Origin of the sequence: Vibrio harveyi (assembly GCF_030060435.1) — a bacterium.
Taxonomy (GTDB): domain Bacteria; phylum Pseudomonadota; class Gammaproteobacteria; order Enterobacterales; family Vibrionaceae; genus Vibrio; species Vibrio harveyi.
This window is the reverse complement of sequence record NZ_CP125876.1, coordinates 459,447-920,819: the sequence shown is the minus strand read 5'-3', so window position 1 is coordinate 920,819 and position 461,373 is coordinate 459,447. Positions and strand designations below refer to the sequence as shown.

At 45.7% G+C, this 461,373-nt stretch carries 427 protein-coding genes (2 of these 427 running past the window's edge); 187 read left to right on the top strand and 240 right to left on the bottom strand.

Features of this window, described 5'->3' with window-relative positions; all coding sequences use genetic code 11:
- Window positions 1-671: the final stretch of an ABC-F family ATP-binding cassette domain-containing protein gene (locus tag QMY49_RS20750; RefSeq protein ID WP_283316538.1), read on the top strand. The gene continues 1,066 nt to the left of window position 1, outside the view; 671 of the gene's 1,737 nt are visible here — the last part of the coding sequence; its start codon lies off the left edge, out of view; it ends in the stop codon at window positions 669-671.
- A gap of 45 nt (window positions 672-716) precedes the next feature.
- On the opposite strand, the gene QMY49_RS20745 is transcribed toward QMY49_RS20750, so the two are convergent.
- The gene (locus QMY49_RS20745) at window positions 717-1,601 is read right to left on the bottom strand and encodes a glutathione S-transferase C-terminal domain-containing protein (protein ID WP_283316536.1); all 885 of its coding nucleotides are present in this window, start codon (window positions 1,599-1,601) and stop codon (window positions 717-719) included.
- Window positions 1,602-1,664: 63 nt separating this feature from the next.
- Complete coding sequence (locus QMY49_RS20740; RefSeq protein WP_283316535.1) at window positions 1,665-2,204, bottom strand: NADPH-dependent FMN reductase; 540 nt, start codon at window positions 2,202-2,204, stop codon at window positions 1,665-1,667.
- A gap of 149 nt (window positions 2,205-2,353) precedes the next feature.
- Between QMY49_RS20740 and QMY49_RS20735 the strand changes: the two genes are divergently transcribed.
- Entirely contained in the window at window positions 2,354-3,304 is a 951-nt protein-coding gene (locus QMY49_RS20735) for a LysR family transcriptional regulator (protein ID WP_283316532.1), read from the top strand.
- A 117-nt stretch (window positions 3,305-3,421) separates the two neighbouring features.
- Here QMY49_RS20735 and QMY49_RS20730 read toward each other — a convergent pair whose 3' ends face one another.
- The 6 genes from QMY49_RS20730 to QMY49_RS20705 all read right to left on the bottom strand — a co-directional run bounded on the left by QMY49_RS20730 (window position 3,422) and on the right by QMY49_RS20705 (window position 9,426).
- Entirely contained in the window at window positions 3,422-3,853 is a 432-nt protein-coding gene (locus QMY49_RS20730) for a VF530 family protein (protein ID WP_191116961.1), read from the bottom strand.
- A gap of 165 nt (window positions 3,854-4,018) precedes the next feature.
- Complete coding sequence (locus QMY49_RS20725; protein ID WP_078609968.1) at window positions 4,019-5,623, bottom strand: ABC-F family ATPase; 1,605 nt, start codon at window positions 5,621-5,623, stop codon at window positions 4,019-4,021.
- 206 nt (window positions 5,624-5,829) lie between these two features.
- Window positions 5,830-6,288 carry a hypothetical protein gene (locus QMY49_RS20720; RefSeq protein WP_009697950.1) on the bottom strand — a complete coding sequence of 153 codons (459 nt, stop codon included), beginning with the start codon at window positions 6,286-6,288 and terminating at the stop codon, window positions 5,830-5,832.
- Between the two features lie 13 nt (window positions 6,289-6,301).
- Entirely contained in the window at window positions 6,302-7,975 is a 1,674-nt protein-coding gene (locus QMY49_RS20715; RefSeq protein WP_283316530.1) for an LruC domain-containing protein, read from the bottom strand.
- Window positions 7,976-8,201: 226 nt separating this feature from the next.
- Window positions 8,202-8,621, bottom strand: coding sequence for a VOC family protein (locus QMY49_RS20710; protein WP_005436281.1), 420 nt, complete (start codon window positions 8,619-8,621; stop codon window positions 8,202-8,204).
- A 4-nt stretch (window positions 8,622-8,625) separates the two neighbouring features.
- Window positions 8,626-9,426 (bottom strand): PhzF family phenazine biosynthesis protein, encoded by an 801-nt coding sequence (locus QMY49_RS20705; RefSeq protein ID WP_033005285.1) that lies wholly within the window; start codon window positions 9,424-9,426, stop codon window positions 8,626-8,628.
- Window positions 9,427-9,772: 346 nt separating this feature from the next.
- Between QMY49_RS20705 and QMY49_RS20700 the strand changes: the two genes are divergently transcribed.
- The 8 genes from QMY49_RS20700 to cydX all read left to right on the top strand — a co-directional run bounded on the left by QMY49_RS20700 (window position 9,773) and on the right by cydX (window position 16,156).
- Entirely contained in the window at window positions 9,773-10,729 is a 957-nt protein-coding gene (locus QMY49_RS20700; protein ID WP_283316525.1) for an MBL fold metallo-hydrolase, read from the top strand.
- Window positions 10,719-11,033 carry a hypothetical protein gene (locus QMY49_RS20695; RefSeq protein ID WP_283316522.1) on the top strand — a complete coding sequence of 105 codons (315 nt, stop codon included), beginning with the start codon at window positions 10,719-10,721 and terminating at the stop codon, window positions 11,031-11,033. Before QMY49_RS20700 ends, QMY49_RS20695 begins: the two co-directional genes overlap by 11 nt.
- A complete protein-coding gene (locus QMY49_RS20690; RefSeq protein ID WP_283316520.1) occupies window positions 11,021-11,887 on the top strand; it encodes an MbnB/TglH/ChrH family RiPP precursor modification enzyme in 867 nt (288 codons plus the stop codon). Before QMY49_RS20695 ends, QMY49_RS20690 begins: the two co-directional genes overlap by 13 nt.
- A complete protein-coding gene (locus tag QMY49_RS20685) occupies window positions 11,880-12,611 on the top strand; it encodes an HvfC/BufC family peptide modification chaperone (protein ID WP_283316518.1) in 732 nt (243 codons plus the stop codon). The genes QMY49_RS20690 and QMY49_RS20685 overlap by 8 nt, the downstream gene beginning before the upstream one ends.
- On the top strand, window positions 12,608-13,207 hold the full coding sequence (locus QMY49_RS20680) for an HvfX family Cu-binding RiPP maturation protein (RefSeq protein ID WP_053053334.1): 600 nt from the start codon (window positions 12,608-12,610) through the stop codon (window positions 13,205-13,207). The genes QMY49_RS20685 and QMY49_RS20680 overlap by 4 nt, the downstream gene beginning before the upstream one ends.
- Before the next feature lie 89 nt (window positions 13,208-13,296).
- Complete coding sequence (locus QMY49_RS20675) at window positions 13,297-14,892, top strand: cytochrome ubiquinol oxidase subunit I (protein WP_283316515.1); 1,596 nt, start codon at window positions 13,297-13,299, stop codon at window positions 14,890-14,892.
- Window positions 14,893-14,901: 9 nt separating this feature from the next.
- Complete coding sequence (gene cydB, locus QMY49_RS20670) at window positions 14,902-16,038, top strand: cytochrome d ubiquinol oxidase subunit II (RefSeq protein WP_009701255.1); 1,137 nt, start codon at window positions 14,902-14,904, stop codon at window positions 16,036-16,038.
- Window positions 16,039-16,048: 10 nt separating this feature from the next.
- Window positions 16,049-16,156 carry a cytochrome bd-I oxidase subunit CydX gene (cydX, locus tag QMY49_RS20665; RefSeq protein WP_005453120.1) on the top strand — a complete coding sequence of 36 codons (108 nt, stop codon included), beginning with the start codon at window positions 16,049-16,051 and terminating at the stop codon, window positions 16,154-16,156.
- A 75-nt stretch (window positions 16,157-16,231) separates the two neighbouring features.
- Here cydX and QMY49_RS20660 read toward each other — a convergent pair whose 3' ends face one another.
- From QMY49_RS20660 to QMY49_RS20635, 6 genes are all read right to left on the bottom strand, one after another.
- Complete coding sequence (locus QMY49_RS20660; protein ID WP_017818437.1) at window positions 16,232-16,726, bottom strand: GNAT family N-acetyltransferase; 495 nt, start codon at window positions 16,724-16,726, stop codon at window positions 16,232-16,234.
- A gap of 94 nt (window positions 16,727-16,820) precedes the next feature.
- On the bottom strand, window positions 16,821-17,288 hold the full coding sequence (locus QMY49_RS20655; protein ID WP_009697960.1) for an Sbal_3080 family lipoprotein: 468 nt from the start codon (window positions 17,286-17,288) through the stop codon (window positions 16,821-16,823).
- A gap of 144 nt (window positions 17,289-17,432) precedes the next feature.
- Entirely contained in the window at window positions 17,433-17,897 is a 465-nt protein-coding gene (locus QMY49_RS20650; protein WP_283316511.1) for an NUDIX domain-containing protein, read from the bottom strand.
- A gap of 30 nt (window positions 17,898-17,927) precedes the next feature.
- The gene (locus QMY49_RS20645) at window positions 17,928-18,257 is read right to left on the bottom strand and encodes a hypothetical protein (RefSeq protein ID WP_005453130.1); all 330 of its coding nucleotides are present in this window, start codon (window positions 18,255-18,257) and stop codon (window positions 17,928-17,930) included.
- Window positions 18,258-18,398: 141 nt separating this feature from the next.
- Window positions 18,399-18,947, bottom strand: a complete 549-nt coding sequence (locus QMY49_RS20640; RefSeq protein ID WP_045486252.1) for a nuclear transport factor 2 family protein — start codon at window positions 18,945-18,947, stop codon at window positions 18,399-18,401.
- Window positions 18,948-18,958: 11 nt separating this feature from the next.
- On the bottom strand, window positions 18,959-19,933 hold the full coding sequence (locus QMY49_RS20635) for an alpha/beta hydrolase (protein ID WP_283316507.1): 975 nt from the start codon (window positions 19,931-19,933) through the stop codon (window positions 18,959-18,961).
- 191 nt (window positions 19,934-20,124) lie between these two features.
- Between QMY49_RS20635 and QMY49_RS20630 the strand changes: the two genes are divergently transcribed.
- Window positions 20,125-21,030 carry a helix-turn-helix transcriptional regulator gene (locus QMY49_RS20630; protein ID WP_283316505.1) on the top strand — a complete coding sequence of 302 codons (906 nt, stop codon included), beginning with the start codon at window positions 20,125-20,127 and terminating at the stop codon, window positions 21,028-21,030.
- Window positions 21,031-21,176: 146 nt separating this feature from the next.
- Here the strand turns inward: QMY49_RS20630 and QMY49_RS20625 are convergent, their stop codons facing one another.
- Both QMY49_RS20625 and QMY49_RS20620 read right to left on the bottom strand, forming a co-directional pair.
- Window positions 21,177-23,600 (bottom strand): formate C-acetyltransferase/glycerol dehydratase family glycyl radical enzyme, encoded by a 2,424-nt coding sequence (locus tag QMY49_RS20625; RefSeq protein WP_283316503.1) that lies wholly within the window; start codon window positions 23,598-23,600, stop codon window positions 21,177-21,179.
- Between the two features lie 2 nt (window positions 23,601-23,602).
- Complete coding sequence (locus QMY49_RS20620; RefSeq protein ID WP_054822306.1) at window positions 23,603-24,544, bottom strand: glycyl-radical enzyme activating protein; 942 nt, start codon at window positions 24,542-24,544, stop codon at window positions 23,603-23,605.
- Between the two features lie 256 nt (window positions 24,545-24,800).
- Between QMY49_RS20620 and QMY49_RS20615 the strand changes: the two genes are divergently transcribed.
- Window positions 24,801-25,475: a fructose-6-phosphate aldolase gene (locus QMY49_RS20615; protein WP_283316502.1), complete on the top strand. Its 675-nt coding sequence runs from the start codon at window positions 24,801-24,803 to the stop codon at window positions 25,473-25,475.
- A 238-nt stretch (window positions 25,476-25,713) separates the two neighbouring features.
- On the opposite strand, the gene QMY49_RS20610 is transcribed toward QMY49_RS20615, so the two are convergent.
- The 4 genes from QMY49_RS20610 to QMY49_RS20595 all read right to left on the bottom strand — a co-directional run bounded on the left by QMY49_RS20610 (window position 25,714) and on the right by QMY49_RS20595 (window position 29,697).
- Window positions 25,714-26,142: a ribosomal maturation YjgA family protein gene (locus QMY49_RS20610; protein ID WP_283316499.1), complete on the bottom strand. Its 429-nt coding sequence runs from the start codon at window positions 26,140-26,142 to the stop codon at window positions 25,714-25,716.
- A complete protein-coding gene (gene creD, locus QMY49_RS20605; RefSeq protein ID WP_253649955.1) occupies window positions 26,129-27,469 on the bottom strand; it encodes a cell envelope integrity protein CreD in 1,341 nt (446 codons plus the stop codon). The genes QMY49_RS20610 and creD overlap by 14 nt, the downstream gene beginning before the upstream one ends.
- Before the next feature lie 75 nt (window positions 27,470-27,544).
- A complete protein-coding gene (creC, locus tag QMY49_RS20600; RefSeq protein WP_050921305.1) occupies window positions 27,545-28,987 on the bottom strand; it encodes a two-component system sensor histidine kinase CreC in 1,443 nt (480 codons plus the stop codon).
- Window positions 28,987-29,697 carry a response regulator gene (locus QMY49_RS20595; RefSeq protein ID WP_017189660.1) on the bottom strand — a complete coding sequence of 237 codons (711 nt, stop codon included), beginning with the start codon at window positions 29,695-29,697 and terminating at the stop codon, window positions 28,987-28,989. The genes creC and QMY49_RS20595 overlap by 1 nt, the downstream gene beginning before the upstream one ends.
- Window positions 29,698-29,958: 261 nt before the next feature.
- On the opposite strand from QMY49_RS20595, the gene QMY49_RS20590 reads away from it, so the two are divergent.
- Window positions 29,959-30,471 (top strand): DUF2799 domain-containing protein, encoded by a 513-nt coding sequence (locus QMY49_RS20590; RefSeq protein ID WP_009697974.1) that lies wholly within the window; start codon window positions 29,959-29,961, stop codon window positions 30,469-30,471.
- Between the two features lie 26 nt (window positions 30,472-30,497).
- Here the strand turns inward: QMY49_RS20590 and QMY49_RS20585 are convergent, their stop codons facing one another.
- On the bottom strand, window positions 30,498-30,956 hold the full coding sequence (locus QMY49_RS20585) for a GNAT family N-acetyltransferase (protein ID WP_283316487.1): 459 nt from the start codon (window positions 30,954-30,956) through the stop codon (window positions 30,498-30,500).
- 91 nt (window positions 30,957-31,047) lie between these two features.
- Complete coding sequence (locus tag QMY49_RS20580; protein ID WP_026138289.1) at window positions 31,048-31,518, bottom strand: GNAT family N-acetyltransferase; 471 nt, start codon at window positions 31,516-31,518, stop codon at window positions 31,048-31,050.
- 132 nt (window positions 31,519-31,650) lie between these two features.
- Here QMY49_RS20580 and QMY49_RS20575 point away from each other — a divergent pair, with 132 nt between their 5' ends.
- Together QMY49_RS20575 and yidZ are read left to right on the top strand one after the other, a co-directional pair.
- A complete protein-coding gene (locus QMY49_RS20575) occupies window positions 31,651-32,841 on the top strand; it encodes an MFS transporter (RefSeq protein ID WP_009697977.1) in 1,191 nt (396 codons plus the stop codon).
- Entirely contained in the window at window positions 32,816-33,784 is a 969-nt protein-coding gene (gene yidZ, locus QMY49_RS20570; RefSeq protein ID WP_283316485.1) for an HTH-type transcriptional regulator YidZ, read from the top strand. The genes QMY49_RS20575 and yidZ overlap by 26 nt, the downstream gene beginning before the upstream one ends.
- Window positions 33,785-33,831: 47 nt before the next feature.
- Here the strand turns inward: yidZ and QMY49_RS20565 are convergent, their stop codons facing one another.
- Window positions 33,832-34,722 (bottom strand): alpha/beta hydrolase, encoded by an 891-nt coding sequence (locus tag QMY49_RS20565; protein ID WP_283316484.1) that lies wholly within the window; start codon window positions 34,720-34,722, stop codon window positions 33,832-33,834.
- Window positions 34,723-34,870: 148 nt separating this feature from the next.
- Here QMY49_RS20565 and QMY49_RS20560 point away from each other — a divergent pair, with 148 nt between their 5' ends.
- A complete protein-coding gene (locus QMY49_RS20560) occupies window positions 34,871-35,788 on the top strand; it encodes a LysR family transcriptional regulator (protein WP_283316483.1) in 918 nt (305 codons plus the stop codon).
- Window positions 35,789-35,796: 8 nt separating this feature from the next.
- Here the strand turns inward: QMY49_RS20560 and QMY49_RS20555 are convergent, their stop codons facing one another.
- Together QMY49_RS20555 and QMY49_RS20550 are read right to left on the bottom strand one after the other, a co-directional pair.
- A complete protein-coding gene (locus QMY49_RS20555) occupies window positions 35,797-36,672 on the bottom strand; it encodes an aspartoacylase (RefSeq protein ID WP_017189664.1) in 876 nt (291 codons plus the stop codon).
- Between the two features lie 61 nt (window positions 36,673-36,733).
- Window positions 36,734-37,612 carry a 6-carboxytetrahydropterin synthase gene (locus tag QMY49_RS20550; protein ID WP_005453207.1) on the bottom strand — a complete coding sequence of 293 codons (879 nt, stop codon included), beginning with the start codon at window positions 37,610-37,612 and terminating at the stop codon, window positions 36,734-36,736.
- A gap of 202 nt (window positions 37,613-37,814) precedes the next feature.
- Here QMY49_RS20550 and QMY49_RS20545 point away from each other — a divergent pair, with 202 nt between their 5' ends.
- The 8 genes from QMY49_RS20545 to QMY49_RS20510 all read left to right on the top strand — a co-directional run bounded on the left by QMY49_RS20545 (window position 37,815) and on the right by QMY49_RS20510 (window position 46,759).
- Entirely contained in the window at window positions 37,815-38,684 is an 870-nt protein-coding gene (locus tag QMY49_RS20545) for a DMT family transporter (RefSeq protein WP_283316481.1), read from the top strand.
- Between the two features lie 392 nt (window positions 38,685-39,076).
- Window positions 39,077-41,251, top strand: a complete 2,175-nt coding sequence (locus QMY49_RS20540; protein ID WP_283316479.1) for an FUSC family protein — start codon at window positions 39,077-39,079, stop codon at window positions 41,249-41,251.
- A gap of 10 nt (window positions 41,252-41,261) precedes the next feature.
- On the top strand, window positions 41,262-42,947 hold the full coding sequence (locus QMY49_RS20535; protein ID WP_050940351.1) for a TolC family protein: 1,686 nt from the start codon (window positions 41,262-41,264) through the stop codon (window positions 42,945-42,947).
- A complete protein-coding gene (locus QMY49_RS20530) occupies window positions 42,947-43,150 on the top strand; it encodes a DUF1656 domain-containing protein (protein WP_005453214.1) in 204 nt (67 codons plus the stop codon). Before QMY49_RS20535 ends, QMY49_RS20530 begins: the two co-directional genes overlap by 1 nt.
- Before the next feature lie 12 nt (window positions 43,151-43,162).
- Window positions 43,163-44,050: an HlyD family secretion protein gene (locus QMY49_RS20525; protein WP_005453216.1), complete on the top strand. Its 888-nt coding sequence runs from the start codon at window positions 43,163-43,165 to the stop codon at window positions 44,048-44,050.
- Window positions 44,051-44,069: 19 nt separating this feature from the next.
- Entirely contained in the window at window positions 44,070-44,756 is a 687-nt protein-coding gene (locus QMY49_RS20520) for a potassium channel family protein (RefSeq protein ID WP_005453218.1), read from the top strand.
- On the top strand, window positions 44,749-45,894 hold the full coding sequence (locus tag QMY49_RS20515; RefSeq protein WP_005453220.1) for an AI-2E family transporter: 1,146 nt from the start codon (window positions 44,749-44,751) through the stop codon (window positions 45,892-45,894). The genes QMY49_RS20520 and QMY49_RS20515 overlap by 8 nt, the downstream gene beginning before the upstream one ends.
- 193 nt (window positions 45,895-46,087) lie before the next feature.
- Complete coding sequence (locus QMY49_RS20510; protein WP_005453222.1) at window positions 46,088-46,759, top strand: DUF2057 domain-containing protein; 672 nt, start codon at window positions 46,088-46,090, stop codon at window positions 46,757-46,759.
- A 63-nt stretch (window positions 46,760-46,822) separates the two neighbouring features.
- On the opposite strand, the gene QMY49_RS20505 is transcribed toward QMY49_RS20510, so the two are convergent.
- From QMY49_RS20505 to QMY49_RS20495, 3 genes are all read right to left on the bottom strand, one after another.
- The gene (locus QMY49_RS20505) at window positions 46,823-47,659 is read right to left on the bottom strand and encodes an outer membrane beta-barrel protein (RefSeq protein WP_017189669.1); all 837 of its coding nucleotides are present in this window, start codon (window positions 47,657-47,659) and stop codon (window positions 46,823-46,825) included.
- Window positions 47,660-47,785: 126 nt separating this feature from the next.
- On the bottom strand, window positions 47,786-48,229 hold the full coding sequence (locus tag QMY49_RS20500; RefSeq protein ID WP_009697987.1) for an RDD family protein: 444 nt from the start codon (window positions 48,227-48,229) through the stop codon (window positions 47,786-47,788).
- A 118-nt stretch (window positions 48,230-48,347) separates the two neighbouring features.
- Window positions 48,348-49,112, bottom strand: a complete 765-nt coding sequence (locus QMY49_RS20495) for a ferredoxin--NADP reductase (RefSeq protein ID WP_009697988.1) — start codon at window positions 49,110-49,112, stop codon at window positions 48,348-48,350.
- Between the two features lie 209 nt (window positions 49,113-49,321).
- Here QMY49_RS20495 and QMY49_RS20490 point away from each other — a divergent pair, with 209 nt between their 5' ends.
- A complete protein-coding gene (locus tag QMY49_RS20490; RefSeq protein ID WP_005453229.1) occupies window positions 49,322-49,774 on the top strand; it encodes an acyl-CoA thioesterase in 453 nt (150 codons plus the stop codon).
- A gap of 1,685 nt (window positions 49,775-51,459) precedes the next feature.
- On the opposite strand, the gene QMY49_RS20485 is transcribed toward QMY49_RS20490, so the two are convergent.
- Window positions 51,460-51,678 carry a VF530 family protein gene (locus tag QMY49_RS20485; RefSeq protein ID WP_283316471.1) on the bottom strand — a complete coding sequence of 73 codons (219 nt, stop codon included), beginning with the start codon at window positions 51,676-51,678 and terminating at the stop codon, window positions 51,460-51,462.
- A gap of 132 nt (window positions 51,679-51,810) precedes the next feature.
- Here QMY49_RS20485 and QMY49_RS20480 point away from each other — a divergent pair, with 132 nt between their 5' ends.
- Window positions 51,811-52,740, top strand: a complete 930-nt coding sequence (locus tag QMY49_RS20480) for a LysR family transcriptional regulator (RefSeq protein WP_283316469.1) — start codon at window positions 51,811-51,813, stop codon at window positions 52,738-52,740.
- Here the strand turns inward: QMY49_RS20480 and QMY49_RS20475 are convergent.
- Both QMY49_RS20475 and nfsB read right to left on the bottom strand, forming a co-directional pair.
- On the bottom strand, window positions 52,737-53,027 hold the full coding sequence (locus QMY49_RS20475) for a putative quinol monooxygenase (RefSeq protein WP_005436210.1): 291 nt from the start codon (window positions 53,025-53,027) through the stop codon (window positions 52,737-52,739). The genes QMY49_RS20480 and QMY49_RS20475 overlap by 4 nt on opposite strands.
- 5 nt (window positions 53,028-53,032) lie before the next feature.
- Window positions 53,033-53,686 carry an oxygen-insensitive NAD(P)H nitroreductase gene (gene nfsB / locus QMY49_RS20470; protein ID WP_020195370.1) on the bottom strand — a complete coding sequence of 218 codons (654 nt, stop codon included), beginning with the start codon at window positions 53,684-53,686 and terminating at the stop codon, window positions 53,033-53,035.
- Between the two features lie 195 nt (window positions 53,687-53,881).
- Between nfsB and QMY49_RS20465 the strand changes: the two genes are divergently transcribed.
- Together QMY49_RS20465 and QMY49_RS20460 are read left to right on the top strand one after the other, a co-directional pair.
- A complete protein-coding gene (locus QMY49_RS20465) occupies window positions 53,882-55,318 on the top strand; it encodes a helix-turn-helix domain-containing protein (RefSeq protein WP_283316763.1) in 1,437 nt (478 codons plus the stop codon).
- A gap of 129 nt (window positions 55,319-55,447) precedes the next feature.
- On the top strand, window positions 55,448-58,105 hold the full coding sequence (locus QMY49_RS20460; RefSeq protein ID WP_283316465.1) for an alpha-amylase family glycosyl hydrolase: 2,658 nt from the start codon (window positions 55,448-55,450) through the stop codon (window positions 58,103-58,105).
- Between the two features lie 103 nt (window positions 58,106-58,208).
- Here the strand turns inward: QMY49_RS20460 and QMY49_RS20455 are convergent, their stop codons facing one another.
- Window positions 58,209-59,375 carry a D-alanyl-D-alanine carboxypeptidase family protein gene (locus tag QMY49_RS20455; RefSeq protein WP_005436203.1) on the bottom strand — a complete coding sequence of 389 codons (1,167 nt, stop codon included), beginning with the start codon at window positions 59,373-59,375 and terminating at the stop codon, window positions 58,209-58,211.
- 253 nt (window positions 59,376-59,628) lie between these two features.
- Between QMY49_RS20455 and QMY49_RS20450 the strand changes: the two genes are divergently transcribed.
- The 4 genes from QMY49_RS20450 (at window position 59,629) to QMY49_RS20435 (ending at window position 61,945) form a co-directional block, all read left to right on the top strand.
- Entirely contained in the window at window positions 59,629-60,924 is a 1,296-nt protein-coding gene (locus QMY49_RS20450; protein ID WP_283316463.1) for an alpha/beta fold hydrolase, read from the top strand.
- 189 nt (window positions 60,925-61,113) lie between these two features.
- Window positions 61,114-61,329 (top strand): DUF4177 domain-containing protein, encoded by a 216-nt coding sequence (locus QMY49_RS20445; RefSeq protein WP_005447484.1) that lies wholly within the window; start codon window positions 61,114-61,116, stop codon window positions 61,327-61,329.
- A 2-nt stretch (window positions 61,330-61,331) separates the two neighbouring features.
- Complete coding sequence (gene yidD / locus QMY49_RS20440; RefSeq protein WP_005447483.1) at window positions 61,332-61,556, top strand: membrane protein insertion efficiency factor YidD; 225 nt, start codon at window positions 61,332-61,334, stop codon at window positions 61,554-61,556.
- Window positions 61,556-61,945, top strand: a complete 390-nt coding sequence (locus QMY49_RS20435; protein WP_005447482.1) for a hypothetical protein — start codon at window positions 61,556-61,558, stop codon at window positions 61,943-61,945. Before yidD (QMY49_RS20440) ends, QMY49_RS20435 begins: the two co-directional genes overlap by 1 nt.
- 82 nt (window positions 61,946-62,027) lie before the next feature.
- Here the strand turns inward: QMY49_RS20435 and QMY49_RS20430 are convergent, their stop codons facing one another.
- The 4 genes from QMY49_RS20430 to QMY49_RS20415 form a co-directional block, all read right to left on the bottom strand.
- On the bottom strand, window positions 62,028-62,516 hold the full coding sequence (locus tag QMY49_RS20430) for a GNAT family N-acetyltransferase (RefSeq protein ID WP_009697997.1): 489 nt from the start codon (window positions 62,514-62,516) through the stop codon (window positions 62,028-62,030).
- A gap of 523 nt (window positions 62,517-63,039) precedes the next feature.
- Complete coding sequence (locus tag QMY49_RS20425) at window positions 63,040-63,282, bottom strand: glutaredoxin family protein (protein WP_026000276.1); 243 nt, start codon at window positions 63,280-63,282, stop codon at window positions 63,040-63,042.
- Window positions 63,283-63,307: 25 nt separating this feature from the next.
- Entirely contained in the window at window positions 63,308-64,240 is a 933-nt protein-coding gene (locus tag QMY49_RS20420; protein WP_252045427.1) for a ribonucleotide-diphosphate reductase subunit beta, read from the bottom strand.
- A gap of 51 nt (window positions 64,241-64,291) precedes the next feature.
- Window positions 64,292-66,550 (bottom strand): ribonucleoside-diphosphate reductase subunit alpha, encoded by a 2,259-nt coding sequence (locus QMY49_RS20415; RefSeq protein WP_283316457.1) that lies wholly within the window; start codon window positions 66,548-66,550, stop codon window positions 64,292-64,294.
- Window positions 66,551-67,015: 465 nt separating this feature from the next.
- Between QMY49_RS20415 and trhO the strand changes: the two genes are divergently transcribed.
- Window positions 67,016-67,996: an oxygen-dependent tRNA uridine(34) hydroxylase TrhO gene (trhO, locus tag QMY49_RS20410; protein ID WP_283316455.1), complete on the top strand. Its 981-nt coding sequence runs from the start codon at window positions 67,016-67,018 to the stop codon at window positions 67,994-67,996.
- Window positions 67,997-68,053: 57 nt separating this feature from the next.
- Here the strand turns inward: trhO and QMY49_RS20405 are convergent, their stop codons facing one another.
- Window positions 68,054-68,359: a DUF6482 family protein gene (locus QMY49_RS20405; RefSeq protein WP_069217738.1), complete on the bottom strand. Its 306-nt coding sequence runs from the start codon at window positions 68,357-68,359 to the stop codon at window positions 68,054-68,056.
- A gap of 109 nt (window positions 68,360-68,468) precedes the next feature.
- Between QMY49_RS20405 and QMY49_RS20400 the strand changes: the two genes are divergently transcribed.
- The 3 genes from QMY49_RS20400 (at window position 68,469) to QMY49_RS20390 (ending at window position 71,264) form a co-directional block, all read left to right on the top strand.
- A complete protein-coding gene (locus QMY49_RS20400) occupies window positions 68,469-69,950 on the top strand; it encodes a cryptochrome/deoxyribodipyrimidine photo-lyase family protein (RefSeq protein ID WP_283316453.1) in 1,482 nt (493 codons plus the stop codon).
- A 79-nt stretch (window positions 69,951-70,029) separates the two neighbouring features.
- On the top strand, window positions 70,030-70,530 hold the full coding sequence (locus QMY49_RS20395) for a fasciclin domain-containing protein (protein ID WP_283316451.1): 501 nt from the start codon (window positions 70,030-70,032) through the stop codon (window positions 70,528-70,530).
- 44 nt (window positions 70,531-70,574) lie between these two features.
- On the top strand, window positions 70,575-71,264 hold the full coding sequence (locus tag QMY49_RS20390; RefSeq protein ID WP_005447467.1) for a flavin reductase family protein: 690 nt from the start codon (window positions 70,575-70,577) through the stop codon (window positions 71,262-71,264).
- Between the two features lie 19 nt (window positions 71,265-71,283).
- Here the strand turns inward: QMY49_RS20390 and QMY49_RS20385 are convergent, their stop codons facing one another.
- Together QMY49_RS20385 and QMY49_RS20380 are read right to left on the bottom strand one after the other, a co-directional pair.
- Complete coding sequence (locus QMY49_RS20385; RefSeq protein ID WP_029788335.1) at window positions 71,284-72,156, bottom strand: patatin-like phospholipase family protein; 873 nt, start codon at window positions 72,154-72,156, stop codon at window positions 71,284-71,286.
- A 191-nt stretch (window positions 72,157-72,347) separates the two neighbouring features.
- Complete coding sequence (locus tag QMY49_RS20380; protein ID WP_005447464.1) at window positions 72,348-72,989, bottom strand: MarC family protein; 642 nt, start codon at window positions 72,987-72,989, stop codon at window positions 72,348-72,350.
- Between the two features lie 213 nt (window positions 72,990-73,202).
- Here QMY49_RS20380 and nfsA point away from each other — a divergent pair, with 213 nt between their 5' ends.
- From nfsA to QMY49_RS20360, 4 genes are all read left to right on the top strand, one after another.
- Complete coding sequence (gene nfsA, locus QMY49_RS20375; RefSeq protein ID WP_047514303.1) at window positions 73,203-73,925, top strand: oxygen-insensitive NADPH nitroreductase; 723 nt, start codon at window positions 73,203-73,205, stop codon at window positions 73,923-73,925.
- A 534-nt stretch (window positions 73,926-74,459) separates the two neighbouring features.
- Window positions 74,460-75,581 carry a polysaccharide export protein gene (locus QMY49_RS20370; RefSeq protein ID WP_009698012.1) on the top strand — a complete coding sequence of 374 codons (1,122 nt, stop codon included), beginning with the start codon at window positions 74,460-74,462 and terminating at the stop codon, window positions 75,579-75,581.
- Between the two features lie 71 nt (window positions 75,582-75,652).
- A complete protein-coding gene (locus QMY49_RS20365) occupies window positions 75,653-76,093 on the top strand; it encodes an arsenate reductase/protein-tyrosine-phosphatase family protein (RefSeq protein ID WP_005447459.1) in 441 nt (146 codons plus the stop codon).
- A gap of 30 nt (window positions 76,094-76,123) precedes the next feature.
- Entirely contained in the window at window positions 76,124-78,274 is a 2,151-nt protein-coding gene (locus QMY49_RS20360) for a polysaccharide biosynthesis tyrosine autokinase (protein ID WP_283316445.1), read from the top strand.
- A gap of 113 nt (window positions 78,275-78,387) precedes the next feature.
- Here QMY49_RS20360 and QMY49_RS20355 read toward each other — a convergent pair whose 3' ends face one another.
- Window positions 78,388-78,759 carry a hypothetical protein gene (locus QMY49_RS20355; protein ID WP_050902675.1) on the bottom strand — a complete coding sequence of 124 codons (372 nt, stop codon included), beginning with the start codon at window positions 78,757-78,759 and terminating at the stop codon, window positions 78,388-78,390.
- Window positions 78,760-78,763: 4 nt separating this feature from the next.
- Complete coding sequence (locus tag QMY49_RS20350) at window positions 78,764-79,072, bottom strand: monooxygenase (protein WP_050939340.1); 309 nt, start codon at window positions 79,070-79,072, stop codon at window positions 78,764-78,766.
- 109 nt (window positions 79,073-79,181) lie between these two features.
- On the opposite strand from QMY49_RS20350, the gene QMY49_RS20345 reads away from it, so the two are divergent.
- Window positions 79,182-80,075: a LysR family transcriptional regulator gene (locus QMY49_RS20345; protein ID WP_283316442.1), complete on the top strand. Its 894-nt coding sequence runs from the start codon at window positions 79,182-79,184 to the stop codon at window positions 80,073-80,075.
- A gap of 326 nt (window positions 80,076-80,401) precedes the next feature.
- The gene (locus tag QMY49_RS20340) at window positions 80,402-81,673 is read left to right on the top strand and encodes a DUF1835 domain-containing protein (RefSeq protein WP_283316440.1); all 1,272 of its coding nucleotides are present in this window, start codon (window positions 80,402-80,404) and stop codon (window positions 81,671-81,673) included.
- A gap of 42 nt (window positions 81,674-81,715) precedes the next feature.
- On the opposite strand, the gene QMY49_RS20335 is transcribed toward QMY49_RS20340, so the two are convergent.
- Window positions 81,716-82,312, bottom strand: coding sequence for a TetR/AcrR family transcriptional regulator (locus QMY49_RS20335; RefSeq protein WP_047514311.1), 597 nt, complete (start codon window positions 82,310-82,312; stop codon window positions 81,716-81,718).
- A 284-nt stretch (window positions 82,313-82,596) separates the two neighbouring features.
- Here QMY49_RS20335 and QMY49_RS20330 point away from each other — a divergent pair, with 284 nt between their 5' ends.
- The 6 genes from QMY49_RS20330 to QMY49_RS20310 all read left to right on the top strand — a co-directional run bounded on the left by QMY49_RS20330 (window position 82,597) and on the right by QMY49_RS20310 (window position 89,342).
- Window positions 82,597-83,436 (top strand): hypothetical protein, encoded by an 840-nt coding sequence (locus QMY49_RS20330; RefSeq protein WP_005447451.1) that lies wholly within the window; start codon window positions 82,597-82,599, stop codon window positions 83,434-83,436.
- A 12-nt stretch (window positions 83,437-83,448) separates the two neighbouring features.
- Window positions 83,449-84,573 carry a BamA/TamA family outer membrane protein gene (locus QMY49_RS20325; RefSeq protein WP_283316437.1) on the top strand — a complete coding sequence of 375 codons (1,125 nt, stop codon included), beginning with the start codon at window positions 83,449-83,451 and terminating at the stop codon, window positions 84,571-84,573.
- 9 nt (window positions 84,574-84,582) lie between these two features.
- Window positions 84,583-85,647 carry a DUF4056 domain-containing protein gene (locus tag QMY49_RS20320; RefSeq protein ID WP_283316434.1) on the top strand — a complete coding sequence of 355 codons (1,065 nt, stop codon included), beginning with the start codon at window positions 84,583-84,585 and terminating at the stop codon, window positions 85,645-85,647.
- Between the two features lie 320 nt (window positions 85,648-85,967).
- On the top strand, window positions 85,968-87,272 hold the full coding sequence (locus QMY49_RS20315) for a dicarboxylate/amino acid:cation symporter (protein WP_005447448.1): 1,305 nt from the start codon (window positions 85,968-85,970) through the stop codon (window positions 87,270-87,272).
- Between the two features lie 334 nt (window positions 87,273-87,606).
- Entirely contained in the window at window positions 87,607-88,149 is a 543-nt protein-coding gene (locus tag QMY49_RS27285) for a DUF6795 domain-containing protein (RefSeq protein ID WP_038898262.1), read from the top strand.
- Window positions 88,149-89,342 (top strand): lipase family protein, encoded by a 1,194-nt coding sequence (locus QMY49_RS20310; protein ID WP_283316431.1) that lies wholly within the window; start codon window positions 88,149-88,151, stop codon window positions 89,340-89,342. Before QMY49_RS27285 ends, QMY49_RS20310 begins: the two co-directional genes overlap by 1 nt.
- 3 nt (window positions 89,343-89,345) lie before the next feature.
- On the opposite strand, the gene QMY49_RS20305 is transcribed toward QMY49_RS20310, so the two are convergent.
- The 4 genes from QMY49_RS20305 to QMY49_RS20290 all read right to left on the bottom strand — a co-directional run bounded on the left by QMY49_RS20305 (window position 89,346) and on the right by QMY49_RS20290 (window position 92,284).
- Complete coding sequence (locus tag QMY49_RS20305; RefSeq protein ID WP_283316429.1) at window positions 89,346-89,720, bottom strand: YkvA family protein; 375 nt, start codon at window positions 89,718-89,720, stop codon at window positions 89,346-89,348.
- A gap of 222 nt (window positions 89,721-89,942) precedes the next feature.
- Complete coding sequence (locus QMY49_RS20300; RefSeq protein ID WP_283316427.1) at window positions 89,943-91,067, bottom strand: M20 family metallopeptidase; 1,125 nt, start codon at window positions 91,065-91,067, stop codon at window positions 89,943-89,945.
- A gap of 9 nt (window positions 91,068-91,076) precedes the next feature.
- Window positions 91,077-91,544 carry a YjiG family protein gene (locus QMY49_RS20295; protein ID WP_005374849.1) on the bottom strand — a complete coding sequence of 156 codons (468 nt, stop codon included), beginning with the start codon at window positions 91,542-91,544 and terminating at the stop codon, window positions 91,077-91,079.
- Window positions 91,544-92,284 (bottom strand): nucleoside recognition domain-containing protein, encoded by a 741-nt coding sequence (locus QMY49_RS20290; RefSeq protein ID WP_005437881.1) that lies wholly within the window; start codon window positions 92,282-92,284, stop codon window positions 91,544-91,546. Before QMY49_RS20290 ends, QMY49_RS20295 begins: the two co-directional genes overlap by 1 nt.
- 422 nt (window positions 92,285-92,706) lie before the next feature.
- Between QMY49_RS20290 and QMY49_RS20285 the strand changes: the two genes are divergently transcribed.
- Together QMY49_RS20285 and QMY49_RS20280 are read left to right on the top strand one after the other, a co-directional pair.
- Window positions 92,707-93,030 (top strand): hypothetical protein, encoded by a 324-nt coding sequence (locus QMY49_RS20285; protein ID WP_005447443.1) that lies wholly within the window; start codon window positions 92,707-92,709, stop codon window positions 93,028-93,030.
- A 90-nt stretch (window positions 93,031-93,120) separates the two neighbouring features.
- Window positions 93,121-93,837, top strand: coding sequence for a DsbA family protein (locus QMY49_RS20280; protein WP_188014499.1), 717 nt, complete (start codon window positions 93,121-93,123; stop codon window positions 93,835-93,837).
- Window positions 93,838-93,948: 111 nt separating this feature from the next.
- Here the strand turns inward: QMY49_RS20280 and QMY49_RS20275 are convergent, their stop codons facing one another.
- The 5 genes from QMY49_RS20275 to QMY49_RS20255 all read right to left on the bottom strand — a co-directional run bounded on the left by QMY49_RS20275 (window position 93,949) and on the right by QMY49_RS20255 (window position 104,519).
- Window positions 93,949-96,009 (bottom strand): alpha-amylase, encoded by a 2,061-nt coding sequence (locus QMY49_RS20275; RefSeq protein ID WP_029788346.1) that lies wholly within the window; start codon window positions 96,007-96,009, stop codon window positions 93,949-93,951.
- Window positions 96,010-96,200: 191 nt separating this feature from the next.
- Window positions 96,201-96,878, bottom strand: coding sequence for a monofunctional biosynthetic peptidoglycan transglycosylase (gene mtgA, locus QMY49_RS20270; protein WP_069217727.1), 678 nt, complete (start codon window positions 96,876-96,878; stop codon window positions 96,201-96,203).
- Between the two features lie 177 nt (window positions 96,879-97,055).
- Window positions 97,056-99,284: a 1,4-alpha-glucan branching protein GlgB gene (glgB, locus tag QMY49_RS20265; RefSeq protein ID WP_283316419.1), complete on the bottom strand. Its 2,229-nt coding sequence runs from the start codon at window positions 99,282-99,284 to the stop codon at window positions 97,056-97,058.
- A gap of 225 nt (window positions 99,285-99,509) precedes the next feature.
- Window positions 99,510-101,690 carry a 4-alpha-glucanotransferase gene (gene malQ / locus QMY49_RS20260; RefSeq protein ID WP_283316418.1) on the bottom strand — a complete coding sequence of 727 codons (2,181 nt, stop codon included), beginning with the start codon at window positions 101,688-101,690 and terminating at the stop codon, window positions 99,510-99,512.
- 375 nt (window positions 101,691-102,065) lie between these two features.
- The gene (locus tag QMY49_RS20255) at window positions 102,066-104,519 is read right to left on the bottom strand and encodes a glycogen/starch/alpha-glucan phosphorylase (protein ID WP_005447423.1); all 2,454 of its coding nucleotides are present in this window, start codon (window positions 104,517-104,519) and stop codon (window positions 102,066-102,068) included.
- Window positions 104,520-105,086: 567 nt separating this feature from the next.
- Between QMY49_RS20255 and malT the strand changes: the two genes are divergently transcribed.
- The 8 genes from malT (at window position 105,087) to sstT (ending at window position 114,670) form a co-directional block, all read left to right on the top strand.
- Window positions 105,087-107,795 (top strand): HTH-type transcriptional regulator MalT, encoded by a 2,709-nt coding sequence (gene malT / locus QMY49_RS20250; protein WP_005447421.1) that lies wholly within the window; start codon window positions 105,087-105,089, stop codon window positions 107,793-107,795.
- 877 nt (window positions 107,796-108,672) lie between these two features.
- Window positions 108,673-109,590 (top strand): polyprenyl-phosphate transporter, encoded by a 918-nt coding sequence (locus tag QMY49_RS20245; protein WP_005437870.1) that lies wholly within the window; start codon window positions 108,673-108,675, stop codon window positions 109,588-109,590.
- A gap of 184 nt (window positions 109,591-109,774) precedes the next feature.
- Entirely contained in the window at window positions 109,775-110,200 is a 426-nt protein-coding gene (locus tag QMY49_RS20240; protein ID WP_283316413.1) for a hypothetical protein, read from the top strand.
- 9 nt (window positions 110,201-110,209) lie between these two features.
- Window positions 110,210-110,821, top strand: a complete 612-nt coding sequence (locus tag QMY49_RS20235) for an SCO family protein (RefSeq protein ID WP_005447419.1) — start codon at window positions 110,210-110,212, stop codon at window positions 110,819-110,821.
- Window positions 110,811-111,278, top strand: a complete 468-nt coding sequence (locus QMY49_RS20230) for a copper chaperone PCu(A)C (protein WP_005447418.1) — start codon at window positions 110,811-110,813, stop codon at window positions 111,276-111,278. The genes QMY49_RS20235 and QMY49_RS20230 overlap by 11 nt, the downstream gene beginning before the upstream one ends.
- 177 nt (window positions 111,279-111,455) lie before the next feature.
- Window positions 111,456-111,758, top strand: coding sequence for a PTS sugar transporter subunit IIB (locus tag QMY49_RS20225; protein ID WP_283316412.1), 303 nt, complete (start codon window positions 111,456-111,458; stop codon window positions 111,756-111,758).
- Between the two features lie 254 nt (window positions 111,759-112,012).
- Window positions 112,013-113,089, top strand: a complete 1,077-nt coding sequence (rsgA, locus tag QMY49_RS20220; protein WP_009700613.1) for a ribosome small subunit-dependent GTPase A — start codon at window positions 112,013-112,015, stop codon at window positions 113,087-113,089.
- 363 nt (window positions 113,090-113,452) lie between these two features.
- Window positions 113,453-114,670 carry a serine/threonine transporter SstT gene (sstT, locus tag QMY49_RS20215; RefSeq protein ID WP_026000277.1) on the top strand — a complete coding sequence of 406 codons (1,218 nt, stop codon included), beginning with the start codon at window positions 113,453-113,455 and terminating at the stop codon, window positions 114,668-114,670.
- A 79-nt stretch (window positions 114,671-114,749) separates the two neighbouring features.
- Here sstT and iolG read toward each other — a convergent pair whose 3' ends face one another.
- The 9 genes from iolG to iolE all read right to left on the bottom strand — a co-directional run bounded on the left by iolG (window position 114,750) and on the right by iolE (window position 124,697).
- On the bottom strand, window positions 114,750-115,736 hold the full coding sequence (gene iolG / locus QMY49_RS20210; protein WP_283316411.1) for an inositol 2-dehydrogenase: 987 nt from the start codon (window positions 115,734-115,736) through the stop codon (window positions 114,750-114,752).
- Between the two features lie 21 nt (window positions 115,737-115,757).
- A complete protein-coding gene (locus QMY49_RS20205) occupies window positions 115,758-116,585 on the bottom strand; it encodes a sugar phosphate isomerase/epimerase family protein (protein ID WP_283316409.1) in 828 nt (275 codons plus the stop codon).
- A 185-nt stretch (window positions 116,586-116,770) separates the two neighbouring features.
- The gene (locus QMY49_RS20200; RefSeq protein ID WP_005447408.1) at window positions 116,771-117,604 is read right to left on the bottom strand and encodes a MurR/RpiR family transcriptional regulator; all 834 of its coding nucleotides are present in this window, start codon (window positions 117,602-117,604) and stop codon (window positions 116,771-116,773) included.
- Between the two features lie 72 nt (window positions 117,605-117,676).
- Complete coding sequence (locus QMY49_RS20195) at window positions 117,677-118,504, bottom strand: class II fructose-bisphosphate aldolase (protein ID WP_005437843.1); 828 nt, start codon at window positions 118,502-118,504, stop codon at window positions 117,677-117,679.
- Window positions 118,505-118,514: 10 nt separating this feature from the next.
- The gene (locus QMY49_RS20190) at window positions 118,515-119,384 is read right to left on the bottom strand and encodes a 5-deoxy-glucuronate isomerase (RefSeq protein WP_038868950.1); all 870 of its coding nucleotides are present in this window, start codon (window positions 119,382-119,384) and stop codon (window positions 118,515-118,517) included.
- 181 nt (window positions 119,385-119,565) lie between these two features.
- Entirely contained in the window at window positions 119,566-120,552 is a 987-nt protein-coding gene (gene iolC / locus QMY49_RS20185) for a 5-dehydro-2-deoxygluconokinase (RefSeq protein WP_283316403.1), read from the bottom strand.
- A gap of 12 nt (window positions 120,553-120,564) precedes the next feature.
- Window positions 120,565-121,740, bottom strand: coding sequence for a Gfo/Idh/MocA family protein (locus QMY49_RS20180; protein WP_009706516.1), 1,176 nt, complete (start codon window positions 121,738-121,740; stop codon window positions 120,565-120,567).
- Window positions 121,741-121,838: 98 nt separating this feature from the next.
- Complete coding sequence (iolD, locus tag QMY49_RS20175) at window positions 121,839-123,710, bottom strand: 3D-(3,5/4)-trihydroxycyclohexane-1,2-dione acylhydrolase (decyclizing) (RefSeq protein ID WP_009698037.1); 1,872 nt, start codon at window positions 123,708-123,710, stop codon at window positions 121,839-121,841.
- Between the two features lie 93 nt (window positions 123,711-123,803).
- A complete protein-coding gene (gene iolE / locus QMY49_RS20170; RefSeq protein ID WP_283316399.1) occupies window positions 123,804-124,697 on the bottom strand; it encodes a myo-inosose-2 dehydratase in 894 nt (297 codons plus the stop codon).
- Window positions 124,698-125,235: 538 nt separating this feature from the next.
- Between iolE and QMY49_RS20165 the strand changes: the two genes are divergently transcribed.
- Complete coding sequence (locus tag QMY49_RS20165; protein ID WP_005447390.1) at window positions 125,236-126,678, top strand: sugar porter family MFS transporter; 1,443 nt, start codon at window positions 125,236-125,238, stop codon at window positions 126,676-126,678.
- Window positions 126,679-126,748: 70 nt separating this feature from the next.
- Entirely contained in the window at window positions 126,749-127,639 is an 891-nt protein-coding gene (locus tag QMY49_RS20160) for a LysR family transcriptional regulator (protein ID WP_281188556.1), read from the top strand.
- Between the two features lie 12 nt (window positions 127,640-127,651).
- Here the strand turns inward: QMY49_RS20160 and QMY49_RS20155 are convergent, their stop codons facing one another.
- Both QMY49_RS20155 and QMY49_RS20150 read right to left on the bottom strand, forming a co-directional pair.
- Window positions 127,652-128,401 carry a sulfite exporter TauE/SafE family protein gene (locus QMY49_RS20155; protein ID WP_283316759.1) on the bottom strand — a complete coding sequence of 250 codons (750 nt, stop codon included), beginning with the start codon at window positions 128,399-128,401 and terminating at the stop codon, window positions 127,652-127,654.
- A gap of 31 nt (window positions 128,402-128,432) precedes the next feature.
- Entirely contained in the window at window positions 128,433-129,320 is an 888-nt protein-coding gene (locus QMY49_RS20150) for a TIM barrel protein (RefSeq protein ID WP_045486129.1), read from the bottom strand.
- 180 nt (window positions 129,321-129,500) lie between these two features.
- Here QMY49_RS20150 and QMY49_RS20145 point away from each other — a divergent pair, with 180 nt between their 5' ends.
- From QMY49_RS20145 to QMY49_RS20130, 4 genes are all read left to right on the top strand, one after another.
- Window positions 129,501-130,706, top strand: coding sequence for an acetyl-CoA C-acetyltransferase (locus QMY49_RS20145; protein WP_283316392.1), 1,206 nt, complete (start codon window positions 129,501-129,503; stop codon window positions 130,704-130,706).
- Between the two features lie 27 nt (window positions 130,707-130,733).
- Window positions 130,734-131,387: a CoA transferase subunit A gene (locus QMY49_RS20140; protein ID WP_283316757.1), complete on the top strand. Its 654-nt coding sequence runs from the start codon at window positions 130,734-130,736 to the stop codon at window positions 131,385-131,387.
- Complete coding sequence (locus QMY49_RS20135; RefSeq protein WP_047514364.1) at window positions 131,387-132,064, top strand: 3-oxoacid CoA-transferase subunit B; 678 nt, start codon at window positions 131,387-131,389, stop codon at window positions 132,062-132,064. Before QMY49_RS20140 ends, QMY49_RS20135 begins: the two co-directional genes overlap by 1 nt.
- A 169-nt stretch (window positions 132,065-132,233) precedes the next feature.
- The gene (locus tag QMY49_RS20130; protein WP_009698044.1) at window positions 132,234-132,728 is read left to right on the top strand and encodes a hypothetical protein; all 495 of its coding nucleotides are present in this window, start codon (window positions 132,234-132,236) and stop codon (window positions 132,726-132,728) included.
- A gap of 53 nt (window positions 132,729-132,781) precedes the next feature.
- Here QMY49_RS20130 and pdxY read toward each other — a convergent pair whose 3' ends face one another.
- The 6 genes from pdxY to QMY49_RS20100 all read right to left on the bottom strand — a co-directional run bounded on the left by pdxY (window position 132,782) and on the right by QMY49_RS20100 (window position 140,497).
- On the bottom strand, window positions 132,782-133,645 hold the full coding sequence (pdxY, locus tag QMY49_RS20125; protein WP_005447374.1) for a pyridoxal kinase PdxY: 864 nt from the start codon (window positions 133,643-133,645) through the stop codon (window positions 132,782-132,784).
- Window positions 133,646-133,752: 107 nt separating this feature from the next.
- Window positions 133,753-133,935 carry an AbrB/MazE/SpoVT family DNA-binding domain-containing protein gene (locus tag QMY49_RS20120; RefSeq protein WP_005447373.1) on the bottom strand — a complete coding sequence of 61 codons (183 nt, stop codon included), beginning with the start codon at window positions 133,933-133,935 and terminating at the stop codon, window positions 133,753-133,755.
- A 146-nt stretch (window positions 133,936-134,081) separates the two neighbouring features.
- Window positions 134,082-135,392 (bottom strand): putrescine-ornithine antiporter, encoded by a 1,311-nt coding sequence (potE, locus tag QMY49_RS20115; RefSeq protein WP_005447372.1) that lies wholly within the window; start codon window positions 135,390-135,392, stop codon window positions 134,082-134,084.
- A 65-nt stretch (window positions 135,393-135,457) separates the two neighbouring features.
- Window positions 135,458-137,638, bottom strand: coding sequence for an ornithine decarboxylase SpeF (gene speF, locus QMY49_RS20110; protein ID WP_005429232.1), 2,181 nt, complete (start codon window positions 137,636-137,638; stop codon window positions 135,458-135,460).
- A 710-nt stretch (window positions 137,639-138,348) separates the two neighbouring features.
- The gene (locus QMY49_RS20105) at window positions 138,349-138,795 is read right to left on the bottom strand and encodes a helix-turn-helix domain-containing protein (RefSeq protein ID WP_005447369.1); all 447 of its coding nucleotides are present in this window, start codon (window positions 138,793-138,795) and stop codon (window positions 138,349-138,351) included.
- Window positions 138,796-139,291: 496 nt separating this feature from the next.
- A complete protein-coding gene (locus QMY49_RS20100) occupies window positions 139,292-140,497 on the bottom strand; it encodes a tetratricopeptide repeat protein (RefSeq protein WP_033008366.1) in 1,206 nt (401 codons plus the stop codon).
- A 513-nt stretch (window positions 140,498-141,010) separates the two neighbouring features.
- Here QMY49_RS20100 and pulA point away from each other — a divergent pair.
- Entirely contained in the window at window positions 141,011-145,000 is a 3,990-nt protein-coding gene (gene pulA, locus QMY49_RS20095; RefSeq protein WP_009697267.1) for a pullulanase-type alpha-1,6-glucosidase, read from the top strand.
- Window positions 145,001-145,123: 123 nt separating this feature from the next.
- Here pulA and QMY49_RS20090 read toward each other — a convergent pair whose 3' ends face one another.
- Both QMY49_RS20090 and QMY49_RS20085 read right to left on the bottom strand, forming a co-directional pair.
- Window positions 145,124-146,257, bottom strand: a complete 1,134-nt coding sequence (locus tag QMY49_RS20090; RefSeq protein WP_172581176.1) for a glycerate kinase — start codon at window positions 146,255-146,257, stop codon at window positions 145,124-145,126.
- Between the two features lie 149 nt (window positions 146,258-146,406).
- Complete coding sequence (locus tag QMY49_RS20085; RefSeq protein ID WP_050925708.1) at window positions 146,407-147,543, bottom strand: sugar diacid recognition domain-containing protein; 1,137 nt, start codon at window positions 147,541-147,543, stop codon at window positions 146,407-146,409.
- Window positions 147,544-148,075: 532 nt separating this feature from the next.
- On the opposite strand from QMY49_RS20085, the gene QMY49_RS20080 reads away from it, so the two are divergent.
- Window positions 148,076-148,249, top strand: a complete 174-nt coding sequence (locus tag QMY49_RS20080; RefSeq protein WP_005428284.1) for a hypothetical protein — start codon at window positions 148,076-148,078, stop codon at window positions 148,247-148,249.
- Between the two features lie 38 nt (window positions 148,250-148,287).
- Here the strand turns inward: QMY49_RS20080 and QMY49_RS20075 are convergent, their stop codons facing one another.
- The gene (locus QMY49_RS20075; RefSeq protein ID WP_283316384.1) at window positions 148,288-149,976 is read right to left on the bottom strand and encodes an amidohydrolase; all 1,689 of its coding nucleotides are present in this window, start codon (window positions 149,974-149,976) and stop codon (window positions 148,288-148,290) included.
- Between the two features lie 79 nt (window positions 149,977-150,055).
- On the bottom strand, window positions 150,056-150,427 hold the full coding sequence (locus tag QMY49_RS20070; protein WP_050907999.1) for a hypothetical protein: 372 nt from the start codon (window positions 150,425-150,427) through the stop codon (window positions 150,056-150,058).
- Window positions 150,428-150,669: 242 nt separating this feature from the next.
- On the opposite strand from QMY49_RS20070, the gene QMY49_RS20065 reads away from it, so the two are divergent.
- From QMY49_RS20065 to QMY49_RS20030, 8 genes are all read left to right on the top strand, one after another.
- Window positions 150,670-152,517, top strand: a complete 1,848-nt coding sequence (locus QMY49_RS20065) for a M3 family metallopeptidase (RefSeq protein ID WP_283316381.1) — start codon at window positions 150,670-150,672, stop codon at window positions 152,515-152,517.
- Between the two features lie 55 nt (window positions 152,518-152,572).
- A complete protein-coding gene (locus tag QMY49_RS20060; protein WP_009701579.1) occupies window positions 152,573-153,109 on the top strand; it encodes a DUF924 family protein in 537 nt (178 codons plus the stop codon).
- A 143-nt stretch (window positions 153,110-153,252) separates the two neighbouring features.
- Complete coding sequence (locus tag QMY49_RS20055) at window positions 153,253-153,543, top strand: putative quinol monooxygenase (protein WP_009695991.1); 291 nt, start codon at window positions 153,253-153,255, stop codon at window positions 153,541-153,543.
- A 204-nt stretch (window positions 153,544-153,747) separates the two neighbouring features.
- Window positions 153,748-154,458: an HAD family hydrolase gene (locus QMY49_RS20050; protein WP_085319625.1), complete on the top strand. Its 711-nt coding sequence runs from the start codon at window positions 153,748-153,750 to the stop codon at window positions 154,456-154,458.
- Window positions 154,459-154,613: 155 nt separating this feature from the next.
- Window positions 154,614-154,931, top strand: a complete 318-nt coding sequence (locus QMY49_RS20045) for a DUF4144 family protein (protein ID WP_050907995.1) — start codon at window positions 154,614-154,616, stop codon at window positions 154,929-154,931.
- Window positions 154,932-155,070: 139 nt separating this feature from the next.
- Window positions 155,071-155,799, top strand: a complete 729-nt coding sequence (locus tag QMY49_RS20040; RefSeq protein ID WP_050907994.1) for a class I SAM-dependent methyltransferase — start codon at window positions 155,071-155,073, stop codon at window positions 155,797-155,799.
- 62 nt (window positions 155,800-155,861) lie between these two features.
- The gene (locus QMY49_RS20035) at window positions 155,862-157,112 is read left to right on the top strand and encodes a hypothetical protein (protein WP_283316372.1); all 1,251 of its coding nucleotides are present in this window, start codon (window positions 155,862-155,864) and stop codon (window positions 157,110-157,112) included.
- A gap of 94 nt (window positions 157,113-157,206) precedes the next feature.
- Window positions 157,207-158,145: a LysR family transcriptional regulator gene (locus QMY49_RS20030; RefSeq protein WP_005447345.1), complete on the top strand. Its 939-nt coding sequence runs from the start codon at window positions 157,207-157,209 to the stop codon at window positions 158,143-158,145.
- A 35-nt stretch (window positions 158,146-158,180) separates the two neighbouring features.
- Here the strand turns inward: QMY49_RS20030 and QMY49_RS20025 are convergent, their stop codons facing one another.
- On the bottom strand, window positions 158,181-158,627 hold the full coding sequence (locus QMY49_RS20025; protein ID WP_005447343.1) for a hypothetical protein: 447 nt from the start codon (window positions 158,625-158,627) through the stop codon (window positions 158,181-158,183).
- A gap of 362 nt (window positions 158,628-158,989) precedes the next feature.
- Here QMY49_RS20025 and QMY49_RS20020 point away from each other — a divergent pair, with 362 nt between their 5' ends.
- The gene (locus tag QMY49_RS20020; RefSeq protein ID WP_005428296.1) at window positions 158,990-159,481 is read left to right on the top strand and encodes a VOC family protein; all 492 of its coding nucleotides are present in this window, start codon (window positions 158,990-158,992) and stop codon (window positions 159,479-159,481) included.
- A gap of 150 nt (window positions 159,482-159,631) precedes the next feature.
- Window positions 159,632-161,242, top strand: coding sequence for an SNIPE associated domain-containing protein (locus QMY49_RS20015; RefSeq protein WP_283316366.1), 1,611 nt, complete (start codon window positions 159,632-159,634; stop codon window positions 161,240-161,242).
- 350 nt (window positions 161,243-161,592) lie between these two features.
- Here QMY49_RS20015 and QMY49_RS20010 read toward each other — a convergent pair whose 3' ends face one another.
- Together QMY49_RS20010 and QMY49_RS20005 are read right to left on the bottom strand one after the other, a co-directional pair.
- Complete coding sequence (locus tag QMY49_RS20010; RefSeq protein WP_050939580.1) at window positions 161,593-161,901, bottom strand: MliC family protein; 309 nt, start codon at window positions 161,899-161,901, stop codon at window positions 161,593-161,595.
- Complete coding sequence (locus QMY49_RS20005; RefSeq protein WP_009695978.1) at window positions 161,898-162,359, bottom strand: ecotin family protein; 462 nt, start codon at window positions 162,357-162,359, stop codon at window positions 161,898-161,900. Before QMY49_RS20005 ends, QMY49_RS20010 begins: the two co-directional genes overlap by 4 nt.
- Before the next feature lie 210 nt (window positions 162,360-162,569).
- Between QMY49_RS20005 and QMY49_RS20000 the strand changes: the two genes are divergently transcribed.
- The 3 genes from QMY49_RS20000 (at window position 162,570) to QMY49_RS19990 (ending at window position 163,980) form a co-directional block, all read left to right on the top strand.
- On the top strand, window positions 162,570-163,166 hold the full coding sequence (locus QMY49_RS20000; RefSeq protein ID WP_009701836.1) for a LysE/ArgO family amino acid transporter: 597 nt from the start codon (window positions 162,570-162,572) through the stop codon (window positions 163,164-163,166).
- A gap of 39 nt (window positions 163,167-163,205) precedes the next feature.
- Window positions 163,206-163,625 carry a VOC family protein gene (locus QMY49_RS19995; protein ID WP_009695976.1) on the top strand — a complete coding sequence of 140 codons (420 nt, stop codon included), beginning with the start codon at window positions 163,206-163,208 and terminating at the stop codon, window positions 163,623-163,625.
- Window positions 163,626-163,728: 103 nt separating this feature from the next.
- Window positions 163,729-163,980: a TIGR03643 family protein gene (locus QMY49_RS19990; protein ID WP_005447331.1), complete on the top strand. Its 252-nt coding sequence runs from the start codon at window positions 163,729-163,731 to the stop codon at window positions 163,978-163,980.
- A gap of 29 nt (window positions 163,981-164,009) precedes the next feature.
- Here the strand turns inward: QMY49_RS19990 and QMY49_RS19985 are convergent, their stop codons facing one another.
- The 4 genes from QMY49_RS19985 to QMY49_RS19970 all read right to left on the bottom strand — a co-directional run bounded on the left by QMY49_RS19985 (window position 164,010) and on the right by QMY49_RS19970 (window position 170,561).
- Window positions 164,010-164,735: a hypothetical protein gene (locus QMY49_RS19985; RefSeq protein WP_005447330.1), complete on the bottom strand. Its 726-nt coding sequence runs from the start codon at window positions 164,733-164,735 to the stop codon at window positions 164,010-164,012.
- 517 nt (window positions 164,736-165,252) lie between these two features.
- Window positions 165,253-167,943 (bottom strand): alpha-glucosidase, encoded by a 2,691-nt coding sequence (gene ygjK / locus QMY49_RS19980; RefSeq protein ID WP_283316361.1) that lies wholly within the window; start codon window positions 167,941-167,943, stop codon window positions 165,253-165,255.
- A 260-nt stretch (window positions 167,944-168,203) separates the two neighbouring features.
- Window positions 168,204-168,971, bottom strand: coding sequence for a hypothetical protein (locus tag QMY49_RS19975; RefSeq protein ID WP_050922398.1), 768 nt, complete (start codon window positions 168,969-168,971; stop codon window positions 168,204-168,206).
- 456 nt (window positions 168,972-169,427) lie between these two features.
- Window positions 169,428-170,561: an MBL fold metallo-hydrolase gene (locus QMY49_RS19970; RefSeq protein WP_038898295.1), complete on the bottom strand. Its 1,134-nt coding sequence runs from the start codon at window positions 170,559-170,561 to the stop codon at window positions 169,428-169,430.
- A gap of 157 nt (window positions 170,562-170,718) precedes the next feature.
- Between QMY49_RS19970 and QMY49_RS19965 the strand changes: the two genes are divergently transcribed.
- Window positions 170,719-170,964 carry a Rho-binding antiterminator gene (locus tag QMY49_RS19965; protein ID WP_005447321.1) on the top strand — a complete coding sequence of 82 codons (246 nt, stop codon included), beginning with the start codon at window positions 170,719-170,721 and terminating at the stop codon, window positions 170,962-170,964.
- Between the two features lie 95 nt (window positions 170,965-171,059).
- Here QMY49_RS19965 and QMY49_RS19960 read toward each other — a convergent pair whose 3' ends face one another.
- The 5 genes from QMY49_RS19960 to ompW all read right to left on the bottom strand — a co-directional run bounded on the left by QMY49_RS19960 (window position 171,060) and on the right by ompW (window position 178,577).
- Window positions 171,060-172,547 (bottom strand): MDR family MFS transporter, encoded by a 1,488-nt coding sequence (locus tag QMY49_RS19960; protein WP_154202972.1) that lies wholly within the window; start codon window positions 172,545-172,547, stop codon window positions 171,060-171,062.
- Complete coding sequence (locus QMY49_RS19955) at window positions 172,544-173,569, bottom strand: HlyD family secretion protein (RefSeq protein ID WP_005447317.1); 1,026 nt, start codon at window positions 173,567-173,569, stop codon at window positions 172,544-172,546. The genes QMY49_RS19960 and QMY49_RS19955 overlap by 4 nt, the downstream gene beginning before the upstream one ends.
- Window positions 173,570-173,827: 258 nt before the next feature.
- Window positions 173,828-176,428, bottom strand: a complete 2,601-nt coding sequence (locus QMY49_RS19950) for a TRAP transporter permease (RefSeq protein WP_258456390.1) — start codon at window positions 176,426-176,428, stop codon at window positions 173,828-173,830.
- Window positions 176,429-176,505: 77 nt separating this feature from the next.
- The gene (locus QMY49_RS19945) at window positions 176,506-177,477 is read right to left on the bottom strand and encodes a TAXI family TRAP transporter solute-binding subunit (RefSeq protein ID WP_017189728.1); all 972 of its coding nucleotides are present in this window, start codon (window positions 177,475-177,477) and stop codon (window positions 176,506-176,508) included.
- 455 nt (window positions 177,478-177,932) lie between these two features.
- On the bottom strand, window positions 177,933-178,577 hold the full coding sequence (gene ompW, locus QMY49_RS19940; RefSeq protein ID WP_005447312.1) for an outer membrane protein OmpW: 645 nt from the start codon (window positions 178,575-178,577) through the stop codon (window positions 177,933-177,935).
- A 506-nt stretch (window positions 178,578-179,083) separates the two neighbouring features.
- Between ompW and QMY49_RS19935 the strand changes: the two genes are divergently transcribed.
- The 4 genes from QMY49_RS19935 (at window position 179,084) to QMY49_RS19920 (ending at window position 182,006) form a co-directional block, all read left to right on the top strand.
- The gene (locus QMY49_RS19935) at window positions 179,084-179,734 is read left to right on the top strand and encodes a Qnr family pentapeptide repeat protein (protein ID WP_283316351.1); all 651 of its coding nucleotides are present in this window, start codon (window positions 179,084-179,086) and stop codon (window positions 179,732-179,734) included.
- Between the two features lie 8 nt (window positions 179,735-179,742).
- On the top strand, window positions 179,743-180,054 hold the full coding sequence (locus tag QMY49_RS19930; RefSeq protein ID WP_283316348.1) for a cupin domain-containing protein: 312 nt from the start codon (window positions 179,743-179,745) through the stop codon (window positions 180,052-180,054).
- 331 nt (window positions 180,055-180,385) lie between these two features.
- A complete protein-coding gene (locus QMY49_RS19925) occupies window positions 180,386-181,171 on the top strand; it encodes an EAL domain-containing protein (RefSeq protein ID WP_253650001.1) in 786 nt (261 codons plus the stop codon).
- A gap of 142 nt (window positions 181,172-181,313) precedes the next feature.
- On the top strand, window positions 181,314-182,006 hold the full coding sequence (locus QMY49_RS19920; RefSeq protein ID WP_020480876.1) for a helix-turn-helix transcriptional regulator: 693 nt from the start codon (window positions 181,314-181,316) through the stop codon (window positions 182,004-182,006).
- A gap of 240 nt (window positions 182,007-182,246) precedes the next feature.
- On the opposite strand, the gene QMY49_RS19915 is transcribed toward QMY49_RS19920, so the two are convergent.
- Window positions 182,247-182,993, bottom strand: coding sequence for a hypothetical protein (locus QMY49_RS19915; protein WP_283316342.1), 747 nt, complete (start codon window positions 182,991-182,993; stop codon window positions 182,247-182,249).
- A gap of 187 nt (window positions 182,994-183,180) precedes the next feature.
- Between QMY49_RS19915 and QMY49_RS19910 the strand changes: the two genes are divergently transcribed.
- Complete coding sequence (locus QMY49_RS19910) at window positions 183,181-183,510, top strand: DMT family transporter (RefSeq protein ID WP_005428450.1); 330 nt, start codon at window positions 183,181-183,183, stop codon at window positions 183,508-183,510.
- Between the two features lie 16 nt (window positions 183,511-183,526).
- Window positions 183,527-184,156: an HAD-IB family hydrolase gene (locus QMY49_RS19905; RefSeq protein ID WP_017818360.1), complete on the top strand. Its 630-nt coding sequence runs from the start codon at window positions 183,527-183,529 to the stop codon at window positions 184,154-184,156.
- Between the two features lie 56 nt (window positions 184,157-184,212).
- On the opposite strand, the gene QMY49_RS19900 is transcribed toward QMY49_RS19905, so the two are convergent.
- Together QMY49_RS19900 and QMY49_RS19895 are read right to left on the bottom strand one after the other, a co-directional pair.
- The gene (locus tag QMY49_RS19900) at window positions 184,213-185,391 is read right to left on the bottom strand and encodes a lytic polysaccharide monooxygenase (protein ID WP_038898300.1); all 1,179 of its coding nucleotides are present in this window, start codon (window positions 185,389-185,391) and stop codon (window positions 184,213-184,215) included.
- A gap of 215 nt (window positions 185,392-185,606) precedes the next feature.
- The gene (locus QMY49_RS19895) at window positions 185,607-186,047 is read right to left on the bottom strand and encodes an Lrp/AsnC family transcriptional regulator (protein ID WP_045486755.1); all 441 of its coding nucleotides are present in this window, start codon (window positions 186,045-186,047) and stop codon (window positions 185,607-185,609) included.
- A 147-nt stretch (window positions 186,048-186,194) separates the two neighbouring features.
- Here QMY49_RS19895 and QMY49_RS19890 point away from each other — a divergent pair, with 147 nt between their 5' ends.
- From QMY49_RS19890 to QMY49_RS19880, 3 genes are all read left to right on the top strand, one after another.
- Window positions 186,195-186,779 carry a LysE family translocator gene (locus QMY49_RS19890; protein ID WP_009702356.1) on the top strand — a complete coding sequence of 195 codons (585 nt, stop codon included), beginning with the start codon at window positions 186,195-186,197 and terminating at the stop codon, window positions 186,777-186,779.
- Between the two features lie 280 nt (window positions 186,780-187,059).
- Window positions 187,060-188,982, top strand: coding sequence for a S9 family peptidase (locus QMY49_RS19885; RefSeq protein ID WP_045486066.1), 1,923 nt, complete (start codon window positions 187,060-187,062; stop codon window positions 188,980-188,982).
- A 235-nt stretch (window positions 188,983-189,217) separates the two neighbouring features.
- Window positions 189,218-189,991, top strand: a complete 774-nt coding sequence (locus QMY49_RS19880; RefSeq protein ID WP_017818356.1) for a siderophore-interacting protein — start codon at window positions 189,218-189,220, stop codon at window positions 189,989-189,991.
- 69 nt (window positions 189,992-190,060) lie between these two features.
- Here QMY49_RS19880 and QMY49_RS19875 read toward each other — a convergent pair whose 3' ends face one another.
- The 3 genes from QMY49_RS19875 to QMY49_RS19865 all read right to left on the bottom strand — a co-directional run bounded on the left by QMY49_RS19875 (window position 190,061) and on the right by QMY49_RS19865 (window position 192,497).
- Window positions 190,061-190,930 carry a LysR family transcriptional regulator gene (locus QMY49_RS19875; protein WP_005447289.1) on the bottom strand — a complete coding sequence of 290 codons (870 nt, stop codon included), beginning with the start codon at window positions 190,928-190,930 and terminating at the stop codon, window positions 190,061-190,063.
- Window positions 190,931-190,998: 68 nt separating this feature from the next.
- A complete protein-coding gene (locus QMY49_RS19870) occupies window positions 190,999-191,511 on the bottom strand; it encodes a GNAT family N-acetyltransferase (protein ID WP_005447287.1) in 513 nt (170 codons plus the stop codon).
- Window positions 191,512-191,699: 188 nt separating this feature from the next.
- Window positions 191,700-192,497 (bottom strand): arylamine N-acetyltransferase family protein, encoded by a 798-nt coding sequence (locus tag QMY49_RS19865; RefSeq protein ID WP_283316325.1) that lies wholly within the window; start codon window positions 192,495-192,497, stop codon window positions 191,700-191,702.
- 291 nt (window positions 192,498-192,788) lie between these two features.
- Here QMY49_RS19865 and QMY49_RS19860 point away from each other — a divergent pair, with 291 nt between their 5' ends.
- The 3 genes from QMY49_RS19860 (at window position 192,789) to QMY49_RS19850 (ending at window position 196,356) form a co-directional block, all read left to right on the top strand.
- Entirely contained in the window at window positions 192,789-193,937 is a 1,149-nt protein-coding gene (locus tag QMY49_RS19860; protein WP_283316323.1) for an S-(hydroxymethyl)glutathione dehydrogenase/class III alcohol dehydrogenase, read from the top strand.
- Window positions 193,938-194,125: 188 nt separating this feature from the next.
- Window positions 194,126-194,965: an S-formylglutathione hydrolase gene (gene fghA, locus QMY49_RS19855; protein ID WP_005447282.1), complete on the top strand. Its 840-nt coding sequence runs from the start codon at window positions 194,126-194,128 to the stop codon at window positions 194,963-194,965.
- 200 nt (window positions 194,966-195,165) lie between these two features.
- Complete coding sequence (locus tag QMY49_RS19850) at window positions 195,166-196,356, top strand: BamA/TamA family outer membrane protein (RefSeq protein ID WP_049535082.1); 1,191 nt, start codon at window positions 195,166-195,168, stop codon at window positions 196,354-196,356.
- A 50-nt stretch (window positions 196,357-196,406) separates the two neighbouring features.
- On the opposite strand, the gene QMY49_RS19845 is transcribed toward QMY49_RS19850, so the two are convergent.
- Complete coding sequence (locus QMY49_RS19845) at window positions 196,407-196,775, bottom strand: DUF805 domain-containing protein (RefSeq protein WP_017189737.1); 369 nt, start codon at window positions 196,773-196,775, stop codon at window positions 196,407-196,409.
- Between the two features lie 276 nt (window positions 196,776-197,051).
- Between QMY49_RS19845 and QMY49_RS19840 the strand changes: the two genes are divergently transcribed.
- The 3 genes from QMY49_RS19840 to QMY49_RS19830 are packed head-to-tail and all read left to right on the top strand — an operon-like array spanning window position 197,052 to window position 199,022.
- Window positions 197,052-197,513: a putative pterin-binding protein gene (locus tag QMY49_RS19840; RefSeq protein ID WP_005447276.1), complete on the top strand. Its 462-nt coding sequence runs from the start codon at window positions 197,052-197,054 to the stop codon at window positions 197,511-197,513.
- Window positions 197,514-197,515: 2 nt separating this feature from the next.
- Window positions 197,516-198,607: a GGDEF domain-containing protein gene (locus QMY49_RS19835; RefSeq protein WP_005447275.1), complete on the top strand. Its 1,092-nt coding sequence runs from the start codon at window positions 197,516-197,518 to the stop codon at window positions 198,605-198,607.
- A gap of 10 nt (window positions 198,608-198,617) precedes the next feature.
- The gene (locus QMY49_RS19830; protein WP_017818352.1) at window positions 198,618-199,022 is read left to right on the top strand and encodes a hypothetical protein; all 405 of its coding nucleotides are present in this window, start codon (window positions 198,618-198,620) and stop codon (window positions 199,020-199,022) included.
- Window positions 199,023-199,109: 87 nt separating this feature from the next.
- On the opposite strand, the gene QMY49_RS19825 is transcribed toward QMY49_RS19830, so the two are convergent.
- The 3 genes from QMY49_RS19825 to yidD (QMY49_RS27330) form a co-directional block, all read right to left on the bottom strand.
- Window positions 199,110-199,907, bottom strand: a complete 798-nt coding sequence (locus QMY49_RS19825; protein ID WP_005447273.1) for a Cof-type HAD-IIB family hydrolase — start codon at window positions 199,905-199,907, stop codon at window positions 199,110-199,112.
- 150 nt (window positions 199,908-200,057) lie between these two features.
- Window positions 200,058-201,023 (bottom strand): DUF3137 domain-containing protein, encoded by a 966-nt coding sequence (locus tag QMY49_RS19820; protein ID WP_346742801.1) that lies wholly within the window; start codon window positions 201,021-201,023, stop codon window positions 200,058-200,060.
- A 31-nt stretch (window positions 201,024-201,054) separates the two neighbouring features.
- Window positions 201,055-201,405 carry a membrane protein insertion efficiency factor YidD gene (yidD, locus tag QMY49_RS27330; RefSeq protein ID WP_430381705.1) on the bottom strand — a complete coding sequence of 117 codons (351 nt, stop codon included), beginning with the start codon at window positions 201,403-201,405 and terminating at the stop codon, window positions 201,055-201,057.
- Window positions 201,406-201,916: 511 nt separating this feature from the next.
- Between yidD (QMY49_RS27330) and QMY49_RS19815 the strand changes: the two genes are divergently transcribed.
- Entirely contained in the window at window positions 201,917-203,596 is a 1,680-nt protein-coding gene (locus tag QMY49_RS19815; RefSeq protein ID WP_047514471.1) for an RluA family pseudouridine synthase, read from the top strand.
- A 212-nt stretch (window positions 203,597-203,808) separates the two neighbouring features.
- Here QMY49_RS19815 and QMY49_RS19810 read toward each other — a convergent pair whose 3' ends face one another.
- From QMY49_RS19810 to QMY49_RS19770, 9 genes are all read right to left on the bottom strand, one after another.
- Window positions 203,809-205,149: an MATE family efflux transporter gene (locus QMY49_RS19810; protein WP_050908848.1), complete on the bottom strand. Its 1,341-nt coding sequence runs from the start codon at window positions 205,147-205,149 to the stop codon at window positions 203,809-203,811.
- Window positions 205,150-205,359: 210 nt separating this feature from the next.
- Entirely contained in the window at window positions 205,360-206,382 is a 1,023-nt protein-coding gene (locus QMY49_RS19805; RefSeq protein WP_009696617.1) for a LacI family DNA-binding transcriptional regulator, read from the bottom strand.
- 134 nt (window positions 206,383-206,516) lie between these two features.
- Window positions 206,517-207,611, bottom strand: a complete 1,095-nt coding sequence (locus QMY49_RS19800) for an ABC transporter ATP-binding protein (protein ID WP_005448999.1) — start codon at window positions 207,609-207,611, stop codon at window positions 206,517-206,519.
- Window positions 207,611-208,960 (bottom strand): GH1 family beta-glucosidase, encoded by a 1,350-nt coding sequence (locus tag QMY49_RS19795; RefSeq protein WP_050925962.1) that lies wholly within the window; start codon window positions 208,958-208,960, stop codon window positions 207,611-207,613. The genes QMY49_RS19800 and QMY49_RS19795 overlap by 1 nt, the downstream gene beginning before the upstream one ends.
- Before the next feature lie 23 nt (window positions 208,961-208,983).
- Complete coding sequence (locus QMY49_RS19790; protein ID WP_049535087.1) at window positions 208,984-209,868, bottom strand: carbohydrate ABC transporter permease; 885 nt, start codon at window positions 209,866-209,868, stop codon at window positions 208,984-208,986.
- 1 nt (window position 209,869) lies between these two features.
- Window positions 209,870-210,859, bottom strand: coding sequence for a carbohydrate ABC transporter permease (locus tag QMY49_RS19785; RefSeq protein ID WP_005448995.1), 990 nt, complete (start codon window positions 210,857-210,859; stop codon window positions 209,870-209,872).
- 60 nt (window positions 210,860-210,919) lie between these two features.
- The gene (locus QMY49_RS19780; protein WP_005448993.1) at window positions 210,920-212,167 is read right to left on the bottom strand and encodes an ABC transporter substrate-binding protein; all 1,248 of its coding nucleotides are present in this window, start codon (window positions 212,165-212,167) and stop codon (window positions 210,920-210,922) included.
- 22 nt (window positions 212,168-212,189) lie between these two features.
- The gene (locus tag QMY49_RS19775; RefSeq protein WP_005448990.1) at window positions 212,190-213,194 is read right to left on the bottom strand and encodes a LacI family DNA-binding transcriptional regulator; all 1,005 of its coding nucleotides are present in this window, start codon (window positions 213,192-213,194) and stop codon (window positions 212,190-212,192) included.
- Window positions 213,195-213,675: 481 nt separating this feature from the next.
- Window positions 213,676-215,001 (bottom strand): carbohydrate porin, encoded by a 1,326-nt coding sequence (locus tag QMY49_RS19770; RefSeq protein ID WP_283316304.1) that lies wholly within the window; start codon window positions 214,999-215,001, stop codon window positions 213,676-213,678.
- A 446-nt stretch (window positions 215,002-215,447) separates the two neighbouring features.
- Here QMY49_RS19770 and QMY49_RS19765 point away from each other — a divergent pair, with 446 nt between their 5' ends.
- Window positions 215,448-216,638: a GGDEF domain-containing protein gene (locus QMY49_RS19765; RefSeq protein ID WP_005448988.1), complete on the top strand. Its 1,191-nt coding sequence runs from the start codon at window positions 215,448-215,450 to the stop codon at window positions 216,636-216,638.
- A gap of 51 nt (window positions 216,639-216,689) precedes the next feature.
- On the opposite strand, the gene QMY49_RS19760 is transcribed toward QMY49_RS19765, so the two are convergent.
- A complete protein-coding gene (locus QMY49_RS19760) occupies window positions 216,690-216,971 on the bottom strand; it encodes a hypothetical protein (protein WP_005448987.1) in 282 nt (93 codons plus the stop codon).
- Window positions 216,972-217,112: 141 nt separating this feature from the next.
- Window positions 217,113-217,397, bottom strand: coding sequence for a pyrimidine/purine nucleoside phosphorylase (gene ppnP, locus QMY49_RS19755; protein ID WP_005448986.1), 285 nt, complete (start codon window positions 217,395-217,397; stop codon window positions 217,113-217,115).
- 220 nt (window positions 217,398-217,617) lie between these two features.
- On the opposite strand from ppnP, the gene QMY49_RS19750 reads away from it, so the two are divergent.
- Both QMY49_RS19750 and QMY49_RS19745 read left to right on the top strand, forming a co-directional pair.
- Window positions 217,618-218,121, top strand: coding sequence for a DUF2850 domain-containing protein (locus QMY49_RS19750; protein WP_029790555.1), 504 nt, complete (start codon window positions 217,618-217,620; stop codon window positions 218,119-218,121).
- Window positions 218,122-218,469: 348 nt separating this feature from the next.
- Window positions 218,470-221,010: a glycosyl hydrolase family 18 protein gene (locus QMY49_RS19745; protein WP_283316295.1), complete on the top strand. Its 2,541-nt coding sequence runs from the start codon at window positions 218,470-218,472 to the stop codon at window positions 221,008-221,010.
- Between the two features lie 119 nt (window positions 221,011-221,129).
- Here QMY49_RS19745 and QMY49_RS19740 read toward each other — a convergent pair whose 3' ends face one another.
- Together QMY49_RS19740 and QMY49_RS19735 are read right to left on the bottom strand one after the other, a co-directional pair.
- On the bottom strand, window positions 221,130-221,984 hold the full coding sequence (locus tag QMY49_RS19740; protein WP_017818347.1) for an alpha/beta fold hydrolase: 855 nt from the start codon (window positions 221,982-221,984) through the stop codon (window positions 221,130-221,132).
- Between the two features lie 122 nt (window positions 221,985-222,106).
- Window positions 222,107-222,697 (bottom strand): TetR/AcrR family transcriptional regulator, encoded by a 591-nt coding sequence (locus tag QMY49_RS19735; RefSeq protein WP_005448982.1) that lies wholly within the window; start codon window positions 222,695-222,697, stop codon window positions 222,107-222,109.
- 255 nt (window positions 222,698-222,952) lie between these two features.
- Here QMY49_RS19735 and QMY49_RS19730 point away from each other — a divergent pair, with 255 nt between their 5' ends.
- Both QMY49_RS19730 and nhaD read left to right on the top strand, forming a co-directional pair.
- Window positions 222,953-223,978, top strand: a complete 1,026-nt coding sequence (locus tag QMY49_RS19730; protein WP_038898446.1) for an acyltransferase — start codon at window positions 222,953-222,955, stop codon at window positions 223,976-223,978.
- Window positions 223,979-224,398: 420 nt separating this feature from the next.
- Window positions 224,399-225,829 carry a sodium:proton antiporter NhaD gene (gene nhaD / locus QMY49_RS19725; protein WP_283316288.1) on the top strand — a complete coding sequence of 477 codons (1,431 nt, stop codon included), beginning with the start codon at window positions 224,399-224,401 and terminating at the stop codon, window positions 225,827-225,829.
- Window positions 225,830-225,855: 26 nt separating this feature from the next.
- Here nhaD and QMY49_RS19720 read toward each other — a convergent pair whose 3' ends face one another.
- Window positions 225,856-226,251, bottom strand: a complete 396-nt coding sequence (locus QMY49_RS19720; RefSeq protein WP_053052555.1) for a GFA family protein — start codon at window positions 226,249-226,251, stop codon at window positions 225,856-225,858.
- A gap of 157 nt (window positions 226,252-226,408) precedes the next feature.
- On the opposite strand from QMY49_RS19720, the gene QMY49_RS19715 reads away from it, so the two are divergent.
- The gene (locus tag QMY49_RS19715; protein ID WP_283316284.1) at window positions 226,409-226,573 is read left to right on the top strand and encodes a hypothetical protein; all 165 of its coding nucleotides are present in this window, start codon (window positions 226,409-226,411) and stop codon (window positions 226,571-226,573) included.
- A 243-nt stretch (window positions 226,574-226,816) separates the two neighbouring features.
- Here the strand turns inward: QMY49_RS19715 and QMY49_RS19710 are convergent, their stop codons facing one another.
- Both QMY49_RS19710 and QMY49_RS19705 read right to left on the bottom strand, forming a co-directional pair.
- Window positions 226,817-228,550, bottom strand: coding sequence for a hypothetical protein (locus tag QMY49_RS19710; RefSeq protein WP_283316281.1), 1,734 nt, complete (start codon window positions 228,548-228,550; stop codon window positions 226,817-226,819).
- Window positions 228,551-228,559: 9 nt separating this feature from the next.
- A complete protein-coding gene (locus QMY49_RS19705; RefSeq protein ID WP_009696607.1) occupies window positions 228,560-229,024 on the bottom strand; it encodes a CesT family type III secretion system chaperone in 465 nt (154 codons plus the stop codon).
- A 541-nt stretch (window positions 229,025-229,565) separates the two neighbouring features.
- Here QMY49_RS19705 and QMY49_RS19700 point away from each other — a divergent pair.
- Window positions 229,566-230,174, top strand: coding sequence for a DUF6198 family protein (locus QMY49_RS19700; protein ID WP_005448966.1), 609 nt, complete (start codon window positions 229,566-229,568; stop codon window positions 230,172-230,174).
- Window positions 230,175-230,325: 151 nt separating this feature from the next.
- Here QMY49_RS19700 and QMY49_RS19695 read toward each other — a convergent pair whose 3' ends face one another.
- Window positions 230,326-230,775, bottom strand: coding sequence for a DUF302 domain-containing protein (locus QMY49_RS19695; protein WP_283316277.1), 450 nt, complete (start codon window positions 230,773-230,775; stop codon window positions 230,326-230,328).
- 212 nt (window positions 230,776-230,987) lie between these two features.
- On the opposite strand from QMY49_RS19695, the gene QMY49_RS19690 reads away from it, so the two are divergent.
- Together QMY49_RS19690 and QMY49_RS19685 are read left to right on the top strand one after the other, a co-directional pair.
- Window positions 230,988-232,979, top strand: coding sequence for a peptidase U32 family protein (locus QMY49_RS19690; protein WP_283316275.1), 1,992 nt, complete (start codon window positions 230,988-230,990; stop codon window positions 232,977-232,979).
- A 32-nt stretch (window positions 232,980-233,011) separates the two neighbouring features.
- Window positions 233,012-233,407: a hypothetical protein gene (locus tag QMY49_RS19685; protein ID WP_188014472.1), complete on the top strand. Its 396-nt coding sequence runs from the start codon at window positions 233,012-233,014 to the stop codon at window positions 233,405-233,407.
- A 123-nt stretch (window positions 233,408-233,530) separates the two neighbouring features.
- Here the strand turns inward: QMY49_RS19685 and QMY49_RS19680 are convergent, their stop codons facing one another.
- From QMY49_RS19680 to agaR (QMY49_RS19635), 10 genes are all read right to left on the bottom strand, one after another.
- Window positions 233,531-234,385 carry a tagatose bisphosphate family class II aldolase gene (locus tag QMY49_RS19680; protein WP_283316268.1) on the bottom strand — a complete coding sequence of 285 codons (855 nt, stop codon included), beginning with the start codon at window positions 234,383-234,385 and terminating at the stop codon, window positions 233,531-233,533.
- Window positions 234,376-235,581: an N-acetylglucosamine-6-phosphate deacetylase gene (nagA, locus tag QMY49_RS19675; RefSeq protein ID WP_050933253.1), complete on the bottom strand. Its 1,206-nt coding sequence runs from the start codon at window positions 235,579-235,581 to the stop codon at window positions 234,376-234,378. Before nagA ends, QMY49_RS19680 begins: the two co-directional genes overlap by 10 nt.
- Complete coding sequence (gene agaF, locus QMY49_RS19670) at window positions 235,571-236,011, bottom strand: PTS galactosamine/N-acetylgalactosamine transporter subunit IIA (RefSeq protein WP_005448952.1); 441 nt, start codon at window positions 236,009-236,011, stop codon at window positions 235,571-235,573. Before agaF ends, nagA begins: the two co-directional genes overlap by 11 nt.
- Before the next feature lie 59 nt (window positions 236,012-236,070).
- Entirely contained in the window at window positions 236,071-236,955 is an 885-nt protein-coding gene (agaE, locus tag QMY49_RS19665) for a PTS N-acetylgalactosamine transporter subunit IID (RefSeq protein ID WP_283316264.1), read from the bottom strand.
- Window positions 236,945-237,721 (bottom strand): PTS N-acetylgalactosamine transporter subunit IIC, encoded by a 777-nt coding sequence (gene agaW / locus QMY49_RS19660; protein WP_005448948.1) that lies wholly within the window; start codon window positions 237,719-237,721, stop codon window positions 236,945-236,947. Before agaW ends, agaE begins: the two co-directional genes overlap by 11 nt.
- A gap of 16 nt (window positions 237,722-237,737) precedes the next feature.
- Window positions 237,738-238,211: a PTS N-acetylgalactosamine transporter subunit IIB gene (gene agaV / locus QMY49_RS19655; RefSeq protein ID WP_005448946.1), complete on the bottom strand. Its 474-nt coding sequence runs from the start codon at window positions 238,209-238,211 to the stop codon at window positions 237,738-237,740.
- A 22-nt stretch (window positions 238,212-238,233) separates the two neighbouring features.
- Window positions 238,234-239,391, bottom strand: coding sequence for an SIS domain-containing protein (locus tag QMY49_RS19650; protein WP_283316261.1), 1,158 nt, complete (start codon window positions 239,389-239,391; stop codon window positions 238,234-238,236).
- Window positions 239,388-240,698, bottom strand: coding sequence for a D-tagatose-bisphosphate aldolase, class II, non-catalytic subunit (locus QMY49_RS19645; protein WP_050921774.1), 1,311 nt, complete (start codon window positions 240,696-240,698; stop codon window positions 239,388-239,390). The genes QMY49_RS19650 and QMY49_RS19645 overlap by 4 nt, the downstream gene beginning before the upstream one ends.
- Window positions 240,699-240,706: 8 nt before the next feature.
- Window positions 240,707-241,483 carry a transcriptional repressor AgaR gene (gene agaR / locus QMY49_RS19640; protein ID WP_005448941.1) on the bottom strand — a complete coding sequence of 259 codons (777 nt, stop codon included), beginning with the start codon at window positions 241,481-241,483 and terminating at the stop codon, window positions 240,707-240,709.
- A gap of 447 nt (window positions 241,484-241,930) precedes the next feature.
- The gene (gene agaR / locus QMY49_RS19635; protein WP_009696595.1) at window positions 241,931-242,701 is read right to left on the bottom strand and encodes a transcriptional repressor AgaR; all 771 of its coding nucleotides are present in this window, start codon (window positions 242,699-242,701) and stop codon (window positions 241,931-241,933) included.
- A 499-nt stretch (window positions 242,702-243,200) separates the two neighbouring features.
- On the opposite strand from agaR (QMY49_RS19635), the gene QMY49_RS19630 reads away from it, so the two are divergent.
- From QMY49_RS19630 to QMY49_RS19600, 7 genes are all read left to right on the top strand, one after another.
- Window positions 243,201-243,446, top strand: a complete 246-nt coding sequence (locus QMY49_RS19630; protein WP_005448935.1) for a DUF3297 family protein — start codon at window positions 243,201-243,203, stop codon at window positions 243,444-243,446.
- Between the two features lie 225 nt (window positions 243,447-243,671).
- Window positions 243,672-244,382 (top strand): ABC transporter ATP-binding protein, encoded by a 711-nt coding sequence (locus QMY49_RS19625; RefSeq protein WP_005448934.1) that lies wholly within the window; start codon window positions 243,672-243,674, stop codon window positions 244,380-244,382.
- Window positions 244,369-246,894 (top strand): ABC transporter permease, encoded by a 2,526-nt coding sequence (locus QMY49_RS19620; protein ID WP_283316255.1) that lies wholly within the window; start codon window positions 244,369-244,371, stop codon window positions 246,892-246,894. Before QMY49_RS19625 ends, QMY49_RS19620 begins: the two co-directional genes overlap by 14 nt.
- Complete coding sequence (locus QMY49_RS19615) at window positions 246,894-248,027, top strand: lipocalin-like domain-containing protein (RefSeq protein ID WP_283316253.1); 1,134 nt, start codon at window positions 246,894-246,896, stop codon at window positions 248,025-248,027. Before QMY49_RS19620 ends, QMY49_RS19615 begins: the two co-directional genes overlap by 1 nt.
- An 82-nt stretch (window positions 248,028-248,109) precedes the next feature.
- On the top strand, window positions 248,110-248,961 hold the full coding sequence (locus QMY49_RS19610; protein WP_283316252.1) for a helix-turn-helix domain-containing protein: 852 nt from the start codon (window positions 248,110-248,112) through the stop codon (window positions 248,959-248,961).
- Between the two features lie 86 nt (window positions 248,962-249,047).
- Window positions 249,048-250,400 carry an MATE family efflux transporter gene (locus tag QMY49_RS19605; protein WP_017189759.1) on the top strand — a complete coding sequence of 451 codons (1,353 nt, stop codon included), beginning with the start codon at window positions 249,048-249,050 and terminating at the stop codon, window positions 250,398-250,400.
- 66 nt (window positions 250,401-250,466) lie between these two features.
- On the top strand, window positions 250,467-250,733 hold the full coding sequence (locus tag QMY49_RS19600) for a DUF2999 family protein (protein WP_005448923.1): 267 nt from the start codon (window positions 250,467-250,469) through the stop codon (window positions 250,731-250,733).
- 189 nt (window positions 250,734-250,922) lie between these two features.
- Here the strand turns inward: QMY49_RS19600 and QMY49_RS19595 are convergent, their stop codons facing one another.
- The 3 genes from QMY49_RS19595 to QMY49_RS19585 form a co-directional block, all read right to left on the bottom strand.
- A complete protein-coding gene (locus QMY49_RS19595; RefSeq protein WP_069217826.1) occupies window positions 250,923-251,744 on the bottom strand; it encodes a hypothetical protein in 822 nt (273 codons plus the stop codon).
- Between the two features lie 108 nt (window positions 251,745-251,852).
- A complete protein-coding gene (locus QMY49_RS19590) occupies window positions 251,853-252,335 on the bottom strand; it encodes a methylated-DNA--[protein]-cysteine S-methyltransferase (RefSeq protein ID WP_009696589.1) in 483 nt (160 codons plus the stop codon).
- On the bottom strand, window positions 252,332-253,699 hold the full coding sequence (locus QMY49_RS19585; RefSeq protein WP_283316245.1) for a DNA-3-methyladenine glycosylase 2 family protein: 1,368 nt from the start codon (window positions 253,697-253,699) through the stop codon (window positions 252,332-252,334). Before QMY49_RS19585 ends, QMY49_RS19590 begins: the two co-directional genes overlap by 4 nt.
- Window positions 253,700-253,902: 203 nt before the next feature.
- Between QMY49_RS19585 and QMY49_RS19580 the strand changes: the two genes are divergently transcribed.
- Window positions 253,903-254,106, top strand: coding sequence for a hypothetical protein (locus QMY49_RS19580; protein WP_009706735.1), 204 nt, complete (start codon window positions 253,903-253,905; stop codon window positions 254,104-254,106).
- Between the two features lie 347 nt (window positions 254,107-254,453).
- The gene (locus QMY49_RS19575) at window positions 254,454-254,897 is read left to right on the top strand and encodes a DoxX family protein (RefSeq protein WP_038895002.1); all 444 of its coding nucleotides are present in this window, start codon (window positions 254,454-254,456) and stop codon (window positions 254,895-254,897) included.
- 159 nt (window positions 254,898-255,056) lie between these two features.
- Here QMY49_RS19575 and QMY49_RS19570 read toward each other — a convergent pair whose 3' ends face one another.
- Window positions 255,057-255,950, bottom strand: a complete 894-nt coding sequence (locus QMY49_RS19570; RefSeq protein WP_239924392.1) for a LysR family transcriptional regulator — start codon at window positions 255,948-255,950, stop codon at window positions 255,057-255,059.
- Window positions 255,951-256,098: 148 nt separating this feature from the next.
- Here QMY49_RS19570 and QMY49_RS19565 point away from each other — a divergent pair, with 148 nt between their 5' ends.
- The gene (locus QMY49_RS19565) at window positions 256,099-256,452 is read left to right on the top strand and encodes a MaoP family protein (protein ID WP_005434702.1); all 354 of its coding nucleotides are present in this window, start codon (window positions 256,099-256,101) and stop codon (window positions 256,450-256,452) included.
- A 147-nt stretch (window positions 256,453-256,599) separates the two neighbouring features.
- Here the strand turns inward: QMY49_RS19565 and QMY49_RS19560 are convergent, their stop codons facing one another.
- Entirely contained in the window at window positions 256,600-256,851 is a 252-nt protein-coding gene (locus QMY49_RS19560; protein ID WP_009706732.1) for a DUF3081 domain-containing protein, read from the bottom strand.
- 375 nt (window positions 256,852-257,226) lie between these two features.
- Between QMY49_RS19560 and nagB the strand changes: the two genes are divergently transcribed.
- Window positions 257,227-258,027, top strand: a complete 801-nt coding sequence (nagB, locus tag QMY49_RS19555; RefSeq protein ID WP_005448902.1) for a glucosamine-6-phosphate deaminase — start codon at window positions 257,227-257,229, stop codon at window positions 258,025-258,027.
- Window positions 258,028-258,153: 126 nt separating this feature from the next.
- On the opposite strand, the gene QMY49_RS19550 is transcribed toward nagB, so the two are convergent.
- The 8 genes from QMY49_RS19550 to QMY49_RS19515 form a co-directional block, all read right to left on the bottom strand.
- Complete coding sequence (locus tag QMY49_RS19550) at window positions 258,154-259,020, bottom strand: glycerol kinase (RefSeq protein ID WP_283316235.1); 867 nt, start codon at window positions 259,018-259,020, stop codon at window positions 258,154-258,156.
- Between the two features lie 151 nt (window positions 259,021-259,171).
- Window positions 259,172-259,600: a hypothetical protein gene (locus tag QMY49_RS19545; protein WP_005434695.1), complete on the bottom strand. Its 429-nt coding sequence runs from the start codon at window positions 259,598-259,600 to the stop codon at window positions 259,172-259,174.
- A 183-nt stretch (window positions 259,601-259,783) separates the two neighbouring features.
- On the bottom strand, window positions 259,784-260,665 hold the full coding sequence (locus QMY49_RS19540; protein WP_283316233.1) for an L-ribulose-5-phosphate 3-epimerase: 882 nt from the start codon (window positions 260,663-260,665) through the stop codon (window positions 259,784-259,786).
- 8 nt (window positions 260,666-260,673) lie between these two features.
- Complete coding sequence (locus QMY49_RS19535; protein WP_005434690.1) at window positions 260,674-261,321, bottom strand: 3-keto-L-gulonate-6-phosphate decarboxylase UlaD; 648 nt, start codon at window positions 261,319-261,321, stop codon at window positions 260,674-260,676.
- A 5-nt stretch (window positions 261,322-261,326) separates the two neighbouring features.
- Complete coding sequence (locus tag QMY49_RS19530) at window positions 261,327-262,148, bottom strand: Cof-type HAD-IIB family hydrolase (protein ID WP_005434688.1); 822 nt, start codon at window positions 262,146-262,148, stop codon at window positions 261,327-261,329.
- Window positions 262,149-262,152: 4 nt separating this feature from the next.
- Window positions 262,153-262,845 (bottom strand): L-ribulose-5-phosphate 4-epimerase, encoded by a 693-nt coding sequence (locus tag QMY49_RS19525; RefSeq protein ID WP_009696581.1) that lies wholly within the window; start codon window positions 262,843-262,845, stop codon window positions 262,153-262,155.
- A 9-nt stretch (window positions 262,846-262,854) separates the two neighbouring features.
- Complete coding sequence (locus QMY49_RS19520; RefSeq protein WP_009696580.1) at window positions 262,855-263,331, bottom strand: PTS sugar transporter subunit IIA; 477 nt, start codon at window positions 263,329-263,331, stop codon at window positions 262,855-262,857.
- 123 nt (window positions 263,332-263,454) lie between these two features.
- Window positions 263,455-265,215 (bottom strand): PTS ascorbate-specific subunit IIBC, encoded by a 1,761-nt coding sequence (locus QMY49_RS19515; RefSeq protein WP_005434683.1) that lies wholly within the window; start codon window positions 265,213-265,215, stop codon window positions 263,455-263,457.
- Between the two features lie 386 nt (window positions 265,216-265,601).
- Here QMY49_RS19515 and ulaR point away from each other — a divergent pair, with 386 nt between their 5' ends.
- Window positions 265,602-266,357: an HTH-type transcriptional regulator UlaR gene (ulaR, locus tag QMY49_RS19510; protein ID WP_005448893.1), complete on the top strand. Its 756-nt coding sequence runs from the start codon at window positions 265,602-265,604 to the stop codon at window positions 266,355-266,357.
- Window positions 266,358-266,481: 124 nt separating this feature from the next.
- Window positions 266,482-267,549: an L-ascorbate 6-phosphate lactonase gene (ulaG, locus tag QMY49_RS19505; protein WP_005448892.1), complete on the top strand. Its 1,068-nt coding sequence runs from the start codon at window positions 266,482-266,484 to the stop codon at window positions 267,547-267,549.
- Window positions 267,550-268,115: 566 nt separating this feature from the next.
- On the opposite strand, the gene QMY49_RS19500 is transcribed toward ulaG, so the two are convergent.
- Both QMY49_RS19500 and ureG (QMY49_RS19495) read right to left on the bottom strand, forming a co-directional pair.
- On the bottom strand, window positions 268,116-268,820 hold the full coding sequence (locus QMY49_RS19500) for a carbonic anhydrase (RefSeq protein WP_009696578.1): 705 nt from the start codon (window positions 268,818-268,820) through the stop codon (window positions 268,116-268,118).
- 874 nt (window positions 268,821-269,694) lie between these two features.
- Window positions 269,695-270,318: an urease accessory protein UreG gene (ureG, locus tag QMY49_RS19495; protein WP_283316224.1), complete on the bottom strand. Its 624-nt coding sequence runs from the start codon at window positions 270,316-270,318 to the stop codon at window positions 269,695-269,697.
- A gap of 799 nt (window positions 270,319-271,117) precedes the next feature.
- On the opposite strand from ureG (QMY49_RS19495), the gene QMY49_RS19490 reads away from it, so the two are divergent.
- Entirely contained in the window at window positions 271,118-271,942 is an 825-nt protein-coding gene (locus QMY49_RS19490; RefSeq protein WP_050936513.1) for an AraC family transcriptional regulator, read from the top strand.
- Window positions 271,943-272,166: 224 nt separating this feature from the next.
- A complete protein-coding gene (rnk, locus tag QMY49_RS19485) occupies window positions 272,167-272,559 on the top strand; it encodes a nucleoside diphosphate kinase regulator (RefSeq protein ID WP_283316220.1) in 393 nt (130 codons plus the stop codon).
- Window positions 272,560-272,627: 68 nt separating this feature from the next.
- On the opposite strand, the gene QMY49_RS19480 is transcribed toward rnk, so the two are convergent.
- Together QMY49_RS19480 and QMY49_RS19475 are read right to left on the bottom strand one after the other, a co-directional pair.
- Entirely contained in the window at window positions 272,628-273,893 is a 1,266-nt protein-coding gene (locus QMY49_RS19480; protein WP_152163959.1) for a RidA family protein, read from the bottom strand.
- Between the two features lie 117 nt (window positions 273,894-274,010).
- On the bottom strand, window positions 274,011-274,193 hold the full coding sequence (locus QMY49_RS19475) for a hypothetical protein (protein ID WP_053052533.1): 183 nt from the start codon (window positions 274,191-274,193) through the stop codon (window positions 274,011-274,013).
- 1,164 nt (window positions 274,194-275,357) lie between these two features.
- On the opposite strand from QMY49_RS19475, the gene QMY49_RS19470 reads away from it, so the two are divergent.
- The gene (locus QMY49_RS19470; RefSeq protein WP_283316216.1) at window positions 275,358-275,585 is read left to right on the top strand and encodes a PAS factor family protein; all 228 of its coding nucleotides are present in this window, start codon (window positions 275,358-275,360) and stop codon (window positions 275,583-275,585) included.
- A gap of 139 nt (window positions 275,586-275,724) precedes the next feature.
- Here QMY49_RS19470 and QMY49_RS19465 read toward each other — a convergent pair whose 3' ends face one another.
- From QMY49_RS19465 to QMY49_RS19455, 3 genes are read right to left on the bottom strand one after another with little or no spacing between them, the layout of a single operon-like run.
- Window positions 275,725-276,729, bottom strand: coding sequence for a FecCD family ABC transporter permease (locus QMY49_RS19465; protein ID WP_026000287.1), 1,005 nt, complete (start codon window positions 276,727-276,729; stop codon window positions 275,725-275,727).
- Window positions 276,722-277,711 carry an ABC transporter substrate-binding protein gene (locus QMY49_RS19460; RefSeq protein WP_283316212.1) on the bottom strand — a complete coding sequence of 330 codons (990 nt, stop codon included), beginning with the start codon at window positions 277,709-277,711 and terminating at the stop codon, window positions 276,722-276,724. The genes QMY49_RS19465 and QMY49_RS19460 overlap by 8 nt, the downstream gene beginning before the upstream one ends.
- A gap of 9 nt (window positions 277,712-277,720) precedes the next feature.
- Window positions 277,721-278,482, bottom strand: a complete 762-nt coding sequence (locus QMY49_RS19455) for an ABC transporter ATP-binding protein (protein WP_283316210.1) — start codon at window positions 278,480-278,482, stop codon at window positions 277,721-277,723.
- Window positions 278,483-278,755: 273 nt separating this feature from the next.
- Between QMY49_RS19455 and QMY49_RS19450 the strand changes: the two genes are divergently transcribed.
- Complete coding sequence (locus tag QMY49_RS19450) at window positions 278,756-279,532, top strand: AraC family transcriptional regulator (protein WP_274790932.1); 777 nt, start codon at window positions 278,756-278,758, stop codon at window positions 279,530-279,532.
- Window positions 279,533-279,645: 113 nt separating this feature from the next.
- On the opposite strand, the gene QMY49_RS19445 is transcribed toward QMY49_RS19450, so the two are convergent.
- The 12 genes from QMY49_RS19445 to QMY49_RS19390 form a co-directional block, all read right to left on the bottom strand.
- Window positions 279,646-280,698: a DMT family transporter gene (locus QMY49_RS19445; protein ID WP_269984656.1), complete on the bottom strand. Its 1,053-nt coding sequence runs from the start codon at window positions 280,696-280,698 to the stop codon at window positions 279,646-279,648.
- A gap of 198 nt (window positions 280,699-280,896) precedes the next feature.
- Window positions 280,897-281,511, bottom strand: coding sequence for an urease accessory protein UreG (ureG, locus tag QMY49_RS19440; RefSeq protein ID WP_009696564.1), 615 nt, complete (start codon window positions 281,509-281,511; stop codon window positions 280,897-280,899).
- Window positions 281,512-281,541: 30 nt separating this feature from the next.
- Window positions 281,542-282,288, bottom strand: coding sequence for an urease accessory protein UreF (locus QMY49_RS19435; protein ID WP_283316203.1), 747 nt, complete (start codon window positions 282,286-282,288; stop codon window positions 281,542-281,544).
- Entirely contained in the window at window positions 282,239-282,748 is a 510-nt protein-coding gene (ureE, locus tag QMY49_RS19430) for an urease accessory protein UreE (protein WP_283316201.1), read from the bottom strand. The genes QMY49_RS19435 and ureE overlap by 50 nt, the downstream gene beginning before the upstream one ends.
- A 19-nt stretch (window positions 282,749-282,767) precedes the next feature.
- The gene (gene ureC, locus QMY49_RS19425) at window positions 282,768-284,471 is read right to left on the bottom strand and encodes an urease subunit alpha (protein ID WP_283316199.1); all 1,704 of its coding nucleotides are present in this window, start codon (window positions 284,469-284,471) and stop codon (window positions 282,768-282,770) included.
- An 11-nt stretch (window positions 284,472-284,482) separates the two neighbouring features.
- Window positions 284,483-284,803 carry an urease subunit beta gene (locus tag QMY49_RS19420; protein WP_009696560.1) on the bottom strand — a complete coding sequence of 107 codons (321 nt, stop codon included), beginning with the start codon at window positions 284,801-284,803 and terminating at the stop codon, window positions 284,483-284,485.
- Between the two features lie 10 nt (window positions 284,804-284,813).
- Window positions 284,814-285,116: an urease subunit gamma gene (gene ureA, locus QMY49_RS19415; RefSeq protein ID WP_009696559.1), complete on the bottom strand. Its 303-nt coding sequence runs from the start codon at window positions 285,114-285,116 to the stop codon at window positions 284,814-284,816.
- Between the two features lie 77 nt (window positions 285,117-285,193).
- The gene (locus QMY49_RS19410; RefSeq protein WP_017189779.1) at window positions 285,194-286,102 is read right to left on the bottom strand and encodes an urease accessory protein UreD; all 909 of its coding nucleotides are present in this window, start codon (window positions 286,100-286,102) and stop codon (window positions 285,194-285,196) included.
- Between the two features lie 458 nt (window positions 286,103-286,560).
- Window positions 286,561-287,394: a helix-turn-helix transcriptional regulator gene (locus QMY49_RS19405; RefSeq protein WP_283316194.1), complete on the bottom strand. Its 834-nt coding sequence runs from the start codon at window positions 287,392-287,394 to the stop codon at window positions 286,561-286,563.
- A gap of 170 nt (window positions 287,395-287,564) precedes the next feature.
- The gene (locus QMY49_RS19400) at window positions 287,565-288,674 is read right to left on the bottom strand and encodes a hypothetical protein (protein ID WP_283316192.1); all 1,110 of its coding nucleotides are present in this window, start codon (window positions 288,672-288,674) and stop codon (window positions 287,565-287,567) included.
- A 54-nt stretch (window positions 288,675-288,728) separates the two neighbouring features.
- Complete coding sequence (locus tag QMY49_RS19395) at window positions 288,729-290,174, bottom strand: TrkH family potassium uptake protein (RefSeq protein WP_283316189.1); 1,446 nt, start codon at window positions 290,172-290,174, stop codon at window positions 288,729-288,731.
- A gap of 604 nt (window positions 290,175-290,778) precedes the next feature.
- The gene (locus tag QMY49_RS19390) at window positions 290,779-291,471 is read right to left on the bottom strand and encodes a helix-turn-helix domain-containing protein (protein ID WP_228286520.1); all 693 of its coding nucleotides are present in this window, start codon (window positions 291,469-291,471) and stop codon (window positions 290,779-290,781) included.
- A 658-nt stretch (window positions 291,472-292,129) separates the two neighbouring features.
- On the opposite strand from QMY49_RS19390, the gene QMY49_RS19385 reads away from it, so the two are divergent.
- Entirely contained in the window at window positions 292,130-292,906 is a 777-nt protein-coding gene (locus QMY49_RS19385) for a hypothetical protein (protein WP_283316184.1), read from the top strand.
- Between the two features lie 51 nt (window positions 292,907-292,957).
- Here QMY49_RS19385 and QMY49_RS19380 read toward each other — a convergent pair whose 3' ends face one another.
- Together QMY49_RS19380 and gltS (QMY49_RS19375) are read right to left on the bottom strand one after the other, a co-directional pair.
- Window positions 292,958-293,713, bottom strand: coding sequence for a hypothetical protein (locus QMY49_RS19380; protein ID WP_033008119.1), 756 nt, complete (start codon window positions 293,711-293,713; stop codon window positions 292,958-292,960).
- A gap of 244 nt (window positions 293,714-293,957) precedes the next feature.
- Window positions 293,958-295,184, bottom strand: coding sequence for a sodium/glutamate symporter (gene gltS, locus QMY49_RS19375; protein ID WP_005428834.1), 1,227 nt, complete (start codon window positions 295,182-295,184; stop codon window positions 293,958-293,960).
- 447 nt (window positions 295,185-295,631) lie between these two features.
- Between gltS (QMY49_RS19375) and QMY49_RS19370 the strand changes: the two genes are divergently transcribed.
- The 4 genes from QMY49_RS19370 (at window position 295,632) to QMY49_RS19355 (ending at window position 298,406) form a co-directional block, all read left to right on the top strand.
- On the top strand, window positions 295,632-296,003 hold the full coding sequence (locus QMY49_RS19370; RefSeq protein ID WP_010644392.1) for a GntR family transcriptional regulator: 372 nt from the start codon (window positions 295,632-295,634) through the stop codon (window positions 296,001-296,003).
- Complete coding sequence (locus tag QMY49_RS19365) at window positions 296,000-296,857, top strand: ABC transporter ATP-binding protein (RefSeq protein WP_283316178.1); 858 nt, start codon at window positions 296,000-296,002, stop codon at window positions 296,855-296,857. The genes QMY49_RS19370 and QMY49_RS19365 overlap by 4 nt, the downstream gene beginning before the upstream one ends.
- Window positions 296,857-297,687 carry a hypothetical protein gene (locus QMY49_RS19360; protein ID WP_061066069.1) on the top strand — a complete coding sequence of 277 codons (831 nt, stop codon included), beginning with the start codon at window positions 296,857-296,859 and terminating at the stop codon, window positions 297,685-297,687. The genes QMY49_RS19365 and QMY49_RS19360 overlap by 1 nt, the downstream gene beginning before the upstream one ends.
- A gap of 200 nt (window positions 297,688-297,887) precedes the next feature.
- Window positions 297,888-298,406, top strand: coding sequence for an RNA methyltransferase (locus QMY49_RS19355; RefSeq protein ID WP_005448887.1), 519 nt, complete (start codon window positions 297,888-297,890; stop codon window positions 298,404-298,406).
- 90 nt (window positions 298,407-298,496) lie between these two features.
- Here QMY49_RS19355 and gltS (QMY49_RS19350) read toward each other — a convergent pair whose 3' ends face one another.
- Together gltS (QMY49_RS19350) and QMY49_RS19345 are read right to left on the bottom strand one after the other, a co-directional pair.
- Window positions 298,497-299,732: a sodium/glutamate symporter gene (gltS, locus tag QMY49_RS19350; RefSeq protein WP_005428854.1), complete on the bottom strand. Its 1,236-nt coding sequence runs from the start codon at window positions 299,730-299,732 to the stop codon at window positions 298,497-298,499.
- A 560-nt stretch (window positions 299,733-300,292) separates the two neighbouring features.
- Window positions 300,293-300,925, bottom strand: coding sequence for a CatB-related O-acetyltransferase (locus QMY49_RS19345; RefSeq protein ID WP_283316173.1), 633 nt, complete (start codon window positions 300,923-300,925; stop codon window positions 300,293-300,295).
- Between the two features lie 198 nt (window positions 300,926-301,123).
- On the opposite strand from QMY49_RS19345, the gene QMY49_RS19340 reads away from it, so the two are divergent.
- From QMY49_RS19340 to QMY49_RS19325, 4 genes are all read left to right on the top strand, one after another.
- Window positions 301,124-301,897 carry a DUF4344 domain-containing metallopeptidase gene (locus QMY49_RS19340; RefSeq protein ID WP_283316171.1) on the top strand — a complete coding sequence of 258 codons (774 nt, stop codon included), beginning with the start codon at window positions 301,124-301,126 and terminating at the stop codon, window positions 301,895-301,897.
- A gap of 41 nt (window positions 301,898-301,938) precedes the next feature.
- On the top strand, window positions 301,939-302,325 hold the full coding sequence (locus QMY49_RS19335) for a thiol-disulfide oxidoreductase DCC family protein (RefSeq protein WP_009696545.1): 387 nt from the start codon (window positions 301,939-301,941) through the stop codon (window positions 302,323-302,325).
- Between the two features lie 175 nt (window positions 302,326-302,500).
- Entirely contained in the window at window positions 302,501-304,162 is a 1,662-nt protein-coding gene (locus tag QMY49_RS19330; protein ID WP_283316169.1) for a methyl-accepting chemotaxis protein, read from the top strand.
- Between the two features lie 122 nt (window positions 304,163-304,284).
- A complete protein-coding gene (locus QMY49_RS19325; protein WP_283316168.1) occupies window positions 304,285-304,779 on the top strand; it encodes a peptidylprolyl isomerase in 495 nt (164 codons plus the stop codon).
- Between the two features lie 139 nt (window positions 304,780-304,918).
- Here QMY49_RS19325 and QMY49_RS19320 read toward each other — a convergent pair whose 3' ends face one another.
- From QMY49_RS19320 to QMY49_RS19285, 8 genes are all read right to left on the bottom strand, one after another.
- Complete coding sequence (locus tag QMY49_RS19320) at window positions 304,919-305,710, bottom strand: LytR/AlgR family response regulator transcription factor (protein WP_045371237.1); 792 nt, start codon at window positions 305,708-305,710, stop codon at window positions 304,919-304,921.
- A gap of 15 nt (window positions 305,711-305,725) precedes the next feature.
- Window positions 305,726-306,748: a sensor histidine kinase gene (locus QMY49_RS19315; RefSeq protein ID WP_283316165.1), complete on the bottom strand. Its 1,023-nt coding sequence runs from the start codon at window positions 306,746-306,748 to the stop codon at window positions 305,726-305,728.
- Complete coding sequence (locus QMY49_RS19310; RefSeq protein ID WP_283316162.1) at window positions 306,749-308,095, bottom strand: DUF1302 domain-containing protein; 1,347 nt, start codon at window positions 308,093-308,095, stop codon at window positions 306,749-306,751. It lies immediately after the preceding gene.
- A gap of 45 nt (window positions 308,096-308,140) precedes the next feature.
- On the bottom strand, window positions 308,141-308,926 hold the full coding sequence (locus QMY49_RS19305) for an outer membrane lipoprotein-sorting protein (protein ID WP_061009073.1): 786 nt from the start codon (window positions 308,924-308,926) through the stop codon (window positions 308,141-308,143).
- Window positions 308,919-310,187 (bottom strand): ABC transporter permease, encoded by a 1,269-nt coding sequence (locus QMY49_RS19300; protein ID WP_029790514.1) that lies wholly within the window; start codon window positions 310,185-310,187, stop codon window positions 308,919-308,921. The genes QMY49_RS19305 and QMY49_RS19300 overlap by 8 nt, the downstream gene beginning before the upstream one ends.
- The gene (locus QMY49_RS19295; protein WP_005428878.1) at window positions 310,175-310,873 is read right to left on the bottom strand and encodes an ABC transporter ATP-binding protein; all 699 of its coding nucleotides are present in this window, start codon (window positions 310,871-310,873) and stop codon (window positions 310,175-310,177) included. Before QMY49_RS19295 ends, QMY49_RS19300 begins: the two co-directional genes overlap by 13 nt.
- Before the next feature lie 10 nt (window positions 310,874-310,883).
- Entirely contained in the window at window positions 310,884-311,552 is a 669-nt protein-coding gene (locus tag QMY49_RS19290) for a hypothetical protein (RefSeq protein WP_283316155.1), read from the bottom strand.
- Window positions 311,553-311,636: 84 nt separating this feature from the next.
- On the bottom strand, window positions 311,637-312,557 hold the full coding sequence (locus tag QMY49_RS19285; RefSeq protein ID WP_038869882.1) for a LysR family transcriptional regulator: 921 nt from the start codon (window positions 312,555-312,557) through the stop codon (window positions 311,637-311,639).
- A 119-nt stretch (window positions 312,558-312,676) separates the two neighbouring features.
- On the opposite strand from QMY49_RS19285, the gene QMY49_RS19280 reads away from it, so the two are divergent.
- The 3 genes from QMY49_RS19280 to rodA all read left to right on the top strand — a co-directional run bounded on the left by QMY49_RS19280 (window position 312,677) and on the right by rodA (window position 316,134).
- Window positions 312,677-313,726 carry an HlyD family secretion protein gene (locus QMY49_RS19280; RefSeq protein WP_017818313.1) on the top strand — a complete coding sequence of 350 codons (1,050 nt, stop codon included), beginning with the start codon at window positions 312,677-312,679 and terminating at the stop codon, window positions 313,724-313,726.
- Between the two features lie 10 nt (window positions 313,727-313,736).
- Complete coding sequence (locus QMY49_RS19275) at window positions 313,737-314,747, top strand: DUF2955 domain-containing protein (protein ID WP_050908377.1); 1,011 nt, start codon at window positions 313,737-313,739, stop codon at window positions 314,745-314,747.
- A 304-nt stretch (window positions 314,748-315,051) separates the two neighbouring features.
- Window positions 315,052-316,134 (top strand): rod shape-determining protein RodA, encoded by a 1,083-nt coding sequence (gene rodA / locus QMY49_RS19270; protein ID WP_005428884.1) that lies wholly within the window; start codon window positions 315,052-315,054, stop codon window positions 316,132-316,134.
- A gap of 83 nt (window positions 316,135-316,217) precedes the next feature.
- Here the strand turns inward: rodA and QMY49_RS19265 are convergent, their stop codons facing one another.
- The 3 genes from QMY49_RS19265 to QMY49_RS19255 all read right to left on the bottom strand — a co-directional run bounded on the left by QMY49_RS19265 (window position 316,218) and on the right by QMY49_RS19255 (window position 319,299).
- Window positions 316,218-316,934, bottom strand: coding sequence for a YebC/PmpR family DNA-binding transcriptional regulator (locus QMY49_RS19265; protein ID WP_017189799.1), 717 nt, complete (start codon window positions 316,932-316,934; stop codon window positions 316,218-316,220).
- 135 nt (window positions 316,935-317,069) lie between these two features.
- Window positions 317,070-317,279, bottom strand: coding sequence for a DUF3283 family protein (locus tag QMY49_RS19260; RefSeq protein WP_005448858.1), 210 nt, complete (start codon window positions 317,277-317,279; stop codon window positions 317,070-317,072).
- 94 nt (window positions 317,280-317,373) lie between these two features.
- Window positions 317,374-319,299, bottom strand: coding sequence for an ATP-binding protein (locus tag QMY49_RS19255; protein WP_283316148.1), 1,926 nt, complete (start codon window positions 319,297-319,299; stop codon window positions 317,374-317,376).
- Between the two features lie 68 nt (window positions 319,300-319,367).
- Between QMY49_RS19255 and QMY49_RS19250 the strand changes: the two genes are divergently transcribed.
- Window positions 319,368-320,123 carry a substrate-binding periplasmic protein gene (locus QMY49_RS19250; RefSeq protein WP_045485964.1) on the top strand — a complete coding sequence of 252 codons (756 nt, stop codon included), beginning with the start codon at window positions 319,368-319,370 and terminating at the stop codon, window positions 320,121-320,123.
- A gap of 95 nt (window positions 320,124-320,218) precedes the next feature.
- Here the strand turns inward: QMY49_RS19250 and ribA are convergent, their stop codons facing one another.
- A complete protein-coding gene (gene ribA / locus QMY49_RS19245) occupies window positions 320,219-321,277 on the bottom strand; it encodes a GTP cyclohydrolase II (protein WP_283316142.1) in 1,059 nt (352 codons plus the stop codon).
- A 166-nt stretch (window positions 321,278-321,443) separates the two neighbouring features.
- Complete coding sequence (locus QMY49_RS19240) at window positions 321,444-321,641, bottom strand: PA3496 family putative envelope integrity protein (RefSeq protein WP_005448843.1); 198 nt, start codon at window positions 321,639-321,641, stop codon at window positions 321,444-321,446.
- A gap of 361 nt (window positions 321,642-322,002) precedes the next feature.
- Between QMY49_RS19240 and QMY49_RS19235 the strand changes: the two genes are divergently transcribed.
- The 3 genes from QMY49_RS19235 to QMY49_RS19225 are packed head-to-tail and all read left to right on the top strand — an operon-like array spanning window position 322,003 to window position 324,253.
- Window positions 322,003-322,857, top strand: coding sequence for an ABC transporter ATP-binding protein (locus QMY49_RS19235; protein ID WP_005448842.1), 855 nt, complete (start codon window positions 322,003-322,005; stop codon window positions 322,855-322,857).
- Complete coding sequence (locus QMY49_RS19230; protein WP_029790507.1) at window positions 322,854-323,786, top strand: ATP-binding cassette domain-containing protein; 933 nt, start codon at window positions 322,854-322,856, stop codon at window positions 323,784-323,786. Before QMY49_RS19235 ends, QMY49_RS19230 begins: the two co-directional genes overlap by 4 nt.
- Window positions 323,786-324,253 carry a hypothetical protein gene (locus tag QMY49_RS19225; protein ID WP_005448840.1) on the top strand — a complete coding sequence of 156 codons (468 nt, stop codon included), beginning with the start codon at window positions 323,786-323,788 and terminating at the stop codon, window positions 324,251-324,253. The genes QMY49_RS19230 and QMY49_RS19225 overlap by 1 nt, the downstream gene beginning before the upstream one ends.
- A 323-nt stretch (window positions 324,254-324,576) precedes the next feature.
- Here the strand turns inward: QMY49_RS19225 and QMY49_RS19220 are convergent, their stop codons facing one another.
- Complete coding sequence (locus QMY49_RS19220) at window positions 324,577-326,547, bottom strand: replication initiator protein RctB domain-containing protein (RefSeq protein WP_283316134.1); 1,971 nt, start codon at window positions 326,545-326,547, stop codon at window positions 324,577-324,579.
- A gap of 1,239 nt (window positions 326,548-327,786) precedes the next feature.
- Between QMY49_RS19220 and QMY49_RS19215 the strand changes: the two genes are divergently transcribed.
- The 3 genes from QMY49_RS19215 (at window position 327,787) to QMY49_RS19205 (ending at window position 332,123) form a co-directional block, all read left to right on the top strand.
- Entirely contained in the window at window positions 327,787-329,004 is a 1,218-nt protein-coding gene (locus tag QMY49_RS19215; protein ID WP_005448834.1) for an AAA family ATPase, read from the top strand.
- 7 nt (window positions 329,005-329,011) lie between these two features.
- Window positions 329,012-329,986 carry a ParB/RepB/Spo0J family partition protein gene (locus tag QMY49_RS19210; protein WP_029790505.1) on the top strand — a complete coding sequence of 325 codons (975 nt, stop codon included), beginning with the start codon at window positions 329,012-329,014 and terminating at the stop codon, window positions 329,984-329,986.
- 115 nt (window positions 329,987-330,101) lie between these two features.
- A complete protein-coding gene (locus QMY49_RS19205; protein ID WP_283316130.1) occupies window positions 330,102-332,123 on the top strand; it encodes a GNAT family N-acetyltransferase in 2,022 nt (673 codons plus the stop codon).
- Window positions 332,124-332,228: 105 nt separating this feature from the next.
- Here QMY49_RS19205 and QMY49_RS19200 read toward each other — a convergent pair whose 3' ends face one another.
- The 10 genes from QMY49_RS19200 to QMY49_RS19155 form a co-directional block, all read right to left on the bottom strand.
- Window positions 332,229-333,047 (bottom strand): energy transducer TonB, encoded by an 819-nt coding sequence (locus tag QMY49_RS19200; protein WP_283316128.1) that lies wholly within the window; start codon window positions 333,045-333,047, stop codon window positions 332,229-332,231.
- A complete protein-coding gene (gene exbD, locus QMY49_RS19195) occupies window positions 333,044-333,475 on the bottom strand; it encodes a TonB system transport protein ExbD (RefSeq protein ID WP_283316126.1) in 432 nt (143 codons plus the stop codon). The genes QMY49_RS19200 and exbD overlap by 4 nt, the downstream gene beginning before the upstream one ends.
- Before the next feature lie 3 nt (window positions 333,476-333,478).
- Window positions 333,479-334,339 (bottom strand): tonB-system energizer ExbB, encoded by an 861-nt coding sequence (gene exbB, locus QMY49_RS19190; RefSeq protein ID WP_017818307.1) that lies wholly within the window; start codon window positions 334,337-334,339, stop codon window positions 333,479-333,481.
- A 154-nt stretch (window positions 334,340-334,493) separates the two neighbouring features.
- Complete coding sequence (locus tag QMY49_RS19185) at window positions 334,494-335,972, bottom strand: surface lipoprotein assembly modifier (protein ID WP_188052737.1); 1,479 nt, start codon at window positions 335,970-335,972, stop codon at window positions 334,494-334,496.
- A gap of 64 nt (window positions 335,973-336,036) precedes the next feature.
- Window positions 336,037-336,762 carry a Slam-dependent surface lipoprotein gene (locus QMY49_RS19180; protein WP_005450033.1) on the bottom strand — a complete coding sequence of 242 codons (726 nt, stop codon included), beginning with the start codon at window positions 336,760-336,762 and terminating at the stop codon, window positions 336,037-336,039.
- Window positions 336,763-336,968: 206 nt separating this feature from the next.
- Window positions 336,969-338,381, bottom strand: a complete 1,413-nt coding sequence (locus tag QMY49_RS19175; RefSeq protein ID WP_283316121.1) for a PKD domain-containing protein — start codon at window positions 338,379-338,381, stop codon at window positions 336,969-336,971.
- A 149-nt stretch (window positions 338,382-338,530) separates the two neighbouring features.
- Complete coding sequence (locus tag QMY49_RS19170; RefSeq protein WP_061066087.1) at window positions 338,531-339,850, bottom strand: PKD domain-containing protein; 1,320 nt, start codon at window positions 339,848-339,850, stop codon at window positions 338,531-338,533.
- A gap of 179 nt (window positions 339,851-340,029) precedes the next feature.
- Window positions 340,030-343,158: a TonB-dependent receptor gene (locus tag QMY49_RS19165; protein WP_237359322.1), complete on the bottom strand. Its 3,129-nt coding sequence runs from the start codon at window positions 343,156-343,158 to the stop codon at window positions 340,030-340,032.
- 69 nt (window positions 343,159-343,227) lie between these two features.
- Window positions 343,228-344,166 carry a FecR domain-containing protein gene (locus QMY49_RS19160; protein ID WP_009703531.1) on the bottom strand — a complete coding sequence of 313 codons (939 nt, stop codon included), beginning with the start codon at window positions 344,164-344,166 and terminating at the stop codon, window positions 343,228-343,230.
- 1 nt (window position 344,167) lies between these two features.
- The gene (locus QMY49_RS19155; protein WP_005450041.1) at window positions 344,168-344,686 is read right to left on the bottom strand and encodes a sigma-70 family RNA polymerase sigma factor; all 519 of its coding nucleotides are present in this window, start codon (window positions 344,684-344,686) and stop codon (window positions 344,168-344,170) included.
- Between the two features lie 530 nt (window positions 344,687-345,216).
- Here QMY49_RS19155 and QMY49_RS19150 point away from each other — a divergent pair.
- Window positions 345,217-346,896, top strand: a complete 1,680-nt coding sequence (locus QMY49_RS19150; protein WP_005450044.1) for a flagellar assembly protein A — start codon at window positions 345,217-345,219, stop codon at window positions 346,894-346,896.
- Window positions 346,897-346,971: 75 nt separating this feature from the next.
- Here the strand turns inward: QMY49_RS19150 and QMY49_RS19145 are convergent, their stop codons facing one another.
- Entirely contained in the window at window positions 346,972-347,625 is a 654-nt protein-coding gene (locus tag QMY49_RS19145; protein ID WP_009702193.1) for a CatB-related O-acetyltransferase, read from the bottom strand.
- A gap of 92 nt (window positions 347,626-347,717) precedes the next feature.
- Here QMY49_RS19145 and QMY49_RS19140 point away from each other — a divergent pair, with 92 nt between their 5' ends.
- Together QMY49_RS19140 and QMY49_RS19135 are read left to right on the top strand one after the other, a co-directional pair.
- Window positions 347,718-348,617, top strand: coding sequence for a LysR family transcriptional regulator (locus tag QMY49_RS19140; protein WP_009696518.1), 900 nt, complete (start codon window positions 347,718-347,720; stop codon window positions 348,615-348,617).
- A gap of 155 nt (window positions 348,618-348,772) precedes the next feature.
- A complete protein-coding gene (locus QMY49_RS19135; protein WP_005450047.1) occupies window positions 348,773-349,312 on the top strand; it encodes an outer membrane beta-barrel protein in 540 nt (179 codons plus the stop codon).
- A gap of 84 nt (window positions 349,313-349,396) precedes the next feature.
- Here QMY49_RS19135 and mpaA read toward each other — a convergent pair whose 3' ends face one another.
- Entirely contained in the window at window positions 349,397-350,107 is a 711-nt protein-coding gene (gene mpaA / locus QMY49_RS19130; RefSeq protein ID WP_283316114.1) for a murein tripeptide amidase MpaA, read from the bottom strand.
- Between the two features lie 171 nt (window positions 350,108-350,278).
- Between mpaA and QMY49_RS19125 the strand changes: the two genes are divergently transcribed.
- Window positions 350,279-351,904, top strand: a complete 1,626-nt coding sequence (locus QMY49_RS19125; RefSeq protein ID WP_253650050.1) for an ABC transporter substrate-binding protein — start codon at window positions 350,279-350,281, stop codon at window positions 351,902-351,904.
- A gap of 62 nt (window positions 351,905-351,966) precedes the next feature.
- Here QMY49_RS19125 and QMY49_RS19120 read toward each other — a convergent pair whose 3' ends face one another.
- From QMY49_RS19120 to QMY49_RS19085, 8 genes are all read right to left on the bottom strand, one after another.
- On the bottom strand, window positions 351,967-352,551 hold the full coding sequence (locus tag QMY49_RS19120) for a flavodoxin family protein (RefSeq protein ID WP_283316108.1): 585 nt from the start codon (window positions 352,549-352,551) through the stop codon (window positions 351,967-351,969).
- Window positions 352,552-352,684: 133 nt separating this feature from the next.
- Window positions 352,685-353,272: a mechanosensitive ion channel domain-containing protein gene (locus tag QMY49_RS19115; protein WP_283316753.1), complete on the bottom strand. Its 588-nt coding sequence runs from the start codon at window positions 353,270-353,272 to the stop codon at window positions 352,685-352,687.
- Window positions 353,273-353,663: 391 nt separating this feature from the next.
- On the bottom strand, window positions 353,664-355,778 hold the full coding sequence (locus QMY49_RS19110; RefSeq protein ID WP_005450056.1) for a type I secretion system permease/ATPase: 2,115 nt from the start codon (window positions 355,776-355,778) through the stop codon (window positions 353,664-353,666).
- 16 nt (window positions 355,779-355,794) lie between these two features.
- Window positions 355,795-357,708, bottom strand: coding sequence for a bifunctional diguanylate cyclase/phosphodiesterase (locus tag QMY49_RS19105; protein ID WP_026000294.1), 1,914 nt, complete (start codon window positions 357,706-357,708; stop codon window positions 355,795-355,797).
- Between the two features lie 5 nt (window positions 357,709-357,713).
- The gene (locus QMY49_RS19100; protein ID WP_017189818.1) at window positions 357,714-358,397 is read right to left on the bottom strand and encodes a transglutaminase-like cysteine peptidase; all 684 of its coding nucleotides are present in this window, start codon (window positions 358,395-358,397) and stop codon (window positions 357,714-357,716) included.
- A 115-nt stretch (window positions 358,398-358,512) separates the two neighbouring features.
- Window positions 358,513-359,904: an HlyD family type I secretion periplasmic adaptor subunit gene (locus tag QMY49_RS19095; protein ID WP_005449876.1), complete on the bottom strand. Its 1,392-nt coding sequence runs from the start codon at window positions 359,902-359,904 to the stop codon at window positions 358,513-358,515.
- A 113-nt stretch (window positions 359,905-360,017) separates the two neighbouring features.
- Window positions 360,018-361,244 (bottom strand): sigma-54-dependent transcriptional regulator, encoded by a 1,227-nt coding sequence (locus QMY49_RS19090; protein ID WP_283316104.1) that lies wholly within the window; start codon window positions 361,242-361,244, stop codon window positions 360,018-360,020.
- Window positions 361,237-363,180 carry a sensor histidine kinase gene (locus QMY49_RS19085; protein ID WP_283316103.1) on the bottom strand — a complete coding sequence of 648 codons (1,944 nt, stop codon included), beginning with the start codon at window positions 363,178-363,180 and terminating at the stop codon, window positions 361,237-361,239. The genes QMY49_RS19090 and QMY49_RS19085 overlap by 8 nt, the downstream gene beginning before the upstream one ends.
- Window positions 363,181-363,308: 128 nt before the next feature.
- Between QMY49_RS19085 and pdxH the strand changes: the two genes are divergently transcribed.
- The gene (gene pdxH / locus QMY49_RS19080) at window positions 363,309-363,944 is read left to right on the top strand and encodes a pyridoxamine 5'-phosphate oxidase (protein WP_172581249.1); all 636 of its coding nucleotides are present in this window, start codon (window positions 363,309-363,311) and stop codon (window positions 363,942-363,944) included.
- Window positions 363,945-364,019: 75 nt separating this feature from the next.
- Here the strand turns inward: pdxH and QMY49_RS19075 are convergent, their stop codons facing one another.
- On the bottom strand, window positions 364,020-364,739 hold the full coding sequence (locus tag QMY49_RS19075; RefSeq protein WP_283316100.1) for a helix-turn-helix transcriptional regulator: 720 nt from the start codon (window positions 364,737-364,739) through the stop codon (window positions 364,020-364,022).
- Window positions 364,740-365,513: 774 nt separating this feature from the next.
- On the opposite strand from QMY49_RS19075, the gene QMY49_RS19070 reads away from it, so the two are divergent.
- The 5 genes from QMY49_RS19070 to QMY49_RS19050 all read left to right on the top strand — a co-directional run bounded on the left by QMY49_RS19070 (window position 365,514) and on the right by QMY49_RS19050 (window position 372,897).
- Window positions 365,514-366,326, top strand: coding sequence for an AraC family transcriptional regulator (locus tag QMY49_RS19070; protein ID WP_283316098.1), 813 nt, complete (start codon window positions 365,514-365,516; stop codon window positions 366,324-366,326).
- 400 nt (window positions 366,327-366,726) lie between these two features.
- Window positions 366,727-369,858 carry a bifunctional proline dehydrogenase/L-glutamate gamma-semialdehyde dehydrogenase PutA gene (gene putA, locus QMY49_RS19065; protein ID WP_283316096.1) on the top strand — a complete coding sequence of 1,044 codons (3,132 nt, stop codon included), beginning with the start codon at window positions 366,727-366,729 and terminating at the stop codon, window positions 369,856-369,858.
- 11 nt (window positions 369,859-369,869) lie between these two features.
- A complete protein-coding gene (locus QMY49_RS19060) occupies window positions 369,870-370,577 on the top strand; it encodes a 1-pyrroline-5-carboxylate dehydrogenase (protein WP_283316093.1) in 708 nt (235 codons plus the stop codon).
- Between the two features lie 137 nt (window positions 370,578-370,714).
- Window positions 370,715-372,208 (top strand): sodium/proline symporter PutP, encoded by a 1,494-nt coding sequence (gene putP, locus QMY49_RS19055; RefSeq protein ID WP_005449887.1) that lies wholly within the window; start codon window positions 370,715-370,717, stop codon window positions 372,206-372,208.
- Window positions 372,209-372,387: 179 nt separating this feature from the next.
- The gene (locus tag QMY49_RS19050) at window positions 372,388-372,897 is read left to right on the top strand and encodes a MerR family transcriptional regulator (RefSeq protein WP_005449888.1); all 510 of its coding nucleotides are present in this window, start codon (window positions 372,388-372,390) and stop codon (window positions 372,895-372,897) included.
- A 95-nt stretch (window positions 372,898-372,992) separates the two neighbouring features.
- On the opposite strand, the gene QMY49_RS19045 is transcribed toward QMY49_RS19050, so the two are convergent.
- A complete protein-coding gene (locus QMY49_RS19045; RefSeq protein WP_283316089.1) occupies window positions 372,993-373,523 on the bottom strand; it encodes a GNAT family N-acetyltransferase in 531 nt (176 codons plus the stop codon).
- A gap of 413 nt (window positions 373,524-373,936) precedes the next feature.
- Between QMY49_RS19045 and QMY49_RS19040 the strand changes: the two genes are divergently transcribed.
- Window positions 373,937-374,176, top strand: coding sequence for an RNA recognition motif domain-containing protein (locus QMY49_RS19040; protein ID WP_005449890.1), 240 nt, complete (start codon window positions 373,937-373,939; stop codon window positions 374,174-374,176).
- 18 nt (window positions 374,177-374,194) lie between these two features.
- Here the strand turns inward: QMY49_RS19040 and QMY49_RS19035 are convergent, their stop codons facing one another.
- The 3 genes from QMY49_RS19035 to QMY49_RS19025 form a co-directional block, all read right to left on the bottom strand.
- Window positions 374,195-374,641, bottom strand: a complete 447-nt coding sequence (locus QMY49_RS19035; RefSeq protein WP_009702245.1) for a GNAT family N-acetyltransferase — start codon at window positions 374,639-374,641, stop codon at window positions 374,195-374,197.
- Between the two features lie 275 nt (window positions 374,642-374,916).
- Window positions 374,917-375,366: a hypothetical protein gene (locus tag QMY49_RS19030; protein ID WP_430381704.1), complete on the bottom strand. Its 450-nt coding sequence runs from the start codon at window positions 375,364-375,366 to the stop codon at window positions 374,917-374,919.
- Complete coding sequence (locus QMY49_RS19025; RefSeq protein WP_283316082.1) at window positions 375,353-375,715, bottom strand: hypothetical protein; 363 nt, start codon at window positions 375,713-375,715, stop codon at window positions 375,353-375,355. The genes QMY49_RS19030 and QMY49_RS19025 overlap by 14 nt, the downstream gene beginning before the upstream one ends.
- Window positions 375,716-376,249: 534 nt before the next feature.
- Between QMY49_RS19025 and QMY49_RS19020 the strand changes: the two genes are divergently transcribed.
- Complete coding sequence (locus QMY49_RS19020; protein WP_005449896.1) at window positions 376,250-376,498, top strand: hypothetical protein; 249 nt, start codon at window positions 376,250-376,252, stop codon at window positions 376,496-376,498.
- Between the two features lie 7 nt (window positions 376,499-376,505).
- Here QMY49_RS19020 and QMY49_RS19015 read toward each other — a convergent pair whose 3' ends face one another.
- On the bottom strand, window positions 376,506-376,673 hold the full coding sequence (locus QMY49_RS19015; RefSeq protein ID WP_005449897.1) for a hypothetical protein: 168 nt from the start codon (window positions 376,671-376,673) through the stop codon (window positions 376,506-376,508).
- 322 nt (window positions 376,674-376,995) lie between these two features.
- On the opposite strand from QMY49_RS19015, the gene QMY49_RS19010 reads away from it, so the two are divergent.
- Window positions 376,996-377,472 (top strand): Lrp/AsnC family transcriptional regulator, encoded by a 477-nt coding sequence (locus QMY49_RS19010; protein WP_005449899.1) that lies wholly within the window; start codon window positions 376,996-376,998, stop codon window positions 377,470-377,472.
- A gap of 100 nt (window positions 377,473-377,572) precedes the next feature.
- On the opposite strand, the gene QMY49_RS19005 is transcribed toward QMY49_RS19010, so the two are convergent.
- Together QMY49_RS19005 and QMY49_RS19000 are read right to left on the bottom strand one after the other, a co-directional pair.
- Complete coding sequence (locus QMY49_RS19005) at window positions 377,573-378,280, bottom strand: DUF445 domain-containing protein (protein ID WP_005449901.1); 708 nt, start codon at window positions 378,278-378,280, stop codon at window positions 377,573-377,575.
- Window positions 378,281-378,920: 640 nt separating this feature from the next.
- A complete protein-coding gene (locus tag QMY49_RS19000) occupies window positions 378,921-380,759 on the bottom strand; it encodes an ABC transporter ATP-binding protein (RefSeq protein WP_069217864.1) in 1,839 nt (612 codons plus the stop codon).
- A gap of 407 nt (window positions 380,760-381,166) precedes the next feature.
- On the opposite strand from QMY49_RS19000, the gene QMY49_RS18995 reads away from it, so the two are divergent.
- A complete protein-coding gene (locus QMY49_RS18995; protein WP_283316075.1) occupies window positions 381,167-382,168 on the top strand; it encodes an arginine deiminase-related protein in 1,002 nt (333 codons plus the stop codon).
- A 75-nt stretch (window positions 382,169-382,243) separates the two neighbouring features.
- Here the strand turns inward: QMY49_RS18995 and QMY49_RS18990 are convergent, their stop codons facing one another.
- The 5 genes from QMY49_RS18990 to QMY49_RS18970 all read right to left on the bottom strand — a co-directional run bounded on the left by QMY49_RS18990 (window position 382,244) and on the right by QMY49_RS18970 (window position 389,157).
- Entirely contained in the window at window positions 382,244-382,951 is a 708-nt protein-coding gene (locus QMY49_RS18990) for an exonuclease domain-containing protein (RefSeq protein WP_283316072.1), read from the bottom strand.
- Window positions 382,952-382,954: 3 nt separating this feature from the next.
- Window positions 382,955-384,826, bottom strand: a complete 1,872-nt coding sequence (locus QMY49_RS18985) for a DUF294 nucleotidyltransferase-like domain-containing protein (RefSeq protein ID WP_009696495.1) — start codon at window positions 384,824-384,826, stop codon at window positions 382,955-382,957.
- Window positions 384,827-384,921: 95 nt separating this feature from the next.
- Window positions 384,922-386,667 (bottom strand): DUF4955 domain-containing protein, encoded by a 1,746-nt coding sequence (locus tag QMY49_RS18980; protein WP_283316070.1) that lies wholly within the window; start codon window positions 386,665-386,667, stop codon window positions 384,922-384,924.
- A 15-nt stretch (window positions 386,668-386,682) separates the two neighbouring features.
- Entirely contained in the window at window positions 386,683-387,834 is a 1,152-nt protein-coding gene (locus QMY49_RS18975; RefSeq protein ID WP_283316069.1) for an anaerobic sulfatase maturase, read from the bottom strand.
- Between the two features lie 75 nt (window positions 387,835-387,909).
- Entirely contained in the window at window positions 387,910-389,157 is a 1,248-nt protein-coding gene (locus QMY49_RS18970; protein WP_009696492.1) for a carbohydrate porin, read from the bottom strand.
- Between the two features lie 328 nt (window positions 389,158-389,485).
- Here QMY49_RS18970 and QMY49_RS18965 point away from each other — a divergent pair, with 328 nt between their 5' ends.
- From QMY49_RS18965 to QMY49_RS18935, 7 genes are all read left to right on the top strand, one after another.
- Window positions 389,486-390,646: a glycoside hydrolase family 88 protein gene (locus tag QMY49_RS18965; protein WP_005449918.1), complete on the top strand. Its 1,161-nt coding sequence runs from the start codon at window positions 389,486-389,488 to the stop codon at window positions 390,644-390,646.
- A gap of 11 nt (window positions 390,647-390,657) precedes the next feature.
- Window positions 390,658-392,415 (top strand): sodium:solute symporter family transporter, encoded by a 1,758-nt coding sequence (locus QMY49_RS18960; RefSeq protein ID WP_283316064.1) that lies wholly within the window; start codon window positions 390,658-390,660, stop codon window positions 392,413-392,415.
- 14 nt (window positions 392,416-392,429) lie between these two features.
- On the top strand, window positions 392,430-393,263 hold the full coding sequence (gene kduI / locus QMY49_RS18955) for a 5-dehydro-4-deoxy-D-glucuronate isomerase (protein ID WP_283316062.1): 834 nt from the start codon (window positions 392,430-392,432) through the stop codon (window positions 393,261-393,263).
- A gap of 9 nt (window positions 393,264-393,272) precedes the next feature.
- Complete coding sequence (gene kduD, locus QMY49_RS18950) at window positions 393,273-394,025, top strand: 2-dehydro-3-deoxy-D-gluconate 5-dehydrogenase KduD (protein ID WP_050902798.1); 753 nt, start codon at window positions 393,273-393,275, stop codon at window positions 394,023-394,025.
- Between the two features lie 98 nt (window positions 394,026-394,123).
- Complete coding sequence (locus tag QMY49_RS18945) at window positions 394,124-395,071, top strand: sugar kinase (RefSeq protein WP_283316060.1); 948 nt, start codon at window positions 394,124-394,126, stop codon at window positions 395,069-395,071.
- The gene (locus tag QMY49_RS18940; protein WP_005449927.1) at window positions 395,064-395,705 is read left to right on the top strand and encodes a bifunctional 4-hydroxy-2-oxoglutarate aldolase/2-dehydro-3-deoxy-phosphogluconate aldolase; all 642 of its coding nucleotides are present in this window, start codon (window positions 395,064-395,066) and stop codon (window positions 395,703-395,705) included. The genes QMY49_RS18945 and QMY49_RS18940 overlap by 8 nt, the downstream gene beginning before the upstream one ends.
- On the top strand, window positions 395,705-396,286 hold the full coding sequence (locus QMY49_RS18935) for a DJ-1/PfpI family protein (RefSeq protein ID WP_005449929.1): 582 nt from the start codon (window positions 395,705-395,707) through the stop codon (window positions 396,284-396,286). Before QMY49_RS18940 ends, QMY49_RS18935 begins: the two co-directional genes overlap by 1 nt.
- A 73-nt stretch (window positions 396,287-396,359) precedes the next feature.
- Here the strand turns inward: QMY49_RS18935 and QMY49_RS18930 are convergent, their stop codons facing one another.
- Window positions 396,360-397,172 (bottom strand): AraC family transcriptional regulator, encoded by an 813-nt coding sequence (locus QMY49_RS18930; RefSeq protein WP_005449931.1) that lies wholly within the window; start codon window positions 397,170-397,172, stop codon window positions 396,360-396,362.
- A gap of 136 nt (window positions 397,173-397,308) precedes the next feature.
- Between QMY49_RS18930 and QMY49_RS18925 the strand changes: the two genes are divergently transcribed.
- The 4 genes from QMY49_RS18925 to QMY49_RS18910 all read left to right on the top strand — a co-directional run bounded on the left by QMY49_RS18925 (window position 397,309) and on the right by QMY49_RS18910 (window position 400,872).
- A complete protein-coding gene (locus QMY49_RS18925) occupies window positions 397,309-398,880 on the top strand; it encodes a sulfatase-like hydrolase/transferase (RefSeq protein WP_283316056.1) in 1,572 nt (523 codons plus the stop codon).
- Between the two features lie 55 nt (window positions 398,881-398,935).
- Window positions 398,936-399,292, top strand: a complete 357-nt coding sequence (locus QMY49_RS18920; protein WP_005449936.1) for a YidH family protein — start codon at window positions 398,936-398,938, stop codon at window positions 399,290-399,292.
- Window positions 399,276-399,593, top strand: a complete 318-nt coding sequence (locus QMY49_RS18915) for a DUF202 domain-containing protein (RefSeq protein WP_049535243.1) — start codon at window positions 399,276-399,278, stop codon at window positions 399,591-399,593. The genes QMY49_RS18920 and QMY49_RS18915 overlap by 17 nt, the downstream gene beginning before the upstream one ends.
- A gap of 649 nt (window positions 399,594-400,242) precedes the next feature.
- Window positions 400,243-400,872: a putative adhesin gene (locus tag QMY49_RS18910; RefSeq protein WP_005449940.1), complete on the top strand. Its 630-nt coding sequence runs from the start codon at window positions 400,243-400,245 to the stop codon at window positions 400,870-400,872.
- Window positions 400,873-400,927: 55 nt separating this feature from the next.
- Here the strand turns inward: QMY49_RS18910 and QMY49_RS18905 are convergent, their stop codons facing one another.
- The 9 genes from QMY49_RS18905 to QMY49_RS18865 all read right to left on the bottom strand — a co-directional run bounded on the left by QMY49_RS18905 (window position 400,928) and on the right by QMY49_RS18865 (window position 411,045).
- On the bottom strand, window positions 400,928-401,323 hold the full coding sequence (locus QMY49_RS18905; protein ID WP_005429015.1) for a hypothetical protein: 396 nt from the start codon (window positions 401,321-401,323) through the stop codon (window positions 400,928-400,930).
- Window positions 401,324-401,390: 67 nt separating this feature from the next.
- Window positions 401,391-403,442 (bottom strand): glycoside hydrolase family 3 protein, encoded by a 2,052-nt coding sequence (locus tag QMY49_RS18900; RefSeq protein WP_283316051.1) that lies wholly within the window; start codon window positions 403,440-403,442, stop codon window positions 401,391-401,393.
- 317 nt (window positions 403,443-403,759) lie between these two features.
- Window positions 403,760-404,284: a YgjV family protein gene (locus tag QMY49_RS18895; RefSeq protein WP_283316048.1), complete on the bottom strand. Its 525-nt coding sequence runs from the start codon at window positions 404,282-404,284 to the stop codon at window positions 403,760-403,762.
- Window positions 404,285-404,612: 328 nt separating this feature from the next.
- Window positions 404,613-405,242 (bottom strand): bifunctional 4-hydroxy-2-oxoglutarate aldolase/2-dehydro-3-deoxy-phosphogluconate aldolase, encoded by a 630-nt coding sequence (locus QMY49_RS18890; RefSeq protein WP_005429019.1) that lies wholly within the window; start codon window positions 405,240-405,242, stop codon window positions 404,613-404,615.
- Window positions 405,243-405,251: 9 nt separating this feature from the next.
- Window positions 405,252-406,229, bottom strand: a complete 978-nt coding sequence (locus QMY49_RS18885; protein ID WP_283316044.1) for a sugar kinase — start codon at window positions 406,227-406,229, stop codon at window positions 405,252-405,254.
- 3 nt (window positions 406,230-406,232) lie between these two features.
- Entirely contained in the window at window positions 406,233-407,645 is a 1,413-nt protein-coding gene (uxaC, locus tag QMY49_RS18880; protein WP_283316043.1) for a glucuronate isomerase, read from the bottom strand.
- A 12-nt stretch (window positions 407,646-407,657) separates the two neighbouring features.
- Window positions 407,658-409,121, bottom strand: a complete 1,464-nt coding sequence (locus QMY49_RS18875; protein WP_074051886.1) for a mannitol dehydrogenase family protein — start codon at window positions 409,119-409,121, stop codon at window positions 407,658-407,660.
- Window positions 409,122-409,216: 95 nt separating this feature from the next.
- Entirely contained in the window at window positions 409,217-410,518 is a 1,302-nt protein-coding gene (locus tag QMY49_RS18870) for a TRAP transporter large permease (RefSeq protein WP_005449959.1), read from the bottom strand.
- Window positions 410,519-410,529: 11 nt separating this feature from the next.
- Window positions 410,530-411,045, bottom strand: coding sequence for a TRAP transporter small permease (locus QMY49_RS18865; RefSeq protein WP_005449960.1), 516 nt, complete (start codon window positions 411,043-411,045; stop codon window positions 410,530-410,532).
- Between the two features lie 321 nt (window positions 411,046-411,366).
- Between QMY49_RS18865 and QMY49_RS18860 the strand changes: the two genes are divergently transcribed.
- The 3 genes from QMY49_RS18860 (at window position 411,367) to uxuA (ending at window position 414,566) form a co-directional block, all read left to right on the top strand.
- The gene (locus QMY49_RS18860; protein ID WP_005449968.1) at window positions 411,367-412,350 is read left to right on the top strand and encodes a TRAP transporter substrate-binding protein; all 984 of its coding nucleotides are present in this window, start codon (window positions 411,367-411,369) and stop codon (window positions 412,348-412,350) included.
- Window positions 412,351-412,457: 107 nt separating this feature from the next.
- Window positions 412,458-413,249 carry an FCD domain-containing protein gene (locus QMY49_RS18855; protein WP_005449971.1) on the top strand — a complete coding sequence of 264 codons (792 nt, stop codon included), beginning with the start codon at window positions 412,458-412,460 and terminating at the stop codon, window positions 413,247-413,249.
- Window positions 413,250-413,378: 129 nt separating this feature from the next.
- Window positions 413,379-414,566: a mannonate dehydratase gene (uxuA, locus tag QMY49_RS18850; protein ID WP_283316041.1), complete on the top strand. Its 1,188-nt coding sequence runs from the start codon at window positions 413,379-413,381 to the stop codon at window positions 414,564-414,566.
- A 109-nt stretch (window positions 414,567-414,675) separates the two neighbouring features.
- Here the strand turns inward: uxuA and QMY49_RS18845 are convergent, their stop codons facing one another.
- Entirely contained in the window at window positions 414,676-414,891 is a 216-nt protein-coding gene (locus QMY49_RS18845; RefSeq protein ID WP_283316040.1) for a helix-turn-helix domain-containing protein, read from the bottom strand.
- An 11-nt stretch (window positions 414,892-414,902) separates the two neighbouring features.
- Window positions 414,903-415,430: a DUF2975 domain-containing protein gene (locus QMY49_RS18840; protein WP_005449975.1), complete on the bottom strand. Its 528-nt coding sequence runs from the start codon at window positions 415,428-415,430 to the stop codon at window positions 414,903-414,905.
- Between the two features lie 164 nt (window positions 415,431-415,594).
- Between QMY49_RS18840 and QMY49_RS18835 the strand changes: the two genes are divergently transcribed.
- The 6 genes from QMY49_RS18835 to QMY49_RS18810 all read left to right on the top strand — a co-directional run bounded on the left by QMY49_RS18835 (window position 415,595) and on the right by QMY49_RS18810 (window position 420,506).
- Window positions 415,595-415,939 (top strand): hypothetical protein, encoded by a 345-nt coding sequence (locus tag QMY49_RS18835; RefSeq protein WP_005449978.1) that lies wholly within the window; start codon window positions 415,595-415,597, stop codon window positions 415,937-415,939.
- 159 nt (window positions 415,940-416,098) lie between these two features.
- Entirely contained in the window at window positions 416,099-417,274 is a 1,176-nt protein-coding gene (locus QMY49_RS18830) for a MalY/PatB family protein (protein WP_283316039.1), read from the top strand.
- Window positions 417,275-417,298: 24 nt separating this feature from the next.
- Window positions 417,299-417,697 carry a rhodanese-like domain-containing protein gene (locus QMY49_RS18825; RefSeq protein WP_050938633.1) on the top strand — a complete coding sequence of 133 codons (399 nt, stop codon included), beginning with the start codon at window positions 417,299-417,301 and terminating at the stop codon, window positions 417,695-417,697.
- Between the two features lie 76 nt (window positions 417,698-417,773).
- On the top strand, window positions 417,774-418,334 hold the full coding sequence (sigZ, locus tag QMY49_RS18820; RefSeq protein ID WP_050904151.1) for an RNA polymerase sigma factor SigZ: 561 nt from the start codon (window positions 417,774-417,776) through the stop codon (window positions 418,332-418,334).
- Between the two features lie 235 nt (window positions 418,335-418,569).
- On the top strand, window positions 418,570-419,112 hold the full coding sequence (locus QMY49_RS18815) for a peroxiredoxin-like family protein (RefSeq protein WP_005449990.1): 543 nt from the start codon (window positions 418,570-418,572) through the stop codon (window positions 419,110-419,112).
- Between the two features lie 155 nt (window positions 419,113-419,267).
- On the top strand, window positions 419,268-420,506 hold the full coding sequence (locus QMY49_RS18810) for a DEAD/DEAH box helicase (RefSeq protein ID WP_009695851.1): 1,239 nt from the start codon (window positions 419,268-419,270) through the stop codon (window positions 420,504-420,506).
- 78 nt (window positions 420,507-420,584) lie between these two features.
- Here the strand turns inward: QMY49_RS18810 and ompV are convergent, their stop codons facing one another.
- The 5 genes from ompV to QMY49_RS18785 all read right to left on the bottom strand — a co-directional run bounded on the left by ompV (window position 420,585) and on the right by QMY49_RS18785 (window position 423,587).
- The gene (ompV, locus tag QMY49_RS18805) at window positions 420,585-421,361 is read right to left on the bottom strand and encodes an outer membrane protein OmpV (RefSeq protein ID WP_009695852.1); all 777 of its coding nucleotides are present in this window, start codon (window positions 421,359-421,361) and stop codon (window positions 420,585-420,587) included.
- A gap of 202 nt (window positions 421,362-421,563) precedes the next feature.
- Window positions 421,564-421,773 carry a hypothetical protein gene (locus tag QMY49_RS18800; RefSeq protein ID WP_005449994.1) on the bottom strand — a complete coding sequence of 70 codons (210 nt, stop codon included), beginning with the start codon at window positions 421,771-421,773 and terminating at the stop codon, window positions 421,564-421,566.
- Window positions 421,774-421,890: 117 nt separating this feature from the next.
- Window positions 421,891-422,397 (bottom strand): GNAT family N-acetyltransferase, encoded by a 507-nt coding sequence (locus tag QMY49_RS18795; RefSeq protein ID WP_005449995.1) that lies wholly within the window; start codon window positions 422,395-422,397, stop codon window positions 421,891-421,893.
- Between the two features lie 200 nt (window positions 422,398-422,597).
- A complete protein-coding gene (locus QMY49_RS18790; RefSeq protein WP_283316036.1) occupies window positions 422,598-423,290 on the bottom strand; it encodes an MOSC domain-containing protein in 693 nt (230 codons plus the stop codon).
- Window positions 423,291-423,344: 54 nt separating this feature from the next.
- Complete coding sequence (locus QMY49_RS18785) at window positions 423,345-423,587, bottom strand: hypothetical protein (RefSeq protein WP_283316034.1); 243 nt, start codon at window positions 423,585-423,587, stop codon at window positions 423,345-423,347.
- An 84-nt stretch (window positions 423,588-423,671) separates the two neighbouring features.
- Between QMY49_RS18785 and QMY49_RS18780 the strand changes: the two genes are divergently transcribed.
- Window positions 423,672-424,487: an AraC family transcriptional regulator gene (locus QMY49_RS18780; protein ID WP_277205264.1), complete on the top strand. Its 816-nt coding sequence runs from the start codon at window positions 423,672-423,674 to the stop codon at window positions 424,485-424,487.
- A gap of 41 nt (window positions 424,488-424,528) precedes the next feature.
- On the opposite strand, the gene QMY49_RS18775 is transcribed toward QMY49_RS18780, so the two are convergent.
- A complete protein-coding gene (locus QMY49_RS18775; RefSeq protein WP_005450000.1) occupies window positions 424,529-425,011 on the bottom strand; it encodes an Lrp/AsnC family transcriptional regulator in 483 nt (160 codons plus the stop codon).
- 121 nt (window positions 425,012-425,132) lie between these two features.
- Here QMY49_RS18775 and QMY49_RS18770 point away from each other — a divergent pair, with 121 nt between their 5' ends.
- Window positions 425,133-425,732 carry a LysE family translocator gene (locus tag QMY49_RS18770; protein ID WP_009695858.1) on the top strand — a complete coding sequence of 200 codons (600 nt, stop codon included), beginning with the start codon at window positions 425,133-425,135 and terminating at the stop codon, window positions 425,730-425,732.
- A gap of 95 nt (window positions 425,733-425,827) precedes the next feature.
- The gene (locus QMY49_RS18765) at window positions 425,828-426,829 is read left to right on the top strand and encodes a zinc-dependent alcohol dehydrogenase family protein (RefSeq protein ID WP_283316028.1); all 1,002 of its coding nucleotides are present in this window, start codon (window positions 425,828-425,830) and stop codon (window positions 426,827-426,829) included.
- 105 nt (window positions 426,830-426,934) lie between these two features.
- On the opposite strand, the gene QMY49_RS18760 is transcribed toward QMY49_RS18765, so the two are convergent.
- From QMY49_RS18760 to QMY49_RS18750, 3 genes are all read right to left on the bottom strand, one after another.
- On the bottom strand, window positions 426,935-428,020 hold the full coding sequence (locus tag QMY49_RS18760; RefSeq protein ID WP_009695860.1) for a methyl-accepting chemotaxis protein: 1,086 nt from the start codon (window positions 428,018-428,020) through the stop codon (window positions 426,935-426,937).
- Window positions 428,021-428,210: 190 nt separating this feature from the next.
- Window positions 428,211-428,600, bottom strand: coding sequence for a VOC family protein (locus tag QMY49_RS18755; protein ID WP_005450004.1), 390 nt, complete (start codon window positions 428,598-428,600; stop codon window positions 428,211-428,213).
- Between the two features lie 60 nt (window positions 428,601-428,660).
- On the bottom strand, window positions 428,661-429,065 hold the full coding sequence (locus QMY49_RS18750; protein ID WP_005450005.1) for a helix-turn-helix transcriptional regulator: 405 nt from the start codon (window positions 429,063-429,065) through the stop codon (window positions 428,661-428,663).
- 275 nt (window positions 429,066-429,340) lie between these two features.
- Here QMY49_RS18750 and QMY49_RS18745 point away from each other — a divergent pair, with 275 nt between their 5' ends.
- Entirely contained in the window at window positions 429,341-431,374 is a 2,034-nt protein-coding gene (locus QMY49_RS18745) for a TonB-dependent receptor (protein WP_283316022.1), read from the top strand.
- A 95-nt stretch (window positions 431,375-431,469) separates the two neighbouring features.
- Here QMY49_RS18745 and QMY49_RS18740 read toward each other — a convergent pair whose 3' ends face one another.
- Entirely contained in the window at window positions 431,470-432,165 is a 696-nt protein-coding gene (locus QMY49_RS18740) for a VC0807 family protein (RefSeq protein WP_005450007.1), read from the bottom strand.
- 473 nt (window positions 432,166-432,638) lie between these two features.
- Between QMY49_RS18740 and QMY49_RS18735 the strand changes: the two genes are divergently transcribed.
- On the top strand, window positions 432,639-434,027 hold the full coding sequence (locus QMY49_RS18735) for a carbohydrate porin (protein WP_005450008.1): 1,389 nt from the start codon (window positions 432,639-432,641) through the stop codon (window positions 434,025-434,027).
- 95 nt (window positions 434,028-434,122) lie between these two features.
- Window positions 434,123-435,034: a MalM family protein gene (locus QMY49_RS18730; RefSeq protein WP_029788373.1), complete on the top strand. Its 912-nt coding sequence runs from the start codon at window positions 434,123-434,125 to the stop codon at window positions 435,032-435,034.
- A gap of 62 nt (window positions 435,035-435,096) precedes the next feature.
- Here the strand turns inward: QMY49_RS18730 and QMY49_RS18725 are convergent, their stop codons facing one another.
- From QMY49_RS18725 to QMY49_RS18710, 4 genes are all read right to left on the bottom strand, one after another.
- Window positions 435,097-437,871, bottom strand: a complete 2,775-nt coding sequence (locus tag QMY49_RS18725; RefSeq protein ID WP_283316019.1) for an amylo-alpha-1,6-glucosidase — start codon at window positions 437,869-437,871, stop codon at window positions 435,097-435,099.
- 63 nt (window positions 437,872-437,934) lie between these two features.
- Window positions 437,935-439,113 (bottom strand): maltose/maltodextrin ABC transporter substrate-binding protein MalE, encoded by a 1,179-nt coding sequence (gene malE / locus QMY49_RS18720; RefSeq protein ID WP_005450011.1) that lies wholly within the window; start codon window positions 439,111-439,113, stop codon window positions 437,935-437,937.
- A gap of 255 nt (window positions 439,114-439,368) precedes the next feature.
- A complete protein-coding gene (locus tag QMY49_RS18715; protein WP_283316017.1) occupies window positions 439,369-441,174 on the bottom strand; it encodes an alpha-amylase family protein in 1,806 nt (601 codons plus the stop codon).
- 41 nt (window positions 441,175-441,215) lie between these two features.
- The gene (locus QMY49_RS18710) at window positions 441,216-442,850 is read right to left on the bottom strand and encodes a glycoside hydrolase family 13 protein (protein WP_050918585.1); all 1,635 of its coding nucleotides are present in this window, start codon (window positions 442,848-442,850) and stop codon (window positions 441,216-441,218) included.
- A gap of 118 nt (window positions 442,851-442,968) precedes the next feature.
- Here QMY49_RS18710 and QMY49_RS18705 point away from each other — a divergent pair, with 118 nt between their 5' ends.
- The 4 genes from QMY49_RS18705 to QMY49_RS18690 all read left to right on the top strand — a co-directional run bounded on the left by QMY49_RS18705 (window position 442,969) and on the right by QMY49_RS18690 (window position 445,893).
- Window positions 442,969-443,889 (top strand): LysR family transcriptional regulator, encoded by a 921-nt coding sequence (locus QMY49_RS18705; protein WP_009695866.1) that lies wholly within the window; start codon window positions 442,969-442,971, stop codon window positions 443,887-443,889.
- A gap of 55 nt (window positions 443,890-443,944) precedes the next feature.
- Window positions 443,945-444,397, top strand: coding sequence for a GNAT family N-acetyltransferase (locus QMY49_RS18700; protein ID WP_009695867.1), 453 nt, complete (start codon window positions 443,945-443,947; stop codon window positions 444,395-444,397).
- A gap of 144 nt (window positions 444,398-444,541) precedes the next feature.
- Window positions 444,542-445,081, top strand: a complete 540-nt coding sequence (locus QMY49_RS18695; RefSeq protein ID WP_283316012.1) for a CAP domain-containing protein — start codon at window positions 444,542-444,544, stop codon at window positions 445,079-445,081.
- Window positions 445,082-445,275: 194 nt separating this feature from the next.
- On the top strand, window positions 445,276-445,893 hold the full coding sequence (locus QMY49_RS18690; protein WP_283316746.1) for a hypothetical protein: 618 nt from the start codon (window positions 445,276-445,278) through the stop codon (window positions 445,891-445,893).
- 80 nt (window positions 445,894-445,973) lie between these two features.
- On the opposite strand, the gene QMY49_RS18685 is transcribed toward QMY49_RS18690, so the two are convergent.
- From QMY49_RS18685 to ohrR, 7 genes are all read right to left on the bottom strand, one after another.
- Entirely contained in the window at window positions 445,974-446,393 is a 420-nt protein-coding gene (locus QMY49_RS18685) for a VOC family protein (protein ID WP_283316010.1), read from the bottom strand.
- Between the two features lie 1,158 nt (window positions 446,394-447,551).
- Window positions 447,552-448,463, bottom strand: a complete 912-nt coding sequence (locus QMY49_RS18680) for a retron St85 family RNA-directed DNA polymerase (protein ID WP_269984853.1) — start codon at window positions 448,461-448,463, stop codon at window positions 447,552-447,554.
- A complete protein-coding gene (locus QMY49_RS18675; RefSeq protein WP_269984855.1) occupies window positions 448,463-449,449 on the bottom strand; it encodes a retron St85 family effector protein in 987 nt (328 codons plus the stop codon). The genes QMY49_RS18680 and QMY49_RS18675 overlap by 1 nt, the downstream gene beginning before the upstream one ends.
- Before the next feature lie 535 nt (window positions 449,450-449,984).
- Window positions 449,985-451,553 carry an alkyl hydroperoxide reductase subunit F gene (gene ahpF / locus QMY49_RS18670; RefSeq protein WP_283316005.1) on the bottom strand — a complete coding sequence of 523 codons (1,569 nt, stop codon included), beginning with the start codon at window positions 451,551-451,553 and terminating at the stop codon, window positions 449,985-449,987.
- A 172-nt stretch (window positions 451,554-451,725) separates the two neighbouring features.
- On the bottom strand, window positions 451,726-452,283 hold the full coding sequence (ahpC, locus tag QMY49_RS18665) for an alkyl hydroperoxide reductase subunit C (protein WP_005374632.1): 558 nt from the start codon (window positions 452,281-452,283) through the stop codon (window positions 451,726-451,728).
- 302 nt (window positions 452,284-452,585) lie between these two features.
- Window positions 452,586-452,723: a YHYH domain-containing protein gene (locus tag QMY49_RS18660; protein WP_005449646.1), complete on the bottom strand. Its 138-nt coding sequence runs from the start codon at window positions 452,721-452,723 to the stop codon at window positions 452,586-452,588.
- A gap of 134 nt (window positions 452,724-452,857) precedes the next feature.
- Entirely contained in the window at window positions 452,858-453,316 is a 459-nt protein-coding gene (gene ohrR / locus QMY49_RS18655; protein WP_005449645.1) for a transcriptional regulator OhrR, read from the bottom strand.
- A 137-nt stretch (window positions 453,317-453,453) separates the two neighbouring features.
- On the opposite strand from ohrR, the gene ohr reads away from it, so the two are divergent.
- Window positions 453,454-453,876 (top strand): organic hydroperoxide reductase Ohr, encoded by a 423-nt coding sequence (gene ohr, locus QMY49_RS18650; protein ID WP_005374640.1) that lies wholly within the window; start codon window positions 453,454-453,456, stop codon window positions 453,874-453,876.
- Window positions 453,877-453,954: 78 nt separating this feature from the next.
- Here the strand turns inward: ohr and QMY49_RS18645 are convergent, their stop codons facing one another.
- The 3 genes from QMY49_RS18645 to QMY49_RS18635 form a co-directional block, all read right to left on the bottom strand.
- Window positions 453,955-455,052 carry a YdcF family protein gene (locus QMY49_RS18645; RefSeq protein WP_283315995.1) on the bottom strand — a complete coding sequence of 366 codons (1,098 nt, stop codon included), beginning with the start codon at window positions 455,050-455,052 and terminating at the stop codon, window positions 453,955-453,957.
- Between the two features lie 202 nt (window positions 455,053-455,254).
- The gene (locus QMY49_RS18640; protein ID WP_033007529.1) at window positions 455,255-456,211 is read right to left on the bottom strand and encodes a hypothetical protein; all 957 of its coding nucleotides are present in this window, start codon (window positions 456,209-456,211) and stop codon (window positions 455,255-455,257) included.
- A gap of 225 nt (window positions 456,212-456,436) precedes the next feature.
- Window positions 456,437-458,323, bottom strand: a complete 1,887-nt coding sequence (locus tag QMY49_RS18635) for a methyl-accepting chemotaxis protein (protein WP_005449641.1) — start codon at window positions 458,321-458,323, stop codon at window positions 456,437-456,439.
- 319 nt (window positions 458,324-458,642) lie between these two features.
- Here QMY49_RS18635 and QMY49_RS18630 point away from each other — a divergent pair, with 319 nt between their 5' ends.
- Window positions 458,643-461,373: the 5' portion of a M16 family metallopeptidase gene (locus QMY49_RS18630; RefSeq protein WP_050908665.1), read on the top strand. It continues 20 nt past the right edge of the window; 2,731 of the gene's 2,751 nt are visible here — the first part of the coding sequence; its start codon is at window positions 458,643-458,645; its stop codon lies beyond the right edge, outside the window.

The window sequence follows — 461,373 nt, the reverse complement described above, 5'->3', positions numbered from 1 at the left end:
GTGTAACTTTCCACGATCGCTGTCGCTTGGGTTACTACGATCAATCCCTAAAGCAACTCGACGATCATCAATCCATCACGGATGCGTTGCAGTCGTTTGCCAGCATCAGTAGTGAACAGGCAAAACGTTCGCTAATTGGTGCAGGATTTGAGTACGCAAGACACGAACAGAAAGTCGTCAGTCTAAGTGGTGGAGAGCGAGCAAGGCTGCTGTTTGTCGGCTTAACCCTCGCTCGTTATCACATGTTGTTTTTAGATGAACCGACCAACCATTTGGATATGGAAGGCAAAGAGGAGTTGATTGAAACTTTGCAAAACTTCGAAGGTGCCGCCCTATTGGTGAGTCACGACCGAAGCCTGATAGAACAAAGCTGTAATCGATTCTGGTTTATTGAAAATGGCTTACTGACGGAGTATTTAAGCGCAGAAGATGTGTATCAACGCGTAACTGATACTGCACCGAAATCAGCCATATCGCATCATTGCAATGAAGTAATGTCGATGGAAACAAACACCGCGTCTGATGAGCAATCCGAAGAGCAAATGCTGGAAAGACTGTTGGAACTGGAAAGCTTGCTGGAAGCCGATTTAGGACGAAAGCCCAAACATCAAAAACCAGCGATGCAAAAGCAATGGCAGCAAGAGATAGAGGAAATTACGGCGCAGCTATAAAAACAAAGCCGGAGGTAATCTCCGGCTTTCTTTATTAGATTCGAATTAGATCCACTCAATCTCAGGTCCTGCGGGCACAATCCCATTTGGGTTGATGTGCTTGTGCGAGAAGAAGTAATGCAGCTTCATGTAATCAATATCGATTGTGCTGCGAATGCGATCATCGGCAACCAAATCCAGCATGTAACGATACAAGTTTTGGTGCGCCTTTAGGGGCTTTTTGTTGGCTTTGAAGTGCACTTCATACACCGCCTCGAAGCGCACTAATGTTGGCAGCAAGAACAAGTCTGATAGGGTAACGTCTTCACCATGCAAGTAGCGCGACTGCCCCAAACGCTTATCCAGCTGCTCTAGCGCATCAAACAAGGTTTCACTCGCTTGGTCATATTGCGCTTGCGTGGTTGCAAAGCCGACTTGATATACCTTGCCATTCACATTGCTGTGAAGCCATCGATTTAGGCTTTCGATCTCTTCACGCAATGCGGCCGGTACCAACTCCACCGGATGTTTTGCCAAAGGCAGCCAACGCGTAGCGAGGTCCATTGCCATTGCGGCTGAATCATTACCCACAATCGCATGGTTTTGCTTATCCCACAGCAAAGGAACGGTTACGCGTCCGGTGTAATCGCTTTTCGCTTTTACATACAACGCCGCTAGATTATCCGCGCGGTATAGAGGATCAGGATGTGCGTCATCAAACTCCCAACCATTGCTATAACGCTTTGCAGCGACGGAAGAGACGGAAATGCTCTCATCCAAACCAAGATACTTGATCACTAGGTAAGGGCGATGGGCAAATGGACAAGCCAACGACATGTACAAGTGATAGCGACCTGCTTCGATCTGACTTGGTAACGCGAATTGATCTTCTGCTGTCAGCTCACTTGCGTCTTTGTTTGGATACCAAACGCCTTGTTCTAATACCGCCATATCTTACCTACCTTTCTTGATTGGCTACCCTGATGAATTGCTACTTATGCGAGTATAGATAACTTACAGAGACTTCTCGAAAGACGTCATTAGCTCGCTCAGTTCAGCTGAGGTCCCAGCATCAAATTTGCCATCTTGGAACTTGTCGTAGAAGCCGCCTAGGCTGTATGTGCCTTTTACATCGCCACCCCACCAAGGCATCAACTCAGCCATGGTTTTGATGTTAGTCGCACCGCCGTTTGCACCCGGAGATGTGCTAACCAGTAGAACTGGTTTCTTCGTGTCACCAAAGAAAGACGTACCTTGAGGTGCAACACGCGATAGCCAATCAATCGCATTTTTCAGAAATGCTGGCATTGAGCCGTTGTGCTCTGGTGATGCAATGATGATCGCATCGTATTCGTTTAACGTTGCACGCAGTTTGTGTGCGTTTTCTGGGATGCCCTGACCTTCAACGTCCAAACCGTACATTGGCAATTCAAAGTCGTTTAGGTCAATGGTGTTTACTTCTGTTTGTGTAGCTTGGTTTGCCAGCGCTTGAACCAATAGGCTGTGGATTGATTGGCTGTTGTTGCTACCAGTAAATGCGACGATCTTTTTCATAGTGGAATCCTAATTACGTTTGCCCCTACTTATGTCGGGCACTCAGTGAATAAGGTGATATTAATTAACTCCCATCAGTGAATAAACACTATAATAGTGGCTATATAGTTCACCATTAGTGAACAATGAAAACATGAGGAAACTAATGCGTGGATAAGATCAGAGCATTAACCGTATTTCGTCGAGTGGTGGAGCTAGGTAGCTTCGTCTCGGCAGCAGAAGATTTAAATCTCTCAAAAGCCGCCATCAGTAAGAACATCAATGAATTAGAAAGCTATTTGAAAAGCCCTTTGATTAACCGCACTACCCGCAATTTGCACATTACCGATAATGGTCAGCTCTATTATCAGCAAGTGTGTCAGGTTCTCGATGCACTCAACAATGCCGATCGTTCAGTGATCGAGTCTTCGCACACATTAAAGGGCACGCTAAAAGTCAGCATGCCTATGTCATTAGGGTTGATTGAGCTGAATCCCATCATCTGTGAGTTTATGAAGCTGCATCCAGAGCTATCCATCGAAGTGGTGATGAGTGATGAACATATTGATTTGATTGAGCAAGGGGTCGATATTGCCATTCGTGGCGGAGGCGAATTGGGTAACTCTAGCCTACGCTCGCGCAAACTACTGGATATTCGTCGTGTACTTTGCGCTTCCCCTCAATACCTTGAAGAGTCGCAGCCGTTTCAATCTCCACGTGACGTTATACACCATCGTTTGCTTAGCTATAGCCTCTCTTCAACGTCTCGCCGTTGGACATTTCAAAATGGCAGTGAGGTACTGGAAGTTGATCTGCCTGCGAGTGTTTACACCGTCAATAGCGGTTTGGCACTCACCCAAGCGGCATGTGCCGGACATGGGGTTGCGTTGTTGCCAGACTTCTTTGTTGAGCCTCAATTAACTTCAGGTGAATTGGTTGAAATTACCCCTGAATGGCAGATGGAGAAGCACGCGCTGTATATCGTTTACCCTTACCACAAAGAGCAATCGCAAAAGCTACGTGCCTTTATTGATTATGTGGTGGAGAGCTTCCAAGCGCGATTCAGCCGTCAGTCAGACCCGCAACAGATGTACTCTTCGATTATCAAGCTAGGGTCTTGATAACGAGGTTTAGCCAAAGAAAAGGCAATAAAAAAGCCAAACTGGATAGTTTGGCTTTTCATCAAAATCACTCTTGTACCTAGGCAACAAGCCTACAAGAACAAGAGAACTGAAAGTTTATCGGCGACGATTATTAAAGCGAGCACGGTCTGAGCGTTGTTTTGCTGAACGCTCTTTGTGGGCAGACGCTGCCTTCGCTTGTGAAGCCAGAATCGAGTCAACCGTCAGTTCCATTGGTTCACGAGGCTCCAATCCATGACGGAAAGTACGTGCGCGTGGTGGCAGGTTGTACTCGTATTCCGACGCCTTTGGCATGCGCTTGTAGCGGTATAGGTAGAAGTTCTCTACACGCTCGCGAGCCCATTCTGTTTTCTTCAGATACTTAACACTGCTCGCAATGCTTGGCTTAGTGTTGAAACAGTTCATACGCATTGCTGTGTCGAGGATTTCCCAACCGTAATGGTCAACAAGCTGCTGCAACATGTCTTCTAATTTAAGACCGTGCAGAGGGTTGTTCTTCTGCAGTTCAATACGTTCTTCGTCGGTCATAAATTCATGGCTCATGAACGGCTCCTTAATTGTGGGTGGCGAGCGTTGTACTCACCACCTTACCTCTATTAGGTTTAGATTAAATCATTATTGCGAATAATCTGTTGTTTTCTTCGTCTCAAAGACGATCTTTACGTCCAATTATTCACGATGATCGGCGCTTGGTTACGCAGCGCTAAGCACCTTTTGTTGGTGTGCCATGTACTCTTCAAATGTACCTTGGAAACTCACCAACTGTTTGTCTTTTACATCAATGATTGAAGTCGCCAATGACGATACGAACTCACGGTCATGACTAACAAAAATCAAAGTGCCTGTGTAGTCTTTTAACGCGCTGTTTAACGCTTCAATTGCTTCCATATCCATGTGGTTGGTTGGTTCATCCATTACCAAAACGTTGATGTCTTGCATCATTAGCTTACCAAACAGCAGGCGGTTCTTCTCACCACCCGAGCAGTTTTTCGCTTTTTTGTTGGCATCATCAGCGGTAAACAACAAGCGACCTAGAATGCCACGCACCATTAGGTCATTGTGCTTCACGGTACGCCATTGTGAGATCCACTCAAAGATGGTCAGATCATTATCGAAGTCCGCGCTACTGTCCTGTGGGCAGTAACCAATCGAAGCGTTTTCAGACCATTTTACTACGCCCTGAGTTTGCTCTAATTCGTTCACTAGGCAACGCAGCAAAGTGGTTTTACCCACACCGTTTTCACCGATGATCGCAAGGCGAGTGCCTGCTTCAAGTAACAAATTGCCTTTTTCAAACAACAGCTCATCACCAAAGGAGTGACCAAGGTCTTGCAGTTCCAATGCTAAACGATGCAGTTTTTTGCCCTCACCGAAATCAATCGATGGGCTAACACGGCTACTTGCTTTCACTTCGTCGAGTTGGATTTTTTCCATCTTCTTAGCGCGAGAGCTGGCTTGTTTCGCTTTCGATGCATTTGCACCAAAGCGGTTTACGAATTCTTGAAGTTCGTTGATCTCAGCGGTTTTCTTCGCGTTAGAAGCCAATAACTGCTCACGACGAAGACCAGATGCCTCAAGGAAGTATTCATAGTTACCAGGGTAAATGCGCAGTTCGCCATAATCGATATCTGCCATGTGAGTACACACAGAGTTTAAGAAGTGACGGTCGTGCGAGATGATGATCATCGTACACTTACGTTGGTTCAACTCTTCTGCCAACCAGTTGATGGTGTGAATGTCCAAGTTGTTGGTTGGTTCATCAAGCAGCAAAATATCTGGGTTTGCAAACAGAGCTTGCGCCAAAAGCACGCGCAGCTTCCAGCCCGGAGCAACTTGTTGCATCAAACCAAAATGCAGTTCTTCTTCAATACCCGCTTGCAGCAAAATATCGCCAGCACGGCTTTCTGCTGTGTAGCCATCCATTTCTGCGAACTCACTTTCAAGCTCAGCGACTTTCATACCATCTTCTTCACTCATTTCAGGCAATGAGTAGATGCGGTCACGTTCCTGCTTCACTTCCCAAAGCTTGCGGTCGCCCATGATCACAGCATCAATCACACTGTATTGCTCAAACGCAAACTGATCTTGGCTCAATACGCCAAGTTTCAGCCCCGGAGTAATAGAAACGTTGCCCGAGCTTGGCGCTAATGCTCCGCTCAGGATTTTCATAAATGTCGACTTACCACAGCCGTTTGCGCCAATCAGACCATAACGGTTGCCGTTGCCAAATTTAGCAGAGATATTTTCGAACAGTGGCTCGGCACCAAATTGCATGGTGATATTGTTTGTACTAATGATAGCGGCGTCCTCGAAGGAAATGTCTTTTAAATAACAAGTTGTTAAATCACTTTCGAGATACGGTTAGAAAAGGGCATATTGAAAGTGGACGCCATTCTATCTGATTCGTTCAATAGGTGATATAGATCACGCTAATGTTGCGAAGGATTTTTATCAAAAACAAAGCGCAACTTTCGCCACGCTTTGCTTACTGACAATATCTTGGATTAAAAATCGAGATGGTAATTGTTGTTGGATTGGTTCAGCGAAATCACCCAGTTCTTCTCAGATTCACTAGCGCTCATTGGCACCCATTGTGCGTACAACTTGGTCCAATTACCATTCACCTCCAACTCAACCTGGCTGGTTCGCGTTGGGTAGACTGTTGTGATCCGTGACATAGGGTCCGCGATCACATCCCCATTCTCAGTGGTAAATGCCGCTTTAGTATAGAGGTGTAATGCACCATCAGCAGAGCCTTGGTAGTTCATGGACAGAGTAATCGTCTCACCAATATCAAAAGAAAAGTCGCGCTGCGCCACAATGTCTTGCGTATCATCAACCTCGTCAGCAACAGGTGTTGGTGCTGGCGTAGAAGAACCACCACCTCCGCCGCCCCCGCCTCCACAAGCAGCGACTAAGGTTGAAGCAAACATGATGGTCAGTAGTTTTGTCGAAGTATTCATGTGATGCTCCTTGCTATTCCGTTGCTGAGATAACTTTGCCACTCGCTGGCGCGTTGTACCAACTGGTGTCCGTTTCGCCACTGCTGGTTACCCAAGTTGGGAATCCTGTGTAGGCGTGGCTGATGTCAGTATTCTCGGTTGGGTGATCCCATTCATCACGAATGTTGATTGCCCAAGGCATATTGTTACTGGTTAGGAAGTATTCTGAACCGCCCGTGTCATCGTCATGCAAGTTGTACAAAGCGTTATTCATCTCGCTTGTGCCAGAAAACGACTTAAGGTGGGTTTGCCACGTCATCCCCGGGAAGGTTGCGACAAAGTCACCGTGGTACGTGCCTTCTGCCGCAAAGATGAATGAGTCATAAGGCGGGTAGCCGACTTGGTCTCGTGCGACTGGCGTGGTCAGTTCAACCACCATTTGGTAGCTGAGAATATCGGTCGCTTGCTGATTCAAACAATTGCTCTGAGTACGATAATAAGCACAACCTGATGTCAAAACGCCGAGTGCATCCAGTTCCGCTCTTAAGTTCTCAGATACCACCAACACTGTTTCACTGCCAGATTGAAGCACCGTATGTTCCACCGCTTGACCATTTTTGGTCACCGTTACTGATGCCACGTTGGACGAATCCACATTAGGGAGCTTCACGGCAAAACCATTGGAATAGCCTGCTCCCATGGCTTGCAGGGTGTAATCGACGGTAATAGTCTTTAATTCACGTTGACCATTCAAAAGTTCGGTTACACGATAGCGCCACACCACATCGTTGAAGTCGTAGTCACCCATTAACGGCCAGCGATCTTCGAACGCCATCGTCGCGTAAGTATCAGAGCTTGGGTAAACTGATGTGACTGTGACTTCCGGATCATTTTCTTGAACCAATACTTCGTATTTCGAGTCGGTCGTGCCATCGGTATTCACGCCATCTACCGCCGAGAAAGGTGAAATATCCACAGTAAAGATCAAATCATTGAAGTCGTTATCACCACTTGGACGGCGAATGTCTTCAAAACCAAGCACTAAAAATTCGTTCTCAGTATCCAAGAACGCAACATTGTGGCGACGGTAATTGGCTGTCGTTTCTGGATTCAAGCTGGATAGACTGTAGAAAGGCGTATTCCAGGGTCCAAGATACGGAATGTTATTGTAAGTACTTGCACTCCAACCATTTGGAATAACAAAGAAAGCTAAGGTTTGTCCTGCGATCAGTTGAACATCAAGTTCAATCGTGTCCCCTTCTTGCATATCCCCATCAGGCGCTTTGGATGCGTTCGGGAAGATAACCATATGAGTGACAATATCGTCTTTGCTTGCTGGCGGGTTGTCAGTGTCATAAACAAAATACCCGAGAGAATTACGATACCCAGCCCCTTCGTTTAAAAAAGTGACAGACGCTGTCGCATAATCCGCACCGTTGAGTTCATCATCGATGTCGATATTAGAATAACGGTCCGGCGCGATAAATGCGGTATTGACGTAAGTACCTTCTGGCAGCATCGAATAGACATTCGTCAGGGTATCTTGAGGCAAAGTATCCGCAATAGAAATGGTCTCAAGTGGTTTACCCTTGATGGTGTAATTTGAATTGTCGCTGCCTGATTCGAACGATAAATCACTGGTAGTGAGTGCGTATCCGGACATCGATACGCAACAACTGGTTAGCGCAATAAGTTTCCCTGCTTTCATATTATTCCCCTCATCAACTGAATCGTTGGTCGTAGAGGGTTAACGCAAATATGATGCCGAAAACACCTTATTTAAAAACAACAAGTTATATTGACTGAAATGCCATTATCAATTTGAGAATTAAGCTGATAAGCAAAGTGAAGCACATTGGGAAGAAACGGAAGGGGCAAATGCCCAAAACAAAAAAGCGTCCCGAAAGACGCTGTTAATATCAATTAGTATGAATCTATGAACGCGAAGCCATTGGGTGGCTTGGACTCATCTCTAGTAAGTCCCACAGGTTGCCATAGAGATCTTCAAATACAGCGACTGTGCCGTAGTCCTGCTCCGTTGGCGGGCGAACAAACTGAATGCCCAGCTCTACCATTCGGTTGTAGTCGCGCCAGAAGTCATCGGTGTTCAAGAATAGGAATACCCGTCCACCAGTTTGATTACCGATGAAGTCATGCTGCTCTGGCTTAGACGCTTTGGCTAGCAATAATGTCACACCATTAGAACCCGGTGGAGAAACCACAACCCAGCGCTTATCTTGCTCTGGTTGGTACGTATCTTCCACCAGCTCAAACTTCAGCTTATTCACATAAAAGTCTATCGCTTCATCGTAATCTTTTACGACCAAAGCAATATGGATAATGGATTGTTTCATCGCGTTATACCTTTAGTTTTCCGCTGATTACCGTCTTTGCGGAGCCAATCAGTTTAATGCGTCCGTTCTCTAACAGTTCGGTTTGTAAATGTCCACCGCGGGCTGAGGCTTGATAAGCGCGGAACTGATTTTGACCGAGTTTTTGCGACCAAAACTGAGTCAGTGCGCAGTGGGCTGAGCCTGTGACAGGATCTTCATTCACGCCCACCCAGGGGGCGAAGTAGCGCGAGATAAAGTCGAGATCCGGAGAATTCGATTGAGCAGTTACCACCACACCACGCCCTTGAATGTTCTTTAATGCGTCAAAGTTAGGCTCGAGTTCCAACACGGTTTTTTCATTGTCGACTTCAATAAAGCCTTTGCTGTCAAATTGAGCATAAGAAACCACTTGCTCCGCTTTCAATCCAAGTCCTGCTAGCAATGCGATGTCTTGTTCAACATCCATTTCAAACTGAGTAGCAGGAAAATCGAGCTCAATCGTCGACTCGTTTACTTTTGCATGTAGCTCACCTGAGAGGGTTTGAAAGGCAATGGTATCGCCAACCTTTGCGAATCCTTGTTCTTTTAAGATTTGCGCTGTAGCTAATGTGCCATGACCGCATAGCGCCACTTCGACTTTAGGTGTGAACCAACGCAGTCGCATGTCTTTCAAACAGAGAAAAGCGGTTTCTGATACCGCCATTTCTTCAGCGATAGAGAACATCAATGCTTCTGGTAAAGGTTCTTGTGAAAGGCAAACTCCGGCAGGGTTTCCTTTAAAAGGTTCGGTGGTGAAAGAGTCCACTTGGTAGATATCGAGATCCATGATGCGCTTCCTAACATTGCGATTTTGGCAAGGTGCCAAACAGCTTATCGGTTTCATGGTAAAGCGACAATGCATGCCCTGATTGTTCTTGCAAAACACAAATAAAAGGCACCTTTCACGGTGCCTTTTTACATTCTGATGCTTGTTCAGCTCAAACTAATAACGTTCAATTTACCTGAACGAAACTTTAAAATTACTAGATATAATTAACCATTCATATTGGATATCTTATTCCCGTGCTTTGACGGACATCAAAAACAAATCGTTTTTCCTGCCTCTTCAACACTTCTTTGGATGCTCACCCAAAGGAAATAAATAAGAAAAATCAAACTCATAGGTATTTGATATGAAACAGCCTTTAAAAGCGTTAGTGCTGGCTCTGGGGTTATCTCTCGGAGCCGCTAACAGTTACGCACTCTCTCTCGAACCGCTAGACAAAGATTTTACTTTGCAACTTCTTGGTTCTGGCGGACCAATCTCTGATGACCTTCGTGCCTCGTCTGGTGAACTGGTTTGGTGGAAAGGAAAATCACGCGTGATGATCGATGCCGGGGGCGGTGTCTATCTTCGTTTTGGGCAGGCGGGCGGCAAACTGGAAGACTTAGACTTCCTTGGTTTAAGTCACTTTCACACCGACCACGTCGCCGACGTTCCAGCCCTGCTAAAAGGGGGGTACTTCTTTGAGCGTGAAGATCCTCTCGATATCGCGGGTCCAGAAGCAGGCTCTGCGTTTCCTAGCTTGACTGGTTACATGGAAGCGCTTTTCGACGGTGATGAAGGCGCGTACGCATATTTGAACGGTTTGTTTGATGGCAGCGATGGCTTGTTCCCTGTCACCATTACCGATGTGCCATACAAAACTTCCCAAGGCACCAAGGTGTACGAGCAAGATGGGTTAACCATTTACGCACTGGGTATCCCACACGGCGACGTTCCTTGTCTCGCTTTTCGAATCGAAAGTGCCGAAGGCGTGATGGTGATTTCCGCTGACCAAAACGGCAGTAACCCTGACTTCATCGACTTCGCTAAAGGTGCGGACATCTTATTGATGCCATTAGCTATTCATGAAGAAGCCGACGAAGTCTCATCGTTTATGCACGCTAAGCCATCGGTTGTCGGCAAGATCGCCGCAGAAGTGAATCCAAAACTTTTGGTGCTTAACCACTGGATGGGCTTAGGTCTAAAACTTAAACCAGCTTCCATCAAGATCGTTAAAGAGTACTACCACGGTCAAGTTATTGCTGGTCACGATTTATCTAGCTACCCAATGAGCGCAGCGAAGGAGATGTCTCATGAACAATAAACTTGCTCTATCTATCGCGATGACGTCTGTCATTACTTTGAACTCAGGCATGGCGTTTGCCGATGCCCCCACAGAAGCTCCCGTAGAGGCTCAATCCAGCTCTCAACATGGCGGTAAGTGCGCGGCTGGTAAATGTGGTACAGAGAAACGCTTTGAGAAACAAGATCTAAAGAACGATCCACAAGGTCGCTTGGTACGCGCTCGTGACGGCAAATGTGGCGTGACTGGCGAAGGTATTAACCCTTCAGAAGAAACCATCAAACTCAACAAAAGCAAAGTAACAGGTGGCGTATGCGGACAATAACCGATACATCAAAAGGGATTGGGCTGCGCAGCGAACACGTTGATTTGCTGTGTCAGTTGCCCGAGCACCCAGATATCGATTTCCTCGAATTAGCACCGGAAAACTGGATGAATATTGGCGGCTTGAAACGTGAACAGCTGCAAGACATTGCGAAATATTATCCGCTTGTCGCTCATGGCTTGAGCTTATCGATTGGTGATTGCCAACCGTTAAACGAGTCTTTTGTACGAGACGTCGCACGCTTTCTCGATGAATTTAATATCGACATCTATAGCGAACATCTGAGTTTCTCTAGAGACAATCAGGGCTATTTGTATGAACTGCTTCCGATCCCTCGACATAAAGAGAACATTCCGTATTTGGTCGAACGCATTCAACGCGTGCAAGACATTATTCAGCGTCCATTGGCGTTAGAGAATATCTCTTACTACCACGATTACGGACATGAAATACCAGAGGGCGAATTTATCGCTGAAGTGAGTGACCGAAGTGGATGTGAGCTGCTTATCGACATCAACAATGTGTTCGTCAACAGCCGAAATCATCATTTCTGCCCTTACGACATGCTGAGCACTTTACCAAGCGATGCGATTCGCTATTACCACATTGCGGGTCACCTGAAAGAGCGTGATGACTTCTTGCTCGATACCCATGGTAAACCAGTGCCTGATGAAGTGATTGATCTGGCTCGTTACACCTACTCGGTGCATGGCAGCAAGCCTTTGCTTCTTGAGCGCGACCACAATGTGCCGTCGCTGCTTGTTCTGGCTGAAGAGCTTCGCAGCATTCATAGCGAGATCTTGGATTTCAGCCAAACCCTCGAAGTGTTGTGTAAGGAGGTGCTCAATGCTTAATCCTCCGAACAAAATGCGCGCGCAAACCGAGTCCCTAACGGCTCTGATTCGCACACCTATGAATCAGCATGCGCTGTGTCGATATAGCGAATTTATCCGCGACAACATCTTGGGTGTCGTTGCGAATACGTTCCCTCTATTTTCTTCGCAGTTCGCTGATGAACAACTTGAGCGCATGGTGGATGACTTTGTGGTGATGCATGGCGCATCCGAGCCTGAGTTTCATCATATTGCCACCGAGTTTGTTCAATTTTTGCAGCAGAAAGTGCATCAAGACTCTAGCTCTATTTCTGCTGATCAGATGGCGTTGTTGGAATATGAATGGGTGGCGTTCAATGTAGAAATTGACACCTTAGTCGCGGCATTCACTTCTTCATCGAATCCGATACTAGAAGAGAACCAAGTGCTGCAACTCAACCCAACATTAAGGCTGCTAGAAGTGCCTTTCTTGCTGCATCAAGACTCCGTGACTTTCCTAACTGACAGGCGTCACCCTGTGTTTTATGGCGTGTTTCGGAACTCACAACATCATGTGATATCGCAAAAGCTCAGAGAAGTGGATGTCGCATTGATTCAGCTATTACAACAGCAACCAAACCTGACTCTGGCGCAACTACAACAAATGATTGCTCAGCAACTCGCCAGATTCAGTTTCATGGAGTGGGCTCAACACTTCAGTGAACTAGGACTCGTCAGCGTCCGCCCTTCAGGAGAAAAATTATGATTAAGTCAGCCCTCAATTGGTTCGACGGTCTCGTCGAGAAATGCAAAAGATACGATTACTTAGCGTTGCTTGCGATTCGTCTCTACCTCATTCCGGTCATTTTCGTTGGCGCTCGCTCTAAGGTGCTGGGCTTCTCTGGCACCGTCGCGTGGTTTGGCGCGTCCACCGCAGATGGTGGTTTGAACTTACCATTTCCCGAGTTGTTAGCGTTTCTTGCCGCAGGTACGGAAGTGCTTGGCTGTATTTGTATCGCTTTGGGTTTGTTTACACGAGTGATGTCGATTCCGATGATTTTCTTGATGAGTGTTGCGAGCGCAATGGTGCACTGGAAACACGGTTGGGATGCCATCGCCACCAGCGGCATGGAATCAACGGTACGTTTGAACGGCTTTATTGAATGGTTAGCGACCAACTTCCCAGGTCGATACAACTACATCACCGAATTGGGCGACCCAGTAATGCTCAACAACGGTATGGAGTTCGCAGCCACCTACTTTGTGATGTTGCTGGTGCTGTTCTTCTACGGCGGTGGTCGCTATGTAAGCTTGGATTACTGGTTGAGAAAACCTTTCTCTCGCATACCAGCAAAGGCGTAATTCAAGTGCACCCAAGCTTTAACGCTTAATTAAACAGACTAATAATAACCTTATCTAACCCGCTACTCTGGTAGCGGGAAGGAGTCCTTATGTTTGCAGATGTCGTTGATCTGTCGCGGTTTCAGTTCGCTAGTACCGCACTCTATCACTTTATATTCGTCCCACTGACCATAGGTTTGTCTTTCTTGCTGGCCGTTATGGAGTCTTTGTACGTCATGACGGGGAAAACCATCTACAAGGACATGACCAAGTTCTGGGGTAAGTTATTCGGGATTAACTTCGCCGTGGGCGTGGCGACCGGTCTTACCATGGAGTTTCAATTTGGTACCAACTGGGCGTATTACTCTCACTATGTGGGCGATATTTTCGGGGCGCCACTTGCCATCGAAGCCTTGATTGCCTTCTTCCTCGAATCCACCTTAGTCGGCATGTTCTTCTTCGGTTGGGATCGATTGTCAAAACGCCAACACTTGTCGGTCACTTGGCTGACAGCGCTAGGTTCTAACTTCTCTGGGTTGTGGATTTTGATGGCGAATGGCTGGATGCAAAACCCAGTCGGCGCAGAATTCAATTACCAAACCATGCGAATGGAGATGATCAACTTTGCTGATGTGGTGTTTAACCCCGTCACGCAAGTGAAGTTTGTTCATACCGTGGCTGCCGGTTACACCACAGGTGCTTTGTTTGTAATGGGCATCAGTGCTTACTACTTACTCAAAGGTCGAGATATCTCTTTCGCTCGCCGTTCGTTTGCGGTGGCGTCTGCATTTGGCATGGCTGCGATTGTGTCGACATTGATGCTGGGTGATGAATCGGGTTACGAGCTTGGTGATGTGCAACAGGTAAAACTCGCGGCAATTGAGTCCGAATGGCACACCGAAGAAGCACCCGCCTCGTTCACGCTATTTGGCTTACCAAACCAAGAAACCATGGAAACCGACTACGCCATTAAGATTCCATATCTAATGGGGATCATCGCGACTCGCTCGCTGGATGAGCCAGTGATGGGCTTACGCGATCTGATGGCGCAGAACGAAGATCGTATCCGCGATGGTATCCAAGCTTACGGCATGCTAGAGGAACTTCGCGCAGGTAACGACAGCCCTGAAAACATCGCTCAATTCGATGAGATGAAGAAAGATCTCGGCTACGGTCTGCTCTTGAAGAAATACACCGAGAACGTCACCGACGCGACCGAAAGCCAAATCAAACAAGCAGCGCAAGACACGATTCCTCAAGTGGCACCTCTGTTCTGGAGCTTCCGAATCATGGTGGCTTGTGGGGTATTGATGTTCGCCATTATCGGTTTGTCTTTCGTCCAAGTCTGCCGCAGAAAATTGGGGGCGAGCCCTTGGTTATTGAGAGCGGCACTATGGGCGATTCCATTGCCTTTCATAGCTTGTGAAGCGGGTTGGTTCGTTGCTGAATACGGACGTCAGCCATGGGCAATTGGTGAGGTACTTCCGGTCAATATGGCGGTATCTAACCTCGCACCAAGTGACATTTGGATTTCGCTCGGCTTTGTTTATGTACTCTACACAGCGTTCTTGATTGTAGAAATGTTCTTGATGGTGAAGTTTGCCAAACGTGGACCAAGCGTGCTTAAAACGGGTCGCTATCACCACGAAGAAAACAACAAAAAAGACAAACAATCCGACACATTCAAACTGATTGATCAGCACTAAGGAGGCACTATGTTTGATTACGAAAACCTACGCCTATTTACTTGGGCGATCGTTGGTGTGCTGTTGATTGGTTTTACCATCACCGACGGATTCGATATGGGGGTAGCCGCGCTGCTCCCTGTTATGGGGAAAAAGAACCTAGAGCGCCGCGTAATGCTTAACGCTATCGCGCCGCACTGGGACGGCAACCAAGTTTGGCTGATTACCGCTGGCGGTGCCATCTTCGCGATATGGCCCTTGGTATACGCCGCAGCGTTCTCCGGATTCTATATTGCCATGCTGTTGGTGCTCGCATCCCTTTGGTTGCGTCCTATTGGTATGGATTACCGAGCTAAAATCGATAATCCGCAATGGCGCAATGTGTGTGATATCGCCTTGTTCATCAGCGGTGTTATTCCACCAATTATCTTTGGGGTTGGCTTCGGTAACTTGTTGGTTGGCGTACCGTTCGAGTTAAACAACTTGCTGATGCTCGATTATCAAGGTGGGTTCTTTGACTTGCTCACTCCATTCCCAATTCTGTGTGGCTTGGTGAGTTTGACCATGGTGGTGACGCAAGGTGCTGCTTTCCTTCAAATGAAGACAAAACATGATCTACGTGCACGAGCACAAAACATCACGTTGTGGGGTGCGGGTGCAACTATGATGTTATTTATGTTCGGTGGTTTGTTTGCGGCATCGCAATCCGGTTACATCATCATCGGCGCGATGCTAAAAGATGGCATTTCAAACCCACTCAACAAACAAGTGGTGAGTATTGCTGGTGATTTATTGCATAACTTCAGCGAAATGCCACAACTTTGGCTGATTCCCTTCACTGCGGTAACCAGCTTACTCGTGTGCTTTTGGGCAACCGTCTCTCGCCGTGCTGGGGTGGCGTTTACTATGTCGAGCATTGCGATTGCTTGCATCATCTTAACGGCAGGCGTCACCTTGTTTCCGATGATCATGCCGTCAAGCATCAACCCATCGCACAGCTTAACGTTATGGGATGCCACATCGAGTGAGAAAACGCTTGGCATTATCTCTATCGTTGCCATCATCGTTGTGCCTGTGATTCTGGGCTACACCGCATGGTGTTACTACAAAATGTTCGGACGTTTGGATAACAACTACATCCGCAGCAACAGCTCATCGCTCTATTAAGGAGGCAAGTATGTGGTACATGTGTTGGGTACTTGGCGTATTACTCGCCTGCGCCTTTGGTGTCATCAATGGTTTATGGCTAGAGAACGCAGGACGCTTTGAAGAGGATGAGTTCTAATTTCTCACTTCATAATGGAACATTCTCAATAACAAACGCCCTCATTCACGAGGGCGTTTGTTCACCTCAATGAATTTACTCTGCCGACAATCGATAGCGGCGCACTTCGTATTGGTCTTGTTCTGAATAAAATGTATTGAGAAACTCGCCACCCGCCTTTTCGATCACACGTCTTGATGCGGTATTGTTCACATCACAAGTCACGATAGCAGAGTCATTAATGATTTCGGTTTTCACCCAGTTCAACATGAATGTGGCGATGCCTTTACCTTGAGCATCTGGCGCGGTTTCGTAACCAATATGCCCTATCACATTTTCAAGATAGTCGTTATTACCATCACGAACCCGAATCGAACCAAGTATCACCCCTTCCTCGATACAGAAGTATGTCGAAGACGGCGTCCAACCTTCCGGCAAGCCTTCGCCTTTCGCGTATCCAATTCGTTTTTTCAGCAACGCTTCACTGTCGCTTTGGGCGATGACGTACATTTCCATTTCCGCATGAGCACACTTTTCAACATACTGTTCAAACGCTTCAAAATGGCTGAGATTGGCTTTAACTATTTCCATATAGCACCATCTTTCAGGCTTAAATATCACAAAAAATAAAGCTCAAAAGAAGGACATTACTTTTGAGCTTTCATTATGTTCTTAAGCTATGTATTTAGATTTCACCAGATTTAATTTTCTGTTGAGCATCGCTAATTGTCTGCTCTCCAAATAAGATCTTAATCATCGACTCGATACGCTTGGTATCTGTACCAAATTTGTCCAAATTACCATTGTTTGGTGCTTTAAATTCAACTTGACCAACTTTCTGGTCATTTTTATAAGCGTTAATCTTTGCATCCGCAATAAAGGTTCTAAAGTCCCAACTCCAGCGAGACACATAGGTTAGCGTCAGTTCATCTGCCTTAGGTGCAGTGCCATCACTGACCACTGTACATTTACGCGCAGTGTCTAAGCACCATTCTTGCAAAGAATCTAAGAACACTGCTCTTGTCGCATTATCTTTTACAATGGTGATTTCTTTGCTTTGATTCGACTGCGCAATCGGCTCAGCCGTATATTTAGGTGCGGAACAACCTGCTAATACAACAGGAAGAGCTAGAACTAGAGCTTTTTTAAACATATTTTTTCTCTGCTTATAAATAACAACCAATGACGCCAAATGAATAATCAGCATCGAATGTTGGATACTGACAGTTTTCATTCAATGCCTCAATAATCTTTCTCACAAAATCAACAGGATAAATACATTCTAGTTCGATGATTATTACGAAACTAATGGCTCGATGTTTTCTGCAAATAAGCACTCAAGAGGATAAGGCAAAGCAAGTGTCGGCATATCTGATCTCGAGAACCAAGCCAGCTCGATCGTCTCCTCATCTAAGTCTTCTGCAAACTGTCCTGTTTGTTGACACTTAAACATGATCACTGTGTATTCAACTTGGTCTCCGTTTGGATAAGCAAAACCAAATCCCTCTCCACCGAAAACACCGAGCACACGTTCAACTTCAACCGCGAGTCCGGTTTCTTCTCTTACTTCTCGAATCACAGCTTGCGAAGGTGACTCACCTGGTTCAATCATGCCTGCTGGTAAGCTCCAACTGCCATCAGATTTCTTTTGCAACAGAAGTTGGTTGCTTTCATTAAGGATCACAGCGGCAACGCCCGGAATCATTAATACTTGATTACCTACTTTGCTGCGTAGCTCTTTTAGGTAGTGACTGGCACTCATTTATCTTCCTTGAGCTTAGTGTTTAGTTTCTCACCAGACATTCATTTTGAAATACAACAAGAAACAGCTGATAAAGATCAAGCCACACCATGAAAAAAAGCTTATCGCCTTCTGTTCAGTCGTTGCTTCCTCAGGATCTGGGTGCAAAATGCCATAAAGGCAGGCAATGGGGATCAACTCGTAAGTTTTGCCAATGTATTGATGCCCCATTTCGAGAAATGGTGGAATGTACAAATACACCACAGCGTAAGTAATAAAATAAAGTATGCCGAGGATCCGGTTCAAGCCAATGACTTGCCCTTCTCGATAAAACCAAATTAACGCCGCTACCCCTGCAAGTATTGCGATGAGTAAAAACATCCGTTCTTCTACCCTTCTTTTTAATTTTCTCCCACCCTATTGAAACCACTCAATTAATCAATCAGTTATGCAACTAAACACGATACAGCTCAAATAGAAAAAGGCACCAATTGGTGTCTCTGTGACGCTCTGACGCGTTTATTAGTACGTCACTTTCAGTGCTTCGCGCGCTTTTAAGTTCTGCGCTGCATGCTTAGGCGCGTCTGCCAAGATATTTCGGCTACCTTGTTCTGATTTTCGATTCAGTGTCACTGAAGTGATTTGCCAGTTATCGCCCGCCCGTTGCAAACCAAACTCGTATTCACCCGAAACCGCCCAGAAACCTTCTTCACCGAGCCAATGACTAGCGATGAAATCCACTGTCACACTCGCCTTATCGCCATCAATAGAGACGCGTAGATTGCTCAAGTCATGGAATGTCGCATCAAACCCAGGCAAGAATCCCGCCCACTGCTGCATTAAATCTTGGCGCTTGACTTGTTGGGCTTCACCACCAAACAGCGTGGTGTAATCCACCGTCAATTCTGGAGCGAACAATCGACCTAAGTATTCAAATGCACCTTGGTCTGCCAAAGCCGAGAAGCTGTTAATGTTGCTACGAATTTTCGCTTCGTCCAAGGACATGGTTTGAGCATTCACATTCATGGCAATCACTCCTATAAACAGTAACCACTGTTGTTTAAGTTTCATCACACAATCCCTTACAGGTTCGCTTCGAAGTGCTCTACAACTTCATCGACAGCCAGTTTTACCGCTTCTGGTTGGTCATAGAAATCGAATTGATTGATGTCGTATAACCATACTGCGTTAACATTGCTACCAGCATTCTCGATGTAACGATGCGCACCAGCAGGCAGAGCCATGGCTTCAGATGCCACCATTAGCACTGGTTTATCTTGTGTTGCTGCGCTTGCTTGAGCGTCGTAATTCAACCAACCAGTCCATGATGTAACGTTGTATTGGTTGTCATATTCAGGAATCAAACCGCGGTCTGTCTCTGTGTAGTAAGGCGCTTGGAACATCAGTGCGCTCTCATTGGTTGTGCTTGCCGCTTCAATGTAAACGGGAGTCGCTGAGCGCGCTGCTTCTTCCGCTGCTGCGAGTAAGTTTTTCGCGCTTTCTTCGCCACCATAAATTTCAGTCGCCATCGCTTTATCGTGCAGCCAAGGAGCAACCACTGCCGCTACTTTTACTTTGTCATTACCGGCAACCGCATCTAACATGTAGCCCGCCGATGCACAGATACCCAAACCACCGATGCGTGATGCATCAACGCCATCGAGTTGACTCACCGCTTCAATCACTGCGCGAATGTCTGCAGTTTTACGTACAGGATCTTCTAAGTACATCACTTGGTCTTTGCTTTCACCCCAACCACGGAAATCAAACGTCAGTGCCGCATAACCTCGCTCTGCCAATGCTTGAGCATAAACCGCTGGCATCTGCTCTTTCACCGTTGTCCACGCACCAGTCACGACAACAACTGGGGCATTCTTCGCACCTTTTGGTAAGTAAAGGTTTGCAGCTAGTTGACCAACTTGAGTATTGAGTTCGATGTGTTTCATGGTGGTGTCCTCTAAAGCTAGGTTAGTGTTGTTGTCATTTGCAGAAACTGAGTGAGCAAAGGTGGTGAAAGGCAAACTACTTAAAAGTAGTAAAAGCGATTTCTTAAACATGGCATCCTCTCTGTCTTATGTTTTGCCCGAGCTGTCCGGCTAACTTGGGTATAGATTAGCGCTGCACCGCGAGAGAAGATTGAACATTCCTGCCCAAGTTTTTGTACTTTATTGCCCCCTCAATGAGTTGACGAAATGTGCAAAACTCGGCTAATTTCAGCTAGCAAGTGGAAGAGAGCAAAGGAAAGAAAATGAAGTCCGAGCTTAAGTTTTATGACACTGAATCTAATGCGCTATCAAGCTGTGGCGACGTGCTGGATATTGAGTTTTCAAACCATGGATTAGATTGGTCGGGCGTATTGGTAGAAAAAGGCACGTCCCCTTATTTCTATCCGAAGAATGTCTACACCCCTTACTTCTACTTTGCATTGGCACTAGAAAAAGATTTGAATTGGAGTGTTGAAAAAGATGGCACGTTCGCCGATCTAAAAACCAGCCCGGGCAACATTTGGATTAACCCACCTAAAACCCCGTTTACCCATGATGTGGCAGAGCCTTGTTACTTCGTGATTTTAGCGATTGAAGAGCAAGAATTTTTCTCACACTGCCCGCTCAATTTAGACGGAATTGAACTGCAATTTTTGAACAACTACAACGTGTTGGATGAAACTATCAAAGGCATCATTGAGCTGTTTATGTTGGAAGCGAAAGCCAAAGGACGAAATGGCAAAACCTACCTCAATAACTTGGTTTCACTGCTGGCAACCCACTATATCCAAAACTACTCCAACTACTTTGACCTTAAGAACAACCAGCTTGCCGCCTCTAAGTTCGACCAACACCAAGTCGATAAGATTGACCATTACATCGAAGAAAACATCGGCGACAACATCGCGGTCGATGATCTTGCAGACTTGCTTGGGTGTAGTAAGTTTTACTTTCTGAGGGAATTCAAAAAGCTCATCGGCGTAACGCCTTATCAGTACCTGATGAATAAGCGTTTGGAGCAAGCACGAGTGGCGCTCTCTTCTGGCTCAGTCAATATCGCTTTAACGGCGCACGAGCTTGGCTTTAATGACCAGTCCCACTTTACTCGAGCATTCAAAAACCATTTCGGCATGACACCGGGACAATTCGTCAAACAACAAGAAAGCTAATCTTAAGACTGGTTAGCTTTCTTCCACTGTAAAGTGGTGTAGTAGATCTTGCGGTAAAATGCACCACAAGTATATGGGTAAATAAACTCAGACCAAACCGCAAAAAGGCACCGATTGGTGCCTTTTGTTTTACTTAATCAGTGTACTTACAGTTCGTGCTCAGTACGTGCGATGATGTCGTCTTGCGCATCTGGTGATAGCGCGGTGAAGAAGGCTGAGTAGCCTGCAACTCGCACAACAAGATCACGATATAGCTCTGGGTTCTTCTTTGCAGCTAGCAAGGTCTCGCGAGAGACGATGTTGTATTGCACATGCCAACCCTTGTGGTGGTTGAAGAAGGTGCGAATCAGCATAGAGAGCTTGAGCTTATCCCCTTCAGACTCAACCGCTGCCGGGCTTAACTTCTGGTTAAGCAGCACGCCACCAAGGATCTTATTCGCTTGGATCTTACCGACCGAGTTGTACACAGCTGTTGGACCTAAACGGTCTGAGCCAGACGACGGGCTTGCACCTTCTGCCAATGGTGTTTTCGCTTTACGACCGTCCGGCGTTGCCATGGTTGAAGCACCGAATGGGACGTTTGCCGAGATACTTGAAGTACCTGCGTAGTAACCTCCGCCAATTGGACCACGCCCATGACGCGTATTAACAAACTGCTCTAGCTCATCAATGTACACTTGGTACGCGTCTGCCAGTAGTTGGTCTACCGCATCATCATCGTTACCGTATTTTGGTGCAAAGTTGATAAGACGTTGGCGAAGCTGCTCGTTCTCCATGCCGTCGAAATCTTCTGCTAGTGCTTTTGCCAGCTCTGGCTGAGTGATTTGTGCGTCATCGAAAACAAAGTGTTTGATTGCTGCTAGGCTGTTACCCAAGTTTGCGATACCGACTTGCAAGCCAGATACCCAGTCGTATTTCGCGCCGCCTTCTTTAACAGTTTTACCACGAGCCAAACAGTCATCCACCAGCGTTGAACAGAAGATGTCTTGTGCTTGCTGTTCAAGTACGCTGTCGACTACCGTATCAATCTCAATCGATTTACGGGTGTAGTAGCGGATTTGCTCTGCCCAAGACGTCGTCACTTGCTCAAAGCTCTCAAAGTTACCTTTTGCTAATGACTTATCGTGTGGCAAGAAAGCTTTACCCGTTGTTGCATCCACACCTTCGTTCAATGAAGCGAGCAGGATACGAGCAAAGTTAATGAAGCTCATGCCCGTACAACGGTAACCCCATTTGCCCGGAACCGCCGTCTCGATACAGCCGATAGATGCGTAGTTGTAAGCGTCTTCTTTCTCTACACCAAGCTTGATGAATTCAGGAATAACAATCTCATCGTTGTTGAACGCTGGCATACCGAAGCCACATTTAATCACTTCAACACAACCCATCAGGAATTCTTGGTTTAAACCCTCATGGTAACGCACACTCAAGTTAGGTTGCGTCGAACGTAACTGACCACAAGATTCCAGAATCGCCCAAGAAAGTGGATTCACTGCATCTTCAGGCTCACCCTTTTCATTCAACTTCTGACCGCCGATACACACGTTTTGGTACAGCGGAGAACCTGCGGAGGCTTTCGAGTGCGCACCAGAGCGAATCTTGTTTACTTCAAGCAACTTCAACCAGCAGCTTTGTAGCAACTCTAACGCGAAGTCTTTCTCAATTGTGCCGTTTTCGATATCACGAACATAAAATTCGTTGATGAACTGGTCCATACGACCAAAAGAAACCGAGTGGCCATTCGATTCGATTTGTAGCATCAACTGAACGAAGTAGCTCAATTGCAGTGCTTGCCAGAAGTTTTCTGGTGCGTGGCTCGCGACATGACGACAGTTTGCCGCAATGCTTTCTAACTCAGCTTTGCGTAGCGGGCGCGTCTCTTCTAACGCCATTTTTGCCGCCAATTCAGAGTAGCTCACTATGTGGTCTTGAATCGCAAGCAGTACGATTTCGACTGATTTATAGAACTGCTCTTTCTTCAAGCCTTCAAAGGTCGAAACATCATTGTTAGCACGGTGCTGACGAACATCCTCTAGCAAACCGTTCATGCCTAGCTTCAAGATTTTCTCGTTATCCACTGCTAGGTGCGCGTCACCCGAAGTCATGTTGCCTTCGGCTTTAATGATGGTGCTGGCTAAGATTTCTTGCTGCTCATCAGTGAACAAGCCATAACAACGGTCTTGAACGGTTTTACCACGCCAATACGGTGTGATGCTGTGGATGCTTTGCTTATCTTCTTCGGTAACGGCAAAGCCTGCACCTGGGCGGTCGGCTAGATCATCAATTTCCGCTTCAATCCAACGTACAGTGTATTCCGGGAAAATAGGCGCAGCGCGCACTTTGCTCGCTTGGTTACCGACGATCAACTCATCGTGTTTAATCCAAATAGTACGAGTGCGTAAATGCTCTTGCAGTGCTAGCGCACGTTGGACAATCACAGGTTTGTCTTCGTTTGCTTGATAAGCACGAGTGTATGCCTCTGCACGCTCGGTACAGACAGGTGGCGTTACGATATTTACCAGTGCCAATTTGTGCGCTTTGATACGCTCAGGAAGGTAATTCAGGTCCATAGTTAACCTCTTACAATCACGTTAAGTTGGGTGTTTTCGCTTGCGTATTGCATGGCGCTTTCTAGCAGTTCTGGTTTGTTTAATGGCTTGTCAGAACACTCGTAAGGCATATCGAGCAAACGGTATTTATTGATGCCGAGCGTGTGGTACGGCAGCAAGTGAAGTTCTTGGCAGCTTTCTAGTGAAGCCGCAAAATCGATGATGTCTTTCAACTCTTCGATGGTGTCATTGAACCCCGGCACAACGGGAACGCGAATCACAATGCGTTTCGCGATAGGTGCCAGTTTTCGGAAATTGTCTTTGATGCGTTTTAGTGAACCTTTCGCCCAGCTAAGAAACTTTTCTTCGTCGGTATGTTTTAAATCCGCCAACCAGCAATCAATATGCGGCGCGGCTTTTTCGACGTTCTTCCACGGCACATGCATGCACGATTCAATGGCGGTAGAGACTTGGTTGTCATGCAGACGCTGCGCGAGTTCTGCCACCAAATCCGCTTGCATGAGTGGCTCACCACCGGAGAAGGTTACGCCACCTTGGCTTTGGTCATAGAAAGGTTTGTCTTTCATTAAGGTGTCGAACAGCATGTCTGATTTTGCCTCTTCACCGCAGACGGTCAGTGCTTGCGTAGGACAGACGTTTCGCAGCGCGATCAGTTGGTCTTCTTTGATGGCTTTGCGATTGATGATGATTTGGTTGTCGATACGTTGAATACCATCACCCACCGTTTCGCTACCCGCTGTGGGTTGAGTTGTAGCTTGATAAGCAGAAACGCACAGCTGGCAACCTTCCATACAGCTTCGCTGATCAAATAAGAGTGAATGCTTTTCGCTGCGACTTTCTGGGTTTTGACACCAAGGGCAAGACAAGCTGCATCCTTTAAGAAAAAGAATGGAACGAATGCCATCGCCATCATGGGTAGAGAATCGTTGGATATTGAAATACATCTCTGCTTGCCTCTTGGTCTGTGCTACCGCTGTGTACCTAATTCGCTTCTTTTGCTCGTTGAGTCTTATGAACAGCTTTTCTGTTTTCTAACTGAAAGCTTCATTTGAGCGTTTACAAGTTTCACTTAACTTTCATTTAATGAAATTATTATAGTTTCAAATGAAATTTCAGTTGATCAAAATCAAGATCTCGTTCGATTGTCAGATCTATAGTGATCCCATCATCAAAACGAAGATTTTGTTTAAGGTAGAAACCATGATTGAACTTTATTTAGATACTGCTGATGTGGCAGAAGTAAAACGCTTTAACCAATGCCTACCGCTAAAAGGCGTGACGACAAACCCAAGCATTTTGGCGAAGTCAAAACAGGGACTGAATGAAACCCTAGCAGGCATGCAAGAAGCACTTGGCGGTAAACCTCGCTTTCACGCTCAAGTCGTGAGTTCAACTGTCGAAGGTATGGTGGCAGAAGCGCGCCAACTGAATGAATTGCCTTACGATATGGTGGTAAAAGTGCCAGCAACAGAAACCGGCTTAGCGGCAATTAAGCTAATGAAAAAAGAAGGAATTCAGGTTCTTGCTACCGCGATCTATTCAGATCAACAAGGGTTCCTTGCAGCACTGTGCGGTGCAGACTATCTAGCACCTTACGTAAACCGCATTGATGCGATGAACGGCAACGGTGTTGAAGTGGTCGCGGATCTTCAATTGTTGCTCGATCAAAACCAACTACCAGCGAAGATTTTGGCAGCCAGCTTCAAGAACACTCAACAAGCGATGGAAGTGATGAAACTGGGTATCGAAGCCATTACATTACCTACCGATGTGGCGGCACAAATGTTCGCTCACCCAGCAGTAAAACCGGCGGTTGAACAGTTCGATAAAGACTGGAAAGAGACGTTCGGCGATAAACTTTCATTTGAAAGCTGATTAAAAGTAGAAGCTAGACGTCTCAATGAATAATAAAGGGAATCTTAACTCACCTGTGCGCCGGTGAGTTTAAGATTCCCTTTTGTATTTCAGATAGAGAAGTAGCGCTACAGTAGTTCTCTATTAGTCAGTGACCAAAGGTACACGCGCTTGAGTAAACTGATTTTGATCCTTTTACGAATACCTCGTTTGGAATGGCGGAGTCGGTTTGGTAGCGCAATGGCTTTCATCTCGGTTTTCATTTCTTTTCTATCCAACAACACAGTAGACCTCCGATGCAATAAGCCAGCAGATCTTTCCAATCAAATGTGGCGCCCAAAATCACAACCAGAGGCGATGAAGATTCGATACCAAGCCAGACTACAACCTGTAACAGTTGCCCTAACTCAACAGCAAACGCAATCAACACCACCAATGAAACCAGCCAGTTAACGGGCATGGAAAACAAGCTTGCAAGAGAGTAGTAGAGCCAAACCACAACCAGAACATCACCAAATGTCGGACGAATAAAGCTGTCTCGAACATAGAGCGCAATAACGACCAATGTGATAAAACACACCAAGCTTTTGAGTCCATTTTTTGCAGAAAATCGCAGGTGGATAGCGGACGTTTCTTCCACCATATTGCTTGGCTGACCAGTAAGAGTGACTCGTTTAAACATCTTCATGATTCGCCTTTGCACTTTCTTCTGCTTTCTTATTTCGTGCGTACCAGTCGATGTTGCGTGTAATAACCATAGTGAAGCTCAAAATCGCAAAACACAGTAATGTCCCCATGACCAATGCGTAGCTCTCTGCTTGTAGCAAGCCAAACAGTAATCCGTAGAGAGTGAGCAAACACGCTCCGAATATCGCGCCGTGCTTGGTGTTGCTCAACATACCGCTCACGTACACACTTAAAAGCCCCGTCGATGCGACTGCTGACACCACATACGCCCAGTTAAAGCCCAGATGTTCACTCATCGAAATCAGCAATAGATAGAAAAGCGCTAAAGCCAGACCAATAAAGCCGTATTGCACTGGGTGAACCGGACGCGCTTGGAACAGCTCCAGTAAGAAGAAACTCGCAAACACTAATGTGATAACCAACAGTGAATAGTTCACAGCTCGGTGAGACTTCAAATAGTGATCAACAGGGTCAATCAAATCTACGCCCATTTGTCGCTGTTCAAGCTCGTGACAAGCGTGATTCGATGACAAACAGCTTTGGAACAGCTGCGCGATATTGGTTGAGAAGTTGTTGCTCGCCCATTGCGCGTTAAATCCATCTTCAGATACTTCTGACGACACCGGTAAGTAATCACCAATAAAGCTTGGATGTGCCCAAGTTGAAGAGAGTTCAACCGTTGTTTGACTGCCGATTGGTGTGACTTGAAGCTGACCCATACCTTGCAGCAAGAAGTTAAGATCGAATGCCAAAGGTTGTTCTGCGTTTAGGTCTGCAAGTGTCAGATCACTGTGGAAGCCTTGTGGCAACTGATTTAACCCCGTTCCCGGTGCGACTTCGATGTCAGCACTCGCCATGGTCATGTCATCCAAACGAATCAATCCACGGCTGTCTTCAATGCCAACCACTAGGCTCATGTTTTCAATATCAAGCCCCTGCAACGCCGCGAGATCGTCTGCATCAAAAGCGCCTTTCAGTGCCACTTGTGCTTTGTATAAACGCGCGCGGTAAATGCCTCGGTACTTTTCAAAACTGTCCAGATTCGCGCTCATATCAAAAGTGCTGGGTAAAAGAAATTTACGACGCTCTTTAATCTGTACTTTGTCATCTCGGTAACTGGTTTCGGTGTAGTTAACCATGATGAATGGACCAATGATGCGCTGTTCGCCGCTGCTGCTGCGTGCGATGTCGTTTCTGACTTCATCTTGGCGATATGAGCGTTCTGAGATCAGCCCTGTGACCATTGAAAGCGGGATTTGCAGTAAGACAAACAAAAACAGTACGAAGGCGAACTTCGTACCGAGTTGGTTATTGAGGATCTTTTTCATATTTCATTCTCCATTTGCTGATGGAAGTAATCTAAATCAGCAATTTGGAGAACGAATGGAGCTAATGTGGAGTTTCTATGGAGTTGGTAAAATCAAGGTCACTTTCACACCAGAATCGACGTTTTCGACTTGCAACTTACCTTTGTGCAGCTTGGTCACTTGCTCAACAAAATTTAGCCCAAGCCCAGTACTCTTAACGCCATTTTCCCGAGCGAGGGAGTAGAAGCGCTCCGTCAAACGAGGCATCGCGTAGTCAGGAATGTGAGGACCTGAATTGAAAATCGACAGGCACACTTTCTCTTTCGCGACCTCAGTTTTCCATTCAATGCATCCCTCTGAATCAACAAAATCCAACGCATTGTCCATCAGGTTAAAAACGGCTTGTTTCAGTAAGAAAACATCACCAAGCACGGCGAGATGGTCATCAATTTGGATGTTGGTAATCACCGACTTTGCACTCAAGCGCGCATCCGCCGATTCAACCACTTCATTGACCATTTGTGTTAGCGAGATAGCTTCGACTTGTTCTAGCTCGGGGCGCTTTTCAAGACGAGCAAGTTCGAGCAACTTATCAATCAATGACTGCATGCGGTCGCTTTCTCGCTCAATGTTGCCAGCAAAGCGCACGACCTTTTCTTCAGGCAACGGCATTTGCAATATTTCACTCGCGCCTTTAATTGCTGATAACGGGCTTTTCAGCTCATGAGTCAGCGTCTGTACGTACTCTTCCACATACTGCTTACCGTCGAGCTGGTTGCGCATTTTCTCTAATGCGTCGCTTAGCGTGCCGTACTCATAAAAGATACGAAATGTCGGCTTAGAGACCTTTTCACCCTCACCCATTTTGGTCGCGTAGTCTTCTAGCTTGTTCAGTGCCGAGTGAATTCGCCAAGCAAACAATGCCCCTGCCAATAGCACTAAACCACTCATCCACACCATCCAAAACAGCACATTGCGTTTAGACAGATCGATGAAGGGTTGTACTGAGCGATTGGATTTTGCCACCGTCACGCTGCCAATGATTTCGCCTTTGTGGTAAATGGGCGCAGCAACGTGCATAACGGTTGAGAGCGGATCTTTCGGGTCTTCGATGGTACTGCGCGCACCGTATTGACCGCGCAACGTGAGATAAACATCGTTCCATTGCGAGTAGTCTTTGCCTACGTCTTGCTGCCAAGAATCCGCAATCACAATCCCTTGTTTATCGGTGATGTAAATTCGATGGTTAATCGCTTTTTTGCCAATTTCCCAAATGCGCGCTTGAGGTTCTCGCTGCCCATAAGCCGCTAATAGTTTGGAGAAGCGACTCTCAGACAACTTTCCGTTTGCAACGTCCTCTTCTGCCAATACCGCGAGCAAGTTCGCCATATCCACCAGCGTCTCTTCGGTGGTTTGACGCACGGTTGGCTTAAGTTCTTGGACGACAGTTTTGCTCACCATGTAAGCCGTCATTCCGACTAAGATGAAGTAGAGAAAAAACAGTCTGAGTCCAAGTGGGATCTTCGGCCAACGATTCATCATTCACCTTTAATGCAGTAAAAGTAACCAAAGCCACGTTTGGTACAGATGCGTTCAGACATCTCAAACGGCTTCAACTTATGGCGAATCGCTTTGATATGGGTATCGATATTACGCTCATATGCAGCCTCTGGCGCCATGTCTGCCGCGATCATAAGTTGCTCTCGACTCAATACATTGGAAGAGACGGAAATCAGCTTATCGAGGATCTTAAATTCCACCGCTGTTAACCCAAGCATTTGTCCACCGACACCATAATCAAAGTTCTGCGCAACCAAATCGTGACTAAATTGAGATTGCTCTATGGTTAATGTTGGTTCTGGTTTATGTTCCACCATCGGTGCTTTGGATTTGATTCGTAACTTGATGCGCGCCAACATTTCACGCGGACTAAATGGCTTAGTCACGTAATCATCCGCGCCAATCTCCAAGCCCACTACACGGTCAATTTCATCGCTTCTTGCGGTGAGAAAGATAATTGGAATATCAGAAAACTCACGGATAGCTTTGCAAAGCTCAAATCCGTTGCCGTCTGGCAAGCCAACATCCAATACAAGCAAAGCCGCGGTATTGTGCTGCAAAAAAGCGAAACCTTCTCCTGCCGTTGCAAACCACTCTACGTGGTAGCCATCCATCTCCAATACATGAATCAAGTTGTCGGCAATAGCAGATTCATCCTCGATAATGACAACGGTTGATTGGTCACTCAATGTCTAAACCTCATTGACTATATTTATTTTAATGTCGTTGTTGCGTGTCTACTTTGATGCAAAGGCTATCGAATTGATACAACAAAGGCAAAATCCGTGAACAATATTAATCAAACTCGAATTCATTCAGCGAATTGAACTTATCACTGATACTGATGACTCACTACAATTGCGAATACAATGATTTCAACTATTGATATGAACAGTGTTCATTTTACACTCAACCATATCAATTCGATTTTGTTTAAAGGACAGTAACTGATGAAAAGAGCGCTAATCCCCCTAGCAGTACTCACTTTGCTCTCTGGTTGCGCCAGCATGTCTCCAGATGAGTGTAAGACAGCAGACTGGTATAGAGTAGGCTACAAAGATGGGCAGGAAGGTAACAATCCGAGCATCATTAACAGCTACGCTGAAGACTGTGGTGAAGCGGGTGTCACTCCAGATCGAGAACAGTGGAAAGAAGGCTTTGATAAAGGCACGATTCTTTACTGTTCACCAGACAATGGCTATACCGTCGGTATTGAAGGTAAAGAATATTATGGTGTGTGTAGCAATAAACAGTTCATTGAAAACTATCAGTTAGGCCATCAAGAATACCAACGCCAACAGCGTATCCAAGAGATCGATAATGAAATTTCTATCATCGATAATCAACTGGATAACAACCCAGATAAAGACAACGCTAAACGCTTAAAAGAGAAGAGAAAGCGATTGGCTGACGAACGTTCAAACCTCTTGTCGCCAACCATCAATTTCAATTTGAACTTCTAATTTCAACTCACTATCAATCAATGACCCTAGCTCAATTCTAGGGTCATAAACTGGCTATTTGGATCGAGTTCGTAGTCACCAAACGGCTCGCAATACACAAAGCCATGCTTTTCATACAACAGGCGCGCAGGTTTAAAAAATTCCATCGAGCCAGTTTCTAAACTTAAGCGCTGCAAACCTTTTTGCTTCGCTTGCTCAATTACATGAATCAATAATTGAGACGCCACACCTTGGTTTCTTGCCGCTGGCGTGGTGCGCATGGATTTAAGCTCAGCATGTTGATCATCCAGCTCTTTAATCGCTGCACACCCAAGCAGTTGCTCATCCTTCCATCCGGTCCAAAATGTCACTTCTGGCGCTTTGAGCTTAGCTAAATCTAACGCATGCACACTCTCTGGCGGCGATGTGGCATACATGTCTTGTAGATGTTCTTCTAGTAATGCGATTACGGCTGTTCTTTCTAAATTGTCGACTTCAATTTTCACATATCGTCCTTGAGAGTTCGTGGTTATTCATTCAGTTGCATCAAATTTATTGCAAAATTTTAGTAGGTACAATCTATTGCTTTGTTCTTCATTACAATTCCTGTCGCATGATGTGCTGAGGTCCAACTGGTCCACCATGATAAAGCTCATTAGTATCTTCAAAACCCGCCTTTAGGTAACACTGATAGGCGGGGACGTTTCGACAATTAACCGTTAGGTAGAGAAATTCAAATGTTGGATAGTGCAACTTAACAAAGTCCCTAAACAAACCAATGGCTTGCTTCGCAATACCTTTGCCTTGATGGCGACGATCCACCAGTAATGAGCGAACACCTAAACTTCTTTGAGGGCAAAAGTCATAATCTTCACTGTACGCAGCATCAAATAAAAAGAACCCGACCACACGATCATCTTCAAGGATCAAATGAGGCAGCTCTGTCGGTTTAAGACTTTCCAATCGCTGACCAATATTCTCAACCGTAAACTGAGCTTGATCTTCCAAGACTTGCAGCTCAATGGTTTGCGCGTGTCGACATGGCGTATACTTTTCAATAGTAATCATGGTCATCCTTGTTGAATTTACGTTCGATTTATACAGGGTATGTCGTAAATGGAAATACCTACGGTCGCAATTCCCACTCGCTGGCAAACGTTTCACACATTATGATCCTCACCAATTGTTAGTGAGGTTGCCATGTTCCGTTTTTTGCTTTGTAGTTTTTCCCTTGTATTACTCTATCCTACCGCGATTGATCTTTACCTTGTAGGTTTGCCTCAAATTGCCGCGGATTTAAACGCCAGTGAATCACAGTTACACATTGCGTTCTCTATCTACCTTGCCGGTATGGCAACGACTATGTTGTTTGCAGGAAAGATCGCCGACTCCATTGGTCGAAAACCTGTTGCTATGGTTGGCGCTGCGATCTTCATTGCAGCATCACTACTTGGTAGCATGGCTGAGCAGTCCGAGGCGTTTTTAATTGCTCGATTTACCCAAGGTATTGGAGCTGGCTCTTGCTATGTGGTTGCTTTTGCCATTCTTCGCGACACGTTGGATGACAAACGTCGCGCGAAGGTACTATCTATGCTCAACGGCATTACCTGCATCATTCCTGTCATCGCCCCCGTTGTTGGTCATCTCATTATGCTCAAATTCCCTTGGCCAAGCCTGTTCACCACAATGGCAGGCATGGGTGTGGTGGTTTGTTTGCTTTCAACCTTGGTGCTCAAAGAATCAAAACCTAACGTAATACCACAACAAAGCGCCGCTTCAGCTTCTAACCAAGAAACCTTCTGTGAGCGCTTTTTTATTAGCCGACTCATCATTACTGCCATTGGCGTGACCACCATTCTCACCTACGTGAATGTCTCTCCAATGCTGGTGATGGGCGAACTTGGTTTTGATCGTGGTGGCTATTCTTCTGTCATGGCAGGCACGGCACTCGTCAGTATGCTCACCTCTTTTTCTGCGCCATTGGCTTTGTCTTATTTTAAACAACGTACACTGATGCTGACGTCGCAAACCGTGCTTGTCAGTGCTGCGATGGTGATTGGTTTTGCGCATCTAGACCAATGGGGAATCCCATTTTACTTATTCGGATTTGGGCTGATTTGCGCTGGCTTCTCGATTGGCTTTGGCGTGGCCATGAGTCAAGCGCTCAGCCCATTCTCTCAACGTGCAGGTGTAGCAAGCTCATTGCTGGGCATCGCTCAAGTGTGTTGCTCTGCGATCTACATCTGGTTCATGGGATTGATTGGCGTTAATGCGCTGAATATGTTGGTGTTTATCTTAGCAATAGGTGGCGTAATCAGCTTGGCTCTAATACTATTTATTCCTAAGCCTGCTCATGAAAGCCACTATGAAGAAATCACTAGTCCGTCTTGATCTCAACTTATTGTTCACTCTGCAATTGCTGCTGCAAGAGCAGAGTGTTTCCAAAGCGTCGAAGAAATTAAACGTTACGCCGTCAACGGTAAGTAAATCGCTCAATAAGCTTCGTGACTGGTTTGATGATCCTCTGTTTGTCAAAACACCGAAAGGATTAGCGCCGACTCCGTTAGCACAAAGCATGGAGCAAGATCTGGCGGAATGGCTACAAATTGGCAGCCAAATTGCGGAAAAACGCAGCGATATAGCACCAAAAGGCGTACGCTTTGATTTGACAATTGAATCCCCGTTAGTGCTGACGATTCTTGATGATCTTCTTATCGCAATCCACCAGCGTTACCCGGATGCTAAAGTCAAAACCAGTAATTGGGATTATGATTCACTCGATGCGATTGTGCGTGGAGAAGCAGACATCGGCTTTACAGGAAGAGAGAGCCATCCCCGCTCGAAAGAGTCACTCGACCTGCTCCCTTACTTCCTCGATTTTGAAGTGCTGTTCTCAGACCTACCTATGGTGTACCTGCACAAAGATCACCCTGCTTTGAAGCAGGAATGGAATCTTGAGACCTTTTTGAGCTATCAACACATCAATATTGTTTGGGAAAAGAGTGAAACATGGGCATTGGATGAAGTATTGAGTGAACTGGGCTTACAGCGCTCAATTGGCTTAACCATGTCGAGCTTTGAGCAGTCTCTATTTATGGCCGCACAGCCACACCACAATATGCTGACCACCGCACCGCAATACTGTGAAAGTTACACCAAGAAGCTACACCCAGATTTGGTGTGTCTACCCATTCCATTGGAACAAACTCAACAAGATAAACTGCTGATCCCGTTCACCATGATTTGGCACAAACGTAATGCGTACAACCCAAAACTGGTGTGGTTACGAAATACCATTAAGTCACTTTATGGTTGTTCCAGTGACATCGATTAATAGCAAAAGGGGCGATATTCTCGCCCCTTTTTCTTCTAATGGTGTGATTAGCTAAAAAACTCAATGATCTGCTCAACAGCTTGATCAACGTATTCGTCTTCGTCATAGAGCCCAATGTGATTCGCACCTTCAATTCTAATCAATTGTTTAGGCTGCGAAGCCGCATCAAACATTTGCTCACTTTCGTATGCGGAATCCGCTTCTGTACCGACAATCATCAGCAGTGGTGTCGGTGTCAGGTTTGCAGCAATATCCAACGCAGAAAAGTTAGCCAACGTCTCATAAGACCAAGGCAAAAACTTGCTTTCGTATAAACCTTTTGCTCCGCGCTCTGTCATGTAGTACTGGTAGAACTCTCTAAACAGACGTGGCATTTCCTCACTGTCTTCAGTTGGTGCATGAGGCAGAAAATCAATCTGCCCAGTAGCAAGATAACGTTCTCTCGCTTCATTACCTTTAAGCAGTAAATCTAACAAACCCTCTCGACCAATTACGTTGTGATAAAAACCTCGGTGGTCAAAGTAAGCACTCACAGTCGCAAGTGATTTTACGCGTCGATCTGTCACAACGGCATGAGCTAAATACCCGCCGCCAGAACAAACACCTAACCCATGGATTTGCTCGTTGTTCACATACGTTAAAGAACGTAAATAAGTGACCCCATTGCGGCAATCTTCCGCTTTACTGTATGGGTTCTCATGAAATCTTGGTGCACCTTCACTCGCGCCAAAACTGGCATGGTCAAACGTTAATACCACAAATCCCTTGGCAGCAATTTTCTCGGCGTAGATTCTTACCGTCTGCTCTTTCACACCCGCCTGTGGCGCTGCAATCAAAACCGCGGGTAAAGGATTCTCCACTACGGATGGACGATGAATTTCCGCTGCAAGTCGGTTGCCATTGCTGAAAAATGAAGCCTCATATCTTGTTACTGTCACTCGATTCACTCTCTATGGTTAACGGTTTTTTAGACGATAGAGACGAGCATTCACAAACATTTGTACTCTGCTCCTCTCTTTTAAACCAGTATAAGGAGCGCTATTATTCAGATATATATGAGCATTATGAAAACACTGTTAGGTTTACATGAACAATCTATCTTGGCGAGGTATTCGAGCGTTTATTTATGTGGCGGAATGTGGAAGCTTTACCTCCGCAGCCGAAGCGATGGGCGCATCAAAGGCAAACGTGAGTCAGCTCGTGAGTGAATTAGAGTCCTCGCTGGGTGTTCAATTGCTTTATAGAACCACACGTCAGCTTCGCCTTACTGAAATTGGCGATGGCTACTTTCGCAAGTGCAAAGAAGCAATGCTACAACTGGATGCCGCCGCAGAGTGGGCACAGCAAACCACCAGCGAAATTAAGGGTCGGATCCAAATGAATTCTGTCGGAGGTCCGATTGGCGAAGAGCTCATTGCCCCATTGGTGATGAGTTTTCAATCCGCCTACCCGAACGTAGAAGTAGAGCTCGATTTCTCAAAACATCGCGTTGATCTCATTGAAGATAGCTACGACTTAGTCCTCCGTGTCGGCGAAATGCCAGACTCCACTCTCATCGCGCGCCGAATCACCACACTTCGCACGCACTATGTCGCAAGTCCAGATTTTCTGGAACGACACCCGAACATCCTCGTCCCAGAAGATCTTAAAGCCTTGCCTTTGATTCATGGCAGTGTTGATCATTGGATCATGAAGAATCATAAAGAGCAGCGCATTATCAACGTAGGGCAAGGTATTAAAGCGGCTACTGGCAGGACCATGCGGCATGCGGCGGTTTCTGGACTAGGGGTAACGCGACTAACCGATGTGTACTGCCATGCTGATTTGGCATCAGGGAGACTTATCGAAGTACTCCCGGAATGGTCAGAAAAAACCTTACTTTCGCTCGTCTGTCCGCCAGTCAAATATCAACTACCAAGAGTCAAAATGCTTATGGACTGGATAAGCGACCGATTCGAAGAACACTATAAACAGTTCAGAATTGAGGGCGAACATTCAAGCTAAGCTCGGTTTCAATCACTCGTGCGAACGCATTTTTTCTCAGCAAGTGCCATAGCGATATTGGCTTTGCTGTACGCACTCTCGTTGATGAAATGCGGATAGATATCCTGTTTGCCTTCCCAGAAAATATCGTAACCAAAGAAGGTCGCGAGTAGTGGTTCGCCCGGTTTGACTACCTCGAAATCTCGTCCACAGATCATAGGATGTACTGTCGCGACACGCATACCATCGTGGTCGACAGGGATCATGACTTCTTCGGTGTAAAAATACGCGTCGTAGTCATTCAACTCACCAACTCGACCAAGGTTATGCTGTTCAAGGTAATCGAGCACCATGGTCAGCATCTTCTTCATTAGCTCTAGAGTGTCGTACTTCAGTGAACCATGTGCTTGAGCTCCAACTTCGATCATCACACCATGCTGCCCGGTGGTGCACAAATAAGGTTGGTCATCCCACGCTTTTCTGTCTTCAAACAAGATGTTGGCTTCTGGCATGCGTTGCTTCACATACGCCCCCATCTTGCGATAGAACACGTCATTAGAAACCAAAATCAAGGTCGCACCCATGTTACTGGTGGTGTTGTGCAGATCGATGATCAATTGATTCTCTTGGTGAGCATGTACTTGCGTGAATTGCTGCGCGATTTCAGTTTCTTGCTGAGTCGCAGGCGATGATTGATTCGCCAAGGCAAATTCACGGTTGAGATCGGTCTCCACATAACGAACGTTTTGCTTTACCGCTTCAGGGTTGCCAAGCACACACTGAGTATTGAACGTCGAACGGTCGGCAACATAGAGGCGATCTTTGATGAGCTTTTGAAGATAAATGCCAGAAAGCTCGTTACCATGCGTACCTGCCACGAGCAGAACACGATTAAGTTTGTCCATAAAAGTGATATTCCAAATATTGAGTAAAAGTGAGTTTTAATTGAGATTGAGCAGCGCCCTCTTAGCGAAACGCCATCGCTCCTTTTCCCACACCTTCATAGGCGATAATTTGCAGTGACTGCCCCTCATTTAATGAAGGAGCAATTTCATTAGCGATAAATACGGCAAGCAGTTCCACCGTTGTATCCGTGTTCAGCACTTCGGTTTCACTGTGTGCAATCGCTAACTGGAAGTCCCCTTGAGACGTGGTGTAACGAAAGCCAAAGTGGGTATCGCTACTGCTGCCATTAGCGTGTTCACTCAACTCTAAATGCTCAACTTCAACTAAGTCTTCGATGGAGGCGAGATAGATATCTTGCCAACGCTGTGCAAAAGCGTGCTCGCGTTCGATATCACGCTGCCCATCCACTAGGATTTGGATCGGTGAACGATGTCCGTGTGCGATACGCTGACAATTACCATCGTGTTTTTTTAAACCGTGGGTGTAGTGATAGTAAGCGCCATCGAGTTTTTCATGACGTAAGGTCACATCAATCGATGCCACATTACTCGGTAGATGACCTTGTAGAACATGGTGAATGTGTTTCGTCACGCTCTCTATTGAGATTTCTTTAGCATCAACAAAGCAAAAGGCTTCATCCGGACAATGTAGATGAATGCCCTTTTCACCACGCATAAGGTCGACTTGGGAATAGCCTGATTGAATACTTGTGGTTTCCACCGCGTCATTATCTACGGGAACAAGCAAACGGTGATCAACATATTGATCGACCAATTGTTTGATTTGCTTCTTCACTTTCGAGAAATCCAGCACCATGCTCATCTCATTGAGATCGCCATGCATTACGACATCCAGAATCCAGCTCTCGCCGACCATGCCTCGTTTTTCACACAAATACGATGCATCAATAACCGTGAGATCATTAACAAATAGATTCAACCCGAATTCCTCATTCTGTATTTATTACCGAACCAAATTGTTATGTTATAACAATTGCTATTTTCACTCAATTTGGCAAGACTTCGATATCTCAATGCACCATGAGTGTGCGTTTTCAGCTATAACTAATCACTTTATCAACTAATTAGCTTCTTATGTTTGGCGCTACACTGCGTATCTTGCTTAGGATTGAGGATAAGGAATGTCGACATTTTTACTGACCGCGATTGCTATGTTGGCGTTTGCTGCCAATTCACTGCTGTGTCGCTTAGCATTAACAGCAGGTCTCATCGACGCGGGCAGCTTCACCCTTATCCGTTTACTCTCTGGTGCAGTCACCTTAGTTGCCATCCTACTTCTGAGAGGAAACTTTCGCAGCCAGCTACCGACAACCAAATTCAGTCTGTTTGCAGGAGTAGCCTTATTTGGATATGCCGCCCTGTTTTCTTTCGCCTATATAAAACTAGCAGCTGGAACCGGAGCCTTGTTACTTTTTGGTGCTGTACAGCTGACCTTACTCGCCCTTTATTGGTGGCAAGGGCAGCGCTTTAAATCGCTCGAAGTGTTAGGCATTGCGGTGTCGTTAGCGGGGTTTGCTTGGCTCATGCTGCCATCGGCAACTCGACCAGATGTCTGGTCTGCTGTATTGATGGTACTTTCCGGTGTTTGCTGGGCAGGCTTCACCGCTCTAGGTAAACACACCCCAACTCCGAGCAGTGGGATTACTTGGGGGTTCATTACCGCTTCCATCTTAGGACTCCTACTTTCCCCACTGTTGTTAGATTCAATTCAAGTAACCTTAAAAGGTACATTATTAGCCATTGCATCGGGTGCCATCGCCTCAGGTTTTGGTTATGTACTTTGGTATCAGGTAATGCAAAAGTTATCTCTGTTACAAGCAGCGGTTAGCCAGCTTTCTGTTCCTGCCATCGCTCTGATTTTAGGTAGCATATTGTTAGGTGAAGCCCTGACCCTACATTCGTTAATAACCAGTGCTATCATTCTTGGCGGCATTGCATTGGTCTTTTTATCTCGCTCCCAAAAATCCAAAACCACATCTACAAGCCAGTAAAAAACAAAAACTTCCCTCTCAACTTATTCCTCATCATCTATGCTTTTTGTTAGGCACTTGTTTTCACAATAATTTGGAAGTGAGCAAGACCTAACATGCTGGCGATGAGCCTTGAATAGAAATTTGGTTTGATAATTCCTGCAAAACTGTATCAGTAATGAGACTTTCTAGTTAAATGTTTTCTTGGTCGTTTTTCCTCCCACGCTATGAGCAACGGGGCTCGAAGAACGATTTAGGCTTTTCAGTCCGATTGGGTTTTGACAAAGGATTTACAAACCTCTTCATTTCAATCGCTATATTCCGCGTCCGCAATTTTTTCAGAACGAAATTCTGATTATTGATTGAATAAATTCATCCACTTACAAGCATAAGCCTGAGCTAACGTTGACACTATGAACGAGAAAATCAAATTCGCCACAAAAGTAGCGCTTAGCCTAACTCTGGCTTATCTGATCCCGTTTGCAATGGGTTGGCCGCAAGCATCTACCGCGGCTACGACAGTCATGTTAATCGCTTCTACCGGTAGTCGACGTGAGTCTCTCGCCAAAGGCACATTGCGTGTGCTGGGTACTTTGGTAGGTGCGGTAATCGGTTTGTTGCTCGTCGGTATGTTTGCCCAAGATCGCTTGCTGTATATGCTCAGCGTTTCTGTCGTTGTTTCCTTTATTTTCTATTTCCGCAACGCGTACCAAAAAGACCCAACCTTACTTGCCTTAACTGGCGTAATGGTCTTAATGATGTCGAATGGTGGAGATGCAGAAGGCGCATTCATGTATGGCGTTGATCGCGCGTACATGACGATCTTTGGTGTAGTGCTTTACACCTTGGTGGGCACATTCCTATGGCCGACCAAAACAGAGCAAAATCTGCGTCAACTCATTGAGCAACTGAATCAAGCTCAACAAACGTTGTTTAATGCCATTTTGCAAAACTTCGAACAAAAAACAGCGCTACAACAGGATGTGGTCACCAATGTGGAAGCGACTGAAAACGATGAAGCACCGTCACCAACCATCGATGAGTTGTTAGAAAAAGTATTCGCCGCACAAAACGCGCTAGAACAACGCTTTGCAACCGTCAGTGTCGAGTGCAGTGATGTCTCGGCCTATATGAAAGAGTGGCAACTCGCGGTCCACTTCAATAAGCAAATCACTCAAGAGCTTAGCGTGGCTGCACATAGTCACTTTAGCCACCAGCAAGACCGAAGCTGTATCAACAACTTTGATCAAGCAACTCAAGAAATCCAACAACTGTTCAAGATCAGTCAAGAGATGTGGGCCAACGAGGGAGCGGCTTACCGAGCTCAAGAATTAAACATCGAATACAACCAAGCGGCGCTGGCAGACGTGTCTCACCTTGTGAAAGGCTCAGCACTCACACTTGGTCACTTACTTAAACTCATGCACCAAAGCTTGTCTCGCTTAGCTGAGAGCATTAGCTGTATTGATTCTGTGACCAACAATGTGTCGTTTAAGCAAGAATTGCCGAAGCAGAAGAGTAAGTTCCTTTGGTGGGATGCTGAGAACTTCAAAACCGCAGTGAAAACCTTCACCACCTACTGGGTGGCAGGGTTAATTTGGATTTATTTCAACCCGCCAGGTGGCTACTCGTTTGTTACCTTCTCAACCATCTTTATGTCACTGCTGTCGTTTGTACCTGTTCACCCATTCATGTTGCTGATTTTGTTTACGTTTGGCTTCCTATTTGCAGTGCCTTCGTACGTCTTTATTTTGCCGGGTTTAGAGTTAGGTGCCGAACTGGGCTTGTTCATCTTTATCTATACCTTTATCGGTTTCTATCTATTCAAAGGACCGGTGACCATCTTCTATATGATTGGCTTGTTCGTGCTCGGGCTCGACAACAATATGACCTATCACTTTGGCATCCTAATGACGATCATGACCTTGTTCTACATGGTGGTGTTCATGATCATTTTCGCTCATTACTTCCCTTTCAGTTCACGTCCAGAGCATTTGTTCTTAACGCTGAAAGAGCGGTATTTCAGGCATGTTGGTGACCTATTTGCTAGCTATCACCAACAATCTGAGTCCTCTTTTAAAAAGCTGAAACGTTCTTTGCATTTGGTGACACTAAACGTCTCTTCCAAAAAACTGATGGTTTGGGGCTCAAAGATCAACCACAAGTTATTTGATAAAACGCCGCCAGAGGCCATCGGCGCATTCAGCAAGTCATGCAATGCCCTAAGTAACCACGTCAACATTTTGATTGCTGCCGAACAAAAGCTGTTAAGTAACCGACTTATCAAACAGTTACGCAGCAAGCATACCGATTCCATATTACCTCTGATGGCTGGCGCACTAGCAAGCCATCAGACGACCGACGAGCTCAATTCTGTGTTCGAACAATACAGCCAAGATTACCAATCCTTTGAAAATAAACTGGAAGAATTCTTTAGTGAGTTGGATTTATCTGACTACGCTTATTCAGAGATTGCCGGTTTTTATATCTTGCTGAATTTAAAACGGAACGTGTTCGAAGCGATCAACCAATGCAAGCAAACCTACGAGGATATCGATTGGGTGAACTTACGTCAGAAGCGGTTTTAAAGGTGAGGATATGATGCTTCTAAAACTAACTAAACCTAGCCTCGCCATACTCTCTGTACTCGGATTGAGTGCGTGTACGACTTTGGGTCCGGACTACGTCCATCCAGAGCAAACCGCCTTGCCAAGTGATTGGTCATTAGAAAAAGCGGCGCAAGACACACAGCAATCCGAGCAAAAACTGCAGCAGTGGTGGCAGCAGTTCAACGATCCAACACTGAACCAACTGGTTGAGATGGCGAGCCAACAAAACCTCGATCTTGAGGCGGCGGGTTTGCGCATAGTCCAAGCACGTTCGCTATTGGGCATCTCCACAGGATTGCAATACCCACAAGTGCAAACTGTCTCCGGTAACTTAGCCAGAGCTTATGTGAACGACCAAGGTGTAAATAACGCCGCGCTGTCATTTGATGCAGGGTGGGAAATGGACATCTGGGGCAAATACGCGCGTGGCATTGAATCTGCTGAAGCTGGCTACTATGCGTCGATTGCGTCTTACCACGACATCATGGTGACCATCACTGCGGAAGTGGCACGCAATTACATCAACTACCGCACGTTCCAAGAGCGTATTTTACTCTCTCGTCGAAACATCGAGATCCAAGAGCGCGTAGTGAATATTACTCAGGTGCAATTTGATTCGGGTAATGTAACCGAGCTCGACGTTCAGCAAGCGAAAAACCAGCTCTTCAATACTAAAGCGGCGCAACCTTCGCTTGAAATTGCAATGAAGCAGTCGCGCACTGCATTAGCATTGCTGTTGGGTGTGCTGCCAGAAGACGTTGAAAAGCTGTTGCAATCTGATGGCTTTGCTCAGCGGATGGCGGATTACGAAAACCAGTTTAAATCCTCAGGCAGAAAACCCGCACTATCAGGCAGCGACGAACGTTCCATCGTACCTCGCCCACCTCTACTGGATAACAAAGTGGATGCAAATTTGGTGATGCGCCGACCTGATCTTCAAGTATCAGAGATGCAAGCTCGTGCTCAGAGTGCTCAGATTGGCGTTGCCGAAACAGCCTTGTACCCAAGCTTCTCTCTGTTCGGCTCTATAGGTATCGATAGCACGGTTCCAGATGGCAGCAGCTTCAGTTTCAGTGACTCGTTAACCATGGTGGTAGGTCCAACGTTCAGTTGGAATATCTTCCAATACGGACGAGTGAAAAACAACATTCGATTTGAAGATGCGAAGTTTCAAGAAACGCTGACCAACTACAACAAGAAGGTGCTGCAAGCGGTTAATGAAGTGACTAATGCACTGGAAGCTTATGACTTGTATTTGGAGCAAAAATCGCTGCGTCTGCAATCGGTTAATTCGTCGATTCGCGCGTTCAATATATCGATGACGCAGTACGAAAACGGTCAGATTTCCTTTGAGCGTCTACTGAATTCAGTAGAGAAGATGACTCGCGCAGAAGACAGCTACGCCACCATCAAAGGTAACGTCGCAAACCAAGTTGTGGCACTTTACAAAGCGCTCGGCGGTGGATGGGAGGCCCATACAGGTAAGCCATTTTTATCTGAAACCGTCGCCAAACAGATGCAAGACCGCAGCGATTGGGATGGTTTGCTGGACGAAGAAGAACGTGTTCTGCCACCAATTCGCATCGAGCCACCTTCAGACAAAGCGCAAGCAGACAGTGCCGAGCAACTAAGTACCCAGAAAAATAGTTCCGAGCAAGATGGGGAGGTGCAGTAATGCCACACGAACTCTCTTGGGGTGACGTTTACTTTTCTCCTTTGTTACTGGTGCTGATTCTTGCCGTCACTGCCACATGGATAACGGTGATCATCTTGAACAAGACACGCTTGTCACGCTTCATTGCATTTCCGTCTCTGACATTCATTGCCATCATGGTGTTTTACGTGGTGGCCATCGACAGTTTTTATATACAGTTTTAGGTGCCCAACAAGATGAAAAAACTACTCGTTATTGCACTCAATCTTGTCATTCTTGGTGGCGCGGCGTGGTTCGGCTATCAGAAGTTCGAAGAGTATTTTAATAACCCATGGACCCGCGATGGTCAGGTACGTGCGAACGTTATCAAGGTTGCACCTCGTGTATCTGGTCCTATCGTTCATGTTGCCGTGATGGACAACCAAGAAGTGAAGAAAGGCGATCTGCTGTTTGAGATCGATCCAACCACTTACGACGTTGCCCTATCACAAGCAGAAGTGGCGTTAGAGAAAGCCATCGTCAGTTCACGCGGTAAAAAGATCGAATACGATCGTTTAAAAGACATCCGAGCCAAAGACCGAGGCGCAGTTTCTCACAAAGATCTCATTCGTCGTGAAATCACCTACGAAGAATCGTTACTGCAAATCAAATCAGCAGAAGAGCAGCTTAAGTCTGCGCGCCTGAACCTTGGTTACACCAAAGTGTACGCATCGGTTGATGGCTTTGTATCAAACCTAGATATCCGTGACGGTACACAGGCGGTTGCAAACCAACCGTTAGTGGCACTTATCGACAAAAACAGCTTCTGGGTCTTTGGCTTCTTCCGCGAAAACCAATTGGCTCAAATTGCTCCGGGCAATGAAGCTCGTGTCACCTTGATGTCTCACCCAGACACACCTATCGACGCTACGGTGGACTCCATCGGTTGGGGTATCGCCCCTAAAGACGGCACCGTTGGCTACAACCTTCTCCCTAATGTGAACCCTGTATTTCAGTGGATTCGCTTAGCCCAACGCATTCCCGTTCGCGTGTCATTACATGAATTACCAGAAGGCGTCGACCTACGCTTTGGTCTTTCTGCTTCCATCATGGTGATGAAGGACTCATCACAAGAGCAAGAATAGGAGTTAAACAGACATAACCATGGCTATCGGAAAAAAACTCAAAAACATCAATGAAGAAAACAACTTCTTCTATCTGACCCTAGCGTTAATCGGGCTCTTAATTGGCGGTGCGTTTGTACAGGTTGTAGGAGAAGGAGCGATGGAACACCTGTTACAAGGGTTCACCATCATCACTTTTATCGTCTGTATGGCGAGCTTACGCTTTGACAAAAACTGGTCACGTTTTCTTTACACCTTGCTCGGTACTTGGGTATTGGTGATTGGTATTAAAGCCGCTCTCGGTATCAAAGAAATGGACGTGGTGATGCTCGCCCTCACCTTCGCCTTCTTCTTCGGGACATTCAAATCCATCGCAAGACAGATTCTGTTCACTGGGCATGTGAACACCAACAAAGTCATTGGTTCGGTTGCCCTATTTTTGCTGCTGGGACTGATGTGGGCAATTGCCTATCTCATCCTTCTTGAGTTCTCTCCAAACTCATTCACCGGGATGGAAGCCATCTCTTGGGGTCAGAACTTCTCTAATGCAGCGTATTTCAGTTTCGTCACCTTAACCACGTTAGGTTACGGCGACATCAGCCCTCTAACACCATTGGCACAAGTCGTTGTGTATTTAGAGGCCATTGTAGGCGTGTTTTATATGGCGATTGTTGTTTCAAGTCTCGTCAGTTCCAACATTGAACATCAGGTAAACAAAAATGGATAAACAATCGGAAAAAACAGAGAGTAAGATTTTCATCAGTAATATGGTGGAATCTGCGATACGTATCGGCTTGATCTTAGTCTTGCTGATGTTTACGTATGACATTATCAAACCTTTCATTCTTCCTGTGATTTGGGGTGCGATCATCGCGGTTGCATTGATGCCAATCTGTAAAAAACTAGAAAGAGTGTACGGTGGTAAACGAGGTCTCGCGGCAACGACAATTGCGTTGTTGGGTATCGCCCTACTGGTCACGCCTCTAGTGATGGTATCAGGCTCCATTGTTGATGGCGCAACGCACGCACTAGAAGTATTGCAAAATGGCGACATCAAAATCCCTGGTCCAAAACCTTCTGTTGCTGATTGGCCACTTGTCGGTGACAAGCTTTACGAAGTTTGGACGCTGTTCGCGACAAACTTAGAGAAAGCAATTCAAACCTTTATGCCACAAATCAAGTCAGGCTTAACGTCTCTACTTGGCATGGTAGGCGGTGCTTTGGGTAGTCTGCTTCTTTCTATCCTATCGCTTGCGATTGCTGCTGGCTTTATGACTTACTCAGAGTCCTTGGCATCAGGTCTTAGCACCATTGCCGTTCGCACCGCTGGCGACAACGCCAAGAGCTGGACAACACTTATCGCCGCAACCATTAAGAGTGTGTTGCTTGGCGTGGTTGGTGTCGCTGCGATTCAAGCACTATTGATTGGTGCAGGTTTCTTCATCTTCGGCGTACCTGCTGCAGGTCTACTCACACTTATTCTGATGATCCTGTGTATCGCACAGCTTCCCGCACTGCTTGCCGTACTGCCTGTAATTGGCTACATGTACATGACCCAAGACACCAGCACTGCGACTATGTTCACTGTGTGGGTTGTGGTTGCGGCATTGTCAGAGAACCTGTTCAAACCGATGCTAATGGGACGCGGTGTTGATGTACCGATGCCTGTGATTCTTCTTGGTGCCATTGGCGGCATGCTCTTCTACGGCATCGTTGGTCTGTTCTTAGGTGCCGTTATCCTAGCGATTTGGTATGAGCTATTCGTATGGTGGTTGAGCATAGAGAAAGCACAACAGCAAGAAGAAGCGGTCATCGAAGAGAAAGAAGCGTCGCAAGCGGAATCTGGTCACGGCGCTGGTATCTAACCTTGCAAGCATTTGAAACAAACCGCTGTCTTTGCAGCGGTTTGAGCTATTTAGCTCACAGTTTCATCGCTTGGAATCAGATTAAAATAACGTTCTTGTTAAATTTTCAATCTTCTAACATTCGAGAGTTGCAATCAGACAATGAACAATGCAATCTCGATGACCACTAATGACAGTGCTTAGGATAAAAACAATGAAATTGATCAAGCCTTTAACTTGCGCGCTTGCTTTGGCAATGAGTGGCATGGCATTCGCGGATGTGACGGTAACCGTTCCTGACGACGTTTCAATCTATGCGGCTAACGGTGAAAAAGTAAAACTATCTGGTGGCTTTTTTGCTTCTGAAAGATCATTCACTCTGCCTGACGGTGTAAACCAAGTTGTTTTCCGCTACGCACCTTACTTCAGCCAAGGCAATGATCGCCTAAGTGTTGAGAGTGACGTTATCGTAGCTCGTTTCGACGCAACCGATGCTGAGCTAGCGTTCCAGCTTCCTGAATACCGTGATCTTCGCCAAGCAGAAGAAAGAATCAAAGACCTAGATTGGAAACTGGTTGATGCTTCAGGCAATGCAATTGCGGTAGAGCAAGACAAGCTAATCAAACCAGGTATGCAAATTGGTCGTGACTACGTTCGCGAAGTGGAAGACTACAATAAAGCAGGCGGTGTAGCGGCAATCGGCGTTGCAACTGCAGCGGTCGTTCAGCCTGTAACGCTTCCAGCAGCAATTCCATCAGACATGAAGCAAACTAAGCCTGCGACAATGAAAGCAGATTCAACGGCTGAAGAAATGCTGCACTTCTGGTACCAAAAAGCAGACGCTGAGACACAAGCGCGCTTTAAAGACTACATCAACAAGCAATAGCTCGTTGTCTGGTAGACGAAATATTCAATACAAAAAGCCACACTCCTGTGTGGCTTTTTTAATTCAGAATTTGTACGCCATGGTCAGCATTGGACCATAGAATCGGTAGGTAACATCGAGCGCAGAATTGTCGCTTTCGTAATCAACCCCTACTTCGTAATAGTTAAATGAACCCGTAATGCTGAATTGGTCGGTAAAGAAGTACTTAGCGCCAATGTCCACTTCAAACAAATAGCCTTCTATATCATCCACAGCTAAATAGAACACCTGTGCGTGGCTTTTTAAAATCCAGTCTTGCGTCAGTGAATACTCTGCTCGAATCCCCAAATCAGGCAAAGGGGCAGTAACATCATTTAAAACCGCATCATCAACAAACATTACTGGAATTTCATCCACCCCACTCACTTTTGCGCCAAGCTTGCCATCTAAACCTAATGACAGCCACATCACGTGCAGCCCCGCTAATACATCCACCGCCCATTTATCGCTGGTGTAAAACTGGTAACCGTAGCCTAGGCGTGCAATATCAATGTTCAGTTCTGTGGTCAGTTTAGAGCCAGCTTGAACCGCATAAGTGGTGCCATCAACGGTAATTTCAAAAGGTTTGGTTACCGCTGTGCGGGTTGCCTCACGGTGCAAACTACGCCAATCAAGATACACGCTATGTTTTTTATTGAAGTAATACTCCACTTCAACATAAGGCAGCACGGTAAACTCTTTCAAATCGAGATCAGATTCGAAATCAATGGTACGTATTTGGTCGAGGTAAGGGTCGTAGGCGTTAAGTTTGGTGTCAGTGCGAGAGAAAAATCCCCCCGCTTCAATCTCCCATTCTCCAGCAACGACGCCGGAAGAAATGAGAGTAGCGAGGCACACTGTCCAACCAGCTTTGTTCATCATCCTTGAGTCCTAAGCGATTGAATTTATGTTTGAAGTAAGTGTAGTCGTAGGAAGAGAGATATGGAAAGACGATTCGATCGCAACTCTGCATGAAACTGATCATTCAACGTCAAATCAGCAGTTGAGTTAGCAATTCACCACTTTGGTACCTGAAAGCAAATCGTGTAACAAACGACGCTCAGGGTGAAATAAAAATAGAGCAAGGTTGACCAATGGTGTAAACGGGATAAGCATTTCAATCAAATAGCTCATACACAATCGTAAAGACGTGGTCACTTTCGTCGTGTCGTGACCGTTCTTCATCACCACTTTGATCCTAACCAAACGCATCCCAACAGTTTGTCCCTCACGGAGAAAATTCCAATTCGCCATCATCAACATAGGAATGGTTAGCACGTAGCTTGCTTTTGTGTCCTTAACTAATTGAAGGTTTTCACTCAAAGAAAGTTCGAAGCCATTTACAACAGAATTGATGGTCAAAGCGATTGTAAGCACTAAACCAGTCACGATCATCAGATCGATGAAACCACCAATAAATCTTCGCCTTCTATCGGCAATTGAGCACCACATACTTCCCCCTGAAATGCAAGCTGATGCATTCTAGGGATGGGTTGTAAGGCGCTCAATTGTGAGAAGCCATATTTGTGACCCTCTCTCAGAACTGAGATAGCCAAATATCAATCAAACCTTACCAATATCTCTCGTAAATGATATTACCACCCGTTCGGGCACGATACTTCTCTAAGCCTAAACCTTGCAGTACTGGAGAGGTATCTTTGATCATCTCTGGGTTACCACACATCATCACAAAACTGCTTTGTTTAGAAAACGGCAAGTCAGCACGATTAACAAGCTCTCCCGACGCAATCAACTCTGGAATGCGACCTTGAAGCTTACCCGGAATACTCTCACGACTGACAATCGGCACATAACGCAGACGACCTTCATATCGCTGTTGGAGCTGCTCAATCAGGTATTTGTAAACTAAATCTCTTTCGTAACGCACACCATGCACCAGCACAATGTGATCGCTGTGTGGGAGTAGATTAATGTCGTCTAACAAAGAGAGAAATGGACCAATGCCTGTCCCCGTTGAAAGCAGCCATAGATCGTTTGCGTGTTTGGGAATGGTATCGTGGATAAGATCGCCATGAGCCGTTTCACCAACATAAATGCTATCGCCAGTTTGAAGCTGTTGCAGCCTTGGCGTCAGTTGCCCTTCAGGGTTCGCGACGACTAAGAATTCGAGCCACTCGAACTGTTCACTGGGCGCATTCACCACCGAGTATGCACGGCTAATGGGATTGCCCTGTTCGTCGAGCAAGGCGAGTTTGGTAAATTGTCCGGCTTTGAAGGAGAGAGGCGCACCGGAAACTCGTAAACTGAACAGCTCACCTGTCCAGTCGATTCGTTTTTCTACTTTGGCAAGATTGAAACCTTTCAGTTCTGTCATTGGACATCTCCTTTTGGTTACGCTTACTTAAACCTACGCCTCACCACTGACTATGTAAAGTTTTTAGTTTACAAAAATAAGCATCCAATTCATTTCACATTCTACATACAATTTTATTACATCTTAATCAGTTCCATCTAGAATAAATACTCAAAGTGATAAGTCGCTTAGCAAATTGCGGCAACGTCGATGAAAAAGGAACATGAGTAATGGATACGTTATTAAAAGAATTCCCAGTGATTACGGAAATCAAAGTCGCTTGGGGAGAGATGGATGCCCTGCAACACGTCAATAATGCGGTGTATTTTCGTTACTTCGAAACTGCGCGTTTGGACTACTTCAACAAGATTAATCTGTTGGTAGATCTGCAGACGTCTCACATCGGTCCGGTTCTAAGTGAAACCCAATGCCGCTATAAGCTACCCGTTACGTTTCCAGATACGCTTTTGATTGGCTCACGCGTAATCGACATGCAAGAAGATCGCATCACGATGGAATACCAAGTGCTGAGTAAGAAGTGGGGCAAGATTGCGACCATCGCGACCGCTACTGGTGTGATGTTTGATTTTAAGAACAACGTGAAAGCTGCGATTCCAGACCACGTTCGCCAGTCGATTTTAGACTTGGAAGGCACCGTGGGCAGTACGCATCATTTGGAGTAAGAAAAGAGGCAAGAAGCGAGAGATTAGAATCGAGATTCCCTACTGCGCTCCTTCGTCGCTATCGGGAATGACGCAGAGGAACTATTCCAGCCTATGCGATGAGAAAAGCTGTGTCCTTCCAGCCTACACGGTAAAAAGTTGCGTCATTCTAGCGAGCCAAGGCGAGACTAAGAATCTACTTACCGCTTGCTGCAAACCATAGAGCGATGAATTACCTCAATATAATCTGAGAGTAGATTCTGAATCACGCTCGTTCCTCGCTGTTCAGAATGACGGTTCTCGCTTGGGTGTTCACCTTACAATACAAGCTCAGACGTCATTCCGGACGAGCCTAAGCGAGCCATCTGGAATCTCGCTTTAAACATCACAACAGAGATTCCCGACTATGCTCCTTCGTCGCTATCGGGAATGACGCAGAGGAACTATTCCAGCCTATGCGATGAGAAAAGCTGTGTCCTTCCAGCCTACACGGTTAAAAGTTGCGTCATTCTAGCGAGCCAAGGCGAGACTAAGAATCTACTTACCGCTTGCTGTAGACCATAAAGCAATGAATAAACTCAATATATTCTGAGAGTAGATTCTGAATCACGCTCGTCCCTCGCTGTTCAGAATGACGGTTCTCACTTGGGTGCTCTGCCCTACAATACGAGCTCCGGCGTCATTCCGGACGGGATTAAGCGAGCCATCTGGAATCTCGCTTTAAACATCACAACAGAGATCCCCGACTGCGCTCCTTCGTCGCTATCGGGAATGACGCAGAGGAGCTCTTCCAGCCTATGCGATAAGAAAAGCTGTGTCATTCTAGCGAGCCAAGGCGAGACTAAGAATCTACTTACCGCTTGCTGCAAACCATAACGCAATGAATAAACTCAATATAATCTGAGAGTAGATTCTGAATCACGCTCGTTCCTCGCTGTTCAGAATGACGGTTCTCACTTGGGTGCTCAGCCTTCAATACGAGCTCAGACGTCATTTCGGACGGGATTAAGCGAGCCATCTGGAATCTCGCTTTAAACATCACAACAGAGCTCCCCGACTGCGATCCTTCGTCGCTATCGGGAATGACGCGGAGGAACTCTTCCAGACTATGCGATGAGAAAAGTTGTGTCATTCTAGCGAGCCAAGGCGAGACTAAGAATCTACTTACCGCTTGCTGTAGACCATAAAGCAATGAATAAACTCAATATATTCTGAGAGTAGATTCTGAATCACGCTCGTCCCTCGCTGTTCAGAATGACGGTTCTCACTTGGGTGCTCTGCCCTACAATACGAGCTCCGGCGTCATTCCGGACGGGATTAAGCGAGCCATCTGGAATCTCGCTTTAAACATCACAACAGAGATCCCCGACTGCGCTCCTTCGTCGCTATCGGGAATGACGCAGAGGAGCTCTTCCAGCCTATGCGATAAGAAAAGCTGTGTCCTTCCAGCCTACACGGTAAAAAGTTGCGTCATTCTAGCGAGCCAAGGCGAGACTAAGAATCTACTTACCGCTTGCTGCAGACCATAAAGCAATGAATAAACTCAATATATTCTGAGAGTAGATTCTGAATCACGCTTGTTCCTCGCTGTTCAGAATGATGGTTCTCGCTTGGGTGTTCACCCTACAATACAAGCTCAGACGTCATTCCGGACGAGCCTAAGCGAGCCATCCGGAATCTCTCTTTTAGACGTGCACCAAATCCGCTTAGCAGAACGTCTCGATGTACAGCGCTTCCACTTTATCTCTTGCCCACTGCGTTTTACGCAGGAACTTCAGCGACGATTTGATTGAAGGATCTTTCTTAAAGCAGTTCACACGAACTCGCTCATGCATTCCGTTCCACCCAAAGTGCTCAACTAAACGGGTAAGGATTTTTTCTAAACTCAACCCGTGAAGTGGGTTATTCGGCTGCAGTTGGCTCATGCTATTGATCCGGTAAAGTGAAGTTGCGCGCTAATCTAACTCAAACTCGCCGTGCAACCTAATGTTTTAACCTTGAATTGCCCTGCGACTCTCCCCTATAGTAGCCCAAACTTCTTAAAAGCCCTTTTCATTATGAAAGCCCTCAACGATCTGAATATCTTTGTCGAAACCGCACGCCAAGGCAGTTTTTCGAAAGCCGCCAACAGCATGGACATGACACCAGCAGCCATCAGTGCATCGATCAAACGTCTTGAGGGACAAATTGGCTTTCCTCTGTTTGTACGTTCCACTCGCAGCCTTCGCTTAACCTCGGAAGGTGAGCTGTTCCTAGACAAAACCACTCAAGCGCTCGCAACACTGCAAGAGGGGTTAGATCAGATCTCAAGCGCGCGTGGCGAGTTATCAGGTCAGCTGCACATCACTGCGCCATCTGATTTTGGTCGCAACATGCTGCTTGATTGGGTTGATGAGTTTATTGATGTTTACCCAAACGTCTCTATCAAGTTAGAGCTGTCTGACAGCTTAACCGATATGTACACCAAGCCCGTCGATATCACGATTCGTTACGGCGAACCTGCTGACTCTAATCTCGTCGTATTGGCATTGTGTGGCGCAAATGAGCGAATCCTGTGCGCATCTCCAGAATACGTTGCAAATAATCCTGTGCTGACCAAACCGGAAGATCTCAACCAACACAACTGTTTGTGTTACATGGTGGCGGATTCGGTTTACAACAAATGGACGCTGACTCGCGGAGACGAAACTGAACAGGTTGTCGTGAGTGGCAAGCTACTTAGCAACGACAGTGACTTATCCCATCGCTTAGCAATCAAAGGCAAAGGCATCGCCAACAAATCACTGATGGACATCAGCCAAGATTTGATTGAGGGAAGATTAGTAAGAGTATTACCTGAGTGGGATTGTGGTCCGGTCCCGCTATACATGGTGTGCGCCGATCGTCGTTTGCTGACGCCAACCATTCGCACCTTCCGTGAATTCATTCATGAAAAATGCTGCCAGCAACGTAAGAAAGTGCTGGCAACATTCTGCTCGGAAGCTTAGCCGACAAACGTCATTGGGCGAATCTGAGAGTATTCAACCCAATCGTTATCTTCTAGCGTCGAGATAAACTGCGCGATATGTGGGCTTTGTAAGTGCTTATCTAACGCTTCTTGCGATGCCCAAATTTCTTGGAACATAAACAAGCCTTCGATCTTTTGATCCAAATACAGTTCGTATTGGCAACAACCCTCTTCTTCACGTGAAGGTTCTAGTAGACCAGAAAGTAAGTTGGTTACGTTGTCGATACTATCTGGGTAGGCTTTAATTTCTGCAACTAAATGAATCATCTTGATCAAATCTCAGTAAATACAGTTTCTGCTTCCCAGCGTGACTTAGGCGTCTTAGCATTGAAGTCATCTTCCGCGTGGTAGCCAAGCGGCACAATCACAACACCAGTGTAGCCTTTTTCACGTAGACCAAATTCTTCATCCAACACTTTCGGGTCAAAACCCTCGATTGGCACCGCATCAATTTCTAGCGTTGAAGCACCCAGCAACAATGTACCCACGTTGAGGTAAACCTGTTTCTCCATCCAATGATTAGCATCTTTTAGGTCAAAACGGTGCATGTTTACAAAGTAACTACGACCGCCACGTACCGCTGCTCTTGCCTCTTCGGTTGGGAATCGACCGTCTTTTTCTTCCTGCGCCAATAGCGCTTCGATGTAGTCGTTATCGATGCCCGTTTTGGCACAGAACACCAACACGTGTGACGCATTCAAGATCTTCGCAGCGTTGAACGCGTAGTTCTCTTGTGCTGCTTTTGCTATACGTTGCTTGCCCTCTTCTGTGCTTGCCAGAATGAAGTGCCACGGCTGAGAGTTCACGCTCGATGGACTAAAACGAATCAGCTCTTTGACTGCGTCGATCTTTTCTTGCGGCAGCTTACGAGTTGGGTCAAAGACTTTGGTTGAGTAGCGGGATTTAGCAGCTTGAACGATGTCCATCGGGTTCTCCAGTCGAGTAGTTTATGCTGGTTATCACTTTAACCTTATGAGTTACAGGGAAAAACCGATTTCAGTTAAAAACATCTTCAAAATAAATTTGAAAATCGCCGATGTAACAAGCTTTGAGCACTCTCACTGAAGCAACACCTGGTTTAAGCAATAATGTCGCCTTTGCTCTGTTACCGAACCACTTTCATGCTGCCTCAAGACAACATCATCACGCCCTTTCTCTGCAAAAAACTTGGGCATAATCACCTAAGAATTGCTGGCGAATATTGGCACATTGAAAAGCTGGTTGCCTTGCAATGTATGATGTTGCAAGAGGCACCGACGCTACGTGAAGGTTTGCTGTGGTGGAGCAAAAGTGTTTCGCTATTCGACCGTCGCTTGTACATTGTTTTCGAACACAGTGATAACCAGATTCAGATGCGGCTAGAGTGCAGAGCTACCGAAATGCCAAGCTGGGCAGAATCGGTTTATGACTTGCTGCTGATGCAATTGGAACAGCTAGGTTTGAATAAATCTGTACGCATTCAGTTTTACAACCAAGACCTTTACTCTACTCAATTCGAGCTAGAAGAAAACATCAACCCGAAGCAGAACTCGGTCGTGTTCGACTTGGTAAAACATGTTTATTTGCTGCTTTCTCACCAACCAATTGAACAGCCAGAATTATTGAGCGTGCTTAATGCTCTGTTCGTCAAAAACAGCAATTACGCACTGAAACTAGAACAAGCCGCGCTGCAACTGGGCGTGTCCAAGCGCACCTTGCAACGTCGCCTGCAAGAAAAACAAATGAGCTATTCGCAATGCGTCGACTTCGCCAAGAAAAAGCACGCATTAGCCCTACTCGCAGATACTCAACTCACAACGCAGCAAATCGCTTATCAGTTGGGTTATGAAGAGCCTTCCAACTTCCACAGAACCTTTCGCCGTTGGTACCCGTTTTCGCCAATGCAATATCGCCAGCAGTGTTTGGATAATCGTACTCATCTCAATAACCAACCCATCCGCTTATACTACGCCAAAGCCAATACTTTAGCCGATAACGACATTGACCAACCCGTCGGTAAAATCTGGATGGAAGTGGATAACATTGCGTTTGAAAAAGTGGTCTCCGTTGAGTGTCGAGACCGTGATGGCACGTGGCGTCGCTACCCAGCCTTCTTCGAGCGCTTTTTGAATAATGGCACCGAACTATGGGCAACAACAGAGCTTCCTGTTGCTCATCCACTGACGTTTAGATTGTGTTATGAAGTCGATGGTGAACGCTACATTGATAACAACCACCAGCGCGATTATGTGGTTTCTAAAGGGCTTTTGATTGGCGCAACGGAATACATTGTCCCGACAAGACAACTTATCCAACTCGGCATTCAGTACACCTTGTTTGTGGAACTCGCGTGTCGATTAAAAGACGTGGCGAAGATCGATTGCTACGTGGGTGACGCGCTAGCTCCGCACGTAATGAGCCTGACTCAAAACGCAGAAGATTACGCATGCTGGGTACTGCAGCTGCCCCTCACCCAAACGGCTAAACAGTGTCGATTCCGACTCTATGATCATTCTGGTAATGAGTTAGCCAAAGACCATTACCCGATTCAATACCCAATTGTGCAACCACTCAGTTAAATATGTAGCACAGTTCAAATTCAGCTCTTCGTGACATCATTTCACGCCTCTTTTGGCGCGAAATGACACTCTCAATTTCAAACCTTTGATTTATCGTTTCCGCATTGCTGCATAACGGAGACAAAAACCGTGTTTGAAACCTTACCTAACCCTATGAATAAAATAAAAATACTCCCTCTAGCGATCGCCCTAGCTCTTTCTGGCTGTGGTAGCGATGAAACTACGCCAACCGACACAGGAAGCCACGTGGCATCTCCTGATTGGCAAGACCAGATCATTTACTTCTTGATGATCGACCGTTTTAACGACGGCGACAACACGCTTAACGATCAAGGTCAGAATGAGTACGATCCTACCTCAGACAAGAAATTCAGTGGTGGTGACCTGGTTGGTGTCAGTGACAAACTGGGTTACATCGAAGACCTAGGCGCAACCTCTATCTGGATTACGCCGCCAGTGGCAAACCAGTGGTGGGACGCAGAACAAAACTACGGCGGCTACCACGGCTACTGGGCGCGTGACTTCAAAAAAGTGGATGAGCACTTTGGTGACATGGAAAGCTACCAAGCGTTAGCACGAGAAGTACATGCTCGTAATATGTTCTTGATTCAAGACATCGTGACCAACCACGTTGGTAACTTCTTCACTTACGATGACCCATACAATTACGATCCTAGCCTTCCTTGCCAAGGTTTTCGCTTGATTGAAAATGCGCTGCCAGCAGGGCAAGAACTGCCTTATCCGCTCAACATGAATGAGTGTAAAGAAGACGGTACTGGCATTTACCACTGGACACCAAGCATCACCGACCACAACGATCCCGTCCAAGAAAAAACCTGGCAACTGTCGGATCTGGATGACCTGAATACGTCCGATCCTGAAGTACGCGCTTATCTAAAAGAGAGCTACCGTAAATGGATCCGCGAAGTGGGCGTTGACGGGTTCCGTATCGATACCGTGAAGTTTGTTGAGCACGATTTCTGGAACGACTTCCTGCATGCTGACGATGGTGTGATGACTCAAGCCGTTGATACCGGTCGCGATAACTTCCTGACCTTTGGTGAAGTCTTCGAAACATCTACGCCCTACAACACCGAAGGCGAAGAGAAGATGCTGACTTACATCGGCGAAAGCGGCTCACCGGAACAGTTAACCTCGGTGCTGAACTTCCCATTGCAAGCTACCATGACGCGCGTGTTTGCAGCAGGACAACCGACCGATTACTTACGCTTCCGTCTTGAGAAAATGATGGAGATGTTCCCGAATCCATACATCATGCCGAACTTCATTGATAACCACGATATGCCGCGTTTTCTATCGCAAGGCAGCGTCAACGATATGAAACAAGCGCTGATTACCATGATGGCGGTACCGGGCATCCCTGTGATTTACCAAGGTACTGAACAGGCAATGTCAGCGGCGCGCGATGCAATGTTTGCTGGCGGTTACCGTGAAGACGGCGACTACGTAGATTCATTCGACCAAAACAGCGAGATGTACTTGTTCATCCAAGAGCTTGCTAAGTTACGTACCGAAAACAAAGTCATGACACGCGGAGAAATGAAAGTCATTGGCAGCGATAAAGCTGGCGCCGGTGTGTTCGCCTTTACCCGAACGTTGGATAACGACGAAGTCTTGGTGGTAATGAACACATCGAATTCCCCGATGTTGATGAACCAACTCGATGTAGAGCAAGCGGGCGGCACCGTCTTCCAACAACAAATCATGTCGAACTGGGCAGACGCTCCGGAGCAGTTAATCGCCGATGAAAACGGTCACGTAACCCTTGAGCTACCAGCCAAATCTGCCGTGATTTACTCAAAAACTAACGACACCCAATCGGTGGATACACCAGACCTCAACATCCAACTGGCGCAAGATTGGGAAGGACAAACCATCACTGATGACATCGTGATTACTGGTACTGCTAACGCAAACGAGAAATTGAACCTTGTCGTGGACGGTAATCTAGAAACAGCACAAGCCATCACCGTAGGCGCTGACGGTCAATTTAGCGTGACTTTATCTACCCGTCACTTTGCGATTGGCGAACAGCAACACCGCTTCGCGATTTACTCCACTGAGAAAAAAGCGGGCATTGAAGATGTGAACTTTGTGTCGGACTTAAGCTGGTCGAACACGCCAGACGACACGATTGATGACGCAGGTGATGCACAAGATGGTATGGGCGGTCCTAACGGTAACTACTCCCTACCAACGGATCCAACGTTCGACAAAGACAACAGCCAACTCGCAATCAACAAAGCCGAGGTGTTTACCGTCGGCAGTAACGTGCGCTTGACCTTCACTATGGACAAGATCACCGATACTTGGTTGCCGCCAAATGGCTTTGACCACGTTGGCTTCACCATCTTCATTGATTTACCGGAAGAAGCAGCAACCAACCTAACGGAACTGCCTAAGATCAACGCTTCTATGCCAAGCGGAACATGGAGTCGCAATGCAGTGGTCTTCGGCTGGCAAAGCTCGATTTACAACACCCAAGGCGCAAACGCGACAACATGGGGCGAAGCAGTAACGCCAGCACCAATGGTCACGGTAGACAAAGCCAACAACACCATTTCGATGGACTTCGCGAGTGACGCACTAGGTCGACCTGATTCACTGGATGGCATTCGATTCTATGTGACAACTTGGGACTTGGATGGATTGTCTGCCACTTACCGTCCACTGGAACAAGACAAAGGTCCTTGGAACTTCTCTGGCGGCGCTTCGGATGAGAGCAAGATTTGGGATGACTTACCAATCATCACCTTGTCTGAATAATCACTTAAACCACAATAAACGCGAAAGCAAAAAGCAGCTCACATTCGAGCTGCTTTTCTTTGTCTGAAATTCTGAAATCACTATTGCGAAACTCGCCCTTGCGCTAGTTAAACAGCGACTTAACCCACAGCACTAAACTGTCCCATAACTTCCCAATCCACGAGCCCTCTTCCACTGCTTGGTTACTCACCAACGGATAGCTCGCCACGGTTTTATCGTCACTCTTCCACACGACTTTGCCAACCACATCCCCTTTTGCAATGGGTGCAATCAGCGGCTCATTCACGACCACGCTCTTGTCTAAACCAGCGGTTAAAGAGCGAGGCAGCGTAAGGTACGCATCTTGGGCAAAACCCAAATCAATCTCACTGACATCGCCTTTCCACACTTTTGCACTCGCCTGAACTTCCCCCTGTTTTGCCACTTGTTTAGTGTCATAGAAGCGGAAGCCATAGCTGAGTAGGTTCTTAGACTGGCTAATGCGTGACTGCTTGCTTGGTGTCCCCATCACTACCGAGATCAATCGCATCTTTCCTTGCTTAGCAGAACTGACCAAACTGTACCCTGCATTGCTGGTGTAGCCCGTTTTGCCGCCATCGACATCCATCGATTTGTCCCACAACAGTTTATTGCGGTTGTATTGGGTGATCTTATTCCACTTAAATACCTTCTCACTATAGAGCGCGTAAACCTCAGGAACGTCATTGATGATGGATTGCATCAGCGTCGCCATATCATTAGGAGAAGTTTGAATGCCCTCGCTATCCAGACCATGCGAGTTAACGAAGTAGGTATCGTTCAAGCTGAGCTTATCTGCCCAACCGTTCATTAAGGCGACAAACGCCCCTTCACTACCGGCAACATGTTCGGCGAGCGCCACACAAGCATCATTACCAGATTGAATAATCACACCACGCATTAGGTTGGCGACGGTGATTTCATCTTTAGGTTGGATAAACATTTTTGAGGAGTCTGGGAATTTGGCTGACCACGCGTTCTCACTCACCGTCACTTTATCGTCCCATTGGAGCCGCCCAGATTTGATTTCTTGCCCCACTACGTAAGCAGTCATCAACTTAGTCAAACTGGCAGGGGCTAATCCGGCACGCGCGTTTTGCTCAGCAATAATGGCACCGGACTGAAAGTCCATTAACACATAGCCTTTTGCCTGCAACTGAGGCGGATTCGGCGTCACGACCGCCAATGCAGGGGCACTTATGGTCTGTAGTAATAAACAAGTGAGCGTGATTCGGGTTAGTGACGTGTTCATCAAGCATCCTCCATGGTCAATGACCGCCAAATGTCTCGTTTCATAAATACGGTAAGACAGTGATGTCTAAACTGCACTTATCAGATCATAGTTCACTCAGTGCATACCAACACAGAAAGATCGAAGAGTTTCTGTTTTGAGTGCCATTCCTTGCCTTTCCCGCTTCAAAAATTGAGTTCTTACAACAAATCTATTGTTTCTAATAAGGAATTCGATATCGTAAAGCAACTATAAACAAGGACAGACCATAACAATGAACGCTCAATCATTTATCGACGCAGGACTGCATTACACGCCCCACTCGTTTACCGTGCCGCTGGACTACCAAGATCTTAGCAAAGGCACGATCAACGTCTTCGCTCGCTCCGTTTGTTTAGTCGGCGATGAAGACTCCGACAAACCGTGGTTAGTGTATTTTCAGGGCGGTCCGGGCTTCCCTTCTCCTCGTCCAAACGGAAACAACGGCTGGATCAAACGCGCACTGAGTGAGTATCGTGTATTGCTGCTCGACCAACGCGGCACTGGCAACAGCAGCGTGATTAATCACCAGACGCTTGCTCACCTCTCACCGGAGCAACAAGCAGACTACTTAAGCCACTTCCGCGCAGACAACATTGTTCGCGATGCGGAATTTATCCGTGAACAATTTGGTGTTGAGCAGTGGGCGATTTTGGGTCAGAGCTTTGGCGGCTTCTGCTCTCTAACCTACCTATCGCTGTTCCCGAACAGCCTGCTGCAAAGCTACATCACGGGTGGTGTGCCTTCGGTTTCTCGTCATGCCGATGATGTGTATCAAGCAACCTTTAAGCGCACCATGGAGAAGAACCAAGCCTTCTTCCAGCAATTCCCACAAGCGCAGCAACTGTGCCAAAACATTGCCAATCACTTATTGGAGCACGAAGAGTTTCTGCCAAATGGTCAGCGTTTTACTGTCGAACAGTTCCAACAAATTGGGATTAACTTTGGTGTCAGTGATACCTTCTTGCCAACTTATTACTGGCTAGAAAGTGCCTTGATTGAAGTGAACGGTAAACCTCAGCTTCGTTATGAATTCCTCAACGACATGCTGGCGCAGCAAAACTTCCAGACCAATCCAATTTACGCGATTTTGCACGAATCAATTTACTGCCAAGGGTTTGCTTCTCAATGGAGCGCACACCGAGTACGCCAAGAGCATGATGCATTCAATTACGAACAAGGTAAGCCGTTCTTCTTTACTGGAGAAATGGTCTTCCCTTGGATGTTCGATCAATACGTGAACTTAAAGCCACTGAAAGAAGCGGCGGAATTACTGGCAGAGAAAGCCGATTGGACGCCGTTATACGATGCGCAGCAACTGGCAAACAATAAGGTGCCTGTAAGCTGCACTGTCTATGCCGACGATATGTTTGTAGAAATGGACATCAGCCGCGAAACACTAGCTGCAATACCAAACTCAAAAGCGTGGATCACCAACGAATATGAGCACAACGGTCTTCGTGCAGATGGTGAGCGTATTCTCGACAAGTTAATTGCGATGGGTAAACAAACCGTAGCAACGTTGAAATAAGCGGCTAACGCTCAGAATTTGCTAAAAACCTAGATAGAAAAACGCCTCTTTGTCACAAGATAGAGAGGCGTTTTTTGGTTCAGCATCAAATATTAATAAATACCATTAGGCAAACCCGACAAATGCATCTTGATGCATTTTATTTCTTATTGTAACATCCTGTTTTTATTAAATTAGTTGGTTATAAAAATGACAAAGTTTACAGAATATAAAGTGGTTCACATTGTTGAAGGTGGTTGCGGCACAATTCTACTAGGTGCAAGTGGCTTGCCTGTGCAAAAGATGGAAGCAGAGCTGAACAAGTACGCACAAGATGGTTGGCAAGTTGTATTCCAAGTAGTGGAACAAAAACGCTTTATGCTATTTTGGAAGCGTGAGGCTGTAATTATCACTCTCGGCCGATAAGTTTGCTTAAATATATCTCTTTGAAATTGATCCATCGCTACCAGGCTAGCGGTGGTTCAAAGCAGTTATTGAATATTGAATGTAATTTTGAGCCCACTTGCTCAGAGTACACCAAACAATGTATTGCTAAGTATGGGGCAATAAAAGGTTGGAAACTTGGTTTGGCAAGAATTAAGCGGTGTAACCAACCCGACCTCATTGAAAAAATATATGACGAGGTACCGTAATGCGCTTATTTGAGCCAATTGAACAGCTAGAGAAACAGGAAGAATTACTGAGAAGTCAGGTAAACTCATTACCTGAACATCAAAAGAAAGAATTCTATGAACGCCAGTCTAAAAGTCTCAAGGACCCCGATACCTACGCAACGTTAAACTGGTTCTTTCTTGGCGGTTTTCACCATTGCTACCTAGGTAAATATGCTTTGTTTGCTTTAGAGCTAATATTGTTAATCGTAAGTATCGTTGGCTTTGTTCTTGGACATCCTAGTGCGTTCCTTATCCTCGCGTTACTCATTATATATGAACTACCACAATTGTTTTTTTCACAGAAAATAGCAAGACAGCACAATTATCAGTTATCTTGTGAAATCTTCAATGAAGTGCGAAGAAACTAGATGGTTAAACGATATAGCACTCCCCAACGTTTGGCATTTTCAGTTTAAGGTTGGGGAGCGTGTCTCACAACATAATGTGGCGTTAGTCTTTGACTCGCTTGGTCATCATTTTGGTGATCACTCGGTAGCCCATCTTATGGTAGAAATCTTCACCTTCGTGATTAAATGACGCCACGGTTAAACCGAGCTCTTCAATATCTTGGCTGCACAAATCACTCTCGATTTTATCCATCAAAGACAAGCCAATACCTAAGTTACGGTGGCTTTCAGACACCACCAACTCATTGATATATCCAACGCGTCTTTCCGGAGAGAGAATCGAGTTTACCTCTCGCACGGTACCAGAGATAAAACCAACCACCTGTCGGTTCGAACAAGCTATAAAAGCCGTGATGCTGCCATCAAAATATTTATCGAAGATGTTGCGATCTTCCCTTAACTGCGCCATTTCTTCCGGAGAACGGTAGAAATCTGGCTCAGCATCATGGTGAGAAGTGTCGAGTTCGACCAAGAGCGTTTTCAACAGAGGGACGTCTTCTTCTCTTAGTCTTCTGATATGAAACTGTTGCATGTTGAATTCCTTTGCCAACCGACCTGTATCAAGCACAGATCTTTGCTTCAACTGATTATCGGATAAGAAGTTTTAGGAATGTGAAGCGAATCAACAGTACAAATTTCGACCATTTATGTCGAGTGCGTTTTCAACAGTTTTATGAGTTTTTACTGATAATTTGAACATCCACAAAATTTAAGTGGAAATAAAAATCCCCTTTTCTCAATAAAAGGGGTTATACCCAAGTGACTTCAAGATGCAGGATTCAGAGCATTGTCATTGATTCGAGAGCAAGGAAAACAACGCAGTGTAATAGCCAGCTCTTTCCAAGTTGTTTGACGCAGCCATTGGTTTAATTAAAAAAGCGGGTCAATGACACGCTCCCAAAGGGCATTCTTTACAAATAGTAAGGGTCTTGGCTTGTATACTTTGTTGCCGATTCTTGATTTAGAACCACTAAACCTTTAAATCGCCGCCGCGTCTACAAACCAAGTCAGTCTCGCTGAACCTAGCATCTCGAGGTTACTTGGGCATACATAACTTAGAAAGCAGCGCTTTGCTCAAAAGCGAGTGCCGATTTTAAGCGACTGAAATCACCAATGGGTTCGCCATCAAGCATAAACTGCGGGTAGCTTCTTGCGGTTGGGAATAACTCGAACAAAGTTTCCCGCTCAAACTCCACACCTAACTTGAGCGTTGCCACGTTAAAGCCCTGATTTTGCAACCACATTGCCGCGGTTTCACATTGGGAGCACTGCTCCTTGCTGTACATTTCTATTTTCATCACTCTTCTCTGCTATTCCTTGCCGTTAGAAATCTGCATCAAAACTCAATTGGCGATCTTGAGGTCGTTTGTACTCAGTAACGCGTTTTTCGAAGAAGTTGGTCTTTCCTTCCATATCCAATAAGCGCATGTAATCAAATGGGTTTTCAGCACCAAAGATCGGGGTGAAACCAAACAAACCAGCGATAACATCAGCAGTGTGCTCAATGTATTGGCACATCAGATCAGCATTCATACCAATCAAGTCCACTGGTAAGGCTTCCGTTACAAACTCTTTCTCAATTGAAACCGCTTCACGGCAAATCTCTTCAAACTCTTGTTGTGTCACTTTACCCTGCCCCAAGGTTTTGAATAGCAGCGCAGAGAAACTAAAGTGCAGCCCTTCATCACGAGCAATCAAGTCATTGCTTGCTGCCAAACCAGCCAGCAAACCACGTTTACGGAAGTAGTAAATGGCACAGAAGCTGCCAGCGAAGAACAAGCCTTCCACCAAGCCAAAGGCGATCAAACGCATTGCCAAAGGTTTATCGGAAGAGATCCACTTCATTACCCACTCCGCCTTACGCTTCACAGTAGGGACGTTTTCAATCGCATTGAACAAACGCTCACGCTCTTCAACATCAGGAATGTAAGTTTCGAGTTGCAGTGCGTAAGTCTCTGCGTGAATGACCTCATTAAATGCCTGCAAAGCAAGGAAGCAGCGCGCTTCTGCGATTTCAATTTCGCCATAAAATCGAGTCAATAAGTTCTCGTTGATCATCCCCTCGCTCTGAGCAAAGAACGCCAACACATGTCGAATGAAGTGCTTTTCGCCTTCGGTCAGCTTGGCAAGATCAGCAAGATCTTGAGCAAAATCGAGTTCTTCTGTAGTCCAGAAAGCCGCTTCGTGAGTTTTGTACGCTTGCCAAATCTCTTCGTATTGAATGGGGAACAAGCTAAATTTATTTTTAACAATCATACCGTTTCCTTACTTTCGGTTGATGTGAATCTTTTTAATTGGCGAGATAGGTTATGCGCCGCAATTTAGGCAATCTTCATCTTCGCTTTGCTGACCAACGGTGACTTTCACCGCATTCGTCGATGGCTTAGATCGCAGGTAGTACATGCCGGTTTTCAGACCACGTTTCCACGCGTAGAAGTGCATCGCATTGATTTGGGCGAACGTTGGTGATGCGAGCCATAAGTTGAGGCTCTGCGATTGGCAAACAAACGGGGCACGAGCCGCAGACATATCAATGATCACTTTCTGAGAGATTTCCCACACGGTGCGATACACGGATTGAAGATCGTCTGGAATCGCATCAATGCCTTGTACTGAACCGTTATTAAGAATAATGGCGTCACGGATTTTGCTCGTCCAAAGACCACGCTGTTCCAGATCGCTTACCAAATGTTTGTTGATGATGATGAACTCACCCGACAAGGTTTGGCGTTTATAGATATTGCTGGTTTGCGCTTCAAACGCTTCATTGTTACCTAAAATTTGCGCTGTCGACGCCGTTGGCATTTGAGCAATCAGTAACGAGTTGCGCACACCATGCTCTACGATTTGGCGCTTGAGCTGTGACCAATCCCAGCGGCTGCTTGGTTGTTCATCCCACAGATCAAATTGGAACTGACCATGACTGATTGGTGAGCCGTCATAACTGGAGTACGCACCTTTTTGCGCCGCGATTTCACAAGACGCTTCAAGGGAGGCGTGATACATGGTTTCCGCGATGTCACGGTTAAGCTGCAATGCTTCTTCGCTATCGAATGGAAGGTGCATTTTGAAGAACACATCCGCCAAACCTTGGATACCCAAACCAACAGGACGATGCGCGTGGTTCGATTTTTCAATCTTATCGGTTGGGTGATAGTTCACATCGATAACGCGGTCGAGGTTCTTAATCGCGACTTTGGTAACTTGGTGAAGTTTGTCGAAATCAAACCCCGTGTCTGTAACGAACTTAGGCAGTGCCATAGACGCCAAATTACAAGCCGCCGTTTCATCTGGTGTTGAGACTTCCATGATCTCTGCGCACAAGTTACTAGATTTGATGGTGCCGAGGTTTTTCTGATTCGACTTTTCATTACACGCATCTTTGTAGAGCATGTACGGCGTACCCGTCTCGGCTTGCGACTCAATGATTTGTGTCATCAATTGGCGGGCTTTGATGGTCTTCACGCCCAAGCCCATACGCTCGTATTCTTGGTACTTCTGAGTAAATTCAGCGCCGTATAAATCAGACAAACCTTTGGTATTGTGTGGGCTAAACAGAGTCCATTCCGCGTCGTTTTCGACACGTTCCATGAACAAGTCTGGCACCCATAGAGCGAGGAACAAATCACGAGCGCGGAACTCTTCTTTACCGTGGTTCTTACGTAAATCGAGGAAGGATTCGATATCCGCATGCCAAGGTTCCAGATAAACCGCAAACGAACCCTTGCGCTTACCGCCACCTTGGTCGACATAGCGAGCGGTTTCATTGAAGACTTTCAGCATTGGCACGATGCCATTCGACACACCGTTAGTACCAATAATTGGCGCCCCAGTCGCTCGAATATTGTGGATGTGTAGCCCAATGCCACCCGCCGATTTAGAAATCAGCGCACAATCTTTGAGGGTGTCGTAAATGCCGTTGATGGAATCTTCTTGCATCGCTAATAGGAAACACGAAGACAGTTGCTGCATCTTACAGCCAGCATTAAACAGCGTTGGCGTAGCGTGGGTGTAGTAGCCAAGACTGAGCAAATCGTATAGCTCTCTAATTTCTTCAAGATCGTCACCCGCGACAGCGACCGCTACACGCATGAACATATCTTGCGGTCGTTCAACGACCACACCTTTTACTTTCAATAAGTAGGAACGCTCGAGAGTTTTGTAGCCGAAATAATCAAACTGATAGTCGCGTTTATAGTCAATCATGTCTTCGAGCGCAAACTGATTCTTGGCAACAAAGTCGACGTAAGTATCGGAAAGAATACCGATTTCAGAGAGCTCACGTGTTGCAGTTGCGTATCCGCTGGTTTCTTTTTGCAGAGAACTCACCATCACGCGAGCCGCAAGCTTGGCATAATCAGGGTGTTCCGTCGCAAGGCTTGCTGCCGTTTCAGCGAGGAACACATCGATTTCCGTCACCTTAATGCCGTCGTACAAACCGCTTACCACGCGTTGTGCAACCGCAATAGGTTCGACTTTTAGTCCATCAGCCAGCGCTTCGGCTCTTCGAGTCACCTTATCTAGACTGGCTTTTTCTTTCCGTCCATCTCGTTTTATAACGTCCATAATCTATATCTTGTGTGTAGTTTAAATATTGAGCACCATATGTACGCAATAGATCTAGATGATAATGGTTATCATTACAAGAAAGTTTTTTAAAAGTTAGAACTGACCATGGAGAGGGTAAGGAAACATATTGACACTGACACCAAGCTCGATAGGAACAGCAATCAGAGGCAAGCACCGTAAACGTGATAAAGTGATGAAGTTTTCCACAAAGCTTTAATTTTCATTAACTTAGTTCATTTCTAGAAAAGAATAATAAATGTGATCTGGTTCAAACTTTCACACCCTTTAACTTCCAATGCTACGCGCTGAAATTTGTTGAAAAAAACGCCGGGGAAACATGACTAAAAATATCCGCATAGTTTATCCGTATTTCCGACTAAATTACTCAGGTATACTCCGAGCCGCTAAAATTGTTAGGTATCGAGTCGTCGAACCATCAACCTTTTAAAGTAAGGAATAATCATGAGTCAGTATGTTGTCTGCGCCCTGTATAAATTTGTGGAACTGGAAAACTACCAAGAGTTACGCGAGCCATTGCTTGCACTAATGGAAGCCCACGGTGTACATGGAACGTTGCTACTGGCGAGTGAAGGTATTAACGGTACGATTGCAGCGAAACGCGAAGGTATTGATACACTGCTTGCATGGCTAAATGCCGAGCCGAGCCTTACTGGTATTGTTTACAAAGAGTCGTACTCAGATACTCAGCCGTTTAACCGCACCAAAGTAAAGCTAAAGAAAGAGATCGTGACATTGGGCGTTGAAGGCATCGATCCTCGCCATGTCGTTGGCACCTACGTAAAGCCGCAAGATTGGAACGATCTGATTGCTGATCCAGAAGTATTTGTGGTTGATACTCGTAATGACTATGAAATCGAGATCGGAACATTTAAAGGTGCAGTTAACCCAAATACTGACACGTTCCGCGAATTTCCTGACTATGTAAAACAAAACATGGACCCAGAGAAACACAAAAAAGTCGCGATGTTCTGTACGGGTGGTATTCGCTGTGAGAAGTCGACCGCTTACATGAAAGAACAGGGCTTTGATGAGGTGTACCACCTAGAAGGCGGTATTCTGAAATACCTTGAAGAAGTACCAGAAGAAGAAAGCTTGTGGGAAGGCGATTGTTACGTATTCGACGGTCGCGTTGCGGTGAACCACCAGCTAGAAAAAGCTGACTACGACTTGTGTAATGCTTGCCGACTGCCTATCACAGAAGAAGACAAACAATCAGATCAGTTTGAGCAAGGCGTAAGCTGCCCGAAATGTTTTGGTAAGCACAGTGACGAACAGGTAGCGCGCTTCCGCGAGCGTGAAAAGCAAGTATCGTTAGCTGCGGTTCGTGGCGAGCAGCACGTCGGTGGTGAGAGTGCCAAACAACGTCAGCAACGACGTGCAGAAAAACTGGCAAAGAAAGACGCACAACGTAAACAAGCGTAATTAGTAAGGTGCGAGCTAACAAACCTAGCTCGCACTTTCTCCCCTTTCAATCTAATTTCAATAGAGGTCGTTGTCTTTCAGCAACACTTCTAGCTCGTTAGTACCACTCCTGCTTGGCTGCCCAACCATTTCATCATAGGCACTTTGCTGGCGAAGCACCTGTTTGTTCGCTTTTAAATTACGACACTGTTTTTGCAACTCCAGTATCGAATGCGCCCGTAAAAACTTCCCTTTGTCATCTGTGACAAAGTGCTCTTCTCCATCGACAAATACTGAAACCTGATACAAAGCGAGATCGAGAGAGTGGATGACAAGCTTGTCGATATAGAAGAATTTTTCCAGTTTACTGAGTGGCATAGACATAAAGCACCTCCTTGCTCCGTGCCTCTACGTCAACCGTAATAAAATCGATCACCGAGTGAGAAATTTGCCTCTCTCATGCGTAGAAGTCGGAAAACCAGTGAGGGCTCCGATGCAAACAATCAACTTAGTATGGCTAAAACGCGACTTACGCCTAACCGATCACCTCCCTTTGCAGCATGCTCTATCTTGTGAGAATCCAACAGTGCTGCTCTATATTTTTGAGCCCATGCTGTTGGATGAGCCACATTACTCCGAACGTCATTGGCGCTTTGTTTGGCAATCACTCCAAGACATGGACGTACAGCTTGCTCAACATGATCAAAAGGTCTCAGTAATGTTTGGCAATGCTCGGGATTGTTTGAGTGCGATTCAAAACCAATTCAGCATCAATGCCGTTTTCTCTCATCAAGAAATTGGATTGAATTGTACGTTTGAGCGAGATAAACAAGTATCAGCATGGCTTCAAGCACAAGGCATTCCATGGCATGAGTTTGAACATGGCGCAGTTGTGCGAGGCGCAAAAGACCGATTCGGCTGGGACAAACACTGGGATACCGTTATGCGAGCTCCCATAGAAAAGATTGAACTTGAAAGCACTTCTCTTATTACCCTCGACATTGACGCGCTAGGTTTCACCTTTACTCCTCCCCCTTCTTGGTTAGAAAAAGTAAAAGGCATGCAAACTGGCGGGAGCTCACTCGCTTGGCAAACATTGGAAGACTTTTTTCAACGCCGAGGACGAGATTATTACCGCAGTATTTCCAACCCGACGGCATCTCGAACAGCCTGTACTCGCCTCTCTCCTTATCTTGCATGGGGTAATATTTCGCTTCGAGAAGTGTATCAATACCTCTTGCAACATTGGCAAGTGACGGGGTTTCGTCGCAGCCTAATTGCGTTGTCTTCAAGGCTTCATTGGCATTGCCATTTTATGCAGAAATTTGAATCTGAATGTGAGATGGAATTTCGCTGTGTGAACCAAGCCTATGACCCTTTGCTTCGCCAAGCGAGCAACATCGACCCAATCCGACTAGATGCTTGGAAGGAGGGAACCACTGGCATACCTCTCGTCGATGCCTGTATGCGCTGCCTTCATCACACGGGATACATCAACTTTCGAATGCGCGCGATGCTAGTAAGCTTTTTAACGCATCACATGAACATGGATTGGCGCGATGGCGTAACTCACCTAGCGCAGCTATTTCTCGACTTTGAGCCGGGTATCCATTATCCACAATTTCAAATGCAGGCTGGAGTGACTGGCACCAATACCATTCGTATCTACAATCCGACGAAACAAGCACAAGAACACGATGCCGATGGTGAATTCATTCATAAATGGATTCCGGAGCTCGCTAAGGTACCCACCCCACTGTTGTTTGAGCCTTGGAAAATGACCGCAATGGAAGTCGTGATGTACCAGTTAGAACCGGACTCAAAATACCTCGCCCCAATAGTCGATGTAGAAGCGAGTGCGAAAGCAGCCAGAGAACGATTGTGGGCTTGGCGAAAACGTACCGACGTAAAAATGGAAGGTACACGCATTTTAGCTCAGCACGTCCGTTCTTCTAATAAAAAGAAAGCCAGTTGATCGCCAAGAAAAGGGCGTGCGTACAAACAGGGACTTTATCAGGGAGAGAGCGGTACCCAAACAACAAAAGGAATGCATTATGTTGAAACGCATCTTGGTTACGACCACGGTTTTGTTCGCCACCCTAACTTTTTTACTGCCAGCGAAAGCACATGAACATGGAATGATGAAAGAAGACATCGTTGATGTGGCCGCAGCAAATGGCTCGTTCAATACGTTGGTCGCAGCAGTCAAAGCCGCAGGCTTAGTGGATACGCTAAAAGGTAAAGGACCATTCACTGTATTTGCACCCACAGATGAAGCTTTTGCTAAGCTTCCAGATGGAACAGTCGAAATGCTACTCATGCCCGAGAACAAAGATAAGCTGGTTGCGATTCTCACTTACCATGTGGTTCCGGGAAAAGTGATGGCCGCAGACGTAGTGAAAATGAGTAAAGCGACGACAGTCCAAGGGCAAGACGTGATGATCAAAACCATGGGCGATAAAGTGATGATCAATAACGCTACCGTAATTGCCACCGACGTCAAAGCTAAGAATGGTGTGATACACGTGATCGACACCGTCATCATGCCGAAATAGTGACACAACATGGAAGGGCGAGGTTTCTCGCCCCTTTTTAGGACATGGAAAACATCAAACTCTCAAAGCATGATATACAAACGATGGAGCAGCGCCAAAGAACTCGATTGGTCAACTCCCTTGCGGGATACAAAAGCGCGAACCTCATCGGAACAAGAGACAGGCAAGGACAAGAGAACCTGGCTATCGTAAGCTCTGTGATCCACTTAGGCTCACATCCGCCACTGTTTGGTTTTATTGTTCGTCCACGCAAAAGCCGTCGTCATACATTAGAAAACATCCTCGATACCAAGCACTTCACCATTAATGCCGTCGGCGTCGATTTCGTCCAAAAAGCACATCAAACCTCCGCCCGCTATCCAAAACAGATATCAGAGTTTGAAGCGGTAGGACTTACTCCTTACTATGATGATGCGTTTCCTGCGCCATTTGTACTAGAGAGCAATCTCAAAATGGGGTTGGTGTTGAGAGAACACATCAAGATTGAAAGCAATCAGACGGAGATGCTGATTGGTGAAGTGTTGATGGTACACGCACCTGAAAGAGCCATCATGCCCGATGGCTACCTAGATCTAGAGCTACTCGACTTAGTGACCATTTCCGGGCTCGACAGCTACCACGTCACGCAACGTCTGCATAGGTTAAGTTATGCCAAACCAGACGCTCGCCTATTCCCTCTGACGAGGGAGGGAGAACCTTCATCTTGGGGAGCACTTGAAGTTGATATGGACTAACCGCTTTAGACATCAAAAGCTAAATACAGAAGTGGCAGTTTTCTCTGTCTAAGCCGTGTTCACCGGCCAGGTTGGTAAGGTGGGCGCGCCCTGCTTCCAATCCCATTTCGTAACCTTCTAGCAATACCGACTGGCGCATTGATAGACGTTGTACACTGAATTCATCCGGCGGCGCAATAACGCGAATATGCGTGTCTTTTGGAGGATTACGAATGAAATCTAACGATTCGTTGTAGTTCTCTGAACGGCGCAACATTGCCTCTGCCATCTGTGGATGCTCAGCGAACAACTTCTTCATTAACCAAGGTGTTTTTACCGGCTTTTTCTCATAAGCCAAAGGATGAGAAAGGATAACCGTAATATCACGAGCGCCGCGACGATGTGCTTCTCGAACCGGAATGGAATCCGCCACACCACCATCGGTATAACAACCACCAGAGAAGCAAGGAGTATGCTTGTACGCAATAGGCAGTGCCGTCGTCGCTTCCATCGCATTATGGAAGTTATGACGATTTACACGGTAATAATCCGCTTTACCCGTATTTACGTTCGTTGTCGCCGCTAAGAAAGGAATGCCTTCAAACAGTTTCGCTTCATCGACTGGGTACAAACGATTTGATTCTTCAAACAACCATTTCACATCGATCAAATCACCGCCTTTTAAAAAACGAGTAGGATCGAAAAAGCGTTTGCTGGTTGCTAATTTAGTAATGACGTTGATGCTACGGTGCGGGTAATCGGTCAAATAACCGATCAAATTTGAAGCCCCTGCCGATACGCCAATCGCAAAATCAAATGGTTTGTAGTCTTGTTCTAAGAATGCATCTAATACGCCGCTAGCAAAGACACCACGCATTGCACCACCTTCGACTACGATTGCTTTTGTTGCCATGTTTCCCCCCAATAATTGCTCTGAAAAGGTTACTGAAATTCGTGCTACAGCAACAATTGGTTATTCTTATTATTGAGATAGGCGAAGTCTATGTGTTTTTGGCTTTTTAAGTGGAAACTTAGGATCAAAAAATCCACATCAACTGCCTAGTCAATGTGGATTCAAAGTAAAGTATTCAGATGCTAAAGAAATTAAGCAAAAACGGTTTTATACGCCTCTGCAGCGCCATCAATGAACATTTGTGTGCCAATCACGGCGAGGATCAGCCCCATCATTTTGGTGATCACATTTAACGCACTTGGACCAACAGCTTTCACTAACTTGTCGCCAAAGAGAAACAAAACGTAAGTAATAGCACAGAGCACAGCAAAGGATGCGATAGTAATAATGGTTTCCGTTATTCCACCCGCTGTTGCAAAGTTCATTGCTGTCGCGAGAGTGCCCGGACCAGCTAAAATCGGCATTGCCAGTGGGGAAACTGCAATACTTAAAGCCGCCTGTTCTTGCTCTGGTGAGTAGGCTTTCTCTTTGGTCTTCTTGTGCGTTGATTCACCTTGCAGCATGTGAAAGCCAATTAAAAAGACTAAGATGCCGCCGGTAATACGCAACGCGTATAACGTAATGCCGAACAAGTCGAAAATCACCTTACCCGCAACAGCAAACACAGCAACAATAACAAAAGCGATAAAGACCGAACGAAATGCAATTGAGCGGACCGTTTGTTTATCATCATCCGCCGTTAGGCTTAAAAAGATAGGAATGTTCGCGATAGGATTCATGATGGCAAAAAAGCCCATAAACACTGTGACCGTATGAAGTATTAGCTCTTTCATGTTCTCCACATTTGGTAAGCTATTGATTATTAAAAATCAGTATATACCCAAGTTTATAAATAGCGTCACTTTATGTTCAATTTGCTCGGTTGCACTTCGTCAAGTTTTGTCCTGTGGCACACTTTGTAGTGCATCTCTGTTTACGCTCCCAATAAATGCCGTTATGGTGAAGATTCAGCCAAATAGAACCACTCTTCAGGAAGCCAGAACATCATGAACAATACGATTGAAACCATTCTTGCTCATCGCTCTATCCGAAAATTCACCGCAGTTCCTATTACTGATGAACAAAGACAAACCATCATTCAAGCAGGTTTAGCTGCGTCTTCTTCTAGTATGCTTCAAGTCGTCTCAATCGTTCGAGTGACTGACTCTGAAAAGCGTAAGCAATTGGCTCAATTTGCTGGTAACCAAGCTTATGTTGAAAGTGCGGCTGAGTTCTTAGTGTTTTGTATTGATTATCAGCGCCATGCAACCATCAATCCTGATGTACAGGCAGACTTTACAGAACTAACTCTGATTGGAGCAGTAGATTCTGGAATCATGGCACAAAACTGCTTGCTTGCAGCCGAGTCTATGGGATTAGGTGGCGTATATATTGGAGGACTAAGGAATAGCGCAGCTCAAGTTGATGAGCTATTGGGCTTACCGGAAAATAGCGCGGTGTTGTTTGGTATGTGCTTAGGGCATCCCGATCAAAATCCCGAAGTAAAGCCACGCCTACCTGCACATGTGGTTGTTCATGAAAATCAATACCAAGAGCTAAATTTAGATGATATTCAGAGCTACGATCAAACTATGCAAGCGTATTATGCGAGCCGTACAAGCAATCAAAAACTGAGTACATGGTCGCAAGAAGTCACTGGGAAGCTTGCTGGTGAGTCGCGACCTCATATTCTGCCGTACTTGAACAGTAAGGGGCTAGCAAAACGCTAATATCATTGAAATGATGGTTTGTTGTATGAAATCGTTCATCAAACCATCACTTTGTTGAACCCACATCATATTTTGACCATACGCTGCCAACTTTCTGGCAAAACCATAACAAAGCGCTATTGACGCAGAATAAAAAATACGACACACATCACACTTTAAAACAAAGCATATAAATTTTTTTAGAAAAATGGTCGCATCAATAACTAATTGAAAAACTGTCAAATTACAAATTTCGTGAGCTGATACGGAAAATTAGAGCTAATTAATAAACACTTTTGTCAAATCCACGCAACTCAACGCACAGAAATATAAAATTCAGCAATATATAGCTGGCTTTTTATCAATTTATCGTCTATTGCCCCTCCTCAAAAAATTCTTTAGAGTGCGCTCGCCAGATGCAACCCGTTTCTTATTGAGTATTTTATAAATTAAAACAAATAATACTGCCCAATAAAATTGTGACGTGTTGTTGTTTAGGCAAAAAACAATGTTGTTCTTAGCAACTCGCTCTTTACGTCAGATGAATGAAAAAGCATGAATTTCAACTATACAAAGCTAGGCAGTTTACTCCTTTCCTCTGTACTTCTCGCTGGATGTACAGTACCGGGCAGTCACTTATCCACGAGTGGAAAGCACATCGTTGAAGACAACAGCGCCAATACGGCGGCAGATTTTAACGTCTTTCCACTGACTCTTGATAAAGTCTCGCAGCTAAAAAGCTCAGATGTAGAGACCAAAGCGAACCCAACACTTGACCATCAACTCGCGGCTTACGAGTATGAAGTCGGTCCTGGCGATATTCTGAATATCACTATTTGGGATCACCCTGAACTTACCATTCCAGCAGGCTCTTACCGTAGCTCTGAAGAAGCGGGTAACTGGGTGCATGCTGATGGCACCATCTTCTATCCATACATAGGTATTGTTGAAGTTGCGGGTAAAAATGTTCGCCAAATTCGTACCATTATTGCTAACAAGTTGGCGAAGTACATTGAGAGTCCACAAGTGGATGTGAGTGTTGCGGCATTTCGTTCCAAGAAATCTTACATCACTGGCGAAGTTAACAAGCCAGGGCAGCAACCTATCACCAATATCCCACTTACGCTTCTTGATGCAGTTAACCGCGCTGGCGGTCTAGCAGAGGATGCGGATTGGCGTAACGTCACACTGACACGCCAAGGCAAAGTCGAAAACATTTCTCTCTATGCGCTAATGCAAGAGGGTGACCTTACTGAAAACCGATTACTTCAACCTGGCGACATCGTACATGTGCCAAGAAATGACACTCAAAAAGTGTTTGTTATGGGTGAAGTTAACGATCCTAAGCTACTGAAAATGGATCGCGCAGGCATGAGCTTGACCGAGGCTCTAAGCAATGTTGGTGGTATCAACCAACTTTCTGCGGATGCAACTGGCGTTTTTGTCATCAGAAAATCTCAAGACAATCAAGCATTAGGCGACATTTACCAACTTGATGTCTCTGACGCAGCGGCGTTAGTGATTGGTACTGAATTTGATTTGGAACCTTACGACATTGTGTATGTTACTGCTGCACCAGTCAGTCGTTGGAACCGCGTTATTGCACAGTTAGTACCGACGATTTCAGGCTTCAATGAGCTTACAGAAGGTGTTCTACGCGTTAGAAACTGGCCGTAGTTCAGACGTTCTTGAAAGGGCTTATGTGAAGAGGTAAGCCCTTTCCAATAGTTATTGATAAGGAACAAACCATGTTTTCAAACATTCTTGTCGTATGCGTAGGTAACATTTGTCGCTCTCCGACTGGGGAACGAGTGCTTCAACAACTTCTTCCGAATAAAACCATTTCTTCAGCCGGTATTGCCGTTGAGAAAAGTCGACTGACTGGGAAACCAGCGGATGAGACAGCAACGCTCATTGCCTCGGAAAAAGGGTTTTCTCTTGAGAATCACCAAGCGCAACAACTTACTGCGCAGCTTTGTGCGAAACAAGATCTTATCTTGGTAATGGAACAAGGTCATATCGATGCATTAACTGAGATCGTTCCAGAAGCAAGAGGCAAGACCATGCTGTTTGGGCATTGGATGAATTCTGTCGACATTCCAGATCCATACAGACAAAGCAGAGAAGCATTTGATCATGCGTTTTCTCTGATTGAGCAATCCGCTCAGGCTTGGGCAAAAAAACTATAACTTCAGATTACTTGGCGAAATAAAAAAACAATGGCTAACCAAACTATAAGTTCATCTGCACCAACCGATGATGAAATCGATCTCGGTAAACTGTTTGGCATATTGATAGATGCGAAATGGTTCATCATTGGCATTACGCTTCTCTTTGCAACAATCGGTATTGCCGTGGCATTGCTATCGACACCTATCTACAAAGCTGATGCTCTGATTCAGATCGAACAGAAAAGCTCTGGTGGTATTTCGGCGATGGTCGGCGATATGGGCGAGCTTTTTGCTGCAGAATCGTCAGCAACGACTGAGATTGAGATCATCAAATCACGTATGATCCTTGGTGATACGGTCGATAAATTTAACCTAACGACGATTGCCACTCCGGACTATCTTCCTTTTATCGGTAAAGGTCTTGCTCGCATCAATGGCACTCAAGATTACATCTCAGTTTCAACTTTCGAGATGCCACGTACCGCGCAAGGTTACAAGCATCAGCTTGTGGTAACAGATGCAGAGAAAGGCAGTTTTGATCTGTTGATTGAAGATCAAATTGTGCTTTCTGGCGTTGTTGGTCAAACGATTGAAATGAATGGCTACCGCATCAAAGTACGTGAACTGGTTGCGCAAAACGAAGACAGTTTTTCAATCGGAAAAATTAGCAAGCTTGACGCGATCAACCGATTGGCTTCACAACTGTCTATTTCAGAACGTGGCTCGAAAACAGGTATTGTGTCACTGAGTATTGAAGGCGAATACCCTGAACGTAACCAGCAAATTTTGAATGACGTTGTGCAAAACTACTTCCTACAGAATGTAAGAAGAAACTCAGCGGAAGCGGAACAGAGCCTAAACTTTCTAAAAGATCACCTACCGGAAATCAAAGAGAAACTGACAGGGTCTGAAGAGGTACTGAATCGTTTTAGACAAGAAAACGAATCGATCGACTTAAACCTTGAAGCACAATCAACACTCAAAGTGATGGTCGCTCTTGAAGCGCAGCTTAACGAACTGACATTCAAAGAAAGTGAAATCAGCCAAAAGTTCACGCAGGATCACCCAGCATATAAATCACTATTGGATAAACGTCAGACGTTACTGCAAGAAAAAGCTCGTTTGAACCGACAAGTTCAGAAGCTGCCAAAAACGCAGCGTGAAGTCCTACGTATGACTCGTGACGTTGAAGTTAACCAACAGATCTACATTCAGCTTCTAAACAAAGTTCAAGAGTTGAACATTATTAAAGCTGGTACCGTTGGTAACGTACGCATTATCGATAGTGCACAGTCTTACGCTATTCCAGTGAAGCCTAAGAAGCCTCTTATCGTTGTTCTAGCAACATTATTAGGCGGTATGGTTGCCGTTGCTTTTGTTCTGGTTAAAACCGCTTTCCACCGCGGCGTCACTTCTCCAGACGAGATTGAACAAACGGGTATTTCTGTTTACGCAAGTGTTCCTAAGTCAGTACAACAATTAGAAGTTGCGAGCAAACTTAAGCGCAAGAGCAACAAAGACCTGCTTCTATTGGCAGAAGAAAACCCTGCGGATCTTTCGATTGAAGCACTACGTGGACTTCGCACTAGCCTTCATTTTGCGATGATGGAAGCGAAAAACAACGTACTGATGATCTCTGGTCCAGCGCCTTCAATTGGTAAGACATTTGTATCGACAAACTTTGCGGCAGTAGCAGCGAAGACAGGTCAAAAAGTGTTGTTGGTCGATGCGGACATGCGTAAAGGTTACTTGCAACAATGTTTTGGTCTGACGGCTGATAACGGTCTTTCTGATTTCTTAAGCGGTAAGATTAGTCAAGATATGGTGATCAAGCCGACTAAAGTTGAGAACTTAGATGTAATTACTCGTGGTCAAGTACCACCAAACCCTTCTGAGCTTTTGATGCACCCACGATTTGTTGAGTTTGTAGAAAAAGCATCACAAGAGTATGACCTAGTGATCATCGATACACCACCAGTATTGGCAGTGACTGACCCTAGTATCGTTGGTGCGATTGCAGGAACCACTCTGATGGTAGCTCGCTTTGACCAAACGACATCGAAAGAGCTTGAAGTCGCTCGCAGTCGATTTGAGCAATCGGGTGTAGAAGTCAAAGGCGTCATTCTTAACGCAATTGAGAAGAAAGCGGCGAGTTCATACGGCTACGGTTATTACAACTACGCCTATAAGAGTGAGTAATGTCGCTACACCCAAGTGACTTAAGCATACTTGGGGAAAACCATAAATAGAAACACAAAGCCCCGCAATTATCGCGGGGCTTTTTAATAATGATCTAATTAATATAGCTTCTATTATTGCTTCTTCAATTGAAGAAAAGTGAGCACACTCAATAGCAAGAAGAAGGCGGGATCACTCCAACCAAAGCCAACAAAAACCCCCGTGATGCCAGCATAAGTAGTGATCGCTACGCCCAAGACATTCGTGACCAACAAAGCTTTAAACAGTTGTTTCGCCGTGTTGCCAGATTCAACATCACGCAACATCAAACTTACCGCAGCTACCCCACCTAAAAAGATTGACGTATGCTGGGACAAAAACAGTGCGTACTGGTCATTGATTTGTACACCATACATCGGCCACATCATGGTTGGAACAAAAAATAACGCAAAAGCAAATACCGTATAAACCGTGCCATGAACAGTTAGAAAGGTGCGGTTAGTCATAATATTACGCTCCGATTGGACCTTGATTGATGGTACTTAGTGGCGCGTTGATATCAAATATCTGCCCTCTTACTTGTTCAACCCCCATCTGTTTCAGACGAGCAGTGTGCATTTCGAGATAAGCTTGCGCCGTTGCTTCATCTTTAAAAAGATAGATGCCACCACCAAGTTTATCTTTCTCGCTTTCTGTCCAAATTTTCCAAATCATACCCGGTTCTTGGTTAATTGATTTAGCTAAATCAATCAGAGCATTCGACATATCTTCACCAAACGGACCATGAAATTCAAAATCTACTTGCAATAGTTTCGCCATCTTGAGTCTCCTCTTCTTATTGACTCGCTTTCGATGGGAAGATTATTACCTTTATAAAACTGACAAAAAAGTTCATAATTTTGCCATTAACTGTGGAAAAAACTGACCAATGAGACTCAAAACAACCTTAGAGCAATGGCAAACACTACAAGCAATTGAACAGGCGGGGAGCATTCAGTCAGCCGCAGTGATGCTCAATAAAAGCCATACCACGCTTATCTATTCGGTGAAAAAGCTCGAAGACCAATTAGGTATCAAGCTGATAGAAGTAAAAGGTCGTAAGGCCGGATTAACCGAACACGGTCAGACGATTTTGCGCCGTGCACAATCAATGCTTGAGCAGGCTCGTGAACTTGAAATGATCAGTGAGCAGCTAAATAGCGGTGTAGAATCACAGATAACGGTAGCGATCGATCACTTGTGCGACCCAAGTTGGCTCTATACTCCACTTAGTGAATTTCTCACACACAACAACACGACTTCCGTTCAAGTTGTAGAGACCTCTCTGAGTAAAACCACAGACATGGTGATCAATGAACTTGCGGATATTGCCATCATCAACCTTCCGATCACCAACTACCCTGCTGAAGCGTTCGGCACTACCACTATGGTCCCTGTGATCGCAGCTCGACATCCACTAGCAAAAAAGGAACATATTTCATTGGCGGACTTTGCAACCACCAGCCAAATTGTGGTTCGAGACTTAGGGGAATCAAACAAAGAGAAGCGAGACGTAGGCTGGTTACGCGCGCGTCAAAGAATCACGGTAGATAATTTTGACCACGCATTTAGAGCGGTTGAGCAAGGTGTCGGCTTCTGCCGCCTCCCAAAATATCTCGTTGAGTACCGTCAAAACGACCACATCAAAGAGATAGATCTTGAACATTCGAACCAATATCAAGTCGCTCTACATCTTACCTTGCCGAAAGGGGCGAAAAGTGGACCCGCCGCCCTTGCCCTCTATAAAACACTACTTGATAGTGCCAAAGTGCGAGTTGGATAGAGCGACACAAAACAAGCTCAACAGGCGCAATTCTTAAGCCTTCATCATGGATGCTTTCTCTTCTCCAACTTACTCCTCGCTTAAGTTCTAGAACTGTTTTATGTGAAGTTAAGTGCAGTTTTGCTTCTTTATATTATTCAAAGTTGCGATACCTGTTTCGATTACATACCATTGAAGCAGCTCAAGCCTAAAGCACCCAACACTCGCGGAAAGAACTCGGTTCACGGCACCTCAACCACCCTGCTTTTGTTAGCAGGAACAATCTGTTTTTACCTTCTTTTTAACTTCTAATAAAGCGAGTGTGGAAGAGATAAGAAAGGTGAAAAATGCAATCTTACAATAGCTTCTCCATTAACCTTAACCAGCAAAAGTCTGTAGCAAAAAAACGCTTAAAGGCGATCCGCCAAAATGACACCATTGCACTCAAACAGGTTAAACAGTTTCACTCTCAACCAGAAACGCTTACTCCTGACTCTATCCAGCTGTCAGACGTTCAACACGCTCTAGCTAGAGAGCTTGGCTTGCCCAGTTGGAGCAAGTTAAAAGCACATATAGAGGAATTAGAAAGGCACAAGCACGCTATTGACCACCAAGCAAACCCGCTTGATGCAGATTTAAAAACACTCCATGTCCGCTGTGGGCACGATATTCAGCAACTATTAAAGACTTGCGGGTTTGAAGGTGATTTCTTACCTATGATTGATCCACTGTGCATCGGCCCTATTCCCAATGATAAAAAAGGCTTTGTCGCCATTCGAGCACAATACGTCGTAGGCACATTGCTACCCGTGATGGGTCGCAAAGATTCGGTTCAAAATGTAGCGCAGTTTGAGCAAGACAATATCCATACTCTACTTAACCATCAATATGAACGTATTGTTTTTTGGGTTGAACACGATGCCTATGATCAATTCATGCTACTTCGAGGACTTTCCTTGTTAGAGAACAGGGTAGGTAAAGTGATAGAGATCATCGAATTCAACCAGTTTCCAGGAACAGAACGGTTTATTGGCTTTGGGCAACTCCCTGCCGAAGCTATTCGCTCATGTTGGCAACACCGAAAGCCGGTTACAGCGAAGCTTTTCAGTCAAGCCAAACGCTGCTGGCAAGCGTTGCGGGCTCAAACACCGCAGCCGCTCCTTAACTTGCTAGAACAACATGAATTAGATTGCTTACCGAATATCAAAGCAGTGATGAAACGACACCTTCAAGAACTGCCTAACTCGGAGTCAGGATTGAGCTTCACCCAATATTTGGCGTTGCAAGTATTGGGCGAGCAAAGCACAGCCATCACCGTTAAAGATTGGTTTCAAAGAAGTCAGCAAAGAGAGCCCCTTCCCACTCTCGGTGACGTAATGTTTTATGCATTGCTACTACCACTCGCACGAGCGGAAAAACCACTGTTTGCTGTGGATTCATTTGATAAAAATTGGTGGGAACAACAAGTCAGTATTAATGCTCGTGGCAAAGCTTGTTTGAGTGGGAAAGACTTTTTCATTCAAGACTATTGGGTCGGAGGGCTCCATAACCGAGAACAAGACTATTGGACGTGGGATCACACCTCTCTATCAACACTGCGTCATGTCGTGATGAGTTAAGCATTTGAGGCAATAAGCAATAAGCAATAAGCAATAAGCAAACTAACGTCGGTAGCCATCTAAAAACAGCGTAAGAATATCCTCAACGACTTTCTTGCGCTGCTCAATACTCGGCACCGCTTGATTAGCAACCAATTGTGGCCACAAACAGTTTCCTTTCAATAAGCACATTAGCATGCAACTCATCATGACAGGGTCAAGCGCTTTGACCTTGTTATCCGCAATGGCTTCTTTAAACCAGTTTTCCAGCAATGCATCTTGGCGTTGAAGTTGGTGTAAGTAGTTCTCTGCCAATTCTGGTGTGCGCATAAACTCACTGATCACCATCTTGGCGAGCGGCAAACCAAAGTCTTCATACATAGAGTTCAACTTGGCATGCAAATAGGTTCTAAGTTGTGTTTCGATATCGCTCTCTGGTGAGTAATTGAGTTGCAATCGTGCACGCTGAGTTTCGAGCACGCTTTGTATCGACTCGATAAACAACACATCTTTACTTTCAAAATGGCGATATAAGGTACGCTTCGATGCCCCAGCTCGCTCACACACTCTATCCATATTTGCGCCACTAAATCCGTGCTCAATAAACTCCTGTTGAGCCGCTTCAATCAGCGCAATGCGTTTTTTTTCCGAAAGTTTCATCGTTCTAGATTCACCAACCTCATGTAAGTGGCTGCAGAGTATAGCGCGCAAGAATCTAAAGTACACTTTAAAGTTTACTTTTTAAATTTTAAGAGTAAGATGCGCTCGCCGAAGTTAAGAAGCCTCTCTAAAAACACATAAAAGCCGCGGATCTTAACTCTCGTTTTGGTGCTTTTTCCTTATGAGAAAGCAGTGATTTTTCCGTGACGATAATTGAATCTCATAAGCTAAAAGTAACCTATCTTCCGCTTACATTGAGATCGCCACGATTTATGAAGTGACTTATGAAATTACCTTCTTTGCTTGTTGCTGCATCTTGCTTGTTTACCGGAGTCGCGAATGCGGATTCCATTTCTCTTCCTATTTGGAAAGAGAAAGCAGAGGCGCTTGGCTACAATTTGCCAAAACCTTTCGGTTTAAACCTCAGCTATATGAGTATGGAACAAGGCATCAATGTCGACTCTATCGCTTTAAAAGGCTTGGGCGGGATTGAAAAACTAGTCGATATGCAAGCAGAGCCAGGTAAACAAGCCACCGATGTAATGACATTGCGTGCTGATGTCTGGCTATTTCCTTTCTTAAACGTTTATGGCTTGATCGGCACGCTCGACGGCTATTCAGAAACGGATGTAAACGTCAAAGTTAAGTTGCCGTTTGTGAAACCACAACGTATTGAGAACTTTCGCCTAGACCTTGACGGTTACACCAAAGGTCTTGGCTTTGTACTTGCCGGCGGCTACGACCAATGGTTCGCACTGGTCGATGCAAGTTACACTCAAACCAATTTAACCGTTATTGACGGTTCAATTGATGCGCTTGTTGTATCTCCTCGTGTTGGTTACGACTTCCATCAAAATGGCGTGCCAATTCGATTTTGGGTTGGTGCTATGTATCAAGATGTCGAGCAAGAACTCTCTGGTTCACTCAAAGATCTTGGACTACCACAATCTTTAGGTGGCGTAATCCCATCAGGCGCGCGTTTTGAAGTAAAACAGCGTTTAGAATCTGAATGGAACACCATCGCAGGCATGCAATACCAAATTAATGAAGATTGGTACCTTTTGGGTGAAGCCGGTTTTGGAGATCGTCAAAGCATCTTCTTCTCTTTAGACCGTCGTTTCTAGGGTAACGAGAAGATGAAAACCTCTTATAGTCTTGCGCTCACCGCGCTGCTTAGTTCGTCATCTGCTTTTGCTATGCAGCAAGACGAAAGTAGCTTAATGGATGACATCCTGACCAAGCTTGGTTCAAGTGAGACCGTGGATGAATCTAAGTTAATCGACTGGGGCGTATTACCAGGTCCTTTTGTTAACCCAGAACAAGGGTTTGGTATTGGCGTTGCCGCAGTGGGGTTGTACACGCCTTATGACTGGCAAAAAGGCGATCCTTACTCGACCGTCACCGTTACTTCTTATGGTTCAACCTCAGGTTCTTACGGCTTGGGGTTAAACAATCGCACCTATTTAAAAAATGACAAAGTCCGTCTTTTAGGTGAGGCATGGATAAGCCATACCCCCGGTTACTATTGGGGTATTGGCAGCCAAGCCGCAGAAAACGAGAACAACAAAGTGCAGTATGAAGGGCAACGTTTACAGTTGAGCCCAAAAATCGCCGTTGAAGTCGCGCCAAATACTTACGCCAAACTTGGCTGGCAATGGCAGTCATTCAGTAAGGTCGACGGTGTCGATGGCGATATTCTCCCTTCAGAAGTTGCCGATGCCACCAGCAGTGGTGTCTTAGTTGGAATGGAATACGACACGCGTGATTTCGAACCGAACCCAATGCGTGGACAGTTTCTCGATATTGAATGGATAGCGAACCGAGATTCACTCGGTAGTGATGAAGACTACGACAACCTCGTTGCTAACTATCGTGTTTACCAACAATGGTCTGACACTACGATTATCGCAATGGAGGTATATTCACAATCGATTTTCGGTAACGCTCCTTGGTTTGATTACGCCCAGCTAGGTGATGACCAGCGTATGCGTGGCTACTACCAAGGGCAATATCGCGATAAACACCAGCTTTCTACACAAGTAGAGATTCGCCATACCATTGCAGGTCGTCATGGTGTGGTTGGGTGGCTAGGTGCCGGTAATATCGCACCGACTTATCACGACCTCTTTAAAAGTAGCTGGTTACCTACTGTCGGGGTTGGTTATCGATTTGCCTTTAAGGCACGTATTAACGTACGCGTCGATTTGGGCGTTGGCAAAGACAGCACTGGTTTTTATTTCCAAATTAATGAAGCATTCTAGGAGTAGGGTTTGAAGAAAGCAGCACTATTACTACTGAGCCTTTGTAGTGGACTCGTCCACGCGCAAGAACTGAAAGCACCGGTTGGCGTAAGACCGTGCTGTGCATTTGGTGTCGATCTCAAAGCGCAACTAGGAAGCGTGCCTATTCCATTCTTTTCTCTTGAGAATGTCTTATCCAGCAACGAAGTGGGTACTCACCACTATAACGATGGCAGTGAGTCTGTCTCTGGTAGCCTGCTAGGTCTGAATGAAGAAGCTAACGGCATTATCTTTACCGAACTAGGCGGGTTTATTGATACTGCCCACGTCCGTGATACCGCAGATTACACCTATTATTTATTCACCCTAAATCAACATTATCTCGGTCGCGCAGCGCATCTGGACTTGCCTGAAGAACTTCGTGTTCGTCGTATTCGTTGGTATGAACAAAAAGAGAAGCTTAGCGAAGAAGAGAAGCTAGATCGCAGTGCTCAAGCAGCAGCGCTAACCGCGTTTCGACTGGCTCAATGGCATGAAATAGCTCAGTGGTTCGGTATGGTGTCCGTTAGCGGATTTAAAGAGCTGGCATCTGCCTTTTCATCCGAAGACCTCTACTCCAACATGCTCGGCGCAAAATTAGCCAAGCAAGTATTACTGGACAACCCCGAGCTCGATCAAAAAGGCTTTTCTAGAGCCATGGACAGCGCTTTCAAACAAGCTTTAAAGGATTTAAAAGCTCAATCGAAAGCGATAACGAAACAGAAAATCCAGCAACTCGATGGTGATTGGTGGGATAGCTCGCGACGCTTACCTGATAAATGGGTAGTTCGATTCCGAGATTACCATATGGCACTGAACTTAACGCCCAACTACTCTGGTGCAAACCATGAGCTTTCGTTATCCGCGACCTTTGCCGATCAACAACCAATTGACCAGTGGATGAGCGTAGAGTTTAGAGCAAGCGACAATGAAAAAGCCTTCTCAGCACTGCCTAAGTCTCTGACCTCAAAATCAATTTGGACACCTAAAGATTATCAACAGATTTCAGATTTTGCTCGTACCATCGATAACCAAACCCGCCCTCCGTTGAAATAACACCGCAATAAACAACTGAATAAAAGATGCCTAGTTATGCACTTAGCATCTTTTACCTCATCATTATGCATCCAGTTTTCTACCAATAAAGAATGTAAGAATTCATTTCTATCGGTTGTAAATTCGATAAATTTGTTAATCAACAAACTTTTCAACCAGCCTTTTAGTTACCATTTAGTTAATATTCTATTTTTTAAAGTGACTAACTTCACATCTATCGACCATTCAGAGGATTATTCTTTCGTATTTTCACACTCCGCTGCTAATCTGCACGCCGCCTTGAAGTGAACTCAAGGTGCATAACTATAAGGAGTGTTCTCATGAATACCAAGAAACCGATGTCGCTCACCAGCCGCGTAATTTTGGGTATGGTAGCGGGTATCTTGACAGGATTTGCAATTCGCACACTTTTTGCCGACAACGGATTTGTCGACGCATACATTGTTAATGGATTATTCGAAGTTGGTGGGCAGATCTTCGTTGCCAGCTTAAAAATGCTTGTTGTACCGCTAGTATTTGTTTCGCTAGTTTGTGGTACCAGCTCTCTAAAAGACCTATCTACATTGGGTCGCATGGGTGGTAAAACCCTTGCTTTCTACGTAGCAACAACCGCTATCGCAATCACACTTGCTCTAACCATGGGTACGCTATTCCAGCCGGGTGCTGGTGCAGACCTAACCGCAGCAAGTTCATTCAAATCAGCAGAAGCGCCATCTTTGGGTCAGGTGATCATTGATATGTTCCCGACTAACCCAATCAGCGCAATGGCAGAAGGTAAAACCCTGCAAGTTATCGTGTTCGCCGTCCTATTCGGTATCGCGATCAGTGCAGCAGGTAAGCCAGGCGAGCGTATCGCAGCATTCTTCTCTGATCTGAATGAAGTAATCATGAAATTGGTTGCGATTCTGATGAACCTTGCGCCTTACGGTGTGTTCTTCCTAATGGCGAAGCTGTTTACAGGTCTTGGTCTAAGCGCAATCTTCAACCTTGCTGAATACTTCGTAGTACTAGCAGGTACGCTATTGCTGCATGGTCTTGTGACTTACAGCTTGATGCTAAAAGGCTTCACTGGTCTAAACCCAATTACGTTCCTACGTAAGATGGAAGACGCAATCATGTTTGCTTTCTCTACTGCATCATCGAACGCGACCATTCCAGTGACAATGGAAACGGCTAAGCACCGTATGGGTGTTGAGAACCGCGTATCATCGTTCACAGTACCGCTAGGTGCAACCGTGAACATGGACGGCACGGCGATCATGCAAGGTGTAGCGACAGCCTTCATCGCACAGGCATTCAACATTGACCTAACTATGGGTGACTACCTAATGGTTATCATGACGGCAACATTGGCGTCTATCGGTACCGCAGGTGTTCCTGGTGTTGGTCTAGTAATGCTAGCAATGGTATTGAACCAAGTAGGTCTGCCACTAGAGGGCATTGCACTTATCATGGGTGTTGACCGTCTACTTGATATGATTCGTACCGCAGTAAACATCACCGGTGACAGCGCAGTGACTATCATTGTTGCTAAATCAGAAGGCGCACTGGATGAAGCTCGCTTCAACGATCCAAAAGCTGGGGTCGCCGAAGAAGAAGTGCATCTGAAACGCGCGGAAGCTTAAACCCTTCCAAACTCAATTATCCTGTCTAAGCAAAAACCACCTTATTCTGAGGTGGTTTTTTATTTCCAATAAACCCGAAATCAAAAAGGTTTAGATACAATTCTCGTCCCCCGAGGTTGTTTCAATTACTAATCGGTAAGTAGTTAGATTCTATATTAGTTCATCTAGAGGGTTAAGATAACTGGTCTATGTTTATCACTTTGAAAATGATATATGGGACATTTTCATCATATAGAGATACAAATTCCATTATCAAATTAAAGATCAAAACCAAATCGCGATAGATAGTAGTCTGATAATTAAGTTGGTACTAAGATACACACATCATAATTTCATGTTTAAAAATAGTCTTTTTTTATTCATTTTCTCATTTCCAATACTTGCATTAGGTTTCAAAGAAAGTATGTTCGATTTTTTTAAGAAATTTAAATATACATTAAGCCCAGAGATAAAAGGTACTTTAGTTCTTGATCAAAGACCTCTAGAAAATGTAACGGTTTACTTAGAAGCTAATTTTTTAAAGAATAATTACAAAAGGAGTTCAAGTACTAATGAGTTCGGTGAATTTCACTTTAAACCAGTCATACATTCTCAAAGGTTCAAAGAATCAGCTTTGAATCAAACATATTCATATATCGGAATATATACCTATATAAATGAAGAAAAGAAATATATTTGGGAGTCTCAGTTAAACTACGTTTCACCACCTATATTTATAGAGGACAACTTAAGTAATCTTTACTGTGAGCTTGAAGATACCGAGTTTCGATACTTTTTCAAGAATATAAACCTAGATAATGCTCGAGATCTAATGGTTATTAGCAACTGCAATTTAAATGGATTTTTATATAAAACAGAGTTTACGGAGGATACATAATGCCGTCTTTAACACCAAAACTTGCGTCAGAGATCGCGAACATACCGTATGGAGTATATCAGGGGCAAGGGAGACTAGCGTTTAAGGGACAAGGAGGTTTTGAAAAACACTTTGTATTTTCGCAGCAAGATGTTTTTAGTGGCCGAACTGGAGGTATCTCAGGATTAGATCGTATACCATTGTTTAGAAAAGTGGTACCTGGTGTAATGAGAACATCTGAAGCGTTTGCGGTAATTGGTATTGGGAAAGGAAAATATAAGGGAGATTTAGTAATTTCCATTAGAGGGACGCAAAACGCTAATGATTGGGTAACCAACCTAAATGTCGGTCTTAAAGGCTCTCCAAATGGCTCTATCGCTCATGCTGGATTTATTAATTCATTTTCAAGTATCAAACCAAGCATAAAACAATATTTACAGCAATGCCAAATTTTACCTAACCGTATTCATTGTGTTGGGCATAGCTTAGGAGGAGCTCTGGCTTCATTATGTTCTGATTGGCTGAGAGAAGAATATTCATTACGAGTGAATTTATATACTTTTGGCGCACCTAGAGTTGGTTTAGAACAATATTCCCGTAAATCTAGTAAAAGCAACGACAAAGTATACCGCTGTACTCACGGCGCAGATCCTGTACCTAAAGTACCTGTCTGGCCATTTATTCATGCTCCATATAATGGCGATGAGTACCGCTTAGACGCTAGTTCTGGCTTTAATTTAAATGCTCATAGTATGTCTAGCGAAACAAGTTTAGGGTATTTAGATAATGCTAACTCCGAAACGTGGGGAGCAATAAAAGTCAGATCTAACAAGTACTTGTATACACCTACTAGATTTAAGTTTGAACACAGAAACCAAGCATCATTTACAGAGTATTGGTCAGAAAGAATTCAAGCAGCGTTAATAACCTTATTAAAAGATACTGGCTTGTTTTCAGCAATAGCAGCCCAAGCCACAGTATCTACTGGAATGACATTTTATGATATACTCGCCAGAAATATAGAAAAAGTAGCTAAAGCTTCTACAGTAAGAGAATCACAAGTCAAAGGGCTGTTAGGCCATATGCTAGTGTTTATTGGAAAACCAGTAACAGCAATTGAAGATATGTCTGCAAAGTTTATTAGAAATGTTTTTCTTATGGTATTTGGAAAACTTTATCGAGCAGCACAAATGGCTATTAGTGCTGTACAATAAAACTTAATCTGACATCGAACTCAGCTTTTCTCTCGCTTGTTCTTCATGCTCGTCGGTGATGGCATTGCCGACCGAGTTCGCCGCTAGGGTAAGTGCAGCCATGTCATCGGTAAAGCCGACACCTGCTAGTACGTCTGGTACCATATCTGTTGGCAGGACGAAATAAGCCAGTGCGCCACCTAAGATAGCTTTGTGGCGAACAGAGGTATTGGAATCTGCCATCGCAAGCCATGATTTGATGCCCATAACAGCAATCTCTTCGCCTGCTTTCTTGACGGAATTTTTCATTTTACGCCAGAAGGTTTTCTCATCTGGTGCTTGCATCGTTTGGTCTAAGACGTCATCGGACGCCGAATTTACAGACATGCTTGTGGTCATCGTGCCTCCTAAACTTATGACTGTGGCATAGATATTAAGACGATGAACCTGAACGTAGGATTAATAGCGAGTAATGATAATGAAGAAAGGAAGCCAATTGGCTAGATAAAAAAATCCCCAAACCGAAGTCCGGGGATTATTGCTTTGGAGACAAAAAGTCTTGGAAATCAGCTGGTTTTGAAACCAACAGCTTTGAAAACCAAGCTTTAGAAGCAGAATGCCTTATTGAGCAATCTTCTCCAATACACGCATCAACATTTTGATACGTGGTTCGATAGACTCAAGCAACAAGTACTCTTGGTCACTGTGGAAACCCGCACCAATAGGCCCTAGACCATCCAAAGTTGGAACACCAAGAATGGCCGTGTTATTTGCATCAGAGCCACCACCCACTTCTTTCCAGTTGATGTCGATCGCCAGTTCACTTGCGGCTTCTTCAACTAATGTCATCAGGCTTTCCGTTTGAGCACTTGGCACCATAGAAGGCTTATAAGCTTCACGAACCAACTCAATGCTCACGCCATCAACGAATGGTGTTTCCAGCATGCCATTTAGCTTGCTATCGACATCATCGTATTCTTCGTTGCTCCAGAAACGCACATCCACGATCGCTTCAGCATGTTCCGGAACTATGTTCGCACCGTTACCACCAGAGACAATACCGACGTTCAACGTGGTACCAGATTCAAAGTTGGTCATTGCATTGACAGCCAAAATCCAATTCGCCATCTCAGTGATTGCGCTGCGACCGTTTTCTGGCTCGTTACCTGCGTGAGCAGCAACGCCATTAAAGGTCATTTTGTAGCGAGCCATGCCTTTGCGCGCTTTCACTAAACCGCCGTCTGCACGTGCCGCTTCTGCAACCAGAACATTCTTTGCGTTTTTCGCAACTGATTGAATCCAATCCACAGAATCCAAAGAGCCAGTCTCTTCATCTGGGTTCATGCAGATAGCGATAGATAACTTATCCAACACCGCTTGGTCTAGATTGCGCATCGCGTATACGATGTTAAGCAAACCAGATTTCATGTCAGACACACCTGGACCGTAGGCTTTCTCTGCATCTTGAGATATTGGACGAAGCTCAGCGGTACCCACAGGGAACACGGTATCCATGTGACCAATTAGCATCACATCGATTTGCTCAGCTTCCGGCTTATTTCGAACTTCAAGACCAACACCGGCTCTGCCACAGTCGATGCGTTTTATGCTCCAACCTGACATCGCTTGGTACTTCTCTTCAAATTGAGAAGCGATGAACTCGATACCATCAGTAGTGTAAGTGCCACAATCCACATTGATTAGCGGACGTAGCTCTTCTAGATATTCATTTAGAGAGAATTGCATGACTCACTCCTAGACAAACAGATTCATCACTAGCATTGCGCCAAATGCGTTCAATACTGAGATTGCAATCATAACTGGGATGTAACGACCTTCAGTACCAATTGGGCCCATGATACGACCCATGTACTGAACTTGAGAGCCCATTAGGTAGATAGCAGGCGCAAGAATCGCAATGTGCGTGCCGTTCAGGATACCTTGGTCAAACAGTGTAATCACTACGCCAACCGCGCCGCCCATCGACATCCAAGCCCCGATCAATACCGCTGCTGCTTCACCCGGAAGACCAAACACTGCCATGATTGGAGAGAACACAGTGCCCATCAGATCCAGCGCACCAGTGATTTGCAGCGCTTTGATGATAACGAACGCCATCAATACGTTAGGCACCGTAGAGGTAGTCGCAATCACCCAACCTTTCTTAGCACCTTCGACGAAGATATCCGTCACCATTGGTTTTTTCGCTTTAACGTCACCCATTATGCCGTCTCCTCTTTTAGGTTCTCTGATTTGTTTTGGTCTTGCTTGTCTTCTTTACCTTCCGTCATGTTTAGGTAGATACGGAACAGGTTCGCACCAATGATCTTAAACGCGAACATCACCACAACCGCCAAACCAATAGAAGAAGTTACTGCTAGAGAGCCGTCAGCCATCGTCAACGTGAACAATACCGCACCCGATGAGAAGAAGTTCACGATGGTTGCACCCGCAGTGAACTGGAACATTGTAAATACGTCCGTTTCACGCTTAGTAAGGTGACCTTCATCTTTTAGTTGACGCGTCATAGCCGCACCTGCATCGGTACTTTGCAGAGAAGCAATCAGAGCCAGACCAGAGTTACCAGGGATGCCCATTAGAGGACGTAGAAGAGGAGTAAGAAGCTTACGAGCGGCTTCAAGTGCACCGTAGTGCTCAAGTACGTTGATCATACCTAACGCGAACATAACGGTTGGAATCAAAGTAAGCGCAAAAATGAAACCGTCACGAGCACCGCTACCACCAGTACCACGGAAAGATGTGGTCGCAGCTTGTACCGCGCCATCTGCACCTTCCGTCACGCCGTAAGCGACTTTACCGAAAGAACCATTAAGCGTTGTAAAGTCGAATACACCGTACCATTCGTTGGATTGCATCAGACCAGAAAAGAACACAACCGCAAACGCGAGTGCAATGTAACACCCGATCGTCACCTTGCGTTCAGCATGAACAGGGCTTGTCATAAATTCACCTATATATGTGGAACAGAACGCATAGATGATCCCCTGAACGACGTGCTAGAGAGATGATCAAAATCAATCCATTTACCGAACAGCCGTGCTGCTTAGTTATGAAGTTTTATTTTATGATTTGAATCACATTTAAAAGATAATAAATATTTATGACCAAGATAAGGTAGATTTATCTGAGAATCAGCAAGTTCAATCCATTAACAAAGCAAGTTAAAGTTTGGAACAAGTTTGCTATTAGCCACATTCTCGACGTGCTTCATGATTTGTTGCTTATTCAAGATTTCTTGACCGAAAACTAACAAATTTTCTGTGCAATTTAATTTAGGGTGGTGCGGTCATTACTTAGAGACTTACTCAGGGTTTGCCTTTTGCTTCGATCACAATCCAACATCGCTCGATGGACACTCGCCCTTGTGGCTTGGGTTGTCGTGATCTGTTTAAGTAAAAATGTAGGTCTCTTTCAATCTTGTCCTCTCATTGGCGATCAAGTGACGACTGAGCATGCCACTGGGCAACAGCAAAAGAGCGAAAAAGGACTGACTAAGCAGTGTGAATTGTCTGAAAAACTGATTCAGGTTTCACAAAACCATCTCGACAGCTTCATTGTCCCCTTATTCCTATTTGCGTTTGTCTTGCTGTCTATCAGTGGCAGCGAGCGCAATGCTTTCCGCCATCATACTGAACCGATACCCGACAAATATCGGGTGCACCTCAAGCTATGTGTGTTTAGAGAATAAAATCCGATTGCTATTCATCCCCAAATCAATTGTTTTATTTTTAATCACTTCGCACAAGAAACGCGAAGAAAAAGAGTTTTAGGAAAAATCATGAAATTCACTCGCACACTATTAACTGTGGTTATCGCACTTGTTCCGCTATTTTCACACGCAGCAGAAAAAACGTCAGAAGAGAAGCTGCAAGAAATTACTCAACTGCTGAAAGAAAACCCGCAGCTCCTCGACGCACTACATCAGAATCTGCAAGATTATGTCGCTTATCAAAAGACCTTCAACGCGACATTGGATGAAGCACGCGCGTATTTGAATGACGGCAAGCACTCTTACTTTGGCGCTGAGAATCCAGAGCTGACAATCATCAACGTGACCGATTACAGCTGTCCTTTCTGCAAACGTCTTGAAGGGGAGTTGGTGAAGGTTGAGAAAGAATACCCACAGGTAAAAGTGCTGAACATGACGGTATCGTTCAAAGAACAGTACGAGAAGAACGGTTACAACTCGGCAAGTTACGCATTGAACGTATGGCAGAACCAACATGACAAGTACAAAGAAGTGCACGACTTGTTAGTGAAGAAGCCGGGTCCACATGATGCAAGTTCACTACAAAAAATCGCTAAGAAGACCGGCACAGAAGCACAGCTTGTCGACGACAAAGAGACCAAAGCATTATTGGATAAAAACTACGAGTACTTCACTCGCTTAGGTCTACGAGGCACACCAGCGATCATCATTAATGACCAAGTCATTCCGGGTTATGTACCTTTCGAGGAGCTTGAGAAAGTCATCGACCAAGAGCTAAAGAAATAACTATCGAAATCGATAGCTATTGAAATAGTAAGTAAGCATCAAAACAACAAAGCCCTTCCCTGAGAACTCAAGGAAGGGCTTTTTCTATCTAGGCTTAAAACGAAGTTCTAACTACTTGTCACGCCCCACAAACGCCACAACGACTTTGTCATTGCCAAGTGAACGAGAGAACACGTACGCGCCTTCTTGTTCAATCACTTGATGCTGACCCGCACCAATCGCTGGATGCGCTTTACGGAACTGACCTAGAGTTTGCCAGTGTTTGAGCAGCGCTTGCTTCTCATCAGATAGCTTCCATACCATGTCAGAGCGTGTGCCTTGGTGGAAATCATCCGCGTAAGGACCAATGTTACGACCCACTTCGTCACCGTAGTAAACCTGAACAGCACCAGGGCTTAGAAGCAGTGCATTCGCGGCGTTACGCTGCATGCCATAGTCTTTGAAGCGAGAGAAGAACAGCTCGGTATCGTGAGAAGACATGTAGCTCACTGGGTTGAAGTCTTTCTCGTTGGCGATTGTGTCTGCGTAACTTTGGTAGGTGTCTGCCATTTGGCTGAAACACGCCGCGCCTTTATCTAATTTCTTCTGCATGTCGAAGTTAATCAACGCATCAAAGCCATCGTCAAAGTAAGGGCTGCGATAAGCGGTATGCCCCCATACTTCACCCATCATCCAAAATGGCAGACCCGATTTTCCGTTCTCTTTGCGCCACTGCTCTAGACTGCTTGATGCTTCTTCTTTCAAGCGCTTCCACACATCACCTTCAACGTGCTTCACCGTATCAACACGGTAACCATCAATACCAAAGCGTTTCACCCAATCAGTTTGCCACTCAATCAAGTAATCGGAAACGGTGTAATTGTCACGCGCTTCTACACGTGTGCCGGGGTTATCCAATAGCCATTGCGCTGGCTTCACGGCTTTGTCTGATTCAGTGATAAAGTCAGGTAAACCCGCCAATGACATAGTGATATCGCTGCTGCCCGGAGCAGGGTAGCCCGGCAAACCGGTTCTTACCCAATCACCGCCCCACCATTTCGCCCAGTTTGGACTCTGGTAATCAATATTCTGGTGGTAGCTATGCCAATTTTCGCCCGCTTTTGGTTGCCAATCCCCCCACTTCTTCGGTAGGTCAGCGTTTGGCTTTAACACCTCAATACCGTCAAATTGCAAATCGGCTAACGTTGAGTAGCCAGTGTGGTTGATTACCGCGTCCATCAAGACTTTGAGACCACGCTTATGCGCCTCTTCCACCAGCACTTTAAGGTCATCTTCGTTACCAAAGTTCTCATCAATCTTGGTGAAATCACGCGTCCAGTAACCGTGGTAAGCATAGAACGGGAATGAGCCGCTATCGCCGCCGCCCACAAAGCCGTGTACTTGCTCAACGATTGGCGATAACCAAATCGCATCTGTACCTAGGCTCTTGATGTAATCCAGTTTCTCGATCACGCCTTTTAGATCACCGCCGTGGAAGGTACCGATCTCTTCTTTGCCGTCTTTCTTGCGCCCATAGCTATTGTCATTGCTCGTATCGGCGTTGTTGAAACGGTCGACCATCACGAAGTAAATGTTGGCATTACGATAATCAAACGGCACTGCTTCTTTGGTTTTCTTCACTGGCTCTAGTAGCACCAAACCGCCAGAGTCTTTGCTTGGCGTCAGCGATACTTGCTGATCTTTTACTTCGACCATTTGACCAGAATAGGCATCACGCAACTTGGTGCCATCTGGGAAACTGTCACCTAACGCGATGGTGACTTCGCCGCCTTGGTAAACCTCACATTGCACTTGTGGGATTGGGCGTTTGAATTCTGTCTTGGCAGCTTTCTTAGGTTCACGCTTGAAGCGCAGTGTTTTCGCTTCCGCATCAAAAGCGAAAGAGTAATCGCCAGTAAAACGGATTTTTAACGGCAATTCCGTTGGCTTTCCACAATTCAGCGCGATCGGTTTGTTGAATTTAACTTTCTGACCATCGGGCGCAACGCAATCGCCTTCAACGCCAGTGATTTTAAGCGTATAGCCGTCTTTGGTTAATGGCACAACCAAAGGCTGCTCTGCACTTAAAGGAAAGTCACGGCTGTTGGTCGTGGTAGATATGGTGATGTTTGGCTCGGCGATGGCACTTGCCGATGCAAGCAATAAGGTAGTCGTAATCAGATTCAGTTTCATCGTTCAGTCCATTGGTTGCGCATAGACGCAGTATTCGTGTTGTAGTTTTATTCACACTAATAGTAAATGGATGAAAAACTGAGCACATCATTCTATAAGGCTACGCCCTAAAGCTTGTGACGCTTCACATTTTGCCTTTATCGGGGCGTAGTTCTATTTACGGACACAAGATAGTTAAGGAAAAGAGAAACTTATAACTCGACGTTGCCAAGATTGCGCATTTGGGTCAGAGCCCAATTGGTGCGATGTTGAGTGTAATTAGTGTGCGGATACACTTTGATCTTGTAAGGATTCGGCAGAACCACCGCTAACCTCGCCGCTTGCCATTGGGTCAGTTGGCTAGCCCGAATGCCGTAATAGTTTTGTGCTGCAGCTTCGATACCGTAAATACCGGGACCAAACTCCACGACATTCAAATACACTTCGAGGATGCGTTCTTTACTCCACATTGCCTCCATTAAAAGAGCAAAGTAGAGCTCGTACGCTTTGCGCACATAAGAGTGTGAAGGGAACAGAAATACGTTCTTTGCAGTTTGCTGAGTAATCGTACTTGCACCACGAGAAGGTCCGTTCTCGCCGGCTTGTGAGATAACAGAAAACAGTGAATCAAAATCCACCCCATAGTGATGAGGAAATTTCTGATCTTCCGTAGCCATCACCGCAAGTTGGATATTTTTTGAAATCTGAGGCAGCGGTACCCACTCTTGCTGGCTACTCTCTGGATAGCCTTCTGGTGGCGAGATCATGCGGCTGATCTTCCATCCCCATAGAGGCGGATTCACGTATTTGACGAAGCCCACCAGCAAAACGGGAGTCAGTAACAAAACCAATGAAATTTTGAATAGAAACGACTTCAGTCTTTTCAGCATGCTTTATTTGCCTAGCCAGAGTAAGGAATACGCCACTTTTACACGTGCGAGTGTTCAAGTAAATGGGAGCGAAGGTTGCCTGATTCAAGGTAGAACAACAAGTTTACAAGGTCAAAAATTGGTTAAAAAAAGCCCAATTTACAATGTAAACCGGGCTTACTGTTTGATTAATGAAAGTTATTTCGTCAGTTTATAGAATACTGTCGATAGAGGTGGTAAACGCAGCTCAAGAGATTGAGGTAACGACTCGCTTTCTACTTCTTGCGTTTCGACTCTGCTTAGTACCTCAAAGCCGCTACCGTCGTATTTCGCGTCGTCAGTATTCAACAGAAGTTCGTACTTGCCTTCCATCGGCACACCCAAACGGAAACGCTCATGAGGCACTGGTGTGAAGTTACTGATCACCAATACACGTTCGCCATCTTGGCTAATACGTTCGTGCGCAAGGATACTTGCTTCCGCTTCATCTTGCAGACGCCATTCAAAACCAGCAGGCACACAATCTTGATCGTGCATCGCCGCTTCGTCACGGTACAAGTGGTTCAAGTCGCGAATCAGTGCTTGCACACCTTGGTGGCGACCAAACTCAAGTAAGAACCATTGTAACTGGTCATCGTGATTCCACTCTGCGGTTTGACCAAGCTCTGCCCCCATGAAGTTTAGCTTCTTACCCGGTTGACCATACATGTAACCGTAGTAAGCACGTAGGTTCGCCGTTTGTTGCCACTCATCACCTGGCATCTTGTTATGGATAGAACCTTTGCCGTACACCACTTCATCATGAGATAGCGACAGTACATAGTTCTCGCTATGTGCGTAAACAAGCGGGAACGTGATGGTATTGTGGTGGTATTTGCGGTGAATAGGATCTTCTTGGATGTAAGAAAGACTGTCGTGCATCCAACCCATATTCCACTTAAAGCCAAAGCCTAAACCGCCCATAAATGTCGGTGCAGATACGCCCGGGAATGCCGTCGATTCTTCTGCAATGGTCATTGCATTCGGGAAGTGCTTGTACACTTCTTCGTTCATCCACTTCAACGTTGCGATCGCATCGTAGTTCTCGTTGCCGCCGTCCACATTTGGAATCCACTGATCGTGACTGCGTGAGTAGTCTAGGTAGAGCATCGACGCAACAGCGTCCACACGGATACCATCAATATGGAATTGCTCAAACCAGTACAGCGCGTTAGACACAAGGAAACGGCGCACATGCTCACGACCTAGATCGTAGATGTAAGAGTTCCAGTCTTGGTGCCAACCGCGGCGAGGATCTGGATCGTGGAACAGTGGTGTGCCATCAAAGTTCGCTAAACCATGATCATCCGATGGGAAGTGCGCAGGTACCCAATCCAGTACCACGCCCAAGCCAGCTTGGTGACAGGCATCAACAAAGAATTTGAAATCATCTGGAGAGCCGTAGCGACTCGTCGGCGCAAACAACCCTACAGGTTGGTAACCCCAAGAGCCAAAGAACGGGTGTTCTGAAACTGGCATCAGCTCAACGTGGGTGTAGCCCATATCCACAAGGTAAGGCACTAACTCAGCCGCGAGTTCACGGTAATTTAGGAAATCCCCATCTGCGTTACGCTTCCAAGAACCCGCATGCAGTTCGTAGAAAGATAAGGCTTCATCACGTTTCTGTGTGACGGGACGATTTTGCCACTTTGCATCTTGCCATTGGTAACGGTTGTGATCGTAAGTGATCGACGCGAATGATGGGTATTGTTCAGAGTAGAAGCCCCAAGGGTCTTGCTTATGAGGGAGCCCTTCCCCATTTGGACCTTTGAGTTCGAATTTGTATTGTACGCCCTCTTCCAAACTAGGAATAAACAAGCCCCAGATACCGTAGTCGAGGCGTTGCATTGGATGGCGACGACCATCCCACTGGTTGAAGCTGCCCACTAAGCTGATTGCAGAAGCATGAGGGGCGTAAACAAGGAAGCGCACACCAGAGATATTTTCACCACCGCGTTCGATGGTCACAAACTGCGATCCCATGTAGCGGTACATGTCTTTTGGCGTGTGCAGGTGCTCGTATTCTTGATAAATGTTGTGGTACTGGTAAGGGTCGTCAATGAGCTGTTCCACGCCATCCCAATCCACAGCAAGTTGGTAGTGAGTTAGGTGCAGGTCACGCTTCTCTTTCAAGATGAAGCCGCTCTCGCCTTCGCGTTCTAACTCAACACGAGGTTCACCGCTGACAACCAATTCAACTTTGTCTGCACCCGGCATCCAAACTCGTAACGATCCTTCGCCATCATCGATGAATGGACCAAGTGACGCAAATGGGTCTGAGTAAGCCGCCTCAGCTAGTAATTCATAGACGCGTTCGTATTTTTTCTTTACCTTGTTTTTCAAATCTTTCTCCCTAGCACCGATATTCTCCTTATGGTTTTTGAACATCGGATTTCCTCAGCCAAACGTTGTGAATTCACACAATTATAAAAACCGCACTCTATCCAAGAGATGAATAAAATAGCGTCAAAAAACAAAAATGCCCGCTATTGTTGCGGGCATAATAACGGTACTTCATCCTAACGGATTGTGCCGATTTAATGAGTGACCTAGGCTGTACTTTCGTACCTCAGCGCAATTAAATTCGCGAACTCCTACATCACCCATTCCACCTTATTTGCTCGCTTTCGCACGCACTTCAGTGAGGCGCTTAGAAATACGGTTAACGTCTTCACGGCTGAAGATTTCGTCAAGGTTCATCGATAGTTTACGACGCCAGTTTGGATACTCGTCAACAGTACCTGGAATGTTTACCGGTTGGTCCATTTCTAGCCAGTCTTCAAGCTGAACACTTAGTAGTGCTGAGTCACCCGCAGCCACATGCAGTTGCAATGCTTCACTTAGGTAACCATCCATTGGTACGTACTGCGCATCATGACCGATACCTTCTGGTAGGTAACCATGCCAACGAACACTGTCTAGGATGCCTTGTTTGCACTTCAAACGGTCATCAAACAGACCTTCCAGTTGTTGCTCGTCTGGGTACAGACCGATCTCTCGACCCATCTTCAAGTCATCACAGTGCCAGAAGCCACGTAGGGTTGGCATATCGTGCGTACACAATGCCGCCATAGACTGCTCAGCGTAATGCTTCGGAGAAATGAAGCCGCCGTCGTCTTTTGATGTTTCGAAGAAGAATACTTTGTATGAGTGAACACCTGCGTCACGAAGGATATCAACGATTTCATCAGGCACGGTACCCAAATCTTCACCGATTACAGAACACTGATGACGATGAGATTCTAGCGCTAGGATTGCTAGCATATCTTCAACTGGGTAGTACAGGTATGCACCTTCTGTCGCCTTCTCACCTTTTGGAATCCACCAAAGGCGAAGCAGACCAAGAACGTGGTCAATACGCAGTGCGCCACAATGCTTCATGTTTGCACGTAGCAACTTGATGTACGCGTCGTAGCCTGTCGCTTCCAACACTTGTGGGTTTAGCGGAGGCAGACCCCAGTTTTGCCCCAGAGGACCAAGGATATCTGGTGGCGCACCGATGCTTGCATCCAGTACTAGGTTGCCATCATCAGCCCAAGTCTCGCTGCCTGAATCTGCAACACCAACAGCAAGGTCACGGTATAGACCAACCGCCATGCCTTTTTCTTCTGCAAGAGCCTGTGCTTCTTTGATTTGATCGTCTGCAATCCACTGTAGGTACATGTACAGGTGAACACGCTCAGAGTTGTCTTTGATGTACTTCTGAGTTGCCGCAGCATCAAACGTACGGAATTTCTCAGGGAATACCGGCCAGCCCCAAACACTTGAATCTTCAGCGTGTAATTCACCATGCAGAGCATCAAATGCCGCTTGGTGAAGTAGGCTCTCACCGCCAAGTTCTACAAACTCTAGGAACGCGCGCGCACGATCAGTGTTCTTGTCTAGATGACGTGCTTTGAACTCGCTAAATAGCAGCGGAAGAATGTTCATCTTAAGCTCAGAAACCTCGGTGTAGTTCACCCAGTGTGCTTCACGAGCTTTTTGCAGACGCTGTTGGAACTCAGCGCTGCCAACGCGTTGTTGTGCTTCTGCACTTAGTGCAAATTCAGGCACAGAGCTTACGTCGATGTACATGATGTTCAGCCAACGACGAGAAGACGGGCTGTATGGGCTCGCACCTTCAGGGTTCGCTGGGAACAATGAATGAATTGGGTTCAAACCAATGAAGTCACCGCCACGAGAGGCGATATCACTGACCAACTGCTTAAGGTCACCAAAGTCACCGATACCCCAGTTGTGCTGAGTACGCAGTGTGTAAAGCTGAATGCTTGGACCCCATAGCTTTTTATGTTGGTTTAGATCTTCTTGTTTGAAACACGCTTTCGGTGTGATGATCAGCGACATTTCGTAAGGTGTCTTACGACGTTTACGGCTGATGATCAGTTTGTGGTAACCCCATGCCAAATTCTTTGGCAATGCAAACACTAGAGGGCCACCCTCAGCTCGTTCATCACGAACAATTTGCGACTGAAGATAGCCTTCAAGTACCTCTCCTTGTTCTGTTTCTAAACGCCAGCTAAATTCACTCTCACGAGCACTCGTACCTAGGTTTAGTTCCACTTCGACTGGGTCGCCGTCGCGTAAAACAAGAACAGGGGCTAGTACGTCTTTCTTATGTTTTTTCTCAGCAGAAGCCAATAGCTTCTCATCGCTGCTAGTATCGTAGCCAAGTGAAGTGAGCAAGCGGCGTAGTGTCTCCTCAGAAACTTTTGCCTCGTCTCCCCACGCGCTGACGTAGCTATCAGCTAATCGCGCCATGTCTGCGACTTTCTTTAATGCTGTTTGTTCTTTCATCGCTTTCTCCGAAGGTAATACCGACACCTTCCATGTAGGGTTTTATTGTTATCAATAACTAATTCTTGAAAATGACCAAAGGCAGCGCTCGGCTACCTTGGTCTTATACCCAAGTGACCTCAAGATGCACAGTTCAGAGCGTTGTCATTGATTCGAGTTCAAGGAAAACAACGCCGTGGAATAGCAGCCTCTTTCCTAGTTGTTTGACACCGAAATCGGGTCAATGACACGCTCCCAGAGGGCGAGTTGCCTTGTCTTACATGCTTCGTTAACAATTTTTGATATAGAACCACTATATCTTCAAATCGTTGCCTTGCCTGAAAACCAAGTCAATCTCGCTGAACAAAGCATCCTGGGGTTACTTGGGTATCACTTTTAACGTTTTACCGCTTCTAGTTTCCAGATGTTGTTCACATAGTCACGAATTGAGCGGTCTGATGTGAACTTGCCAACTAGGGCAGTGTTAAGAATGGCTTTCTTAGCCCAGCCAGCTTGGTCTTTGTATTGTTTGCCCATTTCTTCATGCGCTTTCACATAAGATGCGAAGTCAGCAAGACATAGGTACGGGTCACCGCCATCGAGTAGGCTATCGAATGTAGCGCGTAGTAGACCTGGTTGACCTGGCGTAAACTCATCACCTGTTAGTAGGTCTAGAGACGCTTTTAGTAAGTGGTCAGCATTGTAGTAGTCGTAAGGGTTGTAGCCAGCTGCTTTAACCGCTTTCACGCCTTCAACATCAAGACCGAAGATGTAGATGTTCTCGTCGCCCACTTCTTCGCGAATCTCAACGTTAGCACCATCCATCGTACCGATAGTTAGGGCACCGTTAAGAGCCATCTTCATGTTACCTGTACCAGATGCTTCTTTACCTGCTAGAGAGATTTGTTGCGAAACGTCTGCCGCAGGGATGATGATTTCAGCCATGCTCACGCGGTAGTCAGGGATGAAGACCACTTTCAGTTTGTTGCCGATACGTGGATCGTTGTTGATCTTCTCTGCAACCTTGTTCACTGCGAACATAATTTCTTTCGCTAGGTGGTAACCTGGAGCAGCTTTCGCAGCGAAGAAACATACGCGAGGCTCACACTCGAAACCAGGTTCGTTTAGGATGCGGTGGTATAGAGACAGAATGTGTAGCAGATCTAGGTGCTGACGCTTGTACTCGTGTAGACGCTTGATTTGAACGTCGAAGATAGCGTTAGTATCTAGTTCGATACCCATGTTATCTAGAACCCAATCAGCAAGACGCTGTTTGTTTTCTTTCTTAACAGCCATGAACTCTTTTTGGAATTTCGCGTCTGTTGCGTACTTAGCGATACCTTCTAGTTGCTCAAGTTTTGCTGGCCATTCAGGACCGATCTTATCGGTAATTAGCTTAGATAGACCTGGGTTACAGAACTTCAACCAACGACGTGGCGTGATACCGTTTGTTACGTTATGTAGACGAGTTGGGTACATCTCGTGGAACTCTGGGAATAGGTCTTTCTTAACCAACTCAGAGTGAAGTGCTGCTACGCCGTTAACTGCGTAAGAACCGATTACACATAGGTTTGCCATGCGAACCATGCGGTTGAAACCTTCTTGGATGATAGAAAGCTTAGCTTGCTTCTCACCGTCACCAGGCCACATCTTACGAACTTCTTGTAGGAAGCGGTGGTTGATTTCAAAAATGATTTCCATGTGACGTGGGAGTAGACGCTGGATTAGCGATTCTGGCCATGTCTCTAGTGCTTCAGGAAGTAGCGTATGGTTAGTGTACGCGAAAGTCTGAGAACTGATTTCCCAAGCCGCTTCCCAAGTCAGACCTTTCTCGTCCACTAGGATGCGCATTAGCTCAGGAATAGCAATCGTTGGGTGCGTATCGTTCAGCTGGATAGTCTCTTGCTTCGGTAGATCCGCTAGCGAGTAGCCTGCTGCTTCGTGGCGACGTAGGATGTCGCGTACAGATGCTGCAGAGTGGAAGTACTGTTGCATTAGACGCAGTGTTTTACCTTTCTCGTGGTTATCGTTCGGGTAAAGCACTTTAGTGATGTTGCCTGCGTCGATCAGTGCGTGCTGAGCTTCGAAGTAATCACCGTTGTTAAAGCTTTCTAGTGAGAACGGTGCAATTGCCTGACATTCCCAAAGACGTAGAGGGTAAACAGTATCTGATTCGTAACCTACGATAGGCAGATCCCAAGGCATTGCTTTTACAGACATGCCAGGAACCCATTTACGAACTTCTTTACCGTTTTCGTTTACCACTTCAACGTGACCGTAGAAGCCGATTTCTTGCGCTAGCTCTGGACGAGCCACTTCCCAAGGGTAACCTTCTACACCACGCCATGCGTCTGGTGCTTCTTGTTGACGACCATCTTTAAACGACTGCTTAAATAGACCGTATTCGTAGTGTAGGCCGTAACCTACTGTTGGGAATTCTTGAGCCGCACATGAATCCATGAAACATGCAGCTAGACGACCTAGACCACCGTTACCCAGTGATGGGTCGCGCTCTTCTTCTAGAAGGTCTGTTAGGTTGTGACCTAGCTCAGCCATCGCTTCAGTGATCTCTTCGTAAAGACCCATGCTGATTAGGTTGTTACCAGTCAAACGACCGATAAGGAATTCTAGTGAAAGGTAGTTAACGCTTTTCGCTTCTTGGATGCGAGCGTCTGCTTCAGTAGCAAGCAAATCACAAGTCGTAAACTCAGCCAATGCACGACCCATTGCTAGGTACCATGCGCGGCTATCTGCATTTTCAACCGTGTGAGCGTAAGTCACAGATAGATGTTTCTTTACGCTTTCTTGGAACGACTTCTTGTCAAATTGTTTCTGTTGAGTAGGTTTCATTAAGAAATTCTCACGTCTTTTAGTAATTCATCTGCCATACATCGTGCATTTCCCTCTGTGAATAAACATCCTCCCATTTGTCCTCCCTACAAGGAGGAGGGGGTAGGGCGTAGAGGGCGTAAGCTTGCAAACTTAGTGATCCAAATCGCAACACGGCAGCCTATAACCCTATTCTTAGTGATTCGGATCACAGCCATCTGTGAGAAAGATTAAAATTTGTTCATGACGTTTTTTATTCCCCCTTCCTACTCCAATGTAAAAACTGTCTTATCGATCACATTACGTCTTTTAACATTGATAATTTCTCCTTAATAGATGTGCAACTCTCTCTACATGGGATCAATACCATCGATGTTTAAGTGACCAAAATCACAAATAAAGGGCGTAGTTGGTGGCATTTGCATCAACTCTTGAGAATTAGGAAGTGGATCAAAGTAACAACCAATTCTGTTGTCGTAACATCCAAAACGACTCGCAAGCCTGTACACTTTTTATACAAACTAGAATTTAGTGGTGTGAGTCAGTTTCTAGTTTCGCTAGCTCAAAAAATTAAGGACAGAATTTATAATGTGGATTCCATCTAAACTTACTCGCCCAGGTCGCCTGCACAACGCAATCGTCCGTCCGCGAGTGTTGGACTTACTGCAACAAGCGCCTTACTACAAACTGGTATTGTTTCGCTCGCCGGCTGGTTACGGGAAAACCACCATGGCGGCACAGTGGCTGTCAGACAAACCCAATGTAGGTTGGTACAGTATCGACGACAGTGATAACGATGGTTTCCGATTCGTTAACTATCTACTGCAAGCTTTAAACAAAGCGACCAACTACAACTGCTCTAACGCTCAAAAATTGGCTGAAAAGCGTCAGTTCTCTTCTTTACGCTCTTTATTCAGCGAAGTTTTCGCTGAAATGGCAGATTTTCAGCATGAGTGTTACGTCGTACTCGATGACTACCATCTGATCACTAACGACGAAATTCACGAGTCCATGCGTTTTTTCTTAAAGCACATGCCAGACAACCTTACTGTAGTGGTTACTAGCCGTGCGGCACCGCCATTAGGCACTGCGAACCTTCGTGTCCGTGACTTGATGATCGAAATCGGCAACGAAATGTTGGCATTCGATACCGAAGAAACCACACGCTTCTTCAACCAACGCATTGCCGATGGCATCGATGAAGACATGGCGAACAACTTACGTACTTACGTTGAAGGTTGGCCATCAGCGTTACAACTTATCGCCCTACAAGCACAGCATCAGAACCGCACTCTGGCACAAACCGTAGAGTCGGTGTCTCAGTTTAATCATGCACACTTATGGGATTACTTAGTCGAAGAAGTCTTTGATCTACTAGACAAAGAGACACGTCATTTCTTAATGCAAGTGTCGGTACTCGACCATTTCAACGACGAACTCGTCTTTGCATTGACACAACGTGAAGATGCACTCGGCATGATTGAGTCACTCAATCGATACGGCTTGTTTATCTATCCACTGGAAGGTGAACAAAACTGGTTCCGATTCCACAATCTGTTTGGCGAATTTTTGTCGCATGAACGTCAAGCGCGTATTCCTCAACAAGAGAAAGATCTACACCGTAACGCAGCTGTCGCCTGGCTAAAACAGAAAGCACCGCATCAAGCTATTCACCACGCACAGAAATCTGACGACACTGATCTAATCGTAGAAATCTTGAATGAATTTGGTTGGAAGATGTTCAACCAAGGTGAGTTAACAACGCTAGAAGCGGCGATCAACCAGCTTGATAAAGACTTACTCTTCAGCCACCCGAAACTGTCGATGTTGCGCGCATGGTTGGCGCAAAGCCAACACCGCTACAACCAGGTTGGTGAGCTACTAGCAGAAGCCGAAGAAGAGCATAAGAAACGTAATATCGAACTTGATTCTGGCTATCAAGGTCAAGCTAATGCCCTACTCGCTCAGGTTGCAATCAACAGCAACCAACCAGAGCGTGCATTAGAGTTAGCCGAGTTAGCACTGAGCCAACTTGACCCAACGGTGTACCGCAGCCGTATCGTGGCGACGTCAGTCGTTGGTGAAGTAAACCACGTACTGGGTAAACTTGACCGCGCATTACCAATGATGCAACAAACCGAAAAACTGGCACGTCAGTATCAGGTTTACCACCAAGCGTTATGGGCAATCTTGCAACAAAGTGAAATCATGATCGCGCAAGGTTACGTCCAAGCAGCATTTGAGCTGCAAGATTCCGGCTTCCGCTTGATTGAAGATCAACAGCTTCAGCATGTTCCTCTTCACGAGTTTTTATTACGAATTCGCGCGCAAGTATTGTGGTGCTGGAACCGCTTGGATGAAGCAGAAGAGTGCTCATACAAAGGGCTACAAATTCTAGAAAACCACTCACCAAGTAAGCACTTACATAGCTACTCAATGTTGGCGCGTATTGCGATTGGTCGCGGTGAATTAGACAAAGCGGGTAAGTTTATCGAACACATCCAGCACTTGATGAAACAATCCACTTATCACGTAGACTGGACGGCAAACGCATCGCTCTCTCTGATTTTGTTTTGGCAAGCTCGTGGCAACACAGAAGCAATTCAAGAATGGTTGAACACCGCAGTTCGCCCGGAATCAGCGTGTAACCACTTCTTGCAGTTACAGTGGCGCAATATTGCTCGTGCTCACATCAACCTTGGCCAATATGGCGAAGCGCGACAAGCTTTGGACTTCCTACAAAGCGAAGCTCGTCGTACTAACTTGGTGACCGATACCAATCGCAACCTTGTGGTTGAAGCGGTATTTGCCGCGCGTCAGAAAGACGAAGAGCAAGCAAAAGCACTATTGAAAGAAGCACTAGTGATGACAAACCAAACCGGTATGGTCGGCAACTTCTTAATCGACGGTGCAACGATTGGTGGTCTACTAGAGAAGCTAAGTCTTCGTCATGAGCTGGGCGATTTAGAACGTCACCGTGCTCAGCAATTGATGAAAGACATCTCTTCAAACCAACGCAGCCGTTCGATTCACTTTGATGAAGACTTTATTGAGAAACTGGTGAACCACCCGAACGTGCCGGAGCTGGTTCGAACCAGTCCACTCACGCAACGTGAATGGCAAGTGCTTGGTTTGATCTACTCAGGCTTTAGCAATGAGCAAATCGCTCAAGAGTTAGACGTAGCAGGCACAACGATTAAGACTCACATTCGTAACTTGTACCAAAAGCTCAACATTGCAAACCGTAAGGAAGCGATTGTGACGGCGGAGAACTTGCTGCAATTGATGGGTTACTGATCACTCGAAAGAGAGTAGCTAAACAGGGGTTGGCGTATTGCGTCAGCCCCTTTTTTGTGGGCATTCATGCAAATTGCAAAGCCTGTAAGGAACGTTGTACATATATACGACTTGGAAAGGGTTGGCTATTACACGGCGTTGTTTTCATTGCGCTCGCATCAATAACAACGCTCTGAATCCTGCATCTCAAAGTCACTTGGGTATACGACAGACAAAAAAATAGCCAACCGCAATTAAGGCGATTGGCTTATGTATGATGTGAACAATGTATATTCACTAACAACGTCAGTTGGCTAGGTGACCCTCGGCTTAAGAAGGGTCGAAAAGGATTATGCATTAATCATGCCAATTTGAAAAGCATTATTTTTGGGCACAAGATCTCATATCAAACCGCCAAGATGTTACAGCATTTGCAATATGCAAAGTCAAAATGCAAATTGCAGTTGCAAGTCGCAACACTGTGGCATAAGTGATAAATAAGTCACCAAACGACTTCATTCAACAAATTTATCGATTTTACGCTGACATTTATTCAATCAAGCACCCCTTTATCGCTGATAACAAATCCGTTTCTTTATCGCGTATCTTTCTGTTTTTATTCACCTAAACTAACCAAAAAGCTTAACGTTGCTAGGTTCTGTTGGCCTTTCAAGCTGATTTTTACAGCGAGTGTTTGCCTAGAATGACTAAGCAATACACTCCTTTCCTTTCCTACAACGATTTTAACCATGCGCCCATCAGAACAAAACTTAACCACGAAAGTTCAACAGATCCTAGATAAGCAATCATTTAGATATTTTCCTCACCACTATTTCATACTTTTTTGACATCAATGTTTGTATACTCAGGACCATCTACATGACTTAGTACTTGAGAAATGAACTATCTAATCACCTACTTCAAAGGAATGGCGATGGGTGCAGCCGATGTTGTCCCAGGCGTATCAGGCGGTACCATTGCATTTATTACTGGCATTTATGACACACTGCTAGAAAGCATTCGACGTATTAACCCTTCACTTTTCTCGATTTGGAAAAAGGATGGCTTCAAAGCTGCGTTTAATCACATTAACGGCTTCTTCCTTATCTCTTTGTTTGCGGGTATTTTCACCAGCATCGCGACGCTGGCAAAACTAATCAGTTGGTTATTGGAAACTCATCCAATTCCAATTTGGTCATTCTTCTTTGGTCTGATCTTGGTGTCTGTCTACCACATCATTCGCCAAGTAGAAAAGCGTGACGCTATCCGTTTTGTTGCGTTATTGATCGGCATTGGTTTCGCCTACAGCATCACGGTGCTAAAACCACTTCATATGGAGCCAACGGCGATCAACACCATTCTGGCTGGAGCTATCGCAATCTGTGCGATGATTCTACCGGGTATCTCAGGCAGCTTTATTTTGCTATTGATCGGCATGTATGCTCCTGTATTGGGCGCGGTAAAAGGTTTCCAAATTGATATCCTTGCGCTGTTCCTTGTTGGCTGTGTTGCTGGTCTGCTGTCCTTCTCTCACTTGTTGTCTTGGTTACTGCGCAAATTCCGCGATTTAACCTTAATGTTCCTAACTGGCTTAATGATCGGTACGCTACCAAAGATCTGGCCTTGGAAGGAAACGCTAACATGGCGTACTAACTCGAAGGGTGAGCAAGTGCCATTGCTAGAGCAAAACCTATCACCGTTTGAGTTTGAGCACATCACGTCTCAACCATCACAACTGGTGTTAGCCGTGATCATGATGCTAGCCGCTATCGCGTTAGTACTTGGTTTAGAGAAGTTTGCGGATTCAAACAAGTAAATCTGAACCACAATTCCATCATTTAAGAAGCGGAGCCATTGGCTCCGCTTTTTTTATTTACGCTTTACAAACAATAGGTTTCAAATAGATGGGGATAGTGCACAATTTGTTGAAGTTACGAGTTTTCGTACATCCCATCTGTGCTAGGATGCAGGCAATGTTAAGTGATAAATACTGAATCTTAATGAAAGTGTTACAAATCGCAGGGATAGCCGTGGCACTGGTCGCTGGCTTTTACGCGCCTACCCTAATAAAAAACTTCTCTTCAGTGCCCGAACCTAAGTCGCTCGATGAATACTGTTTCCTCTCTACTGAACCTTGCATCCAACATAATGTTGCGATGACGCTTAGCGTCGATACTGCTCAACCTCTTATCCCAGCTCAGCTCGAAGTCGAATGGCAAGACAGCGAAGCGGATCAGCTCGTATTAAGTTTGGTTGGTCGAGAAATGGAAATGGGCGAGCCAAAATTCATGCTAAAGAAAGTGGCACCAGGTAAGTTTGTGGGTGATGTGACATTGCCCGTTTGTACACAAGATTCAATGACGTGGGTTGGTGAACTTTCCGACGGTAAAGACACCATCTACCCGGCCCTCAAAATGCAAAGATAAGGAATTGATATGAGCCGTAATTGGTCTCTCTTTCTCGTGGTTGCGTTTGTCCTTGGCTTTGGTACCAAAACGTACCTAGATGGACAAAAAGACGTAGAGAAAAAACAACAAGTCACTACCGAGCAAAGCGTGTTGTTTGGCGAAGGCGATAAACCTGTCGATATCTTCGATACCAGCGATGATCGCATTCGCATTGTTTACTTTGGCTTTACGCGTTGCCCAGACGTATGCCCAACCTCATTAGCCATGCTAGCAGGTGCACTCAATCAAATCGACGATGCGCAAAAAGCGCAGTTGCGCCCAATGTTCATCTCGCTTGATCCAGAACGTGACGAGGCAGATGCATCAGCCAAGTACGCCCACTACTTCCACCCGATGATTGAAGGTCTGTCCGCACCACTCGACGTGACCACCCCACTTGCCCACAAATACGGTGTTATTTTCCGTAAAACGGAGCTAGAAGGCTCAGAGCTGAAATACACGCTCGACCACAGCTCTTACTTTTACTTCTTGAAGCCTGACGGCACACTCATCACTAAAGTGCCACACACCTTAACGCCTGCGCCAATTGTCGAAGCGATAACTAAACTGACAGCAGAAGGAAAAACCAATGAAAGCTAAGCATGCAATCAAAACGTTAGCCCTCTCCGCCCTACTTCTAAGCCCTTTGGCACAAGCAAACCTAAACGTGATGCCACACGAACCGTATGCACGAGCAATGGCGCCAGGTGCTGTGACGAGCGCTGTGTTTGTGACCTTTGCTAACCGAAGCCAAGAAGACATCAATATTGTCGCAGCAGAAACCCCTGCAGCAGGTAAAGTCGAGTTGCACGATGTGATTAAAGAAGGCGATGTAATGAAGATGCGCCAAGTAGACCACATCACACTCGCTGCAAAAGAGACCACCGAGCTAAAACCGGGCAGCCTGCATATCATGCTATTTGACCTTAAAAAGCCGCTTAATGAAGGCGACGAAATCGAAGTGACAGTGACTTACGACAACGGCCAAAAGCAAAGCTTTACTGCGCCAGTCAAAAAAGTCATGGCAGGAATGAAAAAGCACGAACATCATCATTAGTGCTTCTTCACTTCATCGATTCAAAGCTCCTCCAACGTGAGGAGCTTTTTTATTCCTCTCTCTTTTCTCTAAGCCGTATTCGCCAAACTATCAATACATGATTTTGTGTCCTAAATCAGAGCGAAACAGCCGCTGCTGAGATATAAACAAGGCTTTGCTGCAAACGAGTTTCTCGCCATGTTAAAAGCCCTTTCTCGCGTATTTAAAATGCTGACGCAAGTAAATCCAAACCTAGAACAGGATGTCGATACCATCATTGACGCTATTGGTGGCATGAGTAATTTGGTGGAAACTGGTGTTTGCGCGACAAGGCTACGACTCACACTAAAAGACACCACCATTGTGAATCAAAAAGCACTGAAGGAGCATGGAGTGCATGGTGTCGTGATCATTGATGAACGACATATCCAAATCATCTACGGCGTAAAAGCCAACACCTATTCACAAGAGATGGAAGAACGTCGAATAAAACACATATAAAACGCAAAGGAGTTGTAGGAATCAGAGCACAGTCGCTATACTCCGACCGTTAACTCACCAACTTAAGAGGAAATATGATGATTGTAATGAATAACACTAACTGGGCAGTGAAAGGGTAACGTCCAACTTTTTCTCGTGGCTAAGCCACACCACCTCCCTTCTTTGCCCGGTTTTCACCGGGGTCAGCTCTATGCGAATTAGACCCTAATGCGATTTGTATTAAGGCGCTTTGTTGCGTCTGGGATAATTCAACAATGAATAAAACACATTCTTTTTGTGAAACACTACTAACTCAACCTAACCCATTAAAGCTATTAGGTTGGAAACCCTTTTTTCAACAACAATTGACGTTAGACGATTACCAAGACACGCTTTTTGCGCGAGTGATTGCTCACCATCGTAGTGGTTACGTTGTGGTTAGCGAACAAGGTGAAACTCACTTACCTATCCATCCCTCGTTACCCAGCATGACCGTTGGTGATTGGGTAGTATTGGATGGCCAGCAACAGTTTTCTCGCCTACTTGAACGCCGCAGTTTATTCAGTCGCAAAGCCGCAGGTAGTAAGGTCGCCGAGCAACTTATCGCCGCCAACGTGGATACTGTCTTCATCGTTTGTTCACTCAACCACGACTTTAACCTCAGTCGCATTGAGCGCTATTTGGCCCTCATCAATGAAGCTGATGTAGAGCCCGTGATTGTGCTGACGAAAGCAGACTTATGTGACGATGTTGACGAGCTCAAAGCTCAGGTACAAAAGCTCGATCCGTTGCTTATGGTGGAAAGCGTTAATGGTTTGGATGAATCAGACGTTGCCAAATTAATGAGTTGGTGCGGCGAAGGTCAAACCGTCGCATTTATTGGCTCTTCAGGGGTAGGAAAATCGACCTTAGTAAACACCCTGCTTGGCGAGCAAGAACAAGCGACTGGTGGTATTCGTGAGGATGACAGCAAAGGTCGACACACTACAACCTCACGCTCAATCCACCTATTACCATCCGGTGGGATCTTAATGGACACGCCAGGAATGCGAGAGATCCAATTAGCAGATTGCGAGGCAGGCGTGAGTGAAACTTTCGCTGATGTTGAAGCCTTAGCTGATAACTGCCGATTCAATGATTGCCAACATCAAACCGAGCCAGGTTGCGCGGTTCAAGCTGCGATTGAAGATGGCTCTCTTGAGCTACGACGCTTTACTAACTATCAGAAGTTATTGCGTGAACAAGCCCATAACGGAGCGAGTCTCGCAGAGCAAAGAGCGCAGAATAAACAGTTCGGCAAAATGGTTCGCAGTATTGTTGACGGAAAGCGCAAACGCCAACAGAGTTACTAGTTTGTTGTATTTGCGTAATCAATAGAACAAAGGAGGCTAACGCCTCCTTTTTTAATAACTTTATGAAAAACCATCATTCATACTTCGCCATACAAATCAACACAAAAGACCAATAACGATAACATTGAGCAAACATTTAAACTAAGAACAAACTAAAACTAGACACAAAATATTACCAAGTTAAGATATGTGATATTCAGCAAGAAAATGGCTGGATTTATAAAAACAGGATAATTGATAATCAGGATGTCTTAGCAGCACAACCACAAGATTCAGCCCCTTCATGCGAGGGAACATTACGCCGTGTAATGACTGAATATTGCACTGTTGCTGAGTCAAAAATTGCAGGAATGATGTATGCAAATGCAACACAACAGTCTCGTTGCCCGATTCGCTCGCGGTAACCTCGTTCTCCAAATCCTCGTCGGTATCGTCTTAGGTATTCTGCTTGCGACTATCTCGCCAAGCCACGCAGAAAGCGTTGGTATGCTGGGTAGCTTGTTTGTTGGTGCACTAAAAGCGATTGCTCCAGTATTGGTATTTATCTTGGTGGCTGCGTCTATCGCAAACCAAAAGAAAAACCAACACACTTACATGCGTCCAATCGTAATTCTTTACCTAGCGGGTACCTTCTTTGCGGCACTAACCGCAGTAGTACTAAGTTTCCTTTTCCCGACCAATTTAACGCTAGTAACGGGCGCTGAAGGTGCAACACCACCACAAGGTATTGCAGAAGTTATCCAAACCTTGTTGTTCAAACTGGTTGATAACCCAGTAAACGCGCTAGTAGAAGCAAACTACATCGGTATTCTTGCTTGGGGTGTGGGTCTTGGTCTTGCACTTCACCACGCATCAGCAACAACAAAAGCGGTATTCGAAGATCTAAGCCACAGTGTTTCCCACATTGTTCGTTTTATCATTCGTCTTGCGCCATTTGGTATCTTTGGTCTGGTTGCCTCAACGTTTGCAACAACAGGTTTTGGTGCACTAGCAAGCTACGCTCACCTTCTAGCGGTACTACTAGGTTCAATGTTTATCATTGCGCTAGTGGTTAACCCTGCGATCGTATACTTCAAAACGAAAGAAAACCCATACCCGTTGGTGTTCCAATGTCTACGTGAAAGTGGCGTAACGGCATTCTTTACGCGTTCAAGTGCTGCGAACATTCCAGTGAACATGAACCTATGTAAGAAACTAGACCTAGACGAAGATACGTACTCAGTATCTATTCCACTAGGTGCGACCATCAACATGGCGGGTGCAGCAATCACTATCACAACCCTAACGCTAGCAGCGGTACACACTATGGGTATCGACGTTGACCTAATGACAGCGGTACTACTAAGTATTGTTGCTGCAGTATCAGCGTGTGGTGCATCAGGTGTTGCTGGTGGTTCTCTACTACTTATCCCACTAGCGTGTGGCCTGTTTGGTATCTCAAACGACGTAGCAATGCAGGTTGTAGCCGTTGGTTTCATCATCGGTGTGATTCAAGACTCTGCTGAAACAGCCCTAAACAGCTCAACAGACGTTATCTTCACTGCCGCTGTTTGCAAATCAGAACAGCAAAAAGCTCAGTAAGACTTAAGCATCTTTAAGATCTCAATAATAGAAAGGGGAGCCAATGCGGCTCCCCTTTTTGTTTCCTGTTAGGGATGACCTACAAACGAACCGTCTTCCCTGTTTGCATCGACTCTAACGCGGCATCCGCTAACGTCAGAGCAATCTCACCATCTATACCCGAGCAGCATGGTGCTTCGCCTTTAAGTACTTCAACAAAGTGTTGCCACTCTGCCACGTAAGCACGCTCATAGCGCTCTAAGAAGAAATACTTCGGTGTTGCGCCTGCTTGCCCTGTTTCTGTACTGCAGTTGACTAGATTTTCAGTCAGATTCGCCACTTGCAACATGCCTTTCTCGCCATGCACTTCGAGACGCTGATCGTATCCGTAACCAGAACGGCGACTATTGTGAATCGTCACCATCGCACCAGAAGGGAATGTAAGCGTCACCACACTGGTATCGATATCTCCCGCTTCACCAATGGCAGGATCTACCTTGCAACTGCCATGTGCCGTAACCGTGATTGGATCTTCCCCTAAGATAAACCGCGCCATATCGAGGTCGTGAATCGTCATATCGCGGAACATACCTCCGGACGATTTGCTGTATTGTGCTGGCGGTGGCGCAGGATCGCGAGAGGTGATAATTACGCTTGCTGGTTCGCCAATTTGACCGTCATCCAACGCTTTCTTAAGGCTCAAGAAATGCGGGTCAAAGCGGCGATTGAAGCCTAATAAGAACGGCACCTGATGCTGGTTTACTACGCCCAAGCAATCGCGCACTCGCCCCAAATCAAGGTCGATAGGCTTCTCACAAAAAATCGCTTTGCCTGCTTTTGCTGCTCGCTCAATCAAATCCGCATGAGTATCGGTTGACGAGCAAATACACACCGCATGAACATTCTCATCCGCCATGGTCTCTTCTACGGTTTGGCGCTTTGTCTGCGGATACTGCGCACAAAACTGATCCGCATAGACCTCATAAGGTTCGATAAGCGAATAAATCGTGGTTTCAGGTGAACGTTCGATATTGACCGCATGCACTTGACCAATTCGACCCGCTCCAAATAAAGCAATATTAAACATAGAAAATCCCTTATGTGTCGACTAGTCGAATTGATGCTTCATACCCGCCAACATATCTGCGGCGATATCGTAATAATCCCCTTCCCAGAGTTGGTCGTTGAGGAATTCACCAGAGTAGAATCCGTCGTAACCCGTTTGTCGAATCGCATCGACCCACTCTTTCAATGGCACTTCACCTTGCCCTAGTAAGTAACCACGTAGAGCGCGCTCATCAGGCCACGCTTCGCCCGGTGCAGGACGCTTACCGTCAGACAAGTGCACGTTGAAAATCAGCTCGGCATCGATATTTGCCACTTGTTCCAACGTTGCTCCGCGACATGCCCATAAGTGCCATGTATCCAGAACAAAACCAAAGTTGTCGCGGCCGACGGCGTCGTACAGGCGGAAGTAATCTTCCAATTTGGCGATTGGAGTCCAAGCCGCGCCTTCATATTGGAAACGGATGCCATAGTTCTTACCAATGTCGGCAATCTGGCGAATGTTCTGTGCCGTTAGCTCGATGTTTTGCTCTTTGGATAAGCCGTTTAATACCTCAAAAGCATTGAGCTGGATGGTAGGTGCACCCACGGCTTGCGCAAAACGGCACAGCGTTTCTGAATCTTGGAACAATTGACGTTGGCTGGCTTTATCTGTCACTTCAACCGCGCCAATGATGTCGATCGCCGTTGGGACAATGCCAAACTCATCCATACGTTGTTTGAGTTGCTCAGCGGAGAAGCCAGCTTGAATATAACGCCAGAGTTTTTCGGTGTGAATTTCGAGCCCTTGGTAGCCAGTTTCTTTGGCAAGTCGGACATCAGATAGGATATTGCTGTGCAGAGAGCACATGCCATGTAGAGCAAAACGCATCAGATTTACCTCTTCTCACTGCCCTGTACATTGCAGGACATAAGCCGAATTCAGCTCGAGCAAACCCGCAGCGCAACCGCTAAGTTGCACTTAATCAGTGGACAAAGGTATGGAAAAATCTGCGCGCTTTACTGCTTATTCGCTCGCAGGATCGCGTCCCTATTTGAGATTACTGAGCGATGAAGTTACTTCACTTCTCGACAAATCAGACTCACCGCAATCGCCTGCGCCAAATACATGGAGCTGCTGAGCGAACGGAAGCCCATCAATTCGCCTTCTTGCACTTCAAAACAGACATCCATTTTGCTGCCATGAGGCGTCATTTGGTTATCAGTAATGCAGACAATCGGTACGTTCTTTTTGCAAGCATCATCAATCAGTTGGCTGGTTTCTTCCGCGTATGGATTGAAGGTGATAGCAAACAGAACGTCTTTTTCGTTCATTCGTCGAGTTAACGGAGACAACATGCCACCGTGATCATCCAAGAGCACTACGCTCTTGTCGGATTTCATGAGGGCGTACCAAAGATAGAAGGCCACTGGGTAAGCGCGACGAGTCCCCTGGATGTAGATGGTTTCTGCTCCATCCATCAGAGCCACTGCACGTTCCAGTTTTTGTGGAGAGACCGACATTTGAAGCTGTTCTAGTGCTTCAATGTTTGCGTGTCCGAAATCTTGGAAGATGGCTTGAGGCGAGTCATGTGGGACGTCCTCCATCTCACGAGCTTTACGAACACGCTCTTTGTAGTCTCTCGGACGATTCAAATACTGATCGCGAAACAGTACTTGCATAGAAGTGAAGCCATCAAAGCCCATCGCATTAGAGAATCGACTCAAGGTCGACAATGGTACGTTGGCTTGCTTGGCAATGGTCGCCATGGTTTCTACCGCCACCAGCATCGGCTGGTCGGTTACAAAATCCGCGACTTGCTGCAAACGTCCGCTCAAACTGTCGTAACGCTTTGCGATTAACTCTTTTAGTGTGTCTAAATCTGCAGGTGCTTTCACTTCAACATCCATAGTTATACTGCTCTCCTATCAATGAACGCTTGGAGATAGAGGCCCCTTATAGTAACAAAAGGGGCTGCTATTTTAAGATAATAATTCAAAGTTTCGTACCGCTTCTTCTTTCACGTACGGCATCGCCTTTTGCATGAAGTAAATACGGTCAAACTTTTGCGGTTCCTGATTCATGTAATCGCGAAGATTATGACCCAGAGCCTGACGCAAACAGGTGCCAATATTGAACTTGGACACACGACTTTGCTTCAGCTTGAGCATGTCTTCATCGCGAATACCACTCGAACCATGAATCACCAACGGCACAGCCACAGCATTTGCGATACGGTCTAGGCGACCAAAATCGATAGTACAAGTCGGCTCGGTTAAGCGGTGAACATTACCGACGGAAATTGCGACACAATCTACGCCACTCTCTTCTGCAAAGCGCGCCGCATCTTCCGGTTCTGTGTAGATAGATTTTATGTGGTCGCGACCTTCTTCGTAAGGCACCGAACCAATTTCCCCCTCTACCGATGCTCCTAGAGCATGCGCCACTTCAACGACTTTCTTAGTGCGAGCAATGTTCTCGTCCAACGTCAGTTGAGAGCCATCAAACATCACAGAACTAAACCCAGCTTTAAGCGCGCGAAAGACGATGTCTTCTTCGTAAGTGTGGTCAAGGTGAAGCACGACAGGCACCGTGCTCTTATGCGCTAGATTTAGGAACATCGCCGCAGCGGTTTCGACGCCATAAAAGTCCACAACGTCTTTATTACACGCCAGAATTACAGGTTTGTTCACTTGCTCTGCTGCTTCAACAACAGCACGAGCATCCTCAAAGCCGAACACATTAAAGCAAGGGACAGCGTAGTTAGACGCCGCAGCCTCCGGCAATAGGTCATTCAAATTTACCAACATGATGATTCCCCTACTTAAATTTCGCGATCATGTCTTTGATGCCAGGGATCGTCTCCACTTGGTATTCGTGGTGCGGATCAAAATGCTGAATCAAAGATTTCTCTGTTTTGCCAACGATGATGGTGAAGTAATACATTTCATAACCCGGCGCCGCCACACTTGGGTGATAACCTTTGTCGATGGCGATCACTGAGCCCGTGCGCACATGGTAAACCGGACCAAAGTCGTCTTCATGCTCGTATAGGAACTGCGCACCAAAGCCGAAATCTGGGTTAAAGCGGAATTGGTACACTTCTTCATAAAGGGTTTCTTTGCTGCCATCAGGCTTAACACGATCTTCATCGTGCTTGTGTGGTGGAAAGCCAGACCAACCACCTGCACCAACGGTGAATAGCTCACTCACCAATAAGCGACCGCGTTTGTCTGCGTTGGATTGACCCAGTACGTGTTTGATTTTGCGGTGAGTTTTGGTGTCATCCGAACCATATTGCACCATGTCTACGTTCTCTTCGCGGACACAGAAAGGCTCCAGTGACGCTTCAAACTTACCACCTGCAATCATAACGTCAGCTTTGTCGCTCACACATTGAATGGTCGCGCGGTAGCCAAGTGGTACGTAAACCGCTTCTGGGTTGCCGTCCCAAACTGATTTACGTTTACCAATGTTGTCGAACGTTTCACTTTCACCGTCTTTCGTCACGGTGATGCTGCAAGTGCCGCCAGCCAATACGATGACAGACTCATACCCTTCGATGACATGGTCAAAGGTTTCGTTCTGATTCAAGAACACTTGGTTGAAGTAACATAGCGGCGTTACTTCGTCGTTCGCACCAATAATTGGTTCATTCTTGTTATCAAATGGTGGAATGTGTTTTCCCATTTTTCTTTTCTCCTCACAGCTCGTAGTGAAACGAGGCTGCCCTATCCTTCTGAAAGTGGCTTAACAAAAAAGCCGGGCCACGATGGTGTGTACGCGCACTGTTTGGTTACCCTCAAAGTGACATACCGGCCCGGGAGACCAAACGCGCAGCAATGTGGTGCCCGAAAGCACCAAACCGTGCTTAACTTCGCGTCTCAATAAAATCGAATAGTTGTTCCTTAGTTGGCATGGCTTCTGTGCAGCTGTGACCGCTGACATTAATCGCCGCTGCTGCCGTGCCGTTGCGTACGCCCTCTTCTAACGAACCACCAGTAACTAGCGTCCAAATCAGACCTCCGGCGAATGAGTCACCAGAGCCAAATGGCTTATTGGCTTCGACTCGGAAAATACCTTGCTCGAACTTATGACCCGTACGGTCATACACTTTCGAACCATGCTCACCGGCTTTCACCACCACGACTTGGGTGTTCTCCGTTAGGAAGCGAGCCGCCGTTTGGTCATCATCGGTGTTGCCCGGAGCAATGACGGTTTCCATCATGTCGAACTCTTCACGGTTACCGATCACGACGTCTGAAAGACCCGCGGCAATGCCGTAGTAAATCGAAGCATCGGTATCCGTGCGCCAAGAGTAAGGGCGGTAATCAACATCCAGCACCACTAAGGTATTGCTGCGGCGCGCGTGCTGCATCGCAATCAAAGTGGCTTCACGGCTTGGGCTTTCCGACAATGCCGTTCCTGTGACCACCAAGACTTTTGAGCTAGCGATGTAAGCGGGATCAATCTCTTCTGGCTTGATGGTCAAATCCGATGCGTTGTTACGATAGATAAGCACGGTGCAATCTTTTGGCTTCATCTCTGTGAATGCCACCGAGGTGCGCGAACCAGAACCATCGGTTCTCATGCCATCAAGGTTGATACCTTGCTCCGTCATGTAACCTTTGACGTAACCACCGAATGCATCGTCAGCCACGCAGCCAATAAAGCCGACCTTACCGCCTAACTTGGCAATGCCCACCGCAATGTTCGCGGCTGAGCCACCAACGAATTTGTTGAAGCCAGAGATATCCGCCATGTCGGTTTTAGCTTCGCGAGCGTAGAGGTCTACGCCCGCACGTCCTAAAACGATGGCATCCAATGGTCGATTTGTTTCAAGTGCAATGTTTGTCATCGTCTGTTCCTATTATTTGTAGTCAACCCAAGCGGCGTTCTGGTCTGCAGATTCCACACACTTCTCGCATAAGCGCACGCCTTCGATACCTGCGTCGATACCTGGGAACCAAATTTCAGACAGCGCTTGCTGGTCATCACGGTCAGCCGCATCGAATGCCAACGCGAAACGGTGGTACAAGTTCGCCCATGACTCGAAGTAACCTTCTGCATGACCACCACCAACACGGTTAGAAGCCACACCCGGTGCATCTTGGTATAGGTAGCCCATGCCACGCTCTAGAATGCGTGGTGCTTCGCCTTGCACTTCAAAACGAAGTTGGTTTGGTTGCTCATCCCACCATTCGATGGACGCTTTCGAACCGACGATGCGGATTTTTTGTTGGTGCATCGAACCTGCATTCACTGCCGACGCCCAAAGCGTACCGACTGCGCCATCTTTGAACTGCATCATGATGTGAGCGTTATCTTCGAGCGGAGCACGTGACTTGATGAAGCTTTGACGCATGCAAGACAGACGGTCGATTTCAAGACCCGTCATCACTTCACACAGGTAGAAAGCGTGCGTACCCACATCACCCAGAACATAAGTTGGACCTGAGACTTCTGGGCTGACGCGCCATTTCAAACCTGGATCGTTTTTCTCGTATTCTTCGTTGTGGAAGCCGTGAGCAAACTGCATGTTCACCACACGAATCTCACCCAGATCACCACGCTTCACCATTTCACGCGCTTGCTGAACCATTGGGAAACCGCTATAACCGTACATCACGCCAATCACGCGATTGCGCTCTGCTGCGATCTGTTTGAGCTCTTCTGCTTCTTCCGTCGTGAAGGTGATTGGTTTTTCACACACCACGTGCAAGTTAGCTTCCAGTGCTGCTTTACAAATTTCGTAGTGAGTTGAGTTTGGTGTTGCTACCGAAACAGCTTGAATGCCATCTTCGCGTTGCGCTTCCTTCTCAAACATCTCTTTGTAATTTGCGTAGCAACGGTCGCCATCGAGACCTAAGTTCTCACCAAAATCACGACAACGATCCGCGTCCAAATCGAATGCACCAGCGACCAATTTAAACAAACCATCGCGCTGCGCCGCATTACGGTGCGAGTAACCGATCTGACTGCCACGACCACCGCCGACCATTGCCCAACGGATTGGTTGCTCAAAATGACGTTCTTCATTAAACATGTTTGACTCCTTAATAGGCTCTTGCTCAAGAGCCTATAAATCGAATTATTGAAATCTGTTTTAAAGCTGGATGTTTTGATACATAAATCGGTTTGGGCTTAAACGCCGGCGCGTTGTGCTGCTCTGCCTTCTTCCCATGCAGCCACTTTCTCTGCGGTGTCGTCATTGCGTGTCACTTGAGGAAGTCCCACCTCCCACCAGCAATCACACTTAGACCAAGCCATTGGCGATACTGGGTCGATGTCGACCACAATCACGTAAGTACGGTCGGCTTCTTTAGCGCGTTGGAATGCTTCATCAAACTGGTCGATTGAGGTCAGCTTCTCGCTGATTGCGCCTTGCGCTTCGGCATGCTTAGCAAAGTCCACGCGAGCTACCTCGCCATCAGGACGGCGACAGTCTTCCAATAGGTTATTGAACGACTCGTTACCCGTATTGTTTTGCAGCTTGTTGATCACCGCGAAACCACCGTTGTCGCATACCACGACAATCATCTTGTGACCCGTCAGAACTGACGAGTAGATGTCTGAGTTTTGAATCAGGTAAGAGCCATCGCCGACGAGCACAACCACATCGTTATCTGGGTTCGCAACTTTCGCGCCCCAGCCACCTGCGATTTCATAACCCATGCAAGAGAAGCCAAATTCAATGTCGAACTTACCAATTTGGTAGTTCTGCCAGTTCATCGCAAGCTCTGCTGGTAAGCCACCCGCTGCCGTAAGTACCGTGTCGCCCGGCTGCATAGATTTGTTGAGCTTGCCAATCACTTCTGCATAAGAAGACGTACCGTCGAGTAGGTCGCCTGGTTGAGGGTGAGTACGGCGATGCACCACGGCTTTCCATTCATCCGCTTGCGCTTTCGCCGTTGCCGCCCACTCGTCACTACTACGGAAATCGCCCAGTAGGTTAGACAGCTCAACTAAGCCACGTTTTGCGTCTGCTTTAACTGGAATAGCACGATGTTTAATGGCATCAAAACGTGCGGTATTGATGGTAACTAGCTTCATATCTGGGTTCTTGAACACCGACCAAGAGCCTGTCGTGAAGTCTTGTAAGCGAGTACCCACAGCCAACACCACATCCGCATGCGCTGCCATGTAGTTTGCAGAGTCTGAACCTGTCACGCCGATTGGACCTGCGTTTAGAGGATTGTCTTGCAGCATCGTGGCGCGACCAGCAATGGTCTCAACCACAGGGATGTTGTGTTTTTTCGCAAAGGCAGCCAACTCGTCCGTTGCTAGTGAGTAATGCACGCCACCGCCAGAGATAACCAAAGGTTGTTTCGCGCTAAGTAGCGCCGCTTTTGCATCCTCTAGATCTGCCACTTCTGGCTCTGGACGACGAATGCGGTGTACTTTTTCTTGGAAGAAGACTTCAGGGAAATCGTAAGCCACGCCCTGAATATCTTGTGGTAAGCCGATAAACGCTGGACCACAGGTTTCTGGGTCAAGCATGGTATCAATTGCCTGAGGCAATGAGTGCATCAATTGCGTTGGCGAGATAATGCGATCCCAGTAACGTGTTAGCGGTTTGAACGCATCGTTACAAGTGATCGAAGGATCGTAGAAATTCTCTGGCTGTTGAAGCACAGGATCTGGCAGACGACTAACGTAAGCGTCTCCAGAAATCAAAAGCACTGGTAAACGGTTTGTGTGCGCGATACCTGCTGCGGTAACCATATTGGTTGCACCCGGACCAATTGAACTGGTCGCGATACCGATGCGACGACGTAAGTTTGCTTTGGCATACGCGATTGCCGCTGTTGCCATCGACTGCTCATTTTGACCACGCCAAGTCGGAATTTTGTCTTCGATATTTTTTAGCTGCTGTCCAAAGCACGTCACGTTACCGTGACCAAAGATGGCGAATGCTGCACCAAATAGCTGTTCTTTTTTACCATCAATTTCAATCATTTGTGCGGCTAGGTACTGAGCTAGCGCTTCTGCAACAGTTAGGCGTACAGTTTTCATTGTCTTCCCCGGTAGTATCAATCATTTTTGTAGCCGCGTTGTCTCCACGGCTTGATACAGGGGAGACGAATCTCCCCTTCCTTACTTGTGCTCTTATAGACCGTATTTCTTCGCGTAGCCTGTGATGTTCTCGTAAGCCGTTTTCGCGTACGTCAATGGGTGCGCTTTCGCTGGGTCTTGTTCTGCTTCAACCAGCAACCAGCCTTGGTAGTTGCGCTCTTTCAATGCTGCGAATACGTCTTCGTAATCCACGTCACCTGTACCAGGAACAGTGAATACGCCATCAAGCACTGCATTAAGGAATGATTTGTCTGCATCACGTGCAGCTTTCATTACTTCTAGACGAAGGTCTTTAAAGTGCATGTGACCAATACGATGACCCCAACGCTTAATCATGGTCACTGGGTTACCACCTCCGTAAGTGATGTGACCCGTATCTAGAGTTAGGTAAACGGCTTCGCCAGTGAATTCCATCATGATGTTGATGTCATCTTCCGTTTCACAAATGGTGCCGACGTGATGATGGAAAGACAGCTTGATGTCGTGCTCGTTTAGAAGGTATTCCGCAACTTGAGTTAACTTCGCGCAGTAGGTTTTCCACTCGTCCATAGTAAGGATCACGCGTTGAGAAAGTGGCGTGTTGATGTCGCCGTGAACCGTGTTGCTCACTTCACCGAACACCATTGCTTTACAGCCAGCAGCCTTAAGCAATTTGATGTGCTCTTGCATCGCTGCGATTTCTTCTTCCGCAGTCAGCTTCATTAGATTGCCGCTGTACCAGCCAGAAGCGAGCACTAGGCCATGTTTTTCTAGTAGAGGGATTAGAACTTCTGGCTCACGTGGGTACTTAGTACCTAGCTCTGTACCAGTGAAACCAGCTTCTGCCATTTCACTTAGACACGTTTCCAATGGGATATCGCCGCCCAGTTCTGGCATGTCATCATTTGTCCAAGTCAGTGGGCTAATTCCATATTGCACGTTGCTCATTTTTATTCTCCGACAATGTTTCCGTTATTTAATAAATGTCGTGAAGTAAAAGCGTGGTTTTTATAGATGCTTTTCTTTCACCGATTTCGTTTCACTGGAAATTACATTAGCGAAAAAAACTTTAAATGAAAAATATTTTTCACAACATGAAATCGATGTCATCAAATTGTTAAATCATGAAAAAAGCCAATCACAGCAAGCCCTACAAGCAAACTTGCGCCAGATCTCATTTTATTTAAATCCTTTATTTTCAATAACTTATACTGACATTTAAAAATGAAAAATGTTTTTCATTTTTTGATTTGGGTAACACTTTAGGATAAAAAACGAACAGACACCTAGTCGAATAACAAAAGAGTAAATATGATAAATGCAACCGACAAATGAAAAATAATTTTCATACATCTAATAAACATTAAAAGTCGGCAATATAGATACCCAATACTCGTACCCTACAAAACAGAGTATTGGCCGCTACCCAACTTGATCTTATTCGATGGTTAAAGGAAAGCTTGGGGATCTAATAAAGGAAAAAACAATGGAAGCTACATCCAAGGCCGAAGCTCGAAAGCACAATATCGCCTACATCGTTAGGATTTGTTGTATCGCTGCGCTCGGAGGCATCTTATTAGGTTACGACACTGCTGTTATCTCTGGCGCAATTGGTCCAATCCGTGATTACTTCGGACTGTCACCAGCTCAAACTGGCTGGGCCGTATCCAGCGTAGTATTAGGTAGTATCATCGGTGCGGTCAGCGCAGGCTGGGCAGCCCTAAAATACGGTCGACGCAACACCCTCTTCATCGCCGCCATTCTCTTCATCATATCCGCCATTGGCTCTGCACTCGCTCAAACCTTCTCTTTCTATGTGGTTCTACGTATCGTCGGTGGCGTAGCTGTAGGTTTGGCTTGTGTGGTATCACCAATGTATATGTCAGAAGTCGCACCAAAAGACTTCCGAGGTCGTGCGGTGAGCATGTTCCAGCAATCGGCAGTTATCGGTCAAACGGGTGTGTTTTACGTCAACTACCTCATCGCAAAAGGCATGTCAGAGGCTTGGTTAGTGGATATGGGCTGGCGCTGGATGCTTGGCTCTGAAGTGATTCCTGCCGCGCTTTTCGCAATGTTGTTGTTCCTCATCCCAGAATCACCACGTTGGCTGGTTTTGAAAGGCAAAGTAGACGATGCCAAAGAGACGTTATCTCGTATCTCAAACCCGAAACACGCAGATCGTTTGATCAAAGAGATCCAAGAGTCGTTGAAAGAAACCGTCGGTGCGAAGAAGAACAAAGTCAGCCTGCGTTCGCCATTATTGTTCGCCATCTTAGTGATTGGTACGTTCGTTGCGGCGGCTCAACAGTTAACGGGCATCAACGTGATCATGTACTACACACCTGAGATCTTAAAACCGATCACTGGCTCAACAGAAAACGCGCTGTTCCAAACTACCTTTGTCGGCATTGTCTTTATCGGTGGTAACGCACTTGGTATGTACCTGATTGATAAAGTAGGTCGTCTACCATTAATGAAATACGGCACCTTTGGTTGTGCATTTGGTATGTTCGTGGTCGGCTATGTGCTTTACCAACAAACCGAAGGCTACGCAGCACTGTTCGCATTGTGTTTGTACGTAGTGTCTTACGCGACATCATGGGGTTGTGCATGTTGGACCATGATTTCAGAAATATTCCCGAACAGCATTCGCTCTCGTGCCATGGCCATCGCCGTCGGCGCACAATGGTTTACAGGCTTCATCGTGACGCAATCTTTCCCAATGCTAAACGAAAACCCTTACTTAAAAGAGCAATTCAATGGCGCATTTAGCTTCTGGTTATTCGGCGTCTTGTCACTCATCTGTATGGTCATCGTAGTTAAGTATGTGCCTGAAACGAAAGGCGTCAGCTTAGAGAAAATGGAAGAAGCGATGGCGAAAAAACTGGGTAAAAAAGTATCTGGAAGTGCGACTGAAGCACGTGCATAAGATAACTTAATGTTTTACAAAGGGAACAGGTGATCGCACTTGTTCCCTTTTTGCTTTGGAGGCAAAACTCATGCTCGATAAAATGGCGTTCTTTGTCTATGTGATCCGCTCTGGGTCTATCTCCTCCGCAGCACGAAAATTCAACATTTCGGTCTCCGCAGGAAGCCGTTGGCTGCAAGAACTGGAGCAACACTTCGGTACGACCTTATGTCGCCGCTCGAATCGGTTATTGGAAGCCACTCAAGCGGGGCAAACCTTATACGAAGAGTTTTCTCCTTTAGTCGACAACGCAGAGCGCATCAGTCGCAAGTTAGAAGACTTCCAAGACAGCGAAAAAGGTCACATCAACATCGCGTGCACGCCCGTCTATGCCAATCACTATCTAATGGATAAAATCGCCGAGTATTCCAAACTCAACCCAAAGGTGACCTTCAACATCAACGTCACTCCTTGGGCATTGGATCACGCCAGTACTTGTGACCTAATGATCAGTGCCAATGCCAGCTTCCAAGGCTACCGTGAAAAAGATTTATTACTGGTGAAGCGCGAGCTAATGCAGTGCCCGTTTATCGTCGTGGCTTCGCCGCAATACCTAGAAAAATATGGCTTGCCCACGCACCCAGAAGCACTACGAGACCACGCTTGCTTAATTGCAACCACACTGACGGGCAGCAATGATTGGATCTTCCGCCAAGGTGTGGAAAACATGGTACTCAAAGTGCCAAAAACAATCGAGGTGAACGACAGCGACCTATTACTAAGTGGCTCCTTAAAAGGAGCTGGTATCGCCTACTTGCCGCAATTCGTCACCGAAAAAGCAGTCGAGAAAGGCGAGTTAGTACCACTATTGGAAGAGTATGAGACCAGTATTTGGAGTTTGAATCTGTATTACCATTCACCCAAAACTGCATCTCCAGTGGCAATAAAGTTCAAAGAGTTCTTATTGGAAAAACCTTGTTAAGTCGGATTGGAGTTAAAACAATAAAGTGCTCACGCCATCGAAAGTCAGCTTGGCGCCTGAAAGAAACAAGAACAAGTAACAGAGCTGATAGATTCTTTCCTGACTGACGCGATGCAAAAGATACACACCCATCTTAACGCCAACAGGCGCGAGTGGAATCAACACCAACGCAGTCATTAAGTTGGTCGAATCAAACTCGCCAAGCCAAATGTAAGGTATGAGTTTCGCTACATTCACTATGCCGAACAACAGTGCCATGGTCGCTATTAAGTTGATTTTAGGCAGTTTCAACGGCAGTAAATAGATACTCGCTGGACCGCCACCAGCATGAATTGCGGTACTGGAAAAACCGCTCAGAGTACTCCAAATCCAAGCGCCTAACTTCCCTGATTGAGATGGAGTTTCACCACTTAGCCAATACTGAAAACAGAACAGCAAAGACAGCACGCCAACGGTGATCTTCAACCCCGACTCTGGGGTGATACTCAAAAATAACCCCGCTAATACCACGCCAAGCAAAGCCCCCGGCAACATAGTTTTGAGTACTCGAACATCGGCATTTCGATAATGATGACGCACCGCAAATGCGTCCATCACCAATAGAATCGGCAATAAAATCGCCGCCGCTTGTGTTGGCGGCACCACCAGCGCCATCATAGGAACAGCCAAAATGCCCAGCGCTCCACCGAGCCCACCTTTACCAATGCCATAAATTAGCACCGCAGGAGTCGCCAAAAGATAGAACCAAGGATCGCTGAGCATCATTACTGCCTTTTCATCATCTAGTTTCGAATCACGCCACAATCTGAGCGAGATAATCGCGACTGCGTTTTAAATCACGCGAAACCTGACTCACGTCTGCGGTGCCGTGCTCATGCTCGACCACGATCCAACCTTGATAGTCGGCTGCTTTAAGTGCACTCATCACTTGTTGCAGCTTGATATCGCCATCCCCTAAGGGAGTGATCAATCCTTTACTATAGGCGTCAACCCATTCCAACTTATCACGGATAGCTAGTCTCAATTTGTCCGTCGAGATATCTTTAACATGAATATGCTCGATGCGTGATCCGTACTGACGAATGATCCCTAGCGGATCCATCCCATCTAAAAACACATGCCCGATATCGATACATAATCCCAGTTTGGTCCCGGGAATCTGACTCATGACAAAATCGATCTCATCTTTATAACTGATGTAGCCGCCAATGCCCGGATGAAGCAAACAGCGCAAACCATATTGGCTTGCCACGCGAATAATTCGCTCAAGGTTAACAATCATGGTCCGTTTATTTTCCATATTCAGACGCGGTGCAGTGACGCTTTGTCCGATATAGCCATAACGTTCCGTATGAATGCCTTCCATGATCAGTAAATTCTTTACGCCCAGCGAATCTAAACGCTGACAGACGGTGTCGACTTCTTCCAAAATGGCAGACATGTTTGCAGAGTCGCAAAATGGCACTTGTACCTTGCCAGCGCACACCTGCAGTCCACGTACACGAAACGCACTTTTCACCAGTTCAGGATCTTCAGGGAAGAAGCCATCCGGTCCTAATTCAATACCACGAAAGCCACTGTCACTTGCATCCATTAACACCTTTCCCCAGCTTGGATTGGTCGCATGAGATGCCTCTTCCACTCCCCAGCAACATGGGGCGCAAGCAATACGATCAAGCATGTGTTTTTCTCCTAAGTTGATTTCTTTTCACCTTAAGATTGGTAGGGGTAAAAGTTCGTGATTTGCGCCTCGTTTGTACTTTGCATTTTCGCAAAGCGGCTTTGAATTCCTGGCTATATCGCGACCACATCGCACTCCCTACACTGGTTATGACAGAACGATTACGGAGTAAACAGCGGTATGGAACGAATCTTTATTGTGGCGGCAAAGCGCACCCCAATTGGCAGCTTTAATGGCTCATTAGCGTCATTGTCTAGTGTTGAACTGGGCGCTCATGCCATCAAGGCAGCCTTGGAGCAAGTGGACATTGCCCCAGAACAAATCGATGAAGTGATTGTTGGCAACGTACTTACTGGAGGCGTAGGCATGGGACCGGGTCGCCAAGCCGCAATGAAGGCAGGCATTCCAGAGTCCGTTCCGGCTTACACACTCAATATGATTTGTGGCAGTGGGATGAAAGTCATCATGGACGGTGCAAGCCATATTCGAGCGGGCGACGTAGAGCTAGTGCTTACTTGTGGTATGGAGAGTATGTCCAACGCACCATACATCTCTTCCGGTCAGATTCGTCGCGGTTATCGCATGGGTCATCAACTCCAAGAAGACAGCATCATCAAAGATGGTTTGACAGATGCCTTCCACAATTACCACATGGGTGTTACGGCAGAAAACATCGCCAAGCAATTCCAAATCAGCCGAGAAGACCAAGATGCCTTTGCCTTACAAAGCCAACGTAAAGCGATCTGCGCGATAGAAAATGGTCACTTTGAAGCAGAAATTGCGCCAATTACGATAGTGGATCGCAAGCGCCAATTCGAAGTAAAGAACGATGAATATCCGAAAGCCGACAGCACCTTTGAAGGTCTACAAGCACTGCGTCCTGCATTCGATAAAGAAGGCAGTGTTACCGCAGGCAATGCATCCGGTATTAATGATGGTGCATCCGCAATTTTGCTCGCTTCAGAAAGTGCCGTAAAACGCCATAACCTCAAGCCAATAGCTGAACTCATCGAATACGGACAAGGTGCTATCGCCCCAGAGGTGATGGGCTTAGGTCCAGTGTCTGCGATTGCCAATACCTTAGCCAAAGCCGAAATGGCGATTGAAGATATCGACGTTTTTGAGCTTAACGAAGCCTTTGCTGCGCAAGCACTTGGCGTGGTTCGTTCCCTTACCGAGCAACACAATATCGATGAAGCGTGGCTGCTAGAACGCAGTAACTTAAGTGGCGGTGCCATTGCACTTGGTCACCCAATCGGCGCATCAGGTAACCGCATTGTGACCACCTTGGTTTATCAACTGCAGCGCACTCGCCGTGATTACGGTTTGGCATCACTGTGCATCGGCGGTGGCATGGGCACGGCGTTAATTTTGAAACGTTGTTAGAAGGAGCCTCTCATGAACACGAAAAACATGAAAAAAGCAGCCACTACAGGGCAAATTGAAAGCCTATTGCACGACGGCATGACCATCATGATTGGCGGCTTTATGGCAACAGGCGCACCAGAACGTTTAATTGATTTGTTGATCAAAAAAGACGTCAAAAACATTACCTTAATCAGCACCGACACAGGCTCACCGGGTCGAGGTTCTAGTCGACTTATCGCGGAAAAACGCGTGAAGAAACTGTATGCCTCGCACATCGGCACTAACCCCGAAACGGGCAAACAAATGAATGAAGGCACACTTGAAGTGGAGCTTGTTCCTCAAGGTACATTGGCAGAGCGCATTCGCAGTGCTGGCGCAGGTTTGGGTGGCGTACTAACACCAACAGGACTTGGCACCATCGTCGCAGAGAACAAACGTGTGATTGAAATTGACGGCAAACAATATCTCTTGGAAATGCCACTGAAGGCCGATTTAGCACTGATTCGTGGATCTAAAGTTGACCGTCGTGGCAACGTTTTCTATAGCAAAACCACTCAGAACTTTAACCCTTTAATGGCAACTGCGGCGGAAACCGTGGTGGTGGAACCAGAGCAGATTGTGGAATTGGGCGATATTGAGCCTGAAGCCGTGCATACCCCAAGTTTGTACGTCGATTACATCTTAGTGGAGGACAACTAATGACTGCACAATTAGATAAAGAAGTCGTTCGCCGCCGCATTGCATGGCGCGTTGCTCAAGAGATGAGAGATGGCGACATCGTTAACCTTGGTATAGGCTTGCCAACGCTGGTTGCTAATGAAGTAGACAAAGACGTGGAACTGCTTCTGCAAGCTGAAAACGGTCTGCTGGGTATTGATAAGTTGGCTTCAGAAGGGGAACTCGACGCAGATTTGGTTAATGCTGGCGGACAAAACATCACCGCCATAGCAGGCTCTTGCTACTTTAATAGCGCGGACTCTTTTGCCATCATTCGCGGTGGTCACGTGGATTCAACCGTGCTCGGAGCACTGCAAGTGGATGAACGTGGCAATCTTGCCAACTGGATCATTCCGGGCAAAATGGTGCCTGGAATGGGCGGCGCAATGGATCTTGTGGTCGGCGCAAAGAAAGTTATTGTCGCCATGGAACACACGGTGAAAGGCAATCCAAAACTGCTTAAGCATTGCACTTTACCGCTGACCGCTGTGGGTCAGGTAGATTTGATTGTCACTGAAATGGGCGTGTTCAAAATCACCGATAAAGGCATGATGTTAACCGAACTCGCACCGGAGTTTTCCGTTGAAGAGGTACAAACGGCGACAGAAGCCCAACTGATTGTATCACCTAGCCTTATTCCCATGCCGACACCAAACTAATCCAAAAATCAAGAGGAGCACTATTCTCCTCTTTTCATACTTTGATCGTACTTCAAGTTTCTGTCAGGTTTTTCTGAAACACGCTATTTGCCCTTAAATTTTCGAAAATCGATGCGTAGAATCCCGCTTAGTTACGCATATGGTTGAGTTGTACATAGGGTAAAAACCAATGAGATTGTTGTCTGGATTCTCAGCAAAAGAGTGGCTGTTGACCGCCGTGGTACTCGGAGGGTTAACCATAGCCACAGTCCATTATTCTAACCAACGTACTTCTGCTGCCCGTAGTGCTGCAATCCAAGTTCTGTTCGCTGACATGCAGTATTACGTCTCGCTCCTACACAACAATGCAAAAGCGTTTAAGCAGGACCGAGGCGCAAACCAGTGCGTCCTGACAGCTCTTGGCTATCAAGATTTCTACAACGGTTATCCAGAGACTCAGAGTGAGTGTGGTGAGCAAGTTGGATTTTTCGACAATCTGACCATCACTGATGAGATGAAACAAGCAGACTTGGTCTTTATCGAAAACAATCGTTATTCAATTGTCGGTTACGGCAGTGACGAATCACCAGAGGCACTGATGGCAAATCAGTGTTACGCCTACTATCGAATGGACAGCAAAGGCGTTGATGGACACAGCTTTAGAATTGACACCACTGGCTGTTAATGAAGATCAAAAAAGGGAGCACTGTGCTCCCTCTTTCCTACCAATGATAAGACTTAACTTAATGTCACTTCTTCCAATGGGAAGTGCTTGCTCGGCTCAACGAACTCTTGTTGTGCTGCGATGGTTTGCAGTTCCCATTCGCCCGCTTGGTAAGTCGCATTAAGTACGCCGTAACACGCGTCGTGGCAGTGTTGGAAGGCTTGTTTTGGCGTCCAACCTTTCAGCAAGCCAGCGGTAAAAATCGCCGAGATCAAATCACCTGCACCGACGGGGGCTTTAGCAAATTCAAAATGAGGGCGCTTCGCTAAATAAGTGCCTTCTTGCGTCGCAAGTAACATATTGAAGCTATCGTCAGACAAACAGTAAAGGTGTTTCACCAACACCACTTTAGGACCTTTTGCTAGTGCACGCTGACAAGCGTTGATCGCATCATCCAGCGTATGAATTTCCATCTCTGCAAATTGGCTTAACTCGAACTGGTTAGGCACGATCACATCTGCCATTGGCATCAGACGGTTTAACAAGTTTTCTGCAATACCCGGCGCCACAATACAGCCTTTATCTGGCGCGCCCATCACTGGGTCACACACATAAAGTGCGTCTGGGTTTGCTTGTTTTACTTTGGAGACGGTTTCTTCAACTGCCAGACATTGCTCAGCACTGCCTTGATAGCCAGTCAGAACGGCTTGGCACTTTTCTAGTGCACCAATGTTGCCAAGACCACGAACCAGTTCGCTGATGTCATCAGCCGAGAACGCACGCCCCGTCCAGCCTTCTTGATACTGGGTGTGGTTAGAGAATTGAACCGTGTGAATAGGCCACACTTCAAAGCCCATGCGTTGCATTGGGAAAACGGCACTGCTGTTACCAGCGTGACCAAAAGAAACATGAGATTGTATAGAGAGGATACCTTGCATAGTACCAGACCTCTTCTTGTTGTTATCAATAGTTCAAAGACAGCGGCGAGCGCCAGATTTGCGAAACCAGTAGTGTATCCGACAAACCAAGATTCTCTAACTCAATTCTAGCCTTCTTCGCTCGAATCGATTGGAGAGCTGGTTTTCAGTACCATTTTCTTAATTTCCATTTTGTCTTTATTGAGCGCAATTTCGAGGGTGTCCCCTTCCCTTATCCCGAGCTCAGTCAGGATCACGCTTGGAATGACTACGACGGTATCGTCACCGATTTTAACAGGTTGGCTAATCATCTTTCGTCCCCCAATTGTCGAAAATGAGTTTTCACGTTATGAGTGGTGTTGTGTCCTCAACTTACCTAGTGTTTCAAATCAAAAGGTTATGGATAAAAGCAAAAGAGCCCTCCACACCGCGTATGGGAAGGCTCGATTGAAAAAACTTAGTTCACGAGAGGTTCGTGTTTGGAAGCGATCAGACCGTACGCACTCCAACCTAGGAAGGTAACGATAGAGCCCCACATCATGGCTTCGTAGCCAGAACCGTACAACGCATAGAAGCTGTACAGAGAACCAATCAGAGCGATGATGTTCGTTGTCTTCATCTCGCGCTCAGGCACGTGCGCCACTTGCTGCATGATGAAGATTGCGCCCATACATAGAATGTAAGGAATGACGTTCGTCACTACCGCCAGATTAACCAGCGCTTCAAATTGCTCGTTCAATGTTGGCGAGATAGTCATTAAAGAAAGCACCGATTGGATAACCGTGATAGCAACCATGCCTTTGATTGGTGTACCGCGTTTATCAACTTGTGAGAACAGTTTCGGGAAGAAGCCTGCGTCTGAAGATGATTTGAATACGGACGCGATAGTGAACTGCCAACCCAGTAGTGAACCTGCACAAGCAAGTACTGCCATGCCCGCAACCACTTTACCCGCCGTAGAACCTAGCATCACTGTCCATACTGTTGAGAATGGCGCTGTAGAAGCAGCAAGTTCAGAGTTCGCTACGATACCAGAACAGATGTTGGTTGAAACAATGTAAACCACTGCAGCAATCAGCGTACCGCCCAATACTGCGATTGGTACGTTCTTCTCTGGGTTTTCTACCGCTTCTGAGTTCGCACAAGCCGATTCAAGACCTAGGAATGCCCAAAGTGTCATTGCGATCGACGCGCTAACCGCTTCACCAAATGGTAGGTGGTGTGGGTTCCATGCTTCTACATACATGGTTGGGCTGAAGTAGAACCAACCAACAATACCCAAAGAACACACAGGAAGGATAACGCCCCAGACCGTAAACGAGCCGATTTGACCAGTGATCTTCGCACCACCAAAGTTAGCGAAGGTACAAATCCAAAGGATAGCGATGGTGTACAGACAGGTTTCGACTGGCGACAAGGTCACTTCGAAGAAAGCCGAGCCATAACCGACACAGGTAATCGCAATCGCGATGTTGGCAATCAACAGTGACAAGCCGTAGGTCCAACCCGCCATAAACGCACCCGATTTACCAAACGCGTACGACGCATAGCCGTTCATACCACCATCACGTTTACTAAAGCGACCACACTTTGCAAATACATAGGCAAGAGCCAATGAACCCGCCGCAGTAATCAGCCAAGATAGAATCGAAATCGTGCCCACTTGCGCCAGCTTACTTGGCAGCATAATGATGCCCGAGCCAGCCATGTTAATGAATGTCAGAATGGTTAGCTGCACCACCGACATTTTTTTGGTTTCAGTACTCATAAATTATTCTCCACGAATAAACGGTTCGCACCGCGACAACCAAGTCACGATGCGAACGGGGTAGATTAATCTTTAAGGGCGTAGCAATGGGCGGTGGTGCGACCATTGACGTCTTCTAGGTACACACCTTGAATCTCTGGTGCGAAGCCTGGGAATCGGTTGATGCCTTCTTCTAGAGATAAGAAGTAATCGACCACTTGTTGAGTCCAGATTTCGCCCGTGATCACACAGATAATGCCTGGAGGGTAAGGAAGCGCACCTTCTGCTGCGACACGACCTACCGCTTCTTTCAGAGGCAAGTAATCACACTCGCCGCGGAAGTATTTGCGTGTTGCCACATCTGGTTTGTGCACCATAGTTGGGAAGTATTCGCTACGGAACATCGCTTTTTGTAGCTGTTTCACGTTCAGCTCTTTGTACATGTCATGCATTTCCTGACATAGCTGACGGATGGTGTAGCCGCGGTAGCGTTCTTTGTTCGCTTCGTAAACGCGAGGAAGCACGATGTTTAGCGGCGCATCATCACGAATAAATTTCTCGAAGCGGTTAATTTGCGCCACAAGATGACGGATCTTACCCATGTCCTCTGCTGGAGTGAGAAGGAACAAGATAGAGTTCAAGTCACACTTCTCAGGGATGATGCCGTTCTCACGTAGGAAGTTAGCCAATAACGTTGCAGGAATACCAAAGTCTGCGTAGCTACCATCTTCAGCAATACCTGCTGTAGTGAGCAGCAATTTACATGGGTCAACGAAGTACTGACCTTCGCCGTAGCCTTCAAATTTATGCCAGCTTGCGTCTGGCTCGAACATGAAGAACTTCTTATTGGTTGCGATAAGATCGGTGTCGTAACTGCCCCATGGTTGACCATCCACTTGGTCAGGAATGAACGGACGAATCAGCTCACAACTTTTCAGGATTTCTTTACGTGCTTCGATACCAGTCTTAACCGCATCACGCCATAGGCGTAGACCCGCTTCACCATCGTGGATCTTCGCGTTCACATCCAATGCTGAGAACAGCGCGTAGAATGGTGAAGTTGACGCGTGCATCATAAACGCGTTGTTGAAGCGTTTGTGGTTACAGTAGCGAGCCTGACCTTTGATGTGGTGGTCTTTTTTGTGGATCTGCGAGGTTTGAGAGAAGCCAGCTTGTTGCTTGTGAACAGACTGAGTCACAATCACACCCGCATCTTCTGGTTTCAGATCCAGTAGCAGTGGAGAACAGTCTTTCATCATAGGAATGAACTGCTCGTAGCCCACCCATGCCGAGTCAAATAGGATGTAGTCACATAGATGACCAATCTTATCCATCACGTAACGTGCGTTGTAGATGGTACCGTCGTAAGTACCCAATTGGATGATCGCAAGACGGAATGGACGCTCATCACGAGCACGCTCTGGTGACACTTTCGCAATTTGAGCACGGATGTATTCTTCATCAAAACAGTGCTCATCCATACCACCGATAAAGCCCCAAGGGTTACGTGCCGTTTCTAGGTAAACTGGCATACCGCCCGCTTGGATCAATGCACCGTGGTGGTTTGATTTGTGGTTGTTACGGTCAAACATCACCAAGTCACCTTCGGTCACTAACGCGTTACAAACCACTTTGTTTGAAGCCGAAGTGCCGTTAAGTACGAAGTAGGTTTTGTCTGAGTTGAACACTTTTGCTGCGTGTGCTTGAGCTTGGTGAGCAGAACCTTCGTGGATCAGCAAGTCACCTAAATCAACGTCCGCGTTACACAAGTCACTACGGAATAGGTTTTCACCAAAGAAATCGTAGAACTGTTTACCTGCTGGGTGTTTTTTGAAGAACTGACCGCCTTGGTGTCCTGGACAGTCGAATGCAGAGTTGCCCATTTCCACGTAGTGAGTCAATTGTTTGAAGAAAGGTGGAAGTAGGCGACATTCGTATTTGGTGACAGCCTCATTGATTTGGCGACCGTAGTATTCGATTGACTGTCTTTCCAAATCGATAACGCCGGTTAACCATACGTAATCTTCTGCTGAAACTGGGTTTTCATCTGTGACCAAGAAAACCGGAATGCCATAACCTGTTTCAGAAATAATTTTGTGTAGACCAGCCTTAATATCTGCAGAAGTAATAATTGCAGCGCCAACGTCAGTTAATTCGACGTGCTCAAGTGGTTTTAAAGTTCGGTTAAATTGCTCATCCAAAGATTCAGATAATAAACTGAAGTCTTCTGGCATGTAATTACTAACACCGATAATTAAACGTTTCATTTGAAATATCTCTTATTTGTTCTGTAAAGACGACAAGCACAGATATTACAAACGAAATTAATATTTAAAATTCAAAAAACAAATTTCGTGATTATTAGTTCATAATTAAAACTCTTATTTTCTCGAAATAAAATTTCGCGATCTTTATCACTTTCCTTTCGATAAGCCAATGATATTAGATTCTGGCTTAAATTGAATTTAGGTGAAGAATTATGTGACCTCACCAGTTATTATTAAAAAAGGAATCAAAAGAAAATAAAATTTTGCGATTTTCATCACTCTATATTTTACTAGATTGATTTAATAGCAAGAATAAACACAATAAATATTCCTATATTTAACAATTTATAAACTATATACCCAAGTAACTTCAAGATGCAGGGTTCAGAGCGTTGTCATTGATTCGAGAGCAAGGAAAACAACGCAGTGTAATAGCCAGCTCTTTCCAAGTTGTTTGACGCAGCAATCGGGTCAATGACACGCTCCCAAAGGGCGAGCTGCCTTGGCTTGTATACTTTGTTACCGATTCTTGATTTAGACCCACTAAACCTTTAAATCGCCGCCGCGTCTACAAACCAAGTCAGTCTCGCTGAACCTAGCATATCGAGGTTACTTGGGTATAAACAAAAAGCCATCAACATTTCTGCTGATGGCTTTTTACTTTATTGTTTTACTTTGGTGGTTTTACTTTGATAGCAGCGAGAGCCAGTTTAATCAAACAAATGGCTATCGAGCCTCACGCCATTATTTGACCACAATTGATACCGTTTCACCGCGATTCCTGACGAGTACATGGTGTGCTTACAGTCCATACATTCCACAAAGTACAGACCACTCATGCCAGCCATAACATGTAACCTTCGACTGTCACAGCGCTTACAAGACAAGCGCTGCACCTTACTGTTTACATCCACACGACGGGCGAAGTTCAGCGTTTCATGCGAGCTTAGAGCCTCAACAGCGCTGTCTTTAAACGGGTGCTCACTGAGCAAGTGGTTGATGGCATAATCATACACCGGAGGAATCGATGTTTTGCCATTCTCTATATTGGTTATCTTAGCAACGGAAACTCCCAACAAAGATGCAAATTCCACTTTGCTGTATTCCAAGATAAACCTTGAAGAGATGAACTTATCTGCACTAATGATTCTCAACATACACAAATCTCTAATAGACATAAAAAGAGCGTGAGTTTGCCCCTTTATGTTGAAAAGGATAATAACAGGTTGCTTCTTACTGTATTTATACGCAGAGTGTGCGCTATTTTATTTTTGGGTATATTGCGCTCAATTAAGTTAAAGATCAATAGAGATAATAGAAAACCGAAAATAGAAATTAAGATTTAGTAATATAAAACTTAATAGCTAATATTAGTTAAAGTAATGAATCTAGATAGATCAACACAAATTAAGCTAACAAATTATTTTCATAGCCGTTTTATTGGCTAATCAATAATATTGGATTGGAGCTTAATTCGTGTATTTCCAACAAGGGGGGATTTCCCTCTATTTGTCGATTTATATAACGATAGGTGATTAAGTGATGGATTTCTGTTGAAAAATTGCATAAAGATCACTCACCTCTTTATACCTAAGAGATGCTTGGGTATATGCACTTGATGGAATTTCTTATAACACGGGCAATAAAAAAGCCTCACGAATGAGGCTTGTTGAGATTCTGTGGCTGTAAGAAGTTCTGAGTAAAGTCGAGCACTTCTTTTGATGGTTGCTTAGGTGGAGAAGCAAACTCTTGCTGTGGTGGAACCTCAGCATCAAAGTTCAGCTCTGGTGCGCCATCAAGCAAACTTTCTTCTTCATGATGTTCTTCACTCAGCAACTCATTGAGTTCATCTTGATCTGGGAAGTAAGGTTCACGTTTGTAGACCTTGTTTAACGCACGAATGATAGAGTGCTTTTTGACGAAACCAGATGCGAGCTTCCTCTGCAGCGGTTTAGCGATAGATTGCAGCCCCACTACAACATCCACGCCGATGTTGCTTGCGACTTCATCACGAACGGCACGTGCTGGCTCGTAGCCCATGTTCGCGGATAAAAACAGCCAAATATAAGCAATCGCATTGCCTGTTTTACCGGTATCTTTCCACGCTTCTCCCGCGTGAAACATTGCCTCTGCGCTGCCACTCTCCGCCGCTCTTTCAAGCCAATAACACGCTTTCACCATGCTTTTATCAGTGCCAGTGCCTCTTAGATAACACAAACCCACTTGGATTTTACCTTCAGCACTGTCTTGCTCAGCAGCTTTCATAAACCAGAACAAAGCATCAGCACTACGCCCTGCCGTATTCTCCGGTGATAACTGCCATTCCCCCATATACAACATGGCAGGAATACAACCCTCATCTGCTGCCATTTCGATGAGTTGATGCCCTTTGGGAATATTCTTCTCGGTACCACGTCCAGACAAAAGCGCCTTACCCGTTGCAAATTTCGCGTCGATATCACCTTCCATACCGGCAATCGCAGTACGCCAAAAATTCGCTTGCTCTCTTAAGATAACATCTTCACGCATTCGCTCAGCCAAACGCACCACACCATACATGCCGGTGACGTTATCCAGTTTGGCGGCCTTGTCGTACCAATACAGGGCGCGCTTAAGATTGTCTCGCTCTGATTCTTTCGCTAAATAGAGAATTGTCGGAATATGACCGGTCTCCGCCTTAAACTCACGCTCTTTACGTTCTTGTTCGCGCGCTTTTTGCATCGCCTTGCGATACGCCACTTCACGCGCTTTCCTCTCTGCCTCTAGACGTTGCTTACGCATCGACAACGAGATCATCCAAACAAATATCAGGATGAGTGAAAGGCCAGTTGCTGTAATAGCAATGCCCATACTACTCATAAACCGCCTCTTTTTAGGTCAGTGCTCACCGAGACTTTCCGCGCTTGGGAAAATCTGCAAAATTCTAACTCGGGGTATAATTGCGCCATCTTTGGCGTACTCCGCTCTATTATATAACGACCATGTAGGTAAAATCTGAAGTTTACTGGTCGAGTATGGCGAATTTTTATTCGATATCACCGCAACTTATTTTTAATTAAAAAATAACACCCCTAATTTTATAGAAATGAGTCACAGTTTTGGGGCTTAGACATTCTCCGCCCCTATCATCCCCCCTTTCTCCTCCTATAAAAATTTACATCTTTAGGCTGTGCTGAATATCTCACTATGAGACCGTTTTATTATTTAATTTGTGAACAAAATCTACTGTGACAGAAAATTTTTACTTGTAAAAAACTTAACTGCCTGCTCTCACATTTTGCTGATAGTTCAGTGTATTAGCATCTTGTTGAACATTTCCTTTTCGGCATTTTGCCAATCTATTATCAATTCAATAACAATGGATTTGTAAACGTGGACAATAAAACATTTAAATTATCAGCGATTGCTAAAACCGTACTGCCGCTCCTTTCTGTGGCAGTCATCAGCGGTTGTGGCAGTGATAGCACAAGCGATGACACAACGAACCCTGGCTCTGGTCTACACCCTGCGGGAGAGAACGAAGTTGTCATCTATTACAAACGCGATGTCGCAGCTGCATCATCAGCAAGCGATTACGAAGGTTGGGGTCTACACCTTTGGAATGGCGAAGGCTGTACAAGTACCGATCTTGAAGAAATGGGGCTCCCAGAGGGCGGCACGGACTGGGGGTCACCTCGCCCATTCGACGGCATCAGTGACACTTACGGTGCTTACTACGTTCTGAAAGTGAACCCAGACGCATCTGACCCACACAACTGTATGAACTTCATCCTACACAAAGGCGATGAGAAGGCATTCGGCAGTGCAAACTCAAAAGTTGAGCTGACTAAGCTAGGTGAATCGAAAGGTTTGTTCGGCTTCCACGGCAGCAGCGAGCTTTACTACGAACCAATCGAAGAGCGTCCTGTCGAAATTGACGGTCAAAAAGCGCATTGGCTAGATGCTAATACCATCGCTTGGGAAGCGGCGGCGAATGCAGACTCAATGAAGCTTTACTACAGCTTGACTAACGACATCAAGATGGATGAAGACAAGCAAATCACTGGTGGTACAGCAGTTGAGCTGACGAAAGCAGGCGAATTGTCTGAAGCACTGAAAAAACGTTTCCGTCACCTTTCTAGCCTACAAGCAGCAGGTATCGATGTTGATGCTGACGTACTTCACACCATTCTAAAATCGCAAATCGTCATGGTGGCTTACAACGCAGATGGCGATGTTATTTCTGCAACTGAAGTACAAAAACCAGGCGTACTTGATGCCGTATTTGCTAACAAAGATGCAGGTAACGCAATCGGTCAGGAACTTGGCGCAATTGTTGATGGCAACGCAGCAACATTCAAGCTTTGGGCACCAACAGCGCAAGACGTTGACCTGATCATCTACGATGCAGATTTGAAAGAACAAGCAACCGTTGCGATGACAGAAGATCCAGCTACAGGTATCTGGGCATCAGAAGCGCAAAGCGACGTATTAAACAAATACTACCGTTACCAAGTTAAGGTTTACCACCCAACAACAGGCGTTGTAGAAACCCGCCTTGTTACTGACCCATACTCGCTAAGCTTGTCTCAAAACTCTCTGTACTCACAAGTTGTAGACCTAGACAGCGATAGCTTGAAACCTCAAGGTTGGAATGATTACAAACGTCCTGAACTTGCTAAAGACGAAGACCACGTACTGTACGAGTCGCACCTACGTGATTTCAGCTTTAGCGATACCAAAGGGACCAAAGCATACAATGGTAAGTACCTTGCTCTGACAGAAGCGGATCGTGAATCGGTTTCACACCTTCAAGCTTTGAAAGACGCAGGTCTCACTACGCTTCACATTCTGCCAGCATTCGATATCGCTACCGTCGATGAAAACGAAGCAAACCGCGTAGATATTACTGACACGGTTGGCAAACTCTGTGACATTAAACCAGCCGCTTCTGTTTGTGGTACAGAAAACGAAAGTAAAGTTATTGAAGATGTCCTAAACAGCTACGATCCAACAACGGGTTCAGCTCAGGCTCTGATGAATGACCTACGTATGCTAGACAGCTTCAACTGGGGCTATGACCCATTCCATTACACAGTGCCTGAAGGCAGCTACGCGACCGATCCTAATGGTTCTAAGCGTATTGTTGAATTCCGTGAAATGGTTCAAGCAACACACAAAATGAAGCTAAAACTTATCATGGACGTGGTGTACAACCACACTAACGCATCTGGCGTAAATGATAAGTCGGTTCTGGATAAGATTGTCCCTGGATACTACCACCGCTTGAACGTAAACACGGGTGGCGTAGAGAACTCAACTTGTTGTGATAACACAGCAACAGAGAACCTAATGATGGGTAAACTGATGGTTGACTCATTGTTAGTATGGGCAGACGACTACAAAGTGGATGGTTTCCGTTTTGACTTGATGGGTCACCAGCCAAAAGACGTGATGGTTTACGCGCTAGAGCAAGTACGTAAAGTTGACCCTAACACACTATTCTACGGCGAAGGTTGGGACTTTGGTGAAGTGGCACAAAACGCTCGCTTCGACCAAGCGACGCAAGTCAACATGGCTGGCACAGAGATCGGTACTTTCTCGGACCGTCTACGTGATGCAGTTCGTGGCGGCAGCCCATTCGATGGCGGTAAAGACTCAGAAGGTAACCACCCACTTCGCTTCAACCAAGGTTTTGGTAACGCGGCATACGCTAACGAAGAAACGAAGACAGACGCTGATTCAGTAAACGGTCGTCTACACAACCAAGATCTTGTTCGCCTAGGTATGGCGGGTAACTTGGCTGAATTCGTTCTTCTTGATTACAAGGGCGACACTAAACTTGGTAAGAACGTAGACTACAACGGTGCACCTGCGGGCTACACTAAGATGCCATCAGAGAACATCTCTTACGTATCTAAGCACGATAACCAAACGCTTTGGGACAACAACGCTTACAAGATTGCTACAGGCACCCCTTCTGCTGAACGCGCTCGTATGCAAAACGTGTCTCTATCTACGGTAATGTTGGGGCAAGGTATTCCATTCATTCACATGGGTTCTGAGCTGCTACGTTCGAAATCGATGCAGCGTGACTCTTACGATTCTGGTGACTGGTTCAACCGTGTGTTCTTCAACGGTACGGACAACAACTGGAACGTCGGTCTACCTCGTCAAGATAAAGATGGCGCAAACTGGGAGCTTATCCAGAAGATCGTTGGTGACAGTTCTGCGAAACCAAGTGCTGAAGATATCGAGCTAACTAAGAAGCAATTCCTAGAACTACTGAAAATCCGCAGCTCTAGCGAACTGTTCCGCTTAGATACTGCACAAGAAGTAATGAACCGCGTCGATTTCCGTAACGTAGGCAAAGACCAAGTAGAAGGCTTGATCGTTATGTCTATCGATGACGGTAAATCAGCAGGTAAAGACCTAGACACCAACTACGATGCCGTTGTGGCAGTGGTGAACTCAACGTCTAAAGAGCAATCTTTCACAGTGAAAGGTGCAACAGGTTTCGAACTGCATGAGATTCAGAAGAACTCAGCAGACGACATCGTAAAAGGTGCAAGCTTCGCGGGTGAGACGTTCACAGTTCCTGCGCTAACAACAGCGGTATTTGTACAGCCTCAGGGCGGTGCACAAGGCGACGGTCTACCGGTTAACAAAGACAACAAAGACGTATCAAGCATTCCTCCTTACGGCGAAACTGTGGTTTACGTGAAGGGTTCGATGAACGGTTGGTCTGATAGCAGCGATTGGGCAATGACCTTTATCGGCAATGGCTTGTACTCAGTAACAGGTGTACTTGAAGCTGGTGAGCACGAGTTCAAGTTTGCAGATTCAGGTTGGTCAAATCCAAACATCGGTTGTGATGCAGCAACCCAAGCAAGTGACTCTTTAGACCTAGGTGCAGCGGGCAACTGTAAGCTATCAGTGGCTGAAACTGGCAAATACAACTTCACTCTAAACGCACTGAATGTTCAAGATGAAAGCGTAGAAAAACCAGTAATTTCAGTAACGAAAGCAGCAGATGCGCCAACGTTTGGTGACACGTCACTGTTCTTACGCGGCACTATCACCACTTGGGATACGCCAGCTGAAGACTCTAGCGCTAAATTCTCTTACGTAGCCGCTGATGTTTACTCACTAGACATCGCTCTAGCAGCAGGCAGCTACGAAATGAAGATCGCAAGCGCAGACTGGGCTGATGCGACCAACTTTGGTGGTGACGGCAGCGTGGAGCTAGGTAAAGCGGTCACCATGAATGCCGGTGGCGGTAGCAAAAACCTTAAAATTACGATTGCTGAAGCAGGAAACTACAACTTCCACTTCAATGCGGCAGACAAGGCGGCACCAATCGTAACGGTAACTAAGAAGTAAAACAGTAGGCGCAATCATGTGCTAGCTTGGGGAGGGTAACACCTCCCCTTTTTTGTGCCTGTTTTCCGCAACGACGAAAACCACAAACCTCCACAGCTCATCGCTCCTAAACACAGCCGAGAGTTAGTGTGGCAACTGCCACAACCTCGCCACGTTTTCTGCCAAATTGGCTAGGTTTGTATCCGCTTCTTCCATCGCTTCAGGCAAGCTCATGGCGCGTGGCACACACACGAATACCGCATCAATGCCACATTTGTAGACTGCTTGGAAGTTATCACCTGTGCAGCCTGCTAGGGCAATCACTGGCAAACCATATTCTTTCGCCACTTTCGCCACACCCATTGGTGTTTTGCCATGCACGGTTTGATGGTCAATACGACCTTCACCAGTAAAGACAATATCAGCGTCTGCTACGTGCTCTGCGAGCTTTACGGTGTCTAGCACAATCTCGATACCCGGTTTCAGTCGTGCTGGCAGGTAACCAAGCAACGCCGCGCCCATACCACCGGCTGCACCTGCGCCTTTTTGAGTCAGAACGTGCTTGCCCGTCACTTGCTCTGTCAGTTCGCCGAATTTGTTGAGAGCGGAATCTAACAGCTCAACATCTGCTGACGTTGCGCCCTTTTGCGGACCAAAAATTGCTGATGCGCCTTTCTCTCCACACAATGGGTTATCAACATCACACGCCACCAACACCTCACAATCAGCTAAGCGAGCGTCGAGACCTGATACGTCAATGCTTGCTAGCTCAATCAAACCGCCACCGTTGGGGGTGATTGGCTGACCAGCACTGTCAAGAAACTTAACACCTAACGCCGCCAGCATACCCGTACCGCCGTCATTGGTTGCGCTACCTCCTAAGCCGATGATCAAACGTTGAATACCGCGATCAAGCGCATTCGAAATTAACTGACCAGTACCAAAGCTGCTGGTGTTTTTCGGGTCACGAAGATCACTTGGCACAAGATGCAAACCACTTGCCTCGGCCATCTCAATCACTGCGGTTTCGCCATCCCCCAGAATACCGTAAAACGCCTTCACATCATTACCGAGCGGACCTTTTACGGTCACGAAAACCTGCTCCCCCTCAGTCGCATCAATCAAAGATTGAACTGTACCTTCGCCGCCGTCAGCAACAGGTAGCGTGACAAACTCTGCACTTTGCCAAACACGAGACAAACCCACCTTGATCGCCTCACTCACTTGTTTAGCGGTCAAGCTCTCTTTAAACGAATCTGGGGCAATCACAACTTTCATTTCATTCTCCTGAAAACAGCGCGCTGCGAGGAACAATTCGCAACTCATCAATGTAGCTATTCTCACTCAAAAACTCGGCGCATTCTTTAGGCAAACAACCAAATCACACTGAGCTTATTTATTTAAATATTGTGCACCTGCACAATAAATCAACTTAACTTATTGAGATGACTGGCAATATAAAGCTCAACCAACCCCGTAAAATCATGCGTTGAAATGCCCGTCACTTCACTGATTTTATCTAGACGGTACCTCAATGTATTTCTATGAATAAACAATGCATTAGCGCAATCATTAGCGTTGCCATTGGCATGAAAATACGCCTCTAAGGTTTTCACTAACTGCCCAGATTTGTCTGCTGAAGCAAGAGAAGTCATCGCCTGAGCGAGTTGTTCACCTTGCCAAGATTCGGCTAACGGGGCGAGTAACACAGGTATGCGAAACTCAGAGAAGCTCAATGTGGTTTGTTCTGGATGAGAACGACGACCGACCGCAAGCACCTGCTTGGCACTTTGGTAGGAAAGAGGGAGTTGTTTTGCGCCATCAAAATATTGCCCAATCGCAAGGCGAACATCGTCAATCTGATTCGCAGTTAATCGGCGCTGAATGCGCTCAAGTACACTTTGGTCGCTGTTCGAGGTAGAGGAAGAACGCAAAGGCTTCAGAACGACAATTTCGTTCATCGACATGATCGCCACCAGCGGTTTATCTTCAGAACGATACAGTACGTCCACCACTTCACGTACCTTGCTCAAACTCACAGGAGCATTATCTGCAATAAGCTCAATCACCACGGCAACTCTTTGTGTTACTAAATCGATGCAAAGACGCTGAGCCCAATCGTGCAGATCTGAATCATTGAGTTGTTGGTTTAACCATGCTGATACAAACTCTTCTTGGTGGCGACGATCCCATTGCAACTGCTCCACCAGCGAAGCTTGCTCAATGGTCAGTTCCGCTGTCACCTTAACTAATTGAGCAAACGCTCGGATTTGCTCAGGTTTGCCAGTGACGCCCACCACACCAACCACTTCACCTTTAAAGTGCAGCAGCATATTGATGCCCGGTTTCACGCCTTGCAGGGATTGGCAACTTTGCTCATCCAACTCCAGCGAATCACCGTGGTTGAGCGCTAGCACCGCCCCATCGTGCTTTTGACCAATGCGCTCAGCTTCACCACTGCCAATAATAGTGCCTGCCGCGTTCATCACATTGATGTTGTGTCCAATGATCGACATAGTGCGATCGACGATTTGCTGCGCGAGTGTGTGGTCGAGAATCACCATTTCTGTTCCTAAAATCTCAACGATTGAGGCGTCAATAAATCACACTTTGTCTTCTATCGCCATGATATTGAACTGGAATCAACGCCAAAGTGAAATATCACCCAATTATACCCAAGTGACTTCAAGATGCAGGATTCAGAGCGTTGTCATTGATTCGAGAGTAAGGAAAACAACTTGGTAATAGCTAGCTCTTTCCAAGTTGTTTGACGCAGCCATTTGTTTGACTAAAAAAGCGAGTCAAAGACACGCTCCCAAAGGGCACTCTTTGCAAATAGTAAGGACCTTGGCTTGTATACTTTGTTGCCGATTCTTGATTTAGAATGACTAGATCTTTAAATCGGCGCCGCGTCTACAAACCAAGTCATTCTCGCTGAACCTAGCATCTTGAGGTTACTTGGGTATAACCTTAAATTATTTACGGCTATTAAGCCAAAAAGTCAGCCATCACTGCTTATACTTATAGTCGAGCCACCCAAGTTTTTGTACTTGGCGCGACTTGAACCGACAACCAAACAGTGACCGGAGGGAGACTATGGAACTGCGGAACAAGGCGGGCGACATTGCCAAAATTGCTGACAACCTCACCTTGAAAGAAATAACCGAAATGGGCTACACCGTCGATCTATGCGATGAAGCCTTTGATCCAGGCGAACATTGGAAAGCAGAAGGACAAACGCAAGGTATGGGCGAATACCCTGAAGAATAATCTATAGAACCTTTTAGCCGAGTGAATTATCGCTCGGCTTATTCATCATCAATTTGTTCATACACCACTTCCCCGCGCAGCACTGTCATGAGGACACGTGCTTGTGCTATGTCTTGTGCTTTCAATTGGGTAATATCTTGATCCAATACGGCAAAGTCTGCCGATTTCCCAACATCTATTGAGCCAATTTCCTTCTCTAAACCCAAGCTGTAAGCCGGATGAATTGTATATGCATCAATCGCAGCGGTAACGTTTGGCAAGCCAGTATCTCCCATCACCAAGCTGTTGGAGATGCCAACCAATGGGTTCAAATCATGCACATTCCAATCACTGCTTAACGTCACGTTAGCTTTAGTATTATAAAGCGCGCGCAGGTTCATTAAGGCTCTAGTTCGCTTAGCGCCTAAGAAGGCTTCTGCCCATTGATGTTCGTGATACGCCACATAATCGGAACCGACTTGAAAGTCTGCCGTAACGTCCAACTTGGCAAACCTTGGTACATCTTTGCTGTTCACCAGTTCCACATGCGTCAAAGTATAACGACGCTGGTTACCTTGGCTGCGCATTTTTTCAATCGCATTGAGTGATTCGCGAATGCCACCATCTCCGATAGCATGAATGTGCGCGCTGTAACCGAGTTTATCGAGCTTGTTTAGCCATTCAGGCATCACTTTTGGTGAGATGTAATTCAACCCATATGGTGAATCAGGCAAGTAAGTATCAAGATAAGGTGCAAGGGTTTTTGCGGTACCATTTATAAAGATGCCATCGCTGTACATTTTGACTTGGTTTACCAGTAACAAGCGAGAGGTGTCGTCGGACTGAATGCGTTTCAAATACGTCAGTTGAGAGTCCATGCTGTCGGTCGGATAGATCCATGGTCGTAAAGAAACACGAGCGGTCAAATCGCCTCGTTTTTCGCTCTCTTTCCATACTTCATACCAACCTCGCTTCCAGTACATTCGTCCATCACCAATTGTGGTAATGCCGTAGAGCGCAGCTTCTTCTAATCCGGTCAACAAGCCTTGGTAGCTCACAGCAAACTGCGAACTCATGCTGTTCCAAGCCAGCTCCATCACTAAATCACCCGCGTTATCGAGCAAGATGCCATTCAACTCGCCTGTATCCGGCTCTTTGAGAATGCGACCGCCTTGCGGATCGGACGTAGTTTTATCAATGTTCGCCGCTTTCAGCGCAGCCGAGTTAACCCACATCGAGTGAGAGGTTTGCTCCATTAACACCACAGGCGTATCAGGAAACACCTCATCGATCACTTCGAGAGGTGTGCGTTGGTTTTCTTCCGACAAAGTAGCATCAAGCGTAAAACCGTAGCCCATCAACCACTCGCCATCTTGGACAAACTCTTTGCAGTCTTGCAGTTGTGGGATTTGCTCATCCAACATTACGCCAGCTTGCAACAAGCACGTACCGCCTGCTTCGGAAGCTGCCTCAAACACATGGTTGTGGTTATCGACAAAGCCCGGTAACAAATAGGTATCGCTTAAATCCACCACTTCCGTGCCATCACCAACCCACGCTTGTGCCTTGGCTTTATCGCCAATAAAAGCAATCCGCCCGTCACGCACGGCGACAGCATCGGCTTGCGGATGACCATAAATACCAGCGTTGATGTACACCATGTCTGCCGTTTGCTCAGCAGCATTCGCCCATGCGCTAAATGCAGACAGCAACACAGCACCAAGAATCCGTCTATGAGGAGTTAACATGACACCTTCCGTTGTATTCGCTAACACATTGAGTATATGCAAACTGGTTTAGTTTGCTGTCGGTGCGGGTTAGGCGTCATTATTTCTGTGCGCTTGCTTGGATTTCCTCTACAAACAGACGCACCTCTTCTAGATAGTTGCCATTCGCACAGCCCCAGTCACTCACTTCGATAAATTCACGCGTTAACTGACCATTTTCATCATGAATGACGTTTTGGCGAAACAAGTTCCAACTTGCCGACTGCTTTGGATTGTTGGCATCCACATAACGCTCACCATAGCTTTCGATTAACTGGTTGTAGGCATTCTGACGCTGTTCTGCGTTTGCCGATTCACTCAGTATCACAGCGCAGTTTTTTTCGATGACCTGAACTCGGTCATTGGTTGGCAGCGTCGTTGAGCATCCTGCTAATGTTAGACCCATTAGACCCATTGTTATTCTTGTTTTCATTATTGTTTTCCTTACCTTTAGCACCACTGCGAAAGACCGAATTTTATAAACTGCGCTCCACGATTTCTAATCAAAAACGGAAAAACTTTGTGACTGACGTCTGCACATGTAAAAAGTGCGGTAAATTACTGTTTACAAGCCATAAAGAAGACAAATGGATTTCGCATTCCTTTCTGCTATTCAGACGTGCCATAATCAACGACGATAAAAACCTCAATAAAGCAAACATTTGAAGGATCAAAATGACTGCAACGGAATACCTAAACGACCTCAACCAACGTTACCTCGCTATCCATCGCACCAAAGAAGACTTCTTTTGGGAAACCTACATGGGCATCAGCGACGACCACGATGGTTCGACAAAAGCACAAACCGCTTGGACCAATTTCTTGAGCAACGCCGAACAAATCTCAGCCATCAAAGCGCAACTTGAATCGGCTGAAGCGATCGCTGATCCACAAGAGAAACAGCAAACGCAAATTGGTTTGCAAGGATGGTTGGCAACATTTGAATCGCACGCGATTGAAGGCGAACAAGCTCAAGCCCAAAAGAATGCTCTGATTGCATTTGAAGCCGCGTTGTTCGAGAAAAAGCAAAATCACGTCCTGACGTTTACCAATGAAAACGGTGAACAAACCGAGGGCTCTTTGCCTGTATTGTCTTCGACCATTCGCGCCAATAATCACGAAGAAGTGCGTCAATCAGCACATCAAACGCTACTCGACCTTGAGCAATGGTTGCTGCAAAACGGCTTTATTGAGCTGATCAAACTGCGTAATCAATTCGCACGTTCTTTGGGCTACGAAACCTTCTTTGACTACTCAGTGAAGAAGACGGAAAAGATGAGCTCTGAGCAACTGTTCAGCATCTTAGATGACTTTGAACTGCGCACGCGCGATGCCCACCTAAGCAGCTTGGCAAACCTTGCAGAGCAGAAAGGTCAAAGCGCACTGACTGGCTACAACTTTGTGTACTCGTTCGCCGGTGACGTCATGCGTGACTTAGACCCGTACGTGCCGTTCTCAAAGTCGCTACGTCGCTGGGTAGAATCATTCGGTCGCCTAAATATCGAATACTCAGACGCAGAGCTAACGCTAGACCTGCTTGATCGTAAAGGCAAATACCCGAACGGTTTTTGTCATGGTCCTATCCCATCGTTCTACAGTCAGGGCGAATGGGTTGCCGCGCAGGTAAACTTCACCAGTAACGCGAAGCCAGACCGAGTGGGCAGCGGCTATGATGGCATCAATACTCTGTTCCACGAAGGGGGGCACGCTGCGCATTTCGCTAACGTGAAGATGAACGCGCCTTGTTTCTCTCAAGAGTTCGCACCAACTTCCATGGCATACGCAGAAACTCAATCCATGTTCTGTGACAGCCTGCTGACCGATGCCGATTGGCTAAAACAATACGCGTTGGACGCAGAAGGTAACCCAGTACCGGATGAGATCATCCAAGCGATGATCAATAGCCGTCAGCCATTCAAAGCGTATGAAGAGCGCAGCATTTTGGTCGTGCCGTATTTTGAACGCGCACTTTACCAATTAAGCGATGAAGAACTGACGCCAGAACGCATCACAAAGCTGGCACGCGATTGCGAAAAGCAAATCCTTGGTTTGGAGTGCAGCCCACGCCCATTGATGGCGATTCCACACCTTCTGTCTGATGAAGCAGCGTGTGCCTACCACGGTTACTTGCTAGCACATATGGCGGTTTACCAGACTCGCGCTTACTTCCTCGATAAGTTTGGCTACCTGACTGACAACCCAGAGATTGGTCCACTACTGGCGAAACATTATTGGCATGCGGGTAACCACCTATCGCACAACGAGACTATCGTTAGTCTCACGGGTGAAGGCTTTAACGCTAAGTATCTGGCAGACATGTGTAACCTATCCCCAGAACAAGCATGGGAAGTTCAGCAGCAGAAGATTGCTTCGCTGCAAACTCGTGAACGTGCTCCGGTAGCGTCTTTAAATGCCAGCATCAAAGTGGTGGATGGCAGCAAAGAGCTTGCAAGCAATACGATCTCAGACGAGCAGATGTGCGAGCAGTTTGAGCACTACATCGAAGAGACTTACGGTCGATAAGCGAAACCAAGAGCTGGGGTATACTCCTAGCTCTTTTTCTATCAGGGAAGCAACCATGTACCAAGATATCCTGAATTTCTGGTTTGAAGAACTGGAACCAAAAGACTGGTTTGTGAGTAATGCAGACGTCGATAAACAGATCGAAACGCGCTTTCTCACCACCTTAGAGCAAGCCGCTCAATCTGAATTGTTTGACTGGCGAGAGACGGCACAAGGTCGCCTCGCAGAGATCATCGTGCTCGACCAATTCTCTCGCAATGTTTATCGCAACACGCCCAAAGCGTTCGCTCAAGATGCCCTCGCACTTGCCTTGGCGCAAGAGACGATTCGTTTAGGGTTGGACCAAGAATTGACCGACGTTGAACGCAGCTTTTTGTATATGCCATTTATGCACAGTGAATCTAAGCGGATTCATGAAGAGGCAGAGAAGCTGTTCAAAGCTCTGGGGCGAGAATCTAACTACGAGTTCGAACTAAAGCATAAGGTGATCATTGATCGCTTTGGTCGCTACCCACACCGCAATGCGATTTTGGACCGTGATAGTACCGCAGAAGAAGTGGAATTCTTACAGCAGCCTGGTTCCAGTTTTTAAACACAGCTAGCACAAAATTAAAGCAGGATTATCAATTTATATTTGATAATAAATCAATCATTGTGCTGTTTATCATTTGGTGATTCGCGACTAATCTTTACCTCGTCAACACGATACATCACGATCAACAGAGGATTTCCACCATGGCTAAATTGACCATCGTCGCTAACATCATTGCCAAAGCAGACCAAGTAGAATTGGTAAAAGCTGAGCTACTGAAACTGATTGATGTCACTCGTGCCGAGGAAGGTTGCATCAACTACGACCTTCACCAAGATAACGAAAACCCAGCGCATTTCACCTTCTACGAAAACTGGGAATCACGCGAACTATGGCGCAAGCACATGGACAACGCGCACCTAGCACAATACATGAAAGCAACAGAAGGCGCGGTAGACACCTTCACTCTAAACGAGATGTCGCACATCGCTTAACGCCTTGTACTACGCAGCACGCACTAGAAAGCCAGCAACCATCACCTTGCTGGCTTTTTGTTTTTCTTTCGCTTGTTCTCTTTTCCCTCCTTTCCGAGCGATTCAAAGCAAGCTTATGAAAACATGAGCAAGATCTGGTTATCTCCCCCCTAAGACTGGCAAGATTTAAAGCTACTCACCCTCTGCTGTATCAAAAGGTTTTGCATGAAGTTAGACGCCGTATTGTGGGATTACGATGGCACCCTAGTAAATTCTGTTCCGAAAAATATCGACATCACCAAAGCGATATTGTCCGTTGTAGCGCCGCACCTGACCGGGGATAACTTACCGAAATACCTACGCAGTGAAATGGATTATCATCATGCCAATCACGCAGCGAAAAACTGGCAAGAACTGTACGTAAACTACTATGGTATGTCCCAAGACGAAATGCTCATAGCTGGCACCATGTGGGCAGAGCACCAAGAACAAAACCAAACACCAGTGGATCTATTCAATGGCATTGCCAATGTGGTGAATGCGTTCGCGCACCTGCCACACGGAGTCTGCTCTCAGAACTCGCAATCCAACATTCGCAACGTACTTCGCGCCAACCAAATCAATACACCGTTTAAAGCCGTCGTGGGCTACGATGACGTGTCCAATGGACATCAGAAGCCGGATCCTTTTGGTGGCGTCAAATGCATTGAATCCATCTTTGGGCACACGGATAAACAGTTGCTGATGTACATTGGTGACCACGAAGCGGACACGCTTTTTGCACGCAATATCGAGCAACATTTAGGTAGCAACTGCAAAGTGATTGCAGTAGCAGCAGCGTACAGTGGCGCTCAACCGCAGCACTGGAACGCCCAGCCAGATTATGTGGCACATCAAGTAGACGACTTAATCGACATCATTGGTAAGTACGCTTAGCCTCAACATGCACAACACTGAAAACCCGAAAACCATCTCGAAGACAGAAAGCCTTTTGCTCTCTTAAGGCTTTGTGTATCGTACATGCCTTGTGCTGGCTTACTTGGCTCACGCACAACTTCAGACCATTCACACTCAATACCTAAGGTAACGCAATGATCACATGGCCTTGTTTACTTAAACTCGATGGTGACGATGAACTGGTGTATTTAGCTTCACCAAAGCAGCTAAATGCAGAATGCCAAGCCTTGATTTGGGGTCAGGATGACATAGTGATTGATACGCAAGGTCATTGCTTTACATTGAAAACCGGTGCCAACAACACGGTGGAATTGGGCCTTTTGCCACAAACATTGAGTGTGCAGCAAGTGACAGAGCTGATTCAAAAGCACGAATTTAGCAAAGCACAACGTTGCATCATCAAAATCCATTTTGTGTCGGTCCAGCAAGCGATTGAAGCGTTGGCTGATTAACAATTACGCCCTTGTTTTTATGCTGAGATAAAAACATAAGCACCTGAATTTCGATACTTTCTCATTTTGAGACTCATAATCACTAAAAACAGCGGAGTGATTCTTGCTACTTCAATCTTTTGGCTTTGAGGAAAATGACATGCAAGAAAAAGTTCGCCAATTGGATGCGCAGCAAACCACCTCATTTGACACGGAATACATCGATAAAGGCATGTTTGAAGTACTAACCAAACAACTCAACATGCTCTATCCTACCCAGCAACCTTTTCACCTACTCGATGTAGGTGGCGGGAATGGAATGTATGCAGATAAGATTTTGAATCATTATCCCGATGCTCAAGTCACGCTTATCGAGCCAGAAGCGTCACTCATCGCCAAAAACCGTCCCAACCCAAACAAACATCTGGTCTGCCACCTTTTCCAAGATGCTGCGCTTGAAAGCAGTTTTGATATCATCCAGTTCAACTGGGTCTTGCATCACTTTGTTACCGACACCTATCAGTCCACCAAGCAAGTACAGCAAGAGGCTCTTCATTGTGCCTACCGACATTTAACCCCAGGAGGGCTGATTGTCATGTTTGAAAACTTCTACGAAGGGCTTTTAGTGAACAATTTACCCAGTTCACTGATTTATCGATCTACCTCATCCAAGCTACTAGCACCGCTCACTCAACGACTAGGTGCGAACACTGCGGGCGTTGGTGTCTGCTTCCATAGTCGTACTACTTGGCACGATATGATCATTGAAGCGGGCTTTAAAACCGTCTTGCACGTTCCCTTCTATGCCTTTGGCAATTTGAGTAGTCTCAAGACCAAAGCGTTGCATTTGCGAAAACAAAATGTGGGATTATTGATTGGTAAAAAGTAGCTAATCCGCTATTAAAATTTGTTAATCTGGCACGATGAAACGTGTGAATAGTGAAGCCGCTTATGAACAAGGTCGTATTGGTATTTGGTGGATTGGGGAGCGCCAAATCGTCTGTGGTGGGTTTGTATAAGAACCTTCTGTACACCTTAAGTTCTCGCTTTGATGTCGTCGCCATTGACCCTGCAGTTCAACATCCCAAGTCCTGTGCATCGCAGTTTCAATTCCCTTACTCCGCTCGCTACGCCAGTTTCGATATGTTTTTACAGGCTCATTCACACACTGATGTTATTGCCGCCTTCGTTCTAACACCGGTCGGCACACATCTTTCCATCATTGAACAAGTGAGTAACGCCCTCGACATTCAAAGCCTGTTGTTTGTGGTTGAGAAACCGTCCTTCTCTTTAGCTGAAATCGACACAGGCTTTAACCAAGTCATCCCTGAGCTTAAACGTCGCGGAGCACAGTTTTACTTTATTGATACCGCTTTGGTTTCCCCTTCGTTGGAAGCACTCTTTGCCGATTCATCTATCGCGCTACCTGGCTCTGCCCCGTGGAAGATCATCGCGATTGCAGCCGACAACCCTATCGACAATGATGAAGCGATCCAAGACTTTCGTTTTGAAAACCGAATTGCGTTACTCAACACCAGAAAGCTACTTAACTTAGCCACCAGCGGCGGCGGAGGTTATGGCTTTGATATGGGCATTCATGCGATTGCAGGGCTAGTTCGCTACCTGCATAAATCCGGCATAGGAGACTCGCAAGTTGAACTAAAACAGATCCGTGCCGAACGTATTAACGAATCGCAATTGGAGTACACACAAGGCGCTGAAACCCATCTCTATATCGAAGGCGAACTCACGTCTCCGGAGGGCAATATTGAAGTCGTGATTGAGGCAGGAAAAGCGGGTGATATTTGGGACAGACGGTTGGAACTGCACTACACAGACCGCGTCATCGCAATTGGCTTTGGCACACTCAAGCATCCTCCTTATCTTTGGGAGAGAAGCCCCAATGGCATCAAGAGCACCACATTTGATGTTTCTGGCTCAGGTTATGCGATGCACTTTAACGACATCCTATGCGCGCTTGGTTTTGACGCAGAGCCTTTGCTCTCACAACAAGAAAGCGAAGCCTTGATGTCACAATCGATGAACTTGCTGCGCTGCGTATTTGACGCCATCGGCGATACCCATCAAGTTCGCGAACGAAACATTACCGTGGCTGATAAACACATGCCCAAATACCTATCGGAAGCAGAGCTAGAGATTAGGAAAGAGCTCAGTCAATACCTCAACAGTTTGATTCATTAAATGGGCAACGAGTCAGTATTTCTGGCTCAATTCAATTAAGTGATATAGTTTCTATTCATACCCTTCAATTTGTAAGTTGAATGATAGGAATATCATGATAAATCTATCCCACTTAATCAAAAATGATATGAACCTGCTGATTTGTCTGTACGTTTTACTGCAAGAACGCAGCGTGAGCAGAACCGCAGAAAAGCTATTCTTATCTCAATCGGCTGTCAGTAAACAACTTACTAAATTGCGCCAGGAGTTTGATGACCCCTTATTCGAGCGAGAATCCAAAGGTTTATTGCCGACCCCAAAAGCGTTGGCATTGGAGAGCAAACTGCAACAAATCCTGATGCAAATTGATCAGCTTCGTGAACCAGAAGAATTTGACCCAGAACGCTCGACTCGCGTTTTTAGTATCGATCTTATCGAAACCGCTTACTCCACAATTTACCCACGTTTTCTGCCTCAGGCGTTATCCAGTGCACCGAACATCACCATCAAAAGTGCCGATTGGAGCCACAGCAGTATTACTCGATTACAAAGGCGAGAAATCGATTTTGGTGTCGGTATTTTTGAGTTTGATGATCGTTCGAAAACCCATGTCGACACCATCCCTGACACACTGAATTACGCGGAACTGATGCGCGATACTTCGGCATGTATATTGAGAAAAGGACACCCTGCATTAGAGGAAGAATGGAACCTTGATGCGTTCTTAAAGTATCGCCATATACAAGTCATCACAGGAGGCGTGTCTAGTTGGCTACTGCACGAGGTGCTCGACACAAAACGACTGCGCATTGATAACGCCGTCAACATGTCCGACATTTCCAGCGCGGTAAAACTGTGTGAAAAAAGCGACTTGGTACTGACCTACCCCTACAAAAGCATCCGCGAGTTCGAAGGTAAATCAGACATTGTGATCAAGCCGCTCCCGATAGAGATGGAGCCCGGTGGGTTCTTTCTACTTTGGAACAAGCAACTCGACAACGACCCAAGCCATAAATGGTTAAGAGAGCTAATCGTCAGTCAGTCTTACGCTTAATCTCAGAGCCTGTTACCAAAGTAGAAAATGCAAAGCTATGAGTTGATGTACTTTAGATGAACATTCAAGCGCCAAAAGTAGAGTGCTTGCAAAGCGATAACAGAGAATGTCGAAAGTAATTCAATAATAAAATAATGTTGATCGCCAAAATCAAAAGATACGATAGCCATCCCAACAAGCACAGATAAAGCGACAAACCTAAAAGACAAAGGGATAGATAAAGCGATAGAGCGAAGAATGTAGGTTTTACCATCTCTATTGTTCGTTCTATACGTGACACCTACCCCCAAAATTGACACAACTAAGATACCGATAGCCTCGGTTATCATAGCTTCATTGCTTGCATACGGTGCCAAGATCATCAAGTACGGGGTTACCGTATAAAAGATTAAGAATATTAAAGCGTATTTAATCCAATCACTGTCTGGCACTTTGTTGTCTCTTAGCTCCTCAGACAGCTTTGATGTTTTCCAAATGTACAAATCCTTATTCCTTTTATATGTGAGCTCAGATTAAAGGCTCCCCTAAAACCCAACTACCAACGTTCAAACACAACTAGTTAATATCAATAAAAACAGATAACTAGCAGCAACATCGGCCTGAAGTTTACCTCACAAAACCATTCACAATCGATATAAAAAAATCAAAAAAGCAAAGGAATTTATAAGATAACCGTTTGATAAGCTCGCGGAATACATTTGTTTATTCTTCTCCTTACCCATAAATAACAAAATATTATCATTATAAAAATTATTGATAATTTCATGTAATCAGAAATTCTCCATATACTCTCCCCCATCGAAACGAAACACGAATTAATCATCACAGTTTTTGGAGCAGAATTATGAAAATGAATCACGTAGGCATCATGGTTGGCGATATGGACAAAGCAGTAGAGTTCTACACTAAAGCGCTTGGTCTTCGCATCGTAATGAACAACACAAAAGTTATCGAAGAGCGCGAATCAGCAATCGGTCGTATGTGTATCGCCGTATTCGGTGAAGGCTTCAAAGGCTTCAACATCGCTCACCTAGTGACGTCTGACGGCATCGGTGTTGAGCTGTTTGAAATGAAAGAACGTCAAGAGCGTCACGAAGTAGATTTCTCTCGTCTAGGCATCTTCCACTTCTGTCTACAAGTAGCGAAAGAGCAGTTCCCACAAACAATCAAACGTATTGAAGAGTTTGGTGGTAAAGCTCGCATGGACATCATGCGCTACCACCCAGAAGATGACAGCAAACAAGCTCAAATGATCTACATGGAAGACCCGTTTGGTAACCTATTCGAGCTTTACTCACACACTTACGAAGAGACTTACGCGTCTGATTACGAATAATTAAACGTCTAAGAACAAAAAAGGACTGGCACTAAGCCAGTCTTTTTTGTTTATTAAACTCATTTCTTATGATCTTAATCGGTATACAGAACGGGAACCTGTTATATTATTGTGGTTTTATAGCTATTAAATATAAACAGAGGCTTAATCGTGGAATTTTCATACTTGCCACACTTCTTAATTGGCTCAATTGTAGCTCTATTGATTGTCATACTGCTTTTGATAAAGAGAGGCAGCAACTCCCAAAATCAACTTAGACTAACTCAATCCGAGTTGTCTCAAGCGAACTTTATAATCGATAACTATCGCCAAACAACTTCCGAACAAAAGAAAACTATTGAAAACAACACCATCCAAATCACCGAAGCGACCGAACGTCTTGATGAGTACAAGATAAGATTCTCGAAAGTTTTTGATACCGAGGCTGAATGTCACAATATAAAAAATGCTCTGGAAATTGCAAAAGAAGAAATCGAAGCTAAAGCGAGAAAAACGCTTGAAAACATAGAGTTAAAGAAGAAGCAAACCGTTGAGGAACAGCGATTAACTGAAATCAAAATAAACGAGTTAAGGACTGACTACAAAAGCAAAAAGCTAACCTATGATGCCTTGAGCAGGCAGATTGCTATTTTTAGAGATGAAGTTGAGTTAATAGAACTGGGCTTCTATGAACCAAAATTTGACTTCGATGCCTCAGAGAAATTCAAAGAAGAAATCAAGAAATGCAAAGACAGACAGAAGGCCTTGATGAGAGAAAAATCATCTAGCGGCGCTATATACTGCTATCGAGAGTGGACCGTCGACGGTTCGCGTTCTGAAGGCAAGAAAATGACGGACAAGAGCATTCGACTTACTGCTAGAGCCTTTAACAACGAATGTGAAGCAGCAATTGCTAACTGTACATGGAAGAACGTCGTCAAAATGCAAGAGCGTATTAGAAAGGCTTTTACTGCAATCAACCAACTTAATGAGCCGAATGCCATTTCCATCACAGACAAGTACTTAAAAGAAAAACTCAAAGAACTTCAACTGACCTATGAATATCGCGAGAAAAAACAACAAGAGAAAGTTGAACAAGCTGAGATAAAGGCACAAATGCGAGAAGAGGCTAAGGTTGAAGCCGAAATTAAAAAAGCTGAAGCAGAAGCCATAAAGGAAGAAAAGCGCTTCCAAAAAGCTCTCGATACCGCAAGAAAAGAACTAGAGCAAGCCAGTGACGAGCTAAAGCTAGAGCTTGAACAACAGATAGCAGAACTACAAGCCAACCTGAAGGAAGCAGAACTCAAGCACCAACGAGCTCAATCAATGGCAGAGCAGACAAAACAGGGGCATGTTTACGTTATTTCAAATATCGGCTCTTTTGGCGAAGACATATATAAAATAGGTATGACACGTCGACTTGAACCAATGGATCGCGTCAAAGAACTCGGGGATGCTTCTGTACCGTTCACGTTTGATGTACACGCAATGATTCATACTGATGATGCTCCGACATTAGAGAAGAAGCTACATGAAGTCTTCGATTCTCGCCGATTAAATATGATTAACAGACGAAAAGAGTTCTTCAATGTCACACTAAACGAAATACAGGAAGCTGCACAATCCTTCTCAAACCACGAGATAGAGTTCGTAAAGACTGCCGTTGCTCAAGAGTATTATGAAACTCAAGCAATGAAGAAACAGGAGCAAATGAAGGAGCACGGTGCTTCAGAAGAAGCAGAGGGCGCAAATAACTTACCAAGTTTCGCCGATGCTATTTAAATAAGCACTTTATAGCATAAACCCCACCTAACCTCCCCTTGGTTTTAACTTCAGAGACTACAAAGTCATTCTGGTAAAGGGGAGGGATTTTCCGAGCATGTTAAAGCGAGATTCCTGATGTCGCCTAGGCTCCTCGGAATGACGAGACAAATTGGAGTGATTGAACCCACCACTCCAGAAAACACTCTCCCCCTTAGAGGCGAAACTTCAATGCCGAGCAAACCATGTCAATACAAAGAAGAGTTGGAGGGGGTTGTGAACGCAGAACAGCAAACTAGCTAACCAAAACCCTCTTAAAACTGCGCATACAAAAAAGGCTTAGTATCAACCAAGCCTTTTGAATTTAACGATTACTTCGTCACGCGACATGCACTTTGGGATATCTCGTTGACGATCAAAATCGCGTCGTCACCTTTGGTGTGCAGGACGAGCATTTGGTCATCAGACATATATTTTGCGCCAGATGCAGAGCGAACTTGTTTGAGTTCAATCTCTCTCCCGTCATCAACAGTGATCATCGCTTTTTCCTGATCAAAGCTAGCTGCAAACTGATGACCATCATCACACCGGTATTGATACTCAGGCGCGGTCGAGGCACAGCCACCAAGCGCAAGTAAACCACCTAACGTCAGTGCAATTTTTACCTGATTAGCGATCACTCTTCAGGAGCCCATACGCGGATATCGACATCCAAATCAGCGGGAGCGTAAACCACGACTGGTAGCTTGCTGTTGTAACGGTACAAATCACGAGTCGGCATTTGCACGAACGTTTCGACCTTCTCCATATCTTCAGGACAAGCCATTAACGTTGAGATAGCACCACCCGCTGAAGAATCAACTTGATAGTAGGTATAACCCCAACCTTCCAATGTATGCTCCGTTACAGAGCCACCTAAAGATACGCGGTTACAGTCTGTTTCCATCATTTTACCAACCACTAACTCTACGCGCTTATCTGCTTCGTTGCTTGCTGGGTCTACATAGAAAACATGTTTTGTCATGCTCTCCATTTCTGGAAACATCTCTGCTGATGGGCGAGATACATCATTTGCTGAATTCATTGCAGAACATCCGCTCAGTGCCATAGCACCGGCAGCTAACCAAACTGCTTTCATCGTTTTTTCCTTTTTCATATGGACGTGCATATTGTAACTGGGAACACCAGATTAGTGTAAATATGCGATGCAAATTGCTCGCGACTCTCACAATTACGACGTATCCCCCCATCGAACAGTTCTGGCAAGTCTCTAATCTGGACCTTGCAGCGATTTGGCGACAAGGTTATGGTTTAAAACCTGATTTGGTCACAATTCAAGGAAGAGAAAATGACCACCTATCTTGCTGGTTTTACGCTGGGCATTTCCTTAATTCTGGCTATTGGGGCGCAAAATGCCTTCGTTTTAAAACAAGGCATCAAACAGCATCATGTATTCTTAGTGTGCTTCTTATGCGCCTTGTCTGATGCCATTTTAATTTCTCTTGGTGTCGCGGGTTTCGGTTACTTGGTAACTCAGTTTCCTTTGATCGAGACAATTGCGCGTTACGCTGGCGCAGCGTTCTTAACTTGGTACGGCATCAGTAGCCTACGCTCTGCATTCACACAAAAACACATAATGAACCCTGAAGGTGATGCCTCAAAAAGTGCATGGCAGACAGCACTGATTTGCTTGGCATTCACATGGTTAAACCCGCATGTTTATCTTGATACAGTGGTGTTGCTGGGCTCTATTTCCACTCAATATGAACCACATAAATGGCAGTTTGCGATAGGCGCTGTTTGTGCCTCTTTCGTATTCTTTTTCAGCCTAGGCTATGGCGCCAAACTGCTTATCCCGATCTTCAAGCATGCGCGTTCTTGGCAGATTTTGGAATTCATCATTGGCTTTGTCATGCTGGCTCTGGCGATCAGCTTGCTGGTTTAGTGCGTATACTTTTCTCATCATGGAAAAAAGGGCAACGTCATGGCAAATCCGAGAAATCCAATTGAAGTAAAAGCGCTCGACCACGTGGTACTAAGAACAGACAATCTCGACGCGATGCTGCACTTTTACCGAGATATATTAGGATGCCCAATAGAGCGTGAATTACCAGACTTGGGGTTAACTCAGCTTCGTGCAGGAATGGCGATCATTGATTTGGTGACGGTCGATAGCGAACTCGGAAAGCTAGGTGGAAAATCGCCCAGTCAAAACGGTCGTAACCTTGACCACTTTTGCGTGCAAATTGCCCCTTTCGAGGAAAAAGAACTGCTGTCTTACTTACGCCAAAACAATGTGCATGTTGCAGAGTTTGCTGAAAGATATGGTGCCCAAGGCTTCGGGCGCTCTGTCTACTTGGAAGATCCAGAAGGCAATGTGGTCGAGCTGAAACCACAGAAATAATGCACCAGAAAACCACCCATTTTCGACCAGAAACATCCCTAAATGAATCCCAATCGCTGCGCGTTACGTATGTGTGTATCCAACAGCAGAACAGGATTAACGAATGACCTTTAGCGATGACATGCTATCAAGAATTATTGAAATGGCATGGGAAGATAGAACCCCGTTTGAAGCCATCCAACATCAATTTGGTTTGGACGAGAAAGGGGTTATTAACTTAATGCGCCACCACTTACAACCGAGCAGTTTTAAGCTTTGGCGACACCGAGTCTCCGGCAGGAAAACCAAACACCTAAAACTGCGCTCTCCAGAAGTGAAGCGTGGCTATTGCCCAACACAGTACAAACAACGTTGAGCCTCTCTTAAATTTCTAATGCTATGTGCTTAAACCATAAAATACGGCGCACTATCGCGCATGAACTCAGCCATTGAGGCTAGATAGTCCCATGTCTCTCGGTAAGTGTGGTTCATACATTGGGTGAACACCTGACACAAAGACGGGTCCTCTTCCAACCACTGGCTGACATGCTGAGCCGTATAAGAGACCTGCTTGACCTCATCATCCAGTATTTTTTGAATGGTTGGGCGCATCTCTTTCAGGTAAGGGACATCAGATTGATCAATAAAACTAAGCTGCGCGACCAGCAAACACCATGAACGGATTTCAACAGAATGCGCGCGGAAAAGGTGAATTTTAATATCGTCGTAGAAGTTGCTAACGTTGTTAAAATTGAAATCACTAGACTTGGCTTCTTGGTATACCTCAGTTTGGTATCCCGTCAACGGGATTAAGCTGGCATACATAGCGGAGTGATTTAAGTCGTTTTGACAATGGTGCATGATTTGCTGCTTCATTTCCCCTTGCGCATAACGATTGGCAATCATCTTGAGCCGCTCTGCGCCCTCTTCCTCATTGATGGCGTTGTGCAACAGGTAATACGCCATGGTTTGCTTGCTCTGAAAAATCTCTTGAGTGAGCTCATTCATCGCTTTTGGTGTAAGGGAAGAATCCGAATAAAGGTAGCTTGCAATAGAGGCTTTGTACTCATTAGAGGGCACAAAGTTATTATCTTCTAACAAGTTATAAAGGCTGGTCTGTAAACAATTCATATCACCTTCCTTGATGGTGTTGCAACGCAACACGTCATGCTGACAACGTAGAAAGTGAGGTATTTATCAATACGCTCTTCAAGGTGAGGAAAATTCAGGCGGCAGAGTAGAGTGTTGGAATGATTTTGGCTCGGAGCGGCTGAACAGCGGCGAGATTTGGGGTTACTCTAATGCTTTTGCATGAATGTAAATGACCTCACTAATACTTGCAGCATATGCATTGTTACAGCATGGTTAAACGATCATTTTATAAATGTTATCTATTGCAAATCGACAGAATGAAATGCGGACAACTAACTTACCAATATGTAAAGAAAAATCTCTCTGTAGCGCAATTTCTATGGCAAACAACTTTTCAAAAACAGCGGAAAATTAGTGTTTTAGCTCTACAAAAACCGGACAGCTTTCACTGTCCGGTTTGATCTTATTGAGCCTAATTTGAAGGGGTTAAGCGGTTGTAGATGCTAGGGGGGTCATCTACAACGCTTAATGCTTTACGTTGTCAGGGGCGCAAAACTTATTTGCCCACAAAACCGTTGTACAACATGTAGAGGTGGGCAGCACTCCATGAGAAGTTATTTGCACCTTGTACTGCACCAGTTTCTGGGTTGTAGTTTTCCTGAATTGGCGTTGCTTCCGTTAGACCTTGAGCGTTCTTGAATAACTTATCGACCATCTGACGAGCTTCCACGCCGTAGCCGTAGTTGTCCATACCACGAACACCGAAGTAGAACTGATCGAGCCACACACGACCACGCCAGTAAATGTCTGGACCGTAAGCTGGGTTATCCATTGATGCGGTACCTAACGGGATCTTCGGCGAGTTAAACTTGCTGGTATCAAGCATGTTCTTCACCACTTTATCAGCATGCTCTTGTGTCGCCGCGTTGTTGAACAATGGTGACCAACCTTCAGGACCCATGCCGCGTTTGACTAGAGTTGGACCCGCACATTGGTTACTCAAACCTCCAGGTACCACTTCGATATCGTAGTAGAATCCTGTCGCTTCATCGAACATACAACGGTTGATGTACTCTTTGGTGTCATCCGCTTTCGCTTTAAACTCAGCAGCTTTCTCCGCTTTACCCAAAACCTCTGCAATTTGCGATAGGTACAGATTATCTGAGTACCAGTAAGAGGCTTGGTCTACCGACTCTTGCATGAGCGAGTAACCTGACAACTTGTTCTCGTCATTGGTGTTCTCGTTGAACTTCACTTCCCAGTCTTTCTTCGCCTGAGCCAGTTTGTCCAAGTTCGCAGCTGAAGTATCACGGTAAGTGATCTCCGAGCCTTGTGCACCCATCACCATATCGTACGTGTTGTCGAAACCATTGGTGTTGTGAGCATAGCGCCCCATTTGGTCAATCACTTCTGCTTCTTCTTGCGTTGGTAGATCAGACTTACCTTGCAAGTCATCGATGGTATCGATAAAGCCAAACACACCCGCGTTATCGCGCCCTGATTCCCAACCAGCAGCCACTTTTGCCGGAATGCTCATCGCCGTGTAATCACCAGAAGTCAGCAACTCATTGTATTTCTCGATTCCAGTCTCTTTGATCCACTTGTCACCATTTACTTCGTCTTTGTACTGGAATTTCATGTCGTCTACAGACGCATCTGGTCCCCAAGATCCATCATTCACGTCATCTTCAAATACGGTGTGAATTGGGTCTTTCGCTGCACCGTATTCCGGAATGCCGTTCTTGTTGGTATCGCGAGCACGTAACCACCAATCGTGGAATGCAACGAGCTTCGGATACATCTCTTCTAACCACTGTTTCGCTTCTTCCGGACGATTATGTTCGTCTTTTAGTGCGGTATACACTTCCCAAACTGCCCATGCCGCAAGAGATGGTTTGGTGTTACGTTCGTTCCAGTTCAAACCGTCTGTTGCCAGTGGGAAGACTTTTTTGTATTCCGCAGACATACCTTGCCAACGTTCAGCCGGTAAGTTGTATGTCACCACATCAAGCAAGTAGCCTTCATCCCATGGACGCACAGGGTCGTCAGACTTGACTTGGTATTGGAATACCGTGCGAATGTTTTCCATCGCAACGTCTGGGTTGAAATGAGCCATTGCGTACGCTTGTTTCCACGTATCCCACGGCCAAGTCATGTTGCCAGAGAAGTACGGCGCGGTAACAGAAGGTGTTACGGTGTCGTGGTCAATCGCGCCAGCAGCACCACGCCAGTTCGCACTGAGCGTTTCCATCGCCTTTACTGCAACGAATTCATGTTCTTTAGAAGCCGCGTCATTCGTTAGACCTTTTTCTAGGTATTCTTCCCAGCGCATTGCCGATTTGTGCATGTAACCGTTCGGGTCTGCCATCACATCGTCCAATTTAGCAAACTCAGAAGCTTGCTCTTTGGTGTTTTGCACGTGAGTGTAAGCCGTGTACAGTGTGATTTCTTCGCCGTTACCTAAGGACGCGGTTTGTACAAAACCTTTTTTGTCACCACTGATGGTTGAGGTTTCTGGCTTGATAGAGCGTGTCACTTCGAATTTCGAATCACCCGAAGTCAGTAAAGACCATGAGTCACGAACTGCACCAAAAGATACTTCTACACCGTTATCAGTGGCTGTGATAGAACGAGAATAGGTAGGGTAAGCTTCTTCAACGCTGCGAACTGTGCTGTCATCGTTCTTGTATAGCTGACCATCATCCGCGCGATAATCTTGCATTAACTCGCCATCCCATTCGCCTTGAATAGCCAGTTTATTTGGGTTTTTGATTGTCGTTTTAACCAAAGAAGTACGGTCGGTGACAAAGCGCATTTCCAGCTTCGCTTCGACGCCATCGTCACCCGTGTATGTTTGGATCAGCGCGCCTGGCTGTGAGTATGCTTCTGTCAGCTTAAGCGGCATCGGTTTACCATCAACCGTTAACGCCAAACGGTCAAAACGCGCCGCCATGAATGACACATACTCTTCGGTTAGCAACGCGGTACCACCTAACGTGATCTCACCACCTTTGGTGTCTAGCGTGTGACCATGCCACGAACCATTATCAAACATAGGAATGTAGCGAAGGTGACCACCATGCAAATCGCGCAGTGCCACTGGCACACCTGCACGGTTGATGGTGTTATGGAATTCAGCCGCTTTCAATGGCGCATCCATGTTAGAGTCATTATCACTACTGTTGCATCCACTTAGTGTTAGAGCAACCCCGACAGCAATCGCACATAAAGAAGTCTTAAAGTGCATGTTATATCCCTCATTTATTGGCTTTTGGTCCTGATCAGGCGAAAAAAGGTCGAGACATGCCCTGCCGAGTTTCGATGATGAAGATTCAGCCTTATTTATTTCACTTTTGGATTTGAGAAGAGATCGGTTAATTTGTCTCTTCTTCGTTTGACCTATTTAAATAACAGGTCATTAATTTTGGATAATAGTGGGTCTTTGATGCATTCATTATCAAACACATCCACTTAATATAAATTCTTTATTTTATGATTAAATAGTCACTATTTTTCATTCGCCATTGAGATGGCTTTTAATAATTCACCGTCAATATTCGGAATCGTATCCGAAAGGAATATCTGATTGCCCGGAGTGTAAGTCATCAAGACGTTTCGGAGTCGCTTACTGCCTTCTCCGCTCTTGTTTTGCACATCAAATTCTATCAGTTTGTTGTACACCTCGTTCGCCAGTTTCTCTTCCTGTTCTTCAGTGATAGCAATGCGTCCCATGCAAATCGGTGGTCTCACATCATGGCTAAACACTTCATCTCGAAAGCGCTTAGCAAACAAAGTATCGAGCTTAGAACCTTCTTCGAAAATAAAACGACCTTGGTCTTTAAAACGGTATTGGTCATCACCTTTTAGCTCGATGTAATCCATCATTTCCAACGCGCGGAAATAAAGCGTGATCGAGGTATGGGTCAATTGGTATTTGCTCGCAATATCTTGCGGAGAGCATTCCTTCCGACGTAATAAATACAAAAAATCAAATAGGTACGGATACTGGTGAAATATTTCACTGTTAGTGTCGGTGATAAATTGCTCATTTTCTTGTTGCAGCTGTTTACCACGCATGGACAATTCGACTAAGTCGGTATCTAAATGAGTGGCATACGAGAGTATTTTATCCAACCCTAAAGACGTGTTATGCAACTGCCTTTTAATCGTTGATAGAGGAATTCCCATTCCAATAGAGAGGTCAGAATAACAAATACCCTTCTCTTTAATTTTTTCTCGCAAAGCAGCAAGTAAATACGTTGCAGAATTATTCATCGAACAATGCCTATTTTATTTTTGTCAGCATCCCTGATGATATATTCAAGAAATCCCTACTCTTGTGATGCCGGTTCCAAATATTTCCAGCAATTTCTATCTATTAAATATGTTTCAATGATGAGACTTTTTACCAAGCATTAACCGATCAATTTTTACCCACCAAGATTAAGCTTTAACCAGTTATTGCAAGCCTTATCAGTATGCGATGAGTATAATTGTTTTGATGCGTAAAATTAAGTTCACCTAGTTTTTTAGTAAAAGTTTTCTTTTTAAAGATTAAATTTTTAGGTGGTGAGTATCAAAAAGTTGCACTTAGAAAATTAGTCACGTGAGAGATCACAGAAAAACGGTGACTTGCTGGTAATTTATTGATTCGATGACCAGTAAAAAGCTTGTTATAAGGACCAAGAAAGTTGGTTAAATTGGTAGGGATATTATTGAAGCGTCGTCATATTATACCCTTATTTTTCTAGCTTGCTCACATAATTTTTCCACCTGCCACCATGCGTTGTTTTTATATTGTTGCGCGACATAAAAACTCTCGCCTGCCATAGGGGTAAGTAACTCAATGTGATCCACTTGGCAATGTGCTATCAAATCCTCAATCGGCTCATCCCATTTATGAGTAAACAACTCATACGTTGCCCAGTGTACTGGCAACAGCTTCTTTGCTTGCAGATCTTTAAAAGCTTGCACTGTGTGGTGGGCTTGCATGTGCCCCCAATTCTCTACCGGATAACCTTGATTGCCTTTTACATCTGCCGCGACTTCCAGACAAGCAATGTCTATCGGTCCGCAGCGCTGAGCGATTTGTACAAAGTGATTGTCGTAAGCAGTGTCCCCGCTGAAATAAAGCGTCTCTTGTTGTCCTTTCACCACCCAAGATGCCCACAAAGTGGCATTCTTATCCAGATAAGTTCTACCTGAATTATGGTTAGCGGGCGTGCAAATCAACTCGACGTTGGCGTACTGAACGCTCTCCCACCAATCGAATTCCACTACGTTGTCCGGTCTAACGCCCCAACGAATCAAATGCTTACCGACACCTAGTGGCACGTAAAATGTTACAGATCTATCAGAGTAATAACGTATAGTCGATGCTTCGAGGTGATCGTAATGATCATGAGAGATCAGGATGACATCGGGAGTCGGCAAGCTGTCGCGAACTGATGTATTGGGAATATTGCGCTCAAACCACGCCTTCGCAATCAACGGCGACGCGTAGTCGAACACAGGGTCAGTCAGGATGCGCACACCATCGGTCTCAATCATCAAAGTGGAATGCCCCAGCCAAGTGACTCGCATCGCTTGTTGTCTCTCTAAAAACCGCGTGGGCTCTATCACTGAATAAGGCAGTTGCTTATCAGGACTGAGCGGCGAACGCCCGCCCATGTAAGCCCAACACACTTGCCAAAATGACTGAGGGCTTGGCACGTTTGGCATCTTATCTTTGACGCGTCCATTTTCAAATTGAGCTGAGTGGTTGATGCGATGCGCCAACTGCGCGTAGTAAGTATGAGGAGTAATCAGTGATTGCGTTGCGCGCTCACGAGCCAAGTACGTGTTTTTAAGTGTCGTTTCAGACATGTCCTATCTACGTCTTGTTCACTAAACTATGGTTTTAGTTAAGCCTGCTTGTGTGTCTTTTTCATGACCAAAATAGGGCGTAAGATGAAGATTAGGTTTCAGAGAAGGATTCCTGTTCTTAGTCGGTCTTGATAAAGAACAGCAAAGGAGAAAAATTATGGTGACCTGCAGCCAATACGATTTTATTGAAATCGCCTGTATGTTTAAGCTACCCGTAGAAATTACGCTCAAGAACGGTGAGAAGCACCAAGGTAGCGCGTTCGATACTGGTTATGATATGGAACGCCAAGAATGCTTATTTTTGGATATTGAAGGTGAACGCATTTCGTTTCCAACCGAACAGTTAGTCGCGATGAAAGCACTCAAAGACAATCCGCATTTCAGTAAAGTCACCTTCGGTTGATTGTCCGATATTAACTCCTAAGCACCTAAGAATCAGATGTAAAAAAGCGCCCTTAACTGGCTGAGTTAAGGGCGCTTTAGTTTATGTTTAGAGGTTTACTTTGAACGGATAAATACCAGCATCGGCATCATGATCACGAACATCACCCCGACCAACTGGAAGGTGTGCACAAACGCGACCATTTGCGATTGCTGATGGAGCATGCTTTGGTACTGCTCCAATGCAGCAGGATCAGTAATCGACAATCCTTGCTTAGCAGCCCAATCATGCAATACAGGATTGTAAGGATTGAAACCTTCACCCAAAGCGTGCCATTGCTGTTGTCCATCACGGTACTGGTATGTGGTAGCGATGGAAATACCAAATGAGCTACCAATGGTTCGGAACAAGTTAAAAATACTCGCCCCTGCTACTGACTGTTCTTTTGGTAGCGTCATGTAAGCCAGCGTCGACAAAGTCGAGAAAGTCAAACCTAAGCCCATACCTTGAATCATACTTGGCATCACGATCCAGAAAGTGTCAATTTCTGTCGAGTATAGGGTCATAAAATAACTGCCAATTCCAATACAGGTTAAACCGAATACAATCTTCAACCTTGGATCAAATTGCGGGTTGATGATGATGACCAAAATTAACATACAGGCGGACGCTAACCCTCGTGGTGCCATCAACATACCTGTGGTCGATACTGGATAGTTCAACAAGCTCTCAAGCAGCATAGGCTGTTGAGTGGTCAAGCCAAACATCGCCATCGAAACGACCGCTATCATCAAAGACGAGACCATGAGGTTTCTGTCTTTGAGGAGCCACAGCGGCGCTATTGGACCCTTAGTCTTCCAGCTGCGGTAGATCCACATGACTAAGCCCATTATCGCTAGCAGTGCAGCGGTTTGAATGATGCGTGAGTTAAACCAGTCTTCATCGTTCCCTTTATCGAGCACGAACTGCAACGCACCTACACCGAGCGCCATATAGCCAATGATCCACCAGTCGAAGTTTGGTTTCGACTTGTTGCTGATGTGGATGTAGCGATAGATCAGCGCGGTACACACCAAACCAAATGGTAAGTTAACGTAGAAAATCCAACGCCAGTTGATGTTATCGGTAATCACACCGCCCACCACCGGACCTAAGATAGGACCCAGCAAGATACCGATAGAGAAGATCGCCATCGCCTTGCCTTTTTGCTCAGAAGGGTAAATCTGAACCAATGTGGATTGCGCCAATGGAATAACCGAAGCACCAAACGCACCTTGAATGATACGAAATACCACCATCTCTTCGAGCGAGCTGGCTTGTCCACAGAAGGCACTCGCAATGACAAAACCAATCACCGCCACCAGCATGACTTTGCGTTCACCAAAGCGCGATACCCAAAAACTGGTCATCGGAATGAAGATCGCTTCTGCCATGCTGTAGCCAGTCAGCACCCAAGTGATTTGGTCTGCCGTTGCGCCTAGTGCACCCATCATGTGCGAAAGCGACACGTTGGCAACGGTCATATCTATCAGCACCATGATGGCAGAAAGCATCACGGCGACGGTGGCGATACCCCGTTTATCTGCCGTAATTTCGTTACTCATTGTGCGTTACTTTTTAGATCAACAGTGACTTCAGAACTCGCACCCACACGCAACTGTGGCGCACCTTCAGGTACCTCTAAAGTTAAACGCACAGGGAAGCGTTGTTTAATTTTCACCCAGTTACCGGTTGCGTTTTCTGGTGGCATCAATGAGAAAGAGGTACCACTTGCAGGCGATAACTGCTCCACTTTTGCATCCCAAACCACATCTGGGTACATGTCGATCACGACTTCAGCGTGCATACCTGCTTTGATGTGAGTTAAGTCAGTCTCTTTGAAATTCGCGCGCACCCAGTAGCTGTCTTTGATGATCACAGGGAATAGTGTTTGACCGATACTGACAACCGAACCCGTATGAGTGTTGATTTCACCTGCAATGCCATCGACTGGAGAAGTGATGTCGGTGTAGCTCAGGTTCAATTCAGCTTGTGCAAGTTGCGCTGCTGCTTGTTGAACAACCGCCGCTTCTGCACCTTCTTCACCACGGTTTGCGATTGCTTTTTCAACTGTTGCTCGCGCTTGCTCTAGACCAGCTTGCGCGTTAGCGAGTTTGTTTTTCGCCGTATCAAGGTCTTGGTCAGACGCTAACTTACGTTTCACAAGAGAATCGGTACGTTTGTACTCCACTTGCGCTTCAGTCAAGTTAGAACGCGCCGCATCCAAACCAGCCACGGCTTCGGTCACTTGTTTGTCTGCCACATCGTGTTGTTGAACGGCCAACTGATAAGCGGCTTTCGCTTGTTTCACTGCTAATAAGTAAGGGCGAGAATCAATCTTAAGCAGTAAGTCACCTTTGTTGATGACTTGGAAATCTTTCGCTTCTACTGATACCACCTGACCCTGAACCTGTGGAGCGACAGATAGGATTTTAGCTCTTACATACGCATCTTCCGTACTCGGGTGACTATCGGAATATTGCCAAGACCAGTACATCGCACCAAAGGCGATTGCACAAACGAGTAGGAAAAGGATTTTGGTCATTTTAGATTTCGAAGAGGATTTCTTCGCGATATCGTCGCTCATTTATATTGTCCAAGTGTTCAATTATGTGATCAGTGTAGGATTTTTCCGCTTTCGAACAACAAGATGATCTGAAAGGTTAAGATCCGATTTTGAGCGTTGATCATTTGTTCAAATGATGCGCAAAGTAATCAAACATAAAGTATAGAATGCGCTAATAATTCCGCGACATTGAAAATAGAAATGATGAATATTTCAGACAGAAAAAAGCCCCGTCAGTCTTGGCTCCAACGGGGCTGTTAGGTTATTTTTCTTTAACTATCAACATGCTGTGTCGTTCTGCATTGCCACACGTCGACGTTGTAGCCAAATCACAACACCAAACAAGAACATTGCTGGAATCCACATCCACTCTTTGCGATAACGCTCAACTGGCACACGCACATCGACAATCTGTTGGTCGAACTGCAATCCTGCCGCCTCTGCTGGGCTAGCAAAACTAACGATATCAATCAGAGTTTGTTCATCTTGCTGATAAGTCGCTATGCCAAGTGCGTCCAGCTTATCTTGTCCGGTTTCCCCTTCAGGAACCGAAAGCAGCACCGAGAATTCACGCATCTTACCTACCGCATCTTCACCGCTGATTCGCATTCTGAGTACACCGCCCTCTTCAAGCGGTTCAAGCGTTTGTGCCAGTTGGGCAGGATTGCTCGATTGGTACGGATCCACCACCATGTCGATCCAGAACCCTGGGCGAAACAAGGTAAATGCTACGAGCAGCAACAACACGCCTTCGTACCAACGATTACGAGTCAGGAACCAACCTTGCGTCGCAGCAGCGAATATCAACATCGCAATAGTAGAGATAACAAAGATGGCGATACCGTGCGCCCAATCCACGTCAATCAACAACAAATCCGTATTGAAGATAAACAAGAACGGCAAAGCCGCGGTTCTCAAACTGTAGTAAAACGCGGTTAGACCCGTCTTGATTGGATCACCTTTCGACACCGCAGCTGCGGCAAAAGACGCCAGACCTACTGGCGGTGTTACGTCCGCCATGATACCGAAGTAGAACACGAACAAGTGCACCGCAATCAACGGCACTATCAAGCCGTGTTGTTGACCCAGCGTAACGATAACAGGCGCCAACAAGCTCGATACCACGATGTAGTTCGCCGTCGTTGGCAAGCCCATGCCTAGAATCAGGCTCAATACCGCCGTGAGCATCAGCATTAACAGCAAGTTACCCATAGACAGCATCTCAACCAAATCAGCCAATACTAAGCCAACCCCCGTTTGCGATACCGCACCAACAATTACGCCTGCGGTGGCGGTCGCGATGCCAATGCCGATCATATTGCGCGCACCAGCAATCAAGCCTTCACGCAAGTCGATACAGCCGTCTTTGAAGTTGCCATAATCGTGTTTGCCATCTTTACGCATCCAACTCAAAAGAGGACGCTGAGTCAAAACGATCACCACCAGAATCACACTACCCCAAAAAGCAGACAACCCCGGAGACAGACGCTCGACCATCAAACACCACACCAAAACCACCACAGGCAGTAGGTAATGCAAGCCAGAGAGTAAGACTGCGCGCGTATTTGGTAACTGTTCTAGTGGAGCATCTGGATCTTCTTCTGGTAGCGGCTCATTACTTGCGGCGACTTTTAGCAGTGCCAAGTAAACCGTAGCCAGAATTAACGCCATCCCAGGTAATACAAAGTCACCCAATACTGGCTTCAACCATCCTAAACCGTAGTAGACTGCCATCGACAATCCAGAAATCAACGCCGCGCCAAATGCAAATCCCGTGAGTCTCGCTAGCCAAGGTTTTGAGCGTGCGGCATCAATTGGCTGCATGCCCAACTTGAGCGCTTCTAGATGGACAATATAAAGCAGTGCGATGTAAGAAATTGCGGCAGGTAAGAAGGCATGTTTGATGATCTCAACATAAGGAATGCCGACGTATTCCACCATCAAAAACGCTGCGGCTCCCATAACAGGGGGCATGATTTGCCCGTTCACCGATGATGCCACTTCGACTGCTCCCGCTTTCTCAGGAGAGAAGCCAACTTTGCGCATCATAGGAATAGTGAACGTCCCCGTGGTTACCACGTTGGCGATCGACGATCCCGAAATCAAACCCGTTAAGCCCGAAGCAACGACGGCTGCTTTTGCAGGACCACCACGCAGGTGCCCCAACATGCTAAATGCCAATTGAATGAAGTAGTGCCCTGCTCCAGCGCGTTCCAATAACGCACCAAACAGAACAAACAAGAAGACAAAGCTGGTCGATACGCCAAGCGCAATACCAAACACACCCTCCGTGGTGATCCACTGGTGGTTAGCCAGCGCATCCAACTGAACACCGCGATGGGACAATAAACCCGGCATATACGGACCAGCTAAGCTGTAGCCGATAAACACCAACGCAATCACCGGCAAAGCAGGACCAAGCACTCGACGCGCGGCTTCTAAAAGCAAAGGCAAGCCGATCAATGCGGTAATAAAGTCTTCAGTCGTTAAGCTGCCCGGACGTTGTGCTAGTGCTTCGTACATAACAAATAAGTACAGCGAAGAGGCACAAGCAATCAAACCCAACATGATGTCGAAGACAGGAACACGATCGCGTGGAGAACGCTTAAAAGCGGGGAAAACGAGGAAGGCAAGCAACAGGGCAAAGCCAAGGTGAATGGCGCGCGTTTCGGTGTCATTCATCACGCCGAAACCGACAATAAATGGGAGCGGAGACGCTATCCAAAGTTGAAACAAAGACCACAGTAACGCCAAACCCGCAATCAGCTTTTCCATGATTCCGGTTGGCAGGCGAGCACCCACATCTTGGGCAATCAGTTCTTCTGCCGACAGCTCATTCGGATGCATGTCAGCATGGGACGTGGAGATCGTCTTATCCATAATTTTCTCACAAACAACAGAGAAGCAAGCGCTGAGAATCCATCGCAGCGCTTGCTAAAAATCGAAGGTGTTAAGAGTTACAACCAGCCGCGCTCTTTGTAGTAGCGAACCGCACCTTCATGCAGTGGCGCAGACAGACCCACCTCAATCATTTCTGATTCTTTCAGGTCTTTAAATGCTGGGTGCAGGCGTTTGAAGCGGTCTAGGTTATCGAACACAGATTTCGTCAGTTGATACACTAACTCAGGGTCCGTCTCTGCTGTGGTTGAGAGTACCGCTTTGCCGCCGATAGATTGAGTATCGTTCGGGTTGCCACGGTACATTCCGCCCGGAATAGTTGCTTTGGTGAAGTACGCACGCTCAGCAAGTAGCTTGTCGATTTCAGGACCAGTCACTGGTACTAGCACAGCATCGGTGGTGGTTGATGCTTCCTGAATCGCGCCGTTTGGGTGACCGACGAAGTAGCTCATAGCATCGATGTTATTGTCACTCATTGCGGAAGCTTGTTCTGCTGGCTTCAGATCCGATACCAAACTGAACACATCTTGCGACCAGCCTTTTGCTTGCATCACTTGTTCAAACGTATCGCGTTGACCAGAACCAGGGTTACCGATGTTGACGCGCTTGCCTTTCAAATCGTCGAAACTGGTGATGCCCGCGTCTTTGCGCGCAAGAATCGTGAACACTTCACTTTGTAGGGAGAAAACGGCACGAATATCCGTCATTGGTTGGTTATTTTGGAAAGGAGCCACGCCTTCTAAGGCTTTGTATTGATGGTCTGACTGCATGATACCGAAGTTGTATTCACCACTGCGCAAACCATTTACGTTTGCCACGCCCCCCCCACTGGCCGGAGCATTACACTTAATGCTGTGGTCTGCTGCGCCACGGTTTACGAAACGACAGATCGACTGTCCAGCAACGTAATAAACGCCCGTTTGACCACCGGTGCCGATAGTAATAAATTTCTCTGCCGCACTTATTTTCTCACTGTATGAGAACAGCGAGACTGCCGAAGCAAATACTGCAATGAGTGTGGTTCCTTTCATTTTAGGTTCTTCCTGTCTATCGATTGAAAAATAAAGACATTTTTCTCAGCTAAAGACAGCAAAACCGGAAAATACTCGTGTGAAAATTTCGCACTTCATGAGTGATTTTCCTTAGTCAGCCAGTCCTTAGCTTCATTTTGTAATTTTTATTTCAGCGTTCGATTAATAATTAACCGAACACTTCCAATCGAATTTATCAGAACAATTTCAAAACCTAGCTATGGTAATTTTGCGCTTTTCTCAGCAACCGAGAATTAACAGAAAATTCATCTTTTTGGTCACGTGTTTACAAATACCAAAGTAGTGCACCACTATCGTAGTCATATGGGGAGAGAGAAGAGGTATAGGGAAGGCAAAGAAAACCAGAAAGAATAGATAAAAAAGAGGGGCAATCCCCGCAACTGCCCCTAAAAGTCATGCCAATAATCTTATTGTTCTTTTGCTACTGCTTTTTCTTAGAACTTGTAACCACCGCTGATCATGAATACCCAAGGGTTGATCTTTACGTCAGTCTTTTGTGCTGCGCCATTAAATTTATAAGTCGCTTCGGTCTCGATATTTGCATACCAAGCGGATGCGTTTAGGAACCAGCTTTCATTGATCATGTAATCGACACCTACATTGGCAGCCAGGCCAAATGAGTCATCCAATTTTAGATCAGTAAGACCTACATCTTTGGCTTTACCGTTAAAGCCCTCATCAAAGAACATGGTGTAGTTTAAACCCGCACCTACGTATGGGCGGAACTTGCTTTGCGAATCACCAAAGTAGTATTGCAGCATCACTGTTGGTGGTAGGTGTTTAGTATCTGCGATATCACCAAGACCAAGAAGATCAGTCGAGATATCGTGACTAAATGGTGTTGCCGCTAGAATCTCCAGGCTGATATTGTCAGTAAACATGTAACCAAACGTCAAACCCAGTTGAGTGTTTGAATCTACTTTTAACTCTTCTTGAGAACCTAGGATCTTGTCACTGCTGTCGTTTGGTACAACCGATGCCGCACCAACACGTAGAATGAAGTCACCTTCACTGTGAGCAAAAACACTTGGAGACACTAACGCAGCAACCACTGCTAAACTGCAGATTGTTTTTTTCATTGTTATTTCCTTTTGTAGGGCTTTGTTTCTTTTGTACTCCGCTATGCTCTTCCTTTTCGGACGGTTCTGTTATCAATCCAAAACCTTGAAGCACGCGAGTATCACTATTTTCTTGAGCTGCGCGCAAAATAGCATATAGAAACCCTACTATTTTGATGGAAATCAATTTGTGAAAAATATAGCTTTTCCGTATACAAAAACGCCAATTTGATCAACAAATTATGCAAATCGGATACAATTCTGTAATGCAAACTGTGCGTGTGAGAAGAGTACGTCGCAGTTCTCATTTCAATTCTTCTGTAAGCCTCTGTGCTCAACAAAACTTTTTTCTCGATATGCTCGGATTATTTTTACAAAACATCGACTTTAAACAGCCCGTTTGACCGCTTAAATTGGCGATTTTCGGGGTCTGTAAACCACTGAAATACAAGAAGTTATATTTCTGGAAAATCAGTTACTTAGAGTGATAGTCTGCATCTAACCAAGTAAGGAAAAGATAAAAAGCCATGATTAAGACCGATCTCACTTTCGAACAGGAAGACTTTTCGCATCACGATTTGCAAAACACCACTTTTCAAAATTGCCGCTTTTATCAATGCAACTTTGACCACGCCGATCTCAGTGATGTGAAGTTTATTGATTGCCGCTTTATCCAACCAAGCGACATTGAAGGCTGTACCTTTCGCTATGCCAAACTTAAAGATGCCAGTTTTAGCAACTGCATGTTAGCGATGTCTCAGTTTAATGGCGCAGACTGCGTCGGCATTGAGTTACGTAAATGCGATTTGAAGGGTGCAAACTTTCAAAGTGCTAATTTCGCTAATCGCGTCAACAATACTGTGTTCTTTTGTATCGCCTACATTACGGGTTGCAACTTGGCTTACACTAATTTTGAGCGCGCACTGCTAGAGAAATGCGATCTATTTGAGAACCGATGGAATGGTGCCAACTTGATGGGTGCAAGCTTTAAAGGTGCGGATCTATCACGTGGAGAATTCAGCCCTGAACAATGGGGCAGCTTTAATATAGAAGAAAGCGACCTGACCCATGTTGATTTAGAGGGTTTGGACATCCGCCGCGTCTCTTTATACGGTGTTAAGATTTGCGACTGGCAACAAGAACAATTGCTCTCGCCATTTGGCCTGATCGTTATTTAGGAAACATTATGAACCTTTTAAAAGACCTACCTTGTGATTTGAGTGAAGAGGTATTTGAAGATTTACTCACACACAGACAGCTCCGAATCGAGCGTATTGTATCGAAGGGGCAAACGACGCCAGAAGGCGAATGGTACGATCAAGAAGACCATGAGTGGGTATTGGTGCTAAAAGGCGTAGGCGAACTGACTTATGAGGAAGGCACGAAGAAGCGTTTGGAAGCGGGCGATCACGTCAACATTCCAGCGCACACGAAGCATCGAGTAAGTTGGACCGACCCAGAGCAAGAGACAATATGGCTAGCGATCTTCTATCAATGAGATAGTTCACCGCCTATTCCCTCCCTTTTAAACTTTCGTTAAAAGCTCACTTATTGACACTTTTATCACTTCAAGCAATTGGCTTTATTATTTAATAATAAAGCCAACCATTAAAATCCGCATAAAAAACCATGCCCATTAAGAGTTAGATGAAAATATTAGTATTATATATATTAGTGGGTAATTAGATTTCACTGACGCTATAGAGATGGCGTCATAATTCTGACAAAATATCTTAAAAAGATATTATTGGGATCTTTAAAATAATTTCTTTGACGTGATTCTGTCATCTAGTATTTTATAAAAACGTTTGCCTAAGGAATAAAAACAGATGACTATAAAAATAGAAGAAATATCAATTGACAATAATATTGTTAGTGTTTTCTGGAATAATCAAAATTTTGTCAGCCTTGAGTTCAAGCTTCAGCCAATCGTAGATCCAAAGAACTATAAGATTCACGGTTATGAAGTGCTGTCTCATTTAGTTAATTCAAGTGGGGAGAGGTTGAATAGCGAGGAGTTTTTTGAATATATCAATGATGAGTTCATAAAAAAGATTTTTCTATGTCAAATCAGATTCTTAAATGAAAATTTATCTCAGTTTAACCTAAATATATCACTCAACCTACCTCTTAGTTGTTTACTTGATTCATCCTTCGTTGATGAAGTCATAGAAAATACTGAAAATCCCATCATCATCGAAGTGACGAAGATAGAAAGTATTAAAGAGGTCAACGCTGCCAAAAGAAACATCGTTAAACTCAAAAAACAAGGACACCAATTCTGGTTGGACGACTATCATCATGATGAGAAGCTCAAAACCTCTGCGTTGCAATGCATTGATTGGGATGCAATAAAACTCGATAAGAGTTACTTGCTATACCAAGATGGCTTGACCATGATCGGAATGCTGATTCCTTTACTTAAATTCCATAGCAAGAAGATCATTGTAGAAGGTGTAGAAACATCCTCTCAACGAGTCGCATTTCTTCATCCTGAGGTCTTTCATCAAGGTTACAACTATTATTACCCGCTCTCACTCTCTGAAACTCTCGATTTATTGAACTTTAGAGAGATAAAGGAAACACATCGATTCGAAACAGTTTTGTCCGCGTAGACTTGTTTATATTCCTATGAAAAAAGTTACATTTAAAGCGCTCAAATATCAAAGTCCACAGTTATTAATAGAAGCATACGTCTCTCGGCATTTATTAGTCAGAGTGTCCAATGCGATAGGCTTTGTTAGTGTGAGTGGTCGAATGATACAGATTAAAGGAAGGGACATTATTTATGTTCCCGCGCACTCTAAATGTTGGGTCTCACTTAGACCAATCAATAAGGACAAAGAAATAGAAGTTGAACGCTTCACTTACACAGAAGAAATGCTAAGAGTCATTGTAGATAATTATTACTTCTTCGATTTTGGAACGGGAGATGATCAAGAGAAGTTATTTAATACAAATGACTACTTCGACTCTTCGATTGAATATTGTTTATCTGACGTTTCGTCATGTATGGTTCACTCAATCAGCGTCTTCGCACTTACGTCTTTTTTAAGCAGTTGTAGTGAGTTCGATAAAGCGAACATTTTATCGTCTGTAAAGCTCATAAATAAGATGACTAACTGTATTCAAGCAGACACTGAGTACCCATGGACGTTGGAGAATGTTTCGATAAAAACAGGGATCAGCAAGAGTTACTTATTAACTGAGCTCAAAAACTCGAACATTACCTTTACCCAGTTAACCAATAATATCAGGTTAAAAAAGTCAGTTTCGCTCATTATGTCAGGTATGTCGATCAAGCAAGCAGCGATCAAAAGTGGGTTTGGGTGCCCTAATTACTTTAGTCGGGTGTTTAAGAGACGTTATGGGGTTCAACCGAGTCGACTGATCAAGTCGTCCGGTTTTGTTGATACTGATGGTTTGGACTTCATCAAAGCCAAGCTGTAATCATCCAACGTCATCTATTGCGTCCAAGACCACACTTTTATTCCCCCTTCTAGAAGCGAAAATCGCAGTTAATTGGCGCTGTTAGTAACAAGAAAAACGGGGGGAAGAAATATCTCTTCCCCCCAATGCGCAAAGGGTCTTGGTAAAGCGCAAATAGAATTGAAGTCATGACCTCCGAGCCAGTCTCCCAACCGTTACTCAGAAATGAACCTAGTCACCACTTCAATATTCAATAAATCGTTATTGGATAGAGAGTGTGTTTTGTTTGCGATTATATTCGAAGCGATGGCTTTGCTTAGCGTGGTCTTTTACTTCCAGACCTTCCATCGTACTTGTGCCCTTCTCAAGCCAAACTTGATCACCGTTCAACTCGACAATCAGCTTTTCGTAATGACTGCTTTGATTTGCGTCTTCATATTGCAGTCGCACTGTGTAAGTGCCTTTACTCTCGTCATATTCTGCCTGATAGCCTTCATTGAATGCTTCAATACTGATGCCTTCAGGGTAGACCACCATGGTGATACGTGTTGGTTTTTCACTGAACTTGTAGGTAGAGATACCAAAGCGTGTTTCAATGATTTCTTGTTCATAATAGAAGTGCGCAATTTCCTCTGGTGTGCTCACCATTACCATATCAGGCGAAAGACGCATGAGATGGTATTTCCAGAATGAAGAGGTTTTGCTGTCACCGACATCGGGCACTAGCGCTTGCAGCTCTTCTAAAGTGCTCACGTTAAACTCCCACAGCAAACCCAAAGAAAGTCTGTCTAGGGTATAGGTGACTTTGCGCGATAAGTTTTCTGCTTCAAAACCAAGTAAATCATCGCTGATTGCATCAGTAATAGAGTGATGGAGCAAATCGATCCCATCCACTTGATAGCTTGCTCTAGGGTCTTTGAACTTGGGAATTGAATCCGTTGACATCCCTTCACCGCCACACCCACTCAATGCCAATATCACCGCAGTCGCCGCTATCGCTTTATGCATCAATACACGCTCCTCTCTAAAGACGGCGGCAGTGTAACGACTACAACCAAGACTTGGTGTAAGCGTATGTAAGACGCCACTATTATTACATTTAAGTAAAAGTTATTTGATTTTTTGCAGGATTATCATTTTATTCGACATCAATATACTAAGCGCACTCCACAACAACTGAAGACGAATGATAACAATGAGCTGGTTTTTCTTACTTTTAGGCGTGGGCGCAGAAGCCCTTTCACATGTTGCACTTAAAGCGACTGACGGTTTTAGCAAGCCACTGCCAGCAACACTAGTTTTGCTGGGTCACTTGGCAGCATTTGTCTGCTTAGCACAAGCAATGAAAGGCGGTATGCCTGTGGGTATCGTTCACGCACTTTGGGCTGGCTTAGCTATCGTATCTGTTACCTTAATTTCTCAACTAGTGTATCGCCAGCATATGGATACCAGCCTTTGGATTGGTATGGCACTTATCGCTGCAGGCGTGATGGTGATAAACTTCTCCCACGGACACGCACATTAACCCTTAAGGCAGTAGATTGTCAGATTCTCGAAAGCCCGCTTTAGCACTGTTTGATTTTGATGGCACCATCACCGATGAGGACATGTTTAGCCTGTTCCTTCACTACTCGGTGACGGGTCCACGCAAGTGGCTAGGCAACATTATCATCTTGCCATTTTATGCGATGTACAAAGCTGGGTTCCTCCCTGCTAGACGAATGCGTCCAATCGCCAGTTTTGTTGCCTTTGTGGGGCGACAAACCGAAGAAGTGAAAACACTAGGAGCACGGTTTGCTCAAGAGATCATCGTGCAACACATCCGCCCTGAAGCCAAAACACGATTAGATTGGCATCATGCTCAAGGAGATACGATCGTAGTCGTTTCCGCGTCACTTAACGCCTACTTAAAACCTTGGTGCGACACTCAAGGTTACCACTTGCTGTGCAGTGAACTCCTTGGGAACAGCAAACGCATTAGCGGGCTCTATCACAGTAAAGACTGCAGTTTGGAAAGGAAAGTCGAACGCGTTCAAGCAAAGTTCGACGTTAGTCAATATCAAGCCATCTACGCGTATGGCGATACACATGAAGACATCCCCATGCTCAAATTGGCAAAGCATGCCACGATGAATTGGCAACCTTGGTCTGCTAGTCGTTCCGACAGTTAAAAACAAGAAACCCTTCTCAATCGAGAAGGGTTTTATTTATTTGGGAAGAAAGAACGCTAGCGCCAAACACCCCATTCACCTGTTGTTCCAGGTTCTTCGCCACGAGTCCACCATTGTGCGGTCCACTCACGACCATTGTGCGTTACGACATCGCCTTGGTTGTACACCGCGTCTTTGCTCCAAAGATTGGTTGGCTCGACTGGTGGTTGAGTATCGCCTTTAATCAACGATAATGCGTAACTAAAATTGGCACTCGGAGCCAATACTTGGTTCGCATAAACATTGTTCGTATCGAACATGTAGTGATTCATCGCTTCATGCCAAATACCTACATACCAATCACCGGTTTGCTGTGAGTTAAATTGATCTGCCAGTTCTGCTGCCCATGTCGTCGTGTTATTGGCATTAATAGGGAGTGAAAGGTCGACGATCTCAGTACCTGTTTCATTAAACGTACGAAAGCGCACGGTATCACCCGCCTCGACAGGACCAAACCCTTGTGGAACAAAATAGCCAAGTGACGTGAGGTTATTACCCGGATCGGTGGGATCGACAGGGTCAGTTGGTGGTGTGGTGCCATTACCATTCAACGTAATATCACTACAGTTGTAGAAACCTTCACCCGCTACATCAATACGCTGCCAGCGAGTGTAAAGGATCGCATCACCCGAACGATCAGCAGGGAAGGTCACTTGCATGCGGTAGCGTTTTTCTGCATCAACATAAACGTCACCAGCCGTATCGATCAGTTCTAAATCGTCCCAAGTAAGAGGTTGCGTGTCGTCATAAGTTGGCTTGGAAAGGTAGAACTCCCAATAAGAAGGGTTATGTGGAGCTTTGCCATAGAACACCAATTCAATTTGGTTGTTGGCGTCTGGGGTGACATTGGTACGCTGCCAATTTGGCGATGGAATGTTTAGACCTTTTTTCGCCGCATCGCCTGCAGAACACAGCTCTCCATCACGAACGATTGCTTGTACATGTGCCATATCACGATAATTTGGCACGTTAGCCGCCACTTCACTGCGCTGAACAAATGGGTATGCCCCCGACTCGTCATAAGCAGCCTGACACGCTTGGTTTGGAATTTCATTGGTCCAAAAGCCACCGTCTAAATAACAGGTATTTTGACGTGCGCTTGGAAACTCGACCCAGCCGTGGGCATTAACATTAAATGAGCTTAACGCTGCAATCGCGCCCAAGCTCACTAGGGGAAGGGTTACGTATGATTTCATCATTCATCCTTAAATTTTCTATCACGCTGCTCGCGAACCAAGCAACGACGTAGAAAAACTAGCAGGATGCGATTATTTAGAAGGTGAGAATAAATGCTGGAATTGTCAGATTGTAGCCTGCTTTCCAGCATTTTATGTGGACTGCAGTCATACTCGACTCACTCTTTCGAGTCACTTCAAATTGATGTGCGACAAAACAATGTTCCCTATAGCGGTTATCGTTCATCTTTTGGTGTGTCCATCACCACCATGGTCGTGATTGCTTTGACATATTCGCATTCACCAAGCACGTCTGCATGAAACGCTTTGTATGCCGCAAGATCTTGAGTTTCGACACGCAACAAATATTCATTTGCCCCTGTGATGTTATGGCATTCCACCACCTCATCCACAAAACGTACATGATCTTCAAAACCGAGCTGCGCTTGCTTTGAGTGCGACGCCAAACCTATCGACACATAAGCGACAAAACCAACGCCCATTTGCTGATTGTCCAACACTGCGCGATAGCCTTTGATAGTCCCTTTGCGTTCGAGGTCTTGTACGCGGCGCAAAGTAGCAGACGGCGACAATCCAACGCGCTCAGACAGCTCTACATTGGAGATTCTTCCGTCCGATTTCAGTGCTTGCAATATTCTTTCGTCAAATCTATCCATAATGTTCTTTTGTTGTTTAAGCGAAGCATTTTCATCAAATAAAAGCACAAAATTGATGACACTTCTACCTATCATTGTGTTTGACCGGTCAGAAAACGTAACCCCTTGCCCATCACTTTGTGGCAAACATATTTGTAGGAACACACTATGGAATACTCTCAACTTGGTGCACTCGCGCTGTTTGCGTTTGTCTCGACCTTCACTCCGGGTCCAAACAACATCATGCTCATGACATCTGGCGCCAATGTCGGCTTTAAACGCACTATCCCCCATATGCTGGGGATTACCCTCGGCTTTGGCGCAATGCTGATCTTAGTTGGCATTGGCTTGATGAGCTTGTTCCATGCTTACCCGATCACGCATAGCATTCTTAAAGTATTGAGTCTGACTTACTTGCTGTACCTAACATATAAAATTGCCACCAGCAGTAAAACGGAAGTCAACGATGATTACCGCCCAATGAGCTTTTTAGGTGCAGTAGCATTTCAATGGGTCAACCCGAAAGGTTGGTCAATGGCATTAACCGCAATCACGGTATACAGCAGTGGTGGCTCTTGGCTAGAACTGGCATTCATCGCGGGTATTTTTTGCCTCGCGAATCTGCCTTCCGTGACCTTTTGGACCGCTGCTGGTATCCAGCTTCAGCGCTGGCTTACTACCTCCAAACGAGTGAAAGGATTCAACTATGGCATGGCAGCACTTTTGCTTTTGTCGACTATCCCAATGATATAAATGACAAAACAGCGAAAGATAAGTGTGACTTATGCCAAATTTCGACTAGTCCCTTGTTCGGTAAGTACAAAAAATCGCCACTTCCAAGGATGGATTGGGTCATAGTAGCAACAGCAGTGACAAGAATATTAAAAACCCTCAAACATAAGCCCTATCGATATATTCGATTTTGGCTTTTCTTTCACTGCTTTGTCGCTTTTGTTCTTTAATAGCGACTATCGATTCATTCTGACCGACAAGCACGATGCTGACAGGTCCGTCACACAAGGAGCGTTATACAATGCGTACTCGCAAGCTTATTCTTGCTACCGCTTTTGGTCTACTACTCGCGGGTTGTAGCCAAACTTCAACCACGACGACTGCCGAAGTTATCCCACCGGAATATCCCGTAGATTACTTCTTCCGTAATGCTGAAGTCTCTAGCTACCAAATCTCCCCTGCTGGAGATTACATTTCAATGATGAAACCATGGCAAGACCGTAAAAACGTATTTGTTCATCCAGTTGGTAAGCCAGAGGATGTGAAACGTATTACGTCAATTACTGGTCGTGACATCGCTTACTACTACTGGGTTGGTGATGACACCATTATTTACTCTCGCGATACGGGCGGTGATGAAAACTTCTATCTCGTAACGGTCAATGTCAAAACGGGTGAAGAGCAAACCATCACACCTACATCTGGCGTAGTGGCTTATGTGATCGACACTTTAGAAAGCCAACCAGATGACATTCTTATCACGACCAACGAACGTAACCCGCAAGTGTTTGATGTTTATCGTCATAACTTAAAAACGGGTAAGAACACGCTTGTGGCTCAAAACCCAGGCAACGTGCGTTACTGGGGTACGGACCACGATGGTAACATTCGTGTGATTTCGACTTCAGACGGCGTAAATACAGCGGTTCTGTACCGTGATACCGTGGATGAAGAGTTCCGTCCATTGAAGAACCTCACCTTCAAAGAAGACTTCTCTCCAATCTCATTTACACCAGATAACAAGAACCTGTACGTTGCCTCACGTATCACTCGCGATAAATCAGCGATTATCGAATATGATGTGAAGGCTAACAAAGAAGTGCGCGAGATCTTCTCTCACCCAGAAGTGGACGTCACGAATGCGAGCTACTCAAACGCACTGAACAAGCTCACGACGATCTCTTATGTAACGGACAAGCGTCAGTACCATTTCCTTGATAAAGGTTATGAAGAGACTTTTGAGCGTCTGCAAGAAAAGCTACCGGGTGTTGAAATCTCGGTGAACAACACCACTCGCGACGAGAGAAAAATGATCGTCGTGACCTACAGCGACACCGACCGTCCTAATTACTACTACTACGATCGCGATTCAGACCAACTTGAGAAGTTAGCTGCAAACGCACCTTGGCATAAGCCAGAAGACATGGCGAAGATGAAGCCAATCACATATACCGCTCGTGATGGTGAAACCATCCATGGCTACTTAACGTTACCAAAAGGCCGTGAAGCGAAAGACTTGCCACTGCTTGTTCTGCCGCACGGTGGTCCTTGGGCTCGCGATCACTGGGGCTTCCAACCAGAAGTTCAGTTGTTTGCAAACCGTGGTATTGCCGTTCTACAGATGAACTTCCGTGGTTCAACAGGTTATGGTCGTGAATTCTGGGAGAAGTCATTTAAGCAATGGGGTCAGTCGATGCAGGATGACATCACTGACGGCGTTAAATGGGCGATTGACCAAGGCTACGCACAAGATGGTGAAGTATGTATCTACGGCGCATCCTACGGTGGTTACGCCACATTAGCTGGTGTGACGTTCACGCCAGACCTATATAAGTGTGGTATCGACTACGTTGGTGTGTCCAACCTCTTTACTTTCATGGATTCCATTCCACCATACTGGGCACCATTCCTAGCTATGCTGCATGAGCAAGTTGGCGATCCGAATAACCCAGAAGATGCGAAGATGATGAAAGCATACTCACCGGTATTCCATGTTGACCAAATCAAAGCTCCATTATTGGTTCTACAAGGCGCGAAAGACCCGCGTGTAGTGAAAAGCGAATCTGACCAAATCGTCAATGCTCTTCGTGAACGTGGCGTCGAAGTGGAATACATCGTGAAAGAGAATGAAGGTCATGGCTTCCGCTCTCTTGAAAATCGCCTCGATGGTTACCAAGCGATGGATCGATTCCTAAAGACACATTTGTTAGAGCAAACGCAATAAGCAACCTCTCTCATTCTACCAAGGGCACTTCGGTGCCCTTTTTTATTCTTTAAACCCAAAGTCTTATAAACATGGATGACGAAGTGTTCATTCGGGCGAGGTCTGTCGGAATTAAATCGCCGATTTTCACATCAGAGTGTAAATTTAGATAAAGACGCTATCTGCCTTACTAAGATACTGTTAATCTTAGATGAGAAAGAGAATAGTTATCAAACGTAGTGAAATGTGAATTAAAATGAAAAAGAAACCACAACCAAAAAGCCTCGTTGTTATCAACACACAAACAGTAACGCCCAACATGCAGCGTATTACCCTGCAAGGCGAAGCACTAGGCAACTTTCCACAAGATTGCGAAGGCAGCTACATCAAGCTGCTGTTCAACGAAACAGGCGGTACTGACATCCAAGGCTTTTCTGAAGAAAACCGTCCAGTTATGCGTACCTACACCATTCGTCGCTTCGATCCACAAGCATGCACGATTGAAGTCGACTTCGTTCGCCATATTACTAAAGACCTACAATGTGGATTTGCAGCGCGCTGGGCGATGTCCGCTAAAGAAGGCGACACCATCAATATCGCCGGTCCTGGCAGCATCTCGAACTTAAACACAGAAGCTGATTGGTTCTTTATGGCTGCGGATATGACAGCGTTGCCAGCGCTATCAGCGAAGATTCGCACTCTGCCAGAAGACGCAAAAGGCTATGCCGTGATCAGCGTAATTTCTGAAGCGGATATCCAAGCTCTCGAAGCACCAGCAGGTATGGAAATCCATTGGGTCACCGAGCAATCACTCGAAGGTAAGGTTCGCTCACTGGAGTGGAAAACGGGTGAAGCAGCAGTGTGGTGTGCTTGTGAGTTCGATTCAATGCGCGCGCTACGCCAATACTTCCGTAACGAAAAAGAAGTGGAGCGTGAAAACCTTTACCTCAGCAGTTACTGGAAACAAGGCGTATCAGAAGATGGTCATAAGGTCATCAAACGCGAAGATGCCGAGCTAAACGAACAGTGATTTAAGAGCGCAAAAAAAGCTAAGTAACAAGATTTGCTACTTAGCTTTTAAACACATAAATACCTATTTCTAATTTAGGCTCTCAGCCAAGAAATCAATCAGCAGACGAACTTTAGGTGAGAGGTTACGGTTTTGCGGATAGAGCGCCCAAATACCTTCGCGATCGTCTCGATAATCGGTTAACACTTCCACCAGCTCGCCATTGTCTAACGCCTCTTGCACGTAGTAGTCCGGCAGCTGCACCAAACCTAAACCACGTTTTGCCGCATCGACCAAAGCAAAACCACTATTGCATTTGATTCGGCCAGAGACACGCAGAGACTTCTCACGTTTTTGCTCTTTGAAGTGCCAATAGTCCGCGGTACCCACCAAGCATTGGTGATGACTCAGTTCAGACAAGGTATGCGGCTCACCAGAGCGCTCTAAGTAAGCCGGGCTGGCACACACATACAGCTGACGCGATGAAAGGCGTTTAGCGATCAAGCTCGAGTCTTGCAAGCGTCCCAAACGAATCGCCACATCGACACCTTGCTCAATCAAATCGAGCTTTTGGTTAGTAAGAATCAGATCGAGATTTACTTGCGGGTACTTTTCTAAAAACTGGTGCAGCAGCGGAGCAAGATTCATTTCCCCATAGGTCACGGGCGCAGTCACTTTGAGCACACCTTTCGGTTCGGCTTGCATCTGAGTTACCGCCAACTCAGCTAACTCTAACCCTTCCACAAGGTGCTTACACTGTTGGTAATAAAGTTGACCAGCTTCAGTTAACGACACTTTACGCGTAGTACGATGAAGCAATTTCACTGCCAAGCGTTCTTCTAACGCTGATACACGACGGCTGATTTGCGCGACCGATGTTTTGAGCTTATTGGCTGCGCCGGTAAAGCTGTTGGTTTCTGCGACGGCGACAAATTCGCTGACGCCTTCCCAATTCGCCATGATTTTGATCCTATGGAATTCAATTTATTGCGTATTCTCACACAAAGTTAATCGCGGAGAAAACCCGTTTAAAAAGGATAGCCGACTAAATGAACCGTCTGTTGTGGCCAAATAATTTTCAGAGAGCATACCATGGTGTCATCAGTACTGACCCAATGATTTGGGGCAACTTTTATCTTCAAGTTATTGATGGGTGTATAACCACTGGATCGATAAACTGGCGTGCGACCAAATAAAACAGAAAATGCGTCGCCTCGCTCCAATGCATCCTGATGAACCGCTTCCAACAAGATTTTCACCAGCCCTAACCCGCGAGAACCGGGGTCAACACAGACTTCTGCAATACCACTAATGGGAAAAGATTGATCATCAATCATGACTTGTTTTTCGTGTACGGCAACGTGGGCAGCGAGTTTATCGCCATCCCAAATCAGATAGCGGTGACGAGGTATTTCATTGAAATAACGTTGAGTTTGAAAGATTTTGTCTTGCTCCTTGGTGAAGCAAGTGGACAGCAAAGCTCTTAACTTAGCATCGAGTTCTTGGGTGACTTCATCATCAAGCAAGTATTCAAAGCGCATGATTTACCTCATTTATTCTTCAAGGTTAAAAGTAAACCTTTGAAAACTCACTTACTGAGATATAGCGCAAATAAAAAAAGCGCAGGTTGAGCTGCGCTTTCCATTTTTGAGCCGATAAGTAAGGAAATTAAGCGTAACACGATGCTTGAAGTCTCATTTCGAGCACGATTCCCCCTCAGTTACGACTCTTACACTGGCTTTAAAGATGAGTAATCAGCATCAAGAGCGATACCAAAATGGGTTTTAAGCGCAGATAGATACGTTTCTCCCGCTTCCAGCTCAATCTCAACGACCTCACCATTTGCTCGGTACTTTAAACTGTGATTGAACAAAGTAATGATGCCGCTATCTGTCGCCAACGCCGCAACTCGACTCGAAGCGAAATGGGAATTTGGTGAAGTCGATGTGTAGTGATTGCCGCATACGATGTCACCGTCAAATACGTGTTCAAAGTCTAAACTATACAAATCAATCCATTGCTCAGGGTCATCATAGGATTGAACTTGCAACATATAGCCAACCAACTCATGTTCGATAAATCTGAATGTTTGAAGGTCAGTATGAATATCTTGGTTGAGTACAAAGGGTAGTGGTGCGCGTGGCGTGTTAGAACCGAACCCCACATCAACGATCCACTTATCTTCCCCCATGGTCACCAAAGTGAATTGATGCGTTCGACCTGATGGTGTGCCAGACAAATGAACGCGCCCCAACAACGGTCGTGCATCAAAGCCGATGGTTTTCAGTACATTAAAAAGTAATGCATTCAATTCATAGCAATAGCCACCACGCTCGCGATAAATCAGTTTGTTAATAATGTCTTGTTCAGCAACTGAAATGCCACGCCCAAGCGCAATATCAAAGTTCTCAAAAGGCAAACGACGATGCTGAGCATTGTGTAGTAATAACAAAGTATCAGTATTGATATTCAGCGATTGAGAGATACCCACTTTCTTTAAGTAGGCTTGAAGATCTGTTTGGTTCATACCCATTCCAATTCAACGTTTTTACGGTGGCAACAACACTAAACCCTCAACTGCACTTGAGGTCAAACACCAATGCGATTTTTGTCATTCTTCTTAACCTCACTCGCACTAACAATGATGTTATTGAACTCATTATTACACATACGTAAAAATCATTTTCAATTTAGCCGGATTATCATTTTTCATGAAACACCTAAAATGGGCACCAACAAAACGACGCAGCGCAGTGAACAAACCTCAACTACGCTTATGACGTCACTCCATATACTGAGAATATAAAGGAAACATCCAATGTCGCTTGAAATCAAACCTGGTCAAACTCACATTAAATCAAAAGCAATGGTTGCATGGGCTGCTGGCGAGCCACTTAAAATGGAAGAAGTTGATGTACAACTTCCAAAAGCTGGTGAAGTGCTAGTACGTATCGTAGCAACTGGTGTTTGTCACACTGACGCATTCACACTATCAGGTGACGATCCAGAAGGTATCTTCCCTTCAATCCTTGGTCACGAAGGTGGCGGTATCGTTGAAATGGTTGGCGAAGGCGTAACAAGCGTTGAAGTTGGCGACCACGTTATCCCACTTTACACCGCTGAATGTGGTGAGTGTAAGTTCTGTAAATCTGGCAAAACTAACCTATGTCAGGCAGTTCGCGAAACGCAAGGTAAAGGTCTGATGCCAGATGGTACAAGCCGTTTCTCTATCAACGGTGAGACTATTTTCCACTACATGGGTTGTTCTACTTTCTCTGAGTACACGGTTCTTCCAGAAATCTCACTAGCGAAAATAAACAAAGAAGCACCACTTGAAGAAGTTTGTCTTCTAGGTTGTGGCGTAACCACCGGTATGGGTGCGGTACTAAACACAGCTAAAGTTGAAAAAGGCGACACAGTTGCTGTATTTGGTCTAGGCGGTATCGGTCTTTCTGCAATCATCGGTGCTCGTATGGCTGGAGCAAGCCGCATCATCGGTGTCGACATCAACGAAAGTAAATTCGACCTAGCGAAACAACTTGGTGCTACAGACGTCATCAACCCAATGAAGTTCGACAAGCCAATCCAAGACGTTATCGTTGAGATGACAGACGGTGGTGTTGATTACTCATTCGAATGTATCGGTAACGTAAACGTGATGCGTCAAGCACTTGAGTGCTGTCACAAAGGTTGGGGTGAGTCAGTAATCATTGGTGTTGCTGGTGCAGGTCAAGAGATCTCAACTCGTCCATTCCAACTGGTAACTGGTCGCGTATGGCGCGGTTCTGCTTTCGGTGGCGTTAAAGGTCGCTCTGAGCTTCCAGAAATCGTAAACCGTTACATGGCTGGCGAGTTCGGTCTACAAGAATTCATCACGCACACGATGGGTCTACAAGACGTGAACGAAGCGTTCGAACTGATGCACAAAGGTGAATCTATCCGTACCGTTCTTCACATGGATAAATAATCCAAGATAACGGTTCACGTAATATGACTGATATTTGAAAATTTGAAACAGGCTCTCTTCTCTCTTGGACACGTTTTCTTTTGGGAAGAGAGCCATCCGCTGTCTTTAACGGTCTTGTCCACCGTTAAAAATCATTGTTTTAAATACTCACAGTTTCAAACAAACATTGTTTTATCGAGAGATTATCCATGACCATTGAAAGCCTAAGCCAAGCCAAAGTATTCGGTGGTTGGCATAAACAATACACACACGAATCTCGCGCTTTAAATTGCAACATGCGCTTTGCGATCTTCTTGCCGCCAAATGCAACCAAATCAAACCCAGTGCCTGTGGTTTACTGGTTGTCTGGTTTGACGTGTACTGATGAGAACTTCATGCAGAAAGCCGGTGCGTTTCGCATGGCTGCTGAGTTAGGTATCGCCATTGTGGCACCGGATACTAGCCCACGTGGTGACGACGTTGCAGACGACGAGAACTACGATTTAGGGAAAGGCGCGGGTTTCTACCTAAACGCCACTCAAGAGCCGTGGTCGCGTCACTACCACATGTACGATTACATCACCCAAGAGCTACCTGCGATCATTGAAAGCAACTTCCCTGTCTCTGACGTGAAGTCGATTTCGGGTCATAGCATGGGTGGTCATGGTGCAATTACCATTGGTTTGAAAAATTCAGAGCAGTACCGCTCAATTTCTGCTTTCAGTCCAATCAGTAACCCAATGCAATGCCCTTGGGGTCAGAAAGCGTTTACCGCTTACCTAGGCACCGATATTGAAAGCTGGAAACAATACGACGCAAGTGAATTACTCAAACAAGCAAAATCACCATTGCCAATCTTGGTAGACCAAGGTGATGCTGATAACTTCCTTGCTGAGCAATTGAAGCCTGATGCGTTACTGGCGGCAGCAAAAGCTCATGATTCTGAAGTTGAACTGCGCATGCAGCCAGGTTACGACCACAGCTACTTCTTTATCTCTAGCTTTATCGCTGAACACTTGAACTTCCACGCTAAGTACTTATTTGCTTAACCTTGGTTGTGACATAAGAAAAACGATAAAAAACTGAATGGTTAAATATACAAAGCCACCCACTTATTGGGTGGCTTTTTGCGTTTTAAAAACACTCACCTTCTCTTTACAAAACCACCATTGCAATTGCTCTGATTGGTGTCTAACTTGTAAGGGAACGCTATTCGCTTACTAGGGTCTATAGACCCGAATAGGACCCTATGAAAAAACCATCGTCAGTTATCATTAGTACCACCTGTTTCAGCTTTTTGCTCGCCTCTCCAATGGCTCAGGCAATCAACTTTTTTGATCCCATTGATGGGCAATTGGACATGGGAGAATATCTGGCTGAAAACGCTTATGGATTTCTGCCCGTCCCGATAGTGATTACCGAGCCCGCCGTGGGCTATGGCTTGGGCTTCACTGGCGTGTTTTTGCATGAATCCGATGAGCAACGGGAGAAAAGGCGCAAACTGGCAGAAACCTCTCTCGATGGTGGTGCGCAGCTACTAACACCAGCCATTACTGCAATCGGTGGTTTTGCCACCGAAAACGGCACTTGGATGGGCTTCTTAGGGCACCGCCGGACGTGGGCGCAAGACACGGTGCGTTACCTAGGTGGAGTGGGTTATGGCGACTTCAATATGACCTTCTATCCGCAATCCACCTTGCCGGGCTTAGATAGCGTCTTTAACGGCAAAGGGTTAGATTTCGAAATAACTGGCGGTGGCATGCTCAACCACCTTCAATACCGCATTATTGATGCTCCGCTGTTTATCGGTGTGAAACAGCTCTATTTCGTCACCGATCAGAAAATCACCAACTCCCCTATTGCCGATAAGTTATTGCAAACCCTGACCAATACCTCTCCGACTACCTCTGGATTGGGTCTGACACTGGAATGGGACAGCAGAAACAACTTCTTTAGTCCGACGCAAGGCTACAACTACAAAGCCGAATACCTTTGGTACAACGACGCGATTGGCAGTGATTACGAATACGAACAACTGGATGTGGAAGGCATTAACTATTGGGAGTTAGCGGATCGATGGTCGCTAGCGCTACGTGGTCAATACAAATCTCTTTACACTGACGAACGCTTTTTACCACCAGCGTCTTATCCAGACATTGAACTGCGTGGCGTTGCGAGAAATCGTTATCAAGGGGACGAGACACTGTCAGTCGAGTCACAACTGACCTATCAGTGGAACACGCGCTGGTCGACGAATGTTTTCGGCGGCTTTGGCTACGCTTCAACCGAAGCATCACTATTCGAAAACAACGCCGAATACGCTTACGGCGTGGGCTTTCGTTACCTCATCGCTCGTCGTTATGGCCTGCAAGCAGGCATGGACTTCGCCTTTAGCGATGAAGACAGTGCAGTGTATTTCCAAGTGGGCTCAGGCATCTAAACCCACTTATACCCAAGTGACTTCAAGATGCTGGATTCAGAGCCAAATCTCTACTCATGCTTCGGGTTCGCACCATATTGGTTCGAGCCTTCTTCACTGTCTTGGATGAGAAAGTACAACAGCACTAAGACACCAATGATGGGCACAAAAGCGATCAACGCCCACCACCCAGTTCGTCCTGAGTCGTGTAAACGTCGCACGGTAACCGCAATCGATGGGATCATAATGAACAGGGCATAAATCACACCAAAGAAGCCAAAATTGTCCATTTGCATCACACTGCCGATCACTCGATCGATGATGCCCATCACTAAATTGACCAACACATTCACTAACGTAAAGTACCAATACTCTTGGCGTCTAGCCCTACCACTAAAGTTGGAGTAATTGAGGATGACCCTGTAGTACCAATCAAACATATCGCTTCTCCTAATGAGATGAAAGTGTCGCGAAAGTTAGACAACGTGAGGCAAACTGCACACAAAATAGACTAAATAATGTATTCATCCAATAGTTCTATTTTTAACTATGTCATTAACCTTGACGTATATTCCACCAACGGTTACTTTTCACCCATAACGTATTATATAAATCCATCAAGTTGGCTCTATTATTAATAAATAACCGAAATTTCTGCGGATCGGTGTAGTGACGCTATCCCGCCGAAACAAGGGCAATAAATCAAAGGGCACAAGATGAGAAAAACAGTGGCACTCGCTTTGCTTTTGTTTGCACCGACACTTTTTGCAAACACGATACAGTTTAGCAGTCCTGAGAAATCCGATGTTGTTGTGGCATTAAAAGACCTAGAGTCATTGCCTCAAACTACCTACACCACCAAACTACCTTGGCTCGAAACGCCAGCCGAGTTTGAAGGTGTTAAGTTAAGCATCCTATTACAAAATGCATTTGGACAAGTACCCCAGCGCGTTGAAGTACGTGCATTGAATGACTACCACTCCGATTTATCTCGTGAAGATATCCTTCGTTACCAGCCTATCGTGGCGTACAAACAAAATCATAAATACATCAAGATCCGAAACAAAGGTCCCTACTGGTTGATCTATTCTATAAATAAATACCCAGAACTAGACATTGCCCCATACCATTCGCAAATGGTCTGGCAAATCAACAGGATCAGCGTGAAAGAAGAATAACAATGAAGGCGAAACCCCATCCTACAAAACAAGGTCCATTTTCGACTAAGAGTAAGTTATTGTTGTTGATTTTTTCATCGACATTGCTGCTCGCCAACATCGTATTATTGAAAGAAACCCGAGCACTTACCCAAAGCTACTCTGCCCAACAAAACCAAGCGACTTGGTTTTTATTTCATTTATCTAAAGAGTTATCGGAATTAGTGGGTGAAGCGCGTCGGCTCAATGAGAGCGTGATGAACATTGATGGAGCCGAGCTGCAATATGAGTTAGCTTGGAGCCGTTTTGATTTGCTGATCAACAACAAAGAAGCGGACTCTTTCCTATCAAGAGAAGAAGTACGCGTGTACTTTGTCTCTCTATTCGATAAATTTCAACAACTCGAACCCATCTTAGTTGAAGCCAAAACAGGCAGCAGCGTGGCTGCTAATCAGTTTTACCGCGCAACGCAAAATCTATACATGGAGATGATTGACTACGTCACCCAGAACTTCCGTGTTGCAAGCCCGCTTTATCAGCAACAGCAAGTTCGTGCGTACAATTTACTGCAAGCACAATACATCTTATTGGGCATTTTCGTGCTTACCGTGGCGCTGCTGACCTACTTCTACAAGCAAGAATCGAAGTTCCACAAACAACTCGCGTTAAGTGATCCACTGACGAATCTTGCCAACCGCAGTGCTTTGTTTCTCGATTTACATCGCAAGGAAGAAACCAAAACCCCGTTTTCGCTGCTCCTACTCGATCTGAACGGCTTTAAGAACATAAACGATACGTTGGGACACCAAGCGGGTGACATCGCTTTAATCGAGATAGCAAAGCGCTTAAACGACATGGCATTGGATGACTTTACTGTCTATCGCATGGGTGGTGACGAGTTTGCCGTAATCATCAACACAACCGACGAGAACAAAATTACCGAAGCAACGCACCACGTCCATGTAGTGTTTGAGAAACCGATTCTCGCCTCCGACCAAGCCGGAGCCCTATCCACCAGTTTAGGTGCAGCGAGCTACCCGCAAGACGCCGATAACATTGACTTCCTAATCAATTTAGCGGATAAGCGCATGTACAAAATGAAATTCCAACGTTAAACGGATAACCATGATGAAAAATTTCATGCGAGCGGTGTTATTACTGCTGGTGATCGCGCTTGGTGTGTTGGCTTGGGTCTTTATCCCATCCCACGAGACAGTGGGCGCACAAACCCTCGAAGAGGCGCTCAACGACAACTACACACTGGTTGGTCATCGCATTCACTCTACAGACCCTGACGCGGGTAACATGTTCGGTTACTTTGTTGTATACAAAGGCGCAAGCACCGAAAACCTAGAGCCGTTTTTGGTAACTTCTGACCAGTTTATTCGTATGGAGCAAACCGGCGACAACATGCTAGCTCTAACCGTGAATGGTCGTATTTACCGTTACCACAATGATTTGTGGGTAGAAAACCCAGATGGCAAGCTACAACACTGGTTTGTAAGTGCGACAGCGAAATACGTACGCTAACTCATACCTGTTTGAGCCTTAGACAAACAAAAGCCCCGCTCATCAAATGGCGGGGCTTTTTTATGCTTGAGATTCGCTAAGCGGCGATTAAAGCACTTTTTCTTTGATGACCTTCATCACACCCGAATCACGGTTACTTGGTGCTGAGAAGCGCGCCACTTTTTTTACTGCTTCATGTGCGTTTTCCATCGCATAGGAATGCTCACTCACTTGCAGCATTTCTAGGTCATTGAGGTAATCACCAAACGTCATCGTCTCTTCAGGACCGAAACCCATGGTTTGTTGAAGGTGCTTGATCGCCGCCCCTTTTGACGCTTCTGCGTTCATCACATCAAGCCAGATCTTCGCACTCACCACCACTTGATGACTGTGACCAAACTTCTCACTCATTGTAGGGAATACCAATTCTTCAGAGCCACCAAAGTGACAGATTGCGACCTTGATAAATTCGTCCTCTACTGCCAGCAAATCCGGCACGTATTCACAACGGTGGTAGTATTTCTGGAACTCTTCTAACGCTTTTGGATCTTTGGTTTCGATGTAAGCCGAACGCTTACCACACAGTACAAGGTGTGTGCCTTCTACCGCACGTGCCGCTTTTACTATCTCATCGATTTCCGATTTCGGAATGGTGCAGCTATAAAGCTCTTTGTCTTGGTGCATCACCAAGGTGCCATTTTCTGCCACGTAAATCATACGGTCTTGAATTGGCGCAAACGTATCACGCAAACTGTAGTACTGACGACCTGACGCTGCGGAGAATAAAATACCCTTCTCTTCAAGCTGTAAAAACAGATCAAAAAACTCTGGGTCTAGACGGCCATATTGGTCAAGTAAGGTGCCATCCATATCGGTGGCGATGAATTTGATGCTAGCTTGTGACATGACTTTAACTCAAAAGTGAAGCAGCTCAGGTCACTCTTTGAATGAAAACAGGCTGCAAAAAATAGTCACGCTAAGGTACAGGATCTTGGATGAATCTCAAGCTGAAATCACCGAGTCTTTACCGAGTTTCAGCTTGAGAATAACAGGGGATTACGCCGTTTCTACGACACTATCAAGCTCCATCATTGGTCGCATAAGGTCTAAACTGCGAACCGTGCCAATCAAGAAATCCAACTCACGATAAATCTCCGCGACCGCTTCAAACTCACCCGCAGGTTCATCCAATTTAGGCTCAAACAACTCTTTCCAATGCGAGATGGCGATGTAGAGCTTTCCGTTTACTTGAGAAAGCGACAAGCTAGAAAACTCACTTTCACGACGAAAAGTCAGCACACGCTCCATCAATTCATCCGTTAACAATTGCTTTGCCGTGTTTAAATCGTCGCTATACACCTCATACTGCTGGTCAAATTCTGGATTGCCCAGTCGGACTCGTTTACCTATTTGAATCTTGAAGAAGCTATCCCACAACTTTTCGCGCAAGGTTGGCGTATCATCACGATCAGTCAGCACAAAGGTGCAAATGTCTTCATTCATCGGAACGTCGATTTCGCAAAACAGCCCCGCAAAAAATACGTGATGCTTACTCGAACTGTCACTTCCAGAGCTGATGAGCTTTGATGCTTGAATCTCAGACATTACCACTTTGGCTTCACCGATGGTACCCGAAATAAAATCATCACTTTCGAAACCATCACAGCGGTCTAAATACAAGCCGCTGCGCTCGAAGGTCTCTTTGGATAGCTTACGATTTGGGTCCCAAGTGAGTGAAGGCTCAATGTGCGCTAACAAGCTCTGCATGATGTGCTGCTTGTAGGTGGTGCGAAACTGATTGTGCTTTTGATTGAAGTACGCCCAGCCGCTGAGCATCAATGCCAAAAGAACAAACACCGTCGCAGAGGTGGCAAGGTCAAACACGACGGAGCCAAAGAAACCCAGAACCGCCAAACCTAGAAACTTGCGTCGACGCAGCGCTTCTAAACGCAAAGCTTCAAGAGGTTCGAGTTTGTGCCTTAAGTCATTTTCAAACAGCATTTTAAGTTGATCGGTCGTCATCGCTTCCCTTTCATTTTTAGAGTTGAGTCCATTACCAACAATGGCAAGATGAATCGCCGCTACCGCTACAAGCGTCACTCGGAACGCAATCCAAAGAGCTGCATCCCATATCCGTTACACAAGATGAGTCTTTGTTCTTACGCCGCTTGCGATTACGGGAAGGTTCCTCAGTTTGAAGACGCTGATGAGCATGTCTACAGCGTGTAAACTGGTCTTGAACACTGGTATAGCTAGAAAACACGCCTTTACGTTGAATTATTTTGCTGATGGCTGCAGAACAAGAATCCGTGCCGTAGTACACCGCATGAGCACAACGGAACCCTTTGTGTGGGGATAAATAGCGTTGATAAAATCGTATCAATGCCAACACCAGTTTCGACATGCTTTTCCTTTTGCATCTAATAAATCATTCGAGAACAACGCTCTTTCTTATACCCAAGTAACCTCGAGATGCTAGGTTCAGCGAGAATGACTTGGTTTGTAGACGCGGCGACGATTTAAAGATCTAGTCACTCTAAATCAAGAATCGGCAACAAAGTATACAAGCCAAGACAACTCGCCCTTCGGGAGCGTGTCATTGCCCCGATTTCTGCGTCAAACAACTTGGAAAGAGCTGGCTATTACACGGTGTTGTTTTCCTTGAACTCGAATCAATGACAATGCTCTGAATCCTGCATCTTGAAGTCACTTGGGTATATCAATCAAAACAGTACATCACTCAAATTAATCATTTCAAACGCAATCCTAATTTCTGCGTTCTAAGCAATGAAAATCATTGAGATAAGGAGTCATAGCGAGCCGATACCGTCAGCCCAGGAGCGCCTTCGAATAGCAATCACAGCCAAAACAGGTACAATCCGTGCTCGATTTTTATTTCGCGCGGACTCACTCTCATGCACTCGCCTGAACAATGCTTTACTCGATTTTCTGCAGACATTTCTGGCTATAACTTGCCAGCGCAGTTTACGTTTCCGTTCTACTACACCCCTCACCCATTGTGTGTATTGGCTGCAGAGCAATTACAGCAGCACCTCATGACACAAACTGACTTTGAGCACGATTTTGGTCTTGAGGATGAGCAAAGTGGACGCGGTAAGATGTTCGGAGTTTTGCTAGTGCGTAATCCACAAGGTGAGATTGGCTACTTCAGTGCGTTCTCTGGCAAGATTGCCGATCAAAACTTGCTCCCTGGTTTTGTTCCACCCGTATTCGACATGTTGACGGAAGAAGGTTTCTTTCGTGGCGAGACGGATGCTATTAACGCGGCGAATGCGGAATACAAAGCCTTTGCTGCTAATCCAGAACTGGCACAACTGAAAGCAGAAATTAAAGCCGACCGCGAAGCGTATCAACAAGAAGAGAATGCCCAGCGCCAAGTGATGATTACCGGTCGTGCAGAACGAAAACAGCAACGTACGCAAGGCGAGCAAACCTTAAATCCAGAAGATCTAAAAGCGCTACTGGATGATTTGGGTAAACAAAGCGTTGCTGAGAAGAATGTGCTCAAGTACCTCAAACAAGCTTGGAACGAAAGGCTGGCAATCAAAGAAGCACGCTTAGCCGAGCTAGAACAAACACTGGCAGGGCTCAAAGAGCAGCGCAAAGATTTGTCTAATGCTCTACAACACAAACTGCATAAGCAATACCGCTTCTTGGACAACCGCAACGCAGAGCGCGACTTGGTGGACATTTTTGCTCCTACTACCAATCCAGTACCACCAGCCGGTTCTGGTGAATGTGCCGCTCCGAAACTGCTTCAGTTCGCATACAAGCATGGCTACCAACCACTAGCATTAGCTGAGTTTTGGTGGGGCGTATCGCCGAAATCGGAAGTGCGCCAACACAAAAAGTTTTACCCATCTTGCAACAGCAAGTGTCAGCCGATTTTGGGGCACATGCTGCAAGGCTTGGATGTGGAGCCAAACCCATTGGCAGAAAATTGGGCAGAAGATAAAGAGTTAGAAATACTGTTCCAAGATGAAGCCATGGTAATCGTCAACAAGCCATCGGGTCTGCTTTCTGTTCCGGGTAAAACTATCAAGGATTCCGCGTACACACGTCTTCAAACAATGTTCCCAGATGCCGAAGGGCCATTTGTGATTCATCGCTTAGATATGGCGACTTCGGGGATTTTGGTGTTTGCTTTAACCAAACGCGCGAACAAGAGCTTGCAAAAGCAGTTCATTACACGCGGCGTACAAAAGCGTTATATGGCACTGCTTGAAGGTGTATTAACTGAGCCTGAAGGTGAAATCTCGCTTCCGATGCGTGGCGATCCAGATGACCGTCCACGTCAACTTGTGTGCTTTGAGCACGGTAAACCTGCCGAAACTTACTGGCAACTGATTGAAATAAAAGACGGACGCAGCAAGGTGTACATGTACCCGAAAACGGGGCGTACCCACCAATTGCGTGTACACAGTGCCCACCACATGGGCTTGAACATGGCGATGGTTGGCGACGGCTTATATGGCGAGAAAGCCAACCGTCTGCATTTGCATGCGGAGATGTTAGAGTTGGATCATCCGTACAGCAAGGAGCGTATGTGTTTCCAAGCAGAGTGTGAGTTTTAAAGTGACTCTACGTGAAAAGCAGATAGCAAAAAGGCGCTGAGTTACAGCGCCTTTTTACGTTTAGAGCAAGTAAGAGATTCCCGACTGCGCTCCTCCGTCGCTATCGGGAATGACGCGTTATAGAGTTAGGTTTCCAATCACCATAACTAAACATTGTCATTCCAGAATCGAGGAACGAGATGTCTGGAATCTCTGGTTTTTATGAACGGAAGTTAACTGACTTTAAACTTCGTCCACAATTGAGAGCGCCAGCGTCTTGCCATAATGATACCGCGCACCCATTCATCTAGAGCAATTGCCATCCAAGCACCAATCACGCCATAACCCATGTGAATGCCGAAGATGTAAGAAAACACCACACCTAATCCCCACATGCTCAGAATACCCATCTGTACGGGGAACTTGATGTCGCCCGCCCCCTTGAGTGCCGAAATGAAGATCAGGTTAAACACGCGTCCTGCTTCTAGCACGATTGACCCCATGACCAATGCGCCCGCCAATGCCAAGATTTCTGGCTGATCGGTAAACACGCTCAGAATCTCTTCATGGAATAGGTAGATCAAACACGTCGCTGCTGTTGACGCCGCAAAGCCAATCAAAAAGTAGATCTGCACACGTTTCAAAATGCTGGTCACCCAACCTTTGCCTATGTAGTACCCTGTCTGGATTTGCGCTGCCTGACCAATCGCCAGTGCAAACGCGAAAGAGAAACGTGCGATGTTTTGCGCATAGGTAAATGCCGCTAGCGAAGAGGTACCCATTTGCACCACAAAGTACACGATGCAGATTTGCGCCATGTTGTAAGACAATACTTCGCCCGCGTTCATGCCACCGATTTTTAAGATCTTTTTGTAAACCTCTTTCGGAACTTGTTTGAGCTTAGACATTGGCAATTCAATACTGCTGCGTTTCAAAATCACACCTAATAGCAAAGTACCGATCACTTGGCTGACGACAGTCGCCACCGCAACGCCTTCAACGCCATACACAGGCAAACCAAAAGGCTGGTACAAAGCAATGTAGTTACCAATGATATTGAATACACCAGAGATAAGGTTCACCACCATTGGTGAGCGTGAGTAACCATGGCTGCGCAGAATTGTGGTGAAGACGATACCAATCGTCACGTTGAACGTCATCGCACCGCTGATCAGCAAGTATTCCCTTGCGTACTGCTCAACCTGCGCCTCTAACCCGTAATAAGGTAAGAAGAACACCGCACCGATCACAGCAAGCACACTCAAAAAGGCACCAACAATAACGGACAAAGCTACGCTGGCAACGCCAACATCAACAGAGTCTTTCTCACGCCCTGCACCGTTGTATTGCGCGATCAAGATGCCCGTGCCACTACTCACAAAGGTGGATACGATGATCAGGAAGAACGTGAGCTGCGTGATAACCCCAACCGCAGAGACGGCTTTATCCGAGTAACCACTCAGCATGAATACATCACTGGTTCCTAAAGCCGTCCGTAGCAATATTTCGACAAGTATCGGCCAAGCCAATGCCACGATAGACATACGCTGGTTGATATTCTGGCTTTTAGGCATGAATTGAGACCTTTCCTACAACTAAAAACTGCCCCACAGAAAACTGTGAGGCAGTTCAAAAAATTAGATTTATTAGAATTTGGACATTTCGGCAATTGAACACTTAACCACCAAAATGCAGGCGCGAATTCTAGACGGAGTTTGGTCACAAATACAACAAAATTTCGTCGAGTTTCGGAAAATATTTTCTAATGTATTCGACGGATTGCCTTAGCTTGACTGACGAAACTTTGAAGCAGTAGATTGACGAACAATCAACTCAATAGGTGGCAAACGCACCTCGTGTCTCTCACCACTCAATAAATTAAGAATGGACTCTGCACTGAGCGCTCCGACTTCTTCAATTGGCTGACGCAACGTGGTTAATGCTGGCGTAAAATACTGTGAGGTCGGCAAATCATCAAAACCGATCACGGACACATCTTCTGGTACACGAAAACCATGGTCATGCAGAGCTTTTATTGCTCCATAAGCCGTTTGGTCATTGGCAGCAAACAACGCGGAGAAATGCACTTTAGATTCGATCAACTCAACGGTTTTGGCATAACCGGACTCACTGCTGAAGTCGCCTTGCTTAACCAATTTTGGTAGCACTTTAATGCCAGCCTCTTGCAGTGCGTTCTTGTAGCCAACAAAGCGAGCAACGGCGTCTGGTTGATTCAAAAGCCCTTTAATATGCGCGATGTTAACATGACCTTGCTGCATCAAATGCAGTGTCGCCATATATCCACCCAATACATTATCTATATTTATGGATCGAACCTTATCGCCAATGACATTGTATCCAACCGCAACAACCGGAATTCGCTCTGCATATTCCAGTATCTGCGCTTCCGTCAAACTGCCCGTTACAATGATGACGCCATCGACATTGCTCTTCGCCAAATACTCCAAAGCATGCGATTCCAATGAACGCTGCCAATGTCCCGTCGCAATCACCAACGAGTACCCCTGAGCATTCAGAACCTTTTCCATATCGTTAAGGATACGACTGGTGTGCGGACTTTCTGGATGTTGGATAAGAACGCCAATCGTCATGGAACGCGTATTGGTGCCTTGTCCCATTTGATAGTTCGGCTTATAGCCCAGTGACTTGATCGCTTTCTCTATGTTTTGGCTTTTATCGTCCGAGACAAAAGTTGTACGGTTGAGGAAACGTGAAACGGTGCTCGGTGATACCCCAGCCAACTTAGCCACATCGTAAATAGATGCTGCTCTTTTTTTCTTTTTCATTGTAGGAATTTTCCCAGCAAGCTAATAACAAAAATATAAGTTGCGCCGGGGAACGCGACAACGTTTGGATATGGGAAATGAGAGCTAGATAATTTGCCAGTACGCAAGCGCGCACTGGCTTTCATATCGAGGGTTTAGAATGTCGCTAGCGAGTTTTCACTCAGTGCATCAAACAGATGAATCGCATCTAAATCCAAGTAGAGAGTTAAACTATCCACATCCACTTCCGCAGCTTGTGTTTCAACCATTAATGGCTGACCAGCAATTTCCGTTTTCAGTAGAATACTTGCACCTAGTAGCTCCTTGTCTTTAATTTTGACAGGGAATGGCAGCACGCGGTCATGATCCACTTGCTCAGCACGTAGATGGATGTCCGTAGGACGTACACCAAAGTGCAGTGCTAAGTTCTTCGATGCGTGTGCTTTGAAACGCTCTGGTAGAGGAATACGAACATCACCCAATTCCACTTCCCAGTTACCGTCTTCACCAATCAGCTTGGCATCCAACATGTTCATGGATGGGTTGCCAATGAATTGCGCCACAAACTTGTTAGCCGGGCGTTGGAACACTTCCGTTGGTGTGCCAACTTGAGCTACATAACCATCTTTCAAGATCACGATACGGTCTGCCAGTGTCATCGCTTCAATTTGATCGTGGGTTACGTAAATCGTGGTGGTTTTTAGCTCACGATGAAGCTGTTTGATCTCTTCACGCATTACACCACGCAACTTGGCATCTAGGTTCGATAATGGCTCATCAAACAAAAACACCTTAGGCGTGCGCACCATGGCACGCCCCATCGCAACACGTTGACGTTGACCACCAGACAGCTCTTTTGGTTTGCGATCTAACAGTGCGTCCAACTCAAGCATTTTTGCCGCTTTACGCACTTCAACATCGATTTGGTCTTTTGGCATGCCTTTCAGTTTCAGTGCAAAAGCGATGTTCTCGTATACCGTCATATGTGGGTACAGTGCATAGCTTTGAAACACCATCGCAAGGTCACGATCTTTCGCATCGATTTTATTCATCAGCTTATCGCCAACGTAAATCTCACCACCCGTTATGCTTTCCAACCCAGCAAGCATGCGTAGCGTGGTCGATTTACCGCAGCCCGATGGACCAAGGAAAACCACAAACTCTCCATCTTGCACCGTGAAGTCGAAGTGTTTCACTACCTCAACATCATCGTAGGATTTTTTGATGTTTTTGAATTCGACTTTTGCCATTACTGGTTCTCCTCTGCTCGATCTAGCAGCATGTTACGGTAAGCAATTGCGCTCGCTTTTAAGGTGCGTTTTTGTGTTTGGTAATCCACGTGGACAATGCCGAAGCGCTGCTTGTACCCGTAAGCCCACTCGAAGTTATCCATTAAGCTCCAAGCGAAGTAACCATTCACATTCACACCTGCTTTAATCGCAGCATCCAACGCTTCTAGATGCAGTTGGAAGTAACGCACACGTTGCTCATCATTCACTTCACCAGCAATGCAATGGTCATCGCCAGCTGCGCCGTTTTCAGTGATGTAAAGTGGCGGTAAGTTTGGATAACGGTCATTCAGACGCAGTAATAAGTCCGTCAATGCCTGAGGGTGAATTTCCCAACCAATGAACGTGTGCTCTTGTTCTGGTTGAGGAACGGTCTCAATATCACCATGTTCGTTGTAACGCACCACACAACGGGTATAAAAGTTAATCCCGATAAAGTCCAAATCGGTTTGGATGATGTCGAGGTCACCTTCCAGAATCATCGGTAGATTGTGCGATTGGCGATCTAAGACCAACTGAGGGTATTCACCCTTCAATACAGGGTCCATAAACCAATGGTAACCTTCCGCATCACTGTACTCTGCCGCACCGATATCTGCCTCGCTGTATGGGTAAGCAGGCGTCGCATTGAACACACAACCGTGCATCGCATTTGGTGCATTCTTACGCATGTGTGGAATCGCAAGACCATGACCCAGCATTAGGTGGTGTGCTGATAAGAAACCTTCGCGTTCACCCTTAAGACCTGGAGCATGTTCACCCCAACGGTAACCTAGGTAGGCTGAACAGAATGGTTCGTTCAGTGTCGCGTAAGAATCAATCTTATCGCCAAAGTAAGCACTAACTACATCCGCATACTCTGCAAACTTGTAAGCCGTTTCTCGGTTTAACCAACCACCTTTATCTTCTAGGTATTGCGGTAGATCCCAGTGGTAAAGCGTGACGAAAACTTTCAAACCACGTGCATGACACTCATCGATGATTTGCTCATAGAACTTCAAACCTTCTTCATTCACTTTGCCATCTTCTGGAATGATGCGCGGCCACGCCATCGATAGACGGTAAGCGCCCACGCCTAAGCCTTGAATCATCTCGATATCTTGCTTCCACAAATGGAAGTGATCACATGCCACGTCGCCATTGTCTGCGTTATCAACTGCGCCTGGCTTATTACAAAACGTGTCCCAAATCGAAGGCGTACGACCACCTAACTGCGCACCGCCTTCAATCTGATAAGAAGAGGTTGCGACACCAAATAGGAACTCTGGGCTACGTAATTTTGAATCTTGTGGTAATTGGAATTTATTCATTGTTATAAAACCTTTTGTTTCGCTTAGCCCTTGACGGCACCAGAGGTCAAGCCGCTGATCATCTGTTTAGAGGCAAATAAGTAAGTAATCACTAACGGTAAAATGGAGATGGTTGTTCCGAGCATCACCGCTCCCCACGGCGTATTCGGAATGCCCTGCACGCTTCGCAGTGCCTGCGTAATCACGTAGTTTTCTGGCGTTGTAAGTACCACGAGTGGCTGCATGAACATGTTCCAGAAGAAGACAAACTGCACGATAGCCAAAGTTGCAAGCGCCGGTTTCATCAGTGGCAATACCACACTCCAGTAAGTTCTAAATTCACCTGCGCCATCGAGCTTCGCCGCTTCTAACAGCTCTTTTGGAATCGAAGCCACCACGTGCTGACGCATCAAAAAGATGCCAAATGGTGTCGTTGTGAACGGTAACCAAACCGCTAAGTGGTTATCGAGTAAGCCGAGAAACTTCACGATCATGAAGTAAGGGATCAAACTCAGCACTGGCGGAATCATCATTGAGCCAACCAACATACCAAACAGCACGTTTTTGCCCTTGAACTTGTACACCGCAAACGCATAGCCGCCCATGCTACAAAACAGCAGTGAAATTGTGGTGCCTAGGAATGCGATGTAGATAGAGTTAAACATCGCCTGCCAAAACGGCATGATTTCCAATAGTTTTGCGTAGTTGACCGCTAAGCTGTCGCCAATCGCAAAGCTAATCCCAGTGCCAAAGATTTCGGTACGGTCACGGGTTGATAACAGCGCCGACCAAATGAACGGAAATACGGTCATGATGGCAGAAACAATCAGGATTGAGCCGAGCATCACCATCAGTATTTTGGTGAAGATCTCGATACTGCGATCGCTTGGACGCCAACGCTGCACCGCAGGTAAAGTGTTAGTACTCATCTTATTGCTCCCCTAGACCTTTCTTACCGAAGAAGAAGAATTGAACCGCTGTACAGCCTGCAATCAAGGTAAACAGCAGCCACGAAATCGCTGACGCTGTACCCATCTCTAGCCATTCCCAGCCCACTTTGTAGAGGTACATTGAGATGGTTAAACCAGACTGACCTGTACCACCCGTACCTCGCGTTAGAACGAAGGGTTCTTCGAACAACTGCAAGTTACCGATGATAGTCATGGTGACCGCAAAGAAGATGAATGGACGAATCATTGGTAGTGAAATGCTCCAGAATCGACGCCATGCGTTTGCACCATCCATACGAGCCGCTTCTAGGATGTCTTTAGGAATCGTCATCAAACCAGTGGTGTATAGCACGATGTTAAAACCGGTGTATTTCCAGAACACCATAATGGCGATAGAAGGCTTCACCATGGTTGCGTCATCTAACCAACGGATTGGCTGGAAGTCGTTCACCCAAGAGAATGCCCAACCAAATAGTGTGCTGTCTGCCAATGCCATTAAGCTTTGGTTGATGATCCCTGAGTTTGGCGAGTACATGTTGAAGAAGATAAGTGACGCAGCCACCGTTGACGTAATGAACGGCAGGAAATAAGCCGACGTCAACCAATGACGAAAACGGTCACCCAAAGACACCAGAATGTACGCCACAGGCAGAGCAACCAAGTGCTGCGCTACACCAGACGTAATGGCTAGCCAAAGGGTGTTCTTCAATGAGCGCCACAGCCACGGGTCAGTCAGAGCAATGTGGTAGTTCTCTAGCCCGACGTAATCCATCGCACCCAAACCTTCGACTGGGTTCCACTCATGGAAAGAAAGAAAAATTGAAAACAGTAACGGGAAGATCCCGAAAACAGAAAAAATAATCAAAAACGGCAATAGGAATCCATACGGTGTAAGCGCTTTCAAACTTAGACGAGAAAAAATGCTCTCACGTTGTGATGTTTCCATAACCTTGCTCGCTGCATGATTCATAGTAACGACCTCTACTCAGGAGGGCGGTTCGCCCTCCTTGCTTACCAAATGGCGAAATGCTTACAAATTACGGGTGCGGCGCTTAATCATGCGTTCCGCTTCTTTCAATGCCGTTTCAATGTCTTTGCCTTCATCCAGCACTTCCATCAGTGCGTTTTCTAGGATGATAGAGCGAGCAACGTGGTCGCCTTTTGCTGGTGCCACTGGCTTGATGTTTTGTGCCACCTCAGCAAACAATAAGCGCGCTTGCTGCCCACCAAGGAACTCGACTTTCTCTTCAAACATAGGGTCGTCGTAAGTTGTTGTGTTTGCAGGGAATGCTGCGATAGTTTCGAAGTGTTTAAGCTGAATATCGCGACGAGTTGTCATGTATTCGATCAGCTTCCACGCTTCGTCTTGATGCTTAGATTGGGTTGGAATCGATAGGAATGAGCCACCCCAACTACCGTAAATACCATCAGGAAGGTTAGATACACCCCAGCTACCTGCAGTCTCAGGAGCAATCCAGTTGTTTAGGTGACCAAGTAGCCAAGCCCCCGAAAGCTGAGTAGCAAATGTGCCGTTACGGAAGCCTTCGTACCATTCGTTTGACCACGCAAGAATACGACCATCTAAACCTTTATCACGAATCTCTTTCGCCACTTCAAACGCGTGCACAAAACGCTCAGAGGTCACGACTGGGTTGCCATCTTTATCGAAGTATAGACCTTCACCTTCTGGCACTGTGGTAAAGATAATCGCTTGTGCCACATCCGCAGCAGACGCGATCAGTTGAACGTTTTGTTGCTTCAGCTTTTCGCCCGCCGCAATATAAGAGTCCCAATCTTTGATCGCTTCATTGATATCAATGCCCGCTTTTTCAAAAATGTCAGTGCGGTAGTACATCACACCCGGTCCTAAATCGACTGGCATACCATACACATCGCCATCTGCACCTTTACCCTGTGCCCATGCATAAGGCGCAAAGTTTTCTGCGTATTTGTCTGCACCATAGTTTTCAGACAGATTCACTAAGCCGCCAGACGCCACAAATGGACCGATTTTTTCTACATCAACAACAATCACATCACCTGCGCCAGAACCCGTCGCCAAGTTGGTTGTCAGCTTGGTATGGTGGTCACCGTGGTTATTCATTAGGTAATCCACTTTAATGCCCGTTTCCTTCTCGAAATCAGGTAGCAGCACTTTCAAGCTACTATCAAAATCAGGGAAACCATCGAAGCGAATTTTGGTTTCATCAGCCGCATTTACCGTTGCAGCAACACCCAAAGCAGCGGTCATGGCAAGCGTCAAAGTTTTCAGTTTCATGTTGTTGTCCTTAATTATCGTTTTATAGGGTATGCAGTTCCTTGACTGAACTTCTTGGCACCAAGCTTGGCGACAATTTGAAGTTCACATCTCGTTTATTTTTATTGAGAATTTGAATCACGAGCTGGACAGCTTCAGCACTCATTTGCTCAATAGGGAAGTTAACTGTGGTTAGGGCTGGCGTGAGGTAGCGTGCAAATAAAATGTCATCAAACCCCACCAAAGAGATTTGCTCCGGAACGTTTACACCATTGGCTTTCAGCACTTCGTAAGCACCGAACGCCATATGATCATTACACGCAAATACAGCAGTAAAATGACAATCGCGCTTCAACAGTTTACGCATTGCGCTTTCCCCTGATTCTTCGGTAAAACCGGCCTCGGACACCAACGCTTCGTCATACTCGATTCCCGCTTCTTCAAGAGCCTTGCGGTAACCTTGTAGACGCCCCCGTGCGTCAGATTTGTCCAGAGGACCGGTGATACACGCTATGTTGCGATGCCCCATTCGCAACAAGTATTCGGTCGCCAACTGACCACCAAATTCGTTATCGATCTCAATACAGCATTGCGCCATTTCTGGAATAAAGCGATTCACCAGTACCACCGGAATGCCTTTTTCTTTAAGATCGATTAAATAATCATCCGTCAGGTTTTGTGCATGCAAAATGATGGCATCCACGCGTCGTCCAAGCAGAAATTCCACTGACTCACGCTGACTTTGCTCAGAGTTTGAACCTGCAGTTACCACCACGTGGTAACCGAAACGGCGCAGACGCTCTTCCATGCTGTGCAAAATGCCAGAGTAAAATGGACCACCAAGCTCTGGCACGATGATGCCAATACTGCCAGTGCGACTAGACGCCAAAGCCTGAGCGATTGAGTTTGGACGATAGCCAAGTTCTTGAATCGCTTTCTCGACTTTCAGCTTCTTATCGTGACTTACACGGCTAGTGCCATTGATCACACGAGAAACCGTTGCCTGAGAAACCCCTGCGTATTCAGATACATCTTTAATCGTCGCCACAAGAAACCTCTTCCACCTGAGCATCAAGATTCAATTTTGCTTCGAGATGCATTTCTCGAAACCGCTTTCATGGCAGCTAGTATTTCTTATCCACTAGGGTGTTATCGTGAGAGAAATCACACCGAAATCCCTTTAGATTCGGGCAATATCGGAAAAAATGAAGCGGTAGGCAGTTTCCTTTCACGTCATGAAACTGTTTCATGAAACGGTCATTTCATGTTCAAATGAGATTCAATAAAGGCATTGATTTCACAACTCTTTAATAAAGATCTCTGCGCAGTTTTTTAAAGCATAGAAACAAAAAAAGAGCCGCAAATGCGGCTCAAAATAGGGTCAATAATGGACAGTATGGTTTTCACTGGCTGCAATGAGCACCATGACTAAATAGAGAGAGTTAAGAAATAAATCAGTGGTAGAAACCTAATAAATCTGCCTTCAGTGCCTACCACTGTTACATGGACAGTAATTAATTAGACTCGGTTTACCACCAAGCTTCCCACATAGCACCTACGCTAAATGTGTCTTGCTTAGGGTCATTGTTGGTTGCTTTGTTGTCGACCTCACCTGCCGTCGCGTAGAAGCGGAGCATCGGACGGGCGCCAGCGCCCCAATCAAACGAGATATTTTGCGATAGCGTCACTTTCCAGCCTGTGTTGTCATCATCGGCACGTGCGTAATCAACCATTTGGTAACCCGCTTCTAGCCAAGTCGAGTGAACATCATTCCAGAAGTACATCGGACGGACGATAGCACTGTAGTTAGTACGCTCATCTTCAAGCTTGTTTGAACCGTCAATTGAGTAATCGTGATATGCCAATAGGTATTCAACCGCAGCGTTTTCACCAAGGTTTGCATTACCTTCAAAGCTTGCGTAAATAGTTGTTAAGTCTTCTTTTTTCCAGAATACGCCGTTGTCAGCGTTATCAGAATAACGCAACACTAAACGGTTTGATCCGCTGTCGTGTGCACGAGAAATCACCGCACCCAGCTGGTAAGCATCAATGTGTTCTGAGCTCTCAATTGCTTCTGAATCAAAACCATAGTTCGCGTAAAGCTCTAAATCAGCAAAGCCCATATCAATGCCGTGCAGTTTAGATGTGAATGCATACGCACCGCTATCACCCGTTCCAGAGCCACCAGTACAAGAGATTGAAGGGTTTGATCCCGGAGTGATTTCCGGGTTACAGCTTTCAACCGAAGCAACCACACCAAGGTCAAGTTTGACGGAACCAAGCTCAAGGTTGTTGATACCGCCACCTTGACCATCGTGCATCATCCAAAAGTAATCGTTGATGCCCTGTTGTGGACGCTGATGGAAATCACGACCAGCCCAAATGTAAGCGTTCGGCTGACTCTCTAGTACATTCGTAACGCCTGCATAAGCCTTTTTCAGGTTCACCTCGTCACCCCAGTGATCGAACATCACCACAACATCCCAGATTGCGCCACTGTCATTCTTAAATGCTTTTGCTAACTGGAATTCACCGCCATTGCCTTCGTTACCTAATCGACCAATAGCGGATGAGCCGTTAAAAGAGCCATCAACCATCACGTACTTTTGGTCGCCCCCTTGGTAGTGAGCACCGTAACGAGCATAACCAGAGAACACAACGCCATAAGGAATCTCAATGTCCGGCGTTAATACCGCTGGTTGTTGGTCATCGACATAAGTTGGGTCAATGCGTTTCTCCAGTTCTTGAATACGTTTTTCCAAAGCTTCTACATCAGAATCGGCAGCAAAAGTAAAAAGAGAAGCAAGCGAAGTGGCCACTGCAAGAGTGAGAGGTAAAACCTTTAAGTTTTTCATGTGATTTCCCTAAGTTTTTGTAGGTGTAATTATTTCAATAGGGATCTTAAGGAATGAAACGTTTGAAAAGTCGCTACTGCTTCACATGGCACAAGCACTCGAAATGACATGAAACAACGCATGAAACTAGCGCCGTATTTTGTTAATGAAAATCATAATGTTATTAGATTCTAATTTGTCATTCATATTTTGAAATCGCTTTCATTTCACAGAAATGTTTAAGAATAATCACGTTAATTTGTTCAAAATAAGCGCAATTCATACTTGGTTTTTTGAAAGTTTTCATAATCCTGAAAACTTTCACAAGTCGTAAATTTCTTACAAATTCAACAACTCACACTCATGCCAAACATGATTCATATCACAATTAGACGTATTGCTATTCCATGTAGTACTAAATTACCACCTAGAATAGGCATTAAATAATTCTAAAGTAGGGATACACAATGTCGAAATTGGCCGGAGCACGCCTAGAGGAAATGGCGGATATCCGATCGACAAGAAAAAAGAAGATTGTATTTCTCTGTTCCAGCATTGCGACGGCATTTTTAGCCTATGGCTCTGTGCTGCATTACTTTGAAGGGAACTGGGGGCTTAGCTTTTTAATTGGTCTGTGTGCTGTGGCATGTTTAGCCATCAGTTATTTAATTAAAGTACGTGGGCATCATCAATACGCAGATTTACTGCTCACCGCGGTATTGATGTTCGATGGTTTACTACTGCTGCTCTATAACGACGCGCCATCCGGCAGGTTGCTTTGGCTCTACCCCATTGTGGCTGCCATTATTCTAATTAATGAATTTAAGGTCGGCTTACTATTCAGTGTCAGTTACACACTCATCATTTTTTTTGGTTTAACCTTTCTAGAAAGTGTTCCCACTGCAAGTGAAATGACTGAGCGTCGCTTTATGTTCACCTTAGTGGCGATCTGCTTTGTGTGCCATACGTTTTCTTATTACTACTCAAAAGTGGTTAATTACATCCAAACTCTCTATCGAGAAGGGATTGAAGAACTCGCTTATCTCGATCAATTGACAGGCTTAGCGAATCGCTGGAGTTTTGAAACTTGGGCTCGCGCCAAGCTAGAGGAGCTAGATCAAACCCATAGTAATACGGTTACCGCATTGGTCTTCCTTGATATTGATAACTTCAAACACATCAATGATAACTATGGTCATGATGTGGGTGACCGCGTACTAAAACACTTCGCGACACGCTTGAAAAACAACATTCGCAACAAAGACCGAAAGACAGACAAACACGATTATTCGATCGCTCGCTTTGCGGGTGATGAGTTTGTACTCATGCTCTACGATGTGCGCTGTAAAAAGGACTTAGACACCATCATGGATCGCATCGTCAATCTATTTAAAACTGGCTATCAATCGGAAGACACGATTAATGAGCTTACAATGAGCATTGGCGTTGCTATCTATCATCAGGATGCGAATGACCTATCTGAGCTGACTCGTTGTGCGGATAAAGCCATGTACGCGGCAAAGCACACGGGTAAAAACCAGTACGCCTATTATGAGCATTGCTCGCATGCAGAAGAGTTACGCCATCAAAGACATTCGCTTGTTGGCGCAATGGGAAGTGAAAATGTGACCTCGTTACAACGCGATGCCAGTTTATAACGACCAATTGCTTAGCATCATGGCAAGTGCAAATGGTCGTTATCACACATGTTAAGCAAACATGTACATCGCCCATAAACCGCCGAGCAAAAACGTAATCAACCAAATCACTTGGCGTGTTTTACTTGGTTTATCCTCTCTAGGACGAATAACGGGTTTCAGTGCCCGTTCCTTAATTTTCCCGACTAGACTGTTTTCAATCGCTCGTTTATAGAAAGCACGACGCTTTTGTGCCGCATTCGCAACTTTCGTGAAACGGTGCCTTTGCTCTGTCGTAAATTCCGTCGCCTCAAAGCGAGGAGGGAGATCAGAATGTTTAGGTTGTACTGCCATCACTTCCTCCTTGTTGATGGTTGCACCTGTACTAAGTATATACAAAGTTATCAGTTTGTTGTTAAAAAACGTTTGTATCTGAACAACATGCATGAAAAAAGCCACCCAAAAGGTGGCTTTTATCTCAATTCTATTTAGTGCTTAGAGGTACTCACATAAATACGCGGTCGCGTCTTTCACTTGCAGTTCGAATGATGAATTACCTTCAACTTCGAAGAATTCACCACTATTGTAGGTGACCCAATCCACTTCACCCGCTTTCTTTACGATCAACGCACCTTTAACAACACTCATACGCTCCGGCGCTTGTGTACCGAACGTGTATTCACCTGGTAGCATCACGCCAACACTGACATCCTGCCCTTGTTGACTAAAACCTAGTGACTTTACGCCACCAGCAAAATAACTGTTTTCCTTAATACTCATTATTGGTTTCCTTATCAAAAATCAGCTCTTTTTTACCCTGTTTCGGTTTACGACTCAAGTCTCTAAATGGGTCTTAGTTGAAAGAGCAAATTCTCAATAACTGTGTTTCGGAATGTAAAAGTGGACATCAGATCATAGTTTCACCGTCTCAAAAGCTAGATTGTTTGTTTTTGTAGCTCAAGCTTCTCACCATAATAAAAAAGGAAGGTAAGTAGGAATCATGACCACCACTGCGCGCAGGAAAAGGAAACAGAAGCCAGAACCGCAACCCTCATTTTGGGCTCGTCATCAGTTCAAAATCATTAAAGGGGGCTTTGCTGTTTTCGGTTGCTCGTTGATTAGTGTGCTTAGTTACCAGTTGTACGCATCTTACTTAGATTACATCGACCCAAACAAAATCTACGGTGAATGGATAGAGATCGGTGCGCCACCTTATCAAACCGAACAGCTTTCTTTTACACCCGAAGGTGTCTTTCGCAACCATCGCCTTATCGCCACTCAATTCGAGTTTGATGGCAAAGTCGTCACACTGAACACCGGGCTTGGCAAAACTGAGTACCAAATCTCAGGGTCTCATCTCTCTCCACAGATACGACGCATTGAGCCTCGACTCCCTGACCAACGCTTTATCCTAAAAGGCTTCGAACACACGGTTCAGGGCTCAGAAACTGGCGCAGCTTCCAAACGCAGAGCAGCGTTGAGCGAACACTTCAGTCGCAAATAACCTCCTTTTCAACGCTACCTCTATGTCGTAACTCTTTCTGTTTCATCAGAAAAGTTTAATTTCACTCGCAAAATAACCCCTACGGACTGAGTAAGCGATTAATTAAATACATGCAAAATATTTATAAAATCTTGGCTCAATATTGTATTTTCTATGCAAAACTATGTTTCTTGTAGTGAGTTTTGTGTAACACGGTCGAATCTTGATTTATTTTTTTTTGAAAAAAAATAAGCCTCTGAAATGCTCAAAGGGATGCTTTTGCACAGTGTGTGAATTGATTGTCTTTTCTGTCGCAAGAGCAGCTTATGTTCCTAAACGAGCATGAATTCAAGGATTGAGAGAGAAGTTATGATTCGATTTAACCTATGTGCAGTTGGGGTTGCCCTAGCACTATCTGGCGCTGCAAACGCGGCTCCAACCGCACCAAGTATCGATATGTACGGTTCCAATAACCTTCAATTTTCTAAAATTGAATTGGCAATGGAAACCACATCTGGCTACAACGACATGGTCAAATACCATGAACTGGCTAAGATCAAAGTGAAATTTAACCAGTGGAGTGGCACATCTGGCGACACTTACAACGTCTACTTTGACGGTGTAAAAGTGGCAACAGGCGCTATCAGTGGCAGTCAAACCACAGCTTCGTTTGAATATGGTCAAGGCGGCTTGTACCAAATGGAAATCGAAGCGTGTGACGCAACAGGTTGTTCTAAGAGCGCTCCGGTAGAAATTACCATTGCAGATACAGACGGCTCACACTTGAAGCCTCTGACGATGAATGTTGATCCGAACAACAAGAGCTACAACACAGATCCAAGTATCGTGATGGGTACTTATTTTGTTGAATGGGGCATCTACGGTCGTGATTACACTGTCGACAACATGCCAGTTGATAACCTAACTCACATCCTTTACGGCTTTATCCCAATTTGTGGTCCAAACGAATCAGTAAAATCAGTTGGTGGTAACAGCTTTAATGCACTGCAAACGGCATGTCGTGGTGTGAATGATTACGAAGTGGTTATCCATGACCCGTGGGCTGCTTATCAGAAGAGCTTCCCTCAAGCAGGTCATGAATACAGCACGCCAATCAAGGGTAACTACGCAATGCTAATGGCGTTGAAACAACGTAACCCGGATCTAAAAATTATCCCATCTATCGGTGGTTGGACACTTTCTGACCCATTCTACGACTTCGTTGATAAGAAGAATCGTGACACGTTTGTCGCGTCAGTTAAGAAATTCCTGAAAACTTGGAAATTTTACGACGGCGTAGATATTGACTGGGAATTCCCTGGTGGCGGCGGCGCTGCAGCAGATAAGGGTGACCCTGTAAACGATGGTCCTGCATACATTGCATTGATGCGTGAACTACGTGTAATGCTAGATGAACTTGAAGCAGAAACAGGTCGTACTTACGAGCTAACTTCAGCAATCGGTGTTGGTTACGACAAGATTGAAGACGTAGATTACGCAGACGCGGTTCAGTACATGGACTACATCTTTGCGATGACTTACGACTTCTACGGCGGCTGGAACAACGTTCCTGGTCACCAAACTGCTCTTTACTGTGGCTCATTCATGCGTCCTGGTCAGTGTGATGGCAGCGGCGTGGATGAAAACGGCGAACCGTACAAAGGTCCAGCATACACTGCAGATAACGGTATCCAGCTTCTTCTAGCGCAAGGTGTTCCTGCAAATAAACTGGTTCTTGGTACAGCGATGTATGGTCGTGGTTGGGAAGGTGTAACACCTGATACGCTAACAGATCCAAATGACCCAATGACCGGTACTGCAACAGGCAAACTGAAAGGCAGCACAGCTCAAGGTGTTTGGGAAGATGGCGTAATCGACTACAAAGGTATTAAGTCATTTATGCTAGGTGCGAACAACACTGGCATCAACGGCTTTGAATACGGCTATGATGCGCAAGCAGAAGCACCTTGGGTGTGGAACCGTTCGACTGGTGAGCTAATCACATTTGACGATCATCGTTCTGTGTTAGCGAAAGGCAACTACGCAAAATCTCTAGGTCTAGCAGGTCTATTCTCTTGGGAGATTGATGCAGATAACGGCGACATCCTTAATGCAATGCACGAAGGTATGGCTGGCGGCGTCGTTACCCCACCAAACCGTAAACCAACGGCAGCAGCAGGCGCAGACCAAGCAGTAACAGGTCCTGCAAGCGTTGTGCTTGATGGCAGCAACTCAACTGACTCTGACGGTACAATCGCAAGTTACGCTTGGGAGCAAGTATCAGGTACTGCAGTCGTTCTATCTGGCGCGAACACAGCAACAGCAAGCTTTGATGCGGTAGAAGTCGCAGTTGAAGAGCAACTAACGTTTAAGCTGACCGTAACAGATAACGAAGGCGCAACGGCTTCTGATCTTGTTGTAGTCACCGTTAAGCCAGCAGGCGTGATTGATCCACCAAACACAGCGCCAGTTGCACAGGTTTCCGCACCAGCAACGGCAAGCGCTGGTGACGTGGTTGTGATTGATGCTTCAGCTTCTAGCGATGCTGACAACGACACACTAACGTTCGATTGGACGCTACCACAAGGTCTAAATGCTACGGTCAACGGTGCGAAAGTAACGTTCACAGCAGCAGAATACCCACAAGACACAAGCTTAAGCTTCACAGTAAGCGTAAGTGATGGTCAAGCAGTATCAACTGCAAGTGCAACCGTTGTTGTAGCGAAGCACAGCACAGGCGGTGGTACTTGTACTAACGCATGGGATGCAACGGCAGTTTACACTGGTGGTGATCAAGTGACTTACGCAGGTAAAACTTGGGAAGCGAAATGGTGGACTCAAGGTCAAGATCCTAGCAAGTCTGGCGAATGGGGTGTTTGGAAAGAAGTTGGTCCAGCTAACTGTAACTAAACACTGCTAAGGTGTTGTTATTCAGCACCTACCGCTATCAAAATTGTAAAATAGAAAAGGACAGCATCAGCTGTCCTTTTGTTATTCTAGATTTTGATTCACAAGCGCCATCGCTACGATCAACGAGCGTCAACTAAACGGTCAAAACTCTGGAATACCTCATCACACTTCATGACGCGACCATGACCCTGCCCTTGCGTCGTCACCAATTCGACTCGCTCAATCTCATTAGCAGCTTTCGCAGATACACCGTGTTTGGTGAATTTGTCTTGTTCATCATGAACAATGATAGTTTTTGCTTTTCGCTCAGCGAGACGCTTTTCAGGGTCAATGGATTGCAATGGGTAACCAAACTGATCTTCCACTTCCGAAACCACGGCTTTGAATAGCTTCATTGAATAACCCGAACGCGCAATGCTGCCAAACAAGTTTTCTACGTAGTTAAGCACAGGCGCAATCAACAGCAATGGCTTGTTTTCTAATTTGCTGTGACGACATTCTAACGCCGACGCAGTACCCATACTGTGCCCCACCAAACCTGCAACATCATCAACAGAATCCAACACGTCCTCTAGACCACGAACAAACCCCGGGATATGCCCATACTGACCATCACTTTCACCATGAGCAGGGTGATCGTAAGCCAAAGCGGTGTAACCCGATGCGGCGATGTGCTCCATCAACGGATAGAACTGACTTGCTGTCCCCGACCAACCGTGAGTCAGCACCCATACCGGACCATTACCAAGCTGATAAGTTTTGATTGCACCAGCATGACCTTGTACTTCACTTTTAATCAGCCCTTGTGGCTCTGCATTTTTAGGCTGAGTACGTGCTGGGGTGAGCAACAGCTTACGCGCGGTCTTTTTTGCATGTGACGGTGCCAACGTATGGTGCAAACGCGTACTGATATTGACCAAGCTACGCTTAACACTGAAGCGCTGCGAAGTATTGAAGTAGATTTTCTCACTCATGATCTTTTCCTTAACTATCAGCTTTGCACAAAATAGAACGGTCGTGCTTTTTATACTGATAAGAAAGAGCGCTCTATGTCGCTCTTCATTATGAATCTCGTACTATGCCCGTTACAGCGGGGCTAGCGCTTCCATCGAATAAATAAATTATCGATGCCTTGCCAAAACAATCTCTGGCTCTCTTCTTGCCCTTTAATCGAATAAAACACGTGCGCACTTAAATACTGCCCGTATAAATCAAAGGTCGCTTGTCGCGTATCTAAATCGGCGACAAACTCTTGGTTCTCTTTGCCTTTCTTGATTTGAATTTCGAGATAATTCAGCCAAGTATCAATCGATTTACGTAATGCAGCTTGCAACGCACAGCCTTCTTCTGCGGTGTCGTTCCAAGCATCAAGGAACATACAGCTACCTTGAAAAGAGTGATTCCACGTCATCCAAGTGTCCAACAGACCGCGTACTTTACGTTCGATATTGCTGTCACCCAACTCACGCGCAGGCGCAATAACCCGCTCTGCGAATACTTGATTGGCAAACTCCAACACCGATAGTTGAAGGTTCAACTTGGAATTGAAGTGAGCAAACAAGCCACTTTTCGACATACCACACTGCTTCGCCAACTCACCTATAGTGAGACTTTCCAACCCGTTTTCACTCGCCAGTTGGAATGCACGCTGCAGTATCAGCTCTTTGGTTACTTTTCCTTTTTTCATAAATACATTTTTTAGCACGGTCGTACTTTTTTACAATATAAAGTTTACTGGTCAAACCAATGTATACCCTCTGACACAATCACGATCGCAATACATTGAGCAACTCAATGAATACGAATTTTCGAAATTTGAGATGGGTCTGAATTTCACAAACTGGTTACTATCAATTGCACATGAGTTGATTTTTTACCGCGATGAGCAAGCTATTAGCTGTTAATTTCTCAGCGATTTTTCACTTTTTTTAGGTAAGTATTTATGGCAACCACAAAGAAAATTGCCAGTTTAGAGTTCGCCCGCATCATCGCAATGTTCGCGATCGTTGGGCTTCACTGTCAAATGGCACTCACGTACTGGCAATGGGATGAGGTACCTTGGGTTGGGTATATGCTTAACCAATTGGCTCGCTTTGCTGTACCACTGTTTTTCCTCATCTCCGGTTATCTAATCCAGCCTAAACTCAGCGCAAATCCCGTTGAAACACTGAAAAACTACGCTAAGCCCTTGCTTAAGATATGGCTGGTTTGGAGTGCGATTTGTCTGTTAATGCCGTTCCGTTGGCAAGTGGTTGCGGAGGCAGGCTATCTCGCTGAGCGACAAGGCTATTGGGGCTACTTGATGTCGAACCCAATTAACTCGCTGTTAGAAGGCGGCTTAGTTCATTTGTGGTTCATTCCTGCACTTGTGATTGCTGTCGCTATCATTGCATTGCTGGTTCGTGTTGGCATGGCGCAGTTGCTGCTCCCGACGGCAATATTGTTGTACGTCTATGGGGTACTCGCGGGCAGTTACATCACACTGTCTGAGCTACCAGCGCCCTTCTTTACTCGCAATGGTCCGTTCTTCAGCACATTGTTGGTTGTGCTTGGTTACTTAGCGAGACAACACCAGTGGCAATGGTCTCGTAATAACACCATTCGCTTGATTTTGGTTGGTATGGCACTGCACTTTGCCGAAGCCTATTATTTGATGAACGACGAGATCGCTTTTAATTCACACGACTTCTTATTTGGCACTGTGATCTGGTCTTTAGGCGTATTCATGTGGCTTCTTGCCCATCCAAACTTTGGCAATATGCCATGGGTGTTTAAGTGGTCACCGAGCATTTTAGGTATCTACGTGAGTCATTTGCTGGTGATCATCATCATGATGAACATGGCAGGTATATTAGGGCTAGAAAACTTAGCTAAAGACGCCTTTATTTACCCAGCAACCATTGTGGTAACCCTGTTACTTGTAAAAGGCATTGAAGCTACGCCGCTGAAAAAACTATTACTGCGCTAAATCCATTCAGCACTATGTATGGTCTGCACTACCACTTTTTGGCTAGTGCAGACTTTATAAAAATGAGAGCTCTCTCTCACTCACCAAAATTATCATTTCTAATACTTTGTAATTTGCTTTCACTCACAAAAAACATTGTTCATTTACTTTAGATTTATCCGACATCAACAAAATGCTCATTAAACGGAGGCGGTATGTGGGCAGGTCAGGGACTCGTTCCTTTTTTAGAAATTAGCCATTGGTTAACCTATGGTTTATACGCTGCAGTAATCCTATTTGGCGCGGCGAGCATTGCGTCACTCAGAAAGTAGTGGCGCAAGCTACATCAATTCAAAACTCCTACCGTTAATTCGAGCTTACTCACACTTAACCTATTAATATGTGGCTAAAATTTCTCCAGTCAGACAAGGAGAAATGTCTATGCCAATCTACCCAATTGTCGCGTTTTGCTGTTTGATATTTTCTAGCTCCACGTTTGCAGCTGCGACCAGTGAACTTAACTTCGTCAATTCCACCGTCGGTTATGCCGCACTGATTTTCTTCACCATTGCCTACATTCTGGTAATGCTGGAAGAATACCTACAAATGCGAAAATCCAAGCCTGTACTGCTCGCCGCGGGATTAATCTGGATTTTAATTGGCTATACCTTTGCCCAACACAACCAAGCTGACGTTGCTAAAGCCGCACTGGAACACAACCTTTTGGAATACGCTGAACTTTTATTGTTCCTATTAGTGGCCATGACCTACATCAATGCGATGGAAGAACGCAGACTGTTTGATGCACTGCAAGCGTGGATGGTTGGCAAAGGTTTTGATTTCAAAAAGTTATTTTGGCTCACAGGTAGTCTTGCATTTGTGATTTCTCCTATTGCCGATAACTTGACCACAGCGCTATTAATGTGTGCAGTAGTGATGAAAGTTTCTGGCGATAACCCAAGATTTGTCAATCTTGCCTGTATTAACATCGTCATTGCCGCAAACGCTGGCGGTGCATTCAGCCCATTTGGCGATATTACGACTCTGATGGTTTGGCAGGCAGGACACGTCAGCTTTGCTGAGTTTATGCCGTTGTTTGTACCTTCTCTAATCAACTACGTCATACCTGCATTCATCATGTCGTTGTTTGTACCAAACACAAAGCCAGATACGGTTCATGAGCACATCGAACTGAAACGTGGTGCAAGACGTATCGTTGGCTTGTTTATCCTGACCATTGCAACAGCGGTTTCCTTCCACGCCGTTTTACACTTCCCTCCAGTGGTCGGCATGATGATGGGGCTCGCTTATCTGCAATTTTTTGGCTACTTCCTGCGAAAAACACTCAAACATTCTCTTGCCAAAAAAGCCGCAATGGCGATTGCCAACGGGGATGACTACGCGCTGAAACGTCTGGGTTCTGTTGTACCATTTGATGTCTTCCACCGTGTGTCTCGCGCCGAGTGGGACACCTTATTGTTCTTCTACGGCGTAGTGATGTGTGTTGGCGGTTTGAGTTTGCTTGGCTATCTCGAACTGGTTTCCAACGTGATGTACACCGAGTGGAATCCAATCTGGGCGAACGTCATGGTGGGGATACTTTCTGCCATTGTCGATAACATTCCAGTGATGTTTGCTGTGTTAACGATGGACCCAAGCATGTCGATGGGTAACTGGTTGTTGGTGACACTAACAGCAGGCGTTGGCGGTAGCTTACTGTCGATTGGTTCTGCTGCTGGCGTGGCTCTCATGGGCGCTGCGAGGGGGCAATATACTTTCTTTGGGCATCTCAAATGGGCACCAGTGATTGCTCTTGGGTACGCAGTGAGTATTGCCGCGCACCTTTGGATGAATGGCAGCTTGTTCACTTAAACTGCCTTAATCCATCGGAATAATTCTTATCGGTCTGATGGATGGTTCACGCCATCCATCACCTCTATCTCTCCCAGTTCATACGGATTTACGCCCTCTAAGCAGCCAACGTTATAGCCATATTCACTCGGATTAGAGCGGCGCTGATGGTGAGTGTAGATGCCACATTCTCCACAGAAGAAATGCTTAGCTGTGTTGGTATTAAACTGATAAAGCTTGAGTACTTCCTCACCTTGAGTGATACGAATTCCGTTCAACGGTACCGATGCCACAATCGCACCGCGACGTCGGCACATGGAACAATCACAGCGTCGAGACTTCTCGATTCCATTCGGTAATGACAGTTCGATTTGCACTTTTCCACAATGACAAGAAAGCTTATGCAAAGGTTGAATTGTCGTACTACCCACTTGTTTAATCATGATTTTTCCTTGTTCCTTCCCTGTACACCTAAAGTGTGTTGTTCTTTCATGATGTTTTTTTGAGCTGCATGGTAAGGAGGTATCATGAGCAAAAAACACTCCAAATCATGCCTAGACTAATGTAACTGATAAGCGGTGGGGAAAACCACTTCAGCTTATGAAGAGCACCGACCGTGTATACAACAAGCCCAAACATAGAATGACCTTCGAAGACTATACCGACTTCACACAGGTATTCCCTAGCGTGATTTATCTGCAGCGTTTAGTGAGTGGAGCGCTGTTTATCGTCACTCCAATCACTGGTCCAACAAAGGTGTTTTAACCTGCTTATTCAATGAATTAGCCTGGAATTCAGATTACGAGAGGGGGTGCTGATGGCTGGATTGTTAAAGCTCATCAACACAGTACTGGTGCGGTACCAAGGGGCAGTGAATGTATTGGAAAAGCCGAGTGTATGGTTCAGCGAAAGTGACCTGGGTATAGATTTCGGGAAGGTTGCCCGAGCTAGAAAGAAGAGGTAGAGCGTGCTGACCATATAAAGTTCAACACGCTCAAGGGGGGTCAGTTACTTAGTGAGCATCTCAGCCTTAACAGCCTGCCACGCTTTATGCTCGGGTGTGGTCAGGTGGATAGGACCAAACGTACGCTCTGGGATGATTTTATCACTCAGCCTTTCTACCTCTCTGGCCACAAAGCTGCTGAACCAGATCTGATTAGGCATTCCGGGCCAATACTCGGTGAGCTGCTGACGCAGATTATCCAGCTCGTTCAGGCGACCTTTGATCTCGTTCAGCGCCTGATGCTGTGGTTTAAACAACAACCGGGTGAACCAGTTTGAAGAAGCCTTCTCCATGTTGGTGACTTTATCTCTAAGTTCTGTCAGCGCCTGCTTAACAGGAAGCCGGGTAACCGGAAGGCCTTTCTCTCTGATCTCTGCTGTTATCGGCAACTGCTCTAGGTTGAGTTCTATCTCTCCGGCAAGACCGCGGTTTTCTCCGCTGACAGCTTTGACCATATCCCGCAGTTGCGTTAGTGATTCGTCACCGTGCAGCGGGGCGCTGGTCATTCTGGTTATAGGGACCGAGCGGAACTCTAGCTCCGGCCAATTTGTTCTGGCGTGCACCTGCAGATGACGGGCGAGTTTAACCCGAGCCATCAAAGCGGGCTGTTGATCCCGAGAGAGTTTGATCTCTTTGGTCAGCGCGGCTTTTTCAAGGTTCTCAAGTATCAGAAGCTTTTGTTGTTCGGCCTTTTCTGCGGCTTTAATCGCCTCATCACTCGGCGCGCGAGTTGTCAGCCGGTTGCTGCTGTCCCACTTCAGGTAGTGGCGCAGTGCGCCAGTTTCACTCTGCACCGCTTTTTTGACCAGATTTACCAGGCTGCTTGAGCCAGCAGAAAAACGGGTATCAAAGCCCCGGTGACCTTTAAGCAGCGCTTCGAGAAATCCTTTCAACTCCTGGCGATCTTTAGGACAACTCAGCTTCATTTCGCCGTTTGCCACATTTAAGAAACGGCTGAGCATGGGATCGCCGCTTTCCAGTTGCGTTTTCAGTTTCTCCTGGTGTGAGGCCGCTTTCTTGCCAGTGAGCAGGTAGTCGGACAGTATCTGGTTGATACCGTCTGAGATCATATTACGTTCACTGGAAGTAAATTTAATCTCAGTTTTCGGTGGCTCGGCAGCAGGAGCCGGCGCGTTTTTTGGCGCTGCTTCAGCTTTTGTTTCCTGAGGCTTAGCTTTGGTTGTCTGCTCCGCTTTAGTCACCGCTTCGGCAGGCAGTGTTTTAGCGGCTTTTACCTTGCCGTGAGAAAGGCGCAGGTACGAGCCCAGAATATTGTCTTTGCTCTCTAAAGGTCGGGTTAACGCTTTATACATAGAGCCGAACCTTGAGTGACCCTCTAGCATCAGGTTAAACATTTCTGCCAGTTTTTGCGGCGAGCGGGGCAGTCTCATGACCCTGACTTTTTCCTGATCATCTATGGTGATCCGTCCCTTGATCTCTTCCATCTCACAATATCCGCGCAGAAACTCGCCATGCTTCTCCGGTTTATTGTCTACGTATTGTTGCAGTGCGCTGCTAAAAGCTTTGGCAAGTGGCGTGAGATCCTCATCATGGATGCGAGGCGCACTCTGCAAACCTACAGGGTTCTGGCTTAGCGGCTCACTCATGCTCTGTGTTGAATGCGCAGCCCCCGGAAGTTCTGATTTAGATTTTTCCAGTTTCGGCGCCTGTTTCGGTGCACTCTGATGTACCTGAGAGACACCTTTAAACAAGGTGTTGAGAAGTTTAGTTACCGGCATAATGACTCCTTAACCTTTTAACAGGTGCGCGTCGCAAAACAGAGAAGGTGCTTTAGCCTCTTCCTTTAAAGGGGCTTGAAGAGCATTTCTGGCATCAGTCGCTGTGGTTATAAAGTTGCCAAGCAGGTTCGCCAGTAGTTCCAGCTCCAACCCTTCAATCGGGTGCTGGTAGCGCAGCAGAACCTGATCGCCTTGCGGACTCAGGGCGTAGTGTGCCTGACGCAAGACGGGATTTTCAAAGTTGTGCTTAAGAAGACGGGTCAGGTGACGCTCTCTCTGCACCTCCGACAGAGCCCCTAATTCTGCAAGAAACTGAAGGTGGTTGCTTCCCGCTGCCATATCGATTGCCAGCTCGATGCCTTCTTCAGTCAGCAGTGCACAACGTCCAAAGTTATCAAGCTCTAAGCAGTCCAGTTGCCAAGTGTTACCCAACTCGAGAAGCAGGTTGTTCAGAAAGGTTTGGTCGGCCGTCATCAGCACCTCCAGATACAGTCAGGGAATGAGTGTTCAGACTACCGCGCATGCAAGGGGAATTTCTTTCATTATTAGGCAAGGTTTTTTAGGTTTATTAAGCAAACGCTGATGTCAGTGGGCGCGCTATTTGACCGTTTATCGCAAGCCTGCTGTTGCGCTGGATACATAATATTGCGGCTCTGCAGCTTGGTACTTACCTCTACTCACCCTGGATATCAGAGACGCTGGCTAAAGGCGTGTTAGTTCTTGTGCTGGTGCGCAGCGGACTTGTAATGCGGAAGCAAGGAAAGGTAGTAAAGTGGTTGCCGATGCGCTGTTGAACAAAATACGTACAACAAAGAGCAACATGCCCTAGCTTAATGTGTAAAGTCTGTTAAACAGTTAACACCCACGCAATCTAGGTCGAAAACTCGACATCAATCACTTTTCACGACATTTTATTCAGCGATTTATCACTATTTGGTTGGCGTTTTGCTAACCGCATCCGTTTTGGTTTCGTACTTACAGCTAAAACGGCTTTAAAACCAAGGAAAATACTTTTATGGATAAAGATCATAGCCTTAGAGAAAACCTCTTGGCCTTGACGCTCGGTAGTGCGTTGGTGTCACTTGGGGTTATCTTCTTCAGCAAGGTGGGATTGCTCACTGGCGGAACGGCCGGTTTGGCGATCTTCCTTACCAAGGTCAGTGACTTCAGTTTTGGTCAGATATTCTTCGCACTGAACCTGCCGTTCTACATTCTCTCTGTGATGCGCATGGGTTGGCGTTTTACCATCAACACTTTTATTGCGGTTTCGATCGTGTCTTTTGCGGTAGACCATTTGCATCATGTGATTGAGATTTCTCGTATTGAGCCCGTGTACGCAGCGCTACTCGGTGGTGGTTTGATTGGCATGGGCATGCTGGTAATTTTCCGCCACAAGATGAGTTTAGGTGGCTTCAACATCTTGGCGCTTTTTCTTCAGGAACGCTTTGGTATTCGAGCAGGTAAAGTACAAATGGCTCTGGACTGCACCATCGTAGTGATGTCGCTGTTTATCGTTGATGTTTACTTGATTGCTCTTTCTGTACTTGGCGCTGTGGCGACCAACTTGATCTTGGCGATGAACCACAAACCTGGGCGTTATCAGCCCAAGCCGCAGCCAGTATAAACGCAATAAACGACGAACTTAGTCTTAGCGTTCAACAGCAGCTAAAAATAAAATCCCCGAGCAATATCTCGGGGATTTTTGTTTTCAAAATTAATGTAGATGATAGCGTCGTAAGCTTAGATAGCGATGATAAGCCCCTATTCTTCAAGCACTATTTTGCCGCTGCACCGGTTAGCTTACTGAGTACACCACTCACCTTCGTCAGCACTTCATCACACCCTTCAATACCGTGGCGCTCTTTTAGATACATTGGGTTGTTGTAAGCAAGCCATGTCTTACCTTCTGCATCCTCATAAACCAGCACTTTTTGCGGTAAATCAATCGCCACTTCTTGTGCACATTGCATCAATGGCGTCCCTACTTTTGGGTTGCCAAACACGATCACTTCTGTTGGTCGTAGCGTCATATCGACCTTCGCCGCATTCTCTTGATGGTTCACGCGAGCAAACACATTAAAACCTTTACCCTGAGCAATCTGAACAAATTTATTCGCTGTATCTTGCACCGAATGTTGGCTTGCAACGCGGATAACACTCTCTTCTGCTAGGGTCGAAAATGACGCCAGAGCAACGACCAACCCAACTGTGATTACTTTTACCATCTGCCAATTCCTTATTTTTACTATATCCAAAAATTATATACCCAAGTCACCGACTCGCGAGCATGTGGACTCAGGTCATGACTTCCCGTAATCACAATAGACCGACCAACAGGCAATAATTGATTCAGATTAATAAAGCGTTAATCAATCCAACATTAAAACTGTGAAGCACATAAAATACGCAACCTATTTTATTGAGTAAGAGTTAACTAGTGACACGCGATCAATTTGAGTTATTAGCGCCAGGTGGCGATTTAGATTCCATTAAAGCGGCCATTGCTGCAGGTGCCGATGCCATCTACTGCGGACTTGACCGCTTTAATGCACGTAACCGCGCAACCAACCTCACCTTAGATAACTTGAACGGCGTATTACAGTTGGCGCATCAGCACAATTGTAAAATTTTCCTCACGTTGAACGTGTTAATTCTGGAAAGCGAAATTCCTGCTATAGTTCGCTTACTTAGCCAGTTGAACAACACCGCGATTGACGGCGTAATCGTGCAGGATCTTGGTCTTGCTTACATTCTCAAGAACCACTTCCCAGAGTTAGATGTACACGCTTCAACCCAGCTCAACACTCACAATGAAGGACAGATTCTGTTCCTCAATCAGTTGACAGCGAGCCGCGTGAACCTCTCTCGTGAACTCAATATCCATGAAATAAAACACCTAGCTCAGTTCGGTCGTCAGCACAACGTGATGATGGAAGTGTTCGTTCACGGCTCTTACTGCATTGGTTTCTCTGGCATTTGCTACATTAGCTCAGCGCGTAATGGTGCATCGGGCAACCGTGGACGCTGCAGTCAGCCTTGTCGTGAGCAATACGAGACAACCAAGACAGGCAACAGCTACCCGCTCAACATGAAAGACAACTCAGCTTTTGGCGATCTAGAAGCGCTTGCCGATGCAGGTGTGTATTCATTGAAAGTGGAAGGTCGCATCAAGAAATCCCACTACGTTTACACCGTCGTCGATAATTGGCGTAAGCAGATTGATCGCTTATGTGATGGCGTAGAGCTGTCGAGCGACACCACAGAGTTGTACACCGTATTCAACCGTGATTTCTCCAACGCATTTTTGCAAGGCGACTTCGGTAAAGCGATGTACATCGACAACCCACGCGACCATGCGGTGAAACACTTCTCAAAGATATACAAATGTGAATCCGCGGATGATGTACAAACGGTGAAGAAGAAGCTGTACGACGACAAAACCGCAATCATTGAAAAAGTCGCCGAGAAGACTCAAAACTTCGACGTCACGGCTACACAAAGCTCAGGCAGTAGTTTAAAAGGCGCAATTGATGTACCAAGTTTACCGACGCTACCTCAGCCACAAGAGCGTGAAGGGGCAGCAAAACTATCGGTACTGATTTCGTCGCTAGAAGATGCTTCGCTGTGCAAATATCGCGATGTCGATGTGTACTTTCAACTACCAATGGGATTGGCGAGCGAGTTAAACGCTATGGTCGACTTATTCCAAGAAAACACGGCGTTGAAGCCTTGGTTCCCTGCAATTTTGATTGGTGACGATTACCAAGCTGCACGCAAGTTCTTAGACATTATCCAACCAGAGCTGCTGATCACCAACAACTCTGGCGTAGGCTTACTCGCTCAAGAGCTTGGATTAGGTTGGGTTGCAGGTCCACAAATGAATACGGTGAACTCATACTCGTTTAAGTGTTTGCAAGAAGAATTCGCGGCACGCGGAGCATTTATCTCAAACGAGCTGAACATGAAGCAAATGCGTCATATTAAACGCCCACACCACATGCGCAGTTACTACAGCATTTACCACCCAAATACGCTCTTAACCAGTCGCCAATGTTTGTTCCAACAAACCGAAGGTTGCCGCAAAATCAAGGTTAACAAAGGTTGTTTGAAGCGTTGTGATAAACGCACATCAATCATCAACCTCAAAGACAACCCATATGTGGTACAAAAGCAAAAAGGCAGCCATAACGCAATTTACAGCGAACATAACGTGCTGAACCTGCAAGTACTGCAAGATTTGCCGCAACTGTTTACAGACGTGTTGATTGACCTACGTGATATCCAGACAGAAACCAAAGTCACAATCACCAAACCTGAGCTAATAGAGGCTTTTTCAACGCTGCTTGATGAACACAATGAGCAGAATCTAGACGCTCTAAATGTTGCGATTCACCCTACTGCTAATGCTCAGTATTTAAAAGGCTTATAAGCGAATAGAGCAAGATTGCACTCGCACAATTTATGGAAGACTTATACCCAATGAAGCAAGAAACGCTCAGCTACTTTGATGATCTGAATTACAGCGTTGTGACGCAATCAGAAGACGTCTATGAGCTCACGCAAAACCGCACGGGGTTGACGGTAGAGCTCAACTTCTCTGCTCTTGGTAAAGGCAAATTGCCCGCAGAAAGCGCGCAAAAAACTGATAAGAAACTTTATTTTATCGATATTGATGACATCGAAAACATCGGTTTTGAAGCACTCGAATCTTTTGTCATCAGGCTGAATGAACATTGTTCCATGGTGGTGTTTGAGGAAGAATTCTTTGAACAAAGCATGAAAGAGATATGGATGTTCTTATCGAATGATCCACGTGATCGTGACGTGTTCAACGACAGTAAGTTCTATCGGGCTTAATACCCACATCATAACGGTTGAAATGCCATAAAGATAAAAAGGTGCTAGAAGACCTAGCACCTAGGTAAACATGTCATCGGGGGGAGTTTACCAAATATAATCAGTTGTTAGGGTCAACAGACCCTAGAGCTTTCCTTCACTTCCGCACATATGGATCTTATCCATCACCACCTGTTTCATCGCCGCTTTACCAGGCGTGATGTATTTACGAGGGTCGTTTGCGTCAGGGTGATGCGCAAAATGTTGTTTGACCGCATTTGAGAACGCGATCTTCAGCTCAGTCGCCACGTTCACCTTGCACACACCAAGGTCAATACAACGACGAACCATTTCATCAGGAACACCTGATGCGCCATGCAGTACTAACGGAATATCGACAACACCACGGATTTTATCTAAGCGGTTAAAGTCGAGTTTAGGCTCCGCTTTATACAAGCCATGAGCTGTGCCAATTGCCACAGCTAACGAATCAATACCTGTACGACGAACAAACTCTGCGGCAGAAGCTGGGTCGGTCATTAGTGCATCGGCACCGTCGACAATCAGATCGTCTTCTTGACCGCCTAAACGACCTAACTCAGCTTCGACACTTGCGTCGAATCGGTTACAGTATTGAACCACCGAGCGCACAATCTCTATGTTCTGATCAAACGCATAATGCGAACCATCAATCATTACAGAACGAATACCGTGATCGACCTTAGTACAAATGTCTTGTAGGTCTTCATGGTGATCAAGATGAAGAACTAACGGGATTGAATGCTTATGTGCAGCTTCTTTACAAATACTGATCAGGTAATCGGTGCCCGCATAATCAAAAGTTCCCGGCGTGCCTGCGAGAATCACTGGAGAGCCCATCTCTGAAGCGGTTTCAACAATGACTTGGACCGTCTCTAAGTTATGAATATTAAATGCAGGCACCGCATAACCAGCTTGTTGCGCACGTTTTAGCATTTCACGGGAAGAAATTAGATACATAAAGCCTCCTGACTTGGTACGGATGCATCAAACACAAGACGCCCATTGACCCAAGTTTTTACAATTGAGAAATCTGATTTAACAGCGACCATAGATGCGCGCTTTCCGGCTTCTAGGGTGCCTAATTGGTGTTGCAAACCTAACGATTGAGCCGGAGTTAACGATGCCATCAACCAAGCTTGCTCTAGTGGGATGTTTAGCCATTTATGAATATTTTTAACTGCTTGCGGCAAAGTCAAAGTGCTGCCTGCCAAACTTCCACTTTCTGTAGTAACGACGCCGCCTTTCATTTGCACTTCGTATTCACCAAGCGTGTAGCGACCATCAGGCATGCCTGTCGCACTCATAGCATCGGTAATCAGCGTCATGCGTTGACCACAGCAGCGATGCGCGACATCTATAGCAGCAGAGTGAACGTGATGCCCATCGGCAATCATTTCGACATAGCTATTAGGGTGGATAAGCCCTGCCCCAACGACTCCTGGATCTCGGTGATGTAGACCACGCATGCCGTTGTAGCAGTGGACAATGCCATTTGCGCCAGCATCCAACGCCTGTTTCACTTGGTCGTAACTCGCATCGGTATGCCCAAGCATCACGTTAATACCCTGTTTATTCAGGTAACGAATCGCATCGATTGCCCCGTCTTTTTCTGGAGCCAGTGCGACGGTGACGAGCTGGTCATCACAATAAGAAATCCACTGCTCCAACTCTTCGAGCGATAAATCTCTAAACCATGTCGTCGGGTGCGCGCCGCGATTCTTCTCGGTGAAATAAGGTCCCTCTAGATACGCACCTAAGATCTCAGCACCATCAACGCCATGTCGTTTACTCACAGCAACTTGCTTTAACGCGGCACGAATTTTTGCCACAGGAGCGGTTACGGTTGTGGCAACAAATGCGGTAACGCCCAAGCTCGCGAAATAGCGAGACATCGTATTGAGGCTGTCATGCTCGGCATCCATAACGTCACAGCCTTTGGCTCCATGCACATGACTGTCAATCAGGCCGGGTAGTATGCTCACCTCACCTAAGTCAATAAAATCAATATGTTGATGAGAGTTGAATGGCTCAACAGAATCAATCACCCCATTTTCGTTGATGCGAATTAGCCCATCATCAAGCCATCTATCACCTTGCAATACACGCTGAGCTCGGTAGCAAGAATGTCTTGCACGATCTTGTTCAGATGCCATCTTCTTCTACCGTTCCCACATGTTTGGCTTTCTCAGCCATTTCAGCACTCAACGAAGTAATGCCACGATGCCCGCAAGCCAGCGCTTGATCGCGAAACTCAGCGAGATCGAGTTCATCGCGTTCCAAAAGCATCTCAGCCGCCATCTGCATGTTTGTTCCCGTTACAACCTGGACATCGTCACGCTCTTGACTGATCAGTGATGCGGTACGAAAAGGTGTACCTCCCAACAAATCAGTCAAGAAAACAATACCTTCGCCAGAATCAACTTCATTAATCGCCTCGCGCATTGACACTTCCAGTTGCGGAGTCGTTGCCTCTTCTGGAAAGTCGATAAACTTAAATTGAGGTTGCTCCCCAATAACCTGAAACACCGCTTTGGCAAGACCGGAAGCAAACCCTCCGTGACCAGATAGAATTACAGCAATCATTTACGTTTCCTTAATGGGGCAGAGCACTCCACCCCAATGTTTTGTGTGTCCAATGTGATTTATAAGAAACCCATAAAACGCCCAACAACGCCTAACACCACGGTGATACCGATAAGTTTTAGCGGGCTCCAACCACGCTTGACGAGCGCGTACATAGCTAGGGTGTAGACCAATGGAAGAAACGCTGGCATGAGTTTATCGATCACATCGCCTTGCAGTTTCACCACGGCATCACCGGCGGTAATTTCTGCGGTCGTCGATAGACGAACATAAGTCGCCACCAAAGCACCTATCACCGTCATACCTACCATCGAAGCCGCGTGTCCGACTTTCTTCGTGTTGGCTTTGATAACAGGGATAGCAGCAACCCCCATGCGATACGCATAATGTGCGAGACCAAATCGCAGACCAAAATGCACCACGTTAAACAGCACAATAAAGAACACCGCACCCATGATGGAGCCTTGCAGCGCAAGGTCTGCACCGATACCGCCGCAAATAGGAAGAAGAGTCAGCCAGAACATCGCATCACCAATGCCACCCATTGGTGCACCAACCGCGATCTTAGTGCTCTGAATACTGCTGACGTTTTGCTTGGAGCGTTCCATCGCCAGAACGATCCCCATGACAAATGTCACCAAGAACGGGTGAGTATTGAAGAACCCCATATGACCTTGCATTGCTTTAGATAGGTCAGCTTTATTGGTGTGAATCTTCTTCAGCGCAGGCAGTAGTCCGTACAACCAACCAGAAGCCTGCATACGTTCGTAGTTGAAAGACGCTTGGAGTAACAGCGAGCGCCACGCCATACGATTGATGTCTGCTTTGGTTAGATCTGCACCAATCTCTTTATTTTCATACTCATCTTCAGCCACGCCAGGAACTGGCTGCACATCAACATTTTGGTTACGAAGGTCGAGTTCGTTACTTACATTAGATTCCATCTTCAAAGTCCTCAGCAGGTGCAGTTACAGGAGTGGGTTCCGTTTTACGCATGAAGTCGATAATGGCCATGGCCGTCGCAGCCGCGGCAATCGCTAAGATTGGCAGTTGAAGCCAAGCTGCAGCGACGAAGCCAAGGATGAAGTAAGGAATGTAGGCGTTCTTCATCATGATTTTCATCAAGACAGCAAAGCCTATTGCAGGCATGATGCCACCAGCGACGCCTAAGCCATCAATGAGATCTTTCGGCAGTACTTCAACGATTTTCCCTGCATGTTCAGCCCCAAGATAAACGGGTAAGAATGCACACAGAAAGTAGAAAGAACCGAGTACAGCAAGTGCCATATAGTTCACGCGTTCAATACCATTGGTATCCGCATTTTGTGCGTACTCGTCACACTTAGACATGACCGCAGACATTGCAGAAAAGAGCAGCGTAATGCCCATCTGTACGGCAACGGCGAAAGGCACAGCGACACCAACCGCAACATTTGGCTCGACTTTGGTTGTAATCGCAAAAGCCGTACCCACGATGGTGCCGATGATAACGTTTGGTGGTTGAGCCCCCGCAAGAGGGGCAAGTCCCATCCAAATCAATTCAAGCGTACCGCCGACCAAGATACCGGTTTGCAAGTCGCCTAAAATCAGACCAACAAGTGGACCAAGCACCACCGGACGGTGGAAGTGAGTAAGACCATTAAATAAATCTAGGCCAGCAAAAAAGGCTAAGATGCCGAGCATCAAGGCCTGTAAGAGTCCTATTTCCATGATTTCTTTCCTATTGTTAGATAAGAGTAAAGAGGTCAGTCGCACTTTCAGTTGGCACCCCTTGGATCGTGCATTTCACCCCTAGTGCTTTTAATTTTTCAAACTCCGCAACGTCTTCAGTTCCGACTGAAACCGTCTTGGCAATTTGCTTTTTCCCCTCAACGTAGTGCATGTTTCCGACGTTGATATTGCTAATTGGCACACCACCTTCCACCAATTGGCGGAAATCTTTTGGTGTGCGACAAACCATTAGAATTCGTTGGCGTTCAGCCGCTTTATGGATGGTGTCGATGGTCTTTTTCACCGTCCAAAATCGGATTGCGATGCCATCTGCTAGCACCATCTCCATTAAGTTCTGTTGAATGGTGTCTTCTGCTACCTCATCGTTCACAACGACAATAATGTTGGCATCCGCAAAACCTACCCATTGCACACCCACTTGCCCATGGACGAGGCGCTCATCAATACGACTTAACACGATATTTGGCATGGTCTATTCCTTTTCGAATCCGTTACTTGTTGAATGGGTAGATGGTGACACCTTGCACCACACGATTGACTTCACCGGTTGGGCACGGATTGTCCGGTCCAAATCCCAGTTGAAGTGATTTTTCAAATGCCAACATTTGGCAGAAGAGAATGAATGGGAAGCACAGCCACTGATCGCCCAAGTCCAATCTCCCAAATTCAAAAACATCGTCTTCGTTGAGAGACAGTTCTGTGAGAGCAATATGAGCTAATGCTTGTTTGTCGCGACGGATCTCATTGAATAAATCCAGATCGTACCCACGGGTATAAGCGTCACTTGATAGCAACTGGATCACGACCGCTTTATCGTTAATGGTGAATTTAGGGCCGTGGCGGAAGCCAAGAGATGAGTCGAAAGCCGTCATCACTTTACCTGCACTTAGCTCAAGCGATTTGAGTGATGCTTCACGGGCAAGCCCTGCAAAACCACCACTACCAATTACGATTAAACGCTCATAAGGCTGGCTGGCGAGCGCCTTAATAGCAGACTCCCATTGCTCTAACTTGGCTTCGCAAAGTGCTGCTACCACTTCAATTTGTTCATGCCATTGCTTTGGAGATTGACCACCAAATAACGTCAGCGTAGACATCAACATACAACTGAAGCTTGATGTCATCGCAAAGCTCTTATCATTTGAGCCTTCAGGCATGATCACGCAGCAAGCATTTTGTGCAGTTCGAGCGTAATGAGAGAGTTCCCCGTCACGGTTACACGTCAAGAACAAGTGATGACAATGAGGAACAAGCTGATCGACAAGAGCAACAGCAGCAACACTTTCCGGGCTATTACCAGAGCGGGCGTAAGAAACGACGAACGTCGGACGACTTGGGTCCAGATACTGTTCCGGGTTTGACACTAAATCCGTGGTTGGGATGGACTCAACTTGAAATCTCAGCCCCTCTTGAATAAATGGTGCTGCCGCATCGCCGACAAATGCGGATGTGCCCGCACCAGTCAAAATAATGCGTAGGTCTGGCTGCTCAAGCAGAGGCGTTAGAAAATCGCGGATTGCCTCATACTGCTCTTCTAAAATGGTTGAAAGTGCTCGCCATAACTGAGGTTGATGACTGATTTCTTGAGCCGTATGAACACCATTACGTTGTTCTAACCATGGCAACTCATAGCCTAAAACTGAACTCATTTGGTCGTCTCCTTGCTAGCCACTGAATTGGCGTAACAGGCTTCGGAATAGACTTGTGTCACTTCCATAATCTTGTGCACGACAATCTCAGCAGGTTGATTTTGAATTTGATGTTGAGAAATTGCCTTAGCTTGGTTGGGTAAATATTGGCTAAGGATTGTGATTGGCAGAGGGTGAGCAGCTAAGTTGTCAAACAGAGCTTGCTGCGCCGCTTTAACCTCTGGATGATTCCAGTAGTAACGGATGCGATCACTCAAGCTGTAGCTGCAATCGAGATATTGTTGATGCCCTTTGCTGGAGTAGTGAGAACGCCAATAATTAGGTTGCTCTCTCATCACTTGTTCTATGGTTTCGCGTAAGTGAGAAGCATGATGAGCGCCTAACCACTCTTTCTCCGCAGAGTCCAGACCATACAAGGCTTCACGCAAAGCAAATGTGAGAGCTGGACCGACTTTGAGAATCGCAAAATGATCGCGAATCAGTTGGTGATATGCCTCTGGGTTTTGGTAATCCGTAGAATGCGCTTCGAAGACCAGATTTGGTTGGCTGTCGATCATATTGCTTAACGATCGCGCTGCCGCACTGTGGTAGTGATGTACTGAGTGGTGATCAAATTCCACTCCTGGTTGCACCACTAAGCCAATCACACGAGGCCAAACATAGCTAAGCCCGATATCACTGAACGTTTGATGATGAGCATTTAGCGTTGCCAATGCTTCTTCCGCTTTCGTCACTTGAATACCTTCTTCTTCAAGCGAATCAAGAGCACCACCTGGCGTTGGAACTTCCGTGCCAACCACATACACTGGCGCTTCACCACCGACCGTTTTCCATGCTTGCTCTGCCACCAAACATAACTGGGCAGCACGCTGCGCCATTAGCTCTTCACTCAGCGGTACCTCGTCATCGGCACAAGGCATTGAACAATCGAGATGAATCTTCTTAAAGCCCGCGCAAACATAGTCTCGAATCATTTGCGCTGAATATTCCATTGCTTGGCTTGCTGGTAAGTGCTGCCAACAGTTAGGACCAAGATGATCGCCACCCAATACCACGTTCTCAGCGGGAAAATTAACCCGCTCAGCCAAATCAAATACGTGGCTCGCGAAATCTTGTGGTGTCATTCCGGTGTAGCCACCAAACTGATTAACTTGATTTGACGTTGCCTCAATCAAAACCAGTTGCTCATTTTGCGCAGCCTGCTTTATCGCAGCTTCAAGTACTAAGGGATGAGCAGAACACACAGCATAAATACCGGTAAGCTGACCTTGTTTGTGTTGCTCGATTAGAGAAAGTAACGCTTTCATTTTGATTCCTAGTTAACGATTTGATCCGCAATGACGACATCTACGCCAAGTTCAATAAGGGATTGGTGCGTGTTATGGGGAATGTTGCGATCTGTGACCAAGACGTCGATCTGGCTTGCAGCTCGGATCATGCAAAAGCTTTTGCGCCCAAATTTGCTTGAATCGGTGACAGCAATGACTTGGCGAGCAACCTCACACATGGCGCGATTCACCTGAGCTTCTTGATTGTCCGGCGTAGTCACGCCAGCAAGCAGGTCGAATCCATCCACGCCCAAAAACAGCTTGTCAAAAAGGTAAGATCGAATTTGCTGTTCACCATGGTTACCTATCAGTGAACAAGAAGCGCGACGCAGGCTACCTCCAACCACATGTAACTCGACGTTTTCCATCTTGCTAAGTTGGTAGGCGGTATTGAGGGCGTTGGTCATCACAACCAATTGCTGTTTATTGACCAAGTACTGCGGCATAAGACCTATCGTGGTACCGGAATCCAAAATGATCGCTTCGCCATCTTGAATAAGGCTCGCAGCAGCCTGTGCTATCGCTTGTTTCGCACTGCGATTAAGTTGATCTTTGCGGTAGAGCGGTTGGTCAAAGGCAAAGTTAGGGTTGAGTGTTGCGCCACCATAACAGCGAAAAACACAGCCTTCTTTTTCTAGAAGATTGAGGTCGTGGCGAATGGTGACAGCCGATACATTGTAATGCTCGACAAAGTCGTCCACTTTTCCTGAACCATGACGACAAATATGAGCCATGATTTGCTGTCTTCGTTCTGCACTGTTCATTCACCAACTCTCCTTTCGTTCCATTTCGCTTTCCGTTAGAAATGTTTCGATTTTCTTTTCGTTGGTATTAAAACAGGGCGAAGTTAGGAAAAGTGAAAGCTAGATCACAGTCATTTTTCTTTCGTTTTCACCCCAAAAAACCTTTCACTTCATGAAAAACGAAAGGCTTTTCTTTCGTTATTAAATTGAAAGTAATCACAAAGGGGCGCATAAAAACTCACTTTCGATACAAGGAAAGTGAAAGGCAGGATGAAATAGAGTTAACAGCTGTCGTTTCGAACTACAGCCTGCGCGAGATCACAAAATGCAATATCGGTTATTTTTTTGAAGGTCGATGAAGTCGTTAGAAGGCGTTTTTTTGATGCTGAAGTTGCACAAAGGTTTAAGTCGATCAGAAATAATCTTCACGATATTGATAGAAAAACCAATATCACTAATCACTAATCACTAATCAACAATACGTACATCAACGCCCATTGAAGTGAGATGTTCAAGGTAATCGGACGGGATGCCACTGTCAGTAATGAGCATATCAAGTTGCTCTGGTCGGGCAATAAGGCAAAAACTCTGACGAGAAAACTTTGATGAGTCAGTTACGGCAATAACGACTTGTGCCGCGTCAAGCATTCTTCGATTAATGTCAGCCTCACCCTGATGAGGAGTCGTGACGCCAGTAGATTTGTCAAAGCCATCCACACCTAAAAAGAGCTTGTTAAAGCGATAGCCTGCGAGGAAGTCCTCACCACTCAAACCGTGGACGGAATAAGAATTCTCACGCATGGTGCCTCCAGTGACCATAACAGAGACATTACTTTGATTGGCAAGGTGATAGGCGATGTTAATGCCATTAGTCATGACGACAAGATCATTCTTACCTTTCAAATGATAAGCAATTTGCTCTGTGGTTGAACCAGAGTCGAGAATGATTTTATCGCCGTCCGCAATCAACGAGGCAGCATACTCTCCGAGCTTCGCCTTGATATTACTGTTGAGCTGCTTTTTATCATTGAGAGGACGTTCAAACGCAAACTGATTATTCAACAGTGCTCCGCCATAACAACGTTTGACGCAGCCTTGTTTCTCTAGATAGTTGAGGTCATTTCGAATGGTCACTTCTGACACATCATATTGCTTGGCAAAGTCACTCACTTCACCTCGCTGGGCGTTCTGGATGAACCGCAAAATCTCTTTGCGCCTTAATGATGCGTTTAATTTCATAAAAGTTGATCACCGGTAACAAGCTATAGATGTAATGATAGGTACTCGTATACCCAAGTAACCTCGAGATGCGTGGTTCAGCGAAAGTGACTTGGTTTGCAGACGCGGCAACGATTTGAAGATCTAGTGGTTCTAAATCAAAAATCGTTAACAAAGTATGGAAGCCAAGGCAATTCGCCCTTCGGGAACGAGTCACGGAAACAATTTCTTCGTCAAACGACTTGGAAATAGCTGTCTATTACGCTGCTTCGTTTTCCTTGAACTTGAGTCAGTGACTCGTTCTGAATCCTGCATCTTGAAGTCACTTGGGTATATCTGTTTATAATGCAACCTTTCTTTAATGCTATCAAATTGAAATCGAGAGCGTATTCATGCCAAAAAAGACGATAGCATGACTGTGAGTGTTATACGCTTCAAACTCACATCAACATTTCTTGAACACTCGCCTTGCACTGACTACAATGGCGCACTTTTTTTACGGACTTCAAGGTCACACAAAATGACAGATACAGCTAAACCAGCTCTACCAGATCGCCTAGCGGGTAACCCACGTAGCCCATTCTTCATCAAAGAATGTTTCGATCACCAAATCGGTATCCGTTTTAACGGCAAAGAGCGTACTGACGTAGAAGAATACTGCATCAGCGAAGGTTGGGTAAAAATTGCTTCTCCTAAAGCAAAAGACCGTTTCGGTAACCCAATGCTTATCAAACTTAAAGGCGAAGTTGAAGCGTACTACGTGTAAGCTGACCACGCTGAATTTCTTTGAAAGCTCGAGTCTGACTCGGGCTTTTTTAATGCCTGCCATATCCCCTCCTCGTTTAATCTAACCCCTCTTCTTTTCAGTACAAGTTATTAAGAAATCGATGTAAATCGCTGTTTTTATCTTATTGTTGTCTAAAGTTTCTATAGAACTTACTGTAATAACCATTGCCAAAAGAAACGACACCTTTGAACACAAGGAGAGGAAATGGAAAGCCCACTTGTCACACTTAAACATGCGAGTAAAAGTTTTGTCGATGGTAAAGAGACACATCGCGTGTTGGAAGGCGTCGACTTTACGTTGAACACAGGAGCGAGTGTTGCGCTGACGGGCGCCAGTGGTAGCGGCAAAAGTACCCTACTCAATATCATCGCTGGCTTTGAGCCGCTTTCCGAAGGTGAGTTGTGGTTAGATGGCGATAACACGACGGCTTGGAAAGACCCACAATGGAGCCGATTTCGACACCAAAAGCTCGGTGTTATCTTCCAGCAATTCAATCTGTTAACGCCGCTCAACGTGCAGCAAAACATCGCCTTCCCTCTGCATTTGAATCAACAGAAATGGAACGACTGGTGCGATTACTTGGTCGAGACTCTGGGCATCAGCCAACTGCTCGATAGACATGTTTCTGCCCTTTCCGGTGGTCAACAACAACGAGTTGCGATTGCGCGCGCATTAGCCCACAAACCTAAACTGCTGCTTGCTGATGAACCCACAGGTAACCTCGACCAAAAAGCTGGTTTGGAAGTGATGAAACTACTGAGTGAAATCACCACCCAAGGCAATACGGCAGTGCTGTTAGTCACCCACAGTCCTGACTGCGCTGAGTTTATGAAAACACGGCTGCGATTGGATAATAATCAGCTACAGAACAGTCATCAAGTAAACAAACATGAGCTTCACCATGAAGCAAGCTAAGCTCCAAAACACCAGATTCACGCATACTCGACTCGCCCTGAATCTGTTTGCGGCGCACTATCGGCAGGCACCACTGCAAGCCGCCGCAATTCTCATCGGTATCGTGCTGGCAGTGACCTTGTTTGTTGCGGTACAAGCCATCAACCTCAATGCCAAGCGCAGTTATGCAGAGTCTACCGAGCAGCTTAGCGCACAAGCTCAGAACTTAATTATTCCACCAGCAGGGCAAAACTATCTGCCTGAATCACTCTACTTCACCCTTAGACAAAACGGGCTCAGTGCAGCACTACCTGTAATCGAAGGGCGAGTGAGAGACGAACAAGGGCGTCGCTGGTCAGTGCAAGGTAGCGAGTTGATTGCCGCCATCTCTTCGCGTTCTCGCTATTCTGCAAACGGAAAGTCATCAGAAAACCAACAGAACGTCTCTTTGTTCGACAGTGCTTTACCTTTGCCTGAGCTTTTAGCCGGCAAGCCAATCGTGATGATGAGTCAATCTCAACATCAAAACTTAGGAGAGGTAGAAACCCTAACTCTGGACGACATTCCAACCCAAGTGGTGGTGCTACCCGACGAATGGCAGTTAGGTAGCCGAATGTTGATGGACATTGGCTTTGCCCAGCAACTGCTCAATAAACAAGGACAGCTCAGTTACATTGCGGTTTTCCACTCGGGTGATAAAGGGAATAAAGACACGCAAGCAAATTGGCAGAAGCTGATTGGCGATCAAGGGCAATGGATTTCCAACAATCAAAGCACAGACCTTGGCTCGCTGACCGACAGCTTTCACCTCAATCTCACAGCAATGAGCTTACTTGCCTTTTTAGTCGGGCTGTTCATTGCCTACAACGGCGTAAAATACAGTTTGCTGAAACGCAATCGTCTGTTAGTACAAATCCAACAGGCAGGTGTTGCGCCGAGCATTGTGTTCTCTGCGCTGTTAGTTGAACTCTCTCTTCTCGTTACCATCGGTGCTTCCCTCGGTTTTGTAATGGGCATGCAGCTCAGCCATTGGTTGCATCCGACCGTAGCACTAACTCTAGAACAACTTTATGGTGCGACACTGCTGCCCGGCACTTGGCAATGGCAATGGTGGGCGCAAGCCCTGCTGCTCACATTAGCCGCCACCCTATTGGCATGTTGGCAGCATTTTAAACAGCGAGTGCGCCAGCCGCTTTCTTCTCATGGCGGATTTTATCAAGCACCTGAAGCCTCTAACGAAAACCAATTGTTCTTGATAGGTGCTGCGTTGACGGCTCTCGCACTTGCAGGGTTATGGCTGAGTGAGCATCATCGCTTTACCATGGCGTGGCTCGGCGTGCTTGTGGTGTCGATTCCTTTGTATCTACCCAAAACACTCAGCGTCTTAGCCAATTGGTGTGAAAAGCGCACCACTTCCGGTTTGATGCAGTATCTGTTTGCTGAGCTGCGCGAGCTGATTTCTCCGCTTTCTCTCGCCATGATGGCACTGCTACTCGCTGTTACAGCCAATATGGGGATGAACACCTTAGTGGGCAGCTTTGAATCCACCCTAAAACAGTGGTTAGAACAAAGGTTGCACGCCGATATTTACGTCAGCCCTGCCCAAGGGGAAATCGCATATGTAGAGCGCGCATTAGGACAGTTCGACAAGGTTGAGACCGTCTACAAGCAATACTACGTCGACGATAACCTGAAAGGCTTACCGATTTTGCTTGGCACCAAAGACAAAGACACCTTAGAGCAAACCATGGTGTTCAAATCGCATTTGGAGAACTTCTGGTCACGTTTTTACCAAGGTGAATTAGTCGCCATCAGTGAACCAACCGCGGTCAAACTGGGTTTATCACTGGGTAGCGAGCTCACACTTGATGCTGTTCCAAATAAGAACCTGCTTGTGGGGGCGATATTTCACGATTACGGTTCACCCAATGGTGAAGTGTTATTGGCACCCAAATTATGGCAAGAGAGTGGCTTTACCGACCTGCCAACAAGCCTTGGCATTAAAGTCTCGGGTGACCCACAAATCGTCTACGACCAACTGCGCGAGCAGCTGAATCTGCATCCAAGTCAGCTCTACGATCAGACGCAAATCAAATCCATCGCGTTGGATATTTTCTCGCAGACCTTCGCCATTACACGCGCACTCAACGGCGTGACGTTGATGGTCGCGGTGATTGGTTTGTTCAGTGCTTGTTTCATGTTGCTCGACGCGCGCAAAGCCGCCATCGCAAGGCTGTATGCACTTGGCGTCAGCCGTCGCAAATTAATGACCATGGTGGTCGGACAGATCGTCGCTTTGGTCAGTTTTACTCTGGTTATCGCCCTACCCCTCGGAGCCATGGTGGGTTATGTGCTGACAGACATCGTCACCTTGCGCGCTTTTGGTTGGAGCCTAAATTATCTGTGGAATTGGAGTGATGCCCTCAGCATTGCGGCGATCACCATCTTGGTGGCAGTGATTGCAACCTTAATTCCGCTGTGGCGATTGGTCAGTAAGCCTGTCGTGTCCAGTTTGCAAAGCGAGGTGTTGTGATGGTTCGATTAGCAAGCAAACTTACTCTGTTCATAGGTAGTCTGTTCCTATTTGGATGTGAAGATCCCCAACAAAAAAATATGAGCACACAAAATATGGGCGCATTGCTGGGCAGTGGAGATACGCAAAGTGAGAGCAACCCATTCACACCCGTGGAAAAAGGGGTTGAACTCACCTTCCCAGCAGACCATCAAGCGCACCCGAATTTTCGTCATGAATGGTGGTACTTAACCGCTAACTTAATTGATGAAGACAGCAGCCCACTTGGCGTCCAATGGACACAATTTCGCTTTGCTGCTGCACCGCCGCCACCGCCAAAGGGCGAAGATGACGTAAAGAAAACCGAATGGCAGACTCAGCAAATCTTCATGGCACACAGCGCGGTCACCACAACCGACAAACACTACGCCGATGAAAAATGGTCACGCGATCAAGCCTCTCTAGCCAGCGTCGACACTTCACCATTTCGGGTTTATCTCGATGATTGGCAGTGGACTTCTTCAACCACCGATCTCTTCCCTGCAACATTGAAGGCGAACTCGGAACAGTTTGGCTATTCGCTGACGCTTACCAGCAGCGCACCTTATCAAAAGCAAGGCGAACAAGGTTACAGCACCAAAAGTGCCGATGGTCAGGTGGCTTCGTATTACTACAGCCAACCGTTTATTGATGTCTCCGGTGAAGTCACGATCGACGGCAAAACTCATCAAGTGTCGGGCAAAGGTTGGATAGACCGAGAGTGGAGCTCGCAATTCTTACTCGACTCACAACAAGGCTGGGACTGGTTTGCCCTAAGGTTGAGTGACGACACCAGCTTGGTGGTGTTCCAATTGCGAGATTCCAAAACCGGTCAAGCCAGTTACGCCAGCGCAAGGCTGATGCAGCAAGATGGTTCTGGCATCGCCATTTCTCAAAAAGACATTCAGTTAGAGGCAACAAAGCACACAGAAATCCAAGGTCGCAATTATCCAACCCAGTGGCAAGTGTCGATTCCTAAGCAGCAAATCGAGCTTACAATTTCTGCACTCAACCCGAACGCGAAAATGCCGCTTTCAGTGCCTTATTGGGAAGGCCCGGTGCGTATTGATGGCTCTCATTCTGGGACTGGTTATATGGAACTTACTGGCTACTGAGGACAAAAATTTCCGTGCACAATCTTGATTATTCGATTCATAATGATGAAATCATCATCCCCAAGAGCTATTGAATGCCCTCATGAGCAATATGATTTCGCCAATTCGACAAGTGCGACTCATTTTAGGTGAACCGTGTCGAGCGCTTGAATTTTCAGACATCCAAGAAGACCCATACATCGATCCACATCGCCACGAGTACTGGGAGATTGTCTGGTGCTTGGATAATAGCGGAACGCAGAGCATCGATTTCGTCGAATACCAAAACCGCCTTGGTCGCTTATTTACCATTTCACCAGGGCAGGTTCACCATTCCGAGTTCATGGGTAAAAACATTCGCATGTTGATATTCCGTCCCGGCTTTGCTGAAACCAATCCACGCAGCACGCAGTTGGTGAATAGCGTATTTTCTACGATTGATCGACCGCCGTACCTCGATTGTAGCGAAGAGAGTTTTCCCTACCTAGAATCGATTTACACCCTAATCAAAGAAGAATGTGAAAGAGAGGATTGTGATTGGGATCTTGTCGAATCACTCATCAACAGCTTTCTACGCTATGCATTGCGCTTTGCTAAAACACCATCTCAAAAAGGGGAGCAGAAAGACGCTCGCATCGTGCAGTTGACCGAATTAATTGAGCTGCATTATCGCGAACAAAAGAAATGCCAGTTCTACTCCGATGCCTTAGCTCTCACCAGCAAACGTCTAAACGAGTTAGTGAAAGCCGACAGAGGCAAGACGGTCACGCAACTGATTCATGACCGAATCATATTAGAAGCCAACCGAGAACTGGTGTTTTCGACGAAAACCGTCAAGACCATAGCATTTGAATTAGGCTTTGATGACCCTGCCTATTTCAGCCGCTTCTATCGGAAACAAAAAGGAGAAACACCAGCGGAATTTCGTCTCCGATGTTTAGATAGTGCAATATAATGGGCGGATAATCCCTTTTCGCCACGCTTGAATGTACTGATAATACCCGAACATAAATCCACCACATTCGGGTATTTTTCTATTCCATGGCTATCAATCTAAAAACTGATCCCATTTCAAAATCCTTTTATCAGTACCTGTGGCCTGCTCTCACTGGCATGGTGATCAAATCTTTGTTCATCATGGGCGATGCGTTATTTATCGGTTTGGGCGTTGGTCCCGATGGACTTGGTGCTATTGCCTTAGTCATTCCACCGTTTTCGATTTTTACTGCCATCGCCATGATGGTTGGCATTGGTGGCGCCGCAAAAATGTCGATCGAAATTGGTAAAGGCAACTCCGAGTCCAGCCAGATGTGGTTTAGCCAATCCATGTTGATTACCACTTTGCTATCCACTATCACGGTGACGCTCGCTCTCATTTGGTTAGATGAATTGATTGCCTTAATGGGCGCTTCAGGCAACTTGGCTCAGCTTGCTCATGATTACCTTGTTGTACTGTTACCGTTTTTTACTCTCTATTCCCTCGCTTGGGTACTGTCTTGCTTTGTGCGTAACGACACCAACCCCAAATTGGCAACCTATGCGATGTCGATTGGTGCCATTACTAATCTCGCATTTGATTACCTATTTATCATCGAGATGAACATGGGGATGAAAGGCGCAGCGTATGGTACGGCCATTGCTCAAGCGGTCATCGCACTGATTTTGTTGACTCACTTTGTGCAAAAGAAAGGCGCTTTGGTACTGAGCTTAAAAGGCATCGGATTCAGCAAAACCAAAGAGATTTTAAGCATCGGTACACCGACATTCTTTATCGAAGTCACGTCTGCAATGACCATTGTTTTGTTTAATTATGTCTTACTGACTCAATTTGGTGAGAGTCATATCATTGCCTACGGCTTGACTACGAACGTCGGTGTGTTCGCCCTCTTTGTCATGGTCGGCATCGCGCAAGCGTGTCAGCCAATCATCAGCTTTAACCACGGCGCAGCTCGCCCAGAGCGCATTGATGAGATCTTAAAACTAGGGTTAAAAACGGCAATTGGTAGCGGCACCGTCTTCCTAATGGGGATTTGGTTATTGGCACCCATAATTGCATCGGTGTACTTAGGTAACAGCAACGACTTGATCCCACTTGCCGCGACTGCACTCACCTTCTACTTCTTCGGCGTGCCTTTGATGGGGTTAAACATGGTGATTGCTAATTTGTTCCAAGCCATTGCCAAACCAAAGCAAGCAACACTCATTTCATTGAGCCGAGGGTTTGTTTTTGTTGCGTTGGGTGTTTTGATACTGCCTAAGTTCTTCCCCCACAACGGTATTTGGGCAAGCATTCTCTTCGCAGAGTCTTTCACCGCGGTGATCAGCTTGAGCATGTTATTCAATTACCGGAAACGCGCGGTAGAACCAACAAATGCTTTCGCGAGCAGTTCTTAGTTCAACCAAACCCAGCCAAATGATAAACTCGGGTTCTATTTCATTCTGTGATTAAAAGGAAATGCGATGAACCCGATTATTGCGCTGTTGAAAGAGAACAATATCAGCGACGAACAAATCAACGAGATTTTTCAGACTCTGACCCAAAACCCTCTTGCGGCAATGGCAACAATCAGCCAGCTAGGTCTACCACAAGACAAACTACAAATGCTGATGGCGCAAGTGATGCAAAACCCAGTGCTAATCAAAGAAGCGGTGGATGAGTTGGGATTGGATTTCTCAAAAGTTGAAGAAGCAAAAGAGAAGCTTCAAAGCCAAAATCAAGGCAACTAATTCCTTGTATACCTAGGTCACCTCGGATGCTTAGTTAAGTGAGAATCACTTGATTTGAAACCTGCGTTTGAAGTCGCTTGGGCATAGTAGAAAACAGAAGGCAGTTAATCCCAATTGAATGGGCTTAACTGCCTTTTTGTTATCAGGTTTAAGCCGTTATTTGCTACTTTCTATTCTCACGTATTCTAGCTACGCCAATGGTGAGTTCTCACAATACTTCTGGTCATCAGCAGTCAGCTTTTGCTTACTCGCTTGGCTTAAGTGATAGTGCACCAACATCAACAAATCATGCGCGTAGAAAAGCTCAAAAGCGTCCTCTCCATTTTGTCGACAGATTGCTTCACAGCGATCAGCGTGCACTTTGGCTTTGAGTGGGTTTCCTGCTTTGAGCAAACTCATGGCTAAGCGATATTCTGCGCGCTCTTCTTGCATCCAACCTCCCGCTACCTTCCAATACTCCAGCGCCAATGTAGCAGCCTCTAGCATGTGTTCTACTTGCACCTCAGAGCGGGTTTCAAGCTCTTCATATTGGCAGGCAAGGTTGTTACCCGTAATGGCAATTGAACGCGCTAAAGGCTCGGCAGCTTGATCTGAATCTATACCGTTGGCTGCTTTTGCTAACCACGTGCTCGCTTGCTCTAGTTCATTCATTGCTGACAGCTCGTTAGCAATTTGAGCAAACACGCGACGCTGATCGACATCATCTAGATCCGTAATCGGGTCTTTATTTTGGTCAACGAAGTACTGTGCAACGGCTTTAGCTCTCTGACGCGCTAGACACTGAGTCGCTACGCCATTTTCGAGCTTATCTAAACTGGAGAGAAACTGGCTTGGGTCGTGCAGATGACCAATGGATGTGTGCAACATCAAGGGTAAGATGCGCTCAGCATGGTTAGTGTCTTCCACCTCGCTAAGCGCTTGTTCTAATTGATTGTATGTTTGTTGTGGCTGCGCTTCATGTTGCTGCCAGCTTTGGTTTATGAATGCATCAAAATCCGTATTGAAAGACATATCCTTATTATCCTTTTTCATTGCTCTGGATTGTTTATTAGTACAGCAACCCTACACAAAATTTAGCCAAATAAGATAAACCTTGCCGGATTCTGAGAATGGTCTCACTTAAAGTGGCGTGCCCTTCTCCAATGCGAGTAATCGTTGCTTTCGCTCTACCCCGCCTGCATAGCCCGTAAGCTTGCCACTTTTGCCGATCACACGATGGCACGGCACCACAATCGAGATTGGATTTTTACCATTCGCCAGCCCCACCGCACGTACCGCTTTGGGATTACCGATGGCATTTGCCAGATCTTGGTAGCTCCATGTCTCACCGTAAGGAATAGTTGTTAGCGCATCCCAAACTTGAGTTTGGAAAGCCGTACCTGTCGCTGCAAGGGGCAAGTCGAATTCGTTACGCAGCCCAGCAAAGTATTCTTCCAATTGAGTAACAGTCTGGCTGAGCACTGCATGTTGATCATCACGCTCACCCAACTCGTCTGGTTTGGTGGTACACGTTTCAAACCAAATTCCCAGCAAACCTTGATCGTTAGCTTGAATGGTCACAGCGCCTAACGGACTTGGCATTACCGTATAAAGTGATTTCATGATTGATTCCATAAGTGAAAAGTCGCGTAACTGCCCCAAGGCGACGCAGTATGAGCATTCAATGACGGATAGTTTGGCATGGCTTTCTTCACCACCAAGTCTTTATCTAAAAAACAATCGGGCTGAGATTGGCCACGCAGTTGCGCATAACTCACCGTCCACGGACCAATGCCCTTTAATTCCAGCCATTGCTGCGGATCGGCTTCTGGGTTTTGCTGCATGTACTGAGCAAATCGCACGAGTGTGTCTTTACGGCTTTGCGGCATACGCAAGAAGCTAACATCGGCATTCGCAATGGCTTCTGGCGTTGGAAAGTGGCGCGCTTGCTGATCGTTACTGAGCGTTTCTACCAACAAATTAAGTTGCCCGATAGCCGCTCTGACCGACACTTGCTGCCCCAACACAGCGCGTACACCGGCTTCCCACGCACTCCAGACGCCCGGAATGCGAATCCCTTGGGTTTTCACCAACCCTGGCGCGATGTAATTAAGGTGCTGCTCCACCGTGCAAATATCCGCATCAAGGTCGAACATGCGACGCACTCCAGACACCAAATTCTGCAATTTAGTGACGTCTTCAATCTCAAACTCCATCTCAAGGTAACCCTCCCCTTGAGTGACCTTAAATCGTGCATGGCAATCATCGAGTAAAACATTGCGCTGGTAAGCCTCTTGCGTGACTTCTTCCATTCCCTCAATCGCACGCAGACGATAAAAATCGAGCATGTGTTGCCAGTGCAAAGCGCCGCGATAAGGTAGCACGATTCGGTTCGTCCCTACGCCATCAAACTCTTTTCTACGCACTTGAGAAGGCGTTAGCTGAAGGATCTTTTGGAACGCATCATTGAAACGTCGAGTGCTGTTAAAACCCGCGGCAAAACCGACTTCGGTGACAGACATCGAACTCGAATGCAGAAGCTGTTTGGCAAACATCAATTGCTGATACTGCGCATATTGCTTAGGTGACATCCCCAAATATTGCTCGAACAGCATGCGCAAGTAACGATCCGAGATCCCAAGACGATCGGAGAGATCTGCAAGGGACTGATGATGTAACTCACCTTGATCGATCATTTTGATCGCACGTTGGAATGTGGTTTCAACCCCTTTCCAAGCCCATGATCCTGGCGCACTGTCCGGGCGACAACGCAAACACGGACGATAACCTGCCTTCAAAGCTTGCGTCTTGTCAGTGAAGTACTCGACGTTTTCCTCTTTGGGCAAATTGGCTGGACAGATCGGGCGGCAGAAGATCCCTGTCGTTTTCACTGCAATGTAAAAGCGCCCATCAAAACGGCTGTCACGTGCCATGCGTGCTTTTTGGCATTGTTCAAAGGTCAACGATGTGTGTGGGTGGATGAGCATAGTGCTGTCCTTGCGTACACAGTGGGTGTTTAACGAGTGGGCAACTTGCTCGCCACTCGATCGGTATAACTTCATTGTAGAACGAGGAGTTACTGTAGATTAGCCATTTTCGGAACTCAATATTGAGAAATTTTGGCATTAGTAAATTTGTGCACTAAAGTTAGATCAGAACAACACAACAACGTCGGCTAAAGGGAATTGGCATGGACTTACATACGTGCGTGATTGTACTTAGAAATCACAAGGTTATTACCAGTAAATCAGTCGAGCACTCGATAGGGATTATCGAACGCGACTCTGATAACGAGATTTCAGAAATTCAAATCAATGCGACTGATGGTGTGAATATTCGCACTTATCACTACCATAGTGTGGAAGACTCGCTTGAAAGCTTAATGAATCTATAAAAACTCCTTTCTCCCTTGTTAATCGTAAAAGCAAAAGAGCACAGCCCCCTGTGTTCTTTTTTTTGCCCGTAGTACACAGACGCCCTTCCAAAAGACCAACAAAAGTAAAGAATGTCATTCAAAATTTTACCAATTCCTTGATCAAATCCAGCACGTATGAGCACTAAAAACAAATACTTTTAACATTTTAAGTTAATGTATTTAAAAACAAAAAACGTTCCATCGAATTTATCGAACGAGAACATCAAATTGCCCCAATTTTTTCTTTCTCTCCTCCTACCTACACTGGTTTCAACAGTAAGGGAGTCAGCACTCCTCATCAGAAAAATTCGAGAAAGGATAAAGTCATGAAAGCACTACTACAGAAAATCACCACTTCAAACGCGGGTTACAGCGCACTCGCTCTTCGCATTCCAGTCGGCATCATCTTTATGGCGCACGGCGCACAAAAACTTTTTGGCTGGTTTGGCGGTTATGGTCTTGAAGGTACAGGTCAATGGATGGCATCGATTGGTTTAGGTCCAGGCATGCTGATGGCATTTTTAGCTGGCAGTGCAGAGTTTTTTGGCGGCTTGTTCATCTTGCTTGGTCTACTTACTCGCCCAGCAGCCGTGGCTTTAGCATTCACCATGGTTATCGCCATTTTCTCGGTTCACTTTGAAAATGGCTTGTTTATGTCAAACAACGGCTACGAGTTTGGTTTAGCACTACTGGCAGCAAGCGTTTCTCTCGCTTTCTCTGGTGCAGGCAAAGCCGCATTGGATGAAGCGCTCCGTCAGAAACTGGCGTAAACGGGAGCAAAAACGACCTTCACAGTGCCACAACTCTCGCTTCAAGAAGGCGATTTATTTATAAACATATCGGCATTTCCGGAAACCCATACAAAAAACCCCTTGGCATCACACCAAGGGGTTTTCGTTTAAGTTTGCTCTGGATCGCAAAAGCAGAAATTACTCGTCAGCAGGAATGTCCGCAATTTGCTGCAAACTGTACGCCGTTAACGGGTCAATCTCTTTTACGATTTCTTCAACCTGCTTAATCGCTTCTACAGACGTGCTGGCTTTACGATAGCTCAAATAGATAGGACGGTACCAATCTTCTACGCCAGACACCTTGTGGAGCTGCCCACTTGCAATAAACGGCTCTACCAGAGACGCTGGTAGGTATGCGCTGCCACCTTTCTCTAAAACGAAGTCTAACGCGATACGAGCGGTAGAAGTGCGAAGGTAAGGTGCTGGGATTTTCGGGTGGCGTTCTGCGTGTTCTGAAGCGAAGCGCGTACCCCAATCTACGTAAACGTATTTCTTATCAAATACCGTATCAAGAGAATCTTGTTCGGTAGACACAAGCACCAACACCACGTCAGCAACTTTTTTGCAGTTAAGCTCATCCGCTTTGATTTGATCGAAGGCGAATGCCATATCGAGGGTGCGCTCTAGTAAACCTCGACTGAGCATTTCACGTCCCATGACTTCCGCCATAAAACCGTAACCACCAAAGGAGTCTGTCACCACACTCAAACAGTTCTGCAGGTAGGCATCCCAAATGTTAGGCGTTCCCCCCATAGTAAGCTGCAACGCTTTACCATCTTCGAGGGATAATTCGAGTTTGGCTTGCTGCAAAGTGCTCACCATCACCTCGGCATAGCCTATTAAACGCTCACCTGCGGAGGTCAACTTTATGTTATTTCGATCACGAATAAACAACTGCGTATCGAAATAACTTTCGAGTTGTTTGATGCGTGCGCTCACTGCGGCTTGAGTAATGTACAAGTTCTCAGCAGCCCGTCCGAAGTGACGAACCTTTGCCAGCTCTAAAAATGTTCGAAAGACCTTTACATCCATAAACCATCTCCTGGTTAATATAAAACCAGATTAACAACTAATTAAAATCTTGACGACAAAAAAATTTTGTTTTTCTTTTGTTAGCTTTGCGCCTAATTTTCGCCGTAATTCATCACATTCATCAATAACGGTTACAGAGGCTGTTGATATGTCTGACACTGAATTTCGTCATGGCAAAAAACGTTTTTACGACAACGTAAAATTCCCACGCGGCTTTGCAAAGTCTGGCGATTTTACTCTTTCGGAAGAGGAAATCCTAACAATTTATGGGGATACTATGCTTGGCCTAGAGTCAGGCGAGTTGACACCTGAGAACAGCGAAGAGAAACACTTCGTAAAAGTTCTGGAAAACCCAGGCAAAGCGAAAACTAAGATCGAGCGCACTTGGTTAAAATACACACAATTAGCTCGTGGTCGCAAACGCTTCCACACGCTAAACGGTCGTAACAAACCAGAGGCGTCAGATGACTACGCAGAAGAGAGCCTAGCAGAAGACGATTAACCGACTCTGCCAAGCCTTAATGCTTGGTTAATCCTCAGAGTGTTTCATTCTGTGGAGTTGCAAAAATTTTTCTTTTCCAAAAGCCCAGAGGTGTTTCACCAAAGGGCTTTTTCGTTTTTTTAGTAAACCTATTTATCCGGCGAGTACTCACTTCGCCAGCATGGCGACCTTCTTCAAGAAGCTGTCTTTAAGATGCTCTTGGTCGTACTCCAACTGATAGGTGTTGTGGAAGCCTACCTTCAGCTCCACGCCATTGCCTCTAAGAAACACGTTATAGCCGTCGTAATCAGAAAAGGCTTCTACCCCTTCATACATCTTGCCAAACTCGGTAGGCGTGCCGTTGTTCATCACACATTCGTATGCTTGCAGCACTTTGGTTGCGTCTAAGTCGTTTTTCATTGCGATTCCCTCAGCAATAAACACACTTTAAGTATGGTTAAGGAAGAAACGCCGTGCCACACCATAGATTGCGTGAGATCATAACTTCGGCATTTTTCTTCTCTTTCTCCTACGCAACTCGGTTCAATTTAGCTCGCTCATTCAGCCAAAAAACTTTTTTTCAGTCATAAATTTTAAACGCTAATCAACTAGTCTAACGTCCTCTATATAAGAGGGTAATCGCAAGAAGCAAACGTGAAAACTGTTGAGAAAAGCAACATTGGTTAAAGAAAAAGCAAAATTTTGACCTAAAACAATAGCAGATCGCCATTACTTATTTTATAATGCGAATTAATGTTTCAGGACATCTTAAATTCCAATAACTAGGGGCACAAAATGAGACTTATCCCGTTAGCTCAAGCAGCACAAGTAGGCAAGTGGGCAGCAGCACACATCGCTAAGCGCATCAACGACTTCAAACCAACTGCTGAGCGTCCGTTCGTTCTGGGTCTACCTACTGGTGGCACTCCTCTAGCAACTTACAAAGCATTGATCGAACTTTACCAAGCAGGTGAAGTGAGCTTCGAACACGTTGTGACTTTCAACATGGACGAGTACATCGGTATCCCAGCGGATCACCCAGAATCATACCGTTCATTCATGTACAACAACTTCTTCAACCACGTAAACATCCAAGAAGCGAACATCAACCTTCTTAACGGTAACGCGGAAGATCACGAAGCGGAATGCCAACGTTACGAAGACAAAATCAAGTCTTACGGCAAGATCAACCTATTCATGGGCGGCGTAGGTAACGACGGTCACATCGCATTTAACGAGCCAGCATCTTCTCTGTCTTCTCGCACTCGCATCAAGACACTAACTGAAGACACTCGTATCGCGAACTCTCGTTTCTTCGATGGCGACATCAACCAAGTTCCTAAGTACGCACTAACTATCGGTGTTGGCACGCTACTAGACGCTGAAGAAGTGATGATCCTAGTAACTGGTCACAACAAAGCACTTGCTCTACAAGCAGCAGTAGAAGGCAGCGTAAACCACCTATGGACGGTTTCTGCACTTCAACTACACCCTAAAGCAGTGATCGTTTGTGATGAGCCTTCACAACAAGAGCTTAAAGTGAAGACTGTTAAGTACTTCTCTGAGCTAGAAGCGGAAAACATCAAAGGTTTCTAATCCTTCGGGTAACAACCAAAGATAAACGCTGAATACACAAAACCCGTGAGTCATCACGGGTTTTTTCGTTTTTAAAGACTGGCAGGTTTGAAGGTTTAGGAATTTAAACAACCGCTAGCGAGGCGTTTAATAAGCTTGAATACCAAACTGACGCAGACGTTTCGGCAATACCTCATCGAGCCTATCTAACTCACTCGGTTCGACCTCAATGAGGTTGAAGTTATGCTGCTCGTAAACCGCACGAATCTTCTCTCGCTCCACTTCTAACATCTCGCCAGTATCACTGCCCCAAAACTGCAGATAGACTTTGCCACCCGGAAGGTAGAAATCGCTTGTCACGTCTTGGTCGATCGGCAATTGGCGCTCATAAGCGTGCACTACTCCTGCCAGATACAACCAGTTATCGATAAGCAGTTCTCCTTTAGAACGAACATAATGCCCATCTAAAGTGCGGTGCTTAGCTTCAAACTTCTGGCGAAAACTAGAAAACGACTTATCTGTGGAATGGGACTCGGCATCTTGACCTAAAAACTCAATCACAGACTGCTTGAGACGCTTGTTACGTAGCACTACGTCGTGCCACACCACAAAGGTATTCTGCGACTCTTTATCGGTTCTCTGCTGCCCACCAGCGCGGATTCCGGCTTCGGTTAAGCTCCAACCTTCTTCGGATTTACTGATCCAGCCTAATTCACTTAACAGCTGATTCATACGCTTGGCATTGAGCTTAAGCTTCTCACCCAACTGGGTTGCGCTGTAAGTTTTGCCAGACGTTGCCGCAAGCTCGATGTGCAAGTTAGTCGGCCATACGATGAACTGCCCAAATTTAGGGTGATCAACATACTCACCACCAAACTTGGCGCCCTCTTCGGTCAAAATCCATTTCTCGTCTTGGCGAACGATGTAACCAGCGCGTTTGAGATCAGCAAACAGCAGCTTTGCTTCTATCTGACGCATTTTTGCCAGCGCCGACGTCGATATTTTTTCAGACACGATTCATGCCTCCTGCAACTGTTTGAAATAAGGTGATGACTTGGATATTAACGCATTGATTTCATTGCTTGAAGTAAGAATAGTTGGGATTTTCTATCCACAACAAAAAAGGAGCACTTTGGCTCCCTTCTCTACATCGAATTGAATCGGCTTAATTATTCGCGAGTTTGGCAAACTTGCTGTAGGTGCTGATTTTGCCGTTGATGTACTCGATACCACTGTGCACATTGTTTTCGGTGTGACCAACAATTTGGTATTCCACGATGAATTCACCGCTGATGACTTTGATAAACAAGAAGCCGTCGCTGACCTTCCATAAGCCCTGCAAACCACGCTCGCTGAACAAGTCTTTTTCCACCAACGTACCATTTGGTTTGAGCTCTAAAATCGACGAGAAACCGTCTACGTTCACTTTTACCCAAGGCTGTTGATGCACTTCGTAGCTGAGGATTTTGCGGCGTGTCTTCGCCCACTCACGCAGTTCTTGCTCTTGCGCTGGGGTGAGAATTGGCAGGTCTTCCATCTCCAATAGGGTGTGATGTTTTTCGTACCAGAAAAGTTGCAGATGGAGTAATTTCATTCAGATTAACGGGGTTTCATAACGACAAAGCGCAACTTTGCGCCAACCCTGATGGTAAGTCAACCAATGAAACGAAAGAGTGCAGTTTTCACGAGGGTTAAAAACTGCACGTTCCCACGATGGGAAAACGGTGCCCAATAACGAGCACCGGAGCATGTAAGTGTCTATACGACCCAGAAAGAATTATGCGGCAAACAACCTCGGTAATTCCGCATGATCACACGCTTGATTTAAGCGCTGTTGGGCGGTTTGAATGTGCGCACGCCAATGTTCATCTTGCGCCCACATCTCAATCACCAGTGGCACGACGCAGTCTGTCTCTTTGAGTGTGCGGAAGATGGCATCGAAGTTCACTTCACCATCGCCAATCACGAGATCGCGGAACTGACCTTTGTATTCTGGCGTCACGCGATACGTGTCTTTAAGGTGGATTTGGGTAATGTGCGGCTTACTCAATTTCAGTTCGGTGCACACGTCGTAATTCCAACCCGAGATGTTGCCTACGTCTGGATAAGCAGTGAAATACGGCGAGTTCACTTCGCGATTGAGCACTTCAAACTTACTCAATGAGTTGAGGTAATCGGTGTCCATGATTTCAACAGCAAGCATCACACCTGCGCGCTCTGCCAGTTTCGCCGCTTCCTTCATACCTTCAATAAAACGCAAATGCGTGGCACGGTTTGCTGGCTCGTAATACACATCGTAGCCAGCTAATTGAATGGTACGGACGCCAAGTTTGTACGCCAATGCGATCGCCTTTTCCATGTGCAGCACAGCTTGCTCTCGGATCTTCGGATCAGCCGAGCCAAACGGGAACTTGCGGTGCGCGCTCAAACACATCGACTGCAATGGCATGCTGTAGCGTTCGCACTGGTGACGCAGGGCGTAGATCGTCTCGTCGTCCCAATCTAAGCGGCTACGGCGCTCGTCTGATTCGTCAACCGAGATCTCAAGAAAGTCGAAGCCCAACTCTTTGGTCACGCTGAGCTTTTCTTCCCAGCTCAACTCGTTCGGCAACGCTTTCTCATACAAGCCAACACGATGACGTTGTAGGTTCTGATACATGTCGCCCCCTAGTTCCAGTAACGGTCGATTTGCGCTTTCAGTGCTTCTGCGGTCTCTTGCCCTTTGTCACCCGCCAATGCACGACCTGCGATAAAGGTTTTCGCTTTGATGCCTTCAAACAGGTAAATATCTTCTGGCACGATGCCGCCCGTAATAGAGAGCTCGATACCTAGCTCAGAGAGTTGACGCATCTTGCTGATGTCAGCGTCTGTCCAACCAATCCCTGCTAACTCTGCATCGCGAGAACGGTGGTAAATCGCTTGAGTGATGCCAAGATCCACCCACGCTTGCGCATCTTCCATCGTCCAGTTGCCGTAGATTTCGATTTGGATTTCACCACTAAACTCATCCGCGACTTTCTTACACGCTTCGATGGTCGCAATGTGCGCTGCGGCTGAAACTGTAATCCAGTCAGCGCCAGCTTCAAACGCCATGCGAGACAAAATCGCGCCGCCATCAGTGGTCTTCATATCACACACCAGAATGTGGTCCGGGTGGTTCTTACGTAACGTCGAGACCGCATTCATCCCTTCTGCGAACGCGAGAATGGTGCCCACTTCAATCACATCGACGTAGCTGTGTACATTGCTTGCAACCGCCACGGCGTCAGTTAAGTTAGTTTGGTCTAGAGCGATTTGAATCATTGGTTTGGTCATGATGCTTATCCTTGAATTTTTTCACGTATCAGACGAGCTAAGCCGTCGTTATTGTTATCGGTTTCGCACACCAAACGGGCGCTTGAACGTACCGTCTCGTCTGCGTTATTCATGGCAACGCCTAATCCGGCGTAACGGAGCATGGAAATATCATTGTGGTTATCGCCCACGGCAATGACATGATTCGGGTGATAACCCAGCTCAGAAACATATTCCGCCAGTCTTAAGCCTTTGCTGTTGCCTTTTGCTGCGAAGTCGATGCGATTCGACCACGAGCGTTCGCCGTTGAACTTCTCTTTCACCCATGGGTTTTCAATCAAGCGTTCTACCGAGCTTGGTAAGCCTTCCACCACGAATTTCCACACAAACTCGGTATTGCGCACTTCTTCGCTGAACGAGTCGATTTTGTAGATCTTCGGTTGAAGATGCTCTGGCGCGGTTTTCGCCCACTTTTCCAACGCTTCCATGTAGTGAATTGGGTTGTAGTTTGAGTACGTCATGGCATCGGTTACGTACATCACCATCTTGACCTGAAACTCCTTCGCCAAGGCGATGAACGTCAGCGCGTCTTCCTTATCGATGGAGTTGTGCTTTAGCACTCGGTCATTGTGGTAGTCATAAACATAAGTGCCGTTGCAGCAGATGATAGGCGTGGTAAGACCCAACTCATCGTAATACGGACGTGCCGCAGTGTGATGGCGTCCGGTGACAATCACCACGTGACACTTCTGCTGCGCTTCTTGAATCGCTTTTTTCACCTCTGGGTGAATGCTGTGGTCATCGGTGAGGACGGTTCCGTCTAAATCTAAAGCAAGCACTTTGTACATGTCGTTACCTCTGCCCGTAGTAGGCGTTTTCACCGTGCTTACGCAGGTAGTGTTTGTCTGAAAGCTCAGGCTGGATCTTGATGCCGCTATTGAGTGAACGCGTTGCTAATGCCATGGCAGAAATCTCTTCCAATACCACCGCGTTATGCACAGCATCATCGGCGTTGGTTCCCCAAGAGAAAGGCGCATGCCCTGCCACAATCACGCTTGGTACTGCCATTGGGTCGATGCGGCGTTGACGAAACTCTTCCACGATAACTAAGCCGGTGTTCTTCTCGTACTCTTCGGCAATTTCACGTTGTGAGAGCTTACGAGTACACGGAATATCGCCGTAGAAGTAGTCGGCATGCGTCGTGCCCAGCGCCGGAATATCAATCCCCGCTTGTGCCCAAATCGTTGCACTGCGTGAGTGGGTATGCACCACGCCGCCCACTTGTGGGAACGCTTTGTAGATCTCAATATGGGTCGCGGTATCACTGGATGGATTCATATTGCCTTCCACCACATTGCCGTCTAAGTCGACCACCACAATGTGTTCAGCGCGCATGCCATCGTATTCCACCCCTGATGGTTTAATCGCAATCACGCCGCGCTCGCGGTCAATCTCAGACACGTTGCCCCAGGTGAAGGTCACCAAGCCGTATTTCGGCAGTTTGAGGTTGGCTTCGAGCACACGTTGTTTCAGTTCGCTGTACATGATTTCTCCTTAGGCAGTAACAGCCAGAGCTTCATCAATCACGTTGAATACATCGGTTTTGCTGCGGCAACGACGAAGCTTGTCCAAATCCACGCCCGTTTCACTGTCTTCATCATCCAACACTTGGGTCACTTCCATCAGACCTTCCATGTGCTCGTCTGAAGAACTGCCCGCTAGCGTGATTAACACATCAACTGGCTCGTCTTCGCCTTCAAAGTAGATTGGCTCTTCTAGCGTAACCAGTGCGAAAGCAGTACGAATTACGCCGTTTTCTGGGCGTGCGTGTGGCAGTGCCAAGTTAGGCGCGATGCAGATGTAAGGACCTAACTCTTCCACGCTGCTGATGATGGCGTCGTGGTAAGAAGGCTGAATCGCACCAGAAGCAATCAACATGTCCGTACCAATCTTGATGGCTTCACGCCAGTTAGATGCTTGTGCTTGAAGTTTGATTGAGTTGTTGTCGATCAGTGATTGTTTTAATCCCATTGTTCTATCTCCAGTTTGGGTGCCGTAACTTTGGTTGTCCGAAGCCCGGCACCACTGTTGTTATCCGCTGTTTGTTATTGGTTTCTTATCTCTTCATTGAGAGAAATATTTGGTCATGCTGTTTTATTTTGCTGGTACAAAGTTTTTATTGATGATGTCGAGTAGCTCGTCACCGAAGGAGTTAGGGTTAAGCATGTTTTGCACCCCGAGTACAAACTTGCCTTCGCCTGGTTCCATCTCCGCAGACAGGTGCTTCGACGATACGATGATGTCCGTGCTCGCAAGCTTCGACTTGTAGTCCGACACTGCGCATGAGTCCATCACGTGAGGAATGCCTTTCTTCTCTAAGTATTTGCCGATCTTCATTTTCATCATCATCGATGAGCCTTGACCGTTACCACATACCGCTAGGATGCTTACTGGGCGCAGACCGTCGCTCGCTTTGATTGCTTGCTCTACCGCTTCAATCACTTCTGGCTCTTCACTGATTTCTACTGTGCCTTGCGCGTCCTCTTCAGCACGTAGCTTGCGAGAAGCGAAGAACATGTAAACCAGAGACAGACCAACAAGAACGAAGAAGAACATTTTCGATGCAGACAGACCTTGCATGATTGGTGGGAATACGAGTGCCCAGTCCGCCATGCCCATCCAACCGTTGAACTCTGTGCCGTGTTGGCTAAATAGGTGGATAGCCCAAGCAGAACCTAGTACCTCGATGATGCCCATCACGAAACAGATCTTCATCACCGCTTTCCAGCCACCGAAGTGGTTAGCAAATACGCCGATGGTCGCGTTAGAGAAGAACATTGGAATGAAGCCAGGGATAATCATGATTGGCGCATCAAATGCCAACATCGCCAGTACTGCCGCGAACTGACCAAGCGCACCCCACATGAAACCAAATACCATTGCGTTAGGAGAGAATGCGTAGATAGCCGCACAGTCAATCGCCAATACCGCATTTGGAATCACGCGCTCAGAGATGCCTTTGAACGCTTCAGACAGCTCAGCAACGAACATACGCACACCCGCAACAATCACCTGAATCGCTACAGCGAATTTCAGCCCCGTTTCTAAGATGTAGATAGTCCAGTGTGTGGTGCCCGCCATTTCTTGAAGGTTATCAAGACCGAATGAAAGCAGAATGATGCCGAAGAACACCGTCATCACGATCGCCGTTGCTGCGATGCTGTCGTGGAAGATATGTAGCCATTTAGGCAGTTCTAGGTGGTCAACGCTGTCGTTCTTATCACCCAGTTTTGGCGCTACTTTTGTTGCAATCCAAGACGCCACCTGTTGTTGGTGACCAATAGAGAAACCCGCCCCGCCGGTGACTTCTTCCGTTGGCTTGAACATGATGTTGGAGGAGATGCCCCAGTACAGTGCCATTAACACCGCAGAGTAAATGATGGTTTCCCACATGCTTGCGCCAAGCACAAAGTAGAACACGGCGATCAGACCCGCTTGCTGGAACATGATGTGACCAGTCAGCATGATGGTGCGGATACCTGTGTAGCGGCGGAACAGTACCAAGAGGATGTTGATACCTAATGCTAATAGAACGGCGTAGCCCACCCAAGAGTAGTTATCGCCCATTGCTTCCATGGTAGACATCATGGAGGTGTAAGGGTCAATGACCGAGCCGGTTAACCCGTGGTATTCAGAAAGTTTGGAAATCACAGGTTTGAAGCCAGCAACTAGGGTGCCCGCACCCACTTGAACCAGCATGAAACCCACGATCGTTTTGATGGAACCTTTAATGATGGTGGTGGCGTCTCTTCTCAGCAACCAATAGCCAATGCATGTTACCAAACCCAGCAGTAGTGGGGCTTTGGTCATAACTTGGCTGTAAAAAATATAGAAGATGTCGTACAAGAACTCCATATCTTTACCCCTAGAGTGTTTTTTATTTGTAATCGTATGTAGGTCAGAGTGATTCCATCTGATGTCGTAGAATCTACTCAGTTTTTGCTCACGAAATAAACTCTAACAATCAAAAGTAATCACGCAATGCTCATTTGTGATTATTTTGATATTTATCAATTTTGCCATCCAAAAAACCCTACAAATGGTAAGCGGATCACACACAAAAACTAAACTATCAATAAATACAACAACTTATAAATTCTTGTGATGAGGTTCAGATTTTCATCAGTCTTGAATTTGACAATCAAGAGCGTGATTAATAGAATCAAAACAAATCACAAGTAATCACCAAATAATCACTAGATACACATTTCGGTGAATTTGAATCAAATAGGGTGATGGGTATGAATGAAGTACAAAGACACAATGGCATTCTGTCTTTATTAGAAGAAAATCAGACGATTAACGTCTCACACATTATTGAGAGCTTTAACGTCTCTCCAGCGACGGCTCGCCGTGATATCTCTAAGCTGGATGAACTAGGAAAACTACGCAAAGTACGCAACGGCGCAGAACGCGTCGAAGCAGAAAAGAAAAAATGGTCACCGCTGAACATCAACAGCACTGAGCATTACGAAGAAAAGTCCTTGATTGCGATGCAAGCTGCTGAGCTTTGTCAGCCTGGCGACAGCGTGGTCATCAACTGCGGTTCGACCGCTTTCCTACTTGGGCAGAAGCTATGTGGACAAGACGTGCAGATCGTCACCAACTACTTCCCATTGGCAAGCTACCTGATCAATGAAGACCATGACGATGTGATCATCATTGGCGGTCAATACAACCGTTCGCAAAAACTGTTCTTAAATCCGGCGCCCAACTCGCTTGGCAGTTACGCAGGCAATTGGATGTTCACCTCGGGTAAAGGATTAACCGAAGCCGGACTCTACAAAGCCGACATGTTAACCGCGGTGGCTGAGCAGCAAATGCTTGAGCAAATCGACAAACTTGTCGTCGTGGTAGACAGCTCCAAAGTGGGTCACAGAACGGGCATGTTGTTCTGTCCTACCGAGAAAATCGACATTCTGATCACTGGCAAAAACGCCAACCCAGAGGTCATCAAAGCGATAGAAGCAAAAGGGACACAGGTCATTCTGGTCTAACGCGCCCTAGCCTCTTTCTCAAATAAATAAAAATAATTCAGCTCAGTGCCTTAACCACAAATTAAGGCGCTCGGCTCCCTACATCCCAAATTTAATAAAAATTGTGAAACAAAAAGGTGTTGCTATGAGTAAAGTAAATGAAATCACTCGTGAATCTTGGATCCTAAATACATTCCCTGAGTGGGGTACTTGGCTGAACGAAGAGATCGAAAATACGGTGGTAGAACCAAATACATTCTCGATGTGGTGGCTAGGTTGTACAGGTATCTGGTTGAAGAGTGAGGGCAACACCAACATCTCTATCGACTTCTGGTGTGGTACGGGCAAAAAGACGCAAAAGAATGCCTTCATGAAGAACCAGCACCAAATGATGCGTATGGGCGGTGTCGAAGCGCTGCAACCAAACCTACGTACTGCTATCTTCCCGCTTGACCCATTTGCTATCAAAGAGATCGACGCTGTGATGGCATCCCATGACCATGCTGACCATATCGACGTGAACGTCGCGGCAGCGGTACTGCAAAACTGTGGTGACCACGTGAAGTTCATCGGTCCACAAGCATGTGTCGATTTATGGATGGGCTGGGGCGTGCCAGAAGAGCGTTGTGTGGTCGCGAAAGTGGGCGATGTACTTGAGGTCGGCGACATGAAGATCCGCGTACTGGATTCATTCGACCGTACTGCACTTGTCACACTGCCAGAGGGCACTTCATCTTACGATAAAGAAATCCTCGACGGCATGGACAAACGCGCGGTGAACTACCTGATTGAAACTTCAGGTGGCTCGGTTTACCACTCTGGTGACTCGCACTACTCGAACTACTACGCAGCGCACGGCAACGAATACCAAATCGACGTGGCACTGTTGTCATTCGGTGAGAACCCTCGCGGCGTGACTGACAAGATGACGTCTTCTGACATCCTACGCGCAGCAGAATCGTTGAACTGTGATGTCGTTATGCCATTCCACCACGATATTTGGGCGAACTTCCAAAACGACCCACGCGAAATCGAAGTATTGTGGAATATGAAGAAAGACCGTCTGCAATACAAGTTCGCACCGTTCTTCTGGCAAGTCGGGGGCAAATACACCTTCCCAACCGATAAAGGTCGCATGCACTACCAGCACTTCCGTGGCTTTAGCGACATCTTCAAAAACGAACCAGAACTGCCATACAAAGCGTTCTTGTAATTCCGTCGCAACGTCAAACAGCGAAAACCAAAAGGGCTCTCAATTGAGTCCTTTTTTATTGCAGAAACTGCAGATTATACAGAGCGCATTTTCTACGACGATTAACATTCGCTATCTAATAGGTAGGAGAGCTTTCAGAGAGACTCACGCTCTCAAAAAACCTAGACGCTAGTGCATATCTACAAGCATTCTAATAAATGCCAACTTCGCTCTAACTTACGCTCAATATCGACAATATCCGCCTAAAGCCTCGAAGATAAACCACTTAAAATTGAGCTACTTAGGCATCTTTAATCGACAAAAATCATTTGATGTACTGCTTACAAGTCCAATGTTAAATTGGTTTCGGTTAGTACATCCGAGTGCAATGTGTGACTGCGTTCGATGTCGCTTAAGTGTCAAATCTCCAAGGATGGAGTACCCATCAAACACTTGAGTTCCACTTGATGTATGCTCTTATTTTTAATATCAAAAAGGACTCACTAAGAGTCCTTTTTTTCGTTTAGACAACCGTTCATCTCAGATAGCACGGAAACCGCGTCAGGTTTCGACTCATCATCAATGGGTTAGTTGAGAATGAGTCGAGCGTTAATAGGCTGGATAGGACGATTGTTCTTGCCCATGATGTCCATAAACGCTTTCACTTGCCCTGCAGATACCGTTTGAACCTCTTTTAGTACCAACCAACGAACGCCTTCAGAACATGGTGGTGTCGTTAACGAGCCATTGAATCGGTAGTAGCTGTGCTTAGAAGGAATGAGAGACTTGATGCTCACTGGTGCAAAGCTGGTTGTTTTGCCTTTTTCAAAGTCATGCTTTAGCAACTGCTCCAATGCTGGGTTTTCATCTCCTAGCTTATAGAAGACTGCCACAACCGCTAGATTGCCATCCTTATCGGCATGAACAAAGTGCGCCTCTAGCGGGTACTCTTTTCCGTTGATGTGGTTTTCAGATGGCGTATGGAAGTGAAACTGAGAAAGCGTGAACTTTTTATCGTCAACCAGTAGCGTGTTATTGCCTTCAACATTGGCTTGCAAAGTATGACCATTATCAATAGCAGAAACGGCATCACCTAAATAGTTGATGTTGATTTCATCCATAATACCCAGCACGGTTGATTGAATATTAACAGGACTTTGGTTCTTACCTTGCTGGCAATCTTCAGAGAACTTGCCCCAAAACTCAGGTCCATTCTCGCCTTCGTATCCCCAATGCGCAGCATGTGCTGCAGAGCTTAATAAAAGGCTAATCGCTAACAGTGATTTCTTCATCTTATCCTCATTTAATAAATTAAGAAAAATCAGATAATTAGTAAAACCTCAAAGTCATCACAGTGTCAGATAAATATAAACACATCCATAATCAACATTTATCAAAATGAATTAAGCAAATATTTAAACCACTTTGGAGCAGAACTAATAGTAAGGTTTGTATTTCACCATCAGACTAGATTATTTCAACATAAAGGAATCACAGCAAAACTGCTTGAAGCCTTATTCTTATACCTTAATAATCCAAACGCAAAACGAACATCGTCTAAAACGGCATCAATTTACCTCGTCATAAAAACCAAACTCTAATTCAGGGTTTACTGCCAACTAAAACTATCATTTAAAAAGACATGCGATTATGAGTGAATATATCTACGTTTATGATGACAAAATCTTGGATGAATACCTAGATAAAGTGAATGCTCGTAAAGATATGGTTAATCGATCGACATTAAGATTATTTGCCAATGAGCTTAAAATTGAACTTTCAGTCGGTAGGCTTAAAGCAAAAGAGTTTTACGACTATATAAGAAGACCCAAGAACATCATTAGATTATTGAAGTAGGGACTATTTAATAATCTGCTCCAGATATTTAGATTCAGCTTCAACCACAACTGAACGCATTGAAACAGAACGTGAGTCATATACTATAGTGTTCATCAAACGTTACTACACAATTGTTTGGTTTCACTTTGGTTCCGTAGATGTAATCATCTACTTTTCCTGCTATTGATTCTTTGCAGCTTTAATCATTTAAAGCTGCTTTTTTTTCAGTATCGACTCACTGTGGATATTAGGCATAGAAACGACTGCGAATAAATATAATTCTTCATGCATCATGATACGCAGCAGTTTCTATGGCGCACTTCGATGCTATCTCTTTTCAAGCATGCCTTTATCAACAATGAAGTCTATGATTTCTTGCAGCCCCTTCCCTTCTTTCAGGTTGGTAAACACATAAGGTTTTTCTGGACGCATTCGAGCGGTATCCGCTTCCATGACCTCTAATGATGCTCCAACATAAGGCGCAAGGTCTATTTTGTTGATAACAAGCAAATCAGAGCGTGTAATGCCCGGTCCGCCTTTGCGTGGAATTTTCTCCCCTTCCGATACATCAATCACATAGATCATCAAGTCAGCCAGTTCAGGGCTAAACGTGGCACTAAGATTGTCACCACCACTTTCGATAAATACCACGTCTAGGTTTTTGTGCCGCGTAGAGAGTTCCTCCACCGCAGCAAGGTTCATCGAGGCGTCTTCTCTAATCGCGGTATGCGGGCAACCACCAGTCTCTACCCCAAGAATACGGTCCGCATCTAAGGCTTCTGCCTGAGTGAGTATCTTTGCATCTTCTTGCGTGTAGATATCGTTGGTGACGACAGCGATCTGATAAAGATCTCGGAGAGTTTTGCACAGAACCTCTAGCAATGCCGTTTTACCAGACCCGACAGGTCCACCAACGCCAATTCGCAAAGGTTGTTTGTAGTCTTCTTGCATAAGAGTTGTCCAAATTATGGATGGAGTTAAAAATTCGATGTGTAATTATTTAATGGCTAATAATGAAAAAGCCGAACGTTATTGAAAGTCACCAATCAAGAGGATGATTTTGAATGGCGCTCATCAAGCAACAAGTGATGATTGTTTTAGTGAGTATTGGAGTATTGAATAAGGCACTGAGTTGTGAATGGTTTGAGAGTGATTAGGTAAACTCATTGGCGAAGTTTTTGACTAACTAACCCGTAAATATTGATAACGAAGGTTTGCAATTTTTATCATCAACAATGTCTACATGATTCGACTGGTAGGTTATGTCTCCTAACCACTCTCGAAGCAAAATATACAATAAAAGCCTCACCATTCAATTACGATATCAGCCCATAAAATTTAGAATTATAATTCAGGCTAAATTATCTGAACATTGTGACTTCATATCTAAATCCTAAGATGTTCAAAATACTTCAAGCACCATCTCTGCATAAAGAACACTATTATCAGGTGTGCTATTGATGCTCAATTCAGCTATGTGACTCGTAATCTTAATTTTCATGATTGATAAAAACAAAAACATTATTCATTACTTTCAATAAGTTAAATAAAAAATCAATAGCGCCTATTTAGATTTGAGCTCAAATTACTGAGATAAGACACTTTCTTTGATGAATTTATGAAAAGAACAAAGGAGTAGCGTTATACTGTGCGGTGTACTGTCGCATGGATGCTTTTCTTTTAGCCCAACTTACTGCCTGTAGTAAGCCCAATTATGAGATAAGCAATAGTGGAATATAGATATATTGAAATGTTCAAACCCGTAAAACTTGAGGAGTTTTACGTAGAGTATCACTACATCGTCAACATCGCCTTTGCCAAGGGGACGGTTTACATCAATGAACAACAAATCACCATCGATGGTCCAGCAACCTTAATTATTCCTCAATTTACCTGCTTGTCGTGTAATTTGACTCAAAAGTCGTCATTCTCACCATTGCAGATTCAGTTGTTAATCGTGACCGATGAGATGCTCGAATCCTCACTGCTTCAACTGCCCCAAAAACGTAGCTTCATTAAAAACACTGTCGCCCATCAACTGCCAACACCAGTGGATGTGGACAATAACTTTCAACTACTCAAAGAAGTGTATGACTCCTTAAGTAGAGATGCTTTGAAGATCATGTTCTTAGAGCAAACTCTGTACTTCATACTGCTCTCTCTTTGCGAGTCGGGTATCGATGTTTTCAATGTCTTTCAGTTCAATTACGAAGAAAGCAAGCGCGAAGTCATCGCACGAATGATCACGAAAGAACCACAAAGAAAGTGGCAAATTCAAGATGTTGCCAAGCAGCTGTTTACCTCTACCTCAACATTAAGAAGGCATTTGCAGAAAGAGAACCTGTCGTTTAGCCAACTATTGGTAGATGTAAGAATGGGGCTTGCATTGAACATGCTAACGTTCACTTCCTACAACGTTTCACAGATCAGCAACCGCTGTGGATTTGGTAGCGCCGCTTATTTTTGTGATGCCTTCAAGAGAAAATATCACTTAACGCCATCACAGTTCCGAGCTCAGTCTAAGAAGACCAGTGATGCGTCACTTGTCTCCACAAGAAGTGACGATGTGAGCTAACACCGCTCCAAAAAAAGGCAGTGGATGACGGATCGAGCGTGAAGCCTTGCGCTTTCTGCTCAGTCTATTTTGCTTTTCATTTAAATCACCAATCATTGCGTCCAGGTAACGTTTTCTCTCGTCCTTCAGGAGTATGGTGTTTCGCTTTATGCACTAGAAAACTTCACGATATACCCAAGCCATCTCAAAGGCTGGGTCATAAAAATTAGATTTAGGGAAATATTATGTCTAATTCGATCACCGTTACAGCTGATGACTACAACAACATCTGCCGATTACTGGATAACATTCCGAATTGCAGTGACGAGCTGCTTAAATTAGAAGATGAAATTGACCGCGCATTGATTGTCGATGCACACGAGATCGACAACAATATTGTCACGATGAACTCTAAAGTGACGTTTAAATTCCTTGGTGAGGATGAGCAGATTCAGAAAGTGCTCGTGTATCCAAACCAAGTGAAAGATAACTCTCACATCTCCATACTCGCGCCGATTGGCATGGCACTTATCGGGCTGTCTGTCGGTCAACGCATCGATTGGATACTGCCAAATGGCAACAAGAAAGCCATTGAGATCTTGGATGTCGTTTTTCAACCAGAAAGAAATATAGAGTAGAGATAATCCAACGAATAAACTCAATCATCAGCCATCACTCTTAACCAGAGTGATGGCTTTGTATTTGATTACACTTGTGGCGGTGTGCCTTCTGCATTTGACAGAACACAATCCATTTGAACTTTTGCACCTAGCGCAATGTTAGACACAGCAATCACGGTTCTTGCCGGCAAATCGCCATCAAAGAAAGTGGCGTACACCTCGTTGATTGCATCAATATCAGCAATGTCAGTCACTTGAATATTGACCTTAACCGCGTCATTCATCACGTGACCAATACTCTCAACGATCGCTTTAATATTTTTCAAACATTGCTCAGCTTGCTCTTTAGCCCCACCTTGAACCAACTCATGGTTCAGTGCATCTATCGGTAGTTGCGCGGAAATGTGGTTATAGTGAGAAAACGCCACAGTTTGCGTCGCAAGCGCATCAAGAGGAGCATTCAGCGTGTTGTTTGCCTTAATCACAATGCCATGACGATCTTCAACTTCTTGAGGCGGCGTACCGTCACCATGAGAAATCACGGCATCAATTTGTACTGCAGCGCCCATTGGCAGCGCTGAAGCTTGAATAACCGAGCGAGCAGGCATGTAAGCCACAGCTCTTGCGATCGCCGAATCTGGGAAGAAAGTACGGTACACTTCGTTCACTGATTCAATATCTGCTAGATCTTGCAGGTAAACGGTCGTTTTTACGATGTCATCCAGCGGTACATCAATGCTCTCTAGAATGTTCTTGATGTTTTGCAGACATTGATGAGTTTGTTCTTTTACGCCACCTTCGACCAAGTTTCCTGTCGCTGCATCTACCGGCAACTGTGCGGAGATGTTGTTGTAGTGCGAGAATGCGACCGTTTGTGTAGAAATCGGATTGGTCGGTGCCAGATCAGTATCACGCGACACCTTGATCAGGTCACATGGCTTTTGGGGTGTTGTCCCCTCTCCATTAGAAATAAGCGCATCCATTTGTAGTAACGCTCCTTCAAAAGGCACCGCCTCAATCGCCAGCACTGTGCGTGTTGGTAGAAGGTTCGTAAAGAAAGTCGCATATACCTTATTTACTTCTTCAACGTCATGAATGTTGGTCAAGTAGACATTTATCTTAACGACATCATCCATTACATGATCAATGCTCTCTACAATTCTTTTGATGTTCAAAAGACATTGTTTGGCTTGCTCCTGAATGCCACCTTCAACAAGCTGGTTGGTTTGAGGATCAATCGGAAGTTGAGCGGAGATATTGTTGTAGTGAGAAAACGCAACACTTTGCGTTGAATGGCTGTTGAGTGGTGCAGTTTCTGTATTTCTAGAGCATTTAATAATGGTGCCAGTCATTTTAATGTTACCTTTAATTAATGATAAAAGTATTTAACTTACATAAACATCATGGAGGCTAGAAAGGAGAGCCATTAGCTATATTTCATTCCAATTCAACATAGAATAATAATAGAATCAACTGCTTCTGTTATATCCATCTTTTAAACCATAGATAAATAGAGCCAAGATCAACAAAGAAGCGGTGATAATCAGAATAGTTCCTAATATATCGATTTTATTTAAAGAGAAAGTAATCATCCCAGATAGAACCCCAACAAGGATGACTAAATCAATTAATATGCCTCTAAATATTTTCATACCTCTCCTTTCACAAACAATCACATCGTAAGTAAAACTATAAGATTATGCTGATTATTTAGACGCACTTCATTACAACATGCGCGCATTATGTTTAATTTTTACACGCTTTACATTTCAATTTTCCCATTGCCTTGATGCACCTTTTCCTACTCAAAAATTCATCTCTAATATCATTAATAATATGAAACCAAGAAGAACAGAAAAAGGCTTGCATTTGATTTATAAATTAAACAATTAAGTCATAATGTTTTGAAATAATAAGAAATATTTCACACCCACTTGTCGATATAACCTCCTATTTGATAGAGTCCACTCGCTCATATGAATTGAGTAACCTACTCACAGATAACTTTATTCCGCTCTTGCACAACTTAGCCCTATCCAATTTTGGTTAGGGCTTTTTTTGAGGTAGAAAATGAACTTAGAAAGGATTGACTATTCATCGATTGAGGACTTTGAGATTAGGTTAAAGCCCTTCAATGTCACATACTGGAACAAGATATTAAGTTTTCTCAATTCTATTGATGATGTCACCTCCTTTTCTTGCGATTCAGAAGACAACGTCTTTGTCGAATTAGACTCAAGCTTACTCTTCTACAACTGTGAAAATTCAAATAAATACAAGTTTAATTTCGATAACGTTTTTATTTGTCAGTTTAAGTCTATCGCCAGTGATGGGTATAACATCCGCTTATATTCGAATGGTGTTAATTTTTTATCTATTTAACGGATAGTAAGCCGAAAAAATATGTACGAGAAAACAGATAAGTTATGTCCAAATTGCTTTCGTTGGCTACTAAGAAATACAGCCAAAGGTGAGATATATTGCCCCGATACGATCTCATGCAGAGTGAAGGGCTCATTGAGCATGCCTCCGTTAAAAGTCACCAAAGCGAGGCTGAGAAAAACCTTAGTTAACGAAATTAGAAAAGACAGACAGCACCAGAACCTAACGGTCATCAACCGAATTAATAAGCTCTTGAGTTAGAACATAACAAAAGAAGTGCTTTCACTTTGAAGCACTCACCAAAACTTGGATAAAGCGAGCAATCTCGTCCAAACCAATACTGATGAACACGACCACCACCGAGTATGCACATGCTCGGTGGTGGTACTTTATTTAAGCCCTAACAACGTAGAAAACAAAAGGACAAACAACAGATGAAGACTGTTATTCATGAAACCCTATTACGCTTATCCTCAGCCCCACAAGAGTCTCATGTTCAAATTAGGCAGGAGCTCTACAACACTCTAAAACTGCCATTCGAGAAGCAGTTAGCGCTATATACCCATGTTCTTGGTCCAGTAAGTTCCGGTCAGCTGTCCAGCAACCATAGCTTAACCAGAGCGGTTGGCGATGCGGAAAAAATTATCCAAAACAACAAGTAATCGACGGCAAGGAGTCGCTTTCTCACGCTTCCCTTAACAACCAAAAACAGTCGGTCTCGCCGTTTGAATACATAGCGAGACCGACTGTTATATACCGAGTTAACGCTAAGACAATTGGGCAATTGGGGTCTATCTCGCCTTATTTCTTTCTAAGTACGAAAAACAGAATAAACATAGAGCCAATTGCTGAGGTCATCAGACCTATGGGTAACTCCTGACCGGGGATCAGCACTCGGCTCATTAAGTCACTGGCTGAGAGCAGCATCGCGCCAATAAAAGCACATAAAGGCAATAGATAACGATGACTCGGTCCGGAAAATGGTTTCGCAAGATGCGGCACGATGAGACCAACAAAGCCAATCACGCCACTTAAAGAGACAAAGATGGCTGTAGAGAGTGCCGATAAGATAAACACGGTCACGCGGAGGAATTTGACGCTTACACCCAGTGAGTTACTGGTGTCCTCATCCACCAACATGGCATCGAGCGAACGCCAGCGCAGCATGGTAAACAGTGCGAGCACAATAACCCCAACAGAGGCAAACGGTAGATTTTCCCATTTTGCCAGCCCTAGTCCCCCCATCGACCAAAAGAGAATATTACTCGCCGAACGTTGATCGCCGGTATAAATCAAATATCCAGTAATGGCACTGAACAGGAACGAAACCGCCAATCCAGACAAGATCAGGCGTTCAACCCCTTGAGATTTTTGCAAAAAGAACACTAGGATGACCGAAGCTGCCGATAAGGTTGCCCCAGCAAATGCTGCCACCGGTAAAGACCATTGACCTAACGCTAAATCGAAATGGCTAATAACCGCAACAACGCCAGCCGATGCACCCGCGGAGAGCCCAAACAAAAATGGATCAGCCAAGTCGTTCTTAGTCACGGTCTGCAATAGCGCCCCCACCATAGCAAGCCCAGCACCAACTAAAATCGCGAGCAGAAATCTAGGAATTCGAATCTCACTCAAAATAACGTTGGTCATTGCAGGTAGCGAGGCGTGGTCAAAGGTAAAAAACTGATAGACCGAGGAAAAGGGTATGTTTATTGTTCCGTAAGAGAGCGAAAGGAACAGTATGACCGATAGCAGCATCAGGCTTGCCACGATAGCAAGCCAAAACTTTACATTCGAATTACTCATGAATCACGATACCAGCCTCGGGATGGAGCTTGGCTGCAATCTTCTTGATGGCAACCACATTGTTGGGACCTGGCGTCAGCTCACTGTACTTCAACCGCAAAAATTGACCATTTTTCACCGCATTCGTTTGGCGCATTAGAGGGTTGTCACTCAGGGCTTTTATCGAGCTGTTGATCGCTGCATCATCTGAGCTGCCATAATCCACCAAAATGATCATATCGGGATTATGAATGGCGACTTTTTCCCATGGTGCGGTGCCCCAACTAAAGTTCTCGTTACCCATCACGTTGACGCCACCAGCCGCTTTGATCAGCGCGTGAGGCATGGCAAAGCGCCCACTGGTAAAGGGCTGATCAATGCCTGAATCGTAAAGGAACACCTTCTTGGTTGGATAAGCAGCCACCTTTGCCTCTATGTCTTTGAGGTCTTTCTTCCAGCTCTCGACTAAGCTTTGTGCTTTATCACTCTTATCAAAGACTTTGCCCAGCTTAAGGACATCGCCGTAAAGCAGTTCCATAGAAGCTTGTTGTTTCTTCTTAGTAATGTGAGCGCAGCTTTCGCTGAGTACCAGCGTCTTTACACCAAAGTGCGCCAAGTTTTGTGGCGTCAGATCCGAGCCAAATTTTAGACCGTAGTTCCAACCAGCAAACAGGAAGTCCGGATTCTTTTCTAGTAAAGGTTCTAGCGTTAAGTAACGCCCAGAGATTTCGGGAATATCGCCTAAGTCTGTCTTGAACTGATCGGATACTTGATACCAGCCTGTAATACCATTTACTGCCACCATGTTAGGTTGTAGCCCCAATGCGAACGCCATTTCCGTCATATTGAGATCTTGGAATACCGCTCGTTTTGGTGCTTGTTCAAACGTCAACACGTCCCCGCAGCTTTCAACACTGACTGGGTAATGTGGTTCCGTCGGTGCATTGGTGTTTGCGTAAACAGAGACAGATAAAAACAACGGCATCAAGCATATTTTTTTCACGGTAACTCCTTAATCTATTTCAAAAAAACGAATCGCTTTTCCTGTTGTAGGATGTAAGAAATGAAGGGTATTCAAATCAAAAGTATCTTTTATCCAGTGAGCGTTGAGCGTGTTTTCGACCGTATCGCACACCTGCATCTTGCCTCGATTAATGATCATCACTTGGTCGGCAAAGTATTCGGCAAGGTTTAAATCATGTAGCACGGCAATCGTTGTAATCTGCTTATCCTTAACGATTTTGAGGAGCTCTATTCTCGCTTTAGGGTCTAAGTGATTCGTCGGTTCATCCAAAAGCAGCAACTTGGGCTCTTGCACCAACACTCGCGCTAAGTTGACGCGCTGAAACTCTCCGCCAGAAAGCTGCCCAACTTTTTGCTCTCTTAACGTCTCCAGTCCAAGCTCGGCGATCACGCGGGTAATGCATTCGTTGTCGTATTGACGTGTGGAATAGTGAAAATGAGGGAATCGCCCCAGTGAAATATAATCAAGCACTCTCATTTGTGGGTCGACGGTATTATTCTGCCCCATAAATGCAATATATCTTGAACGCATTTTATGGTTATAACTCGAAAGTGGTTTACCCAGAAAATTCAATTCACCGGAGAATATATTCACCGTTCCCATAATGGTGCGAATAAAGGTCGATTTTCCGCACCCATTAGGACCAACAACCGCTAAGAACTCTTTCTCTTTTAGACTAAAGCTAATATCCCTAACTAACTCCGTTTTAATGCCCAGTGACAATCCCTTAATGGTTAACACTTCTTTCACATTAATAAGCCTTGCTAGTTAATATTTAGCCATTATCAAATAAAAAAATCCGTAGTCAATAAAAACAGAAAATAAAAAATATGTTTTTAATTATGATTTAGAAATATATTCATTTTACTTAGAAATAGAGCCCTATCCTTTATTCATGTGAAACGAATAGCAAAGTTAATTTAAAAACTACTATATCAAATAGCTAAATTTCCAATCGTGATAATAGATATGAAGTATAGAAAAGTAATTGACTGTAAAACGATAACACTCAGAGAGTTTTATGTGGAACATCATTACATAATATATCTCTCTGAAGCCAAAGGGCTGGTGTCCATCAATGACAGTAAAATCGCCATTACCTCCCCAACTATCTTGATGATTCCTCAATACAGTCGAGTTTGGTGTGACTTACGCAGCGAGCGCCCGACACAGTGTATTGAGGTTCAAATACTGACTGTATCCAACCATACGATCGACTCTCTGATTGCTAAAGTTCCGCAGCGGGCATTTGGTGCCAATAATATCTCTTACGCTATCAGTGACAACTTCGAGATAAAGGACAGATTCAAAATATTAAAAGAGGGGCATGACGCATTAAGTAACCACGCATTAAAGACATTACTGGTTGAAGAGTCCCTATTTTTTATATTTTTAACAATGAGTTACTACGAAATGGATATTGTTCGAATGTTCAAGTCCGATCATTACCAATCAAAGCGAGAAGTCATCACTCGGATGATAAGCCAAGATCCGACTCATAAGTGGCAAATTGAGGAAGTCGCCAGCAAGCTGTTCATCTCCTCTTCCACATTAAGAAGACACTTGAATAAAGAAGACGTCTCTTTCAGCCAATTGCTGTTAGACGTAAGAATGGGCATTGCACTCAATATGCTGACGTTCACTTCCTACAATGTCAGTGAGATCAGCCATCGTTGCGGCTTTGGTAGTTCGGCTTACTTCTGTGATGCATTCAAACGAAAGTACAATCTTACGCCCTCAAAGTTCAGACAATATTCTAGAGAAAACAACGGTTCATCACTGCTGACACTCAAGTACTAATCACTCCCTCATAGCCAAACAAACACAATCGAAGCTCATAATCCACAAAACCTAAAAAAGCCCAATATTGGCGTTAATATTGGGCTTTCTATTATGTTTACAAGAACGGAAGCTTAGCCTTCCACTTTCGCTGGCTCGCCTTTGAACTTGTTTAACACGGCAGTATGCAGACCATTTTGATACGCCACCGCAACGAGTACAATCACCACACCGATTGACTGCAATAGCGTCACCGACTCACCACTTGTAAATGGTGCAACAAGAACGGTAGTAATTGGGCTTAATAGCAATAGACCTGCAACAACGGTCGGGTCCAAGTTTACCGAACCAATTTGTACAAATACCCAAGCAACTGCATGACCAACAACACCTAAGATCACAATCCAGATCCAGTTGCTCATATTAATCGCATCACCAGCAATTGAACCATCAGCTGCTGATAGTGGCAGTTTGCCGTCGACAAGAACACCCGTGGTAATGTTGAAACCGTGCGTCGTCGCCATAACAATCGCAGCAGGGATAAGCTGAGCGAGGAATACCCACATCAGTGGCTGGAAGTAGCGACCGGCGTTCAGTGTGCCCGACTTACGGCTAGTATAGAGGTATAGCGCGTAACAAATACCCGATTTAATACCTAATATCGTACCCACTAGCGCAATTGGGTAGCCCCACATGGTGCTTGGACCTTCGGATGGACCGCCTTCTAGAACACCACCCGCTAGAACAATACCGAACAACATAATCGGTACTAGGAACCAGAAGCTTTTCTCTGGCTTAAACTTATCAAACGTCATGGCAAGCAATGGCATGATGATGATCTGTAGGTTAAGCAAGATAGATGAGATGCCCGCACCAATAAAGAAGATCGCAAAGTTCCAAGAGGTCATATCAAGACCAAGGAAAATACCGGCAACAATAGCGAGAGCAAAACCAGATTTATTAATTAAGCCTTTCTTTTTAATTTCAGCAACGGCAAATGGAATCAACACTAAGAAGCCCACAAAACAACGTAAGAAGGCGTTGGTTGCTGGTTCAAAGTTTGCTTCTTTTACCATGATTGCCGAGAACGCTAAGGCGAAAATACCAATCATAATAAACATATAAGCAAGTGGTTTGCTCATTTTTTTCTCTGGTCCAGATGTGGACGCGGTTCTAACTTCAGACATAAATAGCCCCAGAATGTAAATAAAAGTAATATTGGATTTTTTAATTAACGCACATTGTTATTTAGCAAAATAAAAATATGCATTAATAAGCCATACCAGTACTCAATGACTGGTATGGCTTAATTAATACAGAGTTAAATAATTTGCGTAGGGAAACGCTAGGGTAAATATCGTTTTTATATTAAAAGAAGATGGATGCTATCTACGGTCAGGCAGCATGCCTTCTTTCAAAATAAAGCTAATAATTTCTTCTAAACCAACACCGTCATGTAAGTTCGCGAAAATAAACGGACGATCGCCACGCATCTTCTTCGCATCACGGTCCATAATATCGAGAGACGCGTGTACATATTCAGCAATGTCGATTTTATTAATGATCAATAGATCTGACTTAGTGATGCCCGGACCACCTTTACGTGGGATCTTGTCGCCTGCAGACACATCAATAACGTAAATCGTTAGGTCAGACAGTTCTGGACTGAATGTCGCAGCCAAGTTATCACCACCAGATTCGATCATCACTAGCTCAAGGTCTGGATGACGCGATTGTAAGTCGTTCACCGCCGCAAGGTTCATCGAAGCGTCTTCACGGATCGCAGTATGTGGACAGCCGCCTGTTTCTACGCCAAGAATACGATCCGATGGCAGCGCGTCATGCTTGAGCAAGAAGTCCGCATCTTCACGGGTGTAAATATCGTTCGTTACAACCGCGATGTTGTAATGATCTTTAAGTGCTTTACACAATTTACGTAGCAGCGCTGTTTTACCAGAACCAACAGGACCGCCTACACCAACACGTAAACACTGTGTCATATTAATTTTCCTTTTGTTCTTTAAAGCAAATTAGCTTCGAAATAGTCTTGAATATTGCGTTTCATGTTTTGCACTTCCTAGCGCTAAACCAGGAAGCGTTGGACCTAGCTCCCAATCCTCTAAGCTGAGGGCTGATTCGACCGCTTCAACAAGCTTAGGTTGCAGTCGAATACACAGACGCTGTGCTGCGGTATGCCCCAGCGGTAGTGCTTTACATGCCACCGCCAATTGGTTTTCTAACCATCCCCATGCAAAGCCAAGCAGGCTCTGTCGAACAGGAATATGGTTAAACTGTGTAACCCAAGCAAACATGGTCACGTATCCAGGTTCTTGAAGCTGTTTTGCCCCTTCAACATGCAGCTGAGGGTGCATTTCAAGATTGGTCAGTAAGTCTATTAATGCTTGACCAAGACGAATGTCTTCTTCGCATAACTCAGAGGTTTCGCGATTCGCTAACAGCCAATCGTTCCAAAACGTCACTTCTTGGCAATCATGATTCGCCCACGAGTGATACAAGCGTGCTAACACAGGTAATTCGCAACGCGATAAACCGTCATCAAGCACGCCTTCTAGCCACGCACAAAGCTCTTCTTCGTTTTTCACCCAACCAAGCTCAAAAGCGCTTTCTAGCCCTTGCGACCAAGCAAACGCACCAATAGGTAGTGCTGGGCTAATAAATTGCATCAAACCAAGTAGTGCTAGATCACCGACTTCACGATCAGAAGTATTAGTGTCCATGCTGATGCCCGTGGTGATGGTGACCATGAGAGTGATCATGAGATTGCTCACGACCAGCATGCGCGTACGCGCCGGATTCTGGGTCAAAAGGCGCTTGATGATGCGTCAATGTTGCACCAAGCAGCAGTGCCAATTCTTCAAGCACATGGTCCGGCGTCATTCGTACCCAACAACGTCCGTCTTCATCCTGACCAACCGCAAGCAATGTGTGGCGGTTGCCTAGGTGATAACAAAGGCGAGCGAGAGGAAGCGTGCCGTTGATGTAAGCCGTCGTGACGGGTTCGTTCGCTGCATGGACACGAATCACTTCACCCGTTTTCGCTTCTAGCAGGTCGCCATCACGTAATACTGGTCCACGATCGAGAAACAAACCGACATCATGTCCCTTTTCCGTCACTCCTTTCAGGCGTCCTCGGATACGCAGCTCATAAGGAAGAATAAGACTATCGAATACCTCACATTCCGTATTGGCATCTAATCGTTTTGTTAGTTCAAGCATTGCAAGCCCTTACTGTTAATTAGAACAAATGGTAGCGTTGAGCCAACGGAACTTCTGTTGCTGGTTCACACGTCAATAGAACGCCGTCTGCACTTACTTCATAAGTTTGTGGATCTACGGTCAGTTCAGGACACACGTCGTTGTGCTTCATGTCTTGTTTGGTCTTGTTACGAACGTCTTTACACGCAACAAGCGGGCTGTTCAGACCCAGTTTTTCTTCTAGACCTGTGTTCATCGCAGCTTGGCTAACAAACGTCATGCGCGTCGCTGACACTGCACGACCTAATGAGCCGAACATGTTGCGGTAGTGAACTGGCTGAGGCGTTGAGATCGCCGCGTTTGGATCGCCCATCGCAGCGCCTGCGATCATGCCACCTTTCAAGATGATGGATGGCTTAACGCCGAAGAATGCTGGTTTCCAAAGCACCAAGTCAGCGAATTTACCTACTTCAATCGAGCCCACTTCGTGTGCGATACCGTGAGTGATGGCTGGGTTGATGGTGTATTTCGCGATGTAGCGCTTCGCACGGAAGTTATCAGTGCCAAGATCTTGGTCTTCAGGAAGTAGACCGCGCTGAACTCGCATCTTGTTTGCTGTCTGCCAAGTACGACATACCACTTCACCCACACGTCCCATTGCTTGTGAGTCTGATGACATCATCGAGATCACGCCCATATCGTGAAGAATGTCTTCTGCGGCGATACTTTCACGACGAATACGAGAGTCAGCAAATGCTACGTCTTCAGGGATGTTTGGATCTAGATGGTGACACTCCATCAACATATCCAGATGCTCATCAACGGTATTGATGGTGTACGGACGCGTTGGGTTTGTTGAAGAAGGCAGTACATTTGGTAATGCACACGCTGCAATGATGTCTGGAGCGTGACCACCACCCGCACCTTCCGTGTGGTAGGTATGGATACAACGATCTTTAAATGCAGCCAGCGTATCTTGTAGGAAGCCAGATTCGTTCAAGCTATCTGAGTGAAGCGCAACCTGAACGTCGTAGCGATCTGCAACATTCAAGGCGTTGTGAATACATGCAGCAGTCGCACCAAAGTCTTCGTGGATCTTCAGGCTCATTGCGCCAGCTTTTACTTGCAACTCAAGCGCTTCAGGCGTACTTGCACTGCCTTTACCTAGTAGACCAATGTTCATTGGTAAATCATCGACCGCTTGCATCATCTTACCGATGTGCCAAGGACCTGATGTGCTGGTTGTCGCTAGACTGCCTGTTGCAGGACCCGTACCGCCACCAATCATGGTTGTTACACCACTCATCAGCGCTTCATCAATCTGTTGCGGACAGATAAAGTGGATATGTGTATCGATACCACCTGCGGTTAGGATTTGGTTCTCACCTGCGATGATTTCAGTACCAGGACCAATGATGATATCAACATTAGGCTGTACATCTGGGTTACCCGCTTTACCGATTGCCGCGATACGACCTTGCTTAAGACCAACGTCAGCTTTAACGATGCCCCAGTAATCCATGATGATAACGTTAGTAATAACCGTATCCATCACTGCGTCATCACAACGCTGGCTCTGACCCATACCGTCGCGAATAACTTTACCGCCACCAAATACGACTTCTTCACCGTAGTGCGTGTGGTCTTTTTCAATCTCAATCCATAGCTCTGTATCACCCAGACGGACTTTGTCGCCCGTGGTAGGACCGTACATGTCTACATACGCTTGTCTAGAAATCTTCATTACTGTTACCTTTACTTAGAATTGTTATCTAGTGAGCCCATCACGTCGCCACGGAAGCCGTAGACTTGACGTAAACCAGCGAACGGAATCAGCTCCACTTCGCGGGTTTGACCTGGTTCGAATCGGATTGACATGCCAGCGGCGATCGCTAGGCGGTGACCGTAAGCAAGCTCTCGGTCAAAAGATAAAGCGCGATTCGCTTCAGCAAAGTGGTAGTGCGAGCCAACCTGAACAGGGCGGTCACCCGTATTAGAAACTTTCACTGGAATCGTTGTGCGGTCAGTACACAGCTCAATGTCATCTGCTTTTAGTTGGTATTCACCTGCAAACATGGCGGTCTCCTTAAATAATCGGGTTATGCACAGTCACTAGCTTTGTGCCGTCAGGGAAAGTTGCTTCTACTTGTACTGTTTCAATCATTTCAGCAATGCCAGGCTGCACATCAGCACGAGTTAAGATTTCACGACCTGCACTCATCATTTCTGCAACGGTGCGCCCTTCACGTGCACCTTCCATGATTGCGCAGCTGATCAGCGCAACAGATTCTGGGTAATTCAGCTTAATGCCTTTTTCTTTGCGTCTTTCAGCAAGCAGACCTGCAGTGAACAAAAGTAATTTGTCTTTATCTCTAGGTGTTAATTCCATCGTTTACTCCGTTTCATGATTTTCAATATAAAATCGCGTTATTAGATGTTTAATAAGGCGTTATAATTCGAGTTTGATTAAGTCAGCCAGATTCTTGGTATCACTGGTTCCATGCCAATGAGCAGCGGACGCAATACTTCTCTCGCTTGTTGGAATAAGTCCCAAACTTCGTTTCTTTCGGTACCGAGATAGCGGATGACCAACACACCACGACGCTCACTCACCGCCCAACGGTCGGATGCTGGCATGTGCTCTCGAAGTGCTAAAATCGCTTGTTTTGGGTCGTCTAGACCGACCGCCCACATATTGGCGTGAACCGTTGAACCGCCTTGCCCCCACTTACCAGTAAAACGCGGATGAGTCGGGTCGACCGTTTGTCTTTCAAGCCACAGCGGTTTGCCATTTTGGTAGAGGTTAAATTGTTGAGTGATGCACCCACTTTCGAATGGCAGCTCACTGGCAGGTCGCCCTAGAACGGTAATTTCCCAGCCAAGACACTTGGCATTTGTACCCAAGTTGATCGTGCAAGTTTGGTCACCAATAGAACCATCAAAAGCAATCGACTCTTGAGGAAGCCACTCTAAAATGGCGTTCTCCTCAACATCCAAGTTGGTGTGTTGTTTCCACGGCACCAAGTTGCGGTCGGCTTTGTATAGCTTGTTTGCGGCGGGGGTTGTCACTAAAGCGTGAGCGTCACTTTGTACACCAATGTTGAAGTTCAGCTCGTCACCACTCACCAAACCACCAGGCGGGTGCAGAATGTAGACATGGCAACAGCCGTCTTTACCCTCAGGATAGAAAGGTCTTTGGACGATCAAGGGTCCAAAGTGTCGTAGGGTATTTAATCGTGTGACACTGGAATTACCTTCAGCATGCGCACCAAATTTTAATGTCAAAGACGCTAACCACTGACGATTGAGACCAAAACCTTGTTCAACACGAGGTGTATTGGTTTTGTCAGTCGTTGTCGTTTGGAAATCTGTCATATGAACATACCTTTCTACCTACCTTTAAATAAAAAATTAGGATTAAAATGCTTATTACCGTTTCATTGGTAACGAGTGAAATAGGTCAAACTTCAACGAATAACGCTGAATAGGAATAGAAATCACGAGTAATAAATAACGCCTAGTGAAAAGAGATACTTAATAATTCTCTTCTTTAATTTCACCTATAGCGTCACTATTAATAAACTTACACAATTACATGGATTTCTATATCGATGCTGTAACGAATGGACACAATATACAGGAATCAAGCGGAGTCTAAATTAGACATTTTGCCCAAAAGATTACAATATAAATGTCAGCATCAATTCATTATTAATGGAATGTTTAAAACTATTTCTACGTTACTAAACAAAAAATATAAACAGTGAATTTACTCACAATTTCTATCATTGCTATGCGATGAGATAAGAGTGAATTACCGGAAACCGAAAAACTTAAACAATGGATTTTCTGAAGCGGCTTCTGAACTGTTGAGGGGTGGTCTGCTTATTTTTTTTAAACACAGTGCAGAAATAGGCAGAGCTCTTAAACCCACTCAGGTTGCTTATCTTCAATATGCTGAAGTTACTGAACTTCAGATACCGAATCGCAACATTGAGCCTGACCTCGTTGAGGATGCAAGAGAAAGACTTCTGCTCTGCTGATAATCCTCTCCTCAAGGTAGAAATGCTGGTCGCCATAGACAGAGCCGCCGCCTCAAGCGTCCAATGCTTCCTCGGTTCACGCATAAGTAGATTGGACAATCTCTCAGAAACCGACAGGTCACTTTTCATGTTTAAGACGATATTGATGTCTTTGTTTTCCAGGTGTAGGTGAATCAGAAGTTCAACCACACTCTGTCTAAGCAGCGCTTTATTCAACCGCCCCATACAACGATGCCCATCAACGACCCGATTCATTAAAAAGACATCACAAAAATCTTTGTTATGAGCTTTTAAGAAATTTCCGCCATCACTCGAACGACACAATTTTCTGTTTCTCTTATCAAAGATAAACTTGTTTAACTCGTAAAGGTCTCGCTTAATAAAACCAATATCAAAATCATTTAAGCTAATGAAGTCTAATTCAGAATCCTCAGTTAACTTTGATATATTAACGTGAACAAACGAGTTTTTTGGAATGATAATTAAGTTATTGTTAAACTCCTGAACAGGAGAACCATTAATACTAATATCTCCTTGATAACCTGAGACTCTGGCAAATATCGTCTTTTTAGTTCTGTAATTGTGTAGCCTAAAATTGCTGGCATTAATATTATGAAAAAACATTGCTATCAAATAATTAACATCTATATACTGTCAAGCATACTAGCAAGATAGTCGATTCTTTGTGCGACATGTATAGATAATCAATCCATAAATGAAGTTATATGACTTCAAATCTAAATCGCTCCCCTACCCTTATAGAAAACTGGTCGCAGTAAAAGCAAGAAACTCAACTAGCATAACAAGTACTTCTTGGTGTTAGCCTCAGTGTGGCTTTTGACTACCCCTTCTTCTTCAAGCAGAGTGAGCGCTTTTTCAATAGGCAGTCTTAACAACCCTAGCTTTATCATTAACGTATCGACCGATACTGAAGTGTCGCCGATGGATGACAAGCACTGAACAATGCAATTTCTGGTCTTACGCTTTGACTCGTAGTTGCTGATAAACCGCCTCTTGACGGCGATCTTCTCTTTCTTACTCTTACATTGACTACCCAAATCCATACGAAACCAATTTAAGTCTTCCAATAACACGCTATATGGCTCACCCAAGTTATCAATGACCACTAACTGATCATCCGTTGAGTTGATCACGGTGTAATCCACGCCCTCCGATATTCTTGTCTCGCTCGGTGTTTTTATACTCGAGTAGAAGCGAATGGTGTCACCAAGCAAGCTATCGCTCTCTTTCTCCAACTTGCCCGTGGCGACAGCCAAACCAACATCAATCAACTTATAGAACTCGCGCACGATTTTGTATTTTGGCTGATAGGCACAGTCTAAGTTCAGCTCGCAGGTTGCACAGTGATAATGACATTTACATTGGACGTAGGATTGGTTGGAACCATCGTAGACCCAGTTATTGCGATAATTGATGTAATACATACTGCCCAGAGCCGTGTGGGTCACATTCACCTTGTTACTTTTTACCAACCGACTCATGGTGGTGACGAGCGTCTCTTGGTTATAAACACCCTTGATATAGAGGTTTTGAGAGAGCTCTTTTAGGCTCACCTTCTGCTCAGAGTTAAATAAATAACCAACGATTTGGTTCTCTAAAGCATCAACGGCGTCGTTTTCTTTTTCCTCGAATTCTTTTTTGAATTTTCGGACTAAGATTTTCAGTTTATCTTTAGCCAGACGTATCACTTGAGCCTTGGAGATATCATGTGTTGGTTCTAGCAAGGAATAGAGCTCAAACCCCGCGCCTTCAAACTGTAGGGTGCGACATAAGCCTTGCCTTAACGTTCTAATTTCTTTCTTTTTTCTCCCATCCACAGCATGAACACGCAAGATAAAGTGATGAATCTCTTTCGCAAAAAATACCAATTTCATAATCGTCATTTAAAAATAAAAACCTGAAGAGCTCGCTAATTAGCGTTGGAAAAGTCGGCGAGGTTAAATACGCCAGAAATAAGGAGACAAAACGACCACAATGGTGAGGATCTCTAAGCGTCCCATCAGCATTCCGAGGCTCAAAATCCACTTTGCTGCATCTGGCAGTGTCGAGAAATTGCCAGTAGGACCAATAATAGAACCGAGACCAGGACCGACATTCGCCACCGAAGTAATGGCACCAGACAAGCTAGTGACAGGGTCTAAGCCTATGATTGCCAATAACATTGCGATAAAAATAATCGTTAATGCATAAACAAAAGCGAATGCCGTTACACCTTGCACAATACTGTCTGACAAACGTGCTTTGTTATAACGCAAGGTAAAGACGCCAGAAGGGTGTACCAACTGAAAAACCTGTTTTTTAAGGAGTGAGGTCGCTATCTGAATTCGGAAGATTTTGAAGCCCCCTGACGTTGAGCCAGAGCACGCACCCATCAACAGAACGAAGCAAAACAAAATGGTTGGCAAACTTCCCCAACTGGAGAAATCGTCCAATGCAAACCCAGTGGTGGTCATCACCGTAACGATATTGAAGGTCGCAATACGAATCGCGTCGATGAATGGATAATCGAGCTTCAATGCCAACCAGCAAGCAACAACCAAACTCAACGCAACCACCAACTTAAAATAGGCTCTGATTTGCGCGTCTTTCACTAAACACGACAGACTCTTTTGGTTGATTGCTGCCACAAACTGAATGAATGGCATACCACCCGCAAACATAAAGATGATCGCCACCCAATGAGCCATTGGCGAGAAACCATTCATGGAAGCATCGGTCGTTGAGTACCCTCCCGTAGAGACGGTGGTCAGTGCGTGGTTGATTGCATCAAATATAGTCATGCCAGATAGCAAGTAGCTCATCACACAAAGAAAAGTCAGCAGCAGATAAACAGACAGAATACTCTTGGCAACACTCTTCATTCGAGGTGCACTTTTTGTTGACCAATCAGAGGATTCGGTTTGGAAAAGTCGCATTCCACCAACATTGATCATGGGTAGAATAGCGATAGCCATCACGATGAACCCTACGCCACCAAACCACTGAAGCAGCGAACGCCAAAGCAATATGCTGGGTGCCATGTTATCCAGACCAGCAAGAACCGTAGACCCAGTCGTGGTGATACCAGACATGGTTTCAAAATAAGCGTTAGTGAAGCTGATTTCATTGATGAATACAAAGGGAAGTGACGCAAACGCGCTGCCTAGAACCCAGACTAGCGTGGTGACCAAAAATGCATCTTTTACCTTGAGAGCGATTGATGTTTTCCCGCCAATCGCCACGCACACTAATCCCCCGATATGGGTAATGATTGCTGATAAACCAAAATCTAACGCCCCTTGAGTCCCTGTCACTACAGCCATCAAAAATGGGATATACATAAACAATGCGAGTTTAGATAACAGGAATCCCAAAACAAGAAACACTGGTTTATAGCTAATCATTAAAAATCAGTTCATTTATTCTTACCAACAACTTTATTATTTATTCAATTTTCCCAATTAAATTCAATTGATATATAAGGTTAAATCAATGACCGATATAATATGAGCAAAAATATAAATCATGCTATTTATTAGGAAGAAACATCAAAACACAATAGGCAGATCGCGCAATGACTTATTCTTATCGTTTCGTTACATTGAGATAAGCAACTGATTAAAAACAATCTGACTTAATACTTATAATTTTATGTTTCTGCCTAAAAAGATCCCTCTATTACCTAGTTATTCGATGTCGAGTAACTGCTATATAAACTCAGACTTTTCATCCCCTTTGAGCAATTGCAGTGAAAAGATTCAAATTACATCATGCTTAACAACGGTTTATGTCAAGTTATACAAAACCACCACTGATTTATATCTCTCGAAGTTTTGTTTGCCATTAAGCTCCATCATGAGCAATGGACTCATCAACTCACTCGACATTCTGCTCAAGAAAAATGACGATACTCTATCTTCCATGGATAAAGATTTACTAACCCATGCCATCTACTTTTTTAGGTCTCAGTTCTCAAACTAACGCTGAGCCGCTATATAACCATCGCCACTAGACATTGTTTTCTTTGGAGTTTTTCCTGAACTCTTGAGGCGTCACACCATACTTCTTCTTAAAGATCGTACAAAAGTACGCCGAGCTATTGAAACCACTGAGCTCACTGATTTTTAAAACGTTGTATGACGTGAACGTTAAGTAGTTGATGGAGATACCTAACCTTACATCATTGAGAATATGCGAGAAGGCTCCCCCTTCCTTAGAGAGGTTTCTCCGTAACGTAGAAGGGCTGGTAAACATACAACTCGCCGCCAAGTCTAACGTCCACTTCTTCGTTGGTTCAGACATAAACAGCTTGGCTAAACGAGAAGACAACGATATGTGATAATCACTGTTAAACAATATGCTGACATCCACACCTTTTTTATACAGCAGTAATACCAAGTGAAAGATACTCTGCTTCAATGCGATATTTTTAATGCTTTTCAGCTTTTGGCAATTATTAAGTTGTCTATTTGAGTAAAAGATTTCACACAGTTCTTTACTCTTATACAGAATAAATGACTCATTCTTGTTTTTGTTTAAGATGAGATCATTAAGCTTTTCGAGCTTCACCTTCATCTTTTTGATGTCAGTCTTGTTGAGAGTCACGACCTCAAATGAGCTCTCATCCCCCTGCCTAAGCAGATCGCACTCCACCATCGCCCCTTCTGGGATAACCAGTAAGCTATTGTTAAACAATGGCACTTCGTTTCCATTGATGGCGATGAACCCTTGGTAGTTAGATATCCGAACGAGCAGGCTCCTTTTCGAACGGTAGGGCTTCAATGTGACTTTCTTTGATTGAACTTGATGGAAAAACATATGCGAATAACCTGATGCTTTTTTCTGAGAGTATCACTCCTCCCACTGAAAACATCATGAGCCATAATCAATGAAATATTTTCAAAATAATATGATGGTATTTCTACATTTTGTATTTATTGGTGTATTTTCTGGTAAAAAAACACAGTTAACATGATAAGCGGCTATTTATTATAAAAAACAGACAGAAAATCCTGCTCTTGTTATTTAACACCGCATAATAACAACCATTTAATTATTCGCTTATTCGATATAACACAACTAGGTTGGTACACTATCTGGGTTTCTGTTTATATTTTTAAATCACCTCAGATATACCACTTTTTTCGAAGGAATTATGGAGCGAATTATTCGGTTTTTTACTTTCGGTCTTTGGGGAACGAAAGAGGAACGACACCTTTCAAGAAAGATCAATCATTCTTACACATCATTAAAAGTCGTTGGCAGGGGGACGGTGTTTATATCTGCCAAAGAGGTTCATCAAGACCTAATGACGAACAATATTTATGAAAGAGCTCGGTTACTCGTTGAGGAGAAATAGTTGTTTTTGTTGCTAATCTTACCAATCTTGGTAAGTGGTTTTTTGGTTTGTCATATCCATCCGTTCTATCGATACAAGGTGCACCGTTATGAAGGACAGTACCTGTACTTAAAAAGCGCAAACTTAGGCATGATATGTTTGTTTATCGCCTTAGGCTTAGTCTTGATCATTAATCGCTACGCGTATTTTTTCGCAGCCATCACACATGTTGCTCCGATAAAATGGTTACCTGACGCGTTGTTGGCACAGACGCCTTATGAGTTTACATCGAACCTACTCTATGAACTTGGTGCCTTTAGCAATCAAGAGGTTATCAATCTCACCTGGGTAACCATGATTACATTTTCGATGTTGCTCGTGCCTGTATTTTGGTCTCTGCTCGCCTACATCAAATATTGCATTCGCTACATGACGTTTAGCCCAAAAGAACGACTGAATGCGAGAGTCTTTTCCGACAGCTCACTGGATGACTTTCTCTTTAAATCAGCGTTAGAAAAAGGGGACAAAATGGTCATGCTGACGCTATCGGATAGAAGGTTATATGTGGGGAAAGTGCTCAGCTTAGGCGAGCCCAACGAAGCAGAAGGACTCAACCAAGAGATATCGATAAAGCCAGTAATGAGTGGGTATCGAGACAAGGGTACGCTAGAAGTTCATTTTACCAAACACTACGCCAATAGTGATGCCAGTGCTGTCACCATCATCAAGCAAGATCTGATCTCCTCAGCCTGCGCTTTTAGCTTTGCAACCTATGAAAAATTGCATCGAAAAAGCTAGAACTTGTGAAAGCGTATCATCCTACCCACGGTTGATACGCTTATCATACTTCTACGCTGGCTTAACGTTTAAAAGAAACTGCTCTAGAGAACCGATTCCCGCCAGCTCAAAAATCTGATTAAGCACGTTCTGATGGTAATTGTGCATATCATGGATTTCCTCAATTACCTCTTGCTCCATGCTACCCAGAAAAATGCCCGCTAATATCGCGTCAAACCAACGGAAAGTACACCGAGCGACGACGTTTTTTACGTTAAGTTCATTTGCCCTAATCGTGATATCCAGCAGCAGTTGGTACTTATAAAAATACAGCTCACTGCCATATTCCTCCGTAATAGGGAACGCCTCCGCTTCCTCGCCAAATATCAACAAGCGATCTTCTATCATTTCTTGATGCTTGGTTTGCACATTGCGTTTGAAATTAGTGACTTCCACACCCAACCATGAACCGACCAGCAAGATGTAACTGTCCATGCCTTGAAGGCTCTCAAGTACTTCCTGCTGCTTTTCATAGATGGCCTTTCTCACCGCTGGCACTTTAGCCTTCGGACATAAACCACGCCAAGCAAGGTCCAATAAAGTCACAAGTTCATTGGGATCTTCGTTATCCGAGTAATAAAAAGTAGAGCGGTTGATGAAGCGATCTGCCAAACGTTGATGTTTATCCCTGTAGAGATGAATCAGACAGGCATCCGTCGTTTTACAATAAGCTTCACAAGGTATAGAAACATAGTGTGATTGGACACGGTTGATTTGGTAATGCGTGTTCTCGCACGAGTGTCCCAGAATGCGTTTTAAGAGGCCCATAAATCTCCTAAAGACCTACAAGAGGTTGATATCCTTAGCAAACAAACTTAATGGTGACTCTGCACCCTAGCATGCTCATTTTTTATTTGGGTCTCATACCGGAAGTTGACAGTTTTTCACTGTAACTTGCTTGAGAATCTAAAGGAGAGCAGTCCTGCGCCGCAACTCATTCAGGACGAGACATACGTCAGATCAAAAAAGCCAGTCTCTCGGGACTGGCTTTTGTTTTGTGGAGTAAGGCTGGTTACTTAATAAAAGAAATACAGCCTTGCAGAATCACTAGGTTGACGATGTCGATAAAGAACGCGCCAACGATAGGCACCACCATAAAGGCTTGTGGTGATGGACCGAAGCGGTTAACGATAGAGCCCATGTTCATGACTGCCGTTGGCGTTGCGCCCAGACCAAAGCCACAGTGACCACTTGCGATGACTGCGGCATCGTAGTTGCTGCCCATCACACGGAACGTTACGTAGTAAGCGAAGACCGCCAGAATCACCGATTGCACCGCTAGGATGATGAGGAACGGGATTGCTAAGTCGAAGATGTTCCACAGTTTTAGGCTCATTAGCGCCATCGCTAGGAACAGAGACAACGAAACCGTACCGAGAATATCGACCGTTTCAACATCCACTTTGCGTACTTTGGTCACTTCCATGATGTTGGTGATCACCACACCGATAAACAGCGCGTAAACGAAGTCTGGAATCATCAGCCATTTGATACCAAAGCTGCTCACCCAGCCTTCTAAGTAATCGGCACCAGTAACACACAATAGAATGATCGATAAACTCTCGACCACTTTCTTCGCGGTTACGCGGTCTTCTTCGTGCTCGTTGTAGGTCACCAATTCAGGAAAACGCTCGTGAGTCTGGTTGGTGCGTCCGTATTCAGATTCAAGGTTACGTTTATCTATCAAGCGCTGCGCTACTGGGCTGCCGATGATGCCACCAATGACCAAACCAAAGGTAGCGGACGCCATTGCCACTTCTAGTACGTTGTGCAAGCCGTACATGTCTTGGAAGGTTTGTGACCATGCTGCGCCCGTACCGTGACCGCCAGACAGCGTAATCGAACCGGCAATCAAGCCCATTAGCGGGTCTAAGCCAAGCGCCGTTGCCAAGGAGACACCGACCGCGTTTTGGATAAGAATGTACACCGATGCCACGGCTAAGAAGATAAACACCTTAGCGCCGCCTTTAATCAACTGGGTGTAATTTGCAGCCAAGCCAACAGTGGCGAAGAACATCAACATGAAAGTGTTTTGCAGCGGTAAATCGAAAACTAAATCCACGCCATTGAAATGCATCGCGGTGATCGCACATGCGACAATCAAACCACCCACGATTGGCTCGGGAATATTAAATTTCTTTAAGATCGGTAATTTAGCGTTAACGAATTGTCCCAAGAACAACACACAAATAGCGACGAGAAACGACTCTTGTGGACCGACAGAAATGACCTGATTCATAAAACCTCTTTGCCTCCTTTTTCTCATCCTTTGAGTAACAACTCGCAGGTTGAGCGGTATTTAGGCAGGTCAGAGTGCCTACTGAACGTGTGGTTTTCTAGGGTCCAAACCCACTAGATTCTCATTAAATAAGAAAGCAATAACTCGAATATTCACCCAATTCTCACTCAATGAAAAAACACACTTTTTCACCAAGTTTTGTGGCGCAATTTTCTCGTTTTTTTCGCTCTTCTCAACTTATGAGAAGTGAACAATTTTTTACCAGTTTTTGAAGGCAAAAACGTATGCGATTGCGTACAAATTTTGCGTGAAACTCTGGTGCAAACTTTGTCGAACTTTCATCGGCAAAAGTGATTGAGAAAACAGCGCAAGAAGATTGGCGCTTTCTATCCCATCGCCGAGGTGTTATACATATATATAACACCAACTCAGCCAAGGAAACCAATCATGACGCATTGGCATGATCGCCAACCGATTTTCCGTCAGTTGGCTGACCAGATCACCCAGCAAATATTGCAAGGCATCTGGCAAGAGGGTGAAGCTTTGCCTTCGGTACGCAGTGTCTCTGCGGATATGAAGATCAACCACCTGACGGTCATGAAGGGCTATCAGTTATTGGTTGATGAAGGATTGGTAGAAAAGAAACGTGGGCAAGGCATGTTTGTCGCCCAAGGTGCAAAAAAACAGCTGCTTGCTGATGAAAAAGCACGTTTCCTTGAACAACAAATTCCGCAGATCGCCGACACATTACAACGTCTGGATATGTCACTTGATGAATTTATCCAACAAATCCAAACACATATTAAAGGTGACCAATGAGCGCATTAGTCAGTGTAAAACACCTCTCCAAGCAATATCGTCAGCAGGGTGAAGCGCTGCATGACGTGAGTTTTGATCTACAAGCGGGTCAAGTGCTTGGCTTGCTAGGTCATAACGGTGCGGGTAAATCGACTCTCATTAACGCCCTACTCGGTGCACACGAATATCAGGGCACCATTCGCATCAACGGCTTTGAACCAATCATGCAACGCGACAAAATCATGCAGAGCTTGTCTTACATCTCGGATGTGAACGTTCTACCAAACTGGATGACCGTTGCTCAGTTGCTCGATTACACCGAGGGCGTACACCCAGGTTTTAATCGCAGCAAAGCCGATACCATGCTTCGTCAAACCGACATCAAGCCGCGTGCACGCATCAAATCCCTATCGAAAGGCATGAAGGTGCAATTGCACTTGGCTGTCGTCATCGCGACCAATACGCAGATTCTGATTCTGGACGAGCCAACGCTTGGTTTGGATTTGGTTTATCGCGATACCTTCTACCGTCATTTGCTGGAATGGTTCCACGATGGCGAGCGTGTGCTGATCATAGCGAGCCATGAAGTATCGGAAATCGAACACCTACTGACGGACGTGCTGATCCTTAAACACGGTCGACCGGTCCTACAAACCTCAATGGACAGCATCAGCGAGGATTACTTCATTCTCGATGCCAGTGATGAGCATCGCGCACAAATCGAAGCGCTGAAACCACTGTCATCACAAAAAGGCTTGGGCACAACTAAATGGTTGCTGTCGTCTCAATACGCAGAGCAAGTAGCTGGGCTGGGTGATGTGCATGGCGTCAAGCTTGCGGATCTGTTCTTGGCATTGCAGAAGGAGGCAGCATAATGAAATCGATTGTCGCGATGTTGCGTAAAGAATGGCTAGAGAACCCATTGGTTACACGCGTGCCGTTGTTTATGTTTGCCTGTGGCGTGCTGCTGTTCGTCAGCTTAATGAGCAGCTCGACACTGCAACACAATATGTTCTTCCAAATGAGCTTTGGCGGTGATGTCAGTGACATCCACAAAGAACTCGGCGATGACGTCAACATGCTGATCACAGGTGGCATTGGTTTATTGTCTATCCTGCTTGGTACTCAATACTTCCCAAGAACGCTGCGTAAAGAGCGCTCAGAGGGCAGTATCATGTTTTGGCGCAGTATGCCTGTCAGTGACGTGAAAACCCATCTGGTGAAGCTGACGTTTGGTTTATTGGTGATTCCGTTAGTGTGTTCGGTATTGGTTTTCGCTGCGGACTTTATGCTGTGGATGTTAAATGTTTCAACGGACCACCAGCTGGCGTTATTGTATCGACAAGCATCACTGGGTTTCGTGCTGCTGAACTGGATTGAATTCTTGCTTCGAATGGTAGTGGCTGGAGTATTGTTATTGCCGCTCGCACTAACCGCAATGGCAATCTCACAGAAAGTGAACTCACCACTGTTGGTGATCTTGATTGGTATTTACGCGCTACGTTGGATGCCAATTGCGATGTTCAACTACTATGGTCTGGATGATTTCTTCTCAGCGATTTTCTACCTACCACTGCACGCGATTCTTGCGCCAAACCCGTTCAGCGCGATTCCAGATGCAGGTTGGATGAACGTTGGGATTTACGCTTTCATCGGTGTGCTTGCTTGGACGGCTAGTATCAAATTTAGCCGCACCGTGAACTAACAAGCACAAGCGAAACCACACAAAAGCGAGGTACTGTCCTCGCTTTTTCATTTTCAGCACCATCAATCTTCATTCTCTTTGCTTCAACGCAAAAATAATCAGCCTATAGCAATAGCGCTTCGGCGTGGTTAAGTTCATAATCCCTCGCTTAATGCGCTCAGCGCTATTATCTAGAATTTTTGAAAAGCAGAACACCAACCATGACCACCAAGCCAACAGCCATTATTGGACTGTACAACCCAAAGAGTCCAACCAACGTTGGCGCTGTATTACGAGCCGCAGGCTGCTACGACGCTGCGCAAGTTCGTTACAACGGCACGCGCTACAGCCGCGCAGTAAAGTTCCAGACCGACACCCAGAACTCACAAGAACGTATTCAATTAGTGGAGATGGAAGACCTCACTGCTAATGTTGCCGACGATGTGGAAATTGTTTGTGTTGAGTTAGTGGTCGGCGCAACAGCACTGCCGCACTTCACTCACCCAGAGAACGCGATTTATGTGTTTGGACCGGAGGACGGCTCACTGCCGCAAGAGATGGTCGATAAGGCGCATCACGTGGTGTACGTACCGACTCACGGTTGTATGAACCTAGCCGCGACGGTGAACGTTGTGCTTTACGATCGCATGGCGAAAACACTGGGGACGATTGATGACCACCAGCAAGTCCTTGCTAATCGCGACAACAAGAACCGCTTGAAAATGAAAGCTTGCGTATAGACTGACGAAGTTCGTCGTTGGCAAGCGCCAGAAACAAAAAAGGTCACAGCAATACTGTGACCTTTTGTTTTATTTGGCGTCTTAATCTATCTAGCCAAGGAACGAGATGTAGCCTTGTAGAATGATCAAGTTAACGATGTCGATGAAGAAGGCACCAACAATCGGCACAACCATGAACGCTTGTGGTGACGGACCAAAGCGGTTAACGATTGAACCCATGTTCATTACCGCCGTTGGGGTTGCACCCAAACCGAAACCACAGTGACCACCTGCGATAACCGCAGCATCGTAGTTGCTACCCATCACCTTGAACGTTACGTAGTAGGTGAAGATAGCCAGAATCACTGACTGTACGCCTAGAATCACCAAGAATGGGATCGCTAGGTCAAAGATGTTCCATAGTTTCAAGCTCATCAGAGCCATCGCTAGGAACAGAGACAGCGACACCGTACCTAACATGTCGACTGTTTCGGCATCCAACTTACGAATCTTGGTCACTTCCAAGAAGTTAGTGATGATCACACCAATGAACAACGCATAAACGAAGTCTGGAATCATCAGCCATTGAATGTCGTAAGTGCTCACCCATTGCTCTACGTACTTAGCACCTGTTACACAGATCAATAGGAAGAACAGTTTCTCAACCACTTTTTTCGCGGTTACTTTGTCTTCTTCGTACTCGTTGTACGTCACCAACTCCGGGAATTTCTCGTGGGTTTTGGCATCTCGACCACCACGACCATACTCAGATTCGATGTTGTTCTTTTCGACCAGACGCTGCGCAACCGGACTACCGATGATACCACCGATGATCAAACCGAATGTTGCTGACGCCATCGCGATTTCCAATACGTTATTCAAACCGTAAACGTCTTGGAAAGTTTGTGACCACGCCGCCCCCGTGCCGTGACCACCTGATAGAGTAATCGAACCAGCGATAAGCCCCATCAGCGGATCTAAACCCAATGCCGCTGCCAGTGAAACACCGACACCGTTTTGAATGATGATGTAGAACGACGCGACTGCTAAGAAGATGAAAACCTTCGCGCCCCCTTTCATTAACTGAGTGTAATTTGCTGCCAAACCAACGGTAGCGAAGAACATCAGCATGAATGTGTTTTGCAACGGTAAGTCGAACTCCAAATCGACGCCGTTAAAATGAAGAGCAGTAATGATGCAGGCAACGATTAAGCCCCCTACAATCGGCTCAGGTATGTTGAATTTCTTTAAGATCGGTAGCTTAGCATTAATGAAATGCCCCAGGAAAAGCACACTGATCGCAACCAAAAAGGACTCCAGTGCACCTACAGATATTAAATGATTCATATCGCCTCTTATTATTGTTCTCTTCATCCTCCGTAATGATTGAGTGTTAGTTTAACCTTCGCTCAATAGCAAATTTTCTCGCTATATTTTTCCGAAAATACTCAAAAGGTTGTGTTAAATGCGCCTTAGGCTAGTTTAAGGGACGGTCGTTAAGCGATGTTCTGATTTACGCGCTATTCGCAAGCCCTAAAATGTAAAAGGAGCCTGTTAAGCTCCTTCTTATCCTCTTCATAGACAAACAGAAATGACTGCTTGCAGGAGATGGATATCGTGTTGTGAGTATTGTCCGAGTGACACTTTCTGAACCGCTATCGGGCTCCCTTACTTAAACAGAATGTGATCATCACTATCGAGCAAAGTTCCTTCCCGTCATAACGAATAGAGCGCCGAGGTGGCGCTCTAACATCTGGGTTTGCTTGTATCCCATCGTAGTTAAAAACTCTGACTCATGGTGTTTGGAACGAGCCGAATCCCGGGAAATTCTCAAGCTTGCAACAAGTGTTCTCGTTACAACGGAGCGAGATTATAACATATCGCTGAAAATTTTCCTCATTTCAGTGCTATTCGCCACTTTCATAGTTTGCTTCTGAAATGATCAACTGTTCAATATCATTACTGCAGATGAAAGCGCGAAGTGCCTCGAACTTGGCTTCATCCCACGTGTAGATTTGTAGGGCGAGCAGCTTATCAATGATGTCTTGCTTAAAGCGAAGCTTAACGGGTTTTGCCGGAGATCCTGCCACCACAGTGTAAGGTGGGACATCTTTAGTCACGACGCTGTTTGCGGCAATCACTGCGCCCTCCCCAATGGTGACGCCGGGCATGATCATCGCACGCATGCCAATCCAAGCTGCGTCACCAATCACGGTATCGCCTTTGCCTTGGTAAGATTGCTCGATGTCATCAAGGAACGGATACAGACAAAACCAGTCCGTCCTGTGATTGTGGTTACCGCCCATCAAAATCACCGCTTCAGCCGCGATACAAACGTAATCACCGATATAAAGCTGATCGACTTCCCACCTCGGCTGCCACGCTTTACTCACTTCATCACCATGCAGATAACGCACGACAGAATCTTCGAAGCCATTATCCCAACAATCGCTGTAATAACTGTGGGTGCCTTTGATGTGGATGTTTTGGTTTTGCACCACTTGGTGCAGGTACTGAAATTTGGACCAATGTTTTTTCATGGCAGTTGCCTCAATAGAGTAAATGTATGCCACGGAACGGTTTCTCGTGGCGTTGTTGCTGCGTTCTCAGTCAACAACGCCTATTGGATGCGGGGTTGCAGTAGTAATGGATTATTCATGAATGTGTCCTCCAGCGCGCACACTATAAAAAGCATGTATAATTTTCAAGCAAACCAAACAAATAACAAGATTCCGAAAATGAAAAGTCACTCTGCCTTTGCCTCTCTGCTGCTGTTTGCTGCCACAGCGTCTGCGAGCGAAAACATTAAAATCGAATACCTCCCTGCGGAAACTGCCGACGATCGCTTTGCTGCGCAAGTGATTGAAAGCAGTGAAGTGAACGACATCTTTGTCCAGCTTTCTGATGATTACTTCCCGTTTGATAACCCACTGACATTGACCTACGGTGGCGAAGACGGTCCGCTTTACGATCCAGAAACCCACACCATCCATATCCCATACACCTTCTATCTGGAATCATTTAACTACTTCACCAACAACAAGTACCAAGAACGTTACGGTAAAGCACCGAAAACGGGCGCGCTCGATACTTTGCTGCACACACTATTGCACGAAGCCGGACACGCTTACATTGCCGATCAAAACATTCCAGTACTGGGTAAAGAGGAAGATGCGGTCGATAACTTCGCCACCATTTTGTTGATTGATTACGTTGATGACGGTGCCGATGTGGCGATCAGTGCTGCGGACATGTTCGCATTCGAATCCGACGACAGACCGGACTACTACGATTTTGGCGAGTACATTGATGAGCACAGTTTCGATCTGCAACGTTACTTCTCTACCCTGTGTCTGGTCTACGGCAGCGATCCAGAGCAATACAAAGCCTTGTTGGATGAAGTAGAAAAAGATTACTTACGCGATCGCAAAGAGTTCTGCCAATTCAATTACGACAACATCCGTGATAATTGGCTGCATTACTTGCAAGACAATGAACTAAAAGAAAAATAATCGCGTAAAAGGGATAAGAACCGCCAATAATGAGCTCAATCATGACCAAACTGACCGTATTTTACGATGGCACTTGTCCCTTGTGCGCCAAAGAGATGAAGGCGCTAAAACAACGCGATTCCAAACAGCAGATTAAAACCGTCGATATCTACAGCGAGGCGTTCGCCGATTATCCGCAGATCGATCCGGAGCAAGCCAACACCATTTTGCACGCCCTCAACGATAAGGGTGAGCTGCTGCTTGGGTTGGACGTGACTCATCGTGCATGGCAATTGGTCGGTCGCGGTTGGTTGTATGCACCATTGCGTTGGCGCATTATCAAACCTGTTGCGGACTGGCTTTACCTCAAATTTGCCAAAAACCGCTACCGCGTTTCCTACTGGCTAACGGGCACTTCTCGCTGCAATAACGGTTCGTGTTCACGTTAATTGTGATCCCGCTTAAAAATGCTACGACCTTAGTCTAAATTTATAAACTTCCTGTACTTCTGATTGATTAACTCGGTTAATCTCTAAGCATTACAACAATAAGTATTAATAATTTTATCAGGCAGGCTTATTCAGCTTGTCACTTGTAACGCTGCGCCGAGAGAAGGACGTCTCTATGAATCTGACGATCAGAAAACGACTATATATCCTTTCAATAATTCCAATTCTAACCATGGCAATAGGCATGATGTGGTTCACCTACCTACAAACCACTGCCTACAACGAACACGAGATTGAGCAGACTCGAAGTCAAATGATGGAGATGAAAAAAGCTGAGCTCAAAAACTACGTCCAAATGGCGCGTTCCGCTGTCGAGCCACTACTCGCTCAAAACGCCCCACTTGAAGAGGCTCTGCCTATCTTGAAACAGCTGGAGTTCGGTCAATCCGGTTACATCTTTGGCTACGATTCAAAAGGCGTTCGCGTCGTAGTGGGTAAAAACACTAAAGGCATCGGGGAAAACTTCTATAACTTGCAGGATAAGAAAGGCAATTACCTGATTCAGGATTTGCTCAAAAATTCCAAAACTGGTGAGTTCACGACTTATTACTTCCCGAAACCCGGTCAGAGCGAAGCACTACCGAAACTCAGCTACTCAGTCTTTATTCCTGAATGGGATTTGATGTTGGGAACGGGTTTCTATACTGACGATATCGACGCTATTGTGGCAAACATGGAAGAAGCCGCGCATCAGGCTCTCAACACCACACTGACGGCAATTGCTCTGTTCTGTGTCTCGATTGCAGCCATCGTCGCGGTCTTCGCGGTGTTTGTTAACCGCAGCATCATGAAGCCTATTGAGCAGTTTGATGCTTCAATTCACTCTTTCGCGCAAGGCGATGCCGACTTAACCGCACGCATGGAAGAATCAAGCGTACCGGAGTTCACCCAGCTTAGCCGTAACTTCAATATCTTCGTTGAAAGCCTGCAGGGTATCATCAAGAGTGTTAGCCACGTAGGGCAAGAAGTGGTTTCAGAGACCAACGACATGTCACAGCGAGCATCGCAAGTGGACGAATTGGCTTCAGGTCAACGTGAAGAAACCGAACAGGTCGCTGCGGCAATGACCGAGATGACAGCAACGGCGCACGAGATTTCCAGCAACGCTAACCAAGCGGCGCAATCCGCTAAAGACGCTGATGATAACTCACAGCAAGCAAAACACATTGTTGATTCCGCAGCGAGCTCTGTCGAAGCGCTCGCGCTAGAAGTGTCGGAAGCCAGCACGGTAATTTCTCGTTTAGAGAGCGATGTACAAAACATTTCTTCTTCGCTAGAAGTGATTCAAGACATTGCCGAGCAAACCAACCTATTGGCACTAAACGCAGCCATTGAAGCAGCACGTGCAGGCGAACAAGGTCGCGGCTTTGCGGTCGTTGCCGATGAGGTTCGTAAACTGGCGAGTCGCACTCAAGACAGCACAGGCGAAATTCACCAAATGATTGAGCAGTTGAAGTCTGGCTCGGATGCAGCAGTGAAAGCCATGGGTTCAAGCCAAGCGCGTGGTGAAGCAACGGTTGAGGAAGCACGTGCTGCCTCTGCCGCACTGCAAGAAATCCAAGCCGCAATTGCTAACATCATGGACATGAACACCTTGATCGCAACGGCAACCGAAGAGCAAAGCCAAGTTGGGCAAGAGATTTCACAACGTATTGAAGTGATCTCTCAACAAAGCAGCCAATCGGCACACCTTGCCAACCAAAACCGCGCAGGCAGTGGCAACCTTAACCACAAAGCTAACGAGCTGTACGACTTGGTCGGTCGCTTTACGGTTTAACGCTTTCCTCGCCCATTTACTATGCAAACAGCGACGCCAAAACGTCGCTGTTTTTATTTCTGCTATCCTCAGAAGTCTTAGCTATAATGCCGCCAACTTAGCACCTACAAGGGCAAAACCAGATGATTATCATGACCACCAATTTCGGTGACATCGAGATTGAACTGAACCTAGAACGAGCGCCAGTTAGCTCAAAGAACTTCAAAAAATACTGTGAAGATGGCTTCTACAACGGCACCATTTTCCACCGCGTTATCGACGGCTTTATGATCCAAGGTGGCGGTCATACCGAAGACATGGCAGAAAAGCCAACACGCGCCCTGATTACGAACGAAGCAAACCGTGGTCTAAAGAATCTTGTTGGCACTATCGCAATGGCGCGTACCGATGCTCCGCACTCTGCAACGGCACAGTTCTTCATTAACTTGGAAGACAATGATTTCCTAGACCACACCGCAACTACCAACCTAGGCTGGGGCTACGCCGTGTTTGGTAAAGTGACTGCGGGTATGGATGTCGTAAACCGCATCGCGAAAGTGAAAACGACCTCTAAGCTTGGTCACGATGATGTGCCATGCGATCCAATCATTATTGAGAAAGTGACAGTCAGCGAATAAGCCCATTCGCCTCTTGGTAGAAATCGTCGCTATAAAACGACAAAAGCGCCTAACGTCTGATGACTTAGGCGCTTTTTGTTTTTATTGCTGAAAAAAAGAGCAGCGAGTTTACAGTGTAAAGAGTGAGCAGTTCTAGCGATTACATCCCTTTGAACAAACTTTGAGATGCACGGCTCACAGGGAGCTTGTTTTCCCCAACGTGAACAAACATTCTGCCTGCAAAGTCTTTGTTTACTTTGCTAATTTTGCACACTTGCACCACGCTTGAACGGTGCACTTGCCAGAACTGTTCTGGGTTAAGCTGCCCTATCAACTCTTTCAACGATGTACGAATCAAATACTCCTGCACTTTGCCTTGTCCTTGTTGGGCATATACAGAAACGTATTTTTCTTCCGCTTTGAAATACAACACATCAGACGTGGCAATCAGATGAATATCTTCCCCTTGCGTCGCTTTGATCCACTGAAGATATTGCGGCGTTTGTGGCGCGGATAATTGTTGTAACTGTTCTAACAGGCTGCTCATCTGCACATTACTGCTTTCTTGCTCTCGCTTAGCAAGGCGTGCTTTCACTCTTTCACACGTCGTCAGCAGGCGCTCATCCGAGATAGGCTTGAGCAAATAATCGGCGGCATTTTGTTCAAAGGCTTTGATGGCGTAATCATCGTACGCAGTGACAAACACAATCAAAGGTGGATTGGCGAGTTGATTGAGTTTTTGCGCTAGTGTCATGCCATCCAGAACTGGCATACGAATATCAAGAAACGCAATGTCAGGTTGGTTTTGCTCAATGGCTTGCAACGCTTGTTCACCATCCGCGACTTTGGCTATCACCTCTAGCTCTGGCCACACTTCAGCTAGGCTTTTATCAAGATGACGCCTCAATAGCGGTTCATCATCAGCAATAATGGCAGTAAACCCTGTATTCATTCCTTTCTTCCTTGATTACGATTCCATTGGCCAGCGCAAGCGAACACAAACGCCACCCTGAGTAGACTCACTGATAGAAACCTCCCCTTGCCCTGCGAACAAAGCTTCAACTCGCTGCTTGAGATTACTTAAACCGACGCCAGAGCCCATGTGCCCACTCACGTGATTTAAGCCAACACCTGAGTCTCTGACTTCAATCTGCAAGTTCTGTTGTTCGCGCTTAATGAGTAAGCTGACTTCGCCGCCCTCTCGCTTCGGCTCAATACCATGGATGATGGCGTTTTCGATTAAGGGTTGAAGCATCATCGGCGGTAACTCGGTTCTACCTAGCCCCTCTTCTACCTCAATCTTGTAACTGAGTCGGTCACCTAAACGGGTTTGCTGGATGCCTAAGTAAGCCTCAAGTAACGCCGTTTCATTGTCTATGGTGGTGTGCTCTTCACGTGAGCTTTTGAGCGTTGCACGCAGCAGCGCGGTTAACTGTTCTAGCATCAGCTTGGCTTTATCAACATCTTGCGACATGAGCGCACTGATATTTGCCAAGGTATTGAATAAGAAATGCGGCTCAATCTGGCTTTGCATCTGCTTAAGCTGACTCAGCAACAGCGCACGATCTTGCTCTGCTTTCTCGCGCTTAATGGCTTCCAACTCTCGTTGCGCGATTGCATGTTGCTCGCGTGAATAGAAATAGAAAAAGCACATGGCACTGAATAACAACCCCATGAGTCCAACCGATAGCATACCTGAGATGCCGAAATATTCTCCGAGCCAAAACTGGGCGTTTACCACACCGAACAATAAGCAAGCCGTCAGCGAGATAGCCACTTCCGCCAAACGAGGAATGGTAGGAAACAGGCGGTCGACAAGCCATGAGAAGAAGATAGCCGAATAGCCAAATCCAAAACTCACCATAACATGAACGTAGAATGAGCCCCCCCAAACAGAAAGCGTCATTGCTGCGATAAAGAGACAAAATGCCGTGGTCACTAATAAGCTACGCGACCATCCACTTTTCACCACTGATTTTGCTGAACACATTTAGAATTTCCCTTTGATGTTAAAAACAATCATATGCTTATCATTGATTTGTGCGTAAGCAGATTGATCGTCTCCGGTTAAAAAGCGTGCGGCAACTTCCACTTCTACACTTTGATCGCCAGTATCAATCCATTGGTAGTTAAGCCACTGCGTGACAATCACACCGCCATCTTGCGGCGACAACATCACATCCAACGTAGGGGTTACATCACTTAGCCAGCCCATATCCGCTTTACCGTTCCATGCAGCCCACGCTTCCACATCCCAACTCCAGTGCAGCATTACGTTATGCTGAACGATATTGGCATGCTGAAACCCTTGGGCGTAGCTTGTCGCAAGTAGAGCGCTGCTAGCCAACAGAGAGTTGTTAGGTTCAGGGATCTGAGAGAGTAATTCGCCACGCTCTATTGCTTGCTGCCATTCGCTTTTCGACCATGCTCGGCTGTCGTACCAATATTCAGCAATCACGTTGTGTCCGGCTTGATTTGCCCAGTTCACCCCAACTAAAGCTTGGAATGCGCTTCCCTGCTCCTCAGTTGAAACGGGTTGGTAAAGATCATCCTGCTGAAACTGATAGCCGACACTTTGCTTTTGCCACAGTATGGAACCGTGCATGGCGATGGATTCATCCCACACGGCAATGGCACTAGCGCCAAGCAAACCTCGGCGCACATCATCGTAATAACCAATAAGTTGATACTCGGTGTCACCCACCAGCGCATAACGACGAATACCAACACCTTGTTGCTCTGCGGCTTGATCAAGTGCACTTTGGTCTTGTTGCCCCCAGCTTGAATCGGTCGCAATGACGGTCCATTCGCCGGCCATATCGTAGTGTGAAAGTGAAAACACGCCCGCGCCCTCTTCTGCGACTAAGCCAACCGGGTTTTGTCGATAAGGCTTAAACAGATCCAAAGGTCGGTAGCCATAACCCACGCCCCAATCCACGCGCAACTTACCTAAGCTCACATCAAGAGTGGTATCACCGACTTGCCACTCCCCTAGCCAAGCCAGCTCACGAATCAGCAACTGGTTATCAGCTTCACTCCACCAATCACTCTCTCCTTGTTGATTGAGGTACAAACCTTGGCTGTACAGAGCAAACAAGCCACTGAAGTTTTGATAATTCACCTGCACATCCAAGAGTGCATTAAGTGAATCACGAGAACTGCTCTGCGCTTGTATAAATGCGCTGTCACGCTGCTTGGTCGTTTCGTAACTGACAGCCCAATCCCACTCAAAACTCAGTTCATCATTGGCAAAAGCAGGGGCTGACGCGCCCACACACAATGAGGCAGCAATCAACAAACTGGTGCTTTTGTTAAGGTTAGGCTGGTGCGATTTCATGTAACTTCCTTGCTCGTTTTCATGGTTCTATTTACGGAGTTCAGGCTAAAGCTGAGTCGTATTGGCTTTAGGCAGATAGCTTGGGTTGTAGAACTTGTTATCCAGTTGCCAAGGCACGATTTCTTGGTACTCGATAACGGTCTTTTTGCTCGGCTGAATGCTATCAAGCAAGGTCATCTCACTGACGTAGTCTTCACCGTTGTCGGTTGCACGTCCGTATTGCGCTTGCTTGGCGAGTTTGCCAGAGCGCAAGTAAAGATCGGCTTTGATAGGAAACGCATCTTGCTCAGACAACCACAAGTCGATCTTCTGATAGCTCGCCCCTTTGGTTTTCGCGGTTAGAGCAAGATGATAAGCCGCGACACTTTCTCCGTTCACCGAAACGGTTTCTGTCGCTTTCCATTCACCTTGATAATCTTGGCTCCACGTCAGGGTTGAGATGTCGCCGATAGACGCTTCCCCAAGCAGCTTTTGCATCGGCGTAATGCGAATCGGACGGCGGCTCTTAGGCATTTGCAGCCAGTAGTTGTCGCCCATCATCAGCATCTTTTGCCCAGCTTCGACTGCTGATTTGAACACCACCAGCGATTCACGATTTGGACGCGTGTACACGTGGTAAAGGCGGGTTTTATCTAACTCTTGGTCTTGATATAAGCGCACCAGTGACACCACTTTGGAGGAATCATCTTGCAAGCGGTAGCTGTCGGCTTTTTCAATCAATTGCGCAACTTGCTGTGCATCTAGCGCTGTTTCATTTGCACTGACATTCATGCTTGCAACGCCGCTTACCGTCAGCAGTGCAATTGGTAATAGTGATTTGAAATTAAACATAAATCAGTGCCTCCGTAATTGGCTTGTTCACCCCTTTGCGCGCCGAGAAAAACGCCGCAACCAAACAAATCATCAATACCGCGAATCCTGCGACAGCCACCAGCTCCCAAGAGAAGTAAATCGTCAATGGGTAACCTTCTGTGCGTCCTGGCGGTGGCGGCATTTGCACATCCACGACCATCAGTAAGACGGTGACTAACGCAGTAAACAAAGCGCCGATTAAGCTGCCAATCACCGCAAGTAACCCTGCTTCGCGTAAGAACCCAGCAATGATCTCGCGAGGGTAGCTACCAAGCGCTGACAAGGTGCCAATTTCACGGGTACGCTCGGTGACCGACATGGTCATGGTGTTGAACAGGGCGACAAAGACTACCAACGCCATTACTGCGCCCATGATGCCGAAGATGCGGTCGTACAAATCTTTCACTTTGAGATAGAAGAACGCACGTTCTTGCCAAGGCGTAATCTCAATATCTTGATCGCCAAAGTTCTGCTTTTGCTTACTCAGAACCGAAGCCACTTGTTGCTCGACTTGGCTCGTTAAACTGGTGTCGAACAAGAAGACAGATAACGCACTGACTTTGTCTGAACCGAGCAGCGATTGCGCGCTGTTGATGTGCACGTACAACTGGCGTTTATCAAGCTCTGGTACGCCTGTTGAATAGATGCCACGAACTTTGAAGTCATACGCGTTCAATGCGCCGTCAGTTGTGGTCGCCAGCAAAGTAATCCAATCGCCAACGTGCACGCTTAGGTTGTTCGCCAAATCAACACCGAGCATCACTTCTGGCTCTGCTGGGTCATAACGCGATGCGTGAATGTTGGACAGCGTTTGCCCTTCGCGCACATCCAAAAACGGTCCTTTCATATCGAATTCGCGCTCGTTCACACCAATGCCGATAAAGATCGATGATTTGTTACCATTGGAAATCAACCCACTGAACTCAACTCGTGGCTGCACGCCTCGCACTTCGTTTAAGCCAATCAATTGCTTGGTAATGTCGTCTGCATGAGTTAACCCGTTACTCAGCGGCATCTCTTCTTCTTTGGCGAAGTAACCCGGAGTGGTTAACGTCAGATGCCCCGTGTCACGCGCTGTCGATTCTTTCAAACTGTCATAGGTGTACAGACCAAAACCGCCCGCACTGGTTAACGCAAACACGGCAATAGCGATGATCAGCATCGACAACAAACTGCGACGGCGATTGCGTTGCAGGTTCAACCAAGCAAGACGAACCGAAACAGGAATTAGCTTGCCCATGAAACCTCCTCCACACTTGCGTGCGTTTGGGTAATTTTGCCATCCACCAATTCAATGGTGCGATCACAACGGGATGCCATGCGAGGGTCGTGAGTGGCGACGATAAAAGTGGTGCCTAGCTCGTGTCCGAGCCCTTTCATAATGTCGATGACCTTGTTGGCAGTTTGGCTATCAAGACTTGCGGTTGGCTCATCAGCAATCACCAATGCCGGTTTGTGCACTAAGGCGCGCGCAATTGCCACGCGTTGTTGCTGACCGCCTGATAGGTTATCGGGCATGTGATGAATAAACTCGCCCAAGCCAACGTGTTCTAGCATTTGTGTGGCGAGCTCGGTTTGTTCAGCTTTTGAAAAGCCGTTGAGGTGTAACGGATACGCCACGTTCTCTAACGCTGTCATCACGGGGACAAGATTGAATTTTTGGAACACAAAACCAAGCTTTTCACGACGCATTTTCGCCGCCTGCATTTGCCCGGTTGGGTATGGGCTACCTGCAAACGTCACCTGACCTTGGTATTGAGTATCCAGCATACCAAGCACGTTAAGTAAGGTGCTTTTGCCTGAGCCAGACGGTCCGCATAATGCCACCATTTCGCCCGCAAATACTTCACCAGACACGTCTCGCAATGCATGCACGGTTTGGCTGCCAAGGGCGTAATCGCGACTAAGTTGATTAAAAACGATCATGACGCTCCCCCTAATACTTGGCTAGCAGCGCTTTCGCGGTTTGCGTTTCTAAATTGCTGTCACCCAACTGCTCCATTTGCACTAACCATGTTTTGGCTTGTTGAACATCTTCAGCGCGCAGTGCCGCTTCAATGGCATAACGGTAAATCCAAGATGTAGCGGCGAAAGGTTGCTGACTAAAACTCGGCTCATCGAGCAATGAAAGGTACAGCTCGTAGCCACGCTCAAAGTGATTGAACATGTCAGGTAGAGAGGTAAACGTAGTAGCTGCCATGGCGGTAGCTAGCTGGTATTCCGGCAAGCCTTGTAAGCGTTGCTGCTCTTGCAGTAGTACTGGCTGATTCGCCATTAGGTCCAAACCTTTTTGGATAGTGGCAAGACCGCGCTCGGTGAACTTCATCTTGTTCCAAGGCATAAACGCCTCACGACCTTGCAACGTCTCCGCACTGCCTAAGTAAACCAAGGTCACCGGCGTTGCGCCCTGCTCCTCGAGTTGTTTGGATAATTCGCCGTAAACGGTATCAACTAAGCCAGAGTCACCCTGCGCAGCTTGGTTGAATTGACTGAGTGTGCGCTCGCTTGGATTAGCCAGAGCCAGATGGCTGCTAAGTGCAAATGCGGCGATAAACGTACTTGCCAGTTTAAGAGCTTTAATTGAGCGAGATTGAGAAACCATCATGTACTGTCCTTAGTTGAACGTAATTTGATGGTTTCAGATTAAGGGAGAAGATCGCACGCTGCTTTTGCATGCGACCAATGGCAGTTATATGGAGTGAATGGTATTGAGAGAGGATGAATGGTTTCGCTCCTCTGAAGCCTGCAAAATCGCTTCGACCATTAAGGTCAGCGCTTTAGGCTGATAGTTACGCTGACGATAAACCAAATAGGCTTCGCGATCCCCGCGGCTATAGGATGGTGCGACGCGCACGAGATTCAATTCAGGCTTAACGTGGCGTAATGGGATCGACGCAATTCCCAAACCGTTTTCCACCGCTTTGATCACTGCGGTGATGTCATTGACCACTAAGCGCGGCTTGCAGTTGAGCATGTCCACCAGCTTGTCTTGTTGGTAGATAGGCACTTGTGTGGTGTGTGTGCTGGCTACCCAGTCTTGCTTGGCTAAATCTTGTAAGGTTTCAATATTGCCGCCCGCTTGCGCTAGATATTCAGGGCTAACAAAGAAAGCGTGCTCTACTTTAAACAATGGGCGCGCGATCATGTCGTCCAAACCATCCAAATCGAACGTCACCACCAGATCGCGGTCGGTTTCTGGAATCGAATTCACTTGGCTAAGCAGAAGATCAATGGTCACTTTTGGATAGGTTTTGATGTAATCCTCAACCACCTTATCGACTAAGTCATTGTAAAAGCGGCTTGGCATCACCAATCGGATTCGCCCCTCCACTTCTTGGCTTTGCTGATTGAGCTGCAAGATGCCGGATTCAATCTGCGACATCGCACTGCTGAGCTGATCAAACGCCTGTAAGCCTGTCTCGGTTGCCACCAACTCACGTCCTTTCTTCTCCAGCAATCTCAATCCTAGACGCGCTTCCAGCGCCGATAAACGACGAGACATAGTAGAGACCGGCAGTTCGAGCTTTTTCGCCGCCGCGAGCAGAGAGCCTTGCTCAACCACTGAGCAAAACAGGTACAGATCATCAACGTTTCCAAATATGGAATTCATACTTCTTCCATTGGTTATTTTTTCCAATTTTAGATGAGTATAACCTAGCCCACGTAGAAAAGAGACCCGAATATGCCGTGAACGCGGCGCGTAATAACGAATGAATACTAGGTACAGACGTGAAAGAAAATTTTTATAAATACGCGATATACACTGTTTTTTCAGCGGCTGCTTTGTTCTCCGCTTTTTTAGTCACCTCAGACAATGTTTCCCCTTTCACCACCCAAGCGACACTGCATCGTAATGTCGCAACCATTGCGCCGGAGGTATCTGGTGTGATTACGGATGTGATGGTGAATAACGGTGAATTGGTTGAAAAAGGTCAGCCACTGTTTGCTATCGATGCCAGCAGCTACCAATTGAAAGTGGCACAAGCCAAAGCCGAACTGCGCCAAGCACGTGAATCAGATTCCGCGAAATGGCAACAATTGGCAGCAGCGAAACAAACCCAAAGCCAACGCGAGTTCGAATACCACAACGCGAAGCAAAAACTGACGCGTAACCAAAAACTGCGCAACAAAGGGCTGGCAACTGAGCAAGAACTTGATGACGCGATCACCAATACACAAGTCGCCAGCAGCGCGGTTGAAGCAGCGAACGCAGAAGTGAAACGCATTGAGGCAGAGCTTTCTACTCAAGACCGCACAGCGGCTATTGAATTGGCAGAAGCAAAACTTGCCAGTGCGGAGCTCGACTTAAGCCATACCCAAATCGTGGCGCAAACTGAAGGCGTGGTAACGAACTTGCAACTGCAATCAGGCAGCTACATCACACAAGGCACAGCTTCGTTGCTGCTGGTGGACGAAGCTCATGCGTGGATCAGTGCGGACTTCAACGAAAAAGGCATTGATAAGCTAACTAATGGTCGCGAAGTGTTGGTGTCCTTCGATGCGCTACCAGGCAAAGTATTTACTGGTGAAGTCAGCAGCCAAGAGCGTGCGATTTACGATACCAACAATGCTAATGGGCAGCTTTCTAGCGTGACCAATGATACTCGTTGGATCCGTGAGCAACAGAAAGTGCGTACTCGCATTACAGTTAACGAGTTGGATCCTTCTATGATTTCTGGTTCACGAGCAAGTGTGATCGTTGAAAGCGGCAATCCAATCATGGATGTCATTGGCTCAGCTTGGATTCACTTGGTAGCGATGTTCCGCTACATCTACTAGGGGGTGAACCATGTGGACCTTCGAAAGCCTGTTTCAAAGTCGTTCTGAGCGTAATGAAGCACTGCGTGTCGCCCTTACTGTGACAATTTGTATGGTGCTGGGCAAACTGCTGAACCTTGATTCTCCAGTTTATCTGGCGCTGTACCCAACCATCATCATGACCAAGAACAAAGACTATTCTTGGCTTGGTCTGCTTCGCACCTTGCTACCTACGTTATTAGCAGCAAGTGCAGCATTAGTGGTAACTGAAGTGTTTTCGCAGCATCCGTTTGTGGTGTGGACCATTAGCTTGTTCTTCTTCGATTTCATGCGCCGCAGAGCGACCACACCGCCGAAGAAAGGTCAGATGCTAATGCCAACCTTCAACTGGATTCTGATTGTGGTGTTTGCTCAGCATACCACCATGGACATGCCAATGCGCATTCATGAAATCTTGCTGTCGATGCTGATTACCATGGTCGTCGCAAAAACCATGGTAGCTCTATTCCCTGTTGAACGTGGCGGCAAACCACCAGCATTTGAAGAAGAGCCTGTTACGTTTGAGAACCGAGCGATTTCACTTGCGTTGATTGGTCTTGGTGTGGCGTTCTTGATGATTGTCGACATCATCTCAGCAACGTTTTGTTTGGTGCCAGTGATTGCCGCAGCAACGCAAACCACACACAAAAGCTTTATCGACGTGGTTGACCGCCGTTTTCAAACTCAGGTGGGCGGCTGTGCATTAGCTGTAGTGTTCACCTTACTAATGGCTGGGCATCAGTCCACCTTCGGTTACTACACCATCGTATTGGGTCTGCTTGCCTTTATGATTACCGCATCAATGGCAAAAGCAAAAGGTCCAGCCAAAGATGTCCATGCCGATGCGTTATTGGCGACCATGTTGCCGATTCAACTCTACATGACCAGTAACGAGTTAGGCTTGGAGAGCACCTTCCTCCGAGCTTGGGAGCTCACCGTGACTTTGTTTGTGCTGTGGGCGTTGTACCATTTCACGCACAAGCCAGAAAAAGCCCAAGCCTAATCATGCCATCGCCTTAAGTGCTCAATACTTAAGGCGAATCTGCTCATTTCATTGCGCTGTCTGTACCAATTTCCATTTCAACCTTATAAAAAGTGTGGCGCAAAACCTCAGCCTGGTGTATTTATCCTTCCCACGACTTTCCAAGTCAGCTTACCCATAACAGGCGGCGTCGCACACTCCTCTCTTGCACACCTTTGCGTGGTGTCTGTTATTTCCAAATTGGATTCTTAGCATCGGAATAGTTTGAGCTCGCAGAGTTCTGGTTGTTTTCGCCCCGCGTTGGGGCGTTTTTAGGTTGTAGAAGATGAACAAGCGTTTCTTCCCTAGGATTGATTTGCCATTGCTGATGGCGATCATTCCGATCATGCTATTGAGTTCACTCACTCTCTGGAGTGCCAGTGGATTTAATGAAGCTATGCTATTTAAGCACCTCGCTCGATGCGGTTTGACGCTGGTGTGTATTTTGGTCATGTCGTCGATTCCTGCGTCCAGTTATCAACGTTCAGCGCCTTATTTGTATCTGGTTGCGGTTTCGCTCTTGGCTGCCGTTGCACTGTTTGGTGATAGCACCAATGGCTCACAGCGCTGGCTTGATATTGGCTTCTTCCGCTTTCAACCCTCTGAGCTGATCAAGCTCTCCATTCCCATTATGATCGCGTGGATGCTGCATCTAGAAGGTGGGCGACCAGACATTCGAAAAATTGCTTTCTGTTTGCTGATCACCTTTGTGCCTGCGGGCTTGATTGCCTTACAACCTGACTTAGACGGCGCTATCTTCACCGTGATTTACGCGTTGTTTGTACTGTTCTTTGCAGGCATGAGCTGGAAGATCATTGGCGGCTTTTTGGTGAGCATTCTAACGCTGGCACCAATACTTTGGTTCTTTGTGATGGAAGCGTATCAAAAGAGCCGTGTAACGCAGTTTTTGCACCCTGAATCGGATCCACTGGGTTCGGGCTACCAAATCATCCAATCGTTGATTGCGATTGGTTCTGGCGGCATGAAAGGCAAAGGCTGGATGAATGCCACTCAAGGCACGCTAGGCTTTATCCCTGAAAGCCATACTGACTTTATCTTCTCGACCTACGCAGAAGAATGGGGCTTTATTGGTTGTGTGGTGTTGTTAGCGTTGTATTTATTCATTACGGCGCGTGTGATGCTGCTAGCGTGCCAATCTGAGCATTTCTTCAGTCGCTTAGTGAGTGGCGCATTGGCGATGAGCTTCTTCCTTTATGCCTTCATCAACACCGGCATGGTAAGTGGCTTGTTACCAGTAATGGGCAGTCCACTGCCGTTCTTTAGCTACGGTGGTACGGCGATGCTGACTCAAGGCATCTGTTTTGGCGTGATCATGTCGCTGTGTTATTCCAAGTACCGAAACACTTAAACGCTAGTCACGATAGAAAAGACAAACAACACGATCAAAAAAGGCTTCCCTCGGGAAGCCTTTTTTACAACTGGAGAACCGAATTATAGTTCGCCGTTGTGGTATACCTGCTGAACGTCGTCACAGTCATCTAGAAGGTCTAGGAACTTCTGGAATTTCTCTGCGTCTTCGCCTGTTACTGGCGTGTTCGTTTGCGGTACGAATGTGATTTCTTCAACGTCGATCGTTAGATCTGGGAATGCACCGTTAAGCGCAGTTTTTGTTTTGAAGAACTCTGTGTGAGGTGCAAATACAGTGATAACACCATCTTCTAGCTCAACGTCAGTAACGTCCACATCTTCCATCATCAGCGTTTCTAGGATGATTTCATCATCTTCGCCTTTGAACTGGAATACAGCTTGGTGATCGAACATGTGAGAAACAGAACCTTCAACACCAATTTTCGCACCCACTTTAACAAAGCATTGGCGAACGTCTTGGAATGTACGGTTACCGTTGTCTGTTAGACAGTCTACGATCACGCTTGTGCCGCCAGGGCCAAAGCCTTCGTAACGTGCTGGAGTGTAGTCTTCACCACCGCCGCCGTTCGCTTTGTCGATCGCTTTATCGATAACGTGTGCAGGAACTTGGTCTTTTTTCGCTTTTGCGATCAGGTGCTTCAGAGACAAGTTCATGTCTGGATCACCACCACCGTTTTTCGCGCACATGTAAATTTCTTTACCGTATTTGGAATAAACTTTAATTTTTGCGCCTGCAGTTTTCGCCATAGAGGCTTTGCGCACTTCAAAACTTCTTCCCATCGGGATGTCTCTCTAAATTCAAATTTAATGCGAAGGATTTTAGCAAAGAGTGAACAGTTTTACCTTTCACCTTGCAAAGGAATGGGGAGGAAACCTCATTCGCCGCTGTGGTTTACACCAGAGCCACGGTTCGCTTTATGCGACACCCATTACTCGTTTGTACTTATCGACCGCCTGTTGAAAAAACACTTTCTCGTCAGCGTCGTTAATCTTAGACAGCTGTTCGTCTATTACCTCAGGACCAGATTTCGCTTCTTTAAGCTTCCAAACTAAAAACGACGCTTGTTTATCAAGCTCGACTTTGTTTTTCTCGTCAGGCGGCAACAGGGATAGATTGAACGACATTCACAGCCTCAAGGTACTTTAATAAATACTAGCCGCGCACTATAGCACACAGATTTGACTTTTAAGAAGTGAAACGCACTTTACTTGATCAATTTCAAGTTGCTTGTTTTGGATTCGATCGCGTTTGCAAGGAGTCTGGTAGATATCGCTCAAAGATTTGCTGTAACCGTTCTTTCGTCACCGGCTTAGCAACAAACTCATTCATGCCAACATCAAAACAGCGCTTTTGATCTTCCTTGATGACATTCGCACTCAAAGCAATGATCGGCACTTGCTGTCCCCACTCGTCCATCTTGCGAATGTTTTCAGTGGCAATAAATCCATCCATCACTGGCATTTGACAGTCCATCAATATCAAATCGAATTTATGCGCTTGGCATTGCTGGAGCGCTTCTTCACCATGTTCGGCAACATTCACCTGCATTCCGAGTTTTTCTAGCATCATGCGTACCACTTTCTGGTTCACTGCCGTGTCTTCCACCACCAGAATCCAAGGTTTCCCCTCGTCTTTGGCTGAGTTAATACACTCAGAAGTGATGGCATTACTCTCACCATTCGGAAAATCGAACACATTTGGTGCCTGAGGAGAAATAGCCTTTTCACTGACGATATTGAGTGGAATAGTAAATTCAAAACAACTGCCTAGACCGGGTTCACTGGTCAGACGGATTTCTCCGCCCATCACTTCGACCAAACTACTGCAAATCGCTAAACCCAAACCAGTACCGCCGTACTTACGAGTGGTACTGCCATCAGCTTGCTGAAACTTCTCAAACACCGCTTGTTGGTTCTCTTTGGCAATCCCAATACCCGAGTCCACAACACGAAAATGCACGCTGGCAACACCCTCTTCTCGGCTCACCTGCGACACCATTAACTTAACATGCCCGCGCTCTGTGAACTTCACCGCGTTACTGAGCAGATTGCTTAACACTTGTTTGAGTCTGCCAACATCCCCTTCGACTTCTAAAGGTAACTGAGGGTCGATATCACAAACCAGTTGAAGACCTTTTTGTTGAGCTTTGACAGTATGAAGACGCCCGACCTCATGAAGTAAATCGAGTAGATTGTAGGTCGTGGTTTCTAACTCAATCTTACCCGCTTCAATTTTGGAAAAGTCGAGGATGTCGTCGATGATGACCATCAAAGAGTTGGAAGAGCTGTTAATGATAGAAACGAAATCTTTTTGTTGATCATCGAGTTTGGTATCTCCGAGCAACGAAGCGATACCGATAATCCCGTTCATTGGCGTACGAATTTCATGGCTCATGGTGGCAAGAAATTCGCTTTTCTTACGGTTTGCCACTTCAGCTTTGTCACGTGCCTCTTCGATTTCAGCTTGGTGTTCTTTCACACGCTCAACACTTCGGTTGTATTTGCGTTCCAACAAACTCACTTCATCAAAGAACCAACGTTTTGGCAATGTCACTTTACTTGGTACATGACCGCCACTGAAATCGCTCACCGCACCGGAGAGCAACTCTAGTGGTTTCACCATCAAACGAAATGCCACCCATAAAACACCAATGATGAGTAAGAAGATCTTGATCGCTTCCGCGATCACGAGAAAAAAGAAGGTTTGCCATAACCCTTGATAGATCGGGCTAAGATCTGATTGCACCGTCACTTCGGCAAGATCATAAATTTTCGTCCCCATTTCGTATTTCAACGGCCATTGACGCTCGATCCGATCTTCCGTTAATGCGCTACCTAGTTCGAAGATCACTTCATCTGGGGTGGCAATTCTTAGATAGTCCACAGAGGGTAGGCGCATTGCGCCTTCAGCCTGAGTGCGTAACAGTTCTCTATCTTCAACCCACAAACTGGCAGAAAAACTGGACAGGTAGCTGGTTTTTACCTGTTCAAGTTCTACATCTAGGCGAGCGAGATCATCGTTGAAATCACGATAAAGGCTGATCGAAGAGATGATCACGGTAAAGATTAAACTCAACGCAAAAATCGCCAGCATCAATTGATTTCCGATACTAAATCGGCGTTGAGCTCGCTCTTTTATCTCCATATGAAATCGCTCCCTTAAACTTGCGCTACTATAAATATAGTCACGTCACGACAATAATCGAGGTTAGGATGAAAGGACTCTTACGTACATTAGGCTTTAGTTTTATGGCCTTAAGCTCATACTCTATGGCAAGCGAAGTGAATTATTACGTAATTGCTGAGCAAGCCCGCCCATTTCAAATAGAGCAGCAAGGAGAGCAACACTCTGGAATTGTGACTGATATCGTCAGCGCCATCTTTGCGGAATCCGATTACGAAGTGAAATACCACACCTACCCATTCAAGCGCATGATTTCGGTACTCGAAGCGGGCGGCGAGGAAAACTGGGTTACTTATGGCAGCCCGAATTGGGGGAAAGTGCAATCGGAAAACCTCTCTGAACAGCCTATTTACACTGTAAAACACGTACTCGTGTCCAGCAGCAAAGCGCCATTCAAATTTAGCGATATGCAGCACATGCAAGGTCGTTCTATCGTGCTGCTGCTTGGCTTCGATTATCCTAACCTTAGCCCATTCTTTGAAAACGGCACCGTCAATGAAATGCGCGTCAAAGACTACGACGCTGCTTATCGCGTTCTGCAACGTACTCCTGGTGATACCGCCTTCGTCGAAATGGAATCGCGCGTGATATACAACATTAAACGCCTAGAGTTGCCAATGGGAGATTTCCAGATCCAACCTTTCAGTTCAATCATTCCTGACTACTCCATCTATTTGGCTTTCTCTCCAGAGATGAACCCAAAAGTACAGAGCTTCATCAACAAACGCTTAGCGGAGCTTAAAAATTCAGGAAAAATCGACGACATCATCAAAAAATACATCTAATCACTCACGCTTGACCAATCATAAAAAGCCGCCAGCTTGGATAAGCTGGCGGTTTTATTTTTATTTCATCTCTGCAACTAATCTTGTTCGAGCGCTTAATCTTGTTCAACAAATTTGGGGTCAAACATGTGACCGAGCTTATTGGCTTTGGTTTGCAGATAATGTTGGTTATGCGGGTTATTGCCCTCTTGCAGTGGCACTCTTTCTACCACGTTGATGTTCACCTTCTTCAGCGCTGCAAGCTTACGTGGATTGTTGGTCATCAAACGTACTTCATCGATTCCAAGATGCTCCAGCATCCCTTTGCAAAACGCGTAGTCACGCATATCTGCGGCAAAGCCAAGACGTTCATTGGCTTCGACCGTGTCTGCGCCTTCGTCTTGCAAGTGATACGCTCGAATCTTGTTGATTAAGCCAATCCCTCTGCCCTCTTGGCGCAGATAAAGCAGCACACCGCAGCCTTCTTCGACAATGTTTTGCAATGCACGGTTAAGCTGGAAGCCACAATCACAGCGCGTACTGAATAGCGCATCACCAGTTAAGCATTCTGAATGCAGACGAATCAACGGTGCTTTACTGTTTGCTGGGTCACCATACACCAAGGCGAGATGTTCTTTTCCTGTCGCGTTCTCGATAAAACCATGCATGATAAACGTGCCCCATTGAGTTGGCAGTTTAGCTTTATCGACAAAGCGAACCAGACTATATGGCTCTACATGTTTTAGTTCAGCACGTACGTTCATCAAAATCTCCCCTAAATGGTTTTCACCCGAGCCGTCACCACCGTCACCCCAAAAGGCATCTTTATGCGAGTGTTCGGTCAAGCAGGCATTTCCTGTTTCCATTAACTGTTGGGCTAACAGTGGGTTTTGCAGAAACTTCTCACGGACGATAAACGCCATTACGGAGAGTTTGTCGTTATCCCAATCTTCTCGGACTAGGTGCTGATACTTACGGCTTAAAGCAAAGGCTTCGTCGGGGCTTTTCGCTAAGAGGATTTTGTTTTGCAGTTTGAGGTCACTGAATTTTTGAGCTTGATAATAATGTTCGCTGGTGGGCCAAGATTGGGTGGAAACTTTGATTGGAGCTTGGCAAAAGTTGGAGAGAAAACCGTGGGATTCATCGGGCTCATAGAAAAGGATCTGATCAACCATAATCGTACTCCTGACGTTGCTGTTTAATAGTCAACAAAAAGCATATTGCTATTGATATAAGCTTTAGTAACGCAGGGTAAGAAAGTCAAATAATTAGTTGTAAATCAGAAAAATGAAAAGGGCAGCCCTATGACTACCCCATGGTTTTTATACCGCAGTGTGAGAATTAGTGAATTAAGCCAAGTTCCCTTGCTTCTTCGATGCTCAAGCCGCTTTCACGGATTTCTCGAAGTGCTTCAATACGACGTCTTGCTTCGGCAGACTTCACGGTTTTCTCGGGTCTCACAACGGCTTCTTCTTCTGGGAGTTCCCATTTGTGAGCGATGTTGCTCATCTCTTCATGGTCGATAGAATTAATGGACATATTTCCTCCGAACACACCATGTTTTCGATGGGTAATCTATAGCAAACCCCCAATGCAGAGGTAAGAAAAACAGTGGGGAAATGTGACCCCTTTCGACCTTTCATTAACTCTTTAATAGATTCATCATTTAGTTTTTGCAAACCACGTTTTTAGCGTTTAGATTTGAAGAATTCCCCCTACGAAAAGTGAGCTGATCCAGCTCTCATTTTTCCCTCATAAATTCACACTTCCATAACGGAAAAAAATCTTTTTATTACACTCAACTTTCGAGTCACTTCACTGATTAGACGGTTTTATCTTTCGCAAACCTTACACACCTGATAATGATAATAATTATCTTTTGTATTGGTAAGGTGTAATTATGAGTGAACTTAACCTGAACCAGGCATTCCACTCTGATCCTGTTATTCAGATCAGAGACTTATGCGTGGACTACATCACTGATAACGGTGACTTCAATGCTGTTAAATCAGTGAGCTTTGATATTGGCAAGGGCGAAATATTTGGTCTGGCTGGAGAATCTGGCTGCGGCAAAAGTACCATTGCTTTCTCTATCAACCGTCTACACAAGCCGCCCGCGTTTATCTCTGGTGGACAAATTCTATTTGAAGGCAGAGACATCCTTCGCCTACCTGATAATGAGCTAAATACGCTACGCTGGAGCGAGATTGCGATGGTGTTCCAAAGTGCCATGAACTCGCTGAATCCGGTACTCACGGTTCAGGAACAATTTGCCGACGTATTACGCCACCACAAAGGGTTAACTAACGAGCAAGCCAAAGACCGCGCAGAGAAGCTTCTCGACTTGGTCAACATTCCGAGAAATCGTCTGGGAGAATACCCACACCAGTTCTCCGGAGGCATGCGTCAGCGTTTAGTGATTGCGATTGCCCTATCCCTCAATCCCAAATTGATCATCATGGACGAGCCAACCACAGCACTTGATGTAGTGGTTCAACGCGAAATCTTGCAGCAAATCTATCAGTTGCGTGACGAATTTGGTTTCTCTGTGCTCTTTATTACCCACGATTTAGCGCTCATGAGCCAATTGTGCGACCGCATTGCCATCATGCGCCACGGCAAGATTGTCGAAGTGAATAGTTCATACGAAATCCGCAATCATCCTCAACATGAATACACCCAAAAGCTTTGGGCGTCATTCCCAAATATCCACGATGTACACAAACAACCGCAAACGGAAGGAGCGCTAGCATGAGTGAACCGATCATCCAAATGAAAAACGTGATCAAGGAATTCAAAGTCGGTGGTGGTTTTGCCAAAGAAGAAACCTTCCGCGCGCTTCAGGGCGTGAGTTTTGATCTTTATGCAGGAAAGACCCTTGCTCTGGTAGGCGAGTCTGGTTGTGGGAAAAGTACCTGCGCTCGATTAATTACCAAAGTGTATCCAGCCAGTGATGGTGAAATCCTATTTAACGGGAAAAACGTCAACGATATTACCGCTCGTGCTGAGATTCAGGATTATCGCAGCAAGGTCCAAATGGTGTTTCAAGACCCGTTTGGCTCTTTAAACCCAACCCATACTATTCGTCATCACTTAACTCGCCCACTGAAGATTCATAAGCAGGTGAAGAGTGACAAAGAAATCCCAGCCAAGCTACTAGAACTGCTGGATTTGGTCGAGCTGCCAGAGGAAACTCTGAACAAGTTCCCTCATGAACTTAGTGGCGGTCAACGTCAACGCGTCAATCTCGCGCGAGCTCTGGCGGTAGGCTCACAACTTATCCTTGCCGATGAGCCAACATCGATGCTGGATGTGTCGATTCGTTTGGGTGTGCTCAACCTAATGCAGCGCATGAAGAAAGAGCTTGGAATCGGATTTCTGTATATCACTCACGACCTTGCAACCGCACATTACATCGCCGAAGAAACCGCAGTAATGTACAAAGGACAGATCGTAGAGTGGGGAGACACTCAAGCGATCTTAAAGAACCCACAGCATCCGTACACTAAGTTGTTGATCTCTGCGGTGCCAGATCCTGATCTGCCGTTTGGCAACCTAGTGGAAAGTGAACCAAACTATTCAGTAGATGCCGATGAGATCCGTAATCGCAGCAGTGTTATCGTTGAAGAATTCGATCAAATCGGACCAAACCACTTTGTAAAACAATGGACTGAGGCAGCTTAATGAATTTGATGACCTGGCAAGATCATATTTCAGATTGGTACGATAATCGGAAGCATGATCAAGTAGAAAGATTAGAAGCGATCTTATATCAAGCACCTGTTTCTGTATTTGGTCCAGAATTAACGGACGAACAGAGTAAAGCCATCGCTTGTTGGCTAGATGGCTGCCTAAGAGTCTTTCAATACGCTAGGCATCAAGACCATAAAAAAGCGTTTCAAATCCTACAGTACACCAGTGCAAAGCTAGAACACGCGGCTTGCCAACCGATGACCGATCTTCTAATCAAGGATTGGTGCCTCAAACGATTGCAACATTTGACCGTTTTGGCGTTGGAGTTTTGCAATCAACAGCACGATCAAAATGAGTGGCAGCAACAAGCAAGCAGCTTGATCGAGTCACACGTTGCGTTGATGCGATCGTTAAATTGGAATGAAACTAGGAAGCATGATCAAGGATTACGTCATTAATCCGGAAAGATGATCAAGGTTGCTTGTTTGTTCCGAATGGATTTTGTGGATACAAAAGACAGGAATTTTAGATAAAAAAAAGCGAGTTTCTTGAGGAGAAACTCGCGAAGTCTATTCAGAATGAATGTAACAATATGAGCCAATCTATTAATCATCAGAAAGGACAAAAGGTTGTCTATTCGGGATAAATCTTAGTCTGCGCTCAGCGTTGCAATGTCAGTGGTTTGTAAGAGTTAAGTCTGATTTCCATCAGTGCAATTCATTGTTACATTCTGAATCAATTACTCACGCTTATCACTCAATAAGTATCCGCTTGGTTGATATCAGATCGCCATCTCATCAAGTGCTCTGAATACCATTTCATCCATATGACCTTCAAAGATCTGACGGCATACCTTACGACGGACAGCTAAGCCCGCAATCAAACGTTCAATGGTGAGATGTTTGACATCATTTTGGTTATTAAACAGTTCGACTGTCTTACTTAATGTCTCGTATGGAAGCGGTGCATCCCCTACTCTCAAGAAATCAAGCTTCTCAATGAAGTCAGAACACTCTTCTTTGATCGAGGCATACGAATGCCCTGTCATCGCCGATAAAGCCGTTATACTGCGTTCTAGAGCCTCTGGAGAGGTATATTTAGATAGAGTTATGGTTATCTCGTCAGCATTGATCTCTACCAAGTGCTTTTTCTGTTTCACTCGGCGACCTAAATTGCCACGTGGAGAAGGAGCTTTACGCTGAATAGGCTCAAATTCGCCGTCTATGATACCTGAGAGCTCATCTAGCTGCTGCCTGGTCACCATCTCATTGCGAAGTGGGTTTGGCAGTGTAGGCGCCATATTGCGCTTTCCTGCGTTGGTTGTACGAGCACGAGAATAACGCAGCACCTCTTCCACATCGCATTTGATGTCGATTTGGTAATCCATCACCTTGTCGTTTTCGACCATCGCTTCGATCGTCAAGTGATATCCCCAAAGATTCACAACAAAATGATCATCGCTCCCAGCCCCTTCCGATAGTCGTTTTAATTCACGGATCAGATCCATGGAGAAACGACGCCACTCAATATTGCGCGCTAATTTCTGGTTCAATTCGCTCAGCAACATGCAGTCCGTATGTCTACGTACCATGCGACTACGGAAGAATGAATACAGTTGGAACACCAAAGTGTGCTGCTTCAGAATTTCTGGTGGGAACAGGAAGAAATAATCTCGCGTAAGCAGTTCTTCGTAGAAGGATGGCTCCCAAACCAAGATATACAGATTCGGTTTAATACGAATTTCGCCATCAGCGCCTTCTGTTGGAGCCTCCTCCGATGCCGTGATAGTACGCGCTAAGAAACGGAAACGGTCACTCTTGAAGCCTTCAGGCATGTTCTCGCTAAGCCAACGCCCTGTCAGCTCATGCAATTGAAAATCGGTAAACTCGATACGATCGATGCTGTCACGAATGGAATCTCGTGCCGGACCGCTGTCTTTTTTGCCACGTAACGACAGAATATCAGTAATGTACAGAGGAGTTTTGTTTGGAACATGCGCCGCATCCATGTGGTACTGATCTTTGTGATGATCATGGTACTGCACCGTTAGAGTAAACAGAGCAAACAAAGTCATCAGATCATCTACCGTCATGATATTTTTAGACGATCGAGTTTCAATCACCGCTTTTGTGCCAGAGATCGACACCATGGATTTTTGATAACTTTTTCGAGTACGCGGTGGCGCGAGAGCTTGGTCGATGATCCCTGCCCAATTGGTTGGTGAAACAACAAATTGATCCGCTTCATCTTTCATCATCGGCGGAGTATTTAAACCATGTTCGTTCAGTAAACGTTTATTCACTTGAGTTTGTGCTAGCGCTTTAGAACGTTTTTGCTTTTCGTTTTGACGAACTTTTTCAGTTACTAAGCTGGTGGCACCTAAGGCTGAAATAAGTTGATTCGGGTTAACGAACTTATGCAGCATGGTTTTACCTGCGAGACCTTCTTCAAAACGCACTGGTGTTTGAGTAAACAAACCAATGTTAACGGCAGCACGCAGGCGCTGTTGTAATGCAGCTCTGGTCAATTGACCGTCTGTCGCTTCAACAATTTCAGTTGTAGATACCAAACCATCTTTGCTGCTGAACCCTCTTAAAGAGATCAGATTAAGTAACTCCAAGATGCTTTTGGTTACCCCTTTGAAGTGTTGGTATTGCTCTACCCAATCTGCAGAAGATTCGTGTACCTCAAAAAGGTGCCCATCCTTATGGCTTCTTGGCGCTTTAATCAGAATTTTTTCATCAGCCGTCATTTTAGATCCAGATCACACTAGCCGTAGTTTTGCTATGGTTCCGAAGGATAAAGAAAAACAGATCATAAATAAAGAAAAAATCTTGGGTTTTTAAATAACTGATCTTTCTGATTATTCTGATCTTAATTGATTATATGATCTAATGATCTGGAGATTTTTAGTGCTGTAAGCTTTTGTTTTATAATGATATTTAAAAGTTCATTAACGGAACTATGATCATGATTATATCGAAACGATGATCAACATGAGCCGGAAAGCATGATCACAAAACGTCGTAAGCATGATCATTAAGTTTCTGAAAAGATGATCAAAACAGCCTTGAAACGATGATCATGATGTTTGTACAACTTATCCACAGATCCTAGCGGTTCAAATGGAAAACTTTCGGTTTCTGCATATTGAAACATTGTCATTTTACACTCGGATCGATGATCAAGAGAGAGGTTTTTTATCGTTCTGTTCATTGAGTTGGATATTATTTGCGCATGTGATGAAAACTTACTCTACTTTGCTGGTTGTGCCTCTTATTAATGATTAGCGTTAATTAAACGGAAGCATGATCATCAGATGAGTTTCTACATTTTGCATTCGCTTTGTTTTCATCGTTCCGTGATTTTATATTCGTTTTTGCCTCTATCCCCCAGTCTGTCTGCATTCTTCCGTAAATTAGCTTGAGAATTACATGCTTCCGAGTGGTTAATTCACTTGATCATTTTTCCGGTAAATTGATCCGTTTGAAAAAACGAGCTGCAATGTAAATGATGCGTTGATTTCCTTGATCATGCTTTCGATTTTGGTGTGAGTACCGGAAGTATGATCAAGAACTCCCCTTGATCATACTTCCGCTTCATTTCACTTAAATATACGTTCTAACGTACTGGATGCATGATCAAGGTGTGGTTTTTTTCCATTTCTTTAAAGAGACACTGAAAATCATCCAACATAAGATTCATCTCACACTATCCGTAATTTAGCGTTGTTTTATAATCGTTCCGAGATTAATGCTATTTACATTGTAAATAAGTGACAGTGTGACATTTTAAATCTAGTCGAGTTTGAAGCACTTTATTCGCAGGGTTTTGATTAAATTTTGTGATGTTTTGATGGTGAAATCATAAAACAGGCGTTTGTGAGTGTTTTTTATGTGATGGTTATTCAAAATGCTCGTGCACCTTTTTGTTGTTTTTGTGTTGTAGTGCTGTACAATGAAATGCAGATATCCTTCCAACGGAATTTGGCATGAAAAGAGAAACAACGATTGAAAATCTCCAGGAATTAGCAGAGCTGACGCAACAAGTTCAAGCTGACCGTATTGAGATTGTTTTGGAAGAGCGTAGTGACAACTACTTCCCACCAATGTCTAAGGCAATGATGGAAACCCGCTCTGGTTTAACTCGTCGTAAACTAGACGATGCTATCGGCAAGATGGAAGCGGAAGGTCATCAATTTACAAAGAATAATGCTAACCATTATTCAATCACGCTTGAAGAAGCGCACATGCTAATGGATGCGGCGGAAGTGCCAAAATTCCATGAACGCAAAAAGAATTCTGAAAATAAACCATGGATCATCAACGTACAAAACCAAAAGGGTGGTACGGGTAAATCGATGACCGCGGTTCATTTGGCGGCGTGTCTGGCTCTAAACCTAGATAAACGCTACCGTATTTGTTTGATTGACCTTGACCCTCAAGGCTCTCTGCGTCTGTTTTTGAACCCACAAATTAGCGTGGCAGAACACGACAACATCTATTCTGCTGTCGATATCATGTTGGGTAACGTGCCTGATGGTGTTGAAATCGATCGTGAATTCCTTCACAAGAACGTACTGTTGCCGACGCAATATCCGAACTTGAAATCGATTTCTGCTTTCCCAGAAGACGCAATGTTCAACGCAGAAGCGTGGCAAACACTCTCTGAAGACCCATCGCTAGATATCGTTCGTCTGCTGAAAGAGCAGTTGATTGACAAGATCGCGAATGACTTCGACGTAATTATGATTGATACCGGTCCACACGTTGATCCGCTAGTATGGAACGCAATGTACGCATCGAACGCGCTATTGATTCCTTGTGCGGCGAAGCGTCTTGACTGGGCTTCGACAGTAAACTTCTTCCAACACCTACCAACGGTTTATGAGATGTTCCCTGAAGATTGGAACGGTCTTGAGTTTGTTCGTCTGATGCCTACTATGTTTGAAGACGACAACAAGAAGCAAGTTTCTGTTCTAACTGAAATGAACTATCTTCTAGGTGACCAAGTTATGATGGCTACCATTCCTCGCAGTCGTGCATTCGAAACCTGTGCTGATACCTACAGCACTGTGTTTGACTTAACCATAGGCGACTTCGAAGGTGGTAAGAAAACACTCGCAACTGCACAAGATGCGGTACACAAGAGTGCATTAGAACTAGAGCGCGTACTGCACTCTAACTGGCCGTCATTGAATCAGGGGTAATGAATAAATGGCATTGAAAACGTCTGAATTAAACGCGAAATTATTTGGTAAAACCAATAAGCGTCGTGTTGCGACACCTCAAGAAGCGCAAACGGCGGCAAAAGACAAAGCACAAACTATCGAACTAGCAGTCGCTGGTGAGAATACTGTGCAATTTGAATTGGTACGAATCCCTGCGGATAAAGTGGCGACAGACACGAGCGTATTTGCAGAAAACGCTCGTGAGCAATCTTTCCTAAACGAACACGCTTTATCGGATGTGTTGGTGACGTTGAAAGAACGTGGTCAACAATATCCAGCAGTTGGTCGTCGCACGCAAGATGGCAAGATTGAAGTATTAGATGGTAGCCGCCGTCGTATGTCTTGTATCTTAGCGGGCAAAGATTTCTTGGTTTACGTTGGTGACGGCATCAACACAGACCACGCGAAATTCCTTTCTGATGTTGCAAACGCGCACAAGCCACTGTCTCTCTACGAGAAAGGTAAAGAGATGCAGGCGAAGTTAGAAAGCGGCGAAGCAGAAGACCAAAAAGCACTGGCAAAAATGTTCCAGTGCAGCGAAGCATTGGTGAGTGGTGCGTTAAAAGCGGCGGCATTACCGTTAGAGCTTCTTCAAGCGTACCCGAATGTTGGCGATTTAGGTCGTCCAACGATAGTGAAGCTGCACAAGCAATTCTCATCACTAACTGGTGAACAGCAACAAAATCTGCTGGATAAATGCCGTACGTCTGAAGGCTACCTGTGGCAACGTAGCACAGCTCAAGGTGTTGCTCGTCTGACAAAAGAAGTGACAGAAAGCATTGAAAGCTGGATTGCAGAATTAGCACCTGCGAAGCCAGCTAAGAAAGCTGAAAAAGTTGATCTTGTTAAAGGGCGTGCAAGCTACAGCCGCAAAGGCAATAACCTTGCTCTTAACTTGAAGAAAGTTGACGACAGCTTGATGGAAGAAATTCTTGCTTTCGTTGAGAGTAAAATGAAGTAAATATATTCTTCTTTGAAACCGCCTTCGGGCGGTTTTTTTATGTCTGCAATTTGGCAAAGTCTCCGTGAATCGAGATGTGATAACATGGCGTCAGTTTAATGCTCGGATATACGTAATGCTCGCTCAATCTGAATTCCTTTCTCAACTTCAAACTCAATCTCATGATGCGTTTCAACGTCGTGGCGTGGCTATCTATGGTGAGCCCGAATGGCAAGATGCGCTAATTGCTGACTTTTACAAACATCAATCGGATCAGACTTGGTTCTGTGTTGGTGATTGGTCCCTTGAAGGGGCTTTTTGTGTGTCTGGCAAACAAGGCAATATGTTGCTTGGTCGTGAGTGCGATGTTTTATTGTTTGATGCGAGAAAAGGCGTCGATGCCAACAGTTTTACCGCTGCTCTTGGGGCTTTAGTTGGCGGTGGATTGCTGCTTGTTATCGCCAATAAACAAGAGCAACCAAGCGAAGCTGATTTGTGGATGCAAATGCATTGGCAAAAACTGACTGTGATAGACCAGAGTCTTCCGTTGCCGACACTATCGAGCGTACAATTTGGCGCGAAGGAAAACCAGTTTGAGCAACAAACTGAAGCGGTAGCATTAGTTGAGAAAGTAGTAACGGGACACCGCAAGCGTCCATTGGTGTTGACTGCTGACCGTGGTCGTGGAAAAACCAGCGCTTTAGGTATCGCTTGTGCACAGCTTCTTAAGCAAAAGACGCTGCGTATCTTAGTTACCGCACCAAGCATTAAAGCTGTTGAACCAATCTATCAGCATGCATTGCGATTACTTTCAACAGCGCAACGAGTTAAGAAAGATCGATTGGAAGTAGGGCAGGGGTACATCCAATTTATTGCCCCAGACGAGCTGCTTTCGTCTATGCCGGAATGTGACTTGTTGTTAGTGGATGAAGCTGCGGCGATCCCTGTACCAATGCTCAAGCAAATTACGGAACATTATCATCGTTTGGTTTTTTCGAGCACGATACATGGTTATGAAGGGTGTGGTCGAGGGTTTACGCTTAAGTTTATTGAGTGGTTGAAAGAACAAAGACCAGGAATGAAAAGCCACCACCTTCAACAGCCTATCCGTTGGAGTACAAATGACAATCTAGAGTCGTGGCTGTATGAGGCGTTTTTGTTGAATGCAGAGCTTGAACCGTTTGAGCGAATAGAGCTTGGTGAAATTGCATTGGTCAATCTCCGTAAGTCCGAGCTGATTTCTAATCCTTCCGTATTGAAAACGTGCTTTGCGCTATTGGTCAACGCGCATTATCAAACGGCGCCTAATGATTTACTTCACTTGCTGCAAGATGAAAACAGTCAGGTTTATGTTGCTCAGTACCAAGGTCAAATCGCCGGTGTGATTTTAACCGTGGAAGAAGGCAACTTTGCCGAAAATCTAATTAAAGATATCCAGCTTGGCAAGCGTCGTCCAAAAGGGCATTTAGCTCCCATTACCATTATTAACCAGCTTGGCTACTCAGAAGTCGGCGCGCTTTCTACATTACGTGTGATGCGTATCGCTGTTCATCCAGAGTTGCAAGGGCGAGGAATTGGTCAACATATGTTGTCATTGCTGGAGCAATCAACGCCATCTCACATTTCCTATTTGTCCACCAGCTTTGGTGCAACGGAAGAACTCATAAAGTTCTGGCAACGCTCGGGCTATGAGTCGATTCGACTTGGAACGATGCGTGACGCTGCGAGTGGCTTCTATTCACTTTTGATGGTTCGCAATTGTAACGCCCAACAGCAGTCTTGGATTGAAGAGTCTAAGCATCTATTTGAAGAATTATTGTCGTTGAGTGCTTCTGCGATTTATCCACGACTTGAGCCGAGTTTAATGCGTACGTTGTTATCCCAACCAATTCAAGCTGTCTCGTTGAATAAGGCGAAGCTCACTTTGGTGGAGTGCTATGCTCAAGGTGGTAATAGCTTTGAATCTGTGTCGACATGGCTTCAACAATGGTTACTTCAATTTGGTTTGGTTGATGTTTCTGATCTGCTGATCAGTAAGTCACTCTTAAACAAAGATTGGAATGAGTGCGCAAAACAATTTGGATTGGCGGGACGTAAGCAAATCGAAGCTGAGATACGCAAAGAGCTTCAAGCTTTAATCGCTAAATTTACAGTGTAAAACGATACGCGGTTTTGTAATTTACACTGTAAAGTGGAATAGATAGGAATTTAGATAGAGGAGAGAGTTTACACTGTAAATTCTCTCCTTTGTTTTTCAGGCTGGCTAGAACGAAAAATTGATAGGAAGAGTTAGTGTCAAGCGAGCGCCTTTGACACTTGAAGGTGGTTTTACTAACGGTTGCGCTCGTCCTACAAGCTCAATCGCTTCTTTATCTAATGATGCTGTTCCTGAGCTTTTTACGAGTTCCACATCGAGAACATTTCCCTCCCTGTCCATGGTAAAGCGAATCACTGGCATCCCTTTCTTCTTAAGTCGACGTGCTTGCCTTGGATAGCGTTTTTCTCGTTCTAGGTGTGCATGCAGAGCTTGTTGCCAACTTACCTTTGCCGCTCGTCCTGCTTCGGATTGCTGACCCTGCCTTAGTGCGCTGATTTGTTTGGATTCACGTTTCGTCTCCAAGCTAGGTTTTGAACTGGCGGCTTGATTGATTTCAGGTTGTTTTTTCTTTGACTGCTTTTCTGGTTCTGGTTTTGATCTGTTCGGTTTTGGTTTCTCTGTTTTTATTGGCTTTTCAGTGTTTGCAGCAATCGTGCTCGGTTGTTTGGATTTGACTAAAGCTGGAGACTGCTCTTGTTCGGGCTTATGTTTTACGGATTGCTCTTGACGGGCTTGTTGAATTAACTCTTCTTGTTGCACTGTACTTTCAACCGCGTTCACCGTGTTTTTGGGGGCAGCCATTGGTGCTACGATACTCACTGTAATCGGTATCGCTTGTGGCGGAGAGGAAAAGTCATACTCAGGTGTCCACATGTAAGCAATGGCTATTAAGGCGTGAAGAGAGGCGCTCAGTAGTATAGCCGTTAAAACAAAACGTTTTTTCCTATAGCTATAACGAAAAGATGGTCCTGCTAGATCATTCATTGTGGCGCTCCCGACGCTTGCTCTACACCAACTAATGCAATTTGGTTGTAGCCGCTAGCGACCATTTCATTCATCACTTTCATTAAATCTTGATAACTCAGAGATTTGTCAGCTCGAAGAAATATCCGAGTGTCTGGTTCAACCTCGGCTTTTATTAGGGCTTGCTTCAAATCGGCAAGCGAAGTCTCGTGCTTTTCTCCCACAACTAAGGTTAGGTCTTTTTGAATCGTGAGATAAACTGGTTTATCAGGTTGAGGCTGAGGCTCTGCAGATGACGTCGGCAAATCGACTACAACGTTGACTGTCGCTAATGGGGCGGCAACCATCACTATGATTAAGAGCACCAACATGACGTCAACCAGAGGTGTCACGTTGATCTCATGATTCTCAACCATATCATCGCTGTCTGAGGCTGGCTTAAATCCCATGGCTTAACCCACCTTCTTTAGCACTGTGTCGTTGTGTTCTTGGTGAGATTGCATTCGCTTTTGATCCAAATCTCGGCTAACCAAGATCATCAATGCTACGGAGACATCGGCGAGTTGCGCTTTGTAGCCAGAAATTTTACGTGTGAAGTAGTTATAGATGACCACTGCTGGAATTGCTGCCACTAAACCAATTGCCGTGGCAAGGAGGGCTTCTGCGATCCCCGGAGCGACCACCACTAGCGTCGTGTTCTGAGATTTTGCGATTCCGATGAAAGCATTCATGATGCCCCAAACTGTGCCGAACAATCCAACGAAAGGACCGACGGAGCCGATGGTTGCGAGGATGCCGGTCAGTGAAGTCATGCTTCTCCCTAATTCAGCTTGCACTCTTTCTAAGCGCAGTTGTACGCGTTCTTTAATGCCATTTTCTGAAGCAGAGCCTAGAGAAGAGAGTTGCAATTCATGCTGCGTTGCTGAAATTAGTGAGGATTCTACGCCTTTAAAAGGCTGAGTGGTCTGTTTGGCATTTTCCAATGACTCTGCATCAACAAGCTCAGTAAGTAGTTTTTGTGTGCGTCGTGTTGCTTTCATCAGTTGTACTTGTTTAAAAAGAAAAACTGCCCAAGTCAAAATGGATGCGGCAAGCAGTGAGAGCATCACTCCCTTTACCACCCAATCAGCAGCGTGGTACATACCCATTGGGGATAAATCGTGGGTGATGAGCGGGTTAGAAGGTGGTGCTATTTGTGTTTCAGTGACTGAGTTATTTATAGAAGTACCAGTTGACTCAGTTGCAGAAGAAGAAAGGGGAAGAAGTGCCAGACTAAAAGATGCCGACACTAGGAGAAAAAAACGCTTATTCATTATCCATTGCTCGTTGTGAAAATGACTGATGGCGCAAATAACCTTTTCGCGCCTGCTCTATCCACTACACCGAATGAAGTAACGAAATCCGTAAAATAAATTTAAATATTTGGGTCAATTTACACTGTAAAGCATGTTTGCCGTGATTTTAGAGTCAAAAACGCTTTTCAAATTTTACGCTCACCTCATTTTGCTGATAGGTGTACAGCCAATCAACGTTGCTGTTTACCCGTTTATGAGTCCACTCTAGAATGGGTGTCAACGTCCAAAAAACCAACTTTGGAGAGGAAAATGTGACAGTATAGTTTTGCTCTGTGTCTCTTCTCTTTGCATCGAGTAGGGCGTTATATCCCTCGTATTGCCTTTCTCGCAGTGATGCAAACAGGTTAGCGTCAAGCCAACCTTCGACGCTTTTCACGACTCCGATTCGACCACCATAGAGCTGGTAAGCATGTACATCTTGATCATTTTGTTTATGCGTCCAGTCTATGCCACCGAATGCGAGCCATTGTTGTGGCAACTGGTGCCAATAGTTGATGCTTGCATTCCATTGCCAATCTGATTGATAGTCGAGCTTTGTTGGACGGTAATCTTGGTATTCGCCTTTTAGTTCCCATCTCAATGCGCTTTTCGAGTCTAAGCTATGGAATCCATTCAACTTTAGACCTGTTGACCAATACAAACTCTTATCCGCGTATGTGCTGTACTCGATCAACGGCGCAACCAAGATACTATGACGCTGGTCTTGAAAGCTATAACCAAAGCTAACATTCGCTGTTTGCTCGTTGTATTCACTGTGATTGTTGTAACGAGAACCATACGTCAGCGCTTGCAAACTCATACCATGATGACCTTTGAAGCTAATGCGTTTATTCGCACTTGCGTTAAAAGTTAACCCTGCTGCTCTCTGTTTTTCCGGTGTTACTCGATCAAATAAACACTTTCCTGTCTCATGACGGACTAAGCAAGTATAGGTTTCTGAGCTGCTATTGAGATTGTCATTGAAAGTTGGACCAAAACTGATCGCACCTTGCCATGCATCTCGGTGTTCTAGTGCTGATATAAAAGCATCGAGAGTACGTCTGACACCATCAGCCCTTGGGTTATCAGTAGGGAGAGTGGATTTGATTTGTGAGAAAAGGGTGTGTGCGTCTTGGTTTTTCTTACGCTCAAACAAAACGCGAGCAAGCTCTAACTGAGCGGGAAGAAAATTCGGATATAAGGATAAAAGCGATCGGTACTCTGCCTCTGCATCACTTAAACGACCTAAATAGCGTGATAGACCGCCTTGGGCATAATGGATAAGTAAAGGATCTGCATAGGGTGAAGATTGATACTGGTTCAATAGTACTTCTACTTGTGACCATTGCTTTCCTTTAACTGCTAGGTAAAGCGCTTGCCCTAAGTTGTCGTTGCTTTGATCTGACGAGCTTTGTTCCTGAGCTTGTTTCGACCTCTGTAATTCGAGTTCTTTTTCTTCTTGCAGGAGACGCTTTTCTTTTTCTTGTGCTGATAGCGCATCTCTTTGCTGAATGCGAAGATTCGTATCTTGGTCATTGGCTACAACGGGAAAAGAAAACAACGGCACTAACAGGGATGTCAGAGCGATGGTGTAAGAGGTTCTAACCGCCATAAATATTCCATATAAAAAGAAGCAGCACGGGCTGCTTCTTGGTTATCACTCATTGAATCGAGAGTTATTTTTTCTCGCCGCCAAAAGCAGTGTCTAGATCGCTATTGTTGGTAAAGGTGGCGATACCAGCCAAGCCAGCTGCATTCGCACCAAAGAAGTGACCTTGAGAAGCGCCATTCGTGGTTGTGCCATTCTGTACAGCTTGAGCAGTACCATTAAATGCTGCGGTTGCTGCATTAATCGTTGCGTCTACACTTACAGTTAGGTTGCTATTGTTGATTGAACCGTCTAGCGTTTTGGCTCCGAAATCAGCGTTAAACGTACCTGAAAGTTTGTTTGCGCCAGAGAACTTGTTAATACCAGTAATGTTGTAGGTCGCCTTGCCGCTGGTTGGTACAGTCGTTCCTGCATCATTACCGACGTAGTAAACGGTACGGTTGTTAAACTCAGAATCTTTCTTACCTTCGTACCATTCTCCAAACCACACATCTTGATTCGCTACTTGGACAAAACTGTAAAAATTGTCTTGAAAATGTTTGCTGCCTGATGTGTGAACACCATTTCGCTCGTCATCAAAAATACCACCAGCTAGACCTTCAAAGTCCACTCGTTTGCCACCTGTTTTACCGATGCCTGCATTGCCTTTAGAGTGAATAAATGGGACCCAAACTTCTGATTCTCCTACTTGACGAAGCGAATCATCACTGATCGCGCCATCAAATCCTGCATGAACAAGTGGGCTTAGACCAATCATTGCTGCTGCAATCCATGAAAGTTGAAGTGGTTTCATTGTCTCTTCCTTTTGTTGATTGAAATAGTTAAAGAAAGAGACCATGCCAGTGCATCCGGTGCGCGCGACAGATGACTAACGCGGTCTCATTTAGTACACCGAAATAGGAGACAAAACCCGTAAATAAGTTTGTGATTTTTTAAATTGTTGGCGAATAGAAAACAAAACGCCCACAACTGTGGGCGTTTTTGATAGCTGCTTGTGTTTTAACGGCTGGTAAATTCAATCGTTGTAGAAATTCTTTCAACCATACTAAAGTCATTAGGACCGTTAAGACTCCAGCTGAAGCCCATTGAGGCTTTTGCCACTTTGCCGTTGGTCGGTGGACTTTGTAGTTGGAAGGTTAAGCTGTCACCAGCGGGGATAACAATAATGACATCGTTATCTTGAAGGTCTTTACTAAAGTAGCTTTGAGAGCCAACTAATATCCTTGGTGTTACATCGTCGCTGCTACTACTAAGCGTATACTTTCCGAGAGTAATGGTGACTGGCTTTCCTACTGCTTCAAAAGTATAGCTATCGAGAGTGTAATAGTTAGGAATAGGACCCGTATCGGATGTTTTATCGATGACGTCATTTTGCTTGTGAGGCAGTCGCAAAGGAGTGGGATCTGAGCCGCGTGTGAGTTTGGTGTGCGGTTGAGATTCAGAAATCGCTCTTACTCTAACTCCCACAGAATGGCTATCTGAAAACTCGCCATCATTTACGGTTAAACTGACGACGTAATCCCCGGAGATATCTGGCGAAAATGAAGTTAGCACAGCATAAGGATCATCGATGACGGCGGATGAGCCGTTTGGTTTTTTAGTGAAGTGCCATTCATAAGTGAGTACATCGCCGTTGGCATCACCACTGGGTGTGCCATTCAATGGGACACTCATGTTATCAAGAACCCAAAACATTGAACCATCTACCTCCGCATGTGGAGGGACATTTTTATAAAAAAAAGAAGCGGTGGTCGTAGCGGAAGCTTCAGAAAAGCCATCGAATGCAGTCACTTTAACCACATAATTGCCCTCCGTATCAGCCTTGATTGAGTTGAAATCATACACAGTCGATTTCGCTATAGAGTAATTGCTGCCTTGTGGGTGGGACAACACTTCCCATGTAAACGACAATTTATCGCCATCAATATCTTGAGGTCTTGTGTTTAGGTTAATTTGCTGAGTTAGGTTACCGGTGTACTTATCTTTGGTAAATTTAATCGTTGGTGGTGTATTTTCGTCTTCCCTGATGACTTCTATCTTTACTTGGTTAGGGCGGCTGTCTGTTTTGCCATCGTTCACCACCAATTCTACAAGGTAAGTGCCCAATAAGTCTGGCTCAAAGCGCGGAGTTCTGGATTCTGGATTAATGAGCTCCGCTTTACTCTTGAAGGGTTTCGATACCATTTTCCAAGAGAAGGCTATTGAGTCTTGATCGTAGTCGACGCTACCCGTGCCATCGAGATGCACCACTTTTTCACTCAGCTTTACATGTTGATTGATCCCAGCTATCGCAATAGGGGGGTGATTGTTAGTCGTTTGGGGTTCAGAGGCATCATTCCCACCGCCACCATTACAACCATTAAGAAGTAATAATAGCAATGGTGTGAGAGTATATTTCGAGCTTAGACTCATCTTAGTTCATCCTAATTGATTAGAAGTGCGGTCCATAACGCGGCGCGGTAAAAGAAAGGCTTTATCTGATACACCGAATGAGATTTGAATATCCGTAAAAAAGCGCGGAGAGACCGCGCTTTTTTATGTGTCATTGTTGTGCAGGACGATCAGTTTGTTTGGAAGTGGTAGCCAAGACCTGCATAAAAGTTTGTTTGATCTTTGATCATAAAACCGTAAGACAATGTAACAGTATTTCCTTGCGTTGGCGCCGACCAAAGCTTAACAACTATTTCATCGCCGACAGGTAGCACGCTACCATCTTCAATGCCGCTTAATTTAACGTCGTGAGTGAGGCTGACTGCGTCCATTGCAAAGATCTGCTGAACCTCATAATCGTGTCCAACGGCTTCAAGAGTTAATGACCCTAGGAGTACGTATTTGGGCGCTTCACCTTTAATTTCTTCATTCAGAGTAACCTCCTCTGCGAACGGCCATTGTTTTTTCTCACCGTTGAAGTGCAATACGAGGTCGCTTGTTCCTGCTTTCGATGCCGTTACTCGAACAAAATCTTTTTCACTGCTTAGAGCACCATCACTTACGGTTAGAGCAAGTGCATAATCACCCTCGACATCGGGGGTGAATGTTGGTTTTGCTGACGTAGCATCCGACAATTCTGCAGTACTTGCCGAAGGCTTGGACACAAATTCCCACTGGTACGTGATACCTGAATCATTGCCATCAATGCTTGCGCTAGCGTCTAAGGTTGCGGTTCCACCCAATTCGAATGTGGTATCTCGTCCTGCCATGGCAACCGGTGCTACGTTATCGGCAGAGTAGTTGATGGTGATCTCTTTAGTTGTCTCTTCTTTACCGTCTGAGACGGTTAGAGTTAGTTTGTATTCACCTGCAACGTTTGCTTTTAGCGTTGCTTGTTTTGTGCTTGCGTTGCTCAACGACATCGTGGTGTTTTTTGGTGCTGAGTTAAGAGCCCATTGGTAGCTGAGCATATCATTATCAGCGTCGTAAGCTTTCGCGTCTAATTTCAGGGTTTGATCAAGCGCTGCCGTGTAGGTTTCCGATGCATAAATAACGGGCGCCACGTTGGTATTTACTTCTGTTGCGGTGATAGTCAGCGATTGTGCGCTACTGTCTTTTTTGCCATCGTTGGTTACCAACTGAACGGTGTAGTCTCCGGCCACGTCTGGTGTGAAGTATGGAGAGACTGCATTAACGTTATTTAACTTGACGTTACTGCCTTGTGGTTTTTTGCTGATAGACCAAGTGTACGTTGCGATACTGGCATCTACACCGTAGCTACCCAGTCCATCTACACGAATTCTGTTTCCGACTTTTGCTGTTTCGTAACCAGAGACAACGGATACAGGCGCTTTATGTGAATCTGCAGTGTTTGAGTCTGAACCACCACCACAAGCGATAAGCGAAGGAATGGTGATAGCAAGAAGCGTCCATTTCATGTTGGGTTTCATTAAATCATCCTAAATATACGGTTCTATAGGCTTGGTGGTGTTTGGGACACCAAGCCTATATTGGGCTTTATGAAGTTTCATCCACTACACCGAATAGCAATTGGAAATCCGTAAAAATAAAATGAAAAAAGAAAACGCCTCGGGTGAGGCGTTTTCTTTTTAAGGGGCGTTCATAAGGTTTAGAAGCGTCCGTTTAACTTGAGTCCTATCGTTCTTCCTGGTGCAGGCATCCCAGATACCGATCCAGCTTCAAGATAATAAACATCGGTGATGTTGCTTCCGATAAGCTCTGCAGATAGGTGTTCGTTAAATGCATATTTAATGTAAGCATCAAATGTTGTTACATCGGTTCGTTTAATTTGTTCATCTTCGTGGCTGCCAGAAACATAGTTGGTGCGTAACCCGCTTTCTAATGCTTGATTAAAGAACCTTGCTCCGACTAATAAGCTACCCGAATACTCTGGTGCCGCTTGTGCTGCCAGATAGCTTGCTGCTGTGAAGCCACCGCGAACACACGTTTCTGTTGATGGTGTGGTTTTATCGACAAGAGCTGGGACGAAGCCTTGAGCTGCAGAGTTTTTGTCACACACCTCATTGCGGAAGTTATAAGCCAATGATGCATCGGCAAAGTACAGTTGGTTATCGAACATACCGTTGATTTCAATACCACTGGTGCGTTGGCTATCCAGATTGGCAAATGAAAAACTGGATCGATCGCGATCCATTACATCATCAATCGTTTGATCAAAGTAAGTGAGCTTTGCACTTGCGTTCTCAAAGTAGTGAATGTACGCGACCTCGAAGAGTTTCGCTCGCTCTGGTTCAAGGGGTACTGATGCTGATGGGTTACCAGAAAATCCACTGGTACTCTCAAATAAGCTTGGGAATCGCAGTGTCTCTGCATATCGAGCATACGCACGGCTGTTTTCGTTGATTAGCCATGTTGTGGTAAGAGATGGCATCCAACCACTGCCGCTGTTCTTGTAGCTGAGGTTACGGTTGTCCTTGCCATCAATTTGTCCTTTGGTTTTACAGCTGCCTTCAACAAAGTTGTCTTTCTTTTGGGCAATCAAACAAGGGTTGTTAGCAAGATCCAGTTCGTTTTTACTGTTGGTTCGCCATTCAACTAGGTGATCCTCAACGAAACTGGTTTTGTTTTTGGCTTCCGTTGTTTTCTCTTCTACCTTTGCAGTTAACAGTGAATCAAAGTTGTTGATCTCATTTTGACGCAGTTTTAACTCTTCACGGTAAGTATCCGCTTGGGTGGGATCGGTGGTGATCAAATGTTGCAAGCGATTGATTTCCCGGTTTATGTTCTTTTTTGTGAACGTTGCACGAACTTCATGCTCAGCATTCGCGACGTTTTGTGCGATTTCTTCTGGGGCGTAAGTTTCAATGGTTTGAAATGCGAGACGATAACCATCTTTCTTGTATTCTTTAAGACCAACATCGTCGCTATTGCCCGTTTTGATGCGATTCTCGATGTAAAAATCGGTGGCTTCATAACTGATATAGCGCACGCCTGCGTTGATAATAAAGGCATCTAGTGGACGCCATTCGATGACCGCGGCTCCGTTATATTCTTCTCTTTCTCCCGAGCGCACAGGACCACCGTAGAAATCAATGAGGTATTCCAAACCTTCTTTTGGGGTCAATTCATGCTTCATGTAGCTGCCGGAAACCGTGACATCCAAGTTATCGAGCAATAGCATTTTGTTCTTAAAATCAAAGCCAAAACGGTTTTCATCACGATTGACAGTCGAGGTGTTGATGATGATATCTGGTGTCTCGCTACGAAAGTTCACAAAATTGGGAAAGCCATAGCCAGTATTGCTTCTGGAATCCGTTAACGTTGTCCATAGGTTAGTACTGAGGTCAATGTAGCGGCTTTCTGGGTTTGCTCGAAACTTGATGCTGTAAGCTTGCATCTTGGCATTCGCTAGCGGCCATTGAGGCAGACCGTCACTGTTTCGATAATCTGAACGACTCGCGAGGATTTCCCCGTGAGTACTCTCTGTGTAGCGCGCGTTCAGCTGTAACTTATAGTAATCGCTAAAATTAATGGTTGTTTTTAATAGGAACGATTCCATCTCAGAGGATGTATTTGGTACTTCGTGCCCAGGGATATGGCTCAATGCAATGTGTTCCGGGTTCAAATATGGGTTTCTGCCCGCAACGATCTCGCTACCGCTACCATCTCTTGATTTGGAGTAGAAACCCGTTTTATTTGTGCCTGAGTAGTAGTTACCACGATTACGATATGCATACGCGCCAAGCCATTCAATTTTTGGTTTTACGCCCGCAATAGCTAGTCGATAAGCTGTATCCTCACCGTTTAGCGGATTGTCATCTTTATCATCTCTAGTTTGAAAGCGTACTTCAGGGTCGTCATATAATGGTACGCCGCCTAACTCATTGTATACTGGGACATCTTGCCACCGTTTACCTGTATGCAAGCGAGCTTTGTTGGGCTTTACTGAGTTGCTGCTGCTTTCCGCCACGAACTCCATACCGAAATTATCACCCTCAGGCACAATGTCTTGTGGCTCCAATGTCGTGACTTGTACTGCGCCCCCTACAGAGGTATTCACGTCCGAACTGATCTGTGCGCCTTTGTAAACTTTCAGGCCACCAATCAAGTTTGGATCAATGTAGTTTCGGTTTGAAGCGCCTCGGTAACCGTTATAAACGGAAATGCCTTGTTCTGTGCCATCTATGACGACAGGGACTCGTCCAAAACCTTGTACACCACGAACATTAGGATCAATGCTTCCACCGCCATTACGAGCCTCACCACTAAAGGTATTTGCCATTCCGGTAAACAGATCGGCGGCGCTTGCGCCTTTGAAGCGTTCTATTTCTTCTTTGCCCATGTAGGCACTGGCAACATCGGCGTCATAGATCGCCATCTCACCATCACTATCGCGATAATAAGCATCTTCAAAACTCGTTCTTACCTGAATTGCGTCGAGTGTCATTTCAGAGGAAGGAGAAAGTTGATAAACACCATCAGCCTGCTTCTCGGCATTCAATCCCGTGTTTGCCAGCAGCAATGTCAATGCTTGTTCGGGGTCATAGTTACCTGTTAATCCAGGACTTTGCAGGTTTTCTGAAAGTGAAGCATTGAGATAAAACTCAACACCAGACTCTACCGCAAACTGGTTTAATACATGGTCAAGATTACCTGGTGGAATATCGTACTGTACTGACTGTTCTGCCCATGCGGCAAAAGGAGTGATGAGAGAGGCTAATCCTAGATTGGCTTGAATCATTATCGCCAATATCTGGCGTCGTTGAGGGAGCGGCACCTTGCTTTCCTTAATCGGTCTACTAACTGCTCTTTACACCGAATGAGATGTCTAAATCCGTAATTTTTTTTATGGTTTTGCTTTCACACTGACCCACATTGGTGTCCGATAGCGGATTTCGATTGGTAATATTTGGCTGATGTTAAAAAGCGTTTTGTCGACGTTTTTTGTCGAGAATACCCCGGTGAGCTTCAAAGAGGACAACTGTGGATCGACTGAGAGAATACCGCGACGGTATCGACTTAGCTCCGTAATAAACTCTGTGAGTGGCATCCCTTGTGCCATGATTTTTTGTTCTAACCATAGGGCGTCGTCACTGAGATTCTTTTGTATGTTCGAGGTTTCACGTTGCGTAAAGTGGGCGTTTTCACCAGCAAGCAAGTGCTGTGCTCCCATACCAAGTAAAGGGTAGAGTGCTACTTCGCCCTCATAAACGGAAACTAGCGTATCGTCGTCTCGTTTTTGTACGGTGAAACGGGTGCCTATTGGTACGACTCGACCTTGCGGAGTAGTGACATGGAAAGGGGTGAGATGGTGAGAACTGGTGACCATAATCTCACCTTCAAGCAGGTGTAAACGTCGTTCTTGCTGGTTAAAGTCGACAAATACGCGGGTGGCGGTGTTCATTGCCATTTGAGTGCCATCAGAAAGCAATATGTCTTTCACCTCACCCGTCGCTGTAGTGTACTCCGCACCATTGGGAAGAGAGGTATGAGTAGACATCATCAAACTTAACGTGCCAAGAGAAAGGCCACCAAGCATCAAGACTTGTCGGCGGTTCAAACCACGCTGTTTTGGAGCAAGCACTTTGCGGCTGATCGGGGAGTTTGGAATACCAGTAAACTTTCTTTGCAGCTCTTCTAACTGCTGCCACGCATAAGCGTTATCAGGGTGGGCGCTTCTCCAGCTATCAAAGGCATCTCTGTCTTGTTGTGTTACGTCATCGGCCCACAAGCGCGCCATCCACAGAGAGGCTTGCTCGATGGATTCACGAGAAACTTGCTCCATGTTATTCGTTCTCACTCAGCATGGTCATCATGCAGCCCTGCAGTGCTTTCGCTACGTATTTCTCGACAGAAGACACTGACACGTCGAGTGCGAGTGCGATTTCTTTATAGCTCTTGCCTTCCAATTGGCGCATCAAAAGTGCTTGGCGAGCTTTAAGAGGTAAACGATGCAGAAGGGCATCAATTTCGACCAGAGCTTGCACAACGACAGCTTGGTCTTCAGGAGAGCCAGCGACTTCTACAGGTTCTTGTTCGATGAGTTCTAGGTAAGCGGCTTCGATTCGACGACGTCGGTAAAGATCAATGACCAAACCTTTTGCGATATGAGTAAGGTATCTTCTCGAATCTTTCGCTTCAGGTAATTTGCCTCGGGTAAGGAGTCTTAAATAAGTGTCTTGAACTAAATCGGCAGTTGCTTCAGGACACCCCAAACGACGTTTAATAAACACAGATAACCAACTGTGGTGCTCTTGGTACATGTTACCGATACGAGCTGCGCTTGCTGAACTGATAGCCGCCATGATTTGATACTCCTTCCCTAACCAACAGTAATGATAATAATTATCATTACGACAGTTGGCGGAATATAACAGAAAAATAAATAGGTTCCAGAGGAAAAATTTATAAAAATCATTAATGATAAGACTATCGTCACTAAATCAATGACTTTAAAAGTAAAAAAAGATGTGAATAAACCAGGGTGTTGCCAGCGCGACAGGTAGAAGAAAACGACCGTATACAAGATTTTCTGAGCTATATAAGAAACATTCTATTGTCGAAGTTGATTCGGTATTGATAAAACTCTTTTCGTTATTTTCTTTGCTTGAAAACGGCTGGAGGTAAATCAATTTTACGACCTTTTCTAAACCAAATTGCATTTTGTCTAAGATGGCTTTGTTGAAATGAGTTTTATGCTCAATGCTTTATATACCTGAGTTTTTAGCCTGTTAATGCTTTAGTGATGTGAGCCTGATTCTTAGAATTGAGAGGTTTGTTCAGAAAATGATTTTGGTTAGACTGAAGGTGGTGATGGGTAGCAGATGGATTGGTTATGTGGAAGATATGCCTGGAGTGGTCAGAAGATAAAACAAAGGTTTTTGCCCGCTTACCGGGAGATGTGGATCTCGGAGGTGAGCTAAATCAAAAGGAATTGCCTGAGCAGCTTCAGATGATGGAAGCTGACAAAGCGTTTGTCGATGAAACTGAGGTGGTGCGATTCATTAATTGCGCGCGTGAACGTAAATCAGAAGCCTATGAAGGGATCGTGATTGCACAGATCAAAAACGCTCAGGTGGAAGTTGAACTCTCCAACAATGACATGCTTGCCAGCATGAATGTGACGGGCGCTTATGGCGGACGAGGACTAAGAGGTCCTGAAATTGTTCAAGCACTCGCGCATGCTCGTGTTTCCAAAGGCATCAATAAACTTGCGTTGAAAAAAGTGTTGGTTGTCAGTACACAGCTAAAACCCGGAGAAACCTTCACCCAAGCTGTTGCGGTTGGCAAGCAACCTGTTAAAGGTAAAGACGCTATCTTCACGCCACTTGTTAAAGACATCACCAAGCGCATCCTTAAGCCGAAAGAAGGTCAATCCTCTAGTGACAAAATCGATCTACGCAATTTAGGTGAAACCATCGCTGTCGATATTGGGGATGAAGTGATGCGCCGTACTCCGGCGACCAGAGGCATCCCGGGCTTCACCGTTCAAGGGCGCGTTATTCCGCCACAAGCGGGCAAAGACAGTCCAATTAAACCCGGTAAAGGCACTGAAATCAGCAAGTCCGATCCAAACCTCCTGCTTGCATCTGTTTCAGGCACACCACTGATCAAAGAAAAAACCATCGAAGTCGACAATGCACTTTGCCTCAATAGTGTCGGAGTAAACACCGGTCACGTGAAATTTAAAGGTAACGTCATCATTGGCGGGAACATCGAATCGGGCATGATAGTGAAAGCGACGGGCTCAATCACAGTGGGTGGTTTTATTGAATCTGCCGATGTACAAGCTGAAGGGGATATTCAAGTTGCTAAGGGCATCATTGGTCATACAGTGAGCGATGGTCAGCCAAAAAGCTGCCATGTGCGCACCAAAACATCGATTCGTGCCAGTTATGCCCAATATTGTGAATTGCAATCTGGTGAAGACATAGAACTTGCTGTCCATAGCATGAACAATGACATTGTTTGTGGGCGCAATTTAATCGTGCTTGATGCCAGTGGCAAGAACGGCACTTTAAGTGGCGGTGATGCAAAAGTGGGCAGTAAGGTTTCCTGTTCGCAATTGGGTGTAGAGGGAGATACGGCGACCAAGGTTGAAGCCTTTGCAAATTATTCTGTCTTTAAGGAACGTATTGCAAATCTAAAAGACGAGTATAAATCCGCGCAAGAAGGCACCATGGACGTTATCCGAAAGGAACTTGAGTTTAAGAAACGCCCTAAAGCAGAGCGCACAGATGAAGAGCAAGCGCAGATAGAAGTATTGAAGGCGCAAAACAACACTCGTTTGGAAGACGTAAAGCAGAAGCTTGAGCAAACTGAACAAGATTTCGAAGTCGCATTAGCAGAGAATATTGTTGAAGCAACTGACCGAGTCTTTACTCGGGTGACGGTTCAATTTGGTGATGAGCAAGTCACCACCAAACGTACCCATGGCGGCTGTGTATTTAGCTTTAATCAATACGAGATTAAAGTCTCTGCAACCTTGGAAGAAGAAGATCTGGCTGCTGTTTAACTTTAGGAACGAAAGCCCATTTATCTGGGCTTTCGCTTCATTTTGCCTTAACAAATCAGACCCAATGCTAAGTCGTTAAGCGATGTGTTCACGGTAGTAGTCACCTAATGCGAAGACGTCACCACTGCACATGATTTTCATCGCTTGTTTGATGTGCTCAATTGACCAATCCCACCACTGAATCTCTAGTAGCATCGATACCGCCTCTTCATCAAAGCGCAGGCGAACCACATGATTATTACCAACCACAATGGAATACGGTTCGACATTTTTAGTGATCACTGAACGCGCACCAATCACTGCACCATCACCGATTGTCACGCCCGGCATTATCATGGCTTCACTACCAATCCAGACATCGTTGCCAATAATGGTATCGCCGGCACGCTCAAAGCCGCTTTGTACCCCATTGCCAAACTCTTCTGGGGAAAAGGGAAAGGTGGAAATCCAATCAATACGATGTCCCTGATTACCCGCCATCATAAAAGTCGCACCAGAGGCAATCGAACAAAATTTACCAATGATCAGTTTATCGACTTCGCCATATGCGCCGTTTTGCCATTCGTGTTGTGTCACACTGTCGCCCATCAAATAACGAACAGCCTGATCTTCGAAAGTTTTGCCATGGTAAAAGCCGGAGTAGTAGCTGTATTCACCCACTTCAATGTTTGGGTTGGTGACATGTTCTTTAATGATTTGCCCTTTCAGCCAAGTATCGAAAGCGTTCATCTGTATTCTCCATGCAAAAATTTAAGTTGTGCGCAGTGTAGAGCCTTTCTATTATTTCCAGTAGATTGATTTTAGAGATTCATAATTACTATATGGAAATAAACTGGCTCAGTTACGTACCGATTTACATTGCACTGTGCGAAGAGAAAAGTATTGCTGGTGCGGCTAAAAAGCTGCGCTGTTCCAATGCTCATGTGAGTCGTCAACTTAGGCAGTTGGAGGCGATACTTTCTGTTCAGCTTATCCAACGCACCACGCGACAATTTAACCTTACTTATGATGGACAGCGTTTCTACCACCAAGTGAAAGGCTTAATGGAAAATGTGGAACAGATTAATGAACAAGTGATGGAGACCGATAAGGTTGCTGGGCATTTACGTATTGCTGCTTCTGCCTCATTTGGTGCGGAGTTACTCAACCCTTCATTAATTGCATTTCGTCAGCAGTTCCCCGACGTTACGTTTGAGGTGATTTTCACTGAGACACCGCTCGATTTGATTGAGTCTGGGTTTGATCTTGCGTTCTTTTTTACCGACTCACCCCCTGAAGGGTATGTCGGACACCATCTGCGTTCTTTACACTGTAAACCATTCGCGAGCAAAGCGTATCTAGCGACAAAACCATCACCAAACACACCAGAAGATTTGCATCTTTTAGAGCACATTACCTATCGCAATGCTGAATTGAATCTGGATACATGGCACTTTCATCATCAGCAAACTCAACAAGACATTAAGGTCACGTTATCCAGCGTGTTGTGCTTTAATCTTGTCCAATCGATGCTTGATGCGACAGTAGCTGGTTGCGGTGTCGCGATGTTGGATGAGTTTGCACTAGAAAAACTGAGTCCCCAAGAGCGAGCGCAACTTGTCACTTTACTCCCCGATTGGCGCACTAAAGCGATACTTCCACTCTACCTGCTTTACCCTAAACGTGAACATCTACCGAAACGAACACGAGCATTTATTGATTTTTTTAAAAACAATAGATGATTCGGTGGTTTTTTGTTCAATAACAACATGTTGTGGTAACAATAAGTGAGTTTAGTTGAAGGGAGCAACTTGTTGCCTATAATTCGCACCCCTTAAATATCACGTTTTGTGAATATCGTTTCAGTGCATCGCACGCATATTTGGGTTTTTATTATATGACACGTTCAATTGTTGCTCTTTCGTTAGCTACTATTTTTACTTCAACTTTTGTTTCTGCAGAAACAATTGAAGGCTCCTCATACGACCGCTCTGGTTTTGGTGTAAATATTGGCTACGCAATGACTTCCCTTGATAATGTTACAGCGGCGACGGAAAGCGGTGTATCTTTCGGTGTTTCGTACACTTTTAACAATGGTCTTGTGATCGCTGGTTCTTATGTTCCAACCATCGTTGAAGACAGTGCATCAATCGGCTATCTAGGTGCGCATGTAGAGGCTTCGCAAGCAAACCTTATGGTTGGTTATGAGAGCATGAGCGGTTGGCGTATTTTGGGTGGTCTAGCTGCTACTGATACGGAAGCGACAGTGTACAACGCATACACATCAGTTAGTGACTCAGACTCTTCGACTGGTTTCGCTGTGCAAGGCGGTTACGTGTTCCAAAATGGAATTACGTTGGATGCTCAAATCTCAGTTGTAGATTTTGCTGGTATCGATGCAACAACTTCTAACCTTCTAGTTGGCTACAAGTTCTAATTCTTATAGGGGACATGCATTTTGTGTCCCCAGTTCCCCCTCTATTATTCGTATGCAACAGCAAACTGACGTCTTGATGAGAAATTAAAAGTCTGGTTGGTGCTGCAGTAGAGCGATAAATGCGTCTAGGTGCTGTTCAATTGTCAGATCAGCAGAGATCGCGGGTAGTTCAACCGTAATGCATGGCAATGCGCGCTCGTTACACCAAGTTCCGAATGATCCCGGAGTTTCGTAATCTACGTCATCGACGAGTGGTAGCTTGAACAGCTCTCCAAGCCACTTCGCCAGCACTGAATGGGCTGGATCATCAACAAACGCAAGGGGCTCATGAAAAGAGACCACGAACTTTGGATTGCGTTTCTCAATCAGGTTAATTAATGCGTCGACTTCGGGTTCAAGCGTTTTTTTGCTGCCTGTTTTGACTTTGACATCCCTCACGAGTGTGTGTGAACTCCAACGATAGACGGTGCCGCGTTCTGTCCAATTTTGTGTGGGGAAAGCACGGTTTAAGTCGACTTGATTGGCGTTTGCTCGTGTACCCAACTGGTTGGCGTCTGGGTTCATCGATAAAACAACGTCATGCTTTAAATCTTCAGCGGGCAAACTTCTCAGCGCGCAAGATAGCCCTGCGATAGACGCTGTCTCATCACCGTGTGTGCCTGCTAAAATCAAACCTCGGGAGTTACTTTCTACTTGCGCAGGGAAGTACAGCAATGGCGCGCCCAACACCGATTTTCCATATGATATCGGCGAAATTAAAAAAGCCGCTCTTTCCGTTCTTGGAATTAGACTCACCGTAATCTCCTGATTGTTCGATTAGTATTTGGATATCACTCAAGTTATGGTTGCTGAAACTAGCACTTTGAGATTACTTGGGTATAAACCGAACACTTAAAGTTCGTCAATGCTTGTATTATCAATTGTGGTACTTGCTTCAAAAGACGTGTTAGGAGAACGAAGAACGATATGGATTTTAAAAAGCACTCTACAGCGTTAGTGATTTCCTCTTTATTGACCCCATTTTTGTCCGCAGCTGCGTTCGCAGACTCTCTACCTGATGGCGTGCAATTGGCATCTGAACAACATTTAGTGCGTGCAAACGATGCCGAAGCAGCGACACTAGATCCGGCAAAGGCTGAAGGCTTACCCGAGATGCACATCATTCGCGATTTGTTCGAAGGCTTAGTCATCCAAGATCGTGATGGCAACATCGTTCCCGGCGTTGCAGAATCTTGGCAAACGGAAGATAACCAAACTTTTGTGTTCCATCTGCGTAAAGATGCGAAATGGTCGAATGGCGATCCTGTGACAGCGGATGACTTTGTTTATTCGCTGCGCCGAGCTGTGGATCCTAAAACGGCATCACCGAATGTTTGGTATCTCAAACTCACCAAGATCAAAAACATTGCTGATGTTGCGGAAGGTAAGAAGCCGCTGGATAATCTCGGTATTACCGCTGTCGATAAACATACGCTACGTTTCGAGCTGGATAGCAAGGTGCCTTATTTTGTCGCAATGACCGGGCATACCTCCATGATGCCAGTGCACAAAGCGACGGTTGAGAGCAGCAATAAACCGTGGAGTGATCCTAAGCAGTTTGTTGGCAATGGTGCATTCGTGCTAGACAAGTGGGTGGTGAATGAGCGTATTGAACTGAAGAAGAACCCAAACTACTGGGATAGCGCAGACGCTCACCTCACTCAGGTGACCTATATTCCGTTTGAAAACCAAAATGCCTCGATCAATCGCTATGCCGTGGGCGAGGTTGATATTACTTCAGATGTACCTACACACATGGCGCAAAAGCTGAAGAAAGAATACGCACAAGCTTACACCGCGGTGCCTCTGCTTTGTACTTACTATTATGCGTTTAATACCACTCGTCCTCCGTTTGATGATGAGCGAGTTCGTAAAGCTGTTTCTTACTCCATCATGCGTGATGTGATCACCGATGGTGTGACTCAAGTGGGTAACTTGCCTGCATACACATTTGCTCATCAATACACGGCGGGCTTTGACGCAACTCAGCCAGAATATAGCGCATGGACACAGAAACAGCGTGATGCAAAGGCGCGTGAACTGTTGAAAGAAGCAGGGTACGGAAGCGGTAAGCCTTTGGATTTCAAATTGCTGTACAACACCAGCGAGTCCAACAAAGCCATTGCAGTGGCAATTGCTTCTATGTTGAAGAACAATTTGGGAGCCAAGGTTGAGCTAGAAAACCAAGAGTGGAAATCTTACCTGGTCGCACGTAAGCAAGGGGATTTTGATGTCATGCGTGCCTCGTGGTGCGGAGACTACAACGAAGCGTCCACTTTCTTGAGTCTGTTGCGCTCAGGCTCGTCAGGTAACTTTGCTCGCTACAGCAGTGAAGCTTATGACAGCACAATGAACAGTGCATTGGCTGCCACCGATGAAACAGCACGCCAAGGTTTCTATGACCAAGCAGAGCAACTATTAGCTACGGATATGCCAATCGCGCCAATTTACTATTACATGCAAGCGCGTTTGGTTCGCCCTACGGTGGGTGGTTTTGCCAAAAACAACGTAGAAGGTCGTATTTACTCGAAAGACCTCTATATCAAGAAATAGCACCTAACCAACCAGTACTAAAATCTAGCCCCGAAGAGGTGTCTTGCGGGGCTTCTTTTCTCTTAGCGGGTGGAGAGCTTGTTGACTAGCATTGCGACTCGTTTGCCAAGATATTCGGCTGTCGCGAGATCAGAAGGAGGTAACTGACCATCTTCACCACCTTGAGCAACAATGCCACCTTGCACACCGTAGCGATTAAGGTTTTGCTCACCAGAATTGCTGATCTTGTCCAAGCCGACCCACATCATGCCGTGTTGGTTAGCGAGCGTTTGTAGGTATTGCAATGTGCAAGATTGGTCACCATTCATAGCCCCACCACTGGTAAAGCCGGCTGCGATTTTCCCTGCCCATTTTTGGTAACACCAAGATTCACTGCTTGCATCGGCAAATGCTTTAAACTGCGCAGCCACACTGCCCATGTAGGTTGGAGAGCCAAAGATAATCGCATCACACTCAGCAAGTTCATCCATTAGGTTAGGGTTCACAAAACGCCCCTCAATAATCTCACTGCCTTGAATACGATGAGAGAGAATTTCAAATCCACCTTGCTGTTCAATGCCCTGTTGTTCAGCGCCAGCGGCAATTGCGCGAGCAAGCTGACCTGTTACGTCGGTTTTAGAGAAATAAATAATCGCAATTTTAGTCACAATGGTTCCTTTTTCATTGTTGATCTTGAATCGTGCGAATAAGGCTAAAACCTCAAGCATGGTTGAGGTCAAGAAGGTGTTTAAAAACCGAGGAAACAAAAAGCCGATGTTGAAACATCGGCTTTTTAGTGGGCTATTTCTTTCTGCGGGTATAAATGCGTGAGGTGGTTTTTGGCTCCTCAACCTTGGCTTTCTCTTTCGCCAGTTTGAGTACCGCTTTTTGGAGCATCAAGTTGTTCGGGTAAGTGATTAGGTTGCCGTTGTCGTGCTTGATCAACACATGGAACATACGGATTTCCTGAATCTCACCGCTAATGTCTTCGTCTTTGTCCACGACTTTAATTCGGTTACCGACACGATATGGGAAGACAAAGAAGATCAGAAAGCTTGCCGTGATGTTACTAAGAATCGACCATTGAGCGATGAAAGCCACCCCCAATACCGCGAAGATGGACGATAGGAATAGCGACACATCGCCATAACCAATACCGGTCACGATGGCGAATAGCGAAGCAAACAGGAACAAAAATGCGACGTTGAAGCAACGTTGAATAAAGCTCAAGCGTGCTTTGTTTACGCCTTTAGCTTCTGCCAAATTCAGAATCGCGCGGTTGGCGATCTTCTTTAGCAAGCGATAAGCGATCACAATGATGACGCCCATCAACACTTTATAACCGATAGAGCCCGCCGTGAAATACTGACTGATTTGCTCTAAATGCATCCAATGATTCATTTCTTCAACTCGAGAATATTAAGAAGGCGCGTGTTATAGCCGATTTTGGCTTGCAAGTAATTAACTATTTTCACTGCGGAATGAGATTTATGTTGAACAAATTTTGACCTTTATCCCAGTTCCGGATTGAGACGTAATGAACCTTGCTCTTTGTTGTGTTCGCTGCTGCTAATCTAGACAAGTTGATTGCGCTATGGAAAGTGGAGGGATGTGTGGAAGAAGATGAAAGGGCTATCATGGGACTTGTCGCCATTGTTGGCTTTGTGTTGGTTTGGATACTTCTCGAAGAGTTTGGCTATTTTGGTTTACTCACCTTCAATAAATAAGCCCCGCGAAACACTCAGTTCAACGGGGCTTTGTTTTTTTGTGCGGTTTAGTGCTAGCTGACGGCGCGAACCTTACCTTGCTTCAAGTCGTTAAGCACTTGCGCCTTCGGACCATCTGCAATCACACTGCCTTTTTCCATGACTATCACGCGATCAACAATGTCGAGCATTGAGGTTTTGTGTGTAATCAAAATCAGCGTCTCACTTGGTTTTAACTGCGCTAACTGATGTTTGATGTGCATTTCCGAACGGTTATCCATTGCACTGGTTGGCTCATCCATCAATAGCACAGGTGGGCGACCTAAAAACGCTCGCGCAATGGTTACCGCTTGACGCTGACCACCTGAAAGCATCGCACCGCCTTCACCGACCTGACGCTCAAGACCCGCTGGGTCAGATTGAGTAAAGGCTGTGACGCCCGCTCGGTTTGCTGCATCTAATACATCGCGATCATCGGTTAGTGGACGACCGAGTGTAATGTTGTCGCGAATCGAGCCGAAGAACAGATTCGAATCTTGCGGTACGCAGCCGATATTGCGTCGTACGTCCACGTGATGAAGCTGTTCAATATCGGTGTCATCAATACGCACATGACCTTCTGTTGGCTTGTACAGACCCATTATCAAGCGTTCTAGCGTGGTTTTACCCGAACCAATACGACCGATGATCGCCACTTTCTCACCTGGATTGATGGTTAGGCTCAAATCACGAATCGATGCTACTGGTGCATCTGGGTAATGGAAGGTTACTCGGTCAATTTCAATCTTACCTTGCACGATAGGGCGGTGAATGTAGCGTTTACCTTCCTCTTGCTCGTCTGGCATTTCCATCACTTGATTAATGATGGTCATCGAAGACTTCGCTTGGTTGTATCGGGTTGAAAGCAAAGAAAGCTGAACCATAGGACCAATCGCTCGACCACTTAGCATGGTTGCAGCAATCAAACCACCCATAGTGAGGTCCCCATTCGCAATTAAGTACACGCCTAAAATGATCATGCCGACGTTACTACTTTGCTGCACAAAACCTGCTGCATTTTGAATACTGTCGGTGATACGACGGCTCTTGATGTTCCAGTTTGCCATGTGTGCAACGGCTTCTTCCCAGCGGTATTGGAATTGGCTTTGTGCACTCAGCATTTTCACCGTTTCTAAGCCAGATAAGCTCTCAATCAAGTTAGCGTATTTCTGTGAAGCAAGACGTGAACCTTCTTCAATCGAGCGGCGCAATGGACCTTGGATCAACGCGGAGTGAATCATCAGAATCACCACGCCCACCATAGGCACGAACACTAAGTCGCCAGCCATTAACCAGATGATAATCAGGAAGAGAATCGCGAAAGGTAAGTCAATCAACGCACTTACCGTGGCAGAGGTAAAGAATTCACGAATGGATTCAAACTCTTGCAAGTGGCGAGCAAACGCACCCACAGAAGGCGGCTTGGATTCCATACGGATGCCCATCACCTTGCTAAACAGCTTAGAGGAAATCAGGATGTCGGATTTCTTACCTGCAACGTCGATGAAGTAGTTACGCAGTGATTTGAGCAAGAAATCAAACAAGAACACCACAAAGATACCGCTTGCCAACACCCATAGCGTCTCAAACGCGAGGTTTGGTACTACTTTGTCATACACCAAGCGAGTGAACATTGGTGCAGCGATAGCAAAGATGTTGATAAGGAGAGAAGCGATAAGCACATCGCGGTAGATGCGTTTAGATTGCCACAAGGTTGACCAGAACCAGTGACCTTCTTTGGTTTTGAGCACTTCGGGAGAGCGCTCGTCATAACGGAATTGCTTTTTAACTAAAAAATAGCGACCAGTGTACTGCTCAAGTAGGTCTTCTAGAGGAATGGAGATAGGCACCATTCCGCTTTCTAGGGTGGTGATTTCAGCTTCTTGCTTCTCAACGTTAATGCTATTGAGAACGCAAGAATCACCACCTTTAAGAAGTAAGATAGCCGGCAGAATTAGGCTAGAGATCTTGTCTAAATCTGCACGGTTTTCCTTGGCAACCAATCCGGCCCTTTCCGCCGCTCTTGGTAGCAGAAACGGGGTAAGCTTGCCATCAGAGAGCGGAAGACCGTTAATCAGGGCTTCCGGTGAGTTGGCTAGTCCGTAGTATCGGCTAACGTAAATGAGCGAGTTCAGTAAAGGGTCTTTCATCCTTGGTATACCTTTCTTATTCCTTGTCGACGATGAAGCCTTGGAAGACTTCCACAAAGTGTTCGGTTAGGAAATCCAACTGAATCTGTGTTTCAACACGAGATGCGATCGTGGTAATACCCAAGTTATGAGCAGTACGTGAGATCGAAGTCAGCGTGAACTTCTGCTTCTCGTCGTGCAAGTTGTGCGTGAATAGGTAATCCAGTTTTACGTAATTCGGGCGGAATTCCTGAATGTACTCAAGTGACTGGAAGTTACGACCATAGTTATCAACACCGAACTCTGCTCCAGTTTGACGAATCGCGTTACATAGCAGGGCTGTATGGTGCGGATGGTCAATGAAACACGCTTCTGGAAGCTCAAAGTGGAGCATAGGTGCAACTTTCGGGTGCTTCTCTAGCATGCTGGTGGTCCAACGAATGAACGATGGTTGAGACAAGCTGCTTTGTGCGATGTTGATTGCCACTGGCTCTTTTAGCTCGCCGCTTTCTAACATCTTAATCATCGACTCAATGACGTATTGGTCGAAGATGTTGGTTGCGTCTAGTTGCTCAAGAGCAAACAGGTATTGGTTTGCACGGTAAGTCTCGCCATCTTTTTCGATGCTTGAGAACACCTCGTTGTGGAACACTTTACCCCAAGTATTTTTCGCAGACTGGAAGCGGAATTTAATCCAATCGCTGTGAATCGCTTCTTCAACCAACGCTTTCCATTGCTGTTTACCCATAAGGTTAGAAGTATTTTCACCACCAACGAAGCCGTACGCTTTGTCTGGTTGCGCTTTCGCTTTCGACAAGGCGTTGTCCACCATCGATAGCACTTCAGTGCGCGTTTTCTGATCTTTACTGTGTGCAACACCCAGTGATGCTTTTGGTTTCGCAAGACCGGTAGGATCGGTATTCAGACCATTTACACAGTTAACGATACTGTCAGCTAGAATGCGCAGTTCGCTCTCATCCATGTGTGGGAATAATAGACCGAATTCGTCGCTAGATAGACGAGCAATGGTCGCTCCTGGTACATCGATAGTGTTTTTCAGACGTTGAGACAACTCTTTCACGTGGGCATCAGCGCGTTGATAGTCTTTCGTCTCGTAAATATCGCCAATGTATTCAGCATGGAGTAGCGCGATACCCCCTTGCGTTTGTTCTGCAAGCCATTGGTCAACTTGGTTAATGTAGAACGAGCGGTTACCTAGTTTGGAGATTGGGTCTAGGTAAGCTTGAGCACGCAGACGCTGTGCTTCTTTGGCTTGTTCTTTAAATGACAGTTCGATTTGTGCTGACATCGAGTTGATGCCATCAACCACTGCAATTAGGTCCTTGGTTTTTGGACGCGCCAGTGGGTCACCAAACTGGTTGTTGGCGATCTCGTGCATTTTCTTCACGATGGCAGCCAGCGGTTTTAATGAGCGACGTAGAATGTAAGAAATCGCAATCAGACCCACTAGGAAGATAATGCCAAATGCCGTAAGTAAGCGAATAAAGCCTTGCCAAAGTTGCTCGTAAGCAGCTCCTGGGTGGCTGATGATTTCAACTTCTGCAAGTTGCATCCAACCACTGGTTACCACGCGTTTATCATGAATCGCTTTGAACAAGTTCAAGTCGATGAACCATTGTGGAACATGGCTTGGTTTGACTGGGTACGAGCGCACGATTTGGTAATCCGAATCTAACGCGGTGAGACGTACGACAGAATAAGTACTGCCATCGAACAACGCATTAATCACGGATTCTACCGCTACCTTATCCTTGTCTTTTAAATAAGGTGCCAGTGCCAAACCAACGGTGTTAATGGTGTTGTTGACCTCTGAACGTTGCTGCTGCTCTAAGCTGTCTCGAGTAGTGTTGAACTGGATTACGAATACTGATGCCATCAAGAGTATAAAGACCGTAACCATTCCCACTACAAGCTTCTTATATAGGGTCATGTTTTTCACTCGTCATAGTTAATTTTAGGTTTTTTTAACTGCAACTTACGTTCGCGCGAGCGTAAGTCATTCCAAAGGCTCAAACGTGAGGCTTTTCCTGCTAGCTCTCCAACGCTAGCAGAAGACTTCATTAGCCATAGGTTTGAACCATTAAAACTGTAAATCGGTAGCAAATCGCTACGCTTGGAGGCTCGGACAATTTCTGGATTGATGTTGTCGAGAATGAGCGGCTCTGAACTTGGGGTTGGGTAATAGGCGAGTACCATGTGAAACTGATTCAATTCGATGGCTTTTACGTAGATCAAACGCATCTTTGAATCCGGTACGCCAAGCTCGAGTAAAGAGAAGTATTTGGCAATAGTGAAATCTTCACAGTCACCGGCATTGCTGCCTAAAAACTCGAGTGGTGTTGCCCAGTAGTCTTTTTTGCCCCATAGGTCTATGTCGTCAACGAAGTAAAGTTGATTGAAAAAGTCGTTAACGCCTGCCAGCTTTTCATGAGTCTCCAATGTTTTAAAAAAGTCGATATTATCTCGCCAGGTTTTCACGCGCATTCCAGCGCGTTCACCATAGACTGAAGTGACCGTATCGACCCATCTTTGTTCTTTGTTGTTCAAGGCTCCAATTTGGAACGAAAAACAACTAATGCTGATTAATAATGTAACTTTACGCTTCAATCTGGGTGGCATATTCGACTCACATCACAAGTGTACTCTTCCAATGGGCTCGACAGTGAGAAATAAGTGCTTTTTATTTAACCACTTATCAACACTTAAATACACATTGGAGAGTCCTTGCTGACACTTACTCCTTAAGTGCGTTGGTTTTGGCGCTCAAAATTGGTTTAAGCAGGTATTCCAAAACGGTTCGCTTACCTGTGATGATATCGACTGAAGCCGTCATACCTGGAATGATTGGCAAGTCTGCATCCTGTCCAAAACTGGTTTTCTCAGTTCGTACACGCACGATATAGAAGCTGTTGCCTTCCTCATCTTGTGTGGTGTCGGCACTGATGTGCTCCAGTTCCCCTTCAAGACCGCCGTACTTGGTAAAATCGTACGCGGTGAATTTCACGATGGCATGAAGGTCAGGGCGCAAGAATGCGATGTCCTTCGGTGCAATTTTGGCTTCAACCAAAAGGGTATCTTCAGTTGGGACGATTTCGACGATGTCCATACCCGGTTGAATAACGCCACCAACGGTGTTGACGTTCAACGTTTTGATAGTGCCTGTCACTGGAGAAACCACAACGGTACGATTTACGCGGTCTTCCAAGCCCACAGCCGATTCCACGAGCGCAGAAAGTTGGTCTTGGGTGCTATTGAGCTTCTCTTGTTGTTCAGAACGGAATTTCAGAGCAACATCAATACGATTAAGCATGGATTCGCGGATACCAGATTTGATTACGGGAATCTTCAGTTCACTGGATGTCATTTCGCGGCGTGTGTCGTTCACCTGACGCTGTAGTTTCAACAGTTCGATTTTAGGCACAACGCCTTCATCTGCGAGCGGCTTGGTAATGTCTAACTCTTTCTTGGCAAAACGATAGCTCTGGCGCAAGTTACTCACACGTGCTTGGATCTCAACCAGGTCTTGCTGCTTCTGCTTTACTTGCTGGTCGATAACTGAAATTTGGTTACGCAGATTATCTAGGTCTTCTCGGTATTCCGCTTTTTGGCGTTGCGTTAGGCGAGGTTGATTTTCTTCAAGCGTTGGTGGGAATGTCAGTTTTCCGTAATCAAGAACGACATTTTGTTCCCAGTTGCTGTCATCGAAATCGCGATTGACTTCGACGCTACTGATCGACGCAGAAAGTTGCAGTACGGAAGCCGTCAAGTTGGCAACTTGTTGTTCACGTTCACGGAAGTCTGAGCGGAAACGCGTGTCGTCAATCAATAACAACTGCTGACCTTTTTCGACTCGTTGACCTTCCTTCACCAAGATCTCTTTGACCAAACCACCTTCGAGGTTTTGTACGACTTGGATTTGAGAGGAAGGGATAACCTTGCCTTGCCCTACGGTTACTTTATCGATTTGCGCCCACGACGCCCAAGCGATAGCCGCAACAAAGAATAACACCATCACCCACAGCATTAAGCGGGCACTATTTGGCGTATTTAGAAGCAATGCAGCAGTTTTGTCGTCAACAAAATCCAGCTCTTCGCTGCTTAGTTTGTTGTAGTTGTCTCGGCTCATCACATTCCTTGTTTTATAAAGACGGTTTATCTTTTTGATCTTATTATTATTAACGGAGCATGTCAGCATACTCAGCTAATAAAAATGTGTGAAAGGGGTAAGTCCCCCCTCATTTACTGTGCCTTGAACTTTGTTTTGTCCAACTGATGTTTTTTTAGTTTGTCGTACAAGGTTTTGCGCGACACTTGTAATTCTAGTTGAACCTCTTTGAGTCTGCCTCTATGTCGTTGCAAGGCATCAAACAACAAGCAATATTCAAAGTGTTCTGTGCGTTGGGTCATACTTTGGATTTCAATGCTTTTTTCGCTGTTCCAATCCTCCATACGAAACGCGTCCGGTTTCAATGCCCTTAATTCGGCAAACTGCCTCAATTGTTTGATGTTTTCTGGCCAATCGAGTTCCGTAATCTGCTTCACTTCATTCAGACTAATCTGAGGGGGTTGGAGCTGATAGCGACTCGCTGCATGACGCACGAAGTGTTTGTATAAGGGACCGATGTCTTCTTTGCGTTCATTCAAATTCGGCATCCGAATCATCTTTACTGAGCTTTCAATGCCTTTGTCGACGGTGTTTGCAGCACCAAATACGCGTTGCAGTTTCGGGTGGTTAAACAAGCATTGCCACTGTTTTTCCGATATATGCTCGGCGCTGTGTAAGTACAAACTGCAATGGCTTTTACCGTCTGTAAGATGATGTATGGTTTTGTCTAATGCTTCATGTGAAAGCTCGTATAAGTCTTCACCGGATGCGGCAATCAACTCACTTTCTGCGGTCGCATGGATATCGTGAGCAAACTGAGCAGCGAGTCTTCGCCCTGTGCCATCTTCACCGACAAAAATGAGCGGCTGGTGGAGTGGGGCGCTTATCAGCGCACGGCGAATGTCGACCATAGCTTGACTGTGACCAATCATTTTTGGACCGACATGGGTTTGCATGTCGAGCTCTTTCTTTAGCCAGACGTTTTCTTGCAATAAGACCAGTTTATCGCCGGCATTGTTGAGCGATTTTAATAGTTGCTCGGTAGAGAATGGCTTTTCAAGAAAGTCATACGCACCGCTCTTCATCGCTTCGACCGCGGTTTTTACATCACCATGCCCAGTTAATACGATAAATTGAAAGTGATTATTTTTGCCTAACAGGGTGCGCATGAACTCTAACCCATTCATCACTGGCATGTGGATATCGGTGATGATCAGTGCTGGCGTATTGGGATCAATCACGCGCAGCGCTTCAACTGCATTTGGGAAGCAAGTGACGTCAATTCCTTCAATCAATAACGCTTGAGTAACCGCATCACGAATATGTGGCTCATCATCGACAAAGAAAACAGGGTTATGCATGAGAGTCTTCCTCTGCTGGATGAAGTGAAACGAGAGGTACGCTGACGACAAAAGTCATCCCACCTGATAGCTGAGATTGTGTATCCATTTGGTTGTGAGCGTGACGGGTATAATCGGCATCGCTATCAGCATCATCGCTATTAGCATCATGATTATAAGCGCTGAGTGAGCCTTGATAGCTCTCCAAAATGCGTTTTGAGATGGTTAAACCCAGTCCGAGCCCCTCTGGCTTGGTGGTGTAAAACGGGTCGAAAATCTTAGCTAAGGCGTGTTCTGACATGCCGGGACCGTTGTCAGAAACCAAAATATCGCAGTTACTCTGGTCACACTGCACGGCAATCGAAATCTGTGGGTCGATACAATACCCTTCCATAGCTTGAGCTGCGTTGTGGAATAGATTGATCAGCACTTGCTCAAGCTCGACGCTGTGAATCGCGAGTTTTACGTCGTATTCAATGGCTGGCACTTTAAGCGTCACTCCCTGTTTGATCAGCTTACTGCTCAGAATACGTGTCGCGTTGTGCACCGCATCGTGTAGAACCGATACCTCACTGTGTAGGTTGTCATCCGTCTTACGCGTGAAGACCTTTAAGCGTGCAATGACTTCGGCCATGGTATCGTTGAGCGACAGCATCTTATCCAGATTGTCCGCCACCATTGGGTAACGCTCCATTGTCATTAAACGCTGCGAGTTTTCGGTGTAAGTCCGCAGCGCAGCCAGTGGCTGATTGATTTCGTGATTAATGCTTGCAGACAGTTCACCAAGTAGCGCTAACTTTGCCGCTTGAGTTAGCTCTTGTTGCGTTTGCTTCAGTTCTTGTTGGCTCTGCTCATATTGATGCACGGTTTGTTGTAACTTGTGGTTGGCTTGGCTGAGGATGAAAGTTCTCTCTGTTACCTTTTCTTCCAAGCTGGCATTGACATTGGCAAGACGTGCTTTGTTGACCAGCATTTGGAACCATGCCAACGCAATTAACCCCACGAGCGCATACAGCAGCAGATAAACTATGTCGGCTTGCAATACAGCGGTGAAGACTTCTTGTTGGCTAATCAGTGCAATGACGCGAAAACCTTTGTCAAACAGATTGGTCGCGTAAGCAAGGTAGTTGGGTGACACCAAGAGTTGGTTGTTTTCAAACTGATTGACTCCGCTTTGCCCAGTGAGCTCGCCACGATATTGAGGAAGGGTATCACCGTATTGTTGAGTTTGATTGAGCTCTTGTTTTGCTTGTTCAGATAATGGGAACAGAGCACGATAGCGCCAATCGGGCAAGTTACTCATGAACACCACGTCGTGCACACCCGCAACCAGTAAATCGCCATCGTCTTGTGCCAAGCGCTGTTCTAGTTGCTCTAAATTGACTTTAACTGTTATTACGCCTGCGACTTCGTCATTGACCCAAAGTGGCGATGAGAAGAAATATCCGCGCTTATTGGAGCGAACCCCGAGGGCAACGTATTGAGCCTTCTCCCCATTTAATGCGTGTTGAAAGTAAGGACGAAAGGCAAAATTAGAACCGACGAAACTGTCGTCTTGTTGATAGTTGCTCGATGCGATCACCAAACCGGTTTTATTGTGCACGTAAATAGTGTCAGCGAGGCTTTGTGCTAACCAATCAGCGAGCAATAAATTGAAGGATTCTGACGGTTTACCCTCTTTGACCGCTGCGAGTAATCTTGGGTCATGGCTGAGCAAGTTCGGGATTTGTTCAAACTTTGCCAGTTCATAATCGATTTCCTGTGCAACCTGCGAAGCTTGAGTTTGCAGCTTATTTTGCCACTGATCATGTTGATGCTGGGTTGCGTATTTATGAGTCAACATCAGCCCGACCAGACCGATGGCGAGCAAGACCAATAAAAAATGGCGCAGAGCTTTGGGGTTAAGTAGGTTCACGATTGGCTCACTAGTTTTTAACGCCATGTTATCAAAAGGCATTTAGTGATGCTGTGAGCTGCTGCGACAACGTGACATAACACAAAACCGCAATCAGGGTTCTCGCTTGCTTTCCTTGAATTTCCCTATCATCGGGCGCACAATCGACAAAAACCAGTGAAGGAGTGAAAATGGAACTTGCTGATATTCGTCGTGAGTACACAAAAGGTGGCCTGCGTCGTAAAGATTTAAAAGCAGATCCGATTGATCAATTTAACCTATGGTTAGAGCAAGCGGTACAAGCAGGGTTGACTGATCCAACCGCAATGACGGTCGCGACAGTGGACGAAAATGGCATGCCGTTTCAACGCATTGTGCTGCTGAAAAACGTCGATAAAGATGGCTTTGTGTTCTACACCAACTTGGGCAGCCGTAAAGCGCAGCAGCTTGAGCACAACAGCAACATCAGCCTGCATTTCCCATGGCATCCACTTGAGCGTCAGGTTCACATCACAGGTGTGGCAGAAAAGCTAACGCCGATGGAGAACATGAAGTACTTCACTTCTCGTCCGAAAGACAGCCAATTGGCTGCGATTGCGAGCAAACAAAGTAGCCGTATTTCTGCACGTGGTGTATTGGAAGGTAAATTCCTAGAGTTGAAGCAGAAGTTTGCCAAGGGTGAAATCCCGATGCCGTCCTTCTGGGGTGGTTTCCGCGTCAAGCCGCAAAGCATTGAATTCTGGCAAGGTGGTGAACATCGTCTGCACGACCGTTTCTTGTTCTCAAATCAAGAAGGCGAGTGGGGCATCGATCGCCTTGCGCCGTAATGGCTTTGACAAAGAGATAAAAAACACCGCCTCAATACTCAATAGGCGGTGTTTTTGTGTTTACCCAATGGCGAATCAACGTTCACCGTTAAGCACGACAGAAAGCTGATGTTTAAGCAGGGTTTTCGGCACAATCGATCCGTAGCCTGCCTCCATGGCTTTGTCGATAAGTTCGTTCTTACTGTTGGCTTCAAACTTAGTGCGCAGACGAGCAACATGCCCTTCTACGGTCTTGGTTGAAATCCCCATGACCTGTGAGATGAATTGCGGCTTTTTGCCATACAGCAACAAGAACAGAGTCTCTTGCTCACGGCAGGTCAGCTTTTCTGGCTCGGGTTTCAGGTTAGAAAAACGAAAGATGGACTGCTGGTTGGGCGTGCCACCGATGGCTCTGCATACCCAATATCCCACTTCGATGACGGCAGTATCAGTAAGTTCGCGGCCATAAAATATGGTGCCAATGATGTTGCCGTCGTCGTCTCGCCAAGGCGTCTTAGTAAAAATGTGCGCTCGCCAATGACCATCTGGATAAGGGTGGATATCAAGGATCTTTAGCGACTCGCCTGTTTCAATTACGTGCCTATCTTGTTCTTGAAACTCTTTTGCACATTCAATGGTAGGGCTTGCGACCTCAAAGTCTGTTTTGCCTATACAGACTTCAGGTGAATCGTAGCCTATCAATTCTGCGTATTCCTGATTCACATAGCGGAATACCGAATCTTTATCTTTGCATCCCCAACAACCCGGTAGCTGTCGAAGGAGCGACTGTTCTATGGTACTGACTGGAATATTCACAAGGGACTCACTACTGCTACATATCGCCTGCTTGATTGCAGGTCAGTATTCTCACTTCGCTTATCCCGCGTTTTTATTACAACACTGCCTTGATCATGCTTTCGAGAATCGCGCCAGATGGAACTGGAAGAGAGAAGGTCGATCAGGATAACTCAGCGTGATGATTAACGTCAGGATACGGTGAGATGGTCGATATATTATCAGCTTATGCCATTGTTTTCATTGGCGTGAGACAAAAAAAAGCCAGCCTGAAGACGGGCTGGCAACACAAGATATAATCTTGTCGACGTGTAGAAGAGGTTCTAAATTACATAGCGAGGGTCTGCTAAGTAAGTTAGAGGTATCAAGTAGATACCGATGAGCTCAGGGTCGTATGCATCCTAGAGCTCGAGGTCTAATGTATTGAATTGTGAGCATATTAGTAAGGGGGGAAATCCCTCTATCCCCCTGTTTTTCAGGCATTTCGTGCGCTTTCGATCGTAGTTTTTACCTTGTTGCTTACATTGGTGTGCATTTCAACCCCAAAGATCTTTGCTATTGGCTTGTCTCATCTTTGGTAATTTTGGCTATCTGTCCGTTTTTGTTAAAAAAATTGGTTGCACATTGACCGTAAGTTTCTCTTACATGATCATCGTTCCGGAACTATGATCATGTAGAGCGCAATGATCGTGTTGATTTGATCTTGTGCGATTGGATTGGGGAAGATTTGCAACCCAACAGAGAAGGTATATGATGCCAAGATATAAGCCGACTGTGTAAAGACGACTGTTTGAAATGAGTGATTCAGATAACCCGAAAGCCCCGCTATATAAAGAGATCATGCTGCCTAAACCAGCAGAGTTGATCACGCTTCCGTCTTATATGGATTGTCATGATCATGCTTACACACAGATCGTGATCGGTTTAAAGGGACAAGCAGAATTCGAAGTTCGTGGTCAGGGCAATTTGGTTGGTCCGGGGCAAGGTTGCATCGTAACGGCATCTTCTGATCATGCTTTCGGTGGCGTGATTCATCAATCAGACATCTTGGTGCTTAATATGCCAAAGCCTGCCAACGATGATCCTGAGATGTTGCTAAAAATCAATAACCTAGAACGTTCTCATCTTTACTTCCAATTGGATGGTCAGATTCAAAAGCTGATTCAAATGCTGGTGCAAGAGATGCGTAATCATCCAGACGATTTACTGCTTAGCCGTGCGTGTAATGACACCGTGATCGCTCTTATGCAGCGCCATATATCAGCATTTGAAACCTCAAGGAAAGAGTCACGCTTTGATCTGGACGCGATTGACCGTTACATCGAACAGCACTTGAGCCACAAAATCAGCGTGGCGCAATTGGCTGGCAGCGTATTTTTGGGTGAAAGCCAATTCCATAGCTTATTCAAAGATCAGATGGGCATTACGCCGCATCAGTACGTGCTCGGCAAACGCATCGATATGGCGCGCGATTTGATTGAACAAGGTCACTTAACGTTGGGGCAAATTGCCGAATTCACCGGTTTCTCAAGCCAAAGTACTTTCACTCATACCTTTACTCGTTTACAAGGATTATCACCTTCTCAGTATAAGAAACAGGTTGGTTAATCTTGTTCATTTAGTTGCTTATTCGGAAAGAGCCGCGCATGAGTCGCGGTTTTTTTGTGCTTGCATTTTGCACAGGAAAATCAAATTTTTTTGCGTAATTCTCCGAAAGTTTTCAGCGTTTTTGTTCGTTTCTCACAAAAGCGCAATCTAAATCCTTCTTATTCAAACAAAATCTGTCGAAAACCTGTCTACTTTTGTTGTAAATGACATGCAAAGATGAATTTTTACAACACAATATATTATCTATTTGCATGTGACTATGTAGATGTTTTGTTATAAAAGCGAGTTTTTAGCAAAAAGCTCGGAGTTTTTGACAAGTATTCTTCTCGCCCTCAAAATACACTGCCAGCCATTGATGATCCTCGAAGCGGTTTTCGAGGAGAGAGATTGAGGAAAACGCATGTTTACTGCAACGAACGTGTTAACACCAGAATTTATCGAGCAGCCGCTTGATAAGTTATGGTCACTGATCTCGCCATTGTACATGGTGGACGAGTCTCAATGGCTAGAGCAATTATTGCCACTAGCAACGCCGACAGCGGAAGAAAAATCGGCAATCACGACCCAAACAACCCAGCTTATCGAAGCCATCCGTGCGGATAAAAAGTCAATTCAGATGATTGATGCGCTATTGCTGGAATACAGCTTAGATACCCATGAAGGTATCTTACTGATGTGTCTTGCAGAAGCATTGATGCGTATTCCTGATTCAGCAACGGCGGATGCACTGATTAAAGATAAGTTAAGCGTTGCTGACTGGAAATCTCACCTTAAGAGTTCTGATTCTGTCTTCGTTAACGCTTCAACTTGGGGCTTAATGCTAACAGGTAAAGTGATTGGTCTTGGTGAGCAGGAAACCCAGAGCCCAGGTCAGGCTGTAAACCGTCTGGTAAATAAATTCTCAGAACCTGTGATTCGTAAAGCCATGTATCAGGCAATGAAGATCATGGGTCATCAGTTTGTACGTGGTCGTACGATTGAAGAAGCGCAGAAGAACGGTCGCCCAATGCGCGACAAAGGTTTCACTTACTCATTTGATATGTTGGGTGAAGCGGCGCTGACCACAGCAGACGCAAGCAAGTACTTCAAAGACTACCTAATGGCGATCGAAGCCGTTGGTCGTGAAACGTACGGCAGTGACACAAGCCCTGCACCTTCTGTTTCTATCAAGCTTTCTGCACTTCACCCACGTTACGAAGTGGCGAATGAAGAACGCGTGATGACAGAGCTTTATGACACCTTAACGCAACTGCTTAAACGCGCTATCGAAGTGGATGTTGCCATCACGATTGACGCAGAAGAAGCAGACCGTCTTGAGTTGTCACTCAAACTGTTTGAAAAACTGTACCGCAGCGACCTAGTGAAAGGTTGGGGCAAGTTTGGTTTAGTAGTTCAAGCCTACTCGAAACGTGCACTACCTGTGCTCGTGTGGCTAAACGGTCTAGCAAAAGAACAGGGTGATCTGATCCCACTGCGTCTAGTAAAAGGCGCGTACTGGGACAGTGAAATCAAATGGTCGCAACAAGCGGGTTACGAGAACTACCCTGTTTACACGCGCAAAGAAGCGACGGATGTGGCTTACCTAGCGTGTGCGCGTTTCCTACTGAGTGAAAGTGTGCGCGGTAATATCTTCCCGCAGTTTGCTAGTCACAACGCGCACACTGTTACTGCGATTGCTGTAATGGCAGAGCACAAAGATTTCGAATTCCAACGTCTGCATGGTATGGGTGATTCGCTTTATAACCATGTAATGGACACTTATGGTCAGCCAGTACGTATTTACGCGCCAGTCGGTAGCCATGCGGATCTATTGCCTTACTTGGTTCGTCGCTTACTAGAAAATGGCGCAAACAGTTCGTTTGTGCACCGTTTGGTGGACGCGCGTTGTCCGATTTCAGAGCTGACGCACCACCCTGTTGATGTGCTGACCTCGTTTGAGACGCTACACAACGGTCAAATTCCAATGCCAACCGGCATCTTCCCAGAGCGTAAAAACTCGTACGGTGTGAACGTTGATATCGATAGCGAAGCGAAGCCGTTTGAAGCGCAGGTTGAAAGCTTCCTAACCCAGAAGTGGACTGCGGGTCCGATCATCAACGGCGAAAAACATGCCGAAAGCATGATCAAGGAAAACTCCGCAGAGATCATTACTGCCCCTTACGATCGTCGTATTGAAGTGGGTCAGGTGGCTTTCGCAAGCCTTGATCATGTTTCCGCTGCAATCGAAGCGGCTGATGCTGCATTCCCAGAGTGGAAAGGCACCGCGATTGAACAAAAAGCAGTGTGCCTAGATAAGCTTGCGGATCTGATGGAAGAAAACTTGGCTGAGCTGGTGGCGATTTGTCACCAAGAAGCGGGTAAGACTATCCATGACAGCATTGATGAAGTGCGTGAAGCGGTCGATTTCTGTCGTTACTACGCGAAACAAGCGCAAAGCCTTCAACCGTTCGAATTAGAAGGCTTTGATGGCGTAAAACGCATTTCTAGCCGCGAAGGGCTTGGCGTATTCGTTTGTATCAGTCCATGGAACTTCCCATTAGCGATCTTCCTTGGTCAAGTCACAGCGGCATTGGTTGCAGGTAACACAGTTGTGGTTAAGCCAGCTGAACAGACTAGCTTGATTGCGGCGCGTGCGATTGAATTGATGCTAGAAGCTGGTTTCCCGGCGGGCGTGATTCAGCTATTGCCGGGTCGTGGTGGTGAAATTGGTCATGCACTAACCTCTCACGATGCGATTGCAGGCGTGGCATTCACTGGTTCGACAGCAACGGCGCAGCGCATCAACGTGACGCTTGCCGAGCGCAGCGCGCAGCCAGTCCCGTTTATCGCTGAAACTGGCGGTCAAAACGCCATGATTGTGGATAGTACGGCGCTACCAGAGCAAGTTGTGCGTGATGTGATTCGTTCCGCTTTCGCTTCTGCTGGTCAACGTTGTTCCGCTCTGCGCGTTCTGTTCGTTCAAGAAGACGTTGCGGATCGCATCATCAACCTTATCCAAGGTGCAATGAATGAACTGCATGTTGGTATTCCTTACCTACACAAAACCGATGTGGGTCCGGTTATCGACAGCAATGCAAAGAACAAACTCCTTGCTCACCTAGAGCACATGACAAGTACGCAAACCAAAGTTGCTCAATTGCAGTTGGATGAAGCGTGTCAGCACGGTGATTTTGTATCACCAAGTGCGTTCGAAATCTCGGGCATTGATGTTCTGAAAGAAGAGCAATTCGGTCCTATCTTGCACATTGTTCGCTTTAAAGCGTCTGAGTTGCCAAATGTGGTTGAGCAAATCAACCAAACTGGTTTTGGTCTCACAATGGGCATCCACAGCCGTAACGAAACCACTTACCGTTGGATTGAAAAACACGCTCGTGTGGGTAACTGCTACATCAACCGCGATCAGGTCGGTGCGGTCGTTGGCGTTCAGCCATTCGGTGGTCAAGGTTTGTCGGGTACGGGTCCGAAGGCTGGTGGTCCTCACTACCTATACCGCTTTACTAAACAACATCTTGTTCAAGCAGAGAAGGCGTAAGGAGTCGCATTATGGTTCATCAGATCACGTTTTTTAAAGATGCATTCTCTGCGTGGGAGCAGTGGAATCTGACCGATTTTGATTACAAATGCGAGCATTTGCTGGCATTTAAATCTGCCATTGAAGAGCAGCATCGCGTGGTTGGCAAAGTGGTGTCTTACCACTTACAGCAAGCGTCGTCTCTGTTGGCAGAAACTCATCAGTTAGTGGGTCCTACGGGCGAAACTAACGAGCTGTACACAGCGGGTCGCGGTGTGGCTTTGGTCGTTTGTGAAAACAACCTAGAACACACTGAGAACGCACTGTACAGCGCATTTGCAATGATCACCTGTGCTTTGATTGCAGGCAACAGTGTGGTGATTTGCAGTGACAATGCAGAGCTTAATCAATTGGTTAAGCATGCTGTGGCGTCAGCAAACTTCCCATCTAACTTAGTCCAAGTGGTTGCGTACGATGCGTCTTCCCCGTTGTTAGACAGCGACGTACGTAGTGTGGGTTATGTTGGGCATTCACAGGTTGAGCATGCGCTTAACCTGCAACTGGCTAAGCGTGACGGTGCCATCGTCGGCTTAGTTTCTGAAACGGATTTAGAGTCACCGACATTGACTCATGATCCTCATCTGTCGTTGCGCTTCATTACCGAGCGTACTCGAACGATAAATATTACAGCGGTGGGCGGTAACGCGACTCTACTCGAGTTGGGAAGCGACTCCCACTAACCTGACTTGTGATACCAATCTGAACCAAAAGAGCCTGAGAGCTTACTCGGGTTGGTATCTCTTACTTTGATGTATTGCTGCGATGGCAAAATATCAAAGCAGGCAAGGAAGGAAATAATTATAACGAGGACTATCAAATGATAGAAAATAGCTTTGCTATCACGACCACTTTTGTGGCGTACTTACTAATTATGGTTGCCATTGGCGTTTACGCGTATAAGAGGACTTCCAATTCATCAGACTACTTCCTAGGTGGTCGTAGCCTTGGTCCATGGCCAGCGGCACTTTCTGCAGGCGCATCAGACATGAGTGGCTGGTTGCTACTTGGTCTTCCGGGGTATGCATATGCAGCAGGTATTGAAGCGTTCTGGCTAGCAGGTGGTCTGCTTGTGGGGACATGGCTAAACTGGTTAATCAGTGCAAAACGTCTACGTACGTACAGCATTCAAACTGATGCGCTAACGCTGCCTGAATTCCTGTCGCGTCGCTTTAACGATAAGTCGAAACTGATTCAGACAATCTCTGCGTTCTTCATTCTTCTATTCTTCCTTTTCTACACCAGCTCAGGCTTGGTAGCAGGGGGCAAACTGTTTGAGACCGTATTCGGCTTGGATTACAGCATTGCCGTTATCATTGGCACGGTGTGTGTGGTTTCTTACACGCTATTCGGTGGTTTCTTAGCGGTATCTTGGACGGACTTGGTGCAAGGTCTATTGATGGCAGCAGCACTAATGATCGTGCCAGTTGCTGTGATGGATGGTGGTCTAGGTCAATTGGCGACGGACATGCACAACATTAACCCAGAGCTACTAACGCTATGGAACGATACGAAAGGCGAGCCTCTATCGGCTATCGCGATCATCTCGTTGGTGGCATGGGGTCTAGGTTACTTCGGTCAGCCACACATCCTAGCGCGTTTTAAAGCTTCTCGTTCGAACAAAGACCTAACAACAGCGCGTCGTATCGCTGTAGGTTGGACTGCGCTTTCTATGGCGGGCGCAATGCTAGTTGGTCTTGTTGGTCTAGTGTGGGTAACAGGTCACCCTGGTACGCAACTAGAAGATGGTGAGAAAATCTTCATGCTATTGGTGAACACGGTATTCCACCCAGTGATTGCTGGTATCCTATTGGCGGCAATCCTAGCGGCGGTAATGAGTACTGCGGATTCACAACTTCTAGTATCGTCATCTGCTCTAGCAGAAGACTTCTACAAGCAAGTGATTAAGCCGGATGCAACGTCTGAAGAAGTTGTAATGATTGGTCGTGTGGGCGTTATCGTGATTTCTCTTATCGCGCTATTCCTAGCAATGACGCCAGACAGCTCTGTTCTCGGTCTTGTATCTTACGCTTGGGCAGGCTTTGGTGCAGCGTTTGGTCCAGCAGTTGTGCTTAGCCTTTACTGGAGCGGTATGAACCGCAACGGCGCACTAGCAGGTATCCTAATCGGTGGTGTGACTATCGTGGTTTGGAAACAGCTAACAGGCGGTTGGTTCGATGTGTACGAAATCGTACCGGGCATCATCTTCTCAACGATTGCGATCATTGTTGTAAGTAAGTTGACTGGTGGTGCAGCGCAAGAAGTACTTGAGCAACACAAAGAATACGAGAAGAAATTGGTTGAGCTAGACTAATTCCTCTCAATTAAAAACAAAGCCCGCGTTCGTCGCGGGCTTTTTTGTGCTTACTCGATGGTGATTTGAATGACCCGTAATACCTCAATTCGAGAATTTCTGAGGTATAGTAAAAAACGCGTTGACCCGTCTATCAGTGTAGGGCTGATGCTATGTCTGTACCGACAAAAGGAGCCACTATGCTAACCGTAACCCAACTGGCCAGAGAGTGTGGACTCTCTCGTACTACGATTCTTTACTATGAACGTGAAGGCTTGCTAGCGCCTGCACATCGTTCAGAAAACGGTTATCGCTGGTATGGAGAAAAAGAGATGCAGCGTTTAAAAACCATCTCGTCTTATCGTTCTTATGGGTTACCGATTTCCAGCATACGCACTTTGTTGGCACAGAAAGGCAAATCTCAAGCGGAGATCTTGAAAGACCATTTCAATGAACTCGAACGCGAGATTCAAAATCTGCGAGCGCAGCAAAAAGCGATCGTGGTGCTATTACAAGAACCACAACTGATAGAGGATAATATTGTGACTAAAGAACGTTGGGTACAAATCATGCAAGCGGCGGGCTTCTCTGAAAGCGACATGGTGACATGGCACCAGAAATTTGAAGAGATGGAGCCTGCTGAGCACCAAAAATTCCTTGAATCTTTGGGTATTGAGCAAGACGAAATTGTGCGCATTCGCGCTCTATAATTAGCGCTTAAGCAGGACATTAAAAACCGGTTAAATAAAAATAAGCCTCTTCGTGAGGCTTATTTTTTATAACAGCTTACTTAATCATAAACTGCTTAGAAACGGATCTTTGAGTAAACCACAGTGTTACTCAATTCCCCTGAGGTAGAGAGGCGGTCGTGTCTCAACTCACCTTCAAAGTCATAACCACAACGCTCTGCGACAGCACGGCTTTTTAGGTTGGTTGAATCTGCCATAATCGCAATGCGTTTTGCACCGAGGTCTTCAAACGCGTAGCGCTCTAGCTCAAGCACCGCTTCGGAAATGTAGCCGTTGCCCACCGCGGCATCATCCAGCCAGTAACCGATTTCAAACGACGGCACTTCTTGATCACGAATCATTAAGCCTACTGCACCAATTAAACGGTCGCTTTCTTTTTCAATAATGAAGTAACGCAACTCCCCTTCAAAACTTTCAAAGTTGGCGATGGCTTTTTCTGTCCCCTCAATCATTGCTTCTAGTGTGAGCACATGTGGCACCCAAGGAAGATACACTTCGAGTGTCTTCTGGCTACGCAGTACTGCTTGGTGTGCTTCTTCTGCACGTTCTAAACAAGCAGGGATTAGCTTAAGACGTTTCGTTTCCATATCGGCTCTCCTTTGGGTGAAAAATGAAAGAAAAATCATTTAAGCAGATGTACTTAGAATGATCTAGTTGTTCGTATACCCAAATAACCTCGAGATGCTAGGTTCAGCGAGAATGACTTGGTTTGTATACGCGGCGGCGATTTAAAGGTCTAGTGGGTCTAAATCAAGAATCGGCAACAAAGTATACAAGCCAAGGCAGTTCGCCCTTTGGGAGCATGTCATTGACTCGATTGCTGCGTCAAACAACTTGGAAAGAGCTGGCTATTACGCTGCGTTGTTTTCCTTGACCTCGAGTCAATGACAACGCTCTGAATCCTGCATCATGAAGTCATTTGGGTATACAATATTATTCACTTGGTTTGTTTTGAAGAACCTGAGAGAATCGTAGGGTTATTAAAACCACTAGGTTCACTATGAAACTTTTAGTAAGAAACTTGGCTCGTCAAACGACTGAGCAAGACATGCGTGCACTGTTTTCTGCACACGGGAAGGTAGAGCTTTGTACATTGGTTCTTGATCAAGAAACCGGCTTATCAAAAGGCTTCGGCTTTGTGATCATGCCAGATGAAGCAGAAGCGATTTCTGCACTGGAAGCGCTGAACTTGACCAGCGTAGCGAAAAGCAAGATTCGCGTGAAAGTCGCTCAAGACTAAGAGAGAGAAAAGCCAGCATCATTGCTGGCTTTTTTGTATTTCAAGAGAGGAAACGAGCGCTAATCGCATTGGCACATAACGAATTCCTTCTTTCTCGCAGAGATCATCGGTAGGTTCAAAACCGTGCTTGTGATAAAACGAAACTGCGTTGGGGGCTGAACGAAGACGCACATAACTTCTTGGCTTATCATGGGTTGAGTCCAGTATCGTATCGAGAAGTTGTTTACCCAAACCATGACCTTGAGCTTTGGTTGCGACGAATAAGTGGGTGAGATAGTTATCATCTTTTAAAGCGGCAAAGCCAACCACTTTACTGTCGCGGAACGCCGCTAAGGCTAAAAAGTCTGGATGCGTTATTGCTTGTGTCACATCTTGTCCGATTCTTGCGAGAAAGCGCCGTTTTCCTTCTTCGGTAAAGTGCTCAAGGATGTGGCGCTGTGTAACTTTAGAAACCAAATCCGCCACTTGTATATACCCAAGTAACCTCGAGATGCTAGGTTCAGCGAGAATGACTTGGTTTGTAGACGCGGCGACGATTTAAAGATCTAGTCACTCTAAATCAAGAATCGGCAACAAAGTATACAAGCCAAGACAGCTCGCCCTTCGGGAGCGTGTCATTGCCCCGCTTTCTGCGTCAAACAACTTGGAAAGAGCTAGCTATTACGCTGTGTTGTTTTCCTTGAACTCGAATCAATGACAACGCTCTGAATCCTGCATCTTGAAGTCACTTGGGTATAATGTCATTCGTTTGCGCTTTGACTATCTCTATCATCAATTTTCTCTTCGATCTGTTTCATTAATTGCGCTAATTGCAGTTTATCGAAGTTGTTGGAATTTGGAATCTGATAGGAATCTGTGGCGGTGTAGAGCATCAAGCTGTTACTACTGAAAGGTTCTTTCTCAATTTGAACCTTGCTGATTTCATTCAATGGAATACGAAAGTACACTGTAGAATCTTGATGGTACTTCAAACTGTTAGAAGCGGGCTCAATACTGATCGATTTTGGCGTAAACCACTTATGCTTAGATAGATGTAATACGTACAGCAACAGAATAAATACAGCCATTCCTGCCCCTATTAACCATAGGTAACCGCCTATATAAGCAAAGTAGGTGAGTGATAGAAACCAAATGCTGAATAAGAACGGATTGTTCTTTGGTAGGTTTTGTGAGGTCTCATGAATGATCACTTCGAATTTCCTCGCTGCTTATGTTTGACAGTTTACGCAGAGCTTGTGTAAGCGGCTGAGATTTCACTTCAATTAAAATCAGGTTTATTAGCCCACCAACGGAGATAGCCGCAAGGACCGCGCTGATACCACTTCCTTTGGTTACTAAGCCATACAGACCTGTAATCAGCATAAGGATAAACGTCGCCATTTGTATGGTTAAATGGCGCAGAACCAAATAGTGACCAGTTTGGTAGTCCTTAATAACGTAAACGTATTGCCCAAAGCTACCGAATTCTACTTTGACCTTTCGATCTAGCGCATGACAGCGGAACCCTTGTTGATTGAGAGATTTTGCGAGGCTTTCCATGCCAATGACTCCATGTTCTATCTAGTTATCTTTTGCACATTATAATGTCACGATGAGAGCTGCTTAGTTTCGCTGAACAGCAAATCTAAGAGGCAAGTCCCACCGTACACTCAATGCTTTCTTTAGTTTGCGGAACGCTTTCAGGTTTAGTTATTCGCATCAAATCCGCATTGAACTGCGCGAGGGGTACTGCGATTTTTTTGTGCACAATTCACACTGTAAATTACACGAGTCGGAAGAGAGGTCTCCGTTCTCTCTCACCTGTCGGAATCAAGACGCTCTTTACTGCCGAATGTAAAAAAATACACAGTGACAATTACTTATGCGTAGTATCTCGTAGTATTACATACATAGGCGTTATTGTTCATAATTTGATACAAAAGTTGAGGTCTGACCAAGGTCTCAGTTTTCAGGCACGTGTGCGGAATTTTTTGGATGTGGGGCACAAAAAACTAAAGGGGCTTTTTAATTGTGGAATTATTTTGAACAAAATATGTCAATTGTCAGTAGCACAGAAAATCAGGGAGAAGAGAAATGCCGGATATTTATTGCTCAGTTTGTAGAAGATCAACGCAGCATAAAGTGATCATGAAGCGTTGTGAACCAGAGCATATCGCCACGCTAACTGGCAAAGTCGTCAGTTTTACTCAGTTGATGGCAAAGTTTGTATCGGGTGAGCATTACTACGAGATGGAACCGCAGTACTACTGCCGTTGTTGTAACCATCGCGCTATTGGTGAAGTGGTTCAGCATCCAGCGCGACAGACATCAGCAATTATGTAATTGACGCTTACGCAGCAAGATCTTTTTCTGTTGCGAATGGCAATCCGTCGATCATAACTGGCCAGCCGTAAGACGCATATTCAGACGCCAGAGACTTTGCGACTTCGTGTGAGACGGTCGTGTACGTCCATTCTCCAACGCCAAATGGTTTGTACGCGAGTTGTAGGGTTAACATTGCTTTCTCCTTAATATTTTTACCTATTATTGCCTTATCATTTGGCTCATTTCTTTTCTCTGCAGCTCATGTTTTTCTCTTCAAAGTTCATCATTCCATTATTTTGTTAACAAAATTATCTGATTAATAAAGTCGCCAATATTGGTGTGTTGATTTATAAATTATGCAGATGAATGTTTTTATTTTTTGACTATTTGATGAATTTTTGTGCTGGGCAAACGTTAAATGTATGCAGGTTTCACACGTTGTTGATATCACTATTTGCAAACTGAATAGTTACTATTACTCTGATGACTCCTGAGTTGTTACAAGGATGTGGTTAATGAGTTACCAATTAGACAGAATTGATTTGCAAATTTTGAGAGTGCTGCATTCTCGTGGGCGAATTCCGGTCGTAGAACTGGCAAAGCAGGTTAACTTAACCACATCACCATGCTCTGAGCGTGTCAAACGGTTAGAGAAAGAAGGCTACATAAATGGTTATCATGCCGAGCTCAATGCGGAGAAGCTTGGGTTGGATGTGCAGGTCTTCATCCATATTCGCTTAGATCAAACCAGCTTTTCGATTTTTGAGAAGTTTGCTAAAGCGGTAGAGTTAATGCCTGAAATAGAAGAGTGCTATTCGCTGTCAGGTGACTTCGATACCATGATCAAAGTGCGAGTGAAGAACATGAAGGCTTACCAAGAGTTTATGTCGAGTAAGCTTGGGACGTTGCCTGGTGTGATACAAACTCGTAGTGAAGTGGTCATTGAAGAACACAAGACGGGTTTTGGGGTGAATCCCGAGCTGCTTGGTTAAATTGCACAAAGTGCGCGAAACACAGGTACAAAAAAGGAGCCAATGGGGCTCCTTTTGAGTTCTTAATGCGAGTTAATCAGCATTAGTAATTAGATGGCTCTTAGGCACTGACGAAGGTTGTCAGTACGCCGATCAGACCACCAAATACCCCGCCCCAAACGACGAGCCAGCCAAGGTGTTCTTTAATCATCTTCTGTACGATCTCTTTTACCAGCGCTGGCGTCAATTCACTTAGGCGCTGATCGATGATGCTTTCAATATTCTGTTTGATTTCATCCATCATTGCTGGTGACTCTAACTGCTCTTTGAGTGCTTCTTTGATGCTGTCGCTCTTGCTCAGTTCGATGATGGACTCTTGCATCTTCTCAACAAATGGCTGACGCATTGGTTGTAGCGCTTCTGCGCCACCAAACATTGCGAGCATGCCGCCAAATTGAGAACCTTCAATGACTTCCACTAGAGAATCAAAGGCTGGGTTTAAGTCGACTTTCTCGATCACTGGTTCTAGGTTGATGTTTACGCCGCCAGCCATTTCCTTGTTTAGGAAACGATCGATGTTCGCTTCGGTAAAGAATTGCTCCATCATCAAGTTTTTGATTGCCAATTTGAACTCTTCGAAACGAGCAGGAATGACACCTGAACCGTACAAGCCGGGTACTTTTTCAAACAGCATGTGAATCGCTAACCAGTTGGTGATAGCGCCAGAAAAAGCGAATAGACCCGCGTACCAAAGGTAATCATTTTGAATGTGGTATCCCGCGCCCATCATGGCGATCGCGAGGATATTAGTCAGCAAACTTTTGTTCATAGTGACCGATTATGTATGAATTGATGAAGTAATAAGTGGGCATGATTCTATACCTAACTGGTAGAGAGATGCTAGGTTGAGCTTGATTGGGTCTGCTTTTAGGCGGGATGAAATAGGTTAGCGCTAAAAAAACAAAACCCGACATTCACTGCCGGGTCACTGCTTTTTCTTAGAAATTCTAAGTGTACTTTTATTGTGTTTTTAGAAGCGGAAGACCTTACAACAAAGTTGGCATTTCCAGCGCTCTGAGTAGCCGAATAATTTGTCTGCCCAACTTGGTTTTACTTGTACGATCTGCATTGAACCACATTTACACATAAGCTAATTACCTTATTATTAGATTAATAACTAAGCCATCAATTGAGTATAGCTGTTTCTCAAAAAGTGAAATTACAAATGAATCCAGCTTGCTACTCTGCGTTGTGTCCACTACTAACGATTACGCAACGGGACGCCATACTACCAGAAAAAGTGTGACTTTTACCCACAAAATTGTTTTATATCTGAGAAAGTAAGTGATCGCCATCACTATTTGTGTGGGGTGTCTTCTTGGGAAAGCGGCTCGACATAGCAAAATCGAATGAAAAAACGGCGCTTATTGCGCCGTTTTAGTTTGGTGATTTACTGCAATTTAAGAACGTTAACCCTCGAGCTCTTCCCCAAGGAAGCCACCTGTTTGGTGCGCCCAAAGCTGAGCGTAAATGCCGTTGTTGGCAATAAGCTCTTTGTGTGTGCCTTGTTCGACGATGTTGCCTTTATCAAGCACAATCAAGCGATCCATTTGCGCAATGGTCGACAAACGGTGCGCGATGGCGATAACGGTTTTGCCTTGCATCAGCTCGTTCAAGCTTTCTTGAATGGCGGCTTCAACTTCTGAATCCAGTGCTGAAGTCGCTTCATCCAATACCAGCAAAGGTGCGTCTTTTAGCAGTACACGTGAAATCGCAATACGCTGGCGTTGACCACCAGACAGTTTCACACCGCGCTCACCCACTTGTGCGTCGTAACCCACGTTGCCGAACGGGTCGGTTAGGGTTTCGATAAACTCGTGTGCGTGCGCTTGCTTAGTCGCTTTAATCAGGTCTTCTTCAGTCGCATCTGGGTTGCCATACAAGATATTGTCGCGGATTGAGCGGTGTAGCAAAGACGTATCTTGCGTCACCATACCAATATTCGAGCGTAGCGAGTCCTGCGTGACGCTCGAGATTTCCTGCCCATCAATCTTGATGCAACCTTCCTCTACATCGTGGAAGCGCAATAGCAAGTTCACTAAGGTGGATTTACCCGCGCCAGATCGTCCAACTAAGCCCACTTTCTCACCCGGTTTGATATTAAGGTCGAGGTTGTTTATCACGCCCTTTTTCTCACCATAATGGAAGCTCACGTTATCGAAGTGGATGCCGCCTTGAGAAACTTGCAGATCTTTCGCATCGGCTTTGTCTTTGATGTCGATAGGTTTAGATAGCGTCTTCATGCCATCTACGACAGTACCCAAGTTTTCGAATAGGGCACCGACTTCCCACATGATCCACATCGACATACCATTGATACGCAGGGCTAAGCTGATAGCAATTGCAATGGCACCAACGCTAATCGCGCTATCCAACCACAAGTAAATCGATAGCGCAGCCACCGAGAACACCAATAGATAATTGGAAATCTCTACTGCTACATCGAAGCCGGTCACCAAGCGCATTTGGCGATAGACGGTATGCAAGAAGCCTTTCATGCCTTCTTCGGCGTACTCGGTCTCTCGTTTACTGTGTGAGAACAGCTTCACGGTTTGAATGTTGGTATAGCTGTCGACAATGCGCCCTGTCATGGTGGAGCGAGCATCGGCTTGCTCAGTAGCCACGGCCTTTAATTTCGGAACAAAGTGGATCTGAATAGCGATGTACGCCATTAGCCAAACCAACATTGGGATCATCAAGCGCCAGTCAGCCGCCGCTAGCATCACGATAATACTGGTGAAGTAAACCAAGACATAAACAAACACGTCCATCGTCTTCATGACGGTTTCTCGCACCGCCAAAGAGGTTTGCATCACCTTGGTGGCGACACGTCCTGCAAAATCATCCTGATAGAAGTTCAGACTTTGATTAAGCAAGTAACGGTGTGCAAGCCAACGTACCGACATCGGGTAGTTACCCAGCAAAGTTTGGTGAATCAGCAGCGAGTAAACCACCACCAAAATCGGCATGACAATCAGCAATAAAGAGCCGTAGAAAATAAGGTCTGCTTTGTTGTCTTGCAAAAAGGTTTCTGGATTGCTGGTGGATAGCCAATCAACCAACTGACCCATGGCACCAAACAGAGACACTTCTACGATCGCCACAATCGTCGACATGATCGACATGATGATCAGCGGTTTCTCAAAGCCGCGCGTGTAATGGCGTAAGAACGCAAAGATCCCCGTTGGGGGTTGATCAGGCTGTGATTTGGGGAACGGCTCGGTAAAGCCTTCAAATCGTTTAAACATAACTCATCCTAAAGTTAAAGCATTGCCACGTCAGAGGGTGAATCCGTCAATTCTTCTTGCCTTGGACGAGGCAGAAATCCTGAACGTGGAGATAAGACATATTGTGGTCTGCTAGCCAGAAAAGCAGACGTATTTGCGTATGTGTGAGAGGCGAAAAAATAGTCTAACCGATTGCCTTTTAAATGTAACTAGTTGGTTATAAAGAATTCGCTAGTGCATTATTCTTGAGATGACCATTCACGCGTAACAAAACAGTAAATCGGCAAAGTGACAATAAAAAGTCGGGTTAATCCGGTCTTATACCAAAATATTTACTTTTGGTTGATGGATTTATTATTAAAAACAGCAAAACTGCGGTTAACAATAAATTTACAATCTCATCATTCTAGTGAAAAGGAATGTATTGGATGCTATTACACGAATCAGTGCCTCAGAATGCACATGGAAAAGAAGAAAGCACGCAAAGTGCTCTGCGTCATACCGCAAATTGCATTGTGATGGTGCCACCTAAAGAGTTTCGTTTTAACGAAGAAACTGCGCAAGACAACGAGTTTCAACACCAAGTTTCTCTGACTCAAGAAGAAGTCTCACGTAACACCATGGCTGAATTTTCCGCGATGGTTGAAACATTGCGTAAAGAAGGCGTGCAAGTGGTTGAGTTTGATTACCCTCAATCGGATATTGCCACGCCAGATGCTGTGTTCCCGAACAACTGGTTTAGCACCACTCCAGAAGGCACTTTGTATACCTTCCCGATGGCGTGTGAAAACCGTCAGCATGAAGTTCGCCCAGATGCGCTGGTCGCCGCATTAGCAAAAGCGGGTCGTGAAGTGCATCAACAAGATTCATTAACCGAATACCTCGGAGAAGAAGCCTACCTAGAAAGCACAGGCGTGATGGTGTTCGACCACTTCAACAAAACCGTTTATGCCGCGCTTTCACAGCGTTGTGATCGTCTGGTGTTAGAAGATTATGCCAAGCGCATTGGTTACGATCGCGTGATTTCTTTCCAAACCCGTTTGCCTTCTGGCGCGCCGATTTACCACACTAACGTGATGATGGCGGTGGGTGAGCAGTTCTGCGTGATATGTGATGAAGTGATCCCTGAGTTTGAGCGTCGCTTTGTGCTTAAATCATTGGCGAAAGATAAGCAGGTTATCTCGATTTCGCTTGAGCAGATGAACCAGTTCTGCGGCAACATCCTTCAGTTGGAAACGGTACGCGGCGATAAGGTCATTGCTATGTCTCAATCGGCTTACGATGCGTTCTCACCAGCACAAAGAAATCAACTGGCGACTCACGGTAAATTGCTGTCATTCGACGTTTCTACCATCGAATCGATTGGCGGTGGCTCTGTACGCTGCATGCTCGGTGAAGTCTTCCTACCAAGTCGCAAAGCAGTGCTATAAACCGACTCTGAATTTCCCCCAAAAAGCACCATGTTGAAAGATGTGGTGCTTTTTTATTGATGGGCTCCAGCGGATTTACGACATTACCTTGTGTAGAGCGGCATTGGCGAGTGAAGTCGTTTTATGCACTCTGGCAATAAAAAGCTCGGCACATGCTAACGCATCACTTGCTGCGCTGTGGTTGTAGTAAGCAGGGAATCCAAGGTTCTCCCTGAGGTCATCAAGCTGAAAGCTGGCAGGGCTATGAACAAGGTTTGATGATAAGAATCGTCGTTCGAGCTCCATCGTATCGATAAAGTAAAAGGGAAGTTTAACGATGCCAAACTTTTTGCTGAGGTAGCGCGACAGGAAGCCTTTCTCAATGAATGCTCCATGAGCTAATACCACTTTTCCTGCCAAGGCTTCAAAGAGTTTATTCATCGCTGCATCGATAGTGAGCCCTTGGCTGAGGTGCTTGGGGGTTAATTGGTTCACGCTGGCACTTTTAGCGGTGATGTATTGCCCGTGTGAAATAAAAAGCTCGTCAACGGTCGACAGTTCGATCTGTTGAAAATTGAATGGCACTAAACCAATAGATAAAATCTGGTCGTGTTTAAAATCGAGTCCACTTGTCTCGAAGTCAATAGCGACATATTCAAGCTGTTGAAGTGGTGACGTGACTGAGGGCAACGGAGTGCTGAGATAGGTTCCCCAACCGCCAATCCATTCACATTGGTCTTCGATAGTTTGTCGAAGTGTCTCGATGTTCTCCAAGTGGAACTTGTGTTTTAGACTCGTCAACATGGCTTATTGGTTTCCTTTTACAAACCTAAGCTTTGCGACGTCTTGCAAATTACCGATGATTTTAAACGCTTCTTTGAGGTGCTTTCTTTCAAAACTGCTGAATTGATCGGGGGCGATGTGGTTATCGGGTATATGCCCGTTTTGTATAGCATGCAATTGATGGCGGAAGCGAACTTGGCTAATGAATCGCAGCGCTTCAATAATGCTCTCGCAGGCATCTTCAGAAATGGCTTTATGAGTCATAGCATAACGAAATCGCTCCTCTGTGCCAGCAAGCTTGCATCCTACCGAGAGGCTGAAAATTCGCGCTAAATCTACGATGAGATTCAAGGCGTACTTTTTGATGTTTAAGGTATTGCTGTGCTCCCCACCTTTCTCTACCACCAAGTTATTAAAGATGCTCAGTGGTGGTGAAATGTTAATGGCATCTCGCGTCAAGCATGGCAAAAAGCTCGAATTGTGTTGAATACAATCGTTGAGGTGATCTTGCAACTCCTCGACTAACTCATAAGAACCATAGATGGCGCGGGTCTCTAGGAACACACTGATATTCAATAATTGATTGTACTCCGGGCTAGAAACCCATTTATTGTAATAGTGCTTCCAACGTTGCAGAGGCTGACACCACCGAGGAGATGCTGCCATATATTTACCATCGCAAAGTGGGTAGCCACAAGCCGCTAGGGCGTTGCAAACTCGCATCGCAAGGTGGGCGAAGTACAGTTGGTGCTCTTGGAATTTGTCATCTTCAACGACGATGGCATTGTCTTGGTCAGATAAGAGATGCACTTCATTACGCGCATGAGAACCTGCCACCATCCAAGCATACTTACAGGGCGCAGGACCAAGTACCTTCTCCGTTAGTTCAATGATTCTGCGAGTAAACGCATCCATGATCATCGACATGATTTTGCCTTGTAGGTTTGAGGAGGTGCCGTTTTCAACCAGCGCCTGAAAAATCGACTCTTTCTCGTCGCGCAGCTTGGCAAGAGCTTCGATAGAATCAGCGTAGCGAATCTTCTCAATCAAAAACAACGATTGGGTACGGTGGTTGTGTACTAAGTGGGTGGTCGTAAGCAGTCCGCAGACTTGCCCTTTTGATATGACAGGCAGGCTCCGGATATTGTGCTCTAGCATGAGTGAAATGGCTTCAATGATCCGCTCGTCTTCATCGATCACGGTTACAGGAGAGGTCATGATTTGGTGAACTGGCGTCGTGAGTGGGAGCCCTTTCGCCACCACTTTCATAGTCATGTCTCGATCGGTAATAACTCCCACCAATTCACCGCTTTTTTCTACGACGGCACAAGAGCTTTTAGGACGAGAACACATTCGTTCTGCTACGTCTTGGATTGGGGTGAGATAGTCCACAGACGTAATGTTTTCACTCGCGATGTCTTTTACAGTTCTGAAGAATAAACTTTTGTTTTCCTTGTGTTGCGAGTGATTGACGGCACTGTTTAGACGTTTTGGTGCTTGTGGATCAAAGCAATCTGTCGTTGCGCTTGCGCTGCTCATCACCTTACGCACAGCTTCGTAGGGGATGGAGTAAAGCAAGGTGCTGTCTAGTGCGTAGACCTGATAACGTTGCGATTGAAGGGAAGAATCTTGAAAGAAGGTAAACCCAAACTGGTCATTTTCTCCCAATCGAGCCAACAAACCTCCTGTCGAGTCTTTTTGCTCAATTGCACCTGAGCGAATGAAATACAAGTGCGCCGACTGACTTAAAGTTTCTTCGTCGATGGTTTCTCCCTTCGCGAGGTAACGCACCACTACGAGTTCGGCGAGCTGCTCAACGATCTCTGTGGGGAGCTTATCAAAAGGGTCGAGCTTCTCTAAGAAGTGCAGGATATTGAGTGTTGCGGAGGTTTTCATAAGGACAGCTTCTGGTTGTTATAGGAGGCTCAATTGAGCCTCCAGTCGATATTATTAAGTGACATCGCCTTTCGGCTTTACCTCGAATTCATCGGTTACTTAGCATGGCGTAAATTCAACTGTGCATCGAACAGTGATGCTGGTTCAACCGCCGTACCGATAGACTCCAAATGTGCTTGCTTAAGGCTTTCATCGGGTACTTCGGAGTAGTTCGCAGTGCCGTTTTCGATCATGGTATTGATGTACTTGGCTTGTGGTGCGACAGAGAATTCTGAGCCCGTCATCCCGATGATGTAAGGCATAATCACACGACCGTAAATGCCATCATCCTTCATAAACATAAATTCATTTGCGCTTACGCCAGTGTTGACAGGATTCCAGAAAGTGAGCCCTTTTAGATGGTTTGGTTGGTTGCCAGAACTCGCGCCCCAGCGACCATAAATCCATCCGCCCTTCATGTTATCGAATAGGTTGTGCATGGACTGCTCACCGTGCAAATCAATAGAGGAGTCAGCGGCGTATTGGCTGTTTTTGTACACATTGGCAATCGAGTATTTCGATACGCCAGGCGCATGCCAAGCGTGAGAGTTGTCGGTAATGTTTTCAATTAAGTTGTAGTTGCCGTACATGATAGTGAAAGCAAGGTGTCCCGGCGTTCCGGACAGCGTGACGTCATCAACCGTCACATTGTAGGTATTCCATAGCACGCCTCCTTGGTTGAAATCGCGTAGTTCAATGTTTCTTACCCAACTGTCATGAACTCGATTAAGTGCTAACAAGCTATAACCACTGTCGTGCAAGGCACTTTCATGATGGACAAATTCTTCGTGCCAGTTGCCTGAAATCGTCATGTTCTCAATCCCGACGTTTTCATAAGAGGTGACTTTTTTCACTTGCCAAGCGTCGGCTTGATCGAGCGTATGTGCAACTGGGGTAGAGAATGTCAGAACATTGCCATCAATAGCAGCAATGGTATGTTTCTCGCGTTTATCGAGCCCTTTAACCAGATTGGTCCAAACTGGCGTGTCTGGTGCAGAGGCTTTGTACTCGATGAGGTACGGTGAGATTGCGTCGTTGATTGCTGGCTCGCGTTGAATCAAAGCAGAAATTTGAACACTGTCGCCGACAGAAAAACCTGCGCTACTGTCTACCTGAACAGAAAAGCTTGAGCCGCCTTCAAGCGTTTGTGAAAGCTCAATAGTTGCGGATGTGGTTTCGGTGTCGCTTCTTGCTCCGAGTTGAAACATGTGTGGCGTCGTCCATTTTTTGGATGGATTTTCTGGCTGCAAATAGGTGTCCATTTTGAGCACGGTTTTACCAACGCCATCGCCTTTCACCACAACATTATCCAGATCGACGAAAATCGGCTGCTTGTTCTTAATATCATCCACGTTATCTGGATCGATGAGGGCATCATCTGCGGCATTATTGATGATGTAAGTGCCTTCAGGAAAATAAAGCACAGCGATTTTTGACTCAGCGGGATTCGTCGTACGGCTTTGTTTCATCGCTTCAATAGTGGCTTTTATCGCAGCTTTATCGCTGATTGAATCATTCGGTATTGCCCCAAAATCTTGGACATTAAACACATGGTATAGAGCATCCGTTTCTGTTGGGGCGGGTGCCGGTAATGGCGTATCGCTGAATTTATAACCAGCAAAGGAGTAGTCTTGAAGAATGCGCTCTTCAGGTAGTGTTGTTGAGGTATCCAACAGACCTGATGCTGAATCTCGGCTGGCAACAAAATCCGTCCAGTATTGGCTGGTGTTTTCGACACTCGATTCGCTATTACAAGCGACAAGCAGCAAAGCGACAGAGAGAGTTCCTATTTTGTATCTCATGGAATCATTTCCTTGTTATTGGGGGTACACGTTTTTTATGCGTTGTTTTAATGCTGGAATGGCGTGCTGGTAGAAAGCGCGCAATCCTGAGCAGAGGTAATTTTGCGGAGAAGATTCTTTGTTTGAACGCACCCTGTCTTTAGGGCAACCGCCAAAACAGAACTTAAGGTATGGGCATTGCTGGCATTGTTGAGAAAGTGAGTGGGTCTTATCGAGACCAAAAGATTGTTGTTTTGGGTCGCATGCCATTTGCGCCAAGTGTGTATTTTTGACATTACCTAAGCGGTGGCTATCTTCGATGTAGTGATCGCAACTGTAGACGGAGCCTTCCTGCATTATCGCAAGAGCACGACCACAATATTGGCTTGTCACACAGGATGAAGAGGGATGATTCAGTAGAACGGCGAGGCAGTCCTCAACGGTTGGAATGTAAACCTGACCAATATCGTTTTTCAGCCATTCATCAAAGACGGTTGTCATGAATTCGCCCCAACCTTGTGGGGAAACAGAATAAGGTTCTTGAGTGGTGACAAGGCATGAAGAGCGCATTTCTAGCTCGGCTTTATCCACGATCGGGATAAATTGCATTTGTTTGGTTTTCACTTCATCACGCAGGAAGCGATAAATCTCTAGTGCAGAGAGTGTGCTTTGGTGAGTCACACAAGTGAGGGTCGCAAAAGGGATGTGGTATTTATGAAGCAAAGCCGCCGCATTGAGCACCTTTTTATGTGTGCCTCTGCCTGAGCGTGTGTGGCGATAATGATCATGAACCTCTTGGGTTCCGTCGATGCTTAACCCGACGAAGAAACGATGAGTTTTAAGAAACTTACACCACGGCTTGTTGAGCAACATTCCGTTGGTTTGCAAATCGTTATGAATGGTTTTACCAAGTGGGTTGTGTTTTTTTTGCAGCTTGATGATGGTTTCAAAGTAGTCGAGACCGAGCAGTGTTGGTTCACCACCTTGCCAACTGAAAACCACTTGTTCGGTGGGTTGAGCTTCAATGTATTGCTTAATGTAAAGCTCTAAGGTTTCGAGCGGCATTGGGTTCGCAGTCACTTCTTTCAGCGTTTCTTCACGACCGAGAAAATAGCAATAATCACACTGAATATTGCAGGTAGATCCGGTCGGTTTTGCCATGATGTGAAAAGGGTAAGATGACTGCATTCCGCGTTTCCTTTATTTCTAGACTTATTGTTGTTTCACAGAAAAAGACCTGCTCCCGAAGGAGCAGGCTTTGTCTTATTTGAACCAGCCTTCAACTTGAATACCGACTTGGAATTCGGTGTCGTTGTTATCACCGAATGCATGATCGTCTTCATAGTCTTGGAAGTAAGTCGCGAATACGCGCAGTTCAGGGCGAGCCCAGAAGCTCTTAGATGGCGACCAAGTTTGAGCAAGTGTTACCTTGCTAGCTGATTGAGGGGTGTCATCGGCAGTCGTCGCATCGAAGTAGCCTAGCTCGAGTACGGTTTTATTGTTGTCGTCCCAGCTGTATTCAGGGCGAATAACCGCTGAAAAAGTCGTTTGTGTTGTGGTCTGGTTGATCTCGATATCGTCAATTGAAGAGGTCCAGAACAGAGAGTGAGCAAGTACAACGTCGTCGGTCAGTTTCAACAAGCCATAGTTCATTACTCGGTAAGCGGACGCATCTTTTTGCACTTCTGCGAAGTAGTTTTTACCTGCATGGTCGTTAAACAGCGCTTTGGAGAAGCCGTTGGTACCGTATTGGAAAACCGTATTGTTCTTACCCCATTTACCGCCGTAGGTAACCAAGCCAGTAGCCATCACACCATCTTCGGTTTGCAACGTAAATTCATCCGACTCATTTGGCATACCGTAGTCAAGACCGACTTCCAGCTCAGCGTTTTCCCATAGTTTGATGCCTTTATAGCGAATGTCGAAAATGTTGACGTTGAGCTTGTTGTTCTTCGTGCCTGGATCATCAAAATTTTGGCTTTTACGATCTGAGCGGATGGCAGAGACAGACAGCAGACCGTCACCAACAGGAATGTAATCAATACCGCCACCAGTACCAGACACATTCCAGTAGTAGGTATCAATGATGTGGTTATCGTGACGTTGGTTGTAGCGCTTACCTGCCCATACAGTAGATTCTGGTAGAGAAGGTATCAGTCCTTTCACCGCTACGTTTACTTCTTTGAACATGAAGTCAGTATCGCTGTCATCCATGGCTTCCCAATCGTTTGAACCATCTGACTGGTAAACAAAACGAGATTGGAAATAGACATCGTATTGATCGGTTTTCGCAAGCTGAGTCCCCAAGCCTAAGCCCAGATAAATGTCATCTTCGTTGCCGAGGCGACCAAGTTTCTGTTTGTTGTAAGACACCATCGCACCATTGCTTGAGCTAGAACCTGCACCTGCACGAAAATATCCAGAAAAATCGATATCTTGCGCAGCAACACCTTGGCTGCATAAGGCAATTGATGTCATGAGAAGAGAGGTTTTGATCGTAGAGTGGTTCACATTAATTTCCTTGTTCTATTTATTTTTCAAAGACGAAAGTCACAACAGAAATTAAGTGATTATTTTTTTTATTTGAATGAAGAAAATTGCTGAGGGATGCAAAAAATGAAACTCTATTGATTCATATATTATAAGCGTGATCGCCCTCAATTATTGGCTCTGTGACATTATTCACAAATTGTTACCTAAATAAGGAAAATTACCGAAGTAGTTTCTTTTTTTTCATTTTTGCATGTTTTTACACATTGAATGAAGCTCTCATATCTTCATAAACTGGCTCCAGATAAAAAATACGTGAAATAAAATAATCAACCTGGAACGAGTCGCAATGATAGAACATGCATATCCCTCAAAAAGGTATAAAAGCACTAATTTTGAAGAGCAATTAACAAAGGCTGTTTCTTCAATTAAAAATAATATCCCTCGTATTGGCATTAATAACCCTAAGATCGGCAATGAAGATGGTACATGGCGATACTGTGGTCCTTCAGATTGGGTTTCTTCATTTTGGACTGGTCAGTTGTGGCTTTGCTACCAGCTGACAGGTGATGAGACGTTCAAAAATAGCGCAAATATGCGTAAACCTTATTTTAAAGAATTACTTATCAACCCAAATTGGCATGATCATGATTTAGGTTTTCAATATTCATTAAGTTGCGTTGCTGGTTATATGTTAACCGAAGATGAAGAATATAAATCAATGGGTATAGAAGCTGCTCATAGTTTATATCAACGCTACCGTCGACTTGGTCAATATATTGTTGCATGGAATGAAACTCACATTCTTGGTCCTGAAAAAACTCAGGGAAAAACAATTATCGACTCGCTACAAAATACGGCGCTGCTTTTTTGGGCAGCAAATCAAACCAATAGTGATGTATTAAAAGATGCAGCAATTAATCACTCAAAAACAATGGCTAAGCATATTGTTCGTGATGATTTCTCTACTTTTCATACCTTTAACTTTGATCCTCTGACTCAAACGCCAATCAAAGGTGAAACCTTTCAAGGATATGCAGATGACTCTTGCTGGGCTCGAGGTCAGTCGTGGGCTATTCATGGTTTTGCTCAAACCTACCTTTATACCAAGAATCCTGAGTTTTTGGCGCTTGCGAAAAAGCTAGCGCTGTTTGTCACGCCTTACCTGCAAGATGATGCGGTTCCTGTATGGGATTACCGTTTACCAGAGTCTGAGCACCCATACAAAGACAGTTCGGCGGGGGCTATTACAGCAGCAGGCTTCTTGTTGATTGCGAGCCTTTGTGAGGACGAGCAAGAGCGTGATTTCTTCGAGCAATGGGGCATGCATTTAGTTCAAGGATTGATCGAACAATGCGATCTAACGGCAGACCCTTCTGCTCATGGCTTACTTTCTCAAGGCGCATCGTTTGTCGCAAAAGACATGGCAAACAACATGCTGCCGTACGGTGATTACTACTATCTCGAAGCATTGATGCGTATCTGCGGTCATCAACGCTACTTCTGGTAAGGAAACTGATAATGATTTCTGGATACGATATTAGCGCGATTGTTTTTTATTTTATTTTCATGGTCTTGCTTGGGTTTATTTTCCGTAAGCAAGTTGCCAATACCAGCGATTATTTCCGTGGAGGCGGCAAGATGGTCTGGTGGATGGCGGGCTCTAGTGCCTTTATGACTACGTTCAGTGCTTGGACCTTCACTGGCGCGGCAGGTAAAGCTTACATTGATGGTTTTGCAGTCGTTTGGATTTTTGTTTTTAACATTATCGGCTATCTGATCTGTGCGCGTATTTTCGCCCCTCGTTTTCGACAGCTTAATGTAATTACACCGATGGAAGCGATTCGTCAGCGTTACGGTGCGAAGACAGAGCGTTTCTACACGTTTATCTACATGATCACCGGTTTGATGGGGGGGGCAATTACGCTGTATGCAGTTTCAATTTTTATCTCTGCGGTGATTGGTATCAACATTCAATTGGCTATTGTGATCACAGGTGCAGCCGTTGTTTTCATGACCATTACAGGTGGGGCTTGGGCTGTTGTTTCAAGTGACTTCTTACAGGCGCTATTGATTGTTGCCATCAGTGTTGTGACCTTTATTGCGGTGATGAACAACGTAGACAGCGTTACCGATATTACTGATCACTGGCAGGGGGCTGCGCTTTGGACGGGTAATGGCATCCACTACCAAGAAATCTTCCTACTGTGGATTGGCGCTATCTTTATTCAACGTGTTATCGACATGAACAACATTGGTCAGTCAGTTCGCTTCTTGTGCGTGAAGGACTCGGCTCAAGCTCGAAAAGCGGCTTACCTTACCGCACTGTTGTTCGCATTTGGTAGCGTGATGTGGTTTATCCCTCCAATGTGGTCTGCAAGTGCAGGTCTTGACCTTGCGGGGATGTACCCACAACTAGGTGCAAAAGCGAATCAAGCGGCTTATCTATCAGCAGTTCAGGTTCTTCTTCCTGCGGGTATGGTGGGGTTAGTGGTTTCGGCAATGTTCGCCGCAACAATGTCGACACTGGATTCACGCATTAACTTTGTTGCTGCATCGTTTGTGAAATCTATCTACAAGCCAATGTTGAACAAAGATGCGACGGAAGAGCAAGAGTTGCGCGCAAGTAAGATTTCGACTGGTGTGATGGGGTTGATTGTCATTGGCTTCGCGCTGTTCCTTAACGAATTACGTGGCATCAGTTTGTTCTCCATGATGATCATCTTTGCGGGTCTTGTGAATATTCCGATGATGATCCCTCAAACTCTTGGCATGTTCATCAAACGTGTTCCTGATTGGGCAGGTTGGGCGACCGTTTGTTTCGGTTTCGTGGTTAGCTTAATCAGTAACAATGTCTTTAACGCTCAATGGGTATCAGAAACGATTGGCGTAGCGCTAACAGGACGTGAGCTTGGGGACTTGGGTGTGGTTATTACCCAGTTTATGCACGCCATTATCACGGTTGGCTTCTTCCTTTGCACAGGCTTGTTCTACAAAGCGCCTGAAGGGGAAAGAAAGAGTGCGATCGAACAGTTCTTTATGAATCAAAAGACACCAATTGTCTCGCCAGCAGGCATGGAAGAGTCTGATGTGATGCAGTGTCGAATTTTGGGGCGCTTAACGCTGATCTTTGGTGGCGTCATCACTGCATTCTTCTTAGTTCCGAACGAGCATGCTTATTACTTCTTAATCTGTGGTCTGTTCATCATGACCGTCGGAGGCTTGATTTACTCTCAAAGCCTTGGAAATAAACAAAAAATCGCAAGTGTTACACAATGATAGGTGAAAGAAATATGAACACACGTCAAGGCATTCATAAAGCACACGCAAAAACGCTAGACACTCAACAGTTACGAGAGGAGTTCCTTGTTGAGAGCATCTTCGAGGCTGACAGCTACACCATGACGTACAGTCATATCGACCGCATTCTGTTTGGTGGTGTGATGCCGCAGCAAGAGAAAGTCTCTTTCGATGGTATTGGTAAAGATTTCGGTGTGGATTACTTACTAGAGCGCCGTGAGATGGGCATCATCAACATCGGTGGCTTGGGCTACGTTGACGTTGATGGTGAGGTTTACGAGCTAGAAAACCAACAAGCGTTATACATTGGTAAAGGTGCAAAATCGGTGTCATTTGGCAGTGAAACCGAAAGTCAGCCTGCGAAATTTTACTACAACAGTGCACCTGCTCATGTTGCGTACCCTACACGTAAAATCACTCAAGCAGATGCGATGCCAGTAACGCTAGGAGATAGTGAAAGCTGTAACGAACGAACCATTTACAAATACATTGTGCCAGATGTTGTTGAGACCTGTCAGTTAGTGATGGGGCTAACCAAACTGGAAGCTGGCAGCCTATGGAACACCATGCCTTGTCACACACATGAACGTCGTATGGAAGTGTACTTGTATTGTGATATCCAGCCGGAGCAAGCCGTGTTCCATATGATGGGTGAACCAACAGAGACTCGTCATATTTTGGTTCACAACGAGCAAGCGATTATCTCTCCGAGTTGGTCTATCCACTCTGGCGTGGGGACCAAAAACTACAGCTTTATTTGGGGAATGGTTGGTGAGAACCAAACGTTCGACGACATGGACCACATTAAAACCACCGATCTTCGCTAGGAGCAAAACATGGAATTTAAACTGACAGATAAAGTCGCGATTGTGACAGGTTGCGATACAGGCTTAGGGCAAGGCATGGCTTTAGGGCTAGCCCAAGCGGGGTGTGACATTGTTGGTGTGAATATTGTTGAGCCGACAGAAACCATCGAAAAAATCCAAGCAACAGGTCGCCGATTTATCGATATCCGAGCGAACTTGATGAAAACGGATGATATTAGCTCGATTGTGGATCGTGCTGTGACAGAGTTTGGTCGTGTCGATATCTTGGTTAACAATGCAGGCATTATTCGTCGCAATGACGCGTTGGAATTCTCTGAGCAAGATTGGGACGACGTAATGGACATTAACGTTAAGTCGGTGTTCTTCTTGTCTCAAGCGGTTGCGAAACAATTTATCGCACAAGGCACCGGCGGGAAGATCATCAACGTGGCGTCTATGCTCTCTTTCCAAGGCGGTATTCGAGTGCCTTCTTATACAGCATCGAAAAGTGGCGTTATGGGGATTACCCGCTTAATGGCGAACGAGTGGGCAGCACACAACATTAATGTGAATGCGATTGCCCCAGGCTACATGGCGACCAATAATACCGCTGCATTGCGCGCCGATGCAGAACGAAATCAAGCCATCTTAGAGCGTATCCCTGCACAACGTTGGGGTTTGCCTGAAGACTTGGCGGGTCCTGTGATTTTCCTAGCATCACCAGCGTCTGACTACGTGAACGGTTATACATTAGCTGTCGATGGTGGCTGGCTGGCTCGCTAATACCGATACTCCCAAAATGCCTGCACTCGCAGGCATTTTCTTTCTGATTTTATTCCCGAGCTTCTTTCGGAATTGTTACGTTACTTTCGGTGTTTTCGATGAAAAAAATAGCCTTGATCGGCGAATGTATGATCGAGCTCAGTGGGCAGCCTTTTGGGCAAATGACTCAGAGCTATGGTGGTGACACATTAAATACTGCGGTTTATCTCAGTCGCCTAAATCCTGATTTAAAGCCTGCCTATATCACGGCGCTAGGTGAAGATTCGATTTCTCAACACATGGCAGAAAAATGGCAAGTAGAAGGGATTGATACTCAATATGTATTGATTGACCCAGCACATCCAACCGGGCTTTACATGATCCAATTAGATGATGCTGGAGAGCGCAGTTTCGCTTATTGGCGACATCAATCGGCGGCGTCTCAATTACTCAAGCATGAGCAATTTTCAAAGATTGAACAAGCGCTTATGTCCTTTGATTTTCTTTATCTATCGGGCATCTCTCTTGCCATTTTAGATGACGAGGACCGAGCCAAACTTATCTCGATTTTGACTGATGCTCGTCACCGAGGGGCTCGAGTTATTTTCGATAGCAATTATCGTCCGAGTTTATGGAGCAGCAGGCTCGATGCTCAACATTGGTATCAAGCCATCGTCAACATCAGCGATTACTTATTGCTAACCAGTGATGATGAACAGGCTCTGTGGGGCGATAAAAGCCTTGAGACCACCATTCAACGACTCAATCAGCAAAGTAAAGCGGTCGTTGTTATCAAGCAAGGAGCGGACGGTTGCAGTGTCGGATCTTTAGCAAACTGGAACAATTCTGTGACCCATCATCCTGCTAGCTCGGTGGAAAAAGTGATTGATACCACCTCAGCTGGTGACTCGTTCAATGCAGGCTTTATTTGGGGAATAGGCGAAGGTTTAGAGCTCGGCACGTCATGTCAAATTGGCAACTTATTGGCTAGCAAAGTCATTCAATATAAAGGTGCCATTGTACCGTCACCAATAACTGATCTATTAAGAGACAAATTGTATGAATAATTTAGGTGCAAAACTTGCGTCTTATAAAGTAATTCCTGTCGTCGCGATTGAGCGCGCTGAAGATGTGCTCTCGTTAGGCAAAGCCTTATCTGACAATGGCTTGAACGTCATTGAAATCACGTTTAGAACCCCAGCTGCGGCGGAGGCTATCGCACTACTGAGCGTTGCTCAGCCTGATATGTATATTGGTGCTGGTACGGTTTTGGATGCAGAGCAAGTCGAGCAAGCGACTCTAGCTGGGGCGTCATTTATTGTAGCGCCGGGCTTTAACCCAGATACTTTGCAAGCGTGTGCTGCCAAAGGCATTCCATTTATTCCAGGCGTTTGTACTCCGAGTGAGTTGGAGCAAGCACGACAGCAAGGCGTTCGTTTAATGAAGTTTTTCCCTGCAGAGGCTGCAGGTGGTGTTGCCATGCTCAAAGCCCTTTCTGGTCCTTATAAAGATGTGCAGTTCATGCCAACTGGCGGGGTGAACGAAGGCAATATCAATCAGTACTTAGCGTTACCGAATACGGTGGCATGTGGTGGTACATGGATGGTGCCCCAATCATTAATTGAAAACCAAGACTGGGAAGAAATAGGGCGCTTAACGAGAGAAGCCGTGAAGGTGGTTAATCAACAGGAGAAGCAGTAATGGCGGAGACTAAACGTGTTGCCGTTTTATTAGCGGATGGTTTTGAAGAGGCAGAAGCGGTGGTCTTTATTGATATTATGCGCCGACTCAAAATTGAAGTGGACGTGTTATCGATACACGATCGCAAACCACTGAGCTCCTATTTCAAAACGTTGATTTCTGCAGACTACTTGCTGTCAGAAAAAAGTGCAGAGCTGTACGATGCGGTGATGATGCCGGGCGGTCCAATGGGCACGGACAATTTGACGTGCAGCAGCAAAGTGATTGAGTTTCTAAAAATACATATCGCAGAAGATAAGTGGATCTGTGCACTGTGTTCATCCGGTGCCAAAGTACTGGCAGCAAACAAGCTTCTAGGGCAGCACCATTACACAACGGGTGGTGGTCTAGAGAAGAACTTTTCTGATGGCGTATATGTTGATCAGCCTGTGGTTGTCGACGCTCCTTTCATCAGTGCGAAAGGGTTAGGGGTGAGCTTTGAGTTTGCTTTTACGGTTGCTGCGAAGCTGTTCCAAGACAACAAAGACGTTGATTGGCAAGCGGATCATATTTATTTCTCAAACTGGCCACTAAACCATTAGTGTCTGTTGACCTTTCGAATAGCCCCTAGTCATCCACGGTTAAGAGCTTAATACTCCACAAAACCTTTGCCCATCAGACTTCGTTTGCTTTTGATGGGCAAACACCAAACTGTTTTTTAAACGCGCGACTGAAATGGAAACTGTCGTTGAAGCCGAGTTCGAAAGCGACGCGTTTTACATTGGTTCCGGAGCGTTTGAGCATCATCATGCTCGCGTCGAGTTTCAGCTTCAGGTAGTACTGCTTTGGGGTCACGTTGAGGTATTTTAGGAAGAGTTTTCTTAAGTACTGTTCTGTATAGCCTGCTTCCTGCGCAAACTGCTTTATCGCAATATTCTCACCGATATTTTCACTCATTTTTGCCACGATTTCATGGACCGTTTTTTCTTGACTGGTCATAGATTTCGATTGGTCAATTAAGGTGAGCCATTTATAGAAAACAAACCCAAAGCCTGCGACTGCGGCATTGAGTTTTATCGGTGACTTAGAGGCAATAAGCGCTTTCACTTCCGAAAGAATGCTTGGGTAATCGTCGTTCTTTAATGCGATAGGCTCTTCAAAAGGAATCGGGGTTACGCCCTGCATCAAAAACTCGAACCAGTTTAGATTCCAAACGATTCCATTTGTCCAGTAACTATCGATGTTTCTACTGTCGATGAAGGTCACACTTGGTGCAGAAACCGTGAGAATTTTTCCGCTCTTCATCTTGATGCATCCACTGCCTTGGATGGTGTATACCGCCACAATAGCATTCGGAAGCATAGGCAACATACGGTCTCTTGGCCATTTGATGTGGTAGTTCATGTCGGCATGTACATCCCACATTGAGCGCAGCGTAATGCCACATGAATCTGCAGATTGTTCGATAAGGAGCGGCTGATTTTTCATTGTTTCGCTTTTTACATTCAACAGGGATTTTTACTATGGTTTATAGTACCAATCACGACTAACTTTAGGAATCAGTAGTCCGTGATAAGGCTTGAATAATAGAGCTCTATCACCTTTGCATATTTTTGAGGCCTAGATGATTTCTGATTTCTTAAACCCAAAAGAAAGAAAGGGCGCTTTCTATAGAAACGACCAACAACAGCCCAATATCGTGTTCATTACTGTCGATATGATTTCTGCGGATTGTTATCACCCCCAACGTCCGCTTTCTGGCGTGATCAATACGCCAAACATCGAGTCCATTGCCACGGAAGGTACTTCATTTAGTTCGGCATTTACTCCCAGCCCTTTATGCGGCCCGGCAAGGGCCGCTATTTTTACTGGCATGCACCCTCCCTATCTTTCAAACGGTGAACGTACCCCGGTAGGAATGAAGGTGGATCTCGAACTCGATGACATCATTTTCCAAGATTACCTAAAACGTGTCGGTTACTCCCTCAAACACTCAGGTAAATGTCACGTAGGTGTAGAGAAATTCGTTCGCACCTTTGGTGAAAACGTGCATGCTTGGGATCGCTGGGGACCACCAGTAGAAGACGATGATCGCTACCTAGCATACCTCGCGAATATGGGCGTACAGTTACCAAGATACCGCAAAGAGCTCCGTGGTTTACAGATTGATAAGTTGTCTCCTGCAAATTCATTTGGCGGTTGGATTGAACAGCAAGATGGCAGCGATTTCCCGTTAGATGCGCATTACTCAGTGTTCTTGGCGAAGTTGGCTGTGGAGCAAATAAAAGCATCGAAAATCCAAGCGCCAGCTAAGCCAATTTTCACTCAATTAGAATTCTTCGACCCTCATCAGCCTTATTCTGTGCCAAGTGGTTTAGAGGCGCGTTACGAGCAAATCAAAGCCGCCATTACCTTGCCTGACAGCTTTACCATGCAAGAAGAGGGCAACCCAATTTATGCACTCTACCAGCAATATTGGGGCATGTATGATGCAGAAGTGGCGAAGGACTATATTGCTTGTCATTTATTGCAAGTTGAGGTGGTGGATCACGCTATCGGTCACTTAACACGCTTCCTCAAAGAAGAAGGGCTATGGGATGAAACTGCAATTGTGTTCTCTGCTGATCATGGTGATATGAATGGTCGTATGGCGATGGCGGATAAAGGCTCGTATTTTCAGCCAGATATCTTCCGTATTCCATTGATGATTAAGCCACCTAAATCTCAGCAAACCATGTTGAAGCAATCCGATGAGACTGTTTCTGCGATTGATGTTGCGCCAACTATCCTCGGATTTGCAGGTATTGAAATTCCATCACAAATGGAAGGAGATAACTTGCTGAACGTGATGCAAGGTAAGGCTCGCCGTCCATTAACGCAGGTTTACCAAACGGGTGTACATGTCGGGTGTAATTACGGCTTCGGTTTTCAGGTAATGCTGGAAGGTAAACCTTATTTCTACGGTTATAGCGCAACCACGGGTTTTGAAGAATTGCATCATTTGGATAAAGATGATCAGTCCAACTTGTTCGATTTGGATGAGTATCAAATCCATAAAGAAGCGATTGTGTTGCAAGCGGCTCAGTTGTTGCAATCTGACCCTCGTTGGTCTGGCTACTGGTCGTCATATCGTCTGCATAACGCCCGTTACCTGCCATCAGCTGGTGGCGATATGCAAATGCTGAAACCACAATAAATAACTAAATGAGTGAGAGAGTGAGGAGGTACTCACTCTCTCTGATGCTTTGAGTATGTCTTGGAAAAAACAGGGGGAAGACCCCGACTATCGTTTTACACTTGCCAATGAGCGAACCTTTTTGGCTTGGGTACGCACCGCACTTGGCTTTTTTACCGCAGCTATTGCCGTAGACCAACTAGCCACAAGCCTTAACGATACCCTGTATAAGCCACTAATTTGCTTATCCTTATTGACGATTTCTATTCTTTGCTCAATTTTCGCTTACGCAAATTGGCGAGGGAATGAAATCGCCATGCGGCTAAATAATAACCTGTCTTATTCTCATGCCATTAAAGTAATACCGATCTTAATGGTGGTGGTGATTACCTTCTTGCTGAGCAGTATCTATCACGATGTCTTTGTTGGATGAGACCCAATTAAAAAGCGATGCCGGCCTGCAAGTTGAAAGAACGGTTTTATCTTGGCTGCGCACTTTGTTTGTGTCGGCTTTGATCGTGTTGTCGATCGCTAAGATATTGCATGGCTCAATTTCTTGGTTATTGGCAGTTTCTTTGGTTTGTGCCTGTTTAGCTTGCCGTTATGTCTATGCATCTGGTCTTTGCGTCGCGACTAGAGGAACCCGTTGGAAAGCGGGAAAGCATAAAGTGATTGCCACTTCTTTAGTTTTATCGGCGTTTTTCTATGGGCTCCATTTGCTTGAATTGATCTAACCTTTGCTGTCCTTTCGATGTTGAAAACAATCAAAAATGCCACTCGATGTTGAGTGGCACTCTTTAACGGGTATTCTTGAGCTACTTATTCCAGTGTGACTGCCTCGGCATCATGTGCACTATTTCGTTGATCATGACAGCAATGGGCGTGGTGTTCCTCATAACCATCATAAGCGCATTCACCGATACTGTTTCTCGGACACACAGAATATTGGCTTCGACCAATGAGCTCTGTTTGACATATTGGACAGTACTTTTCCATAGCAACCTCCCACAACTAACGATTGAAAATTTCGTCCGTAGACACGAGTACAAGAGTAATTTTAGACCCTAGATTATGACCGTGATGTGAAGGTTTTGTGTGCGGATGAGAGAGTATTCGCTGTCCTGACAGCACTCTGACAGAGTGCTGCGTAAGGTAAATTTTCATTTTTTGACCAGGATTCTGATTTCAAAAGAGAAAAGGCAATTTGAACTACGCTTATATACTTGATGCTTGGCTGTATGCCGCTCTATTTTTGCAGTGACTTTTAGAAGCCATATCACAAACATAATTATCCTCGTTCTGAACCAACCAGTTGGGTTATTTTCGCTGCTTATACTTAAGCTTCAATCCGTTGGTTGAACTAGTGAATATGGAGATAATAATATGCCAATGAAGGTACCTAAAAACGCGACATTTAAGAAACACGGTATTGGTAATCACCTTTACTTATGGTCAAAAGAGAAGGGAAAGCCAACCTCGGAACATTTGATCATTAGTGCCCATGGACGCACCTCTAGTAAGAGCCCAATCAAATTAGCCGCCAATGAGAATCTCCAGTTCTACTGTGAACATGGATACACGCAAGGCGGCAGCATGGATATTCGCAGGCTCGCTTCGGGTTATGTGAAGCCAAGGCAAATTATTACCAGCACTGATCTGGATAAAGATTATGACCTGACCAAGTATCAAAGTGCGGACGAGGCGGAAACTTACGCTTACATTGCGCAAGGCATGCATGACCTTGAATCGTATTATCGTGACGTGTTAAAGCTGAACGATGAGGTCGTTGAACAATTTCTGATGCAGCACAAAGGCACCGTTCAAATGGATGTATTGACCATTCGTAACCGTAGCTGCGGCACTCCACCAACCTTATTTGAAGCTCTCAAATTGCTCCAAGATAACGACATCAAATACAGCACCATCCATTGCTCGTTTTGTCGTGGATTACAAAACGGAACCAATTTTGGGCAGCAAAACCCTGTTCCTTTGGGTAAGTCGATCTTTGATTAGAGCCAAACAAGGTTTTGATAAATGTAAGGTCAGCTGTAGAGCTGACCTTTTTGGTTTAACAAGCCTCAGCGTGATGCTCTTGTTGAAAGCGAGAATCCTGTTTTGAATGTTTAGGTACAAAACAGAGTTTGTCTGCGGACATCTTCAAACCATTTTGCATCTTGATATGAGTGACTGCCCAAATCACGCAACCGTGAGGGAGGTTGAACAGTGAACGGGTTTGAGTGAAAAGTACGCCATCATCATAAGCAGGTGTAACGTTGATAGCTTTACCTTGCCATGCCTGACGAACGCTTTTCACATCAATGTTCGGCACAATCAGTGAGAGCATTTCTGGCTCAACATCCTTGACGACTTTGAGGCAAATGCGGCATCCATCGTAGTATTGCTCCACCCAAACTTTATGGGGAATGCTTTGGTCAACCCAGTCTAACTGCAGTATGTGTTCCATGGTTTATTCCTCAGGTAGATCCAACAAAGGCAGCGCCGAGACACCGCCTAGTTAGGTGGGTAAAAGGTTATTCGTAACTTAGCCCGTGACCGAATTCGTACAAGGTGTCTGCTTCGTCATAACCCGGATAGTCAGAGTGCTGGTTCAAAATCGCCTGCGCGCTGTTTGCCAGTGCAAATGGAAGCTTGCCTTGAGGAGCAAAGTTGCCTGAAAGGACTTCCATTAAGTTGCTGTCTGATACACCGAAGGTGGCTAAGATTGCACCCGACTTTTTCATGTTACTTGCATCATCCAGTACAAACGGTTGACGGAAGTTAATTGAAAGCACGGTATTCTCTGCGCCAATTTCATTCATGACGGCTTGGATATCGGTCAGACTTGGCTCAATTTTCCAAGATGCTGCGGTTGCCATTTGGCTAAATGCCAACAGGTCGAGTTCATCTGGGTTTGCACCACCAAAGATAAGCTCAGGGTCCGCACCTTCATTGGAAACGCGCACGCGAATAACGGCGTAATCGGTGCCTGCTGGTACTGGTGGGCGAGCTTCACCATCTTCATAATCACCTGAGGTCACATCAAAGCCATAGCGCTCGTCGCCAGCGATGGTTTCATCCATACCCATCACATAGAGCGAAACTGCTTTGTCGGCATTTGGTTTGGTGAGCGGCAGTGTCTTATCTGTATTTTGCAGCAGAACCACGGATTTCTTCTGAGCGTAGTCTGCACGTTCTTGATGTTCGGCGTTGCCTAAGATTTCTTGGGCTTTATCGACGTCCACATACGTGTTTTCAAATAATCCAAGTTGGAACTGCTCTTTGACAAGGCGAGTCACTGAAAGATCGACGCGCTCTTCGTCAATCAGTCCTTTGTTGACCAGATTGACGATGACGTCTTTATCATTAAAGCCAGAGAGAACGTCGACGCCCGCTTCGATTACCATTGCAACTTGTTCGTCGATGGTTTTATCTTCCACACCCCATGCTCGGTCGCCGATGATACCTGTATCGGAGTTGACGTTGCCGGTATAGCCCAGGTCACCACGCAGCAGATCGGTCACAATGCCTTTAGAGAAGGACATGCCCACATCATTTGGCATCCACTTTTGATCTACTGGTATCCCGTAATAAGGCATGATGGAAGAGGCACCAGCATCAATCGCGGCAATAAACGGGATCAAGTGATAATCAAAGTTGTCTTTTGGATAGACTTGGTTTTGCCCAAAGTCGTAGTGAGGATCACCGCCGTTTTCTTGAGGACCTCCCCCAGGGAAGTGTTTGATCGTAAGGGCGATACTGTCTTGGTCAATGGCTCCACCACCTTGTAGACCGTTGATCAAAGAGCGCATGATATCTGCCGCAAGATCTGCGTCTTCTGTAAAGGTCTCATGCACACGGTACCAACGAGGCTCTGTCGCCAAGTCCATCATGTAGCCATACATACTGCGCAAACCAATCGATGACCATTCTTCATTCATGATGCCCGCAAACTCTTCAATCAGTGCCATATCGCGAGTGGCTGCAAGTCCAGCTTCTTTTGGCCAAGCCGAGAATGCACCAGAAGAGACGTTGATACCCGCTTTTGCGGATGGGTCGATGTGGTTGCGTGCATTGGACTTAAATAGAGCAGGGATACCCATGCGGGTTTTCTCTCTCAGCTCTTGAACGCTATTCATGAAAGTCGCCGCTTCTTTAGGTGAAATCTGGCAGCCAGAGCGTCCGCTATCACAGTTTGGTGCGTTTTCTGGGGTCTCCACCACGTTGTTACGGAAGATAAAGCGGGTCATCTGAGCATCGGCGATCATGTCTTGACCTTTGCTTGTCACTACACCGCCTTCACCGGAATTTAGTGTGTCGATAAGCATCATGCCGGCTTTCTCTTCAAGCGTCATTCGGCTAACAAGATCAGCGGCGCGCTCTTCTGGTGTGAGACGCCAATCTTCAAACGGCTCTAACGTTCCGTTGCCATTAGAATCTCTAAATTGATAACCATCAACGCTGAGTACGTCGTGTACGCGAGAGAAGACTTCTGGTTGAATATAGCTGTTGTCATCGTCGGATGAATTACACCCTGCGAGAACAAGCGCCACTGCGATAGGAGTGAGTTGGGTAAGACGTTTCATGTCGCTGTCCTAATGTTGGTATAGTTGTTTTCCAGACCAATATTAGTAATTAGCGCAATTTTGGTTAACCAAAATAAATTAAACTGAAGATTTGGATCACCATATTTTTTATTTAGGTGATTTAACTCAATATATAATTAAAAATAGGTTGACCAAATTAAATGTGATCTTGGTTTTTTAGTCTATTTACTGTCATTTAAATTCTTTAAAATCAGTATTTTAAGTTTGTGTTATGTCGCTTCCAAATTCTATGTAACGCTATGGCTGTTATCGTTTGCTCCAAAATTATTACCAGGTGAGAAAAAGGGCTAAATACATTAGCCCTGATTTAAAGTTTGTGTCTGGTTATTATTTTTACTCGATTTATACAAGCGATATATGGTCAGTAAATTGGTGATGATAAAAGTACTCTCGACCAATGAACCACCGATAGAGCCAAGCCAAATATTGTGGCTGACCCAGCAGAAGGAATTAAACAAAATTAAGCTACGTAGAGTGATGCCTTGTTTGGAAAAGAGCGCCCAAGTGGCGACGGACGATCCGATTACCGTGAGTAGCTCAAAAAAGTGGGTGATGTTTGGTAGGGTCATCAGCCACATAAGAGCAATGAAGAACCACATCACTTTGCGTGATTGGGTTTTGGTTGAGGCGAAACTGCGAATGCCATTAATGATCACGCCAATGGCAGCGACGGTTGCGCCCATTAGGGTAAAGTGAATACCCATGATGAAACAAAACGCCATCATCTGATAGCGAAAGCGCATGTCGTCTTTTTGCCAGAATGCCATCACGCCAACCATAAACGCGATGCCACCAATGCCTTGTGCTAACCAGTTTTCCATTTATTTCCCTAGAGTGTTGCAAAGTCATCTCGTTAAGTGAGTAAGCGAATGAGCATCCTTCAAAGTTGCCGCCCTTATAGAGTTTGATTCACTCTGTGAGTAGATCCTGAATCACGCTCGTGCCTCGCTTTTCAGGATGACGAATAGGGAGATATTTGTCATATCGTCATTCCGACGAGCCTAGGCGAGATCAGGAATCTACTTACCGCGATAACCCAATCAATTGAGCCATGCTTTGAATGAATCAGCCCTCCACAAAGGGAGGGCTGGGCACTTTATCTAAATTGCTAAGGGGTAACCCAAGAGCCTTGAGATTACTTACCAATCATTACTCATTCACAAGTGCTACTGCTTCGCGAGTTAGGCGAGCAAGCTCTTCCCAGTTGCCCGCTTCGATCAGTTTCTTATCTACCATCCACGTACCACCACATGCCAATACGCGTGGGATAGCTAAGTAATCTTTGATGTTCGCAGGGTTAATGCCACCAGTAGGCATCAGTTCGATGTCGGTGTATGGCGCAAGCAGTGATTTCACCATGTTGATGCCGCCAGAGGCTTCCGCAGGGAAGAACTTCAACGTGGTTAATCCCATTTCCAGTGCGGCTTCAACTGTGCTTGGGTTGTTCACACCCGGTACGATATCAATCCCGATTTCTTGGCACGCTTTAACGGTGTTTGGGTTAAAGCCAGGCGATACGATAAAGGTTGCGCCTGCTTCTTTTGCTGCAATTGCTTGCTCGCGGTTCAGCACCGTACCCGCACCAATCAGCATGTCTGGCTGGGTTTCACGCAATAGGCGAATCGCTTCTGCAGCCGCTGCTGAACGGAAGGTGATTTCAGCTGCTGGTAGTCCGTTCTCTGCCAGTACTTTACCCAGTGGGATAATGTCTTCTGCTTTATCAATGGCGATAACAGGGATGACTTTCAGAGCTTTCAATTGTTCTTTAATACTAGACATGAGTGTTCCTTAAACGACGCCAAGCGCCGGTTGTGTGAATGCTTTGGGAATGATGGCACCGCGATGTTGAATCACAGCACCTGCCAGTGCGTTACCTCTTTGACATGAGGTCGCGAGATCGGCGCCAGCAAGGTATGCTGATAAAAAGCCACCATTGAATGAGTCGCCCGCTGATGTGGTGTCCACCACTTGAGCGACTGGTTGGGTCGGCACGGCTTGTGGAGCCAGAGCCGCGCTCGAACCCTGATTTGTTGAGTCTTGAACCAAGCAGCCATCTGCGCCGAGCTTGACGATGCATTTGCCTACGCCAAGAGAGGTAAGGCGTTCAATGGTTTGCTCTGGTGTTTCGTCACCCCAGATCAATTGCTCATCATCAAAAGTCACCAAGGCAACGTCCGTCAGTTGATACATGGCTTGGTACACATTTTTGACGGTTTGATTATCGTCTTGAGGCCATAGTGCTGGGCGGAAGTTACTATCAAAAGCGATTTCAACACCTTGGGCTTTCAGTTCGACCAATAAGTTGAGCAGTGAAATTCGGTCTTCTTCTGGCAAGATGGCTAAAGAGATACCGCTGAGAAACACCGCATCCACTTGAGTTAATGCTTGCTTAACCAGGTCAAAGTTAGGATGTTGAAGTAAGTAACGTGCTGCTGATTGATTGCGCCAATATAGAAACGTACGCTCGCCTTGGTCATCAAGCTGAATCAAATACAAACCCGGCGTGCGAATCTCATCGCGCAGCACTAAATCTGTTGAGATACCTTCGTCTTCCCAGCGAGTCAGCATGCCTGTACTGATCGGATCATTGCCAAGCGCCGTAACGTAAGAGATTTTAACTTCATCAGGTTTGCTATTGGCTTCGCAGCCGCGGCTCAAATAAACCGCAGCGTTGAGCGTATCCCCACCAAATGTTTGATGCATTGAGCCGAACGGTTTGCCATTCAGCTCAATCATACATTCACCAATAATGGCGATGTGCTTCATTGGTTACGCCCTCTCTTCAAAGTAGCGTTTTGCGTTACCAAAACAGATGTCTTCGACCATAGGACCAAGCAACGATAGGTCATTTGGAACTTCGCCGTTCTCTGCCCAACGACCGACCATGTCACACAAGATGCGACGGAAGTATTCGTGACGAGTGTAAGACAAGAAGCTGCGCGAGTCCGTTAACATGCCGACGAATTGGCTGAGCAAACCAAGTTGAGAAAGCTGTTCCATTTGGCGTTGCATGCCGTCTTTCTGATCGTTGAACCACCAACCTGAGCCAAACTGCACTTTGCCCGAGATGCCGCCACCTTGGAAGTTACCAATCATGGTCGCCATCATTTCGTTATCACGAGGGTTCAAACAGTAAAGGATGGTGCGAGGCAGCTCGTTGGTTTGGTCCATTTCATCCAATAGATGTGCTAGTTCAAAAGCAAATGGGCGATCGCCAATCGAGTCAAAGCCAGCATCAGCACCTAGTAGTTGGAACATGCGTGTGCTGTTGTTGCGTTGTGCGCCAATATGAAGCTGCATGACCCAGCCCAATTGTGCGTAGCGTTTGCCGAGCCAAACTTGAACTGCGGTAGAGAATTGCGCACATTCAAGCTCTGACAGTACTTCGCCACTCAAACGACGAGCCAGCAACGCATCTAAATCAGCTTCGCTTGGAATTGGCGCGTAACGGACGATCTCAATGCCGTGGTCTGCCGCACGACAGCCATGTGCATCGAAGTGTGCCAAACGTTTATCAAGCGCACTCAATAAATCATCAAAGCGGCGAATTTCAATGTCTGCTACTTCGCCCAGTTTGTGCATGTAATCCGCAAACACGTCCAATTCAATCTTGAACGCTTTATCCGGACGCCAACTCGGCAGTACTTTAACGTTAAAGGTGTCGTCTTCTGCGATCGCTTTGTGGTGTTCTAGTGAATCGATAGGGTCATCGGTCGTGCCCGCCATTACGACGTTCATTTGCTGCATGATGCCGCGAGCTGTGAACTCAGGTGTCGCAAGCAGCTCATTACATTGATGCCAAATTTGGTCTGCTGTGTCTGGGCTAAACAGCGTATTGGTAATGCCGAATGGGCGACGCAGTTCTAGGTGCGTCCAGTGGTAAAGCGGGTTGCCCAAGGTTTGAGGTACCGTCTTCGCCCACGCCATGTATTTGTCGTAATCGCTCGCATCACCCGTAATCAAACGCTCTTCAATGCCTGCCGAGCGCATACCACGCCATTTGTAGTGATCGCCTTCAAGCCAGATTTGACCCAAGTTATCGAACTGACGATTTTGCGCCACTTCCGCTGGGTTTAGGTGGCAGTGGTAATCATAAATTGGCTGGTGGAACGCATGCTCATGGTACAAATGACGTGCAGTTTCGTTTGAGAGTAAAAAGTCTTCACACAAGAAATTCTTCATCGTTAACTCCTATTACAACGCAGCGACAGTGGCACGAGCACCGTTATCGATTAGAGATTGGTAAGCACTGCTCACCGCATCAATCACTTGTGGGTTTTGACCAAGCTCTGCAGGGAAGATGGCTTCAACAGCGAGCAACGCTGGCACAACAGAAACGTTCAAGCCGTGCTGGTCGCAGATCTGACGTAGTGTCTCTGCCATCGGATCGCGAACATCAATATCGTTGCCTTGCTCGTCCACGCCAGATACGTAGCGCATCCAACCTGCAATTGCTGTTGCCAACCAAGAGAAGTTAGAACCTTGAGCAAGATGGAATCGTAAGCTGCCACCCATGCGTTGTGGGATCTTCTGGCTGCCATCCATCGCGATTTGCCATGTTTTGTGTTTCAAGCTCGGGTTAGTGAAGCGCTCGATAAGCAGCTTGGCGTAGCCTTCTAAATCGGTGCCTTCTGGCATGGTCAGCGAAGGGGCTTGTGCTTGCATCATCATATCGAATGCCGCTTTGCGGTAGCCTTCATCTGTCATGGTGTCAGAGATGTGCGCGTAACCGCCAAGGTAACCTAGGTAGGCTAGGAACGAGTGGCTACCATTTAGCATGCGCAGCTTCATTTCTTCGTAAGGCACAACGTCGGCAACAAATTCTGCGCCAGCCACGTTCCAATCCGGGCGACCTGCCACGAAGTTATCCTCGATAACCCATTGGCGGAAAGGTTCACAAGCGATGCCACATGGGTCTTCACAGCCAAGTAGCTCAGCGATTTCAGTCAGTGTCTCTTCGGTTGCTGCTGGCACAATGCGGTCAACCATGGTGCAAGGGAAGGTAACGTTGGTTTCAATCCAGTCACACAATTCTGGGTCGAGCAGTTGAGCGAACTCAAGTACCGCTGCTTTTGCTACGTGACCGTTCTCTTGCACGTTATCGCAAGACATCACGGTAAATGGCGTCAGACCGCGTTCACGGCGCATCTTCAGTGCTTGCACGATGTAACCCAATGCTGATTTTGGCTCAGTTGGGTTGGCAAGGTCAGCAATGACTAGCGGATTGTTTTTATCAAGCGTGCCCGTCGCTGGGTCAGCGCAGTAGCCTTTCTCGGTAATCGTCATTGAAACGATCGCCACTTGTGGCTCTGTCATTTTTTCTAACACCGCTTGAATGCTGTCGAGGCTTGGGTGGAGTGATTCGGTCACTGAGCCAATCACTTTTACCTCTGTCGATCCTGCGCCTTTTTCTGCCACTGTATAGAGGTGGTCTTGTGCGCGCAGCGATTGAATTAACTCTTCACCACCAAATAGGTTGATTTCGCAAATGCCCCAATCCGAGCCTGTTTTGCTTAGCATTTCATTGGTGAATAGAGCTTGGTGCGCTCGGTGGAATGCACCAAAACCAAGGTGAACAATGCGGCTTTTAAGCGTTGAGCGGTCGTAGTCCGGAAGCAGAACGTGGTCATTCAGAGTGGAATTCGAAATAGTCTTCATTTTGGTATCCCTTTTCCCGCAGGCGAACCTGCGGGATGGTTTATTTTAATCATTCGAATCTAGAGATCGTAACTCTAGAGCTTGTCACTAAGCGCTTAGTAGCCAAGAACAAGGTTAGGCAAGAACAGGCTTAGTTCAGGAATAAAGGTCACTGCCATTAGTGCCGCAATCAGTGCAACGTAGAATGGAAGTAGAGGCTTAATCACTTTGTCGATGGCAACGTTCGCCACAGAACAACCGATGAACAACGCGCTACCTACTGGTGGGGTACAGATACCGATAGCCAAGTTGAACGTCATCATGATGCCGAAGTGCACTGGGTCGATGCCCATATCCAGCGCGATTGGTAGGAAAATTGGCGTAAAGATCAGTACCGCTGGTGTCATATCCATGAAGATACCAACAATCAGCAGAATGATGTTGATGATCAGAAGAATCATCAGAGGGTTATCTGAAATAGCCAGTAGAGCGTCTGCGATCATGTAAGGAATATCAGCGTTTGCCATTGCCCAAGACATACCCATAGATGCGCCAACCAACAGCAATACGATAGAGGTGGTGACTGCAGATTCTAGGATGATCTTAGGAAGGTCTCGCCATTTCACTTCACGGTAAATCAGTACTGCAAGGGCGAAGGTGTACACCACCGCGATAGCTGAGGCTTCTGTTGCGGTGAAGATACCGCCGATAATGCCACCCATGATGATCACAATCAGTGCCAGAGATGGCGCTGCTTTTAAGAACGTATCCCAAACCATTGCAAGAGAAGGGCGTGCTGCGATTGGGTAACCACGACGTTTCGCAATAATGCCTGCCACTACCATGATGCTCAGACCCATCAAGATGCCAGGAATGTAACCCGCTAGGAACAATGCTGCGATAGACGTACCACCAGACACTAATGAGAACACGATCAGTGTGTTACTTGGTGGGATCAACAAACCAGAAGGACAAGACGTAATGTTTACTGCGGCAGAGAAGTTTTCATCGTAACCGTCTTTCTTTTGCAGTGGAGACATAGTACCGCCAACCGCTGCAGCAGACGCAACCGCTGAGCCAGAAATAGAGCCAAACATCATGTTCGCCATCACGTTTACGTGTGCTAGAGAACCAGGAAGACGGCCACCTAAAACTTTAGCAAAGTTAATCAGGCGAAGTGCGATACCGCCTTGGTTCATGATGTTGCCCGCCAAGATAAAGAACGGGATTGCCAATAGGGCGAAGTTATCGAGACCTGCCGCCATACGCTGCGCCACAACGGCGATAGCAGGCTCTAACGGTAAGCTCATTAAAATGGTCGCTAACGACGACAAGCCGATAGCAAAAGAGACCGGTACACCAATCGCAAGCAGGACTGCGAAGCTACCGAATAGGGTAAGAATTAATTGCCATTCCATTGTGGAACCCTCTATTGATCAAGTTGGGTGTCGGTGAGTAGGGCTTCACCAGACGTCAATTGTTTGATGCGGTCAAAAGCAAATACCGCCGAGTAGAAGATCATCAGTGCGCCACTAATTGGAAGGCAGAAGTAGATGTAGCCCATTTCCAAGCCTAGTGCTGGCGTTAACTGACCCGTAGCCAGTGTTTTCATCGCCAGTTGAGTACCGCCGTGAACCAATACCACGTAAGAGAACAGGGCAATGGCAATTTGGATGACGATTTCATTGATGAGTTTGCGTTTGCCTTGCAGCTTCATTGTCAGCAAGTCGATAGCAAGGTGACGTTTCAGACCAGTGGTGTATGCGGCACCAATAAGGGCTACCCACATAAAGAGATAACGAGCAAGTTCATCGGTCACGGTACTTGGTCTACCAATAACGTAACGAGATAGCACTTGCCAGACCACGCAAAAAACGAGGAAGGTCGACAGAGAGATGGTAAAGGCGGCCAACCCTCTATTTATGTATTTGACCAATTTATTCATTTTAGTTTCCTTTCAGTAAATACGCGTATCTCATAACAATTGGTTTACCAATGTAAGAATGTGTTTCTGTGTAGGGCAGTAACATACGCTAATCTTTCTGGTCGGATTATAAGTTAGCCGATTTGGTTGTCACGTGAGCAGGTTCACAAATGGATTGGTTGACCAATTTAAGGGTTCTTATTGTGATTTTGGTCAATCAATTTGCTTTTTTGTTTTGACGATAGGTTTTTCGATCGCCAATAATGACCTCGAAACAAGAAATACCGTGAAAAATTAAAACTACCCTACATATTGGACAACCAATCCAAGGAGAATAGAACAATGATGACGCGTAAGACTCTTTTAAGCGCTGTAGTAGGTGCTGCAATGACCTTCGGCGCCACTGCTTCTGCTTATGCTGCGACCACTTTGAAGCTAAGTCACAACCACCCTCGTGACCATGCAGTACATAAAGCAATGGACTTTATGGCAAAAGAAGTTCGTGAAATGACAGACGGTGAAGTTCGTATCCGTATCTACCCTGATGCGCAGTTAGGCACTCAGCGTGAATCGATGGAGCTAATGCAAAACGGTGCTCTGGATATGGTGAAGAGTAACGCGGCAGAATTGGAAGCTTTCTCCCCAGCTTATGCGGCATTCAACATGCCTTACTTGTTCCGCGATAAAGACCACTACTACAAAGTGACCGACGGTGAAGTAGGTCGTGAAATCCTGAATTCTTCAGCAGACAGCGGCTTTATTGGTGTGACTTACTACGATGCTGGTGCTCGTAGCTTTTACACCAACAAGCCAATCAATACGCCTGAAGATCTAAAAGGTCTGAAAGTGCGTGTACAGCCGAGCCCATCTGCGATTGCGATGGTAAAAGCGTTAGGTGGTAACCCAACACCATTGGCATACGGTGAGCTATACACAGCATTACAACAAGGCGTGGTGGATGCAGCGGAAAACAACATCCCATCATTTAGCTTGAGCCGTCACAGTGAGGTATCGAAATACTTCAGCCTAGACGAGCACACAATGGTGCCAGACGTATTGGTTATTTCGACTAAAACGTACGACAAGCTAACACCTGAGCAGCAAAAAGCACTGATGAAAGCAGCAGCAGACTCTTCTGAATACATGAAGAAATTGTGGGCTGAGTCAGAAGCAAAAGAGCGTACAAAAGCTGAAAAGATGGGCGTAACTTTTGTTGAACCAAATAAAGCGGCATTCGTTGAAGCGGTTCAACCAATGTACGCGGACTTAGAAAAGACAAATCCTGAATTAAATGAACTGGTTGAGAAGATCAAAGCAGTTAAGTAATTCACAAAGTAATTAGTAATAAACAATCGAAAACAAGGTGTTACCACATTCTGGTACATAGAGGTTGACCAATTGTTATTGGTCGTTATGATGGCGTGAGAAGTTAGATGGAATATAGTGATAATATCATCATGATGCCTTTTGAACCGAAAAGACCGTATCAAGAGATCGGTTTAGTCCTTAGACAAGAACTTATCAATGGCCGTTACGTGGTCGGAGATAGGCTGCCGCCTGAGCGCGATATCGCAGAACGTCTCGACGTTAGCCGCACAGTAGTGCGTGAAGCGATCATCATGCTGGAGCTGGAAAACCTTGTCGAAGTGAAGAAAGGTTCTGGGGTGTATGTTATCAATATTCCATCTCAACCGAACTCCCGTGAGAACGTGATCAGCGATGATGCCGGTCCGTTTGAAATGCTCCAAGCTCGCCAGTTACTTGAAAGTAACATTGCGGAATTTGCAGCGATGCAAGTAACGCCAGGCGACATCGTGAAAATGCGTGCAGCCCTTGAGTTAGAACGAGAAGAACTCGCCAGCGGTACCGCAGATTGTAACGGTGATGAGAAGTTTCATATGTGCATTGCAGAGGCAACTCAAAACTCTGTGCTGGTGGACATGCTGAAGCAATCTTGGGAGCGACGTGAGAGCAGCCCAATGTGGAATAAACTTCATTCTCACATTGCTGGTCAAGACTACCGTGAAGAGTGGTTAGACGATCACGCCAAAATCCTTGCCGCATTGCAGCGTAAAGATCCAATCGCTGCAAAAAATGCCATGTGGCAACACCTTGAAAACGTTAAACAGCGCCTGTTGGAGCTGTCTGACATCGATGACCCGAATTTTGATGGTTACTTATTCAGTTCCAACCCTGTTGTTCTGCAGGGCGCTGAAAACGGTTAACCACATTGCCGGCTTCGGTCGGCTCTAGTCAGCGCAGCTGCATTATCGTGGCTGCATATTAAGAAGTCGTTGTGCACTTAGCTTGATAAATTCGAGCGGGCTGAGTGCGTCTTAAAAAAGGTGAGTGTCATGGAACAAACTTGGCGTTGGTACGGTCCGAATGACCCTGTGTCGCTAGACGATATTCGTCAAGCAGGCGCAACAGGCATTGTGAATGCCTTGCATCACATTCCAAATGGTGAAGTGTGGTCTAAAGAAGAGATTTTAAAACGTAAAGCCATCATCGAAGAGAAAGGCTTAACGTGGTCGGTGGTTGAAAGTGTTCCTGTTCACGAAGAAATCAAAACTCAGACGGGCAACTTCCAACAATGGATCGACAACTACAAACAAACGCTGCGTAATCTTGCTGAGTGCGGCGTAGATACGGTCTGCTACAACTTTATGCCAGTACTCGACTGGACACGTACTGACCTTGAATTTGAAATGCCGGATGGCTCTAAAGCGCTACGCTTTGACCAAATCGCATTTGCGGCATTTGAGCTGCATATTCTTAAGCGTCCGGGCGCAGAAGCGAATTATACCGAAGCTGAGCAAGCGCAAGCCCTTGAATACTTCAACAACATGACGGCGGATCAAATTCAACAACTGACAAGCAACATCATTGCTGGTTTGCCGGGCGCAGAAGAAGGCTACACACTAGAAGAGTTCCAAGCACAATTGGACCGTTACTCGGGCATCAGCAAAGACAAACTCCGTGAGCACATGGCGCACTTCTTGGCAGAACTCATGCCAGTGTGTGAAGCGCATGGTTTGAAGTTGGCGGTACACCCAGACGATCCACCGCGCCCAATTCTTGGTCTGCCACGCATTGTGTCAACCATCGAAGATATTGATTGGTTGACTGAAAAAGTACCAAGCAAAATGAATGGTTTAACCATGTGTACCGGTTCTTACGGTGTTCGTGGTGACAACGACCTAGTGAAAATGATTAAAAAGCACGGTGACCGTGTTTACTTCACTCACTTGCGTTCAACCAAACGTGAAGAAAGCAACCCGATGACATTCCACGAAGCGGCGCACCTTGATGGCGATGTGGATATGTACAATGTGGTGATGGCAATTTTGGATGAAGAACAACGCCGCGCAGAAGTGGGCGATCACCGTTTAATTCCTATGCGTCCTGACCATGGTCACCAAATGCTGGATGATTTGAAGAAGAAGACCAACCCAGGCTACTCAGCCATCGGTCGCTTGAAAGGTCTTGCGGAAGTGCGTGGACTAGAGATGGCACTAAAACGCGCTTTCTACACTAAGTAATTGAATTTAGTAAGCACACCAGAGAGTGCCATCAAACCATATTAATAAAAGCAAAAAACCGAAGCGTAATGCTTCGGTTTTTATTTAAGCTGATTAGGGATGAAGGGTGTTAATCGTTGTCATCCGGCACAAACTCTAAAATATCACCTGGTTGGCAATTTAAATGCGTACATATGGCTTCCAAAGTGGCTAACTTAACCGCCTTAGCACGACCATTTTTGAGTACCGATAAGTTTTGTTCAGTAATACCAATGAGCTTCGCTAGTTCATTAGAGCGCATCTTCCGTTTTGCCAGCATTACATCCAAGTTGATTACAATCGCCATATACCATTCACTTAAATTGTCAGCTCACTTTCTTCTTGTAGCTCGACTGCTCTATCCATCACTACAGCGATGACTCGGACAATAAAACCGATGACCATCATAGTAATGTCGCTGTCGTCTACTTCCGCTGACACATTCCAATTCCCGTCATTGTACGACAAAGCCAAGCTAAGAAGCACGTCCATCGTGACTTCAATAAACGGTGTTGCGATCAGTAAGTAGCTGAGTTTCTTGAAACACTCCGTATTTTGGCGTTCAAAAATCTGCCCTTTCTCATACAAACGGAAAAGGACGATGAGCTGCCACAGTAAGGCCACTGTCAGTAGTGTTGAGATCATGCTTGGGAAGTAGCCAATTATAGAACGCGTAACGGAAAGAGGGAGCGCCACTTCAATAGGAAAGGTGGCGTGAAACCACTCCGCATCAAACATAGTTGCCCCAAACCAAAAGACGGTATTGAGCACAACCGTGAAGATCATAGAAAACCAAAATAGGATAAGTAGCTTACGACTAAAGTTGCTTATGGAATGTTGAGACATGACAAACCTCATATCAGATTTAATTTTTCGCTCATCCTAATCAGTTAAAAATAATATCGCAATAAAAACTTATCGTTTTACGATAATTTTTTATTGCTTTTCTTAATGCGAGTATTTAATGTTGCCAAGTGGATTTATAAAATTGATGAATAAAGGTACGGGGAATGAATAAGGCGATTTTTTTTACAACGACGTTGCTAACGGTATCTGCTCCTAGCTTAGCTGAGGGTATTTTTTTGGATGATTTGGCAAAAGACTACAATCTTGAAGAGAGCAATACATGGGAGAGCTCTCCATACGCGCTGGATACAACGCCAAAACATGACGCTTTTACCGATGATAAATGTACGCGAGGGACAGAAGAGCAATTCACATCTCTTGCCGATGCGAACAAAAAGAAAAACGTCGAGTGCTACATCACGCATTTTCCAAACAGCAACATTAAAACCCGCATGCAGTCGAATGACGATGGCGATGTTAGTGTTGGCTTCTCATGGGATTTTGATTAACCACAGTTATTTATTGTGAATTTTTGCTCTTTAACACTATGATTCTTAGCGTAAAAAGTGATCGAAAGTCACTTTTATAATGAAGAGTTGCAAATAATCTGCGTCTTTTTCTTTGCGATGTCGTCTTATTAGACACAACTATTTTGACCGGAGAATTCCATGTTCAAGCCGCAACCAACGCGTTCAGACATTAAAGACAAATTCATCAAGCACGATAGCCAAATGCTCAACCAAGTGTACGGAACAGACCAAGTCGTACCGTATTGGATTGCCGATATGGACTTTCCTATTGCATCACCTATTTCGCAAGCGATGCAGCAACTTGTCAGCCGTGAAACCTTCTCATATGAGTTTGATAGCAAGACGGTTTTTCAGTCCATTGCTGATTGGAATAAGGATTTGCATGGTCTTGAGCTTAGCACTGATAACTTTGTTCAAGTGCCGGGCGTACTGAGTGCGATTGCGCTCCTGATTCGCGAGTTCACCAAAGAAGGTGAGGGCGTTCTGATCCAGACACCGGTTTATCATCAATTCCGACGTTTGATTGAGTCAGTTGGCCGAACCGTTGTGGGCAACACAATGAAAATTGAAAATGACCACTACGTGATGGACTTTGAACTGCTTGAAAACCAGTTGAAAAGTGGTGAAGTGCAAATGATTTTGCTGTGCAATCCTCATAACCCAGTGGGGCGTGTTTGGACCAAAGCTGAACTAGAGCGCATGGTGGCATTAGCTGAGAAATACAAGGTGATGATCATCAGCGATGAAGTGCATGCCGACATCGTATTTGAAGGTTCAACCTTTACCAGTATGACTTCATTAGGTTATGAAAACAGCCTGACGATCATTGGTTCTCCGGCGAAAAACTTTGGTTTGAACAGCATCTCTAGCGGCTACATTTACAGCGATAACCAAGCACTTTTCGAGAAGATAAAAGCGACATCCGCTTCACTTTCTATCGATCATGGCAATGCGTTTACTACCTATGCGACGATTGCGGCTTACCAACAGGGCAAAGAGTGGTTTGAAGGTTTTCATGCTTACACTCAAAACAATCGTAACTGGATTATTGAGTTTATTGAACACAACTTGCCACAGGTGAAAGCATTCCTGCCACAAGGAACCAATCAAATTTGGTTGGATTTTTCTGGTTTAGAATTGGAATCTTCTCAGTTAAAAACCTTGCTGACAGAAGAAGCCAAAATGGCACTGACGCCAGGTACTTGGTTTGGTGAACCCAATGAAAACTACTACCGCATGAACTTCGCTTGTTCTTTAGAGCAAATTCAAACCTCGTTTGAGCTGCTTAAAGCCGCTGTCTATAAACGCAAATAAGTGAAGTGGTAAGAGAATAAAACGATGACACAAACCATCACCAAAGGCATTAAAGCCCTAGCGGAAGAGGCGCGCTTGAGTGTCGCAGATCTCTCTATTGAGGATGCTAAAGCGCTGTTTGCAGACGAAGGTTATGTATTCGTGGATGTACGAGAAGCCGATGAAAGGCGCAAACTTGGCGTGATTCCGGGGGCATTTACCTGCCCAAGAGGCATGTTGGAGTTTTTGATTGATCCACAATGCCCAGTGCATAACCCAGTCTTTGCTCAAGATAAAACGTACGTCTTTTACTGTGCGCATGGGCTTCGTTCCCTCTATGCGGCAAAACAAGCCGCTGACATGGGGCTTGGGCCTGTGCTCAACCTTGTTGGTGGTTTTGCTGAATGGATGAAAGCAGATGGCGCGGTTGAGTCTGAGTCATAATGTATAGGTCATACTTGCCATATGGCTTATATTTCGATTAATATCGAATTATTGTTTTATGTATAGAGACCGTCGCATGTTAGCAGAGTGGTTGGCACACAAAGAGCAGCTCAAAAACTACATTGTCAAACAGACCAGTGATCCCGATTTAGCCGATGACATTTTGCAAGAGGTGTACATCAAGGCGAGTCAAAAGATCGACCAGTTAGAAGCGCGAAGCAAAATCAAAAGTTGGTTATATCGCATCACGCACAACGCGATCATGGATCACTATCGTACGCAGCAAAGTTATGAAGAGCTGATAGACAATCAGGTTGAAGAGAAAATGCCGATTGAGTTGGAGAATCTCCAAACCATGGGGCATTGTTTGCGTCCAATGTTTGAGTGCCTACCAGAGAAATATCGCCAAGCCATGATTTTGTCTGAACTCGATGGTTTGCCTCAACAAATGGTAGCGGATCAGTTGGGGCTTTCGCTTTCTGCGACGAAAAGCCGAATTCAGCGCGGTCGAGTTAAGCTCAAAGCCTTGTTAGTTGAGTACTGTAATGTTGAAGCTGGGCGAGGAGGTATCGTTGATTTCTCACCAGAACCGCAGTGCCTTCACATGGCTCAAATGTATAGTGCTGAAGTGGCATAAAGCTAAAATATCCGCTCGATTTACAATGTAAAAGCGCAGAGTTTTGGTTCTGCGTTCACATTTTTAAAAGTTGTGGTTATTGAACGTATTAATTCTGACAAATGTAACGAATACATTCGATGATAACTCCGGTCTCTTGATTAGGGCGCGACATGTGAGGGCAGCAATGCCCTCCACTCCAACCTGTGTCGCGCCCGCTTTACCGTGAACAATGTGAAGTAAATAGGACTGAATAATGACAACGACGAAATTTACCGCAGGTGATTTGTTTCCCTCTATCACTCTACCAACGTTAAATGGCGATACAATCGTGCTAGGTAAGCCTTCAGAGAATGTCGATTGGCGTTTAGTGGTGGTTTACCGTGGCAAACATTGCCCTTTGTGTACTCGCTATCTCAACCAACTAGAGACACTAAAAGCGCGATTCTTACAACTCGGGATGGATATCGTAGCGGTGTCCGCAGATAGCCAAGCACAGCTAGAGCAGCATAAGGAGCAACTGACCGTCACGTTCCCAGTCGCTTATGGTCTGACAGTAGAGCAGATGCAAACGCTAGGTTTGTATATCTCGGAGCCTCGCTCAGAAAAAGAGACAGACCATCTTTTTGCAGAGCCAGGTTTGTTTGTGGTGAACAGTAAAGGACAAGTTCAGTTAGTTGATATTTCCAACGGTCCATTCGCTCGACCTGACCTAGAAGTCTTGCTCTCAGGGTTGGCGTTTATCCGTAACCCAGAAAATGATTACCCTATTCGTGGTACCTACCAAGCGGCAATCTAATCACTGTTTTGGTTTGAGGTATTAAAAACCAACGACGTTCGCAGACTTCCTCTTCTAAAATTGGATTGTTCGTCTCCTAGATTGTGGTAAAGTCCGCGCCTGCGATTTACCGCATCTTTTACTGCCTCTTCAATCAAAAGCACAAGGTTAAGCTAATGCCATTTTCTACTCTCTCTTTGAGTTCTGAGCTGATTCACGCACTGCCAAAAGACTTTAAGAAGCCAACTGATATTCAGGCTTTGGCTATTCCTGAGCTACTCAGTGGTAAAGATGTGTTGGCATTGGCAAATACAGGCAGTGGTAAAACCCTTGCGTATGGTTTGCCTTTGTTGGAAAAGCTAAGTGTAAATCCAGAGCAAAAAGCGCTGATTCTAGTACCTACACGTGAACTGGCGACACAAGTGAGCGAGGCGATTAACCAAGTTGGTCAATCTATTGGTCTTAACGCAGTGTGTTTGTGTGGTGGCGTTGATAAAGAGCAGCAACTACAAGCACTTGCGTCAAATCCCCACATTCTTGTGGCGACAACCGGTCGTTTAGTTGATCTGGTGAACAACGGTTTGGTCTTGAGTAATATCCATTATCTAGTGTTGGATGAAGCGGATCGTTTGCTGGATATGGGCTTTTGGCCAGACGTGCAAAATATTGCAGGGCAGATTTCAAACCAGCGTCAAACCGCGATGTTCTCAGCAACGTTTTCTGATGAGTTGAAGGGCAAAGCCAAGCAACTCATGCACGCACCAAAACAGGTAGCAGCGCATCAAGAAAACAGCACCAATCAAGCTATTGCCGAAACGCTGTATCTCGTCAACAAAGGCAGCAAAACCAAAGCGTTGGTTGAACTGATCAAGCAAAATGCATGGGCGCAGGTATTGGTATTTATTGGCGCGAAAGAGAACGCTGATGGTTTGGCGAAGAAATTGAACAAAGCTGGAATTACAACCAATGCGCTGCACGGTAATAAGAGCCAAGCAGAGCGAGAAGAAGCGTTGGCGCAGTTTAAGTCCGGGCAAACACAGGTGTTGATCGCTACCGATCTATTAGCTCGCGGTATTCACATCGAGCAACTACCAGTAGTAATTAACTTTGAATTGCCAATGCATGCGGAAACATACGTTCACCGAGTTGGGCGCACAGCGCGTGCTGGCGAGCAAGGTGTCGCAATGTCGCTGGTCTGCCATGGAGAAACCGAAGCGCTTACAGCGATCCGTAACTTGACGCAACGTGAATTGCCAACGCAAGACCTTGAAGGTTTCCCTGTAACGGATAAGCCATCAACAGGCGAAAGCAAGCGCGCCCCACGTGATAAAAAAGCCAATCGCCGAACCAATGCCAAAAAGAGCATTAAGCAGTTTCAAGGTAAGCCGAAACGTCAAGCGCCTAAAGCTAAATGAGCAAAACCAAATAAAAAAAAGCCATCGTAATGATGGCTTTTTAATTAAATGGAGTGTGTGTCTAAATAGGGGTAGTGCTTAGAAGTTGTAAGAAACTGTCGCGCCTACTGCCCATTGGTTTGCACTGTCTACGATAGAAGAATCGCTGATGCCACTACCTAGACGAGTGTATTGTGATACTTGGCTGATTTGCCAGTGCTCAGTGATTGGCACTACCAGTTTGTAACCTAAACCGTAGTTTACGGTTGCATCGCCTTTGTATGCTTTGCGGTTTGCACGTGCTTCTTTGTCTGTTACACCGAAGTAGTAATCAACGTAATCTTTGCTTTGGTAAGACACGCTCGCAAATGGTACGAAATCAACATTACCGATATTCATGATATGGAAGTAAGTAGCACCGCCTTGGAAGCCTTTGTAAGCACCTGATACATCATGTTGTAGGTAAGTTGAGATCACGTTGTTTGGATCAAGTCTGAAATCTGCGTTCAAACCTAGATCGATCGCGATATCACGTCGTTTCGTACCTTTTAGGCTTTTCGCTACATCGCTATCACGAGGTACACCGCTACCTACCACGTAAGCACTCATGTTAAGTAGTTCATCGTTGTCACCTAGGAAACGGTAGTTAATACCGCCTAAATCAGCGTTGAAGTCTTCACCATGGTAGCCACCGTTTAGAACTGGCGCAGTGTTGTGTTTTTGGTCTTTGAAAAGATCGCTCGCTTGTACTACGCCAGCTTCGACCATCCAGCCACCTTCGTTGTTGTAGATGTTACCGTTACGAATGTAAGTATCACCCGCTGTTGCCGTGCCTGCAGCCGTCAACGTTAATAATGCAATAATTGTTTTGTTCATTGTTCTGTCCCAGTTGTTTGGTTTTGAACGCTGTACAAAATAAAATTGTAACCCTCTATCAGCAGAGCGTATGGAAGTGTAATGATGACTTTAAGAAATGTATGGTTTCGCCTAAAAAAAACGCTAAGAAGTAGAACCATGCCCGCTGTGAAGGCATGGTTGAGACATTGGTATAGATGATCTCTATCGCCGTTTAGATGGTTTAACTGGGTTTGCGGTGAAGGTACTTCATGACTTTCCCTTGCTTCCACATCATAACGCCTGTGATAGCAACGACGGGAACAAGTACAAATAACGTTAACGTCATGAACATTTCATTTGCCTTCAGCGGTGAATAAAGCGCTGCACCCACCAACAGCGCACACAATATATGCATCCATCTTAAAACCAATCTTACTAACTGTCCGCTCATTGCCTTTCTCCTTTGCTTTGTTTCAATACACGATACAGAGCAAAGTGATGACGGTTTTGGCTTTGAGATAAAACGCCTAATAGCGTTATAAGTGAACGTATAGAATGATGAATGGTTTTATGCTGAGCAGATAACTTTCGGAATGTGTCTAAGACCCAACATAGTGCATCCGTCTTCCAAGTAGCTATCGGTGACAACATCGAAGCCGAACTTGCCGTAGTAGTCTCTCAAGTGTGCTTGTGCGGAAATAAAAATGCTGTCGTTCGGGTAGATCTTTCTTGTGGCATCGAAGCTCACTTGCATCAATTGGTTACCGATGTTTTTCCCTCTGTAGTCCTCTGCGACGATAACGCGACCAATACACACGTCATTGGCATCAGAGTTCAGCAAGGGTAAAACGTCAACGGGATATCCGAGTTTCGGAGGCATAATACGACTATAAGCCACCAGACGTTCATTATCATACCCCATCACGTGGTAGGTGTCGGGATGGTTATCTTTACCATCCAAATCGCTGTATGGCGTGTTCATGTCTACGATGAAAATATTGACTCTTTGCTGCAAAAAATCGTAAAGCTCTTGAACAGACAGGTCTGCGAATTTCTTAATTCTCCACTCGAGCATCATGCTTCCCCTTGTATTATTTTGGGTACAACATAAAGAGTATTTGTACGGGATTCATTAACCTTTGTTAATTGCTAAGCTCCAGCTTAAATACAGATTTGCTGTATTGAACGGCTAAAAAGCAAAAGCCCCACTGACTTGGTAGTGGGGCTAATATTGGAAGGGATACGCTTCCTTCTCTCAGGGAGTCAAAACGGGAATTAACCCGCAGTCGGACCAACCAAACGCATTTCCCAATCTTCGACTTCACCGGTTTCTAGGCGGCGCTCAACAAGCTTGCCCCAAGATTCAACTAATGGAAGTTCCGCCAGTTGGCTTAGCTCTGTTTTATCTAGGCAACCAGTAAATACTGCGCCCATGATGCGAGCCAATGACCAGTCTGGGTAAGGTCTTTCGCACAGAATAATCTCGTCACCTGCACCGATATCGCCCTCTTGTAGCACTCGGAAGTACCAGCCTGTTCGAAGCGTGTCTTGCAGTCTTCTCGCCATGTCGTTTTGCTCGAAGCGGACGTTGAGTTTCCAGCAAGGCATGCGCCCTTGGGATACTTCCAGCAAGGTTGAGCCGATGCGGATTTTATCTTTCAGGCAAATGGACGCTTCTGTTACGCCGCTTGAGCTTAAGTTCTCACCGAACGCGCCAACTGATTGGAAAATCGCTTTGTCGCCCAACTCTTGTTGCCAAATCGGATAGTGCTCGCTTGGGTAAATATGAAGGGCTTTTTGAATCCCACCATGAAAGCGCGGATCGCCTTGTTCGTCATTGGTAAAACCCAGTTCTGTTGCGTGCTGACGCTGAGGTAGAACCTGTTTGTTAATCGCACTTTTCGCACCATGTGCAAAGGCAACGGTTTTACCTGCTAATACGCTGTTAACTACGCCTAACTTCTTCATATTCTTTCCTTATCGCTAAAACTGATTTGCCAAACGGCGTGAGACAAAATCACGTTATCGCTCACCCAATGATTTGAATACCGGAATCGCTGCCAGTACTTCAATGCGCTTTTCTGTGCTTTTTAAGTAGCGCGTTTCGCTATCTGAAACCAACACATGACGTTGATAACCTTCCGTTTTAGGAAACTTGGTTAACACGGTTTCAAGCGATGCTTCGCACTTGTCTTGGTTGATGTTATCAATATTGACTTTGAATAAGAGTTGGTTTTCTTTGGATATTTCAACTTGATATCGCATACGTCGCACCTCACGGCTTCATTCACTTTGCCGAGCATGATAGCCTAGTGAACTTGTGTCAGAGTAGGGATGTAAGGACAGTTAATGATGCCAACCCGCCAAATCGATTCTCACTCCGGTGTTATGACCTCCAATGAGATGATGGCTGCCAATCCTCACTCTCCAGCTTTGGTTAAGACCATCGACATGCCGAAAGGTTACATTGATGCGCTGCACCAACACACGTGGCATCAAGTCATTTTCCCGATCAAAGGGCTATTGCAAACCAAAACCGAGCACTACCAACACCTTGTGCCTCATACCTCTGCGCTGTTTGTACCTGCGGGTATTCAACATGAATCCATCGCGCTAAGCCATACGACATTTGTCGGTATCTATCTAAACCCTAAGTTTGGTACTGAGTACGAGCATCAAGTTAGAACCATCACTCTCACGCCGTTCTTAAACGAGTTGTTACAGGAAATACGCCGCCAGTGCGAAGGGCTCGTGAGTGATGAGGAAGTATCACGATTGCTTGGCGTGTTGCATGATCAAATCATGAAAGATAACGTGCAGACCTTTCAGTTACTGCTGCCAGAAGACCGACGCTTAAAGCTGATATTTGAAGCGCTGACCGACACGCCAGCATTAGATTGGTCACTCAAACAGTGGGGAGAGAAAGTCGGCGCATCCGAGCGAACTTTGTCGCGCCTGTTCTCCAAAGAGTTCAACACCTCATTTCAACTTTGGCGGCAACAAATTCGGCTGATTTATTCGCTCTCTTTGCTGGACGAAGAGCTCTCGATCCAAAGCATTGCCGATCAAGTGGGGTATCAAAATGACTCTTCTTACATCAAAGCGTTTAAAGCCTATTTTGATGTCACCCCACAGCAGTTTCGTGTTAATGGGCGACGGGGATAGCGAGTCCAATCTTGCCCACAACATCAGTCTCGTCCATCACACTACTCTAACGGCAACTGGAAAGTACTCTTGATTTCCTTAACGGAGACGTTGGATTGAATGGCGCTGATGCCTTTCACGCGGCGAATAGCACTGATGCGGTCAAAGTATTCGTCTAAATCTCTCGCCACCACTTGCACCATGTAATCCGCGCTGCCTGCAATGCAGTGACACATTAAGATCCAATCGGTTTCTGCGACAAAGTCTTCAAAAGGCGTGGTGTTTTCTACCTCATGACTGCCGAGGGTAACCAGAGTAAAACCAGAAACTTGGAAACCGAGTTTTTTACGGTTCAGCTTTGCAGCGTAACCCTCAATGTAACCTTCCTCTTCCATTTTCTTCCAGCGTCGCCAGCATGGCGTTTCACTCAGGTTGACGGTCTCGGCAAGCTTAGAATTGCTCATGCGACCATCTTTCTGAATATGGTCAAGAATGGCGAAATCGGTACTATCCAATTCAAAGTTGGTGGATTCTTTCTTTTTCATAATTATTTTAGAAATAGTCTGCTCAAATTGACTTTTATCGTAGCGCAGATAGCAATTTTCTTTCTACCCAAATCGTTAGACTGTTTCCCATATTCGTTGATTACTTTTTGGGAGAGAGTGCATGAGTGCTCAATTGCTGGCGGCATTTTTATTGTTTGCCGTTTCTATTTCTTTAACGCCGGGAGCGGGTAACGTCGCGCTGTTAGGTATTTCAAGCCGATATGGGTTTTCTGCGACCGTGCCGTTTGTATTGGGCAATGCAGTCGGGGTGATCATCATGTTGGTTGGTGCAAGTGTGGGGCTTGTCAGTTTGTTTACCCTTTACCCAGATTTGTACACAGCGTTGAAGTGGATTGGTGCGGCCTACCTGCTGTATCTCGCATGGTCGATTGCCACAATGGAACTCGACAACGATTTGAATGCGAAAAAGTCCGGCTTTTTATCTGGCGTTTGGGTGCAAATTCTCAATCCGAAAAGTTGGGTCGCATCGCTGACAGTGTTCTCTCAATTTATCTCGCCAAACAATGATTACCTGACTCAAGTGGTGATCATTATCAGCGTGATGGTAGGAACCGGTGTGCTGGGGATGTTTGCGTGGGCGTACTTTGGCACCGTATTGAACCGCTTTATTCAGTCACCACAAAAGGTGGTGTGGGTAAACCGATGCATGGGCAGCAGCCTAGCGTTAGTGGTGGTGTTTATGCTGAGTCAACCCGTTTAGGCTCTTATCCAATTTGACGCGCGCGCCGAGAAAACGTTATATACCGGTTTCCCTATGGCGCGCCATATTCCCTCGAGCAATTCAATGGTATCAAGATGAGCTTAACTAAGACCAAGACAACCACTCGCGTTAATCAACTGAGCTTTGGCTCGCCAAGTGTGTCATTGGTGTTGGAGCATGTTGAGCTAGAGCCACTCGCTTTGGGCAAAGTGCGCGTGCAAATCGAAGCCACAAACATTAATCCAAGTGACCGATTGTCGATTCAGGGAGTAGGGCAGTATCGTCGTGTGCATGTACCGCCGCGAGTGCCTGGGTTTGAAGCGGTAGGGCGTGTGGTTGAGATAAACGATCCGCATCCAACCGAATTTCACATCGGGCAAAAGGTGCTGGTGGCACAGAGCGGGACTTGGCAAAGCTATGTCGATGCGCCTGCGGAGAATGTCTTTGTAGTGCCGGAAGAGCTTGAGAGCTGCTATGCTTGCCAGTTGTATATCAATGCCCTGACGGCTTGGGTAATCACAACTCACGTTGCCAAGCTGAGCAAAGAGGATGTGGTGATCATCAACGCGGGCAATTCTGCGATTGGTAAGATCTTCGCTCAGTTGTCGCACTCACTTGGATTTACTTTAATTGCGATAAGCTCCGCGCCAGAGCGTTATCCATACGATTCCATTGCAGTGTTAGATAGCAAGCAAGATCTGCAATCTCAAATTGATGCCCGAGAGTTACCTCAACCCAATGTTGCATTCGATGCCATTGCCGGCAAGTTGGGTACAGAACTCATCCAAATTGTGCGTAATTCGGGAATATACATCAATTATGGAACGCTTTCACTCACCCCTTATGAGCCAGCTTTCTTCGCTTGTATGAAGCAAAACAATATCGACTTCAGTACGTTCTTTTTGCGCTATTGGGAAGAGTCGGTAGGTAAGACCGTTCGCAAACAAGTCTTTGCCGAGATGCTAGAACACTTTATGGAACACCAAATACAACTCGATGTGGATTGCTACCTTCCGTTAGAACAGTTCCAGCGCGCCTTCGAGCTGATAGAAGATGAGTCGGTCACGCTGCAAGGCAAAATCATTCTGACCATATAGTAACTATATTCAAACACCTTGAGGTTACTGGGTAAATTGAAGAATAAAAAAGGGATGGCATTCACCATCCCTTTTGTGTTCTAGCCAAGAGCAATTGAGGTGCCTTTAACTCGCGATGATTTCATCCATTAGGCGATCGATTTGCACTACGACTTGTTCGCTGGCGTCTTCCATGGCGTTAATTGCAGTCACCATGCCTGCCATGTTGCCAGATTTGGCTTGGCTCATCGCTTCACGTCCACCGTCATGCACGCCCTTGTGTGGTTCTTCAAGTAATGCATAGCTTCTTAAGTGGCTGTAAGCCTTGCCATCGCCACGGTAGTACCACTGACCCAAGCGACACTCAGAGTGGCTATTAACGGTTTCACCAAACGCGCCTTTTTGTAGGAGACGATAGATATTGTTCTTCCAAATAGCGTGGTCGAGTTTGACCGTATCCAAGAAAGCGCGTGTGGAAGCAATATGGATCACCTGTTGCATGTGTTCCGATTTCACGACCACTTCGTTGACAATAGAACCAATCTGCGCAGAAGAGGCAGACACTTCCTCAGCACAAGTTTGGTTTTCATCAATCGAGGTTTTAATCGCGTTCACTTGCGTTAGTACTTGGTTAACCAAAGAATCAATCTGCTCACTGGCTTCGCTGGCTTTGCCTGCAAGGTTTCTTACCTCATCTGCCACCACGGCAAATCCGCGGCCTGCTTCACCGGCTCGTGCTGCTTCAATCGCTGCATTTAATGCCAACAAATTCGTTTGGTCAGAAATCTCTTGAATAGTCGATACAAGAAGGGAAATAGAAGTGGCAGTTTTATCTAATATTTGAACCGATTCAATGCTTTGTGAGGCTTGCGTACTGATCTTCACTGCTCGGTTATCAAGACGAGCAAGAGCTTGATGAGTCTGCTTAAACATTTCATCTAGTTGTTGCAGCTCTTGGTTTTCATGCGCCATAGATTGCGCACTCTCCACCATCTCTGTTCGAATGGTTTGGAGCATATCTCCACCTTTCAAACTGCTCGACATCAACTCATCACTATTGTGGTGTTCCTGTTGAGCGGAGCGAACAAGCTGCTGAGCCTCTTGGAGCTGATTTTCCAGAGCAGCAACGTCAGTTTGGTACTTCTGTTTGAGATCTGCTAATTCTTGCTTTAGCAGCTCATTTTCTGATTTGATTCGTTTTAATCCAAACATAGGTTCTATAAATGTGACAGGATGTTAAAAAATCCATGCTAATCGAGTTGGATATCGAATACACGATCACTTTCATATCTTTGCTTGGTGTAATCACACTTTTTCGGTAGGGCTTTATACAAACAAGAGGTCTCAGATTTTGGTGCTTACCTGATAACCTCTGTTCTTTCTATCCGCTCATGAGCCGTTTTTAAAGCTCTTGCATCAATTGGATGTAGTTACCACAGGTATCGTCAAGTACCGCAATCATGACCGTGCCTGCTTCTCGTGGCTCAATTGAGAACTGCACGCCAAGCTCAGTTAATCTTGCATATTCTTTATTCAGGTCATCGACCGCAAACGACGTCCATGGGATTCCGGCTTCTTTCAACGCGTCTTGGTATATTTTTGCTGGACCAAATGCCATCGGTTCTAACAATAATTCCACGCCAGATTGCTCTTGTGGAGAGACCACTGTTAGCCATTTGTGCTCACCAATTGGTACTTCTGTTTTTTTAATGAAACCAAGGATATTGGTATAGAAATCGAGAGCTCTATCTTGATCGTTAACAGGAACGCTGGTTAGGGAAATTCTGATCACGGGTATTCACCTTTACTGTTTTGGAATAAGTAAAAGATAGCGAAAGCTTGGCTCAAAAACTTATTCTAGATTGCTTTTATATATTTTTTGAAACGCTTTGGGGGAGTAACCTGTGCTCTTTCTAAAGACACTCGAAAACGTGGTTAAGCTCTCATAGCCAACCTGAAAACAAGTATCCGTAATCGAGTGACCTTCCTTGAGCAGCACTTTGGCTTTTTTAATCCGCATATCCCTTAAATAGCTTCGCGGCGTGACACCATACATCTGTTTGAAAATCCGCACATAGTGAAAGCGTGACATAAAAGCCGCTTTGGCTAAGTCGTTTAGCTCGATGTTTTCTGAGTGATGCTTTTCCATAAATGCCTTGGACTGCCTGATCAGGAGGTACTGTTTCGGGCTCAACGGCATCTCGCTGTACACGCGATCGATTTCTTGTTCATAAAAGGTTTTTGGGCGAGATGGCATCGTGTTTCACAAAGCGAAAGAGAGTGGTTTTAGTCTAACACTGGAAGCAGATTCGTGGAGGTTATCTACTTCTCACTTTACTCAAAACCGTCCAACACCCACTTCCTCGCACTTTTTTGCTCTTTTCTGCTGAGTGGTTTACTGACGATGCCTGGTTCATTCTGAATAAAAATAAATCACTCATTAACGTAAAGAATGTAAATGAGATTAATTATCATTAATGTTGTGTATTATGCTTCGCACCACGTTGTTGTTTATAAAATATAAGTAGTATTATGAAACTGAAGTCACTATCAGCAGCCATCACCGTTGCCATTGCCTCTTTTGCTGCTCACGCTTCCGATGAAAATATTGTTGTTGTCGGTTCTGCCCTTGATCAACTTGTTCAAACTGAGATTAACGCTGAAACGTTAGAGCTCAAACAAGCGTCGGATATTAAAGACGTATTGAACACCATGCCGAGTGTTACGGTTGACGGTAACGCTCGTTACTCCCGTAAAGTTTACATTCGCGGTATGGAAGACAAATTCTCTGTCGTAACCATTGATGGTGCGCGTCAAGAAGGTCAGTTATTCCACCACTCGGGCGACCAAACGTTCGATCCTGCGATGCTTAAGTTAGCTGAAATCACGCTAGGTGGTAACTCAGTACTGTCTGGTGCTGGTGCGATTAACGGCTCATTTAAATACGAAACGAAAGATCCCAGCGATCTACTTTCGGAAGGCGAAAGCGTCGGTGCTCGCGTTAAAACGGGGTATCAAACGGCTTATGAGCGCTTCACGACGAATGTTGCGGTTTACGCGCAGTTGAATGATGAACTTCAGTTGATGGGTATCATCAACTACTCAGAAGACGGCGATCTTTACATTCCTGGTAAAGATGACGTGACTTCAAAGCAAGGTGAACTGAAATCTGGCTTGGTGAAGCTAGTCTTCGTTCCAAACGATGCTAATGAATTTAAGCTTACTTTTAACACCTACCAAGATGGCGGTAAGCGTCAGCTATCAGGTGAAAAAGCAGGCGCACTTTACCTGCATGATGATCACAACTACAACTCACTTAACCGTGATACCGTAACGTTCGAGCACCGTTTCGATAATGGAAGCGACTTGGTTAACCTAAAAACCAACTTGTACTACAACCGTCAATACATGGAACGCGACGCGTTAGTCGAAGAGTACGGCGATTGGAAGAAGGTGAACGGCGCTTGGGAATTCACCAAAGATGGTGACCTATCGATTCCTGATCGCGAATACAACGTGACGACCATTGGTGGTGACATCCGCAATATCTCTTGGGTTGGTGAACACGAGCTGACTTACGGCTTCGAAGGCTACAAAGCGGAGCAGTGGATTGACTCTGGTTTAGGTCACTACACCTCAGGTTCAAAACAAGATCAAACGAAGAACTACGACATGGATGGCGGTACTGTAACGGCTTACGGTATTTACGCTCAAGATGCGTTTGAGATTAATGACTTCCGTTTCGTAACTGGTCTTCGCTACGATGTTCATGAGCTGGGTGGCGTGTTTAAAGGTAAATACGATCAACTATCGCCTAAGTTCCAAGGTGAATACCAAACCACAGACAACCTAAAACTTCGTATTGGTTACGGTCGTCTATTCAAAGGGGCTTCATTGCCAGAAACGCTAACCATGAAAGCGGCGAGCGATGTTAAACAGTCTGATACCAAAGCGATGACGGGTAACAACTACGAAGCAGGCTTTGATTACGACATGTCTGGTTTGCTGATGGCAGACGATGCAATCCTTGGTTTTACTGCTTACCAGTATGATCTAGATAACCAAATGCACCCAACCAAAAACAACACAACTTTGGTAAACCAATACGATGTTGAAGTTTGGGGTGTAGAGACGGTATTCACCTACAGCATTGAAGACTTCGCGCTTTACGCAAACCACTCATACTCTGATGGTGAGCAAACGAGCCTGAAGAATGGCAAGAAGAGCCACATGAACAAAACTGGTATCCATAACATTAAGGCGGGCTTCAAATACGATCTAACCAGCGAGTTTGTGTTCGGCTGGGATTCACGTTTCGTTCCGGGTAATGATTACAAAGACGAAGATGGTGACAAGATTGAACGTGCAGGTTTTGCAACGCACAACCTATGGGCGGCTTACGTACCAGATTTTGCAAAAGACCTATCACTTAACCTAGCGGTAGACAACCTATTCAACAAGCAGTACGCAGAGCATACAGGCTTTGGTATTTCTTGGGGTTCAGATAAGTACACTAGCTACGAAGCTGGTCGTAACTTCAAAGCGTCAGTGGCTTATAGCTTCTAAGTGATAAGTTACTCTTAAAAACAAAACCCCGATAATTGGTTATCAATTATCGGGGTTCTTTTTATCTAACTTTGCCTATCAAGGTGCAACAAGCATTACTTGGTATGGAAGATCTGCTCGGTTTCTAGCGACGTCATCGCGCGAACTTGACGCCAGATGTAGTAGAAAATACCAAACATCATCAACATACTTGGGATAGCAATCATTGGGTAGCTGTAAAGGGTGAGCTTACCCAACTCTTCATTGAACGCCGCTGTGCCCGATGGGCTAGTCACAATCCAAGTTGCTAGAAAATAGTTCATCGCAGATGAGAAAGCGAACGTGCTAGCGAACAGATAGTTCGACGACATCAGGCAACGCTCAAATGCTTGCGTTTTACCATTCTGCTCTAAACGTTCGTTAATCAGTTGTAGGTTCAAGATGGTATCGTTCAATACAAGCTTTTGCATTAGCGGATAACGAGTGAAGGTTGAGCCTAACACTGCAATACCTATCAGACCTGGAATCAACGCCTCTTTTAACGCTAACCAACGTGTGTCTAGCTCTAACAAGCCAATACCACCGGTTAACAGCACACTGATAAAACCAAGTGCAGAAATGAAGTTGAATTTCTTGTTGCGGATAAGATCCATGCCGCCATAAACCAATGGGAACGCCAAGGCAACAACGAGTGCCATTGCTGTACCTAGGTGTTCTTCACCGCTGAACTTCATCAAAATGAAGGAAGGGATGATGACGTTAAACAGGACTTCGAATAATGGATTCGACTTTTTCGCCGTGGTGTTACTCATAATTTTACTGACTCTACTATGTCGGCTTGGGTTTTACTTTGTGAGAAGTGTTCTACTCCTTGCGCCAGATGTAAAGTCTTAAAGCCCCGAGTTGTGTAACGACTTATGAAATGGGACGGTAATATTGCTTTATTTCCGTAAGTTGTGTTTGGCGGGGCAAATATGTGCTGCATCGTGATCTCAAAACCGCCGTGCGCTTAAAACGCTAAATTTGGCAGTGTTCACAAATTCTCATCTTCCTTACTATTTACCGTGAATCATTCTTAGTTCGTTTAACGCGCATTACGTTGTAATTGATTCTATCAATGCTTTTAAAATCCATCTCAAACCGCTCTGATATAAAAAATAGCAATATCATCGTCAATTAAATCAATTTTTAGCCGCTTATTTTTCACTCCATCATACGTCATAGAAACAGCAATGCTTTCCGCAAGAGAAGCACACGAATTTAGTTGTCCGTATCGGAGTTTAGAATGAAAAAAGTAAGTGCAGTGGCTGCCGCAATTACATCTGTTTTAATGACAGGTGCCGTCTTTGCTGAGACCGAAGTGGCGTTAGATGTGATCGCTGGTGATGAAGCCGCACCCGTTGTTGAAAAAGTAAATGGTACCGATGTTATCGCTGATGGTTGGGAAATCTTCGGCTATGCGTCAATGAACTTTAGAACTGTTGATGGCAAATCAGTGGATACTGAATTTGGCAAACCAGATTACAAAACAGCAGGTACACACGGTAAGAGTACCAACCAAGTTGAATTCATCATCAAAAAGCATACTGAGCACGCGAACGGTGTTTGGTCTGACTTTGTTGTTCGCTCTGAATATGGCAACGGCAACTCTTATGCCTACTCTTCTGCGGGTAGCCAAAAAGACAATACCACTGCACAGTTTGAAGTGAAGGAAGCGTTTGTTGAAATCGGTGCGCTGCCTTACTTTGGGGAAGACACCTCGATTTGGGGTGGTCAACGCTTCCTAAATCGTGCGTCTGGTCTGTTATCTGGTGAGTTCTGGAAGCAGTCATCAGGTGTTGGTGCCGGTATTCAAACTAAGCTCGCTGGTAACACCGCAGGTATCGCGTATGTGATTGCCGATCCAGACGCAGGCGCACCAGATGTGTTGGTGTGTGAAGACAACAGCAATGCGTCGACGTGTGAGATTGTTAAAGCCAATGCTGAGCGCACTACTGTTTCTACTTTGGATTTCTACTACTATGGCGTAGATGTGGGCTTCGGTAGCGTAGATTTCGACTTTAAATACATGCAGCAAGAAGGAAAAGACAATTCTTCAGATGATGGCTTTGGCGCTGCAATTACTTTGAACACGAGTTACTACGGCTTAGACGGTTGGACGCAAAACGCACTTGCCTACGGTAAAGGTGTCGCGCAAAACCGTGGCGTGAACTTTGGTGGTTGGTCTGGCGGTGACGATAAAGCTGAATCTCTATTCTTCACTTCTTACGGTGTGCTAAACATCTCTGAAAACTGGCAGATGGGTTCTGAAATTACCTATATCGGTGCACTCGACCAACTGTTTGGTGCTGATGACTTAAAACGCTACCTTGTGGCTGTCCGTCCTTCTTATAAAGTGAACGATAACCTTCGTCTTGAGATGACGGCGTCTTATGGTCATGAAGAAGGGGCTGAAGGCTACTGGGGACGTACAGGGGATGATGTCGAAAGTGATATTTACAACATCGAACTCGCGGCGGCGTTTACTGTAAACGCAGACTACTTTGGTCGTCCTCAAATCAAACCTTACGTGAGCTACATTACCGCTGATGATGAAGCGAGCGCGCGTCAGATTGGCATCGAGGATGGTAAAAATGAAACCGTGATTGGTGTTCACACCGAAATTTGGTTCTAACCACACTTTGCAAAAGGCAGCGAATAGCGCTGCCTTGTTTGCTTTTGAATGATTGTTTAGCAGATCTGTTTTACCTTGAGAAAGAGAGATAAATCATGCAGAAAAACCGTGTAATCCTTGCCCTCATGTTGAGCTCGGCGTTAACCGCATGTGCGGCTTCTCCAACATTGGAAGCGACGACGTTGCAATCGGTGCCGGAAGCGGCAGTTTGCTGCAATAACTTCTCTGAATTTCCATGGTTAGAGCTCGGCACTAATGAGCAAATTGAGTTTTCGATTAATGCGGATTCGCCGGTAGGTCGCTTCGCTGAAGGGAACAGCTATTTTGCTGCGTTTAAGTTGCCAGCGCGTTCAAGCAAAGTGAATATTCAGCTTGCCAGCCATATGGTCAATGGCGAGGTTTTCGCGCCTAAGCTGATCACTTTAGATAAAGCGTTCAATATCGTGAATATCAATGATCATGATAGCTTTGATATCGAAACCACGGGCATGCTTACACGCACTCAATACCAGCTGAGCTTTACGCTCGACGTTGAGAAAACGCCTTACTTTATTGTTTATACTGATGAAAGCGAGCTAGGTGATTCGATTCAAATTCCTCATCCTGCCAAAGAGCGTGCTGTGGAGTTGGGTCAGCCAATGCCGATGGTGACCGACCCGAAATATACTTATGAAGCTTTTGGCTCTTTGGAAGTGGCGATCAAAACCTTATCGTTAGCCGCGCCTTCACGTACCACAGAGACACAGAAAGCGGCAGTTGTGGTGGCTCCGGTAAAATTGTCAGCGCCAGCATCAGCAACCATGCAAACATCGTCAGCAGTAAGTTCGAACACGAAATCGGCATCAACGAGTGTTCATGCTGATACACGAGCCTATTATTTTGAATCTATTCGAGCAGCAGTGAAGAACAACCAAACATCAAAAGCGATGACGCTGCTAGAAGAAGCCAACCGATTGGGTATCGACGGCGCACAGAAAGTGTTTGTTGACGCCGTAGATAACAAGTAACTCCATTATTAAAGTGTCTATTTTTGGACCTCAGAGAGCGCTTTCGCGCCCTCTGAGTTTTTTTAGTCTCTAGCAATACATAGCTTTTCTGCAGAACGCTTGTTGAGCAAGTAGTTCTCTTCCTCAAGCGCTCGGTGCGATAGTGCTGGGTTAGGTTGAGCGAAGGTTAATCCTTCCAACAAAGTAACTGGTGCTAATGGTTTTAATCTGGTTTTTACACCATCACGATTACACTTCATTTGCCCGGATTCTGGGTACCATTCGATCTCAATTGAACCGTCAATCACATCGGCTTCAATGCCGACCTCATATTCCTGACCGCGCAGTTTCACGATGAACTGAACTTCAGGTTGAGGGCGTTCAAACTCAAATGAGAACTTGGTTTTCTCAGCTTGTTCGACGTCAACATGCAGGGCGTTGTTATCACCAAACGGCAGTCGAGCGCTTAGGCGTTTCCAAGTTGATGGTAAGCTTGGGCAAAGCTTGATGGTGTTGCGCGAGAGCTGTGGCGTAAAGCCGAGATAGTCTTGCTGAGTGTTACGAGCAAATTCCGACACTGACCACGCTTGAGCATAAGTTCCGCTTTGAATGACGGACGTCGCAGACGCTTGGTAAGCATCCAAGTTTTCGCTCATGGTGCCGCGATGTCCCTGATATAAAATCTGATGGGCTAAGTTTTTGCTCAGTTGATACGCTAAATCCTGTTGCTGGTAACGGGTAAGTGCGCCCACAGTGAAGCCTGTGTTCCAACCCCAAATGGTCCCATTATGGTATGCCGCATCTTTGTGATACTCAGGGCGGTTGTCATGATAGGGGTGGAATTCTGGGTGCTCTTGTTGCAAAGAGCAGATGCCCCAAGGGAAAAGCAGATGCTCGACGCTGTTCTTCACAATGTGCTGCCCAATATACTCTGGAATTAAGGCTTGGTTGGTCGGAATGGTCAACGTCATTAGCTGGTTTGGGCGAATACTGATGTCTTTCACATCGTCTTGCTTGAGATGATCCGCTAAGCACATGGATTCGCTATCCCAGAACTTGTCGATAAAGCTGGCTTTCACTTTGTTCGCCAAAGTTTGGCAATGCTCCGCTAAGGCGTGGTCACCATTCCATTTTGCAAGTTGGTTTGCCACTTGTAGACTCTCAAACCACAATGCTTCGATGTCGTTGGCTTTCGGACCACGAGGTGACCATGGGATCTGACCGTTGATCTTGGCGTCCATCCAGGTATCGGGATCGCGATGTCGCATCAAGCCATCATCATCGAGATAGTGCTTTTCAACCCCTTCAATAAAGCGCTCTATGATGGGCAACATTTGCTGGGCGAACTGTGTATCACCGGAGTAGTTAATGTATTCGAAGATCTCGCGAATCATCCACGGTGTGCCGTCGGTCGTGTTGTAGATGATATTAGTCTCGCTGGTGACACGGTTTGGAATTCGACCATGATTTTTGTCTTTCAGATCATCTAACTGCATCGAAGCAAAGTTGGTGATGATGTCGCGGGCTTCGTCAAACTCGCCATTTACTAAACTGGTGCCGGGCAGCGCGATAAAGGTGTCTCTGCCCCAACAGTCTTTAAACCATGGCAACCCCGCCCAGATGCCGGTACCCAGCTCTTTATTAACGAAGGTTCGGCTGGCCAATCGTGCCCACATAACGGCGCGGTTGTATTCCAGATCGTCACACCAAAAATAGTTCTTGGTCAAAAACTCAAATACTGCGTTTTGATGTTTCAACTCTGCATGTTCGAGGGCTGCGTTTTGTGCTTGTTGGATAGCATCGGTTTTGTTGTTGGAGAACGCAAAGTAGGCAGTGAAGCGGTTCGTTGTGGTCTCTGAACTGAGCTTAATTTGAATGTTTTGGCTGCCGGACAGTACGTTATCACTGACGTTCGAATCTCTCTCATTGAGCGTTTGTGCTCGGAAGCTTTGGTTTGCGCTGATCGCGATAAACGAGAGCGAGCCTTCAGGGCAGATGTCTGGATCGACAGAGATAAGCAGGCAATCTTCCAACGCTTCTACTTGGCAGTACGATGGATTGAGGTTGAGTTCAGGAAACAGTGCCAACATTTCGCTGCTGGTGGATTCCACATTCAGTGCAGCAAGGCGTTGCCCTGCAATCAAGGACAAGCCATCTTTACTGGCATTCTCATAATGATGCTCGATTCCATATGGCATTAAGCAGGCATACTGCGCCTGTGTTTTGTCGTTGAATACGTTGCCAATGCTTGAGGCGAAACCACCTAAATACCAACCTTGATGATGGCGATAACGTGCCGTGCCCAAAGCGCTGTGTGTGGTGCCTTCATAGTAGCCGTCGAGGTTATCACCAAACACAAATGGGAAAGGCGTTTCGCTCTTGATCGCCAACGCCTCGAACAACTCATCGAGCGGAAGGATTTTGGCTGTGCTTGGCAATGATTTAGCGGGGATAGGACCTGATTGCGAAGTGATGAGATGATCGAATTTCAATTGAGTGAGTAAGGAGGCGGTGTCTGCCATTTCGGGTTTGACGCTTAGACTTGGCGACGCTGTGCTGAAGTCGAGCGTCAGCAAATAACGACCTGATTGTTTTGGTTCAAACACCAAATCATTACCAATGCCTTGAGTTGGAATAAGCGAGAGCTTTTGACTCAAACTGATATTCACTGCTTTAATATCATCTGCGGCGAACGTCCATTCTTCGCTGCCATTCAAATCAGCGATTTTGAATTGGTGTCTATCGGCTGGGAAAACTACGCTAGCTTGTAGTTGGTGCTCATCAATTGGCTGGAAAGGCGTATCTAGCCCCCAACCATTTAGTGTGCCTTTCAGATATAACGTTGGGTATTGGGGCATATTCTAGAGTCTCATAAAATAAAAAAGGCACAGCGAACTGTGCCAAATACGAACATGAAAGAATTAGCGAACAATTTGTTTTGCTGCAGTGTCTAGGGCGTCTTTCACGGTTTGCTTGCCTTGCATCGCGTTATCGATAGCAGCACCTTCCGCAAAGAAGTAAGACGTCATTTGAGGGATGTTCGGCATGATCTCGCCGTTTTCTGCGTTGATCATGGTTGATTTAATGCGTTCGTCACTTTCCAGCACTTTCTGGAACGATTTTAGTGTCACGGCACCAAGTGGCTTGTCGTCATCCATGATTTTCAATGCGGCGTCTTGGTATAGGTAGTTTTCTAGAAACTCAACAGCCAGATCTTTGTTTGGACTTGATGCGTTAATACCCGCACTCAAAATGCCAACGAATGGGTTACCTTTACCGCCGTTTAAGGTTGGCAACACGGCAACGCCGTAGTTCACATCCATTTTGTCTAGGTTGCCCCAAGACCACGGACCGTTGATGGTCATTGCCACTTCACCTTTGGTGAACGACGCTTCGGATACTGAGTAATCCATATTTGGATCGACGATGCCTTTGTTGACCATGTCGACAAGGAATTGCAGACCAGCCACACCCGCCTCATTGTTTACACCCGTGTCTTTAGCATCGTAGCCTTCTGCTGTTTTACCAAAAGCATAAGCGCCGCCAGCTGAAATCATTGGCCAAGTGAAGTAAGCGTTTTTCACGTCCCACATGATCGCTTTCTTGCCTTGTTTTTGCATCGCTTGGTGGATGGACTCCAGCTCTTCCCAACTCTTAGGTGGGTTTGGCAACAGGTCTTTGTTGTAAATTAGAGAAGGGACTTCGATAGCCAGAGGGTAGCCAAAGATTTTGCCATCTACAGTGACTGCATCCCAACTGAAATCGACAAGCTTATCTTTAAACTCTTGGCTCGGTTTCACTTCTTGCAGTAAGCCCGCTTGAGCGTAGCCACCAAAACGGTCGTGTGCCCAGAAGATGATGTCAGGACCACCGCCTGTCGCGGCGTGTTGTTGGAACTTTTCTTCTAGAGAATCCGGGTGCTGAACATTAACCTTAATCCCCGTATCTTCTTCGAACTGTTGACCAATTTGGCTCAATCCTTGGTAAGACTTATCACCGTTGATCCAAATGATGATCTCACCTTCCTGCATTGCAGAAACAGAAGGCGCTAAAAGAACAGATAAAGTGCAAAGCGAAAGTGTTTTTAGAATAGGTTTCATTGCGATAGATTCCTTGTTTCAAACCTAGTGACTGGACGTCAGCTGTTGTTTCACGGTTTGATAATACGGGGATGCACTCTGCGGTTAAAATTGATTTCTTTGTCGTTGGTATTACATTTTTCTATATCAATGCGTTGGAATGTGATCGGGGAAGGGCATTGGCTCGGGCGATACCCAGTAGCCAATGCTTTGTGGTGGTTGATGTAGAGAAGGGATTTGGAAGGTTTTGACTGTTTTTGTGAACAGCAGCCAAATTTAATCTGCGATGGAAGCGTCTATATCTAGTGTGAAAGCACTAGCGCACTGTGGCTCGATATTCAGTTGGCATTTACCGACACCATTTTCGACGCGTAAGGTGAGTGGAGAAAGACGATTCATAGCGTCTTTTAAGATGTACTCGCCATCGCGCAGTTCGAGTTTTTTGATCAGCTCAGATGGCATGACCAACTCTATGTTTTGAGGTTGTTCTCCCCTTAATCGTGCGACTGCCAAAATCAATTGCTGACTCGAATAGCGAGCAAAGCAGAATGACTCTTCCCTCAAGGCTTGTTGATTACTTGGATACAGGTCAAAGTAACCTCCCATTTTGGCTGGCGAGGTCAAAGCTAAGTTGAGTAAGCGTTGATAATAGGCTCTTACTTCTTTCTGTTGTTGCGATAACAAGCCCCCGTCGAACTTGCCATGATTCATCCACTTTTGGTGTTCTGGGACACCGATGTAATCAAAGATGGAGGTACGACTTGGTTGCCCAAAGCCTGCGTTTTCTCTTCCTGCTTCTCCCACTTCTTGTCCGAAATACACCATGGTTGGTGAGGTGCTAAGCAGAGTAGAAATCAACATAGCGGGCAAGCCGTTCTCTGCACTGCCTGCAAACTCAGGTGAGGCAAGACGCTGCTCATCGTGGTTATCAAGGAAGTGCAGCATGTGGTGTTCAATATCCATCATGCTTTCTTGAATCTCACTGATTTTGCTCACATGCTGTTTGCTGTGCATCACGTCTTTGAGGCAATCATAGAGGTCAACTTTGTCGTACAGATAGTCCATCTTGCCGAGATGAATGTAGTCGCGATACAGATGCGGTTGATACACCTCTGCCATCAAGAACACCTCTGGATTGACTGCTTTGATGCTGGAATTCATAAAGCTCCAAAACTCAACAGGCACCATTTCCGCCATGTCATAACGGAAGCCATCGACGCCTTTGTCTATCCAGTAAAGCGCTATGTCGCGGAACTTATACCAAGAGTTTGGCAGCGTTTTGTCTTGCCAGAATTGCAAATGCTCAGCATGGGATTTGTTTGCGTAATCGGCTGGCAGTTCTGGGAAATCTTTGCTGCCGTCTGGGCGCACGCCGTAATTGATTTTGGCGGTTTCATACCAATCATCAAATTGCGGCTGAGCAAGCCTAGAGCCGTTGCCGGTCCATTTGGCGGGAAACTCTTCAAAGACAGACAATTTTTCAAAGGAAGAAAGGTTCCTAATTAGCGTCGGGTCACCTAGCAGGGAAAATTGCTCAGGAATGTTAGGTAACTCAAACGCTTGATTAGGAACGTAATAGAAATTGTTGTCACGATGGTACTCAACGCTCGTATCGTCATCGGCACCAAAATCTCGCACACCGACAGGGTTGTTCAAACCTTGGTAACGTCTGGCAACGTGGTTTGGCACAATATCGATGATGACCTTCATGTTGTGCGCATGCGTACGCTCGATAAGGGCTTCAAACTCTTCTAATCGATATGCTGGATCATCCGCCAAATCGGGATTCACGGAGTAATAATCTTTCACTGCATAAGGCGAGCCTGCTCGTCCTTTCACCACCGCTGGATGGTCGTTCTCAATGCCAATGGCACTGTAATCGCGGATCACCGCATGGTGTGGTACTCCAGTGTACCAAATATGCGTAATGCCAAGCTGTTGAATGACAGTGAGCGCCTTTTCGTTAAAGTCACTGAACTTACCGACGCCGTTTTGCTCAATGGTGCCCCAAGGTTGATTGGTGGTGTTGGTGTTGCCAAATAGTCGGGTGAAAACTTGATAAACGTTCGCTGCGGAATTCATAGATATTTAAGGGAGCTCGTGGCTCCCATATCCTCCAAAAGTTATTTCAGTTTGACTGCGAAAGACTCGTAAGGTGCGAGGGTTATCGTCGCTGCAATCGCGCAAGGCGTCGCATAGTTACTGATTAAGCACTCTACCTGATCGGCTTGATATTGGGTTGGAACTTGCAGTGTTTGCTCGTGCTCTGAGAAGTTACTCACGATAAACAACAGTTCACCTTGGTATTCGCGCACGTAGCCAAACACGTGTTGATGCTCTTGCCATACTGGAGTGAAGCTTCCGTAGACGATGGTTTCATGACGTTTACGCAGCTCAATGAGCTTTTTGTAGTGGTAGAAGATCGAGCTCGAATCGTTAAGCGCCGCTTCCACGTTAATCTGTGGGTAGTTCGGGTTGACCGCAATCCAAGGTGCTCCGCTGGTAAAGCCCGCGTGCTCTGATGCGTTCCAGTGCATTGGTGTACGCGCATTATCACGACTGTTCTTGTGAATCGCATCCATCATGTGCTCGTGGCTGATACCGGCAGCGGTTTTCACATCGTAGAATTGTCGCGTTTCGATATCGCGGTAATCGCTTAGTTGGTCGAACGCCACGTTGGTCATGCCAATCTCTTCGCCTTGATAGATGTATGGCGTGCCTTTCAAAAAGTGCAGCGTTGTTGCTAGCATCTTGGCTGACTCGACTCGATAGGCTTTGTCATTGCCAAACTTCGACACTGCACGAGGCAAATCGTGGTTGTTCCAAAATAGGGAGTTCCAACCCGTGTCTTGCAGCTCGACTTGCCACTTGGTTAGCACGTCTTTGAATTCTTTAAGGTCGAGCGGAATCGGCTGCCATTTGTCGCCACCTTGCCAGGTTAGGGTAATGTGTTCAAATTGGAACACCATCGACAGCTCATGACGCTCTGGTGCGCTGTACAGCTTAGCGATCTCAGGCGTTGCCCCCCAAGTTTCGCCGACCGTTAATACATCTTTGCCACCGAAGGTTTCTTTGTTCATTTGTTGCAGCAGCGGGTGCAGGCGATCGCCATTGCCCGTGATACCTTTGTCGACTTCTTTTCCTATCAGATCAATCACATCCAATCGGAAACCGCCGATGCCTTTTTCAATCCACCAGTTCATCATCTTGAATACTTCTTGATGAACTTTCGGGTTCTCCCAGTTCAAATCCGGCTGGCGTTTTGAAAAGAGGTGGAAGTAGTACTGCTCGGTTTTCTCGTCCCATTGCCAAGCATCGCCACCAAAAATCGATTCGATGTTATTTGGTAGATTGCCTTCTGAGTCTGCATCACGCCAGATGTAGTAATCGCGGTACGGGCTATCTTTAGATTCACGCGCAGAAACGAACCAAGGGTGCTCATCCGAAGTGTGGTTAACCACCAAATCCATAACGATTTTGATATCACGCTCGCCAGCTTCTTTGAATAGCTGTTCCATGTCTTCCATGGTGCCGAACTCACGTGCGATGGCTTGATAGTCTGAAATGTCGTAACCGTTGTCATCCATTGGCGATTGGTAAACAGGAGAGAGCCAAATCACGTTGATGCCAAGGTTTTTCAAGTAATCCAGTTTGCTGATGACACCTTTTAGATCACCGATGCCATCATTGTTGGAGTCGTAAAAACTGCGTGGGTAAATCTGATAAACGACTGCATTATGCCACCACGTTTTTTCCATGTTGTTTGTGCCTTTTCAATCAAAAATCTAAGACAAAATATAGTGGCTTTTCCCCGCTAGTAGAAATTGAACTTTTTGCTTATGATATAGGAAAAATTGATACCTAAATGAGTGGGCGATGATGAATCGAGTGAATCGATATTTTCTGACCGTAGCCAGAACCGGAAACATCAAGAAGGCGTCTGAGCTGCTGCATGTAACACAACCAACCCTGACAACGGCGATCAAGAAGCTAGAAAGCGATATGGGTGTATCGCTATTAATACGTCGTTCTAAAGGCGTAGAGCTGACAGAATACGGGCAAGTATTTCTCCGTTATGTCGAGGAACAGCAAGAAAAGCACCTCGATTTGATGCACAAAATTCAAGACATGCATCAAAGGGAACACGGTAAACTGAAGATCGGTGTTGGTGAAGCGTGGTGGGAGCTTTTTGTGCGACATGGGATCACCAAATACCAAGAAGCGCATCCTCATAGCTCACTCTATATTGAATTTGGCAACAACCTTTCTTTGATGCAGCACCTGATTCAAGGTGATATAGATTTATTTATTGGTCACGAAATCGGCGGATTGAAAGATCTTATGCCGGTGGTGTTCAGACCGCTGTTCCAAGATCAAGAGTCTTTCTTTGTTCATCGAGACCACCCTCTACTTAATGACAAAATGTTTTTGGAATCACCATCCGAGGCGATGTCTGCTTATCCACTGATCCGCGTAACGCCGGGGCATTCTCGATACAGCTCAGTGCTCAACAACGCATTCGAGTACGATCAAATCTTCAACCAATCCAATGAAACTGCACCTGTGGTTTATGAAGTCGGTTCTCTGCTTGCTAGCTTGGATTTGCTCGAAACGACCAATGCTATTATGCCTTACAGCGATAAGATGAACGGTTGGATGGAGAAAAACGGCGTGAAGTGTTTGCACACAGATACCAGTAAAATCGGTAATGTCGGTATCTATCACAAACGCCAGTTAGATAACGACAAAGCTCAGTTCCTTATCAATGAAATCCTGACCATGACGACAGAGATTTAGTAAGGTCTTACATCCCCTCATAGTAAGCACGAATCGATTCTAAAGAGATAATTTTATGACCAACAACATAAATTTCAGAGCCTTCCTACCAAGTGATAAAGAGGATTGCCTGCGCATCTTCGATGAAAACTGCCCTGAATATTTCGCAACTAATGAAAGAGAGGATTACGCGGAGTTTCTTGATAGTGACCCACAAGGTTATGAAGTGTGCTTTCTAAATGGTGAACTCGTTGGTGCTTATGGTTTGAGTGGCAAAACACAGGCATTTCATAGCTTGAACTGGATTTTAATCTCACCAAAAGCGCAAGGCATGAAGATTGGTCATGAGTTTATGAGTCGAGCGATTCACCGAGCTGAGCAGTTGAACATCCCCCAAATCAAAATCGCCGCAAGTCATTTATCTGCGCCGTTTTTTGCCAAATATGGTGCCGTAGAGCTGAACTACATCCCTGATGGTTGGGGTGTCGATATGCACCGTATCGATATGGAATTGAATCTCCAGTCGTAAGCAAATTCGAGCTATGAAAGCGTAGCGTGAGTATTTGGTTAAAACACCTTGCACCATATGGTGCTTTTATTGGTTTTTGTTAGGTTATTGAACTTGGTTATCGAAAGCGTTTTTTGCCTTTCGTCAAACAGATAAGGACAGACAATGCCAACAAAGATCTTAGTGCCTACTTTGGCGCTACTTCTCAGTGCATGCGGTGGCGATGGAGATTTGTCATCACCTGCAGACAGCGGCTCACAATCCCCTGATACACCACCTACAGCCACCACTTTTGCCGATCAAATGCTTGCCGCAGTTAACGATGCTCGATCTAAAACTCAGCAATGTGGTTCAAGAACTATGCCTCCCGTTGGAGCGCTTACTTGGAGTTACGATTTAGAAAGCGCAGCGTATGGACACTCTAGCGATATGGCAAACAGTGATTTTATGAGCCATACCGGATCAAATGGCAGCACGCTTTCCAGTCGCATCAATGCCACAGGTTATGCTTGGAGTAGGTTAGGAGAGAATGTCGCTAGAGGGCAACGTTCAATCGATGCGGTAATGAACTCTTGGCTATCGAGTGAAGGGCACTGCCTCAATATCATGAACGCCGACTTCGACCAGATGGGCTCATCCATGGTGGAGAACCAATCGACGAATTATCGCTATTACTGGACCCAAGTCTTCGCCAAGCAGCGTTGATGACGACAAATAGATCAGTCTGGACAACAAACAGATAAAGCCAGTAGAGGAGACTCAACTGGCTTTATTTTTATTTTGGTACAGTTGGTCTAAAAAATTGACAAGATAAGTTTTGATCGATTATTCTTTTTATAGACCAAGTGGTCTTGAAAGGTTTGAAATGAATAAGCCGTTTAAATGAAGGGGATCGAATGATGTCTACGAGTAAAACTACGATAAAGAATGCGCATATCAATTGGGATTGTGAGGGTAAGTTCAACTTCACGACTGGGTTTGGTGCAACCAAAGCGGAATCCATGATCGCCAATTACGCAGCGTTTATTGCTCCAGTGATCCTCTACTTTTTTGCATGGCAAACCTTGGAGTGGAGTTGGCTTCAAATTATTGTCGCGTCATTGCTCACGTTAGATATGATTGGAGGTGTTCTGACGAACTCTTTAGGCTCGATGAAGCGATTTCTACATACCGACCAAAAACTTGAGCTGACTTGGATGGGCAAATTGGTAGGCAGCAAATTCTTGTTCCCTGCTATTCACTTTCAATTGTTTGCTGTGCCGTTATGTTTTGATATCGCTTGGTCTTACGCGTTTTTCTGGTATGCCGTGATGATGGTATCGGTTGTGTTTTTGCACTTCCTGCCGCTTTATTTACAACGTCCGGTTGCGCTACTTGCAGTCATGTTATCCATCATTCTTTCGACATTAGTCCCGGCTCCGACTGGTTTAGAATGGTTAGCACCAATCTTCATTATTAAGTTAGTGCTCTCACACGGTGTTCGAGAAGAGCCTTACCGCCCGTCTCTTTCTCAATAGATACGAGCATCGTCAATTACGCCTCCTTGATAAACGAAACGCCAGCAAGGAATTCCTGCTGGCGTTTTTTATACTTGGTATTAACTCGTTAAGTTACGTAGTTTTGGATCATCGGTAAGGTATTCTACAAATTCGATTTCAAAGCCAGCTGGGTCAACAAAGTAAATGTTCTTACGGTATGGCTCTTTTGCGCCGGGTTGGGCAATTGGATAACCTGCTTCAATCAATCGTTTTGTCACACCGTCGATGTCATTAGTCACGTAGGCGAAGTGTGCGAGACCAACTTGGTGACCACTTAATTCTCGGTTGTTGCCTTCGCCGTGGTCGCTCATTGCAATGTATTGGTATTCATCGCCAAAGTGCAGCCAGTTTCTCGGCTTTCCACTCCATTCGCCAGTACCTTCATCACGTACATACCAATGTGGAAATGCCGCTTGATAAAAGTTCAGCATTTCTGGGATATCCTTTACCACTAAGTTCACATGTTCTAGTTGGATCATTGTGTGCTCCTTTCTTTCATTTCCTAGCCAACGATGAACATGCTAAAACCTCAAGTTAAGTTGAGGTAAAGAGTTTTTTTGGAATTTTTTATTGTAAGTGCGTTGGCTAATTATTTGGATCGAGTTTTTGGTGAATAGATTCCCAGTCTCACCTAGGTTCGCGGGAATGACGGGGAGAGAGCTAAACGAACAGCGTCATTCTGAAGGAGCCTAAGCGATTATTCAGAATCTAATTTCAGCGCGTTGTGATGTTGCATTGTGAATTGAACTTTCCGCGATTGCAGGACCAGTCCCTCCCCTTTGAGGTCGTTGCTTTGAGAGCTTTGGAGTTTGATACAAGGGGAGGTTAGGTGGGGTTGGTGGTTTGAAACTGAATGTAGGGTTATGTGCTTACAACCCTCTTTCACCGTTTGTTTGTTCGTGTTCTTGTTAATCATTTTCGATCGAGTTTGTGGTGAATAGATTCCCAGTCTCACCTAGGTTCGCGGGAATGACGGAAAGAGAGCTAAACGAACAGCGTCATTCTGAAGGAGCCTAAGCGATTATTCAGAATCTACTTTCAGCGCGTTGTGCTGTTGCATTGTGAACTGAATTATCCGCTAGCACAAAACCAGTCCCTCCCCTTTGAACACGGAGTGTTGAGAGCTTCGGAGTTTGATACAAGGAGAGGTTAGGTGGGGTTAGTGCTTTGAATCTGAATGTTGGGTTAGGTGCTTGCGACCTTCTTTCACCTGTTGTTTGTTCGTGTTCTTACTAATCAATTTCGATCGAGTTTGTGGTGAATAGATTCCCAGTCTCACCTAGGTTCGCGGGAATGACGGAAAGAGAGCTAAACGAACAGCGTCATTCTGAAGGAGCCTAAGCTATTATTCAGAATCTACTTTCAGCGCGTTGTGCTGTTGCATTGTGAATTGAACTTTCCGCGATTGCAGGACCAATTCCTCCCCTTTGAACTCGTTGTGTTGAGATCTTCGAAGTTTGATACAAGGGGAGGTTAGGTGGGGTTGCTGGTTTGAGGCTGAATGTTGGGTTAGGTGCTTTCTACCCCCTCCAACTCCCCCTTTTCTTGACATGGTTTGCCAAGCATTTGAATATGGTTATCAAGGGGGAGGGGATTCTTTGTTGTGTTGAGTGTTTCTAAATTTATTTCCCAAGGGGTTATGAAAAACGTAGTATCTCTTGAATTTTTTGTGAACTATATTTGTTACATAATCTATTTATGTATGACGGCTCGATAGACTTTACAAATGACAAATAACCTGACAAATATGATTTATCTTCTGAGCTCAATGAGCTCCACTTGTAAACTTGCTCTCTAATGAATCTTTTATTACCTCTGCCTATAGATAGTTTTTTATCAAGCGTAATAACAACACCCGTCACACTCATTCTATTTTTCTTCGATGAATGTTTTGTTTTTTTCTTATTGATGGTTAGAGTAGGGTATTCTAAGCTCTTAATTATTCCAGATACTCCCTTTTGTATAATACAAAGCACATTTTTATTACTTGTAGAGAAAAACATATCATCGGCATATCGAGTGTACTTAACACCATAAGACTTAGCAAGTCGACTTATTCTTTCATCTAATGTATAACAAATAGAGTTTGATAGAGATGGTGATGTTACAGAACCAATTGTAATTGTATCTTTCCTACATATAATATTAGTCATGAGTTTGAAGTCTTCTTCATCAAAATGAGGGAAGATCTTAGAAATAGACTCATGGCAGTATTTTTCTATGTCTGATCGAGTAATTGACTCGAAGAAGTCCTTTAAGTCTATTCTTAGTAGATAATTGTTATTCTTGTGAACATTAGCATGATCTTTTAAGCTCCTTTTTTTCCTGTAGGCATAGCATGCGTCATGCACTGGTAGTTTGTCTAAAACTTCATCATATACAACCTTTTGAAGAGCTCGAATTGCCATTGAGGGTTGGTAAATTAGCCTCTGGCTTCCATCTTTTTTAGGGATAGTAAATCTAGCATATGAGATACTAGCTTTATTAGCTATATCCAAAACTTGATCTTTCTCGATAAGAGTACTTTTACTAATTAGCTCTAACAACATTAATCAGTTACCTTTCGAATTGCTTCTTTAAACTCTTCGATATATAAAAGCTTGGATAAACATATAAGGCGAAGTCTTCGACTTACACTTAATAAATTTGTTGTTGTTTCATTTCTATATAATCTTTCATAGTTAATACAAGTATATAATTTTTTATCTTTGAAACTAAATGACTCTATTATTTTTAAAGCGACGCAAAGAGAAATTATGAACTTAACTTCAGATTCATTATCTTTTAGTTTGAAGGATTGTTTGCATATGTCATATATATTGTCTTCGTCTATAGGACCTATGCTTGTGATTATTATCACTACAATGAACAACAGTTCTTTTCGAGAAAAATTTTTATCACCAAACTTGTCGTCATTATCTTTTTTGAGTGATTTAAAGCCTTTGTTAAGATTGTCGATCATTAAAGGCATTGTTGTTAATATGGTCTCAAAATCTGCATAAATTGTAGGTTTATACACTGAATCGCTATTTATCCAGCTTATTGGACCTGTATTTATAAACGATAGGTCATCTTCAAAATTTTTGTCGAGAATTGGAAGTAGTTTTGAACGTAATCTGCTACTGATAGAGAATGCGCCAAGTTCAGCGACCGTGCCATATGACTCGACAAGTATAATCACTGCATCAGAAAAGTCAGCTAGCCATTCTTCCAACCTCAAAGCATTTATAGAGCCGTCTTTATTTTGTGATTGATTAGAAGAGATTATTTCCCAAGCATTTTCTGCCCTAAAAGTCATGAGGTTAGGAGCATGTTTATCTAGGTAACATTCGATGACTTCTCGATTATTACAATACTTGGGGTCTCCACCGCATATGAACAAAATTCTTGGTAGCTTAGCTCCTCCAAAAAGTGATCGTTTGTAATCACTAGGGTATCTACCTTGGTGTGACTTAAACTGCTTAATCAATACGTTTTTTGCAGAGAGAAATTTAGGGTGGCTAAACCATGTGGAATGAGTGTTTTTTCGCGACATAATCTAACGCCGATGTCTGAATGAGCAGAGGGAAAATTAGCCCTTACCGTAGCAGTTTGAAGGCTGAAATGAGAAGTTGCGTAGCAACTGAGCATTTCAGAATTTAAACTGACTTCGAAAATTCAAATTTTTGAAGTGAGTTCCTCACTGAGAAAATTTGGACTTTTCGAAGTTCAAAATACCTCAGGAGTGTTACAGAAAGGCAGTACGCCTTTCTTGAAAGTAAAAGTTTACTTTCATAACTAAGGGCTTGTTTGCATATTATCAGTGTTGTTGCATTTGTCAATGGTGCTAATTTGTTGTTTTCATGGTAGTTGTAGAATTGAAAAAATCGGATGTTTGAGGGTATTACTTATTGGAGCTTTGAAATAACCCCAAAATCAAAAAAAGCCAGCAGTAGTAGCTGCTGGCAAAGTCTTTGGGCTTCTAGGTTTTTGCTTTTATTTCTTGCCACTCCGTTCTACACAGTGCCCCGATTGGCTTTCCGGGGAAGAAAACACAGCACTGTGCGCTTTGTGTCCAAGAAATTTGGAGATTAGCCTTGCTTACGGATTAGGTAGTCAAATGCGCCTAAGCTTGCTTTTGCACCTTCACCCATCGCAATGATGATCTGTTTGTAAGGAACGGTTGTTGCGTCACCGGCTGCGAACACACCTTCTAGGCTAGTATCGCCACGGCTGCCGACTTCAATTTCGCCGCGCTCAGATAGCGCTACTTCTGAATCTTTTAGCCATTCTGTGTTCGGTACTAGGCCGATTTGAACAAAGATACCTGACAGTTCAATCTCTTTGATTTCATCTGTGTTGCGGTCTTTGTACTTCAAGCTTGTTACGCGAGTACCGTCACCTACAACTTCAGTAGTTTGCGCCATCGTAATGATGTCTACGTTTGGTAGTGAGTTTGCTTTGTCGATAAGCACTTGGTCTGCGCGAAGTACGTCTGCGAATTCAAGAACCGTTACGTGTTCTACGATACCAGCAAGGTCGATAGCGGCTTCGATGCCTGAGTTACCACCACCGATAACCGCAGTTTTCTTGCCTTTGAACAGTGGACCGTCACAGTGTGGGCAGTACGCGACACCTTTGTTGCGGTACTCTTGCTCACCCAGAACGTTCATTTCACGCCAGCGTGCACCTGGGCTTAAGATGACACTCTTACTTTTCAGCGTTGCGCCACTTTCAAGCTGGATGTGAATCAAACCATCTTCTGTGTGTGCTGCGCCCATTAGCTTCTCAGCTTGTTGCTCAGTCACGACGTCTACGTCGTATTCTTTTAGGTGTTCTGCAAGGTCAGTTGCCAGTTTTGGACCTTCAGTACGTTTTACCGAAATGAAGTTCTCAATTGCCATGGTGTCCATAACCTGACCACCAAAGCGTTTAGCAACAACGCCAGTGCGAATACCTTTACGAGCGGCGTATAGAGCAGCTGCGCTACCACCAGGACCACCGCCGACAACAAGTACGTCGTATGGGTCTTTTTCGCTCAGTGCTTTCGCCGCTTTCTCGCTCGCGCCGTCATCCACTTTGTTTAGGATTTCAGTCAGAGACATACGACCTTGACCGAATAGCTCACCGTTCACGAATACACTTGGTACAGCCATGATGTCGCGTTGTTTCACTTCATCTTGGAACAAACCACCGTCGATCATGGTTGCTTTTACTTTCGGGTTGATCGCCGCCATCATGTTGAACGCTTGAACCACGTCCGGACAGTTTTGACACGACAGTGAAATGAAGATTTCTACGTCTAGATCTTTGTCTAGTGCTGCGATTTGCTCAATCACTTCTGGTTCTAGTTTGATTGGGTGACCGCCAGAATGAAGCAGAGCCAATACTAGAGAGGTAAATTCGTGACCCATTGGCAAGCCTGCAAAGCGTAGTGCAGTGCCTTTTGCTGGGTTAGTTACCGCCATCACTGGTTTACGTGCGCTTGCGTTGTCGTCACGTTCAACGGTGATTAGGTCGCTCATCTCTGCGATTTGGTTCGCTAGAGACAAAATGTCATTCGATGCTTTGCTTTCATCTAGACTAACCACTAAACGAACTTCTTCTTTTACATTAGCCAGATATTGTTTGAGTTGTTGTTGGATCGCTTGGTCTAACATAGTTGTTACTACCTTAATTAAAACTAAAAAGTGGTTACTGTAGATAAAACCTGAGGGGGAGAGAGCAAATCAGGCAGAAGGTCGTCAAGGTATCTAACCTGAAGTGCTCTCTAATTCAGCTCTAATCAGAAAAAGGAAATCGGGAACTGATTAGAACTTAAATTTCAGTGGCTTAGATTTTGCCAACTAGGTCTAGTGATGGAGCTAGTGTCTCTTCACCTTCTTTCCATTTAGCTGGGCAAACTTCGCCTGGGTGCGCTGCTACGTATTGAGCTGCTTTCACTTTGCGTAGTAGGTCTTCTGCGTCACGACCGATACCTTCAGCAGTGATTTCCATTGCTTGGATAGTACCTTCTGGGTCGATTAGGAACGTAGCGCGGTCTGCAAGACCTTGACCTTCACGCATCACACCGAAGTTGTTTGTGATGTTGCCTGTTTGGTCGCCAAGCATGTAGTACTGAATCTTACCGATTGTGTCTGAGCTGTCGTGCCATGCTTTGTGAGTGAAGTGTGTGTCAGTTGATACTGAGTAAACTTCTACGCCACGTTTTTGTAGCTCTTCGTAGTGGTCTGCTAGGTCGCCCAGTTCTGTTGGACATACAAACGTAAAGTCTGCTGGGTAGAAGAAGAATACTGCCCATTTACCTAGAACGTCTTGTTCTGTTACTTCAACGAATTCGCCGTTTTTGTACGCTGTAGCTGCAAATGGTTTGATTTGAGTATTAATCATAATTTACTTTCCTTTGAATGTTTTAAGCTGAGCTGTTGTTGCTTTCGGAAAGTATATTCTCATCGGAGTGTGTTTAAGGAAAATCGCTTGTAACTATCCTATTGATAGCCATTTCCTATTTCACTTGATAGGCATATCCGATGTAGGTGAGTTTGCTTTGATAGGTTTTATTGAAGATGAATGCAGAGCGATAATAGATAATGTTGATTGAGAAGGGCGATGAGGGAGGATGGAGGTATAACGTGAGATCCCCGCTTAAAAAGGCGCGATAAGCCGCGCCTTCTCATATTATGCAAACGGAATTATTTGCGGTTGTGACAGTGGTACTCACCAGTTTTACTGTTTGTATGACAGCCATTTGCATCGGTGCCTCCAGAATGGGCAAACGCCGCAGAAACCATACCGAAACTAACAAGAAGAACGAATACTGCCTTTTTCATTTAATACTCCGAAATGTATGCCCAAACTTGAGCGCGCGGAGTTTTACATGAGTGATACTAGTTGAATATGATTTCAATCAACCTTTAACGTCTCATCGCCCACTTATTTCGTCAGTGGGCAAGATTTCAAAGGATTAGCTCAGATTGTCGAGCACTTTGCCACACAGCTTCTTCAGCATGATCATTTCATCCAGCTCTAATGTGATTTTACACATCATGGCGTTTGGCACTGCCTTGGCTTGTTCTCTGAGAGCAAGACCTTGCTCGGTGAGGTTGAGTACGCGGACGCGCTCATCGGTTTCACTGCGACCACGCTCTACATAGCCTTTTGCCTCTAAGCGTTTAAGCAGCGGTGTGAGTGTGCCTGAGTCCAAATGCAGTTGTGACCCCAATTCTTTCACACTGGCACCGTCTTTCTCCCATAGCACCATCATCACTAAGTACTGCGAATAAGTCAGATCAAGCTCGTCCAGCAACGGACGGTAAGCTCGGATCACTGCATTTGCTGCGCTGTAGAGCGGGAAGCAAACTTGGTTTTCGAGTAAGAGTTTATCGTCGTCGGTCATGGTGTTGTCGGTGTAACACTGGCTCATTGGCGTTGCCTACCTGCTCATAGAAAAAGAGAGTCATAAAATAAATTGTGCACAATATAGTTGCAAACGATCTTTACTTCGATCTAAGATTGTGAGCAATTAAATTGTGCGCAACTTAAATTAAGAAGGACACTCGCATGACTACTCTATACAAAACTCAAGCTACCGCTTTGGCTGGTCGTAATGGTCAAGTAAAAACAGATGACGGTCTTCTCGATCTAGAGCTGTCATACCCGAAGGAAATGGGCGGCACAGGCGCAGCAACTAACCCAGAACAGTTGTTCGCAGCGGGCTATTCTGCATGTTTTTCTAACGCGATTCTGCACGTAGCACGTGAAGGTAAAGTAAACCTGAAAAGCGCTCCTGTAACGGCAGAAGTGGGCATCGGTCCGAACGATAACGGCGGCTTTGCATTAACAGTGAGCCTAGCGGTAGAGCTAGACATGCCACAAGAGCAAGCGCTAGAGCTAACGCGTATTGCACACCAAGTTTGCCCATACTCAAACGCAGTTCGTGGCAACATTGATGTGGCAGTAACGGTAAACGGCGAAGCAATTTAAGCGGTTCTTATCACTGCACAAAGACAAGAAAGCCTGCAAGTACGCAGGCTTTTTTTGATTGGTATGAAGCGAGAATACTTAACGCGACTCTAGTGGGTAAGAGCGGTAGCTCCACATGCCGTAAGTACGCAGTGCATCGCGATAAATACCAAGTAGTTCGCCATCGCTGGCTTTGGCTAAGTCTTTAAGCGGTTTGTCTGGGTAACTTACGGTGTCGAAAGTGATGCCTTGTGGACCAGTTTGCCAGCTTGCGATTTCAAATAGCGTTTGACCACGGCGCACGTGGCTCGCTGAGCTGATGATGGTCGCGTGCTTGATGTTATGACGTGCTAATGCGTAGCTGCTGAATAGGGCGTTACCTACCGTGCTGGTGGCATAGTTTTCTTCAATGATGCGATCTTTGCTTATTCCTTTTTCAATCAGCCAATCCGCCATTAACTTGCCTTCGGTTTTGTGGTTCTTTGGTACGCCGCCCGTCAATACGATCAACGCGTCTGGGTTTGCTTTTGCCATGGCTAGCGTGGTTTCCAAACGCTCAACCAAGATTTGGTGCATTGAACCATCCGGATTCAGTGCGTATCCCAGTGTGACGATCGCCCCCTTGTCATTTAGTTTGCCTTTATCGGCTTTCTCTTTTAGTGGCGTGGCAAGCACGCGGTCTACAGTGTCGAAGATGCGTTGGATGTCTGCCGCTTTACCAGCATTGAGCTTCGTGAGCGTCGTCATGTGTTTCGCTGATTCCGCTTGGTTGCCCTCAAAGCGTTGCCATACCGCTAAGTAAGCGTGCAAATCCACATCGTCTGGTGCGACCGAAAGGGCTTGTTCGAACAGTTCAATCGCGCGGTCTGCATTCTTGTTGTAGATCTGCGCGTTTGCCGCAGAAATCAGCAGGTCAGTACGGTATGGCTCAAGTTTGTAGGCTTCTAGTAAGCGGTCGGTAACAATCTCCATGTTGCTCGGCATTTTGGCGGTAAAACCAGCGTGTGAGATACGCGCAGGGGATTTGAATGCCTTTACCGCGTCGTTGAGCAGTTGGTCGACAACCTGACGCTTGGTGACGATCTGTGAATAGTCGGCTGAAGATTGGATAGCAGCATCGTTTGCTGCAATGGAGTATGGAGCAGCCGTTAGCGCAATCACGCTACCAAGAGCAATAGCAAGTAAGTTCTTCTTCATGAAATGTCCTAGAGGTGCTGTAGTACCTAGTTTTTATCGTGCCTAACGTTGTTGTAGGTCGAACGAGTTCGATGGATTTTTTCAGTCTAGGTTCGCTTCATGAATAAACTGTGAAATGAATCCCAACTCAGCCGAACGAAGGGATTCATGTGGTTAAAACGCGAAGTAGGATCACGAAAAACGTTGCCCACCGGCTGTTGTGTTAAACGGTTGGATTTAAAGACAATCGCGAGCTGGTTGCTCTCTTCATATGTGAACAGCACTCGACCAGCCATCCATTACGATGTGCGGCGTTGTATGCGCCTCGACAGCAGCGAAGCCAATCTTTCTTGGTCGAGAAGTAAGAGGCGCTGCCCTTACAGATTTTCAGTGTCCATTTGGCGCGAGCAGAGCGCATATGCTGGCAACACTTTTTCATCCATCCATTACGGTGTGCTGCGAAGTAAGCGCCACTGCAGCCTTCTTGCCATGCGGTTCGAGTCTTGAATTCAGAAGCACTTTTGATGCAGGCGTCGAGTGTCCATTTCTTTTGCGTTCTCGGCGCACCCATGTGAGCGCAGCAGTGCTCCAACCAACCTCGGTTTCGTGCCGCTTGATACGCACTTTTGCACGCGCTGATCCACTCGGTCCGGGTCCGAAACGCTCGAGCGCTTTTGAGGCACGCCGCGAAGTCCCATTTCAGTTCGATGGGCTTCATGTGAGTGCAGCATTCGTCTAGCCAACCATTACGATTTGCTGCGTTATAAGCACCGCTGCAACCGCGTTGCCAATCAGAACGGGTATTGTACTTCTTGGCATTTTTCGCGCAGTTTTCAAAGGTCCATTTTTTACCTGTACGAGAGGGAAGCATGTGAGCGCAGCAATCTTCTACCCAGCCATTTTTACGAGCTGCATGGTAGGCGCTTTTGCACGCTTGGTTCCACTCAGAGCGGGTTTTATATCGAGCGGCGCTGCGTACGCATTTTTCGTAGGTCCACTTAACGCCAACGCGTTGCATGTGGGCACAGCATTGGTCTAGCCAACCATTCCGATAAGCAGCACTATAAGCCGCTTTACTCCCTTCGCTCCATGCGGTGCGAGTTTTGTATTGTGCTGCGCTTCGTTTGCACAGTTCGAGATTCCATTTCCCCCGTTTTTTGGGTAGGTCCATAAGATTCATAAGCGCACCTCTTCGAACGTATTCAGAATAAGGTTGAAAAGCCGTTTCCCTAAATGATGTCCTACCACGCTTTCTATGAAGCTTGCTCGTGGCGGTAGGTGAAAATACTGGTTGGGTATATGTACGGATTTTTAAGGCTTTGAGGTCAATTTAAGAGAGAAGTATCGGTGGGAAAAACAAACCCCGCAGCTAGGCGGGGTTTGATATTGAGCTTAGAAACGAGTACTACGCCAGTTTAAATGTCGCTACTTTCGAGTTGAGGTCTTCAGCTTGTGATTTCAGCTCAGAAGATTGGTTCATGGATTCTTCTGCACCAATCACCAAGTGATCGGTCACGTCTTTGATGGACGTAACATTCTGCGTGATCTCGTTGGTCACGTGCGTTTGCTCTTCTGCTGCTGTAGCGATTTGTGTCGCCATGTCGCTGATCAATGCAACCGCTGAATTGATTTCATCCAACGCTTGCGAAGCACGGTCGGCATCTTCTACCGAACCCATCGCCAGCTCTGAACTGCGTTCCATCAAGGTCACAGCGCGTTGAGTGGTGCGTTGCAGCGTTTCGATGGTGGATTTGATCTCTTCTGTTGAAGTGTGTGTACGTTGCGATAGTACGCGAACTTCATCAGCCACGACTGCAAATCCACGACCTTGTTCGCCAGCGCGTGCCGCTTCGATTGCCGCGTTCAACGCAAGTAGGTTGGTTTGTTCAGCAATATCACGGATGGTCGACAGCACGGTGTTGATGTCTTGTGCGTGTTGGTTTAGTTCACTAATAACACCACTTGCTTGGTTCACTTCAGAAGACAAGTTGTTGATCGAGTCTTTCGTGTTTACCACAAGTGAGTGACCGTTTTGTGTGCTTACTGATGAATCTTGCGCTACTTTCGCTGTTTGTTCAGCGTGAGAGGCGATCTCTTGAGTTGCAGACGCCATTTCTGTCACTGCCGTTGCCACAAGCGTGATTTCTTGTTGCTGGTGGTTTAGCTCATCAACCGATTGGTTTGCACGCTTAGTGCTTAGCTCAGACTGTTGGTTTAGGTCTTCAGCTTGATGACGAATATGACCAATAAGCTGCTGAAGGCTCGCAACGAACTGGTTGAAGTTCTCTGCCAGTTCACCTACCTCATCGCGGTTTTCTACTTTGATGCGTTGAGTTAAGTCACCACTGCCGTTAGCGATTTGCGACAGTGCATGAGAGACGTTGTAAAGCGGGCGAAACAGGATGTTACACAGCAAGTTAAACAACGCCACACAGATGATCACAACGATAGCCGTCGCGATAATTTGTCCCCAAACGGCATCGTAAAGTGGTGCAACAAGTGAGTCGCTATCCAGAACGGTTACTGTGGTTAGCTTGGTACCGTCGATGGCTTTTGCGTAAACCACAAAGTCTTTACCCTGAATAGACACAGTTCGATCCTGACCAGATCTTGCTGCTGCAACGATGTCATTGTTGCTCAAACCAAGCTTGCTCACAGGTTGATTAAGTAGTTTGCTGTCGTTGTGAGTGAAGATGTTGCCTTGGTCGTTCGCAATGAACATGTAGCCTTCGCCCGGTAAAATTACTTGGTTTAGGCTGTTTAGGATATCGCCGATTTCTACGTCAGCACCTAATACTGAGGTTTGACCGTGAAGCTGTATCGCTTTACCCAAAGACACCACGTTTGCGCCTGTTGCGGCGGCAACCGTTGGGTTATCCATAAAGACTTTGGATGGATTAGCAATGGCATTGGTGTACCAACCCCATTTGCGTGGGTCATCGTTACCTGGCGGTAGAACAACGCCGTTTGCGTTATCTTGTGAACCGTCTGGGTAAGCTAAGAAGACGTTATCAAACTTGGCAGAATCGCGAACTTGTTTTAGGTGCGTCACGATTGCCGATTTTTTAGCGTCTTGTGATAGTGAAGTCAGTGCTCGTTCTTTGGATAGAATCCAGTCACTTACATATTGGTTGTAAGATGCGCTTGTGCTTTCTAAACGCTGTGCAACTTCAACGTCAAGTCGTTGCAAAGAGTCACGGAAAGACAGCCCCTCTACCAACACTCCCCCGAGGATGATGGCAGCGCTGGCAGAGATCGCCAGCTTGTTCTTCAAAGATAAGTTCTTAAACATATAGATATGATTGGCTCTTATTATTTATAAAAATTTGTATTTCGCGCCGATATTATATTTTAGTGTTCAAAATAAATACCGATCTGTGTCGCGTATTTGATTCATACTCATGCTAATGCACACATTTTGTTCAAATTGTTTTGCTTTTTTGCGCTAACTTGTTTATTAGCAAACCGTTATTTACATCTTTGTAAATGATTCTTGTTTTTATAAAGTGTGATCAAAGTCTTACTATAAGGGCGTATATTGCATATTAAATATCAAGCATATGACGTGATCGATATATTGCCTCAATTATTCATTGTTAGGGACAATAGTTATGCGTAGCACGTTGTTATTACCCGCATTATTACTGTCAGGGTGCGCTCTGACTCCCCAATCAACACCTCTCCAAGCCGATACAAATTGGCATGTCGACCAACTTGCCAATGGGATGAAGTACCACATCTATCCGACTCAAGACGAAGAAGTCTCAGTACGCTTGATGATGAATGTCGGCTCCTTCCAAGAGGACGCCAGCCAAAAAGGCTACGCTCATTTTATTGAGCACATGGCGTTCAATGGCAGTACGCACTTTTCTGGCAATGATGTTGTAAAGCTGTTTGAAGCATCAGGCGGCAGCTTTGGTGCAGATATTAATGCCACGACAACCTATCAGCAGACGACGTACAAATTGGATCTCGCCAATCCAGACAAGCTGAATGAGGCGCTAACGTGGATGCGTGACATCGGTGATGGCATTCAATTTGACCCAACGCAGGTAGAAAAAGAGAAAGGCGTGATTTTGGGAGAGTGGCGACGTTCTCGTCCGGATGATAAGCCGCTGTCTTTCACTGCGTACGAAGCCACAATTGAGGGGACGCCTTACGCAGAGCACGATCCAATTGGTACGCGTAGCTCGATTGAAAATACGTCATCACCCGCTTTAAAGCGCTTTTATGACAAGTGGTATCAGCCGCAATACGCAGAGTTGATCATCACAGGTAATGTTGATGTGGACTCGATCGCTAAGATTATCGAGAAAAAATTCTCAAACTGGGAGAGCACGTCTGACGTTGTGGTTGAGAAGCGACGTGATATTCGCGCGAATAACGCCAATCGCATTCTGCCAAGCAGCCAAATGGAATCGCCAAGTCTGCATCTGATCATCGACCGTGATTCTGTGATGCGCCAAACCTTGGCTCAACAACATAGCGCATGGCAAGACGAAGTCAGTGCTCAGCTTATCCAGCAACGTTTGCTTGCGGTGTTAAATGATGCGGCGGAATCTTTCCAATACGCGTATGCACAGCCTTACACGTCCAACTACCACAGTGTCATGTCTGCCGGTGTTTCTTTTGCGCCAGAGCGTCGTGACAATATTCAGAAAATCTTCCTAAATACGCTAACGTCTTTACGTGACTACGGAGTGACACAACAAGAGCTTGATGGTGTGATGTCTGGTTGGTATGGCGAGCTATCTAACCTTGATTCAGATTGGTCGAAACGTAAGCCAGCAGGTTATGCTGAAGCGCGTACTTACCAGTTAGAAATCAATTCGGTAAGCCAATCGAAGCAAGGGTATGAGCAAAGCTTGTCGAGCTTTATCGACAGCAACACATTAGATCATGCCAATGATGAGCTGAAAGCGCTGTTGTCTGAACCAGCAAACTTTGTAATTGGACTGGGTAAAAACGAAGACAAAGCACAGTTTTCAGGTCAATTTGCAGCCTTGAGCGCCGCATATGCACAAGCTGGTGAGAAGCCATTGGACATGTATGCGCAGACGGATGGTTTTATTCAACCAACCAAAGAAGGCACGATCACTAAAATGCGTGAAGAGAAGGGTGGATTCCAAGTTTACACTCTATCGAACGGCATTGAGGTGTGGTTCCAAAAAGACGAGAAAGCAGCCAATCGCGCATACGTTTATTTAGCAAGCCAAGGTGGTAAAGCAGCGTTAGATAAGTCGTTGTACCCTGCCTTTGATGTGGCAACGATGGCCGCTGCACGCAGTGGCTTAGGTGGTTTCTCTGGTTCTGAGCTCGACAGCTACTTGCGTAAAACGGATATTTCACTGTTTCCTATTTTGGGTGCAACCAATCATGGTGTAGAAGTGATCGCGCCAAAAGCACACCTTGCGAGTGCGCTAAATGGTTTGTACAACATCATGACGGAAATTAAAGTCGACGAGCGTCAACTTGCCGCTGTGAAACGCGAGTTTGTTCAGCAGCGTCGAGCGTTCTTTGAATCACCAATGGGTAAGTGGGTCAAAGCGGCAAATGAAAACGCTTACCTGCCGAACAGTCGCCAAGTTCTGTTAGCTGCAGATGGGGTTAAGGATGTCACATCAGAGCAAGTTTTCGCTTTGCATGAGACATTGTTTAACCACAACCGCGGTTACAAGATGGTGATCGTTGCAGACATCGACCCAGAGCAGATCACGCCGTTATTGCGTAAGTACGTTGCATCGATTGATCTAAAACCAAGTGAAGCCGTGGACTACCACATCGATTTTAATCCTAATGCGCAAAAACGCTTGGTAATGGCAGAAGGGCACGAGCCATCATCGTTGTATTTATTGCGTTTAACGAACGGCAATGAACAGCCAAGAACGGCGCAAGAAACGGTTGTTATTGACATACTTCAACGCATTGCGGCAGCACGAGTGACTGATCAATTACGTGAAGAGGCAAGTTTGGATTACAGCCCAAGCATTTACCCAATCACGCAAGATGAAGAGATGGTGTCTGACTGGTTCTTTGAATCTCAAATCGATCCGAAAGACGTGAGTAAAATGGATGCGCAGCTTGGCAACATCATCGATGATTTGGCAACGAACATTACTCAAAAAGAAGTCGATATTGCGAAGAAACAGTTGGTGGTTGCAATGAAAGACATCGACGACAGTCCGGGTCAACGCAGTTGGGCATACACGCGTTACCTTGTTCATGACTATGGACTGGATGTATTGCTTGATATCGACAAAGCGGCGCAAAGTGTCACTTTAGAAGAAGTCAAAGCGTTGGCAAAACGTGCCTTCGGTAACAAAGCGAAACGCACGACGATCA

Bases quoted from the DNA above. Each gene is read 5' to 3' on its own strand.
- QMY49_RS20745 (WP_283316536.1), bottom strand. From the start codon at position 1,601: ATGGCGGTATTAGAACAAGGCGTTTGGTATCCAAACAAAGACGCAAGT.
- QMY49_RS20740 (WP_283316535.1), bottom strand. From the start codon at position 2,204: ATGAAAAAGATCGTCGCATTTACTGGTAGCAACAACAGCCAATCAATC.
- QMY49_RS20730 (WP_191116961.1), bottom strand. From the start codon at position 3,853: ATGACCGACGAAGAACGTATTGAACTGCAGAAGAACAACCCTCTGCAC.
- QMY49_RS20720 (WP_009697950.1), bottom strand. From the start codon at position 6,288: ATGAATACTTCGACAAAACTACTGACCATCATGTTTGCTTCAACCTTA.
- QMY49_RS20715 (WP_283316530.1), bottom strand. From the start codon at position 7,975: ATGAAAGCAGGGAAACTTATTGCGCTAACCAGTTGTTGCGTATCGATG.
- QMY49_RS20710 (WP_005436281.1), bottom strand. From the start codon at position 8,621: ATGAAACAATCCATTATCCATATTGCTTTGGTCGTAAAAGATTACGAT.
- QMY49_RS20705 (WP_033005285.1), bottom strand. From the start codon at position 9,426: ATGGATCTCGATATCTACCAAGTGGACTCTTTCACCACCGAACCTTTT.
- QMY49_RS20700 (WP_283316525.1), top strand. From the start codon at position 9,773: ATGAAACAGCCTTTAAAAGCGTTAGTGCTGGCTCTGGGGTTATCTCTC.
- QMY49_RS20695 (WP_283316522.1), top strand. From the start codon at position 10,719: ATGAACAATAAACTTGCTCTATCTATCGCGATGACGTCTGTCATTACT.
- QMY49_RS20690 (WP_283316520.1), top strand. From the start codon at position 11,021: ATGCGGACAATAACCGATACATCAAAAGGGATTGGGCTGCGCAGCGAA.
- QMY49_RS20685 (WP_283316518.1), top strand. From the start codon at position 11,880: ATGCTTAATCCTCCGAACAAAATGCGCGCGCAAACCGAGTCCCTAACG.
- QMY49_RS20680 (WP_053053334.1), top strand. From the start codon at position 12,608: ATGATTAAGTCAGCCCTCAATTGGTTCGACGGTCTCGTCGAGAAATGC.
- QMY49_RS20675 (WP_283316515.1), top strand. From the start codon at position 13,297: ATGTTTGCAGATGTCGTTGATCTGTCGCGGTTTCAGTTCGCTAGTACC.
- cydB (WP_009701255.1), top strand. From the start codon at position 14,902: ATGTTTGATTACGAAAACCTACGCCTATTTACTTGGGCGATCGTTGGT.
- cydX (WP_005453120.1), top strand. From the start codon at position 16,049: ATGTGGTACATGTGTTGGGTACTTGGCGTATTACTCGCCTGCGCCTTT.
- QMY49_RS20660 (WP_017818437.1), bottom strand. From the start codon at position 16,726: ATGGAAATAGTTAAAGCCAATCTCAGCCATTTTGAAGCGTTTGAACAG.
- QMY49_RS20655 (WP_009697960.1), bottom strand. From the start codon at position 17,288: ATGTTTAAAAAAGCTCTAGTTCTAGCTCTTCCTGTTGTATTAGCAGGT.
- QMY49_RS20650 (WP_283316511.1), bottom strand. From the start codon at position 17,897: ATGAGTGCCAGTCACTACCTAAAAGAGCTACGCAGCAAAGTAGGTAAT.
- QMY49_RS20645 (WP_005453130.1), bottom strand. From the start codon at position 18,257: ATGTTTTTACTCATCGCAATACTTGCAGGGGTAGCGGCGTTAATTTGG.
- QMY49_RS20640 (WP_045486252.1), bottom strand. From the start codon at position 18,947: ATGAAACTTAAACAACAGTGGTTACTGTTTATAGGAGTGATTGCCATG.
- QMY49_RS20635 (WP_283316507.1), bottom strand. From the start codon at position 19,933: ATGTTTAAGAAATCGCTTTTACTACTTTTAAGTAGTTTGCCTTTCACC.
- QMY49_RS20630 (WP_283316505.1), top strand. From the start codon at position 20,125: ATGAAGTCCGAGCTTAAGTTTTATGACACTGAATCTAATGCGCTATCA.
- QMY49_RS20625 (WP_283316503.1), bottom strand. From the start codon at position 23,600: ATGGACCTGAATTACCTTCCTGAGCGTATCAAAGCGCACAAATTGGCA.
- QMY49_RS20620 (WP_054822306.1), bottom strand. From the start codon at position 24,544: ATGTATTTCAATATCCAACGATTCTCTACCCATGATGGCGATGGCATT.
- QMY49_RS20615 (WP_283316502.1), top strand. From the start codon at position 24,801: ATGATTGAACTTTATTTAGATACTGCTGATGTGGCAGAAGTAAAACGC.
- QMY49_RS20610 (WP_283316499.1), bottom strand. From the start codon at position 26,142: ATGAAGATGTTTAAACGAGTCACTCTTACTGGTCAGCCAAGCAATATG.
- creD (WP_253649955.1), bottom strand. From the start codon at position 27,469: ATGAAAAAGATCCTCAATAACCAACTCGGTACGAAGTTCGCCTTCGTA.
- creC (WP_050921305.1), bottom strand. From the start codon at position 28,987: ATGAATCGTTGGCCGAAGATCCCACTTGGACTCAGACTGTTTTTTCTC.
- QMY49_RS20590 (WP_009697974.1), top strand. From the start codon at position 29,959: ATGAAAAGAGCGCTAATCCCCCTAGCAGTACTCACTTTGCTCTCTGGT.
- QMY49_RS20580 (WP_026138289.1), bottom strand. From the start codon at position 31,518: ATGATTACTATTGAAAAGTATACGCCATGTCGACACGCGCAAACCATT.
- QMY49_RS20575 (WP_009697977.1), top strand. From the start codon at position 31,651: ATGTTCCGTTTTTTGCTTTGTAGTTTTTCCCTTGTATTACTCTATCCT.
- yidZ (WP_283316485.1), top strand. From the start codon at position 32,816: ATGAAGAAATCACTAGTCCGTCTTGATCTCAACTTATTGTTCACTCTG.
- QMY49_RS20560 (WP_283316483.1), top strand. From the start codon at position 34,871: ATGAACAATCTATCTTGGCGAGGTATTCGAGCGTTTATTTATGTGGCG.
- QMY49_RS20555 (WP_017189664.1), bottom strand. From the start codon at position 36,672: ATGGACAAACTTAATCGTGTTCTGCTCGTGGCAGGTACGCATGGTAAC.
- QMY49_RS20545 (WP_283316481.1), top strand. From the start codon at position 37,815: ATGTCGACATTTTTACTGACCGCGATTGCTATGTTGGCGTTTGCTGCC.
- QMY49_RS20540 (WP_283316479.1), top strand. From the start codon at position 39,077: ATGAACGAGAAAATCAAATTCGCCACAAAAGTAGCGCTTAGCCTAACT.
- QMY49_RS20535 (WP_050940351.1), top strand. From the start codon at position 41,262: ATGATGCTTCTAAAACTAACTAAACCTAGCCTCGCCATACTCTCTGTA.
- QMY49_RS20530 (WP_005453214.1), top strand. From the start codon at position 42,947: ATGCCACACGAACTCTCTTGGGGTGACGTTTACTTTTCTCCTTTGTTA.
- QMY49_RS20525 (WP_005453216.1), top strand. From the start codon at position 43,163: ATGAAAAAACTACTCGTTATTGCACTCAATCTTGTCATTCTTGGTGGC.
- QMY49_RS20520 (WP_005453218.1), top strand. From the start codon at position 44,070: ATGGCTATCGGAAAAAAACTCAAAAACATCAATGAAGAAAACAACTTC.
- QMY49_RS20515 (WP_005453220.1), top strand. From the start codon at position 44,749: ATGGATAAACAATCGGAAAAAACAGAGAGTAAGATTTTCATCAGTAAT.
- QMY49_RS20510 (WP_005453222.1), top strand. From the start codon at position 46,088: ATGAAATTGATCAAGCCTTTAACTTGCGCGCTTGCTTTGGCAATGAGT.
- QMY49_RS20505 (WP_017189669.1), bottom strand. From the start codon at position 47,659: ATGATGAACAAAGCTGGTTGGACAGTGTGCCTCGCTACTCTCATTTCT.
- QMY49_RS20500 (WP_009697987.1), bottom strand. From the start codon at position 48,229: ATGTGGTGCTCAATTGCCGATAGAAGGCGAAGATTTATTGGTGGTTTC.
- QMY49_RS20495 (WP_009697988.1), bottom strand. From the start codon at position 49,112: ATGACAGAACTGAAAGGTTTCAATCTTGCCAAAGTAGAAAAACGAATC.
- QMY49_RS20490 (WP_005453229.1), top strand. From the start codon at position 49,322: ATGGATACGTTATTAAAAGAATTCCCAGTGATTACGGAAATCAAAGTC.
- QMY49_RS20485 (WP_283316471.1), bottom strand. From the start codon at position 51,678: ATGAGCCAACTGCAGCCGAATAACCCACTTCACGGGTTGAGTTTAGAA.
- QMY49_RS20480 (WP_283316469.1), top strand. From the start codon at position 51,811: ATGAAAGCCCTCAACGATCTGAATATCTTTGTCGAAACCGCACGCCAA.
- QMY49_RS20475 (WP_005436210.1), bottom strand. From the start codon at position 53,027: ATGATTCATTTAGTTGCAGAAATTAAAGCCTACCCAGATAGTATCGAC.
- nfsB (WP_020195370.1), bottom strand. From the start codon at position 53,686: ATGGACATCGTTCAAGCTGCTAAATCCCGCTACTCAACCAAAGTCTTT.
- QMY49_RS20465 (WP_283316763.1), top strand. From the start codon at position 53,882: ATGCTGCCTCAAGACAACATCATCACGCCCTTTCTCTGCAAAAAACTT.
- QMY49_RS20455 (WP_005436203.1), bottom strand. From the start codon at position 59,375: ATGAACACGTCACTAACCCGAATCACGCTCACTTGTTTATTACTACAG.
- QMY49_RS20450 (WP_283316463.1), top strand. From the start codon at position 59,629: ATGAACGCTCAATCATTTATCGACGCAGGACTGCATTACACGCCCCAC.
- QMY49_RS20445 (WP_005447484.1), top strand. From the start codon at position 61,114: ATGACAAAGTTTACAGAATATAAAGTGGTTCACATTGTTGAAGGTGGT.
- QMY49_RS20435 (WP_005447482.1), top strand. From the start codon at position 61,556: ATGCGCTTATTTGAGCCAATTGAACAGCTAGAGAAACAGGAAGAATTA.
- QMY49_RS20430 (WP_009697997.1), bottom strand. From the start codon at position 62,516: ATGCAACAGTTTCATATCAGAAGACTAAGAGAAGAAGACGTCCCTCTG.
- QMY49_RS20425 (WP_026000276.1), bottom strand. From the start codon at position 63,282: ATGAAAATAGAAATGTACAGCAAGGAGCAGTGCTCCCAATGTGAAACC.
- QMY49_RS20420 (WP_252045427.1), bottom strand. From the start codon at position 64,240: ATGATTGTTAAAAATAAATTTAGCTTGTTCCCCATTCAATACGAAGAG.
- QMY49_RS20415 (WP_283316457.1), bottom strand. From the start codon at position 66,550: ATGGACGTTATAAAACGAGATGGACGGAAAGAAAAAGCCAGTCTAGAT.
- trhO (WP_283316455.1), top strand. From the start codon at position 67,016: ATGAGTCAGTATGTTGTCTGCGCCCTGTATAAATTTGTGGAACTGGAA.
- QMY49_RS20405 (WP_069217738.1), bottom strand. From the start codon at position 68,359: ATGTCTATGCCACTCAGTAAACTGGAAAAATTCTTCTATATCGACAAG.
- QMY49_RS20400 (WP_283316453.1), top strand. From the start codon at position 68,469: ATGCAAACAATCAACTTAGTATGGCTAAAACGCGACTTACGCCTAACC.
- QMY49_RS20395 (WP_283316451.1), top strand. From the start codon at position 70,030: ATGTTGAAACGCATCTTGGTTACGACCACGGTTTTGTTCGCCACCCTA.
- QMY49_RS20390 (WP_005447467.1), top strand. From the start codon at position 70,575: ATGGAAAACATCAAACTCTCAAAGCATGATATACAAACGATGGAGCAG.
- QMY49_RS20385 (WP_029788335.1), bottom strand. From the start codon at position 72,156: ATGGCAACAAAAGCAATCGTAGTCGAAGGTGGTGCAATGCGTGGTGTC.
- QMY49_RS20380 (WP_005447464.1), bottom strand. From the start codon at position 72,989: ATGAAAGAGCTAATACTTCATACGGTCACAGTGTTTATGGGCTTTTTT.
- nfsA (WP_047514303.1), top strand. From the start codon at position 73,203: ATGAACAATACGATTGAAACCATTCTTGCTCATCGCTCTATCCGAAAA.
- QMY49_RS20370 (WP_009698012.1), top strand. From the start codon at position 74,460: ATGAATTTCAACTATACAAAGCTAGGCAGTTTACTCCTTTCCTCTGTA.
- QMY49_RS20365 (WP_005447459.1), top strand. From the start codon at position 75,653: ATGTTTTCAAACATTCTTGTCGTATGCGTAGGTAACATTTGTCGCTCT.
- QMY49_RS20360 (WP_283316445.1), top strand. From the start codon at position 76,124: ATGGCTAACCAAACTATAAGTTCATCTGCACCAACCGATGATGAAATC.
- QMY49_RS20355 (WP_050902675.1), bottom strand. From the start codon at position 78,759: ATGACTAACCGCACCTTTCTAACTGTTCATGGCACGGTTTATACGGTA.
- QMY49_RS20350 (WP_050939340.1), bottom strand. From the start codon at position 79,072: ATGGCGAAACTATTGCAAGTAGATTTTGAATTTCATGGTCCGTTTGGT.
- QMY49_RS20345 (WP_283316442.1), top strand. From the start codon at position 79,182: ATGAGACTCAAAACAACCTTAGAGCAATGGCAAACACTACAAGCAATT.
- QMY49_RS20340 (WP_283316440.1), top strand. From the start codon at position 80,402: ATGCAATCTTACAATAGCTTCTCCATTAACCTTAACCAGCAAAAGTCT.
- QMY49_RS20335 (WP_047514311.1), bottom strand. From the start codon at position 82,312: ATGAAACTTTCGGAAAAAAAACGCATTGCGCTGATTGAAGCGGCTCAA.
- QMY49_RS20330 (WP_005447451.1), top strand. From the start codon at position 82,597: ATGAAATTACCTTCTTTGCTTGTTGCTGCATCTTGCTTGTTTACCGGA.
- QMY49_RS20325 (WP_283316437.1), top strand. From the start codon at position 83,449: ATGAAAACCTCTTATAGTCTTGCGCTCACCGCGCTGCTTAGTTCGTCA.
- QMY49_RS20315 (WP_005447448.1), top strand. From the start codon at position 85,968: ATGAATACCAAGAAACCGATGTCGCTCACCAGCCGCGTAATTTTGGGT.
- QMY49_RS27285 (WP_038898262.1), top strand. From the start codon at position 87,607: ATGTTTAAAAATAGTCTTTTTTTATTCATTTTCTCATTTCCAATACTT.
- QMY49_RS20310 (WP_283316431.1), top strand. From the start codon at position 88,149: ATGCCGTCTTTAACACCAAAACTTGCGTCAGAGATCGCGAACATACCG.
- QMY49_RS20305 (WP_283316429.1), bottom strand. From the start codon at position 89,720: ATGACCACAAGCATGTCTGTAAATTCGGCGTCCGATGACGTCTTAGAC.
- QMY49_RS20300 (WP_283316427.1), bottom strand. From the start codon at position 91,067: ATGCAATTCTCTCTAAATGAATATCTAGAAGAGCTACGTCCGCTAATC.
- QMY49_RS20295 (WP_005374849.1), bottom strand. From the start codon at position 91,544: ATGGGTGACGTTAAAGCGAAAAAACCAATGGTGACGGATATCTTCGTC.
- QMY49_RS20290 (WP_005437881.1), bottom strand. From the start codon at position 92,284: ATGACAAGCCCTGTTCATGCTGAACGCAAGGTGACGATCGGGTGTTAC.
- QMY49_RS20280 (WP_188014499.1), top strand. From the start codon at position 93,121: ATGAAATTCACTCGCACACTATTAACTGTGGTTATCGCACTTGTTCCG.
- QMY49_RS20275 (WP_029788346.1), bottom strand. From the start codon at position 96,009: ATGAAACTGAATCTGATTACGACTACCTTATTGCTTGCATCGGCAAGT.
- mtgA (WP_069217727.1), bottom strand. From the start codon at position 96,878: ATGCTGAAAAGACTGAAGTCGTTTCTATTCAAAATTTCATTGGTTTTG.
- glgB (WP_283316419.1), bottom strand. From the start codon at position 99,284: ATGTTCAAAAACCATAAGGAGAATATCGGTGCTAGGGAGAAAGATTTG.
- malQ (WP_283316418.1), bottom strand. From the start codon at position 101,690: ATGAAAGAACAAACAGCATTAAAGAAAGTCGCAGACATGGCGCGATTA.
- QMY49_RS20255 (WP_005447423.1), bottom strand. From the start codon at position 104,519: ATGAAACCTACTCAACAGAAACAATTTGACAAGAAGTCGTTCCAAGAA.
- malT (WP_005447421.1), top strand. From the start codon at position 105,087: ATGTGGATTCCATCTAAACTTACTCGCCCAGGTCGCCTGCACAACGCA.
- QMY49_RS20245 (WP_005437870.1), top strand. From the start codon at position 108,673: ATGAACTATCTAATCACCTACTTCAAAGGAATGGCGATGGGTGCAGCC.
- QMY49_RS20240 (WP_283316413.1), top strand. From the start codon at position 109,775: ATGAAAGTGTTACAAATCGCAGGGATAGCCGTGGCACTGGTCGCTGGC.
- QMY49_RS20235 (WP_005447419.1), top strand. From the start codon at position 110,210: ATGAGCCGTAATTGGTCTCTCTTTCTCGTGGTTGCGTTTGTCCTTGGC.
- QMY49_RS20230 (WP_005447418.1), top strand. From the start codon at position 110,811: ATGAAAGCTAAGCATGCAATCAAAACGTTAGCCCTCTCCGCCCTACTT.
- QMY49_RS20225 (WP_283316412.1), top strand. From the start codon at position 111,456: ATGTTAAAAGCCCTTTCTCGCGTATTTAAAATGCTGACGCAAGTAAAT.
- rsgA (WP_009700613.1), top strand. From the start codon at position 112,013: ATGAATAAAACACATTCTTTTTGTGAAACACTACTAACTCAACCTAAC.
- sstT (WP_026000277.1), top strand. From the start codon at position 113,453: ATGCAACACAACAGTCTCGTTGCCCGATTCGCTCGCGGTAACCTCGTT.
- iolG (WP_283316411.1), bottom strand. From the start codon at position 115,736: ATGTTTAATATTGCTTTATTTGGAGCGGGTCGAATTGGTCAAGTGCAT.
- QMY49_RS20205 (WP_283316409.1), bottom strand. From the start codon at position 116,585: ATGCGTTTTGCTCTACATGGCATGTGCTCTCTGCACAGCAATATCCTA.
- QMY49_RS20200 (WP_005447408.1), bottom strand. From the start codon at position 117,604: ATGGATGTTGAAGTGAAAGCACCTGCAGATTTAGACACACTAAAAGAG.
- QMY49_RS20195 (WP_005437843.1), bottom strand. From the start codon at position 118,504: ATGTTGGTAAATTTGAATGACCTATTGCCGGAGGCTGCGGCGTCTAAC.
- QMY49_RS20190 (WP_038868950.1), bottom strand. From the start codon at position 119,384: ATGGGAAAACACATTCCACCATTTGATAACAAGAATGAACCAATTATT.
- iolC (WP_283316403.1), bottom strand. From the start codon at position 120,552: ATGACAAACATTGCACTTGAAACAAATCGACCATTGGATGCCATCGTT.
- QMY49_RS20180 (WP_009706516.1), bottom strand. From the start codon at position 121,740: ATGTTTAATGAAGAACGTCATTTTGAGCAACCAATCCGTTGGGCAATG.
- iolD (WP_009698037.1), bottom strand. From the start codon at position 123,710: ATGAAAACTGTACGCCTAACTGTTGCAGAAGCGCTAGCTCAGTACCTA.
- iolE (WP_283316399.1), bottom strand. From the start codon at position 124,697: ATGAGCAACGTGCAATATGGAATTAGCCCACTGACTTGGACAAATGAT.
- QMY49_RS20165 (WP_005447390.1), top strand. From the start codon at position 125,236: ATGGAAGCTACATCCAAGGCCGAAGCTCGAAAGCACAATATCGCCTAC.
- QMY49_RS20160 (WP_281188556.1), top strand. From the start codon at position 126,749: ATGCTCGATAAAATGGCGTTCTTTGTCTATGTGATCCGCTCTGGGTCT.
- QMY49_RS20155 (WP_283316759.1), bottom strand. From the start codon at position 128,401: ATGCTCAGCGATCCTTGGTTCTATCTTTTGGCGACTCCTGCGGTGCTA.
- QMY49_RS20150 (WP_045486129.1), bottom strand. From the start codon at position 129,320: ATGCTTGATCGTATTGCTTGCGCCCCATGTTGCTGGGGAGTGGAAGAG.
- QMY49_RS20145 (WP_283316392.1), top strand. From the start codon at position 129,501: ATGGAACGAATCTTTATTGTGGCGGCAAAGCGCACCCCAATTGGCAGC.
- QMY49_RS20140 (WP_283316757.1), top strand. From the start codon at position 130,734: ATGAAAAAAGCAGCCACTACAGGGCAAATTGAAAGCCTATTGCACGAC.
- QMY49_RS20135 (WP_047514364.1), top strand. From the start codon at position 131,387: ATGACTGCACAATTAGATAAAGAAGTCGTTCGCCGCCGCATTGCATGG.
- QMY49_RS20130 (WP_009698044.1), top strand. From the start codon at position 132,234: ATGAGATTGTTGTCTGGATTCTCAGCAAAAGAGTGGCTGTTGACCGCC.
- pdxY (WP_005447374.1), bottom strand. From the start codon at position 133,645: ATGCAAGGTATCCTCTCTATACAATCTCATGTTTCTTTTGGTCACGCT.
- QMY49_RS20120 (WP_005447373.1), bottom strand. From the start codon at position 133,935: ATGATTAGCCAACCTGTTAAAATCGGTGACGATACCGTCGTAGTCATT.
- potE (WP_005447372.1), bottom strand. From the start codon at position 135,392: ATGAGTACTGAAACCAAAAAAATGTCGGTGGTGCAGCTAACCATTCTG.
- speF (WP_005429232.1), bottom strand. From the start codon at position 137,638: ATGAAACGTTTAATTATCGGTGTTAGTAATTACATGCCAGAAGACTTC.
- QMY49_RS20105 (WP_005447369.1), bottom strand. From the start codon at position 138,795: ATGTTGAGAATCATTAGTGCAGATAAGTTCATCTCTTCAAGGTTTATC.
- QMY49_RS20100 (WP_033008366.1), bottom strand. From the start codon at position 140,497: ATGAGTAGTATGGGCATTGCTATTACAGCAACTGGCCTTTCACTCATC.
- QMY49_RS20090 (WP_172581176.1), bottom strand. From the start codon at position 146,257: ATGAAAGTTGTGATTGCCCCAGATTCGTTTAAAGAGAGCTTGACCGCT.
- QMY49_RS20085 (WP_050925708.1), bottom strand. From the start codon at position 147,543: ATGGTGATTCTCGACCACACACTCGCGCAGCAAATCGTCGATCGCACT.
- QMY49_RS20080 (WP_005428284.1), top strand. From the start codon at position 148,076: ATGGAACTGCGGAACAAGGCGGGCGACATTGCCAAAATTGCTGACAAC.
- QMY49_RS20075 (WP_283316384.1), bottom strand. From the start codon at position 149,976: ATGTTAACTCCTCATAGACGGATTCTTGGTGCTGTGTTGCTGTCTGCA.
- QMY49_RS20070 (WP_050907999.1), bottom strand. From the start codon at position 150,427: ATGAAAACAAGAATAACAATGGGTCTAATGGGTCTAACATTAGCAGGA.
- QMY49_RS20065 (WP_283316381.1), top strand. From the start codon at position 150,670: ATGACTGCAACGGAATACCTAAACGACCTCAACCAACGTTACCTCGCT.
- QMY49_RS20060 (WP_009701579.1), top strand. From the start codon at position 152,573: ATGTACCAAGATATCCTGAATTTCTGGTTTGAAGAACTGGAACCAAAA.
- QMY49_RS20055 (WP_009695991.1), top strand. From the start codon at position 153,253: ATGGCTAAATTGACCATCGTCGCTAACATCATTGCCAAAGCAGACCAA.
- QMY49_RS20050 (WP_085319625.1), top strand. From the start codon at position 153,748: ATGAAGTTAGACGCCGTATTGTGGGATTACGATGGCACCCTAGTAAAT.
- QMY49_RS20045 (WP_050907995.1), top strand. From the start codon at position 154,614: ATGATCACATGGCCTTGTTTACTTAAACTCGATGGTGACGATGAACTG.
- QMY49_RS20040 (WP_050907994.1), top strand. From the start codon at position 155,071: ATGCAAGAAAAAGTTCGCCAATTGGATGCGCAGCAAACCACCTCATTT.
- QMY49_RS20035 (WP_283316372.1), top strand. From the start codon at position 155,862: ATGAACAAGGTCGTATTGGTATTTGGTGGATTGGGGAGCGCCAAATCG.
- QMY49_RS20030 (WP_005447345.1), top strand. From the start codon at position 157,207: ATGATAAATCTATCCCACTTAATCAAAAATGATATGAACCTGCTGATT.
- QMY49_RS20020 (WP_005428296.1), top strand. From the start codon at position 158,990: ATGAAAATGAATCACGTAGGCATCATGGTTGGCGATATGGACAAAGCA.
- QMY49_RS20005 (WP_009695978.1), bottom strand. From the start codon at position 162,359: ATGAAAGCAGTTTGGTTAGCTGCCGGTGCTATGGCACTGAGCGGATGT.
- QMY49_RS20000 (WP_009701836.1), top strand. From the start codon at position 162,570: ATGACCACCTATCTTGCTGGTTTTACGCTGGGCATTTCCTTAATTCTG.
- QMY49_RS19995 (WP_009695976.1), top strand. From the start codon at position 163,206: ATGGCAAATCCGAGAAATCCAATTGAAGTAAAAGCGCTCGACCACGTG.
- QMY49_RS19990 (WP_005447331.1), top strand. From the start codon at position 163,729: ATGACCTTTAGCGATGACATGCTATCAAGAATTATTGAAATGGCATGG.
- QMY49_RS19985 (WP_005447330.1), bottom strand. From the start codon at position 164,735: ATGAATTGTTTACAGACCAGCCTTTATAACTTGTTAGAAGATAATAAC.
- ygjK (WP_283316361.1), bottom strand. From the start codon at position 167,943: ATGCACTTTAAGACTTCTTTATGTGCGATTGCTGTCGGGGTTGCTCTA.
- QMY49_RS19975 (WP_050922398.1), bottom strand. From the start codon at position 168,971: ATGAATAATTCTGCAACGTATTTACTTGCTGCTTTGCGAGAAAAAATT.
- QMY49_RS19970 (WP_038898295.1), bottom strand. From the start codon at position 170,561: ATGTCTGAAACGACACTTAAAAACACGTACTTGGCTCGTGAGCGCGCA.
- QMY49_RS19965 (WP_005447321.1), top strand. From the start codon at position 170,719: ATGGTGACCTGCAGCCAATACGATTTTATTGAAATCGCCTGTATGTTT.
- QMY49_RS19960 (WP_154202972.1), bottom strand. From the start codon at position 172,547: ATGAGTAACGAAATTACGGCAGATAAACGGGGTATCGCCACCGTCGCC.
- QMY49_RS19955 (WP_005447317.1), bottom strand. From the start codon at position 173,569: ATGAGCGACGATATCGCGAAGAAATCCTCTTCGAAATCTAAAATGACC.
- QMY49_RS19950 (WP_258456390.1), bottom strand. From the start codon at position 176,428: ATGGATAAGACGATCTCCACGTCCCATGCTGACATGCATCCGAATGAG.
- QMY49_RS19945 (WP_017189728.1), bottom strand. From the start codon at position 177,477: ATGAAAGGAACCACACTCATTGCAGTATTTGCTTCGGCAGTCTCGCTG.
- ompW (WP_005447312.1), bottom strand. From the start codon at position 178,577: ATGAAAAAAACAATCTGCAGTTTAGCAGTGGTTGCTGCGTTAGTGTCT.
- QMY49_RS19935 (WP_283316351.1), top strand. From the start codon at position 179,084: ATGATTAAGACCGATCTCACTTTCGAACAGGAAGACTTTTCGCATCAC.
- QMY49_RS19930 (WP_283316348.1), top strand. From the start codon at position 179,743: ATGAACCTTTTAAAAGACCTACCTTGTGATTTGAGTGAAGAGGTATTT.
- QMY49_RS19925 (WP_253650001.1), top strand. From the start codon at position 180,386: ATGACTATAAAAATAGAAGAAATATCAATTGACAATAATATTGTTAGT.
- QMY49_RS19920 (WP_020480876.1), top strand. From the start codon at position 181,314: ATGATACAGATTAAAGGAAGGGACATTATTTATGTTCCCGCGCACTCT.
- QMY49_RS19915 (WP_283316342.1), bottom strand. From the start codon at position 182,993: ATGCATAAAGCGATAGCGGCGACTGCGGTGATATTGGCATTGAGTGGG.
- QMY49_RS19910 (WP_005428450.1), top strand. From the start codon at position 183,181: ATGAGCTGGTTTTTCTTACTTTTAGGCGTGGGCGCAGAAGCCCTTTCA.
- QMY49_RS19900 (WP_038898300.1), bottom strand. From the start codon at position 185,391: ATGAAATCATACGTAACCCTTCCCCTAGTGAGCTTGGGCGCGATTGCA.
- QMY49_RS19895 (WP_045486755.1), bottom strand. From the start codon at position 186,047: ATGGATAGATTTGACGAAAGAATATTGCAAGCACTGAAATCGGACGGA.
- QMY49_RS19890 (WP_009702356.1), top strand. From the start codon at position 186,195: ATGGAATACTCTCAACTTGGTGCACTCGCGCTGTTTGCGTTTGTCTCG.
- QMY49_RS19885 (WP_045486066.1), top strand. From the start codon at position 187,060: ATGCGTACTCGCAAGCTTATTCTTGCTACCGCTTTTGGTCTACTACTC.
- QMY49_RS19880 (WP_017818356.1), top strand. From the start codon at position 189,218: ATGAAAAAGAAACCACAACCAAAAAGCCTCGTTGTTATCAACACACAA.
- QMY49_RS19875 (WP_005447289.1), bottom strand. From the start codon at position 190,930: ATGGCGAATTGGGAAGGCGTCAGCGAATTTGTCGCCGTCGCAGAAACC.
- QMY49_RS19870 (WP_005447287.1), bottom strand. From the start codon at position 191,511: ATGCGCTTTGAATACTTGCTTGATGATGAAGTCACCCAAGAACTCGAT.
- QMY49_RS19865 (WP_283316325.1), bottom strand. From the start codon at position 192,497: ATGAACCAAACAGATCTTCAAGCCTACTTAAAGAAAGTGGGTATCTCT.
- QMY49_RS19860 (WP_283316323.1), top strand. From the start codon at position 192,789: ATGTCGCTTGAAATCAAACCTGGTCAAACTCACATTAAATCAAAAGCA.
- fghA (WP_005447282.1), top strand. From the start codon at position 194,126: ATGACCATTGAAAGCCTAAGCCAAGCCAAAGTATTCGGTGGTTGGCAT.
- QMY49_RS19850 (WP_049535082.1), top strand. From the start codon at position 195,166: ATGAAAAAACCATCGTCAGTTATCATTAGTACCACCTGTTTCAGCTTT.
- QMY49_RS19845 (WP_017189737.1), bottom strand. From the start codon at position 196,775: ATGTTTGATTGGTACTACAGGGTCATCCTCAATTACTCCAACTTTAGT.
- QMY49_RS19840 (WP_005447276.1), top strand. From the start codon at position 197,052: ATGAGAAAAACAGTGGCACTCGCTTTGCTTTTGTTTGCACCGACACTT.
- QMY49_RS19835 (WP_005447275.1), top strand. From the start codon at position 197,516: ATGAAGGCGAAACCCCATCCTACAAAACAAGGTCCATTTTCGACTAAG.
- QMY49_RS19830 (WP_017818352.1), top strand. From the start codon at position 198,618: ATGATGAAAAATTTCATGCGAGCGGTGTTATTACTGCTGGTGATCGCG.
- QMY49_RS19825 (WP_005447273.1), bottom strand. From the start codon at position 199,907: ATGTCACAAGCTAGCATCAAATTCATCGCCACCGATATGGATGGCACC.
- QMY49_RS19820 (WP_346742801.1), bottom strand. From the start codon at position 201,023: ATGACGACCGATCAACTTAAAATGCTGTTTGAAAATGACTTAAGGCAC.
- yidD (WP_430381705.1), bottom strand. From the start codon at position 201,405: ATGTCGAAACTGGTGTTGGCATTGATACGATTTTATCAACGCTATTTA.
- QMY49_RS19815 (WP_047514471.1), top strand. From the start codon at position 201,917: ATGCACTCGCCTGAACAATGCTTTACTCGATTTTCTGCAGACATTTCT.
- QMY49_RS19810 (WP_050908848.1), bottom strand. From the start codon at position 205,149: ATGCCTAAAAGCCAGAATATCAACCAGCGTATGTCTATCGTGGCATTG.
- QMY49_RS19805 (WP_009696617.1), bottom strand. From the start codon at position 206,382: ATGAAAAAGAAAAAAAGAGCAGCATCTATTTACGATGTGGCTAAGTTG.
- QMY49_RS19800 (WP_005448999.1), bottom strand. From the start codon at position 207,611: ATGGCAAAAGTCGAATTCAAAAACATCAAAAAATCCTACGATGATGTT.
- QMY49_RS19795 (WP_050925962.1), bottom strand. From the start codon at position 208,960: ATGAATAAATTCCAATTACCACAAGATTCAAAATTACGTAGCCCAGAG.
- QMY49_RS19790 (WP_049535087.1), bottom strand. From the start codon at position 209,868: ATGAGTACTAACACTTTACCTGCGGTGCAGCGTTGGCGTCCAAGCGAT.
- QMY49_RS19785 (WP_005448995.1), bottom strand. From the start codon at position 210,859: ATGAATCATGCAGCGAGCAAGGTTATGGAAACATCACAACGTGAGAGC.
- QMY49_RS19780 (WP_005448993.1), bottom strand. From the start codon at position 212,167: ATGAAACTGAAAACTTTGACGCTTGCCATGACCGCTGCTTTGGGTGTT.
- QMY49_RS19770 (WP_283316304.1), bottom strand. From the start codon at position 215,001: ATGAAAAACTTAAAGGTTTTACCTCTCACTCTTGCAGTGGCCACTTCG.
- QMY49_RS19765 (WP_005448988.1), top strand. From the start codon at position 215,448: ATGTCGAAATTGGCCGGAGCACGCCTAGAGGAAATGGCGGATATCCGA.
- QMY49_RS19760 (WP_005448987.1), bottom strand. From the start codon at position 216,971: ATGGCAGTACAACCTAAACATTCTGATCTCCCTCCTCGCTTTGAGGCG.
- ppnP (WP_005448986.1), bottom strand. From the start codon at position 217,397: ATGAGTATTAAGGAAAACAGTTATTTTGCTGGTGGCGTAAAGTCACTA.
- QMY49_RS19750 (WP_029790555.1), top strand. From the start codon at position 217,618: ATGACCACCACTGCGCGCAGGAAAAGGAAACAGAAGCCAGAACCGCAA.
- QMY49_RS19745 (WP_283316295.1), top strand. From the start codon at position 218,470: ATGATTCGATTTAACCTATGTGCAGTTGGGGTTGCCCTAGCACTATCT.
- QMY49_RS19740 (WP_017818347.1), bottom strand. From the start codon at position 221,984: ATGAGTGAGAAAATCTACTTCAATACTTCGCAGCGCTTCAGTGTTAAG.
- QMY49_RS19735 (WP_005448982.1), bottom strand. From the start codon at position 222,697: ATGAAAAAAGGAAAAGTAACCAAAGAGCTGATACTGCAGCGTGCATTC.
- QMY49_RS19730 (WP_038898446.1), top strand. From the start codon at position 222,953: ATGGCAACCACAAAGAAAATTGCCAGTTTAGAGTTCGCCCGCATCATC.
- nhaD (WP_283316288.1), top strand. From the start codon at position 224,399: ATGCCAATCTACCCAATTGTCGCGTTTTGCTGTTTGATATTTTCTAGC.
- QMY49_RS19720 (WP_053052555.1), bottom strand. From the start codon at position 226,251: ATGATTAAACAAGTGGGTAGTACGACAATTCAACCTTTGCATAAGCTT.
- QMY49_RS19715 (WP_283316284.1), top strand. From the start codon at position 226,409: ATGAAGAGCACCGACCGTGTATACAACAAGCCCAAACATAGAATGACC.
- QMY49_RS19710 (WP_283316281.1), bottom strand. From the start codon at position 228,550: ATGCCGGTAACTAAACTTCTCAACACCTTGTTTAAAGGTGTCTCTCAG.
- QMY49_RS19705 (WP_009696607.1), bottom strand. From the start codon at position 229,024: ATGACGGCCGACCAAACCTTTCTGAACAACCTGCTTCTCGAGTTGGGT.
- QMY49_RS19700 (WP_005448966.1), top strand. From the start codon at position 229,566: ATGGATAAAGATCATAGCCTTAGAGAAAACCTCTTGGCCTTGACGCTC.
- QMY49_RS19695 (WP_283316277.1), bottom strand. From the start codon at position 230,775: ATGGTAAAAGTAATCACAGTTGGGTTGGTCGTTGCTCTGGCGTCATTT.
- QMY49_RS19685 (WP_188014472.1), top strand. From the start codon at position 233,012: ATGGAAGACTTATACCCAATGAAGCAAGAAACGCTCAGCTACTTTGAT.
- QMY49_RS19680 (WP_283316268.1), bottom strand. From the start codon at position 234,385: ATGTATCTAATTTCTTCCCGTGAAATGCTAAAACGTGCGCAACAAGCT.
- nagA (WP_050933253.1), bottom strand. From the start codon at position 235,581: ATGGCATCTGAACAAGATCGTGCAAGACATTCTTGCTACCGAGCTCAG.
- agaF (WP_005448952.1), bottom strand. From the start codon at position 236,011: ATGATTGCTGTAATTCTATCTGGTCACGGAGGGTTTGCTTCCGGTCTT.
- agaE (WP_283316264.1), bottom strand. From the start codon at position 236,955: ATGGAATCTAATGTAAGTAACGAACTCGACCTTCGTAACCAAAATGTT.
- agaW (WP_005448948.1), bottom strand. From the start codon at position 237,721: ATGGAAATAGGACTCTTACAGGCCTTGATGCTCGGCATCTTAGCCTTT.
- agaV (WP_005448946.1), bottom strand. From the start codon at position 238,211: ATGCCAAATATCGTGTTAAGTCGTATTGATGAGCGCCTCGTCCATGGG.
- QMY49_RS19650 (WP_283316261.1), bottom strand. From the start codon at position 239,391: ATGAGTTCAGTTTTAGGCTATGAGTTGCCATGGTTAGAACAACGTAAT.
- QMY49_RS19645 (WP_050921774.1), bottom strand. From the start codon at position 240,698: ATGAAAGCGTTACTTTCTCTAATCGAGCAACACAAACAAGGTCAGCTT.
- agaR (WP_005448941.1), bottom strand. From the start codon at position 241,483: ATGAACAGTGCAGAACGAAGACAGCAAATCATGGCTCATATTTGTCGT.
- agaR (WP_009696595.1), bottom strand. From the start codon at position 242,701: ATGAAATTAAACGCATCATTAAGGCGCAAAGAGATTTTGCGGTTCATC.
- QMY49_RS19630 (WP_005448935.1), top strand. From the start codon at position 243,201: ATGACAGATACAGCTAAACCAGCTCTACCAGATCGCCTAGCGGGTAAC.
- QMY49_RS19625 (WP_005448934.1), top strand. From the start codon at position 243,672: ATGGAAAGCCCACTTGTCACACTTAAACATGCGAGTAAAAGTTTTGTC.
- QMY49_RS19620 (WP_283316255.1), top strand. From the start codon at position 244,369: ATGAAGCAAGCTAAGCTCCAAAACACCAGATTCACGCATACTCGACTC.
- QMY49_RS19615 (WP_283316253.1), top strand. From the start codon at position 246,894: ATGGTTCGATTAGCAAGCAAACTTACTCTGTTCATAGGTAGTCTGTTC.
- QMY49_RS19610 (WP_283316252.1), top strand. From the start codon at position 248,110: ATGAGCAATATGATTTCGCCAATTCGACAAGTGCGACTCATTTTAGGT.
- QMY49_RS19605 (WP_017189759.1), top strand. From the start codon at position 249,048: ATGGCTATCAATCTAAAAACTGATCCCATTTCAAAATCCTTTTATCAG.
- QMY49_RS19600 (WP_005448923.1), top strand. From the start codon at position 250,467: ATGAACCCGATTATTGCGCTGTTGAAAGAGAACAATATCAGCGACGAA.
- QMY49_RS19595 (WP_069217826.1), bottom strand. From the start codon at position 251,744: ATGTCTTTCAATACGGATTTTGATGCATTCATAAACCAAAGCTGGCAG.
- QMY49_RS19590 (WP_009696589.1), bottom strand. From the start codon at position 252,335: ATGAAATCACTTTATACGGTAATGCCAAGTCCGTTAGGCGCTGTGACC.
- QMY49_RS19585 (WP_283316245.1), bottom strand. From the start codon at position 253,699: ATGCTCATCCACCCACACACATCGTTGACCTTTGAACAATGCCAAAAA.
- QMY49_RS19580 (WP_009706735.1), top strand. From the start codon at position 253,903: ATGGACTTACATACGTGCGTGATTGTACTTAGAAATCACAAGGTTATT.
- QMY49_RS19575 (WP_038895002.1), top strand. From the start codon at position 254,454: ATGAAAGCACTACTACAGAAAATCACCACTTCAAACGCGGGTTACAGC.
- QMY49_RS19570 (WP_239924392.1), bottom strand. From the start codon at position 255,950: ATGGATGTAAAGGTCTTTCGAACATTTTTAGAGCTGGCAAAGGTTCGT.
- QMY49_RS19565 (WP_005434702.1), top strand. From the start codon at position 256,099: ATGTCTGACACTGAATTTCGTCATGGCAAAAAACGTTTTTACGACAAC.
- QMY49_RS19560 (WP_009706732.1), bottom strand. From the start codon at position 256,851: ATGAAAAACGACTTAGACGCAACCAAAGTGCTGCAAGCATACGAATGT.
- nagB (WP_005448902.1), top strand. From the start codon at position 257,227: ATGAGACTTATCCCGTTAGCTCAAGCAGCACAAGTAGGCAAGTGGGCA.
- QMY49_RS19545 (WP_005434695.1), bottom strand. From the start codon at position 259,600: ATGAAATTACTCCATCTGCAACTTTTCTGGTACGAAAAACATCACACC.
- QMY49_RS19540 (WP_283316233.1), bottom strand. From the start codon at position 260,665: ATGTATCAGAACCTACAACGTCATCGTGTTGGCTTGTATGAGAAAGCG.
- QMY49_RS19535 (WP_005434690.1), bottom strand. From the start codon at position 261,321: ATGACCAAACCAATGATTCAAATCGCTCTAGACCAAACTAACTTAACT.
- QMY49_RS19530 (WP_005434688.1), bottom strand. From the start codon at position 262,148: ATGTACAAAGTGCTTGCTTTAGATTTAGACGGAACCGTCCTCACCGAT.
- QMY49_RS19525 (WP_009696581.1), bottom strand. From the start codon at position 262,845: ATGTACAGCGAACTGAAACAACGTGTGCTCGAAGCCAACCTCAAACTG.
- QMY49_RS19520 (WP_009696580.1), bottom strand. From the start codon at position 263,331: ATGGGATTAAAACAATCACTGATCGACAACAACTCAATCAAACTTCAA.
- QMY49_RS19515 (WP_005434683.1), bottom strand. From the start codon at position 265,215: ATGGAGTTCTTGTACGACATCTTCTATATTTTTTACAGCCAAGTTATG.
- ulaR (WP_005448893.1), top strand. From the start codon at position 265,602: ATGAATGAAGTACAAAGACACAATGGCATTCTGTCTTTATTAGAAGAA.
- ulaG (WP_005448892.1), top strand. From the start codon at position 266,482: ATGAGTAAAGTAAATGAAATCACTCGTGAATCTTGGATCCTAAATACA.
- QMY49_RS19500 (WP_009696578.1), bottom strand. From the start codon at position 268,820: ATGAAGAAATCACTGTTAGCGATTAGCCTTTTATTAAGCTCTGCAGCA.
- ureG (WP_283316224.1), bottom strand. From the start codon at position 270,318: ATGCAAGAAGACTACAAACAACCTTTGCGAATTGGCGTTGGTGGACCT.
- QMY49_RS19490 (WP_050936513.1), top strand. From the start codon at position 271,118: ATGTTCAAACCCGTAAAACTTGAGGAGTTTTACGTAGAGTATCACTAC.
- rnk (WP_283316220.1), top strand. From the start codon at position 272,167: ATGTCTAATTCGATCACCGTTACAGCTGATGACTACAACAACATCTGC.
- QMY49_RS19480 (WP_152163959.1), bottom strand. From the start codon at position 273,893: ATGACTGGCACCATTATTAAATGCTCTAGAAATACAGAAACTGCACCA.
- QMY49_RS19475 (WP_053052533.1), bottom strand. From the start codon at position 274,193: ATGAAAATATTTAGAGGCATATTAATTGATTTAGTCATCCTTGTTGGG.
- QMY49_RS19470 (WP_283316216.1), top strand. From the start codon at position 275,358: ATGAAGACTGTTATTCATGAAACCCTATTACGCTTATCCTCAGCCCCA.
- QMY49_RS19465 (WP_026000287.1), bottom strand. From the start codon at position 276,729: ATGAGTAATTCGAATGTAAAGTTTTGGCTTGCTATCGTGGCAAGCCTG.
- QMY49_RS19445 (WP_269984656.1), bottom strand. From the start codon at position 280,698: ATGTCTGAAGTTAGAACCGCGTCCACATCTGGACCAGAGAAAAAAATG.
- ureG (WP_009696564.1), bottom strand. From the start codon at position 281,511: ATGACACAGTGTTTACGTGTTGGTGTAGGCGGTCCTGTTGGTTCTGGT.
- QMY49_RS19435 (WP_283316203.1), bottom strand. From the start codon at position 282,288: ATGATCACTCTCATGGTCACCATCACCACGGGCATCAGCATGGACACT.
- ureE (WP_283316201.1), bottom strand. From the start codon at position 282,748: ATGCTTGAACTAACAAAACGATTAGATGCCAATACGGAATGTGAGGTA.
- ureC (WP_283316199.1), bottom strand. From the start codon at position 284,471: ATGAAGATTTCTAGACAAGCGTATGTAGACATGTACGGTCCTACCACG.
- QMY49_RS19420 (WP_009696560.1), bottom strand. From the start codon at position 284,803: ATGTTTGCAGGTGAATACCAACTAAAAGCAGATGACATTGAGCTGTGT.
- ureA (WP_009696559.1), bottom strand. From the start codon at position 285,116: ATGGAATTAACACCTAGAGATAAAGACAAATTACTTTTGTTCACTGCA.
- QMY49_RS19410 (WP_017189779.1), bottom strand. From the start codon at position 286,102: ATGACAGATTTCCAAACGACAACGACTGACAAAACCAATACACCTCGT.
- QMY49_RS19405 (WP_283316194.1), bottom strand. From the start codon at position 287,394: ATGTTTTTTCATAATATTAATGCCAGCAATTTTAGGCTACACAATTAC.
- QMY49_RS19400 (WP_283316192.1), bottom strand. From the start codon at position 288,674: ATGACGATTATGAAATTGGTATTTTTTGCGAAAGAGATTCATCACTTT.
- QMY49_RS19395 (WP_283316189.1), bottom strand. From the start codon at position 290,174: ATGATTAGCTATAAACCAGTGTTTCTTGTTTTGGGATTCCTGTTATCT.
- QMY49_RS19380 (WP_033008119.1), bottom strand. From the start codon at position 293,713: ATGGGCCTCTTAAAACGCATTCTGGGACACTCGTGCGAGAACACGCAT.
- gltS (WP_005428834.1), bottom strand. From the start codon at position 295,184: ATGAATCAGGTCATTTCTGTCGGTCCACAAGAGTCGTTTCTCGTCGCT.
- QMY49_RS19370 (WP_010644392.1), top strand. From the start codon at position 295,632: ATGACGCATTGGCATGATCGCCAACCGATTTTCCGTCAGTTGGCTGAC.
- QMY49_RS19365 (WP_283316178.1), top strand. From the start codon at position 296,000: ATGAGCGCATTAGTCAGTGTAAAACACCTCTCCAAGCAATATCGTCAG.
- QMY49_RS19360 (WP_061066069.1), top strand. From the start codon at position 296,857: ATGAAATCGATTGTCGCGATGTTGCGTAAAGAATGGCTAGAGAACCCA.
- QMY49_RS19355 (WP_005448887.1), top strand. From the start codon at position 297,888: ATGACCACCAAGCCAACAGCCATTATTGGACTGTACAACCCAAAGAGT.
- gltS (WP_005428854.1), bottom strand. From the start codon at position 299,732: ATGAATCATTTAATATCTGTAGGTGCACTGGAGTCCTTTTTGGTTGCG.
- QMY49_RS19345 (WP_283316173.1), bottom strand. From the start codon at position 300,925: ATGAAAAAACATTGGTCCAAATTTCAGTACCTGCACCAAGTGGTGCAA.
- QMY49_RS19340 (WP_283316171.1), top strand. From the start codon at position 301,124: ATGAAAAGTCACTCTGCCTTTGCCTCTCTGCTGCTGTTTGCTGCCACA.
- QMY49_RS19335 (WP_009696545.1), top strand. From the start codon at position 301,939: ATGACCAAACTGACCGTATTTTACGATGGCACTTGTCCCTTGTGCGCC.
- QMY49_RS19330 (WP_283316169.1), top strand. From the start codon at position 302,501: ATGAATCTGACGATCAGAAAACGACTATATATCCTTTCAATAATTCCA.
- QMY49_RS19325 (WP_283316168.1), top strand. From the start codon at position 304,285: ATGATTATCATGACCACCAATTTCGGTGACATCGAGATTGAACTGAAC.
- QMY49_RS19320 (WP_045371237.1), bottom strand. From the start codon at position 305,710: ATGAATACAGGGTTTACTGCCATTATTGCTGATGATGAACCGCTATTG.
- QMY49_RS19315 (WP_283316165.1), bottom strand. From the start codon at position 306,748: ATGTGTTCAGCAAAATCAGTGGTGAAAAGTGGATGGTCGCGTAGCTTA.
- QMY49_RS19310 (WP_283316162.1), bottom strand. From the start codon at position 308,095: ATGAAATCGCACCAGCCTAACCTTAACAAAAGCACCAGTTTGTTGATT.
- QMY49_RS19305 (WP_061009073.1), bottom strand. From the start codon at position 308,926: ATGTTTAATTTCAAATCACTATTACCAATTGCACTGCTGACGGTAAGC.
- QMY49_RS19300 (WP_029790514.1), bottom strand. From the start codon at position 310,187: ATGGGCAAGCTAATTCCTGTTTCGGTTCGTCTTGCTTGGTTGAACCTG.
- QMY49_RS19295 (WP_005428878.1), bottom strand. From the start codon at position 310,873: ATGATCGTTTTTAATCAACTTAGTCGCGATTACGCCCTTGGCAGCCAA.
- QMY49_RS19290 (WP_283316155.1), bottom strand. From the start codon at position 311,552: ATGATGGTTTCTCAATCTCGCTCAATTAAAGCTCTTAAACTGGCAAGT.
- QMY49_RS19285 (WP_038869882.1), bottom strand. From the start codon at position 312,557: ATGAATTCCATATTTGGAAACGTTGATGATCTGTACCTGTTTTGCTCA.
- QMY49_RS19275 (WP_050908377.1), top strand. From the start codon at position 313,737: ATGTGGACCTTCGAAAGCCTGTTTCAAAGTCGTTCTGAGCGTAATGAA.
- rodA (WP_005428884.1), top strand. From the start codon at position 315,052: ATGAACAAGCGTTTCTTCCCTAGGATTGATTTGCCATTGCTGATGGCG.
- QMY49_RS19265 (WP_017189799.1), bottom strand. From the start codon at position 316,934: ATGGGAAGAAGTTTTGAAGTGCGCAAAGCCTCTATGGCGAAAACTGCA.
- QMY49_RS19260 (WP_005448858.1), bottom strand. From the start codon at position 317,279: ATGTCGTTCAATCTATCCCTGTTGCCGCCTGACGAGAAAAACAAAGTC.
- QMY49_RS19255 (WP_283316148.1), bottom strand. From the start codon at position 319,299: ATGGAGATAAAAGAGCGAGCTCAACGCCGATTTAGTATCGGAAATCAA.
- QMY49_RS19250 (WP_045485964.1), top strand. From the start codon at position 319,368: ATGAAAGGACTCTTACGTACATTAGGCTTTAGTTTTATGGCCTTAAGC.
- ribA (WP_283316142.1), bottom strand. From the start codon at position 321,277: ATGGTTGATCAGATCCTTTTCTATGAGCCCGATGAATCCCACGGTTTT.
- QMY49_RS19240 (WP_005448843.1), bottom strand. From the start codon at position 321,641: ATGTCCATTAATTCTATCGACCATGAAGAGATGAGCAACATCGCTCAC.
- QMY49_RS19235 (WP_005448842.1), top strand. From the start codon at position 322,003: ATGAGTGAACTTAACCTGAACCAGGCATTCCACTCTGATCCTGTTATT.
- QMY49_RS19230 (WP_029790507.1), top strand. From the start codon at position 322,854: ATGAGTGAACCGATCATCCAAATGAAAAACGTGATCAAGGAATTCAAA.
- QMY49_RS19225 (WP_005448840.1), top strand. From the start codon at position 323,786: ATGAATTTGATGACCTGGCAAGATCATATTTCAGATTGGTACGATAAT.
- QMY49_RS19220 (WP_283316134.1), bottom strand. From the start codon at position 326,547: ATGACGGCTGATGAAAAAATTCTGATTAAAGCGCCAAGAAGCCATAAG.
- QMY49_RS19215 (WP_005448834.1), top strand. From the start codon at position 327,787: ATGAAAAGAGAAACAACGATTGAAAATCTCCAGGAATTAGCAGAGCTG.
- QMY49_RS19210 (WP_029790505.1), top strand. From the start codon at position 329,012: ATGGCATTGAAAACGTCTGAATTAAACGCGAAATTATTTGGTAAAACC.
- QMY49_RS19205 (WP_283316130.1), top strand. From the start codon at position 330,102: ATGCTCGCTCAATCTGAATTCCTTTCTCAACTTCAAACTCAATCTCAT.
- QMY49_RS19200 (WP_283316128.1), bottom strand. From the start codon at position 333,047: ATGAATGATCTAGCAGGACCATCTTTTCGTTATAGCTATAGGAAAAAA.
- exbD (WP_283316126.1), bottom strand. From the start codon at position 333,475: ATGGGATTTAAGCCAGCCTCAGACAGCGATGATATGGTTGAGAATCAT.
- exbB (WP_017818307.1), bottom strand. From the start codon at position 334,339: ATGAATAAGCGTTTTTTTCTCCTAGTGTCGGCATCTTTTAGTCTGGCA.
- QMY49_RS19185 (WP_188052737.1), bottom strand. From the start codon at position 335,972: ATGGCGGTTAGAACCTCTTACACCATCGCTCTGACATCCCTGTTAGTG.
- QMY49_RS19180 (WP_005450033.1), bottom strand. From the start codon at position 336,762: ATGAAACCACTTCAACTTTCATGGATTGCAGCAGCAATGATTGGTCTA.
- QMY49_RS19175 (WP_283316121.1), bottom strand. From the start codon at position 338,381: ATGAGTCTAAGCTCGAAATATACTCTCACACCATTGCTATTATTACTT.
- QMY49_RS19170 (WP_061066087.1), bottom strand. From the start codon at position 339,850: ATGAAACCCAACATGAAATGGACGCTTCTTGCTATCACCATTCCTTCG.
- QMY49_RS19160 (WP_009703531.1), bottom strand. From the start codon at position 344,166: ATGGAGCAAGTTTCTCGTGAATCCATCGAGCAAGCCTCTCTGTGGATG.
- QMY49_RS19155 (WP_005450041.1), bottom strand. From the start codon at position 344,686: ATGGCGGCTATCAGTTCAGCAAGCGCAGCTCGTATCGGTAACATGTAC.
- QMY49_RS19150 (WP_005450044.1), top strand. From the start codon at position 345,217: ATGTGGAAGATATGCCTGGAGTGGTCAGAAGATAAAACAAAGGTTTTT.
- QMY49_RS19145 (WP_009702193.1), bottom strand. From the start codon at position 347,625: ATGAACGCTTTCGATACTTGGCTGAAAGGGCAAATCATTAAAGAACAT.
- QMY49_RS19140 (WP_009696518.1), top strand. From the start codon at position 347,718: ATGGAAATAAACTGGCTCAGTTACGTACCGATTTACATTGCACTGTGC.
- QMY49_RS19135 (WP_005450047.1), top strand. From the start codon at position 348,773: ATGACACGTTCAATTGTTGCTCTTTCGTTAGCTACTATTTTTACTTCA.
- QMY49_RS19125 (WP_253650050.1), top strand. From the start codon at position 350,279: ATGGATTTTAAAAAGCACTCTACAGCGTTAGTGATTTCCTCTTTATTG.
- QMY49_RS19115 (WP_283316753.1), bottom strand. From the start codon at position 353,272: ATGCATTTAGAGCAAATCAGTCAGTATTTCACGGCGGGCTCTATCGGT.
- QMY49_RS19110 (WP_005450056.1), bottom strand. From the start codon at position 355,778: ATGAAAGACCCTTTACTGAACTCGCTCATTTACGTTAGCCGATACTAC.
- QMY49_RS19105 (WP_026000294.1), bottom strand. From the start codon at position 357,708: ATGACCCTATATAAGAAGCTTGTAGTGGGAATGGTTACGGTCTTTATA.
- QMY49_RS19100 (WP_017189818.1), bottom strand. From the start codon at position 358,397: ATGCCACCCAGATTGAAGCGTAAAGTTACATTATTAATCAGCATTAGT.
- QMY49_RS19095 (WP_005449876.1), bottom strand. From the start codon at position 359,904: ATGAGCCGAGACAACTACAACAAACTAAGCAGCGAAGAGCTGGATTTT.
- QMY49_RS19090 (WP_283316104.1), bottom strand. From the start codon at position 361,244: ATGCATAACCCTGTTTTCTTTGTCGATGATGAGCCACATATTCGTGAT.
- QMY49_RS19085 (WP_283316103.1), bottom strand. From the start codon at position 363,180: ATGCCTTTTGATAACATGGCGTTAAAAACTAGTGAGCCAATCGTGAAC.
- pdxH (WP_172581249.1), top strand. From the start codon at position 363,309: ATGGAACTTGCTGATATTCGTCGTGAGTACACAAAAGGTGGCCTGCGT.
- QMY49_RS19070 (WP_283316098.1), top strand. From the start codon at position 365,514: ATGAGTGATTCAGATAACCCGAAAGCCCCGCTATATAAAGAGATCATG.
- putA (WP_283316096.1), top strand. From the start codon at position 366,727: ATGTTTACTGCAACGAACGTGTTAACACCAGAATTTATCGAGCAGCCG.
- QMY49_RS19060 (WP_283316093.1), top strand. From the start codon at position 369,870: ATGGTTCATCAGATCACGTTTTTTAAAGATGCATTCTCTGCGTGGGAG.
- putP (WP_005449887.1), top strand. From the start codon at position 370,715: ATGATAGAAAATAGCTTTGCTATCACGACCACTTTTGTGGCGTACTTA.
- QMY49_RS19050 (WP_005449888.1), top strand. From the start codon at position 372,388: ATGCTAACCGTAACCCAACTGGCCAGAGAGTGTGGACTCTCTCGTACT.
- QMY49_RS19045 (WP_283316089.1), bottom strand. From the start codon at position 373,523: ATGGAAACGAAACGTCTTAAGCTAATCCCTGCTTGTTTAGAACGTGCA.
- QMY49_RS19040 (WP_005449890.1), top strand. From the start codon at position 373,937: ATGAAACTTTTAGTAAGAAACTTGGCTCGTCAAACGACTGAGCAAGAC.
- QMY49_RS19025 (WP_283316082.1), bottom strand. From the start codon at position 375,715: ATGGAAAGCCTCGCAAAATCTCTCAATCAACAAGGGTTCCGCTGTCAT.
- QMY49_RS19020 (WP_005449896.1), top strand. From the start codon at position 376,250: ATGCCGGATATTTATTGCTCAGTTTGTAGAAGATCAACGCAGCATAAA.
- QMY49_RS19015 (WP_005449897.1), bottom strand. From the start codon at position 376,673: ATGTTAACCCTACAACTCGCGTACAAACCATTTGGCGTTGGAGAATGG.
- QMY49_RS19010 (WP_005449899.1), top strand. From the start codon at position 376,996: ATGAGTTACCAATTAGACAGAATTGATTTGCAAATTTTGAGAGTGCTG.
- QMY49_RS19005 (WP_005449901.1), bottom strand. From the start codon at position 378,280: ATGAACAAAAGTTTGCTGACTAATATCCTCGCGATCGCCATGATGGGC.
- QMY49_RS19000 (WP_069217864.1), bottom strand. From the start codon at position 380,759: ATGTTTAAACGATTTGAAGGCTTTACCGAGCCGTTCCCCAAATCACAG.
- QMY49_RS18995 (WP_283316075.1), top strand. From the start codon at position 381,167: ATGCTATTACACGAATCAGTGCCTCAGAATGCACATGGAAAAGAAGAA.
- QMY49_RS18990 (WP_283316072.1), bottom strand. From the start codon at position 382,951: ATGTTGACGAGTCTAAAACACAAGTTCCACTTGGAGAACATCGAGACA.
- QMY49_RS18985 (WP_009696495.1), bottom strand. From the start codon at position 384,826: ATGAAAACCTCCGCAACACTCAATATCCTGCACTTCTTAGAGAAGCTC.
- QMY49_RS18980 (WP_283316070.1), bottom strand. From the start codon at position 386,667: ATGAGATACAAAATAGGAACTCTCTCTGTCGCTTTGCTGCTTGTCGCT.
- QMY49_RS18975 (WP_283316069.1), bottom strand. From the start codon at position 387,834: ATGCAGTCATCTTACCCTTTTCACATCATGGCAAAACCGACCGGATCT.
- QMY49_RS18965 (WP_005449918.1), top strand. From the start codon at position 389,486: ATGATAGAACATGCATATCCCTCAAAAAGGTATAAAAGCACTAATTTT.
- QMY49_RS18960 (WP_283316064.1), top strand. From the start codon at position 390,658: ATGATTTCTGGATACGATATTAGCGCGATTGTTTTTTATTTTATTTTC.
- kduI (WP_283316062.1), top strand. From the start codon at position 392,430: ATGAACACACGTCAAGGCATTCATAAAGCACACGCAAAAACGCTAGAC.
- kduD (WP_050902798.1), top strand. From the start codon at position 393,273: ATGGAATTTAAACTGACAGATAAAGTCGCGATTGTGACAGGTTGCGAT.
- QMY49_RS18945 (WP_283316060.1), top strand. From the start codon at position 394,124: ATGAAAAAAATAGCCTTGATCGGCGAATGTATGATCGAGCTCAGTGGG.
- QMY49_RS18940 (WP_005449927.1), top strand. From the start codon at position 395,064: ATGAATAATTTAGGTGCAAAACTTGCGTCTTATAAAGTAATTCCTGTC.
- QMY49_RS18935 (WP_005449929.1), top strand. From the start codon at position 395,705: ATGGCGGAGACTAAACGTGTTGCCGTTTTATTAGCGGATGGTTTTGAA.
- QMY49_RS18930 (WP_005449931.1), bottom strand. From the start codon at position 397,172: ATGAAAAATCAGCCGCTCCTTATCGAACAATCTGCAGATTCATGTGGC.
- QMY49_RS18925 (WP_283316056.1), top strand. From the start codon at position 397,309: ATGATTTCTGATTTCTTAAACCCAAAAGAAAGAAAGGGCGCTTTCTAT.
- QMY49_RS18920 (WP_005449936.1), top strand. From the start codon at position 398,936: ATGTCTTGGAAAAAACAGGGGGAAGACCCCGACTATCGTTTTACACTT.
- QMY49_RS18915 (WP_049535243.1), top strand. From the start codon at position 399,276: ATGTCTTTGTTGGATGAGACCCAATTAAAAAGCGATGCCGGCCTGCAA.
- QMY49_RS18910 (WP_005449940.1), top strand. From the start codon at position 400,243: ATGCCAATGAAGGTACCTAAAAACGCGACATTTAAGAAACACGGTATT.
- QMY49_RS18905 (WP_005429015.1), bottom strand. From the start codon at position 401,323: ATGGAACACATACTGCAGTTAGACTGGGTTGACCAAAGCATTCCCCAT.
- QMY49_RS18900 (WP_283316051.1), bottom strand. From the start codon at position 403,442: ATGAAACGTCTTACCCAACTCACTCCTATCGCAGTGGCGCTTGTTCTC.
- QMY49_RS18895 (WP_283316048.1), bottom strand. From the start codon at position 404,284: ATGGAAAACTGGTTAGCACAAGGCATTGGTGGCATCGCGTTTATGGTT.
- QMY49_RS18890 (WP_005429019.1), bottom strand. From the start codon at position 405,242: ATGTCTAGTATTAAAGAACAATTGAAAGCTCTGAAAGTCATCCCTGTT.
- QMY49_RS18885 (WP_283316044.1), bottom strand. From the start codon at position 406,229: ATGAAGCACATCGCCATTATTGGTGAATGTATGATTGAGCTGAATGGC.
- uxaC (WP_283316043.1), bottom strand. From the start codon at position 407,645: ATGAAGAATTTCTTGTGTGAAGACTTTTTACTCTCAAACGAAACTGCA.
- QMY49_RS18875 (WP_074051886.1), bottom strand. From the start codon at position 409,121: ATGAAGACTATTTCGAATTCCACTCTGAATGACCACGTTCTGCTTCCG.
- QMY49_RS18870 (WP_005449959.1), bottom strand. From the start codon at position 410,518: ATGGAATGGCAATTAATTCTTACCCTATTCGGTAGCTTCGCAGTCCTG.
- QMY49_RS18865 (WP_005449960.1), bottom strand. From the start codon at position 411,045: ATGAATAAATTGGTCAAATACATAAATAGAGGGTTGGCCGCCTTTACC.
- QMY49_RS18860 (WP_005449968.1), top strand. From the start codon at position 411,367: ATGATGACGCGTAAGACTCTTTTAAGCGCTGTAGTAGGTGCTGCAATG.
- QMY49_RS18855 (WP_005449971.1), top strand. From the start codon at position 412,458: ATGGAATATAGTGATAATATCATCATGATGCCTTTTGAACCGAAAAGA.
- uxuA (WP_283316041.1), top strand. From the start codon at position 413,379: ATGGAACAAACTTGGCGTTGGTACGGTCCGAATGACCCTGTGTCGCTA.
- QMY49_RS18845 (WP_283316040.1), bottom strand. From the start codon at position 414,891: ATGGCGATTGTAATCAACTTGGATGTAATGCTGGCAAAACGGAAGATG.
- QMY49_RS18840 (WP_005449975.1), bottom strand. From the start codon at position 415,430: ATGTCTCAACATTCCATAAGCAACTTTAGTCGTAAGCTACTTATCCTA.
- QMY49_RS18835 (WP_005449978.1), top strand. From the start codon at position 415,595: ATGAATAAGGCGATTTTTTTTACAACGACGTTGCTAACGGTATCTGCT.
- QMY49_RS18830 (WP_283316039.1), top strand. From the start codon at position 416,099: ATGTTCAAGCCGCAACCAACGCGTTCAGACATTAAAGACAAATTCATC.
- QMY49_RS18825 (WP_050938633.1), top strand. From the start codon at position 417,299: ATGACACAAACCATCACCAAAGGCATTAAAGCCCTAGCGGAAGAGGCG.
- sigZ (WP_050904151.1), top strand. From the start codon at position 417,774: ATGTTAGCAGAGTGGTTGGCACACAAAGAGCAGCTCAAAAACTACATT.
- QMY49_RS18815 (WP_005449990.1), top strand. From the start codon at position 418,570: ATGACAACGACGAAATTTACCGCAGGTGATTTGTTTCCCTCTATCACT.
- QMY49_RS18810 (WP_009695851.1), top strand. From the start codon at position 419,268: ATGCCATTTTCTACTCTCTCTTTGAGTTCTGAGCTGATTCACGCACTG.
- ompV (WP_009695852.1), bottom strand. From the start codon at position 421,361: ATGAACAAAACAATTATTGCATTATTAACGTTGACGGCTGCAGGCACG.
- QMY49_RS18800 (WP_005449994.1), bottom strand. From the start codon at position 421,773: ATGAGCGGACAGTTAGTAAGATTGGTTTTAAGATGGATGCATATATTG.
- QMY49_RS18795 (WP_005449995.1), bottom strand. From the start codon at position 422,397: ATGCTCGAGTGGAGAATTAAGAAATTCGCAGACCTGTCTGTTCAAGAG.
- QMY49_RS18790 (WP_283316036.1), bottom strand. From the start codon at position 423,290: ATGAAGAAGTTAGGCGTAGTTAACAGCGTATTAGCAGGTAAAACCGTT.
- QMY49_RS18785 (WP_283316034.1), bottom strand. From the start codon at position 423,587: ATGCGATATCAAGTTGAAATATCCAAAGAAAACCAACTCTTATTCAAA.
- QMY49_RS18780 (WP_277205264.1), top strand. From the start codon at position 423,672: ATGATGCCAACCCGCCAAATCGATTCTCACTCCGGTGTTATGACCTCC.
- QMY49_RS18775 (WP_005450000.1), bottom strand. From the start codon at position 425,011: ATGAAAAAGAAAGAATCCACCAACTTTGAATTGGATAGTACCGATTTC.
- QMY49_RS18770 (WP_009695858.1), top strand. From the start codon at position 425,133: ATGAGTGCTCAATTGCTGGCGGCATTTTTATTGTTTGCCGTTTCTATT.
- QMY49_RS18765 (WP_283316028.1), top strand. From the start codon at position 425,828: ATGAGCTTAACTAAGACCAAGACAACCACTCGCGTTAATCAACTGAGC.
- QMY49_RS18760 (WP_009695860.1), bottom strand. From the start codon at position 428,020: ATGTTTGGATTAAAACGAATCAAATCAGAAAATGAGCTGCTAAAGCAA.
- QMY49_RS18750 (WP_005450005.1), bottom strand. From the start codon at position 429,065: ATGCCATCTCGCCCAAAAACCTTTTATGAACAAGAAATCGATCGCGTG.
- QMY49_RS18745 (WP_283316022.1), top strand. From the start codon at position 429,341: ATGAAACTGAAGTCACTATCAGCAGCCATCACCGTTGCCATTGCCTCT.
- QMY49_RS18740 (WP_005450007.1), bottom strand. From the start codon at position 432,165: ATGAGTAACACCACGGCGAAAAAGTCGAATCCATTATTCGAAGTCCTG.
- QMY49_RS18735 (WP_005450008.1), top strand. From the start codon at position 432,639: ATGAAAAAAGTAAGTGCAGTGGCTGCCGCAATTACATCTGTTTTAATG.
- QMY49_RS18730 (WP_029788373.1), top strand. From the start codon at position 434,123: ATGCAGAAAAACCGTGTAATCCTTGCCCTCATGTTGAGCTCGGCGTTA.
- QMY49_RS18725 (WP_283316019.1), bottom strand. From the start codon at position 437,871: ATGCCCCAATACCCAACGTTATATCTGAAAGGCACACTAAATGGTTGG.
- malE (WP_005450011.1), bottom strand. From the start codon at position 439,113: ATGAAACCTATTCTAAAAACACTTTCGCTTTGCACTTTATCTGTTCTT.
- QMY49_RS18715 (WP_283316017.1), bottom strand. From the start codon at position 441,174: ATGAATTCCGCAGCGAACGTTTATCAAGTTTTCACCCGACTATTTGGC.
- QMY49_RS18710 (WP_050918585.1), bottom strand. From the start codon at position 442,850: ATGGAAAAAACGTGGTGGCATAATGCAGTCGTTTATCAGATTTACCCA.
- QMY49_RS18705 (WP_009695866.1), top strand. From the start codon at position 442,969: ATGATGAATCGAGTGAATCGATATTTTCTGACCGTAGCCAGAACCGGA.
- QMY49_RS18700 (WP_009695867.1), top strand. From the start codon at position 443,945: ATGACCAACAACATAAATTTCAGAGCCTTCCTACCAAGTGATAAAGAG.
- QMY49_RS18695 (WP_283316012.1), top strand. From the start codon at position 444,542: ATGCCAACAAAGATCTTAGTGCCTACTTTGGCGCTACTTCTCAGTGCA.
- QMY49_RS18690 (WP_283316746.1), top strand. From the start codon at position 445,276: ATGTCTACGAGTAAAACTACGATAAAGAATGCGCATATCAATTGGGAT.
- QMY49_RS18685 (WP_283316010.1), bottom strand. From the start codon at position 446,393: ATGATCCAACTAGAACATGTGAACTTAGTGGTAAAGGATATCCCAGAA.
- QMY49_RS18680 (WP_269984853.1), bottom strand. From the start codon at position 448,463: ATGTTGTTAGAGCTAATTAGTAAAAGTACTCTTATCGAGAAAGATCAA.
- QMY49_RS18675 (WP_269984855.1), bottom strand. From the start codon at position 449,449: ATGTCGCGAAAAAACACTCATTCCACATGGTTTAGCCACCCTAAATTT.
- ahpF (WP_283316005.1), bottom strand. From the start codon at position 451,553: ATGTTAGACCAAGCGATCCAACAACAACTCAAACAATATCTGGCTAAT.
- ahpC (WP_005374632.1), bottom strand. From the start codon at position 452,283: ATGATTAATACTCAAATCAAACCATTTGCAGCTACAGCGTACAAAAAC.
- QMY49_RS18660 (WP_005449646.1), bottom strand. From the start codon at position 452,723: ATGAAAAAGGCAGTATTCGTTCTTCTTGTTAGTTTCGGTATGGTTTCT.
- ohrR (WP_005449645.1), bottom strand. From the start codon at position 453,316: ATGAGCCAGTGTTACACCGACAACACCATGACCGACGACGATAAACTC.
- ohr (WP_005374640.1), top strand. From the start codon at position 453,454: ATGACTACTCTATACAAAACTCAAGCTACCGCTTTGGCTGGTCGTAAT.
- QMY49_RS18645 (WP_283315995.1), bottom strand. From the start codon at position 455,052: ATGAAGAAGAACTTACTTGCTATTGCTCTTGGTAGCGTGATTGCGCTA.
- QMY49_RS18640 (WP_033007529.1), bottom strand. From the start codon at position 456,211: ATGAATCTTATGGACCTACCCAAAAAACGGGGGAAATGGAATCTCGAA.
- QMY49_RS18635 (WP_005449641.1), bottom strand. From the start codon at position 458,323: ATGTTTAAGAACTTATCTTTGAAGAACAAGCTGGCGATCTCTGCCAGC.